This is a genomic window from Trinickia symbiotica (assembly GCF_002934455.1).
In the GTDB taxonomy this organism is placed as follows: domain Bacteria; phylum Pseudomonadota; class Gammaproteobacteria; order Burkholderiales; family Burkholderiaceae; genus Trinickia; species Trinickia symbiotica.
Map to the genome: position 1 here is coordinate 1 of NZ_PTIR01000002.1, position 460,116 is coordinate 460,116.

The window sequence follows — 460,116 nt, forward strand, 5'->3', positions numbered from 1 at the left end:
GGTTATCGCGCAGGAACATTTCCGTGGCGGGCAATGCCGACCATTCGGTAATCGCGTTCATTTTGATCGTCGTCGCCTGCTCGTCGGTGAGCAAGAAGCCGTCGAACTTGTCCCAGGGAATGTCCTTCTCCATGTCCCATCGAACGGACTCGAGCGATTTGTAAAGTTCCGGATAGAGCATCGTATTCATGGCCATCCCCTTGACGAATTCGTTCTCACCTGCTGAATGCGGACGAACCGTATATCGCAAATATGACCGCGGTACGACAAGAGAGGGGCTCGAGCGCGAGAGGGTTCCGTTGCCGATGCGCGTCTGGACAGGCCGATCAGCTAGCTCTCAGATATGACAGGGATATGTCTCGATGCGCTGTCATAACTGACAGCTTTTGCGCCAGACGCCCCGCGGATTTAATCACCTCGCTTGCGGAACGCCGCGTGCGCTGCGCAGCGACTCTCGTGCCCTTGCGAGATCGCCGCCTGTCAGCACGCCGCTTCACTGTCATCAAGTCTCGCTTGAAGAAAGTAGAGAGGACGGCATAGTGAGAACACGGTCACCCCTGATCGACGGCATTCTCGGCATGCTCGACGCGACGTCGGCGGGCGCCGAGCGAGCCATCGTTTTCGTCGACGAAAGCGGCGCGGAAAACGCTGTGCAATACCGCGATCTCGCACAGCGCGCGCTCGCGGTGTGCTCGGGCCTGCTCGCCCTCGGCGCCCGCGAGAACGACCTCGTGTTGATCGCGCTGCCGGCATCGATCGACTACGCGGGTCTGCTGCTCGGCTGTGTGCTCGCGGGGATGCTGCCGTGCACCGTGCCTTCGCCGGGTAAGCGCTTCAACGCGGACAGCATCGAAGTCGTCGAGATCGCCTGTCGGCTCTACGCTCCAAGACTCTTATTCACGACCGACGCCGCGTCGCAGCCGATGAGGGAGCGCCTGGCAGGCTTCGGCGTGCGCGTCGTCGGTACCGGCGAACTGATGCTGGCTGGTGCATCGGGTGTGCTCCCGCAAGTCTGCGAAAAGAGTCTCGACGATGCGCACCACGTTCAGTTGACGTCAGGCTCGGTATCCCATCCGAAAGCGGCCGTTCTGAGCCATCGAAACGTCTACGACAACTTGCGCGGTATCGGTGGTGCCGTCGGCTATGATCCGTCGCGAGGCGACGCAACGGTGTCGTGGCTGCCGCTCTACCACGACATGGGATTGCTGACGCTTCTTTCGAACGTTCACTATCGATCGGCGCTGCAATTCATGCAGCCGAGCGCGTTCATCCGTAATCCGCTCGGATGGTTGAAGCGCATCGCCCAGGCACGCGCTACCACGACAGCGGCGCCCACGTTCGCGCTGCGCTATTGCGTGCGGCGCTTCAACGCCGCGGCCATGCAAGGGATCGATCTCAGCTGCTGCCGCAATATTTTTGTCGGCGCCGAGCGCGTGGACGCGCGCACGATGCGGGAATTCGCGCAAACGTTCGCCCGGTACGGCCTGCCAGGCAGCGCATTGCAGCCGTGCTACGGCATGGCTGAATCGACGCTCGCCGTGACGATGCACGACGCGTCGCGGACGCTGCCCGCTCAAGCGCTCGTGCACGTCGTGACCGACGCTATCGATTCGGTCACGCTGGCTGAGCGTCAGCTTGCGCTACCCGATGAAGCCCGCACCGAGAGCGATGATGAACGAGCCGCGCCTGAAAAACCGGCCGCGCAAGAGCTCGTGCTGTCGGTGGGCAGGTCGATTCCCGGCATGGAATACGAGGTGCGCGATGAGACCGGCCGCGTCGCAGCCGAGCGTCAGCCCGGCGAGATTCATATTCGCGGCACATCGGTGATGATGGGCTACATGCCGAGCACGCAGACTGAGGTGCCGGCGGGGATCGACGAAAACGGATGGTTCGCAACGGGAGATATCGGCTACGTCGTCGGAGAGCATCTCTTCATCCTCGGCCGCAAAAAGGAAATCATCATCATCCGCGGCGCGAACTACTTCCCGCATGAAATAGAGGAAGTCATCGCGGATCATCCGGCGATTTTCAAGGGCGCCTGTGCCGCGGTGGGCGTCTATGACGAGAAGCAGGGCACGGAAAGCCTCGTGATCCTGGTCGAGTCGCATGCGTCCGGCGTGCATGCCAATGCCAACGCGCGCGCTGAAATGCAGACGCTGCTGCAACGCAAGCTCGGCTATTGCGCGCAGGAGATCGTGTTCGTCGAACCGGGCGCGTTGCCGCGCACGACGAGCGGCAAGCTTCAACGTCTGAAGTCGCGCCAGCTGTACTTGAACGGCGAGTTCTCCGACATTCGACTCCCGTCGCCGATGGCGGCGAGCGCGGCCATGAGCGCCAAGTCGTCTCCAGCACCGGGCGATGCGATCGCTCTCGAGCTCGGTCCCATCCCTGTGCGCAACGAGAGCGGCGCGGGCAATCAAGCTTCGTCGCTGCCCCATGCGGGCGCTCACCCCGACGGGCATTCGAACGAGCAACCTCTGTAACGGACCTTCGCCATGGACATGACCGACCTCCCACAGGAGCCCGGCGCTGAAGCGCGACCGATGCTCGAGCTGCGATCGATCGCGCGAGAATACCGGCGAGGCGCGGAACGTATTGCCGCGCTCAAGTCGATCGACCTGACGATCCGCGCCGGCGACATCATCGGCTTGATCGGACCGTCGGGAAGCGGCAAGAGCACATTGCTCAATATCGCTGGCTTTCTCGACAACCCGACGCGCGGTACACGCCTCATCGAAGGCAAGGCGATCGACGCTGCCGCCGAGCGCACGCTCGAGCACATTCGCAGGGACCGCATCGGCTTCGTCTTCCAGCATTTCAATCTGATCCCGGTCCTCTCATCGATCGAAAACGTCGAGCTCGGTCTCTTCTGGCTCAAGGACAAGGCCGAGCGGCGCGATCGCGCACGCGCGATGATCGCGCGAGTGGGACTGGCCGCGCGCGAGCAGCACCGGCCCGGCGAGCTTTCCGGCGGCGAGCAGCAGCGCATCTCGCTCGCACGCGCGCTCGTCAAGGAACCCGCCTTCGTCATTGCCGACGAGCCCACCGCCAATCTCGACTCGGCGAGCGCCGCGGCCGTCGTCGAATTGATCCTGTCGATCAACGGCACACACAACACGGCATTTCTGATCGCCTCACACGATCAGCGCCTTTGCTCACAACTGCCGCGGCGCTTGCGCATGGTCGACGGCGTCATCCACCCGGAACTGGAGACCGACAGTGAACTGGATCACGTTCGCGTGGCGTAACCTCTGGCGCAATCCGCGCCGAACGATCCTCACGATGCTCACGGTGGGTGTGACGGCGTTTGCCGCGGCGGTCGCGCTCGGCTACATCCTCGCCACGTTCAATGCCGTTCGCGAGGGGACGATTCTCGGCAGTGTCGGGCATCTGCAAGTGCTGCATCGAGGCTATCTCGACAAGATCGGCGAGCGGCCGCTGCAATACGGCCTTACCGCCGACGAGGGCGCGCGCGCGCAGCGGGCGATCGCTAGCTTGCACGACCTGCGCTCGGTTGCCCGTCAGATCGACTTCGAAGGCCTCGTCTCCAATGGAGACCTCAGCTATGGCTTCGTCGGCGATGGCATCGAGCCCAACAAGCAGGCGCCCGACTACTTCGACTATCACACGGTCGTTGCCGGCCGCTATCTCGATCCCGCTACGGCGGGCACGGAAATCGTGGTCGGCGCTGAACTTGCACGCAAACTCGCGATCAAGCCCGGCGACGTCATTTCGCTGATGGTTTCGACGGCTTCGGGCGGGATCAATGCGACCGACGCCCAAGTGGTCGGCATTATCAGCACCGGCGTGAAGGATCTCGACGATCGCATCGTGCAAACGAGCTTCGGATCGGCTCAGAAACTGCTGCGCACGGACAAGGCCTCGCGCATCGTGGTGCTGCTGAATCATACGTCGTCCACCGAGGCGGCCGCCGCGAGCCTGCGCGGTGCGCTGCCCGATCTCGACGTGCGAACCTGGGACCAGATCGCGTCGCTCTATCACCAGCTCGTATCGCTCTATCGAAACGAGTTTTCCGTGCTCGGCACCATTCTGGCCGTGACGATTCTTCTCTCGATGGCCAACTCTATTGTGATGAGCGTGATGGAGCGCCAGCGCGAGATTTCGACGTTGCGCGCACTCGGCATATCCACGGGCATCGTCAAGTTTATGTTCGTCAACGAATCAGTCTTCACGAGTGCCATCGGCGCTGCCGTCGGCGCATGCCTGGGAGCGCTCGTCATGGGCGCCGTCAATTACGCGCATGTGCGTCTGCCGCCGCCGCCGGGCCGCGTGAAGCCCGTGCTGCTCGAGTTCGCGTTGAGCGTACATGCGTCCGCCGGCATCGGGATCGCGTTCATCGTGCTCGGCGTACTGGCCGCGGCGTTCGCGACGCGTCGGCTCTTGAAACGCAACATCCTCGAGGGATTTTCGGCATGAAATCGATCCACCCGCGCCGCGTGCCGCAGCCGATCCTCACGGCCTTCTTCGCAACCGCTCTCGCCATCGCCGGCACGCGCGCGTTCGCGGATACGCCCGCTCAGATGCTCGCGCGCGCCGACTCTTACCGGACCGGCTCTGACGATGCGCAGACTCGGGTGCGCATCACTAACGTGATCGACGGTTCGCTAGAGGACGGCACCGACTACCTCGTCTATGCCCGCACGAACGGCGATACGCTTGCGATCACTCAAACGGGCGAGAACCAGGGCCAAAAGTACCTCGCCACCGACGAGGGCCATTGGTTCTACGTGCCGAATACGCGCCGCGCGGTGCGCATCAACGGCTTGCAGCGCCTGCAGGGCGAGGTCGTGATCAGCGACATCACTCGCACGCATTGGGCAAAGACTTATAGCGCGACGGTGGCGGCGAATGCGGCAGCTCAAATCGACGGTCGCGATGTGACGGAACTCGATCTGGCGGCGACCGACCCGGACAGTGTGTACCCGAAAGTGAAGCTATGGGTCACGTCGAACGGCGATGTGCCGGTTCGTGCGCAATTCTTTCTTGCAAGTGGGCTTCTCTTTCGCACCGCCGATTTCGGACCGCTCGTCGACATCAACGGCCGCAAGCTTATCGACAAGATCACCTATCGAAACGAGATCGAAAAAAAGCGAGCGAGCGTCGTCCAGCTTTCGAACGGCGAGGCACGCAAACTCCCGGTGAGCTGGTTCAACCCCGACTCGCTTTCGAATGTCAACTGACGCGCACTGCTTCCATCATGCACGCATCGACCGGAATCCTCCTTTGCTACGAGTGCTCGTCGCCCTCACTGCGTGCTCGTGCGCATGCACGGCGCGCGCGGACGGTTTCGATCTGGGGCAGCAATTGAGCACGTTAAACGGTGTGGCCTACGCGCGATCGATCACGTTCACCGGCGGCAATGCACTGATCGGCGACGTGATCGGCAGCGAGCCGGCCAACGCGCGCGACGTTGCGGCGCTCGTGCGCATCGATCAGCCGAACGTGTTCCTGAATGCGCGGGCCCTCCTCGACTACACGGGCGGTACGGCACGTACCGATGGCCGCCTGAACGAGCTTGGCGCGCGCGCCAACGTCACGCAGAACGTATCGGTAACCGTAGGCAAGCGGATCGAGTCGCTCGACGTGACGCAGGCATTCTTTCCGCTGGCGTTCTTCGAGAAGCACCCCTCGAATGCGGATATCTTCGATCGCTATGGCGACGTGGAGGGGGCACCGATTGCCGAGGTGAAGTGGGTCGGCGAGCGGTCGTCGTTACAGGCGATGGTCGGCAACAACCATACATCGAGAACCGACACGGACATTCGCGACACACAGGGCGCGAGCCAGCTCTTGCGCTTCGCGACGAATTGGGCGGGCGGTTCGGCTTCGGTGCTGGCCGGCGGGCATGCTGGGCACTTTGGCAGCGGCGGCACGTTTTCAATGGACGTCGGCGCGAATTCGACGTTCTACGGCGGCGGCTGGATCGAGCGCGGCAGCACGCGCGATTCCATCGGGTATGCCGGGGCGGCGATTCCCGCAACGGACCCGGCCGGCGGAAATCCGATCGACCGGCGCAATAGCGGCCAGTACATGTGGCGCACGGCGCTCGGCATGCAGACGACGCTGCCGGGCGGCATCGACGCGATCGCCGAATGGCAGCACGACGAGGCGAGGCTCGATGCGGCGCAGTGGCGCAATGTGACGGCTTCGATCACGGCAAACAGCGCCGCGATCGCCCGTGGCCAGTTTGCCGCCTTCGGTCCGCTCGTCGCGACCGCGAACTTTCTGTCGACCGAGGGCAATTTGCGCGATTACTTCTTCGTGCGGCTCGGCAAGAAGGTGAGGGCCGGCACCGAACTCTCGGCGCGTGCGCTCTATTCGCCGCAGGACAAGGGCCTGCTCACGGTCGTGCAGGTGACGTCAGATATCGATAGGCGCTTCAGCGTTGATCTCGCGCTCTCACATGCGTTCGGCGGCGGACATTCCGAGTATCGCGTCGTGGGCTTTTCGACGGAAATCGACGCGGCGTTACGCGTGCGCTTTTAAACCTCGAACATTCGGATAACGAGCGATATGCACCCAGCTAATCTGATCGACGATATTCGCACCCCGGCGCAGACATCGACGTGGAAGACGACGGATTTGCCGACGCTCGCCGCGCTGCCCGTCGCGGCGCGCCTCGAAGCGTTCGGCCCGCTGCCCGACGCGTTGCTCGCGTTGCTGCGCGAAGGCGCCGTCCGGCTTCTCGACAGCGACATGATCATCAGGCAGCGCCGGCTGGGCGACGTTGCATTGCCGGAGATCGAGGAAGGCGCCTCGACCGAGTTGCGCCATGACGAATCGGCGCTTGCGGAAGCGGTTCTCGAGCAAATTGCGCAGCAAGGTCTTGCCGATCACTTCAAGCCTTTCATGCGCTCGTTCATCCGGATCATGTTCGCGCTGTTCTTTACGCCCGACCAGTACGAGCGCGCCTGCGCCTGTCTCGATGACGGTTACCACTTCTCGTTCCTGATGAGCGATGCGGGCGGCCCGACGCTTGCCGGCTGGCAATCCGTCGCGCGTAACGACCAAGGGCGCATCCGCTTGACGGTCGACAAAGTCTGGGGCATCGAGGCGCACCGCGAGGGGATGGCAGTCATTGCGGCGCGGCTGCCTGGCGTGTTCTTTCCGGCCGCCTACCTTGTATGGCCGGAGCAGTACAGATCGCTCCGGCGGGTGTCGTATGGGGAGCCGTTTCTCGACGGCAGACTGCAGCTCGGCAATGTCAACGGCGAGGTCGAGGTCGGCGCGGGCGACCGTCTGAAAATCGGCGGTCCGACTGTCTTCAATAAGTACCTGACGATCGTAAGGCCATTCTTTGTCCGCGCATTGATGGCGCACCTCGAATGGCTCGCCAGCGAAGGCCGCTTGACCCTGGACGAGAGAGCCGGCGATGCCATGCGATTCATTGCGGACGCCGCAAGGCAACAAACGCGATCACAGGTCTACAGCTTCGGCAGCGTGCAGCGGGTACTCGCGCTGAAGTTCGCGTCCAACGAACTGTTGAGCGGCCTCGTGCGCAGCGGAGCGGTACGCGAGTTCGGCGACGAACGCGATTTGCTCGCGTTCTCGAAGATGGAGGGGAGCTCCTATCGCTGCTATCACGAGCTTCGGACGAGCTTCAAGGGAGTGTGACGGGCCGAGTGGCGCTTCGAGCGCCGCTCGCGTTCGGCGAGCTTCATGCGGTAATCAATCAATAGCAAACGCGCAGTCAATCTACCTCAAGGGGAAATTGCAATGAGCACCACCACGCCTGAAAACGCACTGGCTGTCCTGGCACGCGAAGTCGCGAAGATTCTGAACGTCGAATCGGTCGAGACCAACGTCGGCATCGGCGAGCTGGGCATCGATTCGCTCAACATCGTCGAGCTGATCGTCTTCTGCGAGCAGCTTTACGGTTCGATCGATCCGGAAGCGCTCAACATCACGCAATACACGACGCTCGAGCAGCTCGACGAGCAACTGCGCTCGAATCAGGCCGCCTGAACATGGCGCGCGTCGTTGCACGTCCGCTTGCCGGGGAGATCGAGGGATGAGCATCGCACTCTCACTCGAGCAAGACATGCATGCGCCCGCCGGCACGCCGAGGGCCCGCTTGTCCCTGCGCGCGCTCGCGTACCGGCGCATCGCTCCCGGCGCGGGCGGCATCGAGGACTTGAGCTACGCGGCTGCCGCGCTCGGTGCACGGATCGCCGAAGAGGCGCATGCGTGCGTCGAGCCGGGGCTTGCGATTTCTGACTATGCGATCAGCTCGACGATTCTCTCCCCAATGTTGATGGACGAATCGCAGACGAGCCGCGCGCTGATCGGCGCGATCGAATCGCGCATGCATCGACGCGTCGATTGGATGACGCACGGCTATGAGTGCGCAGGCTGGGGCTTCGTCTTTCGATATCTGCTCGAGAAGGCTGCGGCAAGCGGGCGCCGGCGGCTGCTTCTGCAGATCGTCGATGTCGACATTCACTGCTTTACATACTGGTTGGCCAACGAGCAATGGGGCCACTCGGGCTTCGGCATCTGCACGATCGTCGTCGACGTGGAGCCGGGTGAGACATGGCCGGTTCTGGTGGGTGCCGCGACCCAAGCCAACGCGATGGTGCAGATGGGACGCGCCTTGCGCTCGTTCAGCGCGGAGCGTCCCGGTGTTCCTCTCGCTGTGCCGTTTTTTCGCGAAGCGTCGCGCCGAGTGCTCGTCAACATGCTCACGGGCGCGGCTATTCATCCTGACGGTTACGAGCGGTTCGGGCATTCCTTCGGCAGCGATCCCTGGATATCGGTCCTGCTGCATAGGCTCCATGACGCAGGGTCATGCCGCTCCACGATCGTCAACTCCCTTGCGCTAAACGGGTATTTCGCGATGGCCGAGATGACCTTCGCGCCCGACGCAACGTTCCGCCTGGAGATGGAGCGATGAAAGCGCACTACCGATTGCAGGCGGATCCGCGCAGCGGCGCATTGCTGCTGCCCGCATCGACATACAACGTGCCGCTAGCGACGCCCGAGGACTACGCGCGCATCGCGCTTTATCAGCCTCACGAAAACACACCCGTCCTGCTCGATCACGCTCAGTATTTTCGCTTTTTGTCGGCGCTGGCCGACGCTGTCTGGCGCTCGCTCGGCGACAAAGCACGGCTCTTCATTCAGCTTCGAGCGCCGTTCATCGATTCGCTGCCCGCGAATCTCCTCGATGCGCGCGTGGTGCTCGGGACGGGGCTGGCCAATGAAATGAACTTCTGGACGGCGGCCGGACCGGGACCATCGCTTTGGATAACCGACCGCATCCGACGCGACCTCGATTACCCCGGCGACAACACGCTGACCTGTGCCGCGCCGGACGCGCGCTGGCTCGATGCCGCCGATGCGGTGCTGACGCGCGCCTGGCCCGGGCACGCGGTACGGCTCGTGCGCGTCGAGCGCATTGCCGACCCCGACGACCTTCCGCGATCCTACGACCACGCCGGTCGTCTTCACCGGCACCGGAGACCATGATGCACGCACACACGCCTGATATCGAACAGATTCGATGGGCCATGCCCGTCGACGCGCTGATGTCGACCGATTACGAGTTGCGCGAGCTCGCACTCAACAATCTCTACGAAAAGGCAAAGGCCGCGCAGTGGGACGTTGCGAAAGACATTGACTGGAGCACGGAGCTCGATGCGGACAATCCGCTCGGCATGCCCGACCCGACGTTGCTGATTTATGGCACGCAACTGTGGGACAAGCTCGATGCAGCGGGCCGCAGAGAAGTTCGGCACCATGCGCAGGCCTGGCTCCTCTCGCAGATCCTTCATGGCGAGCAGGCCGCGCTGATCTGTGCGGCGAAACTCGCATCGGCGGAGGAGGGGCTGTCCGCGCGGCTTTGCGCAGCCACGCAGATGATGGACGAGGCAAGGCACGTCGAAGCCTATGCGAAGCTCGTGAACGAGAAGTTCAGTACGAGCTATCCGATGAGCAAGTCGCTCAAGGGCTTGCTCGAGGATACGATCACGTCGACTCATCTCGACATGACGAATCTCGGCATGCAGGTGCTCGTGGAGGGTATCGCGCTATCGATCTTCCAGAGTGTCGTCGCCTACAGCACGGATCCGTTCATCAAAGACCTGTTCTCCCGCATTCAGCGAGATGAGTCGCGCCACTTCGCGGTGGGCAGGATCACACTTTGCCGCGTCTACAGCGAAATGTCGTCGACCGAGCTCAAGGAGCGCGAAGAGTTCGTCAGCGAGGGCGCGTCGGTGCTGTACGAGCACCTTTGCGCCGACGACATCTGGGAGCCGATGGGCTTCTCGAAGGAAGCATGCGCCCAGATGGTGCGCGATTCGGAAGTATCGAGCACGATACGGCGCTCGATCTTCAGGCGCCTCGTTCCGACGATCCGCGAGATGGGCTTGCTCACGCCGCGCGTGCGGCGCACGTTCGAGCAGCTCGACGTGATCGACTATGAAGTCATGCCGTTGTCGTTGAACGCGTGATGCCATGACGCCCGTCGATCGTTCCCGTCATTGGCTCGGCATCGACGCGGCGGCTTACGAGCTGCCGGGTCAGCCCATCGATATCGAAGCATGGGCGACTCGTCATGCGTACCGGCGTGAACGCGTCGAGGCCATCGTCGAATCGGGTTGCCGCTATTTTCACGTGGCCCCCGAGATCGGCGAAGTCGAGCTCGCGACGCGCGCCGTCGGACGACTGATCGATGAGGCCGGACTCGCCCCCTCGGAAGTCGACTTGCTGGTACACGTTCATACGCAACAGTTCAGCGTACCCGCCGCGCCGCGCAGTCTGCCGCACGAGGTTGCGAAGGCTCACCGCATGAGGCCGCTTTGGAGCGCATCGGTCGCCCAACTGAACTGCGTGTCCATCGCGGCCGGCATTCGCGCCGTGGATGCGCTTTTCTCGGCCTATGCGCAGGCTAACGCGGCGCTCATTGTTTCTGTCGATCGCGTTTACGGCGAGGACTATCGGCTGCGTCAGATGTCGGGGATTCAATGCGACGGCGCCGCCTGCCTGCTTATCACGCGCGACAGCGCGCGCAATCGAATCGGCGAGGTCGCCATTCGCAACTATGCGGAGTGGCATCCGGGATCGGATGCGGTGGCAAGCATCGAGCGCGAGATGATCGCCATGGAGTGGCAATACACGCGCGAGATCATGTCCGCGGCCTCCGACATGAGCGGCGTTCCGGTCGACGGCTTCGCGAAGATTTTGCCGCACAACGCCGATTTGCGCGGCTGGCGATCGCTTTGCCGCGCAATGAACATCTCTGCTGAACGGCTTTTCGAAGACAACATTTTTCGCCGCGGCCACGCATGCTGCTCGGACTTCGCGATCAACCTGGCGGATGCGGGCTTCGCGGCGCTCGATGCCGGCCGGCACGTGATGGGCGTGATGCAGTCGAACACCGGAGCGTTTGCCGCCGTTACCCTCCACCCGCACTCAGGTGAAACCGATGATGGATCATGAATCGATCGAATGCGCACCGCAAGCGGGGCTCGCCGACAATGCGGACCTGCGCTGGCTCGCGGGACTCGATACGCCGTGCTACGTCTTCGATCCTCGCATCGTGCTGGCCCGCTATACGGCGCTGCGCGAGGCGCTCGGCACCCGTCTCGTCGTCTCGCTGAAAGCCAATTCGAACGCCGATCTGTTCGTCCGCTGCGGCCATGCGTTCGAGGACGGAATCGAGCTGGCGAGCCAGGGCGAGCTCGATATCGTCGTCGGGCGCGGCAAGCAGCCGAAGTATCTCAACAACCCGTCGATGAGCGAGGACTTCATGCGCGCGGGTCTCGCGTCGCGCTGTCACTTCATCATCGACAACCCCGACATGGCGCGGCGATTCATCGCGCTCGCCGCCGGCAAGCCGAAGCAGGACGTGATGCTGCGCATGAACGCCGGCGCACTCGTCGGTGAGCGCGCGCCGAAAGGCTGGCACGATCACTTCGGCATGACGATGACGGAAGCCGTGCACGTCACCGAGCTCTTCAAGGCGGCGGGCGTTGCGATCAGCGGCCTTCACGCATTTGCGGGCTCGGGCAGCTTTCGGGTTTCCGATGCGCATGGAGACGAAGCCGACTCGCCGGATCTCGCATTTGCACTCGCCCACGCAGCGGAACAACTCGCGCAGATCGCGCACGCGCCCATCACGTTCCTCAATGTCGGCGGCGGGTTTTCGGAGAAGGGACACGGCGAAGAGGTGTTCAGTCGCTATCGCGAGCGGCTGTCGCCGCTTGCGGCACGCTACAGCATTGCGCATGAATCGGGACGAGCCATCTTCGCGGACGCGGGTGTCTTCGTCACGCGCGTGACGGCGGTCAAGCATTGGCCGGATCGTATCGTTGCCGTCTGCGACGGCGGCATGAGCCACAACTTTCTGCTCGCGAGGACGGAATCCGTGCTGAAGGCGTGGCAGCAGCCCATCGTCGTGCCGTGCAACGGCATGCATGCAGCCGCTAGCTCCGATGCGCGGGCCGTTACGCTCGTTGGCAACACGTGCAATCGCGCTGACGTGATCGGACGTCTTTCCGCCGACAGGCGGCCGCCCCAGCCCGGCGACTTCGTGCTGTTCGAGCAATGCGGCGCCTACAACCATTCCTATACCGTCAGCGGCTTCCTTTCGTTGAGACCAGCGAAGGTTTACATCCGCCAGGCCTGATGGAGCGATCATGAACGACTCCCATTCGACGAATGCTCACATCCGCCTTTTCGATCTGCTCGAGGCGGCGGCCGCGCACGTTCCGCACGGCATGGCGATAGCCGACGAAAGTCGACGCGTCGACTACACGCAGTTGCTCGCCGACGTACGCAGAGCGGCGGCGGGCTTGCGTACGGCAGGCATCGGGCGAGGCGATCGCGTTGCAACCTACGCACCCAAGCGATACGAAGCCGTCGTGACGATGCTCGCGGCCAATCTTGCAGGCGCGATTATCGTGCCGATCAATCCGCAATTGAAGGAGCATCAAGTCCGATACATCCTCGACGACAGCGGCGCCAAGTTATTGCTGACGACCGAGCCGCGTCTTCGCCGGCTGCCCGATGTAGGGGACAGCATCGCATGCTGGGTCGTCGAGCGGCTCGACGCGCTTTCCATCGAAGATTCGTCGGTTGCCGCCCGCTCGACATTTCATGTGCCCGATGTTGCCGTCGTCGATTCGGATCCGGCTGCGCTGCTCTACACGTCCGGCTCGACGGGGAAACCAAAGGGGGTGGTGCTATCGCAGCGCAACCTTGTCGCGGGCGCGCAAAGCGTTGCGGCATACCAGCGACTTTCCCGCGACGACGTGATTCTCGGCGTGCTGCCGCTAAGCTTCGACGCAGGGCTGAGTCAACTCACGTCATCGATTGCCGCCGGCGCTTGCTATGCGCCGCTCGATTTCCTCAAGGCCGGCGAGGTGCCGCAATACTGCGAGCGCGTGGGCGTCACATCGATTACGGGCGTCCCACCGCTATGGATGCAGCTTGCGGATGCGAACTGGCCGATCGAGACGGGTGCGCGGATTCGCCGCTTCGCGAACACCGGCGGCCACATGCCGACGCCGTTGTTGCAGCGGTTGCAGCGGCTCTATCCGAACGCGCTGCCGTACTTGATGTACGGCCTGACGGAGGCGTTCCGCTCGACTTACCTTGCCCCCGAAGATGCGGCCGCGAGGCCGGCGTCGATCGGCAAGGCGGTGCCCAATGCCGAAATCCTCGTGCTGAGACCGGACGGCAGCGCGTGCGCCGACGACGAGCCGGGCGAGCTCGTCCATCGCGGTGCATTCGTGACGCTCGGTTATTGGAATCAGCCCGAATTGACGGCCCAGCGCTTTCGGCCGCTGCCGCATGCGCATCGGCAGATCCCGCTCGAGGACAAGGCCGTGTGGTCCGGCGACATCGTGCGCCGTGATAAGGACGGCTACCTGTATTTCGTTGCACGCGCCGACGACATGATCAAGACCTCGGGCTATCGCGTGAGTCCGACTGAAATCGAGGACATCGTCTTCACCTGCGGCGACGTGATCGAAGCCGCCGCGTTCGGCGTCCCTCATCCTGCGCTGGGCCAGGGCATCGTCGTATGCGCATGCGCCAGCGGCGATCGCGAGACCGCGGCGCAATCGATCGTGCGTGCATGCCGGGAGCAACTGCCATCGTACATGCTGCCGCTTCACATCGAAGTACGTGATGAACCGCTGCCGCGCAACCCCAACGGGAAGATCGATCGTCCCCTGCTGAAGGCCGAGCATGCCGACCGGTTCGAATCCGAGCCGCAGCGTGCCGTGGTGGAGGAGTGATGCCGATGCTGACGATCGAGCAGATCGCCGTTCACCACCTGCCGCGCGAGGCGTTTGCAGGCGTCCAGGCCAACGAGCGCAATACCGGTTATGCCCACATGATCGCGCCCGGCGCGAAGTTCGTGCTACCGCGCGGGCGCGGTCGCATCGATGCGGACGAGGCTGCGCGCCTCGCCCGTACCTGCAAGGTGGCGCTGCCGATCGCACCCGCCGGACAGAGCCTGTCGGATCTCGCGTCCGCGGCCGTCGGCGAGCTCGAACATTGCGTCGATTGCCAAGTATTGCGCGAGACGACGCACATCGTGGTAGCACAGTCCACGCTCAACGAGCGCATCGTCGAATCCGTCGCGGGCCGGGTTCAGTGCGAGCTGGGTTTGAAAGTTGTGCTGCCGCTCGCGCTCGGACAGTGCGGCACGCTCGGCCTCTATGCCGCCATGCCGCTTGCCGACGGGCTTCTCGCGGGCGGAGGCCAGATTCTCTTCGTGGCCGCTGACAAGTGGCTCTATCCGTTTTTCCGGACCTATGGCGATCTGGTGTCGTATGGCGATGCGGCGGGTGCGCTGTTGATGCGCCGCGATCACGCCCGCGGCGGCACGTGCGTGCTCGGCAGCGCGCTCGTCTACGGCGATGCGATAGATGCGCCGTGGGACCTCGATCCGCGCGAGCTCGAGCGAAAGTTGGTCGCATTGGCGGTCGAGGTCTCGGCCGATGCGCTCCAACAGGCCGATCTGCGAGTCTCGCAACTCGACTGTTTTGCGCCGGCCGGCTTCGGCGCGCGATTCAGGGCTGCGATCGCCGATGAGCTCGGTATCGACGCACAGCGAGTCTTCGCTCGCGATGACGGTGTGCATTTGTCATCAGCGGACACGCTTTCGACGCTTCACCGCATACAGACGATGCTCGCGCCCGGCGAGTCGCGGGTCACGCTGCTCTGTGACGCTGCGATCGCGGGCATGGCGGGAGCGCTCGTTGTCGAACTTAAAGGGCGAGCGCCCGTACCGCTTCATTGACACCGGGGATATGAAATGACTGCATACAAGGTCAGCCTGCGTGAATTGCGATTCTTTCTCTGGGAGCTCAACGACGTCGAGCGCCGCTTTTTGTCAGCAGCGCCATACAGCGGGCGCGATCGCGCCTACTATGACACGTTGCTCGAACGCGCGCGCGACTTCGCGCTCGAGCTGGGCAAGAGCTACCGCTCGAGCGATATCGAGGGCTGCACGCTCGGCGCGAATGGCGAAGTTGCGATCCCATCGGATTTCCATGCGCTATGGACCCGCTTTCGCGCCGAGTGGGTCGCGGTCTTCGGCAACAAGCGCGCCGATGCGGCAGAGCAGGCAAGCGAAGGGAACGCTGCCCACGCGAACATCGACGTGCCGCCGATCCTGACGCAAGTGATTCTCGAGATGTTCATGGGCGCGAACCCGTCGTTCATGACGTATGGCGGCTTTACGCGCCCCGCCACAAAGCTTTTGCAAATGCACGGAACGCCGGCACAAAAGCGTTTCGTCGACAGGCTCTCGACTTACGAATGGGATGCGTGCTTTTGCGCTACCGAGCCGCAGGCCGGTAGCGACCTGACGGCGGTGACGACGAGCGCCGCGCCGATCGGCGGCGACGTCTACGCCGTGACCGGTGAAAAGATCTACATTTCGGCCGGCATGCACGAGTTGACCGGCAATACGCTGTACTTCGTGCTCGCCCGAGTCGACACCGCGACCCCCGATTCGTTCTCACTGTCGTGCCTGTTGGTACCGCGGTTCTGGGAGAACGAGACGACCGGCGAGCTCGAACCGAATCACGTCGAATGCATCGGTCTGCCGCGCAAGATGGGCTTGAAGGGGTGCGCGAACACGCATCTCGTGTTTGGCCGAAGCGGCGTCACGCGTGCCTATCTGCTCGGCAATCGAAAGAATGTCGGCTTGTTGCAACTGGTGCCGCTCATGAATCAGGCGCGCATGAGCACGGGCATGTTCGGCGTCGGTGTGGCTTCGAGCGCTTACCTGCATTCGGTCGCCTACGCAAGGCGCCGTTTCCAGGGCCGGCCGATCGAGGCCGCTTCCGATACGAGCGCGCCCCGCGTACGCATCATCGAGCATGCGGACGTGCAGCGGATGCTGCTCGACATGAAGGTGCGCGTCGAGGGTTGCCGGGGCCTGCTCGGCAAGCTCGCGTCGGCTGCGACGCAGGCTGCGATTCTCGAGGCGGCCCCGGGCTCCGATACGACGGCGATCGAGCGCAACCGCAAGCTCCAGCAATTGCTGACGCCGATCTGCAAGGCGTTCATCTCCGACCAGGCATGGCGCATCTGCGAGGCCGCGATCCAGGTCCACGGGGGCATCGGTTACACCGACGCAAGCCCCGTGGAGCAGAACGCGCGCGATGTGAAAATCCTCTCGATATGGGAAGGCGCGAACTATATCCAGGCACAGGATCTGGTGCGCGACAAGCTCGGGTTCGGCCGGAACTCCGTGCTGATGCGTTATTTCCGCGAGGAGCTCGATGCGTGCCTCGATCGTCAAGCGGCAAGCGCTCATGACAGTTTCGATCGCTGGTTCGTCGCCCTGCGTGCGGCCGCCGATGCGCTCGAGCGTGGACTGGAGCGCATTGCGCAGACGGTGCAGGGCGGGGAAATGCGCGCGAGCAGCCAGTTCTATACCCGGTTTCTCGAGATGTTCGGGCTCGTCGGCTCGGGTTGGGTTCTTCTAGAGTCAGCCTGCATCGCCGACCGGCGATTGCGCGAAGACGACGTCAATAGCGACCTCCCTGAAAGCGCGTTCTATCGCGGCAAGATCAAGAGCGCCGCCTATTTCTTCGAAAACGTCCTGCCGCTCGTCGGGCATCAAGCGGATGTGCTCGACAGGATGTCGTCGGCCGCCTGCATGGCAACGCCGGAAGAACTTGCGGAGGCCGAATGAGCGAGCCGAATCCTCCCGGCAACCTGCTCGGCCGTCCGCCGACCCGCTACCGCGGGACCGACATCGACGGTGCGACGCTTTCTCCCGAAGGGCTCTGGGTTCGTGGTCGAAATCTCAACGAGCTGATCGGTGGGATTTCGTTCGAGGATGCGCTCTGGCATATATGGTTCGACCGCATGCCGTCGAGCGGCGAGAGCAATGCTGTGAGGCAACGCCTTGCGCGCTATGGCGCGGCATTCGCGGGCGGCAATGCATCGGTCGACGCGGCGGCAGGAGCTGCACGGGCGGGCGTGGAGACGATTTTCGCGGCCGCCGCGGGGTTGATGCGCGACGTCGATCACATACAAGCGCAGGTCGCGCACGACGCGCGCGGCGATTGGGACGACGACTTCGATGCGCTGCTCGCCTGTGTCGCGGGTGCGCCCTATCTGATGCGCGCGGCGTTGAATGCGCCCGCTGTCGACGAAGCGGGCGGGAGCCACGCGATGCGCGTGCTGCGCGCCGCACGCGCTGACGGGCGCGCGGACATTCCGGACCAGGCGGCGGAACGCGTCATGAACGCCCTGCTCGTGGCGTGGCATGGCGGTTTCGGGTACATCACGCCGACTGTGCTCGTGCCGCGCTGCGCGATCGGCACGGGCGTCACGCTCGCGCAAGCGATCGCCGCGGGCTTCATGTCCAGCGGTCCGAATCACGTGGGGGCGGCCCGGGCGGCGATGCAATGGCTGACATCGATCGCATCGGCCGTTGACGGAGCGTCCGCCGATCGGCAGGCCAGCGATGAGGCTGCCGTGCTGCAAGCGGTGGATCGCACGCTCGACGGCAAGGGCGCCTTGTTGTCGGGGTTCGGTCATCCGCTGTTCGAGGCGGATCCGCGTCCGCCGCACGTGCGCGCGCTCTTTCGCGAATGGGGCTTCGAAGGCCGTTTCGTGCGGATGTTCGATGCGGCCTGCGATCACGCCGCGCACCGCAAGGGCCTCAAACCCAACATCGATTTCGTCACCGCCGCGGCGCTGCTCGATCTCGGCATCGACGAGCCTCGCTGGGGAGTCGGCGTCGGACTGTGCGCGCGGATCGCGGCGATGGCGGCTCATGCCGTCGAGCGCCGCAGCCGTCCAGCGTTCGGCGTGACGAGCGCCACAGCGCGCAAGTTGCTGGCCGCGGTGCCGGTCGGCTGGTTGTAAAACGCTTTCCAAAGGGACTCCGATGCTGCTGAAAAACCTTCGCCCCGCGAACGATTACGACCGCTTCGCAACTGAAACGCTGGAACCGTGGGACATGCTTTTCGTTGCGCGAATCCGGCAACTGGCGCGAGAGATCCCGCCTGGCGCGCTGGCGGACATCGGCACCGCGACCGCGGTCGTGCCGGTGCGCCTCGCCGCGGATCCGGCGCTTGCCGACTGGAGCTTCATCGGCGTCGACCTGGACCCGGCGATGCTCGAGGAAGGCGTGCCGCGCATCGAGGCACTCGGGCTCTCGTCGCGCATCGAGCTCAAGGTCGGCGATGCGCTGGCCTTGCCGTTCGAAGACGGCGCACTCGCAATGGCTGTGAGCCGCGCAACGCTGCACCATCTGCCCGACAAGGCATTGAGCCTGAAAGAAATGTTCCGGGTCCTGCGTCCGGGCGGCATCGCTCTCGTGCACGATATGCGCCGCGATGCGCCGCAGGCGCTGCTCGATCGCTTTACGCGGATGCGTGCGGAAGCCAACTATCCCCCGACGCACCTCGAAGAGAAGGTGACGCTCGACGAGGCTCGTGCGCTCGTTGCCGAGGCAGGGGTCGACGCGTTCTCGACCGTATTCAGCCCGAACGCCGGGCTTGGCGCGATGGGTTTCGAGATCCTGCTCAAGAAGCCCGTTTGCGCATGAGGGACATGATGCCCGTCTCGACCGTGTACAACGATGCCCGCGCGGAGTTCGCCGAAACCCGCCTCAGCGACGGGACGGTCCGCTGCTCGTTCGCATCGGCATGCAGCACGCTGCCGCTCGTTATCTCGCCGCGCATGCCCGCGCTGGCCGAGGATCGAGCAGCGGCGTTCGCCTGGTTCGCGCAAAGAGCGAAACTCATCGATACGCTGTTGCACGAGTACGGCGGGGTGCTGCTGCGTGGCTTCGCCGTGCCGGATACCGCATCGTTCCGGCGGCTCACGGAGCTTTACCCGCCGCATGCGTTCGGTTACATCGCGGGTGCGGCGCCGCGCAAGTCGATCGACGGCGGCGTGTACGAATCGACGCGCATGCCCGCGCCGTTCAAGATCGGTCTGCATCAGGAAAAAGCGTACATGCCCGACTATCCGCGTCTTCTCGCGTTCTATTGCAACCGGCCGCCCGAGGCGGGAGGCGAAACGCCCCTCGCCGATATGCGCGCGGTCACGCGACGTCTCGCGGCCGGTCAGGCGCTCGAGCGCTTTCGCGAGAAAGGCGTGATGTATCGCCGCAACTTCGCCGGTCCGGGGAACGCGCCGCAGGCTCCCGCCTCGGCGCCGTTCGCCGAGTATCACCGTCGTTGGAGCGACGCATTCATGACCGACGATCGGGAGCGCGTCGAGGCGCTTTGCCGTGAGACTCGGCTCGCCTGCGAATGGCTCGCTGACGGCAGCGTGACCGTTTCGCACGTGGGGCGCGCCACCGTCGTTCACCCTGTCACGGGCGAAGAGGTATGGTTCAACCAGGCCAGCGCGCAGCATGTGAATCCGCGCTCGATGGGCGAGCTGTCGTTTCGCTATCTGCAGCTTGCCTACAAGTCGCGCGCCGCGCTTCCCTACGAAATTCGTTATGGCGATGGCACACCGATGCAGGCCGCCGATCTCGACCCGGTCTACGACGCGATGGATGCCGAAGAGACCGCGTTCGCCTGGCGACGCGGCGACGTGCTGTTGATCGACAACATTCTCGTGGCGCACGGCCGTAATCCGTTCGAAGGTGCGCGCGACATTCAAGTGGCGCTATTGGACTGACGACGATGAGCACCATCACGAGTGAAACCCGTTCCGCTGCGCCGCTACCCGGCGGGACATCATCCGTCGCGCGTATCGATTCGCTTCCGGGTGCGGCGGCGTGTGCGATTTCGGCCGACCGCCTCGAGGTGCGAGCGGGAACGTTCGCCTTTTCCGCGTCGAATATCGGCTTTCGTTCAGGCGTTGTGACGGCCATCGTCGGCCCGAACGGCTCCGGCAAGAGCACGTTGCTGGAGGCGCTGTTCGGCTTTCGACGAGCCGAGGTGACGAACGCGCGAATTCTCGGCGCGCCGGCCGCACAGTTCATGCGTGAGCCGCGGCAATTGAGGCGGTTGGGCGCTCAGTTGCAGCGCGTCGAATATACGGACAGCGCGCGCGTACGCGAGATTCTCGACGTTCATCGCGCGCTCTATCGTCGACAGGATCCGATCGTCGAAGACGCGCTTGCGATCGGGGAGTTGATGGAGAAGCCCTATCGCGGTCTTTCCAAGGGCCAGCGGCAAAGGCTCGATCTTTTCGTCGCGTTGGCGCACCGGCCGGAGCTGGCCGTGCTCGACGAGCCGTTCACCGGGCTCGATCGCACGGTCACGCGCAGCGTGCTCGACCTCTTGCGTGGGCCGTTGGCCGGCACGACGATCGTGATGATCTGCCACGCGGGTGAGGAGTTGGAGGCCGTCGACGATCTGCTCTGGGTTCATGGCGGCGGCATCCGGTATCGAGGCCTCAAAGCCGCGCTGAAGCATGAACTGGTCGGAGAGTTCCGGGCGTTCATTCAGCTCGACAGTGACGAGCAAGTGCGCGGCGCCCGTTCCATTCTCTCGGTCGACGCGTCGGTCCTGCACGTCACGGAGCCCGAGCCGCGGCGCATTTGCGCGTTCGGCACCGCGGGCCTCGATCGTACGCTGCGCACACTGATGGAGGAGGCCGGTGTCAGTCGCTTCGAGTTCGCGCCGACGGACGACGGCGATCTTTTGCGTGCATGCACGCAGGGAGACCTCGATGCTTAAGGTATTCATGATCCTTACACGCAACGAGTTGCGCGGCCAGTTGCGCAGCAAGGCGGGGCTCTTCTGGTCGTTCGTGTTCCCGATCCTGCTGCTGACCGTCATGTTGCTCGCGTTCGGGCGTTCGAATTCGCTCGGTTCGGTGAAGCTCGCATTCGACGGCAATGTATCGGGCACGCTGGCGCACGCCTGTGGGCCGACGATCGACAAGGCCTTCGCATCGGGTGACCCGGTGCAGGCGAGCAGGGTCGCACCAGAGGCGAATGGCGACGACGTGGTTCGCGTAACGTGGCCTTCCCAACGAGGCGAACCGGTGCGCATCACCTACGATTTCAACGGTCCTACTGCGGCAAAGGCGGCATCGCGCATCATCGAGATCGCGCTGGTGCGTTGTATCGCCGAGTCGGCGGGCACGCCCGCGGGCAATGTGGTCCGCTTCGAGAACGACGCCCGAGCGAAGCCGCCCATCGATTATGGCAAATTCTTCGCCACCGGCATTCTCGTCATGGCGTTCATGTCGATCGGCGTTATTTCGACGGCGACGACGATTGCGGCGTTGCGCGAGCGCAATACGTTCAAGATGTACGTCTGCTTTCCGGTGTCTCGCCTGGTCTTCCTTGCCTCGTTGATCGCCTCGCGAATCCTGCTGATGCTGGCTTCGGCGGCGACGCTGCTGCTCGTCGCCACGTACGGCTATAAGTTGCATCTGCCGATTTGGACGGGCCAGGCGGCGCGCGCAATCCCCGTCATCCTCCTCGGCGCCGCCATGTTGTTGAGCTTCGGCACATTGCTCGCAAGCCGGGCGCGCTCGCTGTCCGAAGTGGAGCTGTGGTGCAACGTCACTTACTATCCGCTGCTCTTCTTCAGCGATTTGACGATCCCGCTCTCTGCCGCGCCCGACTGGTTGCGCGCGGCACTGCGGCTGCTTCCCACGAACCAGTTCGTCGTCGCGCTGCGCGGCATCTTCATCGACAACGCGAGCTACGCCCAGATGGCATGGCCGCTTGCCGCGATGCTCGGCTGGACGCTGATTTTTCTGACCACCGCCACACTGGCCTTTCGCTGGTATTACGACTGAAGGAGCTTTGCCGATGAACCCGTCGAACTGGACCCGAGCCTACTTGCGCAATGCAGCGATGTTCCTGCCGGCGATCGTGTTTCTGCTTTATGCGCGCCTCGGACCGGGTGAGGGCGGGGCCCGATGGGATACCGCCTATGTGATCGGCGGGGCCCTCGCGATCGGCCACGCGATCTGGCTGCTGCGTGGCCAGGTGAAGCACGGCATTGCGCTGGGCGTCGATCTGTATCTCGTGGTGGGCGGCGTTCTCTCGCTCATCTCTTCCGACGCGAGCCGCACCTGGGGCGAGGAACTCGGTGCCGCTTCCGTGCTCATCTGCGTGCTCGTCGTCGGCATCGCCGGAATGATCGTCGCGCCGCAGCAGTTCTTCGGCGACGTGCAGGTCGATCCGGCGAAGGCCAGAACGATGTGCATGGTCATGATCGTCATCACGGCCGCCGCGCTGGCTTTGGCCGTATTGATGCGCCATAGCGCGGTGATCGGCGGCGTGCTGCCGATCGTTGCCCTCGTTATCGCGCGCGGCATGCTGAAAAAGCGCGTGCTGGACACGGCGGCGAACTGACATGCAACTCGATGCTTTTCGTGAGGCGGTCGGCCGGGCTGCTCGTGCGACGACGATCGCGTCGGGCGAGAACGGTGCGCCTTACGAGCGCGATGCAATGCAATACTCGGGCCGTGCCGCTTGCGTGCTTCTGCCTGCGCATCGCGACGACGTGGTCGAGATCGCGCGCCTCGCGCACGAGCACCGCGTCAAGCTGATTGCACAGGGCGCACGCACCGGGCTGGTCGGGGCCGCGGTGCCCGATGGCACCGGCATGCAATGCGTGCTGTCGCTCGAGCGGCTCGACAAGGTGATCGCCTTCGATGCCGGCAATCGAAGCATCACTGTCGAGGCAGGCTTGCGCATGTCGTCGCTCGATCGATTGCTGGCCGATCGGGGGCTGATGTTTCCGATTGATATCGGCTGCGATCCGAGCGTGGGTGGTCTCGTCGCGACTAACGCCGGCGGAAGCCGCCTCATGAAATACGGCGACGTTCGTCGTCACGTGCTGGGGCTCGAGGTGGTGCTGGCCGACAGATACGGCACGCGTATCGACGCGCTCGCGCCGCTCCGAAAGAACAATACGGGTTTCGACGTGAAGCAGTGCTTCATCGGTGCCGGCGGCGCGCTCGGCATCGTGACGGCGGTGTCGCTCGAGTTGGCGAGGCGCGAGCGATCGTCGGCGGCGTTCTTCGTCGCGTTCGACAGCTTTGAAGGCGCGCATGCGACAGTCGCAGCGATCGAAGACGCATTCGGCGACCTGCTTGCCGCGTTCGAAGTGATAGCGTCGGACACGCTCGCGGCCACGCTTTCCGCATTTCCCGTTCTGAGAGCGCCGTTGCCCGTCGATGCGGGCCGCTCGTTCGCGCTCATCGAGGTGGCAACGGCGATGGCCGGTCTGGACACCGTCTTCGCAGAGCGAGGTGCAACGGTACTGGAGGAGTTGTCGCGACGCGGGCTCGTCGCGAATGCGGCGCTCGATACCTCGCTCGAGACGATCTCGCTGTTCTGGCGCATACGTGACTCCGTCCCGCTCGCGTTGGCAACGCTGGGCACACCGATTTCGTTCGACGTCGCATTCTCGCGAACGGACGTTGCACCTTTCCTCGCCGCTGTCGCCGAATGGCTTCGTCACTCCCATCCGCTTGTCGCCGCGCACGTATTCGGGCACTTCGGCGACGGCGGCGTGCATCTTGTCGTCCTCGTGCCGCATGACGCGCGGGACCTGTACACCCCGGCCAAGGTTGCGCTCATGCGAATGGGCGTGTACCGAATCGTCGAGGCACATCGAGGCAGCTTTTCGGCGGAGCATGGCGTAGGGCCAGCCAACTTCGCGTTTTACCGCACTGCGACGCGCGAGCCGCAGCGACGCGTGGCAGCGCAACTGCAACGGATATTCGACCCGGAGCGCGTGTTGGGCCGATGCGGCTATGACGCCGCCGAATCGGGCGCGCCCGAGAGGTCGCTCCATACCGATCCATGAGACCGATAAGAGGGGAACCACATCATGCACGATGCCGATGCCGTCTATGAGTTCGTCCGCGAACGCGAGTCGAGCGCGCGCACCTATGCGAATACGTTCGACGCTGTGATCGAGCGCGGCAACGGCACCGCTGTCTTCGATACAGCCGGTCGTCGCTACCTCGACTTTCTTTCGTGCGCCGGGACGCTTGCGACAGGCCACAATCACCCCGTCGTGATCGATCGCGTCAAGCGCTTCCTCGATAGCGGTCATGTGATGCAGGTGCTGGATATCACGACGCCGGCGAAGCACCGCTTTCTCGAGCGCCTGTTCGACGTACTCCCGCGCTCGTTCAGCGGCCGCGCGCGCGTGCAGTTTTGCGGGCCGACAGGCGCCGATGCGATAGAGGCGGCCGTCAAGCTGTTCAAGACCGCTACCGGCCGGCATTCGGTGATCGCATTTCACGGCGCCTATCACGGTATGACGGCCGGCGCCCTTGCGCTGACGGGCAGCCTCGGCGCGAAGGAGAAGGTTGCAGCGTTGATGCCAGAAGTGCACTTCATGCCCTATCCCTATTCGTATCGCTGCCCTTTCGGGCTCGGCGGGACGCAGACGGCGACGGCGTCGCTGCACTATATCGAGCGGATGCTCTCGGATCCGGAGAGCGGCATTCGGAAGCCGGCCTGTGTGGTCGTCGAAGCGGTTCAGGGCGAAGGGGGGGTGATTCCGGCCCCGCTGGACTGGTTGCGCGGGCTACGTGCTTTGACGCATCGCCTCGATATTCCGCTGGTACTCGATGAAGTGCAGGCTGGAATCGGCCGCACTGGGTCGATGTTCGCATTCGAGCAAGCCGGGATCGAGCCCGACGCCATCGTATTGTCGAAAGCGATCGGGGGAGGGTTTCCGCTTTCGCTCGTCGTCTATGACGACCGCTATGACGTTTGGCAGCCGGGCGCGCACGCGGGCACTTTCCGCGGAAATCAGATAGCGATGGTGGCGGGGGCCGCGTGCTTTGATGTGATCGAACAGGAGGGGCTCGTCGAGGCCGCCCGCGCGAAGGGTGACCACCTCGGTGAGCGCCTTTCCGAATTGGCGAAGCGGCATACGGCCGTTGGAGACGTGCGCGGCCGTGGCCTGATGTGGGGCATCGAACTCGTCGACGCGACACAAGCGGCCGACGCATTGGGTGCACTGCCGGGTGCCGGCCGCCTGGCTCGCGATTTGAAGCGTTACTGCTTTGCGCATGGACTGATCGTCGAAACGGGCGGCCGCCACGGCGCTGTGTTGCGGTTACTACCACCGCTGACTGTCACGACGGCCGAGATCGACGAAGCGCTCGCCATCGTCGCCGCGGGCCTCGACGAGCTGGCTTACGGTGAGAGCAGGCCGAGTGCCATGGCGCGGCTGATTGCGTGACGGCGGCTGTAGGTGCCGAGTTTGCGCGCCGCCTTGGCGATATGGAAGTTCACGGTTCGCTCTGAGATCGAAAGGATTCTGCCGATCTCCCAACTCGTCTTGCCGGCCGCGCTCCAAGTAAGGCAGTCGAGCTCGCGCCGGCTCAAAGCGATCGACTCTTGAGCCGGCGCGGGCGCGTCGGCCGCCTGCGTTGCCGCCTCCGTCTCCAATGCCGGCTCCTGAACTGCGTCTGCTTCGGCCCCTTTCGCGTTGAGTACTCTCGTCATGGCTTCATGGATGAAGCATGCGAGCAGTTGTCCATTTGCGAGTTGGTCGACTCGCAGTTGCAGCGGCTTGTCCGAATCGTCGTCCACGACAAGGCTAAGCAAGCTGAGGTCGTTGTCCTTGCCTCGAACCGGCGCGCTGAATCCGGCCGTCAAGCCCCATTTCGCCGCTTCCTCGGCGAACTGGACCTGCTCGGGCGTAGTGAATACACCCGGTCCCCAGACGAGCGGCAGGTTCGATGCGTACGCATGCTGGACCGTCGGGTCGATCGCCGCGTATCCCCGTGCGGCGTAGGTCTGCAGCCAGCCTTCGGGAAATGTACCAATCATCTTGACGGGCGGCATCGCCGGGCTCGCGACGTCGATTCGCAGGCCAAAAAGGAAACGCATGAAGCCCATTGATGATGCGACCTTGTCTGCTGCATGAGTGAGTGCGTCCAACGTTTCGCACTGGAGCAGAGAGTAGGCATCTTCCAGCTCGCACATGGTGTACCTCGTGAGCACTGAGTCGGGTAGCGATCTTGTCAGTGGAGCCAGCGATTTTGAGGGCGGCATGTGACACAATTTAGAAGATGAAATGGCGGAACTAGCATTTGAAGCAGTCCATTTCGAAGAGCTTGCAAATTTATAACTAACGAATTACACCGAACGGATCATGAGGATGCGGGTCACCTCTGCGCAAGCCACTCGCAGGACGACAAAAAGAAGGGGAACTGCCAGAGAAGTGAACGATGCCTGCCCAAGGCACCGGCGAGATTAAACGAGGCAAGGAGTGCGTGGGTCGACTTGGCGGAGCTTGTGAGTGCTCGTTCCACCCTGCCGGCGGCACACTCACGCGCGCCGCCAGTCACGTCGGGTCAACGCGTTGAAATATACATCGTGATCTCGAAGCCGAGCCGAAGATCCTCATAGTGTGGCTTGGTCCAATGCATGTTGCTCTCCTGAGTGGGGTTGGGGAAGTTGCGACCGGCCCTATGCCGGCAGCGGCCCTTTGGAAAAAGGGCATTCGGTGAAAGCTGGGTGGCCGTGATCGGCAACAAAGTTATCGAACAATCATTTTTGGTGGCCGGCCGGATTTCTGTCAAGTGATCCATCGATAAACAAAGATAGGTATTTGTACCGAGGCTCGATTAGCCGTCGGATTGTTGACTGTTGAGCGATCGATAAGTTATCGTCCGATAAGCTCATGAGGCGATGAGCCGCAGCGGACACTATGTTTGGTGCTTGCCTGGCATCTGAAGATCGGGATGGAGACCATGAAAGCGAAGCGACTACCTGTCATGACTCGAATTACTGTTGCTGCTGCGGTAACTGCGGCGGCCCCCTGCTCGGCATTCGCGGCCGCTGGGCCGGGCGAAGTTCCTGGCGGTGCTGGCTCTGTCTGGCTCACTTACAACAACGATTACTCAGGTCAGCGGTTTTCTCCACTAAAGGAGATCAATGCAAAGAACGTATCGGGACTGAAGGAGATCTGCCGCCTTCCACTGTCCGATGGCGGGTCCCTTCAGGCGGGGCCGGTTATTGCCGACGGGTCAATGTTCGTGACAACCGCCCTTGATACCTTTGCCATTGACCCGAGCGGTTGTAAGTTGCTGTGGAAGACGACCCATGAGGCGACCGCGTACATGCCATTTCCGGTCAACCGGGGCGTGGCTTACATGAACGGTGCGATCTTCCGCGGTACGCCTGATGGCCATCTCGTCAGCATGGATGCCAAGACGGGAAAGGTGCTCTGGGATGAGGTGATCGCGGATACGTCATATGGCGAATTCGCGTCCGCCGCGCCGATCGCTTGGGGTGGCGTCGTATATATGGGGATTGCTGGAAGCGATTGGGGCATGCGCGGCCGGATCATGGCGTATGACGCAGCGACAGGCCGGGAATTATGGCGCTTCAATACAATTCCGCGCGGCACCGAGATCGGTGCGGATACCTGGAAAAGACCTGGCTCAGCAACAATAGGCGGTGGCGGCACCTGGAGCTCGTACACGCTGGACATTCGAGATGGCGAGCTTTTCGTCACCGTTGGAAATCCCGCTCAGGATTCGCTCCCCGACACCCGTCCGGGCGACAACTTGTTTACCGACTCTCTGGTCGTGCTCGACGCTCGAACTGGGAAGCTCAAGTGGTGGTACCAGACAGACAAGAACGACCCGTGGGACTATGACCTGAGTGCTCCGGCCATGCTCTACCTCACCAAGGGTATCAAGGATGCTGTCGCCGTGGCAGGCAAGGACGGATACCTCTATGCCGTTGACCGTATGTCTCACAAGCTGATGTTCAAGACCGCTGTCACGACTCAGTTCAAGGGCGGTCCGAAACCAACGAAAGGTGGGACTCGAGCTTGTCCTGGCTTCCTTGGGGCATCCGAGTGGAACGGCCCTGCCTATGACGCGAACAACCACCAGATCGTCGTCGGAGCCGTTGACTGGTGCAGCATCCACAAGGTGACCGGGCCAAACTACGAGCGGGGGCAGTTGCGCTACGGTGCGGACCTGAGCAACGAAAAGTCGGCAAGCGGCTGGATCACTGCCGTCGATGCGGAATCGGGCACAGTCAAATGGAAATACCACACGGAAGCGCCGGTGGTCGCAGCCGTGACGCCCACAGCGGGCGGCATTACCTTCTCGGGCGACACCGCCGGCAACTTCCTGGCGCTCGATTCCTCCAGCGGTGCTTTGTTGTGGTCGAAAAAGGTCGATGGCGCGCTGGGTGGCGGAATCATTACCTACTCTTCGAACGGCAAACAATTTGTTGCCACCCTAACCGGCAACGTGTCACGTTTGACCTTCGGTGGCGATGGAGTCCCTAGCGTGGTCATCTGGGGGTTGTAAGGGCTCGCAATGAAAAACCTGATCGCTCTGGTTATAGCGGTAGCTGCCACTTGTACGCCTCTGCTCGTTGCGGCAGAGGCGAGCAGCACAACGGCCGATGCGTCGCCTGTGGCGGCGACCGCAGGTGACCCCGCAAGGGGAAAGCACCTGTTCAATCACTACTGCATCGTTTGCCACGGCACCGGCGGCGGTGGGGGCATCGGCCCGTCTTTAAAAGGGTTGAGCAATCGACTATCGGCTCAGGACGTTGCGAAGCAGCTGACCAACCCACGAGCAGCCATGCCGAAGTTCAGTCCTGGGCCGTTGAGTGACCAGGACGTTCGCGACGTCGCGGCATACGTGCTAGCGCTCTGATGCGGAAATTGCGAGCGACTTGCACCCACGTTGCCACGCGCGACGGCGAAATGCTGTCTGGCCGATCGAATGGAGCGCGGCTCAAACTCGACCGCGCGCCGTGGCAGATTCAAACGTGGTCGCAAACGACGATCGCTTGCCTTTTCAGACGAGAACATCGGAAAGACTGGGATAGTCCGTGTAACCCTCCTCGTCGCCGCCATACCAGCCGACGGGACGGGGCTCGTTGAACGGGCCCCCGCGCTGGATGCGTTCGGGCAAATCAGGATTGGCCAGAAACGTGCGCCCGAAGGCGATGGCGTCGAGGCGTCCGCTCTGCACATGGTCCATCGCGGCCGACGGTGTGATGCCGCCGTTACCAATCAGCGTTCCGCGAAAGCGCGGCTTGACGATCTCGAGCAACTTTTGCATATCAGGTGCGCCGGCCCAGGCGTTGGTATCGGCAATGTGGATGTAGGCGACACCGAACTCGTCGAGCATTTTGGCCACGGCTGAGAAAGTGCTGACTGGATCGGGATCGCGGGTGTTGTTGTAAGCCGCGGTGGGAGAGAGGCGCACTCCGACACGGTTGGCTCCAACTGCACCGGTTACGGCTTCCGTTACGCGACGCAGGAACATCAGCCGCTTTTGCAGGCTGCCGCCGTATTCGTCCTGACGGCGGTTGATCGTTGGTGATAGAAATTGATGAGGGAGATAGCCGTTGGCGGCATGAATCTCGACGCCATCGAGACCCGCACGGATCGCGTTGACTGCGCCGACACGGTATTCCTCGATCGTAGCTTCGATCTCGGCGACGGTCATTTCGCGCGACGGGGTAGCCGCGATTCGTGCGTACCTGCCATTGGCAAGCTGTGCCCACACCTGAAGCGCGTCGAGATCGTCGTTGACGCCCGATGGCGACAACGGGGGCTCGCCATTCAGAATGGCGTCGGCGCCGACTCGGCCGCAATGCCAGAGTTGCAGGAAGATGTGACCGCCCGCCGCATGCACCCCGTCGGCAATCGGCTTCCAGCCGCTGACTTGGTCCTGGCTGTAAATACCCGGCGCCTTCTCAAAGGCACAGGATCGAGGCGAGACGTTAGTCGCTTCGGTGATGAGCAGCCCAGCTGAAGCGCGCTGCGAGTAGTACTTCACGCTGATGGGATGCGGAACGTCACCGTCCTGCGCGCGGCAGCGCGTCAGCGGAGCGAGCGCAATCCGATTGGGTAACCTTAGCGAGCCCAGATCCAGCGCGTCAAACAGTTGCGGCATATAACCTCCTAGCTTTGTCATGCAATCACGGTGGAGAAGGCGACCTGCATTTCAGCGGTAGCATCGGGAGCATGAGTCGGGCCCCCGATCACGGTAGCGAAGAGCGAGACAGCCTTCGGCAGAGTAGTGCCAGTCATTGATTTGTTGCTATTGACGCTCTGATGCCTGTCTCGCATTTGACGAGTTGCTCCCGGAACAGCGCTCGCTCGCGCTTTGCAGCTTGCGATCGGTCCGTCACTGAAAAGAGCCAAATGCCGGCGAAGGCGACGATCATCGAGAACAGCGCGGGGTACTCATACGGATAGATGGCATGAGAATGGTGCAGAACCTGGACCCAGACCGTCGGGCTCAGAACGGTCAGAACAACCGCTGTCAGGAGACCGAGCGTTCCGCCCACCACCGCACCGCGAGTCGTGAGGCCGCGCCAGTAGATCGACAGGAGAAGCACGGGAAACGTTGAACTTGCGGCTATGGAAAAGACCAAGCTGACGATGAATGCGATGTACTGCTTTTCGAATGCGATCGTGAGTAGCGTGGCCAGAATACCCAACACAACCGTCGTGGCACGAGAGACCATCAGTTCCTCGCGGTCGGTCGCCCGACCCTCGCGCAGCGCATTGGCGTACAGGTCATGAGACACTGCGGACGCGCCGGCAAGTGTCAATCCGGAGACTACGGCAAGAATCGTAGAGAACGTGACCGCGCAGATGAACCCGAGGAAGAAGTTCCCGCCCACAGCGTGGGCAAGGTGTATCGCAACCATGTTGACGCCGCCCATTAGTGTGCCGTCGGGGTTGTGATAGGCCGGGTCCGACGCAACGAGCGCGATGGTGCCGAATCCGATGACGACGATGAGCGCGTAGCCGCAGCCGACGATTCCGGTCGCATGCAGGATGCTCTTGCGGGCCTGCTTGACGTCGGCCACAGTAAAGAAGCGCATGAGGATGTGTGGCAGGCCGGCCGTACCGAAAATGAGCGCCAGGCCCAGCGATACGGCGGAGATTGGATCATGAACGAGGCCTCCCGGTCGCATGATCGCATCGTGACGCGCATGAATCTGTACCGCCGCCGCGAAAAGCGCATCGGGATTGAATGCGAAGCGACGCAGTACCATAAAGGCCATGAACGCGCAGCCGGAGAGCAGCAGCACGGCCTTGATGATCTGAATCCACGTCGTTGCGAGCATGCCGCCGAAGAACACGTAGACGACCATTAGCACGCCAACGCCGATAACGGCCGGAAGATACTGAACCCCGAAAAGCAGCTCAACGAGTTTGCCGGCGCCGACCATTTGCGATACGAGATAGAGCAGCACGATCACGAGCGAGCTGATCGCCGAGAAGGTTCGCACAGGCCGCTGCCGTAGCCGGTAAGACACGACGTCGGCGAAGGTGAAGCGACCCAGATTGCGCAACGGTTCCGCGATCAAGGCAAGGATGATCGGCCAGCTCGCGAGAAAGCCGATCGAATAAATCAGGCCGTCGTAGCCGTTGGAAAACACGAGCGAGGAGATGCCCAACAGCGATGCGGCGGACATATAGTCGCCGGCGATGGCCCAACCGTTCTGCGCGCCGGTGATTTTTCCTCCGGCTGCATAGTGGTCCGCGACTCCGTGGTTTTTCCGCGCCGCCCACCGGGTGATGAACAACGTGGCAGCCACGAACGCGAGAAACATGGCGATGGCAAGGGGGCTGTGCGCATGATGCAGCACGTTTGGCGCTGCCCCGGTTGCAGCAGGGGGAGCGCCCCATGCGCCGGCGGCGGGAAACACGGCCAGCAACGTCAGGATCTTGTGGCGCGTCATGATTGCTCCTCGCAACGGATATCGGCCAGCATGACGTCGTAGACGGTATTGGCGCGATGCACGTAAATGGAGACCAGTGCAAATGTGAAAGCGAGCATTCCGAGGCCTATAGGGATGCCCCATGTAGTGGGATGCCCAGTGACGATCCGGGTGCCGAGGGCGCCTGGGGCATAGGCGATCAACAGAATGAACGCGAAATAGGCCACGAGCATGGCTGAGGCCAAGGTGCACGAAAAGACCCGCCGCCTTCTGACGAAGTTGTGAAACCGTACGTCACCGAGCATGGGCGGCGCCGTTGCCGGTTTGGCATCGGGGCTTGCCGATCGGGAGCCGCCCGAACATGCTGCTGCAATGTCTGTCATCTTTCCTTCCTCCTGGGATACTCATTTCCATGCGAGAACACCGGCTCTAATGGCCGATTGCCTGCCTCGCATAGGCTGCTAAAGAGTCGGGGCTACCGCGGTCTCTCGCATGACTGCGTCGGGAGTGCGGTATTTCTCGGCCATTTCCCGTTCAAACGGTGTTTTCATTTGGGCCTGCATATAGGCGCCGAGATGGCGTGCATGCTCGACGATCGCGCTGCCGAACTGAAGGCGATGAGTTTCGTAGTCGGCCAGCGCTTCGTAAATGTCGTCGGTGGTGGAGAGCGACTTGGCAAGCTGAAGAGCGTCCCCGGCAGCCTTGGTGACGCCCATGCCGCAATGCGGGCGCGCGACAAACGCAGCATCACCGAGCAACGCAAGCCGGCCGAATGCCAACTGGGGTACTTCCAGGTCGTAGATCGGCTGGAATAGAGGCACCCGCGTCTTTTCGACGATTTCCGCGAATTGTGGGGCGAGTAGTGAACGCGCGGCATCACGAATGTCGGCGAGTACGTCCGGGCGAATCAAATGCGGAGGGATGCCGTTCGGATGACATTTGCCTGACGCGTCCGTGAGCAGGTCACGCAGCGTGCTCGCTTCATCCGTAGGCCGATACCAAACGAAGTTGTAGCGGCGTTGACCAGGCTGCGTACTGTTGCCCGGGCCGGCCACCGGGTAGCCGAGCATCTGCTCGCCTGCGGGCAGGCAAAAGCCGAACTTATCGAATAGCGCTTCCCAGGCCACAGGCGAGAGGTCGCGCTCATCAACCAACCCTCGCCAGGCGATATAGCCGGCGTACTCCAACTCGACGTTGGGCAGATACTTTTGACGGATATTCGAGCGGAACCCGTCGGCAGCTACGACGAGATCGGCTCGTAGTGTCGTATTGTCCGATAGCGTGACTTGGGCGTGGTCGGCGAAGCTTTGCACACTTTGCACATCGGCACCGGAGCGATAGCAGGCATCCGGCAGTACCGAACGCAAAACATGGTACATCTTGCTCCATGCGGTCAGCGTTTGCGTCAGCGGGCGCGAACCGATCACAGTACCGTCAGGATTTAAAGTCACTCGGCTGGATACTGTAACGCCGATATCGCCGTCCACTTCAACGCCCGCCGCGCACAAGGCGTCAAAGAGTTCGGGGTGAGTGACGATACCGGCCCCGCGGCCCGCGAGCTCCTCGGGAACACGCTCGAGTACCGTGACATCCCAGCCGTGGCGCAGCAGCAGATTGGCCGCGAAAAGACCACCGAGCGAGCCGCCCACGATGACCGCATTTCTGCGGTCGCTAAAGTGGCGTTGCATGTCAGATACCTCCGGGGGTTAGGTCATTTGCCGCGGGCGACGTTTGCTCGAGTGCGGCGGCTTCATGAGCTGGGAAATTCAGTTCGATCGTCACGCCAGAGGGATCTTCGACGAACACTTGGTGCAAACCCAGGCTCGGGACCGTTCTATCCCTCCATTCGAATCCGGCCGCCCGCAACTTGGCGTGAAATTCGATGAGGCCGGTCGCTAGGAAAGCAATGTGATCCACCGTTCCCGTGCCGCTGGCTGGCAACGCCTTGTCGCCCAGGTACTTGTGGAGACCGCTGTGATCGCTCGGGTCGACACCGATGATATGGACCACGCCGAACTCGGACTCGTCGTCGCCGTTGTAGAGCCAGACGCCCGGAAAGTCGAAGGGAGGACGGAAACCCTCCCGAAAGCCCAGTATCCGGGTGTAGAACTGTCGTGACTTGGCGAGATCCGTGGTGCGGATCGAGTAGTGCGCTAGTTTGGTGGTCGGCATCCCCGTCTCCAATGTTTATCGATCGATCAGTAATCGGTTGATAAATTATAGAAGTGTTCTTCATGGTCGTGTCAAATGATTCTGCATAGGTGTTTACCCATTGCGGGGGCGGGAGATCGAACGAGCAAGCTGCACGGGAGCCTGGAGCAGCCAGCTTGGCGACTTCTTGCTACAATTTATCGGCCGATTGGTAGAATCAGGGTTGGCCGCTGTCGAGGCGGGTGCAAAGGTGACGATATGGATAGAGACGGAGCGAAGGCGGGGCGGGAGATGTCAGAGACGACGGGACGCCGGCTTCCGCCCGAGGAGCGGGAGCAGCAGATCGTTAGCAAGGCCATTGATCATTTCACCCGCAATGGATTCTCCGGCAGTACGCGTGAGCTGGCCAAACAGATCGGGGTGACTCAACCCTTGCTTTACCGGTACTTCGCGAGCAAGGACGAACTCATCGAGCGGGTCTACAACGAGGTTTTCCAATGGCCTCGGGAGTGGGAGCGGATGATCACGGATCAGTCTCTGCCGCTTGCCGAGCGGTTGTATGCCTTTTATACGAACTACGCATCGGTGATTTTGCGTGAGGAATGGACCCGGATATTCATCTTTGCTGGCCTGACGCGCGAAGGAATCAATAACAAGTACCTCAATAAGTTGCGCAGCCGGATTTTCCTGCCCGTGTTGGCCGAGGTGCGCGCGGAGTTCGGGATCGATGAACCGCACGATGCGACAGAGCTCGAAGCGCAAGTCGAGATGATTTGGGGCTTGCATGCTTCCATTTTCTACCTTGGCGTGCGTAAGTGGGTCTATGGCTTGAAGGTGCCCGCGAACCTCGAGGCGGTTGTCCGACAGAAAGTCGACATGTTCCTGTACGGTGCGCCGGAGACGATGCGCGCGCTGCAGCAGGCGCGTGCCTAGTAGCCGCGCGCACTGGAGGGCTCAGCCTCCGACATTGAAGCAATGCAAGCGAACGCCTATTCCGTTGGGCGAGGCCCTTCGACATGCGTGTAATGAATGTCGAAGGGCTTGTTCGTGATGAACAGAAACGTAACGTCGTTATCGCCCTGGGCACCATGGCTCATTGTCGTGCCTTCCGGAAACCACACGAAGCTGCCGGGCCCGAATGACCCCGCGCTCGTAACGAGAATTCCGTCGAGCACATACATCCCATGCGCACAGTTGTGCCAATGCGAAACGTTGGTAAAGCCCGCTTTGTAGCAGACCTTGGCAACGGACATACCCGTCTCTCCGTCGACGATGCACACCTTCTGCAGAATCGATGCGTTCAGTTCAGGAACGGAAAGCTGTGTCCACGGCACCGTGTTTGTATCGACAACCTTGACCTCATGCTCGTCCATTGTCGTGCTCCTGTCAGTTTTCGTGCGAGCGCCGTCAGCGTGTCGCCCGTTGCCGGATGGCTCGCATCGAGCATGGTGGTTTCTGAAAGTGACTCTCAGTAACTGACGGGCTGGCATTCGGCAAAGCGCTCCGCATGCCGGGTTGCCAAGCGTCCGTGCATTCTATCGCAGAGACGGCAGGTACTGTAAACATCATGATGCAATCGCATCACTAATTCTGATCGGCATTCATACTTCCCGCTAGGCCCAAGGGGGGAAAGTGCGGTCTCGTCCGCGCGCTCTTTGACCGACTTCTTGTCGAGATAAAAAGGAGGCGCCGACAAAATATATGTATCAGGTACTTGACACATAAGCGCGATGTGGCCGACCATGTGCTCGCAGCATCTTCCGGTCAACCGGACTACGGCGGCTGACTTCGCAAATTGCGAGCCCTCGGGCAGCCGCGCGTCTGGCTTTTTCATTCTGATGAGAGACCAAGCGAGCGAGATATGGAGCGTAAGTTCGATACCGGCCTGGACAAGAACCCCGCCAACTATCAGGCGATGACGCCGATCCGTCTGCTCGACCGCGCAGCCGACGTGTTCCCCGACCGGACCGCGGTCATCCACAAGGACAAGCGCTACACGTGGGCTGAATATGCACAGCGTTGCCGCAGGTTGGCGCGAGGCCTGATCGGCGCAGGCATCCAGCGCGGCGACACCGTTTCGATCCTCGCAACGAATATCCCGGCCATGCTCGAGGCGCAGTTTGGCGTGCCGATGTCAGGCGCTGTATTGAACTGCATCAATATCCGGCTCGACGCTGCCGGGATCGCGTTCATCCTGCGGCATTCGGGGACGCGCTTGCTGTTCGTCGATTACCCGTTTGCGGCTGTGGCGCGCGAGGCCATCCGTATCGCCGGCATCAAGATCGATGTCGTTGACATACGTGACGACGACATTTCCGGCGCGGAGCCGGCGCGGACGATGGAGTACGAGAATTTTCTCGCTTCTGCTCCGGACATGCCGATCCTTTATCCGCAAGACGAATGGGACGCGATCGCGCTGAACTACACGTCCGGCACGACAGGCAATCCGAAAGGCGTCGTGTACCACCATCGCGGGGCGTACCTCAACGCACTCGGTACGGTCATCTACGCAGGGCTGAATGCCGGAACGCCGGTCTACCTGTGGACCCTGCCGCTTTTTCACTGCAACGGCTGGTGCTATGCATGGGCGCTGGCGGCCGTGGCGGGAACGCATGTGTGCCTGCGCAAGGTTGTCATCGAAGACATCTATGTCGCGCTCGACAAGTACGGTGTCACGCATTTCTGTGGCGCACCGGCCGTACTGAGCTCGCTGGTCGGGGGCAAACCCGCCGGCTGGACAAAGCCCGCCAGGCCCATCACAGTGGTATGCGCCGGCGCCTCGCCGCCGGTGACGGTAATCAAGCAGACGGAAGCGCTCGGCTTTACGGTGCTCCACGTGTACGGCATGACCGAGCAGCACGGCGTGAACACGGCATGCGTGCAGCAGGATGGTTGGAGAGGGATGCCTGACGATGAGCGGTTGGTGCGCATGGGGCGCCAGGGCGTCCGCACCGCCGTCGCTGACGAGATGATCGTCGCCAATCCCGAAACATGCGATCCGGTTCCACGCGACGGCAAGACGATGGGCGAAGTGATGTTCCGCGGCAACCTCGGCATGAAGGGGTACTTGAATAACGCCGAAGCGACGCAGGCGACGTTCGCAGGTGGCTGGTATCGAACGGGCGATCTCGCCGTCGTGCATGACGACGGCTACATCGAGATCAAGGACCGCTCAAAAGACATCATCATTTCCGGCGGCGAGAACGTATCTTCGATCGAAGTGGAGGAGGTCCTTAGCTCGAATCCGGCCGTGATCGGCGTGGCGGTCGTTGCCGTGCCCGACGAGAAGTGGGGCGAGGTTCCGTGCGCGATTGTCGAGCTGCATCCGGATCATGCCGGACTCCTTTCGCAGGACGACCTGATCACGTTCTGCCGCGCCAGGTTGCCCGGCTTCAAGACCCCCAAGCATGTGATCTTCGAGCCGATTGTTCGCACGGTAACGGGGAAAGTTCAGAAATTCGTGCTTCGCAAACACGCAGCCGAAGTCATTGCCACGCGCCGAAATCGAAGCGGTCCGTGAACGAGCGAATCAGAGAAGGGACCAGCGAGGTCCCGCGCATGGTGATCGGCCGCATGGCCCTCACCGACTAACCGAGTAACGACTATCACCCATGGAGTATTTAAATGCGTGGTCTTAAAGATAAAGTCGCTGTCATCACGGGAGCGGCCGGGGGCATTGGCCGCAGCCTCGTGCAGCGCTTCTGCGAGGAAGGCACTCACGTAGTGGGTTTGGACCTCAGTCAGTCAGGTCTCGATGAACTGAAGAACGAACTAAGGCAGTATGCCGAGCGCCTCACGTTGCTTCCGCTTGACATAACCGATCACGCGGCCGTCAAGCGGACGATTCAGCAGGTGCACGGGGATCTGAAGCGCATCGACGTACTCGTCAACAACGCCGGGTGGGACGTCGCGATGCCGTTCCTGGAAACGACGCCGGAATTCTGGAACAAGGTTGCCTCGATCAACTTGATGGGCCCGCTAAACCTGCATCACGCGGTGCTGCCGATCATGGTCGCGGAAGGCGGCGGGAAGATAGTCAACATCGCGTCGGACGCCGGCCGCGTCGGCTCATCGGGCGAGTCCGTGTACTCGGCATGCAAGGGCGGAATAACGTCATTCAGCAAGACCGTCGCTCGCGAGTACGCGCGCAAGAACGTGCGCGTGAATGTTGTCTGCCCCGGGCCGACGGACACGGCGCTACTGCGCTCGTTCATGGGCGAGGGCGAATTCGGACAAAAGGTCTATGACGGGCTGCTGCGCGCGATTCCGCTGAAACGCCTGGGGCAGCCCGCCGACATTCCCGGCATCGTTGCATTCCTCTCGAGCGATGACGCCGATTTCATCACCGGACAGGTCATTTCCGTTTCCGGCGGCTTGACCATGCATGGCTAAGGAGATGCCACAATGAACCACTATACCGACATCCTCTATGAAGCGAAGGCGGGCGTCGCCCGAATCACGATCAACCGCCCGGAGAAGTACAACGCGTTCCGCGGGAAGACTTGTGATGAGCTCATCGATGCAGTGCAGCGCGCCGGCTGGGACAAGTCGATCGGCGTGATCGTTCTAACCGGGGCCGGCGAGAAAGCGTTCTGCACCGGCGGCGATCAGTCGGCGCACGACGGCGGCTACGATGGTCGCGGCGTGATCGGGCTGCCGGTCGAGGAACTGCAGGGCGTCATCCGCGATGTGCCGAAGCCGGTGATCGCTCGCGTCAACGGTTATGCGATCGGCGGCGGTAACGTGCTCGTGACTTGCTGCGATCTCGCAATTGCAGCCGATTCCGCGCAGCTTGGCCAAGTGGGCCCCAAGGTCGGCTCGGTCGATCCGGGTTTCGGAACGGCTTTTCTGGCTCGCGTGGTCGGCGAAAAGAAGGCGCGAGAGATCTGGTTCCTGTGCCGGCGCTATACCGCGCATCAGGCCCTTGCAATGGGCTTGGTCAATGCGGTTGTACCGATGGCCGAGCTGGACGCCGAGGTAGATCGTTGGTGTCAGGAGATTCTGCAACTGAGCCCCACTGCAATCGCGATTGCCAAGCGCTCGTTCAACGCGGACTCGGATTCGATCCGTGGCATCGGTGGACTGGGAATGCAGGCATTGGCGTTGTACTACGGCACAGCTGAGTCGCATGAAGGCGTCGCGGCCTTCATGGAAAAGCGTAAGCCGCGCTTTCGCCCCGATCCGAGCGACGGTTCCGAAGCATGAGCGTCGAACTTGCTTATCGCGGTGATATCGCGGTCATCACGCTCAACCGCCCGGAGGCAATGAACGCGCTGAACGCCGGCATGATCGATCGAATCGGCTCGCTGATCGACGAGGCGGCGGCAGCATCACCCCGCGCTTTACTGTTTACCGGCGCGGGCGGCAAGGCATTCTGCGCAGGTGCGGACATCAAGGAGATGCTTGAGCGAAGCAAAGGCGAGCATCGCGCCGCTGCCCGAGCCGGTCAATGCACGTTTGCCAAGCTCGACTCGTTGCCGTTTCCTTCGCTGGCCGTCATCCAGGGGGTGGCGCTCGGCGGCGGGCTCGAGTTGGCGATGGCCTGCACGTTTCGCATCGCCGTTGCCGGCGCGAGATTCGGGCTACCCGAGATCAAGCTCGGCCTCATCCCAGGCTACGGCGGTACGCAGCGCCTGCCGTTGCTGATCGGCAAGGCACGAGCGCTCGAGATGATCGCGAGCGGCCGGTTGGTGGATACGGAGGAAGCGGCTCGGCTCGGCTTGGTTCACCGAGTAGTCGACGCGGGCGAGCCCGTCGAACTGGGGATACGTTTTCTGGATGGGCTGGGCGTCCGTTTTCCAGCAGCGCTGAGTTTCGCGCGAACAGCGGTGGACAAGGCGCTGACCGTGTCACTAGAGGATGGCTTGAAGCTAGAGGCCGATCTATTCACTGCCGCGACCCAGACTACGGACGCGGGCGAAGGGATGCACGCCTTCCTGGAAAAGCGCAAGCCGGCATTCACTGGAAGGTAATCGCCAGTCATTTCCGCCGGCTCGCGATCAGGAGACAATCGATGAACCAATATGCACCGCCTATTGCGGATATCCACTTCGTGCTCAGGGAACTGGCCGGTCTGGACGAAATCGCAGCACTGCCTGGATTTGAAGACGCCACTTGGGACGTCACGAGTGCCGTTCTTGAAGAAGCAGGGGCCTTCGCGTCAGGCGTCATTTCGCCCATCAACCGGAGTGGCGACATCGAAGGAGCGCGCATCGAGAATGGGTGCCCGCGGATGCCTTTGGGATGGCGGGACGCATACGCGCAATTCGCTCGTGGTGGCTGGAATGGGCTATCGGTACGCAAGGCGCTTGGTGGGCAAAACCTTCCTCGGCTCGTCGCGGCCGCAGTCGACGAGATGTGGAACGGAGCCAGCGTGGCGTTCGCATTGCTGCCAATGCTGACGCGAGGTGTGATCGACGTCCTCGATCAGGTTGGATCCGCGGCGCTGAAGGCCAGGTTCCTGCCTCGGCTCGTCAGCGGCGAATGGACCGGAACGATGGTGTTGACGGAGCCGCAGGCAGGCTCGGATCTCTCTGCGGTTCGCACTTGCGCGCGGCCGGCCGGCGATGGCACCTATCGGTTGTCAGGCACGAAGATCTTCATCACTTACGGCGATCATGACCTTTGCGAGAACATTGTGCATTTGGTCCTCGCGAGAGTTGAGGGGGCGCCAGCTGGCGCCAAGGGCATTTCGCTATTTGCGGTTCCGAAGAGGCATGTGAACGAAGCCGGCGCACTCGGCGAATACAACGACGTGAGATGTGTGTCGCTGGAACGCAAGCTTGGTCTGCATGCCACGCCCACATGCGTGCTTGCTTTTGGTGATCAGGCTGGGGCGGTCGGGTACCTGGTCGGTGATGAGAACCACGGGCTCGAGAACATGTTCATCATAATGAATGCTGCACGGTTCGCCGTGGGGCTGGAGGGCGTTGGCCTCGCCGAGCGCGCGTACCAGTCGGCGCGTGCTTATGCGTCTGAACGCGTCCAGGGCGCGGAGTCCGGCAGCAGCAGCGGCGCGAAAGTAGCGATCGTTCGGCACCCTGATGTTCGCCGCATGCTCATGAGCATGAAGTCGCGCATCGAAGCGATGCGCGCCCTCGCACTCGTTGTCGCCGCCAGCATGGACAAGGCGGAGTGGCATGGCGATCAGGGCGAGCGGGCGGCAAATCGTGCGTTCGTTGAGTTGATGATGCCTGTCGCGAAGGGCTGGTTTACGGAAAACGGTCTGGATATCGCGTCAATGGGTATCCAGGTACACGGCGGTACCGGCTTTATCGAAGAAACGGGCGCGGCACAGTACCTGCGCGATGCCCGAATCACGACCATCTATGAAGGGACGACCGGCATTCAGGCGATGGATCTTGTCGGTCGAAAAATATGCCGGGACGGGGGTACGGCGATTCGTGCAGTGATCCGGTCCATGAGAGACGTTCAGGTGGATCTGGAGCTGGATGAACACGGTGATCTGCGGGCGATCGGCCGGCAACTCGGCCAGGCGATTGGCGAACTATCCAATGCCGCAAATTTCCTTGTCGAAACGTATCGATATAGCACGAGGCTTGCGCTCGCCGGATCCGGTCCGTTCCTCGATCTCCTCGGCACAGTTGCCTGCGGATGGCAAATGGGTCGAGCAGCGTTGGCAGCACGGCGTTTACTCGCGCCCGAACGAGTCGATAACGCGTTTCTACAAAACAAGATCATCACCAGCCGATTCTATGCAGACCATATCCTTTCGCGTGCGACTGCACTGAGCCATGTCGTCGTTCATGGAGCGGAAGTGACGTTGGCGATGGACGAGGCTGGGTTCGCGGGATAGTCCCGCTGCACACTAAGGAGCAATAGAAATGAGTAATACCGGATCCGCGTCATTCCTCCGCGAACTGAATCCGAACCGAGTCGAAGCGACGAAGCGCGAAGCCTTGTTGGAGAACCCTGGGTTCGGGCGTGTATTTACCGACCACATGGTGACGATTCGATATTCCGAAGGGCGTGGTTGGTATGACGCCAAGGTCGTTGCGCACGGCCCGTTCAGTTTTGATCCTGCCACGCTGGTGCTGCACTATGCGCAGGAAATTTTCGAGGGTATGAAAGCTTATCGGTTGCCGGACGGCGGCGCAGCACTATTCCGCCCGGATGCGAATGCGCGGCGTTTCCGCAATTCCGCGGAACGGCTCGCGATGCCCGCGCTGCCCGAGCCATTGTTCGTCGATTCCGTGCGGGAGCTCGTACGGGTGGACCGCGAGTGGATTCCGCGGACCGACGGATCGGCGCTCTATCTGCGGCCCTTCATGATCGCAACCGAAGCCGTGCTTGGCATGAAGCCCTCGCCAGATTATCTGTACTGCGTCGTGGCCACGCCGGTCGGTTCCTACTTCAAGGGAGGCGCTTCCGCGGTAACCCTGTGGGTGTCGGAAAACTTTACGAGAGCGGCGCCTGGCGGAACGGGTGACGCCAAGTGCGGTGGCAACTATGCCGCGAGCCTCGCGGCGCAAGCCGAAGCCATTCGCGAAGGCTGCGACCAGGTAGTGTTTTTAGATGCAGTTGAGCGTCGTTGGGTCGAAGAGCTCGGCGGCATGAACGTGTTCTTCGTGTTTGCCGACGGATCAATTCAAACGCCGCCGCTGACGGGAACCATCCTCCCCGGCATCACGCGAGCTTCATTGATCACGCTCGCGCGCGATCTGGGCCTGACCGTTCGCGAGGAGCCGTACGCGATCGATCAGTGGCAGGCGGATGCGCAACGCGGAAAGCTCGTTGAAGCCTTCGCTTGCGGCACGGCGGCAGTCGTGACACCTATCGGCAAGGTGAAGGGCCGAACGCATGAGTTCACAATCGGAGACGGCAACCTGGGACTGGTAACTGCACGGCTGAAGTCCGCACTGCTTGATATCCAAAATGGGCGCGCGCCGGATCACTATGGCTGGCTGGACCGCTTGTTCTGAGCGAGGACTGACCGGATCAACCAGGCTTATCTGTAAGGAAGGACCTTAGCCGGCTTCAAAAACGGGCCGAGGAAAAAGGAAGGACCGTGACGCCAAGGGTGTCACGGTCCTTTTTTCATTCCGCCTCTTTTGAAGGCGGTGTTAGTCAAGCAGCCTTGATATTGCTGCTCAGGGTGCCTCCGTCGCCGCTTTTGGCGGAGCCGGAGAGCGCCGCGAGCACGTTTGCGCGCCGGACGACGTGATCTTGAATCGCCCGCTCCTTGACCGGCCCAAAGCCGCGGATATCCATCGGGAGCGAGGCGAACGTTATCGCCTGGTCCAGCTTCTCTAACGAAAGCTGTGAGCAGACCTTGCGGATGTCATCGAAATACTCGGCGACGAGACGGCGCTCCGCGCGTCGTTCGGCCGTATAGCCGAAGATGTCGAGCGCGGTGCCGCGCAGCTCGCGCATGCCGGCCACAACCTTCAGCACCGGGAAAATCCACGGTCCGAACTTACGCTTCTTCGGACGGCCCGTTCGCGGGTCGATGCTTGACAGGAGGGGCGGTGCGAGCCAGATGGAAACCTTCTTCGCATCGGAGAACTGTGCCATCAGAGACTCGCGGAATGCCGGCGTGGTATAGAGACGCGCGACTTCGTATTCGTCTTTGTAGGCCATCAATTTGTAGGCGCTCCGTGCGACTGCCGTCGCAAATGCGTCGTGCTTCGGCGCAATCCTTGCATCCGCTTCGCGAGCCAGCATGACGAGGTCAACATATCGCTTTGCGTACGCACTGCCCTGATATTCCACGAGCCGTTGCCGATGGATTTCCACCAGTTGATCCAAGGTGGTGGCTTCTTGGATGGACGGGGGCTTCGGCGCTTCAATGGCTGCCAGTGCATCCGGTTTGGCTGCGATGATGCGCCCCCAGTTGAACGCGGACTTATTCATGTCGACCGCTGCGCCGTTGCGTTCGATGACATGGTTGATCGCGTCGCGGCTCAGCGGCACCAGGCCTTTTTGCCATGCATAACCGAGCATGAGGGTGTGCGTCGGCAACGTGTCGCCGAAGATGCTCTGCGCGATCGTGCCTGCATCGAATGCATGGAACGATTCGTTGCTGCAACGCTTGCGGACGCGGTCTTGCATCAGCTTCATCGGCGGTGTTGCATCGCGGTCGGTAATGAAGTCAGGCGTCGGCGTCGGCGCGAGGTTGAGCACGGCCGCGGTTCTGCTTGCCGACAAGCGAAGCAGCGAATCGGGCGCGGCCGAAACGACGAGGTCGGCGCCCAGCAGAAGATCCGCGTTGCCTTCGCCGATGCGCGAGGCTGCTATCTGATCATCGGTTGCGGCAATGCGCACTTGGCTGACGACCGCGCCGTTCTTTTGAGACATGCCGGTGAAGTCGAGCACTGTCGAGGCGAGGCCGTCGATGCCGGCCGCCGCGCCTAGGATCGCACCCATCGTCAGCACGCCGGAGCCGCCGATGCCGGTGATATAGATGTTGAACGGCCGACCGAGCGCGGGCAGCTTCGGCGCGGGCAGGGCCGCCACGAGTTCTGCTTCGATGCCCGCGACTCGCTTGCTGTCGGGCTTGCGGACCTTCACGCCTTCCACTTCGACGAAGCTCGGGCAGAAGCCCTTCACGCACGAGAAGTCTTTATTGCACGCGCTCTGGTTGATGGCGCGTTTGCGGCCGAGCGGCGTCTCAAGAGGCTCGACGGAAATGCAATTGGACTGGACGGAACAGTCGCCGCAACCCTCGCAGACTTCATGATTGATGAAGACGCGCCGATCCGGGTCGGGCAACTCCTTGCGCTTGCGGCGCCGCCGTTTCTCGGCGGCGCAGGTCTGCTCATAGACGATTGCAGTAACGCCGGGGACTTCTCGCAGTTGCCGTTGGACAGCATCGAGTTCGTCTCGATGGTAGACGCCCACACCAGGCGCGAGCGTCTTGTTGCCTTGCCAGCGCGTCGGATCGTCAGTCACGAACGCAATTTTTTCGATCCCTTCGGCTTGGAGCTGGCGCGTGATCCCGGCCGGATCGTTCGTTCCTTCCGTCGGCTGCCCGCCAGTCATGGCGACAGCGTCGTTATAGAGAATCTTGTAGGTGATGTTGGTCTTCGCGGCGACAGCGGCGCGAATGGCGAGCAGGCCTGAGTGCTGATAGGTTCCGTCGCCCAGATTCTGGAACACGTGCGCGGTCTTGGAGAACGGCGCCGCGCCGATCCATTGGGCGCCTTCACCGCCCATGTGGCTCGCGACTTTGGTCTTCAGCGCCGGCTGGGACAGCGCGATCACGTGACAGCCGATGCCGCCGCCGCTGATCGAGCCTTCCGGCGTGCGTGTCGACGTATTGTGCGGGCAGCCCGAACAGAAGAACGGCGCACGCACCGGGATGACCGCCGCGGCGGGCTTCTTGGCGGCCGCATCGAGCTCGCTAAGGCGTTCACGGATGTCCGGCGCGTCAACGCCGTTGGCCTCCAATCGACGCACCAGTGCTCTTGCGACCAGGTGCGAGCTGAATTCCCATGCCTCGGGCAGGAGCGTATTGCCCGCTGCGTCGGTTTTTCCGGTGAGGACAGGGCGTTGCGATTCCGGGCGATGGAATAGGGCGTCCTTAAGTTGTGCCTCGACGTTCGAACGCTTTTCCTCGATGACAAGCACTTCACGATTACCAGCCGCGAATTGACTGGCGCCCTCGGTTTCGAGGGGCCAGCTCATCGCGACCTTGTACACCGAAACGCCCATGGCGCGCAGCTTCTCGTCGCTGAGGCCGAGATCCTGGCAAGCCTGCATGAAGTCCTGATGCGCCTTGCCGACCGTGACGATGCCCAGGCGCTTCGTCGGCGCCGCGAGAATGACGCGGTCGAGCTGGTTAGCGCGCGCCCATGCGCGGGCGGCGGGAAGCCGCTCGTCGATGAGCCGGCGTTCGTACTCACCACGTTGAGCGGGCCACGAGAGCGTGGGGTCCCAATTCAGACCATGCGCGGGAACCGCGAAATCCGTAGGCTCGCGAAATGTCGGCCACGATCCCATGTCGATCGTGGCTGCGGTTTCGACGACTTCAGCGATTGTCTTCAACGAGACCCAAAGACCGGCATAGCGGGACATCTCGATGCCCGCAAGACCGAACTCGATGACTTCCCGGACATTGCTGGGCTGAAGCACAGGGATCGAGGCGGAGTGAAAGATCCCGTCGGTTTGATGCGGCCACATCGAGGACTGCGCGGCATGATCGTCGCCCGAAATGGCCAGGACGCCGCCCAGCTTCGACGTGCCCATCATGTTGGCATTGCGGAACACATCGCCCGTCCGGTCGACGCCCGGCCCTTTGCCGTACCAAATGCCGAACACGCCGTCGACCTTGGTTTCGCCAAAGACGGTGTGCACCTGCGCGCCCCACAACGCGGTCGCAGCGAGGTCTTCGTTGAGACCGGGCTGGAACACGATGTCGTGCGCAGCAAGCTGTTTCGAGGCTTTCCAGAGCTGCTGGTCATAGGCGCCGAGCGGCGATCCGCGATACCCGGAAATCAAGCCGGCGGTATTGAAATTGCGCGTACGATCGCGCTCGCGTTGGATCATCGGCAGACGAACGAGCGCCTGAATGCCAGTGATAAACGTCCATTGTCGGCTTGTCGCCGAAGCAATTGCGTCGCGCGACGTCAGGGCAGTATCCACGAGTGTCTCCAGGAAAATAAATCCTATTCGAACTGATGTGCCAGTTTAGGATGTCGGCCGCGTGGTTTTGCACCAATTTGAATTATTCAATGCACGAAAACGTAGTCGCTTGAACTATCAATTGTTATTGAATTGGTTCAAAGTGACTACCTTGGCGGCTCATATGAATGGAGCAGGCTCCAGAGGGCGGAAGAAGCGCGCGCAGCAGTCGTTAGAGATCAGAGCATCGGCGAAGTCCGGTTCAGGATGGTCTTCAACGCGAAGCTCGATCGGATGTGTTCGACGCCTGGAATGCGCGTTAGCGTCTTGCTGAGGAAGCTCTGGTATGAGTCCAGGTCGGGTACCACTACGCGCAGGATGAAATCGGCATCGCCCGTCATTGTGAAACAGCTCATGACCTCCGGTGCCACCACGATCTCCTTCTCGAAACGCTGGATTGCCGCCTCCGACTGGTTCTCGAGCGTCACCGATATGAATACGGTGAGCCCGCCGATCAGCTTGCGCTCGTCAAGATGCGCGAAGTAACCGCGGATGTATCCCTGCTCCTCCAGTCTGTGCACACGCCTGAGCGTGGGCGTGAGCGACAAACCGATTCGCTCTGCCAAGTCGCGCCAACTAAGGCGCCCGTCCGCGGAAAGTTCGCGCAGGATTTTGAGGTCGATCTTGTCGAGGTCGTGTGGCACGGCAAACATTTGTGGCTCTCGTTAGGGCAACTGCACTAGACGGCCCCACGGTTGGATCGCGTTTTGGTGCAAGCGATCACAGTGAAGGGCATAAGCTTGAATTCTTTAGGTGACAACGAATCTAGTCATGAAGTATCTCGAAGAGCCTGTCCGCAAGGACGTTTCGGTATTGACGCTGAGAGCCATGCGCGATGCCGGCGAAAGGATCGCCATGCTGGCTTGCTACGATGCGAGCTTTGCATCCATGCTCGACCGATGCGGTGTCGATGTACTGCTCGTGGGAGACTCTCTCGGCAATGTCGTCCAGGGGCACTCGACGACATTGCTCGTCACGATTGGACATGCGGTCTACCACACAGAAGCCGTGGCGCGTGGCGACCGCACCGCGCTCGTGGTATCCGATCTCCCTTTCGCGACGTACGCGACACCTGTCCAGGCGTTCGAGAACGCGGCACGCCTGATGCGTGCGGGAGCGCAGATGGTCAAGCTCGAAGGGGGGGCGTGGCTTGGCGAGACGGTCCATTTTCTTGTCGAGCGAGGCATCCCCGTTTGCGCGCACATCGGGCTGACGCCCCAGTCGGTTCATGCACTCGGTGGTTTCAGGCTGCAGGGCCGGACCGAGCCCGCTGCAATGCGTTTGATTGAAGATGCACTCGCTCTGCAGGATGCGGGCGCACAGATGATCGTCATGGAAGCCATTCCTGCGGAATTGGCCGCCGAGGTGACGGCGCGCCTGGCCATTCCCACGATCGGCATTGGCGCGGGCGTACATTGCTCCGGACAGGTGCTGGTACTGCATGATGCGCTCGGTGTGTACCCGGGGCGGACGGCCAAGTTCGTCAAGAACTTCATGGATGGTCAAACCTCAATCGAAGCGGCGATCAAGGCTTACGTCGCGGAAGTAAAGGCAGGCACCTTTCCCTCGGCCGAACATTCCTTCTCGGCTTGACCGTCTCGCCGCGGCACTGCCGCGGCGAGTGTCCGCAGCGAGGATCCGATCGGCCGAACCGACCCGAGCAGTTCCTGCGACTTCGATCACTCGCCTGTGAAGTTCGGCTGCCGCTTCTCGCTGAACGCGAGCACGCCTTCCGCATAGTCCTTGCTCCATCCCATTTCACGAATGAAGGTGGCTTCCATCGATAGCTGCTGCTCGAGCGAATGTCCGCTTGCGGCTTGGACGAGCTGACGCGTCCGTATCAGCGCCTTTGTCGGCATGGATGCCAGACGCTCTGCGAGGGCGTCGATGGCGGACGCAAAATCGGCATCATCGATCACATCCCAAATGAGTCCCCACTCCGCGGCCTTGGCGGCGGGCAGCTTGTCGGCGAGCATCGTTAGACCCATCGCGCGCGCGGAGCCGAGACGGTTCGACAGGAACCACGTGCTGCCGGTGTCCGGCGTGAGGCCAATTCGCGAGAACGCTTGCAGGAAGTACGCCGAGCGCGTGGCGACGACAATGTCGCAGGCAAATGCCAAAGCGGCTCCGCCGCCCGCCGCGAGTCCATTGACGGCGGCAACGGTCGGCATGTGCAGGTTTTGCAGCTTCAGCACGAGCGGCTTGAAAAGCCGCTCGACCAGATTGCCGATATCCGGCTGCTTGCCATCTACCAGCCGCATAGCCGGGTCCGTGAGGTCCTGGCCTGCGCAGAAGGCACGGCCGGCTCCCGTGATGACGAGGACGCGAAGCTGCTTGTCCGCCTGTATGTCATCCACCGCACGATGGATCTCGAGCATCGTCGACTCGTCGAGGCTGTTGAGCTTGTCGGGGCGATTCAGCTCGATTCGCGCGATCGGCCCGCTGGTGATGACTTTGATCATGTTGAACGTCATGGTGTGTTCCGACTGGGCAGGAAGAAAAGAATGCCTCGACCGGCCGGCCGTGCACGTCACCAGTCAGTCCCATGCGGTCAACGATAGCTCCTCAAGCCATATATGTCAATATCATGATGTATAAAGATGAAATGGCGTCGTACGAGTGGGCGCTTTGAGGCGGAGACCGGCGAAAAAAGGCAGGATGCAGATGTTTTTTGAAGTCGATAGGCGGCCGGGCCCGCTTCGCATGCGATGCTTTATTTCGGCTCTGGCGCGAGAGGCATGTCAGGCCAGTTGTTACGCGGGCGTTCGCTTTGGAGGAAGCGGCTCAAGGGATGACGTTGGTGAGGGAGGGGCAAGTCCGTTGCAACTCGCCAATGCCAAACGAGGTCGAGCGAGTTTCCGTCCCGCCCGGGACAGGCGTTCAGTCGCGCGCGGAAAGGGCGGAGGCGCTCAGTTGCACGATAGCGTCGGGCTCGAGATTGACGGCGTCCATCCCTTTGTTGAGTTGATTCAGAAAGTGAACCAGCGACACCTTGTCGTCGAACCGGAAACTGGCGAGAGCTTGTCGGTAGAACTCGTAGATCTTGGGTTGCAGGCTATCCCAAAATGCTCTCCCGTTAGTGGTGAGCACAACTTTCTTCGCGCGTCGGTCGACCGTATCCGCGATACGCACCACATGCTCCTCTCTCTCGAGCCTCTTCAGGACGCCATCGAGGCTTTGGCGGCTAACCACCAAGTAGTCCGCGAGTTCGGAGAACGACATTCCCTCGGCTACCTGCGCGCGCGACAGGGCGCCGAGGACGGCCCACTGCACGGTTGTGATGCCGAGCGCTTTGATCGTCTGCCTGTCGAGCGTATTGCCCGCCTGAAACAGGCGGAAGAACAGTCGATTGTGAATTGACGAGACAGATTGATCGTATGAGGAGTCGATGTTTGCCATGGGATGATCTGGGAGGCGCGGTGCGCCGGTACAACGCCGCAATGCCTGTATTTTAAGGCGCGGTTTGCCCCGACCCGTTTCACGTGGCCGCGCGACTTCGGGGCCGACCGGAACAACCGCGCGCTTCGGCAGTCGCCGGCAAGGCGGCAAGGCGTGAATGAGACATATACGTGACACGGGAGGGGTGTCGCTCAGCGAAGAGTGTACATCAAGTATGGAATTGGTCTCGATGGAAACGATTAAACATGTAATGATGTTGACGTAAATGCGATCCTGTCATAGAGTGCCGACACGATGCCACAACGCGACGGGACACTTCATGACGACGTTCGACAAGCTCCTTACCCCGCTTACCGTCGGATCGACCGTGCTGCCGAATAGGATGGTCATGGGCGCCATGCATACGCGGCTGGAAACGCTCGATCGCCCGCATGAGCGGCTCGCTGCGTTCTATGCTGCGCGTGCGGCCGGTGAGATCGGCCTGATCCTGAGCGGCGGCTTTTCTCCGAATCCCGAAGGCGTCATGGAGGAGGGCGGGCCACTATTCAACAGCCCTTCCCAGCTTGAAGAGCATCGCGTCGTGACACGTGCTGTCCACGCGGCCGGTGGAAAGATCGTCCTGCAGATTCTGCATGCCGGACGCTATGCCAAGGTGCCATATTGCGTTGCTCCGTCCCCTGGCAAGGCTCGCATCAACACCTATTCGCCGCACGCGCTGACCACCGACGAGGTGCGCGAGACGATCGCGGACTTCGCCAATACTGCATCGCTGGCGGTGGACGCGGGGTATGACGGAGTCGAGATCATGGGTTCCGAGGGATATCTGCTCAACGAATTCACTGCAGCGGTGACCAATCACCGAGACGATCAATATGGCGGCACCTTCGAAGGGAGAATCCGCTTTCCGCTCGAGGTGGTCCGTGAGGTACGCGAGCGCCTGGGCAATCAGTCGATGCTGATTTACCGTATCTCTTCTATCGATCTGATCGACGGCGGCATGACCGGTGCCGAGATTGCGGCCTTCGCCAAGGAGATCGAAGCGGCCGGTGCGGATCTGATCAATACTGGCGTCGGCTGGCACGAATCTGCGGTTCCGACGATTGCCGCCTCCGTGCCGCGCGCCGCGTGGCGTGCGGCGATCGGGAACGTCAAGCAGGCCGTATCGATTCCCGTCATGGCGTCGAATCGTATCAACATGCCGGAGATCGCAGAGGAACTGATTGCCTCGGGCGTCGCCGACCTCGTATCGATGGCACGCCCGCTGCTCGCCGATCCGGATTTCGCGAAAAAGACACGCCTCGGAACGGTCGACGAGATCAACACGTGCATTGGCTGCAACCAGGCTTGCCTGGACCGCATCTTTACCGAGCGCTCCGCGACCTGTCTGGTCAATCCGCGCGCGGGACGTGAAATCGAGTTTCCGACCGGCGAAGCCCCGACCCCCAAGCGAATTGCCGTGGTGGGCGGTGGTCCGGCTGGCATGGCCTTCGCAATCAGCGCCGCTGAACGCGGGCATCGCATCACGCTGTTCGAGGCGGAGTCTCGACTGGGCGGACAGTTAAACATGGCCAAGGTCGTTCCCGGCAAGGCGGAATTTCACGAGATGCTGCGCTACTTCCGCGTTCGCCTCGAGAGACTGGGCGTCACGCTGCGCATGGGCGAGGCGGCTACGTCCGACCAACTGATCGGCGGGCAGTTCGACGAGATTGTGCTGGCGACAGGGGTAATGCCGCGTGTGCCGGACTTTCCTGGCGTCGATCATCCAAAGGCTGTTTCATATATCGATGTGTTGACGGGCAGGGTTGTAACAGGTCAACGCGTCGCCATCATCGGCGCAGGCGGCATCGGTTTCGACGTTGCCGAATTCCTGCTGGGGGAGCCGAATGAGTCGCTCGAGAGCCGAGCGTTTTTCGAAGCGTGGGGCGTCGATCCCGACAATACCACTCCGGGGGGACTTGCTCGGGCCGCCGCTCATGCCGCACCTCGCCGCACGGTACACATGTTTCAGCGCAAAGCGGAGCCGCTCGGCAGGCGGTTGGGCAAGTCGACGGGCTGGATTCTGAAAGCCAAGCTTCGCAAGGCCGGCGTCATGATGATTTCGGGCGCGACGTACCACTCGATCGATGATGACGGGTTGCACTACACGGTCGATAGCGCACGGCATGTTTTGCCGGTCGATCACGTGGTGCTGTGTGCGGGACAAGATTCCAATCGCAGCCTGTATGACGAGCTGATCGCACGACGCATCGAGCCGAGGCTGATCGGCGGCGCCGATGTGGCTAGCGAACTGGATGCTTTGCGGGCTATCGATCAGGCTACACGGCTCGCCGTCACCATTTGAACGCTATATTCACCCGCACGATACACGTTGCGTGCCGTGGTCGACGCTTGCCGACGGTACAGGAAATACGATGATTCGCGATCAGGAAACGCTTTCTCTACTTATCGATTCACTGTCGCGCTTTGTGCGCGAGCGGCTCGTTCCGGCGGAGGATGAGGTTGCCGATTCGGACGAAATTCCCGCCGAAATTATGGGTGAGATGCGCGAGCTCGGCCTGTTTGGTCTGACCATCCCCGAGGAGTTCGGCGGACTCGGCCTGACGATGGAAGAAGAGGTGCTTGTCGCGTTCGAGATCGCTAAGACGTCTCCCGCCTTCCGGTCAATTATCGGTACGAACAACGGAATTGGCTCTCAAGGATTGATTGTTGATGGCACCGACGAGCAAAAGCGATGTTATTTGCCGAAACTGGCGTCAGGCGAGTTGATTGCATCCTTCGCGCTCACCGAACCTGATGCCGGCTCGGACGCCGCTTCCCTTCGCACGACGGCGGTACGCGATGGCGACGATTACGTGATCAATGGCACGAAGCGCTTCATCACGAATGCGCCGGAGGCTGGCATTTACACCGTGATGGCACGCACCAATTCCGAAATCAAGGGCGCGGGCGGTATTTCGGCATTCATCGTCGAGAAGGGCACGCCGGGGTTGTCACTCGGGCGGCTCGACAAGAAGATGGGGCAGCGGGGGGCGCACACCTGTGACGTGATTTTCGACGACTGCCGGGTCCCAGCCATCAACCTCATCGGTGGCAAAGAAGGCGTGGGCTTCAAAACGGCGATGAAGGTGCTGGACAAAGGCAGGCTTCACATTGCGGCGATTTGTGTGGGCGCGGCCGAGCGCATGCTCAATGACGCGCTGCGCTATGCCATGGAGCGGCGGCAGTTCGGCAAACCAATCGCGGAATTCCAATTGATCCAGGCGATGCTCGCCGACAGCCGTGCCGAAATCTACGCGGCCCGCTCGATGGTCTTGGATGCGGCACGTCGTCGCGACAACAAGGAAGACGTTTCGACGGAAGCCTCGTGCTCCAAGATGTTCGCATCGGAGATGTGCGGCCGGGTGGCGGACCGCGCCGTGCAGATCCATGGTGGCGCGGGATATGTGTCCGAGTACGCTGTCGAGCGGTTCTATCGTGACGTTCGTCTGTTCCGCATTTACGAGGGGACCACGCAGATTCAGCAGATCGTCATCGCTCGAAACATGATTCGCGATGCCGCGCAATAGGGCATTGTTTCCGGTCTCGGCCGGCGTCGCCCAATGCACCCCGGGGTATCAGATTGAAGCCTCGAATTTTCACCATCGGCACATCAACGGTATGCCGTCCACGAAAAGTTGGCGATCGCAAGCCATGCGAAGGCGTTCATCGATGCGGGCCTGCGTGCGTCGAATGTCAACGCGTCGGTGACTCCCCGCGATTTTCGTTCTCCACACAACGTGCCAGCTTGATCGTCTCGCGCGTCGCATGCAGTACCTCGTCGGACAGCGGCAGATCGGTTTTCGCAACCGCGCGTGCCACAGCGATCGCACCGATTTGGGCCGCTACCGAAGCAACCGCCAACTGGCGCTTCGCTGCGGCCGGCATTCCCGGGTGCAGTGACCCCTCCACGATCGCGACTTCTTCGTTGAATGCCTTCGCGAACCTGTCGCTGACGGCCGGACCCTGGCGCGCCGCCTCGCTGGCCGAGGCAGTCATAGGACAACCCGTCCCCAACCTATCTCGCATGCCGGCTGAGAAGAGAGCGTCAAGATAGTCCTCGAACGTCGGGTGTCGATCGCCTGCCCACGCGCGCATCCCGGCCATGCTGCCGGCAAAGCCTGCCGAAAAGGCTTCAGCCGCGAGCGCGTCCTTGGAGGGAAAGTGCGCGTAGAGCGCGCCATGCGTCAGTCCTGCCGCCTTGGCAACTTCCGCTACGCCTACGCCGTCGACCCCTTTCTCGCGAAACAACTTGCTCGCAGCCTGGAGCAGCGCACGTCGATTAGCGTCCGCCTTCTCCTTGGAAACACGCATTGTCCACTCCGTGATGTTCAGTCGAAATATTAGTTGTGGTCGCCATGAAAATCAATTATTGTGGCCACAATCAATAGAAAAAATGGAGCCGATGATGAGCGATCGACTCGAACTGGCGCTGGCTGCGCATGGCGGTCTCGACCGCTGGGGGCGAGGCGACGCAGGCAAACAACCCCGCAACCATCTGAACGGAGAATGATGTCATGCGTTACAAGCTTTTCGGCAAGCATACCGGCCTGCGAGTCTCCGAGCTGGTGTTGGGAACGGGTAATTTCGGCACACGCTGGGGCTATGGAAGCGAGCCAGACGAGGCGCGACGTATCGTTGACGCCTATGCGGAGGCCGGCGGCAATTTTATTGATACTGCCGACAGCTATCAGTTCGGCGAGGCAGAGGAAATTCTTGGAGAGCTGCTCGCCGGCCGTCGAGACGAATTCGTGCTGGCCACAAAATTCTCGCAGCGCGCTAGTCCTCACGATGGCATCCTCGTAACTGGCAACAGCCGAAAGGCCATGATCTCGTCCGTCGAGGCAAGCCTGCGGCGACTCAAGACCGATCGCATCGATCTGCATTGGGTGCACTATGCCGACGGCGTCACGCCGATCGAGGAGATCGTTCGCGGTTTCGACGATCTTGTCCGCGCTGGCAAGATTGTCTACGCAGGGCTATCGGATTTTCCCGCCTGGCGCGTTGCACGTGCTGCAACCCTCGCGGAGTTGCGAGGCACTGTTCCAGTGGCTGGACTTCAGGTCGAGCATAGCCTCGTCGAGCGCACCACAGAGCAGGACCTTCTGCCGGCTGCACGTGCGCTTGGGCTTGGCGTCGTAGCCTGGTCTCCGCTTGGTGGCGGTATGCTGACCGGTAAATACCGCAAAGGCGAAAAAGGGCGCGCCGAAGGGTTCGGCGGGAAGGTGTTCCAGGCAGAGAACTCCGGGCAGCGGAGCGCCATTCTCGACACACTGATTGCCGTTGCAGACGAAGTCGGCGTGACGCCGGGCGAGGTCGCCATTGCTTGGGTCGCGGCCAAGGGTTCGCTGCCAATCATTGGACCCCGAACCGTCGCTCAGCTGCGCAGCAATCTCGCTGCGACAAATGTGACGTTGACTTCAGATCAGATCGCGACGCTCGATGGGGTGAGTGCTGTCCCGCCGATTTTTCCGTACACGTTGCTCGACAATCCGACGAACCGCCAGCGGATATTTTCCGGCCAGCTCGATCGCTTCGATGCACCGATAGAGCCAGTGGCGTGATCTAGGGGAATGGTCAGTCTTTCGTCGTAGTTCTCGTTATTGGTGCTGCGCAAAGAACTGTTCTGACTGAATTGAGCAGTAACGGGCGGCGCAGTGATGTGCTTGCGCCGTGACCGTCGGCGCGGTCGGTTGTAGTGGAGTGTGTGTATATGCACTGAACGCTCAGGCGTGGGTCGGGCCTCTCGATCCCACAGGTTAATTTTCCGAATGAAGGGATAGCCATGGAAGCTGAAGTCGTAATTTGCAGTCCAGTCCGTACGCCGATCGGGGCATTTGGCGGGTCGCTCAAGGATGTGCCGGCAGTAGAGCTTGGCGCTGTCGCGGTCCGCGAGACCCTGCACCGCAGCGGCGTGAGTGCGTCGAAGGTCAACTCGGTCGTGATGGGCAACGTGATCCAGGCTGGAAACAAGATGAACCCCGCGCGGCAGGCAACGATCGGCGCCGGTTTGCCGGCAGAAGTGCCAGCCTTGACCGTGAATCGTGTTTGCGGCTCCGGGGCGCAAGCGATCGTCAACGCGGCGCAGGAGATCTGGCTAGGGTTTGCCGATGCATCGGTGGCGGGCGGGATGGAAAGCATGGAGCGCGCACCGTACTTGCTCCCGAATGCTCGGTGGGGGCAGCGGATGGGGCACGCCAAGATCTATGACAGCGTGTTGCGTGACGGCCTCGTCGACGCGTTCTCCGACGAACACTCGGGTTGGCACACCGAAGATCTCGTCGCGGAAATGGCAATCACGCGCGAACAGCAGGACAGTTGGGCTGCCCGGTCTCAGCAGCGGTTCGCCGCGGCCCAAGCGCGGGGCGCGTTCGGCGACGAAATTGCCGGTGTGGAAATCAAGGTCAAAGGCGGAGCAACGGTGTTCTCCCGAGACGAGCCGCCGCGCCCCGACACGACGGTCGATGGGCTCGCGAAGCTACGGCCCGCATTCCGCGCGAACGGGACGATCACGGCAGGGAACGCGCCTGGGCTCAACAGCGGGGCTGCCGCGATGCTGGTGACGTCGCGCGCGTTCGCCGACGCGCATGGCATTTTGCCGGCGGCACGCCTGGTTGCTTACGGCGTGGCGGCGGTGAAGCCCGGTATGTTCGGTCTGGGTCCCGTCCCGGCTGTCAAAATCGCGCTCGAACGCGCTGGGTGGAAGCTGTCAGACGTCGACCGGATCGAAATAAACGAGGCTTTTGCGGCGGTGCCGATTGCGGTCATTCGAAAGCTCGATCTCGCGGAAGACATCGTCAACGTAGAAGGCGGAGCGATTGCTCATGGTCACCCGATCGGCGCCACAGGCGCCGTTTTGACCACTCGCCTGATTCACTCGATGCGCCGGGATAACCTGAAACGCGGCATTGTGACTTTGTGTATTGGTGGAGGGCAGGGGATCGCCCTCGCTATCGAGACACTGTGAGCGGCACGCACGATTGCGGTTTTTGCAGAAGTCACTACGGAGAAGAATAGTGTTGCTGTTCGATGTGCGTCGCGCGCCTGTTCGGTCTCTAGCATGACGAGTTTCTGCACGATTTCAAGTCGGACGGCCGCCTGATTGATCTGCGAGCGCAAGGCGACCTCGCGCTCGGTGCTCGGCTCGCAGCGCTTCGCGCTTTATGAGAATGCGCTGTCTGTGTGTGCCGGTAAGGTGAACTGAAAGACGGCGCCGCGAGGCACGCTTGCACTGGACGACAACGTGCCCCCGTGTGCTTCCACGATTGAGCGACAAATGGACAGTCCCATGCCCATTCCGCCGGCCTTAGTCGTGAAGAATGGCTCGAAGAGGCGGTCGGCGTTCCCCGATGCCACACCCGGCCCCGAATCGCGCACCGTGACAAGGACGCCGGTCTGCTCGTGTTGGCTTGTACCGATGAGGAGTTCTCGCGGTCCGTCATCAACGGCGGTCATTGCTTCGATGGCATTGATGATCAGGTTCATCACGACCTGCTGGAGCTGAACGCGGTCGCCGTCGACGAGCGGCAGGTCGTCCGCAAGCTGCGTCCGGACCGAGACGTTGTTCTTCTCGGCCTCGCCGCGCGTCATGGCAATGACCTCACCAATCGCCTCGTTGAGTTGCAGCGTCTCCTTGCACGTCGGGGCATTTTTGACGAGGCCACGAATTCGATTCATGACTTCGCTGGCGCGCGTTGCGTCCTTGATGATGTGGGCAAACGCCTGCCGGGCTTCCTCCAGATTGGGTGGCTGCGCGCTCAGCCAACGCAGGCCTGCCGCTGCATTGGTGGCGGCCGCGCCGATCGGTTGCTTGACTTCATGAGCGATTGAGGCTGCGAGCTGCCCCATGGTCGTGACGCGGTTCGCATGCGCAAGCGCCATCTCCACCTCGAGATATCGCCGCTCGCTATCGCGCGCTTCGGCTTCGGCCCGCTTGCGGTCGGTCAGATCAAGCACGAACGCGACGCCTTGGTGCCGGCTGTCTTCGAAGCTCGCCACACCGATCAACACGGGCACGCGGCTGCCATCCTTCCTCCAGTATTCCTTCTCGAACGGTTGCACAGTCCCCGTTGCCTGAAGTTCCGGGATCCAGTGTTGCCTGTCAAAATCGAGCCAGTCGGGCGGCGTCAGTTTCGTCCAACGCAAACGACCGTTGACGAGATCGTTGCGGTCGAATCCGACGATACTCAGGAACGCGTCATTGGCCTCTAGAATCTGCCCCTCGAGATCCCATATGAAAATCCCGACAATGTTGGCGTCGACAAGTCGCCGGATCTTCGCTTCACGTTCTGCGAGCTCGCGATACAAGCAAGCATTCTCCAGCGTAACCGCGGCCTGCGAGGCAAGCAACTTCAGCACCGCGATCCTGGCCGGTGCAAAAACGCCTGGAGCCAGATTGTTCTCGAGATACAGTGCGCCGATGAGCCTCGCCCGGCTGATCAAGGGCACGCACAGAATCGAGCGAACTTGACGAATACTGATGTATGGATCCGCCGCAAACGAAGCTTCTGCGGCTGCATCACGGACAATGACACTCTCCCCGGTACGCAAGACATGGTGGAGAACCGTCTGCGGCAACGCCTGCGCGGCCGCAGGCTCGTCGCATAGTTCCACGACGACTGTGTCAGGACACGTCGTCGCGCGTGCCTCGATCCGCGGCTCGGCGCCATTCGACAAAACCAGCAGTCCGTTCTCGGCACCCGCCTGTTCGATTGCGGTGCGCATGAGCGCGTGGAGCAGTTTGTCCAGGACGATCTCACCCGAAACTGCCTGCGACACCTTGATTACCGTCCCAAGGTCGAGTCGATCGACCGGCGTCCCGATTGTACTCGTCGCATCGGGCAGAGATTCTTCTTTCCCGAGTTGCGGATAAGCTTCTTCGAGTTGTCGCACCTTGCCGTCGGCTCCCCAGCGCAGATAGCAGTACCGGGCGTTGCGCAGGTACGCATGTGAAATGATCTCGAAGCCTCGCGCAGCATGGAACCGCGCTGCAAGCTCGCTGGCGAGCGCTTCGTTGTTAGGAAAGTCGTTTGCGCGAGCCGAGCGGATTGCTTGCTCGTAGAGTCGTTCGGCGTCAAGCTCGCGCCCTTCGAGGCGGGCAATTTCCGCGTGCACGAGGGCCGCCCGGTTCTCGAAGTTCTCCGGACAGTTCCCCGCCCATACGGCAAGCTTTTCGTCGTGAACGGCGAGGGACGCCAAGTGTTGCTGCCGCTCGGCGGCTGTTGCGTCCTCGCAGCTTGCAGCCGAGGAGAGCGCGGCGTAGAAGTGGTACTCCGCTTCCTCGTAAAACGTTTCGGATGTCCAGAGCAGCTGTTGCGCCCTCGACGAGGCATCCATGGCAGCCGCATAGTCGCCGGCAAGATAGCGCCCCTGCAGTTTCCGGGTCCAGTACCAACATTCGGCGATCGCTAACGCCCGATTGCCAGATAGGTGCTGCTCGAACCGGCGCTCCTCGAACTGTCCGTCATCGAAGCACCCGAATTTCGACGTCAGGCCGCGAAGCGTGCGGATCAATGCAAGCTGTGCCGTGATGATGTCGATCACGAGACCATATTGCGCGCTTTCCGCAAACGCGAGACCATGTTCAGCTTCGCGTTGCACCTCGACGAGCGGATTACCCGCGAAGAGAAGATCCGTGTTCAGGTTGTTGCACGCGTAGGCCGCATATTGGACGTCGCCCATCTTGTTCGCGGCTTCGAAAGCGCGACGCAACAGGTCGCGGCAGAAGCGCACATGTTTTGTCCAGCGCATCACAAAAGCGGCGAAGCACAAATAGGTGCTCGCCTCGAAGCGCTTCAACCCATGTCGTTCGACGAGTTCATAGCCGAGCTGGCCGAATCGAAATCCCGTGTCGTAGTTGCCGAAATACGGTCCTGCGATTTTGCCAAGCATGACATAGGCGAAGCACGACGCATCGCAGTTGCCGCGCTCGAGACTCAAATTCACCGCTCTGCAGACTGTAACGGCAACCAGGTTCGCATCCGTAAAAACAGCCGGTGGCAACACCTTATTCAGAACACCGACCGTTGCGAGCGAATCGGGATCGCTCATGAGCGGCAATTCGATGAGGCTCTCGATCGTTCGGTCCACAAGTCGGGACCAGATCTGCTCATACTCGCGCCGCGCCTCTTCCTGCGTCGGATGAGGTGACAAATCGATACCCACGTGCCGCAAGTAGTCGAGCGCAACGGCAACGGCTCGATCGCTGCGATCGAGTGTCGTGCACACGTCCATCTGCACACATGCGACGCTCGCGCGCTCGACTGTATTGGTCGCGCGGTTGGAGAGCGCAGTCAAGCGCTCGTCCGCGGCCACCAGCTCGCCGGTCAGGAACTCGCATTCCGCGCGTTCCAGCTCCAGCGCGAAGATAAGGTCGCGTTGGCGCTGCCAGCCATCGTCGCCCAGCAGCGCCGTGCCCACGACGAGGTGCTTGAGCGCCGAGACGTAGGCCGTCGAAGCTTTGGCACGCCGGCCTGCAGTCAAATTGAACTCAGCGAGCCGTTCGCGCTCCTCACACGAAGTGATCAGGCGGACGGCGCGGTTCAGTTGACTGACGATCTCGAAGATCGACGCCTCCCGCTTCTCGGGAGGCGTCAGCGCAGCGAGCAGTCGTCCTATTCGAAGGTGCACCTCGCTGCGCAGTTCCTCCGGAATCAGCGAATAGGCGGCTTCCTGAACGCGATCGTGAATGAACCGGTAAGCGCTCGCGAGGCGCTCGACTAATTCGTGATGGACGGCTGGCCATAGCACCGCGTGAACTTCTTTGTCGCTAATCCCGAGAACGATCGAAAGTGTGCCGATCTCCGCAATGTTTCCAAGACAAGCCAGCTGCTGCAACGCTCGTTGCGTCTCGGCTGGCAGACGGCTCAACTTCGCAACCATGAGCTCGACAATGTTATCGGTGTATCCTTTCGCGTGAATCCGGTCGAGGTCCCAGGACCAGCGCGCCGCACCATGCTCGAAGGCGAGCATTCCCTCATCGGCCAGCGAAGACACGAACTGAATCGCGAAAAACGGATTGCCACCGGTTTTCGCATGTACCAGTTGCGCGAGCGGCGCGGCGCGCGCCGACTCGCAGCGAAGAGTGTCCGCGATCAGTTGCCCGAGATGCGCCGCGCCAAGTGGCACAAGCGTGATTTCGAGCACCTTCCCGCCAGCGGTCTTGATGGCTTCGAGCCTGCGCGTGAGCGGGTGCTCCGGGGTGACTTCGTTATTGCGATAGGCGCCGATCAAGATGAGGTGCTGCAGATCCGACTGGGTCAGCAGAGCCTCGAGCAGATCGAGTGTCGCTGCGTCGAGCCATTGCAAGTCATCGAGAAAGAGCGCGAGAGGATGCTCCGGGCGGGCGAACACACCGATAAAGCGTCGGAACACGAGCTGGAAACGTCGATGTGCGTCCTGGGAAGGAAGCTCGGGAACCGGTGGCTGGTCTCCGATGATGAGCTTCAGCTCCGGGACGACATCGACCATGAGTTGCCCGTTCGGACCAAGCGCCTCGAGCAGTGCGTCGCGCCAACCGCCAAGCTCGGCGTCGCTCATGCCGAGAAGCGGCCGCACGAGACTTTGAAAGGCCTGAGCAAGGGTCGAATACGGAATATCGCGCTTGTACTGATCGAACTTGCCCGCGGCGAAGAGCCCCCGCGACGGCGCCAGCACCTGATGCAGCTCGTTGACGACGGAGGACTTGCCAATCCCCGAATATCCGGACACGAGCACGAGCTCCGGAGTCCCATTTTGGGCGACGCGATCGAACGCGGCGAGCAGTGCCTCGACCTCGCGGGCTCGTCCGTACAGCTTCTCCGGAATCAGTAACCGGTCGGGCATATCCTGTTGCCCCACCGGAAAGTCCTCGATGCAACCGCGGGCTTCCCATTCGGCCAGGCACCGCCGCAAATCGCGCTCCACGCCGACCGCCGTCTGGTAGCGCTCCTCGGCCGTTTTCGCGAGCAGTTTCATGACGATGGCCGAGACCGCCGCCGGGAGATTTTCTAACCGCTCGCTCGGCGGCACCGGCTTTCTCGCGATATGGCAGTGCACCCACTCCATGGGATCTGTTGCGGCGAATGGCAGGGAGCCCGTGAGCATCAAATACAGCGTGACGCCGAGCGCGTACAGATCGCTGCGGGCGTCGATCGAGCGGTTCATGCGGCCTGTCTGTTCGGGCGCCATGTAGGCGAGGGTGCCGGCAATGGTGCCGGGTGGTTCCGGCGCCTGTCGCTCGCGGGGCAGGCGCGATGCGATGCCGAACCCCATCAGCCGGGTCTCCCCGTCCGCACAGTTCACGAGAATGTTGCCGGGCTTGACGTCCTTATGGACAAGGCCGCACTGGTGCGCTTTGCCAAGCGCGGTGACGACGCTGATGGCGAGGCGCAGGAAGTGCCCTGTTTCCATGGGCGTACCGATGAGCCGGCTGAGCGGCTCGCCGCCCGCGTCTTCGAGCAAGAGCAGCGTGAGACCGCCTTCGCGTATGAGTTCCAGCGGCCGCACCGCCCATGCGCTGTCCAACTCGTTTCTCAAGCCGTATTCGTGCGCGAGACGGTCGAGAATGGCAGGCGTAGGATGCTCGGCGGCGGGCCGCATCGCCAGCGCCGAGGCGTAAGTGCCGTCGGCATTTCGGCGGCGTATCCGGTAGCAGATACGTTCGCCGTCGTCCCACAAAAACCGGGAGCTTCCAATCTCAGGCGCGGCGAACCAAGAAGACTGGGTCAAGCTTCTCGCCTCCACGTCGAGCCTATTGGCCGCTGTCTGGCCGCGCAGCTGTTTCGCGTTGCGTCGGGAGGACAGACCGTTCTGCAACTAAGTCTGCCACAGATGCAGGCGGCCTGACGATGCGAGTTTTTGCCTGACGTCGGACGGAAATCCGCATAGCGCTCGCGCACCAGCGCCATGGCGCGCGTCCGCAGAGCGATCGGCAACTCCCAGTTGGTCGGCTTGCTGCGCTTGCCAGACACCAGCCCAATCGGGCCAGAGGCTTCATAACGCCGACGCAGGCGGCTGATTTACCGTTCGCTCAGCTGCAGCCGTTCTAAAAAGCTCTTACACTTTCGGTTGATAATTTAGATTATGTCAAATCACATTTATGTTCGGGAGCGGCAGACATCCAACGTTGCGCGAGGCATTCGGGACGGCATCTGCTATCTTTCGCCGTCAACGTTCCCCTCGAGGTCCGGATGCTCCCAAAGCCAGTTCGAATGCTGCTCGCCCCCGTGCTCGCCGCGATCGCTGTTCTTGTGACTGCACCTTCGGTCCGCGCCTGCGACATACCGGCGGCTGTCCAAACCATCGATCCCCCCGGCTACTATGACGACGCCTCGGGTTACGCCGAGGCGGTCAAGCCAATGCGCAACTTCGTTTCGCGTCTCAATACGGCGGCAGGCAAAGGCGACTGGTCGTGTGCGTTGACCCTGCTGGACAGCTGGGCGCAGTCCGACGCGTTGATGGGTCACATTTCCGGTTATCAGGGCTACTACGAGCGTTCGTGGGCAGGAACGGATTTCGCAATGGTGATCCTGCACATGCCGCGAGGCTTCCGTGACGAGAACCGGGCGCGCTTCGCCGCGATCGATCCATGGCTCGAACGAATCGCTATCGCGACGCGCGATGCCGAAGCGATCAACCATCTGCATAACAACCTCGTCTACTGGGCGGGCCTGAATCTGATCGCGATCGGCACAGTGACAGGCAACTCGAGCCTCTTCGATTCCGGCCTCCTGCGTATTCGCGAGGGCATCCGCGACATAGAGCCCGACGGCGCACTCGCACGCGAGGTGAAGCGTGGCAACCGGGCCCTGCACTATCACACGTTCGCACTGATTCCACTGGTGTTCGCTGCTGAATTGGCGCGCAGCCGCAATATCGATCTGTATCGGGAGAATGATGGTGCGATCGGCCGTCTCGCCAACCTTGTGATTGAAGCAGTAGACGACCCTCAAAGTTTCACGACGATTACGCCGATCAAGCAGGATCTCTTCCCGTGGACTTTCCGCGATGAGCTGTGCTGGGTTGAGCCGTACTATGCGCGGTTCAGGGACAGCCGTCTGCCGGCCCTCATCGCGCCACGCAGGCCGTTCGACGAATGGCGCCTTGGTGGAAACGTCACGGCATTCTGGGGCGCGCCTCTTCCGTAGGTGTCAGCCGGCCGGGCTGCTACGCTGGAGGCACTTGCTGAACTCACCTCACTGAAGGCCGGTCGGGATCGGGAATTATGCGCTGAAAGTATAAGCAGGAATCCTGGGCCGACGCTCTCACTCGTCACCGATGACGTCCGAATTCGTCTCCAGCCACATCGCATTCACGACGGCGAACGCCAGCGCCAGGCCGATACCGAGAATCCAGGTGAAGTACCACATGCATCCCTCCTTGTTACCTATGGCTCGATCGGCGTCGATCGATCAACGATCAATAGAGCGACGAGTCGCGCTCAATGTCTTCGGCCCTCACCCGGCCGAACATCACGCGATACGCCCACGTCGTATAAAACAGCACGACCGGCAGGAAGACAGCAACGGCGAAGAGCATGATCTGCAGCGTGAGCTGGCTCGAGGTCGCGTTCCAGAGCGTGAGGCTGTCGTCGGGCTTGGCCAATGACGGCATGACGAACGGGAACATCGACGCGCCCGCGGTGAGGATCACGCCTGCTACGCTAAGGCTGCTCGCAACGAACGCAACAACCCGCCTCTCTTGCGCCGCAAACCACGCGGAAGCGAGCGCTGCGCCAACGCCCAGCAAGGGCGCCGACGCCACCCAGGCAGAGCGGCCAAAGTTCTCGAGCCAAAGACCCTCGCGGGTCAACACGCTGCCGTCGGTCATGAGCTGATAGCCGTCGACGAACGAGGCCACCATCACGCCGGCAAGCACGAACAACACGACGGTCGCAAAGCCGGCCCAGACGTTGACTCGAGCCGCGCGCGCGGCTACCGGTCCGGATGCCTTTAGCTGCAGGAACGCCGAGCCGTGCATGACGAGCATCGAGATGCTGACCAATCCGCACAGCAAAGCGAACGGATTCAGCAAGGCCCAAAAGGTCCCATCGTAGGTCACGCGCATATCGGCATCGAAGCGAAACGGCACGCCCTGCAGCAGGTTGCCGAACGCGACGCCGAACACGAGCGCGGGCACCGCGCTGCCCGCGAACAGCGCCCAATCCCACGCGAAGCGCCAGCGCAAGCTCGACAGCTTGCTCCGATAGTCGAAGCCGACCGGCCGGAAGAACAGCGCGAATAGCACGAGCAGGAGCGCGACATAGAAGCCGGAGAATGCCGTCGCGTAGACGAGCGGCCACGCGGCGAAGGTCGCGCCGCCCGCAGTGATCAGCCAGACCTGATTCCCCTCCCAGGTCGCGCCGACCGTGTTGACGACGATCCGCCGCTCGGTATCGGTTCGCGCGATGAATGGCAGCAGCATGCCGGCACCCATGTCGAAGCCGTCGGTCAACGCGAAGCCGATCAAGAGCGCGCCGATCAGCGCCCACCAGATCACTTTGAGCACGTCATAATCGATCACATCAGTCCCCTTTCGAGTGCGTCAATAGACGCTTCGCCGCGCAAAGCCACGCTTGACGCCGGCGCGTCGTCGTCGACTGCCGGGCCGAGCCGCGCGTACTTGAACATCAGATACATTTCGATGACGAAGAGCGCCGTGTAGAACAGGACAAAGCCTGTCAGACTGAAGGCCAAGTCGCCTTTCGAGAGTGTCGAGACCGACAGCTGAGTGGGCAGCACGCCGGCGATCGTCCAGGGTTGCCGGCCGTATTCGGCGACCACCCAACCCAGTTCCACGGCAAGCCAAGGCAGCGGAATCGCGAGCACGGCCCAGCGCAGGAACCAGCGGTGCTTCGCCAAGAGCAGCCCACGCCGCGCGCAGAGCCAGAACGCGAAGCCGAAGGTGGCGAGCATCAGCAGGCCCAGCCCGACCATGAAGCGGAACGACCAGAATAGCGGCGCAACGCGCGGAATCGTGTCGGCCGCTGCTTGCGCGATTTGCGCGGGCGTCGCGTCGAGCACAGCGGGCGTGTAGCGCTTGAGGAGGAGACCGTAGCCGAGGTCGCCCTCGTGCGCGGCGAATTGCGCCGCGACGGCCGCCGAGGTATCGCCGCCGCGCAGCTTCTTCAGGGCGTCGTACGCAATCATGCCGCTCTTGATTTTCTCGGCGTTCTCCTCCTTCAATTGCTTGAGACCGGGTATCGGCGTGTCGGTCGAGCGTGTCGCAATGAGCCCGAGCATCCAGGGCACGCTAACCGTGTAGCGGGTGCGTTCGCGCGCTTGATCCGGGAGGCCGAAGATGGTGAACGCCGCCGGCGCCTCGACCGTATCCCACTCCGCTTCGATCGCCGCGAGCTTGACTTTCTGCACCTGGCCGGTCGTATAGCCGGACTCGTCGCCGAGCACGATCACGGAGAGCACCGAAGCGAGGCCAAAAGCCGCCGCGATGGCGAACGAGCGCAGCGCGAGCGGCGTATGGCGCCGCTTGAGTAGATACCACGCGGAAATGCCGAGCACGAACATCGAGGCGGTCACGTAGCCCGCCGAAACGGTGTGCACGAACTTCACCTGCGCGACCGGATTGAACAGCAAGTCGGACAGGCGCGTGAGCTCCATACGCATCGTATGGTAGTTGAAGTGCGCACCCGCTGGATTGTTCATCCAGCCGTTAGCCACCAGAATCCATAGCGCGGAGAGATTCGAGCCGAGTGCGACGAGGAACGTGACGACGAGGTGCTGCACTTTCGACAACCGGTCCCAGCCGAAGAAGAACAGTCCGACGAAAGTGGACTCTAGAAAAAATGCCATGAGCCCCTCAATCGCGAGCGGCACGCCGAAGATGTCGCCTACATAGTGCGAGTAGTACGCCCAGTTCGTGCCGAACTGGAATTCGAGCGTGATGCCGGTGGTGACGCCCATCGCGAAGTTGATCCCAAAGAGCTTGCCCCAGAAGCGCGTCATGCTCTTGTAGACCGGCCTGCCGGTCATCACGTAGACCGCTTCCATGATGACGAGGATCCACGAGAGCCCCAGCGTCAAAGGAACGAACAGGAAGTGATAGAGCGCGGTCACACCGAATTGCAGTCGTGACAGGTCGACGACGGTGTTATCGATCATGGCGGTTCTCTTCTGAGGAAGCGGGATGTCCGAGCAGGACTTGGGCGACGGCAGCACTACCAAAATGGTGGCCGCTGTCTTCGCTTCGCGCCGCCAATGTGTCGTACAGCGCCGCGAGCAGCAGGCACTTGATGAGTAGCGCAACGGATAGGTCACGGGCCAATGGGCGTCGGGCGGCGCGGCGGCGGATGCGCTCCAGCCAGGGTTCACCGTGGGCGAGATCGTTCGCCATTCATTTCTCCATGACCGAAACAAGATATTTCGGATGGAAGTCACTGTAGGCCGGCAAGTGCTGCTCGAATTGACGTACATCAAGCGCGACCATTCATGGCATTCGCAACTGCGATCTTTCAGGAACATGTTTCACAGCAGCGCCCGCTCAAGGGCGCGTCGCGGCCTTTCCGGGCTTTTTGCCAGCCGGTCTGCAGGTTTGGCATGTCCCTTGCCGAGCAGTTGATAGGCGGCGGGCATCGTCGATGACTTTCCTGCCGACCGGACGACCAGCATCAACAGGGAGGCATCCATGAAATTCATCAGGCCATTTATTATCGCCGTCGGCGCGCCACTGCTTATCGCCGGCCCTCTGGCAATGGCCCAGAACAACGACACGCAGTCCGGACAGGATCAGAACAGCGGCCAGAGTTCCCAATCGGGGCAGCAAGCGCCAGGCGCAACGGTTCGCTATGCGGACCCGAACGACAAAGCATCGTCCGCTCAGGGCACGCTGATGCAGAGGCGGGAACAGGGCATGTCGCCACAGGGCGGTGCTTCTTCGGGCAACGCTACCGGCAAAATTCCGCAGTAAAACGAACGTCGGGTGGCTAGTACGTCGCGCCTAAGGCATGCCGCGACGACGGACCGTCAGCGTCCCGACGACACAGGAAGGGCTGAGGCGTTGCGGAAAACCACAGTTCCGCAACGCCTCGCGGGACGGCGTGCCGTGCCTCCGTTCCAGGCATGCGCGTTGCACCCGTATTGCCACCGCAGCGAATGCGGCCAAGCCAACGGAGGTTCATATGAACAAGGATCAGGTGAAGGGTGTCGCTGAGAAGGCAAAGGGCAAAGTGAACGAATCGGTCGGCAAGGCCACAGGCGACGCCAGCCAGGAAGCGAAGGGCGACCTGCAGCAAGGCGCCGGCGAAGTCCGCAAGCAATACGGCAATGTGAAGGAGGACACGAAGGACGAGCGTCGCGGGCATCATTGACCGATGTGACATCCCTATTTCCCGCTTGGAGCGATGCGATCGGCAGGCCCCGAGGCCTCCGGTCGCATTGCACGCCGCGCGCGCAATTTCTGCAAAGTGACTTAATCTGACACACCAGATGATGAAATCCGGGCCTCCGAACAACTAATAGAGGAATGCGGGTGTTCGATCCGGGTCGACTTGGCCGTCTCGCCATTACGCGAGCCGGAACACCGCGACGGCCGAGCGCAGACGCGTCGCCTGTTCGTCGAGCGACGACGCGGCAGCCGCGGCTTCTTCGACTAACGCGGCGTTTTGTTGCGTGACTTCGTCCATCTGCGTGACGGCGCGGCTTACCTGCTCGATTCCCGTGCTTTGCTCATCGGACGCGGCCGAGATTTCCCCCATGATGTCGGCGACCTGACCGATCGATCGCACGATTTCCGTCATCCGCTCGCCTGCCACCTCGACGAGCCGGCTACCGTCGCTGACTTTCTCGACCGAGACCTGAATCAATTCCTTGATGTCTTTCGCCGCGGCCGCGCTCCGTTGCGCGAGCGAGCGGACCTCGGACGCGACCACCGCGAACCCGCGCCCGTCCTCCCCTGCCCGCGCCGCCTCGACCGCCGCATTCAACGCGAGAATGTTCGTCTGGAACGCGATGCTTTCGATTACCGAGGTGATGTCCGCAATGCGCACCGACTGCCGGGAGATCTCTTGCATGGTGGCGACGACTTGGTGCACGGCCGCTCCGCCGCGTTCGGTCGCATCTTTTGCGGTCGCGGCGAGCGAGTTCGCCTGGCGCGCGTTGTCGGCGTTCTGCTTCACGGTAGCAGTGATCTGTTCCATGCTTGCCGCGGTTTCCTGCAGCGAAGCTGCCTGCTGCTCCGTGCGTTGCGACAAGTCGAGATTGCCCTGGGCGATTTCGCCCGTGCCGTGTGCAATCGATTGGCCCGCCGACTGGATCTCGGCGATCATCGCGGCGAGTCGCGCCTTCATCTCGCCGAGCGCGGCGAGCAGGCTGCCGGCTCCGGCCTTCTCGGCGTCGAACGGCACATTCAGGTTGCCGGCCGCGATTTGGGCGGCGACATTGGTCGCTTGCGCCGGGTCCCCGCCGAGCGTGCGTCTGACGCTGCGCATGACGGCCCAGGCAATGGCCGCGAGCGCAGCACCGATGCCCACTGCGCAGACGCTGAGCATTGCGGCGAGCTTCGTGAATGCCGCATTGATGTCGTCGTAGAAGAAGCCGGTGCCGATCCACCAATCCCAGTCCGCAATCGCGACGACGCCTTGCAGCTTCGGCTCGACGTCCGCATCGGGGCTGCGCTTGATCAGAACGTCGACGAGTGCGAAATGCGATTGGGACATCCCAGCCCGGTATGCCTCGCTGTCGGTCATGCCGCTTGTCGTTCTGTTGCCTTTTGCCTTCGTGCCGATGAATTTCGCGTTCGGATGCACCAGATTGATGCCATCGGAGGTCGTGACCCAGTAATAGCTCTTCGTGTTGGCATTGAGCTGCGCCAGCGCTTCCTTCGCCTGCTGCTGTGCCTGATCGCGTGTAATCGTTCCGCGCGCCTGCAGCTCTCTGTACGAATTGACGAGATGCTCGGCTTTCGTCAGGAGAATGACGATCTCTTCGCGACGGCTATCTATCAGCGCGCTTCGCAGCGTCTGCAGCGCTATCGCGGCAAGCAGCACGACGCCGACCAGCGCCGCGACAACGAGCATCAAAAATTTCGTGGAAAGCTTCATGCGAGCGCCTCGCTCCGTTAACTAGTCAGTACATATATCGACACGTCGCGATTCTGACTTGAGCGACATCCGGTAGGTACTAACCCACGAAACGTTCGGCAACCGCACATTGCGGGATTGCCACGCCGCAGCCGCGTCGGGGAAGATTTTCGCGAACCCGAGCTGCTCGATCAGGAGGGCATTGTGCAAAGGCGCTAGCCCGGCAGAAAAACACCGATTGCCGCGATGCCCATGGCAAGCGTCGCGAGCCACCCTCCCCACGCGAGAGATCCGCTTACCGCGAATTGGCCCATGATGCGGCGGCTGCGCGCCATCATCATGAGGATGACCATGATCGGCACCGCCGTAAGACCATTGATGACGGCGCTCCAGTAAAGCGCCCTGACGGGATCGAAGTGCATGAAAGTGATCGCGACACCGCCGACGATCGCGCAGGCAATGACGGCATAGAACTGACGAGCCAGCATCAGATGCAGTGAAAGACTGCTGCGCCAGCGGAAGCTGCCGGCCGCGGCATAGGCGGCCGAGCCGGCCAGAACGGGAAGCGCGAGCATTCCCGTGCCGACGATGCCGAGTGCGAAAACGACATAGGCAAAACGCCCGGCAATTGGCTCGAGCGCCCGTGCGGCGTCCGCGGACGTTTTCACGTCGATGTGATGGAGATGAAGCGTCGCGGCCGCCGTCAGCATGATGAAGAACGCGATGACGTTGGATACGCCCATGCCGGTCCACGTATCGAAGCTGATTCTGCGCAGTTGCCTCGGCGCCTGCTGCGGCACCCAGCGCAACGGTCGTTGACCAGTCTTGGAATGCATCTCCTCGAGTTCTTGGGACGCCTGCCAGAAGAAAAGATACGGGCTGATGGTGGTGCCGAACACCGCGATGACCGTCGTCAGGTAGTCCGACGTCGGCAAGATGCGAGGCAGTGCAATGGCACGCGCGACCTCGCTCCATGGGATCGGCACGATCAGCGCGACAGCGACATACGCGAGCAGCGCCAGCGCCGTTCCTTTAAGAAAACGTGCATACCGGTCATAAGGAACGAAGATCTGAAGCACGAGCGAGACGCCACCAAGAACGACGACGTAAAGCTGCTCGGGGCCATGCACCAGCAATCCGACGGCCGCCCCCATCGCCGACAGATCAGCGGCGATGTTGATGACGTTGGCGGCCATCAACAGCAAGACCGCCCCGTAGAGCAGCCACTTCGGATAGTGCTCGCGCATGTTGGCCGCGAGGCCCCTTCCCGTTACCCGACCGATACGTGCGCTCACGAGCTGGATCGCCGTCATCAGAGGGTACGTCAGCAGGAGCGTCCATAGCAGGTCGAACCCGAACTGGGCACCGGCCTGCGAGTAGGTGCCTATCCCGGAAGGGTCGTCGTCCGCTGCGCCCGTTATCAGACCGGGACCAAGCCGTCGTATCCACGATCGTTCGACGGGATCGCGGACGATGTGCTCGGGCTCCAGAAGCTTGTTCCGATTCATTGGATGGGTCCCCTCCTGGAGATTGCCTCTGCAATTCCCGGACCTGCCATTCCTGAGTGCGCGAGTACAATGACTTCTGTTCAACGCTCATTGAATTCGGCTGCAGGTTCGACGCAGCTCATCGGTGAAAGCGCCCGAGACTTCAGACGATAATCAATTGACTTCCGAGACCCCAACCACGTCGATCGAAGATCGCGATACTGCCACGCCCCTGACAGATGTGACGGCCTCCCCTCATTCCCGCACTCACAGCTTCGCGTTGGCCGCGAGCCTCGCGTTGATCGCCTTTTCGCTGCGCACGCCGATTACCAGCGTCGGCCCAATCCTCCTCGACGCGGTCCGAGCGACCCACCTGAGTCCTGCCGGCGCGAGCATGCTGACTACGCTTCCGTCGCTATGCTTTGGCTTGTTCGGTCCGCTAGCGCCGATGCTCTCTCGGCGCGTGGGCAGCGAACGGGCGTTGCTTGCGCTGCTGGTCCTGCTCACCGCCGGTACCGCATTGCGCGTCGTACCTTCCTGGCAGGTGTTGTATGTCGGCCAGATCGTAGCCTGCTTTTCGATCGGCTTGATGAATGTGCTGATGCCGGGCGTGGTAAAACGCGACTTCCCGCATCACGTGGCACTGATGACCGGAATCTATAGCGCCGCAATGTGCGCCGGCGCCGCCTCGGCTGCCGCTGTCACGGCGCCTGCCGCCAATGCTCTGGGACATCTCTTCGGCGGCGACGGCAACGACAATGCATGGGCGTGGGCGTTGGCGCTCTGGGCGTTGCCAGTTGCATTGGCCGTGCTGATATGGCTCGGACAGCTCCCGCCGGTGGGCACTCGCGCCGAACGGAGCACGCGGATCGTCCGCGGCTTGTGGAGAAGTCGGCTCGCGTGGCAAGTCACCCTCTTCATGGGATCGCAATCGTCGCTCGCATACATCGTGTTCGGGTGGCTGGCCACGGTTTTGCGCATGCGCGGAATGAGTGCGGTCGATGCGGGCCTCCTGCTCTCGCTCAGCGTGATCGCTCAGGCCGCGGCATCCCTGCTGCTGCCCTTTCTGGTTGCACGCCTTGCGGACCAGCGCGCGATCAATGTCATCGCATTGGCGATGACCGGCGTAAGTCTCGTCGGTTGCTTCTTTGCGCCGCTATCGACGACATGGGCTTGGGCGCTCTTGCTCGGCGTCGCACAGGGGAGCGCGTTTACGCTCGCCCTCACCGTCATTGGACTGCGATCGCGCGATTCGCACGTGGCCGCGCAACTCTCGAGCATGGCTCAAGGAATCGGCTATTTGATCGCGTCATGTGGCCCGTTCATCGCCGGATCGTTGCTGCACGCAACCGGTTCGCTCGATAGTTTGGCCGCCCTATGTGTCGCGATCTGCGCGCTGTCGGCCTGGTGCGGTTATGCCGCCGGCCGGCGCGATCATGTCGACGTGCGACCTGAGGCGACCACGGCCTGAACGATTACCGCCAAACCGACTACGGTTCGATAGAGTCGAACTGCTGCTCAAGATCATACACAAGCAGAAATGTGCATCCGGTATCGCTGCGGAATCCGCGATCGATCGTGCCCTTTTCCGCCATGCCGACGAACCCTCCTCGCAACCGCACTCCGTTTCGAATGACCTCACCTTCCAGTATGTAAAGGAATTCCGGCCCGGTATGAAGATGGTCCGGAAAGACGGCACCGGGCGCGAAGCGAACCATTTGCATCCCGAGCCCGTCCGCTTTTCCGAGGTTCTTGACTTCGACGCCGTCGGCGAATCTCGACGGCGACCACGGGATGCTGTCAGAATCGCTGATTAGAAAACGGGGCACAAGGGGTTGATCGATCGTCATCTTGTTGTACCTTCGGCCGGAACGCGACCCGGTAACACTATCACGCCTTTCCCTATTCGGCGGAGCGCTGGAAGGGCCAAGCCCCGCATCGCGGAGCGCGCCAGCGCGCAATCGCAGTGGTACGCGACCTACCGCACTGACGTGGTCCGGCCGCGGCCTAGTATGGGCCATGCCCTCAGGGGCACGAAAAATGCGCTCCTATCTCTCATGAAAGGCATCGAGATCCCTTCGCCGTTCACCCTCCCCGTTCCGATGGCACGCCCGGCCCGAACGGCGGCGAGGCTCGGCTTCGAGGACGGATCGCAGCAGGCGTCGTTGGATGCCGCGGCAACGCGGCTCGACCGAGCGGTTTACGCCGCATTCGCCCGCACGTCGGGAGGCGGTTCACCTACCGCGATGATGCTCGCATGGCTCGAGTGGCTGCTCCATTTCGCCTGCTCTCCAGGCAAGCAATACTTGCTCGCGAGCGACCTGCTGGCGTACTGGCAATCCTTGCTGATGGGGGTGCCGCCCGAACACCATGGCAACGGCGACCCGCGCGTCGACGACCCAGGCTGGAGCCTCTGGCCTTTCAACCTGTTGCGCGACGCGTTCGGCCAGTTCGACTCGTTCTGGCAACAAGCGACGACCGGCGTGCGCGGTGTTTCACCGCGCAACGAGCAGATCATGCAGTTCGCCGCGCGGCAATTCACGGACATGCTCTCGCCTTCCAATTGCTGGTGGCTCAATCCGCAGGTGCTGCGCGCAATCACGGAAACGGGGGGACGCAACTTTGCGGACGGTGCGTGCAACTGGCTCGAAGACCAGGAGGATCTGCTCGAAGGCCGCGTGCCCGGTAGTTCCAGTCGCCGGTTTGCCCCCAACCAACTCGGGCATATCGTGGCCGCCACGCCGGGCAAGGTCGTCTATCGCAATCAGCTGATCGAATTGATCCAGTACGAGCCGCAAACACCGACCGTATGGCGCGAGCCCGTTCTCATCGTGCCTTCGTGGATCCTCAAGTACTACGTGCTCGATCTGTCGCCGCACAATTCGCTCGTCCGCTACCTCGTCGAGCGAGGGCACACGGTCTTCATGGTTTCCTGGCGCAATCCTCGTGGTGAAGCGCGGGATCTCGGGCTGATCGATTACCTCGAGCAAGGGCTCTACGAGGCGCTCGCGCAGGTGCGTCGCATAGCGAATGGGCCGGTGCATGCGGCCGGCTATTGCCTTGGCGGCACGCTGCTGGCACTCGCGGCCGCTGCGCATGCGCGGACGCGCCGCGGGGATGCGCCTGAGCTGAAGACGATCACGCTGCTCGCTGCTCAGACGGATTTCAGCGAGCCGGGCGAATTGGGTCTCTTCATCGACGCGAGCAGGCTCGCGTATCTCGAGGCGCTCATGTGGGAGCAGGGTTATCTGGACGGAGAGCAGATGGCGGCGGCCTTTCAAATGCTGCGCTCTCACGATCTGGTCTGGTCGCGCCTCGTGCGCGAGTACCTGCTCGGCACGCGCACCCAGCCTTCCGATTTGATGGCCTGGAGCGCGGACACGACGCGATTGCCGTACCGCCTACATCTCGAAACGCTGACGCACTTCTATCTGCACAACGACCTTGCCGAAGGCAGATACTGCGTGCACGGAAAACCCATACACCTGGGTGCGTTGAACATGCCGATGTTCGTGGTCGGCACCGAGCGCGACCATGTCTCGCCGTGGCGCTCTGTGTTCAAGCTTCACTTGTTGACTCATACCGAGATCGGCTTCGTGCTCGCGTCCGGCGGTCACAATGCCGGTATCGTGTCCGAGCCTGGCCGTGCGCGGCGTTTCCGCTTCCGGATCAGGCACAAGGGCGAGCATTACATCGGGCCGGCCGAGTGGTTCGACGTGGCGCCGGTCGAGCAAGGGTCATGGTGGCCGTGCTGGCAGCAATGGCTTGCGGACCGCTCTGACGGTCAGATCGCCCCGCCGCGCATCGGGGCCGGCGCCGTTTTATGCGATGCGCCAGGGACCTACGTGCTCGAAAGCTGAAGGTTGGCGCCCCGCCCCCCATTCATAAAACAAAATCCGCCGTGGGATCACTGAAATCGCCGCTTAGATCGGCGAAACAGGTCGCACAGCAAACAACGGCAAATTTCGGCCAGTGATTCACACGCTCTTGGACGTCTTCCTTCAGTTCGCCGCATTCATCGCAGCGATCGAAAACACGGACCTCGAGCGGGCGGGAATGCCACTGCTGCTTCATGTCAGCAGCCCTCACGCTGGTCCTTGATGCCCGCTGCAATGATGTTCGCCGCGATCTTTCTCAGTTCCGCGGAGTTCGGGTCATCCCGGCGCAGTTCGACCAGATCTCTTGCGTTCGTGCTCATCGTCTCCCCCGTTTAATAGTCACGCAATGAAGTACCGCGATGGGAGCAAGATAGTCCGACTGTTGAGAGAAAGCGATTCTACGAACGGTCGCCGCGAGACCTCCATCTGCATACCGCACTCATACGTCCGTATAGGGAACCGACGCGCTGACTTGCGATGTGCTGCTTCGATGGATCGGTACGGTGAACTGAAACACGGCTCCACGTGGAGCGTTCGGGCTCGCCCAAAGCCGTCCCCCGTGCGCTTCGACGATCGAGCGGCAGATCGACAGACCGATCCCCAACCCTCCTGCCTTTGACGTGCAGAACGGCTCGAACAACCGCTCGGGGTTGTCGATCGCGAGCCCTGGGCCGGAATCGGACACTGAGATGAGGACGCCGCCGGAGTCGTCCGTTCCGGTGCTGATGACCATGTCTCGCGGGCCATCGTCGATCTCGCTCATGGCCTCGACCGCGTTGATGATCAGATTCATCAATACCTGTTGCAGCTCGACTCGATCCCCTTCGATGGGCGGCAAGTTCTCCGCCAGCTGCAACCGCGTAGAGACGCGATGCTTGACGACCTCGCCACGCGTGAGCGCGATGACTTCGCCAATTGCGTCATTGATTTGCAGACGTTCCTTCGACGGAGGCGCGTTCTTGACGAGGCCATGAATGCGGTTCATGACTTCGCTGGCGCGCTTCGCATCCTTGAAGATCCGCTCGAACGCATGGCGCGCTTCCGCGAGATTCGGCGGGTGCGCGCCCAGCCACAGCCGCCCGGCCTGAGCATTCGCGCCGACCGCCGCGATGGGTTGCTTGATTTCATGGCTGATCGAGGCCGCGAGTTGCCCCAAGGTCGTCACGCGGTTCGCGTGTGCGAGTGCCGTCTGTGCTTCCCGATAGCGCCGCTCGCTTTCGCGCAGTTCCGCTGCCGCACGCTTTTGCGCGGTGATGTCGCGAGAGATGCCGAGCAGGAATTGCGGCTCACCGTGCAAATCGAGGATCGGAATCTTCATCGTGTGCACCCAGCGCGGCCCGTGGCGAGTATGAACCGACTCCTCCGGCACGTCGACCATCTGCCGCGACTCGAGGACGGCCCGGTCTTTCATCGCGAAGAAATCGGCCTCGTCCGCCGGAAACAGATCGTGGGCGGACTTCCCGATGAGCTCCTCGCGGCGGTAGCCCAGCAGTTCCTCGCCCGCCTTGTTGAAGCGCACGAAGCACAACGTCGCCGCGTCTTTGACGAAAACGGTATCGGGGATGTTTTCGATGATGCTGTCCAGGAAGTGCTCGCTCGCGCGCACAGCTTCCTCCGCGTGCTGGCGTTCGACGATCTCCGCCTTCAGATCGGCCAGTGCCGCGCTGAGCTCGGCGGTGCGTTGTGCGACGCGCGCCTCCAGCTCAGCATTGAGCTCCTTCAGCGCGGCCTCCGCTTGCTTGCGTTGGCGCCGGTCCTCGAGAAACTGCTCGACTGCGCGCGCCATGTCGGCAAGCTCGTCGCTGCCGCGCACCGGAACGCCGGCTCCCGAGCTGTCGGTGTCCCCGTGCAGCAGCGCGTGACTGACTCGGCGCAGCCGTGTCACGACATGTCGTCCAAAAAATACATGCGCGATCAGCCATGCGAGCAGCAGGCTTACCGCGACTTCACCGATGACCCAACGGCGCGTGCGGTCCGAATGCTCGGCCAGGTCCTGGACTGCTTCGCGGTAGGCGCGCGTGAAATAGTCCGATTGTTTTCGTGCAGCAGCGGACAACGCGTCGGCCTGGCGGCGCAGATCGTCGTCGAGGCCGGCCAATGGCGCGTCAGCCCGCGCCGAGCGGGCGGACGCCGTCGCGCCTTGCGTGCCCAGCGCGGTCTCGCGCAACTGTGCCTCGATGTTGATCGTGGTGCGGAAGTGCTGACTCGACCGATGCAACGCAAGCGCGTCCATACCGATGCCGTCGCTCGTCGTCGCGGAGGCCAGACGATCGACCAGGCGATCGAACGATGTGAGCTCGTCCATGATTGTGCGATGCGTCTCGCGCAGGGCGTCGACCGTATCGTTGCCGGCCAATTCAAACGTCAAACGTTCGATCTTGAGCGTATGCTGCGTCAGGTCATGGGCATCTTCCTGGAGCGCCAACCGCTCCTCGGCCAACTGGCGCAGTGTGTAAGACGAGCCGGTCAACGAGTAAATGGTCGTGGCCCCCACCGCCACGACCAATGCGGCCAGGCAGGAAACCACGAGCGCGAATTGCGCGGTGAGCGATTGAGGGAGCGGTAGCTTCACGGGCGTTGCCAGATGTGGCGATAGATATCGCGGTATCCGTTGTCGGGGTCGTAGACGAGGCGATCGCCGCCGTCGGCAGTGACATTGCCCGCCGTCACGAGATGCACGGGAAACACATAACCGGTAACGCCTTCCCCGGCAAGGAGCCTGTTCATCTCGTCGACGAGCTGCCAGCCGTGCAGATTCAGCGGTTCGGCCACCGTGCCCGTCTGAAACGTACCCGTCCGGATGCGCAGGAATGCGGACTCGCTGCCGTCGCCGGCCGAGAGCATCGACAGCGCGGAGTTCGGGAGTCCTGCCTGCGTGAGGACCGGGGCTGCGTAGTCGAAATAGATGTCGTTGATTGCCAGCGCGTACGACCAGCGTTTGCCATAGTCCTTGAGCAATGCACGAGTCGTGTCCGGCATCAGCTCCCCGGCGCGCGAGATCGCAACGTCGCGCACTTCGAGCAGCTTGCAGCCGCTGCACGCGCGCACGACGGCGGCCATTGCATTGGCCTTGCTTTGGGCCACCTGAAAATTCGTATCGGTGAAGACGACGACTCCCGCGTTTCCGTGCGACTGGACGATGGCTGCCAGCGCGGTGACACGGGCAACCTCGAGCGGGTCTGTCGAGACATTCATCGCCACCGGCGTGCCTGGTACCGGTCCAGCCTTCGCCGCGACGTGCCAGCCGACGATCGGGAGGTGTCGTTCGGCGAACGGTTGCAGCCCGGGCAGCAGCGCACGCGCATCGCCGCCGACGATGATGAGACCGTCCGGACGACTTGCCAGCGCGTTCTCAAGCATTTTCAGCCGCAGATCCGGCATACCGCCAGCATCGAATATCTTGACGCTCCAGCCGATGACCTTCGCGGCCTCGAGCACGCCGTCGACGACCCCGAGGATGCCCCCGTTGCGCAAATCCTCGGCGACGACGGCGATGTGTTTCCCAGGTTGAGCGCGCGGCCCGGTGCGTGGCCCGTCCCAGGGCGCCGCGGGCCGCGACGCGGCATCGACGACTCGCTCGGCTTCGGCCAGAAATTTATTCGTCGCGCTGCCCGACGCGCCTGGCGCTGCAGTCGACAAAGCCTGCGCCGTTGCAATCGCCGGCAAACATACGAGCGTCCATGCCAGAAGCAAGCCCTTGATGCTTTTGCCCAGCGTTCTCATCGGGATAGATCGGCCATTGAAAACGGATCCATATGGCGCTTTGGGGGTGAACTTGTGAACACAAGATAGTAGCCTAACGCCCACGTTTCATTGGCCCGTCATGAGGGGGAATAACCCTGAGCATCCGCCAGATCCTTAAAGTGCGGCACTCATCATTTGAATCCCAGTGTGGTACAGCGCGCGCAGTGGAACTCGACACGTTCGGACTCATCGGTCGCGGACGGCCCGAACGAGATCCAGCCGTGCCCCCATAGCGTGACTTCGTCGCGGCGAAGGAGCAACTCGTGGCCTCCGTCGATGGTGATGCGCGTGCCGTTCGAGCTGCAATCGATCAACACGTACCGGCCGTCGCGACGTTCGATCGATGCATGGATCCTCGACGCGTGCCGGTCGTGTACAACGATGCTCATGTTCGCGCCGCGTCCGATCGTCAACAGGCCGGGCGTAGAGAATTGGCTCATTTCGATGCACCGGTCTCCATGGCGCAGCGTCAGTAACGACGACTCGGCTGAGGACTGCGCGTCGCTGCCCGCAACGGTCAAGTCGGCGCTCAGTTGCCAAATCGCTTCGTAGAGCTCGGTCGGCTGTCTTTTTCCGCGCACTTGTATTGAGTAAAGTTGGCGCACCATCTGGCGCCATCTCGTCGAAAGCAGGTCGACGGTTTCCTTACTGGTGAGAATCTGCCCGGCAGACGCGAGCTCCCTCAACCGCGCGGCGATATTCACGGTGTCGCCGAAGACATCGCCCGAATCGTCTGGCAAAAGCGAACCGTGATGCAGCCCGATGCGCAAGGACATCGATAGTCCTGCGATCGAGGGCAACTCGGCGACAGCGAGTTGCATGTCGATGGCGGCCTGCATTGCGTGCTCCGCGTTTGGAAAAACCACCATGACTTCGTCGCCGATCGTCTTGACGATTCGCCCCCCGGACGCCTCCGCCTGCGATTTCATCAGCGCAATGCAGCGCGCGATCGCCTCGAAGGCGGCCATATCGCCGACGGTCTCGTAGAGGACGGTACTGCCGCTGACGTCCGCGAACATCACCGACTCGCAAGAGGTGGCCTTTTTCGTCTGATCATTCATGGGCAATCCGCCAGGTCGCGCCTCAGAGGAATGTATCGGCGATGTTCGTCGACGAGCGCTCTCCCAGAGCATCGAAATTCGCTTGCAGCCAGGCATCGGCGCGGGCCCGTCCGAGCTCGAACAGCTCGGAGAGGAAAGCCCAGTCTGCATTGAATTTGCTCGCCGCGCCATACCGCGACATTTCCGCTTCGCCATCGATGCTGTGGATCAGCATGCGGCGATAGCGCGAGCTGTCCAGCGCTCCTTCGTCGATGAGTCGGGTCACGAAATCGACCGCGCGCATCTCGCGCATCAACGACGAATTGAAGCTGAGCGTATTGACGCGATCGAGGATTTCATAAGCCGTCGTCGGCACTTTGCCGATGCGGATCGGATTGACGCGGATGATCAGCACATCGCACGTATCCGTCTCGTAGATGAGCGGATAGATCGGAGGATTACCCATGTACCCGCCGTCCCAGTAGTATTCGCCGTCGATCTGTACGGCCTGGAAAAGCTGCGGCAGGCAGCTCGAGGCCAGTACGGCGTGCACGGTCACGTCCTTCGTGGCAAACACGCGAATCCGGCCGCTCAACACGTTGGTCGCGCACAAGAAGAGTTTCACGCTCGTGTTGCGCCGCAGTAAGTCGAAATCGACCGTTTCTTCCAGCACGTCGCGCAACGGATTGAGGTTGGCCGGGTTGAGCTGATACGGCGAGAAAATGCGCGTGAGAAAGTCGAAAGCGAGCCAGGCAGGCGAAAACTCCAGGTGGCCGCCGGCCGTCCATTTCATCCAGGGATTGCATAGGGGGCTCGCCCAGGCCCGTTCCGAGACATTGCGCCAGAATGACGCCAGCGCGCGGCGCGCGCCTTCCTGTCCTCCGCTCACGAGACCATAGGCCAGCACCGTCGCGTTCATCGCACCCGCGCTCGTGCCGCTGATCCCGTCGATTTCGATGCGATCGTCCTCGAGCAGTCGATCGAGAACGCCCCAGCTGAAAGCGCCGTGGCTGCCGCCGCCTTGCAATGCGACGTTGATTCGCCGCGTCGACGTCTTGCCGGCAGTGGGATTTTCCGTGTCCATCGGGCTGCTCCTGGCCTATCGAGCGCTGCTGGAGCCAGCGGCGCGCTCACTCGAGGGCGCGCTGGGCTAGCCGCCAGGCGAGGTTCGAGCGGGCCTGCGCTTCGCAACGAGATCGGAATACGTCCGTATGGTAGACGTGCTCGCGAGCCAGCAACTCGTTCAGGAACGCTCGCACGGCCCGGTCGTACGCGGCATCGTCGAGATCAGGACGCTCGGCCCTGAGCGAGGCTTCATCTCGAATGAAGCCCGCGCGGTCGCTGGCGAGATCGGCCAGGTCGATATCGACAGTGAAACACGCGTCGCGATCGGCGGGTATTCGTCGATGCGTCGTGGACAGAATGATGTCGCTCACGTGCTCGCCAACTGCGATGCGGCCCTGCGCCTTCGCGCGAAACCAGTCGGCACTGCATTGCTCATTGTCGGGTGCGCCCGGGACATAGATGACGTCGTGGCACCACAGCGCGAGTTCGACCGCATCGGGATCGGGGACGACAGCGCGCGTCCAATCGAGGTCGCGCAGGCATCGGCGGATGTGGTGCAGCGTGTGATAGTGGCGTGACGGTTCGGCGTAACGTTCGACCAGGCACTCGTAGACGGATTCTCCGTCGGCGCCGCCGCAACGTGACCATACCGCAACGAAACGTGCCGTCTCGTTCATTGCTACCCCTTTTGCGAGGCGCAACCGCCGGCAACTCGCAGCCGAAGAGTCGCCAACTTGGCGAAGACCGCCTGACGGTGACCGCTTCTATCATAAGCAATCCGCGGTATTTGCGGAACGCGTCATCGCGGCAGGTAGGGCGTGATTTTCCTCATCGCATTTTCCACGTACGCCCCCTTCTCGCCGACGGGCGCAACGTAATGCAGGGCCGAGGCCGCCGCTTCGAGCCCTTCTGTACGTGCGATGATCCACCCTGCGAGATAGGGTGAAGCGAGACAACCGCCCGCGGTCGCCACGTTGCCGACCGCATGGAACGGCTGGTTCAGCACCTCGACGCCCGCTTCCTGGACCCAGGGCTTTGTGGTCAGATCCGTGCAGGCTGGGTTGCCGCCGAGCAGACCCAATTTGGCTAACACGAGCGTGCCGGAGCACTGGGCGGCGATCAGCTGACGAGACGGATCGAGCGTCAAGCGCGCCATCAGCCCCGCGTCGGCGACGACCTGACGGGTCTGCGCGCCGCTTCCGATTACGACTGCATCGGCGCTGCCCGCATCCTCCAACAGTGACTGCGCGCGAACAGTCAGCCCGTTCATCGACGTCACCTCTTGGCGCGGGCAGCAGAGGCTCACTCGCCAGTCCGGCTTCCTGATTCGGTTCAAAATGCCTAGGGCGACGATCGAATCCAGTTCGTTGAAACCATCGAAGGTGAGAATTGCAATATGCATGGCTTTCTCCCGCATGGAGCGAGGTCTCGTGAAGATGGGAGCCATGCTAGAGGCAAAAGCCAATACAATCAAAAGCTTTCGTGCAACGACCAACTCGATGATGCGAGTTCCGCTTGCGCCGTTCCCTGGTACGTTGCAGATGCCTTTTCCAATCCGCCAAAGACAAATATCATCGTTTGTCGGCGCTATTTGCCGAAAACTTGACGAGGCATCTATGAGCTGGGCCGGCTCAGCATCGGACGCACGCGTCGCACGCGCGCCGCGCGCCTTGTCGACGTTCGATCACCTGCAAATCGCGTCGCTGTGGTTTGCGCTCTTCGCTCAGTGGATGACCGTCGTACCGGTGCTCGTGCCCGATCAGATTGCGTGGCTGCTCGGACCGCACGCCGTGATGAAGGAAGGCGCGGCCGGATCGGTGATTGCGGCCGGTGCTCTGGTGGCGCTCGTCGTTTCCCCGATCGCCGGCGCTCTCTCGGATCGATGCGTCTCGCGCAAGGGCCGCAGGCGGCCATATCTCATCATCGGCACGTTCGGCACCGCGCTCGCCCTCTTATGGCTCGCCTCGTTCGGCTATCGAGGCAGCATCGTCGTCTACTCGATCGCGTTCCTGCATTTGCAATTCTGGTGGAACTGGGTCTCGGGCCCCTATGCCGGGCTGGTACCCGACGTGGTGCCCAAAACGGAGAGGAACCGGGCGAGCGCGTGGCTCAACGTGATGACGGTGATCGGCATCGTGGGCGGCAACGCATTGCTCATCGCGCTCTATTCACCCCATCGACTTTATCCCGTCGTCGCCACGTTCATCGGGTTGACGTTCGCTTGCCTCTGGCTGACGATACGCGGCGCGCGCGAGCCGGCCGTTCATACGCCGCGCGAGCGTTTCGATGCGCGCGCATTCGCGCGCTCGTTCTACCTCGATCCGCGCTTGCATCGAAATTTCTATTGGGTACTTACTACGCGTTTCTTTTCCAATATGGGCGTGTGGTCCGTCTTCACATTCATGTTGTATTACCTTCAGGACGTCATAGGCGTCAGTCGGCCCGTGAACGTGCTCAATGTGCTGCTCGGCGCGGGCACCGTACTCGCCATCCCGACGAGTCTGCTCGGCGCCCGGCTCGCGGATCGCCACGGGACCGTCGCGGTGGTGCGCGCGACGAGTTGGATCATGGCCGGCGCGGTGATCGGCTACATGCTGCTCGCGCTGCGGCCCAGCCTCGCGATGGTCGTGCCGGTGGCGCTCGTGTTCAGCGCGGCTTATGGCACCTACCAGTCCGTCGATTGGGCGCTGGCCCTCGAGGTCTTGCCCGACGGCGCCTCGGCCGGCAAGGACATGGGCATCTGGAATGTGTCGATGGTGCTTCCGCAGATCGTCGGACCCGCCGTGACAGGTTGGATGCTTTCGTGGGTCAGGACGCTCGCCGGTGCCGGCTCCGCGTACATCGTGTCGTTCGCTATCGCGGCGGGATGGTTCGTGCTGGCCGCAGGGTTCGTTTCGCGCATCAGGCTTGCGGATCCGACACCGCCTGATTGAACGGGCAGGCCACCCGAGCCCGACGCACAATCGCGCGGACCGAATGGGAATATCGGCGTCGCGGCAATGGTTAACATCAAATTGCCAATGAAAATTCTTCGTTTGTAGAATTAGAGGCCGCGCGAATTTAGTGCCGTGGCAAGCCAACATTGGCGATATCCGCCAGTGCGAATCGGCTAGATTTTCCTTGTGGCGTTTTGATGAAATTGCGCTATAACGGACGAACAGCGGCCCTCAAGCGCTCTCGACCCACAAGGTCCCTCCAGGTGGCTTTAGGCATACCCAGGTTGTATGCCGGCCCGCCGAGTCAGGCGTCATGCATTTCGCTTGACAAAGTAATTCCTCCCCGAAAAACATTCCGGCCTCGCCGACAGCGCGCTGCGGCGAGCACATTCACTATCCGATCGCCCTTCTCGACGCCCGCGTCCATCGAGGAATCCTTCGGTCGCGGCAAGCATACGCGAGACGACGTCGTCTCTTGAGAGACGCGCTCGTCCTCAGCAAAGACAGAGGGTGTAACGGAGGAGATCATGCAACGTCGATTCGTAGCCGTCGGTATCGTTTGCCTTTTGGCCGCGGGCGCCGCGGGCGCACAGTCCATGCCGAACGATCAGCAGCAGAGCGACCCACAACAAGTCACCGCGTCGCCGCAGCAAAGCAGCGATAAGGACTCGGCGGTCGGAGGCGTTCCCGGGACGCGAAGCGAGTATGGCAGCCCGATGACGCCCGGCTCGCGTTCCGATTGCGCGTTCCGGCCTTCCTGCGAAATCTACTTCGGCAACTAGCGGCCTCGTCGCCGGGGGGCAAGAGCCCCCTGTATGAAAGTCGACGATCGTTGAGGAGCGAAGCAGGTCACATTCGTGGCACCGACCGTATGTCCCCCGTCTCGTCGCCGGCGGCCCCCCGGTCGTCGGCAGGCGATGGCGGGACCGCGCCCGTCGCCAACGGCGTCACTACGCCGCGACGGACCGCATGAGGCTCGCGCGGATAACGATCATCGACCGAATCGCCGAAGCGCGCGCGCACGAACGCTCGCGAAAGCGCGAGGCGAATATTCGCGCCTTCAGCTTCGGATGGATCGAGTCGATCGCCGAAGCGCGCGATGCAAAGCACCCTGCCTTCCTGTGCCTTCAGTTGCAAATCTCGGATCCGCTCCAGTATGTCGCCCGCATCGCGCCACTCGTCGGTCGGCATGAAGCGCTCATTCAGCTTGCGGAACTCGCCGTGCGCAAGCGTCACGACGATGCCGGGCTCGACCTCGGCGAAACGGATTTCCTCGTCATCGTCGACGAGCGCCCGAGCGCACCAGTAGTCGAGCGCGCGCCCGTCGAGTTCACTGACTTTCATGGCTGCCTCCATCGAATTCAGACCTCGGCACCTCGATCCGCGCAACGAGCGGATAGTGATCGGATGCGCCGCGGGCCAGCGCGCTGCGATGCACGCTGACCGCGCCGAGCCATTCGCCCGGGTGCACCCAGATTCGATCGAGCGCGAATACCGGCCAGAATGTCGGAAAAGTGCGCGGCGCCGGCGCGCGCCGGAAATGCGTGACGAGCGCACGCAACGCGCGCCCGTGCACGAACCATTCGTTGATGTCGCCGAGCAGAATGACCGGAAGCGCGGCCGTATCGAACGCGGCGAGAAGGCTACGGACCTGCATGCTGCGTTCCCCGGCCGACAGGCCGAGATGCGTCGCGACGATTCGCAATAGCGTCGAGCCGCATTCGATGTCCGCATCGAGTGCGCCGCGGGGCTCACGCCGGCGGAAGGAAAGATCGAGGACGCGCGCGTTGCGTATCGGCAGGCGGGATAGCACGGCATTGCCATAGCGGTGCCGCGGCGTGTCGAGCGTGGGCCCCTCGACTGCGTGCATGCCCGTGGTGTCGCGCAGATACGAAAGGACGTCGGGCGTATCTGAGCCGCCGAGGGGTACTTCCTGAAGGGCGATGATGTCGGCGTCGATCTCGGCGATCACGCGTGCGATCGGCTCGCCCGCATCCCGCGCGGATCGCGTCTTGCGCATGCGCAGGCCGCCGTGGATGTTATAGGTTGCAATCCGCAGCGAGCAAGCGGATGCCGATGCGCGGGCAGCGGTCTCGCGGTCGGCGGCATCGCCCGTCGCACGACGGACCGAGTCGAGGCTGGTACTCATACCGTCGTCCCGCTGGTCATTTGCGCTGCCCCAGCCAGCGTTGCAGCGCCACCGACACGCCCACGAGCGCGACACCGATGGCCGCCAGCGTCGCCATCGCGCCGATGCTCGGGTGACGAATCGCCGCGAGCAGTTGATGAGCGAACGTGACGGTCAGCACGATGCCGGGCGCCATGCCAAGCAGCGTGCCGATCAAGTAGTCGCGGAGACTGATGTGCGACGCGCCGGCCACCAGATTGACGATCGCGAACGGCGCGATCGGGAGCAGCCGGAGCGCCATCATTGTGACGATGCCGCGCCTGCCGATTCGTTCGCTGAGCCGGTTGGCGCGTACGCCGGCCAGGCGCCGCACCGCATCGCGGCCGAGCGACATGCCGATGCCGTAGGTCGCCACCGCCGCGAGCAGTGTGCCGGCGAGCGAATAGAACACGCCGGGCCACGCTCCGTACGCAAGACCGGTCGCCGCGATCAGCAGGGTGATCGGCACCGCGAGGATAGCGGCGATGACGTAAGCGGCCAGCACGATCGCTGGCGCGAACGGTAGCGCATCGATTCGCTTGGCGAAACGCGACAGCGACGCAAGGTTCAAATTGTCGCCGAGCGAAGTGAAATGCCATAAAGCCGCAAAGATAGCGATGACGAGCACCAGTGCGCCGAGCAATAGCAGCCGCGCGGTCAGCGACTTGCCCTGCTCTCGCGGGATGAATTCGCGCACCAGCGCGTCTGGCTCGAGCGGTTCCTCGGGATCGAGCCAGGCGTTCACGGGGATCACCTTGTCGAGGTCGCTGTTCGTCGCGGGCGCAAAATGCTGCAACGTGCGCCCTTCATTGCGCATCAGACTACCGATCGCGGCATTCAGGCGCCCCGTTCGCTCGAGTGCCTGCGAAACAGCGGACGCCGGCACCCCTAGATGTTCGGCAAGCAGCCGATTGCGCCAGCCGGCGATCACCGAGCGAATGCGCGGGTCGCCATTCGCGTCGATGACGATGTTGCACTCTGTGTCGAGCACCATCGACCGGTTGTTGAGGTTCGCGCTGCCGACTGTAATCAGCGTGTCGTCGACGACCATGACCTTGCTGTGTACATTCAGGCAGCGATCGCCGAGTCCTTCGATATGTGGGCAATAGAGCCTGTAGTGATCGTACTCGTCCGCCTCGTTCAATACGCCGTGCAGGCGGGCGCGCAGTACGCCCATCGTCGCTTCGACGAGCCAGCCGCTTTGCATGCGCGGCGCTACGACGGCGACGTCGGGCCCTTGCGGGTCGCCGAGCCGCGCACGCAACGCCTCGCGCACGACCGCCGCGGTGAAGTACTGGTTTTCGATGTAGATGTGATGCCGGGACGCGGCGATCATGTCGGCGATGAGCGCGCGCACCTGCTGGCGCGGGCCGTGTGAGCGATACGGCGGTTCAGTCAGCGAGATGCCGAGCGATACGTCGCGCAGATCGACGGGTGCCGAGCGCGGCCACGGATCGGCGGAATCTTCGAGCGCGCGCTCGGCTCGGATTGCGATGCGCTTGCCGCACGCGTGTTGCCACCGCTCGCGCGCCAGCTCACCGATAGCGTGAGCGGCGTCACCGTCGAACATCGTCTGAATGTCGTGAAACGGCCCATAGGTCGTGCCGTTCGGGTCACGCCGGCGCGGATCGTCGGGCGCATGCTCGGACGTATCCCAACGCGAGCGCGTGAGATCGATGCCGCCGACGAACGCGAGCCGGTCGTCGATGACGACGAACTTCTGATGATGCGACGCCCCGCGCGGATGCACCCCGTCCAGCCGGAAGACCACCCCTCGCTGCGAGCGCCAGCCCGTCTGATAAACGGGCATCCACTCGCGCTCGAACGCGTAGATCATCGCGAAATCCCACGCGAGCACGTAAATGCGCAGCCGGCGTCGAGCGGCCGAGAGTGCCTGCAGGAATTCGCCGAGCAACTCGGGGAAGCCGTCGTTCGCGCCCTCGGGCACGAGCTTGACGCGGCTGTTGATATCCCAGCCGACGATGAATACGGTGCGTTGCGCACGCGTGAGCGCATCGCGTAGGACTGCGAAATAATCGTGGGCGTCGACGAGCAGACTGAAACGGTCCGCATGGCGGATCGCCTCGCAATTGCGCCCTGCTTCGAGCAGACCGTGGCGCGCCACCGGCTGCGCCGATGGCAAGGCCGAGCGTTCGGCGGTACCGGGCGGAGGATGCCTCGATGGTTGCGTGGCGACGTCGGCGGTCATCGGCGCCCTCCTCGTCAAAGGATCGGCACGCCGCCCGTCACCGCGACCGTTGCTCCGGAAACATAGCTTGCTTCATCGCTCGCCAGCAGCACGTACACCGGCGCCAACTCGGCCGGCTGCCCCGGGCGCTTCATGGGCGTCTGCTGCCCGAACTGCCGCACGTTGTCCGGCGGCAGCGTCGCCGGGATCAGCGGCGTCCAGATCGGCCCCGGCGCGACGCAGTTCGAGCGGATTCCGCGTTCGGCGAGCAACCCGGCGAGCCCGCCCGTGAAATTCTGAATCGCACCTTTAGTCGTCGCATACGGCAGTAGTGTGGGCCGCGGCTTGTCCGCATTGACGGAGGTCGTATTGATGATCGCGCTGCCCGGCTTCATATGCGGCAGCGCCGCCTTCACGAGACGGAACATTGCGCCGATATTGATATCGAAGGTGCGGTCCCATTCATCGTCGGTGATTTCCTCGACCGATTCGTGGTCCATCTGGTAAGCCGCGTTGTTGACGAGTACGTCGACACGGCCGAATTCCGCGATCGCACGGGCGACTACCTCGCCGCAATGCTTGCGGTCGGCAAGATCGCCGGCCACGAGCACCGCCTTGCGGCCGGCCTTCTCGACCCACGACGCCGTTTCGCGTGCGTCCTCGTGCTCGTCGAAATAGGAAATCAGGACATCGGCGCCCTCCCGGGCGAATGCGATGGCGACGGCGCGTCCGATCCCGCTGTCGCCGCCCGTGATGATCGCCGCTTTGCCTGCGAGCCGGTCATGCCCGCGATAGCTCTGCTCGCCGTGATCGGGCTTCGGATTCATCGGCGCCGTCTTGCCCGGCACATTCCCTTGCTGCTGCTCGGGCATCGGCGGTGTCGGCTTGCTTGTCATTTCGGCTCCTTTTCAGTCGTAAAAGCGAAACTGAGTGAACCTCGACAACGCAGCAACGCGCGTGCCTCGCTTTGCCCTATATGGAATCGATGGGACGAACCGGACGCTCCAGCGTTGAGTGCCGCATACACCGGATAGAGGCGCGATCACGCCGATTCGTCGCCGATGCCGGCTCCGGTCGAGCCGAGCGTGTCGACGCCGAAGGCGCGCTCGATAGCTGCCGCAATTTGATCTGCAAGACCGGAGTCCTCGAGAACTGGAAAATCCCGCCGTAGTTTGTTCGAGATTGAGCCGTGGTTGTCGCGGACGGAGCGGATGATGCGGTCGATATCTTGGTTCGGACCTTCGATGACTTCCTTGACGGCGAGGCGAGCGTTTTCCCAGCGGCGGAGCAGCGCGGCTTCCTCTCGCATTTCGAAGCGAATTGTCTTATCGACGATGTCTGCGAGGTATTCCACATGTGCGGTGAGATCCGGATAGCGCCACGCATGCGCGGCGTCCTTGTACGCCGCGAACTTGAGATCCGACGTGACGCCGTCTTCGTACTTGCGGCGCTCCTCGAAGGCAGCCATTGATCCATACCGTTGCATGAACGGCTTGGAGAAGACTTCAAGTACCTGATCGTATGCAGCAAGCGCCTGCGGTTTGCTGGTAATCGTTGCTGAGACGGGAAGAATGAATGGCCTCGGGACAGCGTTGTCCCTGCGCAAAATGTCATTGATCAAAAACCGATGCAAGCGGCCATTGCCATCGGCGAAAGGATGCACGTACACGAACCCGAATGCGACGGTTGCCGCGCGCGCGATCGGCGCGGCACCGCGAGTTCGTGTCTCGAACGTTTCCAGTCCAGAGAGCATGCCTTCGACATCGGCCCAGTGCGGAGCGACGTAGTGCAGAACGTTGGTGAACCGATCGACCGAACCCACGAAAACGGGCGAGCGGCGCACGCCGAAGCTCGTTAAAGTGGTGACGTTGCCGAGAATTTCTCGCTGAAGTTCCGTCAGCGCGTCACGAGCGAGTGGAGATTCATACGTCCCCGTGCGTGCTTCCATCACCGCTGCAAATCGCTTGACCCGGTCGCCGCGATCCTGCTCGTGCTCGATTTCGAAGCTCGCCCGGCTTTCCTTCAGCGTCAGCCAGACCGCGCTCCTGCGCAGCGTATCCACGCCGTACTCTGCCTGGAGTGCTTCGATCTGACTTGGAATATCGTATTGCTCCGCCTTCCGAACCACCTCCGTTCGGCGGACGGTGGGACAAAACGAGCGCGTCCCGGGTAGATTGTCGCGCACACGCCAGCGCGCGTTATTGATCGGTGCCTGGCTCACCAAGTAGGTATTGGGATCGAGCACATCGATGTAAGCGCCAGCCGTCACGTCGGGGACGACCTCCAGCGTGTCGCCGGTCAGCCATTCGTAGAGGAAGCCTGCTCGGCGAGCGTACTGCCCGGTGCGCTCGTCAAGCACCCAGTCGATAAGCGCTTGCCGTGGAATGGCCTCGAACAGCCGAGAGAGGTGCTCGAGAAACACTCCTTCGTGCTTCAGCGCGAACGTGACATGCGTAGCGAGTGTGTCGGCGGGCGGATTGGCGTACGTGTATGTTTCGCGCACCATACCGTCAAGGCGGCTCGATTTGCGAGTCGGACCGATGCAGCTCTCGACGGGAAACGGCTGCACTGGGGCGATGCCATAGCGGTGGGCAAGCCAGCGGTAGCCGAGCCATTTCTCAGACATGAAACCCCAAAATTTCGATAACAGTTAACGAATTTCGTTAAAAATATAGCGCATCTAGCGAAAAACGTTAACTGAAACCTGAAATCATGCGGTGTTCGGGGCATCGCGCCCGGCCCGCGTTCAGGTCATGCAGATTGACCCTCAAGCCGTATAGCTCGCCTTGGACTCTTCAAGATACTCCGCAACCCGCTTCGCAGGGCGAGCGATGAGCGATTCGAGATGGTTGGTAACGATAGAAAGATTGCCGGCTCGAATTTCCGCCTCAGCAGAGACCAATACAGGAATAAATTGGTCAGGAACCCCCGCCGCTTTGAGCCCCGCGGCGAACTGTTCGTCAGTCACATGGACGACGGCAAGAGGCTGCCCTGTGGCTCGGCGAGCGAGATCGGCGATTTCCTCGTTGGACAGCGCCTCGGGGCCTGTGAGCGTATATGTCCGACTTTCAGGCGTTGAAACAGTCAGCGCTGCGGCAATCGCTTCAGCGATGTCCCCCCGTGCGGCATACGACGTTCTTCCACCCTCAGATGCGGAATGCCATTGGCCACTCTTAAGGGCACCCGGGAGCGACATGTGCAAATTCTCCTGATACCAGCTATTTCGGAAAATCACGTGCGGCAGACCGGTTGCCTTGATGGCGCGCTCGGTTTCCAGATGGTCCGGTGCGAAGCTAAGAAGCGAGCTTTCCGGATTGGGCAGCGACGTGTAAGCCAGACGCGCGACACCTGCCGCGACGGCTGACGAGACCGCGTTGCGATGCTGCTTGAGTCTTGTGCCGGCATCATCGAGGGCGTCCGTTGAAATGATGAGAGCGGTGCCGGCGCCTTTGAAAGCTTCGGTCAGGCCTTGCGGGTCTTCGAAGTTCGCAGGGCGAACCTCGATGCCCGCTGCCGCAAGCTCGGCGAGCTTTTCGGGGCTGCGCGTCCCAGCGATGATGCGGTTGTGCGTCACGCCGCGAGCCAGCAGGTGTTTGATAACCAGCCGACCAAGCTGACCGGATGCACCGGTGACGAAAATCGTGTCGTTCATGGACTAGCCTCATTCTAAGTGTTACTCTCATTTTGAGAGTGACTCGATAATCAGGCCTTGGCGCTCTTCCGTAAAGAAGGCAGTTTTTCAGGAGATAGTTACCAAATGGGAACCACCAAAGCGCGGGCCAGCGCTCTCAAAACGAAGCTGGACGACGTTCGAAACAAATACGGCTCTATCACGAATTGCCCGGTGCGCGACGTCATTGACGTCATCGATGGCCGATGGAGTTCGTTGCTGATGATGGCGCTCGCCGAGCACCCCTGTCGATTCGGTGAGCTTCGCCGGTTGGTACCCGACATATCGCAGCGAATGCTCGCGCAGACACTTCATGAGTTACAACGCGACGGCTACGTGCATCGAGAGGTCTTCCCTACGAAGCCACCGGGCGTCGAATACAGCCTGACCGACCTCGGTCGTTCGATGTTCAAGGCGTTGAAGGTCCTGATCGAGTGGGCCGACGAGAATCATGCTCAAGTCACAGCGGCTCGCCTGCGTTTTGATAACAAGAAGGAAGCAGCGTAGAAGCGTCGCCAGTGGCCGATGTAAAACGCCTGCACTATGCCGGCATCGCTTACCTCGGAGCCTTGCCCTCGGCGCTTACCTCATGCCTGACGGGCTCGAACGCCTCGGCCTGCACCGCGGTATTCGATGCTAGTTACAAAGATAATGGCTACACCAGCATCCAGCAGTACGACACCGACCTGAGTTCGTCATCGGTCTCGCTCGGCACACCATCGATCGTCAAGATCGCAGCCGATGGATCGAACGCGGTGATTCGTGTGCCGTACTCGATCGGGAGCGGGACAGCGCTTTCGCAATACTCGTTCATGACGACCGTGCAAGCAGTTTCGAACCCGATCACGTTGCCGGGGGGTACGCAGGTTTCCTGGGACATCGTCGGCAATCAGCTCAAGTACGACGCGTCCGTCGAAACGCGCATCACCCGACGGATGCTCTACGACAACTACCCGAATGGATCCAACAGTAGCGATGTCAATTTCTACGATGCTGGGTGATCCTGAATTTCAACCTTAGTGGACCCAACGCGACGAATGTCAATTCAGCGCTGGTGACGGGGCCTGGCCTGCCGACGGCAGGACTGTACAAGCCGCGCGATTTCCTTGTGGGTGTAGCCGCGAGCAATAGCCTGCACCACCGACAGCTCGCGCGGCGTCAGGCCATCAGCGGGTACGCGAGGCCGCGCCCGGACGAAGATGATGCCCGCCTCGGCGACGTAGCGCATGATCAGCGTCCGCCCGGTGTACTGTCGGCTTCCATCGCCAGAGGTCAGTGCAACGTGTGCCGCGCCCGGCAGCCGCCGGACGGTACCGGCGGGCCATTCCGCCTGGATCAGAGCCTCGAACTCCGGGTCGGCGAATTGCAACACGCCGGCATGATCGACTATTGCGACTGCCCAGTGGCCTTCCGCTGCCGCACGAAGGCGTGTCGCGGCAAACAGCCGGCTGACTGTCAGCGCCTCGTTCAGATGCGGCACGATGCATTCGATGGCGCGCCGCTCGTTTTCAGAAAACGTATCGTCCGGATCGCCCCGATAAATCGATACGGACTGTATGGCACGGTCATCGACGCCGGGTAGACCCGTGATCAGGGCGTTCGAATGGCGATAGCGGCGTGTGTAGTCGGCGATCGCTGAGAGGCCCTCGTAGAACGACGCGAAATGAAAGTTGCCTGTCTGCCCCCGATGGCTGATCGCCCAGAACGCGGCACGGTCCTGATGACGCACCTCGTTATAGACTGCCGCGCCCTCGGGATCATCTTCGTGAAAATGAACTGACTGAAACAGCGCGCCGTGATCATCGATCGCGCTGGTTCCCCACTTGCACCCGTCAAACCGGACGTGCGATTTGACGAGCCGCAGCGCAGCATCCTGAAATTCGGCTATGGGCACTTCCCGCGCCGCCCGGTACAGCGACAGCACCAGCGGATTGAGCCGATCCATGACCGTTCCCCGTGTGATGTCGGTCCGTTCAATAGCCGGCGCGCTTCAATTGTGTCGTCAGTTCAGCGTTATTGTGGACATCAGCTCTTTTCAATATCGCCTGGGCATGATTGCGCACTGTCGCCGGGGCGATACCCAGCCGCCTCGCAATCTCCTTGTGTGTCATTCCTTGCGCAATGAGCTGCGCAATCTCGCGTTCGCGTGCGGTCAGGCTATCGACCGGGTGGCGTCGACGCGCCTTGAGAAACCACAATGACCTCGAAGGCGTGCCCGTCGCGATGAACGTTCGGCCTGCGTACCGGTTCTGATTAGTGCCAAAGATGTTGTCGTACATCGGCGCAGGGAGGACTATGTGTCGCGACGCGGGCCATTCGGCGCAGAGCATGGATTCAAAATCGCTCTCCGCGAAAACGAGATGGCCCGCCGCATCGGCGATCGCCAGGCTCCACCGCGCTTCTGCTGCCGTCGCCCGGATCTGCTCGAGGTGGACGATGTGATTTACGGTCCACGCCTCCATCAGATGCGGGGCGGCGGCCTGCATCATCCGTCGCTGTTGCTCTGTGAACGGCCGGTCACTATAGGCGCCGTACAAAGAGACGGTTTTCAGTAACCCGGTCTCGGGGTTCCGGAAAGCGGTGATCAGACCATGTTCATGACGGAAACGCCGCGCGTACGCCCCATGGCGCGCCGAATTCGGTCTGTTTCACTTTCAATCCAGACCATCGCGACGGGCCTGCAGTTCGGAACGCAGATCTGCAACGTTGACACGGGCATGATCGCTGCAAGTTCAGCCGGCGAAGCGAGCTCGCGCGCCAAAAAGAGCTTGCGCTCGGCGCGATGGAGCGGGCAGCACACGCGAGAACGGACGTTCGATCGACTAGTCTCAGGGCGTGTCGTCAGCCTGACCGTTATCGCCCGGCTCTGCCTCGCTGCGCGTCCGGCGTCGCCTCGGCGGTGGCATGCGCCCGGCAGGCAACTGCGCCGGCTTCGTATCGGCCGTCGTGCCGGGCACGGTCGAACTCTCATCAAGCGAAATGTAAAGATACGAGTTGATACCTTCGTCCAGCATGCGGGAGATGTACCAGCCTGCCCCTGCGGTCAAGGCGATTGAAATGGCCATGTAGAAAAGCAGCCGGGAGTTCATCGTCGTAGTCTCGCGGTCATCCGGTGCCGTCTTGTCCGCCGAGGATGACCTCGTGGATCCCGTTCGACAGGCGGCCGACATACGCCGGCATCCTGATCTCGATCGGTTGTCGGTAGGCCGCGGAGACGTAACCGCCCAGAGCCGCGTCGAACGGCGGAAGGAGCGTCTCGTCGGCATGGTAGCGCCGCAGCACGCTGACCATGTCGTCGTGGATCAGCGCGTCGATGAGCCTTTCCTCCAGCTCCTCGGATCGGACCTCTTGGCTATCACCACACTTGGGTGGCGACCCTTTCGGGGCGGGAGTAACGCACGGCTTTCGCCGCTCCGTTCATACGCTACCAATAGCAATCATACAAGGCTCCAGCGCTCGCTAGAAGGTGCCCCTCCCCCACCATTCAGCTCGGCGCCGAGCAACCGCTTTGCCAGCACCTCACAGGCGAGCCATATCGGCGGCTCCGGCTAGCGCCGGCGCATCTGCCGAGATGCGCTCAGTGCAACAGCCGCGCACCCCGAAGCACAGGCGATCCATAACGCAGTGCCGATGGGCCAGCCCGTCGATGAGCCTTTCGCGATTGCCTCGCCCGCCGCGGTGAAATTCACCAGCACGACGGCGACGAGCGCGGCGCCGATCGATTGCCCGAGCGTGCGCGCCGTCGCAAGCACGCCCGAGGCGATGCCGGTGCGTGGCTTGTCGACGACGCTCAGCATTTCGCGATTGTTCGGCGTCTGAAACAATCCGAAGCCGGCCCCTGCAACAGCCGCGCGCCAGATGATCGCCATTTGAGCCGGATGCGCACCGGCACCTGGCAGCATGGCAAGCGTACCTAGACCCAGCGCGAATAGCGCGAGCCCCATCGTTGCGACACCACGGCCGTCGGCTCGGTCGGCGAGCCGCCCGGCCAGCGGTGCGGCGACCGCCACCGCGAGGGGCCAGGCGAGCAGGATCAGGCCCGACTCGACAGGCGTGTAGCCATAACCAGTTTGCAGCAGAAACGGTAGCGCGACGAGCGCGGAGCCCTGCGCCACGAAGGCAAGCATCGATGTGATCGCCGCAGTCGAAAAGCGCCGGGAACAGAGGTCCAGCGGAAGCAAGGCGCGTGACCCGGCGGCGTGCTGTACTCGCGCAAAAGCGAGGATCAAAAGGGCGCCGCACGAAAACAGCACGATCGACCCTACGTGCGAGCGCCGGCCCAGCCCATCCACGCCCGCGACGACGAGGCTCATCGCGGCCGCGGCGAGCACCGCGCCAGGCCAATCGAAGGCGCCTTGCGAGGGCGGTGCGACGGTCCGCACGGCGGCGAGCGCCTTGCGCGCGATGACCCAGCCGGCGGCTCCCAAGGGCACGTTGACATAGAAGAGCGCGCGCCAATCGGCCACCGTCAGCAAGATGCCGCCGACGGCGGGTCCCGCCGCCGCGCCGGCTGCCACGACGAGGGCATTGATGCCGAGCACGGACCCTAACAAGCGTGCGGGCACGACGCTTCGATAGAGCCCGATGCCCACGCTGACGATCGCGGCACAAGCGAGCCCTTGCGCGGTCCTGAACGCGACGAGCCAACCGATCGTCGGCGCGAGCGCGCAGGCGAGCGACGCGGCCACGAACGCCGCAAGCCCGCGTGCATAGACCGTGGATGGCTCCAGACGTTGCGCGAGCGCCGCGAATGTCAACACCGTCGCGGCACTTGCCATCTGATAAGCGGTGACCGCCCACGTCGCGGTGGCCGCGTCTGTGTGCAGACGAGCGGCGATCGTCGGCAACGCGATGTTCACGATCGAACTGTCGAGCGTGGCCATGAATACGCCGATCAGGATCGCGGCCGCGGCCCAATAGCGCAGCGGCGCACGTAGGCCGTCGGCGGCCTCTTGGCCCATGCTCTCATCGATGAGTTGCGGCGACGCCGCCAAGGATTCGCTGGCGATGTCAGGCTCCTTCGTGCAAAGCCGCTTCCGTCAGCTTCGAGCTGGACAAGCGGTTGGTCACGAAACGACGCGATCTGCCGAAACGTGCCGCTTCGACATATTCGTAGCACTGCGGGTCTTTCAGTATGCCGTCCTGATGAATGCCGGCCGCGGTCGAGAACACATGTTCGCCGATGACGGGCTTGTTCGACGGGATTGGCTTATCCGCATAGCGGAACACTTGCTCGCAAGCCGCGACGAGCGCGTGAGCGTCGAGCTTGACCTCGGCGCCATACTGCTCGCCTTTGTAGAGCAGGCACGCGTAGATCTCTTCGAGCGCGCAATTGCCCGCGCGCTCGCCGATGCCGCCGAGCGTCGCGTGCACGACGTCGGCGCCCGCGCGCACGCCGAAGAGCGTGTTGGCGGTGGCAAGCCCGAGATCGTTATGGAAGTGAACGCCCCAGCTGACACTCTCGCCGAATTCCGCGACGAGCCCGCGCATGGCCGTTTCCACCTCGGCGGGCGTGCAGTAGCCGACCGTATCGGCGTAAGTGATCATCGATGCGCCCGCCTCGAGCGCGACAGCGACCTGCCGCTTCAGAAAAGCCGGATCGGCCCGCGAGGCATCTTCGAAGATGACCGCCGGCGCGAGTTCGCCGCGGGACTTCACACGCTCGATTGCCGCGATCAGCTCGATATGCGCGGCGGCTTCGTCGATGCGCCGCTTGCGCAGCAGATGGATCTCCGAGCCGACCCCGAGCAATTGCACGATGCCACCGCTCGCCCGCAGACTGTCCGCGGCGCGCTCGACGTCGCCCGGGGCAAGACGCGCAAAAGCCACGGGTTCCGAGCGAGTGTGCCGGCGCAGATGCACGGCCGCCCGCTCGACGAACGCGTACTCCGCCTCGGAGGAAGCGGGGTACCCGAGCTCGATATAGTCGGGCTCGATGGAAGCCACGGCTTCGAACACACGCCATTTGTCCGCGTGGTCGAGCAGAAAGCCGATGCCCTGCTCGCCGTCGCGCAACGTCGTATCGAACGTCTTGATCGTCTTCATCGTTTTCTCCGATGAGGTCCATGACGGAAAACGCGCCGGGCGCCCACAACAATCGCGCCTCGCGAACGTTCGTGAGCACCGCGCAATCGTTTGCGCCCTTGCGCGCATTCAAGCGCTAGGCGGCAAGGCCGAGCTCGCCCGAGAGACGCTGCTGATACGGGCCGACCTTCTCGGGAAATTTCCAGCCGATGTATCCGCCTCGCACGGTACCCGGCTCTGTCGAACCGTTGTAGGCATCGACGAACGTGGCCGGCAGCGGCCGACTATTGCGCGTCGCGAACCACAGGCGGTACAGATGGCGCTTGCGATCCGCTTCCTCGTGATCGTGAAACTCCGTGCGCGAGTGGTAAATCACGTGGTTCGACAGCAATTGCAGGTCGCCAGCCTCGAGAGTCATCGGCAGCGTCAGCTCCGGGTCGCCCGCGATCGTCTCGATCAGCTCGATGGCTTCGCGCTGCGCGTCGGTGAGCCGAGGCGCGTTCGGCAGCTCGGAAGCCGCATAGATCCGCTTCGCGTAGAACTGGCTCGTGAAATGCCCTTCGCGGAAGCCATAGATGGGCGAGAGGTAGTACGGCACCGCTTCGCTCTTGGCGAGCTTGATAAATGGGAACGGCCGATAAAGGACTTGCAGCAAGTCGGGCCTGCGGCGCGCGATTTCGTTGTGCACGGCGAGCGAGCTCGTCACGAGACTCAGTCCGCCCGCCTTCGCGCCGCGGCGGCAGAGCAAGCCGACGACGTCGCACGGATCGACGTGATAGCGGATCGCATCCTTCGAACTGTTGCCACGCAACGTGACCGCGCTGTCATACCCCTTATCGCGCACATCGACGATCATCTCGACGTCGTCGTTCTGTGGCAGTGCAACCCCGAGATACATTCCCACGCCCCAGGCGATCAGGCGCGCTTGCTCGGGCGACTTGTTCGCGACGGGCAACCCGCGAATCAGGAGAAAACCGTAGCCGCGCTCGAGCTTCTCGAGGAGCGTGGCGAGCTTCGGGCCGAGCGTGGGCAGCGGAAAATCGCTTTGCGCGGCCTCGAGAAGGGCGATACGTCGATCGGCGAAATGCTGAAACGCCGCTTCGACTTCGTTGGCTTCAGCATCGGTGAGCCGATATTGCCAATCGTCGCGCCCGACGAGCTCGGTTCCTTTCCAAGCCGAGGGCGATTTCAGTTCACAAGGGAGATTCGATGCGTGCATGGGTTCCTCCGTGACGTGACGGTTCAGAGATGCGATCGATGACGCGGGAACAGCGCGAGCGCCGCCAGCCGACGGCCGGCGACCGGCGGCACTCGCATGGAAACCGAATGAAGGACTACTTCGCTAAAAGCGGCTGCCTCGTTGCAGCCTTGGGCGTGGCCATCCTCGTGGCCGGAGAAACGCCGCGCGACTGAACTCGGCCGCCGGACATCGCCGAGCCCTGCTCAATGCGGAACGAGCCGACCGCCACGGTCAACCCTCGAGCCTGCTGCTCGAGCGCTTGTGCCGCGCCGGCGGCCTCTTCGACGAGCGCGGCATTGTGCTGCGTCACTTCGTCGAGCTGCGCGACCGCGCGGCCGATCTGCTCGACGCCCGTGCTTTGCTGATTCGAAGCAGTCGAGATCTCGCTCATGATCGAGACCACGCGCGCATTCGAGCGTTCGACATCGTGCATCAGTTCGCCGGCGCGATCGACTAGCCGCGTGCCCGACACGATCTTTTCGACCGAGCCCTGGATCAGGTCGCGAATTTCCTTCGCTGCCGTCGCGCTGCGCTGCGCGAGCGAGCGCACCTCACCCGCGACGACCGCGAAGCCGCGGCCGAGCTCACCCGCGCGCGCCGCTTCGACCGCGGCATTGAGCGCCAGGATATTCGTCTGGAACGCGATGCCCTCGATGACCGTGATGATGTCGACCATCTGCTGCGATTCGCTCGAGATCTCCTGCATGGTCTGCACCGCCTGGGCGACCACGTTGCCCCCTTCCTTCGTGACATCCGAGGCGGCCACGGCCAGTTGCATCGCCTGCTGCGCATTGTCGGCGTTCTGTTTCACCGCTGCCGAGAACTGCTCCATGCTCGCCGCCGTCTGCTCGAGCGAGGCCGCCTGCTGCTCGGTGCGGGAGGACAGATCGGCGTTGCCGCTTGCGATCTGCTCCGTCGCCACCGAAATGCTGTCCGCCGATTCCTTGATGCGAACGACCATGTCGCGCAGCGCATCGCGCATCTGTCCCATTGCGGCGAGCACGCTTCGCGAATCGCCTTCGGCCGTCTCCAGGCGCACGCTGAGATCGCCTTGCGCAATGGTTGCGACGACGTGGCGGGCGTAGGCGGGCTCTCCGCCTAGTTGGGCGTAGAGCCTGCGGCGAATCCATATGCCGCAGGCGATCGCGAAACCAATGCCGATGAAGGCCACGACCGACAACACCTGGATCAGCGTCGACGCCTCGGCGCGCGCCTCCTCGTATTCATTCTTGGCGCCATCGAGCTGTAGCACCTTGAGCGCGCGCAAAGCCAGCTTCGTTTTGAGCACGAGCGGCGGGAGCGTGACATGCGCGAGATCGGCCGCCTTCGCCGCATCGCCTGCTTTCAGCGCGGTCACGATCGGGCGTATCCCTTGCGCCACCATCGTGTCATATGCGCTGCGGAACGTTTGCGCGACCTCCCGCTCGTGGGCGTCCGCGGTGGTCTTCTGGTAGCTCTCCCAATACGGCTCGAACTCGGTCAGATCAGTGTCGATGAGCTTGACGCCCTCGCCTACGCGCGAGTGATCGGTATCGATCGAAACGTTCGTTGCGACGGCTGCCGCCTCGAAAAGGCGATATTCGAGCTTCGAGAGACTTTGCAGCGCCATCGTGTCGTTTTCGTACACCGACCGCAGCCGCTCATTGGCGAGGCGCATGCCGACGAATGCGATGACCGCGATCACCAATGCGACCCCGCACGCGACGCCAATTGCGGCCGTCAATTGTGCTCTCATCGAGAGCCCTCGATTCATTTCCTGCTTCATCGTTATCCACCTATTGTGCTGCCCGATCGACCCTACCGAGCTTCTTAATGGATATCGGTAACTTCCCTTAATAACTTGAGTTCGGCTACCTACATATCCATGTAGTAGTGGACAGACTCGCCTGCCTGGAAAATCGTAACAAAGCTCTCGCGCCCGCCTGATGGGGTGAACCAGCGTTTGACAGGCCGCGGGGTGGCCTCGAAAACGACCGCGCCGGGCGCACTAAAGTGCGCGCGGCTTTTGCCGTTTACATGCTGGCCCAGGCGCAAAGTCGAATTGCGCATTCCGTTATACGCTCTTTCGATTACTTCTTTGATTTTTGTCAAACATCGTTCGCTTCCTGGCTCCAATTTCCAATATTTCCTTGCCTTACGGCTGATTGTGATGCAGGCCTGATCCATGAATGTCGATACCTTGAGCGCCGCGTGCCTGACGGCGTTCGAAGCATGCGAAGACGAGGCCGATGCAAAAACGCGGCTCACCGAAATCTGCCGGTTGCTGAATGTGGACGGCTTTATGTACTGGACCGGAGCGGCTGAGGATAAAGCGAAGGCGAGTGCGTTCACGATTTCGAGCTACGACGAGACCTGGCGCAAGGTGTACGTCGAAAACGATTTCAGGGCCATCGACCCGGCTGTCGCTCATGCAATCACCGGCATCGCGCCGCTCCTATGGGACGATGCGCTCTATGCCGGCGAGGGCCCGCAGGCGTTGCGCGCCGCGGCTCGTCGCCACGGGATGGACTGCGGCGTAACGATTCCTATTCATGCGCCGGACGGCGGGCTCGGCAGCTTCAGCGCATTCGTCGACTCGCGTCGCGTGCCGGTCCCCGCCGCGCGCCAGCACCTCCTCTCCGCGCTGCCGCATCTGTGCCTGCTTTCGGTACAGTTGCACCACTTCGTGACGCGCTCGGTGAAAGCGCGGGCGGCGCCGACGGTCCACCTGACCAAGCGCGAACGCGAGTGCCTCCGCTGGATCGCAGCCGGAAAGAGCACATGGGAGATCGGCTGCATTCTGAACATCTCCGAGCACGGCGTGACGCATCACATCCGAAACGTCATGCGCAAGTTCGATTGCACGAGCCGTCACGTCGCCGCCGCTCGTGCGCTCGCGCAAAAGCTGATCTGAGCCGCCGGCCAACGGCCATCGCAGCCGGCAGTGCGGGGCGGTTTTCGCATCACCGGACGTGGGCGTGGACGCGGGCGTGTGCGGCATCGGAATGCCAACGCCGCAATGTCGGCAAATCGATCCACCGGCAGTCGTGTCCGCGAACCACATCGAGGGGCATCTCCGGATCGCCCAGGTGCGCGAGAATCGCGAGCGCTTCATCGAAACGGTGATGGCGGGTATAGGCCGTGGGCGTTACGATCGTCGGCACGCCAGCGGCCGTGGCGGCATGCAAGCCGTTTTCCGAATCTTCGAACGCGACGCAGCGTGAGCCCTCGATATTCAATTCATTGAGGACTGCCAAGTAAACGTCGGGCGCGGGCTTCTTGACCGGCGTGGTCGACGCGTCGCCGATCGCTGCAAAGCGCTTGCGCCAATCGCCGCCGAACGGTGCGCTCAGCAATACATCGAGGTTCGCCGGCGTCGTGGTCGTCGCGATTGCGACCGGCACCCCGGCTTGGTTCGCCTCTTCGATGAGGCGCTGGACGCCAGGGCGCAACGGCAATGTACCCCCCCGCACGCGTTGCGCGTAGTGCCGTGTCTTGATCGCGTGAAGCGCTTCCACCGTTTCACACGCCTTGGGGCCGCTCGCTTCCTCAGGCTCGATGCAGCGCCAATAGTGCGAAATACGTTCCTTGCCACCGGCTACATCCAGCAGTCGGGTGTAGAGCGTTTCATCCCAATGCCAATCGAGCCCCACCTCGGCAAACGCGGCGTTGAAGGCTTCGCGGTGCGCAGCCTCGGTATCCGCGAGCGTGCCGTCGACATCGAAAATCAGGGCTTCCATGCGCTCCTTCCCTCCTCAGGCTCGGCGAAGCGCAACCCCAGCCACGCGCGCATGGCCGGATGGCCACGCTTTGCTCGCTGCTCTCGCTCCGCTTCAAAGTCACCAGGATAGGCAGGCGCAGACCGATCGTGAATTCACGAATTCTTTGGTTCTGCTTAAGAAACGCTGAATGAGCGCGATCGCTATCGCGACGAGTCGGACGACGACTCCGACCACGATTCGGGACGGCCGCCCAGCTCGCTGCAGACATCGACGGCGATCGATCGCAGCTTTTCTTCTGAAATCGCGCCTGAGAGGGCATAGCCGAAATGGTCGCTGACCCAATAGAACGTTCGCCGGTCGCCGTCGCGCAAGAGGCGGAACGCCGTTTCATCGGTCGGGATCGCGGCGACGTAAAGCGTCAGTCGCGCCCCTTGCCGGCTCTCGTACATGAATTGCGCGGCAGGCCCGCTGTCGCCCGGCAGCAATCGTCCGCCGACGAGCGTGTAGCCGTACTCTTGCAACGACGGAATCGACAGCGACCGACCGAGCCGTTTGGAGAGCCAGCTCGCGAGATGCGCCTCGTCCTGCGCGCCGACTTCGACGGGATGCCGAACTTCGGGCGCATACACGGCGTAGGCGATGTCGGCGCGACGCGCGAACGTGGGGGGCTCGTGCGCGCTGCGGAGCGCGCGCGGCACTAGATTGCCGGCTATTGTGCCGACCGCGACGCCGACGAAGAGCCAGCCGGCAGCCACGGCCATGCGATGCATCCGCGAATGAGGTCGACGCAAAACCACCACCGAGGGGGCCTCGTTTCCGACGTCGCCGAACAAAGCCTTCAGCGCCGCCTTCTGGGCCCGCCAGTCCCCAACGCGGGCCATCGACTCGGGATCGCGTTCCAGCTCGGCGCCGACGGCGGCATGCGCCGCATCGGGCAGCTCGCCGTCGACGTATGCGGACAGCGTCTGCAAGTCGAGGCGCTCCGAAGAGCCGGAATCGCGATAGTCGTTCATCACTTGTCTCTCACTACTTTGAGCGCGGCCGGCTTAGGCGGGGCCGCCTTAGGCGCGGCCGGCTTAGGCGGGGCCGCCTTAGCCGCAGCCGGCTCTCCCGCGAGCAATGTCCGCATGTGCTCGCGTGCACGCGAAAGCCGCGACATCACTGTACCGATCGGCACGCCGAGCACCGTCGCCGCTTCTTGATAGGTCAACTCCTCCACGCCTACCAGCAAGAGCACTTCCCGTTGCTCGACCGGCAGGTGATAAAGCGCATGCTGGACGTCGCGCAATACGAGACCGTCAACTTCGGTGCGCGGCGCTTCGAGACTTCGCCACGGCGCTGTTTCATCGTCGACGGCGATTTCACGCCGTGCCCGTAATTGATCGATATAAATGTTCCTCAGAATCGTATAGAGCCACGCGCGCAAGTTGCTGCCGGCACGGAACGCCCGATGACGCGCGAGCGCCCGCTCCGCCGTATCCTGCACGAGATCGTCGGCCCATGCGGGGTCTCCCGTCAGCGCACGCGCATAGCGGCGCAGTCGCGGTAGCCCCAAAACCACGTCGTTTTCGAAACTCACTCCGTCGTTGCCCGCAATGGCGAGTGATTTCAATAACCGCCGCTGCTGTTCGAGCCGCCGTTGTTGCCTTGTTGCGGCGGATTGCCGTCCGTCGACGAGCATCCCGTTGCGGACAACGTCGACACGGCCAACATCAGCGCGACAAAAACGGCGGATAGTATCCGGTGCGACTTCATTTGCATCTCCTTGCCGACCAACGATTGCGATTCGCGCGCGGAATCGGCCGGCGGTTGAAGGTTCAAGGTCGAAGGAAGATCGATGCTTCAAGGGTTGAACGCTACTTCGCAATGGTCTCCTCACGACTTAACGGAGCAACGCCGCCGTTTATTCCTTCGTCGGAGCGGATTCTTTGATCATTCTTAGTCGGCACGAAATAAAAACGAGCCTAGGTGAAACCCTGAAATCGCTATTCGAGAAGCGCCGAATGCACTAATGCGGGTTTTGGCGCCGCTCTCGGTGCCGGACCCCTGTGCTATGCTGCGAACACCTCGCCGGCGTCAGCGCGCCGCAAGGTTCGCATCAAGCGGACGAGCGAACCGCACTCTCAATACTATGGACTATCGGCATCTCAAGAATCGCAAGAGCATGCACGCGCGAATCGTGCAGGAACTCGGTATCGAGATCGTCAGCGGCAAATTCGCGCCGGGAGAGCGTCTGCCCCCTGAGCCCGGTCTCTGCGAATCGTATGGCGTGAGCCGGCCGGTTTTGCGGGAGGCCACGCGCGTGCTCGTCGCGAAAGGACTCGTCACGTCGAAGCCGCGTGTCGGCAGCGTCGTGAAGCCGCGTGAAGAATGGCACATGCTCGATCCCGATGTGCTCTTCTGGACGATCAGCAGCACGCCCGAAGGGGATTTCTTCCGCTCGCTGCTGACCGTGCGGCGCATTATCGAGCCGGCGGCGGCCGCGCTTGCCGCGACCGAAAGCACGGAAGAGGATTTGGCGCGCCTGCGCAGCGCCTTCGATAGGATGGAACGGGCGGAAACGGCGTCCGAATTGCTGGAGCCGGACCTCGAGTTTCACCGGGCGATCATGGCCGCCACGCACAACGACATGCTCGCCTTCATCGGCAATATGATGTCGCTCGCGCTCTCGGAGTCGATCAAGCTGACGAGCCGCCACCCCGATACGCACGCGCTCTCGCTGCCGCGGCACAAGGCCATTCTCACGGCCATCGAGAACCACGATCCGCTCGGCGCTCGCCAGGCGAGCCTCGTGCAACTCGAGAACGCGCGCGCCGACGCCGAGACGATTCTCGAAGTCGCCACGCGCAGCGCTCGTTGAGTCGGCCTAGGGCCTGTTCCTTCTAGTGTGAATGCGGCGGCACTTCGGCGCCGCGGCAGCCGACCAGGAAGTCGAAGTCGCATCCCTCGTCGGCTTGCAGGACATGGTCGACATAGAGGTTGCGGTAGCCGCTCGCATCGGCCGCGGACGGGCGCTGCCCTTCCCTCCACTTGGCAAGACGCGCTTCCAGTTCCCGATCGTCGATCTCGAGATGCAGCCGCCCGTTCTCGCAATCGAGTTCGATCCAGTCGCCGTTGCGGACCACGGCGAGCGGGCCGCCCGCACGGGCCTCCGGCGCGACGTGAAGCACGACGGTGCCGTACGCCGTGCCGCTCATCCGCGCATCGGAGATCCGCACCATATCGGTGACGCCCTGCGCGAGCAGCTTCGGCGGCAACCCCATGTTGCCCACTTCCGCCATGCCCGGGTAACCCTTCGGCCCACAGTTCTTCATGACGAGGATCGAGTCGGCCGTCACGTCCAGATCGGGATCCGCGATGCGCGCTTTGTAGTCGTCGAAGTTCTCGAACACGACGGCGCGGCCGCGATGCTGCAAGAGCGACTGCGTCGCCGCCGAAGGCTTAAGCACCGCGCCGCGCGGCGCGAGATTGCCCCGCAGCACGCAAAGCCCGCCGTCGGCGACGAGCGGCTTGTCGAGCGGCCGGATCACCTCGTCGTTGTAGATCGGCGCCTCTTTGCAGTTGTCCCATAGCGAGCGCCCGTTCGCCGTCAACGCGTCGGGATACGGCACCAGGCCTTGTTCGCCGAGGCGGCGCACGACGGCGGGCAAGCCGCCCGCGTAATAGAACTCTTCCATGAGAAAACGGCCCGACGGCTGCAGATCGACGATCGTCGGGGTGCCGCGGCCGATGCGCGTCCAGTCGTCGAGCTCGAGCGGCACGCCGATGCGGCCCGCGATCGCCTTCAAATGGATGGCCGCGTTCGTCGAGCCCCCGATCGCGGCATTGACGCGAATCGCGTTTTCGAATGCCTCGCGCGTCAGCAGCTTCGAAAGGCGCAGGTCTTCAAGCGCCATTTCGACGATACGCATGCCCGACAAATGCGCGAGCACGTAGCGGCGCGAGTCGACGGCGGGAATCGCCGCGTTGTGCGGCAGCGTGACGCCGAGCGCCTCGGCCATGCTAGCCATCGTCGATGCGGTCCCCATCGTGTTGCAGGTGCCGACCGAGCGCGACATGCCGGCTTCGGCCGACATGAACTCGTGCAACGTGATCTTTCCGGCCTTCACCTGCTCGTGCAGTTGCCAGACGATCGTGCCCGAGCCGATGTCGCGGCCCTCGTGCTTGCCGTTGAGCATCGGACCGCCGCTGACGACGATGGCCGGCACGTCGCAGCTCGCCGCGCCCATCAGCAGCGCGGGCGTGGTCTTGTCGCATCCCGCAAGCAACACGACCGCGTCGATCGGATTGCCACGGATCGCTTCCTCGACGTCCATGCTCGCGAGATTGCGCGTGAACATCGCCGTCGGGCGCAAGTTCGATTCGCCGTTGGAGAACACCGGAAACTCCACGGGGAAGCCGCCCGCTTCGAAGACGCCGCGCTTGACGTGCTCGGCGAGCTTGCGGAAATGCGAATTGCAGGGCGTGAGCTCGGACCACGTGTTACAGATGCCGATGATCGGCTTGCCCTGGAACTCGTGATCGGGGATGCCCTGGTTCTTCATCCAGCTTCGGTACATGAAGCCATTCTTGTCGGCTCTGCCGAACCATTCGGCGGAGCGCAGCTTGCGGGGTTTGTCAGTCATGTTGGCGTCAGGTGATGACCTAAAGTAGTATTACTATATATCGACTAGCGTCTCTTGACCACTATTTGAGAAAAGCAAACTTTTCGTAACACTGAAGCAGCAGTCAGGGTCTGGCCGGCACGGAAAATGCCAACTCCATGCGGATTTCCAGCGCTTCGACCCCCGAGAAATAGCATTACTATTTGCCCGCGTGATCTGGGGAAAACGCTAATCGCCGCCGGGGTCGCGTGTGCCTATAGTTTGGCTATTTCCGAGTTCGTTCTCGTAGGACGCGCTCGGGTCGGGCAGCAAGAGCAAGCAGTAGCAACAACGACAAACCAACAGAGCTATCGGAGACTTGAAATGAGACGCACCCTACGCCAGGCGCTTCAAGCATTGCTCGCAGTCACCCTCGTCGGGGCAGCCGCCGCCGGCCACGCCGAGGACAAGAAGATCGTCCTCGGTTTTGCTCAGGTAGGCGCCGAAAGCGCGTGGCGCACGGCCAACACGGTCTCCGTCAAATCGGCGGCCAAGGACGCCGGCATCACGCTCAAGTTCTCGGATGCGCAGCAAAAGCAGGAAAACCAGATCAAGGCGATCCGTTCGTACATCGCGCAGAAAGTCGATGTGATCGCGTTCTCGCCCGTCGTGGAGTCGGGCTGGGAGCCGGTGCTCGAGGAAGCCAAGCGCGCGCACATTCCCGTCGTGCTGACGGACCGGATGATCGACGCGAAGGACCCGTCGCTCTATGTCACGATGATCGGCTCGGACTTCCTCGAGGAAGGTCGTCGCGGCGGACGCTGGCTCGAGGAGCACTACAAGGACGATAAGGGCCCGATCAATATCGTGGAATTGCAAGGCACCGTCGGATCGGCCCCCGCGAACGACCGCCATGCCGGGCTGATGGAGATCATCAAGAACGATCCGAAGTTCAAGGTCATCGCTTCGCAAAGCGGCGACTTCACCCTCGCCGGCGGCAAGCAAGTGATGGAAGCGTTCGCCAAGACGTACGGCAAGCAGATCAATGTCGTCTATGCGCATAACGACGATATGGCGCTCGGCGCGATCCAGGCGATGGAAGAAGCCGGCATGAAGCCTGGCAAGGACGTGACCGTCGTGTCGTTCGACGCGACGAAGGGCGGCTTGCAGGCTGCCGCCGCGGGCAAGATCAACGTCGACGTCGAGTGCAGCCCGCTGCTCGGGCCGCAATTGATGGACACGGTCAAGAAGATCGTCGCCGGTGAGCAAGTGCCGCATCGCATCGTGACGAACGAGACGGTGTTCCCGATGAACGTCGCGGCGCAGGTGCTGCCCACGCGCAAGTACTAAACCCGCAACGAGCGAACGCGACCCATGCACGCCGACGAATCGACTGAGAACTACGCCTTGATGAGCGCTCCGACGACGGTTGCCCCCGTACTCGAGACCGTCGGCCTGACGAAGTCGTTTCCCGGCGTGCAGGCGCTTCGCAACGTCGACTTCCGCCTCTTCCCCGGCGAAGTGCACACGCTGATGGGGCAGAACGGCGCGGGCAAGTCGACGTTGATCAACGTCCTGACCGGCGTTCATTCGCACGACGCCGGCGAGATCCGAATCGACGGAAAACCGGTCGGCTTCGCTGCTCCACTCGAAGCCGAAGCGGCCGGGATCCGCACGCTCTACCAGGAAGTCAACCTCTGCCCCAATCTCTCGGTGGCGGAGAACATCTTCGCGGGCCGCCAGCCGACGCGCGGCGGCGCCATCGATTGGAAGGCCATCCGGATCGGCGCCGAAGCGGCGCTCGCGGAGCTCGACGTCTCGCTCGACGTGACGAAGTCGCTCGATACCTATCCGATCGCCGTCCAGCAAATGGTGGCCATCGCGCGCGCCGTATCGGTCGACGCACGCGTGCTGATTCTCGACGAGCCGACCTCGAGCCTCGACGACAACGAGGTCGCGCGACTCTTCGAAGTGCTCAGGCGGCTGAAGCGCAATGGCATCGCGATTCTGTTCGTCACGCATTTTCTCGAGCAGACGTACGCGATCTCCGATCGCATCACCGTCATGCGCAACGGCGAACGCGAAGGGGAATATCTCGCGAAGGATCTGCCGGTTGCGGTGCTCGTCGAGAAGATGGTCGGAGACGCACGCGTGGCCGAACGCCAGGCGAATGCCGCGGCGCGGCAGGCCAAGGCACCGACGTCCGCCGGCCAGACCGCGGCGGGCTTCCGGATGCGCGGCGTCGGGCGGCGCGGCGTGCTGCATCCCGTCGATCTTTCGATCGAGCCGGGACGCATCGTCGGCCTCGCAGGCTTGCTCGGATCCGGCCGCACCGAAACGGCACAGCTACTATTCGGCGCCGAGCGCGCCGATACGGGGACGGTCAGCGTCGACGGCAAGACCGTGAAAATGGGCTCCCCTCGCCATGCCGTGCGCCAAGGCATCGGCTACTGCGCGGAAGATCGCAAGAAAGAAGGCATCATCGCATCGCTCTCGCTGCGCGAGAACATCGTTCTTGCGCTGCAAGCGCGGCGCGGCTGGTGGCGACCGCTCGGCCGCAAGCGCGAGAAGCGCATCGCGGACGAGTACATCGCCTCGCTCGGCATCAAGGCGCGCGACGCGGAGCAACCGATCGAGCTGCTTTCGGGCGGCAATCAGCAAAAGGCGCTGCTCGCGCGCTGGCTCGCAACGGAGCCGCGCATGTTGATTCTCGACGAGCCCACGCGCGGTATCGACATCGCCGCCAAGTTCGAGATCATGGACCGCGTGCTGGCGCTTTGTGCAAAAGGCCTTGGCATTCTGCTGATCTCGTCCGAGTTGAGTGAAGTGCTGCGAATCAGCCATCGAGTCGCGGTGTTGCGCGACCGCCGCAAGATCGCCGAGCTCGACGACGACGGGCTCGACGAAGACCAGGTGTATCGACTGATAGCCGGAGGCAACGCCCCATGACGGAAGGCACCGGGGATCCGTTTCATTTCGTGCGTGCCGTGACGCGGCATGCGTTGTTCTGGCCCGCGCTCACGCTCGTGCTCCTGTTGGCGCTCGATGTCGCACACCGCTCCGATTTTCTCAAAGTGACCGTGATGAACGGCCACCTGTTCGGCGCGCCCATCGACATCCTCATTCATGCGTCGCCGCTCATCATCGTTTCGCTCGGCATGACACTCGTCATCGCGACGCGCGGCGTCGACATCTCGGTCGGCACGGTCGTCGCGATTGCCGGCGCGTCGGCGGCGATGCTGCTCTCCGACGATCCCGCGCGCGTCCCGACCGCGCTCGCCGCCTGTCTCGCCGTAGGCCTCCTCGCCGGAGCCTGGAACGGACTGCTCGTCGCGTTCGTCGGGATGCAACCCATCATCGCGACGCTGATTCTCATGGTGGCCGGACGCGGTGTCGCGCAGCTCTTGACCGATGGGCAAATCATCCCGATCTCAGGTACCTGGTATCTGAGACTCGGCGACGGCTACCTCGCCACGGTGCCTTGCTCCGTCTGGATCGCAATCGCGGCAACCGCGCTCACCGCCTTGCTCGTCAACGGGACCGCGCTCGGCCTTTTCATCCGCTCGATCGGCATCAACCCCGTCGCCACGCGCCTGGTCGGGCTCCGTTCCGCGGCCGTCGTCTTTGGTGTCTATGTCTTTTGCGGCGTTTGCGCCGCGCTGGCTGGCGTGTTGATCAGTTCGAACGTGCGCAGCGCGGATGGCAACAACGCCGGTCTGCTGCTCGAGCTCGACGCCATCCTCGCGGTCACGCTCGGCGGCACGTCACTCGCGGGCGGACGCTTCTCGCTCGGCGGCACGGTCCTCGGCGCACTCATTATCCAGACGCTCACTTACACGACCTATTCGATCGGCGTGCCGCCCGAGGCGACGCTCGTCGTCAAAGCCGTCGTGGTGCTCGTCGTCACTATCATCCAGTCCGCGGCGGCGCGAGACCTGTTCTTGCATCTGATCCGGCGCGGCATCGCGGCGGGACGCGTCAAGTCGGTCGACTCGGTCGGCGAGGCCGTGAAATGAAAGCATTCTTCCTACGCTTCGTCGATCCGCGCGTCCTGCCGATCGCGGTCACGATCATCCTCTTCGCGGCGCTGTTCGGCTTCGGCTCCGCCATGTACACGGGCTTTGGATCGCTCCGGGTCCTGCTCGGACTGCTCGAAGACAACGCGTTTCTGCTCATCGTCGCCATCGGAACGACGTTCGTCATCATTTCCGGCGGCATCGACCTGTCGGTCGGCGCCGTCGTCGCATTCACGACGATCGTCTGCGCGATCTGTGCCGAGCGCCTGCATTGGCCGATCTGGATCATCGCGCCGCTCGTGCTCGCGATCGGCGCCGCGTATGGCGCGGCGATGGGCGCGATCATCCATTTCTTCCGCCTGCAACCTTTCATCGTGACGCTGGCCGGGATGTTCCTCGCGCGCGGTGCCTGCTTTCTGATCACCACGCAGTCGATCGAGATTCACGAAGCGTCGTTTCACGCAGTGTCCGGTTTTCATGTGCCTCTAGGCAGCGGCGAGCTCAACGCGGGCGCGCTCATTGCGCTCGTGACGCTCGCTGCTGCCATCTTTGTCGCACATTTCACACGTTTCGGACGTAATGTCTATGCGATCGGCGGCAACGAACGCTCGGCGCTGCTGATGGGTTTGCCGGTCGCGCGCACGAAGATCGGCGTCTATGCGCTCGGCGGGTTGTGTTCTTCGCTCGGCGGCCTCGTGTTCACGCTCTACGTGTTGTCGGGTTATGGGCTGCAAGGCCAGGGCATGGAGCTCGATGCGATCGCGGCATCCGTCATCGGCGGCACGCTGCTCACGGGCGGCATCGGCTACATCATCGGCTCGGTGTTCGGTGTCGGCGTGCTCGGCACGATCCAGACGCTGATCACGTTCGACGGCACGCTGAGCTCCTGGTGGACGCGCATCGTCATCGGCGCGCTCTTGTGTATCTTCTGCCTGCTGCAACGTGTGATCGAGCAGCAGGCGGCGCGTCGCAAATCGAACGGCACGGGGCTCGGGGGGCGGGCGAAGCCCGCACGCGAAGCGAGCCTCGCCGGCGACGGACGGCACGAGCGCGCGATCCAGCTCGGGCTGAACGAGCCGCCCCTTAAGACCTGATTCGATGATCATCAAACGGATTTAACGAGGAGTCGTACAGTGGTCAATGTTTCCCGCCCGTTCTCAGGGCTCTTTCCGGTTGCGCCCACGCCGTTCACCGAAACGGGCGCGCTGGATCTCGACGGACAACGGCGAGTGATCGACTGCATGGTCGATCAGCAAGTGGACGGTATCTGCATACTCGCGAACTACTCCGAGCAGTTCCTGTTGACCGATGCCGAGCGCGATACGCTCGTGGACCTGTGCCTCGGGCACACGGCGGGCCGAGTCCCCGTCATGGTCACATGCAGTCACTTCAGCACGGACATCGCGAGTGCGCGCGCGAAGCGCGCCGTCGCGGCGGGCGCGAGCATCATCATGTTGATGCCGCCCTATCACGGCGCGACGTTGCGCGCCGACGAAGCATCGATGTTCGATCATTTCAAGCGTGTCGCCGACGCGGCGGGCGTGCCCATCATGATCCAGGACGCGCCGCTTTCGGGCGTGCCGTTGAGCGTTTCGTTTCTCGCTCGCCTCGCGCGCGAGATTCCGCTCGTGCGCTACTTCAAGATCGAAGTGCCGCAGGCCGCGGCCAAGCTGCGCGCGCTGATCGCGGCGGGTGGCGATGTGATAGAGGGTCCGTTCGACGGCGAGGAAGCGATCACGCTGATGCCCGATCTCGACGCGGGCGCGACCGGCACGATGTCGAGCGCGTTGCTGCCCGACCTGATCCGCCCCGTCTTCGATGCGTTCCGCGCGGGACGGCGCGATGAAGCGCGCGCGGGCTATGCGCGGATTCTGCCGCTCATCAACTATGAAAACCGCCAGTGCGGGCTGCGTGCGACGAAGACCGTAATGAAGGAAGGCGGCGTGATCAAGAGCGACATGGTCCGTCATCCGCTCGAGCCGCTCACCGGCGCCACGCGCAGTGAGCTGCTCGAGCTCGCGCGCGAAGCCAATCCGCTCGCGTTGCGCTGGGGCCTGTAAGTCTCGGAGTGAACATGACGAAGAAACTGACGGTAGGACTCGTCGGCATCGGCAAGATCGCGCGCGATCAGCACTTGCCCGCCATCGCCGCGGACCCGGGCCTCGAATTGACCGCCTGCGCCAGCCGCCATGCGGAAGTTCAAGGCGTGCGCAACTATCCGACCATCGAGGCGCTGCTCGCCGCCGAGCGCGATCTCGATGCCGTTTCACTTTCCGCTCCGCCCCAGGTTCGCTTCGCGCAGGCGCGCGCGGCGCTCGCGGCCGGCAAGCACGTGATGCTCGAAAAGCCGCCCGGCGCGAGCCTGCACGAAATCGAAGTACTGCGCGAGATGGCGCGCAAGGCCGGCCTCACGATGTTCGCGAGCTGGCATTCGCGCCATGCGCCGGCCGTCGACACGGCACGCGAATGGCTCGCGCAGCGCGCGGTGCGCTCGGTCGACGTCCGCTGGAAAGAAGACGTGCGCAAGTGGCACCCGGGGCAGAAATGGATCTGGGAACCGGGCGGGCTCGGCGTCTTCGACCCCGGCATCAATGCACTGTCGATCGTCACGCGCATCCTGCCGCATGAAATCGTCCTGCAGACGGCAACGCTCTTCGTCCCATCGAATACGCACACGCCGATCGCTGCCAACCTGGACTTCGTCGATCTGAACGGTGCCACGGTGCGCGCCGAATTCGACTGGCGGCACGGCCCGCGCGAGCAATGGGAAATCGAAGTGCAAACGAGCGACGGCACGCTGCTCATCGAACAGGGCGGCAAACGCCTCTCGATTGCCGGCGAGGTCGTCGATGTCGGTCCGGAACGCGAGTACCCGTCGCTTTATGCACATTGGCGCGAGCTGATCGAGCGCGGCGAAGAGGATGTCGATGTCCGGCCGCTGCGCCATGTCGCCGATGCATTCCTGCTCGGCGCACGCCGCGAGATCGAGGCGTTCGTGGACTGATTCCCGAATTACCGCAGCGAAAGCATCGGAGCGAGCGCGCCAGCGTGCGGCTCCGCTGCCCATGCTGCGCCGTTTTTTTACCACGCGCCGGCCGGAGCGAGCATCCAGTGACTTGCACCGGCCTCATGCAAAAACCGGCCCGTCGGGGCCACTCCAAGGAGACTGAAGTATGACCAGCAAGCTTCGCCGCTTCACGTTGCGCGCCGCGTTGGCGATGACCTTCGCCGCGCCGTTCGCCCTGCATTCGACTGTTCAAGCCGACGAGCCGCTCAAAATCGGCTTTCTCGTGAAGATGCCCGAGCAGGCATGGTTCATCAACGAGCAGAACGCCGCCACGGCGCTTGGCAAGCAGGAAGGCTTCAGCGTCGTCAAGATCGGCACGCCCGACGGCGAGAAGGTGCTGGCCGCGATCGACAACCTCGGCGCGCAAGGCGCGAAAGGCTTCGTCATCTGCGCGCCCGACGTGCGTCTCGGACCGGCGATCGCCGCTCGCGCCAAGCGCTACGGCATGAAGTTCGTGACTGTCGACGACCAGCTCGTCGACACGTCGGGCAAGCCGCTCGCGGACGTCCCGCACCTCGGCATGTCGGCTTTCAAGATCGGCAATCAAGTCGGCCAGGCCATCTCCGACGAGATGAAGCGCCGCGGCTGGAAGCCTGAGGAAGTGGGCGCCATTCGCATCAGCGACTACGAGCTGCCGACGGCGAAGCTGCGCACGGACGGCGCCACGCAGACGCTGCTCGCCAACGGCTTCAAGAAAGAGAACATCTTCGATGCGCCGCAAAAGACGACCGACGACGAAGGCGGTTTCAACGCGGCTTCGCCGGTGCTGTCGAAGCACCCGAACATCAAGAAGTGGGTCATCTACGCGCTCAACGAAGAGACGGTCCTGGGCGGTGTGCGCGCGACCGAGCAGCTTCATATTCCGTCGAGCGACGTGATCGGCGTCGGCATCAACGGGGCGGGCGAAGCGTTTGCCGAGTTCCAGAAGAAGGAGCCGACGGGCTTTTACGGCACGATCGCCGTGAGCTCGACGAATCACGGTAAGCAAAGCACGCAAAACCTCGTCGACTGGATCAAGGCGGGCAAGCAGCCGCCTGCCGATACGCAGACGACGGGCGTGCTGATGACGCGCGAGAACTGGCAACAAGTCCGCAAGGATCTCGGGATCTAAACGCATGCAAAACGCGAACGACATGATCGAAGCCGCCGCGCCGGGCGGCGCATCGACGCAGTCCGTGCGCCCGGCGTACCTCGAGCTCGACGGGATCACGGTCAGCTTCCCCGGCGTGCGCGCGCTCGATAGCGTGTCGTTGAGCGTGCGGGCCGGTGAAGTGCACGGCCTCATGGGCGAGAACGGCGCAGGCAAGTCGACGCTGCTCAAGGTACTGTCGGGCGTCAACATTCCGCAAGCCGGAACGTTGCGCCTCGACGGCGTCGAGCGCCGCTTCTCGAGCACGAAAGCCGCCATCGACGCCGGGATCGCGATCATCTACCAGGAGCTGCACCTGGTGCCCGAGCTGACGGTTGCCGAGAACCTGATGCTCGGGGCATTGCCGAGCCGGCTCGGGATCGTCGATGAACGCTCGCTCAGAGTACGCGCGGCCGATACGCTCGCGCGGCTCGGCGAGCATATCGATCCCGATACGCCCGTCAAGGAGCTGTCGATCGGACAGCGGCAGATGATCGAGATCGGCAAGGCGCTCATGCGCGACGCGCGTGTGATCGCCTTCGACGAGCCGACGAGCTCACTCTCGTCGCGCGAGACGACGCAGCTCTTCAAGATCATCAACGGGCTGCGAGCGGAAGGTCGCGCGATCATCTATGTGACGCACCGCATGGACGAGGTCTATGAGCTCTGCGACCGCGTCACGGTATTCCGCGACGGCCACTCGATCGAGACGTTCGAGACCGTCGACGGCCTCGAGCGGGACCGCCTGATCAGCTGCATGGTCGGCCGATCGATTCGCGATGTCTACGGCTATCGCCCGCGCGCGGCGGGAGAAACGCGTATCGAGGCGAAGGCGCTCATGGGGCCGGGACTCTCCGAGCCCACTTCGTTCTCGGCGCGGCGCGGCGAGATCGTCGGCTTCTTTGGACTCGTCGGCGCGGGCCGCACCGAGCTGATGAAGCTGATTTGCGGCGCCGAGCGTCCTACGAGCGGGCACGTCGAGCTGAACGGGCGGCCCGTCGTTTTCTCGACCCCGCGCGATGCCGTCCGGGCGGGCATCGCGCTTTGCCCTGAAGACCGCAAGCAGGAAGGTATCGTCGCCATCGCATCGGTGGCCGACAACCTCACCATCAGTGCGCGGCGTCACTTCAGCATTGCGCGGTTTCTGCTCAACGAGCGGCGCGAACGCGAACTGACCGACGATTACATCGAGAAGCTGTCGATCAAGACGCGCGACGGCGAAACGCCGATCGGCACGCTCTCGGGCGGTAATCAGCAAAAAGTGATTCTGTCGCGCTGGCTCGCCGAGCAAATCGACGTCTTCGTGATGGACGAGCCGACGCGCGGCATCGACGTCGGCGCGCGCGCACAGATCTACGAGCTGCTCTACGGCCTCGCGGAAACGGGCCGCACTGTTCTGATGGTTTCGAGCGATCTCGCCGAAGTCATCGGCGTCGCCGATCGCGTGATCGTCATGAAGGAAGGCCGCATCGTCGGCGATCTGCCCAAAGCCGACGCCACGCCCGACCAATTGATCAAACTCGCTTTGCCGCAATAACGCTTCGACCCGACGCGCGGCCACGGCTGACGAGAAGTCCGAGCCCGCGCGCCAACGATTGAGAGAAATCATGCAACAACCTCCGAGCATACGCCCCGCTGCCGAGCCAGCTCTTTCATCCTCGCAGACCTCGCAAGCCTCGCATGGCGCGACGCGCGATGCCGCCCCTGCCCCGAGCAACGCCGCGAAGCTCTTGCGGCTCGTGAACAAGTCCGGCATCGTGATGGTCTTCGTGATCCTCTTCGTCATGCTGTCGCTCGTCGTGCCCGACTTTCTCACGAGCCGCAACATACAGGGCCTGCTGCTGTCGGTCACGCTGATCGGCTCGATCGCGGTCACGATGATGTTCGTGCTCGCGCTGGGCGAGGTCGATTTGTCCGTGGCCTCGATCGTTGCGTTTTCGGGCGTCGTCGCTTCCATGTTGATCACGGCGACGCACAGTGTGCTCTTCGGCGTGACCGTCGGCGTACTCGCGGGCGGCGCCGTGGGCCTCGTCAACGGGGTGCTCGTCGCCCGCTACAAGATCAACTCGCTGATCGTCACGCTCGCCATGATGGAGGTCGTGCGCGGCCTGGCCTATATTGTGTCGAACGGCGATGCGGTCATGATTTCCGAAGAGCGCTTCTTCGATCTCGGCGGCGGCTCCTTCCTCGGCATTTCGTATCCGATCTGGAGCAACATCGTCGGTTTCATCGTGTTCGGTTTCGTGCTGCGCAAGACGGTGTTCGGCAAGAACGTGCTCGCCGTCGGCGGCAATAGCGAAGCCGCGCTGCTCGCGGGCTTGCCCGTTACGCGAATCAAGATCGCCGTGTTCGTTCTGCAAGGCCTCGTGACGGGCTTTGCCGGCGTGATGCTGGCCTCGCGCATGAGCCTCGGCGACCCGAAAACCTCGGTGGGCCTCGAGCTCGGCGTCATCTCGGCCTGTGTGCTCGGAGGCGTATCGTTGACGGGCGGCGTCGCGACGATTTCGGGCGTGCTCGTCGGCGTGCTGATCATGGGATCCGTGCAGGACGCCATGAGCCTCATGAACGTGCCGACGTTCTACCAATATCTGATCCGCGGCGGCATCCTGTTGCTGGCCGTGCTGTTCGACCACGTGCGGCGCACTCGGCGCGTGCGGTGATCCCTCCCGGCGGGATCGCCCCCGCTCAGGCCGGACTGCTCGCGGCGAGCACGTCCGGCTGCTCGACCGGCTCGCGTCGCACCGGCAGTCTGACGATGAAGACCGCACCCTGTCCGGGGGCGGTCGCCACTTCGATGCGGCCGCCGTGGCGCTTGACGATGCTCAGCGATACTGAAAGCCCGAGACCCGTGCCTTGCCCGACGGGCTTTGTCGTAAAGAACGGGTCGAAGATCCTGCCGACGACCTCGGTCGATATACCCACCCCGTCGTCGGCGATTTCGATCGAGACGTTGTCTTCCGCCGCGTAGGTCCGAATCGTGATGGTGCCGCGCTGAGGAATCGCCTGCGCCGCATTGACGAGCAGGTTCATGAACACCTGATTGATCTGCGAAGGAATGCACTCGACGTGAGGCAACTCGCCGAATTCGCGCACGATCGTCGCCTTGTACTTGAGCTCGTTGTTGACGACGTTCAGCGTGCTTTCGAGCCCCGCATGCAGGTCCGCATGCGCCCAGTCCTCACTGCCTGGCCGTGAGAAGTCGCGCAAGTCCCGCACGATGCGGTGCACGCGCCGGGTTCCATCGATCGATTCGTCGATGAGCGCCATGATTTCTTCGCGCACGAAGTCGAGATCGGCGTCTTGCCACGCCTGTAGTAACTCGGCACGCGTATTCGCATCGAGTTGGGCGACGATGGCCTCTTGCGCCGCCGCGACCTGGAGAAGCCCACGAATCCACAGCTTCAGGGTGTTGAGGTTGGCGCTCACGAACCCGATCGGATTGTTGATTTCATGCGCGACACCCGCGGCGAGCTGACCGATCGAGGCGAGCTTTTCCGATTGCAATAGCTGGACATGCGCTTCCTCGAGCTCATGAATCAGTCTGCGCTGTTCTTCCCTTTCGCGTTCCAGACGCGCCTGCGTCTCCTTGCGCTCCTCGATTTCCAGCTCCATCTTTTCGCGCACGAGCTCGAGCATCTCAGTGGTTCGCTCGTAGTTCCGTAACGTGCCCTCGAGTTCGCTCGTTCGACGTTTCACCTGCGCTTCGAGCGTTTGCGTAAGATCGCGCAGAGACCGGGTACGGGCCGCGTACGCGATCAGCGCCACGCTGGCCAGCAGCAAGCAGACGAGCGTGACGTAATGAAATAAATGCACTATCCGTTCCTGTGTTCTGTTTCCTGCGGCGTGTTCCTGCGCTCCGGCCTCGCAATCGGCAGCCGCACCGTGAAGCGTGAGCCGACGCCAGGCTCGCTTTCGACGGTGATTTTCCCTCCGTGTTTTTCGATGATGCCGTACGACACGGACAGCCCGAGCCCCGTCCCCTTGCCGACCGGCTTTGTCGTGAAGAACGGATCGAAGATTTTGGCCTGCACGTCCGCCGTCATGCCGGCGCCCGTATCGTCGACGCCGATCGTGACATGGTCCCCATCGAGCCGCGTCCGGATGGTGATCGTGCCTCGATCGGGAATCGCCTGCGCGGCGTTCATCAGGAGGTTCATGACGACTTGATTCAGTTGCGACGGCATGCACTCGACCTGCGGAAGCTCGCCATAGTCTTTGACGACATCGGCCTTGTACTTGAGCTCGTTGCGAAGGACGTTCAGCGTTGCCTCGATCCCGCAATGGAGATCGACGATGTTCCACTCGTCACCGCCTGCCCGCGAAAAATCGCGCAAGTCCTGCACGATCCGTCGCACGCGCGACGTCCCTTCGATCGATTCGTCGATCAGCGTATTGATGTCGCTGCGCAGGTAGTCGAGATCGGCATCCTTGCGCGCCGCGTCGATGCGAGTCCGTGCCTCAGGCCCCAGGCCCGCCAGCATCGATTCTTCCAGGGACATGACGTCGAGCAGTTGCTTGACCCACGCCTTCAATGTCCTCAGATTCGAATCGACGAATCCGATCGGGTTGTTGATCTCATGCGCGACGCCCGCGGCAAGCTGACCGATCGAGGCGAGCTTCTCCGATTGCAGCAGCTGACCATGCGCCTGCGCGAGCTCGTCGATCAATCGGCGCTGCGCCTCGCGTTCGTTTTCGAGCTCCGCCAGCATGCGTCTGCGCTCTTCGATTTCCTCTTTCATCAACTCCTGCGCGCGCTGCAGCGCATGGGTGATTTTGCGGTTTTCGTGCAAAGCCGCCTCGAGCTCACGCGTCCGGTGCCGGACCTGGTCTTCGAGCGTGACGGCCATCTGGAACAAGCTGAAGTCCGAGCCGCAGACGATCGTGCTGCGCTCGGCACGATCCATCAGCGAGCGCACCATTTTGTTGAGCCTGACGATCTCCTTTCTGAGAGCGGCGTCGTCGAGCGACGCCTCGTCGGCCAAGCGGACCTCAGCCACGAGCGACCTCCGGCGCGCCGCCAAAGACGATGCCGGTCAGCGTCTGGTTCACGTGCACCCCCTGATACTGCTCACCGTACGTGCTGAAGCCCACTGCGTGATTGGCGCTGAACAGCTCGCCGGCCCTGTCGCGTGTGCCCTTCTGCACCATTTCGAGGTGGCGCAGGATGCAGTCCCAGGCCAGTATCAGCTGCGGCTCGCCGACGCTATGCCGAAGTTCGCCGAACGTCAGGCGCAAGTTTTCGACGAGATCGAGGCCGCGCGCGACGCGAAGCACGAGCCCTTCCTCGATGGCGCAGTAAAACGTTAGGCTGCCGTCGGGGTTCAGCTTCTGAATCGAGCGCACGTAATCGGTCCCGTCGATCAACACGACGACCGGCGAGGCCGCGAAGAGCCCTGGGCTCAGGTCCTCGACGCGCGCGCCGATGAGCCGCGCATACTCCTGAGCCGCGGGCAGGCCGTTGATCTCGCTCACGGTGCGCCGCTCGGCATCGGCCTCGGTCACGACGAGTCGCTCGTCGCCGGAACGGAAATGCTGCGTTTTGAACGTTCTGAACGGGAGTGGAGTGGAAGCGGTGATGAGGACCGCGCAGTCGCTGCGAAATTGCCCGTCGTAAAAAATGGAAGTGTTCTCGAAGCGCAAATCGTCGGCCGCGGAGCCGCCGACGAGCGGAATATCGCCAAGCGTGCTCTGCAACGTCCGCGTGACCGCCTCTTCGCGCACCGATAAACCGTCGATCAAGAGCAACGCGAATCGGCTCGAATCGACGCCGGGCTCGGGCATCGCCCGTTGCTCGAGATCATGCAACGCGTCGAGCGCACTCGCCTGCCCGCGCGTGATCGAAAAGTCGTGCAAGTTCTCGATCAGCGCCGTCCCCGCCGCGAACGAAGCGCGCGGCAACGCCACCGCCGCGAGGCTGCGCTCGCGATAGCCGGCCGGCCCAATCTCCCCGGCGGTCGTACATCCGATTACGCGCGTTGAGCCGAACAACGTGCACATCTCGTCCGCCAACGCGCCGAGATCGAACCGGCTGGAGCAGAAGAACAACACGAGTTCGGCCTCGCAAGGCCCAAGCGCGGCGTGAATCTCCCTGACCGCGGCTCGCGCTTCATCATGGACGGAATGGGCAACGAGAATCTGCGACGAAGATGACGCTGACATCATGACGGAGCTCCCGCATGAACGAGTACGGCGAAAGGCGTCGGCTCCAGCGCTTCGAACCTCTGGATTTGCGCGACCTGATGCGCGGTGACCACACTGCCCTTCGTCATTAGCAAGACCCCGCGACTGTTGTGCAGATCATCGGCGAGCCGCATGCCTTCCTTCAGCTGCTGACCGTTGATTTGCGCGACCTCGCCTTGTCCGAGCGCGGCCGGGTCTTTCGACAGCGCGACGAAGCGATCGATGACCAACGGATCGTAGCGAACGCCCGACTGCGAGACGATCGCCTGCAGAGCCTGCTGACGCGTGACCGGTCGCTTGACGATGCTGCCGCTCAGCAACGCCTGGAAATCGCGCGCCACGGCGAGAATGCGCGAACCCAGCGGGATTTGATCGCCGATCAGACCGTCGGGAGTGCCTCGGCCGTTGAAGCGCTCGTACTGGTGGCGAATGATCTGCGCGACGTGGTTGAGCTCATGGACTGGCGTGAGCACCATCTGCGCGCGCAGCGGATGCTGATAGAAGAGCCGGGTTTCATCCGTCGTCATTCGATCGAGCGATTTTTCGAGCAGCTCGTCGGGCAGCGAAAGCTTGCCGATGCCGTGCAAGAGGCCCGCGCAGAAAACCTCCTGCACATGCAGGCCGCTCAGGTCGAGCGCGACCGCGAGGCTTCGCGCGACCGCGCCGACGCGCGACGATTCGCCGCCGAGCGCCCCGCAGCGCAACTCGATCATGTTCGCGCACACCTGCACCATCGCTGTGAAGTTGCGCTTGAGCTCGCGCTGCGCGTCTTCGAGGAAGAGAACCGTTTGTCTGATTTCCTCGGTCCGAGACCGTACTTGAGATTCGAGACCGGTATTGAAAGCGCGCAGTTGCTCGTTCTGAGTCCGTGTCAGCTGCGTGAGGCGTGCCGTCTCTCGGCGCAGGCTCTGTTGCTCGATTGCCTGATTCACAGTCAGCAGTAGATCGTTGTCGTCCCACGGCTTGGTGAGATATCGATAGACCCCGCCCTCGTTGATGGCGCGCACGGCCGAATCGATTTCCGAATAACCGGTCAAGAGAATTCGCATCGAATCGGGGTAAAGCGTGCGAGCTCGGGAAAGAAACTCCGCCCCGTTCATATAGGGCATCCGCATATCCGAGATGATCAGGTCCACTGCGTTGGAAGCCAGTATCTCCAGCGCGGCCGCGCCGCCCTCGGCCGTCAGAACCTTGTACTTCGTCGCGCGCAGCAATCGCCGCAGCGACGAGAGAATCGCCGGCTCGTCATCGACGAGCAGAATCACCGGCTCCGGCTTGAGAGTTTCCCGTTCCTCCGGAAAATCGGGCTGGATTTCGCTGACCTCGCTTGCCCCTAAGCCTATCGTCGGCATCGATCGTTCCACCGCTTTTTCGCACTCGCCCATCTTGCCCTCTTTTTGTAATGTCCTTTAAATGCGGATATCGGCGAAAACAGTGGAGAATGCAGTAGGGAAAACGTGGTGATCGACTGCGGTTAACATGGGTCCCGATGGACCGAGGAAACGCTTTGCCATGACAGACGCACCGGCCTTTTTCAACCTCTACCGTCACGACTTCGCCCGCATTGCCGTCGGCGTGCCGCGCGTCCGGGTGGCCGATCCGGCTTTCAACGCGCGGGAAACGATCTCGTTGATGCGCGAGGCCGATTCCCGGCACGCACTGCTCGCTCTGTTTCCCGAACTCGGGCTGTCCGCTTACGCGTGCGACGATCTTTTTCAGCAGCGGGCGCTGCTCGATGCCTGTCTCGCCGCGTTGAACGATGTGCTCGAGGCGTCGAAGACCGTATCGACGATCGCGGTCGTCGGCCTGCCGCTATCGATCGACGGCATGCTCTTCAACTGTGCCGCCGTCATCCATCGGGGCCGTCTCTTCGGGCTCGTGCCGAAGAGCTACTTGCCCAATTATCGGGAATTCTACGAGGCACGCCAGTTCTCGCCGGCCTCCTATTTGCGGCGCGACGAAATCGATTTGCTGGGGCAGCACGCGATCCCCTGCTCCGATGCGCTCGTTTTTCGCGTCGAAGATCAGCCGCTCTTCACCTTCCACATCGAGATTTGCGAGGACGTATGGGTGCCGGTTCCGCCCTCCTCGTTCGCCGCGCTTGCAGGCGCGACCGTGCTGCTCAACCTGTCCGCTTCGAACGTCACCGTCGGCAAGGCCGACTTCCGGCGGCTGCTGGCAAGCAGCCAATCCGCGCGATGCCTCGCGGCCTACGCCTACAGCGCGGCCGGATATGGCGAATCGACGACCGATCTCGCGTGGGACGGGCATGGCATGATCTACGAAAACGGCAACGCGCTCGCCGAAACGCGGCGCTTCGCCGACGAGCCGCAATTGATTTGCGCGGATATCGACCTTGGCCGGCTGATCGACGAGCGCATGCGGCAGACGACTTTCGGCGACACGGCGCAGTCGCATCGCGAGGCCTGCTCGCGATTTCGTACCGTGGGCGTTCCGGCGGTCCTCCCTCGCTCGATCGAGCTGCCGCTCGCGCGAACCTACGAGCGCTTCCCATACGTGCCGGCGGACCCGGCGCGACGTGGCGAGCGTTGCCGCGAAATCTCCGATATCCAGGTGCAAGGGCTCGTGACACGCATGCGGGCGGCGAAAACCGGCAAGCTCGTGATCGGCGTGTCAGGCGGCCTCGATTCGACGCAGGCACTGCTGGTGTGCACGCGCGCCGTCGACATGCAGCAATTGCCGCGCGAGGCGATCGTCGCCTGCATCTTGCCCGGGTTCGGTACTGGGCAGCGCACGCTCGATCAGGCGCGCCGGCTCGTGAGTTCGCTCGGCTGCCGCAGCTATGAAATCGACATTCGCCCGAGTTGCATGCAGATGTTCCAGGACATCGGCCACCCCTTTGCACGCGGCGAACCGGTGCACGATGTCACGTTCGAAAACGTGCAGGCGGGGGAACGCACGAGTCATCTTTTCCGCATGGCCAATCTGCATGGCGCCCTCGTCGTGGGCACGGGCGACCTCAGCGAGCTCGCGCTCGGCTGGTGTACTTATGGCGTCGGCGATCAAATGTCGCATTACGGCGTCAATTCGAGCGTGCCGAAGACGCTCATTCAATACCTGATCCGCTGGGCCGCCGACGAGGGATCGCTCGGCAAGCGCGCTTCGGCCGTGCTGCGCGATGTGCTCGAAACCGAGATCAGCCCCGAGCTCATTCCGGCTGGCGAGGGCGGCGCGATACAGTCGACGGAGGCGACGGTCGGTCCTTATGAGCTGCAGGATTTCAATCTCTATTACCTCCTGCGGTTCGGCTATCGGCCATCGAAGGTCGCCTTTCTCGCGTGGACGGCATGGCACGACGTGCGCAAAGGCGCATGGCCTGATCTGCCCGAGGAGAAGCGGCATGAGTACGGCATCGCCGACATCAAGCGTTGGCTCGCGGTTTTCTTGCGGCGCTTCTTCGCGGAGCAGCAATTCAAGCGCAGTTGCCTGCCCAACGGGCCCAAAGTGGGCTCCGGAGGGTCGCTTTCACCGCGCGGCGATTATCGCGCGCCGAGCGACGCGACCGCACGTGTCTGGCTCGCCGACCTCGAGACCGTGCCCGACCAGGGGCCGGCCCAGGAGCTGGGCCGCGGCTAAAGCAATTTATCGCAATGGAACATCGGCAGGGGTGCGGTAAAGGCACCACCATACCGTCTTTCCGGTTGGCGGTAAATCGCGCGATGTGCTGACGCCGCCATAAAGTCCACCATAAGGATTCGGGCTTGCGCTCAAATAATACCCATTGTTGATAAGAGTGACATAATTTCCTGTCCCGAATTCGATGTGCGATTTTCGATCGCCGTCCGGCAGGACGCAGCCATCCGGCGTGGTGCGCAGGCCAGACGCGATGGCGATGAACCAATCCGTATCCCCGCGGCTACATGGCGCCTTTTCCGCCTGCACGACGCTCCGCTCCGACTGGAAGACTCTCAATTCTGGCTGGCTCGTAACGATATAACGGTGATTCCCCGTGTAATCGAATGCTTGTATGCGGAGACGATCCGCGAACGACACGGGATCGCCGCATCTTTTCTTAGCTCCTGCAGCGGGAACGAACGTCCACATATAGTCTTGGTCAGGATAGCGACCTGGCGGAACAATATCGATCGGCAGCAAAGACGGACTTCTCTTTGCAAACGGACGACGAACGATTGCGAGCAAAGCGGGCGCCTCGCTCGCGCAACTTCCGAAACAAAACAACTCACCATAGCGAACCACGCCACCTTTGTAAGCGCTCGGTCCGCCGACTTTATCGTCGAGCGAATACAGCACGTCCATGATCCCCTCTTCCGACAACTATCAAATCGCCGTTGGGCCGGTTAGGCGCACCGACGATAAGCGTCCCCTCACCCGCAACTCAGATTTCGGCGGTGAGCATTGATGCAACGCATGAACGGACTTGCCACTAACCTGCAGGGTCGCCGCAGTGCGGTCGGGAAATCAAGAATTGAGAATCGAGATCTCTGGTTCGTCCATGATGTAAAGCGGGAATCGTGGACTCACGGATCGTGACAGCGAGCAAAATCATATAGCGTTTTCATCTCAAGCCCCCTCGCAAATCGGCGGTTCGTACGGCTCCCTCGAAAAGCCGACACGGCCTGCCGTCGCGTATCCCCTCGTTTTTTTGTTGCGCGAACCCAGCGACTCAAAAGGAAGATCGAGCCGCGCCCGCGCAACGCCTGGCCGTGGTTAATCCATTGTCGTCGGTGGCCTCCGATTGAAACACCAGTCGAAATGACACCGTTTTGGCCAACCCATTTCTATCGCAGTAAAAGTTGCATAAGGAATCTATCTTTACAGATGGCAGGTGTCAAGGCCGAGTCAAACTTACTTCACAATTATTTAGAGTTGCCTATTTGCTATCAATTTTCTTTCACTGCCCTGTCAAGTGCCAGCTCGGCTTCAAATCGGCCGATGGCTGTATCCGGGATCACGAACGGCGGCTGGGACGGCGAACGGCCGTTGCGAACGAAACCCTACGGAGTCGAATGCCGCCCCTTTCCTCGCAGCTGACACCGTTCTGTCATGTACGGCCGCAAGCCGGACCATACGCTACACGCCGGGCGACGAAACCATTGACACCTGGATGGTGTTGAGCGTCGAGCACCGGTGGCAGGCCTACGCGGCGCACTGATGTGATGCACGTATCCCAACGCCAATTGTGGACATCGTGGTTAGCCGACAACTGGACCTGCCATTGGCGTCGTTTTCGTCTTGCAAGGGGCGTTCTTAGAGAAAAACCTACTGGTTAGTACGGATAACCCACACACCAGGAGCTCTCTTCATGACACGCTGAGGCCGTCGTTTTTTTCGCCAACTTCCGCCGCGAACAAGAACGGCATTTTTCAACCACCGAAAAAGGGGCCTACGTATGGAACGCCTGGACAACACTCACGAAGTCGTCAAACTCTCCAGCCTCCTCGATGACAAGCCGGAATCCGCTATCGGCGAATTGCGGCCGAATGTCGAGCGATTGCCGTTCACCATTCGGATCGTGCATGATGAAAGTGATCTCGAAAAGGCCGTCGGCCTGCGAAAGGCGGCCTATGGCCGACATATTCCCGAGCTCGGCACGAAGATGATCGCGGAGGACAGCGATCGCGCGATGGGCACGACCGTTCTGCTCGCGGAGGCTAGGTTCGATCGGGCGCCGCTCGGCACCATCCGCTTGCAGACCAACGACCGGGCGCCGCTCGCCGTCGAACATTCCGTCACACTGCCCGATTGGTGCAAATCGGGACGTCTCGCCGAAGCCACGCGGTTGAGCGTCGCGAATGGCGGCGCAGGGCGAATGGTAAAGACAATGCTGTTCAAAGCGCTGTTTCTGCTATGCGAACAGCAAGGCGTCGATTGGCTCATCATTACCGCGCGCTCACCGATCGATCGCGAATACGAAGCCATGCAGTTCGCTGATATTTTTGAGGATCGGCAATTTATACCGATGGCGCACGTCGGCGGATTGCCTCATCGCGTCATGGCGGGGCGAGTCGGCATAGCCAGGCAGCGCTGGAAGGAGGCTCGGCATCCGCTTTACCGCTTCGTATTCGAGACACGACACCCCGATATCGATTTGGGGATAAAAGGTTCAACTTTGACGCCTGACACGGTACGATTCGACGAGCATGCTCTTGGTAGAAAGAGCGGCGGAGCAACAACTATAGATGACCGCTGCGATCCGCAGCACTACTAAACGTTCCGAGCGGGGTACAGCAGGCCCCGCTCTCGTCGATGCGATCCGTGCAGTACATTGGGGGAAGAGCGGTATGACATGGGGTGCGGTTACCCGTTTCAGACTCAAGCATACCGGATGGCGGCTCGATCAAGCCCTCTTCCTCTTGTCCGTCTATGTCGTGCCTGCGTTGCTGGCGCTTGCCGCGCTGATAGCGCTCGCCTTTTTGCCGCATCAATTTCGGGCGGCTGACCCGACGACGCTGCCATTCAAGGCATTACGCGACGATGTCGGCGCGCTGCAGCCCGCCGAGGCATTGGAGAAGCTCTCCGGCAGCCGGTCGGTAATGCGCTTCGGCACGAAACTCTCCGAAGCGCCGATCTGGTTTTCCTTCACTGCGCAGGGTTCTTCCCGTCGGCGCAGCGTCGAATTTCCTTCGCGCCATGCGCAAACGCTTGCCTGTTGGCGTGCTTTCGACCTCGCGCCGCTCGGCAGCGCGGACCGCTCCAATACGTCGGGTATCATTCGCGCGGCGAAAGCGGGATTCGTGCTCTCGATCGGGATGCCGGCGACCCCCCAAGCCATACTGTGCCGCGGCACTTTTTCGGGCCCTGCGCAGCTCACGGTGCTCGATTGGGACTCGGGGCAATTGCGCAATTCCGAACTCGATTTTTCCGAAAGCGCCGGCCTCATTGCGGGCGGCCTGCTCACGCTGGCGGTGTTCGTTTTTGTCACCGCGCTCATCAATCGCGAATGGACCTACGTGATTTTTGCGGTCTGGCTCGTCGGAAACCTACGCCTTTGCGCGAATGCGATGGGCTGGGACACCCAATGGCTCGATCGCGTCATTCCTATTGCGGATATTTCGCTTCTACGAAAAGTGACATTCGCCGTCTATTATCTGTTGACGGGTGCGCTTTTCAGCCGCCTCTTCCGCCGCGAGTTGAGACAAGTTGGTTTTCTATGGCTCTTGCGGAGTGGGCAATATGTTGGCCTCGTATTGCTCGTCCTTGCATTCCTCCTGCCTTACGCGCAGTTCATTCCGATGCTGTGGAGTCTCGGCGGTTTCGGCATCTGCGTGTTGATTTTTCTCCTTGGCCGCCTGGTCTGGAAAGCTCGATCGCGCACCGTGATGTGGTATGTCGCTTCACTAGCCACCGTCCTCGCCGCAACGTTCTCCGAGTTGCTCGGCGCCGCGTTCGGCATTCCCGCACTCGCGGCGGGCGTGAGCCCTGTCGCGGCCGCCCTGTCGTCGAGCATGATGGCGGCGTTTGCGATCGCGGAGCAAATGCGTGCCGAGCGCGAGCATCGGCGGCAAGCGCAAATCGAGCTTCGCAACACCTACGAGGTGATGCCGGTCGGGCTATTCACGCTCAATACCAGCGGCCGCTTCATCCAAACCAACCCCGCACTGCGGTCGATGTTGAACATGCTCGCAAGCGACTATCGCTACCGACACTGGAACGACTACTTCCAGCCGGGCGCGTGGGGCTCGTTGCAAGCGCTGCTGATGCAAGGACGCGACAGTGAAATCGAGATCGGCGGCAACAAGGAGCGCGGCACCGCCGATCGCCGCTATTTGTTGAAGGCGATCGTCTCGAAGAATGTCATCGAAGGCTCGGTGCAGGACGTGACCGAGCGATCGAAGGCCGTCGAGCGCTTGCGCTTTCTAGCGGAACACGACCCGCTCACGGGCGCGCTCAATCGCCGCGGCATCGAGGCAGCCATCAGCCATCAGGACGAAAACGCGCTTGCCTGGGCCCTTGCGTATGTCGATCTCGATCGTTTCAAGCTGATCAACGACCTCTTTGGCCACCATTGCGGTGACGAAGTATTGAAGCAAGTCGCGTCGAGAGCACAAACGGTGCTCGACGAGCGCTGTGCGTTCGGCCGAATGGGCGGAGACGAGTTCGTCTGCGTGTTCGGGGGCCTCTCGATCGACGAGGCCTCGCGTCGCTGCGAGGCACTGCTCGATACGCTCAACAATGCGACCTATCAGGTCGGCAAGCGCGCGTTTCAGGTCTATGCCTCGATCGGTCTCGTTGCCTGCTCGCCGGCGATACGCGGCGAGGATGCGCTCTCTCAGGCCGATCGCGCCTGCCGTGAGGCGAAGGAAAGCGCGCACAGAAGGCTCGTCGTCTACCAGAATGGCGCGGCATGGTTCGAGGCGCGCGCAGCGGAGCTGCGTCTCGTCGAATCGTTCCGGCTCAACCATTTGCCGCCAGGCTTGTTCCTCATGATGCAGCCGATCATGTCGATGGCCGCGCCGACCGAGTCGCTCAATTTCGAAGTGTTGTTGCGCATGCGCGCCCCCGATGGAACGATCGTCCCGCCAGGCAAGATCATGGCCGCCGCGGAAGAGTCCGGCAACGTGGCCGCGATCGACAAATGGGTGGTGGCCTCGACGCTCGCATGGATCGACGAACATCGTGCCTCGCTGGCGAACACTCGCTTCATCTGCGTGAACTTGAGCGGCGGCTCGTTGAACGACGAGCGCTTCACCGAGGAAATCTTCGCGCTCCTTCAGAGCCACCGGTCCGCCCTCGACTATCTGTGCCTGGAGATCACGGAAAGCGTCGCGCTGCACGATCTGCTCAATACGCAGCGGTTCATCGCACGCGTTCACGACATGGGGGCGACGATCGCACTCGACGATTTTGGCGCCGGCTATACCTCATTCCGCTATCTGAAGTCGCTCTCCGTCGACGCGTTGAAGATCGACGGCGAGTATGTGAAATCGATGTGCTCGCATCCGGCCGATATGGCGATTGTGGAGGCGCTCGTCTCGCTCGCACGCGACCTCGGCATGCGCAGCGTCGCGGAGTGGGTCGAAGATGCCGATACGCTCGCGGCGTTGCATGAGATCGGCGTCGACTACGTACAGGGATATGCCATCGCCAGGCCGCAAGAAGCAGATGCCATCCTGCTCGCGCAGTCGTCGGCAAGCTTCGTCACGGATCCGGACGTCGCCCGCGTCGTTCGAATGCTGACGAAGGAGCCCGGCGGCGCAATCGCACGCGATACGGACGTCGAGACAGGCTCGGCGAGTTCGACGACGAGCGCCGAGCCAAGCCGATGACAGCACGAAAACGCGGCTTAGGGTGGCCTACGCGGCGAGAGCGAGGCTGAGCGCTTCAGCCGGCGCGGCGACCTCACGGTAGGGAGCCGAACCGCTTTTCTTCGCGCCCTTGCCGGCGCGCGACGGTGGCTGACAGAGCGCGCATGCTTTGCTCGTCGGCCGATCGTACTTGTAGGCCACGAACTTGCCCGAGCATCGGCAGCACTGCGTCATCTGCAGTATGCCGCCGCTGAAGAAACGCACGAGCGTCCAGGCTCGCGTCAGATCGAGCAGCGCCTCGGCACCGGTGTTCGTGCAGTGCTCGCGGTAGAGGCGATATGCCTTGGTGAGCGCATCGAGATGCGTGCACTGCGCTTCGTTCTTCATGAACAGGTACGTGTTGTAGAAGAGCGACGAATGGATGTTCGCCATCCATGTCATGTACCAGTCGGCTGATGAAGGCAGGAGGCCTTTCGGCGGCGACACGCCCGTTACCTCGCGGTAGAGGCGAATCAGCCGGTCACGCGGCAGCGCGAGCTCCGTTTCGAGCACTTGCATGCGCGCGCCGAGCTTGATCAGCGCGATCGCACGTACCACTTCCTGGGCGTCTTGAGCGAGCGTCGTTCTTGGCATGGTGCGGCTCCGGTGCTCAGCAAAACTGTTCCGCCGGCGCGCCCGCCAACAGAAGGGCCGTATGCGTGAGCGCGAGATCGGCATGCTTTTCCGGTGCCGTGAGCGCGCGCAGCATGCCGTGATCCTTGAAACGGAAGCGGCACAGCAAGTGATCGCCGGCCGCAAGCTTGAGCGTTTGCGCAAGCGAAAGCCCCGACAAGACGTCGGCCAGCTCGGCCGACAGTCCCAGTCGAAACATACCTTCCGCACGGTCCTCGCGCAGCATGCGCTGCGCGAGAATCAGGTACGACACATTGATTTCCCTAATCGAATCGAGCGTTTCGCGATCGTTCACGATCTTCCCCCAAAAGGTAATGTCGATTAACGACTAACGCCCCCCTATCCTTCAAACCAGCATCTTTGTTGTGACGAAAGTATCGATCAGGGCTTATGCAAAACAAATCAGCGGCGGGCTCAAGTTCGCGTAGTCGTCTTTGCGGTCGTGTCAGCGCTTTCCTACAAGACGGCCGGAAAGGAGCGACATCGCCGCGCGGAGCTGGCCCGCACCGTACCGCGCAATCCGGATTCAATTCACACACCGATCGGTAAGCCACCGAATAACCTGGTCTGTATACGGGCGAGCCACCTGCGCAAGCCGGCCCGGCGATCGACGCATTGGATCGTGAATGTGACGTGGGCCTCGGCGCCGCCATCGACGCTCAACCACACCCGTTCTCCGCGTTTCAAGTTGACGACGTCGCCCATGCGCAGCCAGTAGTCGTCCAGTCGTCCTTCGCGCGTCAACCAGATCTCGTTGCCGTGCGCACGCAGTTGCGCATCGGCCCGCATGCGCCAGCCGGCGATACGATGCGGTGCAAGCGGTACGTGAACGATGATTTTGAATAACCTGTCATCATCGAGCGAACGCCGGCCGGACACCTCACGACAATCGAACTGCGGACTTCTTTCGGTCATTTTCCTCTCCGTCGATTGAACCGGCAGACGGAGGGCACCACCAAAACGAAAAAGCCCCCGTTTGCCGGGGGCTTTGCATCCATTCGTACTGCCAACTAATGCGCAATTCGTGGCAGAGACAATGCGTAGGCCCCCAATGAGCCGCCCCAGCGGGCGTTCATTGGGTGGTTAATCCAGGCGATGTAGATTGGCGTATGCATGCGGACGAGTTTCCCTGCGTGCGCCCTGTTTGTCAACGGATTTTTGAGATGGTAGGCGGCGTGCCTGCCTTGCCGCCGCCCAGCTTCACTTGCCAAAGGCCGTCCGTCGGGTACGGCAAGCGCGCCAACGCGCTTTCCACCAGATAACGCAGGGAAACGAGGGGCGAAGCCTCGTGATCGCGATTCGTCGCGCTTACCTTGTATATTTCCCGGCCGCTTGCGCGCTCGAAAAACCGGAGGGTCAGGGAGTGGACGAAGGTATGCTGCCAGGGCCATGAAAGGAGCGCGGGCCCTTCGTGGCTTTCGCCGTCTTCGTTGCTTCCCTTGCCTGCATCGCCGCAATCGCCGCCCGCCGAGCAAACGCCGCCCCCGGCTTCGATCGATTGCTCATGTGTCTCATACGAGACCGATAGACGGTAGCGCGCTTCGTCTGCGCCTGCGGCAACAAAGCCGTGCCGATGTAGCGATTCGGCAACGACCGACTCGTATTGTGCCCGCACGCCGTCCGCGGCCGGATAAGGTGCGTGTACCAGGACATAAGTCCGCGGATCCGCCGTCAAATCCGCGGACGACGACAGCGATGCACGGACGTCGGATTTCACCGCGCAGCCCGTTAGCGCCGCCGCAACGAGGCACATCATGATGCATACCGATTTCACCGTTTCCTCGCTTGAAAAATGCATTCGCCCTTGGCTCCCCCAAAGATTGCTATTAACCGGTCATCGCTTCCATGGCCGCCGGGTCGAGCACCGGTAGCCGTATCGTCACGGCGGTTCCCTGCCCCGGCGCGCTATCGACTTGAACTTCTCCGCCGTGCCTCACCACGACCGCTTTGATGAAAGCCATGCCGAGGCCCGCGCCGTTGGTGGGCGGCTGGCCCGGCGAATGGAAACGGCGGAAAGGCTCGAACAGGTGCGCCTGCATATCCTTGGGAATGCCATAGCCTTCATCGCGAACCGTGCACCGCACGCGCCGCGAAGCGTCCAAGCTGACGCCTACCGCGATGACCGTGCTGCTCGGACTGTACTTCACCGCATTGTTGAGGACGTTCGCGATCGCCCGCGTCAACAGCGAGCGATCCGCCACAATCCAGTACTCGCTGCCGTCCAGCTTCATTTCCACGCGGATGTCTTTCGCGCGGGCCTGCGGCCAGATTTCGTCGCTTGCATCGATCACGGCGTCGACGAGATTGACGGGCTCGAGCGAGTAGTTCTGTGACTCCGCCCGCGCGAGCTGGACGAAGTCGTCGGCGAGCTTCAGTGCACGCTGCGCGTGCCGCTCGATGCGCTCGAGCAGCACCCGCGTTCGTTCCGATTCGGTGTTCGAGCGTTCGAGCTCGATCAGCGCGAGAATCGACGCATGGCGTGAGCGCATGTCGTGCGAGAGGAGTCTCAACGCATCCTCGCGGCCGCGCTCGGCCGCGTGCAGCGCCGTGACTTCGACCATGCCCGCAACCCAGCTGCCCGACTCCTCGCCGCGCTGATTCCTGCATCGCTCGTAGCGCAACAGGTACTCATGGCCCATGCGATCGCGCACTTCGATTCCTCGCCTGACGATACCCACGTGCCTTCCGGTCGGATCGAGAACGGCCGGCCAACTCGCGCGTATTTCCGCTTCGATCTCCGGAGACGTCTCGATCGACTTGGTCAGCGAGAAGCCGCCAAGCGCCTGAGTCAGCGTGCGCCCGGCAGGTTCGGGGGCGCCCAGCCTCACGAAATGCGCGCGCGCGGCCTGGTTTGCAAGCAGCACGATACCTTGCCCATCGGCAACGAGCACCGGCTCCGGCACGCTGTTGAGGCTATCCCATACGAATCGCTTCATGTCCTGCAAGCGGTGAGCGGCACGCTCGACAAGCGCGATCTGTCGCTCCAATACGTCGCCTCCGAACTCGCGCCGGGCGACGAACCGTACGGGCAATAGATCGACGTCGTCGTCGAGCTGCTTCAATTCATGACGCAGGCGCGACATCGTCATCTCGAGCCGCCGCCAGCTCCAGATCGGATAAAGCACGATGACAGCGACCGCCGCGGGAACCGGCGAAAACCAGATATCGGCGCCGCGCAATGCAATCGTGCTCGCCGCGATGACGGCGATTCCGAGCACGCTCGTCAGCACGAGCGAGCGCCACGGCGAGAGAAAGAAAAAGCCGGCGAGCAAAAAGGCAACCGGCACGAGCGAGGCAGCGAACGTGACACCGGCCGGTACCGCGTGAATGATGCGGCCTGACAGCAGCGCGCTCAGTACCTGCGCATGCACGGCGAGATCGGTCATGGGACCGACATGCCCGGAGACGGGCGTCGAGAGATGACCATCGACGCCCGCCGCGGTGACCCCAACGAAGACGATCTTGCCTCGCAGCGCGTCGCGGGGCACGTCGCCCTTGAGCAGTTGCGCGCAGGATACCTGCATCGCCGATGCAGTCGTGAAAGGAATTAGCACTCGGACATCGCCGTGCGTGCCGTGCCGCGGATCCTTCAGCCTATCGACGACGTAGCGTCCTCCGGCGAACGATAGCGAGCCGTCGCGGATCGCCGTGTAGACGGGGACGTCGACATAGGGCTCGCGGGCATCGCCGTCGCCCTCGATGAGTGCGACGCTGCGCACGATGCCGTCGGCGTCGGCTTCGAGATTCACATGACCCAGCCCCGCCGCCGCATCCGTGAATGGGGCAACGGGCGGCACGACGGTGCCCGCATCGCCAGTCGGGGCGCGCATGAGTAGCAGTGGCAGAAAGGTCGGCACCGCACGCATTGCGCCGGCAAGCACTTGATCGTCAGGCGACGACTCCGTGAGCAACACGTCGTAGACGATCGCCGCCGCGCCGGCTCGCGCCGCGGCACGAACGACCTGCGCCTGCAGGTCGCGCGGCCACGGCCAGCGCCCGAATGCCGCGATGCTCGCGTCGTCGATCGCGACCATTGCGATATCGGGCAGAAGCGGTCGTGAGTCGACTCGCAGCAGCCTGTCGTACGCAATCCGGTCGAGGTTCGTCATCGCGTGGGTCGTCGCCCCGACCATCACGATCGCCACGCCGACCGCGCCCACGAAAATCCATTCGAGCAAATAACGCCGTTCCGGGCGCAAACGGCGCCGAGCCACGCGGACCCAATATCGCAGCAGCGAACGTACGGCGCGAAGGCTCATCGGTGCGATCGTTCAATACGCGAGCGTAAACGAACGCACGCCGGCGGCGGTTTCATAGAAGCGGCCATTTTCGAACTGCTCGGCGATGACGGTCCAGTAGTAGACGCCCGCGGGCAGGCCTGTCACCACGAATCGATGCCCCGAGATATCCACTGCATCGACGAGCGGATCGCCCAAATCCTCGTTGCGCGAAAGAACGAAACGAAAATGCGTGTCGACGCCCGGGCGGCTTGCGAGCCAGCGGAACTCGTAGCTGCGTGCACCGGCGGCGCGACCAGCCGACGCGTCGACCCCGTTGCGGCGCCGCTCGAACGCGTAGACGCGCGGCACGCCTTGGAGACCTGCGCCGTCGATCGCCGAGACACGAACGAAGTAGGTTCCGTCTGCGAGATCCGCGAACGACGCGTGGGGCGTTTCGGTGCGCGTCTCTCGAATGAGGTCGAGCGTGCCCGCATCCCGCGCGATATCGAGGCGATAGCGCGTTGCACCTGCCACAGGCTGCAGATCGAACTCGACCTGAGGGCCGTCCTGTATCTTGGCCGGATGCGCGAGCATGGGCGCCGGCAACAACGCGACAGGCGCACCCACCGCGCCGCCGCGCGTCACGCTGCCATAGCCGGCCGGCACCAGTTCGGACTCCGGCGCCGGCGCTTGTTCGTCGAGTTTGACCTTCGTGGCCCGCGCGCGCGTCTCGGCGTTGCCGACCGCTACCTTTCCGTCGAGCACTTCGACCGTCGTCGCGAGCGGGTCGAAATTGACGCGAAAATGCGTGCCGCGCACGCCGGCGACGATCGAAGGCGCATGGATCTCGAAACGATCGTCCGGCTTCGTCAAGTGTTCGACCTCGCTTTCCACTTCACCGCGAACGAGCGAGAAATCGCGTTCGGTCCGTCCCGTCAACACCGTTCGCCGCAATGTGCCGAGTGCCAGCGTGCTTCGTGGCGTCAGCGTCAAGTGCGTTCCGTCCTCGAGCTCGATGGTCACGAATCCGTCGGAACCCGTGCTGATCGCATCGCCTTCTCCGAGCGACGCGCCTTCGGCGAGCGGCAAAGACGGGACCGTCTTCGAGATGCGCTCGGCGTCCCCGCTCGCCGCGAGAACCCGCACCATGAGCGGATCCCGCTTCAGCAGCGCGACAGGAAGCTTCAGCAATGTGCCGGGCTTGAGCCTGCGAGGCGCATCGACGTGGTTCAATCGCGCGAGCACGCGCCAATCGTGCGGATCGCTCAAATAGTGGTCAGCGACTTCGTAAATCGTGTCGCCCGGTTGCGCGGCGTAGGAAACGGTCTCCGGCTTGGCGGCCTTATTGACCTTCGCGGCCTCCGCCCGAACGACGGGCGACATAATAAAGAACGTAAAGCCTGCCGTAAGGATCGCGAATGCGCGGCGCTGCCGTACTACGCTACTCGGCAATCGGCGCATCTCACGCAGAAAAAACAAAAAATATCGTTGTGACATTGCGCCCAAACGAGAAAAAGTCACCAGATATTACGCACCCCTTATCATTTTTTCAACGCTTGCGAGAACGGTGCCGCGACGCCGCCACGCTTGCCACCCGTATCGCGGCAGCAAAAATATCGATCATCGGTCAATCGGGACGGAGCGTGACGACAAAATGTCATGCTCGCCGCAGCGCCGCAAATGCCTCGATCGACGAATGCAAACAATTGTCAACTCGCTTCAGTTGAGGGCCTGGCCTTCAGGCGAAACGGCACTGATTGGCGACCGGGTCCGCGATCGAGTCCAAAACTCGATGAGCGGATAGCGCTAGAATTCGCAGTTCCACCATGCGACCGCAAAAAACCGTGGTTCGGCGCATTGCCTCGTGACCGGCGGGAGAACCCAGTGAAGATTGCGTATCTGGAAGACGATGAGGGCCAAGTCGAACACGTCAACAAATTGTTGGCGAGCCGCGGACACGAATGCTATCCCTTCACCGATGGCAGCCAGCTGATCCGCAGATTGAAGCGCGAAGGTTTCGACATGTTACTGCTCGATTGGCAGGTCCCCGGCGTAAGCGGACACCAGGTCACGCTTTGGGCGCGGGCAAATCTCGGCGAGCATGTGCCCATCATCTTCATGACGAGCCGCTCGCTCGAAGAGGATATCGTCGCGGCGCTCAGCGCGGGCGCGGACGATTACATGATCAAGCCGATTCGAAAAGCCGAGCTGATGGCGCGCATCGATGCGCTCGCGCGTCGTACGAATCAGCATTCGCCGCGCAATGCCGAGTCGATCGAACTCGGCCGCTATCGGATCGACCCGGGAACGCGCACCTGCTACGTCGGCGGCGCGCCGATCGAGCTGACGAGCCGCGAATTCGATCTTGCCTTGCTGATGTTTCAGCATGTCGGGCGAATACTTTCACGCGAGCATATCGGCGGAACAGTCTGGGGACAGCCGCCGAGCGCGATTTCGCGCACGCTCGATACGCACGTCTCCAGGGTGCGCGCGAAGCTTCAACTGCGGCCCGAAAACGGCTTGCGGCTCACGCCCGTGTACGGACACGGCTATCGGCTCGATCTGGTGGGCGACCCGCAGGACAGTTGAGCCGTCCCCCTCGACGAATTCGCGTACGGCCGAGAGGCGGCAAGCGAGCGGCTTCGACCGTTGGCGAGCGATGACTCACTGGCACCACTGCAGCCACATTTGTCTGAATGCCTGCTCGACGTTGTGGGCGAAGCGGGCCCCGTCCATCAGCGGCGAACTCTGCATCCGTGCCCGCAACCCCGCGCGCAAGCCGGCAAGACGCGGCAAATCGCGTGCAAGCCCGATCGCCTTGCGCGCGAACTCATCGTCCGTGAATGCCACGAGCTCGGTCAGGCCGAGGTTGCCGAGCTGACTCAATCCGCCGCGGGCCACTGCGGTCGTGCCCGCGCGCGAAAGGACGGGCACGCCCATCCACAACGCGTCGAGACTCGTCGTGTGGCCGTTGTACGGAAACGTGTCGAGCGCGAGATCGATCCGTTGATAGGTCTCGAGGTAGGCCGCGCGCGGCCGGAAGGCGACGAACTCGATGCAGGCCGGATCGATTCCGCAGGCGCGAGCGCGCTCGGCAAGCCTTTCTCGCGCACGGCCCTGCGCGGCCATCAAAAGGAGCCGTGGATCGTCCAGCGCGGCGAGCACCGGAGCCCACATTCGCAACGTGTGCTCGTTGAGCTTGCAGGGGTTGTTGAGACAGCCGAAGGTAAGGCGGCCTTCGGTTAGCGCCGGCAGCGCGTTGACAGCGGGTCCATCGCTGAGCGGATGGTAGCACCAGAACGTCTCGGGCAAGCGGATCGAGCGCTCGCTGTAGCGGTCGTCGCCACGATCGGACGGCGGATCGAGCCACGGGTCCGTTAGCCGGTAGCCGATCGAACGACTGCCCGTCGTCCCCGGATACGCGAGCCAAGCCACCTGGACAGGCGCGGGACCGTGCGCGAACAGAAGGGGCCGGCCGTCCGCCATGTGCATGGTCAGATCGACGAGCACGTCGATGCCGTCCTCTCGAACCATGCGCGCAAGCGTTTCGTCGTCGATATGGCGCACCTCGCGCCAGACGTCGGCATACTGTGCGAGTCGGGCCGTCACTGCATCGGGCCGCTGCACGCTCGAATAGCAAAATATTTCGTACTGCCGATGATCGTGATGCGCGAGCAGCGGCGTCATGAAAAGCGCTTGGCAATGATCGCGAAAATCAGGCGATACGTAGCCGATCCTCAAACGCTTGTCGCCCACCCGCTCATTGCAATAAGCAACGCTAGCCGGGACCACGAGGTTCTCGTGGTGCGCCGCGAGCCGCCGGCACTCGTCGAGAATGGCGTAGCCATCGTCGACTTGAAACGCGAGCGAGTAAGCAAGATTGCAGTGCGCGACGAGATTGTCGGGGTCGTGAGCGAGCGCCTCTCGATAAGCGGCAATCGCTTCTTCGAGCGCGCCCGTGTCCTTCAGCAAGTTGCCCAGATTGTTGTAGGTCGTCGACCGAGTCGGCGCGTCCGTCGCGCTTTCGCGCGACGTCAGCGCCGCGCGATAATGCGCATCGGCTTCATCCATGCGTCCAAGCCTGCGCGCGAGGCTCCCGGCGTTGTTGTGCGCGGCGACGAAGCCGGGCCGGGCCTGCAACGCGCGCGCATACGCAGCGGCTGCCGCGGCAAACTCCCCCAGCGCCTCTCGTGTCACGCCAAGGTTGTTGCACGCGTCCGCATGATCGGGAACGAGCGCGAGCGCCGCTTCGTACTGGTGGGCAGCTTCCGTATAGCGGCCGAGCGCATGAAGGACGGTACCGAGGTTGTAGGCCGCGTTCGGAAAACGAGCGTCGAGCGCGAGCGCTCGTCTCTGCGCCGTTTCAGCCTCCGTGAACCGCCCGCGGGCGGAGAGCGCCGCGCCCAGATTGACCCAATGGTCAGGCGCGCTCGGCTCGGCTCTCACCGCGTCGTCGGCAAGCGCAATCGCTTCGTCGAGCCTGCCTCGCGCCAGCATCAATGTCGCCAGGTTCGTCAGCGCGCTCGCATAACGCGGATGCGCCGCAAGCGCGCGCCGGTACGCAGCTTCGGCGGCCTCTGACTCGCCGCACTGCCGATGGCAGTTGCCGAGATTGTTCAGCGCGTCGAGATTCGCCGGATCGAGCTTAAGCAACGCCTCGTAGGCCGCGATGGCGGCGCGCCAATCGCCTTTGGCTTCGAGCAACCCGGCCAATGCGAACCGGGCATCGACGTAAGCCGGCTGCTCCGACAACAAGTTGAGATAAGCATCGATGGCCTCGTCGAGGCGGCCCAACGCGGCAAGGACCTGGCCTTCGCCGAGCCGATAACGCGGCTCGCCAGGCACGTGCGCGCGCGCCCTCGCGACCCACGCAAGCGCCCGCTCGGGATCGCCGGTTTGAAGCGCGAGTACGCCGAGCCGGAACATCGCGTCGTGATGCCCTGGCGACTCGGCGAGCATCGCCTCGTACAGCTCGCGCGCCTCGGCAAACTCGCCCGCCAGATGATGGGCCTTCGCCCGCGCAAGCCGCGCCTCGATCGACATCGATTCCACCCTCTGTCACAAAAGATTCCGCGATTGTAGAGGTTCCGCCTGACGCGTCGAAATGTCCTTTACCGAACGGATCGAAAACTCGCGACTTCCATAATGCGATCGTGAAGCCTGTGCGCCGCGTCGCGACGACGATGAGTACGCGGTATCGACCGCATGCGACGCCGGGCGATGTGCGCCGCGGGCGGCGCGTCCGTAGGTGAGTCCGTTGAAAGTGAATCGTTCCGTCCTGGTTGCCGCCGATAGCGAGACTCGCGCCCGACGCGTGACGCGCTTCATTGCCGAAGCGTGCAGCATATGTATCTCGATCGAACCGATGCAAATTGTTTCGGACTTCGAAGCATCGCGGCCCGCGGTGCTGGTGCTCGCCTTCGACACCCTTGCTGCGGCCCAGGACTACCGGAACCGTCTCTTCCGTTCGAGCCGGCTCGCGCACGTTACGCCGCACAAAACGATCGCTCTTTGCAGCGTCGGCGAACTGCAGCGTGCCTATGAGGCGTGTGAGGCAGGCATCTTTGATGACTACGTCCTGTTCTGGCCGCAGCCGTTCGACGTTCGGCGCCTCGATATGGCGATCCATCACGCCCTCAGTCTGCTTTCGAAAGCGTCGTGCGACGCGGTCGGTGTCGATCAATTGGCCGCGCACGCACGGCACATCGCTCGTCTCACGCCGAATCTGGCCGAACATGCCCATCGGTTCGCGCACGAAGTCGGCAGGACGCATGCCGCCGCGGACGCCGCCGCTCGATCCGCGGGCCCCGTGTTCCAGCGATGCTTTCGTCAGGTCGGGGAATCGGTCGATGCCTTATGCACGGCGGCGCAGGCGCTTGCCGGCGCGCTCGGACCGCAGTTGCAGGCTGCGCGCGTCATGGGCGCGCTGGCGGAGCGCGTTCGCCCGACGGTGCTCGCCGTCGAAGACGATGCGTTCGAGCGAACGCTGCTTTCTCATCTGCTTGAAAACACTAAAGTGGAGTTGATCCATGCATCGACGGGTGCGCAGGCATTCAACTCTATCTGGACGCGGCGCCCCGATCTCGTTCTCATGGATATCGATTTGCCCGACCTCAACGGCATGGAAATCACGCGCCGCCTCAAGTCGGTCGAGCCGCTTGCCAGCATACCGGTCGTGCTCATGGCAGCGTACGGCCGGCGTACCGTCGTCATGGAAAGCCTGAAAGCAGGCGCGGCAGGCTTCATGATCAAACCGCTTCATCGGGAAACGCTTCTCGACAAGATCGAGGCCTTCCTGCCGGGAAGTATGGCGTGATGGGAGAGATGCCTCGCAAAGCGGTGCCCGGGAATTCGAAAGCGGGCACCGTGCTGAATTCGTTCAGTTTGTAACGCGGAACTGCTCGGGGTCCTTGCCTTTGAGCCAGCGCGGACGCGGGCCGCGCCCGCCCCACGTTTCGCCGGTTTCCGGATTGCGGAATCGCGGCGCGCCGCTCGACGATTTGGATTTGCGGCGGGAACCGAAAATGTCTTCGGGCGTGAATCCGAACGCCGCAACCGTTGCACGGATATCTTCGAGTGCGGCTTCTGCCTCGGCTCGCCGTGCATTTTCGATTTCAATGTCCAGTTCTTGCTTTTTTGCCAATAGTTCCTTGTAAGTCGCCACGGACAGGTTCCTCCTGTTTCGTCTGCTGTGAACGCAACGGATTCTAACGGCGCTCGCAACAACTGTGTGAAAGTTCGAAATTTTTTCCGACTTACCTACAGTTTTCGGCCTTTTCCGGCGCCCAAAGCACCGCTCGTCCTGCGCGAGCAACGGCTGTGCCCAGCAAGGTGATGCGCCGCCGCGCGAGCATGGCTTGAGGCGAGGCGGCGGCCGACGTCGGGCAACTGAGCCACCTCGGCCGGGTCCTGGAAAGTGACGATGTGCGTTTCAACGAGCCTTTCGCCGCGATCCGCCTGCCGTGCGAGACGCTTGCCCCGCGCGAAGAACTCCGCCTCGGTGCCGGTTCCTATCTGTGTTTTGCTCATCGTTTGCTCCGCAATGCAGTCCAGACCGGCGTGAGTACAGCAAACCTCCAGGTCGAGGTCTATCAGACGGTTCCGAATCTGATAGCGTTGCTCGGCGGCGACTACAAAACATTCATCATCGCCAGCGCGGTCTCCTGCAAGTACGGGAGGACGCGCTGCGAGGCCGCTTCCATCGTCTCTTTCCCGATTGGCATGTTCGTGCTGAGCGCGGCGACGACTTCGCCCTGCCTATTCTTGAGCGGCACGGCGATCCCGCGCACGCCGACTTGCAGTTGCTGCTCGAGGACGGCAAACCCATCGAGCCGCGCGCGGCGAATCGTCTCTCGCAAATGCGACCTGTTCGTCAACGTATAGGGGGTGAACTGCGCGAGCTCGGTGGCATTCAGCCAATCGAGTACCGCATCCTGATCGGGCTTGTGCGCGAGCAGGACGACGCCGGGCGACGCGAGCGGCGCCGGCACGCGCGCGCCGAGCACGAATCCCGTCGTCATCACGCGCGATGCGCCGTTTCGCGCGATGAAGACGAGCTCCCACTCGTCAAGCACGCTGACATAGACCGATTCTTTGAGCGTCGCGCTCAATTGCTGCAGGTAAGGCTGCACGAGGCGCGGCAGCCTCGCGGAATCGAAGTAGGACCAGCCGACTCTCAGCACGCGCGGCGTCAACCCATAGAGCTTGCCGTCGGTATAAACATAGCCAAGATGCTCGAGCGTCAGCAGATAGCGACGCGCGGCCGTTCGCGACAAGCCTGTCCGCGCACCCGCTTCAGTCGCCGTCATGCGCGGATGCTTATCGTCGAATGCCTCCAGAATGGCGAGGCCCTTTTCCAGTCCGGCGATCCAATCGCGCCGGTCGAGCGTCTCGTTCCGCTTCATGCGGGAAACCTTACTCCCCGCCCCGCTTCATGAACCAGGCGACCAGCAGCGAAATCAGGCAGCCCCCCATCAAGTACGCGGCAACCGGATGCCACGAGCCGCCCGCGAAGGTAGCCAGCGCAGCCGCGATGAACGGCGTGAACCCGCCGCCGACGACGCTCGCGACCTGGTAGCCGACGCCCGCGCCGCTATAACGGTACGACGCGCCGAAGAATTCGGTGAACATCGGCTGCTGGACGCTCACGACCATGTCGTGCGAAAAATTCGCGAGCAGCACGGCAAAGATGATGATCGGCAGAGTCGCGCGCGATTCGAGCGCGAGGAAAAACGGCACCGCCGCGAGCACCCCGATCAGCGCGCCCGTCAGATAGACGCGGCGACGCCCGAGTCGGTCTGCGAGCCAGGCAAAGCAGGGAATCGTCAAGCAACTGACCGCACCGACGATGAAGCCGATATGAAGAAACAGCTCACGCGGCAATCCAAGCTTGGTGGTCGAATAGCTGAGCGCAAACGTCGTCACGATGTACATCGAAAACAACTCGGCAAGGCGCAACGCGATGATCAGCACGAACGCGCCGGGATGGCTGCGCAGCGCTTCGAGCACCGGCAGGCGCACCTTCTTGTGCTCACGCTCCACCTTTTGCACGAATTCTTCGGACTCCTGCATACTTGAGCGAATCCAGAGCCCAATGGCGACGAGCACGACACTGAAGAGGAACGGCAGACGCCAGCCCCACGCCTTGAACGCGGCGTTGTCCATCGATTGGCTGATGAGCGAGACGATACCCGTCGACAAAACGAGCCCGACGCCGTAGCCGACCTGCACGCCGCTGCTGTAGAAGGCCTTTTTCCCGCTCGGGGCGCTCTCGCACGCCATCAGCGCCGCGCCGCCCCACTCCCCGCCGACCGCGAAGCCCTGAATCGCGCGCAGCGTGACGAGCATGACGGGCGCCCACCAGCCGATGCTGGCGAACGTCGGCAACGCGCCGATCAATGCCGTCGAAAGCCCCATCAGCATGACGGTCAACACGAGCATCCGCTTGCGGCCGAGGCGATCGCCGAAGTGCCCGAAGACAATGCCGCCGAGGGGCCGGAAAAGGAAGCCCACGCCGAACGTCGCGAAAGCCGCGAGAACACCCATCGCCGGGCCGACGCTCGGGAAGAACGCCGAGTTGAAGACTAGCGCGGCGACGATGCCGTACAACAGAAAGTCGTACCAATCGACGACGGCACCGACAAAGCTGCCGAGCGCGGCCTTGCGGGCGCGACTCGGCGCGACGGCGCCGGACTTGCCGGCGGTTGGTGCAGCTGGAATCATGAGGCGTCTCCGGATTGTTCGAGTGGCCGTCGTTGAAAGCGGCGACGGCGAAAAGCGCGGTCCGCATCCCTGGTCTTTCGGGGCGGATCGGTTACGATTGGTTCGCCCCGCGACGGTTGCTCGGAGAATAAGCGGCCCGCGACTTTAGCACAATGAATCGCCCGACCACCTGGACCGAGGATCGCACATCCGCGTGCGTTAATCGAACGCTCTCGGGGTTAGCACTAACGGATGGGAAGCTTCAAAGACTGACGTATGCGCAACACCGTGGCTCGCAACGATGTACTGAACGGTTAAAATTGCGCCGAGGCGCTTCGAATGCGCATCGGTAAGGTAAATCGACACGCCGGGCGACGCGGCGTATGACCGCCCGCCCGCTCCCGGAGAGAGACTCATGAACGGCCCGCATGCTCACGTTTGTTCGCTGACCGCTCGCCCAAGGCGATGGGAGGCATGATGATCGACGACTTTTCGAATGCAGCGTCGTCCAGCGCCGACGCCGATGCGAACGCCAATCCGCTCGGCACCGCCGGACTCGAATTCGTGGAGTTCGCCGCACCCTCCCCCGACGCCCTCGCGCGCCGCTTCGAGCAGCTCGGCTTTCACGCGGCGGCACGTCACGTCAGCAAGGCCGTCACCCTCTACCGCCAGGGGAATATGAACTTCCTGATCAACGCGGAACCCGATTCGTTCGCGTCGCGCTACGCCGAGGAATACGGCGTCGGCATCTGCGCGATCGGCATTCGCGTCGACAATGCGCAACGCGCGTTCGAACGAACGACGGAGCTCGGTGCCTGGGCGTTCGAGGGCGAACGAGTCGGTCAATCGGAGCTCGTCATACCGGCCATCCAAGGCATTGGCAACTCGCACATCTATTTCGTCGATCGCTGGCGTGGTCGCGGCGGCGCGACCGGAGACGAGACGATCTTCGATGTCGACTTCCGCCCCATCGGAGCGCCGCCAACCGGCGCCGAGACGAGGGGCGGCGTCGGCTTGACGGAAGTCGACCACTTCACGCAAATGGTCGGTGCCGGCCGCATCGGCGAATGGCTCGATTTCTACCAAGAGCTGCTGGGCTTTCGCGAAATTCGCACGTTGCATGCGGACTGGCACCTGTCAGCCGATTCCCGCGTCGTTCAATCGCCTTGCGGCGGCATCACAATTCCGCTCTACGAAGAGGGCACGCCGCGCACGCGGCTGCTTCACGAATATCTGCCCGACCATCCCGGCGAGGGCGTCCAGCATATCGCGCTTGCGAGTCGCGACATCATCGCGTGTGTCGACGCGCTAAGAGCGAACGGACTGGAGTTCCTGAGCCCCCCGGCGCGCTATTACGACGAGATCGACGAGCGTTTGCCGGGGCATGGGCTCGATATCGAAGCGCTGCGACGCCGCAACATCCTCGTCGACGGAGAGATCGATGCTGACGGCACGCCGCGCTTGTTTCTGCAGACGTTCGTCAGGCGCGCGCCGACGGAAACCTTCTTCGAAATCGTCGAGCGGCGCGGGCACCACGGATTCGGGGAAGGAAATCTGCAGGCGCTCGAGCGTGCGCGCTTGCCGCGATGAGAGGCAGTGCGGCGCGACGCACGCCAAAGCTAGCGTTCAGCATCGGCGTGATAGAACCCCATGCTAGAATGCCCCGTCATAGCCGCACACGCCCTGAAATGAAGAAGGCATCACCAAAGGCAGCCCTGCCCGACGGCAACGACCTCCCCTCTGAAGCCCGGCGCAAATACGATCCCGAAGAAACGAAGCGCAACATCCTCGACGTCGCGACGCAGGAATTCTCGGCGATGGGACTCGCCGGCGCGCGCGTCGATGCAATCGCCGAGCGCACGAACACGACGAAGCGGATGCTGTACTACTACTTCGAGAGCAAGGAGGGGCTTTACGAGGCCGTGCTCGAAAAGGTCTACGGCGATATTCGGACCCTCGAGCAGGCGCTCAATATCGAGGAGCTCGAGCCGGTCGAAGGGATGCGCCGGCTCGTCGAGTTCACGTTCGACTATCACGACAAGCACCGCGACTTCGTGCGCCTCATCGCGATCGAGAATGTTCACAGCGCGAAGTACATCGCACAGCTGAAGGCTTTCAAGAGCCGCAACGTCAGCATCGTCACCACGATCGAAGACTTGCTTGCGCGCGGCGTCGCAGCGGGCGCGTTTCGCGCCGATATCGATGCGATCGATCTGCATCTGCTGATCAGCTCTTTTTGCTTTCACCGCATCTCGAACCGCTACACGTTCGGCGCGGCGTTCGGCCGTGACCCGTCGCATGCGCGTCTGCGCAGCCGCCATCGCGAGATGATCGTGGACGCCGTGTTGCGCTTCGTTTCCAAGCCTTAGAAACAAAAACGGCGCCAGTTCAAAATGGCGCCGTTTTGTGTTCCACCGTCAGTTTCGGATCTTCATGACTCGAGCCTGATGCGCTTGATGTCACCCACGACGAATATGTAGGCGAGCGCGCCAATCAGCGCAACGACGCCGATGAAGATCAGCGCGCCGACGAACGATCCGGTCGCGGCGACGACGAAGCCGACCACGAGCGGCGTCACGATGCCAGCGAGATTCGCCGCGAAGTTGAAGATGCCGCCCGTCAGTCCGAGCAGACCTTCCGGTGCGATATCGGAAACGAGCGTCCACCCGAGCGCGGCCATGCCCTGCGCAAAGAAGGCGAGCGACATGATCGCGATCACCACCGTATCGCTCTTCACGTAGTTCGCGAGCACGATCGTCGACGCGAGCAGCAGCCCCGCGATGATCGGCAGCTTGCGCGCAACGTTGGCCGATTTGCCGCGACGAAGCAGCGAATCGGAAAGCCAACCGCCGAACATCACACCGACCGACGCCGCGATAAACGGCAGAATCGCGAAAAATCCAATCTTGAGCCAGCCCATGTGCCGCTCGGTAGCCAGGTAGGTCGGGAACCAAGTCAGAAAGAAAACGAGCGTTGAATTGCCGGCGAACTGGCCAAGACAGATGCCCGCCAGTTGACGTTGCTTGAGCAGCCGCCCGACCGTTCGCCACGAAAAGCGATTGGCACCCTTGGCCGCCGCACCGCTATCGTGGCGCGTCAGGCCGCCGCCCGCCTCGATGTATTCGAGTTCCGCCTGGTTGGCGCGCGGATGCTCATGCGGCTCGCGATAGAGCCACCACCAAACGGCGGCGAACACGACACCCGCGATGCCGACGACGAAAAACAACGTGCGCCACCCATACGCCCCCATCAGGGCGAACAGCACCGGGCTGAAAAACGCAAGCCCGATGTATTCGCCGACGGTATAAGTGCCCGTTGCGAGCGCGCGCTCGCGCTGCGGGAACCAGGTCGCCACGACACGACTGTTCGTCGGAAAACACGGGGATTCGGATACGCCGAGCCCGAACCGGAACGCGAGCAGCGCGCCGACGCCATGCACGAGCCCTTGAGCCAGCGTGCAAAGCGACCAGAACGTCATCGCGAGGTAGTAGGTCAGCTTGCTGCCGAAGCGGTCGAGAAACAGACCGCCTGGAATCTGGGCAGCGGCATACGTCCACGAAAACGCCGAGAAGACGATGCCCATCACGGCCGCGCCGATGCCGAGCTCTTTCGTCAGCTGCGGCGCGGCGATGCCGAGAACCGTCCGGTCCAGATAGTTGATCATCGTGCCGATCGCGAGCAGCGCGAGAATCCGATAGCGCGCCGACGATCGGCGCATCGCGCCGGCAGCGGCGCCCGCCGAGGCGTACCCCTCGTTTGCCAGTCCTGACGAAATGGGTTTTTGCATCACTTGTCTCCTAATCTGTCCACTCTTCTCTTATCGTCGAAAGTCGAAAGCGCGCGCTCAACGCACGAGCGTCTGAAAGTGCGTGTACATGCGCTCGGCGTCGGGCGCGATCCCCGTAAACAACTCGAATGCCCCGGCTGCCTGATAGACGGCCATGCCGCCGCCGTCGAGCGTGCGGCAACCGCGCGCCCGGGCCGCTTTCAGCAACTCCGTCTCGATCGGAAAGTAGACGACGTCGGCCACCCAAAGGCGCTGATGCAACAACTCGGCCGGCAGCGGCAGGCCCGGGTGCTTGGCCATTCCAGTCGGCGTTGCATGAATGAGGCCGTCCGCCGCGGCGAGCGCGTCGGACAACGCCTGCGGGGAACCGTTGCCCGCGCTGACACGGGCCGACGCAAAGCGTGCCTGCAACGCAGCGGCCAGCGATTGTGCTCGTGCGGGGTCGACATCGAAAAGCGTCAGTTCGCGGGCACCCATCGTCAACGCGGCGTGGGCGACCGCGGCGCCGGCACCGCCCGCGCCAAGCTGGACGACCCGCCCGAGCTCGGCGTCCGGCAAGCCGCGCTCGAACGCGCGCTTGAATCCTGACCAGTCCGTGTTATGTCCGATCCGCCGCCCATCCTTGAGCTGCACCGTATTGACGGCACCGAGCGCGCGCGCGTCGTCGGACAACTCGTCCAGCAGCGGGATGACGGCTTGCTTGCACGGATGCGTGATATTGAGGCCGTCGAAGCCCATCCACTCCGCCGCGGCCAGCAGCTTGGGCAGCGTCGGCGCATCGCGCCAAAGCGTTTCGAGGTCGACGCGGCGATACACATACCCGATGCCCAGTTGCCGTGCCTCCTCTTCATGCATCGCGGGGGACAACGATCCGCCGATGCCCCCACCGATCAACCCAACTAGAAACGAGCGCTCGAATGTTTTATGCACATGAAGCTCCAGAAGCCATGATCATCGTTCGCTGATCGCACGCGTCACCCCGACGGCGACATCGAGGCACACGGCGTGCGGCGATCGGGACTGAGTTTCGCGCATTCCCGCTCGTTTGTCGTTTGGGGTTTATACGAATTTGTACCATCTAGTTAGTCCGTAGAATCGGCTACAATCTTCCAGCCGACATTGGGATCGGCGCCCCGTTGTCATGTAATCAACTCGTACATTCTTGCTTGGCTCGCCACTTGGTGACGAGCGACGTGACCGCCCCTCTCGGAGTATCTTCATGAAACGTTCGATCGCCACGGTGTCCGTCAGCGGCACGCTCGTCGAGAAGCTGAATGCGATCCGGCAAGCCGGGTTTGACGGCGCCGAAATATTCGACGACGATCTGCGCTCAGCGAAAGAGTCCCCGGCCGACGTCCGGCGCATCGCGGCGGATCTCGGCCTCGAGCTCGTGCTTTATCAGCCGTTTCGCGATTTCGAGGGCGTCAGCGCCGAGCGCCTCGCTCACAATCTCGAGCGTGCGCAGCGTACGTTCGACGTCATGCATGAGCTGGGCATCGACCGCTTGCTCCTTTGCAGTAATGTGTCGAGCGATGCGATAGGCGACGATTCGCTCATCGGCGATCAACTCGGCACCCTCGCGCGCGCGGCACGGGCCTCCGGCATCGTCGTGGGCTATGAAGCGCTCGCCTGGGGCCGCCACGTCAATCGTCACGGCCATGCCTGGCGCATCGTGCAAGCCGTCGGCGATTCGAACTTGGGGCTCGCCCTCGATAGTTTCCACACCTTTTCCCGCGGCGACTCCGCCGACGACATCGCGTCGATTCCCGGCGAGCGAATCGCTTTCGTCCAGCTCGCCGACGCCCCGACGCTCGCGCTCGACGTGCTCGAATGGAGCCGGCATCACCGCTGCTTTCCTGGGCACGGCGATTTCGACATGGTCGGGTTTACGGCCCGTGTGATCGAATCGGGCTATTCGGGCCCGCTCTCGCTCGAGATCTTCAATGATGCGTATCGTGCCGCACCGCCCGCGGGCGTGGCCCGAGACGGCTATTGCTCGCTGCTCGAGCTCGAGGAGCGCGCCCGGTCGCTGCTCGCCGCCGAATCGACGTCGCGCTCGGCGCGGCCGGCTCCGAGTCATGTAACGCGCGGATGAAAGCGGGAGCCCACGCAAGGTTCGCTTCTCATTCGCCACGCTAGACCGACATCTCTCGAAAGGCACGGGAGATCTATCACAACGCCTTACGCAAACATTAGAACCGCCAGTTTCGGACAAGCCGATCGTTTTAGTTGTTTTCGACCGTTTAATCAGTATGCTTTCCGTCGAGTAATCGGCGGCAACTGCGGTGCACCGGTCCCCGCAGAGCTAAAACAGTCAATGGCTAAGCAGGTCTAATCATGCGGTTCGTTCGGTTAATTGCCGCGGTCGCAGCTTACGCGGCGTTATCTTTTAGCACGCTGTCATCCGCGGCGCCCGACTCAGCACGTTCGTTCATCGATCTGGACGACACCACCGCCGTCGACTCGCCAGGTGTCGCGCACGCTTTCGAGCGCGGTGCCCAGCAACTCGGCACGCGCGGGCCATGCGGCGGCGCCGCCTACGTCTTCGACAGTTCACGTCCGGTCACGCTTGACGTCGGCTACTCGTCATATCGCATCTTTAACCCATCGACGAACGCCTACGATCAGGTCAAGCTGCGGGCCTACAATGGTTGCCCGATGGGGCCCACAATCAGCGTCGAGCCGGGGAAGACGCTCAAGCTGCGGCTCAACAACGCGTTGCCGCCCGAATCGGCCGACACGTGTCCGCCCGATGCCGCGCACGACACGCCGCATTGCTTCAACACGGTGAACGTTCACATGCACGGCATGCACGTATCGCCATCGGGGAGCAGCGACAACGTATTCGTCAGTGTGCCACCGGGCGATTCGGCCAACTACATCTATCCGATCCCGCGCAATCATCCGGCCGGCACGTTCTGGTACCACTCGCACCGGCATGGCTCGACGGCCATCGACGTCGCAAGCGGCATGGAAGGCGTGCTGATCGTCCGCGGTCACCGTACCGCCGCTCGGCGAGAGGCTAACGGCGGAATCGCCGATATCGATACGATCCTTCACGATGCCCGTTCTGGAAGGCCATTTCCCGAACACGTCTTTCTGTTCCAACAGATCGAATACGGCTGCTTTGCCGACGCGAACGCCGAGGCGCCGCTCGCCGATCCCGTCACCTACGAATGGGTCTGCCCGCGCGGCAGCGTCGGTGAGTTGCGAAACTACACGCACCAGTTGACCAATCTCGCCGATCCGCGCCCGGGTCACACGGGACAATTCAATTCCACATGGGCTATTTCCGGACGCTACACACAGATCAACGGCGTAGTGCAGCCGTACTTTCCCTCCGTACGCGGCTTTTTGCCGGCGGGTGAGATCCAGCGTTGGCGCCTCGTGCATGGGGGCAATCGCGACACGATCAACTTGAAAGTCGTGCGGGCGAATTTCGCGGCGCTCGGCCGCGCAGACAGCATCGCCCTGAGCGCGCAAGACGTCGACGCGGCAACGGATGCCGCCAGCGCGCTTTTGGCCAGCCGGCGCAGCCGAGCGGAAAGAGTGACCACGCTCGATCAACTCTGCAGTGGCGAAGTGGTAAAGCAAGTCGAAATCGCCGATGACGGCTTGACGCGCAACGCCATGGTCGAGAAAGACGTCGAGACGCTGAACCCCGGCTATCGCAGGGACGTGCTCATGGCATTTCCTGCGCCCGGCCTCTACTGCATGCTCGACGAAGCGGCCGACGCGGCTACGACAATCGACTTCCGGCCTGGCGCGGGGAACGTGAAAGACCGGCGCTTGCTCGCCCTCGTGCGCGTCGGCCCCGGCACGAACGTCCCGGCGTACGCGCCCGACGGCCTCGGGCATTCGAAGTACTGGCAATATGTCCGAAACCGCCTCGTCGACGCCAATCGCGATCTGCCCCCCGACGTTCTTGCGGACCTGCGCTCGCTCGACACGCACGTCTTCGCACCGGAAAAACCGCTTATCGGGCCGGTCAACAAGCAGGTATCGATACTGCTCGACGTCGGCTTCTCGAACGGCGCGTTGCGCTTCATGATGAACGGGCAGACCTATGACCCCGCACGCATCGACTACACAGCGACGCTCGGCACGACGGACGAATGGCGTCTGAAGGCCGGCGCGGGCGGCCACGTGTTTCACATCCACGTCAATCCGTTTGAGGTCGTCGACATCGTCAATCCGCGTGGCGTCACGATCTTCGACGCGAGCGGCAATTGCACGGCCGAGGAACTTGCCACCGGTGATCAGCAATATTGCGCGCTGCGCAATGTCTTCGTGGACACGATCTTTGTGAAGGCTGGCTATACGGTCGTCATGCGCACGCACTACAAGGACTTCACTGGCGAATTCGTCATGCACTGCCATATCCTCGATCACGAGGACGCGGGGATGATGCAGAACGTCGAAATCGTCACGCCGACAACGGCCTTCATCTCGGGCGTCTCCCAGATGTTCTCCACCGCAAAAGCGGGTATCGATGCGTTCATGGACGGCCTGCGTTATGGCACGCGGCGCTCGAGCCAACTCGCGCTTGCCGCACCGATATGTCGGGCCGGAAACGTCCAGGCCGTTGCAGTGAAGTGACGGCGTCGCGAGTACATGCGAAAGGCCCCGAGATAGCTCCCAGCTCTGCGACATGGAACTGCCGCAATACAGTTGCTACTGTCCAGCGACCCAAAAAAGATGCAACAGCGTGTTACGCCAAGGCAAGCGAAGACCGATGAAAACCCTTGTAATTCATGTGGTTAAGCGGAAAGACGTACACGATGGACCCTGCTTATACGCCGAACGTTTTAAGAATCGCTTAAGTCAGCTTGCGCACCATCGTCGGACGAATTCCGAGACTCATTCCGAGGATGGAGAGCCGCCCTCATGCCGAACACGAACGAACAAGCCATGTCGACGACCGTCTCTGTGAAGCCGCGCACCATCTTGCGCCGCATCCTGAGCCATCACGAGATCGCGACGCTCTTGCTGTTGCTGCACTCGCCGATCGATGTGTCGGCGAAACCTGAAATTCCGATGCTGCAGGAAGCCGGATTGATCGAGCAGGTCGGCACGGCCGACGGCGCGGCCCGCTTCCAACTGACTCCCGACGGCACCGCCGTCCTGCGCGGACTCGGCGTGAGCTGATCCGACGCCCCCCTCGTCTTTCTCGTCGACAGCTATAACTAAGAAGCGCAGCCACGCGCGACTGACGAAGACAGAGACAAATAGGAGACGAGGATGACAGGCTCGGCACGCTTTCTGGCCGCACGCGACCTTTTGCTGCGGTACCGCATGGACTACGAGCGCGCCTATCGGGAGTTCGCATGGCCGGAACTCGACGCGTTCAATTGGGCGCTCGACTACTTCGACGTCATGGCGCGCGGCAACGACGCGCCCGCGCTATGGATCGTTGCCGGCAGCGGCCAGCATCAGAAGTTTTCGTTCGCTCAGATGTCCGAGCGTTCGTCGCGAATCGCCAACTACCTGCGCGGCCTCGGCGTGCGTCGCGGCGACCGCGTCTTCCTGATGCTGCCCAACCGCGTCGAACTATGGGACACCATGCTCGCCGCGATGAAGCTCGGCGCCGTCCTGTTGCCGGCGGCGATGCAGTTGACGGCTGGCGACGTCCGCGAACGCGTGCGGACGGCCGAGCCGCGATTCGCGATCGCCGATGCCGCCGAGCAGGCCAAGTTCGATGGACTCGACGCCGCACTCGTGAAGATCGCGGTCGGCTCCGGCGACTCCATTGCCGCAGGCTGCCCCAAAGGCTGGCTCGACTTCAACGACGGCTACGATGCGCCGGCCGAATTCGAGCCGGACGGCACGACCAACGCAAAAGATCCGTTGTTGCTCTACTTCACGTCCGGGACGACGTCGAATCCGAAACTCGTTGCGCACACGCATCAAAGCTATCCGGTCGGACACCTGTCGACGATGTACTGGCTCGGCCTGCAGCCCGGCGACATCCATTGGAACATCAGTTCGTCGGGCTGGGCGAAGCACGCATGGAGCTGCTTTTTTGCGCCGTGGAACGCCGGGGCCTGCATCTTCGTGCTCAACTTCGCGCGATTCGACGCTCGGCAGGCACTCGAGGCCGTCGTAAGCCACCGCGTCACGACGATGTGCGCGCCGCCCACCGTCTGGCGCATGCTGGTACAGGAACCGCTTGCGAGCTACGACGTCGAATTGCGCGAAATCGCCAGCGCGGGCGAGCCGCTCAATCCCGAGATCATCGAGCGCGTCAAGAACGCTTGGCAAGTCGCGATCCGCGACGGCTATGGCCAGACAGAGACGACCTGCGTGATCGGCAACCCGCCCGGCCAGTCGATCGTGCCCGGCTCGATGGGAAGACCGATGCCCGGCTATCGCGTCACGCTCATCGACCCCGACGGCAAGCCCGCGGACGAAGGAGAGATCGCGCTGATGCTCGACGCGTCCGGCGGGCGCGATTCAGGCGCGCCGCTCGGCCTGATGGCAGGCTATGCAAACAACGCGGAGGCCACGCGTCACGTCATGCGCGACGCGCTCTACCGAACCTCCGATATCGGCATGCGGCGCGACGATGGCTATTACGTCTATGTCGGCCGGGCCGACGATGTGTTCAAGTCGTCCGACTACCGGTTGAGCCCATTCGAGCTCGAAAGCGTCCTCATCGAACACGAGGCAATCGCCGAAGCGGCCGTCGTGCCGAGCCCCGATCCACTGAGACTATCGGTGCCAAAAGCCTACGTTATGCTGCGGCACGGCTTCACTTACGGCCCGGAGCTCGTGGAAAGCGTCTTTCGTTTCTCGCGCGAGCGGCTCGCACCGTACAAGCGAATCCGCCGCATCGAGCTTTACGAATTGCCGAAGACGATTTCCGGCAAAATTCGCCGCGTCGAGCTGCGTCGTCGAGAGGCCGAGCGCGGCGATGCACCGGTGCGTCTGCCCGGCGAGTACTGGGACGAAGACTTTCCGGAACGTCGCTGAGTGACCCGAACTTTCGTCAGGCGGACGCGATCAGCCCCATCGCGATCGCCTTGACGACGGCTTGCACCTTGTTGGTCGCATTGAGCTTCAGCAGTACGTTGTTGACGTGAAAGTTCACCGTGCGCTCGGAGATGCTGAGGATTTTCCCGATTTCGCACGCCGTTTTGCCTTCGCCCGTCCAACGCAGCACTTCCGATTCGCGAGGGGTGAGCTCGACGAGCGCCTCGGGCGCGAGCTTCGGCACGAGAAACTCGCTCATCAGCGCATGCGAAAGATTGGCGAGCCAGTTCGCTCTCAACGTCAGCAGGTCTATCTCAGGACCCCTGAGCGGTTCGGCGGAGCGCGCCATCGTCAGCAGCCCGTAGACGCCGTGCGCGGCCCAGCTCGAATGTGCGACCCCGACACGCAAACCGAAGTCGCGCGCGTCCGTCCATAGTCGCGGTGCGTTCGAGGTGGCCTCTGGCCATAGGATGAGTCCTGCGCTGTTCATCCCTTCGCGCACGGTCGGGTCCACCTCGATGAAATGACTATCCTGATAGTGCTTCATCCACCCGGCCGGGTAGGTATCGAATATCGCCACGGCAGGGTTCGACACGGGCAGCGGGACCCGGATTCCGTAGCAGCAGTACTCGAAGCCCAGTTTCCTGGCGACGCCCGCGATTCTCTCGAAGAGTTGGCGCTCGTCTTTCGCTTCGCGCAACTGCTCATAGCTCTCATTCCAGCCTGACGGCTCCATCATTTCCCCGCACAACACACAACACGTACTTACAACACAAAGCTGTCATAGTTAGCAGGTCTCACGGCGACGTTCAACTGCTACAGTCGCAGCATGAGACAAACTTCCGCCTGGCTAGACAGCCCGTCTCGCGACGGTTACGTCCGCCTCCCCGAAGGGGCGGTCGAATCCTTGCAGCTTCGCCACGTCAAGTCGGCTATCGACGACGAATTGCTCGATGAGTTGCGGGCCGACGGCATCGATGCGGCCAGTGCCGGGTACACCGAATGGCATCGGCCACACCTTCCCGGAAGCGCCTACGTGACGGTAGGCTGGGACTGGTATCTCGATCGTCCATCTTGCGCCCTGCTGATCGCCTGGGGCGATGTGCGAAGCAACATTATGTGTATCGATCGAAACGGGGTCGATGTCGGTATGACGTGCACGGCCCGTCTGCTCCTTCGTCGGCTCGCTCGGCTCAATTGGCCGAACTGCGTGGCGCGCACGGCGCGCATCCTGGCGTCCGAGTTCGACGTCGTGCATCGCACGCTGCAGTGACGCGAGTGCGGCACCAATTTCGGTTCACCCCAATCCTCAGTCTTCTATCAACTGTTTCCTTACAGGACTCATTTATAAGCATATAGACGCCGCTTTTCAATCTCAATACGAAATGTTGTCACTAGCGTAGGAGCGATTGTCGGCTCCTGGCGCGGGGTGTTGTTCGCCCTCGATGCCCTGTCAACGTTGACAGTTACCGGTCCTCGGGGTGCGCGCTGTAATGCGCTCATCCAAAGAAATGCCATACGAGGACCCCATGCTGCTTACTTCCGTTCACGGCGAGGGCCGCCTGTCCGACGACGTCGATGCCGCTCTTGCGCAATATCGGCACCAAGTATTCGTCGAGCAGTTGGGCTGGGATCTTCCGCTCGCCGACAGCCGCTCCGAGCGCGATCAGTACGACCGGGCCGATACGGTTTATGTCGTGGCGCGCGACGAATCCGACACCATTTGCGGCTGTGCTCGACTCCTGCCCACTACCCGTCCCTATTTGTTGCGAGACGTTTTCCCTTTTCTGTTGGCCCCGGATATGCCGGCACCCGAAGCACCCGATGTTTGGGAATTGTCTCGTTTCGCCGCGAGTCCCGAGACAGCGCGCGACGAAAGCGCCTCTTGGGCGGTGCGGCCCATGCTCGCTTCGGTCGTCGAATGCGCCGCGCAACTCGGCGCCCGGCAACTGATCGGCGTGACGTTCGCGAGCATGGAACGCCTGTTTCGGCGGATCGGCGTCCATGCGCACCGAGCCGGCCCGGCGCAGCGGATCGACGGCCGTATGGTCGTCGCGTGCTGGATCGATATCGACGGCCAAACCTTGGACGCGTTGGGACTTCGCGCTGGACTTGCGAGCCGGAACGTCTGACAATTGGCATGGAATCGTACCGTTCGTCGGACAATTCATGACGCCCAATGTCCCGTGGCCGGCCAAGCCGCCCACTCTTCGTGCAACGATTGACGCATGCGGGCTCGGCCATGAGTCGGCCCCCGAGGGGGACGTCTTGTCGTCGCTCGGCGCGTTAGCCGCGGCCTGGCAAATCGACCTGCCACCACGGCCGGCAGTCTCCGCTGCGCGCTTGATCGCCCCGCGACGGCATTCGGCGTATGCACTGTTCGACCGCTGGCTCATGAGATCGATGCCGCCCGACGCGACCGCGCGCCTCGGCGCCCTTGCGCAAGCCACCGTGGGCGCTCGCCTCGAGCTGATTGTCTTGCGGGGACGGTCGCAATTCGACATCGTGCAGGAGATTGCGGCGCCGCTGTGGCCCGAGATGTTGGCGGCGTGGGCCGGACTCGCCGATCAGCAGCGTCGCCGGCTCCATCACCTGCGCCGCACGCTCGAAGTCGTACGCGATCCCGGCCAATTGACGCCGCGGCGGCTGGCGGACCTGATATCGGCACTCGATGAACTTCGCAGAATCTTCGCTGACGTCTATCGTTATCCGCGTTATACGCGTGCCGTTCCGAACCTCTTCGCCGCGCTCGAAACGCGCTGGGAGCCCGAGCTGGGCACGATCGAAGACGAGATCGTGTTCGCGGCGATGCAGTTGCTCGTCATAGGGAGCGAGCCGAGCGCATCCCTGATTGGTCCGCTCGTCGACATGGCCATGCAGCGGCCGAAGCTACTTGCGCAGCTGCGCGCCAACCCGTCTCGCGTCGCGGCGTTCGTCGAAGAGAAACAAGCCAACTTCACGCAGCGCCGCAACGCCCCTCGCGAAACCGCGGATAGCGGGCTCGCGTTCGAGTTCGTCGGGCGCCAACTCGCAAAAGCGCAAGCGGTCGCCGTGCTGCGCGCGTTGCTTTGCATGCCGATCGAAATCGAAGCGAAGAAGAGAAGTGCCTCGTGGCATACACGTTCCGACGGCACGCGACAGCTCGACCATCTCGAGCTGCGGTTTATCGCATAGGGCAAAACCGATAGCTTCTGCGAATTAGAAGTAAACGGCGCGGTAATCCCGCGTCGAGAAGGAGAAATATCGTGCAGCCCCTTTGCACTCCTCTTGCGGTAGCCTCTGAATTCAGTTTTTCCGCTTGTATGCGCATCGCGGTCGAGTATGCGGATATTGCGCAACGAATGACCGTCGTTCGGCTCGATCGCCACGGTCTCACCGCGAACATTGCCGACGATGCCGCTTTGCCGCAGCTCGGGCTGCCGCGAGCGGCCCGCGTGCTCTGCGCCGGTGAAACGTTGTGCGAGCTGCGGCTTGTTCCCCGCGCGCTCGTGCGTGCAGGCGGACGGTCGCTCGAATTGACGATGCAGCCATCGCGCATCGACGATGATCTGTCGTTTTGGCAAGCCCTCTACGCACGCCGGCATCTTTATCCGGATGTGCCGGCGCGTGGGCACCAGGCCGACGATCGGCCGAACCGATCCGGCGAAGCATGGCGTTTGGCGCAGCGGGAAATCAGCTCAGCCGAGTCCGCCAGCGTGGGGACATGCAGCCACGCGGCGTTCAAGCTGCCGACCGCCAATGAAGCACTTTTCTTTTCCGAGTGGCTCGAATTTCACTTTGCCGAACTGGCCGCGCATGCACGAGCCATGGCGTCGTCGTCCAATTTGCTCGAACTCGACCGGCGACGGACGGATGCGACAGTCAATGTCGCGTTCACCTATCGATACAGCCGCAATGCCGTGGGCCGGGCGACCGATGAGCTTTGCGCACGAATCGCGCAAGAAGCGGAGCAGTGTTTCGGCGTTTGCTCCAGGTATGAGCTCCTCAACGAGCAGAAGGACGTGGCGCTGCCGGACGGGCGTCTACGCTCCGTGCCGAGCGCGTGGCAGCCGGGACGTCATTCGAACTGACGGTCATTGTTGCCCCGTCGCACCCGACGCTTCGTGCTTCATGCCCATTGCCCCGCCCTTCTTCTGAGGCGTGTGCTTCACGTTGCCCTTCTTCATCGGGTGTTTTGCCATGGTGCCACTCGCCATCTCCGAGTCGGACATCGTGCCGCTCGCCTCTTGGGCGAATGCATACGAGATCCCGAGGGTGAGCACAATGCCGACCGCCGCGATTGCCTTCTTACTCATGAATTGCCTCCAATCAGGATCCCCCGAACCAGTTGTACCCCTGGTCGCTCCAATAGCCGCCCGGGAACGTATTCGTCACGAAGATTTCCATGATGTGTTTGGGATTCTTGTAGCCGAGCTTCGTCGGTATGCGCAGCTTCATTGGGAAGCCATACTTCGGCGGCAGGGTCTCGCCGTCATATTGAAATGCAAGCAGCGTTTGTGGATGGAGCGCCGTCGGCATATCGATGCTCTCGTAGTAGTCGTCGGCGCACTTGAAACCGACATATTTTGCGCTCGTGTCCGCACCCACGCGGCGTAGGAAGTCCGCGAATGGCGTGCCGCCCCAGTGCCCGATTGCGCTCCATCCCTCGACGCAGATGTGCCGCGTGATTTGCTCGGCATGGGGCAACGCGTAAAGCTCCGGCAGGCTCCATATGCGCTTTCCGCTGACAAGCCCGCTCAATTTCAGCTGGAAGCTGTTGGGGTCGACCTCGGGTACATCCTCGATACCGTAATACGCGTTGAACGGGAACGGACGTGTCAGCTCTGGTTCGCTATAGGTTGGCGCAAGCCGCTTTGCGTCGAATAACCATGCCTGAACGCGATCGTTCATGCGCGAGACGCTCATGAGGAATGCGTTGACCGATTTGTCGTCTGTGAGCGAGCACCCGGTCAGCATCAGCAGGCCGCCGAGGGATAGGACGCGTTTACCAAATTCGCGCCGCGAAGGCAGGGCCAACTCACGACGCGCGTCGGCAAGGATCGTCTTCGAATCGAGCGAAAATGCTCGATGCTCGGGATGAACAGGAATTCGAGACCGTTTCACTGATGCCTCCGTTCGGCGCCTCGGGACGGAACACGCTTTATCGGCCGCGCAGCATTGCTATCAGCGAGCGTGGCACCAATGCAGCCATCACAATATGAACGATGAGAAACAAAGCCAGGAAGGACATCGCGCAAAAATGCACGATGCGTGCGGAGTCGTAGCCGCCCATGATGTCGCGCAACAACGGGAACTGCACCGACTTCCAGATCGCGAGGCCTGAAAGCACGAGCACGATCAGGTCCGCAATGGCGGCAACATAGGCGACCCGCTGCACGGCGTTGTATTGCGAGAGATCGGCATGCGAGAGTGCGCCCTTGAATGCCAGTGCAACGTCACGCCAGACGGCGCGGGGCGACAGCGGGAAGAACTTGGAGAAGAGACGCCCCGTCGCAATCCCGAGCATAAGGTAGATGATGCCGTTCGCCACCAGCAGCCACATCGCCGCGAAGTGCCACTGCAACGCTCCGGCCAGCCAGCCGCCGAGCGTGATCGACATCGGGAACGCAAACCCCGAAAAGATCGGCGACGCATCGTAGATTTGCCATCCCGAGAGCATCATGACGATCGCCGTGATCGCATTCAGCCAATGCGTGATGCGGACCCAAAGCGGGTGCACGAGCGCGGGGCGTCGTACGGGCGCCCGGTGCGGCCCTTCACGTGCTTGCGAGGTTGCCATGGTGTGGCCCCCAATCGGATGGTTCAACGGTATGTCGGCAGACCGGTTTTGGCGGAAAGCGCGCTTTCAGCAGGCGGCACTAGACGGGGTCGCTGGGCCGTTCCGGCTTCCAAGTTAGGTTGGGCGGCGCGATACACGCGGCTTCTGCATGCTTCCGCTACACGATGTTATACGCGCCTTGTTCCGTTCCGGATGCGAGATTTCCACCTACGATCGAGAGGCTGGAAAAGAAAAAATTGTCCACTGTCTCTGGACCGTGGACGGACACCTTGGGCCGTGACGAACGACCGAATCCCTGCTACGTGGCGGCGATTACCGCCCCGCCAGCATGCGTTTGACGACGAGCGCGAGTGGAACGGTGAAGACGAAATGCGACATAAATCCGCCGATCACGATGTTCGGATCGAAATAGTTCGGGTGGTTGCTGGATGCAATGCTGATCAGCGTATGCATGACGATCCAAGCGAAGATCGCGTAGAACAACGCGACAAACGTCGCTTCATAACCGCGCCGGCGGAAGTACGGCCAAATGACTGCAAAGAGCACGCCCCACGCGAGCGCGAAGACGAAGTGAATTGCGGTACCCAGCAGATAAGCCCAGACGCCGAGCGCCTCTTGTACGTCCTTGCCGAAGACGAGTCCCGTCGCATTGCGTGGAATGCCGCCGAGCGGCATCAGATGCTGCGCCCCCACCCAGACGAGCGCCTCGTAGACCCAAATCAACATTGCCCCGGTCAGTCCGCCGGCCAGCCCGGCACGAACCGTCTGCCGAATACTCGATTGCATCGGCGCGCCGGAGCGCCTTTCATTGCCCATGTTGCTCGCGCCATAGTTGCCACCCATCGTCGTTCTCCTCTCATGTTTGATTTCCAGTCGCCGGTCGCACAAGCCTGCGGTCCTGGCGCTTCGAAACAATAGAAAAGAGAGGCGATCGCAGGACAGCGAGGGTAAACGTGAGCGGATCGGCTATGCCTTGCTCAGCGGACTACGAAATGGCGAGTGCGCGCGATCCGTCGATCGCGCAAAGACCTGTCGCGCAAAGCTCCGCGCGAGGCGCGCGATCGGCGAAAAGACATCGGCTGCCTCTCTATCCACGACTGCCCGATAAACGAAACAGATAGATCGAAAATCAAGTCGCAAGCATACGCGTCCGGTCGATCTGCAGCCTCCAGGTGGCTATACTCCTCTCACGCAGGCGGATGGTTGAAACACTGCGCTCACGCGTCAGGCCGCCCAGTACAGCACCGACGATCGCACCGACTCTCGTCACCGATGAACGAAAACGATGCTTTGAACCTCTCCCACCTGCACGCAGTGCACGTGATTGCTGAAACCGGCAGTGTCAGCCGGGCGGCGGTCGCGCTGTTTCGCGCGCAATCGGCCGTCACGAGGGCCGTACAGGAAACCGAAGCGGCGCTCAACGAGCGCTTGTTCGACCGCAAGCCCTCCGGCATGTTGCCGACGGGCGTATGCCGAGCCGTGCTTCAGCGCAGTGCCCGCGTGTTCGGGGAATTGGAGGATGTCGCGCGCTGGACGCGCGCACGCCGCGGGAGCCGGCATACGGCGGCGGAGCAGACCTTGCCGGCGTATTTGCTCAACACGCGGCGGCTGCAGCTATTCGTTACGCTCGCTCGGCACAAGCACATGCCTAGCGCGGCACGCGCCCTGGGCATCACGCAACCGGCCGTCAGCAGCGCCATCAAGATTCTCGAAAGCGGCGCGGGCATGCCCCTCTTTCATCGGAATCCGCGCGGTCTGCTGTTGACGAGCGAGGGCGAGACGTTCCTGTTGCACGTGCGTCGCGCATTGAACGAATTGCGTCACCTCTCGGATGACGTCGCCGCTTTGCGTGGTCACATTCAAGGCAGCGTGACCGTGGGCGCGTTGCCGCTCGGGCGTACGGTCATCCTGCCCGAGGCCATCGCCCGCGTCATCGAACGATATCCGGGCGTGCGCGTGGTGACGGACGAAAGCGCTTACGAGTCGCTCGTGGGGGGCCTTAGAGCGGGCGACGTCGACTTTATTCTCGGTGCGCTGAGGCCATACGATGCCCAAAGCGGACTCCAGAACGAAAAGCTGATGACGGAGGAGCTCGTCGTCTTGGCGCGTCGTGAACACCCGCTGGCGGCGCAGCGCGAGCTGACGGTCAAGCAATTGGCCGACATGCAATGGGTCTTACCGCGCAGGCAGTCGCCCGCGCGCGGCCTGTTCGAATCGATGTTCAAGCGCGCCAAGATCAGGCCGCCGACGCCAACAGTCGAAACGGCCGACCTGGCCGTGATTCGCGGCCTGCTGCTTCGCACCGATATGCTCGCCGTGACCTCGGCACAACAGCTGCACTACGAGCGGCAATCCGGCGAGATCGTGGCGCTCGATGCGCCGACCCGTCAGACGAGCCGCGACATCGGGCTGACGCTTCGCGCGGGCGGCGCTCCATCCCCGGCGGCTCGTGCGCTCATCGACGCGATACGGCTGTCGATCGGGGATGTCGCGCGAACGACGCGCGTGGTCCGCCGCTAGTGCCCCGTCCCGCACTATCGCATCGAACGGCGCTATCGCTTGCCGACTGGCTTATTCGTCGTCGTCCAGGTCAGGCAAAAGCCGGTCGATCACGTCCCGCCAAACAAAAGGCAACAATGCCGGATAGTGCATTTGGCGCGCGTCCATATCATCGACGAACCGATCCTGAAGGTGCGCGCATGCCTCGCTCATCCAGGGCTTGATGCCCGTGTCGCTGAGCGTTTTGCCGACTTCGCGCATTTCCTCGGCGCGCCGCCGGCCGTGCTCTGCGACACGGCTGATCAGATACCCGGGCAAATCCGGCGTCTCGCGCATCTTGTCGAAGGTCTCGCGTAGCGAAGCAAGCACGATCTCCTCGGCGCCATAGGCTCGCGCAGCGCTCAAGCACTCGACCGTCAGCGCTTCGATGCCCTTGATCATCACGCTGCGGCACATCTTGGCGGCCGATGCCACGCCGACCTTATCGGACACCGCGCGAGCGTTGAGACCAAGCGCCGACAACTGAGCGGCGACCTCCGCGGCGCGCCGGCCACCGAGCAGCATCGGTACCGACAAGCCGTACGGAGGAACAGGCGCCATCACAGCCGATTCGATGTAATCGCCGCCGGCATCCTCGATCAGCCGTTGCGCGCGCCGCTTCATCGCGGGCGAGACAGAGTTGATGTCGACATAGACTTGGCCGGCCGTCATGCATGTGGCGACCGCCTGCGCAACTTGCTCGTCCGAGGCGGCCGTGACGGCCGAGACGATCAGTCGCGCGCCCGAGATTGCATCGGCCACTGTCATGGCAGGACGCACTCCGAGGCGCTCGGCTTTCCCCCGCATCGCCGGCGCGGCGGCCGGATCGTCGAGCAATTGGTCGAACATAGCGACCGCGACGCCCTTCATGCTGAGCGCGGCGCCGAGGATACCGCCGGCTTCCCCAAAACCGATGAACGCAATCCGCTCGATCGAACTCATGACTTGATGGGCTCCATACCGTGATGCCGGATCACCGGCGCGGCCGCGGGCGATGCGAAAAATGCGAGCAGTCCTTTCGCGTCCACTTTTCGCGTCGATGCCGAGCACACCGCGGCCGAAAAGATCGTCATATGCTGCGCGCCCGGAGGAAGCGGCCCGACGACAGTGATGCCGGGCAGACGAATCAGTTCGCTCAGCTGCTGAAAGCCCACTTCGACTTCCCCCCGCGCGATGAGCGTGCCCACGGGTACGCCGGGCGGTGCCTGCACGAGACGGGCAGACATCGCTTCCACAACGCGGAGCCGTTCGAACAAGGCGAGGACATGCCTACCGCTTGGCCCCGTCGAATACCCGATGCGGTGGGCAGCGAGGAGCGTCTCGCGAAGCGCCGCCGCGGTCCCGATCTCGGGGCACCGCGCCCCCGCACGCACCGCCATCGCGATTCCTGAACGCGCCAAGTCGATGCGCCCGTCCGGTTCGATGCGTCCATTGGCCGATAGACGATCGATCGCATCGGCCGCGAGTATGACGACGTCAAATGGCTCGCCGTCGTTCGCACGTCGCGCCGCATCCACGCCCCCGACCGATTCGATCCGCACGCGCAGGCCTGAACGCCGCTCGTATTCGCTCGCGAGTTCGGCCAACAACTGACTCGTCGCCATCGACGAAATGCCGCTGATCGGCGCCGTTGCAATTGCATCGATACACATATCCACTGCCGCCTTCGTTTTCAATCGATGTAGCGCAGCCCGGCCTGACGCAACGGCTCCCGCATGCCATACATATCGAGGCCGAGCACGCCGGAGGCGAGCTTCGCGCGTTTCGCCGCCTCATTGGCCTCGCGGGCAGCGGCCTTTTCCAAAATCTGTCCTGCCATGTGCGAGGGCACCACGGCCACGCCGTCACCGTCCGCAACGACGACGTCGCCTGGATTGACGAGCGCCCCTGCGCAGATGACCGGAACGTTGACCGAACCGAGCGTCGCCTTGATCGTCCCTTTCGCCGAGATCGCTTTGCTCCAGACGGGGAATTTCATTTCTTCGAGCACGCGAACGTCGCGCACACCCGCGTCGATGATGAGCGCTCTTGCGCCCCGTGCTTGAAAGCTGGTCGCCAGCAGATCGCCGAAGTAGCCATCCGTGCATTCAGCCGTGACCGCCGCAACAACGATGTCGCCCGGCTGAATCTGCTCCGCGGCGACGTGCATCATCCAATTGTCGCCAGGCTGCAACAGCACGGTGACGGCAGTCCCGCACGCTTGTGCGTGCCGATAGGTCGGCCGCATATAGGGTTTGAGCAGCCCCGTGCGCCCCATGGCTTCGTGCACCGTCGCCGATCCGAAAGCGCCCAGTTGCTCGGCGATATTTTTGTCAGCCCGCGCGATATTGCGGTAGACCACGCCCAATTCGTACATCATCAATGTTCTCTCCGGTTGAGGGCTGCGTCGAGACGCGGATAGACGCGTCGCGCGTTGCCCTCGTAAATCTTGTAGCGGTCCTGGGCATCGATGTGCGCCGCCTCGATATAGCGTTTCGTATCGTCGAAATAGTGTCCCGTCCGCGGATCGATCCCCCGTACTGCACCGATCATCTCGCTCGCAAACAGGATGTTGTCCACCGGAATGACGCGCGTGAGTAGATCGATGCCAGGCTGGTGATAGACGCACGTGTCGAAAAACACGTTGCGTAGGAGGTGTTCCTCGAGCAGCGGCTTTTTCAGTTCCTGCGCGAGCCCGCGGAACCGTCCCCAGTGATAAGGCACCGCGCCGCCGCCGTGCGGTATGACAAAGCGCAACGTCGGAAAATCGCGGAACAAGTCCGAGGTCAGGCACTGCATGAATGCCGTGGTATCCGCGTTCAGATAGTGCGCGCCCGTCGTATGGAAGCACGCGTTACAGCTCGTGCTGACATGGATCATCGCCGGTACGTCGTACTCGACCATCTTCTCGTAGATCGGATACCAGTAGCGGTCCGACAACGGCGGGCTCGTCCAATGTCCCCCCGATGGGTCGGGATTCAAGTTCACGGCCACGCTGCCGTACTGCTCCACACACTTGACGAGTTCGGGGATGCAGGTGGCGATGTCCACGCCCGGACTTTGCGGCAGCATGGCCGCCGGCACGAATTGCTCCGGGAACAGCTGGCTCACGCGATAACAGAGCTCATTGCAGATCGCCGCCCAGGTGCTCGAAATTTGAAAATCCCCGATGTGATGCGCCATGAAACTGGCCCGAGGGCTGAAAACCGTCAGATCGATGCCGCGCTCTCGCATCAAGCGTAGTTGATTGGATTCGATCGATTCGCGCAGCGCATCGTCGTCGATTTTCAGGTCGGACACCCTTGGCATCTCGGACGGATTCGCGATTCCCGCGATCTGCCGGTTGCGCCACGCCTCTAACGCTTTCGGCGCGGTCGTGTAGTGGCCATGGATATCGATGATCATTGTTTCCCCTAACAGAAAGTCAATTGCCTTTCGTCACTCCGCGGCGCGCGGCTCATACATACCGCACGGAATGAATCGAAAGGCATGAACCGAGGCGTCCTGCCTGGCCCGTTCAATGCGCGGCATTGGGCTGAACTGTCGCCGCATCCTCGCTCGAACGTTGCGCCATCAGGATCGCGGTGGCGGCGAGGACCGCAGGCACAGCCAGCATCGAGAGGATCCCGACGAACTCCCATCCGAGCCCGAGCAGCGCCCCGCCGATCGCGGATCCGAAAATGCTGCCGAACCGCCCCATTCCGAGCATCCAGCTCACACCCGTCGCCCGCGCCGCCGTGGGATAGCGGCCCGGCGCGTAGGCGTTGAGGCCGGTCTGCGCGCCGCTCATGCAAAAGCCCGCGGCGAACACGAGCAGCGCCAGGGACGACGAAAGCGCCCCGATCCATGCCAAGCCCAGAACACAGACGCCTCCGCCCAAATACGCCGCGCTGATGACGGGCGCTGGTCGCACCTTGTCCATCAGCCAACCCACGGCGATTGCACCGATCGTGCCGCCAATCTGGAACATCGCCGTGACATTTGCCGCCGTCGTAACCGAGAGCCCCGCATCCTTGATGAGCGTCGGCAACCAACCGGTCAGCAGATAGATGACGAGCAGACCCATGAAATACGTCACCCAGAGCGCGATGGTCGTAAAGCCATAGCCGTGCGAAAAAAGAACGCCGATCGGCTTGCGCGTGGGCAACGGAGGTTCCGTCGAGACAAACACGTCATCGACCGAAAAACGCGCGCCGCACACCTTGCCCAGAAGCGCGCCGATGCGCTGGGGCGATGCACCGCGCACCGCCAGCAGACGCGCCGATTCCGGCAGGAGCCACCACTGCAGCGGAATCAACGTCAGCGGCAGCGCACCGCCGAACAGCAATACCGAGCGCCAGCCATGCAAGGGAATCAGCCAGCCCGCGACGAATCCAATCAGTGCCGAGCCCAGATTGAAGCCGGTGAACATCAGCGTGATCATCAGCGAACGCTTACGCTGCGGGGCGTACTCCGACAACAGCGTCGTCGTATTCGGCATCGCCGCGCCGAGACCGATACCGGTCAGCAAGCGCAACGCGGCCATGGCGGCCGGCGAGTGCACTTGAGCCGTCGCGATCGTGAACACGCCGAATAAGAACACCGATGCGATCAGTACGTTCTTGCGGCCGAAGCGATCGGCGCTCGGCCCCGCAACGAGCGAACCGATCACCAATCCAATGGGTGCAGCGCTCATCACCAAGCCGAACTCGGGCCGCGAAATGGCCCATTCGCGGATGATCGACGGCGCGATGAAACCCATAATTGCGACGTCCATGCCGTCGGCAATGACTACGAGGCAACAGAGCACAACGAGCAGCCATTGGTACGGCGCTATCGGCCGCTCGTCGATAAAAGATTTGATGTCGATTGATTTTCCACTGGTCATCGTCTGTCTCCTGTCTCTTCTCCTGGTCTGTCGGCGCACCGGTTGGCCGGTATCGATTTTTCAAGGTCGAACTGCTCCCCGCCGCGTCGAAACGCGACTGGTAAGCCGGTGCGGTGAAGTGCCTCTCGGCGCTGCTAGTGCGAGTCGCTTCGATCCCAATCGAGGTCGCCGGTGACCTTGCCCGCCACCGAGTACAGAGCGCCCGGCGCATTGCGTGTCTGTTGGAACGCTTCCAACGTCTCCCCGCGCATCGCCGCGTAGATATGAAGGTTTGAAACGCCCGTTACGGCGCCGAGTTTTTCGAGCACGAAGAAAATGGCACCGTAGTGCAGCAGCCCACCCCAATCGCGTCGGCGAATCAAGTCGCGCTCTTGCTGCGTCAATCCAGCGGCTTCGAAGCTGGCCTCCGGATCGCGCAGGAACGCTTCCCGATGACTGGGCTCCACCATTCGGTGCAAATAGCTGTTGATCCGAAATGCCTTGACCGCCACATCGATGGAGAACGGATACGTGCCATCGAGCTTGTCGACGCCTTCCAGTTGCTGCGCGATATGGTCGCGATGACGCTCGACGGCAGCCGGCCAGGCCTCGTCTTCCGCCCCTTCGTAGATCGCTGTGGCGATACCCGTCATCGACGGCAAGTAATAGCTGCGGTGTTTGCATACGACGTTGGCCGGCAACGCACCGCGCATCGTGAGCCACATGACGACTTCAGCGCCCTCGAAGCCGCCGAGCGTCGCGTATTCGGCGATCGTCATCTCAGCGAGCCGCTCGGGGTCACGTTCAAACAGGTCGAGAAAGCGATGGTCCCACTCGCTGTTGTTGAAGCCGGCGCGCTCGCCGTGCACTTGGTGCGACAACCCGCCCGTCGCGACGATGGCGACGCGTAGATCTTCCGGATAGCTTTCGATCGCGCGACGCAGTGCCTGCCCGAGCTTGTGGAAACGCCGCGCCGTCGGAATCGGAAGCTGCAGGACACCCATCTGCAGTGGGATCAGTTTGGTCGGCCACGCGTGTTCGTGCGGACACAGCATCGACAGCGGCGAAAAGCAACCATGATCCAGCGCCTTGTTCTGGAAGAACGACATGTCGAATTCGTCCGCCATCAGTGACCTGCCGATGTGCGCCGCCAGCGCAGGATGGCCTTCGATCGGCGGCAGCTCGCGCGCCCCGCCGCCTTCGTCGGCCACCTTCCACTGCGCCCCGACGCCGAGCGTGAAGGCGGAATAGTGATCGAAGAAGAACGAGGTCACATGATCGTTGTAGATCAACAGCAAGACGTCCGGCTGTTTTTCGGCGAGCCATGCGGCTACGGGTGCGAAGCTGGCGAAAATCGGCGCCCAGACGGGATCGTCGTGCTTGTTCCTGTCCAACGCAAATCCGATCGTGGGCGTATGCGACGCCGCGATGCCTCCGACAATTCGTGCCATTTCAGTGATCCTTGGTTACCCGCCCATGCCGGCGAATCATGGGTCCCAAGACTACACGCCACGCCCACCTGTTTGAACGTGCGGGTTAACCAGATTCGATCGCGCGAAGCCGTTGCGGAGTCAGCTTTTCGTCGCTGCGGCAGGGCTCACGATCGCCCGACGAGCCGCGCCGCATCGACATGGGGAGGATTGTTCGGCACGCGTATCGTTCGCGCGGGGCGGCGACTCTTACTGATAAGTTTTTTCGATAGCGACAAAATGAAGTCGCAACCTGCGGTCCTCCGTGCGTTTAGCTGACCCACTTTTCGTCGAGGCGGATCTGATCGCTTGGGGGAGGCACTATGCGAGCGCTGGCCATTTCCATTAGAATAGATACATTATGTAGATACTCGAAAATGGAGGGTCAGATGGACATCGCCAAAATCTTCCGACACGGCGGCTCACAGGCCGTGCGTCTGCCCAAGGACTTTCGGTTCGATACCACGGAGGTGCGGATCCGTCGGCACGGCGCCGCAGTCATCTTGGAACCCGTGCCGCAGGGCTGGGAGTGGCTGATGCCGCTCATTGGCCCTGTCGACGCTGACTTCGAGGCCGCAGCGACTACGCAGCCTGCCGATCAGGACCGTCCAGGGTTGGACTTCTTCAAATGAAGTACCTTCTGGACACCAACGCCGTGATCGCGACGCTCAAGGGCGAGCCGTCCGTGCTCGCGCGGTTGCGCACACATCTGCCGTCGGACTTCGGGCTACCGTCAATTGTCGCGCACGAGTTGTTTTACGGCGCCTATAAAAGTCAACGTGCCGCCCCGAACCTGGCGCGCATTGAAGCGTTGCAGTTTGAGGTGGTTGAGTTCGACGCCGAGGATGCGCAACACGCCGGTCAAATCCGCGCGCAATTGGCCGCCGCTGGTACGCCGATCGGCCCATATGATGTGCTGATCGCGGGACAAGCGCGTGCGCGCCAATTGGTGCTTGTCACGCACAACCTGCGAGAGTTCTCGCGAGTAGCAGGCTTGACGGTCGAAGATTGGCACGCCGACCTACCATGATGGGCTCGATCGGATGTCAAAAGCAGCAGTGTTTGAGGCGGTCCCACTCGCACGGCGTTTCGCCGTGGCCTCGATGAGACATTTACCGTCCAGGAGTACAACATGATTTTTGAAACGGCGCAGATCGAAGTCCTGCCCGGCCATGCGGCGGATTTCGAGGCGGGTGTCGCGCAAGCACTTCCCCTCTTTGCCCGCGCCCGAGGTTGCGGCGGCGCTGAGCTTCATCGCGTGATAGAGACCGAGAACCGATATGTCCTTCTCGTTCGCTGGGAAACCGTCGACGACCACCTGATCGGTTTTCGCCAATCCGAGGATTTTCAGACGTGGCGCCAACTCGTCGGCTCTCACTTTGCTCGACCGCCCGAGGTCTTTCATACCGAGACGACAGGCAAAAGCGCCGATCTTTCCCGTTGAGCCAAGATCGGGGAATGCACTGCAAGGAAAACGTAATGAGCGAATATTCCATCGTGCGCTGCACTTTCGATCGGCATGCCGATGTGATCCTGGACATCTTCAATGATGCCATCCTGAATTCAACCGCGCTCTATGAGTACAAGCCTCGGACCATGCAGACCATGGTCAGCTGGTTCGACGCCAAAGAAGCCGGCGACTTTCCAGTGATTGGCGTTGAAGACAGTGAGGGAAAACTGTTGGCCTTCGGCAGTTACGGCCCGTTTCGGCCATTCCCGGCCAACAAGTACACGGTGGAACATTCCGTCTACGTGCACAAGCACCATCGTGGTCGAGGATTGGGGCGCGTGGTGATGGAAGAAATTATCGCCGCGGCGCGGCGCAAGGACTTGCATGCGTTGATGGGCGGAATCGATTCGACGAATGCCGGAAGCATCGCGCTGCATGAACGACTTGGCTTCAAGCATGTGGGCACGCTACCCCAGATCGGCTTCAAGTTCGGCCGCTGGCTCGACATGGCGCTCTATCAGCTGCTGTTGGATACGCCCGCTCATCCAATCGACGGCTAGGCGAACAACCCGGCGGCCTTTGAGACTCCGCGCGTTGGACGGCATTCTGAGCGACGATGTATGTCATTGCAAAATAGTGCAATTCATCGATCGGCGCCGGGCTACCGCCGGCGAAGGGCCGAATGCGCGATGCGCGCGATCTTGGCTACCCATTCTCTGCTGGAGGAATTGTGGGAGTTGCTGAATCCAAAATCCGCGAGGAGATCTGCACGGTAGGCGCGAGTCTTTACTCGCGCCGATACACAGTGGGGAGCGCCGGCAACATCAGCGCGCGCCTTGACGATGGCTGGCTGATCACACCGACCGACGCATGCCTTGGCCGACTCGATCCGAACGATATCGCCAAAGTGGGCTGCGACGGGCAGCACCTATCAGGCGGGCGTCCGTCCAAAACGCTCGCGCTTCACCGCAGGATCTACGAGAACTCACCGGAAACGCGCGGAGTCGTCCACACGCATTCGACGAATCTGGTCGCGCTCACATTGTCTGGCGTCTGGAGCACCGACGACATCATCCCGCCGATCACGCCGTACTACGTGATGAAGGTCGGCCACGTGCCGCTCATCAAATATCATCGGCCGGGTGCACCGGAGGTTGCCGATCAGATCGCCGTACTCGCGCCGGAAGTGCGCGCGGTGTTGCTCGAACGACTCGGTCCGGTGGTTTGGGAAAAGACCGTCTCGGCAGCATCGTTCGCTTTGGAAGAGCTCGAGGAAACGGCGTTGCTGTGGATGTCGCTCGCGCGCTCTGCCACGCCGCTGTCGACGGACGCCATCGGCGAGCTGCGCGATACATTTGGCGCCCGTTGGTAACGCGCACGCGTGAACTTCCCATCGTCTCCCAAAAAAAACCGAAGCGGAATAACGCCGCTTCGGCGGGCATTGCATCAAGGCGCTGTCGACAGCGCCTTTTCGAAGAAATCGACAGTGCCGAAATTGCCGGACTTCAGCGCGAGCGCCAGCGGCTCACTGCCGCTGCTCGTCGTCCAGGGCACGCCCGGGTCAATGGGTGCGCCGATGCGCAAGGCGCGGACGCCGAGCGCCTTGACGACGGAACCCGAGGTCTCTCCACCGGCAACCACCAGCTTGCGCACGCCATGGTGTACAACCAGCTCGCTCGCGAGCGTGGCCAATGCGCGTTCCATCAGCGCGCCGGCAACATCCGCACCGAGCTTCTCCTGTGCGGCTCTTACAACGTCGGGCGCCGCGCTTCCGTAGATGAGCACGGGCCCGCCGGAGAGCCGCTCGGCACACCAGGCGACAGCGTCTTCGATTTGCCTGTCGCCCTCGGCAAGCTGCAGCGCGTCGAGCCGAAATGCCGGGCGCGAACGCTTCCAGTGTTCCACCTGGGCGTTTGTCGCCACTGAGCAGCTTCCCGAGAGAATCACGCCCGCCCCCACGACGTTCGGAAGATCCGACGCCGCCGATACGGACGCCGTCAATTTGACGGCTCGCCGGAAATTCTCCGGCAGGCCCATGGCGATGCCCGACCCTCCGGTCACGAGTGGATGGCCCGACAACGCGGCGCCGATACTAATCAGATCGCGATCGGCTACCGCATCGACGATGGCATATCGCGCGCCTTCGCTGCGCAGCGAATCGAACGCCGCCGCGATCGCATCCGGTCCACGAGAAACGGCGTCGAGCTTGATCGCCCCCACTTTGCGCCGGGTTTGCGATTGCAATACACGCACCAGGTTGGAATCCGTCATCGGGGTGAGCGGGTGGTTCCGCATGCCGGATTCGCTGAGCAACACATCGCCGACGAAGAGGTGGCTCCTGTAAATCGTCCTGCCGTTCTCTGGAAACGCTGGACAGGCAACTGTGAGGTCGACGCCGAGCGCATCGGCCAGCGCATCGGCGACCGGGCCGATATTGCCCTTCGGCGTCGAGTCGAAAGTAGAGCAATACTTGAAGAAGAACTGCTCGCAGCCGGCATTTCTGAGCCAGTCCAGCGCCGAGAGCGACTCACGTACCGCATCCTGCGGCTCGACTGTTCGCGTTTTCAATGCGATGACGATCGCGTCCGCATCGGGTACCTCTGCCGGCGCGGGGACACCGATCGTCTGCACGGTGCGCATGCCGCCGCGCACCAGCGTGCTGGCCAGATCGGTGCCGCCCGTGAAATCATCGGCAATACAGCCGAGTAGTGGTCTGCTCAATGCCATACTCCCAATGGAATTACACCGCGCCGTCGATAAAGCCGAACAAGCGACTGGCGTTATCAGCGTAGCATGAATGCGAGAATACTTGCTGCATACGCGCGACGCCCTCTCGCGAATCAGAGAGCTCCTTGAACCTTAGGACTGCGAGCCGATCGCAGTCGAATCACCGTGCCTATGAAAATCGATCAATCAGTCATCTCCGCCTTCGCGCCGACGGGCAAGCTGCGCGCCTCGATCAACGTCGGCAATCCGATTCTTGCAAACGAGGACGCTGAGACGGGCGAGCCGTTCGGCGTCTCGATCGACCTTGCACGCGAGTTCGCGAGACGGCTGGGCGTCGAGCTGGAATTGGTTGTGTTCGATGCGGCGGGCAAATCGGTGCAAGCCGTGAGCGAGGAGCGCGCCGATTTCGGATTCTTCGCGATCGATCCGCTGCGCGGCGAAACGATTGCGTTTACGGCGCCCTACGTATTGATCGAAGGCTTCTATCTCGTCCGTGACGGTTCTCCCATCAAAACCAATCAGGGTGTCGACCGACCGGATATCAGAGTCGCCGTCGGCAAGGGAAGCGCTTATGACCTCTTCCTCACGCGCGAACTGAAGGCGGCGCAAATCGTGCGAGCGCCCACGTCGCCAGCGGTCGTACAGACGTTCTTGGAGCAAGGTTTGGACGTGGCCGCGGGCGTCAAGCAGCAGCTCGAAGCCGACGCACGTAAGACCGGCGGGCTTCATCTGCTCGACGAGCGGTTCATGGTCATTCGACAAGCGATGGGTACACCCAAGAGCCGCGGCGAGGCGGCGGCGGGCGTGCTCTCTCAGTTCGTCGAGGAAATGACAACCTCGGGCTTCGTTGCGGACGCATTGCGGCGGCATGGGAGCGTCGGCGCCACCGTTGCCAGCTTCACCTGAAATTTCGCCTTTCAGCGATTCGGATGCGGACACCCGCCGGCGCATCGCGCACGCGCCTCGGGCCAGTCAAAGGCGTGTTGCGTCACAGTTGCGTCTAAAGTCGGGTGCCGGGCTCGCGCGCGTCATTTGAGCCCGCCCGCGAAGCCGCGCAGCAGATAGCGCTGCACGTACCCGGCCACAGCCAGCGTCGGCAGCGACGCCATCAAGCCCGCGCTCATCAGGTCGCCCCAGTCGATGCCGTTCTCGGTCACGTAGCTCGCGATCGCGAGCGGCAGCGTGAAGCGACTCGGCGTGGAGACGAACAAAAGCGCCAACAGGAACTCGTTCCACGCGGCGATGAACACGAAGACGGCGGTCGCGATCAACCCCGGCCCGCAGAGCGGCAGCACGATCTGCACGAGGCGCCGGGCCAGCCCCGCCCCGTCGATGCATGAGGCTTCCTCGTATTCGTGGGGCACCTCGCGCACGAACGCGAGCAGCATCCAGATCGCCATCGGCAGTGCGTAGATCTGATACCCGAGCATCAGGCCGACCAACGAATCGAGCAGATGCAGACGCTTGGCGAGCGCGAACAGCGGCACTGCGATCGTGATCGGAGGCATTAACTTCAACGCAAGCACGAACATGAGAAAGAGCACGTCCAGACGCGCGGGGAAACGCAACCGCACGAGCGCATAGGCGGCCGGAAACGCGAGCGACAGCGCGAGCAGCGTCGTGCCGGCGCCAACCAGCAGCGAGTTGAACACCTGCGCGCCGATGCCACTCCCCCACACCGACGCAAAATGTTCGAATGTCGGCGCGGCTGGCCACAATCGCAGCGGATGATCGAGACGCTCCAGCGTCGGCATGAACGCGGCGCCTGCCATCCACACGCAAGGCAGCAACAGCAAGGCCAGCGCCGCGCCGCGGAGCAACCAGGTCGTCGCCCGACCGAGCACGGCGCGGCCGGCCCGCGCGCGATGCTGGGCCGCCGCGCCGTTGCGCGTCAGTTGCGCCGTTTTCGAACTGTTTGCCATACGTATCCGGAGACCAGCGCCGCGCACGCCGCAAGCATCAGCACTGACGCGGCGCTCGCCGGCCCGACGTTGAAGAAGCGGAACCCGGTGTCGTAGATGTAGGTCGACAGCGTCTGCGTCGCGTTGCCGGGGCCGCCGCCCGTCAACGCATAGACCTTGTCGAAAAGCTTGAACGTATCGATCGAGCGCAGCAGCAACGCGAGCCCGATCTGCGGCGCGGCGAGTGGCAGCGTAATGTCGCGCAGGCACTGCCATTCGCTTGCGCCATCCGTGCGCGCGGCTTCGTGAAGCTCCTCTGGAATCGACTGCAAGCCGGCGAGTACGATCAGGAATGCCATCGGCGTCCATTGCCAGATGTCGACGAGCATCAGCGACCACAGCGCCAGATGGGGATCCGAGAGCCACTGCACGCCGGGAAGACCCGCTATCGCGAGCAGCGCGTTCAGGAACCCGTGAAAGTTGAGCCAGTTGCGCCAGATCGCCGAACAGACGAGCGTCGACAGCATCATCGGCAGGATGGCGAGCGGCAGCGCGAGCTTACGCCCCGGGAAGGCGCGCACGAACAGTAGCGCGAGGCCGGAGCCGAGCGCAACCTCGGCGAGCGACGCCACGATGCTGAAGCGCAACGTGTTGCCGAAGCCGATCGTGAACGCATCGTCGGCAAGCACGGCGCGGTAGTTCGAAAGGCCGACGAAGACGCGCCGGCCCGCCGCGTAGTCGACGCGGCAAAATGAGTCGATCAGGACCTGCGCGACCGGATAGAGCGCGAGCACGGCAAGCAGGACGATCGATGGCCCGAGCAGTGCGACGAACGGCAGGCCGCGACCGAAGGCCTTCATCGGTGGCGTCCCGTCGAGCGTGCGGCGGCGGTCACTTGCCCGCCGCGGCCATCGCTTGCGTAATCTTTTGCTGCGCCTGCCGCAGTGCGTCGTCCGGTGAGGCTTGGCCGGTCAGCGCGAGCTGCAATTGATCGCCAAGGATGCTCTCGATCTGCTGCCAGTCCTTCACGCGCGGCCGCGCACGGCCCGCTTCGAGCGCCTTCAACTGATCGGGATACCAGCGGTACTGGCGCACGAGCGCGACATCCTCGTACACGCTCTTGCGAGTCGGCGGAATGCCGAGCGCGGCCAAGCGCGTCTGCGTCTCGCGCGTGCTCAGGTACGCGAGGAAGTCCTGTGCAAGCTTTGCGTGCGGCGCGTCCTTCGGAATCGCCATTTGCCAGATGCCGAGCATCGGCGCGGGGCCGGCGGTCTGCCCCGGCGGCGCCTGCAGCGCGATCTGGCCAGCCACGCGCGATTGCTTCGGATCGTCGAGCGCGGGAATCCACGCCGGCCAAACTTCGATTGCCTGCGCGGCGACGCCGCGCTGCAATGCGTCGCGCACCTCGGCCGCGCCGTAGACGTCGACATCCTGCGGCGCGGACGCCTTCAGCGCGAGGAACGTCTTGAGCGCCGCCTGCGCTTCGCGCGAATCGATCGTGACGTTGCCCGAGCGGTCGAGCACGTCGCCACCGTACGCCCACAGAATCGGCAAAAAGCCCGTTACGATCGGATTGCCCTTCGTGCCGCGGAAGACCACGCCCGACACGCTCTTGTCCGCGCCCCCGACGGTTCTCGCAATCTTCAACACGTCGTCCCAATTACGCGGCGGCTGCAGGTTGTATTTGGCGAGCAGGTCCTTCCGGTACGCGAACATCTCAACGTTGCCGACGATCGGCAGCGCGAACAGCTCGCCCGATGCGTTGCGTCCGAGCGCGACCGTGGAGGGGATCAGATCCGCGTCCGCGAGCGACGCCGGCAGCGGCTTCAGCCAGCCATTACCGATGAATTCGGGCGACCAGATGTCGTCCATCATCACGACATCATATGCACCGGTGCCCTCGCGCATCGACAGCTTGAGCTTCTGATAGAGATTCGCGTTCGGCAGCTTCAGCACCTCGATCTCGGTGCCTGGATGCAGCTTCGTGAAGCCGGCGACGGCTTCGGCGATGCCCTTGCCGTAGATGTCGTCGCGCCCGGCGATGACGAGGTCCGCGGCGACGGCATGCGACGCGGCAATAGAAACAGCAAGGGCGGCGGACAGCGCGCGCAGGCGGTTAAGCAGAGTCATGGTCTCTCTCACGATAGGCGCGACGTTGCATACGTGTGCAACGCGGATTGTAGCCTGGGCGGCCAAAACGACCGTCATTGTTAACGCCGATCGTTAAGGATTTATGGCAGGCGGCGGTACGGTAGGCGGCGCTGCCTGTGCCGTGAGAATTGACCGGTGATCATCGTCGATCGCATTCATTGCACTGATGCTCGGCCAACCGGAACCAAGGGTAAACGCCCACGACGGCGATCCTTCCAAATAGTTGGCATACGGAGTATATTTCCATCACCGCGACGTATGCCAGCCAGAGGAAGACATCGTGCAATTTCATTTCAACGGTTTTTGTGCCGGCGATCCATCGATCGAGCCCGCCTTCAGCACCTCGCAGTCTGCGCAGATGCCCGATACGGTCGATGTGCTTATCGTCGGAAGCGGCCCCGCCGGACTGGTACTCGCCGCGCAACTGTCGCAATTCCCATCGATCAATACGCGCATCGTAGAGCGTCGTGATGGACCACTGCTGATGGGACAAGCAGACGGTGTAGCGTGCCGTACCGTCGAAATGTTTCAGGCGTTTGGCCTCAGTGAACGCTTGCTGAAAGAAGCCTACTGGGTCAATGAAACGGTATTCTGGCGACCCGATGCAAACGATCGCGAAGCGATCAGCCGTGCCGGCCGCGTTCAAGACACCGAAACAGGCCTTTCAGAATTTCCGCACGTTATCGTCAATCAGGCCCGGATACAGGAATATCTCCTCGACGTAATGCGCCGCTCCGCGCGGCGGCTGGAGCCGGACTATGGTTTGGAAGTCGTGGAGGTTCAGCGCGACGATAGCCATGAGTATCCGGTGCGCGTCACGTTGCGGCGTACCCACCCCACTCGGTCTGATGAGGTCGCCGTGCGCGCGCGCTATGTCGTCGGTTGCGACGGCGCGCGCAGCCGTGTGCGCGCGGCGATCGGGCTGCGGCGTACCCACCCCACTCGGTCTGATGAGGTCGCCGTGCGCGCGCGCTATGTCGTCGGTTGCGACGGCGCGCGCAGCCGTGTGCGCGCGGCGATCGGGCAAACGCTTCGCGGCGATGCAGCCAATCATGCATGGGGCGTCATGGACGTTCTTGCCGTCACAGACTTCCCCGACATCCGGCTGAAAGCGGCCATCCAGTCTGCCAGCAACGGCAATCTGCTCGTCATTCCGCGCGAAGGTGGGTATCTCGTGCGCTTCTACGTCGATCTAGGGGAGGTCACGGCGGAGAACCGCGACAGCATCAGACAGATCACAGCCGATCGCATCATCGCGACGGCCCAGCGAATCCTCCGTCCCTATTCGCTCGAAGTGAAAGAGGTGGCATGGTTTTCGGTTTATGAGGTAGGGCAGCGCCTCACCGATCGCTTTGACGACGCCATTGCGGCGGATGGCACTGCCCGGGAACCTCGTGTGTTCATCGCCGGCGATGCCTGTCATACGCATAGTGCGAAAGCGGGCCAAGGCATGAACGTTTCCATGCAGGACGGATTCAACCTAGGCTGGAAGCTCGCCGCGGTGCTGGATGAGCGCAGCGACGTCAACCTGTTGCGCACGTATTCGGACGAGCGCCAGCCCATTGCACAGGAACTGATCGATTTCGACAAGGAATGGTCGGCGATGATGGCTGCTCCGCCGAAAGATCCTGCCCGAGCAGAAGCGAGCGGCGTCGATCCCGCAGATTTGCAGGCGTATTTCATTCGAGCGGGTCGCTATACAGCAGGTATCGCAACACGTTACCGGCCTGGCATACTAACCGGCGAAGCCACGCACCAGGCGCTGGCAAAGGGCTTTTCGATCGGGACGCGTTTCCATTCGTTGCCGGTCATCCGGCTCGCGGATGCAAAGCCAATGCACCTCGGACACGTTGCGCAAGCAGACGGCCGCTGGCATTTGTACGCGTTCTCGGACGCGAATCGTAGCATGCTGCACGCTCTATGCGAGCACCTCGCGACATCCGCGGAATCAGTATTGCGACTCGTCACCCCGGTGGGCGCGGATGTCGACAGCGTGCTCGACCTGCGGGCCGTGCTGCAACAACCGCATCGGGAAGTACGTCTGGAAGATCTGCCGAAGCTTTTGCTGCCGCGCAAAGGCCGCTATGGTCTGACCGACTATGAGAAAGCCTTTACTAGCGACGCGGGCATTGATATCTTCAACGAACGCGAAATCGACCGCGAGCGCGGCGCGCTGGTTGTGGTCCGCCCTGACCAGTACGTCGCGCACATTCTGCCTCTGGACGCCTACGCAGAGCTCACCGCTTTCTTCCGTCCGATATTCCGTATGCAGTGACACACCTCGAGACTTCGAAATTGCCGATCAAGAACGACAATGCAAAAGCACTCGCCAAGTTCACGGGGAGTCTCGTGCGTCGCGCGCAACAGCGTCACGTAGCGCTATGGCTCGAGGAAGTATCCACCGAGATCACGAGCGTCCAGTACGCGGCACTTGAAGTCTTGCAACAAACATCCGGTGTGAATCAGCGTCAGCTTGGCGATGAGCTCGATGTGGACCGTTCGACTATCGCCGATCTTGTCGCACGTATGGTCCGCAATGGACTGATCGAGCGTTCCGACGATCCCGTCGACAAGCGCAGTTACGTGCTGTTTCTCACAGCAGAAGGCAAAAGACAGTTAGCCGCGCTACGCCCGCGTGTCGAAACAGTGGAGCGTATCCTCACTGCACGGCTGAGCCCCCGGGAGCGTATCGAGCTGCGCCGGCTACTTTCCGCATTGCTGCAGGAGCGGACATAGTGTGTGGCCTTTCTCCATTTAGCAAGCGCCTCTTGACTTGAGATGGGGGCGCTCCGTTGATCAACTGCAACTCGCGGCAACGAGCGCTTTCAATCGATATCTTCGAGCTAGCTTCAACTGGTCGCCGGGGCGTCCCGCGCATCGGACGCGCCAATACGTTCCGTCCAACGCCCCAAGACGAAAAGCGCTAGTGCGCCACCCAGCGCCGGGGCCGCGATTGTGGCAAACAGCGTCTGCCCTTGCCCGAATTCCGCCATCATGAATGCGCCGGCCATCGATCCGACGATCGAGCCAATCCTCCCGCTGGCCACTGCCCAGCTGACACCTGTCGCTCTCGCCGATGTCGGATAACTGATGGCTGCCAGCAGGTTCAACCCGTTCTGGCCGCCCGCTACGCCGAAGCCGACGAGAAAGACCGCGGCGCTCGCCCAAACTTGGTCGGCCAGCAAAAAGCCAACCGCCGTCAGAGCTATGGCAGCGCCCAGGTACATGACAAATAGCACCCTATGCGGATTCAGGCGATCCATCAGGATGGCTGCGATGACGCCACCGAAAATGCCGCCCACTGGCAAGAGCGTACTGATGCGAGCCGCGGTCGAGATACCATAGCCTGCGTCTTTCAGGACGCTCGGCAACCAGCTCGTCAGCAGATAAATAACGAACATTGAACCGAAAAAGGCGCCCCAAAGCAGCAAAGTGCGCGGCGCCTGCCCCTCGACAAACAGTCGCGAGACCGGTGACCGGTCGTTCGCCGCTGACTCCGCTTTGACAAACGTCACTTTCTGCCAGTCGGTCGTACCAGTCATCTTCGCGACTACACTCAAAAGCGCTCCCCTATATCGCGACCGGCCGACCATGAAACGAACAGACTCAGGAAGCAGCCACGCGAGCAGTGGCAAGAGCAGCAGCGGCACGAACGCACCGATCAGCAAGAGCACTCGCCATCCAAATACCGGAATGACGTGACTGGCTACCTCGCCGCTGAGCGCCAATCCGAAGGCAAAGCCGCTGGAACTCAGCGTGACCATCAGCATGCGACACCGCGCCGGCGAATATTCGGAGCTCAGCGTAATACAGGTTGGCATGGCCCCACCCAAGCCAACGCCTGTGACAAAGCGTAGCGCGATGAACATGCCGATCGACTTCGAAGCGGCCGTAGCCAGCGTAGCCAATGCGAAAACGAGCACCGACAGCAGCAGCACCTTTTTTCGCCCGTATGTGTCAGCCAGTGGTCCTAACAAGAAACTGCCGCACATGAGACCAAGCAGCCCAGCACCGAAGGCGGGCGACAATTGGCTCGCCGCCAAACCCCATTCTCCCCGCAACGACGGTGCGATGTACCCGACCACGGCCGTATCGAAGCCATCCACGAGTACAACCAGGAAACACATCGTCAATATGACGATCTGAAAGCGCGACACCTTTACGGTGTCAATGATTGCGCCGATATCAGCGGTTCTGCCGTTCATTTGTCGCTTCTCCATGTCACCTTCCCATACCTCAGAAAAAGTGCCGAATACCGATCATGACACCCGTTTGATTGACACCTGCCATCGGCAAAGAGGAAGTGCCGGCAGTACCTCCATCGACCGTAAAAATACCTTTGCTTTGATTGAAGACTCGCCCGGCAGTGACGTACACCGAACTGCGTTTCGAAAGGAAATACATCGCGCGCGCGGCGATGACAGAAGCGCCAACGGCGTGTGCTGTCACATTCAATTTGCCAAACTGAGCGTCCAGAGCCACTTCCGGAACGACTAAATATGAAGCGCCAAGCCACCAATAGTTGCTATTCACGTCGTAAACCCCAGGTGTCTGCAAGCCATGATTGATTCGATGAAGAAACCCCGCACCCACCGTCACGCTACCGAGCTTCACATAGCCGTCTGCAACACTGCGCGTGTCTGTTTGAGAACTACTGGGCAATGGTGACCCACTGCCGGCACCGCCGTAATTCCGGTCCACGGCCACCGCCACGCCCCACCTTGCCGCTTCATATTTCAACATTGCGGATAGTGCCTTGCAGGCGCGCCAGTCAGTCGGCGACTGGCCCGCGCATCCCCCGGCGGCTGCAGGCGCGACTGAGTCGCGGCCAAACGAAAAAGCCACACCGAATGAAAGCCCCGACGACGAAAAAATGTAGGCGATCGAATTGTCCACGCGAGGGGCGCCAGCCAGGTAAGGATCGAGCAGGCCGGCGCTATATATATTGGGTGCTAATGTATCCCCGGGTATCCCCCAGAAAATCTGCGAATATTGGCGCCCAAGAGACAGCGTCCCCCAGCGCCCCGAGAGCCCGACGAAAGCTTGTCGACCGAACAAACGGCCACTTTGGTTCAAGGTGCCCTGTTGAGGAGCGAATCCTGATTCCAGTACAAAAAGAGCTTTTAGTCCTCCACCAAGGTCCTCGCTTCCGCGGATTCCCCATCTCGAAGGAAGCGTTCCCGTAAGCGTCGGCACCAGCGCTGCGTTCGACTTCTGTTTACCTATATTTGTCACATATTCGATGCCGGTGTCGATAATCCCGTATAACGTCACATTTGGCTGAGCCAAGGCCGCTCTCGAGATGAACATCGTCATCAATATAAAAATGACCCTAACGAAATGACTTGCCCACCTCCGCCACCATCCAAGCGTCCTCATCCATTGTCTCCGAATATAGTTCTAGCTTCATAAAAGAATTTATAGTTTATTAATATTTATAGTTATCGACACACAAATGGAAATCTCCGGCGCCCTCCCTCCCACAGTGCTCAGTTACGCGAAGTAACCTGAGGCGAGCTGTCATATAAATTTGAAATCATGACCGATTGAGATATAAAATTTGACGCGATATTTATGCGGCTGATTCTCACACAAATTCATACCCGCAGACAGTTTTGTTGAACTACCTTGATTAGCACTCCTAAACTAATAAACGATCGGCACCTTGCCCGTTGCGAACGGGCTTAGGCGATCTCTGCCAGCGGCATGGAAGCGTCCACTAGAGCTTCGGGACGAGCTTCCAGTCCATTCATAACGAGTCTGCGTCCTTGAACGTAGTCCTTGACGGAATTGACGCAATCAAGCGCGACAACTCGCCCCTGCTTCAGGTACACCACCGAGAAGGATCCACTTGCACGTTCACCGCGTACTACAGCCAGATCGTGTCCGCTGGACAGACCCACCGTCTGCAACTTGAGATCGTATTGATTCGACCAGAACCAGGGAACCGCGTTGTACTCCGTCGGTCTTCCCGCAATCGAATTTGCAGCGGTATTGGCCATGTCGACCGCGTTTTGCACTGACTCGAGGCGAATGTCGGCATTGCCTGCAAAGCGGCTCTCGTGTAAAGCACAGTCACCGATCGCATAGACGTCGGGCAGCGATGTTCGACAGTACCCGTCCACTTTTACACCGTTTCCGCCCTCCGCACCTGCAGCGAGTAGGGGCTCGACCGCCGGAACGATGCCGATTCCAACAACGACCATTTCCACCGGAAGTATCTCGTCGTCAACGAGACGCACTCCAGTGACACGTCCGTCGCTACCGACAAAAGAAGCGACGCCTGTGCCTAGACGTATCTCAACGCCGCGCGCCCGATGTACGGACTCATAAAAGCGCGACAGCGGTTCACCGGCCACGCGGGCGAGAACCCGATCGAGCGCTTCGACTATGACCACTCGCTTACCCAGCTTCGTCAATGCTGCAGCGGCTTCGAGTCCGATATAGCCACCGCCGACCACGGCGACGCGCTCGACACGCGTTAGCTCACCGAGCATGCGGTCGATATCGGCGCGCGTACGCACCGTGTGTACACCGCCCAGGTCGAAACCGTGGCAAGTCAGCTGCCGAGGGACACCACCCGTCGCCCAAACCAAAGTGCGGTAGCCGATTCGCGCACCGCCGGCAGTTGTCACCGCATGCGCGTCGGGGTCGACATCGACGACGCGCTGCCCGAGCAACATAGTCACTCTTCGCTCGCGCCAGAAGTGCGGAGGGCGGATAAGCAGTCGTTCGAACTCCTTCGCACCCAACAGATACTCCTTGGAAAGCGGCGGGCGTTCGTACGGCAACTCCGGTTCCGCGCCCAGAATGGCAATGGAACCCTCAACGTGCGCTTGTCGAAGCGCGATTGCAGTTTGTGCACCACCGTGCCCGGCACCGACGATCAGAATGTCATAACACCTCATTTTTCCCTCTGCTAAGCAGCCTCGCCGAACCCGAGATAGTTGCGGCGATCCGGCTCGCGTCTCGACTTTCCGTATGGCACTTCGCGCTTCCCACGGGCTTCAGCCCTCCGGGGCAACGGTCGCCCCGAGGCCATCGAGATCGCTCGTGAGCACGATTTGGCAGGACAGTCTCGAATGTTCGTTGCGATGAGTCGACGTATCGAGAAGAGCTGACTCGTCGTCAGATATTGGCGGCAGTCGATTTTGAAACGCTGGATCGATATAAACGTGGCACGTGGCGCACGATAGACAACCGCCACATAGTGCAAGAATTTCGTCCGCGCCCGATGCCCGAATGGCCTCCATGAGGGAGACGCCACCAGGCGACTCAACGGAAATTGCACACCCCTGCCTGGTCGTCAACGTAAATTTCAAGACTGTGCCTCCTTCAGATCATTTCCACACGTTCATCGCACTTCCTCGCGATCCGTTGTGCACTACGGCATCGGTCCGAGAAAGGAGCCGGACTACAGCTCCCAATTGCCTGGAAACTGTTTAGTCGATACGGCTCTGATTCTGTAGTCGGTCGGGCGGGCGACCGACTACGCAAAGCCGCCGTTGCCTTCATACGTTGTTTGAAATCCCGACGTAGATGTTTCCGTCCGCCAATTCGACGGCGAATGTCTCGAGGTGCATGATGCTGTCGCAACCTACTGTCTCGCCGGTCGCTGTATTGAACCTTAGGAAGTGCCACGGACAGACGACCTCGCCATCAACGACGCGTCCGAACTTCAATGGCCCTTGCATATGCGGGCACCGGCTATCGAACGCAACGATTTTGCCGTGCGCGGCCGCCCTGGCAAGCGCTATCGTGCGGCCGTTAATGCCGCGCGTGATGATCGACCCGTCATTCGGAATCTCGGTTTCTGCACAAGCGAGCACATACCCCTGTGAGACCCAATCAATACCCTGCATGGTCAGCCTCCGATATGCGGCTGTTGGGACTTGTCGCGCACAAGCCCATAAGTCGCTGGATGAACGCCGCCGCAGTGGGGGCATGTCCTCTTTTCCTCCGTGGCATTGAAATCGGCGACCCAAACTTCGGCACTGTCGAGAAGACGATCGAAACCTCGCGGACCGATAGCGAACGACTGACGCCCCAGTGCGGTTCCGCAGCGGGGACAAGGGCAATCTATTTCCGCATGGGCGGGCTTGCCAATTGCGCCGCCGACAGCGAGCATGGTGTATTGCCCATTTTGATTGGGCAGGTCCAGCCAGATCGCATCGCAATCGAACGACAGCCAATAACCCATGACGTTCTCAACGGTGAATGCCCTCCCTGACGCGATCTTGTGCATCACGGCGCCTTCATCATTGGAGACGATGACGGCGACTCTATTCTGATGTCGTTCGAGCAGTTGGAACTTGGGATCGCCTGGTGCGTTCGCACCAGTCCAGATTGCATACTGCCCCCGCTGCTGCCAGCCTACGGTCGTGTCTGCGAAAAGTCGCGCAAACGACATGTCCGGAGCCGGAATACGCGAGGCTGAGGGAACGTAGCCGCGGCTCACCATTGCAACCTCGCAGCCCTCTCTTCGGGACGGTCCGCAGGCTGCATCGCCGAATAGCCCAAAGGGTTTTTGTGTCCGCAATCCGGGCAGACCTGGTGCTTGGGGCTCGCATTGAATTCACGCACTGCGGCGAGCTCAGCGCCCCAGAATTTCCTAAAATCTTCGCCTGTCCTGCACTCGCGCATGAAGAGCAGCGTCAGGCACTTTTCGCAATACCACGCAAAACGATCAGTCTCCCGGCCAGTGGGCTTGCCCATGACGACGACGAGCCGACCTGGTTGATCGCCTTCGGGAGGAAGCGTGATGATAATTTCATCTTTGTCATTGATGTGCCAGTACCCAAACACGTGCTGCGCGTGGTGCGGCGTACCGGCTCGCGTGACGTGAATGGAGAAGGGGGTGCGCGGCACTTCCACGAGCCCGCTCGGCCCGATTTCGAAGTTCTTGCGTGTCTCCACGAGTCCGATCGGGCTCGATTTCCCCTGACCAATATCTTCGAGCGATCGATTTTCGACAAGACGAATCCCGACCACGTTGTCGCCAACATCCTTGAAACCAAAAAATTGCTTGACCAACGTGTCTTGAAAGTAATTCCAGTCCCTCTCGATGGACTCCAAGGGCTCGTCTATGTACAGATCTGAATAGATCATGTTGCACCTCCTCCTATGAACCACGGCATCCCAACGGAAGACGATCACCGGCAAATAAGACAACCGCCTATTGAACGACATCACCAGCAGCAATCCGTCCTTTCTTGATCCACCAACTATAATTAGTTTTCTAATGATATATGGTATGCATCCGTAATGTTATTGACAACACGGGTTTATACGGACCATTTTAGGAGGCCACTCGACCTTGCCTACCTTTAATACCGATTGATATGCGCATATTCGGCTTGACGATAACGTCGTTGCGCGACTTTTTGCGAGGTTGCGTCAATTTCTCGCCGGATGTCTCACGGGATGCCAAGCAGCCGGGCGACGCAGGGTCGGCGTTCGGCGACCCTACCGAATTCGCGATACTGGTCCTCTCCTATTCCATATAACCGTGTTCCCGATAGTAGCGCTCAGCACCGGGATGAAGCGGTGCCCCGACACCCTGCCACATCACATAGGGATCGATGGGATAGGTCATTGCTGCAATGTCAGACGGCTGGTGCCGATAACGCGCCTCCAGTTCGGCACGCTGTTCGACCATGATAGAGGTCACCAGGAAGGCAAGTTCTTCGTCCATGTCCTCGCGCACCAAGATCGCCCAATTCGACCAGTCCAGGCATGCCACATCTTCAGACGCCCGCAGATAGCCCTTGGGAAGAATTCCCGGCCGCAAGCCATACTTTTGGGTGAGCGCTTCCAGCGCGGGCGCCTCGTACGATAGGAATCGCATCGGCACTTGCTCAACCAGCTCGCGCCATTGCGGAACAACGATTGCCTCATTTATCACGGCATTCGCTTGCCCCTTCGTCACGAACGGTACGCAGATCCGAGGGAAATCATGTTCGACCCACTCGCCGCCCCACGCTTCAACTTCGATGCCATGCTCTTCGAGAACCCTATCGATCACCCACATCATGAGGTTATCAGGCGTGCGAAAACCACTCGCAAGCTTGAGGGGGAACTTGCGATCGCGCAGGTCCTGGAAAGAGCTAATGCCAGTGTCTTCTCGAATCGCGAAGACGAGTCGATCGTTTTGAGGAAGCCAGCCCAACGACCGGATGGCGGGTGCTGCGCCGTCACCCGCAAAGTAGTGGCTGCCGGCGATGGCCCATTCCGGTGTCAGGTTATATGGAGTCGTAATGGTGAGATCGACCTCCCGGCTCACGAGCGCGCGAATGTTATCGCCATAGCCAGTTCCGGTTTTGATCCAGAACGTCGAGCCTGGTTCGGACTGCCAGCGCAGGTGCGCCAGTATCCATCCCGCGATGGCATGAAAGTTCGCGTTGCCCCAGTCTGCCATGGCCTTGAAGTCGACCTTTGGGCCGGTGACTTTCTCTCCTCGCTGCGTTTGTCCCATTCCTGCAAATCCTCCTATGTCATGTTGGTAGAGGCGCTGGCCGTCTTCGGCTCTTAAAACTGGGCGTCGATCCAAAAGGCACATTGACCTACGCCTCACTGACAGTATATACGTACTGTTAAAACTGACAAGCATCGAGGCAATTGCGAACAAAGGCGTAACATTGCGCCCTCCACCGCCTCTCGGCGCCTCTTGACATGTAACAGCGCCCCGGCGAACATTCGGCCGCGTCAGCGCCGGGCAGACAAATACGGTCCACGCATGTCTTGCGGACTGCACTGGAGCGACCATGCGGTCCCGCTCTGCTAGTCCCCACGAACTCTATCGGAGGTGTAGCGAATGGCCCATGACGAGAAGACTCTCCGTAGCGAGCGGAAAGAGGCCACACGTGAGCAGATTTTGATTGCAGCGACCAGGTTGCTAGCGCAACATGGCTACGCCGCGCTACGGGTCGCCGCTGTAGCGCAAGAGGCAGGTATCTCCCTCGGTGGCTACCTCCATCACTTTGCGAGCAAGGAATCTCTCGTCGTTGCCGTGCTCGAGCGCCTGTCTACACACGTAATGGACATGGCGAAGCGGGACGCCGCACAGGACACTGGCAAGGAAGATGTCCTTGTGCTGATTGCGAACAGCGCGCAACGCTTCTATTCGACGCCCGAATTTCTCATTTACCTTGATATATTCCTGTCGACCCGCCGTCACACATTCGTCGGCGACACGGCCATTACACTCGCGGCGTCGCAGCGCACGGCAATTGAGGCGCTCTGGCTGCCTCATTTGACGGCGCGCGGCATCGACGCCGATGATGCCATTCTGGTAATCCGTGCACTGTGGGGGTTGGCTCGGGGCCTTGCCATTTCTTCGTCCCGTGAAGACGTGAAGACGGGCCCATCCGCAACAATGACCTTGGTCATCGCCGCAATACGAGCATCGCACTTCTGTGAGAGCGTTTCGCACAAAGATGGAGAACAAACGCGGGCCTCAATCAGTGACCAGAAAAATTCAACCAAGGCGGCCCGCCCCCTTCGGACGGAAGAGCGCCACGCCTCGCGTCCCCCGCGTAGCCGAAAGAATTGAGCAGCGAGCCAATCGTTACCGCAATCGACATGCGTGAGTTCTCTTGCTGATGGATGACGAAGGCCCAACCGCGGCACTGACTGACGCGAGCCCCGGCCCCGCTCAGCCGGCAGTTTGTTTTTGGCTTTGTGCTTGCAAAAGGTCCAGGGCAACATCGACGATCATGTCCTCCTGCCCCCCGACCATTCTTCGGCGCCCCAATTCGACGAGAATATCGACAGTCTCGAGGCCATATCGCTTCGCGGCAGTCTCCGCATGACGCAGGAAGCTCGAATAGACGCCCGCGTAGCCCAGCGCCAACGTCTCACGGTCAACGCGCACGGGCCGGTCCTGCAATGGGCGGACGATATCGTCAGCCGCATTCATGAGCGCCATCAGATTACAGTCATGGACCCACCCGAGACGCTCCGCGGCAGCAATGAAAACTTCCAGTGGCGCGTTGCCGGCACCGGCGCCCATGCCGGCGAGGGACGCGTCGATACGATCGCAGCCTTCTTCCACGGCGACGATCGAGTTCGCGACGCCCAGGCTCAAGTTGTGATGTGCGTGTATTCCTGTTTGCGTGTGAGGTCTCAACACCTGCTTTAACGCACGAAAACGCTCGCGCACGTCATTCATGCTGAGTGCGCCCCCAGAGTCGACCACGTAGACGCACGTTGCGCCATACGACTCCATCTTCAACGCCTCCTGCGCCAATCGGTCGGGGGTCGTCATGTGACTCATCATCAGGAACCCGACCGTATCCATCCCCAGGGCGCGAGCCGTCTCGATGTGCTGACGCGATACGTCGGCCTCAGTACAGTGCGTGGCAATCCGCACGGTTCGGGCGCCGGCCGCAAACGCGTTGCGCAAATCGCGCACGGTTCCGATACCCGGCAGCAACAGCGTCGCGACCCGGGCGTGTTCCACGACATTGGCGACCGCCTCGATCCATTCGAGATCCGAGTGGGCGCCGAATCCGTAGTTGAAGCTCGATCCCGCTAACCCGTCGCCATGGGCTACCTCAATGGAATCGACGCGCGCGGCATCCAAGGCCTTGGCAATCTGCACCGCCTGGGCAACGCTGTACTGATGCCGCACAGCATGACTTCCGTCACGCAGGGTGACGTCCGAGACATAAAGTTTCTTGTTCACGTTTGCTCCGTCACTCGACAACGAGCGCCAAGGCCTGCGATTCGGCACACGCCAACGCCGCAGAAGTCATGATGTCGAGATTGCCGGCGTATTCCGGCAAATAGTGCGCCGCTCCCCGCACTTCCAGCAGCACGGTGGTTTTTAGTCCACGGATGCGACCCGCTCCCGGCAGTGCGACCTCTGCTTGTTCGAATTGCACCTCTTGCTTGAGGCGATAGCCGGGCACGTACCCCTGAACTTTCTCGACCATTGCGCCAATGCTGTCCGCCACCTGTCGCTCGTCCGCTTGTTCACTCAATGTGAACACCGTGTCGCGCATCATCAGCGGCGGTTCCGCCGGGTTGAGAATAATGATCGCTTTACCGCATTGCGCGCCTCCCACGACCTCGATCGCGCGCGCCGTGGTTTGGGTAAATTCGTCGATGTTCGCGCGCGTTCCGGGTCCTGCGGAACGGCTGGCGATAGACGCGACGATCTCGCCATAGTGCACCCGTACCACTTTCGATACGGCGGCTATGACCGGGATGGTCGCTTGGCCACCGCATGTGACCATATTGATGTTCTTCGTGCCACGATGAGCCTCTCCATTGACGACCGGCACCACATAAGGTCCGATCGCGGCGGGTGTGAGGTCGATCACCTGTACACCGGAATTCTCCAGGAGGCTCGCATGCTGACGGTGCGCCGCTGCCGATGTCGCGTCGAATACGAGACTGATTTCCTCGAAGACGGGCATGCGCATCAACCCTTCGATCCCGTCGGCCGTCGTCGCAACACCGAGGCGTGCCGCTCGTGCCAACCCTTCGGAAGCTGGATCCACGCCCGCCATCGCCGCCATTTCGACGCGACTGCCCTGACGCATCACCTTGATCATCAGATCCGTGCCAATGTTGCCCGATCCGATAATCGCGACCTTTAACTTTCGATTCACGCGGCTACTCCTTCTGGGTCGATTTCGGTACGCCACCGACGCCCCAATGGGCCGCCGGCACTTCTTGAATAATTACGCGCACCGACTCACGCGGCGCACCGAGCGCTTCAACCGCAGCCTCTGTCAAATGGTCGATTAGCGCCGCCTTCGCGTTGATCGTTCGTCCCTCAATCAACGTAACCTGTATCAATGGCATGCGATCGACTCCTATTCAGCCGTATTGAATTCGACAGAACCGAGCCCTTGCATTTCGCAACGGACGTGCATCCCTGGCGCGAGGGCCTCGGCGGCCGTCGCACCGCCGGCCATCACAATCCAGCCAGCCTGCAATGGCTCCCTGGCGGCGGCGGCAAGCCGCGCCGCCGCAACGAGCGAGCGTAATGGATGCCCCATGATTCCGGCTGTACTGCCGATTTGTCGCGCCTGACCGTCGATGCTCAGCACGAGGCCCAGATTCGAAAAGTCGCGCCGCGAATCGGCCCAGGGACCAATCACATAACCGGACGACGAAGCGTTGTCGGCAATGACGTCCGTCAGCGAGAACTTGAAGTTTTCATAACGGGAATCAATCAATTCGAGAGCCGGCGCAATGCCCGCAACCGCATCCAGTGCCTCGACCAGACTGACGCAAGCCCCAAGCGGTTTGGCCAATAGAAATGCGAGCTCAGGCTCGACGCGCGGATGCACGTAGCGCGAGAGCGAAACAGTGCTGCATTCCTCGAGTGCCATTTCCTCGGTCAAGCGCCCCCAGATAACGTCATGCACTCCCATCTGTGCCATCTTGGCTCGGCTCGTAAAACCCATTTTGACGCCGCTGCGTCGGTCTCCGCGGTTCAATCGTCGCGCAACGGAAGCAGCCTGTATCGCGTAGGCGTCGGACGTCGTCAGTCCTTCGAGGTCACCGAATTGCGCAATCGCACAGGCACTACGAGCGGCGTCGTCTAAACGTTGCGCGAGCATGGCAATGCGTTCGTTCATTTGTTGTCTCCGAATACGGCACGCACGGAACCCAAACCATCGATGCGTGCTTCGAATATGTCGCCAGGCCGAACCTCGACCATAGGACCGAGTGCGCCCGTCAGAACCACGTCTCCGGCCATCAGCGGCCTGTTGCGCGATGCCATAGTGTTGGCGAGCCATACCGCGGCATTCATTGGATGGCCAAGACAAGCGGCGCCGGCGCCCACCGATACTTGTTCTCCGCGTCGCTCCATCACCATGCCGGCCAGCCGCAAATCGAGCCCGGACAACGACACAGGCATGCTGCCGAGCACGAACGCAGAACTCGACGCATTGTCGGCGACGGTGTCGATGAAGCGAATATTCCAATCGGCAATGCGGCTGCCGACAACTTCGATGGCTGGCAGCACGAAAGCAGTCGCGCGGAGCATATCAGCGACCGTTACCCCGGGTTGGGGCAAATCCCGCTCGAGCACAAGCGCAATCTCCGCTTCAACTTTCGGCTGCATCAAGCGCATCCATGCGATGGGCTCCCCTTCCTGGAAAGCCATGTTGTCGAACAACATCCCGAAGTCGGGTTGATCCACGCCGAGTTGCTGCTGTACGCTGCGTGCAGTCAGTCCGACCTTGCGACCGATCAGCCGTGCGCCGCTCTCAAGTTGACGGCGTGTGTTGATCTCTTGCACGGCATAGGCATCGTCACCGTCGAATTGCGGGTACGTTTCACGCAGCGGTGCGATCGCCTGGCCGGTGCGAGCAGCCTGCGCCAACGCATCGGCCGCGGCCAAATGGGCTTGAGCATTCATGCTTGCGGCTCCAGCTTCAGGCACACGTTGGATAGCTCGGTGTAAAACTCGAGTGAATGCACACCACCTTCGCGCCCTATCCCGGACTTGCCCGATCCGCCAAACGCGGTGCGCAGGTCACGCAAGAACCATGTATTAACCCATACGATCCCGACCGCAAGCTTTGCGCTGACGCGATGCGCCCGGTTCACGTCGCTGGTGTAGATCGATGCGGCCAGACCATACGGCGTGGCGTTGGCTAAACGAATCGCCTCCTCCTCCGTATCGAACGGTTCGATATGGCAGCAAGGGCCAAAAATCTCCTCGGTCAATACGCGCGAATCGCGGGACAGCCCTGTCCAGATCGTTGGCTGTATCCATGCGCCGTCGCGCAGATGCGCTGGCATATCCGGCACGCCTCCGCCGCAGTGGACGATCGCGCCCTCTTCGTGCGCCAGCGCGTAGTAGCTGAGGACCTTGCTTTGATGCTCGCGAGAAATAAGCGGGCCGAAATTGGCTTCCGGATCCTCCGGCCCTCCCGGCTTCAGAGTCCGTGCGGCGACAGCCAATGCGTCAACGACCTTGTCAAACATCGGCCGCTCGACGTACACGCGCTCCGTCCCCAAACACACCTGCCCCGAATTTTCGAACACCGAGCGCTTCAGCCCCGCGATTGCTGCATGGATGTCGGCATCGGCAAACACGAGCGCAGGATTTTTTCCACCCAGTTCCATCGAGACCGGCTTGATCCCCTCTGCGCTCGTCTTCAGAATTGCGGCACCAGTACGCGTCTCTCCGGTGAAAGTGATCGCGTCGACGTCGGGATGACCTACAAGAAACTCGCCCGCGGAATCCGGTCCAAATCCATGGACGACGTTGTAGACGCCTGCAGGTACGCCTACCGCATTCATCACCTCCCCCAGCAGCGTCGCGGTGGCAGGCGTCTCTTCGGAAGGCTTCACCACCACCGCATTACCGCACGCGAGCGCCGGCGCAACCTTCCATGTCATCAGCAACAGCGGAAGGTTCCACGGACACACCACCGCGATGACGCCCTTTGGTCTGCGCAGTGCATAGTTGAGCGCGGGTTTTCCGTCCGGAGCCGTCCCGGTGAAGCACTCTGTCGGCACGTTGCGAACGGCGTCCGCGAACGCGCGAAAGTTCGCCGCGCCACGCGGAATGTCGAGATGCGCCGCCAGTGCTCGCGGTTTCCCCGTATCGGCTACTTCTGCCGCGATAAAGTCGTCCTTGCGGCAATCGATTTCGGCGGCAACGGCGTACAGCAAATCGCAACGCTGAACGAGCGTCAAGTTGCCCCATGCGCCAGAAAGAGCGCCGCGTGCGGCTCGAACGGCATCATCCACGTCCTCTTTGCCGGCTTCGCTCACCTGCATCAAAAGTCTGCCTGTGCAGGGATCGATATTTGGAAAGCGCTTGCCTGCCGTGCCTTCCCGATAGCCACCGTTGACGAAATTCAGGATCATTGCTACTTCCCTCTAGAGTTCTGGGTCGCATGCTGTGAGGTAGTCCCACATGCGTTCAAAAATTTGGCCGGATGCAGTCGCGCGGCGGCCGCATTCTGCTTCGCCGAGAACTGCGGATGCCTGCTCCAGGCCTGCTCCCAGAATCGCAAGCTCGACGCGAGCCGCATCCTCGAGGTACCAGCAGAGCACAACCGCTCTCATCAGCGAATCGGCGGCGATCACCGCACCGTTTCCGCGCATAACGACGGCTGTTTCGTCGCCAAGCGTCTGGGCCAATGATTTCGCCGCGACATCGTCACGCAACAACTGCGGGTCATCCCAGAGCGCCGCACCGCGGCGAAAGTAGGAACCGAAGCCGTGACGAGGCCGCGGTGTGCGGTGCGCCGTACTCAACGCCATCACCGCGGGCGGCATGATCCGAGCGACCGCACGTACGTCCGGTCGCCGTGCGTATATCTGCTGGTGAACTCTCACTTCGCCGAGTACCCCTTCGGGAAGTGGTCCCGTCACTGCAACGATCGTCCCTGTTTCCCCGGCGCGGATAAGTGCCATGGGCCGCGCCGCGCAAACGAGGAAGCGATTGGGGTCGAGGCGCACGCTAACATGCCCATATGCATGCACAAGCCCATGCCGAGCGAGGGCACGAGCCGCGACGCGAAGCTCCGTTTCCACGTCCATTGTCATGTTCTAAATTCCGCAATGTCTGGTTCAGAACCCCACATGCAAAAGGAGCTGTTGATTCTCGGAAACTGGCGTGGCTGATAAAACGGCTCAGCGCCTGCCGTGATATGGCGCACTCCGGTGGAATATTCATACACCATGCCGTCCGGCCCCTCAAAGTACAGAAAAATGGCCCCCGATGTGGGATGTCGGCCGGGCCCGAACACGACGCGCACGCCGTTGCGTTTCAGCAAGTACCACGCGCGCATTACGTCGTCGACAGTTTCGACCTGGTGGTTGATATGCTGCACGCCAGGTTTCAATGCCGGAAAAAGCGCGACTTTGTGGTGAACTTCGTCGATCCGCAAAAGAGGCGCATCGCCTATCCTGTCGCTTACCCGCGCACCGAGGATCTCTGTCCAGAACTTTTCGTCTCGTACAGCGTTGGTCGTGCAGAGCCCGACGTGGCTAAATCCGGTGATGCCGGCATCACGCGACGGAAAATAGCGGCGCCCGCTGTGATGCGGCCTCGCAACCAGGTCGATACTGTTGCCACTAGGGTCACGGAAGTTCACGAACGCCTTCACGTGGCGCCGCTCGCACTCTTCGGCGCTTCCGGCGTGCACGTCGATTCCTGCATTGCTGAGATGGGACGCGGCGTGGTCGAGTTCGTCTGCCGTACGCAACTCGAATCCGACCACGTGATTTTGCGGATCACCGGCGAAATACACGAGCGTGTGATCTCGATCGTCGCTGCGGTAATAGCTCGTGCCGGCCTCGGTTCGTGCGACCTCCAGACCGAGGATTTTTTGCGCATACTCGTCTGCGGCAGCAAGATCTCGCGTGCCGAGCCTGACATAGCGGATATCGTGGAGCTCGATCAAGTGATAACCCTTAGAGGACTGCGTGTTGGGAACGTTGATAATGTAGGCCTCTCCGAGATATCCGTGAAATGAAAATAATGGAATCGTGATATGCGAATGCGTGATGACAACGCGCGCTCTACGCCGCATTTGGATCTCAATTTGCTTGAGCTCTTCGAGTGCGTATGGCGCACGCGCAACCTGACTGCTGCTGGGGAGCGACTCGGCCTTTCACAACCGGCAGTCAGCCGCGGTTTGGCTCGACTGCGAGATACCTACCGGGACGAACTGTTTGTGCGACATCGCCGGGGGGTCGAGCCGACCGGGTTCGCGCAGTCTCTGGCGGAACCGGTATTAACTGCATTGGCGATGGTGCGAAGGACGGTTGAAAAGCCGACGTTTTCACCGATGGATGACACGCGACGCTTTCGCGTGGCGCTGAGCGACATTGGCGAACGCTATTTCCTGCCTCGGCTCGCACAATGGTTTGCCAAGCATGCTCCGAACGTGGGCATCGATACCGTATCCGCGTCACGCGCAGAATTGCAGGTAGGCTTGGACAACGGCGACATAGATCTCGCAGTGGGATTTCTACCGGGCCTCGGCAAGCAGGTGCATGAGAGGAAGCTTTTCGAGGAGAAGTTTGTGTACATCGCCCGCGCGGGTCATCCCAGCGTCAACGGCCGTATACGCGCAAGCCAACTGCGCGACCTATCTCACGTTGTGGGTAGTCCGCAAGGGACGCGTCATGCGGCAGCTGTAGAGAAGGTGTTGACGGGAGCCGGAGTAAAAGCGGTTGTCGCGATGCGCGTCGATAGCTTTTTGACTATTGGTCCGATTGTCGCGAACAGCGATCTGGTGGCCGTTGTGCCGAGCAACCTTGCCGCACTCGTCGCGGAGCACGTCGAACTTCAACTGCTCGCTCCGCCCGTGCAATTTCCCCGCTTCGACGTGTCGATGGTCTGGCACCGGCGCTTCCACGGCGACCCTGCGGTGGGCTGGTTGCGCGAGACCTTTTTGCGGCTTTTCGGCGAATGAGTCGGGCTGTCATTACATCGATGCGTCACATCGATTGGGATGAGCTTGCGCGGTCTCCGCCCGTGGTGTTCGCGGTCGCTGCCGCTTTGTGAATGCAGCTCATTGGTCCGTCAACCCAACGCCGGCTAAACAAATCGCGACCATTGCGCTAAATTCGACGCCAAATAGCGCGCACGATGCGCTGAGACGATGCTGAACCGCTCGACGCTGACGAGCTCACCGCTCGATGGAAATGCCCGTGACGCCACCGCAATACCATTCGGCAGCGGCCGACCGCTCTTTGCTCTCGCTGATGACGTGCGTCTTCACCGTGTTTCTGGTCACGGGTGCCGCGCTGCCCGCTTTGCCGCTGCACATCCATCGCACTCTTGGCTTCGGAACATTCACTGTCGGTTTGGTCTCCGGTGCCCAATTTGCATCGTCGCTGATCTCCCGACTGTGGTCCGGCGCGATTGCAGACCGGCGGGGGCCGAAGTTCGCCGTTTCCACAGGCCTTGCGTTGGCCGCGCTGGCCGGACTTCTGTACCTGTTGTCCCTGATGTTCTCCCGCAATCCGTCGCTGTCCGTCGCGATTTTGTTCATGGGTCGCGCGCTGCTCGGCGGCGCCGAGAGTTTCATCATGACCGGGTCGCAAAGCTGGTGCCTCGCACTCGCCGGTCCGGGCAATGTCGGCAAAATGATCGCGTGGATCGGAACATCGATGTTCGTGGCACTGGCCGCTGGTGCACCGCTCGGCAGTTTTCTGTTCGAAAAATTTGGCTTTGCTTCGATCGGGCTCGCCACTTTGGCCGGCGCAGTCGTGACAATGCTTCTCATCAGTCGGGTTCCGGATGCCAGAACCCGATCCGAGAATGGAGAAATCGTCGGGAAAGTACTGAAAGCCGTCTGGCTGCCGGGGCTGGGCATGGCGTTTCCAGGTCTTGGCTACGGCATCATGACCGCGTTCTCCGTCCTGCTGTTCGTTCAACGCGGCTGGCAGCCCGCGTGGCTCTCCTTCACCGCATTCGCCGCAGCGCTGATGGTGGCACGGGTCTTTTGCGGTGCATTGCCCGATCGCCTCGGGGGCGCGCGTACTGCCGTCATCTTCGTCACAATCTACAGCTTCGGTATGGCGCTCGTCTGGGCCGCACCTGCCGCATGGCTCGCCTTCGCGGGGACTGCGCTGGCGGGATTCGGCTATGCGCTCATCTATCCCGGCTTCGGCATGGAAGCTGTAGCGAGGGCGCCAACGAACGCCAAAGGGTTGGCCATGGGTATCTACACTGCGTTCATCGATCTCGCGCTCGGCGTCTTTGCGCCTCTGCTCGGCCTCGTCGCCAATGTAACGGGGCTTGGGCCCGTCTTTCTGATTAGTGCGATTCTCGCCCTTTGCGCCGTACCAATCGCAATGAGGCTTCATTCGTCTGCTGAACCCGCTCGAGAAGCGCATCTCATATGACACGCGAGCTCCGCGTTACCTGCTCGACAAGTGTATGTCGCCTGTTTCCTTTCTGGGCAGAAATCACGACTTCGTGAACGCGGATAGTCGTCGCCCAAAGTCTCGATCATCCGGAGAAGCAAATGCAATACGTCAATCTTGGCCGGACCGGCCTCAAGGTTTCACGCCTTTGTCTGGGTTGCATGAGCTACGGGGAACCGGCCCGTTTGCCCCAACCTTGGTCGCTGGATGAACAAACGTCCCGGCCGTTCTTTCGTCAGGCACTCGAGGCAGGAATCAACTTCTTCGATACGGCGAACATCTATTCCGGCGGCAGTTCTGAGGAAATTACCGGGCGTGCGCTTAACGACATGGCGCGACGCGAAGAGATCGTAGTCGCGACGAAGGCATTCTTTCCTTGGAGAAATTCGCCCAATACCGGCTTTCTTTCGCGCAAGGCGCTATTCCAGTCCATCGACGACAGCCTGCAGCGACTTGGCATGGACTACGTCGATCTGTATCAGATCCATCGCTTTGACCACGGTACGCCGATCGAGGAGACGATGGAGGCGCTTCACGACATCGTCAAAGCTGGAAAAGCGCGCTACCTCGGCGCCTCGTCGATGGAGGCATGGCGTTTCGCCAAGATGCAGCGCGTTGCCGAGCGCAACGGCTGGACACGTTTCATCTCCATGCAACCCCAGTACAACCTCCTCTATCGTGAAGAGGAGCGCGAGATGCTGCCGCTTTGCTCCGACCAGGGAGTAGGCGTCATCCCGTGGAGTCCTATGGCACGGGGCAGGCTGACACGCGACTGGAGCGAAAGCACCCACCGCACGAAGAACGATGCGTTCGCCATACAGATGTATCTCAGCACAGAGGCACAGGACCGGAAAGTAGTCGATGTGGTAGCGCGGATTGCCGACGATCATGGCGTTCCACGGGCGTATGTCGCGCTCGCCTGGCTGCTGGCGAAACCGGCAGTAACCGCGCCAATCATCGGGGCGACCAAGCCTGAGCATCTTGCGACAGCGATCGAGGCGCTCGACTTCTCTTTGACCGACGATGAAATCGAGGCGCTAGAGGCACCTTATGTGCCTCATCCAGTCGACGGGATCGTTCCGCCGCTTCCTGACGACCCACCGACTATTACGCCGCCGCGCGGCTGACAGCCGAAACCATCGATTTAGACAATTGTTCCACCAGGGAAATGAAACATGAATCCGACCTATAACTTCAAAGGCCAGGTGGCCTTCGTCACTGGGGCTGCGATGGGCATGGGTCTCGCTGCAGCTCGTGCATTTGCGCAAAGCGGGGCCTCCGTGGTCCTGGCCGATCTTGACGGGGACCTCGCCTCCCGGGAAGCACAAAACATTGCCGACGAAGGCGGCATTGCGATAGGCGTCGCCTGCGACGTCACCGACGAAGCCCAGATCGCTGCCGCCGTTGATCGGGCCGTAGCGGAGTACGGGCGGCTCGACATGGCATTCAACAACGCCGGCATCCAGGTGCCCCCTAACGATGCGGCGGACGAACCGGTCGAAAACTTCCAGCGCGTGGTGGCAGTCAACCAGTTCGGCGTCTGGGCAAGCATGAAGCACGAACTGCGCGTGATGCGCGCCCGGGGATCGGGCGCGATCGTCAACAACTCCTCGCTCGGTGGCTTGGTCGGGCTTCCCGAGCGGGCGGCCTATCATGGAACGAAGCATGCCGTACTCGGGATGACGAAGAGCGCTGGCGTCGAATACGCGTCCCGCGGCATACGCATCAACGCCGTTTGTCCCGGGACCATCGATACTCCCATGGTGCAAGACATGCTCCAGGGGCAGGCCGATGCAATGAAGGTGATACTGAAAGAACAGTCCATCGGTCGCCTTGGACGAGCCGATGAAGTTGCCGCCGCAGTACTGTGGCTATGCAGTCCGGGGGCGAGCTTCGTCGTGGGCGTCGGCTTGCCGGTCGATGGTGGCTTTACAGCCCACTGAAGCCGATTGCCGCTGTCATCGTCATAGGCCAAGCGGTCGAAGCTCCCGCACCAGCTCGATCAAGAGACGAAGGCCCGTAGGTACCTGGCGCCGGCCCGAATAATAAATATGGAAGCCGGGCTCGCAAGGGGCCCAGTCCGACAAAACGATACGCAGCCGGCCTTCGTTGACGTATGGCGCGACCAGTGGTTCGGGAAAGTACATCAGCCCTGCCCCGCCCAGCACCGCAACGAGACCCGTCTCGGCATGATCGACGATGATGGACGATGGAACTGTTATAGACAGCTTCTCACCGGCCCGTTCAAACTCCCAGCGATATATCCGGTCATCGCCAAGCCGATTGCTCACGCAGCGATGATGCAGAAGGTCGTTGGGATGGATAGGGGCGCCGAATCGATCGACATAACCCGGTGCCCCTGCCACGACCCAACGAATATCGGCGGAAAGCCGCTGGGCAATCATGTCTTCCGGCACAGTACCGCCGTAGCGAATGCCTGCATCGAACCCGCCTTCTGTCACGTCGACCATTCGATTGTTCGCAACGATGTCGAGCTCCACGCCGGGAAACCGCTCGACGAACGTGGGCAGTACGGGGGCCACGAGCAGCGTTGCTGCCTCGACGGCAACATTGATGCGGATGCGACCCGCCGGCGCGTCCCGGAAACGATTCAACGTCTCGACTGCGTTATCGATCGCCTCGAACGGCTGCCCGATCGATGTCGCGAGCGCGTCACCGGCGGCCGTCAACGTTACGCTTTTAGTAGTCCGGTTCAGGAGGCGAACCCCGAGGCGGTTCTCGAGCCCCTTCAACGCATGACTGAGCGCGGAAGCGCTGACGCCCAGCTCGATCGCCGCACGACTGAAGCTCCTGTGGCGTGCAATAGCAAGAAAGTAGATCAGATCCGCTATGTCGGTTCGATTCGTTTGCATCACTTGAAGTCCCCTTTTTGTTCCGAACAATGAAACTCGGTTCACTGGCTTGCATCGCAATCCGAAACAGGCATAACCTGAGTCTACTCAAGCCCGCTGGTCTCGGTCTCGCCTTGTCAGCGAAGCCGTCTCACACCAGTTAACCCGCCGCGCGAAAATCCCCGCCTGCTCGAGGCAGCACATCGCCGTATCTAGCGGTCAGCGATACGTCATGCCGCCGCAAGTCGGTGAACGCTGCCTACAGAATCCTTTTCATGAAGACGAAACCTCGAATCCCATCATCTCAGCGATTGGCGGACGCGAATCCAGAAGCCATGCGCCACTACGAGAGGATGCGCGTCGCGGTTTCGGCGTCCACCGCCGTCGACGGCGGCCTTCGTGAGGTCGTGCTCACAATGCAGTTTGCCGTCTTGGGACATGAGTTCCCCTTCAAGATCCACGCGCGTCGCGCAATGGCACAAGGTCTGACCAAAGACGCGCTACGCGCGCTGCTGATGGCAGGGCTCGGCGTGACCCTTGTTGCAAGCGAGGTCGGTCGTGCCCTCTCTTGGCTGGACGAAGACGCTATCGAAGGGTGACGCGCCGTCGTTCCTCGGCTCAGGATCACACTTCGAATGGAACTCTAGTTCCAATGTACGGCACTGATTCCGATTAATTGACTCGCCCGCGCTCGGTGGATAGATTCGGAAACGCGTGCTCGTGTTCGGCTAGATAGCGGTGGTCGTGGACGCCCTACCTTGCCACGCCTGCGACAGTGAGACCGTGCGCATGTCCATTCTGGAATGGCATCGCGTTTATGCACCTACTACAAGACATTGGAGACAGATGATGCGAAAGCAGTTGTTTGCGCTTGCCGCGCTTGGCATGTCCAGTTTGTCCGTCTATGCCCAGAACAGTGTGACCTTGTACGGGATCATTGACGAAGGTATCAACTACAACAGCAACGCAGATGGACATCGCCTTTACAATCTTTCGAGCGGCGTCCTGCAAGGGAGCCGGTGGGGACTCAAAGGCCGTGAAGACCTCGGCGGTGGACTGAGCGCCCTTTTTGTACTTGAAAGCGGCTTCGACGTTAATAACGGCAAGATGGGCCAAGGCGGCCTGCTATTCGGTCGCCAGGCGTATGTCGGCCTCGGTAGCCCATATGGGACTTTGACGCTCGGCCGTCAGTACGACATGGTCGTCGACAATCTGGGCCGGTTTATAGTCGGCGATCAATGGGGCGGCTACATGGCCGCGCATCCAGCCGATCTCGACAACTTCAACAACACGTACCGCGTCAACAACGAAATCAAATACACGAGCCAACCGATCGCCGGACTCACATTCGGGGGTACCTACTCTCTCGGCGGTGTCGCGGGCAACGTCAGCCGCAATCAGATCTGGTCTCTCGGCGCTAGTTATGACAACGGCCCACTTCTGGCGGGCATTGGATACCTGAATGTCCGCAATCCCAACACCTCCTTCTATGGGAGCGGAGGTACGCAGGCGGCCACGACTGGCGGCGTGCCCGGATCCAACCTGGGTTCGTCACCGGTCATCTCTGGATACGCATCGGCTCATACATTACAGGTGATCGGTGCAGGTGCCGCTTATACGTTCGGGGCTGCCACAGTGGGGGCGACATACTCGAACACCAAGTTCATGAGTCTCGGCGACAGGACCAGCGGTCCCGTACCAACTGGCGGCATCTCCGGAACCGCGACCTTCAACAACGCAGAAGTGAACTTCAGGTACCAGATCAACCCTGCTCTCGTGGCCGGCGTCGCGTACGACTACACCCACAACAGCGGCGCCGCGGGTCAAAGCTCAGCAACCTATCATCAGGGGTCGGCCGGCATTGACTATTTTCTGTCGAAGCGGACGGATCTTTACACTGTCGCAACATTTCAGCACGCGCATGGCAAAGACTCCACCGGCAAAACGGCTGTCGCCTCGATCAACCAGTTGACGCCATCGACGTCGGACCGTCAGTTGGCGATCCGCATCGGCATTCGCCACAAGTTCTAACTGTCACTATCGCAGCGCCGGTGAGCCCCGGCGCCGTCTCGTGCTGAAGTGCAGTTCGCTAAACAGACAGATGACGGCGACATGCCGGCAAAGCCGGCTTTAACGGCGCGTCAGGATTCCCGGTATTTCCGGTAGGTCTGCAAGTATTCAGCGATTCCGCGTGCGATCTGGAACTGCGGTGTCCAGCCCAACGAATCCCTAGCCAGCTTGATGTCGAGCGGAACGCGCGACTTCAGGTTTTCTTCCTCTAGCGGCGTCAAGGCATCACCGATCTCTATCTCGGCGCCAGGCACCATACTCCGCACAATGCGTGCAATCTCCGTCGGCGACACGAGGCTCCCTGCTGCAATATTGATGACGTGCGACTGGCCGGGCTGTGTGCCGTCGAAGTGAACCGCTGCCGCGACTGCCCGAGCTACGTCCCGCACATGTGTCAGATCGCGCTTCATTCGTCCCCCCGTCGAGAATGTCGTCCTGATCCCGTCGACTGCATTCTCGATCATCGGTTTGATGTAGAGCGGTGTTCGCATTCCAAAACCGTATACGGCAGCAACACGAAGCGCCAGGAAATCGATGCCGTGAAATTGACCGTAAGACATCCCGATTGCCTCGGCAATCATCTTCGACGTGCCGTAGTGAGCGGAGGGGTTTGCGCGCACTATCGAAAACGCGGGATCGGCTTCTTTCTGCACGGGCCCGACTCCGGCATGACATGCTGTGTTGCTTGAAATCAGAACAATTTTCCGGACATCGAGCGCACGCGCTACTTCGCAAACGTTAACGAAACCCATCACGTTGGTCTGGTAGAAACCGCTCGGGTCTTCGAGCGACGGCTCCAACCCCACACGCGCCGCCGCGTGCACGATGACGTCCGGCCTGACGCTCCTGCACGCCGAAGACAGGGAGGCGACGTCTGCGATCTCGCCGGAAATCAGCGCGTCGGGCAAATCCTTGGCGACCCACGCTAGATCGGATGCAACCTGCGCCCGGTCATACGCATAGACCTCGCTTCCCGCTTCCGTCAGGGCCTCGAAAATGTATGCGCCGACAAAGCCTGCACCACCAGTAACAAGAATCTTCAAAATCCGTTCCTCATGAGTGTCTCAACCGGATATGAGCGCATCGCTTCTTCTTGCGCTGCTCCTGGCTGCTCATTATGACCACCAAACCCGGCGCGCCGAAAGTTTCGTTGATCGAAACGAATTCTGGAAACGTTGACCCTGTCAAAAAACCGGAATAGATTCGTTCAGGTGGCCAAGCGAGGTGAAGCCACCCGACCACGAGAATAGATATCAAGTTCACGGAGACAAACGATGGCAAGTCCAGCATCGGCAACGACGCGGCAAAAGCGCCTCATCATCGCATCCACGTTCATCGGGTCGACGATCGAGTGGTATGACTTTTTCATCTTCGGCACAGTTTCGGCGCTGTTCCTGAACAAGCTCTTCTTCCCGGCTGTCGATCCGACGATGGGCGCGATGTTTGGCTTCATGACATTCGCGACGGCCTGGCTGGTCCGCCCAATCGGAGGTGTGATTGCCGGGCATCTGGGCGACAAGGTAGGCCGCAAGACAACACTTCTGTGGAGCTTTGTGATCATGGGTGCGGCAACCACCCTGATCGGACTGTTGCCGACATACGATAGCGCCGGATATATCGGCGCGGTCCTGCTCGTGCTTCTGCGGATCGTACAAGGTCTGTCGGCCGGTGCCGAATACGGAGGTGCGATCGTAGCCGTCGTCGAGCATGCTGACGAGAAGCGGCGCGGACTATTCGGCAGTGTCCCGCAGAGCGCGGCGTTTTTTGGTTTGCTGCTCGGCAATCTCACGTTTCTTGCCATGACGGCACTCGACAAGCAGGCGCTGATGGCATGGGGCTGGCGCGTCCCGTTCGTTCTGAGTGCCGCCATGCTGATGGTAGGCATCTACATCCGTAACCGGGTGGCCGAGTCTCCCGCATTTGTGAAGGCGAAAGCCTCCGGCAACATCGAAAAACTTCCGGTGATGACCGTACTGCGCGAATACCCGCGTCAGCTGCTCGGCGTCCTGTTTGCGCAAGCAGCGCCGAATACGTTCTTCTATACCTGTGCCGTCGCGATGGTCGCGTATTCGGTGTCGAAGCTCAAGATGGCGCAGGCCGACATGCTCATTGCAGTGTCGATCGGAGCTGCGGTCGAGATGGTGATGATCCCGATCTACGGCATGTTGGCCGACGCGATCGGTCGCCGTAAGGTCTTCGTATGGGGCATCGTTGCGCTTCTGGCAGGTGCTATCCCCTTCTGCCTGGCAGTGGAGGCACGCTCGTATGCAGGCATGGTCGCCGGTTATATCTGGGTTCTTGGGATCGGTCATGCCGCATGCCACAGTTCACAGGCGTCATTGTTTTCCGACATGTTCCCGACATCGGTACGCTACACGGGCATCTCGGCCGGCTACCAGATGTCCGGTGCGATCTTCGGAGGCCCGCTGCCGATTATTGCAACCGCGTTGATCGCTTACCAGAACGGGGGCATCCGCGTGTTTTTCGGTTACACCCTGCTCATTGGCGTAGTCAGTCTGATCGCTATCATGGCTAGCAAACCGCACCACTCGCTGGTGGGCAAAGTCGAGGCGTCGACGTCCCGAAATCAGCAGGTTAAGTCGTCGCTTTGACATGCCCCGTTATCTGGATGGCATAAAGCGACGATGCCACCTCAAGATCATGAATTGCCGACGCGCCGAGATCTGGTCTATTCAGTATCTGGGCGCAGTCGGGGTGCCCTAGGCTGCTGAGTTCGCGAAGCCGATCATTGCCTTCACTTCGAGATATTCTTCAAGTCCGAAGACGCCCATCTCCCGGCCATTACCCGACTGTTTGTAGCCGCCCATCGGCGCGACGTTATTCGATGAAGCGCCGTTGAGGAAAATGCGGCCTGCCTGCATGCGCTCAGCGAGCTGGCGAGCCTTCTCCACATTCGAGGAAAAGATATATCCGCCTAGGCCGTAGCGGGTTCCATTGGCGATGTCGACGGCGTCATCGATATCATGATAGGTGATGACGGATAGCACGGGACCGAAGATCTCCTCCTGCGCAATCGTCATGTCCCGGCGGACGTCCGAGAACACTGTGGGTCGAATGAAGAAGCCTTTATTGATGCCTTCGGGGCGACCCGGGCCGCCCGTGACGACTTTCGCGCCTTCTTCAATGCCACGCTCGATGAAGTGCTGAACCCGTTCGAACTGCGCTCGATTGACAACAGGCCCAATAGTGGTTTCAGGGTTCCGCGGGTCGCCTACCTTGACCGATTCGGCTTCTTCCCGGATCAGCGCGATCAGTTTGTCTGCCTGGTTTTCCGAAACAAGGATGCGCGTTGGCGAATGGCAGGACTGCCCCGTGTTCGAAAAGCCCCGCGAGACATTGAACCGCGCAGCCGCCGCAAGATCCGCGTCAGGCAGAATGATGTTGGCGGATTTTCCACCCAGCTCCTGGCACACCCGCTTCACCGTGCCGGCCGCAGCCTGCGCCACCATCACGCCAGCACGTGTTGACCCGGTAAAAGAGACCATATCGATGTCGGCGTGACGCGAGATCGCCTCGCCGACAGTCGGTCCATTCCCGTTCACTAGATTGAACACTCCCGGTGGCACGCCCGCGGCGTCGAGCGCGTCTGCGAGCACGACAGCACTGAGCGGAGTAAATTCGCTTGGCTTTGCAACGACCGTACAACCAGCGGCGAATGCCGATGCAAGCTTCTGACACATCAGCTGCAATGGCCAATTCCAAGCAGAGATGAGGCCGCAGACACCAATGGGCTCCCGGCGAATCACGTTGTCGCCGAGCATATGCTCGAACGAGTAGTCACGCAGCGTGACGATCGCCTGACGGAACGCCTGAACCGCAGTTCCCGTCTGCCCTTTCAAACTGCTCGGGGCGCCCATCTCTTCGGTTACGGCATCCATCAGGTCCGGCTCCCGCTTCAGCAGTGACTCAACAATGCTGCTGAGGAGTTCCATCCGCCATTCTTTCTTCGATTGCGAGAACGACGGGAATGCCCGCCGCGCTGCGACAACCGCCGCGTCGACATCTTCCGCGGTCCCGAGCGTAACGTGTCCGTAGGCTTCTTCAGTTGCGGGGTTGATCAGTTCGAAGCGTTCCGTGCCTACAGGTACCGTCCATTTACCGTCGATGTAAAACCGGTCAAGTTTTTTCATGATTCCTCGATTCCTTGAAAGAGCCAATTCCGTAGAGGCGGCCGAGTTCATCGACCTGTGCCTGCGGTCCTAAAATTCGCGATCCTGCCTCGAGCACCGTCCTTACGATATTGAGCAGAGGGAGAGGAGCCCCCGTCAGACGCCCCATGGAAGCGATCAACTGTTGATCTTTCACCACAGTTCTGAGACTGGCATCAGCGGTGGGAGTACCTGTCTCAATGGATTTCAGGACACGGTCCAGCGCTCCCGAGGCGCTCGCTTCCGTTGAGAGCGCTGCGCGCAATGCGTCAATCCGAATGCCAAACGCTGCCGCAAGAGACAGCATCTCGTAGACGATCAGCCGGTTTCCAGCCGCGAGCGCATTTTTCACAAGCTTGATTGCCTGACCAGAGCCGGGTGCTCCGAAATAGACGACTTCCCCTCCCATCGCCTCGAGTACCGGCCGTACACGCGAAAACGCCGTGCCCGTTCCGCCGCACATCGTAACGAGGCTGCCGTTCCGTGCTCCCTCCGGCCCACCTGTCACCGGAGCGTCGATCATTGCTACTCCCGCGGCCGCGAGCCGCTCGCCAAAGCGAACTGTCTCGGCCGGGCCGCACGTTGTCTGGTCGATTACTATCGTTCCGCGGGCCAAAGCCGCATACATCCCGCCGGGGCCGAACAGGACCTGTTCAACCTCTTTCGCGCTCGGAACGCAAAGGAAAACGAGGTCACATACTGCAGCGAGAGAAGCAACGTCCGCAGAGGCGCGTGCGCCTTTTCGCGTCAGGCGCTCGACTTTCGCCGGATCGGGATCGTAGACATGAAGTTCGCGAGCGACCTGTAGGGCCTGCGTTGCCAGAGCGCTGCCCATGGCCCCCAGCCCAACGTAGCCTATAACGGGTGAACGCGGCGCATCGCCTCGAGCATATTCAAGTGCCGCACCGGTGACGACCATGTCTCTTCGCAATCCAACCAGGCGCTCATAATTGCCCAGCGAATCGGTGGCAGGCTGCTCGTCGTCGGCACTGCGCGGCGGCTCCAGGCTTAGCAGGCTTGTCGCAGAGGAAGTGAGCGGAAGCGGTAGACCGAGCGGCAGTGCCGCATCGATCAGGTTGCATAGCATTCTCGCGACCGCCTCTGGCATAGGGATATCACCGCCTTCCCTTTGAAGCAGTTCATCGAATAACTTTTCTGCCTGCCTACTGCGGCCACTACTGCGACCTATCACCGATGCTGCAAGGTCAACGGGCAAACGCGCTCGCAACGTCATGCCGACAGCCTCGATGGTCACCATCCGGCTGATTCCGCAGATTGCGTGCTGGAGTAATGAAATCAGCCAGGCGTGTTTCGTATTAATACCGCAATACACCGAGCGCAAGGACATTCGCGTGAAGATGGATGCGGCCCCTTCGCTTGCCGCAGCGTCCCCCGACAGAAACACTCGACCTCCGGCCTCGTCGTCCAGCGACAATGCGGCCGATACGAACGGTACATGCCCTGCCGGCTGGTAGCCCAGGTCCCCTTCGCGCGAATGTTCATCAATGAGCGCCACAACAATAGCGTTCGATCCTGGCGTCAGCCCGGTGACGATGCGTCTACTAACCGCAGCATTGACGTCAGACGCGATCAGGACGCACATGCAACCGCGGTTGAAGAACTCAGCGTTCTCTTCTTCGCCCGCGCTGACCCACACCACGGCTCCCAGTTTTCGCAACGAAGACAACCACCTTTCAGATGGGTTGCCAACGCAGGCAATTGATCGCATCACGCTCCTCACCTTTTAGCGGGTTTATTGCTTGGGAACGCCCATGGTCCTGATCATCTCCTGGTTATCGGTCAGATCCTTCTTCAGGAACGCGGTGGAATCCGCAGTCGTCTTGTAGAACGGTTCGGTGCCCTGCGCTTCCAGCTTTGCCTTCAAGGCCGGAACACTGAGCACTTTCTCCAGAGCGTCGTTTATCTTTTTGACAACTTCTTTGGGCGTTCCTGCGGGCGCAAAAAGTCCGAGCCAGTAGTAATACGTGAAGCCCGGCAGACCTTGTTGAGCGGTGGTCGGAACATCTGGGAGCACGGGAAGCCGCGAATCGCTAGTGACAGCTAGAGCCTTGAGAAGCCCTCCGTGAAGGCCGGCGGCGCTGCTGCCATAAGCGTCGACCATGAAGCTCACCCGTCCTGCAATGACATCCGGCATCGCAGCGCCGTTGCCTTTGTACGGCACATGCTGCATCTGTATATTGGCCTGCTTGAGCATCATCGCCGCAGCGATATGCGTCGTCGTCCCGATCCCGGCCGAGCCAAAGCTGATTTGCCCAGGATGCGCTTTAGCATCGGCGACAAGATCGCCCAAGCTCTTGTAGGTGGACTTTGCACCGGCAATGACGAGGGCGGGAGAGCGTGCGAAGGTTCCAACCAGCGTGAAGTCTTTGAGCGCGTCATACCCCGGCTCTTTGTTGACCGACTCCTGGATCGAAATAGTGCTCCCAGTAGACATCAGCGTGTATCCGTCCGCCGGCTGCTCCTTCGTGTATCGAATGCCGACCAGCCCACCGGCGCCAGTCCGATTGTCCACGAGGACCGACTGGCCAAGTACATCACCGAGCTTTTGCGCAACGACACGGGTCGTCACGTCTCCCCAGCCTCCCGCCGAAACCGGGACGATGATCCTTATCGTCCGGGACGGGAAATCGGCCGACGACGCGATGTTCGAATATGCGCAGGTCGCGGCGACGAGCATGCCGATTGCAAATCTGTTCAACGTTTTCACTTACGTCTCCTCGCTTCAGGTTCGCGCCGCCCCAGAAAAAGAAGGCTTTTCGCGCGATGGTTAACTCATATGCGCAAATACTGCGCATGTCTCCTCTCACGACGGCATATCTGCTCTTATCGTGTCGATCAGATCATGGATGGACGGCAGGACGTTCATGTCCTGTATCAGGCTGAAGCTCTCGGCCACATGCTTTGCGCTCACTCCACCGTATGGCATCAGCGCCTCATACTTCTGCCTGAGTTCGGCCCAGTGAATCCCTCGGACCGCCGCGCCCTTCGGCGCCAGCACACAAGCCTCGTGAACCGCGCCATCAACCGTTGTTATCCGCACGATCGCTCCGCTCTTGAAGTCGGTCTTGTTCGGAACGTCATAATCGAGCCGCGTCACACGGTCGAATAGCGACCGGATGCGTGCATCTGCGATCTTTTCAGGAAGCGCATGCTGCCACCCGTACTCGCGGTCTGCTGCTCCCGCGGCCGCGAAGTAGAAAGGGCTGTGGGCGATCCCAATCAGATCCGTCGGATGCTTAGGCCCAGGGAACGGGTAGTCCGGCAGTGTGAATTCGATCTCCTTGATGTCGGCCACATCGAGATTTCCTTTTTCTGCCGCGATGGCCGCGGCTTCCGCAACAGCATGGAATGGAGAGCCGCCGGGTACCAGTTTGATGCCCAGTTCTGTCCTGAGGCTCCACTTCGTTCCTAGCTGGTCCACCGCATCCTGTCCGTGGCAGCCCGTGCCAAGCGTGTCGAAGAAGCCTCTCGGCATCTCGAATCCGGACAGATCCGCTGTGTACCCATGCTTAGCCGCTTCGGCTGCCGACACGCCCATCATCGCTGCATTGCCCGCGTGGTATTCGCGCGCGAGGCTCGTTGCCGCGACAGCGTGCAATCCTCCTAACGACGTTGCCGCGAGAACCAGTGCATGTGCTGCCTGATCAGCAGTGAGTTTCAGAAGACGCGCCGCCGCAGCGGCCGCAGCGAAAGTCGCCACGACGCAACCATGGAAGCCCTTGCGTTGCAGGCCGCCAATCATCGAGGTGTTGATATTCCCCGCAATTTCATAGCCCACGATGACGGCTTCCAGTACCTCAGTTCCGCTTGCCTTGCGCGCTTCACCAACGGCGATAGCGGACGCGCAAGCTTGCGTGCCACTGTGAACGATGTTTCGGAGATCACTGTCGTCGGACGCAGCCGCGTCGCTCATGAGTCCATTGAGGCGCGCCGCTGCTACAGGTGGCAACTTATCCCAGCCACCGAACCAGGCAGTACTGACAGGAATTCCGCCGCGTTCTTTTTCGAGCTGGCGAATAAGCTTGCTCGATTGCAGCGTCGATCCCAAAGCCGCGCTCGCAAAGGTGCTGGCCACCAGCATTTTCCCGTGCTGTACGACGTCGCCCGGAAAGCTTTCCAGGCTCGCATTCGCGATGAACTGACCGTAGCGCTGAGCGACAGTTTCAGTACGATAAGACAAATCCGTCTCCTGTTGATCTTTTATCACGGCGCGCCTGCCGAGCTCGGCAACTCGCGTGCTCAGCTGTCAACCCACTCTTCTTGCGGACGCAACCCGTTGCGTTCACTTTACGACCGGCACGGGATCAGCGTCAACATAAAAGAAACTCGTTTCGGCCAATGAAACCGCAGAGACGTTTTAACGGGTGCGATTCTGCGCGTTGGGCAGGTGGAGCTGGAAGACTGGAAAGGACTGAATCGCCCTATCGGCGGGATCCGGAAACGATACGGGACGGGGCTCGAGCTGGCCCTCGCCCGCACCGCAACGGCCAATTCCGGCGTCTGAAACGAGGAGTTGATACAGAAGACTAGACGCTTACAACGCGTCACCCAATGGGCTGTTCCAGCCTGTAGACCCGCGCGGCCGTGCCACTGTAAAGCGCACGCTTCTCTGACGGCGAGAAGCGCTCGGTGATTCGCTTGAACGCATTCCAGAGAACACCGTAGCCGCATGTCTGCTTGTCGACCGGGAAGTTGCTTTCGAACATGCATCGTTCGGGGCCAAACAGATCGATGCAAGTTTCGACGTACGGCCTCCAGCACGCGGCGAGATCTTCGGATGACGGCGGCGTGTCGCGAAGGTGGAAATCCCATCCTGTGTAAAGCATGCCCAGCCCGCCAATCTTGGCCGACACGTTCGGGCACCTTGCGACCTCCTTCAAATTCTCGCGCCAAGCGTCAAAGACCGTCGCGCGATCGGTGTGCGGATCAACGCCAAGGAGGCCTCCTGCATGATCCATGACCACCGGTGCTTCGGGAAAGTCGCGCAGAAGCGAAACAAGGTCAGGCAGTTGAGGATAGAAAAGCCATGCATCAAACGTAAGGCCCATCGGAGCGAGCTTGGCGAATCCGCGTCGGAACGCCGGGTCGGAAAGAAGATGTGGCTTCGCGAAGGTCCGCCCATAGCCGGCGCTGCCGCTGTCCCAGGTGGCGCCATGCCGGATGCCCTTGAGCCGTTCGCCTCCAGCCTCTGCCATCGCATCGAGCACGGCTTGCACGTCGTCTCCGAGAGTCAGATCGGCATGCCCAATAATTCCTTCGCATAGCCGCGGCCCATTTGGCTTTCGCATTGCCCAATCGTCCGCGAACGAACGTGCGAACTCGACCTCGCCGACTGGCTGCATCGACGCCGGGCCATCTTTCCGGTACCCGGTGTTGAACTGCACGAACACCGTCGCCTCTACACGGTGACCGCTCGAGATGTCTTGCATCAACTCCGAAGACATGTACCGTCCACGCTCGTCATCCCAGATATGGTGATGAGGATCGATGATCGGAAGCGCCGGTTCGAGCGCCTCTTCGCTCAGCAAGCCGGTCCATATCGCCAGTTCGTCGATCTTGCGGTGCGTGGTCCCTCTGAATGGAACGTGCGTCGTCCCGGCGGGCTTGCTTACATCGTTGCTGTTCATACTGAGCTGACCTTTGCGTTGATTTCCAGTGAATACGGGGAGGCAAAGCGACCCCGTTTGGCGCGCGCCTCAACTGACCCGGCTAAGCATGGGTCGATCCGGCACTCCTCACTTCGACACCAGCCCATCTTTCGTACTGCTGCGCCACCGTTGTGACGTCATGAGTGGCGTCGGTGCACGCCTGCACGAGACCGTATAGGCCTCGCACCTTGTCGAAGATCCAGGTAGTCACGCCGAGTTGCCGAGCCTCGTTCGTCGCAGCAGTCAGCCGGGCCGACGTGTCGCCGAGACTGAAGCCGTAGTTGAATTTTCGTGTTGCCACTTCGAGTGGCAGAACTCGCGAACTTGCCGCATTGCGCCCCGTCTCGATACGCATGATCTTCGCCATCTGCTCGGGTGCCAGTCCTGCTTTGACGCCGGCAACGTATGCTTCGCTCGTGACAGCTAGAAGCGTCGCGAACAGCGAAGTGTGGATGTCGAGCATCAGATGCGCAGCGCCGGCTGTTGACCCAATGCGAAAGGCGTCACGGCACAGATTCACAAGCGCGTGACCTGCGGCCTGAATGGCTGACTCCTCTCCTCCGACAATCATCACGCCATCGCCTGCCGCAATGTCGCGATGCGTGCCGGTGTGCAAGGCGTCGCAATAGCCTGTCTCCGCGCCAAGCAGCGCCCTGATGTCGATGGCTTTTTTCCTGGCCATCGGACACATGTTGACTACTGCAGCCTCCGCACGAGCTGCCTCTGCAATGCGGACAGAAATCGACTCGCCGGATTCATCCTCCGCCACGCTCAAAAGCGTCACCGTGACCCGGGCGGCGTACGGCAGTCGCAGCCGGATGTTGTGCCGTGCTTCCTCGTCCTCGCGGCCACTGTATCCGGAGGCGACCAACCTCTCCGCCAGCACGCGCATGTCCGCTTCAGCGCAGATCAGCACGAGCGGCCGGTGAGCAGGTTCAGTAAATGAAATGCGGCACGACGGTTCCTCATCAGGGCTGAACACTTCGATGCCAGCCCACGGTTCCAGGTAAGTGATGAGAGAGGTGCCATCACGATCGTATCCTCCTTGCGTGGAAGCGAATTTCCAGATCTGCTGAACGGCTTGTCCTACCCACATTGGAACTCCGCGACCCTGCGCTTCCTCGACGGAAAGACTGATGTCCTTCGCCGTAATCGCCATACGTGCCCCGAAATCGAAGCGACGGGGGAGCACTGAACGCGCAAATTTGTTCCGCGAGGCGCTCGAACTCGCGTCTCCGGAATTGATGATCTCGAGCATCCGTCGCGGCGCAAGGCCCGCTTTGACGCCCAGGATGAACGCCTCGCATGTTGAGGCCATTCCCGTCGCGGACAGCAGGTTGTTCAGCAACTTCAGCGTCTGCGCCTTGCCCGATTCCTCACCGAGATAGAGCACCATGGCACTGGCGAGCGTCGCCATGACTGCAGCCACGTTTTCGTATGCCGCCCGAGGCCCGGAACACATGATTCCCAACTTGCCGTTACCTGCAGTCGTGACATTGCCAGTAATGGGTGAATCGAGCAGCGCAATACCGCGGGCAGCCAGTCGTTGTGCTGTTTCCCGGGCGAAATCCGCTCCGGTCGTCGAGAAGTCCACCACGACGCGAACGGCGGCACCACCGGCAACACCGGCGTCGCCGAATACGACATCCCGGATCGCTGGGAGAGACGGCAGACACAGCAGCACGATGCTGCATCGATCCGCCACCTCCCTCGCCGATCGCACCGCCTGCGCGCCACACTGCACGACAGAATCGACCGTAGACCGGTTGAAGTCGTGGACGAATAGCCTGTAGCCCTGCCGAGCAAGGTGGCGCGCCATGGGTGCTCCCATTGCGCCAAGTCCAATGAACCCAATCGAAGTACTGATATCGAATTCAGCTTTCAATTCTGCCGTGTCCATGCACATGCTTACCGTGGTTGATTGATGCCCGGGGCCGGGATGAAGATCAAATGGACGTGTCCTGACGCTCACGCAACGCGGCCGGCGGCACGCCGACCAGGATGATCACGCCTCCGGCGAGCGCGATTGCCGCAATGGTGTACAGACCAATTGCAATGCTATGCGTATTGGTCATGAGCCACCCAAGCCAGGTTGGCGTGAGCAGCGACCCGGCCTGCCCGAGGCTGCTCATGAGCGCTATGCCGGCTGCGACGGATCCGGCTGAGAAATACGCCGGCGGTATGGTCCAGAACATTGTGCTGCCTGCGTAGTAGGCGATGCCGAGGAGCGACAGGCATCCAATCGTCAGCGCTGGATTGCTGCCCACCTCAGGAAGCGCCACAAGGCCAACTGCTCCTATCGCAATAGAGAAGAAGTAGTGCCAGCGTCGTTCCACGTGTTTGTCGGAATGACGCGCGATCAGAATCATCCCGATCGCACCGAAAATGGACGGTATGGCGGAAAGCATCGCCACGTGCAGAATGTCTCGTACCCCTGCACGGTGGATGATCGTGGGGATCCAGTAATTCATCACGATGCCAAGCATGGGCGTTACAAGAGAAGCAAGGACGACTACATAGACCCGCGGATCCCTGAGAACCGCGACCAGCCCCTGATGGTCAGCCGAACCCTTGAACTGCCTATCTGCCTGGATGTTGTCGATCAGGATCTGCTTTTCGGTCTCGGTCAGCCACTTGGCGTCCTTCGGCCTATCGTCGAGATAGAAGTATGCGATGACCCCGAGCAGGACCGCAGGCAGTCCTTCGAGCATGAAAAGCCACTGCCAGTCGCGCAGACCGGCTACGTCGTGGAAACTGTGAAGAATCCATCCCGCGATTGGGCCTCCGATGATTCCCGAGACAGCAATCGAAAGCAGAAAGCGCGAAGTAATACGTGCCCGCCGGGCCGACGGGAACCAGTAGGTCAGGTAAAGAAGAAGCCCTGGGTAGAATCCGGCTTCGGCAGCACCAAGAAGAATGCGCGCAAGGTAGAACTGCGTCGTGTTATGTATGAACATCATCGAACACGTTACAGCACCCCAGAGGACCATGATGCGGGTCATGGTCAGCCTCGCCCCGATCTTTTCCAGCATCAGGTTGCTCGGCACCTCGAAGAGGACGTAGCCGATCGAAAAGAGGCCGACGCCCAGGCCGTAGGCCGCATCGGAAAGTGCAAGATCCTGAGAGAGCGACATCTTGGCGAAGCCGAGATTGACGCGGTCGAGGTAATTCACGACCCAACACAGAAACAGGAACGGCACTAGTCTCAGCGCAACTTTGCGATACGTGTGCTGTATCTGCTGGTCGGTCGCGGTCGAACTGCTTTCGGCGCCTTCGCCCCACTTCTCGATGGGCGGGTCCATTGACGGGTTCATGGATGTCTCCTTCAACCGCCTTCGCGGCTGAGTCATTCTTTATAGCCACCAGGCTCAGCGGCCTATAGGGGCGTCATTCAACCCCATTCTGCGTGCATCTTCGATGCCTGCGGCTTGGCCAAACGTTGCGCTGCGGGGTGTCGCTTGCCGAACGGGTCAGCAACTGCCGCAAAACGCGGGGCTCGGCCCCTCGCCGCCTAGACTTCTACCATGTCGAAGTCAGCTTTGCCGACCGAGCACTCGGGGCAGACCCAATCGTCCGGCACATCTTCCCAACGGGTTCCGGGCGCAATACCTTCCGACGGCAAGCCCTCTGCCTCATCGTAAATGAAGCCGCACAATGCACATTGCCAGATCCTGAATCCGGCTTGCGGCTCTGATCGAGCTATGTCCGTGGTCACTTCTCTCACCTCTTCACTCATTTTTGCCTCCATGGCAGCGCGAGCGATGACTGCCTACTGCGGGTGCCGACCATCGGACCTCGCTTAGCCAATGCTTCTGGCTCGGCCACCTGAGCTGATCGGCGCCGGAGAATCATGGCGATCTTCAACCGCTCGTCTCATTACGCGTCAGGGTGTCCTTCCACGATGTTTTCCGTCCGTCGAAGAAGCGCCTCCAAGCGTGAGGTGATGGTATCATGGTTCTGACAGACAGCATCGATTTCACTGGATGGAACTCGAAACCGACAAATGCCGTTATCAAGACCCTGATCAGCTCGCGGCACACGGCGAGCTGACGCTGCGGATGCATCAATGAGACAGGAGACGTACCGTATGACGATCAAAGGCAAGGCTTATATTGTCGGTGCCTACGAACACCCGTTGCGCAAGGCTCCCCACCATTCGGTCGCGCAGCTTCATGCCGAAGCCGCGAAGGGCGCGATCGAAGACGCTGGCCTGACACGTGACGACATCGACGGTTTTTTCTGCGCAGGTGATGCACCTGGCGCAAACCCCTGGTCGATGTCGGACTATCTGAACCTGACGAAGCTCCGCCACATCGATTCCACAGACATGGGCGGTTGTTCGTATTTGATCCACGTGGCGCACGCCGCCCAAGCCATTGCGGCCGGCAAATGCAATGTCGCGCTGGTGACCCTTGCGGGCCGGCCCAATTCGGAAGGAAGCGCTGGTACGCAGGTGCGCAACAGGGGCACCAATCTTCCCGATGCTCCGTTTGAGATTCCATACAGCCCTGTACCGCTCAACCTCTATGCAATGGCGGCAAAACGCCACATGCACGAGTTCGGAACAACGAACGAGCAACTCGCATGGGTCAAGGTCGCGGCGTCTCACCACGCGCAATACAACGAGCACGCAATGCTGCGCTCCGTAGTGTCCGTCGAGGAGGTTCTGGCTTCGCCGATGATTGCGGACCCACTGCACCGGCTCGATTCATGCGTCGTGACCGACGGCGGCGGTGCAATCGTAGTGGCAAGACCAGAGATCGCCAAGTCGCTTTCGCGTCCGCGCGTACGCGTGCTGGGATGCGGGGAATCGGCAAAACACCTGACAGGCGGGGACATCGACCTCACCTACACCACAGCCGCATGGACCGGACCACGCGCCTTTGAAGAGGCCGGAGTGACGCCGGCGGACATCCACTATGCGTCGATCTACGACAGCTTCACGATAACGGTGATCCTGCAACTCGAGGATCTCGGTTTCTGCCCAAAGGGCGAAGGTGGCCGGTTCGTCGCCGACGGCAACCTCATCTCCGGTCATGGAAAGCTTCCGTTCAACACCGACGGCGGCGGTCTATGCAACAACCATCCATCGAATCGCGGCGGGATGACGAAAATCATCGAAGCGGTCAGACAGTTGCGCGGCGAGGCACATCCTTCGGTACAGGTTCCAGACTGCACGCTTGCCCTCGCCACCGGGATCGGCGGTGCGATTGGAACTCGCCACGGCGGCGCAACAGTCATCCTTGAAAGGGAGTAATTGCATGACTTCTACCGTTGCAGAGCGCGTAATCAAGGATCCCGCTATCAATCCGGGTGATGAGCCATATTTCGAGGCTACTGATCGAGGACAGTTGCTGCTCAAGTTCTGCTCGAGTTGCGGCCGGCCCCATCACTATCCTCGCTCCCTTTGCCCTTTTTGCTGGAGCTCCGATCTGTCTTGGAAGCAAGCTGCCGGCACCGGGGAAATCTACGCTTACAGCGCGATGCGTCGAGGCCCTGGCGCGCCGTACTGCATCGCCTACGTGACGCTGGATGAAGGTCCCAAAATGCTGACCAACATTGTGGACACCGATCTCGATACTGTCGCAATTGGCCAGCGCGTTCGTGTGGTTTTCAAAAGATCCGAGAGTGGCGTCGCGATCCCGATGTTCACACCGGCTTCGCCCGTTGGTCGGTAATCTGAGGAGCACTCATCCCATGAGTCGGATTTCGCTTTACAGTGCCGTCGACGACATTCTGACGCGGTACGATGTCGACGTCGCCGCCGCAACCCTGACCCGGCGCGAAAGCATTCGGACCGCGGCAAAAGTCCAGTATGCCTGGCCCCATCCGAACGGCCCGTATCTCTATGTGACGACAAGCGCCGCCGGGCCGCGCGTGCAGTCCGACTTCAATCACGTAAGCGCGTACCTCATTGACCACGATGGGAGGCTGACAGCGCACGGCCCCTCGCGAACCCTCGATCGCCGGGCCGTCCACACCTGCGTCGATCCGACAGGACAGTACCTTTTGAGCGCGCACAACTTCCCTCGGAGCGGTCTGACCGTTCATCCGCTTCTGACGGACGGCACCATTGGCCAGCCAATTCCCCAAAGCGATGCGCTCGACTGCGGCGCCTATCCCCATCAGGTGCGGGTTCTCCCGTCGGCGCGGGCAGCGTTGATAGTCGATCGCGGCAATCACGCCCGGCCGGACAAGCGGGAAGATCCCGGTGCGTTGAGGCTGTTCCCGCTTTGCGATGGTGGCCTCTCGCCGGGCGACGTGATCGCGCCGAATCAAGGCTACGGCTTCGGCCCGAGACACGTCGATTTTCATCCGACGCAGCCGTGGATGTATGTCTCGGACGAGCGTACGAACCAACTCTATATGTTCCGCATCACAGACAGCGCTATCGAGAGTGGACCGGCCTATCGTTGCACTCTGCTCGAAGCCACTGATCGCGTCGATGCGCGGCAACTTGGCGGCCCTATCCACGTGCATCCCTCCGGCCGCTATGTCTACGTTGCGAATCGAGCCGACCGGGTTGAGGAAGTCAACGGCGAGAAGGTCTTCGCGGGCGGCGAGAACAGCATCGCCGTCTTCAGGATCAATTCGTCGACGGGCGAGCCAACGCTCGTCGAGCATGCTTCCACGAGAAGCTTCCACGTTCGGACTTTCGCCTGCGATCCCACGGGACAGTTGCTCGTGACGGCGAGTATCAAGCCGTTGGCCGCGAGAGTCGAGGGCGCGATCCGTACCATCCCGGCAGCGCTGACTGTATTTCGCGTCTGCGACGACGGATCGCTCGAATACGTCCGTCAATATCCGGTGGAGACTCGGGACGGGCAGTTACAGTACTGGATGGGCATCGTCGGGGCTAGCTGACGGCAGAATGAAGCGGAGGCATCGCGTGCCGCTTCCGCCTGCCTCTAAATCCGGTTCAGGATTCGACCACCGTCGACGAGCAAAGAGACGCCCGTAACAAATGACGCCTCGTCGGATGCCAGATACAGGGCAGCGTTCGCTACATCCCACGCTGTGCCTTGCCGGCCGAGTGGCACTTTTGCATTCCGTTCAGCCAGGACCTGTTCGCGGCTCTGGTTCCACTCGCGAACTCGTGTATCCACCGCCATTGGGGTTGCAATCAGCCCGGGCAGAATGCAGTTCGCACGGATGCCATGCGGCGCATTTTGCAAAGCGAGCTGCTCCGTGAACGCGATCACGCCCGCTTTCGTGGCCTTATAGGCCACATACGGATACTTGCCTGGGCCGGCCGCCGACGAAACATTGACAACGACCCCCGAACGCTGCTCGCGCATGATGGCGACTGCATGCTTGCACGCGAACACCGTGCCGCGCAGATTGATGCGGCAGATGTTGTCGAAGCGCTCCTCTGTGATGTCCATGAGATCGGCATCACCGCCGCCGAGGCTGACGCCCACATTGTTGTGCAAGATGTCGACAGTCCCCCACCTCTGCCGCGCGCCATAAATTGCACTCGCGAGCTGATCCTCGTGCGCGACGTCAGCGGCAATGGCATCAGCTTCGAAACCCTCGCTTCTGATGATTCCCGCGGTCTCTTGCGCTGATTCGATCAACCTATCGACAGCGAGCACGCGCGCACCTTCCCGCGCAAAACGCATCGCCACGGCTCGTCCATTGCCCAGGCCTTCGCCCGGGCTCTGCCCTGCCCCTATAACCACCGCCACTTTGCCGGCAAGGCGGGCAGGCGAAGTCCATCCTTCAGTCTCAGTCACCGCTGTCTCCTTGTGTGAACCACATTGAAGCGCGTCGCGTGCGAAACCAGACTCATAAATGGGTTTTAGCATGCATCGCAGCGTCGTGAAATGCTATCATGGGTTTCTTTAATCAAGACGCGTTTCGGTCACTGGAACTTGTAACGGCGAAACTTTTTGCGCGTTTTCTGCAGGTTTCCCCTGATGGCTAGTTGCGCTAGGCTTTCAACAGCGCCCCGGCTCAGCGAAAACGGCCGGCAAAACATAAGGAGACGGAATGACAAAGCTTGCTTCAATTCTGATCGGTGGCGATTGTGGCCCCACGCATGGGCCTGAACAAGGCTTTCCCATCGAAGGCTATACAGAGCTCGTAGCGCCTGAGCTCCGAGAAGCCGATTTCCGCTTTGTGAACTGCATGCGAACGTACTCCAATCGTGGTGTGAAGTCAGACCATGCGCCGCAGGTCTGCCAGCCAATCGAAATGTCTACGCTTTTCACGAGCGGACTGTTCGACGCAGTAACGATGGCAAACAATCACAGTCTCGATGCGGGCCCGGACGCCATGCTCGACACGCGCAAGCTCTTCCTCGAAAACGGCCTGCAGGTTACCGGTGCGGGTCGGGACCTGGACGAGGCCCGCCAGCCGGCAATTATCGAAAAATCGGGTGTGCGCGTCGGCTATCTCGGATACACGTCGGTCGCCACTGCCGGAACCGAGGCCGCCAAGGGAAAACCAGGGGTCGTCAACATCCGTGTGATGACGACGTACGAGCCCCGTGGCCCGCACCAGCCGGTTCGGGTATGGACCTCTCCCAACCCGCAGGACCTTGCCCGCCTTACCGAGGACATCACTGCGCTTCGCAAACAGGTAGACGTGGTAGTTCTTGCGTACCACGCCGGTGCAATACGGCTGCCGCGAATCGTCTCCGACTATCAGGTTGAGGTCGCTCATGCAGCGATCGACGCCGGCGCCGATCTTATTGTCGGACATGCTCCGCATATCCCCAAGGCTATCGAGGTCTACAAGGGCAAGGTCATCTTCTACAGCCTGGGTGTCTTCGCCATGACGAAGTCGTTTGCAGCACCCGCGTGGACAAATGAGCCCGCCTGGGCACACGGCGCCGTGCGCAACTTCATGGACCTTGATCCACAATATCCGCTAATGCCTTACGGCAAGGATTGCACGCTCGCGCTGCTCGCAAAAGCCTACGTCTCCGCTCAGGGAGTCGCAAAGGTCTCATTCCTTCCCGTCAAGTTCGACCGCCGCTATCGCCCTGAGGTACTTCGCGCGGGCGATCCGCGATTCAAGGAAGTCGTCGATTACATGGAATGGGCCTCCGAAGACATGCCTCATCAATTCGAGGTCGAAGGAGATGAAGTCGTAGTCACCGCTCAGTAGTGCAGAGCCGCACCAAGCGTTCAACCATCAGAGTGAAGGCGTTAATCATGGATTTGGGCATCAAAGGGAAGACCGCTCTGGTCACCGCGTCGAGTGGCGGCATGGGTCGAAACATTGCACACTCGCTTGCAGCGGAGGGTGCAAACGTGGTGCTGTTTGCGCGCTCAGAGGACAAGCTGAAGGCGGTCGCGGGCGAGATCACTCAGCAGCATGGCGTGCGGGCTGTTGCAAAGGTGGGAGACATGCGCGTTGGCAATGACGTCACTGCGCTGATCGAGTTGATGAAAGCTGAATTTGGAGGACTGGATATTCTTGTACTCAACACGCCTCGCCCGCCCAATCCGATTCGCGAGACGACGGAAGAGGTCGATATGGCGCGCTGGGACGAGGCGTATCAGAACCAGCTCGCGGGTGTGGTGCAGGTAGTCAGTCAGGCCATGCCGTTGATCACCGCACGCGGATGGGGCCGTGTGATCGCGATCACTTCAGCTTCGGTGAAAGCCCCCATGGCTCACCATAGTCTGTCGACGGTCTTTCGGGCCGGTGTGACCGCTTATATGAAGCATCTAGCGAATGAGGTTGGCGCGAGCGGCGTCACGGTCAACTGTGTCGCGCCCGCCCTCATCGAAACCCCGCATCGAGCCGGATCAGCTGCGTACTCTCCTGCTCAAGCCGAAGCGCGCAAGAAGTTAACGCCTCTTGGTCGGATGGGCACCCAAAGCGAACTTGCGGGCGTGGTCACCTTTCTGGCATCGGTACAGGCCGGATTCATCACCGGCGCGACGATCCCGGTTGAAGGAGGAATGGTGGGATCGCTCTTCTGAACCACCGTACGCTCCCTGCCAGCTCTACTGATTTTTGCCGCCGAACTGACGCGAGATATTCGCAGCTGCCGCGACGACGAGTTTAATGAAGTTCTTCTCATGCATCTGCATCCGCACCGTGGGGGCGCCAACGGACAGGCAATAGTGGACCTGTCCGTCGACTCCCATGATCGGTGCTGAGATTGCCGAGATGCCCATCAGTCGTTCACCGTGCGAAACGGCGTAGCCGTTTTCACGAACGCGCTGCAGTTCTTCGAGAAATGCCGCCTTCGTCTGCTTGGTGGCTTTCGTTGCGGCCGGCAGCAGTGGCGTCAGATCCGCCTTTGACATATACGCCATCAGCACCTTTGAGCCGGAGCCCGCCTGCAGCGGTATCTGCTCGCCTGCCTGCACCACGGCTCTCAGAGGCGCTGTGACCGTGGATATCGAATCGATGCACACGCGGTAGGGACCGCTGACCGTGTGGAGCGACACCGTCTCCTTGGTTGTCTCGGCGAGTTCCGTCATGAATGGACGGGCAATCTCTCGAATACCAAGCGTGCCTCGCACGAGACCGGCGAGCCGCGTAAAGCGAAACGACAGGCAGTACTGCTGATCCTCCAGTCGGACCAGATATCCGGCTCGCTCGAGGCTCTGCACGATACGGAAGGTAGTGGACTTCGGTAATTCTATGCGTTCGGAGATTTCCTGAAGAGACAGGCTGCTCCGCTCAACGCTAAAACTTTCGAAAACAGCCAGAATACGTTCAACCGAGCGCATCATTTCGCAACTTTCCCTACGAGGGTCAAAGACACTCGTATGGTACATCAGCTGCAGTCAGAACCGGCTTACTTTGACGTATGCAGCCGTCACGGCGCTCGGTGTCTATGTCTGCACAGCGGCGCCGGCGACATCGCGCTCGCCAATCACCCGCCCTCTACCGGCGGTGAACGTTGCCGGCACTCGGGGCAGCCGCCTCGCGGCGGCACTTCGACATCACTCTTCGGTCAGCGGAGCGTGAGACAACGGAGGCACCGCAGCCCCTGGCGACGCGGCCGACGAATGCTTGCGCCGGTGCTCACGCCAGGCGAAAAAGCATTGCCCGATGACCATCAACGCGCAAATCGTTACGAACGCTGCGCTGATCGGCCGTTGCACGAAGATTGCGAGGTCGCCTCGTGACAGCAGAAGTGCTCGCCGAAAATTCTCCTCGACCATAGGTCCCAGAACGTATCCAAGCAGAATAGTCGCCACAGGAAAATCCAGTGCGAGAAGAACCGCCCCGATGATCCCGAACACCAGTACTTCACCGACTTCGAAAAGACTGTTGTTCGTACTGAAGACACCCACCGCTATGAAGAAGAGCGCAGAGGGATACATCAGGCGATAGGGCACCTGCAAAAGCTTTACCCAGACTCCTATGAGAGGCACGTTCAGCAGCACGAGCAGCACATTGCCAATCCAGAAGCTGGCAATCAGCCCCCAGAAGAGATCGGCATGCTGCGTAATGAGTTGAGGACCGGGCTGAAATCCCTGAATCAGCAAAGCGCCCAGCAGCAGCGCCATGACCGCATCCCCTGGAATACCGAGCGTCATGGTTGGAATAAAGTCGACCTGGGTTTTCGCATGCGTGGAGGCTTCAGGACTGGCCACCCCCTCAATGGCCCCATGGCCGAAGCGCTCCGGTCGCTTCGCAATCTTCTTTTCGAGCGCATACGCAAGAAAAGTGGTGATAGTCGGCCCGGTTCCCGGCATGGCCCCGAAAAGGGTCCCCACGAAAGTGCCCCGCACCATCGGCCAGAAGGCCTGCTTCAGCTCGCCGCGTGAAGGCCGCATATCGCGCAGACGCACCTTTGTCTGCGTTCCGACGAAACTGATCCGATTCACGTTGATCAGGAAATCGGCAACTCCAAAAAGGCCCATTGACAGCGCAACGAGTTCGACTTTGTCCGACAGTTCGGCGAAGCCAAAGGTGAATCGCTCGACACCGCTGTTGACGTCGGTGCCGACGATCCCCAACAACAGACCGAAGACGGTCATCGCGATCCCTTTCAGGCGCGAGCCTCGGGACATGGTCGCCCCGGCAATCAGACCGAGCAGCATGATGGAGACGATCTCGGTCGGACCGAAATCGAAAGCGATCTTGACGAGCCATGGCGACAGGAAAATCATCACGACGATGCCGACCGATGCCGCGAAAAATGACGACACCATTGTGATGCCCAGCGCAGCTCCCCCACGCCCCTGTTTCGTCATCGGGTATCCGTCGATGCAGGTTACGGCATGCGGCGGATGCGACGGCAGGTTCAGCAAAATCGCACCGAGTGCGCCTCCGTACTGCGATCCGTAGAATATCCCGGCCAGCATCAGAAGCGCCGGGACGGCGTGCATCGAATAGGTCAGCGGCAACAGCATGGCGATCGCCGAAAGTGCTCCCATGCCGGGAAGCACGCCGATCAGATTGCCAACCAGCACACCGACAAACGACCACAACAGGTTTTGCGGCATCGCTGCGATGCTAAAACCATAGATGAGATCATGCAGCGTTTGAGCAATCATACGGCACCCCACTTGAACAACGGCAACTGAATCTGCAGCGCCCACCAGAAGACGACCACGGCGACTACAACCATCGCCAATGCCAGAAGAGCCGCCGATTTGACGTTGTTGTCCCGATCGCCGAGCGCCGAAATGAAGACCACTGCGAACGTACCTGCAACGAGTCCCAGGTACTTTGTCAGAACGACAAACGCAACCATCCCAAGGCAAATCAGAATCCACGCCTTCCACTCAGGCCGCAGCTTCTTTTTTGCCGGGGGCGTGACAGGCTTCGCCGCGCCACGCCCAGTGGCCGTATCAGGCTTCGCCGCGTCACGCACCGCGAGATAGCCTTGAACGGCGATCCCGCAGCCGACCAGGCCGAGAATGAGACCCAGAAAGAATGGAAAGAAACCCGGCCCCATCTGAACCAGCGTGCCGATGTGGTACGTAACGGAATGCATGAGTACCGCGATTCCGACGACAATCAGCAATGCGCCGCCGATCAGGTCCTTATGCAACAGCGTTCTGTTCATGGTGTCTCCTCCTATGAACGTCGATAACACCTACCTCTCGCTCCGACGGGAGTTGATACGCTCCCATCACATCACTGCAATGCCGGTGGCGACGATTTATGTTTGAAATACTTTCAGTCCCAGCCGGATGCGGCGCTCTGCTTGGCTGCCTCGCGCGAAGGACGATGCCTTCACGGCAGCTCGCTCTAATGTGCAATCACTCCTCGACCATCAACGAAGACGGCTTGCGCTTCTCGACGGCCCACTTCAGCAACGCCGCGGACCGATAGATGCCGTGCGCAAACTTGCCGTAGGGCAGTGTCAGGAAAAGAGCCAATACGACGCCCAGATGCACGGCAAGCAAGACAGGCATGGCGAGCGTGTCGCGGGCACCCAGGAGTGCCAGACCCGAGAGACCGGCCAACCAGAGTAGCGCGATAAACCCGCGATCCATGCCCTTCTGTGACGAATCACCATGAAGCGGATGTCGCTTGAGATTGAGGACGAACAGACCGCTGCAGCCCACGACCAAGCACATACCGCCGAGGGATCCGAGAAACACGGGAAGACTGGTCCAACTGTAAGGCGCTTCGAGAGCGAAGAGATAGTGATAGAGCGTGGCGACGCAAGTCGAGGCAAAACACAGCATGAAACCGTAGAACGTCAGATGATGAAACCGTCGCCTGGAAAGTGAATAGCTATCGCTGTCGTTGTTGCAGCCTTCGCCGTGTCCGCCGCCAAGATACCTGAGCGTAAGCGCAGATACCGCAGCTTCCGCAGTCGCATCGATCGACACCGCACCGGGACTTTCGTTTTTCCAGAATTTGCGTACACCGGCCGACAACGCAATGCCCGCCAGAACGAATACCGTCCCGAAGATGAGGACGAGAACGTTGTGTGGAAACACACTATAGAAATTCGCACTGCCGGGTTGCGGTTTGCCTGCCACCGCGGCAAGAGCGAGGAACAGCGCGAGGCCTGCAGCCAGTGCCAGAGCGACGGTCATACCGTTGTTCCGATACAGTGCACCGAACGAGACGGGCCACGCATACTCTGTGTAAGTGTTCACGCGCACCTTTGCCATCGCCTGCGGCACGTTGACGGCGAACTCGTGCGGTGGCGCGTACTGGCACGCATGCAGACATGCGCCACAGTTGTGGCACAGATTCGAGAGGAAGTGCACATCGGCCCTGCCGAATTCGAGCCGGCGCGTCATTGCCGGAAAGACCGCGCAGAATCCTTCGCAATACCGGCACGCATTGCAGATCTGCATGATGCGGCTGACTTCCTTCTCCGCGTGCGTCATATCCGTGCGGGCGACCGATTCGTTTTCTGCGAGGGCCGCCGCCTCGCGGGTCAATGCTTCAAGCGACTGCATGATGGGTAGCTTCCCTGTATTGCTGCGCCGCTGCCGCGGCCTGAGTGCCAGCGATCCGGCCAAAGGCTGTACCGATCGACATACCGACGCCCGCGGTATAGCCCTTGCCGAGAATGTTTCCCGCCATCATCTCTCCCGCAACGAACAGGTTTCGCGATGGCTCACCACCGAAATGAACGGCGGCCTCCGAGTTAACTTTCAGCCCCAGATAAGTGAAGGTGATGCCCGGACGCAATGCGTAGGCGTAGAAAGGAGGCCAGTCCAACGGCTGAGCCCAGTGCGTCTTAGGCGGGTTCAGTCCAACCGTATGGCAGTCGTCGAGCACCGCATGATTGAACGTACCGGGCTGGCAAGCCCTGTTGTACGTATGGATCGTCTCCAGGAATTCGTCCTCGTTGAAACCCAGCGCGAGTGCCAGCTCGCGCAATGAATTGGCTTTGGTACCCGGAAATACGGGAGGCATGAAGCGACCGATCGCTTTGGAGTCGATGATCGAATACGCTATCTGACCTGGTTGCTGCGCGACGAGGCGGCCCCAGATTGCGTACCGCTTGGGCCAGAAGTCTTCGCCCTCGTCGTAAAACCGTTTGCCTTCACGGTTGAGCACCACACCGAGCGAAACGCAGTCCACGCGCGTGCAGATTCCCCCATCGTAGAGCGGCGCTCGAGCATCGATGGCCACGCAATGCGACTGGGACGGATCACCGATGGCATCCGCGCCCGCGTCGATCATGAACTTCAGCAACGTTCCCTGATTGAAGCGTGTGCCGCGGATCAGAAAATTGTCAGCCACCCAGACTCCGTCCACCTGCCCCCACGCCTCGCGCAGCCATTCGCGATTCGATTCGAAACCGCCGGCTGCAAGCACACAGCTCTTCGCTTCGATGCGCTCGTTGCCCACTCTTGCGGCAACAAAGCGCGTTCCATCGAGTTCAATGGAATCGACGGGGGCGTCGTACCGGATGCCGAGGCCGAGTGCTTCGGCGCTCCGATAGTAGGCGTTGACGAGCGCCTTCCCACCCCCCATGAAGAAAGCGTTGGTACGGGCTACATGAAGGGCACCCGACAGCGGCGGCTGGAAATGCACACCGTGTTTTCTCATCCAGTCGCGGCAAGTCGACGACGCGCGAATGGCGATACGAGCCAGTTCCTCGTTCGTATTGCCGCCGGTTACCTTCAGAAGGTCCTGCCAGAACTCTTCTTCGGGATAGGTGTCGACGAGGACGTCCTGGGGTGCATCATGCATACAGCGGAGGTTGCGCGTATGCTGCGAATTCCCACCACGCCACTCCCGCGGAGCCGCTTCCAGCAGAAGTACGCTTGCACCCGCTTCACGTGCCATGATTGCGGCGCACAATGCGGCGTTGCCTCCTCCAATCACAAGAACATCTAACATATTGGTTGTCCTAGTCTGTCACACCATGCTACGGCGGCGCTAAGGTCATCGCTATTGGCTTTCAGTCAATACGTGTTCACTATTTCTGAAGACCTACAGCGGTCCTCGTGCGTCCGCATTTCATGGCGCGTTCAGTCGATACTGCATGTCGCCTGCATCCCGTATGCGAATGACGGTCGACGCTGGGAAGGGGGCGCAACGCTCCAGGAGCCGTCCCTATGCCGGAACAAGAACAGCGCCACCTCTCTCTCCGAGTCCTTTTCACGAACACAGACACACCTCACGCCTAGCCTCGCACTCTGGGCCCTCGTCACAATGACTCGATCCCGGCAGGCGGGACCGAACCACTTATCGATGTTCCATCTCAATGAGCGCACGACGTGTTGCATGATCTGTCCTGGTCAAGTCGATGTCCGTTTCCGGCCATGCTGCGAGCAGCCGTTGGGCCGCTATCGTCCCTTGAATTCGGCTTTGCGCTTTTCCTTGTACGCCGTAATGGCTTCCCGGTAGTCCGTGGTCGACTGGACTACCGCCATCAGAGCGGAGGTCGTCTCAAGGCTCGTCCGAAGATCAGTGCGCATTGACTGGTACATCAGCCGCTTGATGTCGCGTGTCTGAACCGGCGGTCCCTCCGCCAGACGGGCCGCGAATGCCAAAGTTTCGTCCTGGAGACTTTCATCCGGCGTCACGCGGTTGACGATGCCAAGCTTGTGCGCCTCTTCTGCGTCGACGAAGTCGCCAGTCCACAAAAGTTCCAGCGCTTTGGCGGGACCCACCAGTCTCGGGAGGAAGTAACAGCCGCCGTTACCGGGGATCAGTCCGACACGAATGTACGCTTCTGCGAACCGAGCGGATCGCGCGGCGAAACGGATGTCACACATGAGCGACAGATCCATGCCCGCGCCGACCGCCGCACCGTTCACTGCGGCGATCAACGGCTTTTCGAATTCCTCTATCGCCAACGCAACCTTGTGCGTCACGCGTTGCAGCCTGTGTTTCCGCTCGAGCGGCGTGGGATCACTGCCTTCAGCCGCGCGACGTCCAAGGTCCCCACCCGAGCAGAAGGCATCCCCTGCTCCTGTCAGGACGAAACACCCCACGTCATCGTTGTCGTTTGCTTGCTTCAGCTCATTGCGCAGCAACTCGAGCATGTCTTCGCTCAACGCATTCTTTTTTTCGGGCCGATTCAGCGTAGCAATCACTACTCGACCCACTCTGCTGATTTCAAGATCTGCCACATCCGTCTCCGAATAGATTCGTGATCACTTTCTGCCTCTCGTCAGCCACATCACTTTCCAGCCTCCTGTAGCTTGACCCGATGCCGTGCGTGCTCCGCGCGGGCCTCCTCGAGCGCGGAACGCAGGCCCCGATTGATCCAGCGTTTGTTGTCGGCGAAGGCCGCGCGGTTTTTGGAGCCCAGTGTCTCTGCGATTGTCGTGGCCGCCTGTTCCAGTACTTCTCTGTCGACCACTGCGCTGATCAAGCCGCGATCGAGCGCGTCCGCGGCGGGAAGCCGTCGCCCCGTCTGGACGAGGTCCGCCGCGAGCGCGCGACCGCCGAGCACCGCGAGGATGTTTGCGCCAGAAAACGTGGCAATCCCAATGTCGATTTCCGGAAGAGAGAGCGCCGCCCCCTCAACAGCGACACATCCATCCGCCATCAGTGCGAGCATGGCGCCCGCACCGACAGCCAGCCCATTCAGCGCAACGACGACTGGAACCGGCGTCACCATCACCGAATCCTGCAGTGCCGCCAGCGCACGAGAACGTCTCTCCCGCTGACGTGCAGCGTCGCCATCAGGAGACTTTTCGCGCACGTCAACGCCCGCACAGAAAAGCTTCTCGCCCTTCCCTGTCAATACGATCGCCTGCGTGCTTTCGTCAGCACCGGCGTGGACGATCGCCGAAGTCATCGCTTCCATCATGTCGACCGTCATGGCGTTAGCCTTTTCGGCGCGATCGATCTCAATCCACAGTTGCGAACTTCGTTTTCCAATTTGCAACCCATCGAACGACATGCCAACTCCTAATGTGTTTTTCTGTGATCAGGCGGACGGGGCTGCGCCCGAGACGAAAATGTCAGCGAAAAACTCGTGGTCAGGCAAGCCGCATCGCTCGGTGAAATCTCGTTTGGCTGAGAGCACGACCACCGGTGCCCCACATGCGTAGACCTGGTACGACGAGAGATCCGCAAAGTCCCTCATCACCGCTTCGTGAACGAATCCCGCGCGGCCTGCCCACCCGTCTTCCGATAGGGCATCGGACACGACTGGAACGTAGGTGATTCCATGGCGGGACCAGGATCGCGCGAGTGAATCGAAATAAAGGTCATGCGGTCGCCGGCCGCCCCAGTACAACGTCATCTGGCGTCCGCTCTGCTTTTTCAGTTCGTGCTCGATGATGGACTTGATGGGAGCGAACCCGGTGCCGCTTGCCAGAAGAATCATTGGCTTGTCAGAATCGTCGCGCACGAAGAACGTGCCAAACGGCCCGTCCAGTCGAAGGAGGTCGTTCTCCTTCATCTTGCCGAATACGAAGGTACTGAGCGGTCCGCCATAGTTACGAAGATGCAGTTCGATGAAGCCTTCATCTTCTGGCGAGTTCGCTATCGACAGACTGCGCCTGACTCCGCCGGGAATCAGGAGGTCCACGTATTGGCCAGGAAGAAACTTGAATTGCACGTTCGCTGGCAGCTTGAGCCGGATCCGCATGACGTCGTCGGCGAGGCGCTCGAGCGCTGCGACGCGGCACGCGGTCTTCCTGACCGGATAACCCTCGACTGAGGGGACCGTGCGGCATTCGACCGTCACATCGGATGCCGGCGTTGCCTGACAGAGCAGTACATAGCCCTGCTCCGCCTCCGAGGTCGAAAGACCGGCGAGCTGTGCATCGCCATGCTCGCACACCCCAGCCGTTACTTTCGCCTTGCAGGAGCCACAAACGCCGCTTTGACAGCTATACGGCAGAGGAAAATTCGCCGCTAGCGCCGCCGCCAGAATCTTCTCTCCACGGCGCATTTCGAGTGCGCGATCGAGCGGCTGGAAGGTCACCGTGTGGCGCTCAGCGTGAACGGTTTCGTCGCTCATGAAAGAATCTACCGGTAGGTTCACGATGACTGCCCCTTCAATGGCCCGGGAATGGCATAGGCACGATCAACGCGTCGGCCGCCAGCACGCCTTGCGGCAGCACGAACAGCGGATTGATGTCGATCTCGGAAACAGCATCGCGGTGCTCCCATGCAAACCGGGAAAGCGCTGCCAGCGCTTTGGACGCCGCATCGACGTCGAGCGCCGGTTTGCCCCTGGCTCCATCCAGAATCGGGCGGCACCGCAGTTCGTCGAGCATCTGCCGCCCGACGTTTTCATCGAATGGCGCGAGGCGGCAGGAAGAGTCGCGCATCAGCTCAGCGTAAATCCCACCCGCTCCGACCACCACGACCGGTCCGAAGACTTCGTCGTTCACTACACCCGCGATGAGCTCGAAGCCGTCCTTGACCATCTGGGACACCATGACGCCTTCGATTTGCGCTTCGGGAGCATGAAACTGCGCGTTCGCGCGAACCTCGGCGATTGCCGACTCGAGTTCTTTCGGATCACGAACTCCGACTTTGACTCCGCCGATTTCGGTTTTGTGAGCGATATCGGGAGACACGATCTTCACCACGACGGGCCATGACAACTTCTCCGGCAAGCTGTCGTCGGCATCGCTCAACAGCACGTCGCGAGTGACAGGGATACCAGCTCGCGAAAGGATGTCCTTGGATTGCGCTTCGGAGAGTTTGCCGGCCCAGCCCCGCAGGTCGTCTTTCGACGACGGCGCAGCGCTTGATTCTCCATATTCAGACCTTTTAGCTTCGCGTCGTGCGGCGCCATAGCGGGTAAGCACTGCCAGCGCTTTGGCCGCGCGCGACGGCGATGGGAAGAGAGGCACAGCCGCTGCAGCCAGCAGTCTGCTGGCATCTGCAATCTGATCGCGAGGAGCGGATGAGAATACGCAGACAGGCTTGGCCGAATCCTTTGCAACATTAGCGATTACTTCAGCCGCAGCGGTACTCCCAGCGCTACCGGTCGTCGCCAGGTTCAGGCAAAGGGCATCCACGCCTGGGTCGGCGAGTGTCACCTCGATCGCCGTGCGAAGTTTGTCGCGGTTGCTCGCGGAAAAATACCCTGCTGTCAGATCGATCGGATTGTGCACCGCGCCGATATTCGGCACGACCTCCGTGAGCAGCCTTTCCGTTTGTTCCGCAAGATTCGCGAGGTGAAGCCCTTCCGGTTCACCTGCATCCGCAAAAACGATGGCCGAGCCGCCGGATACTCCCATGACCGCCATTGCGCCGTTGGCTGGATATTTCTTTGCAGCGAAAGCCTTCAGGAAGTCGACGGTCTCATGAATCTCTCTGATTTCGACGATACCGGTCTGCTTGAAGAGCGCACGATAGAAGTCGTAGCTGCCAGTCATACTTGCCGTATGCGAAGCGGCTGCGCGCGCGCCCTCTTCTGTGACGCCACCTTTCCAGAGAAGAATCGGCTTGCCGACCGCGAGCGCGCGCTTGCCGACATCGAGCAACGCTCGGCCATCCTTCGTACCTTCGATGTACGCGAGGATGATCTCGGTTTCGTTATCGCCCAGCAATGCCTCGATCAGTTGAACCGTGTCGACGTCCGTCTCATTGCCGGTGGCGATGACATGCCGAAATCCGATGTCCGCGTCAGCACATGCGAGCGCGAGACTGTAGCCAAAGCCCCCGCTCTGAGTGACGAGGGACACTCCCCCCTTCTTCAGCTTGGGTTCCCGCGTGATGCTTCCGAACGCGGCGAACACTTGTGAGTGGATGTTTGCAAAGCCCAGGCAGTTCGGACCGATGATGCGGATTCCAGCCGCTCTGGCGATTGCCAGCATTTCGCGCTCGCGCTCGACACCCTCGGGGCCACTCTCGCGGAAGCCCCCGCTTAGAACAACGACGTAAGGGACCGACTTTTCTGCGCACGCTTTGAGGACCGGAATAACACCCTTAGCCGGTACACCGATCACGACCAGGTCTATCTGCGCGTCGATGTCGCTTACAGCACCGTAACACTTTAGGCCGTCGAACTCCGTGTATTTCGGGTTGACCGGATAGATCTGTCCCTTGTATCCGTTGCTGATAAGTGCCCGGACAGCCTGTGAACCGGGGCGGCCCGCTTCGTCCGAAACCCCGACCACCGCGATGGACCGCGGCTCGAGCAAATGCTTGAAATCGTTCATTTCTGATCCGTCTGCCAACTGGTTATGCCTGAAATAGTCTGCTATCGCACAGGGCGATTCATTCGCGGTCCTTCGACGCCAACGAGTGACTCGATGAACCTGACTGTAGACCTCACAACCGAAGACGTCAACGAAAATGAAATTAGTTTCATTGATTGGAACACCGCAAGCCTGCCAGCAACACCGCTCCCATGCTTTTCATTCGCCTTTCTAGTTCCATTGGATGGAATCAATGCTGTTGTTCAGAACTCGTGCTACGATCCACGCGTGATTCGCCAGATGCCGGCGAACGCATAGGCATCGCAGATGCGGTCTGCGGACGGATGGCAGTTTCAAGGAGACTTTCAATGATCTACACACGAAGCGGCGCTGACGCTCTTTCCAGGAGAGACATCGTGGTTTCTCCGGGCACCGGAAACCAGCATTGGGGAACGGTGTTTTTCGGCCCTCGCAGCTCGAGCGCCGCCGGCGAGGGACCGCAGGCCACCATGTCAGAACTGCAGCCGCACGAGGCGGTTGTTCCGCACTTTCATGGTGTGACGATGTTCCAGCTGTTTATCGCGGGCTCCGGCACGCTCGGAAACAAGCAACAGCCGCTCGAGCCGCTGACGGTGCAGTTCAAGGACCACCACACCGCTTACGGCCCGATCGTCGCGGGTCCACAAGGCCTGTCATTCGTCGCGATGCGGATGTACACCGGCAACTCGGAACCGGTGTATCTGAACAAGGAGGGATACCGTGACCGGCTTAAGCCGAGCAAACGTCGTCATCTGACTTCCGAACGGGTGCGCTTCTCGATCGAGCCAGTGCTGAAGGAACGGGCCGAGCCCGTTTGGGAGACGCTTCTGAAGGACGACTCGGACGGCATGCATGCGCAGATCGTTCGACTCGGAGCGGGCCAGAGCGTCGAAGGCCCGAATCCTGGAGCCGCTGCTGGCTATTACGTGTTTGTCGGCAACGGTACGCTCGTGCATAACGACGAAGAACTGCCCCTCTGGTCCATGGTTGTCGTCGAGCCGAACGAAGAAAAATTTACCATCCGCTCCGGCGAAAAAGGACTCGAGGCATTGGTCCTGCAGTACCCGCGCGAGGAAAGCAACGATTAACGCAACAATCAGGCATTAAGTCCGACCCCGGAGACACGGAAACTGTCTTCGGGGATTGTTTCTGACGACACGACCTTCGATCCTCTGCTCACGAACCGAAGATCGATCCTCTGCTCACGAACCGAAGATCGATCCTCTGCTCACCAACCGAAGGTCATTGGCGGGTAAGCATCAGACGCCCGGCGCTCGCAGCTCACGCAACGGCAATCCCGCCGCCGCAGCTTCCAGCAAAAGGCGGGCCGGCCTCCACCGCTTGCCGAACTGCTCGTGCCACGCCTCAACCAGCCCGGCGACCTTGCGTGCCCCGACGGTATCCGCCCAATACATCAGGCCGCCGCGGTGACGCGGGAATCCGAACCCATACAACCACATCACGTCGACGTCGCTGGCACGGTATGCTTTTCCATCCTCGAGGATCTTGCAGACCTCGTTGACCGAAGCGAAAAGCAGGCGGTGAAGAATCTCGTCGTCCGAGAACTCGCGTTGCTCCACGCCGAGCTCCCGAGCGACGTCTGCAATGATCGCATCGACCTCGGGGTCGACGATCGGCTTCCGGTCTCCGGGGTTGTATCGGTACCAGCCGGCGCCATTCTTCTGCCCCTTTCGGCCGAGTTCAACCATCCTGTCAGGCACGTGCAGTTTGCGATACCCTGGATCTGCGGCAGCGCGCCGTTTCCGCGTGTCGTAACTGACGTCGAGACCCGAAAGGTCACTGACCGCAAACGGACCCATCGGATAGCCGAAAGCCTTCATGATGCGATCAATCTGATCAGGCCGGGCGCCTTCTTCCAGTAGCAACATGGCTTCCGTGACGAGTGGCGCACGACTGCGATTCGCGGCGAAGCCATCGCAGGACCCTGCTACCACACTAATCTTGTTAAGGTCCCGACCGAGCTTTGTAGTACGCAGGATAGTCTCGACGGAGCTATGGGTGCCCCGCACGACCTCGCACAGCTTCATCACATTCGCGGGTGCAAAGAAGTGAGCTCCGGCTACATCGGCTGGTCGGCGCGTCGCGTTCGCCATCGTGTCGATATCGATAGCAGAGGAATTGGTCAGCAACAGCGCACCTTCTTTCATGACGCTATCCAGCTTTTCGAAGACTTCCTTCTTGAGGTCGATGCGCTCGAAGACCGCCTCGATCACGACATCGGCGTCACCGATCTGCTCATAGTCGATCACGGGTTGGATATACGCCAGGCTCTCGTCCATCTCGCCTTGCGTCAGACTGCCGCGCTTCACCTTGGCCGCGTAGGTGTCCCGTGTCTTCTGCATCCCACGATCAAGGGCCTCCTGACTCGCCTCGAGAACCTTCACGGGAATTCGGGCATCGGCGAAACAGATGGCGATCCCTCCGCCCATGGTTCCGGCGCCAATCACCGCCGCGCTACGAACGGCTTCGCCCTTGTAATTCTCAGGCTTGCCCGGGATCTTGGCTGCCTCTCGCTCGGCAAAGAACGCATACCGCAGCGCCTTTGCTTCGTCCGAACTTTCGAGTTCCGCAAATAGCGACTGCTCGAGCGCAAGGCCCTCTTCGAATGAGCCATTCACCGCCATTTCAATACACGCCAACGCGCTGTGTGGCGCCTGTACGAACCGCGCCTTCGATGCGGCTTCGTCACGAGCACTTGTCCAATCATCCGGGTTGGCCTTCGCGTTCTCGATCTGCCCGTTCATGTCGCGAACCCGACGGATGCCCTTTCCTTCCGGCAGACGTTTGACGAAATCGATAGCTTCGGCAAGCGCAACATCATCCGCGATGATGCGATCAATGAGACCAAGTTCTAACGCATTTCTGGCGGAAACATGCCGGCCGCTGATGATGATATCGATCGCTGCTTTTGGGCCCACGAGTCGGGTGAGGCGTTGCGTCCCTCCTCCAGCGGGGATGATTCCGATTTTCACCTCCGGGAGCCCAAGCTTTGCGTCCGGGGTGGCGAATCTGTAGTGGCATGCAAGTGCATGCTCGAGGCCGGCCCCCAATGCATAACCGCGGATCACCGCGACGACTGGCTTTCGGCTCGCATCAAGGACCGCTGTGCTCACTGACGAAGAAACTTTCCGTTCCTTCCCAAACTGCCGGATATCGGCCCCTGCGATGAAGTTGCGGCCGGCTCCGGTTACCACGATTCCCTTGACCGCACCGTCCTCATTGGCCCGATCAAGGGACTCGATCAGGCCTTCACGCATCCCAGGCGCCAAAGCATTCACCGGTGCATTGCTTAGTGTTACGACTGCTACGCCCTCAATTACCCTGTATTCAACTGAAGCTTCTTCAGACATCGCCTACCTCCCGTCACCCGATTTGCCACGTAGCGAGCGATGCCTGGCCCAGACCTTCCCGAAGCGCACTTCGATCGCTCGGGAACCTCGATTCGTGCACGCTCCGCCCGCCGAAGATTGCAGTCGATCTTAGCATGCGTTCCGTTGAACAGCATCGATTCCATCCAACGGAACCGCAACCACGCAGCTCGCCCGGCTCAGCCGGCGAGGCGATGGGTCGTTACGCCCGTACTTTTGGTAAGGAATTGCGTATCGTCCTGCAAGTCGATCGCTGCCGCGCCAAACTGGCGCGAAATATCGGCGGCAGCGGTGAGAAGGCTACTGACGACGCATGCCTCGTTGACTCGCATTCGAATCGTCGGCGCGCCCACGGAAATGCAATACCTGACCTGATCGCCCGCATCGTAAATCGGAGCCGAAATCGCTGAGATGCCGAGAAGACGCTCCCCGTGGGATACGGCAAAGCCCTGGCTGCGAATCTGCTTCAACTCGTCCTCAAGTTCGCCCCGAGATCGCTTTGTCGCTCGCGCAACGTCGACGACCAGTGCCGAGAGTTTGTCTGGCGGCAGATGTGCCATCAATACCTTTGATGCGGCTCCAGCAATTAGCGGCACTTGCTCTCCGGGCTGGGCGACCATCCTGAGAGGTGCGGCAACCGTCGCTACGGCGTCAATGCAGATCCGATAGCTGCCTGAGAGCGCGTGTAGCGAGGCCGTTTCTCGTGTCAGATCGGCCAGTTGCAGCAGGATCGGCCGGGATATCTCACGAATGCCCAGCGTGCTCCGAACGTTGCCCGCCAAGCGCGTGAATTGAAATGACAGGCAGTACTGCTGATCCTCGAGCCGCACCAGATATCCCGCTTTCTCGAGGCTTTGGACGATACGGAACACAGTTGACTTGGGAAGCGCTATGTTATCGGCGATCTCCTGCAGCTTGAGACTTGTTCTGTCAATCGTGAAGCTCTCGAACACCGCAAGTATGCGTTGAACCGAGCGCATGGTCTCTTTCACGTGGTCACCTCCCGCTTCTGTTGCCCGCTGCGCCTAGCGAGCTCCTCGTTGCACCCGGCTGGGTTGAAAACTTTGCCCGCATGCTTTCGGGCCTCCCTTTCATGGGCGTTGGACTAAGTCAAGGCGGTGAGCAAGCTCGGAAATGTCATAGCCGCAAGAGTCCGCTCGCATCGGCTTGCGCAGTGCTCTTATGTTGTTCCGGTCACTGGAACGAGTACCATTATAGTCGATGTACAGTGTGAATCATACGCCTGTGTTGGCAATTCAAGACCGGAGGATGACGTGCGGAGGAACCTGATTGTGTCGGTTATCAAGCCGCTACTTGCAACGTTCATGTGGCTCTTCGCTGTCGCGGTATGCCCAGCGCCAGCTCGCGCGGAGAATAGCTACCCGTCCCGGCCTATCAGACTACTTGTCGGTTTTAATGCCGCCGGAGCCACGGATACGATTGCCCGCTACTATGCGTCGAAGCTCGGCGACGTCCTGCGAACGAGCGTTTATGTCGAGAACCGGCCCGGGGCGTATCAAATGATTGCGATCCGAACTCTCAAGGCCGCCTCCGCCGACGGTTATACGTTGTTCCTCATCACCGGCAGCGCGGCATCGCAGTATCCTGCGCTGCAGAAAGACCTCCCCTATGACCCACAGAAGGACTTCTCGTTCATTGGGCTGGTGGGAGAAGCGCCGGGCGTGATCGTCGCGAGCCGCTCTCTGCCTGTTTCTGACATTGCTGATCTTGTGAAGTACTGCAAGGCTCACCCCGGATTGCTGAACTTTGGATCCTCCGGCATCGGCTCAGCCAGCCACATCCAGATGGAATATCTGTCGAACCTCGCCGGGATCCGGATGACGCACATTCCCTTCAAAGCAGATGCCGAGATCGTCACTGCACTACTCTCCGGCTCGGTGCAGATCGGGATGACCCCAGTCCAGGGAGCACTGCCCGCCATTCAGAGCGGGATGGTGCGGGCCCTGGCCGTCACTGGGAAAAGACGTATCGAGTCCTTGCCGAATGTTCCAACGCTTGGAGAGGCGAGAATCCCCGGTTTGGAAAACGTCGATCCTTATACCTATTACGTGCTGGTCGGTCCTAAGGGTCTTCCCGCGGACATCACCCGAAAGCTCAACGACGCAATCAATGCTGTCTCCCGCATGCCCGAGACCGTCGCCTATATGCACAAGCTCGGGTACGAGCCCGGCATCACCACGCCCCAATCAGTCCAGGACTATGTGGCTCGAGATACGAGGAAATGGGCCGACTTCCATGCGGCAACGCGGTTCGATCTGCATATCGGTCAATGACTCGTCAGTTCCACTAACCGAAACACGTATCTAACATAGGCACACCTGCTACGATCACACTGCTGGCGCGCGAGCGTCCATCGCGGGATCTCGGCCGAAGATACCCCGACCGGATAGATACCACCAAAACACCATGTGAGGCGACGATGAACATAGGATACATAGGGCTTGGAGCGCTTGGCGGACAGCTTGCACGCCGGTTTCTACAAGACCACCAACTGACGGTATGGGACATCAATGCGGCGGCGGCCAGGAAACTGGCCGATGAGGGTGCGAGCGTGGCGCCCACCGCGATGGAACTCGCGAAACGTTCCGACGTTGTCTTCCTATGCCTGCCGCGCAGCGCCGATGTGAAGAAAGTAGTGTTCGCTCCGGACGGACTCGCGGCAGGGCTGACACCTGGCAAAATTGTCGTTGACCAGACGAGCGGCGTGCCGGATGAAACCCGGGAAATTGCGACCACGCTCTCACAAGTTGGTGTGCTAATGATGGATGCAGCCGTATCGGCAAGTCCTCAAATCGTTCCCAGCGGCAACGCGAATCTCATGGTGTCGGGGCCCGATGATGTTCTCTCCAAGGCCGAGCAGGCCCTGCGGGCTATCACCGAAAAGATCTTCCGCTGCGGGTCTAGAGTTGGCGACGGCCAGGCCATGAAAACCGTCAACAACGCGATGAACGCGGGTTGTCGGCTTGGCACGCTCGAGGTTTTGGCCTTCGGTAGAAAAGCAGGCTTAACGCTCGGGCAAATGGCTGATCGTCTCGCACACAGCGAAGCGCAATGTCAAATTACCGAGCGTATGCTGCCGGCGCTGATGCAAGGCAAGGCATCGACTGATTTCGCGCTGTCGCTGATGTTGAAAGATGTTTATCAGGCGCTGTCGCTCGGCATGAAACATAGCAGTCCTATGCCGATAACCAGCATCGTGCAGGGTCTTCTACAGATAGGGGCTAACTTGCATGGTCCGGGAGCGCGTCTTGAGGACATGGTCAACGTCATCGCATCGATGGCCGCAACGAGCATCACTGCCAGCTCGAATACTTCCATGGCAGTTCCAGAAGAAAAAAGCCAGGACGAACTCCTGACAATGATCGTCAGCATTGTTTCTTCGCAATGCCGTGCAGTGTCTTACGAATGCATCTCAACCGGTTTAAATTATGGCCTCCGACTGGAAGATATGGCTGAGGTCCTGTATAGCAGTTCGGGTTGGAGTACAGCGTCACGGAACATCTTTCACGAACTGATCGAAGGACAGCGCCCCGGTGCAGCGTCTATCGACGAACCCGCAGGACATCTACAGGAAGGGTGCTTGTACGGCAGCCGAATTGGCGCTCCCTTGATGATCGCCAACGAAACTCGATCGATTCTCGAACGGATGCGAAGCCAGTTTGGCTCGGCAAAACGCGTCGACGAACTATCGATCCTGTACCCTGCCGTGGCTCAACGCGCTGCTTGATCGGACTATCGGATGCGCGAATGTCGCCGCATCCTGGCTGCCGGTGTTGGAAATAGCGCTGACCCTACAGCCCGGAAAAGCGCAGCATGGCGTCCGGGTAGCGCGCGCCCTGAATGATAATGTTGGCCTGCTCGATCTCGTCGAGGTCGTCCTGATCGAGCCTGACGTTCAGCGCACCGATGTTCTCCTCGAAGCGTTCGAGCTTGCGTGTGCCGAACAGCGGCACGATCCACGGCTTTCGTGCCAGCAGCCAGGAGAGCGCTATCTGTGCCGGTGTCGCGCCGTGTTTCTCCCCGATCCTCCGGATGAGATCCACCAACTTTTGGTTCGCGGCGCGCGCCTCTTCGGCAAACCGCGGCGTCTGCGCACGGATATCGGAGCTGTCGAACGTCGTGTTGACGTCGATCTTCCCCGTCAGGAAACCCTTGCCGAGCGGGCTGTACGGCACCAGCCCGATGCCCAGCTCTTCGAGCGTCGGGATGACTTCCGCCTCTGGCTCACGGGTCCACAGCGAATACTCGCTCTGCAGCGCGGCAAGCGGCTGAACCGCATGCGCGCGGCGAATCGACTGAACACTCGCCTCGGACATGCCGAACCACAGCACCTTGCCCTCGGCTATCAAATCTTTCACTGTGCCGGCGACGTCTTCCATCGGCACTTCGGGGTCGACCCGGTGCTGGTAATAGAGATCGATATGGTCCGTGCGCAGGCGGCGCAAGCTACCCTCGATGGAGCGGCGGATCTGAGCCGGCTTGCTGTTGACGCCGCCCCGGTGTTCGCCCGTGTCCTGGTCGATGTCCCAACCGAACTTGGTCGCGATCTTGACCTTCTGACGCAGGGGTGCGAGCGCTTCGCCGACCATCTCTTCATTGGTCCACGGGCCATAGACTTCCGCGGTATCGAAGAAATCCATGCCGCGCTCGACGGCGGTGCGGATGAGAGCGATCATCTCCGCACGGTCAGGCAATTCCCGCGCCTTGCCGTAGCCCATAGCCCCGAGAGACAAGGCCGACACTTCGAGCCCTTGGCCGAGTTTCCGCTTGATCATGCTGCATCTCCTGTTTCGTCGCGCGGTGGTGTGCACATCGCAGCAGAGCGTGCCGTCAGCGCGACCGATGATCAGCTCCGCCTTCAGGTCGCCTGGTCAACGTTGAGCTGGCTGACAACCGCCTGGCCAACGCCGTGTGCCGAGGCGGGATTCTGGCCGGTCACGAGACGGCCATCGACGACGACGTTCTCGCTCCAGTTCGAAGCAGGACGGTGCAGCGCACCGCGCTGCTTTAACGTACTCGCCAGCAGATAGGGCACGACCTTCGTGTAGTTGACCTCGGCTTCCTCCTCGTCGGTGAAACAAGCAAGCTTCTTGCCGGCCACAAGGTAGCTGCCGTCCGAGAGCGTCGCGTTCACCAGCGCAGCCGGCCCGTGACAGACCGCCGAGACGATGCCGCCGGCTTCCCAGATCTCGCGAATGACTTTTTGCACGGCCGGGCTATCGGCGAAGTCCCACATCGTGCCGTGGCCGCCGGCGAAGAAAACGGCCGAATAGCGCGATGGATCGAGATCGCTGAGCACCAGCGAATGGGCAAGCTCGTCCCGGAAACGCTTGTTCTTCCAGTAGCGATCATTGACCGGGTCCGACAGATCGAAGAAATCGATTGGCGGGTGACCGCCACGAATGGAAGCGATTTCTACCGGGATGCCCGCTTCTTCGAACACGGCCAAAGGATGCGTCAATTCGACCATCGCAAAGCCGGTCGGCTCGCCAGAATCACCGCGGATCGGATGGCTGGTTACGACGCACAGAATTGGCTTGATGCGGGTGCTGTTCATGCGCACGGTCCTTAAGCTTTGAGTGAAGCCATGTCGATGACGAAGCGATATTTCACGTCGCTTTTCAACATACGCTCATAGGCTTCATTGATCTTCTGGATAGGAATGATCTCGACGTCCGAGACGATTCCATGCTCGCCGCAGAAATCGAGCATTTGCTGGGTTTCGCGCAGGCCGCCGATGAACGAGCCGGAAATTGCCCTGCGGCCACGCACGACTGAACCCGCATTCACAGGCGTGCTGAGCGGCCCCATGTAGCCGACGAGCACCAGCACGCCCTCCACCGCGAGGGTCGGCATGTAGCCATTGACGTCGTGATCATAAGGGACGGTGTCGATGATCACGTCGAAGCGGCCGGCAACGGCCTTCATCTGCTCGGGGTCGTTCGACAGCACGACGTGATCGGCACCGAGGCGAACCGCATCGTCTTCCTTGCCCGTCGAACGCGTGAACAGCGTGACATCGGCACCGAGCGCCTTGGCCAATTTCAAAGCCATGTGACCGAGCCCGCCGAGCCCGATGACCGCGACCTTGCTCCCCGCGCCGACATTCCAATGAACCAGCGGCGACCATGTCGTGATACCGGCGCAAAGGAGCGGTGCCGCGGCTGCTGGATCCAGGCCGTCGGGGAGAGACAGCACAAACTTGTCGCGCACGACGATGGCGTCCGAGTAGCCTCCATACGTGATAGTGCCGTCCTGCCGATCGACGCTGTTGTAACTGAACGTCGAACCCTCCACGCAGTCTTGCTCCCATCCTTTCAGACAAGGTTGGCAGTGCTGGCAGGAATCGACCATGCAGCCGACGCCGACCATGTCGCCCACCTTGAAGCGAGTCACGTTCTCGCCGACTGCGCGCACGCGTCCGACGATCTCGTGACCAGGCACGATCGGATAGAGGGTGAAGCCGCCATGGTTGCGCGCCAAGTGCAGATCGGTATGACAGACGCCGCAATAGAGAATATCGATCACGACATCGTTGGACCGAGGAGCGCGCCGCTCGAAGGCGAACTGTTGGAGCGGATCGGTCGCCGAATGAGCTGCGAAGCCCTTTGCATTCATGAAGTGCGGTCCTCGTCGCGCGTCGCGCGACCACAGTGGATGGATGACCCGTTCATGTCATAGGCGGTGATACGACGGGACGTGAGACATTCGTAGCCAAGCTCAGGCTTTACCGGGAGCGAACAGCGCTTCCCAGTTCGTGAAGGGGCCAAGCGGGATGACGTCCCAGCCGATCAGTCCGGCCTTGGCCAGTGGGAACTCGGCAAGCGCCCTCTTTGCGGCCTCGACAGACTCGGCTTCCGCGATGATGGCGACACCGGGACGGTCCTGTCGAAAATAGATGTCGCGGATGATGCCCTGTTTGTACATCTGCCACGAATGGCGGACTTCGTCCTGCATGTGCGGCTGGTATTTCTCGAGGCTGGCGCCCGGCTGGGGGACATCGAGGCAGAGCAGTTTCATCGTCGGTTTTCCTTAAGCGGTCAAGAACGGTTCAGGCGGGCTGGAAGCGGCCGACTATCGTCGCCACGCGGCGACCGAGGTACTGGGCTGTCGTCAGATCGCTTGCCGGAGGTGCCACATCGGGTGCCTGATCCACGTTCGCATGGGTCATGACACCCAGCCAGCTGCCCAGCCGGTTTAAATCATCAGGGCTGGCGGTGCTGCTGTTGTTGCCGGGCATGAGGTCGAGGCCGACCCAGATCATCCCGTGTTGCGCGGCAAATAGCGCCATCGATACGAGCGAGTTCAGCTTGTCGCCGTGCTGCGCACCGGAGTTGGTGAACCCCGCGGCGATCTTGTCGCGCCACTTGAGCTCGCTCCACGCAGCCTTCGTGGAATCCTCAAAGAACTGCTTGAGCCGGGCGCTGATCATGCCGTTATAGGTCGGCGAGCCGAAGATGATCGCGTCGCTCGCTTCGAGCGTTGGCCAATCGACGCCATCGGCGACCGCAAACAACTTCGCCTCGGCCCCGTGGACCTGTCCAACGCCTTCCGCGACGGCCTTAGCCACTCGCGCGGTGTGGCCGTAGCCACTGTCATGCACGATTGAAATCAACACCTGTTTGTCCTTGCCTTGAAGGTTTGCGCTTCCCGGGGAGTTGGTTGAATGGATTCTCAAGCGTGCCTGAGAATCTCGTTGCTGGTGGATTACTTTAAAGTAGAATTTCAAGAAACGTTGGCGGAAATAATTCTCCGATATGATTCCTAAATTTCTACAATCTTAAGAGCAAGCCGTGCGTGACAGATTCGATGGTGTGCAGTTGTTCGTGGAGGTCGTCGACGCCGGCGGCTTTGCGAAAGCCGGTGAGCGTTTGTCGCTGACGCGCTCGGCGGTCGGCAAGGCTATTGCGCGTCTGGAGGAACGACTGGGTGTGCAGCTGTTTCAGCGCACAACCAGGAATCAGTGCCTTACCGAAGACGGACAGCAATACTACGAGCGCTGCCTTCGAGCGATCGAAGAATTGCGCGCTGCGGAGACCATGCTGGAAAACGGCCGACGGGAAGTGGTTGGAAAGTTGCGCATCACGCTCCCCACCCTGTTCGGTCGCTACTGCGTCGCCCCAGTTCTTCGATCGTACGCGCGCGAGCATCCGAAGCTCGAACTGGAATTGAACTTCAGCGATCGACAGGTCGACGTGATTGCTGAGGGATTCGACCTCGCGGTGCGCAACGGCCTAGCGGGTAACGGCGCTACGCTGCGCGCGCGTCGTCTGGTGAACCAGCGCAAGGTTCTATGTGCGTCGCCTGCCTATCTCGCAGCCAGGGGCGAACCGCACACGCTGGCGGACCTGGCGAAGCACGACCTGCTCCCCTACTGGCGCAACGAGCACGGTTTGATCTGGCTGCTTCCTGACGCGACAGATGTGCTTGTCGATTTTCAGCCCACTTCCCGATTGCGTTTTGACGATCTTGAGGCGATTGCCGATGCCGCCGCCGACGGCATGGGTCTGGCCTGGCTTCCCTACTGGCTGATTCGCGACCGGATGCGATGCGGCGAGTTGGTCGAGATCTGGGGACATCGGCCCACAGCCGTCATGGAGTGCTACGCCGTTTGGCCGGCCGCGGAGTACCTCCCTCTGCGGTCACGTCTGGCTATCGATGTACTCGCCACCGAACTGCCGAAACGCCTGGAGGATTAGTCGCGCAATTGCCCGTTCGACCCGTCGCGCAGACTGATCGAGACGATGCCCGACGATGTCGTTAAGAGAAGCGCGGCTTGAATGGTGCCAGAAACTGTCACCGCCCCCTACCTAGAATGACTCCGAGAACAAAGGGAAGCGAATCTCGCGCTCACTATCTCTGAGAAGGATAAGGTGGCAAGACACATGAAACGCATCCAATACAGCAGCTATGGCGGCCCTGAGCTCATGCGGGTGGAGGATTTCCGATTGCCTGCGCCGGGCAAAGGCGAGGTGTCCGTGCAGGTTAAGTTGCCGCGGCCACTCTCTTTCACCGCGGAAGAAATCCAGGCGCTCGTCCGCGTGATCGGCACGGACGACATTGCTACCGCGGAACTTCTAGTAGAACGCTACACTTCAACCGCCGCCAGCTCGTCAAGGAATGGCGCATCCAGGAGGTGCGACCATGCAATAGCCAAGGGAGCGTTTGCTAAGAAGTTGCAGTTGCGTCCTTCAACACAGTTCAGCGCGACGAGTAAGCCGCGAGATTGCCAGTCTGCTCTGCGACTATGGCTCGGAATTTGAAATCCGTTTTGCATGAACACTTAGCTTCAAGACTTAGTTTTAATCGACGATAGAAATGGGAAAGGTGAACGGCATTTTTCTCATTATCGAGCGTCGGCCCGCGAGGGCGAGTCCCCACCGATATCATCGCGCGCCGTGTCGTCTGACGTCTTATCTCGATTATGCGCTTACTTCGATGAGGCAGGTTTCGCCCGGATTTCCTGTGTTTCTCGAGAGTAAACCCTACTTTCACGTCTGTCGTCGCATGATATCGTACAACCGCGAGCGATCGTGTTCTCTCTAAGCTCGCGCTTTGGCACTCGCAACTTAATTAACAACTCACGGAGATGTCATGAAATTGAAATTTCAATTCAGCGCGGTCGTTTCCTTGACGCTATTCGCCAGTGCATTTTCACTATCGAGCGCGCATGCCGCGACTTGTAGTACTCCACAATGGACCTCGTCGGCGGATACGAATACCGCGAACCTTCAGGCAGCGATCAACAAGTGCGCGGGAGGGAACGGAAGTGTTGGTCTCGTCGACCTGACCGCAAATAACGGCATCTCGACGGCCGTCATCACGACTGTCAATCTCGCGAGCAATCTCGTGCTGAAGGTCGAGAAAGGATTCACGCTGAAGGGCAGCCCATCGCAGCCGTCCGACGGCGCGATGCTGGTTGGTGACAATGTCAACAATTTGACGATCACCGGCACCGGCGCAATCGACGGCGATGGTCAGGCGTACTGGCCCAGCGCCGTAGGCAAGAGCAACACCGCGCGACCGAAGCTGATTAAGATCACCGGGACGAACATCAAGGTCGGATCGAACTTCACCGACGCGGGTCAGCCTCAATCGATCGTCACATTCCCCACGTCGACGAATGATCCGAACAACGCGCTCATTATCCGCAATTCGCCAAAGGAACAACTCGTCATCGAGTCCGGCTCGTCGAACGTGACCATAGATGGCGTGTGGATCTACGCTAATCCGGCCAAGAACAGCAGCGGGCAAAATCTCGCGCCAAACACCGATGCCATCGACATCATCGGCACGCAGACGGCAAATATCCGCAACTGCCTGCTCGATACCGGCGACGACGACGTCGCGATCAAGTCCAATGCAGGCAGCGTGCCGACGTCGAACGTCAATATCAACCATTGCGTGGTCGGCGGCGGGCACGGCATATCCATCGGCGGCCAGGAAGCCGCCGGCAACACGATCGCCAAGCCCGGCGTTTCGCAGGTGACGGTGGATACGGTGCAATTTTTCAAGACAGATTACGGCTACCGGATCAAAACCGATGAAACCACGAAGGACAGTGGCGCAACAACGGGCGTGAACTACTCGAACACGTGCATGCGCAGTGTCGTGCAGCCGTTCCTGTTCACGTACGCTTATGCATCGGGTACCGGAGGAATGCCGCCCATCATTGCGAACGTGGCGATAAACAATGTCATCGCAACTGGGGCGACGACGCAAGGCGCGATCGTAGGCCTCGCGAACGACCTGATGGGTGAGCCGGCGTCGGGCAACAACGGGATCCGCATGATGAACACAACGATTACTGGTGGCAGCAACTTCACGGTCTCGTACGGCGAACTGCAGCTCGGCAACCACAGCAGCGTGAGCACGCACCTGGGAACGGACGGGCAGGTCGTGCCGATCAGCGATACGGGGCCGACCGTGCAATGCCCGAGTTCGATCATCATTCCCAAGCAGCTTTGACGAGCGCGTTAGGCGATCGGCCGGCTCGTGCCTTGGCGTCATCAGCAGTCGGCCGCACGTAGACGCACATCCAAATGATCACGCCGTATGGGCGGCGGATGGCGAGACCTCGCATCTCGTCCCGAGGGGCCGGCCCACTTCAGAGGTCCAGCAGGAGTTCCTCCGACGTCGCCCGCGACACGCAAACCATGACCTGGCTTTCCTTCTCTTCTTCCTGCAATACGAGATCTCGATGATCTGCCGTACCGCCGCAAAGCCGAGTCCGGCAGGAACCGCACGTCCCACTTTCACAAGAGCTGGCAATGCGGATTCCGGCATCGCGAAGCACCTCGAGGATGGTCTTGTCAGCCGGAATCTCGTATGTCCCACCTGACTGTGCGAGTTTGACAGTAAATGGTTTGTTCTCTCTGAGAACCGAGCTATCGACACCAAAGCTCTCGAAATGAATGCTTCCTGGCGACCAGTGTCCCGTCATATCCCTGACCGCATCCATCAACGCCCGCGGCCCGCAACAATACACGTGCGCTTTACCCGGCCGTTCGAACACCGACCAGAAGTCGAACGACTTCGAAGGGTCGCCATAGTCATGATGGATCTTTACGTACGGTCGCCACTCTTCGCCCGAGAGATCGTCAAGAAACGCCGTCGCCTCCGGATCGCGAGCGACGTATACCAACCGGAATTTGCGCAGCGCTTCCCAACGCAATTGATGCATCATCGAGAGCATCGGCGTAATACCGATTCCCCCTGCGATCAAGATGAACTCCTGCGCCCGCGCATCGAGCGGAAAGTTGTTCCTCGGCGCCGATGCGAAGATCAGATCACCCTCCTTGGTATCATCGATCATACTGATCGAACCACCGCGACCGTTGGCATCCCGCTTTACCGCAATCACGTAACGGTCGCGTTCCTCGGGACTGTTGCAGAGCGAGTAGCGGCGCCGGGCGCCGCTTGGTACCTGTACGGTGATGTTGGCCCCCGCCTCAAAGGGTGGCAGGTCGTCTCCGGCGGGACTGCGCAGCTCGAAACGCCAGATGTCGCGCGCCACCCGCTGCTTGCCCACGATTTTCAAACTTGACAGGACATCGTCCTGGAAGGGGCTCATACCGGTCTCCATGGAATCATTCGCGGCAATCGTGCCAGCGCTAACAATTAGATATATAATTATACTGCGATTCGGCGCGGGGTGCAGGTGGTGTTCGTCGGTACAAACCCTTGGTTGCCAAAAACTCTCAGCTTCCCTAACCTCTACAATTAGATGTCTAATTACAATGCTGACTGCGTGAGAGCGATCACCCCGCAGCCGGGGCATATCACGCATGAAGCAAGGAAACCCGGAGACGCAGATGACAGATTCAGCGCTGAGATATGGACATTCGTCCGGGCGCACCATAGCGGATGCACAGCAAGTCGAGGGAACTTACAGGAAGGTCACCCTGCGGTTGATGACTTTTCTCTTCTTGTGTTGGGTGCTCAACTATCTCGATCGGGTCAACGTCAGTTTCGCCCAACTACAGTTGAAGCAGGATCTGGGTCTCAGTGATGCAGCGTACGGACTCGGTGTGAGTCTTTTTTTCATCGGTTACATCCTGCTGGAAGTGCCGAGCACACTGCTGCTCAAACGAATCGGTGCGCGTCGGACTGTCACGCGCATCATGCTGCTGTGGGGCAGCATCTCGACCGTGATGGCATTTATGACGGCCCCATGGCAGTTTTACCTTGCTCGCACACTGCTGGGGGCAGCGGAAGCCGGTTTCTGGCCTGGCATCATCCTCTACCTGACTTACTGGTATCCCGCGGTGCGTCGCGCGCGAATCACATCGCGCTTCCTGCTGGCCATTGCGGCCGCAGGCGTTATTGGTGGCCCTCTTTCCGGTTTCATCCTTCAGAACTTCGCCGATGTCTGGGGCTATCGAAACTGGCAATGGCTGTTCTTTCTCGAAGGCCTTCCCGCGGTCATCGCTGGCGTCGTTGCGTTCTTTTATCTGACTGACCGTCCTGAGGAAGCACACTGGCTGACTAACGATCAGAAGCAGATCATCATCGACGACATCGAGGCGGACCGACGTGCAAAGCCCCATGATGCGCCGAACAGGCTGCTCGCTGCGCTTCGTGACCCGAAGGTCTATGTGATGGCCGCCGGTTGGGCGACCGTGCCGCTTTGCGGCACGATCCTGAACTACTGGACACCGACGATCATCAAGCTAGCTGGCATCAGCAACATACTGCACATCGGCCTGCTGTCGGCATTGCCTTATATCGTCGGCGCGGTCGGCATGCTGATAATCGCGCGAAGCTCAGACCTGATGCTCGAGCGCCGGTGGCACTTCATCGCATCGACGACTGCGGGTGCCATCGGAGCAGCGACGCTCACCCTGCTGATTCACAACTGGTCTGCGGCGATTATATGTCTCAGTCTCGTGTCGATCAGCTACTTCGCTGCCGCAGCGATAATCTGGTCCATCCCGCCAACCTATCTAACCGGCGATGCCGCGGCAGGTGGCATCGGCGTCATCAGTAGCCTCGGGCAGATCGGCGCGTTCTTCGCTCCGATCGCCTTGGGTTGGGTTAAAAGTGTCACGGGCACCTTTGCGGCCGGCCTCGTTCTCGTCGCCGCTCTAGTGTTCCTCGGGGGTGTCGTCGTCCTGCTCGGCGTGCCCGTCAAAAAGCTCGCCGCATGAGCGCCTTTTCACACAACACATATCTGCAATCAGTACGGGAGTATCAATGAGCAAGCTTCAGCTTTCCATCGCCGTCGGGAACTATGACCGCATCCGGCCGCTCGTCGATGGTGACGTCCAGATCGATGGCGTCGATCCCGTATTCATGTTGCAGGAGCCGGAGGAAATTTTCTTCCGGGCGTTCCGGCATGCGGACTACGACATCTGCGAACTCTCACTGAGCAGCTATTCTGTCAAGACTGCAGCGGGGGTCTCGCCGTATATCGCTGTGCCGGTCTTCCCCTCGCGCGCTTTTCGCCACACGTCCATCTATGTTCGCGCCGACCGCGGAATTAGCTGCCCCGAAGATTTGAAGGGCAAGCGGATCGGCGTTCCGGAATATCAGCTCACGGCAAACGTCTGGGTCCGCCTCTTCCTCAACGAGGAGTATGGCGTAAAACCATCTGACGTCACCTGGGTTCGGGGAGGCTATGAAGACCCCACGCGCGTAGAAAAGATCGCCCTTAGGCTTCCGCCGGACGTGCACCTCGAGAACGCACCGGAAGGAAAGACAATCTCAGGCATGCTCGAGACCGGCGAAATCGACGCACTCATCGGGCCGCGAGCGCCGTCGTGCTTCGAGCGAGGGCATCCGCAGATCAGGTACCTGTTTGAAGACCCTCACGCGAGCGCCGCGGAATGGTACCGGCGGACGTCGATTTTTCCGATCATGCACACCTTGGGCATCCGGAAGGAACTCGCCGAGCGTTATCGTTGGTTGCCCGAAGCCGTGGTCAAGGCATTCGAAAAGTCGAAGGCTATCGCACTTTCCCGCCTGAACGACACTTCTGCGACGAAGGTTACCCTTCCCTTCGTGGAAGATCATCTGCGCGCCGCGCGTAAGCTGATGGGCTCGGATTTCTGGTCCTACGGATTCGCGGCAAACGAAAGCGTCATCAATCGGTTCCTCAAGCAGCACTTCGACGAGGGTCTATCGGCGCACCTGCTGGAAGCAAAAGAGTTGTTTCATCCAGCCAGTCTTGAGGGCTTCAAGCTCTGACCGAACGAAACCGTAGTACTAATCACGATGTCATGCCGCGTAAACCCCAGGCTTCAAGATCGCCGCAAAAGCGCCGTAAAGATCGGCAAGGCCAGCCCGTTTTCTAGCTGGCCGATGGATCAGCCGCGTTTTGAAACGATACCTGTGGAGGGTTCGCATGAAGTGGTTCTATCGATTGAGTGTCGGGAAGCGGCTGACTGTTCTGATCGCGTGCGCCACGCTTGGCCTCTCGCTTATATCGGGGCTCGCATTCTATGAAATACAACGCGTCTACGATTCAGCTTCCTACGCGAGCGTCAACACCGTCCCGAGCCTCGTGGTCCTTGACGAGGCACAAGGTGGCTTCGGCACGACCCGGGTGCTCGTATATCAACATCTGCTGAGCACGGATGCAGCCGAGAAGAACGAGATCGCCGATAAGATCAGCGCTCAGCACCAACGTATTGTCGAAGCGCTGAAACGCTATTAGCCGTTGGTCTCCGACGATCGCGATCGTGCGATGCTTGCCACTGATCGCGAATTGCTCGCGAACTACGATGGGGTGCTCGAAAAGACACTCGATTTGTCGAAGTCGAACGCGTCGGCTGCGTTCACGCTCGCACACTCGCAATTGATGCCCTTGGCGGAGAAACTCAACGCCGCACTGGTGGACCACCGCCGTTACAACGCCCAACTCGGGCAGCAAGGCAGCGACGATGCGGCAGTCATTGTTCGCCGCGTGCTGTGGTTGGTCGTGATTGTGGCAGCATCGACCATGGCGGACTCGGCTTCGCCATCGTGCGCCACCTGTTGGGCGAGCTGGGTGGCGAGCCGTCGTATGCCGTGCAAGTATCGATAGCCTGGAATGCGAGAAGGCCGCAGATACGCCCTTCTCTTTTTAGCCGCGAGCGGCGGGCGGCTCTACAGTTCGATGTCCTTCTCTTTTTCGTTCGACTTCAGCATCGCAAGACATATCTCCAGCGTCCCTCTGGCCCATTCGCCATCGTGAATCGGTGGCGCCTTCTCCAGAACCGCGGCGTAGAGCTCGTCGATCACTTCTCTTCGCGGCACCGACGGCAAGTCGACAGGTCGTCGTTCCGAACACATATCGCCATAAACGATAATGCTGTCGGCCATTGGCCGGAGGTCCCCTCGTTCGCACGACACGATCATCGGACCGAAATGCTGATGGCAGAAGGATAAGCGTTCTGGGGACGGCGGCTTGTACGAAGCACCACCGTAGGTTCCCTCAGCCTTGAGCCGCGCCTCTTGCTCAGGAGACTGCAGCGTCGCCAGTCGCCGTCTTGCGCCTCCATACGCGTCCGGGCTTTTCGCCGCGCCCATCTCACCGATCCAGCCCATCCATTCGTCGGAGTCGAAATGTCCGTATCCGCTATACGAGACGGAGGCGAACGCACCGCACTCAAACCAGATGATGGCGCTATACGCCCCCTCCGTCGGCCTTTCTGCGTCCCATCGCCCGACTGTCGCTCTGAGACGCCTCGCCGGCGAACCCACCAACAACCGCACGATGTCCACCTGATGCGCGGCCTGACTGAAAACCGCTCCGCCTCCTTCTGCCGTCGATAGTTCTTCGGGACGGCGAGGACGATAGAGGTAGTCGGTAAAATTCAGAGCATGGATCATTTTGATCGCTCCGAACTCCCCGCTCGCGACAAGCCTGCGCGTCTCAAGATACGGGGTGTCGAAGCTGTGGCAATGACCCACGATAAGTGCAACGCCTGCCTGGCGACAGGCGTCGATCATCTGGTCGCATTCCGCGAGAGTCAGGGCCATCGGCTTTTCGACGAGAACATGCTTCCCTCGCGCTGCCGCGATCTCCGTATGCGCCGCGTGAAACTGGTGCGGACTGGCGATATAGATTGCCTCGACGTTCGGGTCGGCGGCGAGCTCCCGGACATCGGCATACGTCGACGCCGAGAACTCCTTCGCGAATTGCTGCCGGGCTTCCGCACGTGGGTCGCAAGCGGCGACCAGCTCTACACGTCGGTCAGCCAGAAACGTTGGCAGCATCAACGAAAATGCTCGACCCAGTCCGGCTACACCGATGCGTAACCGGCGCGGTTGCACTAGGTCCGCGGACATTTAACGCGTCACCTGGTAGTTTGTGTCGAGCGCCGGCTGGTCCATATCTCCCCAGACGTACCTCGTCTCATACGCGCGCCAGTCGACTTCCTTCGGAATCACCGCTTGGAACGAACAAACCGTCTGCGGCGGGGTCAGCTCAGCCGTCCCGATCGCCGTCGCGCCGCTTTCGAACTCGCGCAGTGCCTCGAGCATCCGCTTACGAAACTCGACGATCGCGAGATCGCTCGCACCGAGCCGCTCGTCGGAGCGATTGGCGATCGGCCCCATCGTCACCCACATGGCGATGTCCTGATTAGGGAAGCCCTTGATGCCGGTGAAGTTTCCTGCCTTCATAGCCTCCCGGTCCTGCCAAAACCTGTTCTCGTGATTGCGCAGGGGACGGTAGCACTCGTCCAGGTCCACCCCCACCTGCTGGCAGAGGAATTTGCGCCAGGTTTCGGTCTCGGGCGTGGTCTTAGGATCGCCCCAAGCGATGAAATAGAACGCCGTATTATGGTCATCCATCGGAACGTTCACGTTCGCCACGTTGTAGAGATTGTTGGGCGGGATCAAAACCGTTGCGGGCGCGACGAATACCGTCGAACGAACGTACTCGTGCGTGTTTGCATTGAAGATCGGCCGTCGGATCGCAGCGTACCGAAAACCGTAGCTCGTGCGCTCGACTTGCAGGCGCGGCGCCTTGTCGGTAGATGGCCTCAACCAGTTCTTGGCCGTCGCTTCCGCGCCGCCGACGCGAGCCGGCACGAAGTCGGACGAGTGGAGACTGGAGCTGTGCGCGGAATCGATGGCGCCTTCGAGTACTTGCGCCCAGTTGCACGGCAGCAGCGCTTTCGCGATCGTGACGCGCGTTTCCGCGGTCGGCGCCCACGGCGGCGGAACAAACTCGGGAATCGCATCTTGAGGCCCCATATAGGCCCATATCATGCCGCCCCACTCCTTTGTCTGATACGCCTTGTGCTTAACCTTTTGGGTCATCGTACTCGCTGCCGGTTCAGACACCATCTCAATGACATTGCCGGCCACGTCCATCTTCCAGCCGTGATACAGACACCGAAGTCCGCAATCTTCATTGCGGCCGTACACGAGCGACGCGCGCCGATGCGGACAATACTCATCCATGACACCTACCCGCCCTTCCGTATCGCGGAACACGACGAGATCCTCGCCGAAGACGCGCGCCTTGACGGGTGCGCCGTCCGGCTCACTGACCTCTTCGATCAGACAGACAGGGGTCCAGTGCCGCCGCATGAGTTTTCCCATCGGGGCGTCGCCCACAACGCGGCACAGCAACTCGTTCTCTTCGACCGTCAACATGTTTCGTCTCCCGGCGGCATGTGCCGCCCCGCTGGTTAGATCGTCGCCATTCTATTAGATCTATAATTTCTGTGAAAGCAGTTTGGCCTGTTTCTGTGCAGCACTTCAGCCGCCATCGAGCTCGCACCGCTTCACCGGCACATCACTTCTATTTTACTAGCCTTCTAATATTAACTGTACCCCCGCAAGGCCGACACTCGCAACCTCGGGTTATCGCTGATGTCCGCATGAGAAAGCAGAAAGGCGGCGCGACCAGCCGCTGTGTGTCGCGCCCGAGTTTTTCGAACATCGTGTTAATATTGGAACGCTCTCCGAGCACTAGGCCGCGCATCTGCGATGACTCTCACCGGATCCGAGTCAAGAGTCATAGTGCATAAGCCACCGAGCCACGACATGCGTCGCCTACTTCTTTCGCTCGGCAAAGGGATAAGTCATGATCGATTCATCCGACGCGGTACTCGTCATCGGCGCAACCGGCGCGCAAGGGGGAGCCACCGCTCGCCACTTGCTTCGCGCCGGGCGCCAAGTGCGCTTCCTGACGCGAGATCCAGACTCGCCGGCAGCACGGGCACTCATCGAAAAAGGTGCGAAGGCACTGCGCGGAGATTTGGACGAACGCGAGTCGCTCGAAGAAGCGCTGAAGGGCACCGGTTCTGTCTTTTCCGTACTGCTTCCCGATTTCGACCACAGCGACAGCGAACGGCGCCACGGTTTTGCGCTCATCGACGCAGCGCGTAACGCGGGCGTCACTCAGTTCGTTCATACCTCCGTCGCGCAATCCGGCAATCACCAAACCTTTCCGGGCTGGAATGAAAAGCGTTGGAACAGGAAATACTGGACCGACAAATGGGAGGTTGAAGAGGCTGTTCGCTCGGCGGGCTTCGAATCGTGGACGGTCTTGCGGCCAGCATTCATGATGGACAACCTTGCTGAGCCGAAATCCCGCGCGATGTTTCCGCATTTGCACGAGGGCGTGCTCCTCAGCGCCTTGCGCGCCGAAACGCGACTCGACTGGATTGCCGCCGACGACGTCGGTGCGCTAGCCGCGAGCGCGCTAAATGATCCGCAACGATGGCATCGCGAGACAGTGCCTCTGGCTGCGGAAAATCTCACGATGTTTGAAGTCGCGCATCGCCTCAGCCGGGTCTTCGGGGCACAAATCAGAGTCTCGTGCGTTTCCCCCGACGAAGCGCTAGCCGAAGGCCTCTCTCCCGGCTGGGTGAATGCGCAGGAATGGATCAACGCGGTCGGATATCGCGTCGATATCGATTCGCTTGCAGAGCTTGGTATACAGCTGACACCGATGGCAGACTGGATCGAGGCAAATCGAGCGTCCATATCAGCGCCAGACTCACCTATGGAAGAAACCAGATGAATGCTCGTGTCCCGTCCTGGTTCGATCGCGCGATACTTGAGCCGCGTCGATCGCACTTTACCGAAACGAGCGGGACCGCCGTGCATTACGTCTCGTGGAATGCCGCCGACAAAGGCAAGCCCTCGCTACTTTTTGCGCACGGCTTCCTCGGGCACGCGCACTGGTGGGACTTTATCGCACCGTTCTTCATCGATCGCTTTCGCGTGTTCGCCTTGGATTTCAGCGGCATGGGTGACAGCGGCTACAGGCAGGAATACAGCGCCGATGTGTTCGTCCACGACCTCGCCGCCGTGGTCGACGCGATCGGCACCGGACCATCGGTCGTGGTGGGCCACAGCTTCGGCGGATCGCGTCTGCTCCAGGCATGCGCGACGTTTCCTGACCATCTCTCGCATGCGATCGTGCTCGACTCGTATTTCAAGCTGCGCGGCGATACGTTGCCGATCGTCGAACGACGCCCGCCGCCGCGCCCCTATCCGGACTGGCAAACCGCAGTCAGCCGCTTTCGGCTCGTCCCTGACCAGGATTGCGAGCCGTGGCTCCTAGAGCATCTCGCGCGGACATCGCTTCGTCAAACCCACGACGGCTGGGTATGGCGCTTCGATCCGAAGTTGCGAAATGTCCAACCAGTCGAAGGCGAGGCGGACCTGCTGACTCGCATCAAGGTTCCGGTCAGCTACGTTCACGCCGAATGCAGCAGCGTAGTCAGCGCCGATCGCGCGCGCGACATCGTCGCAGCAATTCCCTCCGCAAAGGGCCCCATCACCATGCCATGCGCGGGCCATCACATGATGCTCGATCAGCCACTCGCCCTGGTGAGCCTGTTACGAGCATTACTAGCATGATTTCCGATGGATCTGGCGCGATTGGAAAAAGCGATCCCGCTGTCTCGACACCTCATCGGAGGCAACGAGTCGGTCATAAATTGCACGGGCTGCCGCCATCCCTGAATCGAAATCGGAAGACTCGGCCGCTGCAGCGATCGCATTCAGGCACTCGTTTTCTATTGCATCGCTGTGGGCAAGACGTGCGCGCGCTTCAGCGACAACCTGAACCCAGTCGCAAGGGGGGACCGGTAGCCGGCGTATCAACGGCAGCGACGTGGTACCCATCTTTTCTCGCGCCAGTTCTAACGCAACACATAATACGTGGCGTTCGTCTGCCTCGATGACCCGGTCAAATAACTTTGTGTCTCTCAAAGTTCTTGCTGGCACGATCCGGCCTTCAAGAATGAATTGGATCGAGTGTGCGAGCCCCAGCACGCGCGGCAAGCGCTGCGTGCCTGACAAAGGAATGACGCCGAGCTTGCACTCCGGCAGGCCGATTTTCGAATCGCCCGCGACAACCCGATAGTGGCAAACCAACGCGGTTTCCAGACCTCCGCCGATCGCAAAGCCGTGGATTGCCGCAATCACCGGCTTGTCGCTCGCCTCGATTACAGGGTGAACGTGCAGCGACAACGCTGGCGAAGCCGTCGCGGCGGGGGTCCCGAACTCCCGAATATCGCCGCCCGCGGAAAAACCGCGCCCGCCGCCATTGAGCACGATCGCCCGAACCCGCGCATCGCGCCGTGCCGCTTCAAATGCAGCGACGAGTCCGCATCGGACCGGTAGCCCTAGACCGTTGACCGGCGGATGGCTCATTGTGACGATGGCGACCTCGTCTTCCACGCGATACTCGACGCCGGCGAAGTGCGGCGGATTCCAAGACGCCATTTGGTTTACGCGGTTCAGTTTCACAGTGCTTGGAAGGCCCACCCTATGCAAGGTCGCGCTGCGTCGGCGGCCATTTCAGACATGGGTTGCCTCACTGTTTTTGTACATGGTTCATATTTTTGAATGCCGATCGTAAAGTTACTGCAGAGAAGTGACTTGGTCAAGTAGCATCGTTGAATCGTTGCGCACGCTAGGTTGTCCCTGGAAGCGTATACCAGCCGGCGTCACTTTCAGCCCACATGAAATCAGCTATCCGGCAGTTCGCCGGTGTAATTGAAGGCGACGGTCCCTTTCGGGTGCTTGAACCAGCCCGGGTCGCGATAGTCGTTGCGGCCAAGTCCCTCGCGCACCTTCACGACGCCCGGAAAGACTCGTGCACTCCATGTCCACATGTTGAAGTCCGTCATCTCTTTGACGCGCGGCGTGAAGGTGCCGGGATCGATGTCGTAGGCGGACATCAGGAACACCAGCGACGTCGTCCCCATTGACATTCCCACCGTGTGAAGGTCCATGCTCTGTCACCGCTTGGGTTTTCAAGGAGCCCGGAAAACGGAATTTAATGTAATGGACATGTCATGCGGCGGATATTCGGGTCTGGCAAAGTTGCCGCGATTTCCTCGTGGGCATGAAGGGTGCTGCCCGCTTCGTCGGCGTTTTCGATATGAAAACGCTGAAGCTGGTCAACACCATTAAGTTTAGTCATTCGCCGCGCGGCATTTACTTCTATAGCCGCGCGCTGCTCGCATACAACGCTAGCCAAAGGAGGTCGCGATGGAGATAGTCACCGCAGTCGGCCATGCCCTCTGGATGGCCTTCACCATGCTGTGGCAGATTTTCTGGGGGCTGAGTCTCGGCTTCCTGTTCTCCGCAGTAATTGAAGTTATCGTGTCGAAGTCGGAGATGTCGAAGCTCCTACCCGACGCGTCGCCTCGCTCGCTGACCGTTGCCAGCCTGCTTGGTGCGGCGTCCTCGTCTTGTTCTTATGCCGCGGTTGCCATGGCCCGCTCCATCGTGCGCAAGGGCGGCAACTTTACCTCCGCGATGGCGTTCCAATTCGCGGCCACGAACCTGGTGCTCGAACTGGGCGTACTGATGTGGGTGCTGATTTCCTGGCAGTTCGCCGCCGCTGAGTTCATCGGCGGCCCAATCATGATTGTCGTTCTCGTATTGATCTTCCGCTTCTTTCTCAGTGAGTCGTTAAAGAGCAAAGCTATCGAGCAGGCGGACAAGGGTATCGCCGGCAGTATGGAAGGCCATGCAGCCATGTCGATGGCCGAACAGCATGGGACCTGGAAGCAACGTCTCTTATCCCCGGACGGGTGGATAGCAATCAGCCACAGCTATGTGATGAACTGGGCAATGCTGTGGCGCGACATCGCGATCGGCTTGCTCGTCGCAGGCGCGCTCGGAGCCTGGGTTCCCGACAGCTTCTGGCAGAAATTCTTCCTCGTCAGTCATCCAACGGCGGCGATGGTTTGGGGTGCGTTTGTAGGCCCGCTCATTGCGGTTGCGTCGTTTACCTGTTCCGTGGGAAATGTGCCGCTCGCCGCGGTGCTGTGGAATGGCGGTATCAGCTTCGGCGGTGTCGCTTCCTTCATCTTTGGCGACCTCGTCATCCTTCCGATCCTCAACATCTACCGGAAGTATTACGGCGGCAGAATGACAACGTTCCTTGCCGTGACTTTCTATCTGTCGATGGTCGTGGCTGCATTGGTCGTCGAAGCATTGTTTCAGCTTCTGGGGTGGGTGCCGAAGGAACGGCATACGGCAGTCATTGATGCTGCCATCACGTTCAACTACACGACCGTTCTCAACATTGTCTTTGGCGTCGCGTTCATCGTGCTGACCGTCCTGTTTTTCAAAACCGGTGGCCGGGAGATGATGCGAATGATGAAAAGCGGCGAGCACGACCATCGCGCAGCTGGGCATCAGGGCTCGCATAACCATGTCGCCTCTCAGCATCATGGCCATTCCGAATAATCCAAACGGAGATTGCAAATGAAAAAGCTTCTTGTCCGACGCACCGTTTCTGTTTGCGCGGGTCTGTCACTGGCCATTGCGGCGTTTCCTGCGAGCGCGCAGCAAGGCGCTTCAATGCCGGGAATGAGTATGCCCAGCGCGGCCGGCAACGGGTCGTCCCCATCGACCTCGGCCTACAAAGAAGCGGACCAGAAAATGATGAAGGAAATGAACGCGCCCGCGTACATAGGCGACGCTGACAAAGACTTTGTCGCCCACATGATTCCCCATCATCAAGGCGCAATTGATATGGCCGAGGTGGAGGTGAAGTACGGGAAGGATCCTGGCTTGAAGCGGCTGGCTAGGAGCATCATTAAGGCGCAGCACGATGAAATCGCCTATATGGAGAAATGGCGGGCGAAACACGGTGGAAAGTGACGGACCGTGCCGGCGGGGATCCGTCTGCGCGACGACAAAGGAAGGCGTTTAGTCGACCGCAAGCGCAATCGCGACCCCAGCTACTCGTTCTCTTCGAAGTAGTGAACTCGTCTCGCCCCAGCAAGCCTGCTTCTGGAAGGTTATGCAAAACCTACGCCGAACTTGTCTTAAGTAGGGACAGATATCAGAGCCAAGATTCCGCGCATCAGCTCCGCTCAACTCTTGAAGGTTGTGTAGCGTTGCGCTACACTACACAAATGATCAAGTCCTTCCGGCACAAGGGCCTCCAGGGTTTCTTCGAGACAGGCTCCAAAAAGGGTATTCGACCAGATCACGCCGACAAGCTGCTTCGCCAGTTGACCCGGCTGGACTTAGCCAGCGGCCCCGAGGACATGAACGTGCCGGGGTGGCGGCTACATCCCCTGGCGCAGGATCTTGCCGGTCACTATTCGGTCAGAGTCAATGGCAACTGGCGTATGACGTTCACCTTTGACGGCACCGATGCGATTCTGGTGGACTACCAAGACTATCACTGAGGCAATCATGACTCGAATCTTCAATCCGCCGCACCCCGGCGAAACGCTGCGCGAAGACGTACTGCCCGAACTGGGGCTCACGGTCACGGAAGCAGCTGAACAGCTTGGCGTGACGCGCACTGCTCTGTCGCGTGTGCTGAATGGTCATGCCGCAATCTCGCCCGAAATGGCGTTACGTCTGGAGCAATGGCTGGGCATCGAAAATGGTGGGCGGGCCGACTTGTGGATTGCTCAACAGGCAGCGTACGACCTTTGGCAGGCTCGCCAGAAAGGTGTGCCGCACGTCGAGCGAGTGCGTCTTGCCGCTTGAAGCAGGCGTTTGCTCACAAACCCCAGCCCCAAACTACTCGTTCTCTTCGAAGTAGTGCCCGAACTTGGCTTGCTTCGTACGAATATAGCGCTCGTTCTCGTCGCGCACGGGAATCGCCAGGGCCACACGTTCGCAGACGGGGATTCCGTGCTTCGCCAGCGTGTCGAACTTCTTCGGGTTGTTACTGATCAGCTTGACTGACGTGACCTTCAGTATTCGCAGAATCGCCGCGGCCGAATCGTACTCGCGCGCATCGTCCGGCAGCCCGAGCTCCAGGTTCGCTTCGACGGTATCGAGCCCTTGCTCCTGCAGTGCATAGGCTCGAATTTTGTTCGAGAGGCCGATGCCGCGCCCTTCGTGTCCGCGCAGATAGAGCAGCACGCCGCGCCCCTCTGCCGCGATGTAGCGCAGCGCGAGATCGAGCTGTTCGCCGCAATCACAGCGGTAAGACCCCAGCACATCGCCGGTCAGGCATTCTGAATGCAGTCGGGTCAACACCGAATTCTGGTGGCTCACATCGCCCATGACGAGCGCAAGGTGCTCGGCATCACCGGAATTCACGCGAAACGCGTACGACTTGAACGTGCCGTACCGGGTAGGAAGGGTCGCGGTAGCGACGAGCGTGACGCATTCTTCTGCGCGGTCGCCGTCCGTCGACGACGATGGGGAAAACGTGGGCATGACTCTCGCAAGTTGAAAGGACGATCTCCGCGCGCCAAATACCGGCGCTAGTCGGGAGTGTACCCGTATTCCCTGGCGCTTGCCCCGAGCGGAGGCCCACCGGAAATAGCAATCCCCACCAGAAGCGCGCCAAAAAGGGCTCATCGCGGCGGGCGCCTTCCTTTTGAGCGTTTGTTGGCGCCGGTTGGGCGACAGCACCTCGCCGCTCGACCACCTATACTCCATCCAACGGATCGGCGCCGCACCGCTTCGCTCGCGCCGCAACCTATCCGGGCCGTCGTCAGATGACAAAAAGGAGACGAAACATGCCGAGCGTTGCACAAATCCTCACGACGAAGTCTGAACCGCGAATGCACCATGGCCGTCCCGTCGTAACCATCGACGCGGACGATTCAGTGTTCGAAGCCGTCAAGCTGATGGCCGAGCATCAAATCGGCGCGCTCATCGTCACTGAAGGCCCCGACAACAAGATCGCCGGCATCATTACCGAGCGCGATTACGCCCGCAAGATCGTGCTCATGGAACGCTCGTCCAAAACGACGCCCGTGCGGGACATCATGACTGCCCATGTTCGCTACGTGCGCCCGACGGATACGGTCGAAGAATGCATGGCTCTGATGACAGCCCATCGGATGCGCCACTTGCCCGTCATCGACGAGGACCGGCTCGTCGGCATGGTATCGATCGGCGACCTCGTGAAGACAATCATCTCCGACCAGCAATTCACGATTCAGCAACTCGAGCATTACATCATGGGGGCACATACCTGACCTCGTTAGGGGCGACCGACGCCCCCAAGCCCCTTCTCTCGGAGTCCGCCCTCAGCCCTGAAGGGAATCCCCCTTCGGGGACTTCTTGCATTGCACGCCGCCGCGTTCAGTCGGTGACCTTGAATGGTATCGGTTCGACTTATAAAAATCCGGATGACTTATTCTTGATCCGATAAAACAATTATCGTAGCGCGAATCTGTAATCGATTCCGCCCGTCGCAATTTCGAATGTCTACTCGAATTAGTCAGATTTGATACGCAATTGATAGCCCTCGACTACAGACGACATCGGGCATAGATGGCATCATTGGAACGCGTAGCCGAGGCATCGTTCGCGATCATTTCCGAACGATAAAAGTCCAACAACAGACCTTGCGGAAAACAACCTTGAAAAAAATATCGCCCCGGTCCTCCCGGGCGGGCAATCCCGACTTGCGAGGACTTATGCCGCGTAATTTTATCGAACCGATGTCGGCGCTTTGGCGTGCGGCCGACGAGAGGTCCTGGTTTCGCGCGCTATGCCTGACGGCGCGCCGATGTGGCTTCGACCATACGCTATTCGCCGTCATCCCTCGTCCGGGCATGCGCTATGCCGACGTCTACCTGCACAGCAACCACGCTTCCTCCTGGCGAGAGACCTATGACGAGCGAGCGTTCGTGCGTATCGATCCAACCGTGATCCATTGCCTGAGGCAAACCGCACCGCTTATTTGGTCTTCGGCGGCTTTTACCGAAACCCGGCAAAAGGAAATGTACGAAGAGGCGCGCCGGCACGGCCTCGCGACCGGCGTCTCTCTGCCAATCCATGGGCCGAAACAGGAAGTCGGCATGCTTTCTTTCGCATGCGGCGATCAATCGCGCCGCGAGCTGGAATCGAGCGTGCGGCGCCATTTGCCTTTTTTGGCTCTACTTCGGGACGTGGCTTTCGACACCGGCCAGCGCTTCCTCTCCCGTCACGCCGAAACGTTGATACCGAAATTGACGCCCCGCGAGTACGAGTGCCTGAAGTGGACGGCACAAGGCAAATCGACCTGGGAGATCGCCAAGATCTTCGGCTGCTCGGAAGCCACCGTGAACTTCCATATGGCCAATATCCGCACCAAGTTCGGCGTCAGCTCGAGAAGCGCCGCGGCCGTCAAAGCGACCCGAATGGGTTTAATAGATCCCTACTGAACGATGCCGGCCGATGAGCCGGCGCGCGCTTTCCCAAGGCGATGGAAATGTCATCATCAGTAATTCGGTGTGCGAAATACAGCTTCAGCAGCAGCATCACGGGCTTCGGAATATTGGCGCCGAGCTCGAAGCGGCTACCGCGAGATTGCGTGACGCCGAAACGCGCCCAAAAGACTTTTTGGCTTTCTCTTATCTTCCTTCGATAAGCCTGAACGAATGCATTGTCGATATTTCCTTCGCGCGGCTCGGGGAGGCCGTTAGCGGTAGATTCGATAGAGCGGGCATCGATGATTGACATTTGTTTTCACCTTGTTCCGTACTCGGTACGCGAATCATCCCAAGTATCGCCTGTCATTTGAACCTATCTTGCTTGCCAGTTTCGCATCGCAAGCAGGCTGCATATGGTTTATGCGCATCGGCTAGCCCAACCACGATGGAGGACGAGATGAAAGCGAAAATCGCGATCGGCACTCAAAAAGATTTCGATGTCGATGTACTGGCCTGTATGTACCGCCTGCGAGCCCGCGTTTTCGGCGAGCGAATGGGATGGGAGGTAGCCATCCTCTCCGGCATGGAAATCGATGGGTACGACGCGTTCTCGCCGTACTACATGCTGGTCCACGATGAGCACGACGCGCTGTGCGGGTGCTGGCGCCTCATGCCCACCACCGCACCTTACATGCTGCGCGATACGTTTGCCGATCTGCTGCATGGCCGGCAGGCACCTCGATCGCCGCATGTCTGGGAGTTGAGCCGGTTTGCGATCGAATCACCGGAAAAACGCGGCTTCGGCTTCGCGGCGCTCGCACTGGAGGCGATGCGCGAAGTCGTCCGGTTTGCGGACCGGATGGGTATCACAAGCTATGTGACGGTCACGACGATCGCCATCGAACGCATGCTCAGAAAAGCGGGCGTCGAGACGCACCGTTTCGGTCCCCCGATGCAGGTCGGCGTCGAACATGCGGTGGCTCTCACGATCATGCTCGGCGCGCAAACGCGCCGCGCGCTGTTCGAATCAGTGGCCGTAGCCGCGTGAGCGCGACACCGGCGCATGCGCTCACCCCGCTAGGGGAGCCGTCAGCAATCGCTTAGGACCACTGACGAACGGACTGCCGGGCTCATAAAAACGCAGTGGCGCATGCATTTCCCGCGAGAGCCCGATTCGCTTCGTCGCGGCGACCGGTTGGCGCTCCGGAGCACCGGGGGCGTCCGAACGATCGTTCAGGCGACCGATCCATAAGCCTGCGCCGCAGCATAGATCGGCACCGTCCCACTGTGGGCCGATATCGAACGCCGTGCAAAGACGGCCCGGCCCGCGGGCAAGATCGAGAACGCGGGCCCCGGGACGCCGCGCCTGCATCAAGGCGAGCCCGTCGAGCGGCTCGACGGCGCGAAACAGGACGGCCGCGCCGACGCCCTCTTCTTCGCTCGACATATTGATCGTGTACGAGACACCGTACACTAGCCGCACGTAAGCATGCCCGCGCGCCCGAAAGAGCGGCTCATTGTAAGGGCGCAGCCCGCGGAAGGCATAGCTCGTGGAATCGCCGATGGGATACGCTTCGGTTTCGACGATTCTGCCGCTCATGCGGCCGCGAGGCGAATCGTGCACGAGACACTTGCCGATCATGAACCGGGCGAGCTCGACGGTGTCCACAGGCAGTTCGTCGCGCACGAGCGGAACGATAGGGTAAGGTTCGGCATTCATATTCATCGCGGAAGAATGTTTGCCTTGATGCAAGGGCGTCTGGCATCTTACTTCACGCGTGAAAGCATTCGCCCGCCGCCTCCCCGGCGAGCGGCGCCCCGGACCTGCCGAAAGAAGGACAAGAACGATGCAAGAACCGCCTCATCCGCTGCCCCGTTGGACGCTCGCCACGCCGATCGTCGCCTGGGCCGTGCTTGCTGCGTCGCCGTATGCGGGCGAGCATGGCCTATTCCTCGTCTTGGTCGCGCTCGCGCTCGCCGCGGCCGTCTTTGCCTCCGTGCACCACGCCGAGGTCGTTGCGCACCGCGTCGGGGAGCCGCTCGGGACACTCGTGCTGGCCGTGGCCGTGACGATCATCGAGGTCGCGCTGATCGTCTCGGTGATGCTGTCCGCCGGCCCCGAAAAGTCGGGGCTTGCACGCGATACGGTCTTCGCGGCGGTCATGATCGTCTGCAACGGCATCGTCGGGCTATGTCTGCTGCTGGGTGGCCTACGCCACGGCGAGCAGGATTTCCGCGTGCGCGGCGCGAACGCCGCGCTTTCCGTGCTCGCGGCGCTGTCCGTGCTGACGCTCGTCATGCCCAACTATCTGAGCGCCGTGCCGGGCCCCGTCCTGTCGCCGTCGCAACTCGCCTTCGCCGGCGTATCGTCGCTCGTGCTTTACGGCGTCTTCGTCTTCATCCAGACCGTGCGGCACCGCGATTACTTTCTCGCCGGCGAGGCCAACGGCGACGAGTCGGCGCATGCGGCGCCCCCTGGCCTCACCACCACGCTCGTCAGCAGCATTGCACTACCGGTTTGTCTCATCGCCGTCGTCCTGCTGGCCAAGAAGCTCTCGCCCGCCGTCGAGCGCATGGTCGTAGGCGCCGGCGCGCCTGAGGCGGTCGTCGGCATCGTCATCGCGGCGCTGGTCCTCTTGCCCGAAGGCATGGCCGCCGCACGCGCGGCCCACGCCAATCGGCTGCAAACGGCCCTCAATCTGGCGCTCGGCTCCGCGCTTGCCAGCATCGGGCTCACGATCCCGACCGTCGCCGCGGTATTCGTCTCGGTGGGCCGCCCGCTCACGCTCGGCATCGGCGGCATGGAAACCGTTCTGCTCGCGCTGACGCTACTCGTCAGCACGCTCACGCTCGCGACGGGCCGCACGACGATTCTGCAAGGGGCCGTGCATCTGTCCGTGTTCGCCGCCTACCTCTTTCTCTCGGTGACGCACTGACTCGGGACAACAACGCCGGTGTCCTCGCGGGCGTCGATTCGTTATCGCGATCAGCGTCGTCGATAGTTGCAAACTTAACGGCTGGATACACAATTGAAAAACGGCGCAGCTTGGTTGCGCGGTTAAAATACGCCGCGCTCCTTCGTATGTTTCGCCGGCCGCTCCGCCCTCTCGCGGCGCGGCGGGGGGTTATTCCATAATCGCTCTCGGACGACGAAACGTCCTCAGCAGCATGACAAACGATGCAACCTCAATGGATTCACTGGCCGTCGCCGAACGCGTCCGCGCGCTGATGACAAAGCGCGGCATCGCCAAGCGGCAACAGACGACCGAGCTGTGCCGGATACTGGAGCTGAGCTTCTCCCAGGGGCACCGCAAACTGCGCGGCAGCAGCCCGTGGACGCTCGCGCAGATCCGCAAGGTCGCCGAAGCGTTCAACGAGCCGGCGGCGCAGCTCGTCGGGATGGCACATGACGAACCCGGGGTCGCCGAAGCAAGCGCACGCGAGGCGTTGCTATGCATCGGTCCCGCGGAATGGCCCTGCATCGCTTGGATCGGCAATCCGGTCAACGCCCACCGATATGCCGAGTACGTCGCCTACCCGCGCGGCGACCAGTGGCGAGTCGTGCGGGCCGAAGGCGCGCTTGCGGCCGATGCGTGCGAAGTCGTCAAAATCGAAATCCACCCGCAGCGCGCGCAGGATCGCCGGCCCGTGGTCGCCGTGGTGGACAGCGATCGCACCGCCGCGGAAGCGCTGCGCGCGTATCTTGAGCAAAGCGGCTTCAGCCCGGTCGTGCACGAAAGTCTTTCGGATTTCGAAAACGCGCTGCGCACGCAAACGTTTGATGCCGTGGTCACGGATTGGCTGTTCGGCGACGAAACGGCGGCAGCGGCGATCGAAGCCGTCCGCCGCTCGCGTCAGTCGGCCGCCCCTGTCTTTCTGCTGACCGGGGAGCTGCTCACAGGCAAGGCGAGCGAATCGGAAATCAGCGATGTCATTCGCCGGCTCGATGTCTCATGCTACGAGAAGCCCGCCCGACTGGCCATTCTCGTTGCGGATCTATCGAAGCGCCTCGGTTTCGCCTGAGGGGTCAGCCCAGGGGCTGTGCCTGCGCGACGATCCAGCTCATGAACGATTGCATCGCGGCCGTTACGCGCTTGGACTTGAGCCACGTAAGCCAGTAGCTTCCTGTATCGACTTCGACGTCGAATGCGCAGACAAGGCGCCCCGAGCGCAACTCGCGCTCGAACATCCGCACCGGCGCGAGCGCCACGCCGGCCCCTTGCATGGCCGCTTCCACCATCAGGCGGGACGAGTCGAAGACGGGCCCCCGGATCGCTCGAGGCTCGACGCCGGCCGCTTCGAACCAACGAACCCATTCGTCGGCGCGATACGAGCGCAGCAACGTCTCATCGGCAAGGTCGCGAGGCGTGGACAGCCGCGCCGCGACGTCGGGCGCGCAGAGCACGCCGAGCGGCGCCTCGATGAGGCGCTCGGCCTGCATGCCGGGCCATTTGCCGTCGCCGAAACGGATCGCGCAATCGAACCCTTCGGCGGCGACATCGACGAGGTTGTTATGGGTCAGCAGTCGCAACTCGACGAACGGATGGTCGGCCCGGAATCGATTGAGACGCGGCATCAGCCATCCGACGGCGAACGTGCCGACGACGCCGACGGTCAGCACTTCATGGAAGTGGCCGCCCTCGAATTGTCTCAGTACCGCGTCGATGCGGTCGAAAGCGTCGGTCAGCACGGGCAGCAGTGCGAGGCCCTCGTCGGTCATGCCGAGCCCGCGCGGCAACCGCTTGAAGAGCACGGCCCCGAGGCGCTCCTCGAGCACGCGCACCTGCTGACTGACCGCGGCCTGAGTGACGCTGAGCTCGCGTGCCGCACGCGTGAAGCTGAGGTGCCTCGCCGAGGCTTCAAACGCGCGCAGCGCGTTCAAAGGCAGATTACGACCCATCGCTCACGATCCATACGATTTTTAGAAACGAGCCATTATCTTCGATTGCCGGGAAGCGGAGAACGGGCACACGCGGTAGAAGACGCTGGAGCAGCGCCTCGCCATGAGATCGGCAAGGCGAGCGGACAGCGCTGTTCTTCAGGACTGCTAACGGAAGGAAGATCGCCTCTCGCCGGACGGCAGCGAGCTGGTGAGCCGGCAATGCGCTGCAGAAGCGCACCGCCGGCACGATAAAGACCTGGGACTATTGCGCCAGCATCGGCACATCCGGCTGAGTCGACGCCGGGCTCGCGGGTCGGGTCTGCGTAGGCGCGATCGGACCGGCTGTCGTGGGCGCTGCCGACGATCTTTCCAGTATGGGCGGCATTTGCGCGGTCGTCGCAGGCGCGGCAGGCCTTGTCTGCGCGGACTGAACCGGCGCGCCCGCCGTCGGCGCGGGCGGTCGCCCGGGCTCGACCAACATCGGCACGGCCGGCTGGGCGGGTTCAGGCCGTGCCGCCGCATTGGATTCGATCATGGCGCGATTCACGAGCGCGCGCGCTTCGCCGCTGCTCGCATCGATCGACAGCGCGTTCCCCGCGTTGTGCCACGCGCAAGTCCATCGTTGCTCGACGAAGCAGGTGCGTGCGGCAACCAGCGCCGCATCGCGCGCTTGTTCACGCGAAACCAAGTCGCGCTGCAACATGAACGCATCGCTGTTGTCGGGCTGCGCGGCCTGTGCAGCGGCAATCGCGCGGCGTGCGGCCGAAAGATTGTTCTTCGCGAGATTCTCCTGAGCGACGGCGATGGAGCGGGCAACCGATGCTTGGCGCCGTTCGCTGTGCGCTTCGTCCTTCGCGGAAGGCGATGCGGCCGACGGCGCGCGCGCCGCGGCCAGTGTCTGACGGCTTTGCCGCGGAGCCGCATTCTTCGACCGTCCCGCCGACTGAGCGGACGGCGGCACGACGACTGGCGCGACGGCCGCCGACGAGTGCGAGGACTGCTGCTCGGAGGACGGACCGGGTTGCGTCGTGGAAAAACCTGTCAGCTCCGATGCGCTCGGCTCGATCGAAGCGACCGACGGAGCGGGCGCGGCAGGCTTCGCGGGCACCTGCTCCGCGACCTGAGGCGAAGAGGGAGCGGCCTGCTGCGGAGCGGGTGCGACCTCCGCCTGCTTGGCGAGCGTCTGTGGCGAAGGCTGCGATGCACTCGGCGCATTGATCGCCGGCCGCGGAACCGGCGCAGCGGAATTAGCCGCCGTCTTCGGCGCCCCTGAGGATTTCGTCCCTGGAGATGGAGCGGGGGTAGCGGGGGTAGCGGCGGCGACGGCCGGGCCCGCCTGCGCACGGCGAGCTTCCGCATCGCGACGGTCCGCCGCCTCCGCTGAAGCCCCGCCCTGGCCGGCTTGCACGCTGCCTTCCGACATCCGTTGAGTGGTCTGCTGCGTTTGCGTCGACGCATTGTCATGACGATGGAGCAACACCGCGCCACCGTAGAGAACGACGAATGCGAGAAGCGTGAGCGCGGTGCCGCCCTTCAATCCCCAATGTCGGCCGCCCCCGGACATGGGCGGATGCACGTCGCGGTAAGACGAATCGAAATCGGCCGCGAAAAGCGGCCTCGGGCGCGAAGCCCAGAGTGCCTCGCCGACTGGCAAATCGGCGCCTGCGTTCTTCGAAGGCTCCTCGCGCGAAGCGGGCTCGTCGCCACCGAGCGCCAACCGCGCATGAGTGCCGCAATGTGGGCAAAAAGAAACGGGCTCGTCGATCCGGCCGCCGCAACGTGAGCACGTTGCCGGAAATCGCGGGCCCTCACGAGGTTCGTTGCGCATCGTCGTCCCCTTACCACGCAACCGACGGCGGTCCTACGCCCCGCGTCGGCGAGGCAGGCGTCGGCGCCAAAGCAGCGCGTCGCGCAGACCGCACAGTAAAATTTGCAAATGTGGACATTCCTACCGATACTCGAAATTCCATCACGCGGCCCAATATCGGCCACCGGTCGACATGCGTCAAGGCGGCTTGCAAACTAGCATCAGCGCCGATCGGCCAGAAGCTAGAAATCCGCTGCAAGTCGATCGCCGCCCATTTTTGCCCGACGGTTGCCGTGGCCACGCGCCGCTATTAGTGAGACGAGACGGTGCGGGCGCTGTTCCCGCGCGATACATTGCGTTACTCGCGCTTACGCCCGGTCACATTGCGATGCTCTTCGACCCCGCTCAACGGGTCCGACCGAGCAGCAACGTCCGATATTCGCTCGGCGTGATGCCGACTGTCGCCTTGAACTGCCGCGTGAACGCGCTGTGATCGGTATAGCCGCAGAGCGCGGCCACGTCCGTCACTTTATCGCTCGAGACGAGCAGCGCCGTCGCCGCGTCGAGGCGCGTCTTCAGCAATACCTGACGCGGCGTCAGATGAAAGACCTTGTGAAAGTACCGCTCCAGCTGCGCCACCGACATGCCCGCCTTCTGCGCCAACTGCGCCATGTTCAACGGCTCTCTGTAGTTCTCCTGAATATGTTGAACGATCGCCGCCAGGCGCGAATAGGCGGGATGCGTCTTCTCGCTCGCCTTCAGGTCGCGCGAAATGCCGGCCACGCCGACGATCCCGCCCGCGGCACTGCGCAGCGGAACCTTCGTCGTCAGGCACCAGCCGGGCTGGCGTCCCGGATACAGGTGCAGTTCGAGCTGATCCAGTATCGCGGGGCTGCCATCGATGATGGCTTTGTCCTGCGCCATATAGACGCTGCCGAAGCGGCTCGGAAAGACCTCCTCCGTCGTCTTGCCGATTAGCGCGTCCTTTTCCTTGCAGCCGCAGCGTGAAGCGAGCGTGCGATTGACGAGCGCGTAGCGTGTTTGCGCGTCCTTGACAAAGAACACGACGTCCGGCAGCGCATCGAAGACAGGCTCGAGCTGTTCAAAGAGCGGCAACATGTCAGAGAGGGTCGTGCCCGCGGGCACATCGGGCAAGGAAAGCATCGGCAGCATCGTCGGGGTCGCGCGAGCTCGCGCGTCGCACGCGAAAATCGAAATGTGCCTCGATTATAGGGGCGCGGCGACCTGCGTCAGCCCGCGGACACGGCTGCGCAAAAGCGGCCCGGCAGATACGGTGCGACGTCGATGGGTGCATCGGTCGAGAAGAGTTGCGCCGCAAGCAGTTTCGCCGTTGCCAGCGAAGTCGTCACGCCAAGCCCTTCGTGCCCCGTGGCGACCCAGACGCCAGGCACGCCCGAGCCCGGCGGCGCCGGGCCGATCAGCGGCAGGCCGTCAGGCGTCGCGGCGCGAAAGCCCGTCCACGCCCGCAACGCATTGAGCCGCGCGAGCCCCGGCAGATAGCGCTCGCAACGCGCGAGCATTTGCGCGAGCACGGGCACCTCGACGTCGGGATCGGTGGTATCGAACTGCCGCGACGAGCCGAGCAACAACTGCCCTGTCGGCCGCGCCTGCGCATTGAACGCAACCGACGTTCCGCCCGATTGATGCGCGCTTTTGATGTACCCAAGCTCCAGCAATTGGTGAGAAATGAACCCCGGGTAGCGATCGGTGATGACGAGATGCCCCTTTTTCGCGCGCAGCGGCAAGTAGGGAATGAGCCGCATCGCGGCGAGGCCGTTCGCGACGATGACCACGTCCGCGCTGGCACGCTCGCCGCTGGCTAGCGTCACGGTCCGCGCGTCGACGGCCACGACTTCGCTTTCGGTCCGCAACGCGATGTTTCGGTGTCCTGACGATTCGGCGAGCAGCCACTGGGCCGCGCGCGGAGCGTAGACGATCGCATCGTCTTCGACGAGCAGCCCGCCCACGAGCGACGGAGCGAGTTGAGGCTCACATTGGTGCAGCGCCGCCTGATCGAGCAACTGCGCCCTCAGCCTGTGCGTAGCAAACGTCTCGTGCAGCGCGCGCGCTGCCTGCCATTCCTCGTCGTCAGCGGCGGCCCATAGCGTGCCGCAGCGATGAAACGCATCGTCGGGCCGCAGTTGCGGAGCCAATTCCAGCCAAAGATCGCGCGAATGGCGCGCGAGCGCGAACTCGGCCGGTGTATCGTTCATGACGACGATGTGCCCCATGCCCGCCGCGGTGGCGCCGCAGCCGATGCCGCCGGCCTCGAACACGTTCACCTTCATGCCGCGCGCGGCGAGCTCGGCGGCACAGGCGGCACCGACGATGCCCGCCCCTACGACGAGTGCTTCAGCTTTCATTCGGTTCACGCAACAGGGATCCCCGAAGCGAACGGATCGTCCTGCTCGAAGCAGAGTTTGCCCTCGGCCATGATATGCGCGCGGCCTGTGATGATAGGCACGATGGCCCGCGTATCGCCTGATCCGGCGTCGATCGCGCGGACCGCATGGGACTGATCGTCCGTCTCGCTCGCGCCTGCATCGTCGAGCAAGACATAGCGCCCTTCGAAGACGCTGCCGATGATGCTCTCTTGCCGCCAAGTCTCGCCCTGGGCGAGCTTTCCGTCCGCCGCAAGGCACGCGAGCTTCGCGCTCGTGCCCGTGCCGCACGGAGAACGGTCGTAGGCATTGCCGGGGCACAGCACGAAATTTCGACTGTCGATACCGGCGCGCGGGCTTTGCGCGAATAGCTCGATATGATCGATGAGCGCACCGCCCGCTCCGGTCACGCCTTGCGCCTCGAGCGCCTCACGGATCGCATGCGTGAACGTCGTCAGTTCGCCGATGTGGGCCGGCTCGAGCGTGCACCCGTGCTCCGACACGAGGAAGAACCAGTTGCCGCCCCATGCCACATCGCCCGTGACCGCGCCGTATCCGGGCACGTCGACGGTCAGCGCGCGACGATAGCGATGCGCAGCCACATTGCGTACGGATACGCTTCGGTCTTCGTTCAGCGTCGCTTCGACGATGCCGACGGGCGTCTCGATCCGGTGGCGCCCCGGCTCAATGCGTCCCATATAAGCGAGCGATGCGACGAGCCCGATCGTGCCGTGGCCGCACATGCCGAGATAGCCCACATTGTTGAAAAAGATGACGCCCGCGGAGCAGCTCGAATCATGCGGCTCGCAAAGCAGTGCGCCGACGATCACGTCTGAGCCTCTCGGCTCGGTGACGACGCCGGCGCGCCAGTCGTCGTGATGCTCGCGCAGCCGCTTGAGCCGCTCGGAAAGCGGGCCGCTGCCGAGGTCGGGGCCGCCGGCCACGACGAGGCGCGTGGGTTCGCCGCCGGTATGGGAGTCGATAATAAGGATGGTCTTCATCGTAAAACTAGCCTCGGTTTGAAACCCCGGCAGCAAGGCCGGTGAGCCGGGAGCCCGGCCTGAACGATTGCTGCGCCAATGGTAGGAATGCGCGAGGCTTGCCGTCTTGGCGCCGATGCGCGCCGCCAATGACGATTTCGGCACATCGATGCGGGTTCCCGGTTATGCCGAAATCGTCATCGCCGATGCGCGTAGGCCGCAAGACGCCTCGGTGCCTCGGGCATACACTGCCGAACATCCCGTCTACCGGATTCGCTCAAGGAGAGGAGCAATGGCCACTACATGGAAGGGCGTACTGCCCGCGGTCACCACAAAGTTTCACGAGGATTTCAGCATAGACCGCGCTTGGACGAAGAAGAACATCGAGGCGCAAATCGACGCGGGCGTCGACGGCATCATCGTATGCGGTTCGCTCGGCGAAGCCTCGACGCTTTCGCTCGACGAAAAGCTCGAGGTGCTCGACATCGCCGTCGAAGCCGCGCGCGACAGGGTCCCCGTGCTCCTGACGATCGCAGAGAACAGCACGCTCGACGGCTGCCGTCAGGCCGAGCGCGGCGCGGCGCATGGCGCGGCCGGCTACATGGTCCTGCCGGGACTTCGCTATTTGTCGGACCGCCGCGAGACGCTCAATCATTTCCGCATGATTGCGAAGGCGAGCCCCCTGCCGCTCATGATTTACAACAATCCGCTCGCCTACGGTGTCGACATGACGCCCGAGATGTTCGCTGAGATCGCCGACGAGCCAAAGATCGTCGCGATCAAGGAATCGTGCGGCGATGTGCGGCGCGTGACCGATCTGATCAATGCGGTAGGCGAACGCTATTCGATTCTCTGCGGTGTCGACAATCTGGCCATGGAAGCGATGCTGATGGGCGCGCATGGCTGGGTCGCCGGGCTCGTCTGCGCGTTTCCGCGGGAGACGGTGGCAATCTATCGGCTGCTTCAGCAGGGCCGCGTCGCGGAGGCACTGAAAATTTATCGATGGTTCGCGCCGTTGCTCGCACTCGATGTGTCGCACAAGCTCGTGCAGAACATCAAGCTCGCCGAAGCCATCGTCGGCCTGGGTACCGAGCACGTGCGTCCGCCGCGGCTGCCGTTGGCCGGTGACGAACGCAAGGCGGTCGAATCGCTGATTCGCAAGGCGATCGAAACGCGGCCGGCGTTGCCGGCAATCTGACGGACGGCGAACATCGAGCACGATCAAAACTGCGGGAAGCGCCCTCCCCACCCGCCGCGGCGCAAATAGCGAAACGAGAGCGGGATGCCGGTCAATTGCGCTGCGAACCATCTCACCGACGCGTGATCGTCGACGATGATGGTGCGCAGCCGAAACGGATCGGTCGAACCGTCGTTCCAGCCGACGTCGCATGTTCGAGCGCTCGTGTAGCCTGCTGCTTTCACCAACTCGACTTCCCGCTCCCCATAGTTGCCGTTCGGATACGCAAAATGTGAGCATGCGTTCCCAACCAGCTGCTCGATCTCGCGCTTGCAAGCGACGATCTCGTTCTCGCATTCGGCATCGTTGCAACGCGTCAGCACCGGATGGAATTGCGTGTGCGCCTGAAAGTCCACGTACGGACGCATCGCTTCGATTTGCTCGACGGTAAGGCCTGTCGCTCGATCGTCGCCGTCCTGGCGATAGCCGTATGCATCGAGTTCAGCAAGGCGCTCCGCATTCGTCATATGCTTGAGGCGCTCGATGCCGGCTTTCTTCGCTCCCGGATGCAACCACCAGTGCGTGCGCGCGCGACCGACAATGCCGCTGCAAAGAAAGATCGTTGGGCGCACGCGATGCTTGATGAACACGGGCAGCAGATCCGCGTTGCCGATGTGACCATCGTCGAGCGTGATCACGGCGCGTGGACGCCCCTGCCCCGGCGTGCGCGCCTTTTCGAGAGGCACGAAATCGCACATTTCGCGCAGATAACCGAGATGCGCATCCAGCGTCGCTGGGTCGGGATCGTGATAAAGGAGGATCGCCACGCGGTCCCGCCACAGCAAGGCGCGAGTCGCCCTCGCGACGCCTGTCAGAACGAACAGCATCGCGATGAACTCTTTGAATGCTGCCCCGCCCGAGGTTTGGGACATTGGTTTTCTCCGTTCGAGGACGACGCGCAGCCACAACGAGTCTAGGGAGAGGCGCCCCTGGTCATCGGTACGCAGCCGCACAATGCCAGCGAGAACGAACTTCCGCTGGACCAGCCGGGATTCGACGGCCCGCGGCGACGCTGACCATCCATCGACGTTTCACTCGATGACGAACCATTCCCTACGCCGCGTCGCTAACATGGGTCCAATGAATACGCTCACACCTCTCCAAGCAACCGCGCGGTTCACACCAACGATCGCGCGCATCCTCGCCACGGTCAGCATTGCATTCGTCGTCACGCAACTGGATGTGACGATCGTCAACATCGCCTTGCCGAGCATCGGCAACCAGTTGCATGCGCCGGTGGCAAGTCTTCAATGGATCGTCGACGCCTACACGCTCGCGTTCGCCGTGCTGATGCTTTCGGCCGGCGTGCTCGGCGATCGCTACGGCGCCAGGCGACTCTTCTCGGCGGGCCTCGCGTTGTTCGCATTGGCGTCGCTCGCATGCGGTCTCGCCCCGAACGCGCCGGCGCTCGTCGCCGCTCGCGCGGTACAAGGCGCCGCCGCGGCCGCGATGCTGCCGAACTCGCTCGCGCTCCTGAACCGCTCATGCGGCCACCACCCTCACTTGCGCGCTCGCGCCGTCGGGCTATGGACCGCATCGGGCGCAGTCTCGATTGCGGCGGGGCCCGTCCTCGGCGGGCTGTTGATCGCCGCATTCGGCTGGCGCAGCATCTTCCTCGTCAACCTGCCGATCTGCGCGCTGGGTCTGCTGGCCACGTTTGCGTGGGTGCCGAATGAACGAGAAGAGACATCACGCCGTCGAACGAGCGGGACGGTCGGCATCGACGTTCCGGGTCAATGCGCCGCAATCGTCGCATTGACCGCGTTCACGGGCGCCGTTATCGAGTCACAGCCTCTAGGCGGGGGAAGTCCGTGGATCGTCGGCGCATTGGCGGCCGCGATGCTCGCCTGCATCGTATTCGTCGTGATCGAAATGCGGAGCAAAGCGCCGATGGTGCCGCTATCGCTGCTGCGCGACGCAACGATCAGCGCGGCCGTCGTATTCGGCGTTTGCGTGAACCTAGCCTACTACGGGACCGTGTTCGTCTTGAGCCTCTACCTGCAACGTGCGCATGGCGAGACGCCGCTCACGGCGGGCCTCGCATTCCTTCCGCTGACGGGGGGCTTCCTAGTCTCCAATGTCGTGAGCGGCTGGGTGGTCGCGCGCCGCGGGCCGCGCTTCCCCATGATGTTGGGCGCCGCGATCGGCGCTCTCGGCTACGGCTTGTTGCATACAGCGCGAGCGGACAGTTCGTACGCGGCGCTCGTCGTGCCGTTTCTGTTGATTCCGGCTGGGATGGGTCTTGCGGTGCCCGCGATGACGACGGCCATCCTCGCCTCGGTTGAACCGCATCGCGCCGGCACGGCGTCGGCCGTCCTAAATACCGCGCGTCAGGCGGGCGGCGCTGTAGGCGTTGCCGCGTTCGGCGCCCTCGCGAGCGGCACCGGCACGCAAGCGGTGGTGACCGGGCTACAGGCCTCGGCCGCGATTTCCGCCGCGTTGCTCATTGCAGGCATGTTGGCAAGCATTCTCGTCCACCCGGAAGGGCACGCGCGGGGGGAACTTGCAGGCGCGCCGGCGCGCCACGGCGCGCACGAGCCGCAAGGAAGATGAGCGTTACACGAAAAAAAACGGGCGGCGTTAGAAAAAACGTACACCGCCCGCACGCGAGGAAGCCGCCGTCACAGCTTGGCGTTTTGTATCGTGCCCGTGTCGAGCGCACGCTCGATGAGCCCTTCTTCGCACGCCTTGCGAATTGCATTGGCGATAAGCTTGTCGGGCGGTTCCATGTCCGCTTTCAGTGCGCCAAGCAATCCGCTCGAATCGAATACCACGAGCGTCTCAGCCGAATCGTCGCGGCTGATGATGACGCGATGCGCCAACTCCCCTTCGCCGAGCGTCGCGCAAAACCGCATCGGACGGCCGTTTATGGTCTGCTCGAAATTCTCGATCATCGCTGCGCCCTCCGTGATGAAGCCGAAGCGTTCGTAGCGGTAAGAGAAGCAAGCTCCGTGCGCAGACGATGATTCATACCGACGAACGTTCGATTTGTCCGGCGCGATTTCTGTATCTACAGCAGACGCCGCTTCGGCGTACGCGCCGCGTCGATGCTGAGCGCGCCGGCGCCCGTCACGCAGAGCAGAAGGAAACCGCCTGCTATGCCGATGTTTTTCCAGAAATGAATCACCATGTCGCGCTGAACGGCCGCATCGACCACGTTCCAGAAATCATGCCCGAGCACGGCCGTGATGACCGTATAGGCTGCCATGATGATGCCGAGCGGTCGGATCAAGAAGCCGACGACGAGGAAAATGCCGCCGATCAGCTCAATTGCCGTCGCGATCCCCGCACCGATCTCGGGGAACGGCACGCCTTTTGAATGCAGATACCCCACGAAACCGGAATAAGCCAGCAGCTTCATGACACCGCCCCAGAGAAAGAGCACGGCAAGCGCAAGGCGGGCGAAGAAGATGATGCCGGAATCGATGGGACGCGCCATGAATGCTTTCCTCCTTTTTTCGTCGATCATGACAGGCAGTGACGATCGCCGCGGGCCGGCGTGTCGATGCTCAGGATATGCGTTGCGCCCTGGATTTCCAAGCGCGGCGCACATCCTCGTGCCTCAATCGAACGAACGACTCTGGAAGAAAGGCGAACCGCTCAGCGCAAATGCAGCGAATCGAGCTGACTTTGGGCGGTTCGCGCCGATACTTCTTTCTTGGGCTCGGCTCGGGCCTATGCGACCTGCTGCGGCCTCGATTCACCCGGATCGTCCGATTCGCGGTGGTCGCTTCCGCCAACCACGTCGAGCTGACGCATCATCGGCGCCTCGGAGCGCAGCCCGATCGCATTGAGCAGGCGGTACAACGTGGCGCGTGAAACGCCCAGCTCCGCGGCCGCACTCGAAAGACTGTACGCGTGACGCGCCAGCGCCTCGCGTACCGCCGCGCGCTCCGCTTCACAACGGACTTCGGCGAGCGTGCGCCCCGGCTTCGGCCCGGCGTCGGGCAGACCGAGATCGTCGGCCGTGATGAAGCGTCCTTCCGCCATTACGACCGCACGCCTCACGCAGTTGATGAGCTCGCGGACATTGCCGGGCCACGCGTAGTTGAACATCGCCGTAATCGCGTCGCTCGAAAAGCCGCGAATCTTGCGCCGGCCGTCGCGCTTATGCAGCGCGAGCGCATGGTAGGCGAGCAGCTTGATATCGTGGCCGCGCTGGCGCAATGGCGGCTCGTCGAGGCGCAGCACGCAAAGCCGATGATAGAGGTCGGCCCGGAAACGCCCCGCCTCGATGGCCTGCTGCAAATCGACGTGCGTCGCGGAGATGATGCGCGCGTCGACCTTGGTCGAGGCGTTGCCGCCGAGGCGCTCGATCGTCCCCTCCTGCAAAAAGCGCAACAGGACGGCCTGGCACTCGTGCGGCATATCGCCGATTTCGTCGAGAAAGAGCGTTCCTCCGGCGGCGGCCTCGATGCGCCCGATCTTTCGTTGCAAGGCGCCGGTAAACGCGCCGCGCTCGTGACCGAACAACTCGGACTGGAGCAACGAAGGCGGAATTGCCGCGCAATTGATCGCGACGAAGGGCTGGGCCGCGCGCGCCGAGCGATCGTGGATCGCGTGCGCGGTCAATTCCTTGCCCGTGCCCGATTCGCCGGCGATGAAGACGGGCGCATCGTTACGGGAGCATTTCTCTACCCCGCGATAGAGCCGCTGCATCGGCTCGCTGTTGCCGATCATCTTGCAGCACCCCGGCATCGGCGGACCCGAGTCGACGCTGTCACGCAGGACCGAGAGCCCATGCGCATGGCCGAGCACGATCGCGAGCCGCTGATCGTCGCAGGGCATCGTGACGAAATCGAAACAGTAGTCGAGGATGAAGCGCCGAATCGCGGGTTGCTCGGCTTGTCCATGACGAACTTGTGCCACCCACGTTGCATCCGTATGGGACACAGACGCTTCCAATTCGGCCAACTGCTGCTCGGTGCAGTCCAGCGGCATCGCGACGACGCCGACGCGAATGACACCGCGTTCGAGCATGCGGTCGACCTGCTGAGGTGTTCTGGCGTGAACGACATGCCAGCCGGCCGAGACGAGTCCGTCCTCGCCGACAACATCGGGCTTCAGCGAAAGAAAAAGAACCGTCCGCTCGGCGCGCAGCGGATTCGACGCTTTGTTGTTCATGTTGCCCCCCGTATCGATGCCTAACCGTTGTTCCTCAGACGTATTAAAACGGCATGCATCGGTCCAAACTTTGATTTCGATCAATCGCGGTATAAGACATCGCACTAATACTTACCCGTATCGATCGAAACCCAATCCGAGGCCGGCCGTCTCGAGCGGCTCTAGCCCCATTTTCATCCCGCCTCGCATAGGTCAGGATGTCCCGGTTCACGACAATTGAACAGCCGGCATCGATACGATGCCGGACCTGAACGACGGCCGTGCCTGCTTCTTACCTCGGAATGATTTTTATTTGCGCGCTTTCGTCCCGCACACCGCCCGGTGGAGGTGTTGGCCGATCGCGCATTGAAGCCCCTTGCATTGCAACATAGACGACAATCTGACGAAATGCCATAGGAAAATAAACGCATTAGGCCAAATCCGGATACGGGTGTAGCTTGAAACGGTGGGCGTGCGGTGGTCAACATACTAATTTCGGACGCGGTCACAAAGTTGCAAACCATGCGCGATATGTCCGGCGCTGCTTCTCGGGCGGGCGGCGACTATCAGCTCGCGCGAACAAGGCGCAATTGGCTGGCGGCGAACATTGCATGGAGCACAACGTTCGCTGGCGTTCGCCCCGATAGGGTGCGCCCGTAAGGCGTTTCCCAAATCGAGCGAAAAAATCGATGCCTGCGAACGTTATTACGTCAAAGCTATAGCGAAGTCGAAATCGGGGGACCTGCCACCGAAATCGATCAATTAGTTTTACTTTGAAGGACGGGGGACTCGTGGCCAATGCTTCGAGAAAGGGGATTCCTTCCGAGTCGATCACGTTCTGCGCGCTGACGGCTCTGACTATTCAAACGGTCGTGCTCGCGAACTGGGGCACACATTATTACTTGCTTCGTCAATCGACGGGGCCGCTGCTCGGCTGGGATTTTGTGGTTTTCTGGTCCGCCGCTCGCGTGACGCTGGAGCATGGCGCGGCAATGGTTTTTTCTCCGACCGTGCTGCACGAAATGGAAGCCGCCGTCGGTCACTTTCGCGAAATTGGGCCGTGGGCCTATCCCCCGACTTTCCTGCTAGCGCTCATCCCGTTCGGGCTGTTCTCGTTTGCTACTGCGTTCGGGCTGTTCTCCGCCGCGGGGCTCGCTGTCTATGCCGTGGCGTTGCGACGCGCCGTCCGCGGACTCGATCCGCCGTATATGTTGTTCGCTGCCGGATTTAGCGGCGTCGGCGTGGCGCTCGCAGCCGGACAAAACTCACTGTTGACGACCGCGGCGGCGGCCGGGGCCACTTTGCTGCTTGACTCCAACCCGATTCTCGCGGGAACCTGCGTCGCGGCGCTCGCGATCAAGCCGCAACTGGCCGTGCTGTTCCCGCTCGCGCTCGCCTGCGGCAGAAAATGGAAAGCACTCGCGGCCTCGGCCGCCTGGGCGCTAGCCTTCGCGACAGTCGCGACAGCCATATTGGGCGCCGACGCATGGACCGTGTTCGCCGCGCACTTGCCGTCTTTCAATCAACGCTTTGTCGAGCACGGCTCAACTCACTGGGCGGCGATGCCGACTGTATTCGCCGCCGCAAGGCTCGCTGGGGCGTCCGTCCCGGCTGCCTATGTTGCCCAAGCACTCATCGGGGTTCCCGCAGCCGCAGCGGTGGCTTACTTGTGGCTGTGCGACGCGCGATTTGAGTTGCGCGTCTCGGCGCTCGCCCTCGGTACGCTGCTCGTCCAGCCTTATCTGATGTATTACGACCTCGCGTGGCTCTCGCTGCCAATAGTCATGCTGCTGCACGACGCCAAGACGGTCGAGCTGAGCCGCATCGAATGGATCCTCGTCGGCGCGACCTGGTTGGTGCCGGCGCAAGCGTTCATTGCGGTCGGGTTCGACTTTCCTTGCCATATTGCGACAGTCGTGATGATCGCGCTATTGGTCGCGGTCGTGCGACGACATCTTGCCGTGCGGCGACGGTGCGGCTGACCGCGTCCGGCATCCAGGGGAAACTTCAATTGGACAAGACTTTCTCGGCCCAGCGCTTCAGCGCCGTCTCGCCGCCGCGAATACGTGACACCGCTCGAGGCGGCTGTACGCCCCTATATGCCCTGTACGCCGTGGGCCTACCCGCCGACGCTCCTCCATCTCACGTGTTGAAATCGCGATCCTCGTCGTAGCTTGGTTCGCGCCGGCGCAGGCTCTCGTGACAAGATGGTTTCCATTCATCGGTCAATGGGACGCGGCGGTGCTACGGGCATTGATCGCGCTCATCTTCCATCGACGCCTGCGAGCCGTGCGGACCGCGGACAGCGAACGCGAGTTTCGAGACAATCTCTCAAGCAGAACAATCACGGCGTGAACCGCAGATGCAAGCTCTGGAGAACTGAAACCGCCTCAACGCTCTGCGACACGCACGCCGGCGATCGTGCGCCTGCGCGCCGCGTCATACCGCGACCCATTGCGCGCGCGCAGCTCCGCGCGCGCCGCGGGCAGCGCGCTCACCTTGTTGGTTTCCCGATAGCGCCGACGCACGAGATAGACCGGACGCTCCTTCGTCTCGTGGTAAATGCGCCCGACGTATTCGCCGACGACACCGATGCCAATGAGCTCGATTCCACCCATGAAGAGCAGGATCGAAATGATCGAGGCGTAGCCGGGCACCGGATTGCCGAAGAGCAGCGTACGGCCGACGATGACGCCGCCGTAGCAAAAAGCGAGCGTCGCTATCGCAAGCCCGATGTACGTCCAGCTTCGCAACGGCACTGTGCTGAAGCTCGTGATGCCTTCGAGTGCGAGGTTCCACAGCCGCCATCCCGAGAACTTCGATTTCCCGGCACTGCGCGGCTCGCGCTCGTACTCGACGATGACGGTCCGATAGCCGACCCACGCGAACAGCCCCTTCATGAAGCGATGGCGTTCCGGCAAGCTTCGCAAAGCGTTGACGACCGCGCGGTCCATCAAGCGAAAGTCGCCGACGTTCTCCGGCAGCTTGACGTCCGAGAGCGCGTTATGGATGTGGTAATAAAGCGCCGCCGTTTTCCGTTTCAAGAACGAATCGCAGGCCCTGTTGGCCCTTTTTGCGGCGACTACCTCGGCCCCGTCGAACCAGTGCGCGATCATCACGGGGATCAAGCTCGGCGGATCCTGCAGATCGGCATCGATCGGAATGACCGCATCGCCGGATGCTTCGTCGAGGCCGGCGGTCAGCGCAGCCTCCTTGCCGAAGTTGCGCGTGAGATCGACGACGCGCACGCGCGAATCCCGCCCTCTCGCTTGCACGAGCTTGTCGAGCGTCCCGTCGCTGCTGCCGTCGTTGATACAGACGATCTCGAATCTAATCGATTCAATCGCTTCGAGCACCGGGACGATCCTCCGAAAGAACGTCTCGACTGCATCGTTCTCGTTATAGAACGGTGCAATTACCGAAACCAACGGCTTGCCGATCGATTGAGCCATGATGCCCCCCGTGAACTTATCATTTGGTCATCGCCGTTCGAGCGCGATTCGCCTCAACAACATCGAGAGCGTAACGGCCAAAATCAGCGGCAGGAATTGGAAATGAACATGCATCACCACTAGAATGCCGGTCAACGGCATCAACCATAGAAGAGCGAGCCATTCACGTTCGCCTCGTTTCCATCCGCTGGTCATCCCGTGTTTGACATACCAGGCCACGACCACGCCGCACCAAGCGAGATCGTAGTCGTAGAGGTAGGGGCTCACCATGAGGCTTGCACACGCTAACGTGGCGGCACGCAGCGGATACGGCGTCTCGCGACGCCATGCAAGCCAGACTGCTGCGGCGGCAAAGATCGCCGACATCTCTTGAGCGGCGTAGGCGCCTGTCGTCGATCCATGAGCCATCTTGACGAGCGAGAAGACGCTCGGCACCCGAGCCAACGCCGCGCGCCCGTCTTGGACGAACCCGGCTGCCATCCCCATGTTGTGCAGGAAAGCCATGAGTGTCTCCGTTCCGAACGCGGCAAGCGCGAGGGCGAGCATCGTCAGCGCGGTAACGGAAAGCGACGCCAAGGCGCGCCACGAACGCGAGCAGAGCAACGCGAGCGGAAAAAGCACGGCGAGGTGAGGCTTCATGCATAGGATGCCGAATGCGATGCCGGCCAGGATCGGACGGCGCGGCAGTGCAACGAGCCCGAGCGCGGCAAGCGATGCGGTCATCAGCCCGTTTTGGCCCGACACCATGACCAGAGCAGCGCCCGGGAAGGCCAGCGCAACGAAGACCGCCTCGCGTCGAGGAATGATCGAGTGAATCGCCTTGACGAACACCAGATAAGTGCCGCCGAGAAACATCACGGCCGCTACGTGCCACGGCAACAGGGCGAACGGATAGACGACCAGCAAAAACGTCGGCGGATAAAGCCACGGCAGAATGCCGACCGAATGACCGATCGCTCCGCTTTCGATCTTTTCGAGCACGGCGAGGTTGTACGCATCGGCTGCGTGACCGTGCAGCGCGAGCGACGACGAACTCCAGAACGGCAGAAAATCAATGGCAAGCGGACTGATGTACTCGTGCGGATGCCACACGGCCTTGTAGAAGTACACGGCGAGCCATACCGCATAGCAAGTCATGACGACGATCGAGTAGAGCCGCAAGCGCTCGGAACCGATCCAATGTTCGGCGCGGCGTTCACGGCCCGTCGTCTGCGCCACTCGCGCCGCGCGCGCGTCGACATGAAGTGGAGTCGAGTTCATGCGAATTCTCCCGGCACTGAACGACCGCGTCGCAAAACCACGAGCATCGTCATTGAAAAAATGATGCCTCCGATTGGCGGTAATTTCGCCGACCGATCGAAGTGTTCACGGAGCGACAAAAGGCATCGGAGCGTCGCTACCGCGCTACTGGAGAACGCCAGGCGCGACGTAGTCAACCATTGGAGCGGCAGGCTTGCGCCGCCGCATCCCCCCCGACTCAAAAAGTACATTTTTTGCATTCCCTGCCGGTCCTTGTAAGCCCACCCGGCCATATCGTTCGTCACTTCTTCTTAATGTCGCGGCGTCTGGTCAAACGCCGCTGCTCAACTGCACGGCTAATTGTTGGATTAAAACAATTGCGCTTTCAATCCGGTTCGACGCTCGAAAGGCCGACGATATGCTTTGATAGGTGCGCCATCGAACAAATCCCTCAGAGCTCATGCGCAACCACAAAATATCGGCGTCTCAAATCTGAAACGGTCAGTGCCGCAACTGATTTACGGGCGCCATCCGTGGGTTAGCCCGTAGCGGCCGCCGTCGGAGGCACATGCAGATGCTGCATTGCTGCTCGCGTTCAAAATGCCGAAGACAAGCGCGATGATCGCATCAGACGCTAAACCTATCTCCGCCCATCCGTTCGTCGCAACTTTGCGACAACGTTTGCTGCGAGAGACCGCAAGACCTGCCGAGCGTCCGGCTTAGCCCTTGAATTGCAACGCTTTCAGCACCGTTGGCACATCGCTTGCAAACTGGTTGCCGCACGGAAGCTGGCGACGGTAACGATCGGTCGCGCCACTCGAACGGCCCCAAAGAGGGCTTATGCGAAATGGCTGACGACGTTACTCAAGGGGGGAACTCGCGTGCGCTGCCGCCGCAAGCGGCGGAAGCGCAGCGCGGGCTGTACGAATAACCGCCAGCTGACTGATCGGCGCCGGTCTCGACCGGACGTCTTTTGGGGGGATGAGCAAGATGAGCCGGGGGGCTTAGGCATGATCAACAATGCTTCGAGACGGCATATCGCGAGCCGCGTGATGTGGCGCATTGCCGTGCCCCCGGTCAACCATCGCGCTTCGATCTCGGGCTTCAGACGCCCGAGCCTCCATCGTTTTGCAACCGTAGTTCCATCCCGAAGCCTTGTCGGCCAGGGGCCACTTTGTTCGTTCTATTTAGGAGATTCGAAAATGCAAAATATCATCGCTCAAGCAAAGCGCTTTCTGCGCGACGAAGAAGGTGCAACGATGGTCGAGTACGGCCTCATGGTCGCCCTCATCGCCATCGTTTGCATTGGTGCCGTCACCACGATCGGGACCAACCTCAACCTGGTTTTCAGCGACATCGCGGTCAAGCTCTGACCAATGCGGGTGCGGGCGAGCCGGAATGGTTCGCCCGCGTTCTCTGCCCAACGTACCAAGCATTCAGGTGCGATTAAAAAGGAGTCCAACGTGATCGAAAAAATCGTTCATCTGCGACGCGCCGTTTCCGCACAGGGTTCGCGCGTCGTCGAGCAAGCCGCGGCCTTTCTTCGCGAGGAGCAAGGCGCAACGATGGTGGAATACGGGCTGATGGTCGCGCTCATCGCGATCGTCTGTATCGGCGCCGTCACCACGATCGGGACCAACCTGAACCTCGTTTTCAGCGACATCGCCGCACTCATTTGAGGCGGCCGGCAGGACGAAACATCCCTGCCACGAAGTTCGATTTGATCGTTTTGCTGTATGACGCGCCGCGGGATGCCCGGCTCCGTCAATACATGCTTCCGGGGGGGGAGCTGACATGCACGCGTTACTTTCGATTCTGCGGCCGTTGCTGGACGAGGACGAGGGCGCAACGATGGTGGAGTACGGGCTGATGATCGCGCTGATCGCGATTTCAGCCGTTGCAGGCGTCACCATCTTTGGCAGTGCTGTCGAACAGCTCTATCAGAACATCCTCGACGACATCGTCGCCGCGATTCATTGACGACGCCCTATAACGAATGAGAACGAGGCCTGTCATGCTCTTCCCTGCTCTTCCGCCTCACCCGATTCCCCTTTGCGTGGCCGCGCTCACGATCGTGACCGCCAGCACGGACATTACCTGCCGCCGGATTCCGAACCCGATTTTGGCGTTGAGCCTCATCGTCTCACTTTTGGTGCAAGTTTGGCTGCACGGCCTCGTGCTCGGCGCTGGCAGCTGGCTCGCCGGCGCAATGACGGGCTTCGCGTTGCTGATCCCGCTTTACCTCGCGCGCGGCACGTCCGCCGGCGACGTGAAACTGCTGCTGACGATCGGTGCGTGGGTCGGCCCCACGATGGTCGTCTATATCGTGCTGGCGACGTTCTTGATTGGCGGCGTTTGGTCAATGGCCTTCGTCGTTTTTCGCCGCCGTACGACACAACTGCTCACGAATCTGCAGTGCCTCACGATGGGCGGCTGGCGCATGGGGCGCGGCATGGAGCCCGGTAAACGGATTGCATCGGTCGGCTCGCTTCCCTATGGCGTGGCGATAGCGGCCGGAACGTTAGGCGTTTTGTTCGCTTCGGCGGCATGACTGAACGGCGTGCCGGTCGCCGCGAGCGCGGTCGGCGGAGCGTCTTCGAGCAGGAACCAATCCCCGCGGCTGCGGCTTTAGCGAGCGAGCGGCGGGATGGAGAGGAAACATGAACGATCGGGATCTCGAGACAGGCAACGGCGCGCAGGTCACGCAGCTGCCGCAGACAGCCGCAACACGCGAACGCCTTGCGGAAGCGACGCGCACGCTGCTGCGCGCTCCGCGTACGCTCGCGGATACCGGTCTGCCCGTCGTGTTCGTCAGCCGCCTCGTGCTGAAGTCGACGTTCATCAACGGCAAATCGAGCTTTGCCGATCTCTCGCAGCGGCACTGCCTTCCGATCGCGGTGCTCGACGATCTTCTCGCATTTCTCGTCCGCGAGCGTCTCGTGGAGATTACGCATCGCGGTGCAACCGACATCGATGTCCATTTCCGGCTCACCGAAGCAGGTCGGACGGCGGCGGCCGACGAGCTCGCACGATGCAGCTACTGCGGCCCAGTGCCGGTTGCCTACGACACTTATATGGAAGTGGTCGCCGAGCACTCGGTCCGCAAGCAGCGGATCACACAGGCGGACGTGCGTGCCGCTTTTCGCGGCATTTGCGTCGAGCCAGCGCTGCTCGATGCGGCGGCGGCATCGCTCAACGCGGGCCGCCCGCTCCTGCTGTACGGCCCGGCCGGCAGCGGCAAGACGTATCTTGCGGAGCGGCTCGGCCTGCTGCTGCAGGGCGACGTGCCGATTCCCTACGCGATCTACGTCGGCGGCGAAATCATTCAGATGTACGACCCGTTGCTGCACCACGACGCTTCGACGTCGATCGCTTCGGCCATCGGCGATAAGCGCTGGCGCGTCTGCCGGCGGCCGGTCGTCCTCTCGGGCGGCGAACTGACCCTCGAGGGCCTCGATCTGCGCTACGACGCCGCAGCTGGCTTTTATCAGGCGCCGCCGCACATGAAGGCCAACATGGGGCTCTACATCGTGGACGACCTCGGTCGTCAGCGCGTTGCCGCGCAGGACTTGCTCAATCGATGGATCATGCCGCTCGATCGCAGTCTCGACCTGTTCACGCTGCAGTCCGGCACGCGCTTCACGGCGCCGTTCGATGTCTGGCCGGTGTTTTCGAGCAATCTCGACCCCGCCGCAATCGGCGATGAGGCGTTCCTGCGCCGCCTGGGCTCGAAGCTCCAGATCGGTCCGCTATCGCTCGACAACTATCGGACCGTCTTCGAGGCCTGCTCCGCATCACTCGAGCTCAACCTCACATCGGAAGCATTCGACTATCTGCTGCATAGCCTGCATATGCCGAACGCGAAGCCGTTTCTCGCCTGCTACCCGCGCGATCTTCTGCGACTCGTTCGCGCGTCGGTCGATTATCGCGGCGCCGCGCGCGATGTGACGGCAGAGGGACTGCGCGAAGCTTGGCAGAGCTACTTCGGCAGCACGGAGCAGATGAGCCGCTATCCCCCTTCTTCCACGGCGAGACGTCCGGGCAGACGGTTCGCCACACGCTGAACGGACGCCTCATGGTCGTTTGATTGTCATGCAAATACGGTCACTACAGGTGACGCCAGGTTGCAAGATTCGTTAGGAGTGCTGAAATGAAAAACAGTCGAGCTCTGATCATGCTGGCGCTTGCCATGCTGGCGGGCCTGGCCGCTGTCGTATTCGCGTCGCGATGGCTGATCCATACCTCTTCGGGTGCCACGACGCCTGTCGCCGTTGCCGTCGAGGACATCAATCTCGGGCAACCACTCAACTCGAACCTGGTTCGCATCGTCAATTGGCCCACGGGGAGCGTGCCGCCCGGCTCATTCACCGATGCGAAGTCGCTCGATGGGAGAGTCGTCAAGACGAGCCTTACGCGCGGTGAGCCGGTGCTCGAAGCGAAGCTCGCGCCGCAAGGAACTAAGGGTGGGCTCTCGGCCGTCATCGATAAGGGCGACCGCGCGATCACCGTGCGCGTGAACGACGTGATCGGCGTGGCAGGCTTCGCGCTACCCGGCAACTATGTCGATGTGATCGTCAACACACAGCAGCCGGGCGGGAGTAACGACCAGCAAAACATTTCGAAGATCGTGCTCGAGCGGATCCTCGTGCTCGCGGTCGCGCAGCAAGTGAGCCGCGACGATACGCAACCGAAAGTCGTCAATGCGGTCACGCTCGAGGTGACGCCGGAGCAAGCCGAAAAGCTCGATGTCGCGCGCAGCGTTGGCACCCTCTCGCTCGTCCTGCGCAACCAAGTCGACGACGACAAGCTGAAGACGGCGGGCGCAACGAAGCTCACGCTGCTCGGCGCATCGGCGCCGGTCGCCGCTCCGCCGAAGCCTGCCCGTGTGCACTATGCCGCGCGTGCAAAGCCGGAGGTGAAGCGCGATTGCGTGGGCGTCCTTTCGGGCGTCGCGGGCAGTGTCGAATGTTTCTAGCATTTGAGGTGGCGGCGCGCGAGGACCGACGCGCGCTTTGGCAAGACCACCCAAACTCGAATCACGAATGACGCGGTAAAGGCATCACAACCGGGGGGCATCACCAAATGAATACGAAACTGAAGCACCTGCAGCACCGCGCTCCGCGGCGCCGCAAGATGAGCCGGGCAATATCGGCTGCCCTGCTCGGCGCAAGCCTCGCGGCCGCACAGCCTGGCATCGCGCAGGAAATGATGGAAGGCGCCGCGCTGCTGCACCCGGCGAAGGCAGCCCGGCCGATGCCGATGAAGACGGCCATGGCGCCTATCCCCGCGGCGGCCGCAGGCGCCACGGCAGCGGCGGCGGCAGCAGCAGCTCAACCGTTACGCGGCCCCAACTGCAGGGGCGATATCAGCGCGGAAACGAATGTCGTGGTGCCGGTCGGCAAATCGACGCTCGTGCAGCTTTCCGAGCCCGCGCGCAATCGCTCGCTCGGCAATCCCGTCGTCGCGATGGCGACGCTCGTCTCCCCGCGCACGCTCTATGTCGTCGGCATGTCGGTCGGCACGACGAACATGATCGTTCAGGGCGCGAGCGGCGCATGCGAGATGCTCGAAGTCGTCGTCGGAGTCGACGCAAACGGACTGCAGCAATCACTGACGCAACTGATGCCGGAAGAGCGCGGCATCCGCGTGTCGAGCGCAGCGGGCAATCTCGTGCTCGGCGGACGTGTATCGAGTGCGCCGGCCGCGGTGCAAGCCATGGAGATCGCGAGGGCCTACGCCAACGCACAACCGACCCAACAGTCGCAGTCGAACTCGACGAGCGGCGGCGGCGCATCGACGACCCAGCAAATGTCGAGCACGAGCGCGCCGGCCGGCGTGATCAACATGATGACCGTCGATGCACCACAGCAAGTGATGCTCGAGGTCAAGGTCGCGGAAGTGGCGAAGACGCTCGTCGATCAGATCGGCTCGTCGCTCAATCTTCAAGGCGGATTCGGCAGCTGGACGGGTGCCCTTGTCAGCAGCTTGCTGTCGGGCGCGAACACGATCGTTGCCGCGACCAAAGCCAATCGACTGCCGTTTCAGGTGGCGGTCGACGCGCAAAAAACCGATGAGCTCACGAAGATTCTGGCCGAGCCGAACCTCGTGACGGTCAGCGGCCAGGAAGCGTCGTTCCTCGCCGGCGGACGCGTTTTCATCCCGGTGCCGCAGAGCAATACCAACGGCGTGTTGACGATCGCGCTGCAGGAGGAAGAGTTCGGCGTCGGTCTCAAGTTCACGCCGACCGTGCTCGCTAATGGCCGGATCAACCTCAAAGTAGCCCCCGAGGTTTCAGAGCTCTCGCCCACAGGTGTAGCCGTCAGCGCGACGGGCGTCAGCTCGACGACGATCCTGCCTCTGATCACGACGCGCCGCGCGTCGACCACGGTACAGATGAACGACGGCGAATCGTTCGCGATCGGCGGCCTCATCAGCAGCAATATCACCGGCAACCTGAAAGCGCTCCCTGGCCTCGGCGAATTGCCGATCATCGGTACGCTTATGCGCAGCACGAACTTCCAGCAAGACAAGACCGAGCTCGTTTTCATCGTCACGCCACATCTCGTCAGGCCGTTACCGAACAGCCACTATCCGTTGCCGACCGACAGCTTCACTCAGCCGAACGAGGCCGATGTCTACGCGACGGGCAACATGGAAGGCCGCGGTGCGGCGCATAGGCGAGATCAACGGGTAGCCGAGAAGGCACCGACGAACTCGTCGACGTTGCCGCCTGCTGCTGAAACGGATTCGCGTGCCACGCCGGCCTTGCCCGCACCGTCAACCTCGCCGGCGCCCACGCCGCGCGCGCCCAACGCTGTCGACGATTCGGCGATATCGCCACGCGATCCCGCGCAAACGAGCGAAGTTCCAGCTTCGACGATTTCTTCTCGCGAGCTACCGCCGCTGCCGAAGGGGACGCGGACCGACCTGGCGAAGGCGCCCGACTCCTCTTCGGACGCCCAGGGGACACGCGCCGCGCGGATCGAAGCCGCGGCGGCTCGAATCGCAGCGGACTTCGAAAAAGGCGCGATCACCGTTTCGAGCACATCGAGCCGGCCGGCGAAGCAGTGACGTGAAAAGGGGAATTTCATGAAAAACGATTGCATTCACATCGCGCGCCAAACGCTGGCGTTCGCGGCTAGCACTATCCTGCTCGGCGGCTGCATGACGAGCACGCCCATCTGGGACGCTCACTTCGGCGAAGCCGTCAGGGCCGTCACGCAGGCGCAAATTATCGATCCGCAAGCAGGCGAGCACAACCCGTCGACGCCTGGCGTCGACGGCAAAGCCGCCGTCTCGGCGATGACGACCTACAACAAATCGTTCGATGCGCCGCCGCCAACGGTGAATCAGTTCGTGATCGGGGTAGGCGGCGGCGGTGGCGGCGGTGGCGGTCAGTAAGAACGGATTTGAGGAGAGCTCATCATGCGTCTTCAATCGGGAACGCGGATGCACGGCATAGCGCGGCGCCGACGCCAAGGCGGCGCCGTGATGGTGCTCGTCGCACTCGCGATGATCGCGCTCGTCGGGTTCGTGGGCCTCGCGCTCGATCTCGGCAAGCTCTATGTCACGAGGAGCGAGCTGCAGAACAGCGCCGATTCCTGCGCACTTGCTGCTGCCCGAGACGTCGACGGCGTCACGCCGCTCGCCGTCTCGGAAGCCGCGGGGATCGCCGCGGGTAATATCAATCGAGCGTTTTTTCAGTCGGCGGCCGTATCGATGACGGTCGATAACAACGTCACCTACGCCACTTCCTCTAGTGGACCTTTCCAGAGCAAAGACTCGACATCCGGGACGCTCGCTCAGATAGGCTACGTGCAATGCACGACCGCCGTGACGGGTATCGCCAACTGGCTGATCCAAGTTCTCAATCTGCTCCCCGGCGTGAGCATCGGCCCATCCACTGTCTCGGCCGTGGCCGTCGCGACAACGGGGCACGCACAGGGGCTTTGCGCCATGCCGATCTTCGTCTGCGATCCTTCCATCGGTTCGCCCGGCACGCAATATGCTGTTGGACAGTGGCTCACCGGCAAGGTCGGCTCATCGGCCGGCACCTACAGCCAAGGCAGTTTCGGCTGGGCCAATCTCAACTACAACACAGCCAATGCGTGCAGTGGCGCCAGCTGTCTTGGCCAGCAACTCACAGGCGCCACATGCAGTGTCCCCAACAGTAGCCAGGTGCGCGCGAACGGCAATATCGCATCGCTCGACAAGGCGTACAACACCCGCTTCGGTATCCAATACAACGGTAATGGAGCTCCCACGGGGCAATCCGACTTCACGGGATTCGCGTATACGGCGGCAGCAGGCTGGTCGGGTAGTGCCTACAGCGACTTTTTGACAAAGCGTGGGAGTCGCACGCCTTACCAAGGCGATCCCAACGGCAAAAGCGGCGGTGGAAGCGGCGTCAAAACCGGCGGATCACCCGGCTCGTCCGCCGTGTATCAGGCAGGCGGGGACCGGCGGCTCGTCGTCGTGCCGATGGTGAACTGCAGCAACATCACGTCTTCCGCCGGCGCAACTGTCACGAACTGGGCATGCGTGCTTATGCTCGACCCAATGGCGCAGGGCGGCAATCTGGATTCCGTCCACGTCGAATACAGGAGTCTCGCCGGTGCCGCTGGCTCCCCTTGCCGCACCGAGGGAACGCCTGGCTCCGGAGGCAACGGCCCGCTCGTCCCCGAGCTGATTCAATAGGAGCCTTTCATGCGCAGACGTCCGATCCACGGCAAACGGCAGCACGAGCGCGGGGCCGCGCTCGTCGAGCTGGCTCTTGTCCTGACGCTGCTGCTCACGCTCTTCAGCGGTATGGTCGAGCTTGGCCGTGCCATCTATCAGTACGAGACGCTGACGAAGTCAGCACGCGACGCCGCACGTTATTTGTCCCAATACTCCGCGCTCGATCCGAACTATCCGCTCTCCACTGCAAAGTGCCTGGCGGTCTACGGCACCACGGATTGTAGCGGAACAGCTCTCGCACCCGGTTTGACGACGGCGAACGTGGTCGTCTGCGATCAAAGCGATTCGTCCGGCTGTCCGGGCGGAACGTTCGCCAACTACAACGTCTATGACGCCAACAACAACTCGAGCTCCGGAACGATAGAAGAAGCGATCAACCTCGTCGAGGTAAAGATCACTGGTTACAACTACTCGCCCATTCAATCGTTTTTCCAGTTCACCGGGGTGACGTTCGGCGATATTGCAGTCGTGATGAGGCAGTCATGAAAGATAGACGCAAGATGGCTGGCCCAAAAAAGCAACGCGGCGCGGCAATCGTCGAGTTCGCGATCGCTTGCGCGGTGCTCGTTAGCGTGCTCATCGGCATCATGGAGTTCTCCCGCGTTCTTTACTACTGGAACACAGCGACCGAAGCCGCTCGCCTCGGCGCTCGCGTAGCAACGGTCTGCGATGTGAACGCGTCCGTCATCAAGACCAAGATGGAGCAGATGTTGCCGTTGCTCTCCGACAGCAATATCCAGGTGAGCTACACGCCCAGCGGATGCGACGCGACAAACTGCACTTCCGTGACGGTGGGCTACACCGGCCTGACGGTCAGCACATTCGTGCCGTTCGTACCGATCTCGATGACGCTGCCGCCGTTCGCCACCACGCTTCCGCGCGAGAGCCTGTCCAGCGCAAGCGGGGGCTCCGTCTGCCAATAACCCATTCAGCCCTGCCAACGATCATGATCGACATTCTCTGCATATCGAAAGACGCCTCGCGGCTCGCCCAGGTCGCTCGTCTGATCGGCGAGTGCGGCGGCTACCGAACCACGCGCACGCTCGGCAGTCCCTCTCAGATCGCGCAGCGAGGCGACACGCTCGAATCGTTCGACGCGCTGATCGTCGACGCCTCGACGCTCGAGCAAGCCGAGCTGTCGGTCGTTACCGACATCAGCCACCGCTACGATCGCCTCACCTGCATCCTGCTGACTGCCGACGCGTCGCCGCAAACGCTGATCGCCGCGATGCGCGCCGGCTTCCGCGATGTTCTCGCGTGGCCGCTCGATCAGCGTTCCTTTGCCGAAGCGCTGCTGCGCGCCGAGGGCAAGCGAGCGGCGCGCGGCGGCCAGGAAACGCGAATCGTCTCCTTCATGTCCTGCAAGGGCGGCGCGGGTACGACTTTCGTCGCGGCGAACGTCGCACACGCGATCTCGACGGCGAAAAAGCGCGTCCTGCTGATCGACCTCAATCTGCTCTACGGCGACGCAGCCTTCCTCCTCACAAACGAAACGCCCGCCTCGACGCTCCCGCAAATTTGCGCCAGCGTCGACAGAATGGACTCGGCGTTTCTCGACGCGAGCCTCGTCCATGTGAGCGATACGTTCCATATCCTGGCCGGCGCCGGCGACCCCGTCAAAGCGGCCGAGGTCAGCAGTGAAAAACTCGAATGGCTGCTCGGAATCGCGATTCCTCGCTACGAATTCGTTATCTTCGATCTCGGCCAATCGATCAATCAGCTCTCGATTCTCGCCCTCGACCGCAGCAACGAGATCCATCTCGTCGTTCAGCCGAGCATGCCGCATGCACGCGCCGGCCGGCGCCTGCAGGACATTCTCGCATCGCTCAGCTACGCGTCCGATCGCATGCGGCTCGTGCTGAACCGCTACAACCGCCACGCGGACCGCACACGCGCCGCGCTCGAAGAAATTCTCGACATGGTGCCTTACCAGGTCATTCCCGAGGACGCCGAAGTCGTCTCCGACGCCCTGAACGAAGGCATGCCTGTCTCCGAGATGAAGCGAAACTCCGGGGTGGTGCGTGCAGTGCAGCAGCTCGCCGAAAACATCGTTGCCCAAGTGCCTGCACCTACGCACGGTCGCGCACGCGTTGAATCTCGTCCGTCGCGCTTCTTCGGCCGCGGCGCGACGCCGAAACTGAAAACCATGTAATGCCAGAACAGCGCCTGCAAGGAGATCATCATGTCGCTGCGTGAACAAATAAGCGGCCAATTCGTCCAGGCGTTCGGAGAACGCGAAGGCGGACCGGGCGGAACGAACGGCATGGCGCGCGCCGCCTACCTGAGTCTAAAGCGCGAGATCCATCTCGCGGTGCTGGAGCGCGTCGAACTCGAACGCGTGTCGAGGCTCCCGGCGGATCAGGTGCGGCAGGAAATCGCCGCTCTGATTGCACGCATTCTCGAGGAACAAAGAGCGCCAGCCAACGACGTCGAGCGCAAGCAGCTCGTCACCGACGTCTATGACGAAATGTTCGGATTTGGCCCGCTCGAGGTGCTGCTTCGCGATCCGACCGTATCGGATATCCTCGTCAATACAGCGAGGCAGACCTACGTCGAGCGCAAGGGCAAGCTCGAGCTGACGGACGTCACATTCTACGACGATGCGCACTTGATGAAGGTCATCGAGAAGATCGTCTCGCGCGTCGGACGGCGCATCGACGAATCGAGCCCGATGGTCGATGCGCGTCTGCCGGACGGCTCACGCGTCAATGCAATCATTCCGCCGTCGGCGATAGACGGGCCGCTGGTCTCAATCCGGCGGTTTGCCGTCAATCCTCTACAGGTCTCCGATCTCATCAAGCTCCACACGCTCACTCCGCCGATGGCCGAGTTGCTCGACGCCCTCGCGCGGGCCAAGGTCAACATCCTCATCTCGGGCGGTACGGGCAGCGGCAAGACGACACTACTCAACATTCTGTCGGGCTACATTCCCGGCGACGAGCGCATCGTCACGATCGAGGATGCCGCCGAGCTGCAATTGCGGCAGCCGCACGTGCTGCGGCTCGAAACTCGTCCGCCGAACATCGAAGGACGTGGCGAAATCACACAACGCACGCTCGTGCGCAACGCGTTGCGGATGCGTCCCGATCGCATCATTCTCGGCGAGGTGCGCGGCGCCGAAGCGCTCGACATGCTGGCCGCGATGAACACCGGCCACGAAGGTTCCCTCGCCACGATACACGCGAATACGCCACGGGATGCGCTGACGCGGCTGGAAAACATGATCAACCTCGCCGGGATGTCGCTGCCGCCGAAGACGATGCGCCAACAGATCGCATCGGCGATTTCCGTCGTCATTCAGGCCTCGCGGCTCAACGACGGTCGTCGCAAGATCGTGAGCATCCAGGAGCTCACGGGCATGGAAGGCGAGATCATCAACATGCAGGAGGTCTTCGCGTTCAAGCGGACCGGCGTCGACCAGTCAGGCGGGGTGCGCGGCTACTTCTGCGCGACCGGCGTGAGGCCGAAGTTCGTCGAGCGGCTGCAGGCATTCGGCATCAACCTGCCGGACGAAGTCTTCGACCCCTCACGGCGCTTCGAAGCAGTATGACATCCGCGGCGATTCCGTTCGAGGGCAAGCTACGCACCGCCATCGGCGAATCGACCGATATCTGAAGGAGACCACGATGGACCCGATCTTCTACGCATTCGTCATCTTGATATTCGTGGCCGTCGTGCTCGCGGTCGAAGGCGTGTATCTCTGGTGGAACAGCAGTCACGGAGCGACCGCGCGGCGCATCGAATCGCGCATTCGCGTGCTGTCCGCCGGTGGACACATCCAGAGGGAGCGCCTCACGATTCTAAAGGACCGCATGCTGCGCGACTCGACCTACATCGAGAAGCTCGTCATGAGCGTGCCGCGCCTGAAGTCGCTCGATCTCTTCATTCAGCAATCGGGGGTCGACTGGTCCGTCACGCGCCTCGTGGTAACGAGCCTCGCGATACCGTTCGTCGTGTTTGCCGCCGCGCTCGTGGCCCCGGTGCCGCTCAGGTTCGGCGCGGCCATCGCTCTCGCCACGAGCGGCCTCCCCTATCTCCACGTGAATCGGAAACGCGCGAAGCGGCTCGCGAAGCTCGAGCGGCAACTCCCCGACGTCGCGGACACCATCGGCCGCGCGCTGCGCGCCGGCCATTCTTTCCCGAGCGCGATCGGGATGATCAGCACTGAGTTCGCCGAACCGATGTCGGGTGAATTCCGTATCACGTTCGACGAGATCAACTACGGCGTGCCGCTCGGAGACGCATTGCTGAATCTTGCGAAGCGCGTGCCGATTCGCGATCTGCGCTACTTCGTCATCGCCGTACTGATCCAGCGCGAAACGGGGGGCAATCTCGCCGAGGTGCTCGACGGCATTGCTTTCCTGATACGCGAGCGATTCAAGCTTTTCGACAAGGTTCGCGTGCTGGCCGCTGAAGGGAAAATGTCAGCCTGGGTGCTCGGACTGCTTCCCTTCGTGACGGCCGGCGCAATGATGGCCTTGAACCGCGAGTTTCTCGCCGTGCTCTGGGAAGACCCAGCCGGGCTCAAGGTTGTCTACGCGATGATCTCGATGATGGTGTCGGGCGCGTTCTGGATGCGGCGCATCATCAAAATTCGCGTGTAGCGTTGAGGAGATATCACCATGCAGTCGCTCAATGGCATGAACCTGCTCTTGCTGGTCGGCCTCTTCGCTTTCGTCTTTGCGGCAGCGTTCGGGGCCATGCTCTTGTTCTCGCCGAAGGATATGCGGCGGCGCATCGAGCAAGCCGGCGGTCTCGCGCGCGCAGCCATGTCGCCGGAGCAGATTTCGGCCGCTTCCGCATTTCTCGAGAAAATTGCCGATATCTCGGAGCCGATCGCGAAACTCTCGATTCCGAAGGAGGGTTGGGAAAACTCAGCCCTCCGAGTCCTTTTGATGAACGCGGGCTGGCGATCGCCGAATGCAGCCCCCCTTTATTTCGCCGCCAAAACGGCGCTTGCGCTGATCATTCCGCTAGCGCAGTTGCCTTGGCTCCTGCGCACATCGCTCGCGGCGAATCCGTTCATGCTGTCGGCGTCGCTCGTTGGCTTCGCGGGAATCGGTTACTACCTGCCGAACAAAGTGCTGAGCCGCCGCGTGAAGCTCCGCAAGCGCACGATCTTCGAGGACTTCCCCGACGCGCTCGATCTGCTCACTGTTTGCATCGAGGCGGGCCTGAGCCTCGACGCCGGTATGATGAGAGTCGCCGAGGAAATCAAAATACGCAGCGCGGTCGTGGCAAGCGAGCTCGATCTGTTCCTGCTCGAGCTGCGCTCCGGATTCACGCGAGAAAAGGCGTTGCGCAACCTTTCGCTGCGCACGGGCGTCGAAGACATCGACTCGTTCTGCACGATGCTCATTCAGGCGGAGCGATTCGGCACGAGCATCGCCGACTCGCTGCGCGTGCTTTCCGATACGCTGCGCACGCGGCGACGCATGCGTGCGGAGGAGCAGGCGGCGAAAATCGCGCTGAAATTGCTGTTGCCACTCGCCTTCTGCATTTTTCCCGCGCTGCTAACCGTTTTGCTCGGTCCCGCGATGATCCACGTCTATCGGATCCTCCTCCCGACGATGACCGGCACAGGCGGCTAGTGCCAAAGACTGCGCTTAGTGTGAGCGGCTCATACGCCATGGTATGGTTCTCCCAATGCACGCTCCGGCGCGCCATAGGAGAACCCAATCGTGATCCGCAAAACCCTCAACGCCTCGCGCCTGCAAGAGGAAGTGAGCCGCCGCATCCACCGCATTCACGAAATCGTCGAAGACGGGGTGAAGATCCGCGTGCCACGCCCACAAAAGCAGGAGCCCGACGCCACCGGCTGCAATTGGACAATGAAGCATTTCGGCAATGCGATCGGCTATGAACGCGTCGTCGATGAAGTGCTGCGATCAGCCCGCGCCGAATACAACCTTTCCGACACCGACGACGCAAAGGACATCCACAGCCTCTTCGGCGATTAACGCGAAGTGCCCTCACGCATTACCGGACGCATCCCGTTCCGCGGCCTCCAGCCCCTCGTCCACTTTCTGTCGACGAAAGCGCGAGAAAATCCCGCGCAGGCGCCGCTTCAACCTATCGTCGAACATGATCTTGAGGGCCCAGCGCAGCTGCCCCTTTCGATGCTGCGCCGCGACGACGCGCCACACGCGCGGCGGACAGAAATCCCGGTGTCGTGCCTCTCTTTCAATAACGGACTTGCTGCCCGGCAAATGCAGGAACGAACATCGGCTGAACCAGTAAAGATTCCGATGCGTGTTGCCGGGCCAATGGCGGCCCACCGCCTGATAAGCGCCGACGTCGACGATCGCCTGACCTTCCTGCTCGAGCAGCGAAAGCGCTGCGGAGATGAACGCCTCATCGCCGTGGTGATGGAGATGGCGAATTTCCGCGAGGTAGCGCTTGAAGCATGGCATCGCCCGCTCGATGAGTCGGGTAAGAAATTCAGTGGTACATAGCAAAAATTCCCCGCCATACCACCGCGGATTTCCGAGCGGACGGCCAGCCACCCGTTCGAGGTCGGCAATGACACGCGCGCTGCCGTAAGCGGGAAAGACTTGATCGGAAATATCGAAGGCGCCGACGCCGAGCCATGCACAGCGCGTGATGAGTGCCGCGTCGAGCGGGTGCATGGCGACCATGTCCGTATCGAGCAGCAGAAATAGCGCGTCTTTCGGCAGGCTCTTGGCCGCCTGAATCATCAAGTCGAATTTGAAATGAGCGGCATAGAACGGGGTGCTTTTCGGCAGATCGCGGTGCGCAATCTCGAGTGCCTGCACGACGGGGCGTGCGTCCTCGTCGGCCATATCGGCAAGCATGCGGCGAACGGCCTCGACTTCGTTCGTGTAGACGGTCAGGCGCGGCAGCCCGGCGTAGAGCAGCGACTTGTTCAGGCCAACGGCCTGGCGCACGTACGCGGACGGATCCTTGCTTCGGCTGTTCGGGCTCGCGCCGGCACCGGGGTCGAGGTAAACAAGCGCGCATGGATAAAGCGACTGGAACGTCGCACGGCGACGCCCGATGACATGCAACGGTTCATTGAGTTCGATTGTCATCTGCTCGGTAACCCGTGGAATCGCCCCGCCTACGCGAAGACGCCCCGTCCCCCATTAGACTCGGACCTATTTGGTGCAAAGCCCATGCCCATGTGCTTCAAAAACAAATCCGGGCTGCTCGGCCCGGATCAACGTATTCATGAACCGATGATATGAAGTACGGCCCGGCCTTCTGCGCCACAATATCGCCGTTGAAAGACACCGCGGAACGATTCGATTATGTCCTCGCTGCTGACGCCCAATACGCTTTTGTCGGCGATTGTGCGCCGAACCGCACACGCGCTCGAATGCGGCGCGCTTCGGCCGATCGAAACGGCGTCGATCGCACTCGACGATGGCGGGGTGCGCTTCGTCGTACGCCAAGTATCGAGCCTCGCCCGAAAAACGCGCGAGCGTGGCGCCCATGCGACAAATTCGTCCTCGCCACCGGTCGACCCATTTCTGCCGTACGACCCGGACCTCTTCGTCGCTGACATTACGCCCACGCACGTCGCTTTGCTCAATAAGTTCAACGTCATCGATCATCATCTGCTGATCGTCACGCGCGCTTTCGAGGAACAGGAAGCTTTGCTCGGTATCGACGACTTCACGGCCTGGTTGGCTTGCCTTACGCAGTTCGAGCCGCCCGGCGTGCGGCCGCCCGGCTCGCCGGCATCCAGCTCAGGGGCGCTCGGGTTCTACAACGGCGGCGAGGCGGCCGGCGCCAGTCAGCGACACAAGCATATGCAGCTCGTTCCATTACCGCTGGCAGCCGATGCCCAGGGCCTGTCGCTGCCGATCGAACCGCTCGTCTCGGCCGCGCTCGCCACGGGAGCCGACGTCGCCGCTCTCGACGGCCTGCCGTTCGCGCATGCGTTCGCGCCACTCCCCCCCGCCCCCGCGCCGGTTGCCGCCCTAGACCTGTATTTGCGGCTCATGGAGGCCCTCGGGCTCATCGATAAGTCCGGCCCTGGCGCGCCCGCGCGCCAAGCCAGCCCTTACAATCTGCTGCTGACGCCACGATGGATGCTGCTCGTGCCGCGCCGGGCGGAATGCGCCGACGGCGTGTCGATCAACGCGCTGGGCTTCGCAGGCTCGTTGTTCCTCCGCGATGCCGGGCAGATGGAAACCGTCCGCCGGCTGGGACCGATGACGCTGCTCGAGCGCGTATCGATGCCGCGCGACGCAAACGCATGATTACGGCTTTGCTACTCTCTCGGATTGCTCGTCGATGCTCCGCAAATTCAGCGCTTTGAATCCTCGCTTGGCCATTGCCGCGCTTTGTCTTGCGCTCGCCGCTTGTGCGTCGCATCCGCCCGCTCCGCAGCCGCATGCTTATGTCGATCCGATCGGCGTCTTTCCGATGGAGGCCTACGATCAAAACATCGATCGCTGGATCGATCCCGCGGCGCCCGGTTACGACTCGCCGTTCCTCAGCGCACAAACCCAGCGCGAGCAACTCGACGCACTCTACGCACGCTATTTCGGCATGCGAGCCGACGACCCTTCGCCTTGGAACCCGGCTTTCATCAGTACGATCGTCTATGGCCAGAACGGCCAGAACATCGTCGATCTCCAGCTTCGCCGCATCGACCGATACGACAACAAAGGCAAGCCCGAGAACCTGATCGGCTATGGGCAAAACTATCGCGCGCACACGGAGCAGTGGATCGATGCGATTGAGCAAAACATGGATGTCGCGCAGTTCGGACGAGCGCCGCATTACCGGCCTTCGTCGCGTGCCATCGCAACGGCCAATCTGCTCGTGCGCGAGCTCCCGACGACGGATCCTTCGTTCTATTCCCATCAGCTCGCCGGCGAAGGCTATCCGTTCGACAATCTGCAGATTTCGGCCATTCGCCCCGGCACGCCGCTCTATATACTGGGCGTCACGTCGGACGGCGCATGGAATTACGTGCAAACGCCGGACGTGCAGGGCTGGGTGCAGGCGCAAGGCGTCGGCACCGTCGACGATGCCTTCGTCGATACCTGGACGCAAAGCGCCCGCGCGTCGTGGGGCGCCGTCGTCGCGGCATCGGCGCCCGTGCGCGACGAAGCGGGAACGTTCCGTTTTGCCGCACCGGCCGGAACGCTGCTGCCCCTCGCCCCTCGCTCGTCCCTGACCGGGACCGGCACCGTCGCGCAGGCCGACACACGAAGGGTCCTCGTACCAGCCCGCGATATCGACGGCCGCGCCACGATCCGCCGTGCGCGGCTCGCCGACTCGCAAATCACGCCGATGCCGCTCGCCGCAACGCCGCGACATCTGGCCATGCTGATGAAAGCGCTGATCGGCCGGCCCTACGGATGGGGCAACATGGACTTCTATAACGATTGTTCGTCGGAACTGCAAAGCATCTTCGCCGCATTCGGCGTGTGGCTGCCGCGGCACTCGTCGACGCAGATGAGCGCGGGCCTCTTCACCGATCTCTCCGATGCGAAGCCGGCCGACCGGCTCGACTACCTCATGCGGCACGGCGAGCCGATGCGCACGATCGTCTACATCGGCGGGCATGTCATGCTCTACCTGGGCCCGACCGAGCGCGACGGCCACGCCGTGCCGCTCGTCTACCAGGACATTTGGGGCTTACGGCCCGCCGACAACAGCCGCCGCTCGGTCATCGGCGGTTCGGTCATCTTCCCGCTGTTGCTGAGGATTCCTGAAGATCCCTCGCTGCAGTCGCTGGCCGGCACACCGATCTTTCAGATCAGCGTGATCGGCGCGCCGAGCGGCACTAAACCGCCGCCCGACCAGGAAAATCCGGCGAGCTGAGCGGCGGCCGGCTCGCCGCTGCGCTACTGCGGCAGCACGTCGCCGCGCGTCTCGGGCGCGAGCGGCACGATGAAAAGACCGATCACGAACGCGATCGCCGTCAATGCGACGGGCACCCCGAGCGTGTGCATCTGCAAAACGGCCGCACCGAGCAAGAAGTTGACGCCGGCCCCGATGAAACGGCCGAATGATGTGCAAAACGCGAACGCCGTCGCGCGCACGCGCGTTTCGAACTGTTCCGGCAACCACAGGCTGAAGAGCGCGAAGTTGCCGCCAAAAAAGCCGAGCGCGAAGAGCCAGGCGATGAAAGGCACGAGTCCGTTGGGCAGGTAGAACGCCCATCCGAAGCTGCCCGCGATCGAGACGGCCATGCCGGCGAAATAGAAGGCGAGCGTTTTCTTGCGCCCTATGCGCTCCGCCATCGGCGGCAATGCGAGGCAGCCGAGGATCGTCCCGATCGAAAGCAGACCCGTGGCGAGCGATGCCGTTTTGATCGCGGCGCTCTTGTCCATGCCGGCCTTCAATGAAAGCTGAATGACAGCTGACGGCTCGTAGACTGCGCCGGCCCACAGGCCGACGATGGCGATCGTCAACAACGCGCACGCCACCCACGTGCGGCGCCGATAGTGCGGACCGAGAATGTCGCGCAGCGGACGCGAGCGCACGACTTTCGCCTCGGCCTTCTGCCATTTCTCGGGCTCTTTCACGCGCAGCAAAACGAGAATGGCGACGACGACGGGAACGGCGCCCGTCAGGAACATGGCACGCCAGCCGAAATGAACGCCGACGGTGTAATTGAGCGCCGCCGCCAGAAAGAAGCCCGCGTAGTAGCCCGTCTGCAGGTAGCCCGCGCCCATTTTGCGGCGATCCTCGGGCCACGCCTCGGCCACGTAGGTGCCCGCGAGCGCCCACTCACCGCCGATGCCGACTCCGGCGATGAACCGGTAGATACCGAGTTCCCAGACGTTGCTCGCCGTGGCCGCGAGCCCCGTGAAGATCGCGAACGTGAAGATCGTGCCGGCGAGTACCTTGGTCCGGCCGAAGCGGTCGGCAAGCGGCCCCCAGATGAACGACAGGCCCCAGCCGACGAGAAACAATGCGAACAGGATCGAACCCGCCAGACCGATGTTCGCGGGTGTCGCCGCATAACCCGAGCGCGGCAGTAACTCGGTCAAGGCGGGCGTCAGGACGAGCGCGTAGATGAACGAATCCATCCCGTCGAGCGTCCATCCCGACCAAGCCCCCCAAAAACCCGCGATTTGGGAACGATTGAGCGGCGTTCGGCGTCGTGCCGCTCGTGCGCCCAAGGCGCCTTGCGCCTCTTGCGCATTGTCTGTGCTTGAACCCATTTGACTCCTCCGGAGATACGGTTGACACGACCCCACTTCTCTCGACTGAGCGGGCGCGATGGTGCCGCGCCTCTCCCGTCGGGCTTCGCACCTGGAAGACACCAGGGTTTGCCCGATTTCTGATCGAATATTTTATATATAATATCGAGCATCATGACTGACGCAACGAATCGTTTTCCCTTAGGCGAGCCTTCGAGCGGTGCTGCAAGTGCGGGCCCGCCGCTTGCGGCCGTGTCGGCGCCGCCGCGCGTGAGCGCCTCGAAGATGGTCGCGGACGCGCTGCGCGAGGCGATCGTCAACGGCACGCTGGCTCCCGGCGCACCGCTGAGACAGGACGCGGTCGCGCGTCACTTCGCGGTCAGTGCCATTCCCGTTCGCGAAGCGTTACGGCAGCTCGAGAGCGAAGGCTGGGCCAAAGTGGAAATGAACAAGGGCGCGACCGTCGCCCCGCTCTTGCCCGATGAGGCGCGAGAGATCTACGAGATCCGGGCCGCACTCGAAAGCCTCGCCATTGCGTGCGCGATCCCCGCTCACGACGAAGCGACGCTGCGCGAGGCGCAGGACCTCTGCGAGGCCGCGCGCCTGGAAGCCGATTCCGCGCTTTACGTCTCGCGCAACGAGGCGTTTCATATGAGTCTCTATGCGCCCGCGAAGCGGCCGCAGTTGCTGGAGCTCATCGAGACCTTGCATCGGCGCGGCGAGCGGTACCTGCGCGTCAAGCTTGGGTTGCCTGAGCACAAGGTGGTCTCGGATCGGGAACACGCCGCGTTGATGCGGGCCGTTCGCCGGCGCGACGTTGCAACGGCCCAGAAGCTGGTCGCGGAACATCTGCTGAGCACCGGCGAATTGCTCTATAAACTGCTGAGCGAGAACAACGTCGACGCGCCCGCTGCTTCGAAGCGAGACGGCGGCAAGCGTGCGGCGAAGAAACCGCCGCGCCAAAGCACATGAACGCGGTCTAGGACGAAGCCGCGCCCCACTGAACCCGATACGAGAACCGATCGATCGATGAATGCTCCAGCCGATACTTCTTTCTCGCGCAGTTGGACGACGCTGCGCGACGAAAAAGCGCGGCGTCTCGCCGTCGTGGCCCCGTGGATCGAAGACGGTGTGCTGCCCCGAGCGAGAATCGTCGACGCACTCGAGGCACTGATCCGCCCCGGCGATCGCGTGGCGCTCGAAGGTGACAACCAGAAGCAGGCCGACTTTCTGTCGCGCTCGCTCGCACAAGTGGATCCGACGAAGGTCAGCGGCATCCATCTTCTGATCTCGAGCATCAGCCGCCCGGAACATCTGACGCTTTTCGAGCGCGGCATCGCGCATAAGGTCGATTTCGCGTTCGCGGGGCCGCAAAGCCTACGCGTCGCGCAGTTGCTCGAAGACGGCCAGCTCGAAGTCGGCGCGATCCATACGTATGTCGAGCTTTACGCGCGGATGTTCGTCGATCTCGCGCCGCGCGTGGCGCTGCTCTGCGCCGATAAGGCTGACCGCCACGGCAATCTCTACACCGGTCCCAATACGGAAGACACCCCCACGATCGCCGAAGCGGCCGCCTTTCGGCATGGCATCGTCATCGTTCAGGTGAACGAAATAGTCGATGAGCTGCCGCGCGTCGACATTCCCGGCTCATGGGTCGACGTCGTCGTCGAGGCCGATCGTCCGTTTGCGATCGAGCCGCTTTTCACGCGCGATCCGCGCCATATCGGCGATTTGCAGGTCCTGACGGCGATGCTGGCGATCCGCGGCATCTATGAAGCGTATGGCGTGACGTCGCTCAATCACGGCATCGGCTTCGATACCGCGGCGATCGAGCTGATCCTGCCGACCTACGGCGCCGAGCTCGGCCTCAAAGGAAAGATCTGCCGCAACTGGACGCTCAATCCGCATCCCACACTGATCCCCGCAATCGAATCGGGGTGGGTCGAAAGCGTTCACTGCTTTGGCAGCGAGGTCGGCATGGAAGCGTATATCGCGGCCCGCCCCGACGTCTTCTTCACGGGTCGCGACGGCAGCCTGCGCTCGAACCGCGTGCTTTGCCAACTCGCGGGGCAATACGGCGTCGATCTTTTCATCGGATCGACGCTGCAGATCGATGCCGATGCGAACTCGTCCACGGTCACGCGCGGGCGTCTCGCCGGATTCGGCGGCGCGCCGAACATGGGCCACGATCCGCGTGGGCGCCGCCATGCGAGCGAGGCCTGGCTCAAGCTGCTGAAGGCTGAAGGCGGGCCCGCCGCCGCGAGCTCGGGCGTGGCGCGCGGACGCAAGCTCGTCGTCCAGCTCGCCGAGACATACAAGAAAGGCGGCGAGCCAACGTTCGTCGACGAGCTCGATGCCGTCAGCGTGGGCGCGAAAAGCGGGATGCCGATCGCGCCCGTCATGATCTACGGCGATGACGTCAGCCACGTCGTCACTGAGGAAGGCATTGCGTATCTTCACAAGGCGCAAGGGGTCGAGGAGCGCCGCGCGGCGCTCGCGGCCGTGGCGGGCGTCACGCCGATCGGTCTGCGCGCCGAGCCGGCGCGGACCGCCGAGCTGCGCAGGCGTGGCATCGTCGCCTACCCCGAAGACCTGGGGATTCGGCGTGGACAAGCCAAGCGCACGCTGCTCGCCGCCCGCAGCATCGACGATCTCGTCGAGTGGTCGGGCGGACTCTACTCGCCGCCCGCGCGTTTCAGGAGCTGGTGAGCGATGTCGCCCATGACGATCCATGCCGCGTGCGCGGCGTCACAGGAAGAAGCCGGCGGCATGGCCGCGCGGCTTGCGCGCTTCGCTGTCGACGCGCTCGTCGAAGAGGCCCATCTGACGCCGAAACCGGCGCTCGTCGATCGTCGCGGGAGTGGCGCGCATCGCGATCTGAATCTCGCCGTCATGATGCGTTCGGCCCATGCGCTCGAGCCGACGTTCGCGGCGCTCGCGCGTGCGACATGTGGCCAGGCGCCGTCAGCGATGCTGCGCACGGAACTCGCGGCAATCGGAAGAGCCGGCGAGGTCGCCATGATGCGTGCGACGGACGGCAGCAACGCCCATCGCGGCGCGATCTGGATCATCGGACTGCTCGTTGCGGGCGCAACGATCTGCCACGATGTCGGTGAGACTTGGCAACCGCGCGCGATCTGTGAGCTCGGGGCACAAATCGCCTGCTTCCCCGACTTTGCGGCCGTCCCCACCGACAGCAACGGCGCGCGTGCGCGTGCCCGCTACGGGGCCGGCGGCGCCCGTCGCGAGGCGCAGCATGGGTTTCCGCACGTGCTGCGCGCGGGCTTGCCCACGCTGCAAGCGACGCGCCGGCGCGGCGACGGCGAAAACGCCGCGCGTATCGACGCGCTGCTGTCGATCATGACGACGCTCGACGACACATGCCTGCTGCATCGAGCCGGCCCCCCCGCGCTCGATGCCGCGCGGCATGGCGCACGCGAGGTGCTTGCGAAAGGCGGCAGCGCGAGTCTGCCGGGCCGGGCCGCGCTCTATCGTCTCGACAGGACGCTCGTCGCACTGAACGCCTCACCGGGCGGCGCGGCCGACCTGCTCGCCGCAACCCTTTTCATCGACAAGCTGGTGCGGTACGGCACCGGCGGGAGCCAGCACGGATGGAACATCTGACGTTCGATTATTCGGCGCAACGCGCCGTCAACGCTCGCGCGCACGTCGGCGTGGTCGGCTCGGGCGATCTCGAAGTGCTTTTGACGCCGAACGACAAGATGACCGCACACGTCATCGTGCACACGAGCGTCGACGGTTACGGGCATATCTGGAAAAGCGTGCTCGATCGCTTCTTCACGCGATACGACGGCGCCGTGCAAATCGAGATCAACGATTTCGGCGCGACGCCCGGCGTGGTCGCATTGCGGCTCGCCGAGGCAGTCGAAGCGCAACAAGCCGCGCAAGCGGATGGCGCAACGAACAAGGGAGGAGATCAATGACGTCCGCGTCTTTTCTCGCCGCCCCCGCTCCGTTCGCCGCGCGCGAAAGCTTCATCGAGATGACGGCGCGCGAGCGAGCGCGGGCCCTGCTCGACGCAGGCTCGTTTCGCGAGCTCGTCGGTCCGTTCGATCGCCTCACGTCACCGTGGCTGCCGCTGCAGGGCATCGTCTGCCAAGCCGACGACGGTGTCGTCATCGCGCGCGGCACGATCGACCATGAGCCGGCCGTCGTCGCCGCGATCGAGCCGGCCTTTCAAGGCGGCAGCATCGGGGAGGTATCGGGCAGCAAGATCGCAGCGGCGCTCGAGCTCGCGCTTTCCGATTGCCAAAGCGGGAAGCTCGTACGCCCGCTCATCGTCTTTGAAACGGGCGGCGTACGACTGCAGGAAGCGAATCTCGGTCTCGCCGTGATCGCCGAGATCCAATCGGCGATCGTCGCTTTGAGGAAACACGTGCCCGTGGTGGGCGTGATCTCGGGCATGGTCGGGTGTTTCGGCGGCATGTCGCTCACGGCGGCGCTTTGCTCATGCCTCGTCGTGACACGTCAGGCACGCCTCGGCATGAACGGCCCCGAGGTCATCGAGCAGGAAGCCGGCATCGAGGAGCTCGATTCGAGCGATCGCCGCCGCGTCTGGCAGCTCATCGGCGGTGCGCAGCGCGTCGCCACCGGACTCGCCGATATGCTCGTCGAAGACGACGCGAGCGCCATTGCGACCGCCGTTCATGTCGCATTCGCGCGCGGCAGGCCCGCCGAGCATCGCAGCGAGCAGGTCGAGGCCTATCTCGCGCGCCTTGCCGGGATCGACGCGCAAACGGTGACGCCCGATTCCATGCGTGCGGCCTTCAGCCCCGCGCCCGGCGCTCACGGCGCCGACAATGGAAGCGATCGTGAGGATTCCTGAGGAAGTCAATCGATGAACGATACAACGTCTACACGAGGCCAGCGCTGGCTGCGCGCGCTCGCGGGCGACGCGCTGAAGCCCGCAAGCGCCAGCGCGCCCGTCCGCTACGCCGATGCGCCGCTCGGCGCGGACACCGCGAGGTTCATCGCCGTCGTACCCGATCCCGGCAATCGCTTTCCACGCGCACGCGATAACGTCGTCGGCCTCGAGCAAGGCTGGCTGCTGGCGCAGGCGGTCCGCGAAGCGATTGAAGACGACGCGAGCGCGAGCGAGCGGCGCCCGATCATCGCAATCGTCGATGTGAAGAGCCAGGCATACGGCTATCGCGAGGAAATGCTCGGCATTCATCTCGCCTGCGCGGCGGCGGTGGATGCCTATGCGAGCGCGCGCCAGGCCGGGCATCCTGTCGTCGCGCTGATCGTCGGTCCCGCGATGTCGGGCGCCTTCCTTGCGCACGGCTATCAAGCAAACCGGATCCTCGCGCTCGACGCGCCGGGCACGATGGTGCATGCAATGGGCAAGGAGGCGGCGGCACGCGTGACGCGGCGCTCCGTCGAGTCGCTCGATGCACTGGGCGAGACGGTCACGCCGATGTCGTACTCGCTCTCCGCGTTCGGCAAGCTCGGGCTGCTCGACCGACTCATCGAAGGTGTCGATGCTGATTCGCCGACCGACGAGCAGATCGCGCTCGTGCGCCGCGAATTGATTGAGGCCGTGGCAAGCGCCCGCCGCCAGGGCCGGCGCGATCTCTCTTCCCGGCTCGATTCCGAGAGCGCGAAGAAAACGCGTGCGGCGTCGATCGAAGTCCGCCGCAGGCTAGCCGAGCAATGGAACGCCGATTGAGCGAAGTGCGGTATCGCCCGCACGATCTGCTTCGTCTGCGGCGGTTGCCTGGGGGCGCAAGCGACGACGCACCGGCGTGGGTCATCGATGCGTTCAGGCATGCGCCGTTCGCCGTCGTGCGCAGAGCGCAGGCCGATCCGGGCATCGTTGCGGTGGGTCTGCGCGGGATCACGCGCGCGCAGCGCTACGCGGCCTATGCCGACGAACACGATATCGAAGCGACATTTACGCCCGAATGCCTCGTGCGAACCAACCCGCCGCCGGCGCGCGCGTCACTCCCGCCGTTCGTCCTGCTGCGCGCGCTGGTCGACAGCGGATGTCTGGCGGCCTTCGAATGGGGTCCGGCCGGCAGCGCGGCCTTCGAATTGGCGACAGCTATCCCCACGATCACGCCATCGAGCGATCTCGACCTGCTGATCCGTGCCCCCGGTCCGCTCTCTCATGGCGACGCGCAACGCTTGTCGACCGAATTGCAGGCCCATGCGGCACGCGCGGGCCTACGCATCGACGTTCAGCTTGACGCCCCCGCCGGCGGCGTCGCGCTCGCCGAGTGGGCCCTGGGCAAACCGCGCACAATGGTGAGGAGTACTGACGGACCGCGCCTCGTTGCCGATCCGTGGTCCATCGAGCCGGCGGTTCCGGCAGAGGTGACGTGATGCTCGCTTGCCTCTTCCCTGGCCAAGGCGCGCAATCCGCCGGCTTTCTACATCGATTGCCACCGCATCCGGTCGTCCAGACCACGATTGCCGAAGCGTCGGATGCCCTTTCGTTCGACGTTTTGACTATCGATACGCCGGGCGCCTTGCGCTCGAGCGTAGCCGTGCAAGTCGGCCTCGTCGTGGCAGGCGTGGCGACTGCCCGCCGGATCGCAGCCGCTGGTTTCGATATCGCGTTGGCATCGGGCCTGTCCGTGGGCGCCTATGCCGCTGCGGTCACGGCCGGCGCGATCGCCTTCGCGGACGCATTGCGCCTCGTCGCCAAGCGCGCGGAATTGATGGAGCGTGCCTATCCATCCGGCTACGGTCTTTCCGCGATCGACGGCCTCACCGAGCATGAAGTGGAACGGCTTGCCGACGCTGAGGCAGCCGAAGCCGGCCTGCGAATCTATGTCGCCAACGTGAACGCCCCTCGCCAAATCGTGGTGACCGGATCGGACGCGGCACTCGACGCTTTCAATACACGTGCGCTCGCCGCTGGCGCGCACCGGGCGAAACGTCTCGACGTCAGCGTGCCGTCCCATTGCGAGTTGCTCGCCGATGCTTCGGAGGAGTTGCTCGCCTATGCAGCCGATATTCCATTGCAAGCACCGCGGGCCGTCTACGTCGGCAACCGTACCGCCCGCCCGTTGCGCACGGCCGAAGCGATCCGCGACGATCTGGCGACCAATATGCGCTATACGGTGCGCTGGTTCGACGCGCTCACCGTCATCATCGAGCTCGGTGCAACGGTGCTCGTCGAAGCGCCGCCGGGCCAGGTCCTGACTTCCATTGCGCAAACCGCCTATCCCGACGTCACGGCGCTGTCGGCCTGCGCGACGCCCGATGAGCGGCTGATTCCACTGCTGGAAAGACGGCTCGGCTCGCGCTGAAAACTGAGCGAGCCGTGCGCAAGCGAAAAAGCGCGCGAAAGCCGCCGAGGGTCGCGGCTCATCCTACGCGTCACGCGATCGTGAACTCGATTCCTCCGAAGCCCTCGATCGTCCCGCGCACGCACCCGGGTTCTTTCGCCAGGTAGAGCGGCGTATAAGAACCGGTCGTCAGAATCGTGCGGGCGGGAATCGAATGCCCGGTTTGGAGCGTGCGAGCAACGAGCCAGGCGACGAGCCGGCGCGGATCGCCGGCGGGATGTCGCGCACGGCCGCTGAAAATTTCATGCTCGCCGAACTTGAAGCTCACGTGTGGGGCGCTGAAATCGAAGTTGCGATCGTAGGGCCGCGTATCGCCGATCACGAGCGCACCGTTGTTCTGAAGATCGGCGAGCTGCAACAACGGATCGACTTTCGGCCATGCTTCGAATCGACTGTCGACGACTTCCACGACGACCGACATCGTATCGATCGCATCGAGCGCATCCTCGGCGCGGTCCGCAAACGTGCGATCGATATCGTCGGCAAAGCTGAACGCGATCTCGAGCTCGAGGCCGATGCGGCTATATTCGTCGCGGCGAATCCCCGCCGCGGCGCCGACCACCTTCTTGGCCGGAATCGGCGCGCACTGCGGCTCCGCCTCGGGCGAGCCCGCGCCGATCTTGTAACCGCCGGCGCCGCCGAGCTCGGCCAGGACGATCTGCTGGACGACGTAGGCCTCGTCGATGCTCGCAGGCCGGAGGTCGTTCGCCTGAAGATCGCCGATCGACCGATGCGATCGATGGGCCTCGATAAGGCGAGTGGCAAGCACTTGCGTGGGTGTCATGGTCTCGTTCTCCTCTGGACGAGTGGCCGGCAGGAAACGCCGATGGCGCCCGTGACCGATTTCGGCTTAGGCCGTTGCAAACTATAGGCCACATCGCCGCTTCGTATCGTCGGCGCAAGCGCAAATCTGCAAGACAGCGCCGCATGCTCCCGTCGGCAGCATTGCCGCAACGACGGCCGCTCCAGCGGCAAACGCTCGTCAGAACTTATGCCGAATGCCGACGCGCCCCATCACCTGCTTCGAATTGCCCGACAAGTCCGCCGCGCCCGGCACGTAGGCCTGATCGAGACTCGATCCCGTCGAGTCGCCGGTGATCCTCTGGAGCGCGCCCTGGATATAGATGTCGGTTCGCTTGGAAAGGTTGTAGTCGAGCATGAGACCGAAAGAGTGGATCGTCGGCTTTACGCCGCCGAATGTCGTGTTGTAGCTCTCGAGCGTGTAGACATACTGCGCGCCGATAAAGAGCGCCGGCGTGAGCTGATATTTGCCGTTGACCTCGAAGTTCTGGAAGCGGATCGACCCGACCGTCGCGCCGGCGAGCGGCCCCGAGATCGGCGCGATGGTCTCGGTCGTCACCGTCTGGTTCAGATAACCGTTGGCGATCGGATCCGCGACGAACGTGTTGGTATAGACGAGCCCCGCCGTCGCGGACCCGAACGTGTAATTGACGCCGCCGCCGAAAATGCGCAGCCGGCTCGCGACGAAGTTCGTATCGCCGCCGTTGTTGATCGCTCCGCCTGCCGTGGTCGATGGATCGGTCGCCTCGAGGAACGCCGCTGCGACGAGCAGCCCACCGGTCGCATACTGGCCGCCTACGCTGTATTGCCGATTGTTGGCAAAACTCGTGCTGTTGCTGAAGCTGTAAGTGCCGCCGAATTGGAGGCCCGCCCAATCGGGACTCATGTATTTGACGGTGTTGTTGACGCGAAACGTGTTATCGGTGTTGTCGTTATCGAAAGGATGCGAAAACATCAAGCCGGCCCAACTTCCGTTGGCCGTGGTCTGCGCGAGGAAATCGACGACGGAATCGTATTGGCGGCCGACCGTCAGCGTGCCGAAGCGATTGCTCGAAAGTCCGACATACGCCTGCCGGCCGAACATCAGCCCGCCTTGCGCGAGCCGGCCGTTGCTGACGTTGAAGCCGTTTTCCAATTGGAATACCGCCTTCAGGCCGCCGCCCAGTTCCTCGGCACCCTTGAGCCCCCACCGGCTGCCCTGCGCGAAGCCGCTTTGCAATTCATAGTTATGGCTTCCCCGCACGTTATTCGTGTAATCGAAGCCCTCGTCGATGACACCGTAGAGCGCGACGCTGTTCTGAGCGAACGCCGGCGCGGCGAATACGGTCGACAGCACCAGAGAAACAGCCGCTTTTTTCATTTTGCTTCCCCTCGGATCCAGATGAGGTGAATTTCCTTTTTCTTGCTCGCTCGAGTCTCGCTAACGGCGAACGGCGAGCGGCGGATACGATCACGGCTGCGCCAAGCCGTCTCGAAGATGGTTACATGACGGAATCGAGGCGTCTATCGTGGTTCGTCACGAAACGGTTCCGGCCGTTGCCGATTGCCAACTAGCCCTGGCCCCGAAACGCACGAAGAGCGACCGGTCTGCCCGCAGCGATCAGGCAGAAACGCCAACAATAGGGGAAAACCCTCACGGCTCGCGGTCGCAGAAGATCGCCGTAATGAACGGCCCGGCGTGGTGCACGATGGCCGGGCTATGCGCCGCGGAAACCGCGGCCTGGACTTTCTCGGTCGAGCCCCAGACCACGGCCCCGTAGGCGGAGCTGGAGACGCGCTTGCCGCTCCCCTTGCGGAAAAGCGGATTGCCTTCCTCGTAGGCGACGAGCGCGAACACATGGAAGCCGTACGCGCGCAGGTCGGCGCCGCGCACGGGGTTGAACGCGTTGATCGAATTGCTTTCCACGCGGAAGGGCTGCGGCTCGACATCGCCCTGATTGATGAGTCCGCCGATGAAGGCGTGCGGCGACACGTTGCATTGGAGCGGATCGTCGAGCGGTATGGGCGTGCACGATCCGATGGCGGGCCACGCAAGGGCGGCGATCGACAGGACGGCGGCAAAAAGGGGCTTCATGGGCAGGCGGATTCAAACCATATGTTCTCGATACACCACGAGGGGCAGGCAAGCCTCGAAGCAGCGTGGGCAAGGCGGATGCCCGGTCGCGCGCCGGATGCGTGGCGCCCGTCGCATGCGGCACTTTATCGTCTTTGTCGCGCGCGTGCCCGACGGCGCCGCCCTCTCCCCTTGGGAAATTTCCGAATCCAGGTCAGCGCTGCGCGCTTCGGCGGGAATTAGCGCCGAAACCGGCTACAGTTGCCTCTTTGCGCAGGCGGCGCCGTCCCGCACCGCTCTTGATCCATGCAGGAGAAACTCGATGATTGCGGCACTGAAACACGACTTTCGCAGCGATACCGTCACGCGCCCGAGCTCCGCGATGCGCGCGGCGATGGCCGCGGCTGAAGTCGGCGACGACGTCTTCGGCGACGACCCGACCGTCAAGCAGCTCGAAACGCGGCTCGCGGAGATGCTCGGCAAGCAAGCGGCGCTTTTCGTTCCGTCCGGCACGCAATCGAACCTGATTGGGCTGATGGCGCACTGCGGCCGCGGCGACGAATATATCGTCGGACAGCAGGCCCATTGCTACCGCTGGGAGGGAGGCGGCGCGGCCGTGCTCGGCAGCATTCAGCCGCAACCGCTCGACAATCTGCCCGATGGCACATTGGCGCTCGAGCAGATCGAGGCGGCCGTCAAGCCGGACGATCCGCATTTCGCGCGTACGCGGCTCCTCGCGCTCGAGAACACGATCGGCGGCAAAGTTTTGCCGACCGATTATGTGGAAGCAGCAACGGCGCTTGCGCGGCGCCACGGGCTCGCGTGCCATCTCGACGGTGCGCGAGTATTCAACGCGGCGGTCGCGCTCGGCGTGCCCGTCGAGAGACTGGCCCGCCCCTTCGATACCGTCTCCGTCTGCCTGTCGAAGGGTCTCGGCGCGCCGATCGGCTCGGTCCTCGTCGGATCGGCGGAGCTGATCGCCAAGGGGCGCCGGCTGCGCAAAATGGTCGGCGGCGGCCTGCGGCAAGTCGGCATCCTCGCGGCGGCCGGCCTCTATGCACTCGATCACCACGTCGAGCGGCTGGCGGACGACCATGCGAACGCGAAAGTGCTCGCACAGGGCCTCGCCCGGTTTCCCGGCGTGAGCGTCGTCACGCCGGATACGAACATCGTCTTCGTCGATGTCGCGCCGCAATACGCGAGCGCGTTCGCCGAGCACCTCGCGCGGCACGGAATCGGCGTCACGTCGGCCTACGGCGCGACGCGGCAGCGCTGGGTGACGCATCTCGACGTCGACAGGCAAGCCGTCGATACAGCGCTCTCCGTCGCGGCCGAGTTCTTTACCCGGCACGCCTGACGCTCGCCCGACGCCCGGCGCCCGCCCTCGGGGCGCCTTCCAAGCGTGATGGCTCGCGCTACAACGGTTGCTGCGTCGACTCGCGCCAGAGCACGACGAGCACCGTCATCAGTGCGGGGCCGATGAAAAGACCGACGAGGCCGAATGTCTCGGCGCCGCCGAGGATGCCGAACAAGACGAGAAGAAACGGCAATCGTGTAGTACTGCCAATCAATATTGGGCGGACGAAATGCTCGGCGATGAACACGACGATGGAACCCGTGGCGAGGACGGCGATGGCGCCGACCGTCGAGCCGTGTCCAAAGAGCCAAAGTGCGGCGCAGCAAAACACGACGGGCGCGCAAAACGGCAACATCGCCGCGATGGCCGTCAGAAGACCGATAGCTCCTGCGTGCGGCAGCCCCGTCAAGGCATAGGAGATGCCGATCAGCAGGCCTTCGCCGAGGCCGACGACGACGAGCCCCGTTACCGTTCCTCGCACGGCTTCGGCCATTCCCCTCGCCAGTTGCGCCCCCTCCACGCCGAAGAAGCGTCGCACGACTTTCAGCGATTGATCGGCGAGGCGGGGACCGGTCTGCAGCAGCACGAAGAGCGTCAACAGCATGAAGCCGAAATGCACGATGCCGCGGACGGCGAGTGCGCCGAAATGCCGGCCCACCGTGGCCACGGTGTCGCCGTGCAGCTGCTTCATGGCCGGCGATTGTTCGAACGGGCGCGCGAGGTTGGCCTGCCACCAGTCGGCAATTTGCTTGCCGAACGGCAGTTGCTCGACGAAGTGAGGCAACGGGATGCCGTTCGCCTCGGTGTTCTTGATCCAGGCCATGAGGTCGTGCGCCTCGAGTGCCGTCTGCGCGAAGACGAGAACGAACGGCAGCGCGACGAAAAAACCGACCGCGATCGTCACGCCGAGCGCGAGCGCCGTCGCGCCGCCCTGCCGGTGACGCGGGCTCGCCAATTTGAGGAGCAGCGGCCACAGCGCGATGGTGATGACGCCTGCCCAGACCATCGGCGCGATGAATTCACGCAGCACCCACGCCGCCAGTACGATCAACGCCACGTTCAGCGCCGTCCAGGCAACACGCTGCGCTTTTCTCTTGGTGTCTTCTTGGGGAGGTTCGACGGAAGGATGGGATGGCATCGGAAATCGCTCGGTCAGAAAGGCAATCGCAGTGTTCGGTCGCCGACATCTTATCGGATCACCCCACTGACGGCTCGACGCGCCCTGCAACGTTGGCGTTGACTTGGTGCGCCGCATTACGAAGAATCGATGCCGTTCTTGGACGACATCGACTCATTGGAGCGCCCATGCGCCTTCGCCTCGCTGACATGCTGTGCAATGACCGGGCCACGCGCGCGGCGCGCCCCCTGTCGAGCTTTTTGTGGCCGTCTTTCCTGGCCCTCGTGTTCGCGCTCTCGTGCGTTGCCTCGTCATCGGCACAGGCTGACGACGCGGACGAGGCCGAAGCGGCCGCCCCGGCATCGGCAGCCGCGCATGCCGCGGCCGCCCCGTCGTCGACGGCATCGGCTGCATCGGCCGCCTCGGCGGTCACGGCCCAGCCCGCGCCGCGCGAGACATCGAGCGTCACCGAGCACACGATCCGCATCGACGGGCACCGCATCGATTACCGCGCCACTGCCGGGACGCTGGTCATCGACAACGCCAAAGGCGAGCCCGATGCGAGCATGTTCTACGTCGCCTACACGGCCCACGCGAAAGACACCGCGCGGCGGCCGGTCACGTTCCTTTTCAATGGCGGCCCCGGCGCGGGCAGCATCTTTCTCCTGATGGGATCGGTCGGCCCGGTGCGCGTGCGCACAAAAACGCCCGCCCCCACGCCGCCCGCGCCCTATGTCCTTCGCGACAACCCGGAAAGCCTCCTCGACAAGACGGATCTCGTCTTCATCGATGCCGTCGGCACCGGCTTCTCGAGGCCGCTTGGCCCCGCGACGGCGGCAAAGCGCTTTTACAGCGTGGACGGCGATCTCGATGCGTTCTCGCGCTTCATCGAGCGTTATCTCTCCGTCAACGATCGCTGGAACTCCCCGAAGTACCTGATCGGCGAATCGTATGGCACGGCGCGCGCGGCCATGCTTGCGTACCGACTGGGCCAGCAGAATATCGCGCTCAACGGCGTGGTGCTGTTATCGTCGGTGTTGAACGCGAACAGCCGGATGCCCGGCTACGATCTCATGAGCATCCGCTACCTACCCTCGTTCGCGGCCGTCGCGTGGTACCACGACAAGCTTCCGAGCCCCAAGCCGTCCGATCTGCCGGCATTTCTCGATGAGGTGCGGGCGTTCGCGATCGGGCCTTACGCCGCCGCCCTTGCGAAGGGCGACGCGCTGCCCGACGGCGAGCGCGATGCGATCGCGGCGCAGGTGGCCCGCTATACGGGGCTCGACGTGCGTTACGTGATCGCTTCGCACCTGCGCATCCGGCCTTCGCGATTTCGCAAGCAACTGCTGCGCGGCGAACCGCGCGGCGTGGGGCGCTACGACGCGCGCGTCATCGGCATTGAATCGGACGACGTCTCGGAGACTCCCGATTTCGATGCTTCGGAGAAGTACATCGTGAGCGCGTTCGACGCGGCGTTTCACGACCACCTCGCGCGCGATTTGCACTACGTCGCGCCGACGCCCTATCGGGTCTTCAGCGACACCGTGCTCGAAGCATGGCAATGGAAGCATCGCCAATCGTGGGGCGAGACGCTCGAGTTGCCCTACGCGGCCGGCGATCTCGCCGAAGCCATGCGACAAAACCCGAGCCTTCGCGTGCTGTCGTGCAACGGCTACTACGATCTCGCGACACCGTTCTTCGGCACCGAATATGACCTCGCGCATATGGGACTGGAGCCATCGCTGCGCGCACATATCGAGGTCAAGCACTACGCGAGCGGTCACATGGTCTATCTCGACGACGACGCTTTGCAAGCCTGGAAGCGCGACCTCGCGAATTTCTACGATGCCGGCGCGAATTCGAGCCAAGCATCGGCCAAATGATGCTCGCTTGAATCGCGCGCGCCGGACACGCTGTACAGACAGCCACTTTCCCCCGCAGATCGAATAGCTACCCGAAGCCATTCTTGTCCTCTAGGTTGAAAGCGCTCAGCGATCGATCGCGAGCACTTGCCCACTCCCCCACGGCGACAATGGCTCGAGACGGGAACCATGCTCAATCCGTTGACGGACCGCGATGCTCGCGGTCGACCGCTACGGCGTCTCCTCCGGCGTTGCAAACCAAGGAGGTCAAATGGATTCGACTGCGAAGCCGAAACAATCGATGTCCAAATGGCGCGATCGCGCCGCAATGGCGCTGCCGCTCTTTCTCGCCACCGTTTCCGTGCACGCGGCCGGCGCCTCCACGAACTGGGTCGACACCGCGACCAAAGGGTTCCTGACGCCCGCTCAGCTACGGACTTTCAGCGCCCCCACGCAAACGGAAACGACTGCGGGCGAGCCAATCCGCGTCGTCGTCAGCATGAAGGCTCGCGATTTCGGCAAGTTGCGCGATCTTGCCGACGCCGTCACACGTCGAGCGAACCCGGGCTACCGCCATTTCCTGACGCCGCAAACCTTTCTCGAGCGATACGCGCCGACGCCGCGGCAGGTCGAACGCGTGGTCGCCTACCTGCGCGAGAACGGCTTCCTCAATATCACGGTCTCTCGCAACCGCATGTTGATTTCGGCGGACGGCACCTCCGGCACCGTCAAGCGCGCGTTCCATACGCCGATCGTCCACTTCATGAAAGATGGGCGGCTCGTGCACGCGAACTCGAGGACCGCGCAGGTGCCCGAGGGCCTCGCCGACTCCGTGCTCGCGGTGCTCGGGCTGCAAAACGTGACGCGCGCGCACACGATGGCGGTCCGCGGGCCGCGCACGCAGGCGGTTACACGCGCCGCCGCCGGCACGGCGAAAGGCCACGCTCCGATGGAGTTCTCCGCGATCTATCAAGCTGACAGCCTGCCGAGTGCATCGAATACGACCGTCGGCGTCGTCACGATCGGCGGCGCGAGCCAGGCGACCAGCGACCTCGCGCAATTCACGAGCGCGAATAACCTCTCGCCCATCAACGTCTCGACCGTGAATACCGGCGCGTCGAACGGCAACTATGACGACGATCCGTCCGGGCAAGTCGAGTGGGATCTCGATAGCCAGGACATCGTGGGCGCGGCGGGCGGCGCGGTGCGGCAATTGATCTTTTACGCGGCGGACCTGAACGCGCCGGGCAACACGGGGCTGACGCAGGCATTCAACGAGGCCGTCACCGACGGTGTGGCCAAGGTCATCAACGTCTCGCTCGGCTGGTGCGAGGCCGATGCGTACACCGATGGCACCATGGCCGCCGAGGATCAAATCTTCACGGCAGCCGTGGCGCAAGGGCAAACGTTCTCGGTCTCCTCGGGCGACGAAGGCGCCTACGAGTGCAACAACCGCGGCTTTCCGGACGGCGGCACCTATTCGCTATCGTGGCCCGCTTCGTCGCCGAACGTGATTTCAGTGGGCGGCACGACGCTTTACACACGGGCCGACGGCTCGTTCGCCAACGAGACTGTCTGGAACGAAGGCCCCGACGGCGATGGGAAGCTCTGGGCATCGACGGGCGGGTTCAGTGCGATTGAGCCGACGCCCGTCTGGCAGCGCGCGCTGAACGTGAGCCCGAGGCCCGCGGGCCGGGCCGTGCCCGACATCTCGTTCGATGCCGCGCAAAGCACGGGCGCGCTCATCTACACGTCGAACGGCATCGAGCAAGTCGGGGGCACGAGCCTTTCGTCGCCGCTCTTCGTGGGATTCTGGGCGCGCCTCGAATCCGCTTATTCGAACTCGCTCGGCTTCCCGGCATCGAGCCTCTACAGCGCGGTGGCCGCCACGCCGTCGCTCGCGTTCGACGTGACCTCGGGCAATAACGGTTATGGCGGGTACGGCTACAAGGCGGGACCGCGCTGGGACTACCCCACCGGCTGGGGCAGCCTGCGGATGAAGGATCTCGCCGCCTACGTCGAGCGCAATCCGTTCGCCCGCTGACCGGCAGGCCACGAATTGCAAGTGTCGAGTTCTAGCCGCGGGCTGCGAGGAGACCACGAGAACGAAACTGCAACACTATCCGTTGCACACGCAACAAACTGTACAGAAACGTCCCATCGGCGGAAAAGTCGGCGCATAATTCGAGCTTTGCGTTCGTGCCCTGCACGCGTGGCCGCAGCGCCGCTTGTCCATGCCGGTTGCCATCGCCTTAATCTCTCCGCTCATCGTCGCCTGCGCGCTTTTCATGGAAAGCGCCGACGCAAACATCATCGTCACCGCGCTTCCCTCGATGGCGCGCGATTTCGGCAGCGATCCCGTCTCCTTGAAGATCGCGATCATCAGCTATGTGGTGAGTCTCGGCGTTTTCATTCCAATTTGCGGCTGGCTCGCCGATCGTTTCGGCTCGCGCACGGTCTTTCGCACGGCCATCGGCATTTTCATCGCGGGCTCGCTGATGTGCGCGGCCTCGCGCTCGATGCACTTCTTCACGCTCGCGCGCTTTCTGCAAGGCATCGGCGGCGCGATGATGGTGCCGGTCGGGCGCATCATCATTTTCCGCTCGGTGCCGAAGAGCGAATTCGTGCGCGCGATGAACTACCTGAGCATGCCCGCGATGTTCGCGCCGGCCGCGGCGCCGCTGCTCGGCGGGTTCCTCACCACCTATCTTCACTGGCGACTGATCTTCTTCATCAACGTGCCGATAGGCCTGCTCGGCATCTACCTGACGAACCGCTACATCGCCAATACGCACGAGCCGCACCCCGGTCCGCTCGACTGGACCGGCTTCGTCCTTTCCGCGCTCGGCGCCTCGCTCGCGCTGCTCGGGCTGTCGCTAATCGGCACCGACATCGTCGCCGATCGGACCGCCTACGAAATGTGCCTCGTGGGCGCGTTCCTCCTTGCGCTTTACGTGCTCTATGCGCAGCGTGCCGAACGGCCCGTGCTCGAGCTACGTTTCCTCAGGATTCCTACTTATCGCGCAAGCGTGCTCGGCGGATCGATGTTTCGCATCGGGCTCGGCGCGGTGCCTTTCCTGCTGCCGCTCGCGTTGCAGGAAGGACTCGGCATGACAGCGTTCGGATCGGGCCTCATTACCTGCGCGTCTGCCTTCGGCAGCATGTTCATGCGCTCGCTCACGTCGCTTACGCTGCGCAGATTCGGCTTTCGCACGGTGCTCATCTACAACGCGGCGTTTTCGGGCGTCGCGATCGCCGCCTACGGCACGTTCTTTCCCGGCACGTCGCTTTGGTATATCTGGCTCGTCGTGTTACTGGGAGGCTTCTTCCCCGCCTTGCAGTTCACGAGCCTCAATTCGATGATCTATGCCGATATCGCGAGCCGCGATGTCGGCCGCGCGACGAGCCTCGGCAGCGTCGTCCAGCAGATGTCGCTCGGCCTCGGCGTCGTGGTGGGCGGCATCGTGCTGCAAATCGCCCGGGCAGTGCACGGTCACGCGCACGTGACGTGGTCCGACTTCTGGCCGGCGTTTCTCGTCGTCGGCCTTTTCTCGTTCGGCTCAATTCCGATTTCGCGCCGCCTCTCGCCCGACGCGGGCGATGAAATCGCGCGCGGCTCGCGAGGATAGCCGCGCTCGCCCGGTGTCACGCGCGGTCGCTCTCTCCCTTCCTGCTTAGCGCCGATGGCGCCCGCCCAAGAACGGCAACGCGTGTGCGCTGGCGGAAACGGCAAGATGAAGAGCACGGTGTATGCGATTTGGTCGCTCGCCTTGCACGCTCTATTATTCAGGCACCTGCGTTCTTTCATATCGCTTTCTTTGTTATGAAGAATGGCTCAATGAAGTACTAACCGCCACAATCAGAACATCAAGCCTTAGGCTTCATCGTTCCGTCGTGGCTTCGTCAGTGTGCGGTAGCCATCGAGGAGGACAGACGCCATGACCCGCAAATACATCGATTGCCGGGAGTACCCGAGCGAAATGAACTGCTCGGTCGCGCTATCGGCGGATTCCGACGACGAGCTGATCGAAGCGGCCGTCCAGCATGCGGTGGCCGTTCACCATCATGCCGACACGCCGGAGTTCCGTTCTCAATTGCGCGCGCTCTTTCACGAAGGCACGCCGCCGGTAGAAGCGCCGCGCGCGGCTTGAAGCGGTTCGACGTTTACGCCGCCCGTTCCGTGGGACTGGTCTGGCTCAAGACGGCGTCGAGCACGATCGAGGCCAGCTGATCGACGGGCGGCGCCGACGAGTTCGACGCACGCAAGAGCATGAGCGGAAGCGTCGGCAGTGCCGGCAAACCGTAAGCAATCGCATCGAGCGTGCGCACGCTCGACGGCAACCCGTACGATGCGCGTACCGTCACGCCGAGTCCCGCCGCGGCCGCGGCCCAGAGACCCGCGAGGCTCGGACTCGTGACCGCCACGCGCCATGCAACGCCGGCACGATCGAGCGCGGCCGTTGCGACATTGCAAACGACACAGGGTCCATCGAACAACACGAGCGGCAGGGGCTCCCCCGCTTCGCGATCCCATCGCAGCGCATCCGAACCGATCCAATGAAGGCGCGGCGCCGCCACTTGCATGCTTGCCCCAGCCGCGCGTCGCGCGCGCAGCGATGAGTCCACGTCGTCCCAGGTCAGCGCGAGATCGAGCTCGCCCGCGTCGAGGCGCGCGAAGAGGTCGGTGTTGCGCGCGACGCGCGCCTCGATTCGCACTTTAGGATGAGCGCGGGCGAACCGGCCGAGCACCCCCGGAAGCAACGACTCGCCGAAATCCTCCTGCAAGCCGAGCCGCACCCAACCTTCGAGATTGACGCCGCGCGCGGCGGAAATCGCCTCGTCGTTGAGCTCGACGAGCCTGCGCGCGTAGCGGAGCATGACCTCGCCCGCCTCGGTCAGCGCGAGGCCGCGGCCCGACTTGCGAAAGAGCGGCGTACCCGCTTGTTCCTCCAGCTTGCGTATCTGCGCGCTCACGGCCGAAGTCGACCGACCCACGCGATCCGCCGCCTTCGCGAAGCTGCCGAGATCCATGCCCATCACGAAGCTCCGCAATGCCGCGATATCAACGTTCGTCTGGCTCATGGCGTCATCCAATCATCCAGTTTTATTGGATGGTCAGTTAAAAAATATCTGATTTTCAGCACGATCATAGAGTGCGAGACTGCACCCGTCAAACGCCACAGCGCAAGGGGATTTCGATGGAAACGCAATGTCTCGCCAAGGGCGCCGAACGCAGCGCGGAGCCACTCGGCGCTTCCCATCGCTGGAAAGTGCTCGGGGCTGGCGTTGCCGCGAATGCGAGCTTCTCGGCCGCGGCGGCGGGCATCCCGACGACGGCCGTCTGGATGCGCTCGGATTATCACCTCGGCAATGCGGAGCTGGGTCTCGTGCTCGGGTCGATGGGGCTCGGTCTCGCTCTTTCTGAGTTGCCCTGGGGCGTGGCGACCGATCGGTTCGGCGATCGGCGCGTGCTCGTCACGGGGCTCGTCGGGACCGCGCTCGTGCTGTTCTTCATGATGCTCGCCGTGGTGCCGTCGTCGGGCTCGGCACCCACCGCGACGTTTCTCGCCGCAGCCATGTGCGTCGCCGGTTTGCTCGGCGGCAGCGTCAACGGATCGAGCGGGCGCGCGATCATGGGCTGGTTCAAGGAGAGCGAGCGCGGATTGGCGATGAGTCTCCGGCAGACCGCCGTACCGATGGGTGGCGGGATCGGTGCCTCGTTGCTGCCGTGGCTCGCCTCGAGCAAGGGCTTCGGTTGCGTCTTTGGCGTGCTGGCTTCGATGTGCCTCGTTTCTGCCGCATTTGCGCTGCGCTGGTTGCATCGCCCGCCGCACGCCGAGCATGCCGAGCGCCCCGTCGCTCGCGCATCGGGCCCATCGCAGCGCGGACCGCTCACCGATGCCGGCGTCTGGCGCGTGGCGCTCGGCATCGGCATTCTGTGCGTGCCCCAATTCGCCGTGCTGACCTTCGCCACCGTTTTCCTGCACGACTTCGCTCGCGTAGGCACGGCCGGGATCAGCTTCGCGATGGCGGCGGTGCAGACGGGCGCCATGGCGATGCGTGTCTGGAGCGGCCGCTACACGGATCGGCGCGGCAACCGGCGCGCCTATCTGCGCGGATCGACGCTCGTCGCGGCGGCATCCTTCGCGGTGCTGGCATCGGCCGTCATGCTCGGTCGCGGCGTGCCGATCGCCGTCGTCGTGGGGATGGTCGTCCTCGCGGGCATCTGCATTTCCGCGTGGCACGGTGTAGCGTATGCCGAGCTCGCCACCCTGGCCGGCCCATCGCGCGCCGGCACCGCGCTCGGCATGGGGAACACCGTCGTCTATGCGGGTCTCTTCATGGCGCCGCTCGCGATCCCGCATCTGCTCGCCGCCAGTTCGTGGGCGGGCGTCTGGTGGGTTGCCGGGCTACTCGCACTCGGCGTCTATCCGCTTTTCCCTCGGCCCGCAAACTCCGCGAACCGGTAGGCGATGAATGCGACGATCCTCGGTTGCCGCGAGGACGTCGACGCATCACGTCATCGTGTCACGGCGTCCAGCGATACATGAGGACCTTGGCCCGCGCATCTTCCTCGGCAAGCACGACATACTGGCCGTTCGGCAGGACCGCGGCGCTGATCGCCATCTCCGCGTCGATCCAGCCACTCGTGCCGCCGACCGTCGATTGCGGCGCCAGCGCCCCAACTTGCAGGCCCGTGCGCGCGTCGAAGACATCGAGTCGCGCCGTGGTGCTCTCGGCAACGAATAGATAGTTTCCGGCCGTCGCGAGCGAGACGGGGATCAGCGCCGGATTTTGCGTCGGGCCGTAGACGAGCGGGATCACGTACTGAAGCCTTGGCGCACCGGAGCTCCAGTTGTCGTAGCGCGCAACGACGCGGCCGATCGATTTCCAGTTCGACGCCTCGTACGATGCCGTGTTCGTAAAGCCCGAAATATACATGGTGTCCGTCGATGCCACGTAGACGATCCGAGCGATCCGCGTGAACGGTTGCGGCATCGCGAACGTCTTCGCCGAGCTGTACTGATAGATGGGATTGCCGAATGAATCGACGCCCTGCAGCGGCATCTCGCGAATTCCGCTGCCGCCCGTCGCGAGCCAGATGTTGGCCGCGTCGTCGACCCACCAGTAACCGTTGTACACGCTGTTGCCCGTTGCGCCGTTCGACTGGATTTCGCTCGGCGCGAGCCGGCCATCGCCGTTCGTGTCGCGCCACATCCACTCGCCGTAGGCAGGTTGGCCGGCGGGCCAGTTGCCGGGAATCGGATTTTGCGAGAGCAGACCAGAAGGAATCGCGACCTCACCATCCGTAGTCGGCGAGAAGCGATAGATGCTCAGGTAGTGTGCGTACATATCCTGCGTGAACAGGTACCGCGCGCCATTGATCCGGCGCACGAGCGGCTCCCCTCGTACGCCCCGCGTGAGATGAAGCGCCGGATCGTCGCCGTAGCGAAAGCGGTTCATGGTGAAGCCTTTGTAGCTCCATTCCTGGCCCGGACCGGCCGCGTAGTTCAACGTGAAATGCTTCGAGCCGCTGAAGACGTCGCTTGGCGATGCCGGATCGAGCGCCGCCCCGTCGACGAACAGCAATCCGTGCAGCCGCCAATTGAGCGCCTTCGACCACCAGTTGTAACTCTCGAGCACCGTGCCCTGTCCCGTCGACAACGAGCCGAAATCGCGCGGGCCCGCGCTGTTTTGCGCGACATAGAGATTGCCGCCGCCGTCGAAGCCGATGCCCGTCATGCCGTTGAAGCGCCAGTCACCCGGCACGCCGGGCCTCGGCGCGAAGATCCCGCCCTGCGCGCCGATTCCGGTGATGGGCTGCACGAGCCCTGATGCCGTCTTGCCGAAAACTAGGATCTGCTGCGAAGGACCGCCGTCGACGATGAGCAGTTGACCGGACGGGGCGATGGCGAGATCGACGGGCACCGCATTGCTCGGCAGCGTGATCGTGCCCGGCAGGACGGCGCCCTTCGCCGAGTAATGCGCGACGGTACGGCCGGACGCCGACTGCAAACCTTGAATGACCCAGAGCGAGCCGTCGGTATCGATCGCGATGCGCCCCGGCGACGGAACGCCCCAGGAGCTGACGGGCGCCATCGTGTTCGCATCGAAGACCTGAATCCGGTTCGCATAGGTGTTCGCGACGTAAAGGGCCGTGCTCGTAGCGGCGAGCCCGCGAATGGAGGCGTCGGTTCCGTCGGGAACGACATCGAGAACGAGGAAACTCGCCGCCGTCGGGTTGCCCTGGTTGCCGACGCCGCCTTTGAACGGCGCACCTTGCGTGATATTGACGAGCGGGCGGCGGGTGATCCCATACCACGTCGAGCCGTTGGACGGATATCCGCTGCCGACGAGCTTGCCTCCTTCATTGCCGATCGACATGCCGGCGTACAAATAGCTGCCGTTCACGGCGATCGCGTCGCCCCCCGCATTGCCCCACCCGTGCGTCTGGCCGGCGTAGCCGACCTTCGTGCCGCCCTTGTACGCGCCGATCTCGCTGCCGCTTTCGTCCCAGGGGGCATTGGTGTAGACGGTGCCGTCCTGGCCGACCGCCAGCGCTTCGACGTCGAGCTGCACCCATTTTCCGTCGCCGAAGCCGAACGTGTTGCCGATCCATGACGTCGTGTAGTTCAGCGACGCCTGCGCAAACGCCGATGCGTGCAACAGCGCCGAACTCGCGATCGCGAACGCGAACGTCCGTCGCGCGAAACGGACAAAAGCTTCCCCGCGCCGCAGGGGCTTGTGGCGAACACCTTCACTCATCGGACTTCCCTCGGAACCGGCGCCCAGCGACATACTAGTTAGGACTACCGAACGTTTTTGACATGTGCCCGGGCTTCTCGCCCGTGTCGTTCGGCTAGTATTGCCGGTCCGCGGTTATGCGGAAATCAGCGGTGCGCGCGATTTCGCGTCGGTTTTCTCGGTGGTCGGTAGGAATTGACTGACACCGAATCGAATGGCTCGTCTTTGCCGATTTCATGCGGCACTACGCTCGGTCACGCGCCATCGGCGTGCGAAGCGTCAGCCGAACGGCTTAACCCCGATGAGCCAGCCGTGAAGAAGGAATGCGAAGATGGCCCAGGCGACGAGGCCGCCAACGACGGCTTTGAGGTCCCCCGCCGTCGTGCCGGCCGGATAGGCGACCCCCGCGCGGCTGTCGCGGCCACGCCAGATCAGGAATCCCGCGGCGGCCCAGACGAAGAATGCGCCGAACAGAACGACGGCGTTGATCGTGCCGTTTGCGAGGAGGTGACCGATCGCCCATATCGCGACGCCCGCGTACATCGGGTGGCCGACCGCGCGCTTGATGTGATTGCCGGGAACATACGCCGCCGCGATGAGGATGAATGCGATGGCCACGAGAAGCGCCGTCAGATGACGCGCGCCGACCGGCGGAGCCCATAGGAGGACGGGCGAGCGCCGCGCGATTCCGTAGCCCCAGACGATGAGCACGAAACCGATCAGAGAGACGAGCGAATAGAGACCTTTCCAACGCTGCTCGCCGAGACGCGCGAACTGCGCGGCGCGCCACGGCTCGGCGACGAGGCGCACCGAATGCACGCCGAGAAACGCGATCAAACCGAGAATCAGCACCGCCATGTCGAGCTCCTTTGGCATTGTCGTTATCCGTCGAGGCGAACGGGCGAGCAAAAGGTAGCCTATGCCGATCCTTCAGGCAAGTTGACCGTGAGCCGCCGCGCTTGGTTACACCGGCTCACGTCAGGGTGTGCGGCGCACCGCGCGCCGGTAGGCGGCCGCCTCGAGGATTTAAGGCGCCGCGGCGATGACTTCGGCCATCGCGGCCGTCAGCTTCCTTGCATAAGGCACGTGCAGGAACTCGTTCGGGCCATGCGCATTCGACTTGGGGCCGAGCACTCCGCAAACGACGAATTGCGACTTCGGGAAACCGGCTTGCAGGATGTTCATGAGCGGGATCGTGCCGCCTTGGCCGATGAACGCGCACGGCGCGCCGAAATGCGTCTGCGACGCGCGCTGCAGCGCCTCGCCGAGCCACGGCGCGAGCTCAGGTGCGTTCCAGCCGTTCGCGGCACTCGATTCGGGCTTGAACGTGACTTTCGCGTTATAGGGGGGATCGAGCTCGAGCAGCGTCTTCAGCTCGGCCACGGCGCGCGCCGCGTCGATGAGCGGCGGCAATCGCAGCGACAGCTTGAACGCCGTGCGCGGGCGCAGCACGTTGCCCGCGCTCGCGAGCGGCGGCAGGCCCTGCGCGCCCGTTACGGCCAGCGACGGGCGCCAGGTCGAGTTCAGAAGCGCCTCGCGTGGATTGGCCGTAACAGGAAGCACGGGCTTGCCGTCCTGGCCGCAGGCCCACGGCGCCGGCTTCCAGACCTCGTCGCCAAGAATGCCGGCGGTGGCCTCCGCTTCGCGCGAGCGGTTCGCGGGAATCTCGCAGTGAAACGCGCCCGGCAGTAGATTTCCGGTGGCTGCGTCTTCGAGCCGATCGAAGAGCTGCCGCATGACGCGAAAACTCGAGGGCACGATGCCCCCGTACGATCCCGAATGCACGCCTTCCTCGAGCACTTCGACTTCGAGCGATCCGGCCGCGAGCCCGCGCAGCGACGTGGTGAGCCAAAGCTGATCGTAATTGCCGGCGCCGGAGTCCAGACATACGACGAGGCCGACGTTGCCGAGCCTGTCGCGCAGCGCGTCCACGTACGGAAGCAGATCGTAGCTGCCCGACTCCTCGCAAGTTTCGATGAGTCCGACGCAGCGGGGACGCTCGATACCCTGCGCGTCGAGCGCCGCGAGCGCGCACAGGCTCGCGTAGATCGCGTATCCGTCGTCCGCCCCGCCTCGGCCGTAAAGCCTGCCGTCTTCATACTTGGGAAGCCACGGGCCGAGATCGCTGCGCCAGCCCTCGAATTCGGGCTGCTTGTCGAGATGGCCATACAGGACGATCGAATCGGTGCTGCCGGCACGCGTGGCCGGCGTTTCGAAGAAAATCACGGGCGTGCGGCCCGGCAGTCTGACGATCTCGAGCTTCAGACCGCGCACACGCTGCGCCTCCGCCCAACGCGCCGCATCGGCGACCACACGCTCGAGATACCCATGCTTTGCCCAGTCGGCGTCGAAGGCGGGACTTTTCGCGGGTATCGCAATGTAATCGGTTAAGGCCGGAACGATCTCGTCATTCCATTTGCGATCGACGAATTCGCGGAGCGCGTCGTGATCGAGCGGCTTTTGTGCCGTGTCGGCTGCGGTCATGGCGGGGGCCCTCTGGCTCAAAGCGCTCATGATAGAGCCTCGGGCGGCCTGGTGCAGACATTAGCGAACAACCCAGGAACGCGCGACAATGGTCTCCGGACCCTGGAGCGTCTTCATGTTGGATGGAATGCTGGATGACATAGCGGTGCAGGTCGTGGAGGTCGTGCTGGCGCTCGCGCTCTACTTCCTGCCGGCGATCATCGCCGACCGCCGCAAGCGCCACGACCTGCTGCTCATCGCACTCTTCACCGCGTGCGTCGGCTGGACCGGAATCGGCTGGCTCATCGCCATGCGCTGGGCCTTTTTGCCGAATCCGCCCGTGGATTTGGCAAGCGACGTCGTCCGCAAGCGTCGAGTGCTAAGCATGCGGGCGTTTTCGCAAGCGCTCACTGATCGCATCGCACGAAGAGCCGATCGGCGCGGTTAGCCGCTCGGCGCCTGCCCCTTGGTCAGGAAGTGCGCAACCCCGCGCTCGACCGCGACGGTCTGCCGCGGTTCTCGGTTAACTATTACTAAGTGCGCGACGCGCGCGGGCCCGATTGCGGTGAGAACCGGCGCACACGCACGAGGCCCGGGGAGATCGAACGAGGCTCGCGGGCGACTGCATCCCGCATGAACTTCTCTTGTCGCAGCTCGCCGTGCTCGTCGAACCATTGGCACAACAACCAATCGCCGCCTTCGTCGGCTCCCGCATACGTCACCGTCATGCGAGCTCCCCCCGTTTTCAGCGTGACGACATCGCCTGCGCAAAATTGTTCCTGCCTGTCCATCGTATCCGTCAGCATGTGCGCCCCGTCAATAGCAACCCAGTCGATTTCTCACCGCCGCGTATGTGCGCCGGCGAACCGAAAAACGAATTGCGAAACGTCTCGTAATGGCCTTCACGAGAATTAGCGAAGGCAGGTAGAGACTAACAATAGAATAATTATTCCACAAGCAGTTTCAGGGAAAACGATGCCCCGCGTTTGCCATGAGACGCGCTGCGTCAAATATGCGGCGCAATCTAACAAGTACAGCCTGGGAGGCTCACGAGCCGGCCCTCAAAATAAGGGACTGAAAATCACGCGAACGAAATAATAGTACTTTATGAATGCTGATATGCAGGTAATCGGATAATCGCCGATCGCTTTCATTTGCGCGATCCAATACTCCTCCGGACCGTGGGGAAATTATGGATTCGAGCGAACGGTTCACATTTGCTTTGACGTAGATCAAATGATCGGCCAAGCCGCCTTTCATTGATGAACGCGTAGTTCATTCATGGGAATCGCCGATCGCGCCGCCGAAATTACGCGTTGTTTTTACCTTTGAGCCGCTGACGAACCCGTCTTCAACGGCAGGAATTGCCGGTGCCAGCCCCGGCAATTCGCCAGACCAGGCGCACCGGGGTCAGTCGTCCGGGCGTAGTCGCCGCATCGCCCGCCGTGAAGCCACGACGATCAATTTCATCGTCGCCCGCGTCGCGCCGACGAAAAGCTTGCGCGCCGCCCGCTCGTCGAACTCCTCGAAATCGACCTCGGTCAGGATCACGCAGGGCGCCGATTGGCCCTTGAAGCGGTAGATCGACTCGAGCACCACGTCGCCCTCGCGATATTGAGGACTGCCAAACAAGTCGTATTTGCCGGTGAAGCTTTTGAGCCGGTGCGGGCCGAGCTGTTCGAGGGCCGTCAGCACCGAGCCTTCCCGGCCTCGAAACGAGAGCACGGCGATATCCTGCTTGCGAAAACCGAACGAAAGCGCCTGCGTGATCGCGCGCTTGGTCGCTTCGACGACGGCGTCGTCGGCGTTCTCGTCGAACGGACTGAATGCGATCTCGGAGCCGCCGAAGGGGCTACCGGCGGCGAGATCGGCAGCATGGGGCACCGCTGCGCCAACTTTCTCGCGCACGAAGTCGAGAATGTCGCGCGGGCTGCGGTAATTCGTCGTCTCGGTGAGCACCGTCCAGCCCGGCAAGGCGAGCGGCTCGCGCATATAAAGATTTTGCAGCGGATCTTCGAGCCACCACCATGCGCCGTCGGGCCGCACGAGCCGGGCGAGCGCCTCGACCCACGGCTCCTGGAAATCCTGGCCCTCGTCGACGATGAGGACGTCGAAACGCCAGTTGTCGCTGATCGGAGCGTCGGCAAACGCCCTTTCGAGCCGCGCGAATACGTCGGTCGTCTGGAAATCCGGTAACCACCCGGCGTCGCGCGCAACCGCGTCGCAGAGCTGGTGATAGTTCGCGACTTTTGCGCCGGCCGGAGCGACGCGCGCGATGTGATCGGCCAGCGGGCGATTGAAACAGACGTAGAGCGCGCGCTTGCCGCTCGCGGCCGCGTCTTTCATGACCTGCACGGCCAGCTGCGTCTTGCCTGAGCCCGCGGTTCCGATCACGCGCAAGCGGAACGGCGTGAACGCGAGGCGTCTCGCCCATGTCGCGAGCCCGCCCGACAACCGTGTGACGATCGTGCCCGCCTGGCCCACGAGCGCGCTGGCGTCGGGCGTAAGCGCAAGCTCGTCGGCCAGATAGTGATGGACCTTCGGTGCGCAGGGCAGCCGGGGCTCGTCGGCGGGCAGCGCCTCGAGAATAACGGCGACGAGCCGATCCTTGCGCGTGAAATCGACGATTCTCTCGGGGGCGACACCGGCAATGGCGGCGTCTTTGACAATGTAATCGGGGCAGAAGAGCAGCGCCTCGATACCGTAGGTGCCCGCGCCGAATGCGGCCGTGAAGCGGCGATGCATGCGCTCGACCGTGCGGGCAAGCTCGATGGAAACGTTGCGCTCGGTTTGAAGGTAGACCTTCACGAGCCCTTTAGCCGTTTCGCGCAGGAAGCCGGCCTTTTGCTCGATGAGCATGACGCGGCCCGCCGGGCTCACGACGACGAAATCGGCTTCGCCGAAAACCGAGAAGCTTCCGCTAAGACGCGTCCAATGCACGCCGTGGTAGACCGTGTAGCCTGCCGGCAACGCGGCTTCGAGCAGCGCCAGCGTTTCGCGCTCGCGTTCGGCCGCGCCTGTCGCGGCCAGATTTTTCCAATCGTCGGGGATGAGGCGGGCCATGACGGTCGAGGTTCCTCGCGGTAAGTTTCTTGCGGATGCCGCGTATTTTACTAATCGTGTCGCGCGAACCGCGTATCATGGCCGGCTCGTCGTGACGACGCGGTTTTTCTTGGAGGATGCTGAAGATGCTGAAGATTTGGGGACGGGCAAACTCGGTCAACGTGCAAAAGGTGCTCTGGTGTTGCGACGAACTGGGCCTTCCGTTCGAGCGCATCGACGCCGGCATGCAATTCGGCCGCGTGAACGATCCCGAGTACCTGGAGCTCAATCCGAACGGGCAGATCCCGACGCTCGTCGACGGCACGTTCGTGCTGTGGGAATCGAACTCGATCCTGCGCTACCTGGCGATGCAATATGGCGCGTCGAGCACGCTTTACCCGGCCGAGCCGAAAATTCGCGCGAGTGTCGACCGTTGGCTCGACTGGTCCCTATCGACCTTGCAACCCGCCGAACGCCCGGTCTTCATCAGCCTCGTGCGAACCGCGCCCGACCAACGCGACGCGGCCGCGCTCGACGCCAATCTGCAAACGCTGATCAAGCGCTGGAAGCTGCTCGACGGTCATTTGCAAGGCCGCTTTCACCTGGAAAGCGAGAAGTTCACGATCGCGGACATCGTGCTCGGCGCGTTTGCGAAGCGCTGGTTCGGGCTCGAAGGGATCGAGCGGCCGCGGATGCCGAACCTCGAGCGCTGGTATCAGCGGCTCGCTCAACGCGCGCCGTTCAAGAAGCATATCGACCACCCGTTGACCTGAGCCTCTCGTCGGCGGTTATCGTCCGGTGCGCCGCTCCGTGGCGCGTTCGACCAGTGCGTCGATGAGCGGCAATTGCACGGGTTTCGTCAGATGCACATCGAAGCCGCGCGATAGCGAACGCTCGATATCGCTCTCCTGCCCGAAACCCGTCATCGCGGCGAACAGCGAGCCGCGCAACGCCGATACCTGCTTCAACCGCTGCAAAACGGTGAAACCGTCCGCCCCGGGCATCGCGATATCGATGAGCGCGACGTCGATATCGTTGGTCTTGCCCGCCAGCGCGAGCGCCTGCGCCCCGCTATAAGCGACGTGAACGCGATGCCCCTTCATGCGCAGCAGCATCGCCATGCTGTCGGCGGAATCCACGTTGTCGTCGACGATCAATATCGCAAGCGTTTCACCGCGACCGCTCTCGCTCGCCCCCGCCTGCCCGAGTCCATCGTGACCGTTGTTGGCAGCCAAAGATGCCGCGAGCAGCGGCAGCCGCACCGTGAAAGTCGCACCGCGCCCGACCCCGCCGCTCGTGGCGGAAACCGAGCCGCCATGCATTTCGATGAGCCAACGGGTGAGCGTCAGGCCGATGCCGAGCCCGCTTTCCCTTCGTTCGAGCCGCGTGTCGGCCTGCACGAACAGATCGAAGATGGAATCGATGGCGGCTGGGTCGATCCCGCAACCGTCGTCGGTGACGCGCATGACCGCGAAAACACGGTTTTCCTGCGCGATCTCGACGCTGATATGGCCGCCCTGCTCGGAAAACTTCGAAGCGTTGCTCAAGAGACTCTGTGCAACCTGCACCAGACGAGCCATGTCGCCATTCACGATGACGCCGGCATCGGGCCCCTTCACTTCCACAATCTGCTGACGCAACACGAGGTGCGGGCGGATCATCTCCATCCCGCGTGACACGACGTCGCGCAAATCGACCGGGGCCAGGCGCAACGCAACCTTCCCCGTCGTGATTCTGCCGGCGTCGAGCAAGTCGTCGACAAGACGGGTCAGGTGCGAAATCTGGCGATCGATCACGTCCCGGCATTGTCTGAGCGTCGGACTCAGGAGCGGCTCGAGCATCATCACGCTCAGTGCGTTGCTGACCGGAGCGAGCGGATTGCGAAGCTCGTGCGCGAGCGTCGCGAGAAACTCGTTCATGTGCTGGCTCGCGGCCTCGAGATCGCGCAAGCGCTTGCGCTCCGTCATGTCGCGCGTCACTTTCGCGAAGCCGCATAGCTTCCGTTCGCCGTCTTCTTCTGTGCGGTAGACGGCCGCGATGACCACGTTCGCCCAGAACATCCTGCCGTCTTTGCGCACGCGCCAACCCTCGTCCTCGACGCGGCCGACGCTCGCCGCGGTGACGAGCTCCGATTCACACTTGCCCCTTGCGACGTCCTCGGGAGGATAAAAGATCGAAAAGTGCCGGCCGATGATTTCCTCGGCCGTGTAGCCCTTGATCTTCCGCGCGCCGCTATTCCAGCTCACGATGTTGCCGCTGGTATCCAGCATGAAGATCGCGTAGTCCTGGACGGATTCGACCAGGATCCGGAAGCGTTCCTCGGGCGGGGCTTGTGCCGGTTCGGGCGGGACCGGCTGAACGTCCCAGGCGGAGGAGTCCGGATGCATAGACGACGCGTTGACTTGTTGGAAGGAGACGGCGTCGAAGCGACTGCCGCAATAGGTGCAACCTGAAAGCACGATATGTGCCGAAGCACTGGCGGTCGCGTGGCCCTCGCCGGTCGCCGCGCGGCAACGTCGCGCGGGGCAATGTCGTTATGCGCTTGGCATCGCTCGGCAACGCATCGTGACCTCGCCGCACACGCGTTGCGCGCGGCGCGGGCCTTCATTGGCAACGTGTGCGGAACGCCAGTTTTAACCGGAAAGATTTGCAAAAACTACTCTCGGCCGGGCGGGCGGACTCCTGCCCAGCGCGCTCGGCCGACGAACATTCGATCGAAGGCTCGATCGCCGGCTTCCTTGCCGCCCTGCCGCGGTTCAACTCGCGGCACGCTCGGCGACGGCTTCGGCGATGAGCGCAATCAGACGATCGGGCTCGGCCGGCTTCGTCATGAAATGCTGAAAACCCTCGCCGATACTGCGTAGCCGATAGGCTTCGTCGGTGTGGCCCGTAATCGCGACGGAAACCGCCGGCGAGCGGTTGTGGCGAATTTCATCGTCGCGCAACCGCTGGATCAGATAAAAGCCATCCATCGCCGGCAAATCGAGGTCGCAGACCACTGCGTCGGGAGTCATGCTCAATACGGCTTCGACACCTTCCTCGGCATCGTGGGCCGCGACGACGCGCGCCCCTTCCGCTTCGAACATCTCCGTCAACGATTCTCTGCTGGAGGGATCGTCATCGACGACGACGATCGTCATCTGCTCCAGCCTCTGTACTCCATTCATATGAATTCTTTGACACCGCCCATGCGGGATTCTTGAGCTTCGGACTTCGCTCGAGCCTTCGAGTTGCATGTTGTCCGCGCCATAGCCTAACGGCAGCGGACACACGCGAGCGAAACTGTAGCTCGTTACACAACTCGCCTCTCACTCGAGTCGCGGCGGACGATACCACGTACCGGCGTCGCGACGATGAATGACGTTGCCGGCAGTGTTGGCTTTCACACGCAATGGCAAAAACGACCGGCAGCGCGACGTCAACTGCATGACAACGGAGAAGAATCAGTGCCCGAAGACGATCCCTTTCAGTGGGATGCCGCGAAGCAGCTCCTCGGGGATACAATCGCCGCGCATGTCGGAGTCTCGGCTTCCAACAAGGAGCATGAAATGGGCAAGCTCGGTGCGGGATTGGCAGGTGGCTTGACGCTCAACGTGGCGATGCTTCTCACGTTTCGCCTGCTCGGATTCGGATGGACGGGCGGGGGCGTTTTGCTTGCCTCGCCGTTGCAAAGCGGCAAATTTATCGCTGTCTGGACGCAACTTGAGCCGCTGCCCAAAATCGTCGCGGCACCCGCCCCGATGCTGATCGGGCTCCTATTGTTCGGATGCGTTCACGCCGCGATCTACGATTGGCTCGCGCCCCATTGGCCGACGGGGGTAACCGCAAGAGCGATTCGTTTCGCCGGCCTCAATTTCGTGCTCGCCTACGTGTTCTTCGAATTCTTCGCGCCGTTCAATCTGTTCGGCGAGCCGCTCGTTCTCGTCGCGCTCGAACTGATTTTCTGGTTGATCGTCGCCACGGCCGAGGCCTTCGTCATCGCGTCGATCGCGGAGCGCGCAAGGCGACACAGCGTGCCTGGCCTGCAAACGCCTGCTTAAGGCACCGTTGGCACCGCTACGTTCGCCCCCCGGCGAACGGGGGGCGTTGCCCTTGTCGATTCCTCAGCTCGTTTTGACTTCGATGCGCCGCGGCTGCGCTTCTTCACGACGCGGGATCGTCAGCTTCAGCACACCGTCGCGCAACTCCGCCTCGACCTTCGACGTATCGAGGTCGGGACTCAGCGTGAACGTGCGCGCGAAACGCGGCTCCCGCATCTCGACATGCTGCACGCGCAGCGCGGCCGGCATCGACACGACAGCCTCCGCTTCGATCGAGAGCCTGCCGTCGTGCACATTGATTTCGAGCTTGTCTTTACTCACGCCCGGCAAATCGGCCCACAGCGTAATGCCTTGCTTGTTCTCATAGACGTCGACGGCAGGCGTAACCTTGACCGGGCGCACGGCCTCGCCGTCGCGACGCGAGACCGCCTGCTGCTGGTCGTCCCGCTGAGCCAATTGGTTCGTATCGCTCATGATCAGCCTCTTTCGATTAGTGAATTTCCACGACGCGCGGCTTCGACGACTCGCGCTTGCCGACGCTGATCATCAGGCAGCCGTTTTCGTAACGGGCCTCGACCTTGTCGGGATCGGCGGACTGCGGCAACTCGATGACGCGGCGGAACTTGCCCGCGAAGCGCTCCTGCGCGTAAATCCGCGTTTCGTCGCCCGGCCCGGGCAGCAAGGAATCGCGCTCGCCGCTGATCGTCAGCAGCCCCTTGTCGATCGACACTTCGATCTTCGACGGATCGAGGCCCGGCGCGAATGCGACGATTTCCACCGAATCGTCGGTCGAACCGATGTTCACGTTCGGAAAAGCGGAAAGCTGCATCGCCCGGATGCTGGATGGGAAACCGCCGAACAAGCTCGCCATCTGCCGCTGCAAACGGTCGAATTCGCCGAAAAGGTCAGTTCCGAAAAAGAGATCGCTCATGGTCATTTCCTCCTGGCGCCAAAGTAAGGCGAAAGGGCGACGCGCTCCCATCCGCCCGCCGGAGCACCGGCAAACAAATCGAAACACGAGGCAGCAACGATCGTGCGTCACTGCCTGAGCGAAACAGCAGATAAGAACCAAGCGGCAAATTTCAAGACCCGCGATGCACGCGCGGACGCTTCTCAGGTCAACAGCAACCCAAGCTCGCGCGCACCGTCCTTCAAGACGGGCAGGAAGCGACTCAGCATTTCGGCGACCGAGACCCGGGCCGCTTGCGCGCCGACATTCAACGCGGCCACGACGCGGCCGTCCGGCGCCTCGATCGGCACCGCTATTGATCGCAGGCCGATCTCGAGTTCCTGATCGTTGACGGCGTAGCCGTCGCGGCGCACCGATTCGAGGGCTTCCCGCAGGCCTTCGCGTGAAACGATCGTATTCGTCGTGTGCTGGATCAGCTTGGCGCGTTCGAGGTAGGCATCGAGGTCCGCGCCCGGCAGATGAGAAAGCAGCACGCGTCCCATCGACGTGCAATACGCCGGCAAGCGGCTGCCGACGTGCAGGTCGATCGTCATGATCCGCGACGTGAACGCTCGCGCAATATAAAGAATCTCGTCGCCATCGAGGATCGCTACCGAGCTCGATTCGTTCAATGTGTTGCTGATATGGCGCAACACGGGCTGGGCGGCGTTCGCGAGAGGCGTCGACGCGAGGTAGGCATGACCCAGCGCGAGGATGCGCGGACGCAGAGAAAAATTGCGGCCGTCTTCGGCACTGACGAAGCCGAGCTTGCCGAGCGTATGCAGGCAGCGCCTGACGGCGGCGCGCGGAATGCCGGTGCGTTGGCTGATTTGCGAAATCGTCAGCACACGGCGCTGCGGCGAAAACGCCTGAATCACCGAGAGTCCGCGCGCAAGCGAAGTCATGAAGTCGGGATCGGACTCGCTCGGTGCGTCGATGGGGGTGTCGGGTACGGGCGGCGCTGTCGCGGCGTCGGGCGGATGAAGCGGCTCGTTCATAGTGATTTTCCACAGGTAGCTCGTGAGCATTTTAATCGGTTTGTTCGGTAATCGAACAATCGCCCTGGATTGGTGCTTTCTTTGCATTGACCGCGCTGCCGGGCCGTTTCCGCCATTGTTCGATAACCGAACAGTCTTTCGATAATCGCCCTTGACCGTCGCCGTCGCTCGCCCTTACATTGAGCAGCATCACGACAGCGACCCTGCGCTCGCTCGAGCGCTAAAGCTCAAACCATGATCGATAAGACCGTTTCTTCGCCGCAAGATGCCGTGGCCGGCATCTTCGACGGCGCCACCGTGATGATCGGCGGCTTCGGCACGGCCGGACAGCCGGCCGAGCTCATCGACGCCTTGATCGAACAAGGCGCCAAGGACCTCACGATCGTCAACAACAACGCGGGCAACGGCGAGCTCGGGCTTGCCGCGTTGCTGAAAGCCCGACGCGTGCGCAAGATCGTCTGCTCTTTTCCGCGTCAGGCGGACTCGCAGGTGTTCGATGCGCTCTACCGCGCGGGCGAGATCGAGCTCGAGCTCGTGCCGCAGGGCAATCTCGCCGTCCGCATTCAGGCGGCGGGAGCCGGGCTCGGCGCCGTCTTCACGCCGACGGGTTACGGCACGCTGCTGGCCGAGGGCAAGGAAACGCGCGAGATCGACGGCAGGCAGTACGTGCTCGAGTACCCGATCAAGGCCGACTTCGCCCTCATCAAGGCCTATCGCGGCGATCGCTGGGGCAATCTCGTCTATCGCAAGACGGCGCGCAACTTCGGTCCGATCATGGCCATGGCCGCGTCGGTCACGATCGCTCAGGTGAGCGAGATCGTGCCGCTCGGCTCGCTCGATCCCGAAGCCGTCGTCACACCGGGCATCTTCGTCAAACGCGTCGTGGCCGTGCCCGGTCAGGCCGCACTGGCCGCGTGAGGAGCAACACATGACTAAATGGACCCGCGATGACATGGCGCGCCGCGTCGCGCAAGACATTCCCGAAGGCGCCTACGTGAATCTCGGCATCGGTCTGCCGACGAAGGTGGCCAATTACCTGCCGAAAGAGCGCGAGATTTTCCTGCAGAGCGAGAACGGTTTACTCGGCATGGGGCCGGCGCCCGCGCCCGGTCAGGAGGACCCCGAGCTCATCAACGCCGGCAAGGAGCCCGTTACGCTCATCGAAGGCGGCTGCTTTTTCCATCATGGCGATTCCTTCGCGATGATGCGCGGCGGCCACCTCGATATCTGCGTGCTCGGCGCGTTTCAGGTTTCGGCGCGCGGCGATCTCGCCAACTGGCACACGGGCGCGCCCGACGCGATTCCCGCTGTCGGCGGCGCGATGGATCTCGCGATCGGTGCAAAGAAGGTGTTCGTTATGACCGATCACCTGACCAAGCAGGGCGAATGCAAGATCGTCGAGCACTGCACCTATCCGCTCACGGGCATTGCCTGCGTCGATCGTATCTATACAGACCTTGCCGTGATCGACATCACGGCGCGCGGACTCGAAGTCATCGACATCGTCGTAGGCCTGAGCTTCGACGAGCTGCAAAAGGTCACCCCTGTCCCGCTGATCCTTGCGACCTCGGCGGCGCACGCCTGACGAATAGGAAGACATCATGGAAGAAGCCTATATCTGCGACGCGATACGGACGCCGTTCGGCCGCTACGGCGGCGCGTTGTCCACCGTGCGCGCCGACGATCTCGCCGCGCTGCCGATCAAAGCGCTCATTGAGCGCAATCCCAAGGTCGATTGGAGCGCGATCGACGACGTCATCTACGGCTGTGCGAATCAGGCCGGCGAGGACAACCGCAACGTCGCGCGCATGGCGGCGCTGCTCGCGGGGCTGCCCGTCGACGTGCCGGGCAGCACGGTGAACCGCCTCTGCGGCTCGGGGCTCGATGCGCTCGGCACGGCCGCGCGCGCGATCAAGACGGGCGAGACGAGCCTCATGATCGCGGGCGGCGTGGAAAGCATGAGCCGCGCGCCGTTCGTCATGGGCAAAGCCGAGACGGCCTTCAGCCGCTCGGCCAAGATCGAGGACACGACCATCGGCTGGCGCTTCGTCAACCCTGCGATGAAGGCGATGTACGGCGTCGATTCGATGCCGGAAACCGGCGAGAATGTCGCGGCCGAATTTGCGATCAGCCGTGAAGACCAGGACAAGTTCGCGTTGCGCAGCCAGATGCGCGCCGCGGCCGCTCAAGAGGCGCGGCGCTTCGACGACGAACTGATTCCCGCCAGCGTCCCGCAGAAAAAAGGCGAGCCTGTCATCGTCGGCAAGGACGAGCACCCTCGCGCGACTTCGCTCGAAGCGCTCGCGAAACTGAAGGGCGTCGTGCGTCCCGACGGGACCGTCACGGCCGGCAACTCGTCGGGCGTCAACGATGGCTCTTGCGCCCTCCTGCTCGCCAACGAGCGCGACGCGGCACGCTATGGGCTGACGCCGCGCGCACGCGTCGTCGCGATGGCGACGGCGGGCATCGCGCCGCGCATCATGGGTTTCGGTCCCGCGCAAGCCGTGCGTAAGGTGCTCGAACGTGCGAGACTCACACTCGATCAGATGGACGTCATCGAGTTGAACGAAGCGTTCGCCTCGCAGGCGCTCGCCGTCACGCGCAGCCTCGGCCTTGCAGACGACGACGCGCGCGTCAATCCGAACGGCGGCGCGATCGCGCTAGGCCATCCGCTCGGCGCCTCGGGTGCACGACTCGCCACGACCGCGACCTACCAGCTCGCGCGCACGGGCGGACGCTATGCACTCTGCACGATGTGCATCGGCGTCGGGCAGGGCATCGCCGTCGTCATCGAGCGCGTCTGATTCGTTCGATCTCGATCGCTTGCGACAACACGGGAACCGCGACACTCATGACGACTCTTCATCACGAGCTTTCGGGGCCGGCCGGCGCGCCGGTCATCGTCCTCTCCAATTCGCTCGGCACTACGTTCGAGATGTGGGATCCGCAGGTCGACGCGTTGCGGGCGAAGTTCCGCGTGTTGCGCTACGACACGCGGGGTCATGGACGCTCCGCCGCGCTGCCCGGTTCGTACACGATCGATGAGCTGGGCCGCGACGTCATCGCCCTGCTCGATTCGCTCGACATCGAGCGTGCGCATTTCGTCGGGATTTCGATGGGCGGGCTCACGGGCCAATGGCTCGGCGTTCACGCCGGAGCGCGGATCGACAAGCTCGTCGTTTCGAACACGGCCGCGCGCATCGGCACCACGGAAGGGTGGCGCGCCCGGGCGGACCTCGTTCGCAAGCAAGGAATCGCTGACGTGGCCGACGGTGCGGCCGGGCGCTGGTTTACGCCGCGCTTCATCGCAGCGCAACCCGCGACGGTCGAAACGTTGACGGCTCGGCTCCGCTCGCTTTCGCCCGAAGGATACGCAGCCTGTTGCGATGCGCTCGGCGATGCCGACCTGCGCGAAGACATCGCGCGCATTTCATGTCCCACGCTCGTTATCGCCGGTGCGCACGATCCGGTGACGACCGTCGATGATGCCCGGTTCATCGCTGCGCGCGTGCGCGGCGCTCGTCTCGCCGAACTTGATGCATCGCATCTGTCGAATATCGAAGCGGCGGAGGCGTTCACCGAGGCCGTCTTGCGCTTTTTCGGTGACTGACTTGCCGAGCGTCTGGCAAGCCGGGAACGTCAGCCAGCTCCTAGGCCCTTAGCCCCTTAGCCCCTCAGCTCGCGAACTGAAACGCATCGAAGCGATGCAACGCCTCCTCGATGCGTTTCTTGTGCGCTCGCACGTTGCCGATGCCGACCCACGTCCATTGCTGCACGAGCAGCTTTTTGCGCTCTCGATCGGCCTTCAAGTCGAGCACGGCGACGATCTCGTCGTCGACCAATACCGGTAGACCGAAGTATCCGAACACGCGCTTTTCCTTCGGCAGGTAGGCTTCGAACTTGTGCTCGTAGCCGAACAGCAGCGACAAGCGCTTGCGCTGGATGATGAGCGGATCGAACGGCGACAGGATATGGACAGCGCATGCCGAATTGCCGGCATCGCTTTCGAGGAGGCCCGGCTCGATCCAATGCTCGTTCTTTCGAATGCCCTCACCGACAATTTCGACGGGCACGAGCAGCCCTTTCTTGACGCGCGACTCGATCGCCAGCCGCACAGCCGGTTTGCGACCGGCATCGAGGTGACAAATCGAATCGAGGCCGACGAGCCCTTGCGAGCGCAACGCCCGATTGACCAGGTAGTCGACGACCTCGCGCTCCGTCGCGCCCTTCGGGCGCTTCTCCCAGCCGAAGTGCCGTTGCATCAGCTCGTAAGTCTTCACCATGCCCTCGCGCTCGCTGATCGTCAGCCAGCCGTTGTAAAACGCGAGCTGCAGCGCTCGCTTCGATGGCTTTCTGCTGGCCCATGGGTGGTCCTTCTCTTGCAGCTCGTCGTCTTCGATGTCCCTGATCGAAAGCGGCCCCTCCGTCTCGATCCTTTTGACGATCCTGCGCACGTCAGCGGGCGTCACCGCGCTGAACCAGCGGCCCGGCTCGCTACTGTGCCGCCGCATTGCCGGCAGAAAATACGGCAAGTCCCGCACCGGCACGTAGGAAAGCGCATGAGTCCAATATTCGAATACCGTCTTATCGACAGCCTGTGCGACATGCAAATCATTGCGCCGGTATCGCGGGATACGGCTCCATAGGATATGGTGGTGGCAACGCTCGATCACGTTGATCGTGTCGATTTGCACGTAACCGAGATGCTCGACGGCCGCTTGCGTGGCTTGGACCCCGTCCCCGAACGGTTCGGGCGTATCGAGTCTTTGCGCCTTGAGCCAGATCTGGCGGGCCTGACGAAGACTCAACGAGGCCGGGGCAACCGAGTGCTTGGACATAAGAACGACAACTTGCAAGCTAAACCCGCAGTGTACTTCGGCCATTTTCGATGCGCACATTGACAAGCGCGAGCCGAAAGCCGAAATCGATGCTTGCCTGAAGATATAGAACAACGTTAGTCTTTCGCCGGTGCCGACAAAAGCGTGTTGCGCGATGCGAAAGAACGGGCCGATTAGGTGCGCGCAAGGCAACGTTCTGTTTCAGCGCGGCATATTGCCGTTGTAACAAAGCATTCGTATTCTGTGCGTGCCGCTGACGCACCCCGTGTCGGCTTTTTCTTTGCGAGCGCCCATGAGCCCTGACCGCGTAAGAAAAAACGCCTTTGCGATGCCGCTGACGAGCCCGGCATTTCCCATCGGCCCCTACCGCTTTTTCGATCGCGAATTCCTGATCATCACCTACCGCACCGATCCCGATCGCCTGCGGGAAGTCGTGCCCGAACCGCTGCAAATCAACGAACCGCTCGTGCATTACGAGTTCATCCGTATGCGTGATTCCACGGGCTTCGGCGATTACACCGAAAGCGGCCAGGTCATTCCCGTTACGTTTGAAGGCAAGCCGGGCGGCTACACGCTTGCGATGTATCTCGACGACCATCCGCCGATCGCGGGCGGACGCGAGCTGTGGGGATTTCCAAAGAAGCTGGCGTTTCCGAAGCTAGAAACGCACCTTGATACGTTGATGGGCACGCTCGATTACGGCTCTATGCGCGTCGCGACGGGCACGATGGGCTACAAGCACAAGGACCTCGATATCGTCGAGCAGAGCAACCGGCTCGCTGCTCCGAACTACTTGCTGAAGATCATTCCGCACGTGGATGGCTCGCCGCGGATTTGTGAGCTCGTGCGCTACTACTTGACGGATATCGTCATGAAGGGCGCGTGGACGGGCCCTGCCGCTTTGCAATTGACGCCGCACGCGCTGGCTCCCGTCGCCGATCTGCCCGTGCTCGAAATCGTCGAAGCGCGGCATCTGATCGCCGATCTCACGCTCGGTCTCGGTGAGGTCGTCCACGATTACCTCGCGCGTTAAGATGCGCTTTCTCGTCGAGCGCCTTCCATACAGACTGGTTAGTACCCCAAAATGAAACCACACGCCCCTGCTGAAAAGCGCGCCGATGACGATGCTGGGATTGGCGTCGAGGTCGACTCGGCCCGCCATCCCGCGCATATTCATCTGCCGCCTTACGAAACGATTGCACTTGTACTGCAGGGGGGCGGTGCGCTCGGCGCTTATCAGGCCGGCGTCTATGAAGGTCTCGACGAAGCCGGCATCGCGCCGAACTGGATCTCCGGCATCTCGATCGGGGCGCTCAACACCGCGATCATCGCCGGCAATGCGCCGGCGAAGCGCGTCGAACGATTGCGCGAGTTCTGGGAGACGATTTGCCGGCCCGCCTATTGGCCGTCAGTTGCCGCACCTCTCGAACAAATGCTGTTCGATATGAACGAGATGGTGCGCAAGGGCTTTACCGCGCTGCAGGCGGCCGGCGCGCTGATGCAGGGCCAGCACGGTTTCTTCACGCCGCGGATGCCGACGCCGCTGCCATGGGTGCCCGGCGATCCGGCCGCGGCGAGCTGGTACGACACGTCTCATCTCAAGACCACGCTCGAGCGGCTTTGCGATTTCGATCGAATCAACGCGCGCGAGGTCCGCGTCTCGGTTGGCGCCGTCAATGTCGGGACGGGCAACTTCGCCTATTTCGACAACACGCGCATGAAGTTGCGCCCCGAGCATTTCATCGCTTCGGGGGCGTTGCCGCCCGGCTTCGCCGCGGTGGAAATCGATGGGGAGCACTACTGGGACGGCGGCGTTGTCTCGAACACGCCGCTCTATGAAGTGATGCGCTCGACGCCGCGCAAGGATACGCTCGCGTTCCAGGTCGATCTGTGGAGCGCCCGCGGGCCCGTGCCGGACAACATCGCCGAAGTCGCCTCGCGCGTGAAGGACATTCAGTATTCGAGCCGGACCCGCCTCGTTACCGACATGATGCAGCGCTCTCAGCGATTCCGGAACGTGCTGCGCGAAGTGCTCGAAAAGGTGCCGGCGGACGTGCGTGAGAACGATCCCTGGTGCCAAGTGGCGGAAGACCTTGCGTGCGGCCGTCGGTACAACGTGTTGCACCTCATTTATCAGCAGCAGAAGTACGAAGCTCACTACAAGGACTATCAGTTCGGTGTTTCGACGATGCGCGAACACTGGGCCGCTGGCCTCAAGGATATCCGCGAGACGCTGGGGCACCGCGACTGGCTCGACATGCCCGATAACGATGCGGGCTTCGTGACGCACGATATTCATCGTACGCGCAGAAACGCGGAGACGATGAAGGCGTCTTCGGGGCTGTTGCAAAGTGAGTCAGTGGCTCAGGAGCCTCATGGCGCCGCGGCGCTTGAGGCGGCTGAGCCGAGTGGCGCGAAGAGGAAGCGTCGGGCGTAATTGGGATACCTAGCAACGATAGACTCAAGCCATGAAGAGCATCATTACGATTGCCTGACACAGAGCAACAGTCAACTTCCATCCGGGTATTGACATGTTCGGCTGTGAGTTCGAGAAGCACTCATCCGGACATTTTTCTCTGCGAACAACCGAAAAGGCCCATGCCTTGCCGCGATCACGGTTGGATGGGCTCGCGACAGTGCTGCTCTGGCGATCGAGACACTATTAGGATTAATCCAACGATTAACGCACTGCCAGTACTATCGAGAGTCAAATCGACGTATCGCTCTTGCGATCTTTTCAACGTCGCCATCCGAAAGATGGTGATGGCAGGGGATTGTCAAAATCTCCTGCGCTAGGCGCTCCGTATTGGGGAGTGAGATAAGTGGCTGACTGCAACGCCATGCTTCTTGCCGATGAATAGGTATTGGGTAGTGGATTGTTGCTTCAATATCGTGCTTGGCTAGGTGCTGTTGTAGCTTATCTCGCTTTCGTGACTTAACGACGTAGTGGTAGTAGGAACTTCCCTGTCTGCCTCGTCCGAGATCCGTTCCTGTAGCAGTCCCGGCGAACGCGTCGTCATAGAACGCCGCTATTTCTCTGCGACGGCGCAGCCACTGATCCAAGTGTTGCGTCTTAATATTGATCGCGGCCGCTTGTAACGAGTCAAGGCGGGAGTTGATTCCGAACAAGACTGCTTCGTCACGACTCTGTAATCCATGGTTGCGCGCCTTCCTCGCATACTCGGCGATCGCCGGGTTGGTCGTGACGAGCGCGCCGCCATCCCCCATGCCGCCGAGTGTTTTCAGTGGGTGTAGTGAGAAGGCGGCCGCGTCACTGGATGTACCGACCTGGTGACCTTTGATCGTGGTCCCGATAGCTTGAGCACAGTCTTCGATGACGGCTACCCCGCGCGGGCCACAAATGTCCAAAATCTCGTTAATGTCTACGGGTCGCCCGCGTAGGTGAACAGGTATGACGGCTCTTGACCGCGCGGTCAGAAGCGGCCCAATTGTGTCAGCATTAATGAGTTCGTCGTCCCCAACGTCCGCAAGTACAGGTTGAGCGCCAACAGCCACTATCGCCCCTACAGTGGCGACGAATGTATTCGAACAGGTTATGACTTCATGGCCCGCCCCAATTCCGAGCGCGCGCAGCGCGAGGAGCAAAGCGTCCGTGGCTGAGTTCATCGATACGACATAGCCCCCCCCGCAACGCTGCGACATCCATGCTTCGAATCGCGAGACCTCTTCTCCCAGTACAAAGTCACCGGCAGCGAGAATATGGCGCCACCGCTCGCAGATGGACTCAGACAGATCACGCGCCTGTTCCTGGATGTTATTGCACCTGATCATTGGCCCCTTCCTATGGCTATCAGCCCAATCGTGGCGGTTGCGACTGCACTGACTGCACCCGCTGCAGCCAGCGTGTGGGAATAACCTAGGGTCTCCCCGATGAAGCCGCCACCGAGATAAACGAATGGATGCGCGCCGCTGGTAACGAAAGTGTCCACCGCGACCACTTTGCCGACATCTCTTTCAGGGGAAAGCATTTGCATGGCCGTTGCCCAGCCAGTAAGCCATGATGCTTCGACCACTCCGACGAGCGCAGCTCCCAAGACAACCATCCATCCGAGATCGCCGAGCGCTAGTAAAGACATTGCGCCGCCGAGAAATAAGCCACACGTCAGTGCCAGTGGTTTCAGATGCCGATGACCGGCAACGAGCACCGTGATTACAGATCCGAAACATGCTCCCAGCCCCGACGCGGCCAGGCAAACGCCCCACATCACGTCGCCAAAGCGGTCACTCACAGCGTATGGGGCCACGACCAGGAAGACTGGAAAGCAGAGGACGTTGACTACTAATGTGGCGACGAAACCTAACAGCAACTGCGAATTGCCGGCGATTACCATTATGCCGTTCATTGCGTCGCACAACTTCAAATCGCCCTCGAAATCCAACTTTCCTTCCTCGGGTAAGAATGCAGTGAAAGCCGCCGCGCCGAAGAAAGTGACACCGTCGATCACGATGCCCAACACTGGATTCCAAATAATAATCGTGACACCCACCGTAGCCGGAAAGATGACGGCCACAAGGTTGTCAAGAAAGTTCATCGCCCCGTTCCCTGCGACCAAAGCCCGCCTGGGTAGCAGGTTTATGAGCAAAACTTGGGTACATGGGCGAGAAGCACCAATTCCAATACCAAATATCAGATAAACCAGGACCAAACTCCATGGCGGTGCGTCGGACACGATAAGCGCAGCAGCAACGACTTGTGCCACCCCCCTCGCAGTGTCTGTCGCAATGAGAACCTGTCTCGGTGACCGGCGGTCCGCCAGGACCCCTCCCGCCGCGGCACCGATGACCGTGCCGAGCCCAACTGCGGCCATGACAAGCCCGAAGACCTGCCCGCTTAAGCGAGCATGAAGCATAGCAACCGGAAGGGCTGCCAAACAAACTGCATCCCCGGCCATTGACAGCCCTTGGCCAATCAGCAATTTCCGGAATGATGGAAAGCGCAACGCATCGCGATAAGGCGACATACGCTCGACGAGTGATGTCATTAGAATTCTCCGCAACTGTGGAGGCGCCCGTCTGAATGGCGCATAACGGAGAGTTGGCTCCCATCTGAATCAATGTCGATCGCGCCGTCTGCAGGAACCGTAATCCGCAATCGTCGTCCCCGAAAGCATATGGTGAACCCGTACGAGTTCCAATTTGGTGGTAACCGCGGCCGGAATGTAAGCCTGTTACCTTCGACACGAAGCCCCGCCAAACCTTCGGCAAGCCCCTGCCACGCCCCGGCGTACGCAGACAGATGCAAACCGTTGCTGTAGTCCGTGACCGGAATAAAGTCCAAGTCATAGCGACTTGCACGCGTTATGAAGTAGGCGCAGTCGCTCGTCTCTCCGATATCAGCAGCAACCATCGCATGAGGGCCGTAGCTAAGGGATGACTCATGTACGGTCCGAGGCTCATAGAACTCGAATGCAGTGCGCTTGATGTCATCTGAAAAGTCACCCGGAAACAACGACATAAGAAGAACGATATCAGCCTGCTTTATCAACTTTGAATTGAAGTTCTCCAACCGATCAGAAGAACTACGTTCAATGTCATCCAAAAATTGTGGCCCACCTATTTTTTCCACCCTAAGTTTAGTTTCCGGAAGTGCCGCGTATCCTTCAAATTCCTCTGGAATCAATACACCATCGACGCGCATCCACGGCAGATACACACTACCGATTATCACGCGCCAATAATCAACCTCCTGTACTGAGGCCTCATGAATCAATCCCCGATCAACCAACGAAACTGCAAATTGGATAGCCCATCTAAGCATATAATTCGTGTAGAAACTATTACTTACGTGATAGTGATACTCGTCCGGCCCCATCACGTAGTCAACAACATATGCATTCTTCTTGCATGACCATTTAAAAGCAGATGCTGCGAATCTTGCACACTCCAGCACAACTTCGCCGCCGCAGGCATTCATATATGCATTATCACCCGTTATCAGCCAGTATCTATACAAGGCGTAGCAGACATCCGCGGAAATGTGCAGCACCTCGTCGACGCTCCACTCTCGCCTCACCTCCGCACTTGGGTAGCTTAGAACATAATGAGGCCCATTTTCTGCTCCGTGGTCGTTTGACGCCTCCGGGAAACGAGCACCGCGAAATCCGGTGTTTTTTGCAAACTCTATTGCTTTCTCGATACCATGATAGCGATATTCTATGAATGCGCGAGCCACGGATGGCTCTACCCACATCCAAAATATGCATTTATGAAGCTCATTATCAAAGAATGTTGCTCCGGAATGATAGGTGCCAGTCAAACCCCGCGCCGGTGACATAAATCCGTGGGTGCGATTTTGCGAGCCCACGCCATGCTGCATTAGCTGAAACACAGCGTATTTGATCCCCAACTCGACCCCTTCACCTTTTGCGTCAATGTAAACGCCATAATCACCCCATAGTTGCTTCCATCGAGCCCGGTGCTCGCTCTCCGAGTCCGCGAAGCTAAACGGGGCGCCTCGCGCCGGCGATCCGGCGGATACCGAGCATACTAGCCAATGCGCGGAGAATTGAAGACAGTCTGCGGCACAAAAGTCGAAAGTCGTCGATATGGCGCAGGTATCCCCGGAGCGTTTCCACATAGCGATGTTGGCACCGAGCGGCGATTGTTGAACTTCCACTTCATATCGCAGACGACGCTCTCCAGCGCGGACAATAACTCGCAAAAAGTCATCGCTCCAGTCACATTGCTCTATATGATAGTGGCGAGCGGTCAACCACGGAAATGTGCCGAGGTATTCATTGACTGCCGAGGCGTCGATGCCGTAGTCCAGCCGCAATCGACGTGGCTCAACCCCACTTGCGCTTCTGCGCCGCAACTGTACGAGCGATGACGCTTGGGGCTTGTCGGGGACATCTATAAACTGTCGGACCATCAACTCGAAAGCTTCGTCGCCAACCAGCAGACACTCAGTGCTAGTAGCGATCGCGCTTTCGAGGCACAACGCAAACGTTGTGGTTGCCCCATCGAAGCGGCGCGCAGGCTCGCCCGTTTCGACATCATAGATCCTCAGAATTCGCGGCGCCGGTAGTGACACGATCTCACGCGACACACCAACGCCAGACGCATACACGCCCGCCGCAAGCAGTTGCGTTCGCTCGGTTCTTTCACATGCGTCGGGAACGTATGGACGGACTCCAATGAGCGCATTGGCTAACGTTGCCACGCATGACACAAACGAAGACGATTTTGGATTCAGCTCGCTCACACGCTCGTCTTGCCTTCCATAAGAAATAGTCAGCATGAGGGGCCCGAGCGCAAAGCGTACGACCAGTCGCCAACGCGAATGTTTAGCAAATTATGGTAACGAGGGTCCGTCAGGACATCCGCACTATCATTGAACCATCCTGACTGCCATCGATCGCATATCTCGAGAATGGCATCTCTGATGGCATAGACAAAATTGAAACCAAGTTCTTCCCGCATCAGCCGTGAGTCAAGTCTGTAGGAGCGGACGTCGTCCGTAGCAGTTGTTGAGATTGGCACATTGACATTAAAATAGCTGTCAACAACGTCTTTGACCTGCGTCGCGATCTCAGACACAGTGTGATTGGTGTAACCGACATTTATCGCGCGCCCGGAGAGTGTGTCGAGAGAGTCTCGTTGCGCCAGCACCGTGTATAGCCGACAAAGATCGCCGATGTGTACGCTCGGCCGGAACTGATCTCCGCCGAATACCGTGATTTGGCCGCGGGCTAGCGCACTGGCTGTCAGCATATTTACGGTGAGGTCAAAACGCTGTCTTGGCGACCAGCCGCAAACTGTTGCCGCTCTCACCGCGACTGTTTCGAACGACGAATCTGTTAGGTCGAAAACTATCTTCTCGCCTTCTGCCTTATATCGGCTGTAGTCGGTAACTGGCATGCACGGTTGCGTCTCATCGACCACGGGTTCGGCGTTAATCCCGTAAACGCTGGCCGATGACGCATAGATGAAGCGTTGACAGCCCGAACGCTTGGCACTCCTCGCTAGGTGCGGAAGACAATCGATATTTATGGATCGACTCACCTCCGGATCAAGGTTAAAGCTAGGGTCGTTCGCAACCGCGGCGAGATGTATCACTGTGTCAATCCCACGTAACGAATCCTCGACGATCGGCTTGTCACGGATGTCCCCTCTGACAACCTCCAGACGACGATTCTCAAGAAGTCGATCAAGACCATTCGGAAAAAATTGAGCGTCCAGCACGCGGACCCCGCATCCTGCAGCCAGCAGTTTGGGTACGAGCTGGGCCCCTATATACCCTGATCCGCCAGTTACTAGAATTGTCGAGTGCTCAGTCATTTCGTATCCTTTATAAGCCGCGAATCGGCAAAGTGATGTCATCAAGTGACGAAACAATCCCTGCGGTAGGATGTGTAGCTGTCGATTGCACTGCGTTGCGCCGAATCTGATAGGCGCGGATCCCGAGACTACATGCGACGTCGACCGCATGAGGGGCATCATCGATAAGCACAACCGCTTCGTAAGGGTGCTCGCCCACAAGAGACAAGATAAATTCCTTTCGCGTCTGATCGCGCCGCTGCTGCAGTACGGCTCGCCCGGCACAGTGAATCCCGGATCTCCGCAACGCGGCTTCGAAAATGCGAGGTGCGTTTTCAGATGCGGTGTAGAACTTGACCTGTTGCTGCGACCATTCGACCCGTGCGAGCAGTCGCAATGCATCATCAAAGATGCGGGCATTTGCAGAGAGCCGCATGAACTCCGATTGTTTGATCTCCGCCAACAAATCGGCGTCGTGCGAGCAACGTGCGCCGATGCGCACACTGCATTGCTTCAGCTCAATCAGGCGGGATGCCCCGTCCTGGCGAGTCCGCCCTGCCATGTGCATAAAGTATTCTTCGTGCGTAAGATCCTCTGTCCAGACTCGGCGCGCAGCGCTACGCCAAGCTTCGTAGTGCTGCGTATCGATGAGCGTTCCGTCGAGGTCTAGCAGTAATAGTGTTTGCATTTCGCACACTCACTCGTCGTGCACCTTAAGACATGATTACCTGGGCAATCCGTGACGTTGAATCCATCACCAACCCATCGGTGCAAGTCACTCGCCCGCCGTTGCTGTGCACGAGCAATCGCTCCGCCTTTACTCTCGGGTCCGTGCTAGAGGAATAGTCAGCCCCCTTGAAGAACACATCTGGTCGAAGAGCGGAGATCACCGGTTCAGCGGTCGCGGAGTGGTTGACTATGGCGTGACTACAGTATCGAATCGACGCGATAAATTCCGCTCGAACGCGATCTGAAAATATCGGTCTACCGTTCCCTTTCTTGACGAATTCGTCGGCGGTAATCGAAACGAAGAGTCGATCCACCAGCGAGCTAGCCTGCCGCAGGTGATGAATATGCCCTAAATGGACAATGTCGAAGCAACCATGGCAAAGTCCAACCACGAGCCCCTCGGTTCGATAACTGGTTGCAAGAGCCTGTAGCTCTGCTATTTCGCACAAGATTGTCATATCAGCGACCCTTCGAGTAAAGAAATTTGGCCATTATGTTGAGATGCTCAAATTCGCCCCAATAATCCGGCACTTGCCCAACTATCTGAAACCCATTCTGGAGATGAAAGAGATACGCTGCTCGCTCGCTATCGATGTTACCGATGTCTAGACACAAACAACTCTTTTCAAGCTGCAACGCGAATTGCTCGATCGTTGCATAGAGTAGCGAAGCAATCTTCCCTCGGCGATAGCTACGGTCAACGATTAACCAGTCGACCCATAGCGCGTGCTTTGATGGTATCGGACCAGGACCACATCCTATAGTGCCGACCACGGCACCGCCATAAGTCGCGACAAGCCTCATGCACTCGCGATTCGGTTTCCCTAGCTCATAAGTGAACTGCGCACGTGCTGACTCCGTCAGATCGTCTCGCGATGCAATTTGAGAAACCAAGTCAAGCATCGCTGCGAGATCGACAGCATCAACACGGCGAATAGCAACGGGCTGCTCACTCCCCTTCACCATGATAATCAAGTCTCCCAAGTGCAGAATCGAGACGCTCGCATACAGTCGCAATCATTTCCGGTGTATGCGCTGCAGATAGCGTTACCGGCTCCGGGCAATAAGCGAGTGGCATTAGGAAGCCGTATAATCCATACTCCATTGATAGCAAACGAAATAATCTAGTGGCGAACTTCGCAGGGTACGTCTCTTCGATGTCTTTCATCGACCTGGGGCGCTGCGAGGTGCCGATATGGACGCCAACGCGGCCACCATAACCGTCTATGTAGCAAGGGATGTTGTGTCTGGCGAATATGTCGCGCAGGCCTTTTTTAAGTTGATCCTCCAGGCTTGCGATGTATCGATAAACGGCACCATCTTCGAGATGGTCGATAACCGATACGGCGGCGGACACTGACAGGTAGCGCCCCGTATTTGTTCCACTGACCTGTAAAGGCCCACGCGGCGCGATTACGTCCATGAATTCGGCTTTCCCCGCGATGCCGGCTACCGGCATTCCGCAGCCGAAGGCCTTGCCATATGTTGCGATGTCTGGAACGACGCCGTACTCCTTCTGAGCACCGCCGATATTCGAGCGAAATCCAGTCAGAATCTCGTCAAAAATCAACAGCGCACCGTGCTCTGTTGTCAACGTCCGTAGAAGCTCGAGAAATCCTTCTTCCGGCCTTATACATCCAATATTCAGCGCGACGGGCTCCAGAATGACCCCCGCGATGTCGCCGGAATACAACTCAAAGGCCCTGCGTGCGGCAATTGCATCGTTCCAAGGTAAGGGTATGGTCAACAGGCCGAGTTCATCGGGAACTCCCACTGCACCCGCCACACGCTCGAGCTCGCCACTTGTCCGAAGCGCGCCACTTCGTGGAGAAGAGTCAACATTCCACGTAAGCGTATCGCCTAACCCATGGAAATGTCCTTCGAACTTAATGATCAATCGCCGTCCGGTTACAGCGCGCGCTATGCGGGTGGCATACATGGTGGCTTCCAAGCCGGAATTGGCAAGGCGGAGCTTTTCGGCACACGGGACCACAGCACAGAAGCGCTCGCTGAGGGCTTGATGTTTCTCGGTTTCATATTGTTGAAGAAAGCCGACCGATAGCGCCTGAATGATAGATTCGCTAATGATTGGGCTATCGTGACCGAGGAAACACGAACCCCATCCCATAATATAGTCATCTCGCCACTCTCCGGAGGCCACCTGTATTCGTGCGCCGGACGCATTGCGAATCTGCGTAGATCCTACCGCCGTCAAATGATTCCAGCCAGCCAGCACGTTTCCTACCCTCGTTTCAACAATATTTGCAGTCATTCCGGATCCTTATATGTCGAGAGTGGATCTACCAAGTTTAAAGTAACAACGATTTATGAGCGTCGATTACCCCAGTCAGCCACTAGTCTTCTCCTGCATAAAACCATATGCTCGTTCGCCAGCCGGAGCGATCTCTCCTGCACATAAGTGCAGTTACCTCACTATCTCGTAATCCGAACCGATGCGAGCGGCGATGCTGCTGCCCCGAAGAGATCTTCTACACTGCCACTGTGACAGAGCGTAATGAAGTTGTAAAATTACAATTTCGGTTGATTGCATCAGTAGAGCTACTGATTACCGCAACCAACGCGCCATCGACAGAAATGTTGTCAGCGCTAAGCGATACAGTTATCTTAAAATTGGCTGAGCGACTGCATGATGAACCTTACGCACTGGCGATTATTGATCGCAATAACCGAGACTGGAAATATCTCAAAAGCAGCAGAGCGCGTCGGCATCACGCAGTCGGGTGCGAGCCAAGCAATTTCGAGTCTGGAGGAGACCCTTGGCGTTCAGCTCCTGGTGCGAACGCGCGGTCGTGTGTTGCTGACGTCCGCTGGAGAGAGAGTGATTCGTCACGCGAAAACGATGGTCGCGGAATTCGAGGCAATAAAGAGGCTCGGGAAGGAGGCGGGGCCTGCGAACATGAACCGAGTCCAGCTCGCAAGTTCACCGACGGTCTGCACAATCCTGGTCCCCCCACTGTTGGGCGCCCTAAAGAGAACACATCCGGATGTTCGCGTTGTGCTTCTTGAAGGCAACGAAAACGATATCGCGAGCTGGCTCAAGGACGACAAAGTCGATGCTGGGATCGTAGTGAATCCCCCGCACGACAGCGGTGCCGTCATTCTCTGCAGAAGTAGCTGGGTCGCCGCCCTTCCGCAATCGCACCCCGTAGCATTGTCCGACTTGACCGGGGGGATCGACATTTGCGCATTGATCAGAGAGCCATTCGTTGTCGCGACGAGTTGTTGCGCCATCAACCGCGAAAATGCGCTGCACTCATCGACCTTGTCACCGGAGGATGTACGAGCAACAGTTCGCGATTGGCACACGGCACTCGCGTTGGCGGAGAATGGACTCGGTGTGACACTTGTACCGGCGATCGCAGTTCCGAACTGGATCAGTAACCTTCGTATCGTTCCTCTCTCATCGCCTATTCCCTGCGAATTCGGGATCGTCCCGTCTGCGATGGGGTCCCGGTCGTGCGCGGTTCACGCGCTTCTCGATCACGTACGCGCAACGAAAGTCGAGTAACTCGACAATCGCGCACGACACAACATCGACGGCCAGCTGTACTGATGCCCGAAACCCCAACGGACGGCTTGATGTCGTTTTGCAAGCGACGTATAGTGCCGCCGCAAGCTGAGATCAGGACTATCTCAGCCCTGATCTCCACCACCTACGGGTAACACAGTGCCCGTGATATACGACGCCTCATCCGAAGCAAGAAACAAAATCGCCGCGACCTGCTCCTCGATCGTGCCATACCGATGCATGAGGCTCGTCGCGATCGTCTGCTCGACGATGGCCTCATACCAGCGTGTCTCTTCCGCGTTTGGCTCTTCGGTATTGCGCGGCACGCGCCGGCGCGGCGCGTTCGTTCCTCCAGTTGCCACAGCATTGACACGGATACCGTCGCCGGCATGCTCGAAGGCCAGGCTCGCCGTCAGCGCATTGACGCCGCCCTTCGACGCCGCATAAGGCACGCGATGGATGCTGCGCGTCGCAATCGACGAAACGTTGACAATCGCTCCGCGCTTCGCCCGCAGCATCTCGGGCAACACGGCGCGGCAACACCAGAGCGTCGGAAACAGCGACCGCCGCACCTCCGCCTCGATCTGCGCCTCTTCGTACGCCTCGTAGGGCTTCGCCCAGATGGTCCCGCCAACGTTGTTGATCAATACATCAATGCGCCCGCACGTCTCCATCGCAAAACGCGTCATCGCACACGCACCGGCAAACGTTTCGAGATCAGCGATGCACGCGTGCGCCACGCCGCCGTCTTTGACGATACCGTCCACGACGTCATAGACAAAGTCCGATCGATCGACGAGCACGACCGTAGCACCCTCGCGCGCCGCGCGAACCGCAACACCGCAGCCAATTCCCTGCGCCGCGCCGGTCACGATCATCGTCTTGCCCTCGAAACGGCCCGCGAAAATCATCGGCTTCATGACGCGCTGCTCGCCGAAAACTTTTCGTGGTAGAAGTTCGCCGGCGTGACGTTCCGTTCGTTCATCCAGCCGCGCACCGCATCGACCATCGGCACCGGACCGCAGAGATAAACGTCCACATCGCCGCCGTGAAGCCAATCGTCATCGACATGCGCGGTCACGTACCCCTTGCGCGAATGCCCACTCGCCGCATCCGCGACGCACGTTCGATAAGCGAAGTCGGAGAGTTTCGCCGCCGCCTCTTCGATCTCCTCGATTGCGACGAGATCGATATCGCGCGTCACGCCGTACACGAGCCGGACCGGCTGCGACGGTCGCTTCTCGGCGAGCGTGCCGAGCATCGAGAGAAACGGAGCGATCCCCGTTCCCCCTGCAAGAAACAGCAGAGGGCGCTGAGGCTCCCGCAAATAAAAGCTGCCATACGGGCCCGAAAATGAAATGCGCTCACCGGGCTTCGCGACTTCGCTCAAATAGTGGCTCATTCGGCCGTCCGGCACATTGCGAACGACGAATGCCGCTTGCTCCGCGCCCGGCATCGAGCTGAACGAATACGAACGCGCGAGCCCGGTTCCCGGTATTTCGACTTTGACGTACTGGCCGGGCAAGAAGCCCAATTGCGCCGGGTCATCAAGCGCGATCGAAAAGTGCAGTGTCGATTCCGAAAGCTTGCCGACCTCCGCGATCAGGCCCTCATGCCGCCCTCCGCCGGTCTTACAAACCGTCGACGACGCCGGCACATGAATGACGCAATCGGAATGCGGCCGTGTCTGACACGCGAGGATGTAGCCTTGTTCGGCTTCCTCGGCTGTCAGGGCATCCTCGATGTAGCTCGACTCCGGAAGGTCGTAGCGCCCCGACTCGCATCGGTTGCGGCACGTGCCGCATGCGCCGTCGCGACAATCGAGCGGAATGTTGATCGCCTGGCGATAGGCAGCGTCGGCAAGCGTCTCGCCGTCGCGGCAGAAGATGAATCGAGTCACTCCGTCTTCGAAGTGAAGCGCAATGCGGTGTTCCATAGTCGAACTGCTCCCGAGCACGAAGCGCGCTCAGACGTGATAGATGTCGATCAATTGATTGATGTAGTCGTTCTTCAGGACTACATACTTGTTGCGAACGAGCGGTCGTTCGCCCGTAAAGTCGATGACGTAGCGCGACATGCCGAAATGGCTGAACGTCGTCTTGTAGCGATGACTCAGCGTATGCCAGTTGAAACGCACGGTGCAGACGCCGCCGGCCTCGTTCTCGAGCTCGATGTTGCTGAGGTTGTGCGACGTGCGTGTATCGGGCGTCGTCGCGCTCGAGCGTTCCGTCTTGATGCGGAAGACACGGTCTTCGAGGCCCTGACGATTTGGGTAATAGATGAGCGAAACCTCGCGCTGTGGATCCGCGATGAGATTGTCGTCATCGTCCCATGAAGGCATCCAGAAGACGGCGTCGCGGTGATAACACTCGAGCCACTCGTCCCAGAGCTTGTCGTCGAGAAGACGGCATTCGCGATGGAGAAACGCCTGAATGTCGTTCATCGTCACGGTGCTCATGCTTGACTCCCCTGCGCCGCCACGGCCTTCTTCATCGTCTCGACCCAATAACGGTGCTGAATCGTATAAAGCCCCTCGTCTTCGGTTTTCACGCCGCTCAAGAGCGGCTTCAATCCGATCTTGCGCGCCGCTTCGTCGGGCCCTTCGAGCCAATGTGTCGAGCCGCGACACATGTCGTTCCATTCGACGGCGATACCGGCGTAGCCTTGCTGGCACGAGCGGAACTCCTCCAAATCGTCGGGCGTTGCCATTCCGCTGACGTTGAAGAAGTCCTCGTACTGCCGAATACGATGGGCACGCTCTGCGTCAGGCTCGCCTTTCGGGGCAATGCAATAAATCGTGACCTCGGTCTTGTCGACGGAAAGCGGCCGCAGCACGCGGATCTGCGAGCTGAATTGGTCCATCAGGTAGACGTTCGGATAGAGACAGAGATTGCGCGAGTTGCGAATCATCCAGTCCGCCTTCTCGGCGCCGCAACGCCCGGCCAGTTCCTCGCGCCGGCCGTAGTTGGGCCTGTCCTCGGGATTGGCCCAGCGTGACCATAAGAGCATGTGGCCACGGTCGAACGCATAGAAGCCTCCGCCCTGGCGCCCCCAGCTCCCGGCGTCCATCGCGCGGACGTCGTCGATGCGGCCGGCCTCCTGCTTGCGGCGATTCGTCGTGGCCGCGTAATTCCAATGCACCGACGAGACGTGATAGCCGTCGGCACCGTTCTCGGCGGTCAGCTTCCAATTGCCTTCATACGTATAGGTCGACGAGCCGCGCAGCACTTCGAGGCCATGTTCGGATTGATCGACGATCATATCGATGATGTGCGCAGCCTCGCCAAGGTGCTCGACAAGAGGCGGCACGTCGGCATTCAGGCTGCCGAACAGAAATCCGCGGTAGTTCTCGAAACGGGGCACGCGCTTGAGGTCATGCGAGCCCTCGCGGTTGAAGCATTCGGGGTAGCCGGCCTCTTCGGGATCCTTCACCTTCAGCAGCTTGCCGCTGTTGTTGAACGTCCAGCCGTGGAACGGACATGTGTAGGTCGCCTTGTTGCCATGCTTGCGCCGGCAAAGCATCGCGCCGCGATGCGTGCAGGCATTGATGAACGCGCCGAGCTCGCCCTGTCGGTTGCGCGCAATGAAGATCGGTTGCCGGCCGATGTGCGTCGAGTAATAGTCGTTCTTCTCGGCGATCTGGCTTTCATGGGCAAGATAGATCCAGCTGCCTTCGAACAGAGTTCGCATCTCGAGCTCGAAGAGCGCCGGATCCGTGAAAGCGCTTCGATGCAACCTGTAATCGCCGCGCTCGCGGTCTTCGACGAGATAATCGTCGATGCTTCGGGCAAGCCGGGGGCTGCGATCCGGATGGATCGGGATCATGAGTGATATCTCCGGGTGAGTCTCAAACGGACGGCGGCCGGTGCGCCGTCCTGGGGCAATCAGTCGCGCCGCGTGTGCGCGCGCGCCGACCTCCTACACCGCCGCCCGCTTGCGCTCGACTTCGACGGCGGGCGCCGCCGCGTTGTCGACATTCAGGTGGAAGTCGAAATCGATCGAGGCGAACGGCTTGTCGACGCCGTGCCGCGCAAGCTGCTCGGCGGACGAAATGCGCTCGATCGGCGGCACGAGCCCTTCGCGGCTGGCAAATGCGAAGTCGTCCCAAAGGTAGGCGTCACCGTCGATGTTGATTTGCGTTGTCAGCTTGCGATGCCCTGGCGCCGAGACGAAGAAGTGGATATGCGCGGGCCGGCGGCCATGGCGGCCGAGCTTGTCTAGCAGGCGCTGCGTCGTGCCGCCGGGAGGACAGGCGTAGCCGACGGGAACGATGCTGCGAAACTGGTATCGCCCATCCGCATCGGTCACAATCGTGCGGCGCAGATTGAAGTCCGGTTGCGTCTTGTCGAAGAACGAATAGTTCCCGAGCAGATTGGCATGCCAGACTTCGACTCGCGCGCCGGCCAGCGGCTTGCCGTTCGCGCCGAACACAGTGCCTTGCATGAATAGAACATCGCCCTCGTCGGCCTGCGAACCGTCGTCGAGCCGCGCGAAGCCCACGCTTTCCGGCGCGCCCGCGACGTAGAGCGGGCCTTCGATCGTGCGAGGCGTGCCGCCTCTGATCCCAGCCTTCGCCTCGGCTTCATCCATGCGGATGTCGAGAAAGCGTTCGAGGCCGAGACCAGCCGCGAGCAGCCCGAGCTCTTGCTTCGCGCCCGCCTCCGAGAAGTATTCGATGCCCTTCCATACTTCGGTCGGACTCAAGTCGAGATCCTCGATGGCCTTGAAAAGGTCGGTCGCAAGGCGCAGCACCACCTGCTGAACGCGCGGGTCGGCTTCGCCCTTGGCCGTATCGACGATGAACCCTTTCACGAGGGCCTCGATTTCTGCATGCTTCATTGTCTGCTCCTGATCTGTCTCCGTTATTGGCCGTCCCCACGACGGCAAGCCGCCTGCGCCATCCACTGCCCCTTCGATGCTCGAAAGGTATGAGCCGATAGGCGGCAATCCGTAACTGAAGGATAATTAGCGCCAATCGGCGGCGTCCAACACCGTTTTAGTATCCATTCGATATCGCAGAGGTATGCTCATGGAGCTGCGCCATCTCCGTTATTTCGTCGCCGTGGCGGAGGAACGCAACTTCACGCGCGCCGCGGCACGGCTTCATATCGCGCAGCCGCCGCTCAGCCGGCAGATCCAGCAGCTCGAAGAAAATCTCGGCGTCCAGCTCTTCGAGCGCGACGCGCGTCCCTTGAAGCTCACGGACGCCGGCCGTTTCTTCTACTCCCATACGATGCAGCTGCTCGCGCAGATGTCGGAACTCGAGGCCATGACGAAGCGCGTCGGCAAGATCGAGCGCAGCCTCTCGATCGGCTTCGTCGGCTCCACGCTCTACGGCATGCTGCCGAAAGTCATTCGTCGTTTTCGCGCGGAGAACGCCGCCGTCGAGTTGAGCTTTCACGAAATGTCGACGATGGATCAGATGAAGGCGCTCAAGGAAGGCCGCATCGACGTGGGGTTCGGCCGCATACGGCTCGAGGATCCCAGCGTGCGCCGCGTCGTCCTGCGCGAGGAGCGTCTGATTGCCGCGTTGTCGCTCGGCCACCCGCTCTCGGCGGGCAAGCCGCAACTCGCGCTGCACGATCTCGTCGACGATACGCTGATCGTTTACCCGAAGGCACCGCGGCCGAGCTATGCGGACCAGGTGCTCGCCGCTTTCCACGATCGCGGGCTCGAGCCCGCGCATACCTACGAAGCGCGCGAGCTGCAAGTCGCGCTCGGTCTCGTGGCCGCGGGCGTCGGCGTCACGGTCGTGCCGCAGAGCGTGCACGGGCTCAAGCGCGACGACGTGAGCTATCACGAGCTCGACGATCCGAAGCTCGTCTCGCCGATCATCATGAGCATGCGCATGCTCGACGAATCGGAAGACATTCGCTCGATGCTCGATCTGATCTACGACCTCTACGCCGAAGAAGGAATCGACTATCTGCCGCCGCACGAGCGTCAATAGCCAACGTCCATCCTCGCCGCATCGGGACGACTCGATACCGGAGGGGTATCGAACCAGACGATAACGGTCTTGGACATCGCGCGATGCCGCATCGCATACTGCAGCCGAACGATTCGACCTTATCGGCCACAGCATGAATGCAACCGTCCATTCCATCGAGGCAGTCCTCGTCGATCTGCCAACCATTCGCGCCCATCAGCTCGCGATGGCGACCATGCGGCAACAGACCCTCGTCATCGTGCGCGTGCGCTGCAGCGACGATGTCGAAGGCATCGGCGAAGCGACGACGATCGGGGGGCTGTCCTACGGCGACGAAAGTCCCGAAGGCATCAAGCTCACTATCGATACTTATCTGGCGCCGACCTTGATCGGCATCGACGCGACGAACGTCAAAGCGGCGATGGCGCGCTTGAACAAAGTGGCGCGCGGCAATCGCTTCGCGAAAAGCGCGCTCGAAACCGCATTGCTCGATGCCGAAGCCAAGCGCCTCGGCGTGTCGCTCTCGACGTTGCTCGGCGGCGCGGTACGCACGGCGCTGCCGGTACTGTGGACGCTTGCGAGCGGCGAAACGAAGCGCGATATCGACGAAGCCGAGCAACTGCTGGCCGAGCGGCGGCACGATACGTTCAAGCTCAAGATCGGCCGGCGCGCGCTGCGCGACGACGTCGCGCATGCGGCCGCGATCAAGCGCGCGCTGGGCGAGCGCGCGCGTGTCACTGTCGACGTCAATCAGGCCTGGAACGAGGCCGAAGCGGCCAACGGCATTGCCATGCTCGAAGCCGCGGGCATCGATCTGATCGAGCAGCCTACCCCACGCGAGCAGCGCGCGGCGCTTTCCCGCCTTGCCGCACGCTTCGTCGTTCCGATCATGGCCGACGAAGCGCTCACGGGGCCGGCGGACGCGATCGAGCTCGTGCGCGGCGCGTCCGTCGACGTCTTCGCGCTCAAGATCTCGAAGGCGGGCGGCATCTACGAAACATTTCGCACGGCGGCGATCGGCGATGCCGCGGGCGTCGCGCTTTACGGCGGAACGATGCTCGAAGGCAGCATCGGCACGACCGCCGCGGCGCATTGCTTCGCCGCGCTACCGCAGCTCGCATGGGGAACCGAGCTTTTCGGCCCCTTGCTGCTGAAAGACGACATCGTGCAAGAGCGCCCCGTCTACCGTGACTTCATACTTCAGCTTCCCGAGGGGGCGGGCCTCGGTGTGGCAATCGACGAAGACAAGCTGGCCCACTACCGGCGCGACGCGAAACGTATGACGGTGCCCGGCGCTGTTTCTGCCTGAGCCCTGGCCCCGTTCGTTCAACCATTCGATCAAAGGAACGTCATGCTTTATCTCGTGAGAATGGACGTGCATCTGCCGTCCGATATGCCCGCCGATCAGGCCGAGGAAATCAAGGCGCGCGAGAAGGCCTACTCGCAGAGGCTGCAACGCGAGGGCAAATGGCCGCAGCTCTATCGAATCGTCGGCGAGTACGCGAACTACAGCATCTTCGATGTCGAATCGAACGACGAGCTTCATACGCTGCTTTCGAATCTGCCGCTCTTCCCCTACCTCGAGATCGCCGTCACGCCGCTCGCGCGCCATCCCTCCTCGATTCACTGACGCGGCACAACGTCTGTCGACCGAAAAGAAGAACAACGAAGCGGTCATCCACCGCATCGCGCTCGAGCCGCTGGGCGCTCCACATCCAGCAGATCGCCGCAGCGCCGAAGCCACCTCCCCTGCTCCGCTCACGGGCTGCCTCCGCGCAGCTCTCGTGCCCCCGATATCCCGCCCACGACCGCCGTTGTGCATTTAGCCGAGGCCGCGCGGCGACCCATCCGCCGCCACAACGCAAATTTTTCCGCCGCTTACGCGGGGAAACGGTTTCAATTTTTAGGCGAAACTTACACTCACCTTTCCGAAAAGCATATCTTACGAATGGCGGTCAAAATTTCCTGTTACATGTTTATGAAAAAATTGCCGCATAGCAACAGGTATCTTTTTTCCTACATTTTCGGGAAGGGATTGATTTCGCGCAAACGTATTCGTACAATGCACTTCACCGGTAGTTACAAGTTGTAACGCCTTGTATCAAACCGGAAAATCGGCTACGCCCTGACCAAGCGGGCCATAGGAGAAAAAACTACAAGGTATAAATTACCTGGGATAACCAACGGGGCTTTGGAAGCGTGAGAAATGGACCACAGCAGTGAGACGCTGGACTCTATCCGCGAAATCAATCTTTCGTACATCATGCTTGCGCAACGGATGCTGCGCGAGGACAAAGCCATCGGCATGTTCCGCCTGGGGTTGTCGTCGGAGCTCGCCGATCTGCTCGCCGGGCTGTCGCTCGCGCAATGCGTGAAGCTTTCGTCGGCGCATCAGCTCTTGTGCAGCTTCCGGTTCAACGATCACGCGATGCTGAGCGCGCTGACGCAGACGGCGAAGAATGCCGAGATCGCGTCCACGCACACGGCGATCCTGCTTGCGGGGCAACCGGCCGAGCAGTTTGCGTAAGGAGCGGATCATGGCTCAAAAGAAGAGTCTCACCGAAGATGCCCAAGAGGTGTTCCGCGCGATCGCACTGATCGAGCTCGGTGCTCGCATGCAGGTGCTCGAGAGCGAGTTGTCTCTCTCTCGCGACCGCATGATCCGGCTTTACCGCGAAATCAAGGGTGTATCGCCGCCCAAAGGCATGCTGCCGTTCTCGGCGGACTGGTACATGACCTGGCTCGCGAACATTCATGCGTCGTTGTTCTACAACACCTACCTCTTCCTGAAGAACGAGGCCGGCTGCTCTCATCTCGATGCACTAACGAAGGGCTATCGGCTCTACCTCGAGCACTGCAAGCATGGCGAATGCGAACCCGTGCTCGATCTCACGCGCGCGTGGACACTCGTGCGCTTCTTCGACGCCGATATGCTGCAATTGACGCCGTGCTGTCGCTGCGGCGGCAAGTTCATCGCGCACAAGCACGAGTTGCAGCACAACGTCGTCTGTGGCGCTTGCCAGCCACCGTCTCGCGCGGGCAAGACGAAAAAAGCCGCGCACAAGGAAACGATGGCCGTCTCCCACGCAGCGGTACCCGCTCAAGCCGCCTGAGAGAAGCCGATTGTCTCGAGCGGCGCCATTCGCGCGCCGCTTTCTCCCCATCGATTGAGGCCAATGCGGTAAGCAGCTACCGCAAACCGCCCCCTCCTGATTTACCCCTAGATCGACGCTGGGTTGTCGCACCGCAGCATTTCACGCGAAGCCTCGGCGAGCAAGCCGATGAGCCGCTCAGACGAGCGCTGAGTTTGCGCGCCGCGTCCGACCACCGTCCTTGACTCGCGAAGCGCCTCCTGCTGTACTAAATCACACGACTTGATTTAGTCGCCCCAGTCATTCGATCCACCAACAACAACCGATTTTTATCCATCGGAGGAGGAGCATTCGATGAAGACCCGTCCCTACCCGGCCGTCAAACGGATCGCAGTGCTTTGCACCGCAGTGTCGGCCATCATCGGCATCGGCAACGCGCTCGCTGCCGACCAACCGACTGTCGGCCTGATCACGAAGACCGATACCAATCCGTTCTTCGTGAAGATGAAGCAAGGCGCCGAGTCCGCCGCTCAGAAAGACGGCGCCAAGCTACTCACCGCCGCCGGCAAGTTCGATGGCGACAACGCCGCGCAGGTAACGGCGCTCGAAAACATGACGACTGCCGGCGCCAAGGCGATTCTGATCACGCCGAGCGATACGAAAGCGATCGTGCCGTCGATCGAGAAAGCGCGCAAAGCCGGCGTCATGGTGATCGCGCTCGATACGCCGACCGATCCGCAAAGCGCAACCGATGCCCTCTTCGCCACCGACAACTTCAAGGCCGGCGAGCTGATCGGCGCCTATGCGAAGGCCGCGCTGGGCAACAAGCCCGCCAAGATTGCGACGCTCGATCTCGCGCCCGGCATCTCCGTCGGCGTGCTTCGTCACAACGGCTTCCTGAAGGGCTTCGGCATCAAGGACGGGGATCCGAGCATCGTCTGCAGCCAGGACACGCGCGGCGACCGGGCCAAGGGGCAAACCGCAATGGAGAACTGCCTCCAAAAAGTGCCCGACATCAACGTCGTCTACACGATCAACGAGCCCGCCGCGGCCGGCGCCTATCGCGCACTGAAGGCGGCCGGCAAGGATAAGGACGTGATGATCGTGTCGATCGATGGCGGCTGCGAAGGCGTGCGCAACGTCAAAGCCGGCATGATCGCCGCGACCGCGCAGCAGTATCCGCTCAAGATGGCGTCGCTCGGCGTCGACGCCGGGGTCGAGTACGCGAAGACCGGCAAGAAGGTCTCGGGTTACACCGACACGGGCGTCACCCTCATCACCGACAAGCCGATGTCGGGCATCGACAGTAAAGACACGAAGTTCGGCCTCGAGAATTGCTGGGGCCAATAATCCTCCATGGAAGCGCCGCCGAGGTCGAAGCTAGGCCCCGGCGGTCATCGGAAGCCTCTACGAGAGACGCAACATGACGACTCGATCCGTTCGGCCGGTTGGACCGGCCTCCGTCCCGCAAAGCCATCAGCACCGCATGCCGACGCTCGCCGAAGCCGGCCCGCTGATCGCGCTCATCGCCGCGTGCGCATTCTTCGTCTCGCAAAGCCATCGCTTTCTGTCGTTCCAGAATTTCTCGCTGATTCTTCAGCAGACGATGGTCGTCGCCGTGATCGCAATCGGCCAGACACTCATCGTGCTCACGGCCGGCATCGACCTCTCGTGCGGCATGCTGATGGCATTCGGCTCCATCGTCATGACGAAGTTCGCCGTCAATCTCGGTGTGCCGCCGGTCATCGCCATTCTGTGCGGCATCGGCGCGAGTACTTTGTTCGGACTCCTAAACGGTGTCCTCGTCACGCGCATCAAGCTGCCATCGTTCATCGTCACGCTCGGCACGTTGAACATCGCCTTTGCGCTGACGCAGATCTATTCGAATGCCGAAACGGTTTCGAGCCTGCCCGACGCCATGATGTTCCTCGGCAATACGTTCCGTATCGGGCCGGCTGAGGTGACCTACGGCACCGTCCTTGCGCTCGTCATGTACCTCGTCACATGGTTCGTGCTGCGCAACACCGTGCCGGGCCGCCATCTCTACGCGCTCGGCAACAACCCGGAAGCCGCGCGGCTGATGGGGCTTTCCTCACAGCGCATTCTGATCGCCGTCTACTCGATTGCCGGCCTCATCTATGGCATCGCCGCGCTGCTGCTCGTTTCGAGAACCGGTGTGGGCGATCCGCAAGCCGGCCAGACGGAAAACCTCGACAGCATCACAGCGGTGGTGCTCGGCGGCACGAGTCTCTTCGGCGGACGCGGCTCAATCGTCGGCACGCTGCTCGGCGCACTGATCGTCGGCGTGTTTCGCAACGGCCTCACGCTGATGGGCGTCTCGTCGGTCTACCAGGTGCTGATCACCGGCATCCTCGTGATCCTCGCCGTCGCCGCCGATAAGCTTTCGCATCGTCGCGCCTAAGCCCCTCTTCATCACAGGTAACGCCATGTCGACATCCTCTACCCGTCCCGCCACTCCCGTGCTCGAGGCCCGGGGCCTCGTCAAGCGCTACGGCCAGGTGACCGCGCTCGACGGTTGCGATTTCGAAGTGATGCCCGGTGAAATTCTCGCCGTCATCGGCGATAACGGTGCGGGCAAATCCTCGCTGATCAAGGCGCTCTCGGGCGCGGCCGTGCCCGATGAGGGCGAAATCCTCCTCGACGGCAAGGCGGTGCACTTCCGCAGCCCGCTCGATGCGCGCGAGAACGGCATCGAAACGGTTTATCAAGAGCTCGCCGTCGCACCGGCGATGACGATCGCCGAAAACCTCTTCCTCGGTCGCGAGCGCCGCATGCCCGGCTGGCGCGGCTCGCTGCTGAAAATGATCGACAAGCGGCGCATGCTCGATGAAGCGACGGCCCATATGAAGGACTTGCAGATCGGCATCCGTTCGATGCGGCAGCCCGTCGAAACGCTTTCCGGCGGCCAGCGCCAGGGCGTCGCCGTCGCGCGCAGCGCCGCATTCGCGCGCCACGTCGTGATCATGGACGAGCCGACGGCCGCGCTCGGTGTCAAGGAAGGCAACATGGTGCTCGAGCTCATCCGGCGCGTGCGCGATCGCGGATTGCCCGTGATCCTGATCAGCCACAACATGCCGCACGTCTTCGAAGTTGCCGATCGGATCCATATCCAGCGCCTGGGCCGTCGTGCCGCACTGGTCAAGACGAAGGACATTCACATGTCGGATGCCGTTGCAATCATGACTGGGGCCAAGGAAGCGGACGTCAAGGCGATCGCATGAAGCGTTGCCCGAATCCGATCATAGCGGCACGCGCATGGACTCGGACTTGAACATGAACGAGCGCTCGCAGCCGCATGGCACGCGCCCCGTCGGATCTAACCAGGTCGGCATGCGGCAGTTCAACGAGCGCATCGTGCTGCAGGCGATCCGGCTGCACGGCCCGTTGCCGAAAGCCGATGTTGCGCGGCTCACGCGGCTCAGCATGCAGACGGCGTCGATGATCGTCGAACGGCTCATCGACGATGGCCTGCTCGAAAAGCAGGCGCGCCTGCGCGGACGGATCGGGCAGCCGTCCGTGCCGATCGCGTTGCGGGCCGACGGCGCCTATACAGTCGGCATCAAGGTCGGCCGGCGCAGCCTCGATGTGCTGACGATGGACTTCGTCGGCCGCGTTCGCAGTCGGGACGTGCTCGAATACGACTACCCGGACCCGCATGTATTGTTTCCGGCGCTCGAGCAGAAACTTGCGCGCGTGCGGGCAACGCTCGGAGAGGAGGCCGCAAAGATCGTCGGCGTCGGTGTCGCCGCGCCGCTGTGGCTCGGCGGATGGCGCGAATTCCTCGGTGCGCCGCCCAACGCGCTGGAAAGCTGGAACGCGATCGACATCCGCGCGCGTATTGAAGCGATGACGGGACTGCCCGTCGAGTTCGCGAAGGATACGACGGCCGCCTGCGCCGCGGAACTCGTGATGGGCCAGGGCCGCAATATCCGCAGTTTTCTTTATCTGTTCGTCGGCACGTTCATCGGCGGCGGGCTCGTCATCGATGGGCGACTGCACGGCGGGCCGCACGGTAACGCGGGTGCCGTCGGCTCGATCCCGCTGCCAGCCAGCAATGGGAGGACGCCGAAACAGCTGCTGCACGCGGCATCGGGTTTCGTGCTCGAGCAGCGCATGAGCGCGGCCGGCGCGCCCGCCGCCGCTGCACACGATCATCGCGCATTCGACGCGCAACTATGGGCGGTGACGGAGGAATGGCTCGACGAAGCGTGCGCGGCCATCGCCTCGACGGTGGCAACGTCGACGGCGCTGCTCGACCTCGAGGCCGTCATCATCGATGGCGAAATCGATCGGCAACTCGCGCGTGAAATCATTCGCCGCACGCAGCGTGAGCTCGATCGCATAGAGTGGGAAGGGATGGTCAGACCGCAGCTGCTCGAAGGGACGATCGGCGCGGACGCGCGCGCCATGGGCGGCGCGATCCTGCCGCTTTACGCGCACTTTGCGCCGATGCACGAGCTGTTTTTGAAGCCCGAAGGCGAATGACATAGTGCCCGGTACGCACTGCCCGCAACTCGCGGTCACGGGCAGCGCGCTAGGGATTCCGATAGGCTCCAGCAGAGACAGGTTCCTATCTCCAGGCTGCCGTGGCTACTGCTTGGCGACTTGCTGCGTGCTCGTCGCGCTCGCGGCTCCTGCGCTCACGTCACCCCAGCCACCGCCCAATGCGCGAATGAGCGTCACCGTCGAGACCGCCTGTGCCCCCGCAAGCTGGCTTGCCTGCCGCTGCGCCGTCAGCACGGACCGCTCGCTGTCGAGCACGTCGAGATAATTGACCTGCCCTTCCCGGTACTGCGTCTGCGACAAATGCTCGGCACGTTGAGCCGCGGCTACGGCATCGTTCTGCGCGCGGATCTGATCGTCGAGCAAGCGCAAATCGGCCAGACTGTCTTCGACCTCGCGGAACGCCGTGAGCACCTGCGAGCGGTAGTTCGCGACATCCTCGTCGTACTGCGCGCGGGCCTGTGCAAGCTGCGCCTTGCGGCGTCCGCCGTCGAAGAGCGGCAGCGTCAGAGCCGTACCGGCGAACGGCCCGAGGAGGAACGAGCGGCTCGACCACATGAAGAGATCGCCGAGCGTCGCCGATTCATAACCGAACGCACCCGTGATGTCGAGCTTCGGGAAGAAGGCCGATTTCGCCAATCCGACGCGCGCGTTCGCCGCGGCCATCGCACGCTCGGCGGCCGCGATGTCGGGACGCCGTTCGAGCAGCGCCGAAGGCAGACCCGGCGGCACGCGCGCGGTGACGGGCACGAGCGGCTGCTGCGCGAAGCTGAACGCAGCCGGCGTCTTGCCGAGCAGAATGGCAAGGCTATGCTCGGCGGCGGCGCGCTGCCGCTCCACCCCGACCGCTTCGGCGCGCGTGGTCGCCAGCTCGTTCTTCGCCTGCGAGAGATCGAGCTCGCTCACTTCGCCCTCGTCGAACCGGTGCTGAGTGAGCTTCACCCCCTCCTCGCGCAGCGCAATGGTCTTGCTGTAGAGATCACGCTCCGTGTCGAGCTCGCGCAGTTGGAAGTAGTTCGACGCGACGTCGGCCTGCAACGCAAGCTGGACCGAACGATAAAGCGCCTCGCTTTGCTGCGAGTCCGCGCGCGCCGCCGATACGTTCGAGCCCACGCGGCCGAACAAATCGGCCTCGTACGAGACCGTCGTTTGCGCACGCCATAGCGTCGCCGTCGGCATGTTGGTGTTCTGCGGCAGGAACTGCGAGGCGGGCGAGGGATGTTCGCGCGTCGGCCCGAAACCCGCATCGATCTCCGGGAACCAGGCCGAGCGCGCCGCGGCGAGCGCGGCACGCGATTGGCGCACGCGAGCCGCGGCCGCCTTCAGATCCTGATTCGCGGCGAGCGCTTCGTCCTCGAGCTGATTCAGCGTCGCGTCGCCGAAGATCGTCCACCATTGCCCACGCGGCTCCGCGTCGGAAGGCTGCGCCGGCTTCCACGCGCCCGGGGCGGCCGCCGGCCCTGCTTCCTTGAACGCGGCGGGCACGTCGACCTGCGGTCGCTGGTAAGTCGGCTCAACCGAGCAGGCGGTCATGAAGAGCGCGAGCAGGACGCCTCCCGCCACGGCGCGCAAACCGAGCCCCTTGTTCGCGCCGCCGACCGTTGCATATCGATTATTCATTTGTTCTCCCAACCTTATGCGTCCGAGACGGACATGGCGCGGACTTTTTCATCCGAATCGGCTTTCGAGTCCTTGCCCGCGACGTGGATCTTGCCGCCCGCAAGCGTACGCAGCACCACATAGAAGACCGGCGTCAACATGAGCCCGAACAACGTGACGCCGAGCATCCCGAAGAACACGGCGATACCCATCGCATGGCGCATTTCCGAGCCCGCCCCCGTCGACAGCACGAGTGGCACGACACCCATGATGAATGCGATCGACGTCATGAGAATCGGACGCAGACGCAGGCGGCTCGCTTCGATTGCCGCCGCGATCGGCGTGCGGCCGTCATGCTCGAGCTCGCGCGCGAACTCGACGATCAGGATCGCGTTCTTCGAGGCAAGTCCCACGAGCACCATCAAGCCGATCTGCGTGAAGATGTTGTTGTCGCCGCGCAGCAGCCAGACGCCCGTGAGCGCCGAAAGCACGCTCATCGGCACGATCAGGATGACGGCGAGCGGCAGCGTCAGGCTCTCGTAGAGCGCCGCCAGCACGAGGAACACGAGCAGCACGCTGATCGGGAAGACCCAGATCGCCGAGTTGCCGGCCAACACCTGCTGATACGTCAGATCGGTCCACTCGAATTTCACGCCGCGCGGCAGCGTTTCGGCGGCGATGCGCTCGATCGCGGCTTGCGCCTGTCCCGACGAATAGCCGGGCGCCGGGCCGCCGTTGATATCCGCGGCCGTGAAGCCGTTATAGCGGACGACCATCTCGGGGCCAAACGTCGGCGTCACCGTAACGAGCGACGAGAGCGGCACCATTTCGCCCGTGGCCGTGCGCGTCTTCAACTGCAAGATGTCGTCGGGCCGCGCACGGAACGGCGCATCGGCTTGCACGCGCACCTGATAAACGCGGCCGAAGCGGTTGAAGTCGTTAACGTAGAACGAGCCGAGATAGACCTGCATGGTGTCGAACACATCCGTCACCGGAATGCCGAGCTGCTTGGCCTTCACGCGATCGAGATCGACGTTGAGCTGCGGCACGTTGATCTGATAGTTCGTGAAGAGCGGGCCGAGCTCGGGAGCGCTGCGGGCGCGCTGCATGAACGCCTGAGTGACTTTGTCGAGCTCCGTATAGCCGAGCGCGCCGCGGTCCTCGATCTGCAGCTTGAAGCCGCCGAGCGTGCCGAGCCCCAGAACCGGCGGCGGCGGGAACACGGCGACGAACGCTTCCTTGATGCCCGCATACTTCTGGTTCAGCGCACCCGCGATCGCGCCGGCCGACAGGGCGCGCGAGCCGCGCTCCTTGAACGGCTTCAGCGCCACGAATACGATGCCCGCGCTCGAGCTGTTGGTGAAGCCGTTCACGGACAAGCCCGGAAACGCCACGGCGTGCTCGACGCCCGGCTGCTTCATCGCGATGTCGTTCATTTCGCGAATCACCTGCTCCGTGCGATCGAGCGTCGCGCCGTTGGGCAGCTGCGCGAAGGCGACGAGATACTCCTTGTCCTGCGCGGGCACGAACCCGCCCGGCACGACGCGCGTCACGAGCACGGTCGCGCCGACGAGCACCGCATAGACCACGAGCATCACCGTCTTGCGACCGAGCACGCCCTTCACGCCGCGCCCATAAGCAACCGAGCCGTTCTTGAAGACCTTGTTGAAGGCCCGGAAGAACCCGCCGAAGATGCGGTTCATGACGCGCGTGAGCCAATCTTCGGGGGCGTCGTGGCCGCGCAGGAGGATCGCGCAAAGCGCCGGGGAAAGCGTGAGCGAATTGAACGCGGAAATGACCGTCGAAATCGCGATCGTCATCGCGAACTGCTTGTAGAACTGGCCGGTGAGACCGCTCATGAACGCGAGCGGCACGAACACGGCGACGAGCGTCAACGCAATAGCGATAATCGGCCCGCTCACCTCGCGCATCGCCCGATAGGTCGCGGCGCGCGCGGAAAGGCCTTCCGCGATGTTGCGCTCGACGTTTTCCACGACGACGATCGCATCGTCGACCACGATCCCGATCGCCAGCACCATGCCGAACAGCGACAAGGCGTTGATCGAGAATCCGAACGCGAGCAGCAGCGAGAACGTACCGATGATCGACACCGGCACGGCGACGAGCGGAATGATCGAGGCGCGCCAGGTCTGCAGAAAGACGATCACGACGATGACGACGAGCGCAATCGCTTCGAGCAGCGTATGAATGACGGCTTCGATGCTGGCGCGCACGAACTGCGTCGGGTCATAGACGATCGAATAATCGACGCCTGCCGGGAAGTCCTTCTTCAGCTCGGCCATATCGCGCCGAACCTGATCCGAGATTGCAAGCGAGTTGGCACCGGGCTGCTGATTGATGGCGAGCGCGACGGCCTGCTGGTTGTCCAGCAGCGAGCGCAAGCCATACTCGGACGCCGCGAGCTCGATGCGCGCGACGTCGCGCAGATACGTCACGCCGCCCGTCGGCGATGTCTTCAGGACGATCGCGCCGAATTGCCCTTCCGTCTGCAAACGCCCGCGTGCGTTGACCGACAATTGCAGCGGAACGCCGGGCAACGAAGGCGATTCGCCGATCACGCCGGCCGCGACTTGGACGTTCTGCTCGCGGATCGCATTGATGACGTCGTTCGCGGTGAGACCGCGTTCGGCCACCTTCTGCGGATCGAGCCAGATCCGCATGGCGTAATCGCCCGCACCCCAGAGCTGCACTTCGCCGACGCCCTGGATACGCTCGAGCCGATCCTTGACGTTGAGCACCGCGTAGTTGCGCAGGTACGTCATGTCATAGCGATTGTTCGGCGAGATGAGGTGGACGACCATCGTCAACGTCGGCGAGCTCTTGATCGTCGTGACGCCGAGACGCTGCACGTCTTCGGGCAGACGCGGCAACGCCTGGTTCACGCGGTTTTGCACGAGCTGAGTCGCGAGATCAGGATTCGTGCCGAGCTTGAACGTCACCGTGAGCGTCATGTTGCCGTCGCTGTTGGCCTGCGACTGCATGTAAAGCATATTCTCGACGCCGTTGATCTGCTCTTCGAGCGGCGACGCCACGGTTTCCGCGATCACCTTCGGGTTCGCGCCGGGATACTGCGCGTGCACGACGACCGATGGCGGGACGACTTCGGGGTACTCCGAAATCGGCAGCTGAAAGAGCGCGATGACGCCTCCCAGCAGGATCAGGACCGATAGCACCCCTGCGAAGATCGGCCGATCGATAAAAAATTTGGAGATGTTCATGTCACGTTCTGGTAAAAGGCCGTCTTACGAGACTCACGAATTCGACGAATCGGCCGAAGCCGCCTTCGCGTCGGCCTGATCGCCGCTCGCGGCGCCGCCGTCCATCGCGATCATGTGAGGACGCACGCTGTCGCCGGGCCGCGCGCGCTGGATGCCGTGCACGATGATCCGCTCGCCCGCGTTCAGGCCCGCGGTGATCACGCGCAGATTGCCGTGCAGCTGGCCCAGCGAGACGTTCCGGTAACCTACGCGCCCTTGGGCGTCGACCACCAACACGAATTTCTTGTCCTGGTCGGTACCGATCGCGGCTTCGTCGACGAGCAGTGCCCGATGCGGCGCCCCGCCGCCCACCTTGATTCGCGCGTAGAGGCCCGGTACCAGCGTGCCGTCCGGGTTGTCGAAGCGCGCGCGCACGCGGATCGTGCTCGACGAAACATCGAGCCGGTTGTCGACGGACGCGATCGTGCCCGAGCGCGAATAGCCCGATTCGTCCGCAAGCCCGAGCTCGACAGGCACACTGGTGCCCGTGCGCGCGCGGCCGATGTATTTCAGGTAAGTCTGTTCGTCGACGTCGAACGAAGCGTAGATCGGCGACACGGAAACGAGCGTCGTGAGCGGCGCCGAGCTGGCTCCGGCCGACACGACGTTGCCGAGCGTCACCTCGGCGCGCGATACCCGGCCCGACACCGGCGCGACAATCTTTGTATAGCCGAGGTTGATGCGCGCCGTTTCGAGCGCGGCTTCAGCCGCCTTCACGTTCGCCGCCGCCGAAGCCGCGGCGTTCTTCTTCTCGTCGAAGTCGCGCTTCGCGATCGCGTTGTCCTCGATGAGTCGCTGCGCGCGCTGCCAGTCGGCCGCCGCGTAGCCCTCCTGCGCCTTGGCGGCGGCGAGCTGCGCCTCGGCGCGATCGACCTCGGCGGCATAGGGGCGCGGATCGATGACGAACAAGACGTCGCCCTTCTTCACGAGCGAGCCGTCCTTGAAGTTGACCGAGACGATCGTGCCCGACACTTGCGGACGTATGTCCACTTTGTCGATCGCTTCGAGGCGGCCCGAATACTCCTGCCAATCGGTCACCGTCTTCTCGAGCACCGTCGCGACGTCGACCTCGGGCAACATCGGCGCGGACGCCGGCGGCGGATTGCTGGCGTCGACGCGCACGGCGGTCACGACGCCGACGCCGGCCAGCACGATGACCGCGGCAATCGCATAGGCAATGCGTGTACGAAAGAATGGCTTGGACATACGAGGCTCCGGTTAGTGATTTTCGATTGTTGGTTATTGGTTGTTCGTCGTTGTATGACGTTTCGGATCAGCGGCCTGTGACGGTCGGCTGGTCGAGGCGGCTTCGAAAGAAGCAAACCGCGTCGTGCAAGGCCTGCCGTTCGCGCGCGACATGCTCGTGCGAAGCGCTTGCATAGCGGACTACTTGCGTCGGCACGCCGGCGCTGATGAGCCGCGCCGCGTATTTCTCCGCCTCGAGATGCAGGAGGTCGTTCTCGGCCGTGGCGATGAAAGTCGGCGGCAAGCCGGCGAGCCTTGCCGATTCGAGCGGCGCCGCATACGGATGCATGCGCTGCAAGGCTTGCGGCAGATAGGCTCGGTAGCTTGCCGCGCATTGGCTCGCCGAAATGTCCGACACAACACGGCTTTCGTCGGCAAGACAGGTCATGCTCGGATCCAGCATCGGGCTGAAGAGCGCCTGCGCATCGATGTGCACCTCGCCGCGGTCGCGCGCGACGAACGACAGCCCGTTCGCGATGTGGCCGCCGGCGCAATGGCCGACCACGAACAGCTTCTTGCCGCCCGCGCCGAAGACACGGCCGACGGCATCGACCCAGCGCGCGGCACGGTAGGCGTCCTCGAGCGCCGCGGGAAACGGATGTTTCGGCGCGAGCGAGTAATCCACCGATATGACCAGTGCGGACAAATGTTCCGCGAAATGGCGCGCCGCCGCGTCGGCATCGTCTAGACAGCCGCGCACGAATCCGCCGCCGTGCAGGTAAAGCACTACGGGCAAGCCGCGTGTGCCGGCGCGGCGATAGAGCCGCAAGCCGATCGTGGACTGATAGCCGGCAATCTGGATTTCGTTGACGTCGAGCGCCGGCTCGCCTGACGAGGAGCCCGCAACCATGCCGCGGGAAGGGGTGGAACGCATGATCGGACGCGCAAAGCGCGATAGTTTCACAATGACCCGAATTGTGGGTTCAGCAAAACTCCGGATAAATGCCTATAATCCGGCAACACAATTCACCACCTCTGAACAATTCACCGCATTCGTGCAGGCACGCGCGCACGGACGCGGCGATTTCTATTTCTTCGGAGAAACCAAGATGGATCGGCTTCAGGCCATGCAGGTGTTCACGCGTGTGGTCGACACGAACAGCTTCACGAAAGCCGCGGAAACGCTCGATCTGCCGCGCGCTTCAGTGACGACCATCATCCAAAATCTGGAGGCTCACCTCGGCGTGAGGCTCATGCACCGGACGACGCGCCGCTTGAGCCTCACGCCGGACGGCGCGGCGTATTACGAACGGTGCGTCCGCATTCTCGCGGACATCGACGAGACGGAGAGCAGTCTGCAGAACGGCAACAAGAAGCCGAACGGCAAGCTGCGGGTCGACATGCCGGGATCGATAGGACGAACGATCGTAATTCCGTCGCTGTGCGAATTCCACAAACAATATCCGGATATCGATCTGCAACTCGGCTTTTCCGATCGCCCCGTCGATTTATTGCAAGAAGGCGTCGATTGCGTGATTCGCGTCGGCGCGCTGCAGGATTCCTCGCTCGTCGCGCGCCGTATCGGCCTCTTCGAAGGCGTGACATGCGCATCGCCCGATTACCTCGCGCGCGCCGGCGTGCCGCAGACGCTCGAGGACTTGAGCCGGTTCAAGGCGGTCAACTATTTCTCGAGCCGAACGGGGCGCATCCTCGACTGGGCGTTCCTCGTCGACGGCAAGGAAGTCGAGGTGAAGATGGCGGGCGCTGTCTCGGTCAACGACGCGGACGCCTACGTCACCTGCGCACTCGAAGGGTTCGGCCTGATCCAGATGGCGCGCTTCATGGTGCTGCCGCACTTGCGCTCGGGCGCGCTCCAAGAGGTGCTGCCCGAGTGGAAGCCGCTGCCGATGCCCATTTCGGCCGTCTACCCGCACAGTCGGCACCTCTCGCCGAAGGTGCGCGTTTTCGTCGACTGGATAGCGGAAATATTCGACCGCTGCCCGCTTCTGAGCGGCCGCCAAAGCCTCGAGGCGACCTGCAGCAAGCGGACGATCGAAGAACTCGAAAGGGCGCCGCGCCTCGATACGCCGGTCGTGAACGAATGGATGGCCTGAGATTGTTCTTGCTGGAGAACAATTCATTTCGGAGTACTCGTATTTATCCTGATTGCCGAGGCGCCTAAATTTGCACCTGTCGCGGTACCGATCTTCGGTGCCGCCCCTCAATCGACAGGAGCATCATCATGAAGCGCATCGTCACCACCGCCCTTTTCGCCTCCCTCCTTGCCAGCACGGCTGCTTTCGCCGACGGCGGCATCGGTCACAACGGCACGTACAACGATCAATCGTGGATCGGCGCCGGTACGAAGACGCGCGCGGAAGTTGTCGCTGAACGCGACGCCGCCTGGCGCGACGGCACGCTGGCCTCGCTCAACAAGACGACGTACCCGAACCTGAGCCTGCAAGGCCATACCCAAGCTGAGCGCCTTGCCCTGCAAGAAGGCAACAACGGCGTCGCCGTGGCGCGTGCCGGCGAATAAGCTGGAGGCGAACATGTTCGATGCCGATTCGTCACTGCTCGACCATTGGAACAGCGACGCGCCGGTTTGGACGCCGTTCCCGCCGCGGCAACGCGCCGCGGCGGCCGGAGCGATCAGCGCGGTGGAACGCCGTGGCGCCATTCGCTCCAATGCGTCGCGATATCCTGAACGAGCGGATTCCCCGCTAGAAACAGGTTCGCGACAGCGGGTTGGAAGCCGCCCTGAGCGGCATAATTGAGCAAGTTGTCGGCACTGGTCTGGCCCGGGTACGGCCGATCGAAATCCGATCCCGAGCGAAGCACGGCCACGCGGCTCAAGTCCACACGATGCGCATTGGCAGCACGCGAAAGCGCTTCGTACGTCGCGTTGTCTTCCTGCTGCGTCGTGCAATACACGCCCTTGCCGTCGGTGAGAATTTTCGTCCACTGGCGTGCGCGTTCGCCGAGCAGCGTGCCCGACCACCAGGTATCGCCCGCCAGCGTATCGCATTGAATGACGGTAGGCGGAAGATCCGCGGGCGCATAACCATATTTGGCGCGCGCCGCCTTTGCCTCATCACTGTCGGAAAGCTGAACGTTGCGCGATAGCACGAATGCCGCGTCGGCCAGCGCCGTATTCAACTGGAAGACTTCCGTCCGATAGTCGAGCGGCGGCTTTTGCGTCGGATCCTTCGTGTTGATGCCGAGATAGCCGGTATTCCATCCGGGCGGAATTTCACGGCCGTCGAGTTCCCATTGGATGCCGAAGTCGACGAGATATTTCGCCCATGCCGCCGAGCCGAGCGTGCCTTGCTGCGGATCGATGCCCGCGATGCCTGCCACGAGGAAGTAGGTATGGCGCAAATCGAACCGCGGGGAGAACGTGAGCGCCATCGTCGAGGCCGCGGCGTTCGCGTGACCCATGCCCGTCGTCATCACGCAGATGTCCTGCTTGTTGCAGTGGACGTCCGGATAGTCGGGAGACAGTCCGGCGACGGGTGTCGATTCCCAGGGCCCGAGATGATCGAGCCAGACCTGCCCTTCCGGCGCGAACATCGAAACGATCATGACTTTGACCGGGCGGCCGTGCGACGCGGACTCCGCGAAATTATCGTCGTTGTCTTGTGCGTTCGAGGCCGTGGCGGCACAGGCGGCCAGCGTGATGGCCGCGATCGATGAAATGGTACGGGTGAGCATAGGCGTTCCTTTTTGTTAATGATTTCTTTAACGAGAACTGCTCGCTGCTGTCAGCCGAATGAGTATAGAGAAGCGGCCCGCGAAAGGCATCCGTAGCAAAAAAAAACGGATTTGCACGCCACCCCGCTACGCGCAAACAGCCTGCGCACTCACCGTCTTACCCCGGGCAAGTGCGCATTCACCCTCACCTCATGCCTTTCGTCTCTCGATGCTTCCGGTGCGTGCCTCACGCGGTGCGTTGGATTGCGCTTCTGATTCTGTTTTTGAATTTTTTGGATCCCTATTTGGTTCGGCATTGCCTTCCGCATTGGGTTCCTCTTTGCGTTCTGCGTCGGCTACCGTGCCCGATGCGTCGCTTTCAGGCCCTGCAGCCGACGATCCTGCAGGAGGCGGCACCATAGTCGTGCGCAAAGGATTCGCAATCTCGATGCCGCGCTCTCGGAAGGTTTCGAGAATACGCTTGTTGAATTCGCGCTGAACGGGCCAGCGCGCCGAATCGCGGCATTGTATCTGGCCCGCCAGCGTGACCATCGCACCGTCGACTTGATCGACGCCCCAGAAGCTGAAATCGGACACGATGCCGTCCTTGAATTGCGGATCTTCACGCAACGATGCGCCGATTTCCTGCAGTGTCTTGGCGGCCAGCTCGACGTCCTGCCCATACGCAATGCTGACGCGCACCGCCGCGTTGCCGAGGCCGCGATTCGTATTGTTGACCGTCGTCACAGAGCTGAACGGTACCGTATAGAGCGAACCATCGCCACCGCGCAATCGAACGGTCCGTATCGACAAATACTCGACCGTGCCGGAGACACCGGCGACCGTCACCCAGTCCCCGACCTGCATGGCATTCTCCATCAGCAGGAACATCCCCGTGATGAAATCCTGCACGAGCTTTTGCGAGCCGAAGCCGAGCGCGACACCGAATATGCTCGCGCCCGCGAGCAAGGGCGCGACGTTCACGCCGATCTCGGAGAGCCCTGTCAAGCCGATCACGAGCGCGATGCAGACGAAGAGCGTCGTACGGAACATCGGCAGCAACGTGCGCAACCGCGCGGCGCGCAGCAGATCGCCCCTCGCCATCCACCGCTTGAGCCGCCGCTCGATCGCGCCGTTGATCGTCTCCCAGACGACGATCGCAAGACATGCGGCCACCGCCACGGTGACGAAGGCCGAGAGCAGCCGGCTGCCGATGTCCGAAGCAAAAAGAGACTGCCACGGATGGATGTCCCATGCCGACAAGACGAACGTGAGCGCCACGACCAGAATCACGAACGACGCGAGCCGACGCAGCAACGCGTAGTAACGGTGCGCCCGCTGCAGCGCGATCGAGCCCGATTCGCCGTTTGAGGACCTGAAGATTCGGCCGAGCACGCCCGATGTGACGATCGCGACGATCCGCGCGCCGACCAGGATCGCGACCGATATGCCGCCGCGATCGAGCAGCACGCGGTAGCCGTTTTGCACATCGAGCGCCCACACGAACCAGAGGGCCATCACCGCGAAGGCGGCGATATAGGCCCATACGTCCGCGAGCCAATGCCCGAGGAATGCGAACACGTGCGCACGCTCGCTCCACGCCCGGATCCACTGCGCCACGGGCTTGCGCAACTGGAGTATCAGCAGCGCGAGCATGATATGCCCGATCAGCGTCACCGCTTTCACGATGCCCTCGTGCGCATCGGGCGTGAGGCCGAGCGGAACGGGCGCCTCCGCGCATGCAATGCCGAGCGCGAGAACGGCGGTCAGCCGCACGAGCCAACGTTCCACGAAGGTCGCCGTCGTGTCGGACATCGGCAGCAATCGAAGCTTCGGCGCATCCGCCGCGAACAGCAGCTCGCAGCCGAGCGAGACGAGACGCGCAATAGCGAAGATCTGGATCAGCGTATCGATGACGCGCTCTTCGGCCGTGCCGTCATCCGTCAATATCGATGCCGCGAAGACCGCGATCAACACGGAGACCACGAGCGGCAACGCTTTCAGCAGCGTCTGCAGCAGTGCGAAAGGCAGGCGTTGGAGCAACGACCACTGGCGCGTGGCATGCGCGGTGTTGCGTTGAGTACGGGCTGCCTGCTCCGCATCGACATCGGTCCCATACGTGCTGGGTTGCTTCGACACGTCGTCCAGCGCGGCCGCGGCTTCGCCGGCTGAATCGACGCCTCCGGTCGACGCGGCATCGCTGCGTTCGATCTTTCCGCCGAGCGCGTTGATGCGCCTTCTTAGCGCGCGAGCCAGGAGCGCGCCGATGAGCCAGGCCGGCAATAGCGCGGCGCACAGTGTGCTTGCGAGCTCGCGCAGTTGCGTGCGGCCTTGCGGGCTGGCGATTTCATAGCGCCACCACGAGCCGACCGAGTGCACGTCGAGCAATGCCGCTGCCGACCGCCGGACCGCATCCCCCGCGCTGCGCAGGCTGACCGCCGCCTGCCTCGACAACTGCGAAACGAGGCCATTTTTCACCGCGATGGCCGCCAATACAGCCGACGCTGCACTCGCCGGCGACGCGGCCGGCGCGGCGGGCGCGCTCGCCGCCGCGGGCGGAGCGCTCAACGCCCCGGCCGCCGCGATGGCCCGCAGCGTATCGGCGAGCTTCGCGCGCGCCTTTGGATCGTCGAGCACCTCGAGCGCATGCTTTGCCTGGTCGGGCGTCAGGACGACCGGAGACGGGTTCGAAGCGGCAGCCGCCGCCGATGCGGGCGCGGACGCGGTTGCCGGCGCCGGCGCCGCTGCGCAGGCGATCGAGCAAATGAACGAAAAGAGCAACGCAATAAAAAAGGATTTGCGCATAGAAGAACGAAAGTTCATGAATGGCGGCGCACTGGCGCACGCTTCTCGCCCGCGCATCGCCCGCAGATTGTTTGTCGATTGGCGTTACGACCGTCCGTGCCGGCCGACAGTTCACGCCTGTTCGAGTGCGGCCATCTCGCGCACGAGCACGAGCAGCATCGATAGGCTCGCACCTCCCGAGCCACGCTGCTCGGCGATCAGCCGTTCATAGCGCTCGAGCGAGGCCGCGCGCTTGTCACGCCAGTCTTGCGCGATGGCGTCGGCCGTGGCGCGGCTGCCTGCCTCGGCGAGCGCGCTGGCCGTCAGCGCGCGCTTGAGCCGCGCGAATTCCGCGAGCGCCGCGGCGCGTGCGAGCACGTCCCAATGCGTATGCGTCGGCAGCGCGTTCGCGCGCTCGGCAATGAACCCATGGTTGAGGGCGGTGCCCAGCGCAAAATAAACACCCGCGACGAGCTCGAGCGGCTTGCCGGTCGTCGATGCGATATCGGCAATATCGAGCATCGCCGCCGAGATTTCGCCGCTTGCCACGCGCGTCGCGAGCTCGCCATCGACGCCGGCCTCTTCGAGCGAACGGCGCCGCTCGGCAAGCCGCTCCAGATCGTCGGCCGGCAGCAACTGATCGAGCTGAGGCGCAAGCCGATGCACGGCTTCGCGGCAGCGATCGATCACGGCCGCCACGCTCGCCGCATCGGCGCGCGCAAGACCCGGCGCCTGAAAATGCCTCAAGAACCAAAGCGCCGCATTCTCCATCAGGCGCACGACTTCAACGAACATGCGCGCCTGAATATCGTCCGCGACACGATTGTCGAGTGAATCGATGCGACCCCAAAGACGGCCGATGTCGAACACGTCACGCGCAATGATACAGGCGCGGACAATCTCGCTCGCGTTAGCATCTGTTTCCTCCTGTAACCGATGGACGAATGCGCAGCCGACGCGGTTGACGAGTGCGTTCGTCAAATGCGTTGCAAGAATCTCGCGTCTCAACGGATGGCGCTCGCTCGCATCGGCGAAGCGCGCCTGCAACGGCTTCGGGAAATAATCGCGCAGCATGTCGGCGACGAGCGGATCTTCGGGAAGATTCGATTCGAGCAGCTCGTCGTAGAGCCACATCTTGCTGTAGGCGAGCAGCACGGCGCGTTCCGGCGAGGTAAGGCCGCCCTTCGCCGCCTGCCGTTCTGCGATGTCCTCGTCGGTCGGCAGGAATTCGATCACGCGGTTCAAGCGCCCCAACCGCTCGAGCGCGCGCATGAACCGTACCTCGGCCTCGAACGAATCGGCCGAATATCGCCTTGCGATCGAGAGCGCCTGCGTTTGCTGATAGTTGTCGCGCAAGACGAGATGGGCTACTTCATCCGTCATTTCGGCGAGCAGCTCGTTGCGTTGTTTCTCGGTCATCTCGCCGTCCGCCACGACGAGCCCGAGCAGGATCTTGATGTTGACCTCGTGATCCGAACAATCGACGCCGGCTGAATTGTCGATCGCATCGGTGTTGATGCGGCCGCCCTTCAAGGCATATTCAATGCGCCCGAGCTGCGTCAGGCCGAGGTTGCCGCCCTCCGCGACGACCTTGGCGCGCAGCTCCCCGGCATTGACGCGCACGCCGTCGTTGGTTCGATCGCCGACCTGCGCATGCGTTTCGTGAGTCGCCTTCACGTAGGTGCCGATGCCGCCGTTGTAAAGCAGGTCGACGGGTGCGAGCAGAATCGCGCGGATGAGCTCGTTCGGTGCCAGCGCGTGCGCGCGCACACCGAGCGAGGCCTGAACGGCAGGCGAAAGCACGATCGTCTTCGCCGTGCGCGGATAGACTCCGCCGCCGGCCGAGATACGGGCCGTATCATAGTCGGCCCAGCTCGACCGTTCGAGCGCAAAAAGACGTTCCCGCTCGACGAAGCTCGCCTCCGGGTCCGGATCGGGATCGAGGAAGATGTGCCGATGGTCGAAGGCCGCGACGAGCCGGATATGGCGCGACAGCAGCATGCCGTTGCCGAACACGTCGCCCGACATATCGCCGATGCCGACGGCCGTGAAGTCCGTTGTCTGGGTATCCACGCCCATTTCGCGGAAATGGCGTTTGACCGACTCCCAGGCGCCGCGCGCCGTGATGGCCATCTTTTTGTGGTCGTAGCCGACTGAGCCGCCCGATGCGAACGCATCGTCGAGCCAGAAACCGTACTCGCGGGCAATCGCGTTCGCGTAGTCCGAAAATGTCGCCGTGCCCTTATCGGCCGCGACGACGAGATAGGGATCGTCGCTGTCGTGCCGCGTCACATCGGGAGGCGGCACGATGGCCCCGCCGACGCGATTGTCGGTCACGTCGAGCAGCCCGCGCAGAAAGGTCTGGTAGCAGGCGATTCCTTCACGCATGACGGCTTCACGATCGATGGCGGGCGGCGGGTTTTTGACGACGAACCCGCCCTTCGAGCCCACCGGTACGATCACCGTGTTCTTTACCATCTGCGCCTTCATGAGGCCCAGCACTTCCGTGCGGAAATCCTCGCGCCGATCGGACCAGCGCAATCCTCCGCGCGCCACGCGCCCGCCGCGCAGATGCACGCCCTCGACGCGCGGCGAGTAGACCCATATTTCGAACATCGGCTTCGGCTCGGGCAAACCCGGAACCTGTTTGGGATCGAGCTTGAACGAAAGATAAGGCAGCGGCCGGCCATTCGCATCGCGCCGGAAGTAATTCGTACGTAGCGTCGCCGTCATGATGCCGAGGAGCTGACGCAAAATGCGATCCTCGTCGAGATTGGGGACCTGATCGAGTGCGCTTTCGATTTCGTGCAGCAGCTCCTCAGTCCGTGCCGCCCGTGCCGGCCCGACCGTCGGCGCGAAACGGGCGACAAAGAGCTCGACGAGCTTGCGCGCGATGGCCGGATTCCCGGTCACCGCCCGCTCGATGTACGCATCGCTGAACGTCGAGCCCACCTGCCGCAGATACTTCGCGTACGCACGCAGAATCGACACCTCGCGCGCCCCGAGTTCCGCCAGCAGCACGAGCCGATTGAAGTTGTCGTTCTCGATCTCGCCGTTCCAGACGCCGGCGAACGCCTCTTCGAAGAGCGCCTTCACGCGCTCGATGTCGAATTCCGCATCATGGGCAAGCTCGAGGCCGAAGTCGTGCACCCATGCCGGCGTCGAGCCTCGAGGCTCGATCAGATACGGACGCTCCTCTTCGACGCGCACACCGAGGTGCTCGAGCATCGGCAAGCTGCGCGAGAGCGCGATCGATTGGCCGACGCGATAGACCTTGAACCGAAAGGCGCGCGCGGAGGCTTCGATCGGCCGATAGAGGTTCATCGAAAGCACGTTGTGCTCACGCGCCGCTTCGATGAGCTCGATGTCGCGCACGGCGGTGCGCGCCGCATAGTCCTCGCGATAGCCGGCGGGAAACGATTCGCCGTAGCGCTGCAACAGCAGATTGCCCTCTTCCTCGCCGAATCGTTCAAGCAGTGCGGCCGCCAGATCGTCCTGCCAGCGCCGCGTCACATGGACGAGCCGGGACTCGAGCTCATGCGTGTCGACCTGCGGCAACGCGCCCGCCGCCGTCCGCACGACGATATGGATGCGCGCGAGCGGCGATTCGGACAGCAACGGCGTGAACTCGACGCTCGTGCCGTTGAATGCATCGGCGAGCAGCTTGGCGATGCGGCGGCGCAGGTCGGTGTTGTACTTTTCCCGTGCGACGAAGACCAGACACGAAACGAAACGCTCGAAGCGATCGCGCCGCACGAAAAGGCGCGTGCGCTGATGCTCCTGCAGCCGCAGAATGCCGAGCGCGATGTCGTAGAGCTCGTCCTCATTGGCTTGAAAAAGCTCGTCGCGCGGATACTGCTCCAATACTGTCACGAGCGACTTGTAAAGGTGGCCCTTCGCGAGAAAGCCCGCCTTCTGTACGATGTTCGCGCACTTGCGGCGCACGATCGGGATATCGGCGATCGGCAGCGTGTAAGCCGTCGACGTATAGAGCCCGAGAAAGCGCCGTTCGCCGGCCAGCTTGCCCGACTCGTCGAAGAGTTTGACGCCCACGTAGTCGAGGTAGCCGGGACGATGGACCGTCGCGCGCGAGTTCGCCTTGGTCAGAAAGACCGGCGACGTTTCGTCGACGAGACTCAACGCGGCTTGAGGCAGCGGCGTGGTATCGGAAGCGCCGGGCGCACGCAGGCTTTCTCGCAGAATGCCGGCCCCCGTTCCCTCGATGCCGCGCAAAGCGAGACCGTCGCCGTGCGAAACGAGCTCATAGTCACGCACGCCGAGGAACGTGAAATGGTCGGCCACCATCCACTCGAGGAACGCGCGCGCTTCCGCGGTTTCCATGCCCGCGTCTTGCGTGGAGAGGCGCTTGATGGTCTGCTTCGCGCCGTCCATCATGCGCGGCCAATCCTCCACGGCGGCGCGCACGTCGCCGAGCACGCGCGCGATATCGGCGCGCAGTTGAGCGAGCCGCGCAGCATCGCCGCATCGGTCGACCTCGAAGTGAATGAACGACTCGAGATGCGACGATGCGGCCGTCGCGTCGTCGGCGCGCGCTGCACCGCCGGGCTCGATCCGCTCAATGGCGCTGTTCGCGCCGCGCCAGACGCGAAAGACCGGATGCATGCCCGAATGAAGCGTGAGCCCAGACCGATTGACCTCCATCGTCACCGAGTCGACGAGAAACGGCATGTCGTCGTTGACGATTTCGATGATCGTATGGTCGGAATGCCAGCCGTGCTCGTCGACGACCGGGTTATAGACGCGCAGCACCTGGGCGCCCGAGACGAATTTCTGCGCGAGCTGCCAGTGTGCCATCGCCGCGCCGTAGAGATCGGCGAGCGAGCGGCTTTGCATGTCCTGCGAGTCGACGAGCTCGTAATAGGAGCGCAGGAACGATTCGATCGGTCCGAAAGCCTCTCGGGGCCATCTTCCTCTTGCATGCTCGACGACATCGTCCAGCAGATGCGTAACCGATTCCTCGTTCTTCGTCAGCATGATGTCCTCCGCGGCGGGCGACAACGCGTTCGACGGGCAGATTTCGGGCCTGCTCTTGCTCGCAACCGCGATTATGCGCCGGTCGCGGTACCGCAGCTACCGGCAAATGCCGGCGTCTCCGCCTGCCTGGTCAGCCGCGGCTGGCCGCATTTTCTCCGGTCAGCGCGGCGGCCCAGCCCGCGATCGAACTCGCAAGCCATACCGGGTCGTCGTGGGGCAGGTCGTGCCCGGCCCACGGGTGCTGCCGGTGCTCCGCATGCCAGACGTCCGCGATCGCCGAAGAGCAGGCCGGATGCACGAGCGCGTCGCGCGCCGACGACAGCACGAGGACAGGACATTGCGGCGGTGCGGCATTCGCCTTGAAGCGCGCCGCCGCCCAAAGCTGGCGCGATGCATTTGCGCGGCTGACAGGCGCGCTTCGATAGATCGCGATCCATTTGGCCAGATCGGTATCGCGCATGTCGCGCCGGTTGCAAGTCAGGTTGTGGATCGCCGTTTCGGCATCCCGCCGGCTGCGCCAGTTCACCGCCGCGCACAGCAGTTCCGGGAGCGCGCGCGGCTGCAGGCGCATGAAAGGCCGATTGAACGGCCGCATGCTCGTATTGATCACGACGAGGCGCTCGATCTCGCTCGGCTCGCGTTGCGCCCATGCCAGCGCGACCATCGCTCCGAGCGAAAGCGCGATCACGCGAAACGGCGGCACATAGCCGCGCGAACGCAGATCGGTGCGAACGAAGTCCACGAACGCCGGCACATTCGCGGGCGAACGAACCTGCCAATGCACGCCGGTCCCGGGCAGATCGGCGCTAGCGATGTCGCCTTCGAGACCGCTTGCGCGCAGTTGCTCGGCCATGTCGGCCCAATGCCGCGCCTCGCGAGTCAAACCGCGCAGCAAGACCCATGTCGTCACTGCCTGTGCCTCCGGTACCAGTGCTCGATCGCTCGCGTCATCAACTGCTGCCGGCCGACACCTTGCGGTAACCAGCGCTCGCCCGCATACGCCGCGCGCGCAAGGAAATCGAACAGCGTCGCATGCCGCCGCAAGACGCGCTCCGTGCGGTGCGCTTTGATCGGATTGAAGATGCCCTCGCGCTTCAGGATTTGCACTGGGTTCTCCTTGATCCAGAGCCATGAGCCGAGCTCGAGTGTAAGCGGCAAGAAAACCGACGGGGCGCGAACACGGTCATAAGCGTAGTCCCAAAGGTCTCCATGAGCGAGGTATTGCAGACTCTGCGGCTCGAAAAGATAGCCGTGATGTGGGTAAGCGCCTTCGAGCATCGCCTTCAGCGCGAACATCTCGGGCAGATGCGCGATGTGCCTCGTCGACTTCGCATAGGGAAACCAGATGCTGTCGCGAAAGCCGTAACCGGAATGGCAGTCGAGCGCGAAGCTGAGCGGCCGCGACATCAACTCCTCTTCGACGACGCGTATCATCAACGCCGCCTCCACTTCCATTGGTGCGCCGCGCCTGCCGCGATACCAGGGAAGCCAGGGGCCGATGCGTTGCCCGCCAGCGAGAAACGGAACGCGGCCTTCCGCGCTTTGCGGCGCGTTTCTCATCAAATCAACCCCGTTCGGATTCGAACGTGTCATAGCCCACATACCGCCCGGATTGACGATCGGCATAAAGACGAGCCGGACCGACTGAAGCTGTTGCAGCAGCAGCTGGTCCCATTCGAGACGACACAACAGCACACGCATATAGTCCAGCAGTAACTGCGTGCCGATTCGCTCGAGGCCATGAATGCCGGCGAAAAAACCGATCGCGGGCGCGCGCGGATCGGACGAGCCGAGCGTGGCCACGTAGACGGCGAACGAGCGCTCGCCGGCTTTCACTTCGCCGACGACATTGATGGTCATGCGCGGGCTTGCCGCTTCGAGAATCGCCTTGAGGTTTTCGTATTCGACGAAGGAGGCTTCGGGCAGAGGCGTGAGGATGGCGGTCATCTTCGAAGACCCGCGAGAAAGAGCGAAATGCGGCTGGCGCCACGGATGATGCAATCAATATAGGTGCTATTGATAGTTGGAAGACGCCGATTTTTCGATTTTTGCGCGGCTTAGGTGCGGCATGAGAGCCAGGCCGGCGTCGCGCCGCTTCGATTTCGTATGAGTTTCCGCAGCGGCGCGCGGGAAATGGGGTTGCCGTGGTCGATAAGGTGGCGGCCGCTTGCCGCCGCGCGCCGGCATGTCCACCGAGGCGTCAATCGTGAACTTGCCGGCCTTCCGGTTCATGACCTTCGATAAGCGAGGCCGAGAGACGTGCAGTATCCTGGCTGCTTCGACTCGCTCAATCGGTCCCGTACTTGGGCGAGCGAGGGCCATACAACAGCCCGTTGGGCGGCCCTGCATGCAGCAGGCGGTAACTCGTGACCCCGGCGATATCGTGGCTCTTGTCTGTCAGCGAGTTCGCGATCTGCTTGATCGCCGCCGTCACCAACATAGCGATCAGGCCACCGCCACTGTTGCTGTTGCCCTCGTTGCTGCTCGCGCTCGCGCGCCCCTCCCAGAGCACATCGCCTGTCTTCAAGTCGATCAGTTTGGCCGAGGCAGTGACGACCGTCGCGCTGTCGATCAAGTGGTACACCGTGCCGTACTGAGTCACCTTCGAATATAGCGCCGCATCGGCGCCAAAAATCTCACGCAGTTTGGCGGGTGACGTGGCCTGAATCTCGGCAGCCATCGTCAGTCCGTTCTGCTTGAATGTCTCATCCATCACCGCGACCGGGACCACGTAGTAACCGGATTCTGCAAGCGGCAGCGTCATCTGTGAGAGCATGCTGTTCGTAGCCGTTACATCGGCCGTTTCGTTTTCGGGCGGCAGGACTAGAATCGAACGCGGGCGGCTGCTTTTGAATGCCGTGTAGTCGACATGCTTCACCGGCTGGGCGCACGCAGCGAGCAAGCCCAGAGTCGACAAAGCAAGCCAAAGCTTGAAAGAAAGGAACTTGAACATGTTGGGCTCGCTCAGGGTTGTTTCGACTTCTTCGTCAGGAAGTCCATATACGTCGACGATTCCGGGAAAAGCTGCTTCTCGGCCGTGAACTCCTGCATGGCTTGCGTGTCGTTACCGACGCTCGCGTACAACATACCCAGTTGGGCATGAAAGCCGGGGGGCGGCATGTTGCCCTTTGCCCGGATTTCCTGAAGAGCCTTTTCGAGCGAGTCGATCTGCTCTTGCGGAGATTTTTCCCCCTTGAGGTAGTCGTAGACGGCCGGCTGATAGCCGGTCCACTGATAAAGCGGCGGGTTGTTCGCCGCGCATCCCGCGAGCAGCATGGCCGCGGCAGGCAGGCAAAGGCCCCGCATGGCACCGATGTGTCTCATCTTGACCCCGTAGTCGTGGTTGATTGCTGTTTGATCGTGAGTGAAACGGTGGGCTAGCTGTTTTTACTTCGCAGCCTTGAGTGCGCCGGCATCAACTTGGTCGACCAGGTGATTGACCGCCTCCTGGATCGCGAGGTCCAACACCTTGCCGTTAAGCGTCGAATCGTAGCTGGCCGTTCCGCCGAAGCCGATGATTTCGCGGTTCGACAGGCTGAACTCGCCCGCACCCTGACTCGAGGCCACGACTTCCGATGTCGTGGTGTCGACCACGTTGATGCTCACTTTCGCGTATGCGACCTGGTTCTTGCCGCGGCCCAGGATGCCGAACAACTCGTGATCGCCCACTTCCTTGCGGCCGAACTCGGTCACATCGCCCGTGATCACGAAGTTGGCGCCCTTGATCGCCTGCCCCTTCTTCATGAAGCCGGCCTCCTGGCGGATTTCATCAAGGTTGTCGCGATCGAGCACGTTGAAGCGCCCACTCTGCTGCAAAGCCGTGATCAGAATCGTCTTGGCCTGACCGCCCAAGCGATCGATGCCATCCGAGAAGATGCCTCGCATGTAACTGGAGCGGTTGTCGAACTTTCCAACCGAAATGCCGATCGGCTTGCCGGCGAACGGCTTTTGCGCACTGGCAACCGGCGGCACCGCCAATGAGCGCGATGACTCCGTTGCACATCCGCCCAACGCGACGACAGCGGCGGCGAGCACGGCCCCATAGGCTTTCGTGAAATTCATTTTTTCCTCTTCTAAATAAAATAACGTCAATCAATGCAAATGGCTGGTGTTTTATTGCTGCTCGCGTCCTTATTGTGGCTAGCAGGCTGGCGCGACCCCGTGCCCAGCCGGCACCGCACTAGGTGCGCTCGAATTCGATGCGATGAGCAACGCTTTGTATGCTTCTCTCGCGTTGCCATCAAGAAGGATGGTTTCGCCGAAATCTCTCGTCATCGGCAGTTCAACAATCGCACTGGCTTGCTGCATGTTCACTTCAACCCCGGAGCTCCAAATTTCTAATCGTTATAGACACGTCGCCTCGAAAATCGACTGGCTTCGCTTGCGCCTCTCTCCGCCGCTGGCGATGCCGGTCGTTTCGACCATATACCCGCCGAATATCGGAATGTTTCAGCAAATCTTTAGAAATTTTTTGTAACAGGCTGCACGCGCCGTTTCGCCACTTGCCCGGGGATTCGCGATGGTCGCCGGCGGAATGGGCAAATAGGCCTGCGGGCCGCGCGAACCTTCTTCGTCAGAGCTTAGCGCCGCATGGCCCGCGAGTTGCTCCTCTGCAAGCACTTGACTAATGACAGCCGCCATCTGCTCTTGATACAGCAGCGCCTCCGCGGGAGCGAAGCCCAGTTCGGCAAACCAGTTCGCGCCGGGCCTCGTCACACGGCGGACGCGCGTATCTAGTTTGTTCACCTTTGCTTTTTCCTTTCTCTTTTGCTTTTTCCTTTCTCGCACGACGGCACAATAGCGGCTCGCAGCAATGTCCTTGTCCGGCTTGGACGTAGCCTGTGTCTGCGCCCCCTCCGTGTTGGCAGCGCGATTAGCGGGCACTGCCTCGCGCAGGTCCTCCTAGCCCGACGCCAGTGCCCTCTAGCCGATCTTCACATACGGCGTTTCACGCTCTCGCCCAGTTACGCGTGGGCAACCCTCGTCGTCAGCTCAAGGCCCAACGCTTTGAGTACCGCCAGCATCGTCTTCAATGTCGGGTTGCCTTGATCGCTGAAGGAACGATACAGCTGCTCGCGCGAGAGTCCCGTTTGCCCCGCAATCTGTGCGATTCCCTTGGCACGGGCTACCACACCCAGTGCATGAGCGATGTAGGCTGCATCGTTCGTCTGGAACGCCTCAGCCATGAACACCGCCATCGCTTCCTCACTGCCTAAGTCCTCAGCAGGGTCATAGGTCGTTAGCTTTTCGGTCATCTCACTCTCCCAACTCATTTGCCAGGCGCTTTGCCGCCTCAATGTCTCTCGCTTGCCCGCTCTTCGTTCCACCGCACAGCAACAAGACGATCGTATCGCCCCGCCTCTGGAAGTAGATGCGATACCCCGGCCCATAGTGGATACGCAACTCGCTGATCCCTTGCCCGACCGGCTCGGCATCACCCACATGCCCAAAGGCCAGGCGATCAAGCCTCGATGCGATCAGCGCTCGGGCTCGCTCGTCCTTCAGTCCCGCTCGCCATTTTTGGAACGTCTCAGTTTGCTTCAGCTCCATCGCCATTGTGAAATACATTGTAATTTATAAACTACTCTCTGGGAAGGTTCGTATCGCTCGCGCGGCGAGCATGCTTCCTTCACGGCACTGAACACGTGCCGAGGCAGACGCTTTTCCACCCGCAGCATGTCGATATCGGCGTCGGGGTTTGACAGAATCCGGTGACTGCGCACCAACCAACCGAAGCACACCTTCACCGGGACCAGCCGCGTATGTTGGCTGCCCCCCTCAGCGCCTCGCCGTTTTTCTTGCGATATCGGAACAAGTAACCCTGATAGCGGCCCAGGCCCGGGCCCGACGAGCACCTGCGACACAGTTCGAGGGCGTCTCAGGCTCGATCCGAAGGAACGCGAAGGCATCGAAACGTCATCGCCAGCGTCTTTCTTAAGCACGACGCCAAGCGTTGCACGCAGGCCGTCTCCGCTAATCGCGCCGACGACAGAAAGCAAGGGACACGGCGGCTAAGAAGGAGAGATTTATCGATACAAAAGTGCGGGCCGCATCCGCTGCCACCAATGAGGCCCGCTCCCCGCGATCCACTCCGAACGGGGGAGGTGACCATCGCTCACGCCGGTCTTAAACCATCAACCCAACTCGCCGAACGCACGAGCAGCTACCTAAGGCTAATCAGCACTGCCTATGATCCGCAATCCGCTCCCCAATAAAAGTTCAAGAGCCTGATCCGGCGTAATCGATTGCCCGGTCTTGTCAGCGTAGAACTTGGCGAACGCGGCCGCGTTGTCCTTCGCCCACTGCCGTTCATCCGGATGGAGTTGCCGATTGTAAAGATCCTTTCTATGCCGACGGAGTCGGCGGCCCTACCTATCGACTACCTGCATGTCTTGATTGTGGTAGCGTTGTACCTCATGGATATGAGCACAGTTGGCTATTCTTGTATTCCCCAACATTTTCCTGAATCTCCGCAAGCACACCCTGTTTACAGAAAGAAGCCGGATTGAGCGAGAACTGCTGCCAGCCCAGATCAACCAGGGTTTTGATGTCCCGATTCCGAAGCTGCTGCGACCATGAGTCCGCACGAATTAGAGCCGACAACAATGCTCCGCCGAACTTCGCGGTTGCAAGGTTTCCCGAATCTCCAATATCGTTTGCGAATACTCAGGAGTCATCTGAGTTACCTCTTAATCATAGCGGAAGTAGCACTGTCGTCCGGCGAGAGCGCGCGGACGCCGGTGGCGCGAACCGGCTCGCTGAGCCCTTCCGGAATCCGCAGCGTCAGTTCCTCGACCTTGAAGCACGGCGACTCTTCGGGCACGCGTCCGTCGTCGACTGGCTCGGCGCGGTGCTGCGGCTCGAGCTCCACCCTGGGCGCGTTCAATGCGCGCTCGCGCTCGATCGCCTGCTGCTGCGCACGCCGCCGCTGCTCTTGTTCGTCGAGCGTGCTCGTTTCTTGCGCGTGCGACGTGCATGACCAGCTCATTGCGGCAAGCGCGCCGCAGAGCGGCAGGACCGCGCGCAAGCGGGCGCTCCAGGGGACACGCTTCGTTGTCGTCGGCCAACCCGAGAGCCTGTCGATTGCAGACTTGCTACCTCGTTTTTTCATTCTCTCTATGGCTTCTTCTTATCAGTCGCTCGCCGGCACGATCGAATGCCAATGCGAGCGACGTGCTTCAAGCAAAAGCAAAGCAAAAGCGGGCAACACGGCTGTCAGACTTCACGATGACCAGATGCCGTCGCTCTCAGATAGATCGACAAAGGAAATCCCGCGACGGGTACCGCAGTCGCTTTAAAGCCAAACGATTGCCCGCTCACGCTTCGATAGAAGCGTGAAACAACGCGTTGGGACCGATCTATGCGGCCCGCTTGGAGCGGGTATCCAACGAAGGCAAATGCGAAGCTTCGGTATCGCCGTCGTCAAACGAAACGGCGTTCGAGAAAACCTTGTCGAGAAAGCAGTGCGAAAGCAGCTAGCTCAATCGGCGCGCGCCTGAAGCGCCCGAAACTCGATAGAAGGGCAACGTCGTGATTGCTTCTGTGACGTTGTTGCACATATAGTCAGCATGGTCGACGCCTCTCGTCGTCGACTGCCCAATGACCCCGAATGCTTGTGACATGTTCAGCCCCGGAACTCGAAATTTTTAATCTTGATGAATGGCATCGCCGCAAAAAACGGCGGCGTTTCCCGTCTCTATGTACGGATAGCGGTGCCGATAGTTTCCGACCACACACCTGCCGAATATCGGCATGTCGAAGCCGATCTTTAGAAATTTTTTGTAACAGGAGCCGCCGCGTTCCGCTGTCGGGCACAGTCATCATTTTGACTTGGTATGATGTGCGCCGCGCCGCCGGCCAACGCCGTCGGCCTCAATAACGCGCCCCCCGCGGCACAACCGTGAGGGGTTCGACGAACCGCTTCGAGGAGTCAACGTGAAGAAACTATTTGCCGCAGTAGCCATTGCTGCATTCGCTTGTGCCGGCACTGCGCAAGCAAAAGAATGGAAGGAGATTCGCATCGGCGTCGACGCGAGCTACGCTCCGTTCGAATCGAAAGCGCCGGACGGCAAGCTCGTCGGCTTCGACATCGACCTCGGCAACGAAATTTGCAAGCGTGTGCACGCGAAATGCGTCTGGGTCGAGAATGACTTCGACGGCTTGATTCCGGGCTTGAAGGCGCGCAAGTTCGACGGCGTTCTGTCGTCGATGACGATTACGCCGGAGCGTGAGCAGCAGATCGCATTCTCGAAGCCTCTGTTCGACACGCCGACGGCGCTCGTCGCAAAGAAGGGCTCGGGCCTGCTGCCCACGGCCGCTTCGCTGAAGGGCAAGTCGGTCGGCGTCGAGCAAGGCACGACGCAGGAAGCCTACGCGAAGAAGAATTGGGAGCCGGCCGGCGTGAAGGTCGTCCCCTATCAAAACCAGGACCAGGTCTATCAAGACCTGCTGTCGGGCCGGCTCGACGCCGCCTTGCAAGACAAGGTGCAAGCAGACCTCGGCTTTCTGAAGCAATCGCGCGGCGCTGGATTCGCGGAAGCGGGAGAGCCGATCCCGAGCGGCGCAGCCGCCATGGGTATGCGTAAGGAAGACGCGGACCTCAAGGCCGCGGTCGACAAAGCCATCGACGGCATGATGAAGGACGGTACCTACAAGAAGCTCGAGAGCAAGTATTTCGACTTCGACGTGGCACCGAAGTCCGCTAGCTGATCAACGTGAACGCGCCGCCGCAAGGCGGCGTTTCTCTCGATGAAGGGCTCCGCCATACGCGGAGCCTTTTTGTTTATCTGTAAGAGTCGCGATGGTCCTCTTAAGTTTGGCTTAATTGTTGGCTGTCACGATGGCAGCCATACCACCCCTGTTGAGCCGCCGGAGCATCGGCGGCATCTTTTTGCCTATGGGTTCTCTCTTTCTCCGGCGTCCTCATCGCGTAGCGACGCGGGAAACGGAAAGGCGATGATCGAAGATACCGTCTTCAAGGATCTGCAGAGCATACTAAAGCGCGACCACGCGCTCCCCGTCCAGAGTTGCCGGGTATCGGCGCCGGTGCAACGCCCCTGGGGCCGGACTTATCGGCTCGTCGAATGGACGATGGCCAATGACGCTCCCTCACACCGTTGCGTGGTGCCGGCTGAACTCAGCGATACGGAAATCGCACGCTACGTCGCTTCTCACGTACCCGGCCGCATCTTTGTCGACGAAGTGCGCTGAAACTCACTCAGTCACGAAGGGCGCCGCCCTCACACGGTCGCTCGACCGAACCCCTCGAGCCGCGCGGCGTTTCGCCCCGCCCGATTTGCGCTGCGAGCGTTCTCTGCTACGCTTGCGAACCTTCATCGTGCAACGCGCACCGATTCCTTTTCGATGGAAAACACGTTCAACGAACGCGGTGTCATGATCACGCGCAATACGCTCAGCGCGGGCGGCCAGGTATTCTCGCTGCGCGAGATCGAAGATGTTCGCGTCGTCGAGACGCGCAAGAACAAGGTATTTCCGCTTGCGATCTCGATCATCGGCGTCGCTCTCGCGGCCGCGGGCGCCCCGATCTATCGATCGGGTGCCGCGCTCGCGCTCGGCGTAATGCTCGTCGTCGTCGGCGCGCTGGCCTGGCTTTGGCAGGACGTGATACACCGGCTCGTCGTCAAGACGGCCAACGGCGAGCGAGAGGCTGTCTCGAGCCCGGACCTCGAATTCCTCGCGCGCGTCGAGCAAGCGGTGCGCGGTGCCTTGGCGAATGCGAGCGCTGCCTCTGCGCAGCGCTCGCCGTCATCGCGCAAGAATGAATCACCCTGACGCCCGAACCCCGCGCATCGAGACCCCGCCGCATTACTCCGTTTCGAGCGCCTTCACGCGCCAGATCTCGCGCGCGTATTCGGCAATGGTCCGATCCGACGAGAATTGCCCCATTCCCGCCACGTTCTCGATCGCACTCGCCGTCCAGGCACGCGGGTCGCGAAAGCGTGCGTCCACCGCATCCTGCGCGGCCGCGAAGGCCGCGAAGTCGGCCAGCACCATGTAGTGATCGCCCCAATCGACGAGCGTGTGAAAGATGTCGGAAAAGCGATGCGAGTCGCCATCGGAGAAGAAGCCTGTGCGGATCTGGTCGAGGGCCTGGCGCAGTTCGGCATTCTCCTCGTATATCTGGCGGGGCCGGTAGCCTGACGAGCGCATCTCCGTCACTTCATTTGCCGCGAGCCCGAAGATGAACATGTTCTCTCGGCCCACGGCCTCGCAAATCTCGATGTTGGCACCATCCATGGTCCCGACGGTCAGCGCGCCATTCAGCGCGAGCTTCATATTGCCGGTACCCGACGCTTCTGTTCCCGCCATCGAAATCTGCTCGGAAAGATCCGCCGCTGGAATCAGCAACTCGGCGACGCTTACGCCGTAGTTCGGCACGAAGACAACCTTGAGTCGATCGCCGACGAGCGGATCGTTGTTGACGATCGCGGACACATCGCCGATCAGCTTGATGATCGTCTTCGCCATCTTGTACGCCGACGCCGCTTTCCCCGCGAAGATGACCGCGCGCGGTACCCAGTCGTGGTTGGGATTCGCGCGAATGCGGTTGTAGCGGACGATCACGTGCAACACGTTCAACAACTGCCGCTTGTACTCGTGAATGCGCTTCACCTGCATATCGAAGAGCGCATCAGGATGGATCGAAGCGCCCATGTCGTGCAACAGCCGGTTCGCGAGCCGAATCTTGCTGCGGCGTTTCGCGGAGCGAAATTCGGCCGCGAACGTGGGATCGTCCTTCAATGCGCGCAGCTTGCCGAGTTCGAAAAGGTCGGTACGCCAACCCATGCCGATATGCGAGTCGATCAGCGACGACAAAGGCCGGCTCGCCTGCGCCAGCCATCGGCGCGGCGTGATGCCGTTCGTCACGTTGGTGAACCTATCGGGAAACATGCGCGCGAAGTCGCTGAAGAATTCGCGCTCCATCAATTGCGAGTGGAGCTTCGATACGCCGTTGACCTTCTGGCTTGTCACGATCGCGAGATGCGCCATTCTCACGCGGCGTTGGCCGAACTCGTCCACGAGCGAGATTCGCCGGATAACGTCGACGTCGTGTCCGAAGCGCTCGCTTGCCTCCTTCAGAAAACCCGCATTGATTTCAAAAATGATCTCGAGGTGCCGCGGGAGCAGCCGCGCGAGCATATCGACGTCCCATGTCTCGAGCGCCTCGGGCATCAGCGTATGGTTCGTATACGAGAACACTTGCTGAACCATCTTCCACGCGCGGTCCCACGGAACATGGTGAACGTCGACGAGCAGCCGAATCAGCTCGGGAATCGCGAGCACCGGGTGTGTATCGTTGAGATGGACCGCGACTTTCTCGGCAAAGCGACCGAACGTGCTGTGCGTGCGCTGATAGCGGCGAATGAGATCCTGCATCGTCGCGGAGACGAAGAAGTACTCCTGGCGCAAGCGCAGCTCGCGGCCCGCCTGCGTCGAATCGTCGGGGTAGAGCAGCCGCGAAACGTTTTCCGAATGTTCCTTTGCCTCCACGGCGCGACGATAGTCGCCTTGGTTGAACGCGGACAGATCGAGTTCCTCTGTCGCGCGCGCCGACCATAGCCGCAGCGTATTCGTCGCGCTCGTGCCATATCCCGGTATCACCGTGTCGTACGCCATCGCGTTGACGTGCTCGGTCTCGACCCATTCGACCCCACTGTCGCGCTGAATCGTATGACCGCCGAAATGGACGATGTACTGAACCTCCGGACGCGGGAACTCCCACGAATTGCCGCCACGCAGCCAATAGTCGGGCGTTTCGATCTGCGCCCCATCGACGATCTGTTGGCGGAACATGCCGTAGTCGTAACGGATGCCATAGCCGAAGCCCGGGATCGCGAGCGTCGCCATCGAGTCGAGGAAACAGGCGGCGAGCCGCCCCAAGCCGCCATTGCCGAGCGCGGCGTCAGGCTCGAGCTCGGCGATGGACGTCAAATCGACGCCGAGGCTCGAAAGGGCTTCGTTCATCTGGTCATAGATGCCGAGCGCGAGCAGCGCGTTCGTGAACGTCCGGCCGATGAGAAACTCCATCGAAAGGTAGTAGACGCGTTTCACGTCCTGCTCGTACTGCTGGCGCGTCGTCTTCATCCAGCGTGCGACGAGCCTGTCGCGCACGGCCAGCGCCGCCGCATGGAGCCAGTCCTGCGGCCGCGCGGCGACGGCATCCTTGCCGACGCCGTATATCAGACGGTTCGAGATGGAGCGCCGCAACGCATCGGCGGTGCTGTTCAGCTGATCGAACTCGAGATCGACGGCTGTCATGAATCCTCCTGGTTAGCGCAGCGGCACACGCTTTGCTATCGCCCGGGCGGATCGCGAGAAACGCGGGTGCCGCGAAGCGCACAGGTTACGCCTTTTTGCCGCGCCGCGGGACCACCCCGTCCGACTTAACGCATCCGTGCCGCGATGGCTGCGTGGGCCTCGGGATTGGCGGATCAATGCGCGCCGCCTACTATGGAAACCGTCGGCAGTCCTAACGGAGTTCGACATGGCCTCGCACGTGACGATGCACTCGGTCCTCGGGATGATCCACGCCCAGGAACTGTTGACCGTTTCGCTGATCCGAGCCCTTCCGCCTGATATGAGGCGGCAAATCGTGGATGAGTTCCAAGCACAGGCGGAACTCGCCGAGTTACCGCATTTGAGCGCGGACAGCGAGCGCGAGACGATCGAAGCGTACAAGATGCACATCAGGAAGCTGTCGATTCGGCTCGCCTCGCTGCGCTAGCCGCGAGCCCGTTCGCAGCGGTCAGCAGCGCTACCGCGGCAAATAGGCGAGCGGGTCGATCGGCGCGCCCTCGCGGCGAACCTCGAACTCGAGTGTGCTTCGCCCGCTCTTGTCGATGCCCATCGTCGCGAGCGGCTGGCCTTTCCTGACCACATCGCCTTCCTTGACGGAGACGGGGCCGCTCACGGAGTAGCCGGTCACGAGCGCGTCGCTGTGCTTCACGACGATGAGCGACGCGTACTGGTCGCCCTCGGTCGGGCTGCCGATATAGATGACTTGGCCATCGGCCGCCGCCTTGACGGGTTCGTCGGCCTGCCCGGCGATCGTGATTCCCTTGGCCTTCGTGGTCGACTGCGACCTCAGTACTTGGCCATAAGCAGGCCAAGCCAGGCGAATCGTAGGGGCGCCGGCCACGTTCGCGTTCGCCGCCGCGGGCGGAACGACGCGCAACACCTGCCCGGGTGCGAGTGCGGCGTTGAGGGGCAGCCGGTTCCATTCCGCGATGTCCTGCGGGCGTTGGCCGAACCCGGCCGCGACGCTGGCGAGCGTGTCGCCGAGGTTCACTCGGTAGTAGCCGGGCTGGACGCCGGCCTGTTGCGCGTAGGGGCGCGCTTCCGTCGTTGCCGTCGGCCCGTTCAACCACCGGTCCGTCGTCTCGCAGCCGCTCACGAGTAGAGCGCACAGAGCGAACAACGCCGCGTGCGAGAGCACGCGCTGTCGATAAGCAGGAGTCGAAATTGTTTTCGTCAAGATGGCCCTCGATCGAATGCAATGAAACGAGTGTCTTACATGATGGCGATATCGATTCACGGTTTCGCGGCACGAGGATCGCACATCTTGCCATCCGAGGGCAAAAACGAAACTGGCCCGCGCCCCGTTTGCACGGTGGCAGCGAGCCAGCCTTTCGGAATGCTTACCATCGCGCGCCGCTTCTTTCGATATATTGACTCCGCCGAAAGAACGGTGCGCGTTCGTCCGATCAGCGACCGAAGAAGAGCGGGTGCACGCCGTCGACGTTCGTCGGCCGGCTATCCACAGGCGCACCCGATTGGACCGAACCGTTTGCGGCGCCGCCGACGCCGGTCGTCTCGGCAACGGGCGCGCCTTGTTGTTGCCCAACGCGCGCTTCAGCCGCTTGAATATCGGCCGGGTAATACGGGTCGGTGCCTACCGCCGGGTTGTAGCCCGCCTGCTCCACGCGGACCAGGTCAGCCTTCACCTGAGCGCGGGTCAAGGGTTGGTTCGATTGGACTTGAGCAAACGACGCGAGCGGCAACGAGAGAGCGGAAGCTGCGGCAACTGCAAAAATGAGCGATTTCATGACATGACCTCCGGTGTTTGTGTTCGCCTCAAACACCTCTTGTTTGAAGCGTTAATCACAGTCTAACGACCGGAGCACCTAGGGAAAACCATTAAATTGATGAAAGAGTGTTTCCCAATCAGCAATAATCCGGTTGTCTCGTGCTACCGTTGGCTATGAAACCGACCACAATTGACTTTCGCCGACGTTCCCCGCCTCACGCCCAGGCCGCGTGGAAGCTTCCCTCGCGATCGATCCGCTCGAACGTGTGCGCACCGAAGAAGTCGCGCTGCGCCTGGATCAGGTTTGCCGGCAGACGCTCCGAACGGTATCCGTCGAAATAGGCGATCGCCGAGGCGAACGCCGGCACGGGCACGCCGGCCGCGACCGCCGCCGTGACCACTTCGCGCAGCGCCGATTGATAGTTCTCCGAAATATCGCGGAAGTACGGGTCGAGCAGCAAATTCGCGAGGCCCGGCTCTTTGCCGTAGGCGTCGGTGATCTTTTGCAGGAACCGCGCGCGGATGATGCAGCCGGCCCGGAAGATCTTCGCGATCGTTCCGAACTGCAGGTTCCAGTCGTACTCCTCCGAGGCGGCGCGCAGTTGCGCGAAGCCTTGGGCATAGGAGATCACCTTGCTCAGATAGAGCGCGCGCCGCACCGCTTCGATGAACGGGGCGCGATCCCCCGTGAATGCCTTCGGCTGCGGCCCCACGAGCACTTTGCTCGCCGCCACGCGCTGCGTCTTCAGCGACGACAGCACTCGGGCGAATACGGATTCGGTGATGAGCGGCAGCGGAACGCCGAGGTCGAGCGCGTTCTGGCTCGTCCATTTGCCCGTGCCTTTTTGCGCCGCGCGATCGAGGATCATATCGACGAGATCTCGTCCGCTTTCCTCGTCGCGTTTGCGGAAGATCTTCGCCGTGATATCGATCAGATAGCTGTCGAGCTCGCCTTCGTTCCATTCCGCATAGACCTGCCCGAGCTCCGCGTTGGACAAGCCCGCCACCTGCTTCAGCACGGCATAACTTTCGGCGATCAACTGCATGTCGCCATACTCGATGCCGTTGTGAACCATCTTGACGAAATGACCCGCGCCGCCTGGGCCCATGTAGGCAACGCAGGGCTCGCCGTCCGGCGCCTTCGCCGCGATCTCCGTGAGAATCGGCGCCACGAGATCGTAGGCGTCGCGCGGGCCGCCAGGCATGATCGAAGGCCCTTTCAGCGCGCCCTCCTCGCCGCCCGAAACGCCGGTGCCGATGAAATGCAGGCCTGATTTCGCGAGTTCCTCGTTGCGCCTGACGGTATCGGTAAAGTGGGTATTGCCGCCGTCGATGAGCACGTCGCCAGGTTCGAGCAGCGGCTTCACTTCCGCGATCGTCGCATCGGTGGGCTCGCCCGCCTTCACCATCAGCAGAATCCGGCGGGGCTTCTCGAGCGAGTCGACGAACTCCTGCAACGAATAGGCGGGCACGAGATTGCGGCCCCGAAATTCGGCCAGCATCTCGTCCGTTCGCGTGCGGCTACGGTTATAGACGGCCACGGCATGGCCGCGGCTTTCGATATTCAGTGCGAGATTGCGGCCCATGACTGCCAGACCGATGACGCCGATAGCTGCTTTGCCCATTGCTGAATTCTCCTAGAAGTGCTGCCGCGACGCGGAGTATGAATCAGATGATTTTCGACGCGGCGCGAGAATGAAAGCCGCCGATGCGGCCGCGCGGGACGACGCAAGCGCCGTCACCACTATGAAAAATGTCCGGCCAGTGCGGCCAATGCATCGCCGCACGGCAGTTCCACTTTGAGTGACAGCAACGAGTCGGCCCGGGTTCGCCCGATGTTCAGCGCGGCGATCGGCATGCCCGCACGCGACGCCCATAGACAGAAGCGGTAGCCCGAGTAGACCATCAGTGACGAACCGACGACGAGCATCGCATCGGCCGCTTCGAGCGCATGCGTTGCGGCGTCCACACGCTCGCGCGGCACGCTCTCACCGAAAAAGACGACGGAAGGCTTCAGAAAACCGCCGCAGCGCGGGCAGGCCGGTACACGAAACGCATCGAGTCCGTCCCATTCGAGGTGCGCATCGCCATCGGCGGAAGGCGCCGCCACGGCGTCGGCGAGCCCTGGGTTCTCGCGCGCGAGTATGTCCTGAATATCGTCGCGCGGATGCTCGACGCCGCAATTGAGACACGCGACTTGGCGAATGCTGCCGTGGAGCTCGATGACGTCCGTGCTGCCGGCGCATTGATGCAGACCGTCGACGTTTTGCGTGACGAGTCGCGCGACGCGGTCCGCCGCGCCGAGCCGAGCGAGCGCCCGATGCGCCGCGTTCGGCTGCGCCCCGGCGAGAAGCGGCCAGCCCACCATGCTGCGAGCCCAGTAGCGGCGCCGTGCGTGCTCGGAATCGAGAAAAGCTTGCAGCTGAATTGGTTGCGCGCGCATCCATTCGCCGTTCGCATCGCGATAGCCAGGAATGCCTGACGCGGTACTCGCGCCAGCGCCCGTCAGCACGAAGAGACGTCGGTGCCGCTCCATGAATTCGCGGAGCGCGTCGAGACCGCCCTCGTTCGGGGCAGCCGGCTGGATGGCGAGGGACGGAGACGATGCAAACGACAATGATGAGGCGACGGATTCGCTCATGACACGGGAGGCTACGACGGCGCAATGCGCGACGAGGCGCATTCTACGCCGTTCGTCCCGCGCTTGCCGAGCGCTTGGCCGAGCGTGCCGCGTCTTCGGCGTTCAGCGTGATCGCGGCGCGGCGCGCCGCGCCTCTCTTGCGCCGAGCACGCTCTGGATCATGCCGTCCATCTCCTTGACGATTTCGGCGAGCAACGATGTCACGACCGCGAACTCACGGCCATAAGGGCCGGCGCGGCCCGCGGAAATGCGAGCGTTGATCGCGACGATGTTGGCCTGCATCGAGATGTGACTGAGCCTTTCCGCCAGTTCGGCATTACGTTTCGAGGCGGCCTGCTCGACGCCTCGCATCTCGTTCTGGTAGGCAAGCGTGATCTGCTGGAGCAGCTCGAGCAGCGGAGTCGCCTGTGCGATCAGTGTATCGACGGCACGATGGCGGTTGCCGGAGGGCGATTGAGGCGATTGACTGCCTGCCGCTGCGTCGCCCGCTGCAATCGATTGGATCGCCGCGCCCGCATCGCCGATGAAACGGCGGATACGCTCGTCCGCCTTGTGCGTGCCGAAATAAAGCGAGCGCAACGCCTCGGAGAAGGCACCCGGCAACCGCGCATTGCCGTCGACCAGGTCCGTGTGCGCGCCGGCGAACGTCGCGACGCTCTCACGTGCAATTGCGAGCGCCGACGCATCGCCTTGGCCGGCAAGCAGGACATGCAGAACGATGCGCTGCGACAACATGCGCTGGCGCCCCGCGACATTGATCAGCTCGCCGATGATTTGGCCCGAGACGGCATTGTTCTTCTTGTCTAGCTGTTCTTTCATATCCGTAACGCTCGACCGGTCGCCCGATCGGCGCGAGATCGATGAAGGACCCCGTTGTCCTTTCGGCCGCGGTCGTCGCCGCGGCAAGCATCGTTTTCGTACCTCCGGCGAAGCCCCCGTTGACCTGGCCGTGGCAAGGGCGACGCAATACCCATGCCACGCATCGGCCGGCATCCACGGCGAGGGTGCCCTTCATGATTCGTGCGATCTTTTCGGACGGGGTCGACCAAACGCCCGTCGCATGAGCGTCGAGAGTCAGTTTGGTGCAAAGAGGCAGGTCGAGCGCACCGTCGAGGGGCCGGCCGGCGGCCAGCACGGTGCCCCATTCCGGCGACGGGCGGAGCTTCAGAAGCGATCGACGCGAAACGGAGCGGGATCGACGAAAGGCGCAACGCCCGCCATCATCTCGCCGACGAGCCGGCCCGTCACCGGCCCCAGCGTGAAGCCGTGATGCGCATGGCCGAAAGCGAACCAGAGATCGCTGTGATGTGTGGCGGGCCCGATGATCGGCAACATGTCTCCCGTGCAAGGGCGCTGCCCCATCCATGGCTCGGCATCGACTCTGGGCCCGAGCGGAAAGAGCTCGCGTGCGATCGGCTCGACAGCATCGAGCTGATCCGGGGTTTTCGGCTGATCGAGCAAGGCGAGTTCGGCGCCCGTCGTGAGCCGAATGCCGCGATCCATCGGCGTAATCAGATAGCCCTTTTCCGCGTCGAGCACGGGATAGGTCAGGGGCGCGTCGGGCTGCGGCCGATAATGCATGTGATATCCACGCTTGATCCCGAGCGATAGGCGATAGCCGAGCCTCGATGCGATGCGCTCGGACCACGGACCGAGCGCGACGACGGCCGAGCGCGCTTCGACTCGACCTTCGTCCGTCTCGACTTGCCATTGTCCGGAAAGCGTATCGGCGTCGCCGATCAGGAAACGCCCGCCTAGCCGCTCAAAGTAGCGCGCGTAAGCCGTCACGAGCGCGTTCGGATTGCCGACCGAATACGTCTGCGTGAACCAGACGCCGCCTACGAGCGAGGCGGCGAGATTGGGCTGCATCTCGTGGAGCCGAGCCGCGTCGAGCGCCTCGAATTCGACGCCGTACTCTTTTCGCCAACGCTCGGCAGTCCTGAATTCCTCGTCGCGCTTTGCCGCCGTGCGGAATGCCTTGATCCAGCCTGTCGGCCGCATGAGCCCGCTCGCGCCCGCCGCGTCGGCCAGCACGCGGTGTTCGCTGACGCAATGGCCGATCAGCGTCGCATAGGAGCGGGCGATCGCCGCGTGGCGCTCGGGATGAGAGTTGCGCCAGTAGCGCAGTAGGAACGACGCGAGCTTCGGCATCGCCGCCGGATGGTAGCGTACGTCGAGCGCCTCGTTGCGCGCGTATTCGAGGAGTTTGCCCAGCTCGCGCGGAAAGGCGTAGGGGTAGACGCCCTCGCGCTGGATCAGCCCCGCATTGCCGAACGAGGTCTCGTTGCCGGGTTGCTTGCGATCGATCAGCGCCACGGCGCAACCGCGCTTTTGCAGATGCGTGGCGATGCAGACGCCGACCATGCCGGCGCCGAGCACAATTGTGTCGAATTTCATGGAGTGGCTATCGAAGGTAGATGCCAACGACGCCGCTGGCGAGATCGGCGGCCATTGTGCAATGCGCAAACGTGCGCGGAGCGGTCGGCTTGTTTTTTCATTCGAGCGTGCTTGGAGCTCAATAGCGAGTCATAGCGAGTGGTCGCGGCAATGATACAGGCTGACAGGGTGCGTCCCGCCCGCGATTCGACGATTCGGCGGCTTGCCGGACGTTCCCCTCGTGAGCCCCAGCCGACGAACGGCAAGCGGAAAACGCAGCGCCTGCCGTCAAATTGTGCTTTACTTGCCGATGCATCTCGAATAACGAAGCACGGCTGGCTAATCGTCAAGATCAGCGGCACGGTCAAAGCGACGGTTGGCGGCGCGAGCGGCACCGAGCGCACTCGACTCGACTAGAAGTGCCGGTCTCGATCCCCAAGGAGACGATTCATGGCAATCAGCATCAGCCTGACGGTCAACGGTAAGCCGGTAACCGAGGAAGTCGAACCCTGCACCCTCCTCGTCCATTTCATCCGCGACGGCCTGCGCCTCACCGGCACACATATCGGTTGCGATACGGCGCAATGCGGCGCCTGCACCGTGCATCTGAACGGCCGCGCCGTGAAGGCGTGCAACGTGCTGGCCGTGCAGGCCGACGGCGCCGAGATCACGACGATAGAAGGCCTCGCGCGAGACAGAGAACTTCATCCGATGCAAGCGGCGTTTCGCGACTGCCACGGGCTTCAGTGCGGCTTTTGCACACCGGGCATGGTCATGAGCGCGGCCGCGCTCGCGGCGCAACGGCCTGAGCTCAGCGCGGATGAAGTGCGCCATCAGCTCGAGGGCAATCTTTGTCGCTGCACGGGCTACCACAACATCGTGAAGGCCGTGCTCGAAGGCGCCGCGGCGATGAAGAGCAGCGCGGGACAAGTCCGTTAAGGAGACCTGAACGATGAACGCACCCGAACAGCCAGGCTTGATCGGTGCTTCCGTCAAGCGCAAGGAAGACTATCGGTTCCTCACCGGAAGCGGACAATACACCGACGACGTTCTGCTTCCGCAGCAATCCTATGGCGTGTTTCTGCGCTCGCCGCACGCACACGCGCGCCTCGGCAACATCGATATCGAGGACGCGAAGCGCTCGCCGGGCGTGATCGCCATCTTCACCGGCGCGGACCTCGCGGCCGAGCGCGTCGGCGGCTTGCCGTGCGGATGGCTCATTCACAGCATCGACGGCACGCCGATGCACGAGCCGCCCCATCCCGTTCTCGCGGTCGACAAGGTGCGCCACGTCGGCGATCCCGTCGCGCTCGTCATTGCCGAGTCGGCAAAAGAGGCCAAGGACGCGGCCGAGCTCATCGAAGTCGAGTACGACGTGCTGCCCGCCGTGACCGACACGGCCCATGCGGCCGATTCGAGCCAGCCGCTCGTGCATGACAGCGTGCCCGGCAATGTCTGCTACACATGGGGCCACGGCGACAAAGCCGCAACCGATGCCGCGTTCGCGAAGGCCGCGCATGTGACGACGCTCGATATCGTCAACAACCGGCTCGTGCCGAATGCGATCGAGCCGCGCGCCGTCAACGCCAGCTATTCGAAGCAGGACGACAGCTACACGGTCTATGTCGCGAATCAGAATCCGCACGTCGAGCGGCTGCTGATGGCGGCGTTCGTGCTGTCACTGCCTGAATCGAAGCTGCGCATCGTGGCACCCGATGTCGGCGGCGGCTTCGGATCGAAGATCTTCCTCTATGGCGAGGATGTCGCGCTCACCTGGGCGGCTAAACGTGTCGGCCGCCCTGTCAAGTGGACGGCGGAGCGCTCGGAATCCTTCGTCTCCGACGCACACGGCCGAGATCATGTGACCAAAGCCGAGCTCGCGCTCGACGGCGACGGCCGGTTCCTCGCCATGCGCGTGCATACGATCGCGAACATGGGCGCGTATCTGTCGACGTTCGCGTCGTCGATACCGACGATCCTCTATGCGACACTGCTCGCCGGCCAATACGCGACGCCCGCGATCTATGCGGAAGTCAAGGCCGTCTTCACGAACACCGTGCCCGTCGATGCCTACCGCGGCGCAGGCCGCCCCGAAGCGACCTACGTCGTCGAACGCCTCGTCGAAACGGCCGCGCGCGAAATCGGTATGGATCCGGCCGAAATCCGCCGCCGCAATTTCATTCGCGAATTCCCTTACACGACGCCCGTGGGCCTCACGTACGACACCGGCGACTACGAAGCCTGCCTCGCCAGGGCGATCGAGCGCGCGGACGTGGCCGGTTTTGCGGCACGCAGGGACGCGTCGAAGCAAAACGGTAAACTGCGCGGCCTCGGTTATTCGTGCTACATCGAGGCGTGCGGCCTCGCGCCTTCGAGGCTCGCCGGCGCGCTGGGCGCACGCGCGGGGCTCTTCGAAGCCGGCGAAGTGCGCGTGCATCCAACGGGGACGGTCACCGTCTTCACCGGCTCGCACAGCCACGGTCAAGGGCACGAGACGACGTTCGCGCAAGTCGTGGCCGACCGGCTCGGCGTATCGATCGAAAACGTCGAGATCGTGCACGGCGACACGGGCCGCATTCCGTTCGGCATGGGCACCTACGGTTCGCGCTCGATCGCCGTCGGCGGCTCCGCGATCATGCGAGCACTCGACAAGATCGAGGCGAAGGCGAAGAAAATCGCCGCGCATCTGCTCGAAGCATCGGCAAGCGACATCGAGTTCAAGAACGGCGTCTTCCGCGTGGCTGGCACCGATCGCACGAAATCGTTCGCTGATGTCGCGCTCGCCGCCTATGTCCCGCACAACTATCCGCTCGAAGAGCTCGAGCCGGGCCTCGACGAGAATGCGTTCTACGATCCCACCAATTTCACTTATCCGGCGGGCGCCTACATCTGCGAGGTGGAAGTGGATCCGGACACGGGGGAAACACGTGTCGATCGATTCACGGCCGTCGACGACTTCGGCAACGTGATCAATCCGATGATCGTCGAGGGCCAGGTGCACGGCGGACTCGGCCAGGGGATCGGGCAGGCACTGCTCGAGCACTGCGAGTACGACAATGATACGGGGCAGTTGCTGTCGGGCTCTTATATGGATTACGCCATGCCGCGCGCATCGGATCTGCCCGACTTCACGGTGGAGACGATGAAGGGCACGCCGTGCACGCACAATCCGCTCGGCGTGAAGGGTTGCGGCGAAGCCGGCGCGATCGGCTCGCCGCCCGCCGTCATCAACGCCATCCTCGATGCGCTCGCGCCGCTCGGCGTCAAGGATATCCAGATGCCGGCCACCCCGCACCGGGTCTGGTCCGCCATCGCGGCGGCACGGCGATCGGCTCACTAAGCGAAGGAGTCCTCAATGTATTCGTATTCATTCGACTACGAGCGCGCCTCCGACGCGCAGGCAGCCGTCGCTTCGCTGACGGCCGACGGCGAAGCGAAGTACCTCGCGGGCGGTCAGAGCCTGTTGCCGACGATGCGGCTGCGGCTTGCTCAACCGGCCAAGCTCATCGACGTGACGCGCATCGCCGCGCTGAAGGAGATTCGCGTGGACGCGGCGATGGTTACGATCGGCGCGGCGGTCTGCCATGCGGACGTCGCCGAACATTTCGACATCCGGCGGGTATTGCCGGGGCTCGCCGAGCTTGCGGGCAACATCGGCGATCGACAGGTGCGCGCGCGCGGCACACTGGGCGGATCGCTCGCCAACGACGATCCGGCCGCCGATTATCCGGCTGCCGTGCTCGGGCTCGCGGCAACGATCGTGACCGACAGGCGACGAATCGCGGCCGACGACTTTTTCGTCGACATGTACGAGACCGCGCTCGAGCCCAGCGAGCTGATCGTGGCCGTGGAGTTCCCCGTGCCGCAAACGTGCGCCTACGAAAAATTCCGCAATCCCGCTTCGCAGTTCGCGCTCGTCGGCGTATTCGTCGCCCGGCATGCGGATGGCGTGCGCGTCGCCGTCACGGGCGCCGCTTCTTCGGTCTTTCGCTCGACGGAGCTCGAGAAGGCGCTCACCGCCGACTTCACGAGCGCGGCCGCGCGCTCCGTGACGATCGCACCCGACGGCCTCAACACCGATCTGCACGCGAGCGCCGATTACCGCGCGCATCTGATCCCCGTGCTCGCCGCGCGCGCGGTCGAGCGGGCACGCTAAATCGGAAGCGATGCACAATCGAACAATGCTAAGGACTTCGAAGTAATCACGGAGCACGGAATCGCGCCCTCACCGGGGCGCGGCTTCGGCCCAGGCGACGATGCAACCGACGACGATCGATGAGACGCTCGCTCAGCTCTCGGCAGAGGGTTACTTCGCGAGCCGCGAGTTGGCGACGGCGCTTTTTCTCGCGCTGCGCATGGATAGGCCGCTCTTTTTGGAGGGAGAACCCGGCGTCGGCAAGACGGAGCTCGCAAAAGCCGCGGCCGGCATGCTCGGCACGGCGTTGTTGCGCCTTCAATGCTATGAAGGTCTCGACACGGCAAGCGCGCTCTACGAGTGGGACTACCCGCGCCAGATCATGGCATTGCGTCTTGCGGAAGCGGCCGGCGAGCATCCGACCAACGACACGCTCTATCGCGGCGAATTCCTGCTCAAGCGCCCCCTGCTGCAGGCGCTGTTGCCCGACGAACAGCATCCGGGCGCGCAGCGTGTATTGCTGATAGACGAGATCGACCGCGCCGACGAGCCGTTCGAGGCGTTTTTGCTCGAGCTGCTTTCGGATTTCCAGGTCTCGATCCCCGAGTACGGCACGGTGCGCGCCGAGCGCGCCCCGCTCATCGTCATGACGTCGAATCGTACGCGCGAAGTGCACGATGCGTTGAAGCGCCGTTGTCTTTACCAATGGATCGACTATCCCGAGCGCGAGCGCGAGCTCGCCATCGTCGCCGCACGAGCCCCCGAAGCGGGCGCCGAGCTGCAGCGGCGCGCGGTCGGTTTCGTTCATCGTCTTCGCGCGATGGACCTATTCAAGGCGCCCGGTATCGCCGAGACGATCGACTGGTGCCGCGCGCTCGCCGCGTTGAGTGTCACTGAGCTCGATCCGCAATCGGTGCGGGACACGCTTGGCGTGCTGCTCAAGTATCAAGACGATCTGGCCCGCCTCGATGCCGAGCGCATCGCTCAATGTCTCGTTGCGCCGGAGTGAACGATGCCAGGCATCGAGCAGAACGCAGGAACCGGCGACGCACCGATGTTCGCGCGCAACGTCGTCCATTTCGTGCGGCTCTTGCGCGCGGCAGGACTGCCGATGTCGCCCGCGCATGCGGTCGATGCGCTGGAAGCGTTGCGTCTCATCGACGTAGGGCGTCGCGACGACGTGCAGGCCGCGCTCGCCGCGGTGCTCGTCTCGGCCCCGGACGAACGCGCGCTTTTCGATGCGGCGTTCGACGTGTTCTGGCGCGATCCCGATTGGGAAGGCCGCCTTCGCGCGCTGATGCTGCCGAAGGCAAAATCGGGCGTACCGCCTGCCCCGCGCAACAACCGGCTCGCGGATGCGCTCGCCAGTCGCGCTCGAGACGCTTCGCCCGATCATGTCGGCGAGGCAACGCAACACGAGTTGCACGCGCATGTGTCGTTCAGCGCCGAGGAACGGCTGCGTCGGCGCGACTTCGATACGCTGAGCGCCGACGAGTGGCGCATGCTGCGCCATCTGATCCGCAGCCGGCGCGTTTCGCTCGCGACCGAACCCACACGCCGTTTGCACGCTGCCTCGCATGGCACGCACGCCGATTTGCGCGCGAGCGCTCGCCAGGCCGTGCGTGAAGGCGGCGACTGGGTCGTCTGGAAATACCGCGCTGCGCGCGAGCGCAAGCCGCCGCTCGTCCTGCTGCTCGACATCTCCGGATCGATGAGCAGCTACTCGCGCGCGGTACTTTATTTTTGCCATGCGCTGCTGCACTCTCGCGAGCGCCTCCAGGTCTTTCTGTTCGGCACCCGCCTCACGAATGCGACGCGTGCGCTGCGCGAGCGCGATCCGGACATTGCAATCGCGGCGCTCGCCGAACACGTAGCCGACTGGTCCGGCGGCACGCGCATCGGCGCCGCGCTCGCCGAGTTCAATCGACGTTGGGCCAGGCGGGTTCTCTCGGGCCGCGCGACAGTCCTCCTCGTCACGGACGGACTCGATCACGAGGCCATCGATCTGCTCGAGACAGAAATGGCGCGGCTCGCGCGCTTCGCGCATCGCATCGTCTGGCTGAACCCCCTGTTGCGATATGCGCAGTTCACACCGCGTGCGCGCGGCATTCAGGCTATCCTCCCTCATGTCGACGCACACCGTCCCGTTCACAACCTGGACAGCCTGATCGCATTCGGGCACGACTTCGCTACGCTCGCGCGCGTCCCGCGCTTCCGAGCGGTCGCGTCGTCATCATCGGAAGGAGCGATGTCATGGAACTGACCGAGCAGCACATCCTGCCCGTTCCGCAACAGCGTGCGTGGGAGGCGTTGAACGACACAGCCGTCCTGCGCGCGACGATTCCTGGCTGCGAAAGCTTCGAGGCGGACGGCGAAAACGGCTACGCGGTCGCGATGCGCGCGGCGGTAGGGCCGGTCAAGGCGAATTTCAAGGGACGCATGTCGCTGACGGATATCAATGCGCCGCACAGTTATACCGTCGTCTTCGAAGGGCAAGGCGGCGTGGCCGGCTTCGCGAAGGGCACGGCCCAGGTCGTGCTGGAAGCCGAGAGTGAAACGTCGACAAAGCTTTCGTATACGGCGAAAGCGCAAGTCGGAGGAAAGCTCGCGCAAATCGGCTCGCGACTCGTCGATGGCGCTGCGCGTAAGATTGCGGGTGAATTCTTCAAACGTTTCTCGGCGTATCTGACGGGCGAGGCTGAGCCGGACGCGCAGGCGGCCGAGTCCGAAAGCCCCGACGGCGCCGGCGACAATACCAGTGCGCAAGCGGCCGATCCGTCGGAACGCGCGGCCGAAGCCGCCGAGCATGCGCCTGGAGGAAAGGGACATAAATCATGGAAAGCGTGGATCTCGAAGTTCTGAGGTCGAGCGTGCGATGGCTCGAGGACGGCCATCGCGTATTGCTCGTGACGGTGGTGAAGACGTGGGGCTCGTCGCCGCGCCCGCAGGGCGCGATGCTCGCCGTGCGCGACGACGGCCTCGTGGTCGGCTCGGTTTCGGGCGGATGCATCGAAGACGATCTGATCGACCGTGTGCGCCGCGCGGGCATCGAGCAAACGCGGCCGGAGGCGGTCAAGTACGGCATTTCCGCCGAGGAAGCCCATCGCTTCGGGCTGCCCTGCGGCGGCACGATCGAGCTCGTGCTCGAGCCGCTGACGCAGGCAAGCCGTATCGAAGAACTCTGCCATGACGTCGAGGCGGGGCGGCTCGTCGCTCGGACGCTCGATTTGGAGACGGGTATCGCCACGCTCGCGGCGGCGCAAGCGACGGACGGCCTCGAGTTCGACGGTAAGCGGCTCTTGACGATTCATGGGCCGCGCTATCGGATGCTCGTGATCGGCGCGGGGCAGTTATCGCGCTATCTCGCCAGCATCGCAGTGGGGCTCGACTATCAGGTCACCATTTGCGATCCGCGCGAAGAGTACACCGACGAGTGGGACGTGCCCGGCACGACTGTCGTGCGGACGATGCCCGACGATACCGTCCTCGATATGCGGCTCGACGAGCGCTCGGCCGTCATCGCGCTGACGCACGATCCGAAACTCGACGACCTTGCCCTGATGGAAGCGCTGAAGACACCCGCGTTTTACGTCGGCGCCCTTGGCTCGCGCCGCAATAATGCCGCGCGACGCGAACGCCTGAAAGAGTTCGATCTGACCGACGCGGAGCTTGCGCGGCTGCACGGGCCTGTGGGGATCTACATCGGCAGCCGGACGCCGCCCGAAATCGCCATTTCGATTTTGGCTGAAGTCACCGCGGCAAAGAACGGCGTATCGTTGCCGACACTGCTGCAGGTGGAAGGCGCCAAGGCCGCCCGGGAACAGGCGGCGAGCGAAGGCTCCTCTTGCAAGGTCTGAGTGGCGCGGCCATAAGGTGCCCCGTTTCCTGAGTGGACGCCAGCCTCCCGGGGCAACCGCGCACGCAGAGATCGATGGATCGTAAGACAATCGCTCAGTAGTCCCAATCAAACACTCGCCGAAAATCGCATGAGCCAATCGTCGCCGTTCCGCCCTGCCCTCGAACACGCCCTCGATCACGCGCTGGCTCATCTCGACAACCTCTCACGCCATTCCGTCGCAGCGAACGCCACGCTCGAATCGTTGCGTGCTCGCCTCGGGAAGCCGCTCGGCGAAGAGGGCGTGGCCGCGGATCGGGTCATCGACGAGCTGGTTGCCGACACGGCGGGCGGCATCGTCGGCAGCGCGGGCGGTCGTTTCTTCGGCTGGGTGATAGGCGGAGCGCTGCCGGCGGCGCTCGGCGCCGATTGGCTCACGAGCGCCTGGGATCAAAACGCGGCGTCATACGCTTGCGCGCCTGCGGAAGCGGTCGTCGAGGAGGTGTGCGGTGCGTGGCTGAAGGATCTGCTGCGGCTCCCGCACGATGCGAGCTTTGCGTTGACGAGCGGTTGCCAGATGGCGCACCTGACCGCCCTCGCCGCCGCACGGCATGCGCTGCTGGAGCGGCGCGGCTGGCAAGTCGAGAGCGATGGTCTCTTCGGCGCGCCAAAAATTCGCGTGCTCAGCAGCGACCAGTTTCACGGCAGCGTGACGCAGGCGCTGCGCCTTCTCGGAATGGGGACGAGCGCCATCCAGCCGTTGCCGTCGAATGAGGCGGGTCAACTCGAAGCGGTCACGCTCGAAGCCGCGCTGCGAGAATCGCCCGATACGCCGACGGTCGTGCTGCTGCAGGCGGGCGATCTCAACATCGGTGCATTCGATGCGTATCTCCAACTGATTCCGCTCGCGCATCGATATGGCGCCTGGGTTCATATCGATGGAGCGTTCGGGCTCTGGGTCAATGCCAGCGCGCGGTACCGCCATCTGCTCGAAGGCGTCGAGCAGGCGGACTCATGGGCCACCGACGGGCACAAATGGCTCAATGTTCCTTACGATAGCGGCTTCGCGTTCGTCGCGCATCCCGACGCTCATCGCAATGCAATGTCGCATCATGCGAGCTATGTCTCGTACAACGAGCAGGTGCGGGAGCAAAAGGACTGGACGCCCGTCTGGTCCCGCCGAGGCCGCGGTTTCGCCGCCTACGCGGCGCTGCGGGAACTCGGCCGCAACGGCGTCGCCTCGCTCATCGAGCGGAACTGCGACGCGGCGCGAGCGTTGGCGTACGGAATCTCGGCGCTGCCGGGCGTGGTGGTCGTCCGAGAACCGCAGATCAATCAAGGGCTCGTTCGCTTCCTCGATCCGCGTCCGGGCGCGACCGAGCAGGATCACGACGCGCGGACCGATGCCGTCACGCAGTCCGTGCTCCAAACGGGCGAAGCGCTTTTCAGCAATACGACGTGGCGCGGGAAGCGGTATATGCGGATTTCGGTTTGCAACTGGCAAACGAATGACGATGACGTCGCTCGGGCGATCGCGGCGGTGGCGAGCGTTGTCCGATAATCAACAACTGGATCGAGCAATCGCTGCTCTTAGGGAAGTCGTCCACCTCTACGGCGTCTGGAATGCCGTAGCGCAAGATCGTGACCTCACCGCATTCGTCCTCGACCACTTCGAGAGCCTGGTTGACGAGGTCGTCCAGCGTCGCCACTTCTTGTAGAGCGTAGCCAAATAGCTCGGTCTGGCGGTCAGGGCTCATCGTAAATGCCGAAGCCAGACAGATTAGCCCGGCATGAATCGCTTCCCGGGCGTAAAGCCCTCCCGGCGGACTTGCGTCCGGCCCGCGGAAATCGACTGCGTTATGCCGTGTAGTCGCCATCAATCGCAAAGCGGACCAACCGATGATCCTTCATCCCCGATAGACCGCGATCACACCCGCATGTGGATTCCCAATGTCCTGCGGCCCGCGCCACTTTGACGAGGCCCGGCCACAAACATTCATCGATCAGAAAGCGGTACCTCACTCGCCGCTCTTTGCTCGACGAACCACCTTTTTACTAATCAACCGCAGTTGAGCATTTGTTTCGTCGAGCCGCCGCGGGCGCCCAGGGCGAGGATGCGCCTTCATGTATATCTCCGCGTCGACCAATAACTGCTCGGTCAAAAACGGATAGGCGGCCCGCAGCTCTTCGAGCGGTATGCCGCTTTCACGCGCGGCAAGCACGTTGGCGACGGGCACGCGCGTCCCTGCGAAGCAAGGAGCACCGCTCAATACGTCCGGGTCTTCCACGATGTGCAGCGAAGCATCAGAGACTTGCGACGCGCGTCGCGATGCCTCCTCGACGAAGCGAGCTAAGAACACGGTAAACGTTTCGCTCGCGACGCTCCAATCGAAGCCGGCTCGTAGCACCCACTCGCTTAGCGCAAGAAAATCATCGAAATCCGGCCGTACCGATAGCCTCTCGATCAGCGTTTGGATGACTTTCACTCGCGCAGCACGCGTCAAGTCTTCGCTCGCCCTGAAGTAGAAGAGGGCGATCGGCGCCGTAAGCGGCGCAAAGCGACGCCCCTCGCCACGAAAGAAGAGAACCGCCGGCAAAACGTTTTCGTCGACCAGCCGGTTCACCTCTTTGTCCGTCAAGCCGGCTATGAAGGCGATCTCGGCAGCCGACACTCCGTTTTTAGCGCTCAGCATGGTGGTGCTCCAGGTTCTGGTCCGACGGGGCAAAATATTTCCGACCTATCGGAAACATTATAACCGATCCGCGAATCTTGACAACGGTAGGCCCAGCCCTAAGCGACCCAGCCGCCACAGCTTCGTGGTTGGTTGCGGCACCCGGCACGGATGTCTATCCTCTTTGTGCCGGAGTCATATCTCGATGCAGGGAGGTCGAATGGGCACCATATCCGCGACCGCGTTCAGATTGCCGCCGTCCGTCAGCTCTCTACTATTTGGCTTGTTCGCCATGTCGGGCATCGCCGCCACGGCGGCCGGCTCCGATGCCCCGGCTGCGCAAAGCATCGAGGTCTTGTCCGGCACCTATGGCTCGAATTGTGGCCTGCCCCGCGGCAACGTAAGCCGTGATCTCACGCGCCGATGCGACGGGAGCGAAACTTGTTCATACGAATTGGGGGATCGGTTCGCGAGCGAGCCTATGAAACAGTGTCGCCCTGATTTCCTGGCCGAATGGCGCTGCGGAAATGTCGAGCTTCATACCGCCGCGTTGGCTCCTGGAGCAAAGCCTGGCGACACCCTCGTGCTGAGCTGCGCGCGGGTAACAGGCGCTGGCAAGTGACGACCATTGGCGCGGTCGAGGGAGGGCCGTCCCGTATCGATCAAGACCGGCTAACGCCCGGTGTCGTCATCGCAATCGGATGGCAATGCGCCGGGCGTTGCGAGAGACTTAGAAATTGAAGTTGTCGATATTCGACGCGTCGAACGTCGTCGGCGGCCCCAGGATGATTTCGCCGTCCTTGCCGATGGTCCGCTTGCCGAGCTTGCCCGCATCGAACGATTCGCCTTCCTTGCCCGTGATCGCGCCCGAAGCGAGATTTGCCGCGGCATAAGCGGCGAGGTAGCCGAGCTGGCCCGGATCCCAGAGCTGGAACGCCTTGACGGTGCCATCCTTCACGAACGCGCGCATTTGATTCGGCGTACCGAGCCCCGTCACCGCCACCTTGCCTTTGTAGGGCGACGAAGCGATATAGCGTGCGGCGGCGGCAATGCCCACCGAGGTCGGCGCGACGATCGCCTTCAGATTCGGATACGCTTGCAGCAAGCCCTGGGTCTCGACGAAGGACTTCTGATCGTCGTCGTTGCCGTAGGCGATCTTCACGAGCTTCATCTTCGAGTACTCGGGCTTCTTGAGCTCCTCCTGCATCCACTTGATCCAGGTGTTCTGATTCGTCGCATTCGGCGTTGCGGACAGAATCGCGAATTCACCCTCGCCGCCCATCAGTTTCGAAACGAGCTGAATCTGCCCGCGGCCGATGCTCTCGGCATTAGCCTGATTGACGAACAGTTGTCGACCCGCCGGCGCCGTATCGGAATCGAACGTCACCACCTTGATGCCCTGCGCCATCGCTCTCTTCAGGTACGGAACGAGAGCGTTCGCATCGTTGGCGGCAATGACGATCGCATTCTGTCGTTGCGTGGTGAGTGTGTTGATGTACGAAACTTGCGACGACGCACCCGCATCCGAAGGGCCAACGACCTTGCCGTCGCCCTTGAACTCCTTGATAGCCTCCATTCCTCCATTGTCGGCGATGACTTCATAGGGATTGTTGATCTGCTTCGGAACGAAAGCGATCTTGAGCCCTTCCTTGATGCTGGCCGCGGATGCCGTTGTGCCGATCGCAAAAAGCATCGCACAAAGCACCGCGGATGCGGCACGGCCTGACAGCTTCAACATGAATCGTCTCCTCTTCGAATAATCGGACGCGCGTCCGAGTCATTGCCACACAATCGAACTGCACGATGATGAAGACCCGCTTTCATCGAATGCCCGTCGCCGGCGATGCTTCACGCATCACTCCGCAACGAGCCGCTTGTCCCGCCCCGCGCGCCACCGGGCGGCCAGATTCGGAATCAGCACCGAGGCGAGCAGCAATGCACCGGTGACGATCGTGAGTGTTTCGCTCGATACGTCGACGAGCGTCAAACCATTCTTCAGCACGCCGACGATCAGCAGCGACAGCATCACGCCGTACATCGAACCCCGTCCGCCGAAGATGCTGACGCCGCCGAACAGCACCGCCGCGATGACGGACAGCTCGAAGCCTTCGCCGTTATCGCCGCGCGCGCTCGTAAAGCGCAGCGTGTAAAGGATGCCGGCGAGCGCGCTCATCGCTCCCGACAGCACGAAGAGGCGCAGCTTGATCTTGCCGACTTCGATTCCCGAAAAAGCGGCTGCCGATGCATTCGCTCCGATCGCATAGAGACTCCGCCCGAACGCCGTTGCCTGAAGCAGCACCGTGAAGGCCACGGCCGCCACGATGACGATCGTGAACGGCAAAGGAATGAACGTGGAGCCGAGCGTATTCATGCCGAAGAGCGTATATCCGGGCGGAAAATCGGCGACAGCCTGATCGCCAAGCAGCACGTATGCAACGCCGCGAAAAAGCGCGAGCGTGCCGATCGTCACGGCAAGGGACGGCAGTCCGAGCTTCACGACGATAAGCCCATTGAGAAGTCCGGCCAACGCACCGGCCAGGAGCACGAGCAGCATGACGACAGGCATGGGCAGTCCCGCATGCCAGAGCACGCCCATCAAGGCGCTAGAGGCACCGAGGACGGACGCCACGGAAAGATCGATCTCGGCCGCGACGATGATGAGCGTCATCGGCAATGCCATCAGCGCGATTTCGGTGAGCTCGGCAAGCGCGTTGGCGAGATTGGCCGAACTCATAAAAACCGGCGACAGCACGCGTCCAAGAATGAGCGATGCGAGCAGGATGACGACGAGCAGCGCCTCCCACTGCAACGGGATGCCGGACGTGCGCGTGCGCGCCGCCGAATCGGGCTTAGCCATGTTCGCGTTTCCTCATCATGCGCTTGGCCACCGAGCGGGCAAGCAACGTATCGGTTGCGATCGCCGCGACAATGAGCGCGCCTTCGATCGCCTGTTCCCAGAACGGTGAGACATGCAGCACCACGAGCGCAATGCTGATCACGCCGAGCACGAGCGCGCCCAGCGTGGCGCCGAGAATCGTGCCGACGCCGCCCGTGATCGCCACGCTGCCGACGACGGCCGCCGCGACGACTTGGAGCTCGATGCCCTTGGCCGTTCCGGCCTCGACGGTGCCGAAACGTGCAAGCCAGAGCGCGCCGGCAAGACCGGCTATCGCGCCGGAAATCAGAAAGCCCGCCATCACGCGCCGCTCGACATTGATCCCCGCGAGCCGGGCCGCTTCGAGGTTCGATCCAATCGCGTAGTGCTCGCGGCCGGGGCGAAACTGTTTCAGATAAACCGAGAGCGCAACGAGCAGCGCGGCGGCAATGAGGACGAGCGACGGCACGCCGAACACCGAGCCTGTCGCAAGGCGGGAAAACGCTTCGGGCAGGCTTGTCGCGTTGATCTGGCCGCCGTGCACCCACGCATAGTCCGCCCCGCGGAATATATAGAGCGTGGACAACGTCGCGACGAGCGATGGCACGCGGCCGACTGCGACGAGCAACCCGTTGATCGCGCCGGCAACGAGCCCGATCGCGATGCCCGAAGCCAACGCCACGACGACGGGCATGTGAGGAAACGTCACATAAAGACTGCCGACCGCATAAGCGCTGATGCCGACCGTCGACCCGATCGAAAGATCGATATGGCGCATCAGGATGACGATCGTCATTCCGGCCGTCAGCAGGCTGATGATCGAGACGTTGAGCAGCACGTCCCGCAAGTTCTGCAGATTGAGAAACTGCGGCTCGGCGAGGGCCGTTGCGCCGATCAGCAACAGCAAGACGACAAAGAGTGTGCTTTCCCTGCTCTGCAAAAGCTTCTCGACGAAGCGCCGGCTGCCGTCGCGACGGCCGGCCGCGTCGGCCTTCTGATGCCGCAAAGTCTCGGCGTGAGTGGTCGAATGGCGCATCATGCCGCGTGCCCAAGATGAATGTTCGATTGCCCGACCGCCGCCGCCATGATTCGCTCCTCCGTCGCCTCGGCGCGCGAAAGCTCGGCGCTGATTTTTCCCTCGTGCATGACGAGAACGCGATCGGCCATGCCGATCACTTCGGGCAATTCGCTCGAGATCATCAGTACGGCGAGGCCCTCGCGCACGAGGCCCGCGAGCGTGCCGTACACTTCCGCCTTCGCGCCGACGTCGATGCCGCGCGTCGGCTCATCGATGATCAATACCTTCGGGCCCGTGGCCAGCCACTTGCCGAGCACGACTTTTTGCTGATTGCCGCCCGACAATGTGCCGACGGGCGCGAGCAAATCGCTCGCCTTCAGTTGCAATTGCTTGCCCCATCGACTCGCGAGGGCGACTTCGCGCGCGGTCGATAGGAGTCCGAAGCGAGTCAGCCGGCCGAGGACCGTCATCGACGCATTGCGTGCGATGCTGAGCTCGAGCGCCAGGCCCTGTTGCCGGCGATCTTCGGGGACGAGCGCAAGGCCGGCCCGGATCGATGCCGCCGGTTGCCCCATCGCGAGCCGCTTGCCCGCGACATGCACGTGTCCGCTGTCGCTGGGATCGATGCCGAAGATCGCGCGCGCCACCTCGCTGCGTCCCGCGCCGACGAGCCCCGCGAGCGCAGCGATCTCGCCCGCGCGAACATCGAACGAAATGTCATGAAAAACGCCGGTACGCGTGAGCCCGCGCACGGAGAGCAATACTTCGCCGGGCTGCACGTCCGCTTTAGGATAGAACGTCTCCAAATCGCGGCCGACCATCTTCGCGACGATCGTTGCCGTGTTTAGCTCGCTCACGGGTGCGTCGGAAACCTTTGCACCGTCCCGCATGATCGTGACGTGCTGCGCGAGCGCAAACACCTCCTCCAGGCGATGCGTGATGAAGAGAATCGCGACGCCGCGCTCGCGCAGCTTGCGCACGATCGCGAAGAGCCGTTCGACCTCGGGCAGCGAGAGCGCCGCTGTCGGCTCGTCCATGATCAGCACGTTCGCGTTGAGCGAAAGCGCCTTTGCGATTTCGATCACCTGCTGATCGGCGATCGAGAGGCCCCGCACCGGCTGCTCGGCTCGCAGCTCGACGCCGAGCGAAACGAGCAACGCATCGACTTCGCGGCACATCGTGCCGTATTCGATGCGCCCAAGGCGATCGACAGGCTGACGACCCATATAGATGTTTTCGGCGATAGAGAGATCGAAGAACAGCGTCGGCTCTTGATAGATCACCGCGATTCCCGCATCGCGCGCCTGGGCCGGCGAGGACAATTGCCGCTCGATGCCGTCGATGCGCAGCGTTCCACTATCGGGCTGGTGAACACCCGCCAGGATTTTGACGAGCGTCGATTTGCCGGCACCGTTCTCGCCCAGCAGCGCATGGACCTCGCCCGGCCAAAGCGTCAGGTTGCCCTCCGCGAGCGCAAGCACACGGCCGAACGATTTGCGCGCGTGGCGCAACTCGAGGCGCGGCACACGTGCGCTCTCCGTATTCGTCTCCAAGCTCGTCTCCTTCATCGTCGGCGAACGGCGCGAACCGCCGCGCCCGCCGATCAGATTCTGTAAATACGTTCCGCGTTCGTGCGAAAAAGCGCCGCCTTCTCGTCGTCGCTGGCTCCGCTCACGATCTCCGCATACGCATGCCAAAGATCGGAATAGGACGCGAAGAGCCTGTCGACCGGAAAGTTCGACGCGAACATCGCGCGCTCGACGCCGAACGTATCGATCGTCTGCAATACGTATGGCCTGAAGCTCTCGATCGTCCACCTGTGATCGAACATGGCAAGCCCGCTGATCTTGACCGTGACGTTCGGCAAGGCGGCGAGCGCACGGAGCCCGTCGCGCCACTCGCGATAACCGGCGACGCTATGTCGATCGACGAACATGCCCGCGTGATTGACGATGATTTGAATGCCCGGATGCGCGCGGGCGACCGCCGCCGCCTCTTCCATCTGCGACGGATAGAGCTGCATGTCGAACGACAGCGCGAATCGCTCGAGCAGCGCGAAGTTCGCGCGCCAAGTTTCATCGCGCAGATAGTGACGCTGGACGTAGTTGTAGAGCGGATTCGGATGGACGTTCAGAATCTGCCGGATCCCTCGCATGTTGGCGAAAACGGCATGCGCCGCGAGCGTATCCGCCGCGTCGGGAGCCGATAGGTCGGCCGCCGCCACGATGGCCTCGGGAAGACGGTGCTTTGCGTTGCCTCGCTGCTGACCGGCATCCGCCAGCGACTGCAGCCAACGCGTCTCTTCCACTGGATCGGCCGGATCGTGATTCGCTTCGACGTGCACCACCTTCAACACGTCGATGTCGCCCGAATCGGCGAGGAAGTCTGAAGGCAGATAGTTATGCTTGAGACGGCGTGCGTCCCCCACGAACGACGTGCCAGGATCGTCGAGCCACGGGTAACGGTGGCTATCGAGATCCCAGAAGTGGACATGCGGATCGACGACTTGCATGACGCGTTGCTCCTATGTCTCCGTCTTTATCGTTTTCCCGCTTCTGGGCGGGACTTTGCTGCGACTATAATCCGTGCATCGATAGCAAACCAATCCGTAGTTGGGATCGGGCGATCGACAAACCGAATCGCAGGAGCCCACGAGAACCATGAACCGTCAGGCCGCCACTGTTGCACTCGTCAACCGGCTCAAGTTCAAACATCTAGCACTCCTCGTCGCGCTCGACGACGCACGCAACGTTCATCAAGCCGCCGAAACGATCAACGTCGCGCAGCCGAGCGCGAGCCGCATGCTCAGCGATATCGAAGAAGCCTTCGGCTTCCGTCTTTTCGAGCGCAACGCGCGCGGCATGCAGCCGACGGCCCTCGGCGTCGTCACGCTGGCTTACGCGCGCCGCGCGCTGGCCGAGCTCACGCGCTTCGCGGAAGACCTCGACGTAAAGCGCAAGGGCGGGCACGGCCAGCTCACCGTCGGCGCCATCATGGGTGCCGCGCCCGACCTGCTCGCCACGGCCGTCGCGACGCTCAAGACCGAGCGCCCGCTGCTCAACGTCCGCGTGCTCGGCGAAACGAGCGATCAGGTCGTGCAACTGCTGCATCGCCGCGAAGTCGACCTCGCGCTCGGCCGCTTGACCACACCGCTGCAACACAACGATTTCGACTTCGAGCCGCTTGCGCGCGAAACGCTGATGCTCATCGTGCGGACGCGGCATCCGCTCGCCGGCACGGCGAGCATCACCTTGCGCGAGCTCATGGACTGGCCTTGGGTCGCGCAGCCTGTCACGAGTCCCGCCCGCGTCCTGTTCGAAGAGGAACTTGCGCGTGCGGGGCTTGCGACGCCCGTCAATCTGACCGAGTGCGCATCGATCTTTGCCACGCTGCAATTGCTCGAGAAATACGACGCCATTGCGATGCTGCCCGAATCCGTCGTGCGCGATCACGTGCGCGGCAAGCTGCTCGTGCCTTTGCCGCTGGAAATCGGCAAGAGCTTGCCGGGATTCGGCATTCTCACACGCAAGGAAGAGCCGCTCGCGGAGCCGGCCGAGCATTTTGTCGGGCTGTTGCGCCGCTTCTCGCAACCGCTCACCACCGATCATGCGACATCCGGCCGTCATGTCTCGTCCTCGCTGCCAATCTATTGAAGATTGACGAAAAGCCCGCCATCGACGAGCAGCGCGGCACCCGTCACATAGCGGGCACGATCCGACGCCAGAAAGACGACGCACTCGGCGACGTCCTCGGGGGCGCCGAGCCTGCCGAGTGGAATCCGCTTTTCGAAGTAGGCACGCTTGCTTTCGTCCGCGAGATCGTCCGCATTGAGATCGGTGGCAATCGTGCCCGGCATGACCGAATTGCAGCGAATGCCGTAGGGTCCCAATGCGATCGCGCACGACTGCATCAGCGAGTGGACGCCGGCTTTCGTCGGCGTGTAGTGCGCCTGCATGCCGCCGCCGACGAGTGCGCTGATCGAGCTCGTCGCCACGATCGCGCCACCCGTTCCCTGCTCTTTCATCTGGCGCGCCGCGGCTTGCGTTACGTAGAACGCGCCGTTCAAATTGACGCCGACCGTGCGCTCGAGCACCGAGGGCGGCATGTCGAGGAAGGCATGAAACGGGCAAATGCCCGCGTTGCTGGCCAGCACGTCGACCTTGCCGAACGCCTCGACGGTCTGCCGCACGAGATCGACGCCCGTTTGCGGCGCCGCGACGTTGCCTTCGACAGCGATTGCGCGGCGGCCAAGGTTCTCGATTTCCGCGAGCACTTCCGATATCGCCGAGCGGCGTCCGTACGAGGCGTCGTTATCGCTCCAATAGTTGATCGCGACATCGGCGCCTTCGCGCGCGGATGCGATGGCAATCGCCCGGCCGATGCCGCGCGATCCGCCCGTGACGATCACGACTTTATCCTTGAGCAGCACGTGTCTCTCCTTTCAGCCATGCTTCGTGATCGACGCGTCAATGCGAGTAAGGCCGCACGAGCGCGCATTCGGGATTGAGCCGCACGCCGAAGCCCGGCGTATCCGGCACCTTCATGCGTCCGTTGACGGGAACGGGCTCGTCGAGCAAGAGCGGCGTGAACATCGGCACGACCTGATCGGCTTTCGGCGCCATCATCAGGAACTCCGCGAACGGCGAGTTATGCCGCGTCACGACGAAGTGATAGCTATAGACCGACGAACCGTGCGGCACGACCAAGACATTGTGGGCATCCGCGAGCGCCGAGATCTTGATGAGTTCGGTGATGCCGCCGCACCAGCCGACGTCCGGCTGAATCAAGTCGCAGCAGCCCATTTCGAGCAGCATGCGAAAGCCCCAACGCGTCGCCTCGTGCTCACCCGTCGAAACCATCATGCCGCGCGGCACGTTGCGGCGCAGTTCCGCGTATCCCCAATAGTCGTCGGGCGGCAGGCATTCCTCGACCCATTTGAGCCCATACTCGTGCGCCGCCTTGGCGAGCCGCGTCGCGTAGGGCAGATCGAGGCTCATCCAGCAATCGAACATCAGCCAGAAATCGTCGCCGACGCGCTGGCGCATGTCGGCAAGCTGCTCGATGTTCTTTCTGAGACCGTCTTCGCCTTCGGCAGGGCCATGCTGTAGCGGAAGCTTGCCGCCGATGAATCCCATTTGTTTCGCCAGGTCGGGGCGCGCGCCCGTGGCATAGAACGTGAGCTCATCCCGCACCGGGCCGCCGAGCAGTTGATAGACAGGCTCCTGCCGGACCTTTCCGAGCAGATCCCAAAGCGCGAGATCGACGCCGGAGATCGTATTGAGCACGATGCCCTTGCGACCGTAATAAAGCGTCGCATAGTACATCTGGTCCCACATCTTCTCGATGTCGGTCACGCGCTGGCCTTCGAGAAAGCGCGCAAGATGTTTCTCGACGATGAATGCACCGATCTCCCCGCCCGTCGTGACGGCGAACCCGACCGTACCGTCGCTGGCCTCGATTTCGACGACGAGCGTGCCCAGCACATTGATGCCGAACGACCGGCGGCTTTGCCGATACTCAGGGTAGCGTGCCATCGGCGTCGCGATATGGTCGTCGATCCAATGTCCGTCCGATTGATCGTGATAGTCCGCGCCGCCGCCGCGAACGACGAACGCGCGCACCGCTTTGATGGTTGGCATGGCCATGTAGGTAGCTCCGTTGTTTCGTAGAGTCTTGATCGATTACCGGGCGCGCGGGACCGAGCCGGCCGCAAGCGCATCCCGTGACGACAGGCGGGGAACGACGAGCGCGATCAGCAGCGCAGCGGCGATGCTCGCGGCGCCGAGCGCGATCAGTCCCGCCGCGCTCGATGCAAAAACACGCTCCGCCATGCCGCGCAATGATGGCGCGACGAAACCGCCAAGGCTGCCCAGCGAATTGATCAGCGCGATGCCGCCGGCCGCCGCCGCCCCTGCCAAACGACGCGTGGGGAACGTCCAGAAAAGCGGCTGAGCCGCGATGAAACCGCTCGCCGCGCAGCAAAGCGCGATCAGCGCAATCATAGGACTATGCGTCAGGCCTGAAGCCGCAATGCCGAACCCGGCCAGCACGAGCAGCCGCATCGCCCAGGCACGGTGGCTATGCGATCGATCGGCGCGCCGCGGCACGATCCAGGTCGTGGCGACCGCGCAAATCCAGGGCACCGCGGTGACGAGACCGACTTCGAGGCCGACCTTCTTGCCAAGCAACGAAGCCACCTGCTGCGGAAGAAAGAAGATGACGCCGTAGACGCTGATCTGGATGAGCGCATAAATGAGCGCGTAGGAGAGCACGCGCCGATCCATGAGTGCCGCCATGACATTGTGCGGACCGGCCGCCGCCGCGTCGCGCGCATCGTGCTCGATCGCGCGTGCGAGCGCGCTGCGCTCGTCGGCGCTCAGCCAACGCGCGTGAACTGGCTTGTCGTCGAGAAACCAGAAGGCCCAGACGCCGACGATCGATGCGAGCCCACCCTCGACGAGAAAGAGCCAGCGCCAGCCGGCCACACCGAGGAGCCCGTCGAGATCGAGCAAGAGGCCCGACAGCGGACTGCCGAAGATGAATGCGAGCGGCGCACCGAAATAGAACACGCCGACGGCCCGTGCGCGGGCGGACTGCGGAAACCAATGCGTCAGGTAATAGATGACACCGGGAAAGAAGCCCGCCTCGGCCACGCCGAGCGCGAAACGCATCACATAAAACGATGTAGGCGTATTCGCTGCCGCCATCGCGGCGGAAACGAGCCCCCAGGTCACCATGATGCGGCACATCCAGATGCGTGCGCCGACGCGATGCAACAGTAAGTTGCTCGGCACCTCGAACAATGCGTAGCCGACGAAAAAGACACCGGCGCCGAAAGCGAATGCGGCGTTCGAAAGTCCGGTGTCTTGCTGCAGTGCCTTTTGCGCGAAGCCTATGTTCGCCCGATCGAGAAACGCGAGGACGTACATCAGTAAAAGGAACGGCAGCAGGCGGCGCATCGTCTTGTTGACCGCACCGTCGGCGGAAACAGCAAGCGTGTCGGGCATATCGATCGTCTCCTGAAACGGCCGGCTTCGTTCGCCGGCTTCCTATTTCGATGTTTCTTGTTCGTTCGCCGCCGCAAGTCCGGCTTCGATGCCGCTCGCGAAAAGGATCCTCGCTGATCCTTCCGATGGCAGACATGTACCGATCGGGCCGGCTGGCGGCGGCCCCTCAGGTTCACTCAGGTTCAATATGTGGCGCGGCCGCCCGACAAATCGAATACGGCGCCTGTGCTGAAAGCGCAGTCTTCTGATGACAGCCAGACGATCAGCGATGCCGCCTCCTCGGGCAGGAGGAAGCGATTCATCGGGATCTTGGAGAGCATGTAGTCGATGTGCTGCTGCGACATCGAATCGAAAATCTCGGTTCGAGCCGCGGCGGGCGTCACCGCATTGACGAGAATGTTCTTGGTCGCCAGCTCCTTGCCGAGCGACTTCGTCAACCCGATCAACCCGGCCTTCGACGCGCTGTAGTGCGATGCGTTGGGGTTGCCCTCTTTGGCCGCGACGGAGGCGATATTGACGATCCGTCCGTAGCCTTGCCGAAGCATTTGCGGCACGATGGCCCGGCACGTCAGATACGGCCCGATGAGATTGACGTCGATGACGCGGCGCCAGACCTCGGGAGAGAGCTCCCACGTCGCGCCATTGCCGCCCGTGATGCCGGCGCAGTTGATCAGGATATGGATGGCACCGTGCACATCGATGGTTCGCTGCGTGGCGGCCGAGACAGATTGCTCGTCGGTGAGCTCGACGACATTCGTCGACACGGTGCCCAGCTCGGCGAGCTTCGCCCGGCTTTGCTCGAGCCGTTGGTCATCGATATCCCAAAGAGCGACTGCGGCGCCCGATCGCAACGCGCGCTCGGCAATCGCATAGCCGATCCCGCGCGCCCCTCCCGTCACAACCATCACGCGACCATTCAAGTCGATTTGATTCATGTCTCCTTTGTCTCCGTTTGTCTGCCCATAGCGGGCACTATAGGTCGCTGCACGATAGCGGGACAATCCGGATGAAGCATGAGGCGATAGCGAAAGTGCATCGACTCACGTCGAAAGGAGTGAATTGAAAGCGGTTTGTCAGATAACTTTCTGGTGTTACACCCCATTACAAAAGCGACGAGGCCGTTTCACCTCGGCCGCCGGGCCGCGGCTAGTATCGGCGCAAGCTCGATGGGCAAAACGAAATCCTAAGAAACTCGCTGTGGGGTGAAACATGAAACGCGCTGTGATCCTGGCTGCCGCCGCGGCAGCCACCGCATTGGCCTCTGTCGGCGCGCAAGCGCATGCTGATATCGGCGTCTACCTCGGTGTCCCGGGGCCGGTCGTCGAGGAGCCGCCCCCTGTCGTGTATCAGGCACCGCCTGTTGTCTACGCGCCGGCGCCTGTCTACGGATATCCGTATCAAGGCGGATACTGGGACGACCGCGAATGGCACGACAGAGGCTGGCATCGCGGATGGCATCACCATCATCATCACGATCGCGACGACGATTGATTGGCCGGTCGCCAGGCTGCGCCTCGATGACTTCGACGGCTGTGGGTGCCCCAACCTCGAAAAAAATTCAAGCTTCGCTGCAAAAACGCCGATAGACGTTTGAGGCGCGGGCTGGCAACGGCGCCGGCCCGCGCCAACGCGGCCGCCCTGTGACACGGGCGGCCCAAAAACTCGGCCCCCAGGAACAACGAGCTCGTATTCTCGCGCCAACGACGCGCGCGGCTTTTGCAACGAAGATGGGAATCAACGATTGAGCCTTGATGAGTACTACGAACGATTAGGCTTGCCGAGCGCAGCATCGCCTGCCGAGGTCAAGCGAGCCTACCGCCGTCTCAGGGCGAAGTACCATCCGGACCTCAACAAGGGCGACGAGTCGTCTGTCGAACCGGCTTTCAAGCGCGTCCAGGAAGCGTTCGAGATTCTGACGGGCAAACGCGACGCACCGCAGCGGCCGCAGTCCGCATCGCATGGCGCGGGCAGCCGCGCTGCTGAGACGACACCACGGAAGGGCCACGCTCGCGAAGACGCCTCGCGGCCGAAAAGCCGCGCCCACGGCGACGGCGCGCGCACCGATCGCGACCGTCCTGCTTCGGATCCCTGGCGCGGCTTCGCCTCGCCAGGCGGTCCACTTCCCGTGCGCGGGGCGAATCGCCACACACAGCTCTACGTGCCGCTGGAAGTCGCCATGAACGGCGGCGACGTGCCCGCCAGTTATCAAGTGACGGCGACATGCCGGCAATGCAACGGCGCGAGCGCGCCGCATATGGCCAAACCGTGCCCGACATGCGACGGGCGAGCCCGGCTGCACGACGGCACGGTGTGCGAGGCATGCTCCGGGCGTGGCCGTATTCGAACGAGCCTATGGTGCGCGGCCTGCCAGAACAAAGGCATCGAGTTGCTGCCGAAATCCGATGCGATCGCGGTGCCCCCCGGCGCATGGGATGGCCAGCGGCTCGTCGTGACGGGCGGCGGCGCCCCCGGCTTGCACGGCGGCCCGCCCGGCGACGCGATCTTCACGATCGCGATTCTCTGCGGCGCCGGCGTTCAGCGCGAGGGCCTCGACCTGACGGTGGACATCGAAATCGACTTCGTCACGGCAACAGTGGGAGGTCCTTTCGACGCCAACGTGCTCGGGCGCGACTTGTCGATCATGGTTGCGCCGAACGCACAGCATGGAAGCGTGATCCGGCTGCCGACTCAGGGGCTTTCGGACAACAGCGGCAATCGTGGCGAACTGAAGCTGCGCGTCGTCCTCACGATGCCGCGGGCCGCCTCGCAACTGACGGACGAAGAGCGGCGCACGCTGCAGGAAATGTTCGCTGATGCTGCGCGCCGCAGCTCGTCGAATTGAGGCGCGTCCAAAACTAGACGACGTTCTTCTCCACGATGGGACGATTTTCCAGAACGCGGTCCCAGCTCAGGGAGGACAGATCGAGCGTCGTGTACTTTCCATCGAGAATCAACTCGCTCACGCCCCGGCCCGTCGCGGGGCCTTGCTGCAAGCCATGGCCGCTGTATCCATTCGCAAACACGCAGTTCGCGATGTCGGGGTGGTAACCGATGATGGCGTTATGGTCGAATACGTTGTACTCGTAGTACCCGGACCAACAGTTTTCTACGCGAAGGGCTTCGAACTCCGGGACGCGATGCGCGAGCGTCGGCCAAATGACCTCGTCGAAGAGATCGTGATCGACTTCGTCCAGCGGCAGATCGTCCGGATCGTTGTCCGCGCTCGGCGACGTACCGGTGATATAAGTCTTGCCTTCAGGACGGAAGTAGACGCCCGTCGGGTCGATCAACAACGGGCTGTTCGTCAGACGCGCCGGTGACGAGACGTTGAAAATGCTGCGACGTCGCGCATAGACAGGGATATCGATGCCCATCATCTCCGAGATCTTGCGCGCCCATGCGCCCGCCGCATTGACGAGCGTGTCGCATGGATACCGTTCGCCGTTGCCGGCGACGACGTGGGTGACCTTTCGACCGTCACGGACCAGGCCCGTCACCTCCGCTGCGACATAACGCGCGCCGAGCGATTGCGCCTTTTTACGCAGCGCCTGAACCAGGCCATAGCCGTCGAACCAGCCCTCCCCGCTGACGCCGTATGCCCCCGCAGCGATGTCTTCGACGTTGAGCCAGGGGAACTTTGCCTTCAGCGCGTCTTGCGATAGCAGATCGATATCGGCCCCGAGCCGCCTTTGCAGCGCGTGGTTCTCACGCAGCGTCGTTTCTCCCGACGGCGTAGCCAGAAACAGGTAGCCGCCTTCGTGCAAGTCGATCGAGGGCTGGCTTCCGTCCACCTCGAGCAGCTCGCCGATGCGACGCAGGAAGTCAATGCCAAAGAGCGACATCTGAATCGACAGCGGCGTAGAGAACTGCTGACGGATCGATGCGGCCGATAGCGCGGAAGACGACCTCGCATAGCTCGGATCACGCTCGATGACGGTCACCGACACCGTCGGATCCGACGCACGCAGAAAGTAAGCGATCGAACTGCCGATTACGCCGCCGCCCACGATAACGACTTGAGAACTCACGACTTGCTCCTGCTTGCAGAAGTTCGGGCGCTCCATGAGAGCGCCCTCACGAACCGAGGCGCCAATATGCCCTCCGCCGAAAGGCACAACGGCTAATCCGGAAGACCCCGCGCTTATTCGATGTTGAAGTCGATACCTTGCGCCAGCGGCAACGCCGATGAGAAGTTGACCGTGTTCGTGGCGCGGCGCATATAAGCCTTCCAAGCATCCGAGCCCGACTCGCGTCCCCCGCCCGTCTCTTTCTCACCGCCGAACGCGCCGCCGATTTCCGCGCCGCTCGGGCCGATGTTGACGTTCGCGATGCCGCAATCGCTGCCCGAGGCCGACAGGAAGCGCTCGCTCTCACGCATGTCCGTCGTGAATACGCAGGACGAGAGCCCATGCGCCGCGGCGTTGTTCGCTTCGATCGCTTCGTTGAAGTCGCTGTACTTGAGAACGTAGAGAATCGGCGCGAACGTCTCCTTCAGCACGATTTCCGTCTGCGACGGCATTTCGACGATGGCCGGGCGCACGTAGAAGCCGTTTTCATTGCCGGCAACGACATGGCGCTCACCGCCGAACACCTTGCCGCCTTCGCGCTTTGCCTGCTCCAAAGCCGCCTGCATGCGATTGAACGCGGATTCGTCGATGAGCGGGCCCATCAGCGTGCCCTGCTCGAGCGGATTGCCAATCGCGACCTTGCCGTACAAGGTCTTCAGACGCTCGACTGTTTTGTCGTAGACGCTTTCATGAACGAACAGGCGCCGCAAGCTCGTACAGCGTTGACCGGCCGTGCCGACCGCCGAGAACAGGATGCCGCGCAGCGCCAGTTCCATGTCCGCCGTTTGCGAAACGATGCCGGCGTTGTTGCCGCCGAGCTCGAGAATCGAGCGGCCAAAGCGGCGCGCGACTTCGACACCGACCGCACGCCCCATCTCTGTGCTGCCCGTCGCGCTCACGATGCTCGAACGCCGGTCCGACACCAGCTTGGCGCCGACGTCGCGGCCTCCATTGACGACGCACGTCAGTCCTTCGGGGGCCTCGCCGAACTCCTTCAGCGCATCGTGCAGAATCCTGTCGACGGCCAGTGCCGTCAGCGGAGCCTTCTCCGATGGCTTCCAGATGACCGCATTGCCGCACACCAAAGCCAGCGCGGCGTTCCACGACCATACGGCCGCCGGGAAATTGAACGCCGAGATCACCGTGCAGACGCCCAACGGATGCCACGTTTCCGCCATGCGATGGCCCGGGCGCTCTGACGCGATCGTCAGGCCGTAGAGCTGGCGAGACAGGCCGACCGCGAAGTCGCAGATGTCGATCATTTCCTGCACTTCGCCGAGGCCTTCCTGCAGAATCTTGCCCGTCTCGAGCGTGATGATGCTGCCGAGCGCACGCTTGCGCTCACGCAGCTTGTTGCCGAGGAGGCGCACCAGCTCTCCACGACGCGGCGCCGGAACGTTGCGCCAGACCTTGAAGGCATCCTGCGCTTTTGCGAGCGCTGCATCGACTTCAGCGACGGTCTTGCTTGCGACCCGGCCGATGAGCTCGCCGTTGATGGGCGAATGCACGGCGATGTCGCCAGCTTCCGCGAGATGGGAGATGCCGAGTTCGGAGAGGATGGTCGATGCTTTCATTTGATCCCTCTTAAAGTTTCCGATACGAAATTCAAGTACATCGGGGAACTATACACTCGTGCCGTCACCGCTACAACGTCTGCCTACGACGTTCCGCATGTGCGCCGACGCGGGCAAGCCGACGCTCAGCGTGGCCACTCAGTAACCAAGATCCGCCTCGATTAAACGGGTTTCACATCGGAAACGATACGTCTGCGGGCCCGTCCCGATCGCTAGCCGGCCCTACCCATTAGCAACTATGGCGTCTCCGCGGTCGCCATACGTTTCACAAAAGAAACTTTCGAAGCGAGGAGCTGCGCTCCGCGCCGCCGGATCATTGGTTTCCCGGCGCCCGTCTTTGTTATGATAGGAAACTTGACATGCCGATCGTTAGGACTGCGATCCATCCCCGCATATGGAAAAAACTCTCCTGAAGCCAGCTGAGCAGGGCTCCTCCGAGCTTGGCAAGCGAGTGAAGGCCGCCCGGTTGCGGCACGACTACACACTCGAGGTCGCGAGCCGTGTATGCGGCGTATCGCGCTCGACCCTCTCGAAGATCGAAAACGGCATCATGTCGCCGACTTTCGACGTGCTTCAGAAGATCGTCCATGGCCTGAACATCGACCTCGGCGAACTCTTCGGCTCGAGTCCGAAACCCGCCGCGAGCGGGCGGCGTGCGTTGACGCGCAAGGGCGGCGGGCAAATGCACGCGGCGGGCTGCTATCTCATGGAGCTGCTCGCCACCGATCTCTCGCAAAAGGCAATGCATCCGTTCCGGATACGGATCACCGCGCATTCTCTCGACGACTTCACCGAATGGGGGCGTCATGAAGGCGAGGAGTTTCTCTATGTGCTGAGCGGCAGCGTTTGTCTGTACTCCGAACTGTATGCGCCGACGCATCTGGAAGCGGGCGACAGCATTTATTTCGACAGCCGCACCGGGCACGCGGCGGTCTCGACGAGCAAGGACGACGCCGAAGTGTTGTGGATCATCGACGAAGGCCATATCGCGGCCTTCGATGCCGGCGCTCCGCCCCCTTCGCTGATCAAGCGCCCTGCCTGATTCCATCCCCATACGCCGCGCGACCTGAAACATGCCGACACTTCTCACCTTCGATGCCACCGCAACGGCGGCCCTTCTCGACTTCGAAGCACTTGTCGATTCGCTCTCCGTCGCCGCTCAGGAGCATGACGCCGGGCAGATCCGCTCGCCCGTGCGCACCGCATTGCCGCTCAACGAAGGCGGCGTGCTTCTCTCGATGCCGGCAAGCGCGCACGATATCGCCATTCACAAACTCGTCAGTGTCTGCCCGCGCAACGCGGCGCGCGACATGCCGACGATCTTCGGGGCGGTAACCGTCTGCGACGCCACGACGGGCCAGCCAGAGTTCATTCTCGACGGTCCGACGGTCACGGGACGCCGGACGGCGGCGCTCTCGATGCTCGGCGTCAAGCTGCTGCATCCTTCGGCTCCGCGCACCTTCCTTCTCATTGGCACGGGACAAGAAGCGCGCTTCCATGCGGCCGCGATCGGCGCGCTGCATCAGGGCGCGAAGATCTTCGTCAAGGGCCGCACGCCCTCGTCCGAGCAAGCGTTCTGCGAGCAGATGGCGCGCGAAGGCGTCGCCGTTGCCGCTCTTGCGCAGGTGTCCGCGGACGGACCGATTCCTGACGACATCGATACGGTCATTGCGGCTACGACGAGCAAGATTCCCGTCTACACCGATGGCGCGAAAGCGAGCCGCCTCGTGATCGGTGTCGGCGCGTTCACGCCCGACGCGGCCGAGATCGCCGCCGAAACGGTCCGGGCGAGCCGCGTCTTCGTCGATGATTTCGCCGCGGCAAAAGAGGAAGCGGGCGATCTGCTGCAAGCGGGAGTCGACTGGAGTGCTGTCCGTTCGCTCGGTTCGGTCGTCGGCGGCGAAGTTCGGAAAGATCAGCCGATGGTCTTCAAGACCGTCGGCAGTGGCGCGTGGGATCTCGCCGCGTGTCGGGTCGCGCGCGCGGCCGCCGCCCGGACATAGGACTGATTGAGCCCCATTGGGGGGCGTGCATTGGCCGACGACCGAACGTCGGGCTGCCCAACGACGAAGCGCCCTCCTGCAGCGATACCCGTTTTGTAGTATTCTCTTACTTCGCGTGCTGCAATGCAGCACGGAAGTAATGGTTACGGAATCCTGCATCGTGTCCCGCCCCAAGTACCTTCCCGACAATTTCACGTTGGCCCTTGTCGGAACCGTCGTTTTCGCGAGCCTGCTGCCGTGCCGCGGTGAAACCGCGGTGGCAGTCGATTGGTCGACCGACCTCGCCATCGCCCTGCTCTTCTTTTTGCACGGCGCGAAGCTGCCGCGTGAAGCAATCGTATCCGGCGCCACGAATTGGCGCCTGCACGGTCTCGTGCTGCTGAGCACCTTCGCGCTGTTTCCGCTGCTCGGCCTTGCCTTCAAGCCGGTCCTCTCACCGCTCGTCACACCGGCGATGTATGGCGGCATCCTGTTCCTCTGCACGCTGCCGTCGACCGTGCAGTCGTCGATCGCGTTCACGTCGATGGCGAAAGGAAATGTGTCCGCAGCGGTTTGCAGTGCGTCGGCCTCGAGCTTGCTCGGCATCTTCATCACGCCCGCGCTGGCGGGCGTGCTGATTTCGAGTCATGCGACGTCGGGCTCTGGCTGGCACACGGTCGGCAACATCGTGCTGCAGTTGCTCGTACCGTTCGTGTGCGGACAATTGCTGCGGCCGGTGCTCGGCGGATGGATCGACCGCAATCGCGGCGTCGTCCGCTTCGTCGATCAAGGCTCGATTCTGCTCGTCGTCTACTCCGCGTTCAGCGAGGCCATCAACGAGGGGCTTTGGCATCGCGTGCCGGTCTCGGCGCTGGTCGGATTGCTCGTCGTGAGCGCCGTCTTGCTGGCCGCCGCGCTGATCGTTACGGCGACGGCGAGCAAGTGGCTCGGCTTCGAGCGCGAGGACCGCGTCACGATCATTTTCTGCGGCTCAAAAAAGAGCCTCGCGTCGGGCATCCCAATGGCGAAGGTCATCTTCGCCTCCCATGCTGTCGGCGCGGCAGTGCTGCCGCTCATGCTATTCCATCAAATACAGCTGATGGTCTGCGCCGCGCTCGCGCAACGATGGGGTGCCGCCGCCGCTCGTGCCGACGCGCGCGAAGCGAAAAGCGGAAACCAGCGGGCCTTCAACGAAACGGTTTGACCGCGCCCGCTCCGCGGAAACTGAGAACAGGTGATGGCCTGCTTGTCGATCCGCCGCTCACTGCTGCGCGGGCGGTTGCGGATTATTCGCCGGGTTCGTATCGAATTTCAGCACGCGTTGGATGCCGTCGTTAGCGACAAGAGCCGACAACCGCGCATGAAGCTGGTCCGCAATATCCCTCTCATAGACCGGCTCGCCGCCTACATAGACGGTGAATGACCTCAGGTATTTCGCCTTCTTTTCCGGATTCCCGATCGTCTCCTTCGTCCATCGATAGAGCGGATAGCGCTCGGGGCCCGCGCGTTCGGCCTCCGCAACGTAATCCGTGAATGCGTCGAATTGGCACACGAGCGTTGCGTTGCTCCGACGCAAGATCAATTCGATCGCATCACGGCACGGATGCAGCGCCCCGGCCCGCAAGGCCTCGGCAAGCTCCGGCGCAACGTCGATTCGCACTTGGTATTGCCATCGTTCTTCCATCGGATGCCTCGCGAAGTGAAATCCGTACTGCTTTCATGGAATCTCAATTGTTCGAGTTTCAGGAAATGTGATGTTGGACAAGGCCTCTTTGTCTGAGTGCTCGACATCTCTACACTGCAAGACATCAACACAGCGCACCGCAATGGACTCGGTCCACGCGGTTCCCAGCCAGTTAAAACGTACCGGAGGTCATCATGAAGACGAAGTTTATCGCTGCTCTTGTTCTCGCTGCATCCGCGTCGATCGCCGCGCCCGCTTTCGCGAGCGGTTATGGTCCCGCACCGTCCTATCGTCCTGACGTCGGTGCGCCGTCGTCGCAACGTGGCATCAGCGCGCAAACGCTCGCGGCAGAGCAAGGCAATACCGCCGCTACGCAAAGCGACGTTGGCGGCTCGGTCTCGGTAGCGCAGTCGGGCGGCGCCCGTGTCGAGGCGGGTGGTCATATCAACGACACGTTCTTCGGTCGTTGATTGCAAGTTGCAGGGCGTGCTGCAGTGATGCTCTAAAGCGACTGCACTAGCTTTACGCGCCTCTCGAGCGCCATCGCGTGATGAACGCGATGGCGCTTTACTATTGGCTGCGGCAGATGGAGCAAGAAGAAACGCTATTGCTCGCCCAGCGCTTTTTTATGCCGCGGCAATCGACCGCACGTATCGCCGCGCGGTAACGGGTATGCCGGCCATCTGGTCCGATTCGGATCCCGCGAATTGCCAGCCTTGCTGCTCGTAGAACTTCATCGCACGGTTGTTCCCTTCAAGCACGAAGAGATAAAGCCGACTCTCCCCGAGGTTGCGAGTCCATTGCTCGACTGCATCCATCAACAGCTTTCCGAGGCCGCGCCCCTGGTAGTGCTTCGACACATGCAGATTGTCGAGCAGCACACCGTCGCGCGATTCGGGCTTGCGTTCGGCAAAGACGAAGCCTGCGGCTTCGCCATTGCATTCAGCGATGAGCGCGAGGCGATCGGCATCTGTCGGCGTGCTCATGCGAATCGCCCAATAGGCGATGCGTTCGCGCTCGACTTCCTCATCGAGATAGACATCGGGCAAAAGACCTCTATACGTGGTTTGCCAACTCACCGCATGCAGCTTCGCGATCGCCAGTGAGTCCTCCGCATCGGCTACGCGGAGTGAAATCCGTCCTGTTTCCATGGAATTCCAATTGTTCGAGTTTCAGGAAATGTGATGTTCGGCAAGCCCTCTTTGTCTGAGTGCTCGACATCTCTACACTGCAAGACATCAACACAGCGCACCGCAACGGACTCGGTCCAGGCGGTTCCCAGTCAGTTAAAACGTACCGGAGGTCATCATGAAGACGAAGTTTATCGCTGCTCTTGTTCTCGCTGCATCCGCGTCGATCGCCGCGCCCGCTTTCGCGAGCGGCTACGGTCCCGCGCCGTTCTATCGTCCTGACGTCGGCGCACCGTCGTCGCAACGCGGCATCAGCGCGCAAACGCTCGCGGCAGAGCAAGGCAATAACGCTGCTGCGCAAAGCGACGTTGGCGGCTCGGTCTCGGTAGCGCAGTCGGGCCACGCCCGCGTTCAGGCGGATAGCCCTGTCAACGACACGTACTTCGGCCGTTGATTGCGAGGCGAAGGGCGTGCTGCAGTGACGCCCTGAAGCGACAGCACTGCTTTACGCGCCGCTCGGGCGCCATCGCGTGTCGACGCGATGGCGCCCGATTCGTCTGGGCATCGATAACGCCAGCCTATCGCGCTGATTGATTCCGCGCATGACGCGCAAAACCCAGACACGGATTGTTCGAATTTCGGGAAATGAGTTGTTCGATCAACCCTCTTTGTCCGATCGCGCCGCAGCCTTAAGCTAGGAACTGTCAACGTTGAATTGAGCGCGCCGCAAGCGAATCGATTCGCTCTTAGGCGCGATCCTGCATACATCGATTGAAATTACCGGAGGACACCATGAAGACCAAATTCATCGCCGCGTTGTTGCTTGCAACGTCTGCCTCGATCGCTGCTCCCGCTTTTGCCAGCGGCTACGGTCCGGCGCCTTTCTATCGCCCTGACGTCGGTGCGCCGTCGTCGCAACGTGGCATCAGCGCGCAAACGCTGGCAGCCGAACAGTACAACGCCACGACCGTTGCTCGTGACGACACGACCAGCGGCGTGGGCGGCACCGTCGAGTCGTCGCAGTCGCAATCGGGCGGTGCGCATTCGCGCTCGGACAGCATGCCGACGCAGTCGGGCACCCAGGGACTGTATTTCGGCCACTGATCGATACTTCGGGGCGTAGTAGTACCAACGCTTCTGTATCGCCCGGCGTTCGAGACCATGCGGGCGCCGTCACGTTGACAAGCGTGACGGCGCCCGATTTCATTGCTGCATTTGCGGCATCAAGAGGTACGGTACCGGCGCAGCGCAAGGGCGCCGAGCACGCCGAGGGCGAGCACCGCGGCGGCGGCGATCGCGGCCTGCTCCGGCTTGACACGCGCGGCCGGCTCGAGATAGTGCCGCTCGGCGAGTTCGATCGATCGATCGGCCTGCCGCTCGAGCGCCAGCGCGACCGCTTCGGCAGGATGCATCGGCCAGCGCCCGGTGCCGTCGCGGATCTGCTGCCGGCAACTGAAGCCGTCCGCGATGACGAGCGTATCGGGCGCCGCCTTGCGGACGGCCGGCAGCAACACTTGCTCAGCGATGGTCTGCGAAACGTCGTAATGCTCGCGTTCGTAGCCGAACGATCCGGCATGTCCACAGCAGCCGCTGCGCAACGGCTGCAGCTCGATGCCCATCGAGACCAGCAGCTCGCGCTGCGCATCCGCGTTCAGCACCGCGCGCTGATGGCAATGCGACTGCAGCAGCGCACGCGCCTCGAGTCGCGGCGGCGACCAGCCGTCCGTCTGCGCGAGCAGCTCCGACAGTGTCAGCGTCTGTCGCGCGAGCCGTTCGGCGTCACGGTCGGTCGCGAGCAGGTTCGGCATTTCGTCGCGGAACACGGACGCGCAGCTGGGCTCGAGCACGACCATCGGAATGCCGGCGCGGATCGCGGGCCGCAGTTCGTCGAGTATCCGATGCAGCCGGCGCTTCGCCAAATCCAGGAACCCGTAGTCGTAGAGCGGCCGGCCGCAGCAAAGCGGCGCGTCGGGCACGGCGACTCGGTAGCCGGCCGCTTCGAGGACGCGCACGGCTGCCTTTGCCGTGCCAGGCAAGAAGAAATTGTTGAACGTGTCAGGCCAAAGAATCACTTCGGGCAGCGTCGGATCGCCGCTGCGCACGTGCTCGCGTTCGCGCTCTCGCCACCACTGCTTGAACGTTTCGGCTGCGTAAGCGGGCGTCTCGCGCTGACTCGTGAAGCCGGTGGCGGCCTTCAGCAGCGCGCCGATCCCCGGGCTTCGCAACAACGCGTTCACCCAGCCGGGCGCGAGCATCGCGACGCGGGACCAAACGTCGATGAGCCCCATCGAATAGGCAGCGCGCGGGCGCAACCGGCCCGCGTAATGGTGCGAGAGGAACTCCGCCTTGTAGGTCGCCATGTCGACCGAGACCGGGCAGTCATGCTTGCAGCCCTTGCATTGCAGGCATAGGTCGAGCGCGTCGCGCACCGCGTCGCTGCGCCATCCGTCCTTTATGGCCTCGCCGCGCATCATTTCGAACAGTAGCCGCGCCCTGCCGCGCGTCGAATACTTTTCCTCACGCGTGGCCTGGAAGCTCGGGCACATCATCTCACCGCCGAGCTCGCGGCATTTGCCGACGCCGAAGCAGCGCTCGGTTGCGTCGGCGAACGAATGGCGATCTTCGGGAAAGTGGAAGTGCGTGACGACGTCGATCGGCTTGTAGTCGGGGCCGGTGCGCAGGTTCGTATCGAGCGGATAAGGATCGATGATCTTGCCGGGATTCATCCGCCAGGTCGGATCCCAAATCGTCTTGAAGTCGCGAAATGCCTGAATCACCTCGGCGCCGAACATCTTCGGCAGGAGTTCGCCGCGCGCCTGACCGTCGCCGTGCTCGCCCGAGAGCGACCCGCCGTAAGAGACGCATAGATCCGCCGCTTCTTCCATGTAGGCGCGAAATTTCCGCACGCCTTCGGTCGTGCGCAGACCGAACGTCATTCGCGTATGAACGCAGCCGTCGCCGAAATGCCCATAGAGCGTATAGCGGTAGTGGTAGCGGCGATTGAGCGCGTCGAAATCGCGCAAATAGTCGCCGAGCCGTTCGGGCGGCACGGCCGCGTCTTCCCAGCTCGGCCACGCCTCTTCGTCTTCGGGCACACGGCTCGCGCCGACTCCCCCTTCACGGAGTGCCCAGATCTCTTCCTGCTCGTGCGGATCCTCGAACAGATGCATGGCCGATGCGCCCGTATTCATGTTGCGCAGCGCGGCGAACGTGTTCTCGACTTTGCCCTTCGCTTCCTCGGCGCTCATGCCGCCGAATTCGACGAGCAGGTAAGCACCGTCGCTGTCGAGCATGTCCACTCCCGGCAGCCGTTTGCCCTTGCGAAGCATGTTGTCGATCATGTGCTGGTGAAAGCCCTCGATCGCAACCGGGCCGAATTCGCGGATCCTCACCACTTCGTCGGCCGCGGCGGCGGCGTTCGGATAGCTGAGCACCATCAGCGTGCGGAACGCAGGGTAATCGATCAGCCGCACCGTTGCGCCGAGCACGAGCGCGCACGTGCTTTCGGAGCCGACCAATGAGCGCGCGACATGGAAGTGCTTCTCGGGCAGCAGGTCGTCCAGGTTATAGCCCGAGACGCGGCGCGGGATCTGCGGATACGAGCGGCGGACCGCGTCGCCGTAGCGCCCGATCAGCGCCTTGAGATCGCGATAGATCTGCGCGCGTCGCCCGCCCTCGCGCACGATCAGCTCGAACGCATCGTCGGACGTCTCGCCGACGCGCATGCGCAGCCCGTCGTAGGTCAGCACGTCGAGCTCGAGGACGTTGTCGACGGTCTTGCCGCCCATCACCGTGTGTGCGCCGCACGAGTTGTTGCCGATGTTGCCGCCGAGCGTGCAGTAGCGGTGCGTGGCCGGGTCGGGAGCAAACGTCAGCCCGTGACGCTGGGCGGCGTCGCGCAACTGGTCATTGATGAGTCCGGGCTCAACGCGCGCCTGCCGCGATTCCGGGTCCAGCGCGACAAGCCGGTTCATGTACTTCGAAAAGTCGATCACGACGGCGACGTTGCAAGTCTGGCCGGCCAGGCTCGTTCCGCAGCCGCGGCCCAGCACCGGCACGCCGCGCTCGCGACATGCGGCGACGACCGCGATGACGTCGTCGTCGGTTTGTGGAATGACGACGCCGATCGGGACCTGCCGGTAAATCGAATGGTCGGTCGCGTAGAGCGCGCGCGATCCGCCGTCGAAACGGACCTCTCCGGCAATTTTCCCGCGTAGTGCGGCCGCCAGTTCGCGCGCCGCGTCGTTCTGCCTGCGAGCATCGCCGACGTGGCGCTGGCCGCGCGTCCTCGCGTGTGCATGCATATCGATGACGCTCATCGGCTACTCCTTCTTGCGCTCGTGGGATTCGTGCTTGGGCTCGCTCTCTTGCGCGCGCGGCGTTGCGGTGCAGAGGCGACGAACGCGAGCATCGGCAGAAGCCGCAGTTAACGTGCCTGTCCGCGAAGATCATAGTGGACGTAAGGCGGCCGCTGGTTTTCTCGGATCTGAGTTGATGCGTCGCCTCCTGGCACGATCGATGCGCGAGCCATTTAGATCACGATTGCGTTCCCGCCCTGCGATGTCGATGTTCGTCGTGCTGTCGGCCGTCGCCGGATTCGTCGATGCGGCCTGTTTTCTCGCCTTGTCGAAAGTTTTCACGGCGCATGTCACCGGCAATCTCGCAGCGCTGGCGAGCGCGCTCGTCAAGCCCGATGAGACGACGGCGTTGCGCGTTGCCGTCATCGTCGCGTTCGCCGGCGGCGGCGTGTGCGCCGTCGTTGCGGCACGCATCATCACGATCGATGGCCGCGCCGCGCCGATGCGAGCGCGGCGCGCGGTGATTCTCGTCGAGGCGGCGTGGCTCGCGCTGCTGCTGGCCTCACAGGCGGTGCTGAGCGACGGAACTTGGGCGCGGTACGCCGTGGCGCTCTGCGCCGGAGCTGCCATGGGTTGCCAGAGCGCGCTCTCGAAGCTGCCGGGCGAGCTCGGCATGGGCACACCCACCACCGTCATGACAAGCAACTTCAGCGCGTGGACGATCGCGCTCGTCGAGCGCATGACGCGTCGTCACGATGGCGACAGGCACGATCGGACGCTCGTTCAGCTCTCGCTGCAGCTGCTGCTGTTCGTGGCGGGCGCGGCAGCCGGCGCGCTCGGCTTGCATCGGTTCGGCATCGCCGTACTGGGCGTGCCGCTGGCCTTACTGCTGGGCGTGGTGCTGTTTTGCGGACGCAGGCACGATTAGCATGCAACCGCGTCCCTGAGCGGCGTGAGCCTCCATGATGACGATGTATGAAGATAGACTGCGCTGAGCCGCTCAGATTATGTGGAGGTTTCCCCCTATCAAGTAGCGCCCCACGTTGCCGTTATACCGCCCGAATCGACAGGCAACCGCGGCATGTTTGCCGCATCACGACAGGGGGAAAAGTGGACCGTCTGAGTCTGAACGCGAAGTTGTGGTTGGCCTTGCTGGTGACATGGCTGGGTTTGCTGTTGTTCGGAGGCTGGGCGGCCATACAAACGCGCGACACGATGCTCGCGGAGCGCAAAGCCGCGATTCGGAACGTCGTCGAGGCGGCGCACGGCATCGTCGCGCAATACGCGCAGATGGCGGAGCGGCACGAGCTGGCCGAAGCCGATGCACAGCAGCAGGCGATGGCGCGTCTTTCCGCGATGCGCTTTCCCGGCAATGGATACATGATCATCACGACCGCGAAACCCGTCGTGATCATGCACCCCGTGCTCGCCGATCTGCGCAACAAGGATGTGAGCCACTACGCGGACAGCGAAGGCAAGCTGCTTTTCGTCGATCTCGTCAAAGTCGGACAGGCCAGCGGTCAAGGATTCGTCCAATACATGGGCCGTGTGGCAGGCAAGACCGAGCGCATGCCGAAGCTCGCTTTCGTGAAGCGGTTCGAGCCGTGGGACTGGTATCTGATTTCGGGCCTTTACATCGACGACATCGACGCGGCTTTCACGGGCGACCTCATTCGCTACCTGATCGCCATCGTCGTGATCGGCAGCTTGGCTTCTCTGGCACTCGTGGTGATCATTCGCAACGTCAAGCGCAGTCTCGGCGGCGAGCCGGCCTATGCGGCGACGGTCGCCCAGACGATCGCCGAAGGTGACCTGACGCACAAGGTCGCGATCGCATCGGACGACGGCAGCATGCTGTCCGCCATGCAGCGCATGCAGCAGAGGCTGGCCGATGCCATTCGTCGCATTCGAGGCAGCACCGAGACGATAACCGACGCGGCGCGGCAGATCGCGGCCGGCAATCTCGACCTGTCGGCGCGCACGGAGCAGCAGGCGTCGTCGCTCGGTGAAACGGCCGCTAGCGTGGAGCAGCTGACGGCGACCGTGAAGCAGAACGCCGACAACGCGCGACAGGCTAATCAAATGGCGGCCGAGACCTCGCGGATCGCTGGCGAGGGCGGTGAAGCCGTGCAGCAAGTCGTCTCGACGATGCAAACGATCGCCGACAGTTCGAGCCGCGTCGTCGACATCATTTCCGTCATCGAGGGCATCGCGTTCCAGACGAACATCCTGGCGCTCAACGCGGCCGTCGAGGCAGCCCGCGCGGGCGAGCAAGGACGCGGCTTCGCCGTCGTAGCGGGCGAAGTGCGCAATCTCGCGCAGCGCAGCTCGGAAGCGGCGAAGGAGATCAAGTCGCTCATCGAGGACTCGGTCGGCCGCGTCGAAAACGGCAGGACGCTCGTCGAGGCAGCCGGCGCGAAGATGCAATCCCTGGTTCAATCCGTACGGCGCGTGACGGACATCATCAGCGAGATCTCGGCCGCCTCCGAGGAGCAGAGCCGCGGCATCGAGCAGGTCAACATCGCGATCGCGCAGATGGATCAGACGACGCAACAAAACGCGGCGATGGTCGAAGAAGCCGCCGCCGCGGCACAATCGATGGAAGAGCAGGCCCGTCTGCTCTCGGAAGTCGTGGGCGTATTCCGTGTGGCGGGGGCGCCGGCTTAGCGCCTCATACGGTTCTCGTTAAGAACAAGGCGCGTGGCGCTTCCCCTATCGGTGACAGAATATCGAGCGTCGAACGTCACCGATTCGAACGAGATGGGAGGCGCAGATGAGGAAGATCGCCAACGAAAGAGTTGCCGGAGCATCAGGCAACGATCTCGCAGCCGGGCTCAAGCAATTTTTTGCGCCAGGACTGGCCGGCATGGCGCTGGCGCTGGCGCTCGCACTCGGCTCCGCGTTCGCGCAAGCGCCGGCATTCGATAGTTTTGCCGTTGCGCCCGGTAGCGCGCCTCACGATGTCGCGCCGGACCCAGCCGCGGGCGGTGCCGTCTGGTTCACCGAGCAAGCGCAGGGCGCGGTGGGCCGGCTCGATCCGCGCACGGGGAAGATCGAGAAGGTTCCGCTCGGTGAGGGATCGGCACCGCATGGGGTGATCGTCGGTCCCGATCGAGCCGCCTGGGTGACCGACGGCGGCGCGAACGCGATCGTGCGCATCGACGCCGAGACGCTCGCCGTCAAGCGTTTTCCATTGCCGAAAGGCCGGCCGGAGGCCAATCTCAACACCGCCGTATTCGACAAGCAGGGCCATCTCTGGTTCACGGGGCAAAGCGGCCTCTACGGCGAGCTCGATCCGAAGACGGGAAGCATGCACGTCTTCGACGCGCCGCGAGGCCCAGGGCCCTATGGGATCTGCGTGACCCCCGACGGCAGTCTCTATTTCGCCTCACTGGCCGGCAGCTATCTGGGCCGCATCGATCCGAAGACGGGCGCGACGGAGGTGATCGAACCGCCCACGCCCAATCAAGGCGCGCGCCGCGTCTGGTCCGATTCGAAAGGGCGCGTCTGGATCAGCGAATGGAACGCCGGGAAAGTCGGCATGTACGATCCGGCCACGCGTGGATGGCGCGAATGGCGATTGCCTGGCGACAATCCGCACGATTACGCCATCTTCGTGGACGATCAGGATATCGTCTGGCTCAGTGAGTGGATCGCCAATGCACTCGTGCGCTTCGATCCGCGCACCGAACGGTTCGCCGTGTTCGCGCTGCCTCGCGCGCACGCGAACGTACGTCAGATGGCCGGCCGCCCGGGCGAGGTCTGGCTCTCGGAATCGGGCACGGATCACCTGCTGCGCTACCGGTCCGGGAAAACCGGCTCGCGCGGCAATTGATTCGCCTGCCCGCACGGCCGCGAGGGCCCATCGCTGACGATGAGCCTGTTCGCGCCGTCCGTTGTTGCCGTCGTTGTTACTTTTAGACCGCTGTCACCGTGACCGACTTCGTGACGAGATACGGCTCGAGCGACTCAGGACCGCCTTCTGAGCCATAACCGGAATCCTTCACGCCGCCGAACGGCATTTCGGGCCACGGCGTGGCCGGCTGATTGATCCAGAGCATGCCGACCTCGAGCCGCTGCGTGAGCAGATGGACGTTGCTGAACGAGCGCGTGAACGCGTAGCCCGCAAGGCCGTACGGTAGCCGGTTGGCCTCGTTGATGGCCTCGTCGAGCGAGTCGAAGCCGCGTACCGCCGCAATCGGGCCGAACGGTTCGTTGTTGAAGACATCGGCATCGAGCGGGACGTCGGTCAGGACTGTCGGCGCAAAGAAGTTGCCCTCGCTGCCGATGCGCTCGCCGCCCGTCGCAATGGTTGCACCCTTCTCCCGCGCGTCGGACAGCACGCTGGCCATCGCGCTCAGCCGGCGCGCATTGGCAAGCGGCCCGAGCGTCGTGCCTGCGGTAAGGCCATCGCCGACCTTGATGCTCTGCGCCTGCTTCACGAGCGCTTGCTGGAACGCCTCGCGAATGCTGTTGTGGACGAGAAAGCGAGTCGGCGAGATACAAACCTGACCGGCATTGCGGAATTTCGCGCCGCCCGAGATTCGCGCCGCGAGCTCGACGTCGGCATCTTCGGCAACGATCACGGGCGCGTGGCCGCCGAGCTCCATCGTCACGCGCTTCATGTGCTGACCGGCGAGCGCCGCGAGCTGCTTGCCGACGGGCGTCGAGCCCGTGAACGTGACCTTGCGGATGGCCGGGTGCGGAATCAGGTAGCCCGAGATCTCGGCCGGATTGCCGTACACAAGCCCGATCACCCCCGCCGGCACGCCTGCATCCGCGAACGCGCGCAACAGTTGCGCCGGCGAAGCGGGCGTCTCTTCAGGCGCCTTCACGATGAACGAGCAGCCGGTCGTGAGCGCCGCGCAGAGCTTGCGCACGACCTGGTTGACCGGAAAATTCCACGGCGTGAATGCCGCGACGGGGCCGACCGGCTCCTTGACGACGAGCTGCTGAACGGCAAGGCTGCGCGACGGCACGACGCGCCCATAGACGCGACGTCCTTCGTCCGCAAACCATTCGATGATGTCCGCCGCCGCCAATACTTCGATGCGGGATTCGGCGAGCGGCTTGCCCTGCTCCAGCGTCATCAACCGCGCGATCGTCTGGCCGCGCTCGCGCAGCAGCGTGGCGGCTTTGCGCATCGTGGCCGCGCGCTCGTGCGCGGGCACCTTGCGCCAGATCTCGAAACCGCGCTGGGCAGCCGACACAGCTTGCTCGAGATCCGCAATGCCGGCGTGCGCGACCGTCCCGATCACCTTGCCCGTGGCCGGATTGACCACGTCGATGGTCTTGCCGCTCGCGGCGTCGCACCACTCGCCGTTGATGAGCAACTGCGTGTCCACGTACCCTTCGATTGCCATGCTGATCTCCTGTTTTCTGCCCGGAAAGACGTCCTACCGGAATCCTCTGCGCGCTCGCTCATTGGATGGTCGAGCTGCAAGGCGGCGGGAAAACCATAACTTTCGCAGAATTTGCGGTTTTCAGCAGAGCAACAGACAGAAGGCGACCGAAACGCCAGATGCTTTCAGTTTGCCAACAACAGCGTCACCCAGTACGCTCGGGACAGCGGATGCGCGCAGCGGTCGAGTCGAGCGTGGAGCGCTTGACTTCAATCGACGGCGACAGTCCCCAGCAGATCGAGCAGCGCGCACAACCGTTGGCGCTCGAGCATCGATATGCTCGGAAGTTCCAGCAGGCTGTCGATTTGCGAGACCCAGTATTCGCGGCGAATCAGGCGCGGACGCGTGATCAACACGTTCACGGCCTTCTCCAGTTGTCCCACATCGGCTTTCAGCATATTCACATGCATCTCCTTCGCGACAACGTATCATCGCCATCGCCTCATGTCGGCGAGCAAACCCCATTGCCCCAGGCGGTGCGCGGTCAAACGTTTGCGCCCGGCTGCTTGGCTTCCATGACAGTTCGATGACTACTGCCTATAACGACGACGGCCCAAAGAATCTTGATTGGGGAAAACACTTACATGGAGATCCGTCATGCCGGATGTCACGACCGAAATCGCGCGATTCAACGCAGGCCGCGATCACGAACGCCTCGCCATGAAGTATCGGCTCATGCGGGCCTCCGCTTTCGCGTTTCTGCGAGGCACCTGTCATCTTTTCTATGCGCGCGTGCGCGGTCTGCATGACGGAGGCGTGCTTGCGCAAGGGCCGTCGATTTGGGCCTGCGGCGACATGCACTTGCAGAACTTCGGCAGCTACAAGGGCGACAACGGGCTCGTCTATTTCGATATCAACGACTTCGACGAAGCGTGCCTCGCCCCTTGCCTTTATGAATTCATCCGCTTGCTTACGAGCGTGCTCGTCGCCGCGGAGGATCTGCGCATCAGCCGCGCCGAGGCGCTCGCCTTGTGCCACGTGGCCGTCGAATCGTATGGCACGGCCCTGGGCCTCGGCAAAGCGCGCTGGATCGAGCACGAGCTGGCCGAGGGCATGGTGCGCGAGCTTTTCGATTCGCTGGGTAAGCGCACGAGAGTCGATCTTCTGAATCGACGCACCGAGTCGAACGGCAAAAAGCGCGTCCTCAAGATCGACGGCAAGAAGGCACTGGCGATCGACGACGAAAGACGAGCTGCGGTGATGGCCTTCATGAGCGATTTCGCGAGCGGCCAGGACAATCCCGGTTTCTACCGGCCGCTCGACGTGGCGCGGCGGATCGCGGGAACGGGCAGCCTCGGCGTCGATCGGTATGTGATCCTCGTCGAAGGGAAAGGCTCGCCCGACGGCAACTACCTGCTCGATCTCAAGCAAGCGTTGCCGTCGTCGCTCGCCCCCAACCTCACGGTGGCGCAACCGCATTGGGATAGCGAAGCGCACCGCGTGGTGGAAGTGCAAGCGCGCGCTCAAGCCGTACCGCAAGCGCTTTTGCACGCGGTAACGTTCGAGAAGCGCCCATACGTGCTGCGCAGCCTGCAGCCCTCGGAAGACCGCGTCGACCTGGGCGCTTGGGACGGCAAGTTGCCGCGACTCGAATCGGTCGTCGACAACATGGCGCAGCTCTCGGCATGGGCGCAATTGCGCAGCGGCGGCCGCCAAGGGTCCGCGATCGCCGACGAACTGATCGCGTTCGGCGCGCGAAAAGATTGGCGGCTTCCGTTGATCGATCTTGCCGTCAAATGCGCCGAGCAGGTCGTCGGCGATTGGCGCGAGTACTGCGAAGGCTACGATCGCGGCGCGTTCAAGAACTGACTCGTCGCATCCAAAAGAATTAGGCAAGAAATCCGGAGGATTCGATAAGCGAAGGATGTGCAGTTTCATGCACACTCCCACATCGTCGCAGACCTCCGGAGCCGTCAATGTCCACCTCGTTCGTTCTCAACGGCAAGTCCACGACCCTCGATGCCGATCCCGACATGCCGTTGCTGTGGGCCATCCGCGAAGTCGCGGGGCTCCACGGAACCAAGTTCGGCTGCGGGATGGCGCAATGCGGCGCCTGCACCGTTCATCTCGAGGGCCAGGCCATACGTTCCTGCGTGACGCCGCTCTCAGCCGTCGCCGGCCGCCACATCACCACGATCGAAGGCCTGCAAGGAAAGCCCGCGAAGGCCGTGCAAGCCGCGTGGGTCAAGCTTCAGGTTCCCCAGTGCGGTTATTGCCAATCCGGTCAGATCATGTCGGCCGCGGCGCTGCTCGAACACAATCCGGCGCCCACCGATGCCGACATCGATGCCGCGATGAGCGGGAACATCTGCCGATGCGCGACCTATGCGCGCATTCGCGCCGCCATTCATGAAGCCGCTCAAGAGATCAAGGGGTAACGACTCATGACGACCGATATCGCTGAAGTATCGCGGCCGGCACGGCGCGAGTTTCTCAAGGGCGTCGGCAGCGCGGCGGCGCTCGCGCTCACCATCGGGTTCGAATGGGGCGTCTCGGCGCCGCGCGCGCTCGCCGCGACGTCCGCATCGGGCGGCCCAGGCGGCCCGGCGGGCGGCACCTTCATGCCTAACGCATTCCTGCGCATCGGCACGGACAATCGCGTGACCGTCATCGCGAAGCACGTCGAGCTGGGTCAGGGAGCCTATACGGGCATCGCGACGATCGTCGCCGAGGAGCTCGACGCCGACTGGTCGCAGATCGGCGTCGAAAGCGCGCCGGCCGACGCAACGCGCTACGCGAACCTCGCATTCGGCAAGATCCAGGGCACGGGCGGAAGCTCGGCGATGTCGAACTCGTGGATGCAGCTTCGCGAAGCAGGCGCCAAGGCGCGCGCCATGCTGATCGCGGCGGCGGCGCAACAATGGAACGTGCCCGCGACGGAGCTTCGCGCCGAACGCGGCACCGTCCATCATTCGGCAAGCGGCAAGCAGACGACTTACGGCTCGCTGGTCCCCGTCGCGGCAAAACTTCCCGTACCTGAGACCGTCGCGCTCAAAGACCCGAAGACATTCAAGCTCGTCGGCGCGAAACCGCTGCCGCGCGTGGACGTCCCCCCGAAGACGAACGGCACCGCGCAATTCACGATCGACGTTGCATTGCCCGGCATGCTCGTCGCCGTCATGCAGCGCCCGCCGCTCTTCGGCGGCACGGTGAAGTCGTTCGACGCGTCGGCGGCGAAGGCGGTGCCCGGCGTCGTCGACGTCGTGCAGGTTCCGCGCGGCGTCGCCGTCGTCGCGAAAAGCTTTTGGGCCGCGAAGAAAGGACGCGACGCGCTCAAGATCGAATGGGACGATAGCCGCGCCGAAAAGCGCAGCTCGACCGATATCATGGCCGAGTACCGCCGCCTTGCCGACAAGCCTGGCCTTCCCGCTCGCGTAGTCGGCGACGCGCCGAAGGCGATCGCCGGTGCCGCGCGAAAAGTTTCGGCCTCCTATGAATTCCCCTATCTCGCCCATGCTCCGATGGAGCCGCTCGACGCCGTCGTCAAGCTCACGGCCGACAGCTGCGAGATATGGGCGGGCGATCAGTTCCAGACCGTCGATCAGGGCAATGCCGCGCGCGTCGCGGGCCTTCAGCCGGAGCAAGTTCGGATTCATACGCTCTATGCGGGCGGCAGCTTTGGACGGCGCGCCAACGCGGAATCGGACTACATCGTCGAAGCGGTGTCGATCGCCAAGGCACTCGGCGCCAATGGCACGCCGGTCAAGCTGCAATGGACGCGCGAAGACGACATTCACGGCGGCCGCTATCGCCCGATGTATTTCCACAAGCTCGAGGCCGGCCTCTCCGCCGACGGCCAGTTGACCGGCTGGCGGCACGTGATCGTCGGGCAGTCGATCCTCGCGGGCACGCCGTTCGAGGCGGTGATGGTCAAGAACGGCGTCGATGCGACCTCGGTCGAAGGCGCGGCGAACATCGCCTATGCAATTCCCAACATCGCCGTCGAGCTCTCGACGACGCAATCGGCCGTACCTGTGCTCTGGTGGCGCGTCGTCGGCAGTTCGCACACGGCCTTCGCCGTCGAGGCGTTCATCGATGAAGTCGCTCATTCCGCGGGCCAGGACCCCTACATATTCCGGCGCAATTTGCTCGCGCACGAGCCGCGCATGCAAGCGGTGCTCGATCTCGCCGCCGAGCGAGCCGGCTGGAGCAATACGCCGCTACCGCCGGGCAAGGGCCGTGGCATCGCTGTCGCCGAAGCCTTCCATTCGTTCGTCGCGCAGGTGGCCGAAGTCACCGTCGACAAGGACGGCAAGGTCAAGGTCGACCGTGTCGTCTGCGCCGTCGATTGCGGCACGCCGATCAACCCGGACATCATCGCGGCGCAGATGGAAGGCGGCATCGGCTTCGGGCTCGGCGCGGCGCTCTCGAGCGCGATCACGCTCAAGGATGGCCACGTTGAACAAAACAACTTCGACGGCTATCAAGTCTTGCGCATTGACGCCATGCCCAAAGTCGAGGTCCATATCGTGCCCTCGAACGAAGCGCCCACGGGCGTCGGCGAGCCGGGCGTGGCGCCGATCGGGCCCGCCGTCGCGAATGCCATCTTCGCCGCGACGGGCAAGCGCGTCCATGTCTTGCCATTCGCCGCCGCCAACGTCCAAGCGTGAGAAACAATCTCAACGCGAGGGCTCAGCCATAGCGAGGAACAATTGTTGCGGCGACCTACATTGCTCTATCGTAGTAGCAGGGCGGCGTTGCGACGCCCGGGGGCGTGACTGCGCTCGCGCGATGAAGCGGGGGGGCCGCCGCGCCTCTCGCCCTGCTCAAATGATTTCCTTGCAGTTGAGGAGGCTCAAATGGCAACAAGTCGAGATGAAAAGGAGAAGGCGACCGGCGCTGAAAACACGCAGGCAACGCAGGGAGCTGACCAATCGCCCTCGGGCGACGGCAAAGGCCGTGGCGCGAGATATGGACTGCGCGGCCCCGCCCGGGTCGCTTCAGAAGAATTCGGTGGCCCGATCATCGGGTTCGTCTGCGACACCGTGACGGGGACACTACGTATGACCGGCACCGTTGCAAACGACGCAGTGGAAATCGTGCGCGACGTGTTGACCGGCGCGGTGCACGCGACCGAGGAGGTCGGCACGGAAACGCTCGGCGCTGTCGGAACGCTCGGCAATGGGGTCGTCACGACCGCACGCGAGATTCTCGTGGGCGGCGTCGGCGGTGTCCGGGAGATACTCGGGTCCGCGGTACCGCTGCGTGGATCGGCGCGGGAGGAAGGCGTCGGTACGCGCGAGCGCGAGTCGGCGGGTAAAGCCTAAGTACTGGCTGGCGCGGTCGATTGCGCTTCGCCTGGGTGGGTGGCCGTGGTTCACGAGAGCGGCGGCGCCCCCCTCGGAAAATCAGAAAAGCGTTCCAAGCGCGTGCAGCACCAGACCCACCATGCCCCCGATCAACGTTCCGTTGACTCGGACGAATTGCAGATCGCGCCCCACCTCCACTTCGAGTTTTTCCGTCACGGTCGCGGTATCCCAACGCCGCACCGTGTCGGCAATCAGTCGCGCGAGCTCGTGCCGCTGAGCGGGCATCATATCGAGGATCGCCTCTCGCGCCCGCTCGTTCATCCGCGAGCGTAATGCTTCATCGCGCAACGCTTCGCGCGTCCATTGCGTAATGAGCGTCTGCAGTCGCGCCTTCACGACCGAATCGGGTGCCTGCGCGTCCATGCGCGTTTGTTCGACGAGCTCGCTCCAAAGGCTGCCGACCCAAGCTGCGAACGCAGGATGCTCGAGCAACTGCTCGCGCCATGCCTCGCATTTCGCCAGATAGGCCGGCGACGCGGCGAGCCCGGCGATCAGCTCATGCGCGAACTCGCCGAAGCGGCGCCGCCATGGATGATCGCGATTGTCGCGCACGTCGGTCATCGCTTCGTCGATGACGCGAATGACCGCGTCGGCGACCTTATCGTCGAGCGCGATGCGCTGCCATATCCATCCAGTGCCTTCGCGCACGCGGCGGCGGATCAGGTCGTGGTTCTCGTGAAAGAGCAACGCCAGCTCTTCGAGCGCAGGCGTAATGAGCGCATCGTAGTCGATGGTTCGCGCCACTTGCGTGAGCACGCCGCCCACGAGCGGCGCAAGCTCGATCTCGCGGATGCGTGCCGCGAGCGCGCTGCGCGTGAATTGCTCGACATCCTCGGTGCCGACACTGGCCAACAAGTCCGGCATCAGCCCAGCCAGATAGTCGGCGATCTGCCCCGTCTGCTCGGGCTTGCCGATCCATCGCACGAATGCGCCCGAAAGATCGACGTCGGCAAGCTTCGCCGCGATGTCTTCCTGCGATAGAAAATTCTGCTCGAAGAAATTGCCAAGGTTCTCGCCGATACGGTCTTTGTTGCGCGGGATGATCGCCGTATGCGGCAACGGCAGACGCAGCGGGTGCCGAAACAAGGCCGTGACGGCGAACCAATCCGCGATGCCGCCGGCCATGCCCGCCTCGGCGAACGCGCGGACGAAACCGAGCACAGGATATGCTCGCTCGAAAAACGCCGAAACGGCGAAGAGCGCGATCATCGCAATCAGCAGCCCTGTCGCGGCCGCTTTCATACGCCGCAGGTCGCGCGCTTTGTCGGGTCGTTGCTGTCGTTTGTCTCGTTTCATTTGCGGTCGATCGCGAGAACCTCGTGGACTGGCCGTCATTCTAGGCGACCCTTGGGGCTATCCCTAAACGGCTGGCATTCGCATCAGATTGACCTATGCTTGGTCTCTCAACCGCTGACGACGAAGAACACTCATGAACGGGCGTTCCGATGCGGCTCTCGCCACCGCGCTTACGCGCGCGCCGGGCGAGCCTGCCGCGATGCCTGATGCAGCGAACGCGGCCGTCGTCTTGCACTCGGCCGTGCCAGGGCGCGCAAGATTGCATGTACCGCGACTCTACCGCGACGAAGCGGCGTGCAACGCCTTTGCGCAGAGTTTGACTGCCCGCGGCCCCGTCCGCCGTGTCGAAGCCAGCTCGCTGACGGGAAACGCGCTGATATGGTTCGATCCGGCGATCCCGGTGGCCGAGATCGCCGCGCTGGCCGGCGAGCCGCCAAACGGTTTCACTCCGAATCATTCGCCACCGTCTGCCAGCGCAAGTGAAAGCGCAACGGCACGCGTTCTTCATCCTCCGTTTGCCGCGCGCGAACAGGACCGCAAAGAGCGTGCGCGCACAAGTGCCGGTCAGCTCGGCCAGGCCGCGCGGCCGTGGCACGTGCTCGATGCGAAGGAAGTGTTGCTCGCGCTCGGCTCGTCGAGGCTTCGCGGTCTGTCCGAGCACGCAGCGCGGCGGCGGCGGCTCGCGAACGGGCCGAATCGCCTGCAGCGGCCGCAGCGTCGCTCGCCGCTCGCCATGTTCGTGTCGCAATTCAAGAGCTTGCCTGTTGCGCTCCTGGCGAGTTCGGCCGTCGTCTCGATCGCCACCGGGGGGCTCGCCGATGCCTTGCTGATCACCGGAGTCGTGATCGTGAATGCGGTGATCGGCTATGCGACCGAGGCGCAGACCGAACGTGCGATCGACGCGCTCAGCGAGGACACGGAACGGCATGCGCTCGTGCTGCGCAACGGGGCCTTGCGCCGGATCGACGCCAGCGATCTCGTGGTCGGCGACATACTCGTGCTGTCGGGCGGTGCCTACGTGCCCGCGGATGCACGCGTGATCGAAGCCCGGCAACTGTCCGCCGACGAGTCCGCGCTGACAGGCGAAAGCGTGGCGGCAAATAAGTCGTCGAATCGCACCGATAGCGAGGACGTCGCGCTCGCGGATCGGACCTGCATGGTCTATATGGGCACGACGATCGTCACGGGCAACGGCCTCGCCGTAGTCGTCGCCATCGGACGCGCCACCGAGATCGGTCTCATTCAAACGCTCGTCGGCACCACGCGCCCGCCGGCCACGCCGATGCAGCGGCAGATGGAACGCCTCGGGAATCAGACGGTGCGAATCGCGGCCGCGATCTGCGGCCTGGTCTTCGTGCTGGGCCTGCTGCGCGGGCGGGGCTTGCTCGAGATGTTCAAGGCGTCGGTATCGCTCGCCGTCGCCGCGGTGCCCGAAGGACTCCCGACCGTCGCGACGACGACGCTCGCTCTCGGCATCCGCCGCATGCGCCGGCAAAACGTGCTCGTGCGCCGGCTCGACGCCGTCGAAACGCTCGGTGCCGTCCATACCGTCTGCTTCGACAAGACCGGCACACTGACGGTCAACCGCATGCGCGTGCTCGCCATGCATGCGAACGGCGAGCGCAGCGCCGTGATGGACGGTCTCCTGTATTCGCCGCAAGGTCGAATCGATCTCTTCGCGCGCGAGGACGTGCTGAGGCTCATGCACGTCGCCGTGCTCTGCAATGAAGTGCAGTTGCGAGGCACGGCGCCGCGCTATCGTCTCGACGGTTCCTCGACCGAAATCGCGCTCGTCGAGCTGGCGCTCGCCGCCGGCATCGACGTCAATGCCGTGCGCATGCGTCATCCGCAGCTGAAGATCGCGTATCGCGCCGAAGATCGAAACTACATGTGCACGCTGCATCGGCATGCGGAATCGGGAGGGCATATCCTCGCCGTCAAAGGCAATCCGGTCGAGGTGCTTGCGCTTTGCGACGAGCAGATGAAAGACGGTCAACGCCTTCCACTGGACGACGAAAATCGCCGCCGCATTACCGAGGCGAACGTCGAGATGGGCGGCAGCGGGCTGCGTTTGCTCGGGTTCGCCTATGCGTCAGGCGACGAAACGCTGGGCGTGGATTCGCG

419 protein-coding genes and 4 pseudogenes (1 of these 423 only partly in view) are annotated in these 460,116 nt (G+C 62.1%); 203 read left to right on the forward strand and 220 right to left on the reverse strand.

The features are described 5' to 3' along the window. Positions 1-190 (reverse strand): annotated as a pseudogene (locus B0G57_RS03740) (ferritin-like domain-containing protein); the annotation flags it as partial. A gap of 349 nt (positions 191-539) precedes the next feature. Between B0G57_RS03740 and B0G57_RS03745 the strand changes: the two are divergent. The 23 genes from B0G57_RS03745 (at position 540) to B0G57_RS03855 (ending at position 25,640) form a co-directional block, all read left to right on the forward strand. Continuing rightward, positions 540-2,483 (forward strand): AMP-binding protein, encoded by a 1,944-nt coding sequence (locus B0G57_RS03745; protein WP_223258534.1) that lies wholly within the window; start codon positions 540-542, stop codon positions 2,481-2,483. A gap of 12 nt (positions 2,484-2,495) precedes the next feature. Then, entirely contained in the window at positions 2,496-3,248 is a 753-nt protein-coding gene (locus B0G57_RS03750) for an ABC transporter ATP-binding protein (RefSeq protein WP_018439672.1), read from the forward strand. Beyond that, a complete protein-coding gene (locus B0G57_RS03755) occupies positions 3,220-4,437 on the forward strand; it encodes an ABC transporter permease (protein WP_018439671.1) in 1,218 nt (405 codons plus the stop codon). Before B0G57_RS03750 ends, B0G57_RS03755 begins: the two co-directional genes overlap by 29 nt. Beyond that, a complete protein-coding gene (locus tag B0G57_RS03760; protein ID WP_018439670.1) occupies positions 4,434-5,201 on the forward strand; it encodes an outer membrane lipoprotein-sorting protein in 768 nt (255 codons plus the stop codon). Before B0G57_RS03755 ends, B0G57_RS03760 begins: the two co-directional genes overlap by 4 nt. Before the next feature lie 124 nt (positions 5,202-5,325). Further along, positions 5,326-6,507 (forward strand): hypothetical protein, encoded by a 1,182-nt coding sequence (locus B0G57_RS03765; RefSeq protein WP_146013301.1) that lies wholly within the window; start codon positions 5,326-5,328, stop codon positions 6,505-6,507. A gap of 27 nt (positions 6,508-6,534) precedes the next feature. Further along, entirely contained in the window at positions 6,535-7,635 is a 1,101-nt protein-coding gene (locus B0G57_RS03770) for a hypothetical protein (RefSeq protein WP_018439668.1), read from the forward strand. A 102-nt stretch (positions 7,636-7,737) separates the two neighbouring features. Continuing rightward, complete coding sequence (locus tag B0G57_RS03775) at positions 7,738-7,986, forward strand: acyl carrier protein (RefSeq protein ID WP_018439667.1); 249 nt, start codon at positions 7,738-7,740, stop codon at positions 7,984-7,986. A gap of 46 nt (positions 7,987-8,032) precedes the next feature. Beyond that, positions 8,033-8,914, forward strand: a complete 882-nt coding sequence (locus B0G57_RS03780) for a hypothetical protein (protein ID WP_018439666.1) — start codon at positions 8,033-8,035, stop codon at positions 8,912-8,914. Then, positions 8,911-9,489, forward strand: a complete 579-nt coding sequence (locus B0G57_RS03785) for a hypothetical protein (protein WP_018439665.1) — start codon at positions 8,911-8,913, stop codon at positions 9,487-9,489. The genes B0G57_RS03780 and B0G57_RS03785 overlap by 4 nt, the downstream gene beginning before the upstream one ends. Next, positions 9,489-10,472: a ferritin-like domain-containing protein gene (locus B0G57_RS03790; protein WP_035468379.1), complete on the forward strand. Its 984-nt coding sequence runs from the start codon at positions 9,489-9,491 to the stop codon at positions 10,470-10,472. Before B0G57_RS03785 ends, B0G57_RS03790 begins: the two co-directional genes overlap by 1 nt. Before the next feature lie 4 nt (positions 10,473-10,476). Further along, entirely contained in the window at positions 10,477-11,460 is a 984-nt protein-coding gene (locus tag B0G57_RS03795) for a beta-ketoacyl-[acyl-carrier-protein] synthase family protein (RefSeq protein WP_018439663.1), read from the forward strand. After that, positions 11,450-12,649 carry a PLP-dependent decarboxylase gene (locus B0G57_RS03800; RefSeq protein WP_018439662.1) on the forward strand — a complete coding sequence of 400 codons (1,200 nt, stop codon included), beginning with the start codon at positions 11,450-11,452 and terminating at the stop codon, positions 12,647-12,649. The genes B0G57_RS03795 and B0G57_RS03800 overlap by 11 nt, the downstream gene beginning before the upstream one ends. Before the next feature lie 10 nt (positions 12,650-12,659). Then, positions 12,660-14,264: an acyl-CoA ligase (AMP-forming), exosortase A system-associated gene (locus B0G57_RS03805; RefSeq protein WP_018439661.1), complete on the forward strand. Its 1,605-nt coding sequence runs from the start codon at positions 12,660-12,662 to the stop codon at positions 14,262-14,264. Positions 14,265-14,269: 5 nt separating this feature from the next. Then, entirely contained in the window at positions 14,270-15,274 is a 1,005-nt protein-coding gene (locus B0G57_RS03810; RefSeq protein WP_026229485.1) for a hypothetical protein, read from the forward strand. Positions 15,275-15,289: 15 nt separating this feature from the next. Further along, positions 15,290-17,182, forward strand: coding sequence for an acyl-CoA dehydrogenase (locus tag B0G57_RS03815; protein WP_018439659.1), 1,893 nt, complete (start codon positions 15,290-15,292; stop codon positions 17,180-17,182). Continuing rightward, a complete protein-coding gene (locus tag B0G57_RS03820; RefSeq protein ID WP_018439658.1) occupies positions 17,179-18,366 on the forward strand; it encodes a citrate/2-methylcitrate synthase in 1,188 nt (395 codons plus the stop codon). Before B0G57_RS03815 ends, B0G57_RS03820 begins: the two co-directional genes overlap by 4 nt. Before the next feature lie 22 nt (positions 18,367-18,388). Then, a complete protein-coding gene (locus B0G57_RS03825) occupies positions 18,389-19,051 on the forward strand; it encodes a class I SAM-dependent methyltransferase (RefSeq protein ID WP_018439657.1) in 663 nt (220 codons plus the stop codon). Further along, positions 19,048-20,139 carry a TauD/TfdA family dioxygenase gene (locus tag B0G57_RS03830; RefSeq protein ID WP_018439656.1) on the forward strand — a complete coding sequence of 364 codons (1,092 nt, stop codon included), beginning with the start codon at positions 19,048-19,050 and terminating at the stop codon, positions 20,137-20,139. Before B0G57_RS03825 ends, B0G57_RS03830 begins: the two co-directional genes overlap by 4 nt. Positions 20,140-20,144: 5 nt before the next feature. Further along, entirely contained in the window at positions 20,145-21,146 is a 1,002-nt protein-coding gene (locus B0G57_RS03835; protein WP_018439655.1) for an ATP-binding cassette domain-containing protein, read from the forward strand. Beyond that, a complete protein-coding gene (locus B0G57_RS03840; protein ID WP_018439654.1) occupies positions 21,139-22,221 on the forward strand; it encodes an ABC transporter permease in 1,083 nt (360 codons plus the stop codon). Before B0G57_RS03835 ends, B0G57_RS03840 begins: the two co-directional genes overlap by 8 nt. A gap of 13 nt (positions 22,222-22,234) precedes the next feature. After that, on the forward strand, positions 22,235-22,783 hold the full coding sequence (locus B0G57_RS03845; RefSeq protein ID WP_018439653.1) for a hypothetical protein: 549 nt from the start codon (positions 22,235-22,237) through the stop codon (positions 22,781-22,783). A 1-nt stretch (position 22,784) separates the two neighbouring features. Beyond that, positions 22,785-24,245 (forward strand): FAD-binding oxidoreductase, encoded by a 1,461-nt coding sequence (locus tag B0G57_RS03850; RefSeq protein ID WP_104489561.1) that lies wholly within the window; start codon positions 22,785-22,787, stop codon positions 24,243-24,245. Between the two features lie 24 nt (positions 24,246-24,269). Continuing rightward, on the forward strand, positions 24,270-25,640 hold the full coding sequence (locus B0G57_RS03855) for a diaminobutyrate--2-oxoglutarate transaminase family protein (RefSeq protein ID WP_018439651.1): 1,371 nt from the start codon (positions 24,270-24,272) through the stop codon (positions 25,638-25,640). On the opposite strand, the gene B0G57_RS03860 is transcribed toward B0G57_RS03855, so the two are convergent. Together B0G57_RS03860 and pqqA are read right to left on the reverse strand one after the other, a co-directional pair. Next, a complete protein-coding gene (locus B0G57_RS03860) occupies positions 25,595-26,458 on the reverse strand; it encodes a LuxR family transcriptional regulator (RefSeq protein ID WP_083925520.1) in 864 nt (287 codons plus the stop codon). The two genes, B0G57_RS03855 and B0G57_RS03860, sit on opposite strands and share 46 nt — an antisense overlap. A 302-nt stretch (positions 26,459-26,760) precedes the next feature. Further along, positions 26,761-26,997 carry a pyrroloquinoline quinone precursor peptide PqqA gene (pqqA, locus tag B0G57_RS32230; RefSeq protein ID WP_018439649.1) on the reverse strand — a complete coding sequence of 79 codons (237 nt, stop codon included), beginning with the start codon at positions 26,995-26,997 and terminating at the stop codon, positions 26,761-26,763. 153 nt (positions 26,998-27,150) lie between these two features. Between pqqA and B0G57_RS03870 the strand changes: the two genes are divergently transcribed. Further along, positions 27,151-28,737, forward strand: a complete 1,587-nt coding sequence (locus tag B0G57_RS03870) for a pyrroloquinoline quinone-dependent dehydrogenase (RefSeq protein ID WP_104489562.1) — start codon at positions 27,151-27,153, stop codon at positions 28,735-28,737. Positions 28,738-28,746: 9 nt separating this feature from the next. Further along, positions 28,747-29,091, forward strand: a complete 345-nt coding sequence (locus B0G57_RS32330; protein WP_018439647.1) for a c-type cytochrome — start codon at positions 28,747-28,749, stop codon at positions 29,089-29,091. A gap of 144 nt (positions 29,092-29,235) precedes the next feature. Here B0G57_RS32330 and B0G57_RS03880 read toward each other — a convergent pair whose 3' ends face one another. The 5 genes from B0G57_RS03880 to B0G57_RS03900 all read right to left on the reverse strand — a co-directional run bounded on the left by B0G57_RS03880 (position 29,236) and on the right by B0G57_RS03900 (position 34,297). Continuing rightward, positions 29,236-30,342 (reverse strand): alkene reductase, encoded by a 1,107-nt coding sequence (locus B0G57_RS03880; protein WP_018439646.1) that lies wholly within the window; start codon positions 30,340-30,342, stop codon positions 29,236-29,238. A 133-nt stretch (positions 30,343-30,475) separates the two neighbouring features. Continuing rightward, positions 30,476-32,146 (reverse strand): cation acetate symporter, encoded by a 1,671-nt coding sequence (locus B0G57_RS03885; protein WP_018439645.1) that lies wholly within the window; start codon positions 32,144-32,146, stop codon positions 30,476-30,478. After that, positions 32,143-32,508, reverse strand: a complete 366-nt coding sequence (locus tag B0G57_RS03890) for a DUF485 domain-containing protein (RefSeq protein WP_026229483.1) — start codon at positions 32,506-32,508, stop codon at positions 32,143-32,145. The genes B0G57_RS03885 and B0G57_RS03890 overlap by 4 nt, the downstream gene beginning before the upstream one ends. A 78-nt stretch (positions 32,509-32,586) precedes the next feature. After that, on the reverse strand, positions 32,587-33,813 hold the full coding sequence (locus B0G57_RS03895; RefSeq protein WP_018439643.1) for an FAD binding domain-containing protein: 1,227 nt from the start codon (positions 33,811-33,813) through the stop codon (positions 32,587-32,589). Position 33,814: 1 nt separating this feature from the next. Further along, positions 33,815-34,297, reverse strand: a complete 483-nt coding sequence (locus tag B0G57_RS03900; protein ID WP_018439642.1) for a VOC family protein — start codon at positions 34,295-34,297, stop codon at positions 33,815-33,817. A 270-nt stretch (positions 34,298-34,567) separates the two neighbouring features. On the opposite strand from B0G57_RS03900, the gene B0G57_RS03905 reads away from it, so the two are divergent. Further along, on the forward strand, positions 34,568-35,209 hold the full coding sequence (locus tag B0G57_RS03905) for a TetR/AcrR family transcriptional regulator (RefSeq protein WP_020566071.1): 642 nt from the start codon (positions 34,568-34,570) through the stop codon (positions 35,207-35,209). Positions 35,210-35,265: 56 nt separating this feature from the next. Here the strand turns inward: B0G57_RS03905 and B0G57_RS03910 are convergent, their stop codons facing one another. Further along, the gene (locus B0G57_RS03910; protein ID WP_018439640.1) at positions 35,266-35,649 is read right to left on the reverse strand and encodes a cupin domain-containing protein; all 384 of its coding nucleotides are present in this window, start codon (positions 35,647-35,649) and stop codon (positions 35,266-35,268) included. A gap of 488 nt (positions 35,650-36,137) precedes the next feature. Between B0G57_RS03910 and B0G57_RS03915 the strand changes: the two genes are divergently transcribed. The 6 genes from B0G57_RS03915 to B0G57_RS03940 all read left to right on the forward strand — a co-directional run bounded on the left by B0G57_RS03915 (position 36,138) and on the right by B0G57_RS03940 (position 43,218). After that, a complete protein-coding gene (locus tag B0G57_RS03915; RefSeq protein ID WP_018439639.1) occupies positions 36,138-37,796 on the forward strand; it encodes an AMP-binding protein in 1,659 nt (552 codons plus the stop codon). Between the two features lie 104 nt (positions 37,797-37,900). Continuing rightward, positions 37,901-38,668 carry a glucose 1-dehydrogenase gene (locus B0G57_RS03920; protein WP_018439638.1) on the forward strand — a complete coding sequence of 256 codons (768 nt, stop codon included), beginning with the start codon at positions 37,901-37,903 and terminating at the stop codon, positions 38,666-38,668. A gap of 12 nt (positions 38,669-38,680) precedes the next feature. Next, positions 38,681-39,481, forward strand: a complete 801-nt coding sequence (locus B0G57_RS03925; RefSeq protein WP_018439637.1) for an enoyl-CoA hydratase-related protein — start codon at positions 38,681-38,683, stop codon at positions 39,479-39,481. Further along, on the forward strand, positions 39,478-40,248 hold the full coding sequence (locus B0G57_RS03930; RefSeq protein ID WP_018439636.1) for an enoyl-CoA hydratase/isomerase family protein: 771 nt from the start codon (positions 39,478-39,480) through the stop codon (positions 40,246-40,248). The genes B0G57_RS03925 and B0G57_RS03930 overlap by 4 nt, the downstream gene beginning before the upstream one ends. Positions 40,249-40,289: 41 nt before the next feature. Then, on the forward strand, positions 40,290-42,092 hold the full coding sequence (locus B0G57_RS03935) for an acyl-CoA dehydrogenase (RefSeq protein WP_018439635.1): 1,803 nt from the start codon (positions 40,290-40,292) through the stop codon (positions 42,090-42,092). A 28-nt stretch (positions 42,093-42,120) separates the two neighbouring features. Then, on the forward strand, positions 42,121-43,218 hold the full coding sequence (locus tag B0G57_RS03940; protein WP_020566070.1) for a branched-chain amino acid aminotransferase: 1,098 nt from the start codon (positions 42,121-42,123) through the stop codon (positions 43,216-43,218). Positions 43,219-43,363: 145 nt separating this feature from the next. Here B0G57_RS03940 and B0G57_RS03945 read toward each other — a convergent pair whose 3' ends face one another. Together B0G57_RS03945 and B0G57_RS03950 are read right to left on the reverse strand one after the other, a co-directional pair. Then, the gene (locus B0G57_RS03945; RefSeq protein WP_018439633.1) at positions 43,364-46,879 is read right to left on the reverse strand and encodes an indolepyruvate ferredoxin oxidoreductase family protein; all 3,516 of its coding nucleotides are present in this window, start codon (positions 46,877-46,879) and stop codon (positions 43,364-43,366) included. 218 nt (positions 46,880-47,097) lie between these two features. Further along, on the reverse strand, positions 47,098-47,571 hold the full coding sequence (locus tag B0G57_RS03950; RefSeq protein ID WP_018439632.1) for an Lrp/AsnC family transcriptional regulator: 474 nt from the start codon (positions 47,569-47,571) through the stop codon (positions 47,098-47,100). 118 nt (positions 47,572-47,689) lie between these two features. Here B0G57_RS03950 and panB point away from each other — a divergent pair, with 118 nt between their 5' ends. Continuing rightward, positions 47,690-48,511, forward strand: coding sequence for a 3-methyl-2-oxobutanoate hydroxymethyltransferase (gene panB / locus B0G57_RS03955; protein ID WP_018439631.1), 822 nt, complete (start codon positions 47,690-47,692; stop codon positions 48,509-48,511). Positions 48,512-48,597: 86 nt separating this feature from the next. On the opposite strand, the gene B0G57_RS03960 is transcribed toward panB, so the two are convergent. Further along, complete coding sequence (locus B0G57_RS03960) at positions 48,598-49,392, reverse strand: enoyl-CoA hydratase-related protein (protein WP_018439630.1); 795 nt, start codon at positions 49,390-49,392, stop codon at positions 48,598-48,600. Positions 49,393-49,798: 406 nt separating this feature from the next. Then, positions 49,799-50,317, reverse strand: a complete 519-nt coding sequence (locus tag B0G57_RS03965) for a MarR family winged helix-turn-helix transcriptional regulator (RefSeq protein WP_018439629.1) — start codon at positions 50,315-50,317, stop codon at positions 49,799-49,801. A 319-nt stretch (positions 50,318-50,636) separates the two neighbouring features. Here B0G57_RS03965 and B0G57_RS03970 point away from each other — a divergent pair, with 319 nt between their 5' ends. After that, on the forward strand, positions 50,637-52,658 hold the full coding sequence (locus B0G57_RS03970) for an oxidoreductase (RefSeq protein ID WP_102606692.1): 2,022 nt from the start codon (positions 50,637-50,639) through the stop codon (positions 52,656-52,658). Between the two features lie 70 nt (positions 52,659-52,728). Continuing rightward, positions 52,729-53,883 (forward strand): acyl-CoA dehydrogenase family protein, encoded by a 1,155-nt coding sequence (locus B0G57_RS03975; RefSeq protein WP_026229482.1) that lies wholly within the window; start codon positions 52,729-52,731, stop codon positions 53,881-53,883. A 166-nt stretch (positions 53,884-54,049) separates the two neighbouring features. On the opposite strand, the gene B0G57_RS03980 is transcribed toward B0G57_RS03975, so the two are convergent. Continuing rightward, positions 54,050-54,667 carry a TetR/AcrR family transcriptional regulator gene (locus B0G57_RS03980; protein WP_018439626.1) on the reverse strand — a complete coding sequence of 206 codons (618 nt, stop codon included), beginning with the start codon at positions 54,665-54,667 and terminating at the stop codon, positions 54,050-54,052. 203 nt (positions 54,668-54,870) lie between these two features. Between B0G57_RS03980 and B0G57_RS03985 the strand changes: the two genes are divergently transcribed. Together B0G57_RS03985 and B0G57_RS03990 are read left to right on the forward strand one after the other, a co-directional pair. Further along, complete coding sequence (locus tag B0G57_RS03985; RefSeq protein ID WP_018439624.1) at positions 54,871-55,917, forward strand: aldo/keto reductase; 1,047 nt, start codon at positions 54,871-54,873, stop codon at positions 55,915-55,917. A 221-nt stretch (positions 55,918-56,138) separates the two neighbouring features. Continuing rightward, a complete protein-coding gene (locus B0G57_RS03990; protein ID WP_018439623.1) occupies positions 56,139-57,320 on the forward strand; it encodes a thiolase family protein in 1,182 nt (393 codons plus the stop codon). Between the two features lie 194 nt (positions 57,321-57,514). Here the strand turns inward: B0G57_RS03990 and B0G57_RS04000 are convergent, their stop codons facing one another. After that, positions 57,515-63,061 (reverse strand): trifunctional serine/threonine-protein kinase/ATP-binding protein/sensor histidine kinase, encoded by a 5,547-nt coding sequence (locus B0G57_RS04000; RefSeq protein WP_223258536.1) that lies wholly within the window; start codon positions 63,059-63,061, stop codon positions 57,515-57,517. Between the two features lie 461 nt (positions 63,062-63,522). Here B0G57_RS04000 and B0G57_RS04010 point away from each other — a divergent pair, with 461 nt between their 5' ends. Next, positions 63,523-64,479: a mannuronate-specific alginate lyase gene (locus tag B0G57_RS04010; protein ID WP_026229478.1), complete on the forward strand. Its 957-nt coding sequence runs from the start codon at positions 63,523-63,525 to the stop codon at positions 64,477-64,479. Positions 64,480-64,596: 117 nt separating this feature from the next. On the opposite strand, the gene cydX is transcribed toward B0G57_RS04010, so the two are convergent. The 5 genes from cydX to B0G57_RS31070 form a co-directional block, all read right to left on the reverse strand. Further along, entirely contained in the window at positions 64,597-64,701 is a 105-nt protein-coding gene (gene cydX / locus B0G57_RS04015; protein WP_018439594.1) for a cytochrome bd-I oxidase subunit CydX, read from the reverse strand. Positions 64,702-64,750: 49 nt separating this feature from the next. Further along, a complete protein-coding gene (gene cydB / locus B0G57_RS04020) occupies positions 64,751-65,851 on the reverse strand; it encodes a cytochrome d ubiquinol oxidase subunit II (protein WP_026229477.1) in 1,101 nt (366 codons plus the stop codon). Further along, positions 65,851-67,449 (reverse strand): cytochrome ubiquinol oxidase subunit I, encoded by a 1,599-nt coding sequence (locus B0G57_RS04025; protein ID WP_102606719.1) that lies wholly within the window; start codon positions 67,447-67,449, stop codon positions 65,851-65,853. Before B0G57_RS04025 ends, cydB begins: the two co-directional genes overlap by 1 nt. Beyond that, positions 67,439-67,681, reverse strand: a complete 243-nt coding sequence (locus B0G57_RS30785) for a hypothetical protein (RefSeq protein WP_146013306.1) — start codon at positions 67,679-67,681, stop codon at positions 67,439-67,441. The genes B0G57_RS04025 and B0G57_RS30785 overlap by 11 nt, the downstream gene beginning before the upstream one ends. 131 nt (positions 67,682-67,812) lie before the next feature. Next, positions 67,813-67,983, reverse strand: a complete 171-nt coding sequence (locus tag B0G57_RS31070) for a hypothetical protein (RefSeq protein ID WP_158256597.1) — start codon at positions 67,981-67,983, stop codon at positions 67,813-67,815. On the opposite strand from B0G57_RS31070, the gene B0G57_RS04030 reads away from it, so the two are divergent. Further along, positions 67,973-68,254 (forward strand): hypothetical protein, encoded by a 282-nt coding sequence (locus B0G57_RS04030; protein ID WP_018439591.1) that lies wholly within the window; start codon positions 67,973-67,975, stop codon positions 68,252-68,254. The genes B0G57_RS31070 and B0G57_RS04030 overlap by 11 nt on opposite strands. Before the next feature lie 211 nt (positions 68,255-68,465). Beyond that, entirely contained in the window at positions 68,466-68,654 is a 189-nt protein-coding gene (locus B0G57_RS04035; RefSeq protein WP_018439590.1) for a CsbD family protein, read from the forward strand. Positions 68,655-68,849: 195 nt separating this feature from the next. Here the strand turns inward: B0G57_RS04035 and B0G57_RS04040 are convergent, their stop codons facing one another. Further along, entirely contained in the window at positions 68,850-70,385 is a 1,536-nt protein-coding gene (locus B0G57_RS04040) for a methyl-accepting chemotaxis protein (RefSeq protein WP_018439589.1), read from the reverse strand. A gap of 194 nt (positions 70,386-70,579) precedes the next feature. Next, positions 70,580-71,872 carry an NRAMP family divalent metal transporter gene (locus B0G57_RS04045; RefSeq protein ID WP_018439588.1) on the reverse strand — a complete coding sequence of 431 codons (1,293 nt, stop codon included), beginning with the start codon at positions 71,870-71,872 and terminating at the stop codon, positions 70,580-70,582. A gap of 157 nt (positions 71,873-72,029) precedes the next feature. Here B0G57_RS04045 and B0G57_RS04050 point away from each other — a divergent pair, with 157 nt between their 5' ends. Next, positions 72,030-73,322: an MFS transporter gene (locus B0G57_RS04050; protein WP_102606737.1), complete on the forward strand. Its 1,293-nt coding sequence runs from the start codon at positions 72,030-72,032 to the stop codon at positions 73,320-73,322. 19 nt (positions 73,323-73,341) lie between these two features. On the opposite strand, the gene B0G57_RS04055 is transcribed toward B0G57_RS04050, so the two are convergent. Beyond that, complete coding sequence (locus B0G57_RS04055) at positions 73,342-73,701, reverse strand: cupin domain-containing protein (protein ID WP_018439586.1); 360 nt, start codon at positions 73,699-73,701, stop codon at positions 73,342-73,344. A 207-nt stretch (positions 73,702-73,908) separates the two neighbouring features. Here B0G57_RS04055 and B0G57_RS04060 point away from each other — a divergent pair, with 207 nt between their 5' ends. Next, entirely contained in the window at positions 73,909-75,711 is a 1,803-nt protein-coding gene (locus B0G57_RS04060; RefSeq protein ID WP_020566067.1) for a PHA/PHB synthase family protein, read from the forward strand. 22 nt (positions 75,712-75,733) lie between these two features. On the opposite strand, the gene B0G57_RS04065 is transcribed toward B0G57_RS04060, so the two are convergent. The 8 genes from B0G57_RS04065 to B0G57_RS04095 all read right to left on the reverse strand — a co-directional run bounded on the left by B0G57_RS04065 (position 75,734) and on the right by B0G57_RS04095 (position 82,980). Then, a complete protein-coding gene (locus tag B0G57_RS04065) occupies positions 75,734-75,925 on the reverse strand; it encodes a hypothetical protein (RefSeq protein ID WP_018439584.1) in 192 nt (63 codons plus the stop codon). Position 75,926: 1 nt separating this feature from the next. Next, positions 75,927-76,049 (reverse strand): hypothetical protein, encoded by a 123-nt coding sequence (locus B0G57_RS32095; protein WP_018439583.1) that lies wholly within the window; start codon positions 76,047-76,049, stop codon positions 75,927-75,929. A gap of 119 nt (positions 76,050-76,168) precedes the next feature. Continuing rightward, positions 76,169-78,301, reverse strand: a complete 2,133-nt coding sequence (locus B0G57_RS04070; RefSeq protein ID WP_102606720.1) for an ATP-binding protein — start codon at positions 78,299-78,301, stop codon at positions 76,169-76,171. Then, entirely contained in the window at positions 78,298-79,452 is a 1,155-nt protein-coding gene (locus B0G57_RS04075; protein ID WP_018439581.1) for a substrate-binding domain-containing protein, read from the reverse strand. Before B0G57_RS04075 ends, B0G57_RS04070 begins: the two co-directional genes overlap by 4 nt. A gap of 152 nt (positions 79,453-79,604) precedes the next feature. Next, a complete protein-coding gene (locus B0G57_RS04080) occupies positions 79,605-80,534 on the reverse strand; it encodes an adenylate/guanylate cyclase domain-containing protein (protein ID WP_018439580.1) in 930 nt (309 codons plus the stop codon). Positions 80,535-80,556: 22 nt separating this feature from the next. Then, positions 80,557-81,597, reverse strand: coding sequence for a patatin-like phospholipase family protein (locus tag B0G57_RS04085; protein WP_018439579.1), 1,041 nt, complete (start codon positions 81,595-81,597; stop codon positions 80,557-80,559). 46 nt (positions 81,598-81,643) lie between these two features. Beyond that, a complete protein-coding gene (locus B0G57_RS04090; protein ID WP_018439578.1) occupies positions 81,644-82,255 on the reverse strand; it encodes an HD domain-containing protein in 612 nt (203 codons plus the stop codon). Positions 82,256-82,377: 122 nt separating this feature from the next. Continuing rightward, a complete protein-coding gene (locus B0G57_RS04095) occupies positions 82,378-82,980 on the reverse strand; it encodes a DJ-1/PfpI family protein (protein WP_018439577.1) in 603 nt (200 codons plus the stop codon). A gap of 214 nt (positions 82,981-83,194) precedes the next feature. Here B0G57_RS04095 and B0G57_RS04100 point away from each other — a divergent pair, with 214 nt between their 5' ends. Beyond that, complete coding sequence (locus tag B0G57_RS04100; protein WP_018439576.1) at positions 83,195-84,511, forward strand: MFS transporter; 1,317 nt, start codon at positions 83,195-83,197, stop codon at positions 84,509-84,511. 530 nt (positions 84,512-85,041) lie between these two features. Further along, positions 85,042-85,296, forward strand: coding sequence for a hypothetical protein (locus tag B0G57_RS04105; RefSeq protein ID WP_020566066.1), 255 nt, complete (start codon positions 85,042-85,044; stop codon positions 85,294-85,296). A gap of 67 nt (positions 85,297-85,363) precedes the next feature. Here the strand turns inward: B0G57_RS04105 and B0G57_RS04110 are convergent, their stop codons facing one another. The 6 genes from B0G57_RS04110 to B0G57_RS04135 form a co-directional block, all read right to left on the reverse strand. Next, entirely contained in the window at positions 85,364-85,858 is a 495-nt protein-coding gene (locus B0G57_RS04110) for a phage protein NinX family protein (RefSeq protein WP_018439574.1), read from the reverse strand. Then, the gene (locus B0G57_RS04115; RefSeq protein ID WP_018439573.1) at positions 85,845-86,663 is read right to left on the reverse strand and encodes an endonuclease/exonuclease/phosphatase family protein; all 819 of its coding nucleotides are present in this window, start codon (positions 86,661-86,663) and stop codon (positions 85,845-85,847) included. Before B0G57_RS04115 ends, B0G57_RS04110 begins: the two co-directional genes overlap by 14 nt. 16 nt (positions 86,664-86,679) lie before the next feature. Beyond that, positions 86,680-88,890 carry a VTT domain-containing protein gene (locus tag B0G57_RS04120; protein WP_018439572.1) on the reverse strand — a complete coding sequence of 737 codons (2,211 nt, stop codon included), beginning with the start codon at positions 88,888-88,890 and terminating at the stop codon, positions 86,680-86,682. A gap of 14 nt (positions 88,891-88,904) precedes the next feature. Continuing rightward, the gene (locus B0G57_RS04125) at positions 88,905-89,765 is read right to left on the reverse strand and encodes an SDR family oxidoreductase (protein ID WP_018439571.1); all 861 of its coding nucleotides are present in this window, start codon (positions 89,763-89,765) and stop codon (positions 88,905-88,907) included. Positions 89,766-89,911: 146 nt separating this feature from the next. Further along, positions 89,912-91,495, reverse strand: coding sequence for a Fic family protein (locus B0G57_RS04130; RefSeq protein WP_018439570.1), 1,584 nt, complete (start codon positions 91,493-91,495; stop codon positions 89,912-89,914). 141 nt (positions 91,496-91,636) lie between these two features. Further along, complete coding sequence (locus B0G57_RS04135; protein WP_018439569.1) at positions 91,637-92,521, reverse strand: SDR family oxidoreductase; 885 nt, start codon at positions 92,519-92,521, stop codon at positions 91,637-91,639. A 57-nt stretch (positions 92,522-92,578) separates the two neighbouring features. Here B0G57_RS04135 and B0G57_RS04140 point away from each other — a divergent pair, with 57 nt between their 5' ends. Continuing rightward, a complete protein-coding gene (locus B0G57_RS04140) occupies positions 92,579-93,046 on the forward strand; it encodes a winged helix-turn-helix transcriptional regulator (RefSeq protein WP_223258540.1) in 468 nt (155 codons plus the stop codon). Positions 93,047-93,057: 11 nt separating this feature from the next. Continuing rightward, complete coding sequence (locus B0G57_RS04145; protein ID WP_018439567.1) at positions 93,058-93,540, forward strand: hypothetical protein; 483 nt, start codon at positions 93,058-93,060, stop codon at positions 93,538-93,540. A gap of 44 nt (positions 93,541-93,584) precedes the next feature. Here the strand turns inward: B0G57_RS04145 and B0G57_RS04150 are convergent, their stop codons facing one another. The 9 genes from B0G57_RS04150 to B0G57_RS30790 all read right to left on the reverse strand — a co-directional run bounded on the left by B0G57_RS04150 (position 93,585) and on the right by B0G57_RS30790 (position 101,969). Next, positions 93,585-94,484: a helix-turn-helix transcriptional regulator gene (locus B0G57_RS04150; protein ID WP_018439566.1), complete on the reverse strand. Its 900-nt coding sequence runs from the start codon at positions 94,482-94,484 to the stop codon at positions 93,585-93,587. Between the two features lie 28 nt (positions 94,485-94,512). After that, positions 94,513-95,028 carry a helix-turn-helix transcriptional regulator gene (locus B0G57_RS04155; RefSeq protein WP_018439565.1) on the reverse strand — a complete coding sequence of 172 codons (516 nt, stop codon included), beginning with the start codon at positions 95,026-95,028 and terminating at the stop codon, positions 94,513-94,515. A gap of 339 nt (positions 95,029-95,367) precedes the next feature. Further along, positions 95,368-95,628, reverse strand: a complete 261-nt coding sequence (locus B0G57_RS04165) for a hypothetical protein (protein WP_018439563.1) — start codon at positions 95,626-95,628, stop codon at positions 95,368-95,370. 16 nt (positions 95,629-95,644) lie between these two features. Beyond that, on the reverse strand, positions 95,645-95,830 hold the full coding sequence (locus B0G57_RS04170) for a hypothetical protein (RefSeq protein WP_018439562.1): 186 nt from the start codon (positions 95,828-95,830) through the stop codon (positions 95,645-95,647). Between the two features lie 257 nt (positions 95,831-96,087). Then, positions 96,088-97,500 (reverse strand): MFS transporter, encoded by a 1,413-nt coding sequence (locus B0G57_RS04175; protein WP_026229475.1) that lies wholly within the window; start codon positions 97,498-97,500, stop codon positions 96,088-96,090. A 49-nt stretch (positions 97,501-97,549) separates the two neighbouring features. Further along, positions 97,550-98,584 carry a LeuA family protein gene (locus B0G57_RS04180; protein WP_018439560.1) on the reverse strand — a complete coding sequence of 345 codons (1,035 nt, stop codon included), beginning with the start codon at positions 98,582-98,584 and terminating at the stop codon, positions 97,550-97,552. A gap of 115 nt (positions 98,585-98,699) precedes the next feature. Next, positions 98,700-99,782, reverse strand: coding sequence for a TauD/TfdA family dioxygenase (locus B0G57_RS04185; protein WP_018439558.1), 1,083 nt, complete (start codon positions 99,780-99,782; stop codon positions 98,700-98,702). Positions 99,783-99,897: 115 nt separating this feature from the next. After that, positions 99,898-101,538 carry a methyl-accepting chemotaxis protein gene (locus tag B0G57_RS04190; RefSeq protein ID WP_158256598.1) on the reverse strand — a complete coding sequence of 547 codons (1,641 nt, stop codon included), beginning with the start codon at positions 101,536-101,538 and terminating at the stop codon, positions 99,898-99,900. Positions 101,539-101,657: 119 nt separating this feature from the next. After that, positions 101,658-101,969, reverse strand: a complete 312-nt coding sequence (locus B0G57_RS30790; RefSeq protein ID WP_146013307.1) for a hypothetical protein — start codon at positions 101,967-101,969, stop codon at positions 101,658-101,660. Here B0G57_RS30790 and B0G57_RS04200 point away from each other — a divergent pair. After that, positions 101,968-102,696 (forward strand): autoinducer binding domain-containing protein, encoded by a 729-nt coding sequence (locus B0G57_RS04200; protein WP_018439555.1) that lies wholly within the window; start codon positions 101,968-101,970, stop codon positions 102,694-102,696. The genes B0G57_RS30790 and B0G57_RS04200 overlap by 2 nt on opposite strands. A 49-nt stretch (positions 102,697-102,745) precedes the next feature. Here B0G57_RS04200 and B0G57_RS04205 read toward each other — a convergent pair whose 3' ends face one another. From B0G57_RS04205 to B0G57_RS31270, 4 genes are all read right to left on the reverse strand, one after another. Further along, positions 102,746-103,522: an HAD family hydrolase gene (locus B0G57_RS04205; RefSeq protein WP_018439554.1), complete on the reverse strand. Its 777-nt coding sequence runs from the start codon at positions 103,520-103,522 to the stop codon at positions 102,746-102,748. Between the two features lie 182 nt (positions 103,523-103,704). Beyond that, positions 103,705-104,520 (reverse strand): anti-sigma factor family protein, encoded by an 816-nt coding sequence (locus B0G57_RS04210; RefSeq protein WP_026229474.1) that lies wholly within the window; start codon positions 104,518-104,520, stop codon positions 103,705-103,707. After that, positions 104,517-105,083 (reverse strand): sigma-70 family RNA polymerase sigma factor, encoded by a 567-nt coding sequence (locus tag B0G57_RS04215; RefSeq protein ID WP_104489563.1) that lies wholly within the window; start codon positions 105,081-105,083, stop codon positions 104,517-104,519. Before B0G57_RS04215 ends, B0G57_RS04210 begins: the two co-directional genes overlap by 4 nt. Before the next feature lie 29 nt (positions 105,084-105,112). Continuing rightward, positions 105,113-105,259 carry a hypothetical protein gene (locus B0G57_RS31270; RefSeq protein WP_189595297.1) on the reverse strand — a complete coding sequence of 49 codons (147 nt, stop codon included), beginning with the start codon at positions 105,257-105,259 and terminating at the stop codon, positions 105,113-105,115. Between the two features lie 376 nt (positions 105,260-105,635). On the opposite strand from B0G57_RS31270, the gene B0G57_RS04225 reads away from it, so the two are divergent. Next, entirely contained in the window at positions 105,636-106,364 is a 729-nt protein-coding gene (locus B0G57_RS04225; protein WP_018439550.1) for a FadR/GntR family transcriptional regulator, read from the forward strand. Between the two features lie 22 nt (positions 106,365-106,386). Here B0G57_RS04225 and B0G57_RS04230 read toward each other — a convergent pair whose 3' ends face one another. Further along, positions 106,387-108,129, reverse strand: a complete 1,743-nt coding sequence (locus B0G57_RS04230) for an IlvD/Edd family dehydratase (protein WP_018439549.1) — start codon at positions 108,127-108,129, stop codon at positions 106,387-106,389. Positions 108,130-108,471: 342 nt separating this feature from the next. Between B0G57_RS04230 and B0G57_RS04235 the strand changes: the two genes are divergently transcribed. The 9 genes from B0G57_RS04235 to araH all read left to right on the forward strand — a co-directional run bounded on the left by B0G57_RS04235 (position 108,472) and on the right by araH (position 118,959). Then, complete coding sequence (locus tag B0G57_RS04235; protein ID WP_018439548.1) at positions 108,472-109,437, forward strand: ABC transporter substrate-binding protein; 966 nt, start codon at positions 108,472-108,474, stop codon at positions 109,435-109,437. A 60-nt stretch (positions 109,438-109,497) separates the two neighbouring features. Continuing rightward, entirely contained in the window at positions 109,498-111,036 is a 1,539-nt protein-coding gene (locus B0G57_RS04240) for a sugar ABC transporter ATP-binding protein (RefSeq protein ID WP_026229472.1), read from the forward strand. Next, positions 111,033-112,103 (forward strand): ABC transporter permease, encoded by a 1,071-nt coding sequence (locus B0G57_RS04245; RefSeq protein WP_018439546.1) that lies wholly within the window; start codon positions 111,033-111,035, stop codon positions 112,101-112,103. Before B0G57_RS04240 ends, B0G57_RS04245 begins: the two co-directional genes overlap by 4 nt. Then, the gene (gene yjfF, locus B0G57_RS04250) at positions 112,100-113,197 is read left to right on the forward strand and encodes a galactofuranose ABC transporter, permease protein YjfF (protein WP_018439545.1); all 1,098 of its coding nucleotides are present in this window, start codon (positions 112,100-112,102) and stop codon (positions 113,195-113,197) included. Before B0G57_RS04245 ends, yjfF begins: the two co-directional genes overlap by 4 nt. A gap of 39 nt (positions 113,198-113,236) precedes the next feature. Further along, complete coding sequence (locus tag B0G57_RS04255; RefSeq protein ID WP_018439544.1) at positions 113,237-114,163, forward strand: dihydrodipicolinate synthase family protein; 927 nt, start codon at positions 113,237-113,239, stop codon at positions 114,161-114,163. A 14-nt stretch (positions 114,164-114,177) separates the two neighbouring features. Further along, a complete protein-coding gene (locus tag B0G57_RS04260; protein WP_018439543.1) occupies positions 114,178-115,107 on the forward strand; it encodes a Gfo/Idh/MocA family protein in 930 nt (309 codons plus the stop codon). A gap of 169 nt (positions 115,108-115,276) precedes the next feature. After that, positions 115,277-116,281, forward strand: a complete 1,005-nt coding sequence (locus tag B0G57_RS04265) for an arabinose ABC transporter substrate-binding protein (protein ID WP_018439542.1) — start codon at positions 115,277-115,279, stop codon at positions 116,279-116,281. A gap of 22 nt (positions 116,282-116,303) precedes the next feature. Further along, positions 116,304-117,836 (forward strand): L-arabinose ABC transporter ATP-binding protein AraG, encoded by a 1,533-nt coding sequence (araG, locus tag B0G57_RS04270; protein WP_051089983.1) that lies wholly within the window; start codon positions 116,304-116,306, stop codon positions 117,834-117,836. A gap of 70 nt (positions 117,837-117,906) precedes the next feature. Continuing rightward, the gene (araH, locus tag B0G57_RS04275) at positions 117,907-118,959 is read left to right on the forward strand and encodes an L-arabinose ABC transporter permease AraH (RefSeq protein WP_018439540.1); all 1,053 of its coding nucleotides are present in this window, start codon (positions 117,907-117,909) and stop codon (positions 118,957-118,959) included. A 25-nt stretch (positions 118,960-118,984) separates the two neighbouring features. Here araH and B0G57_RS04280 read toward each other — a convergent pair. The 4 genes and pseudogenes from B0G57_RS04280 to B0G57_RS04295 all read right to left on the reverse strand — a co-directional run. After that, positions 118,985-120,112, reverse strand: a pseudogene (locus B0G57_RS04280) (histidine kinase); the annotation flags it as partial. Further along, entirely contained in the window at positions 120,112-121,296 is a 1,185-nt protein-coding gene (locus B0G57_RS04285) for a histidine kinase (RefSeq protein ID WP_051089982.1), read from the reverse strand. The pseudogene B0G57_RS04280 and the gene B0G57_RS04285, both read right to left, overlap by 1 nt. After that, a complete protein-coding gene (nosP, locus tag B0G57_RS04290) occupies positions 121,289-122,458 on the reverse strand; it encodes a nitric oxide-sensing protein NosP (protein WP_018439539.1) in 1,170 nt (389 codons plus the stop codon). Before nosP ends, B0G57_RS04285 begins: the two co-directional genes overlap by 8 nt. Next, entirely contained in the window at positions 122,458-123,864 is a 1,407-nt protein-coding gene (locus B0G57_RS04295) for an HD domain-containing phosphohydrolase (RefSeq protein ID WP_018439538.1), read from the reverse strand. The genes nosP and B0G57_RS04295 overlap by 1 nt, the downstream gene beginning before the upstream one ends. A gap of 127 nt (positions 123,865-123,991) precedes the next feature. Here B0G57_RS04295 and B0G57_RS04300 point away from each other — a divergent pair, with 127 nt between their 5' ends. Beyond that, entirely contained in the window at positions 123,992-126,076 is a 2,085-nt protein-coding gene (locus tag B0G57_RS04300; RefSeq protein ID WP_018439537.1) for an NAD(+) synthase, read from the forward strand. Between the two features lie 6 nt (positions 126,077-126,082). Here the strand turns inward: B0G57_RS04300 and B0G57_RS04305 are convergent, their stop codons facing one another. Both B0G57_RS04305 and B0G57_RS30795 read right to left on the reverse strand, forming a co-directional pair. Then, complete coding sequence (locus B0G57_RS04305; protein ID WP_018439536.1) at positions 126,083-126,757, reverse strand: hypothetical protein; 675 nt, start codon at positions 126,755-126,757, stop codon at positions 126,083-126,085. Positions 126,758-127,844: 1,087 nt separating this feature from the next. After that, positions 127,845-128,036 (reverse strand): hypothetical protein, encoded by a 192-nt coding sequence (locus B0G57_RS30795; RefSeq protein WP_146013308.1) that lies wholly within the window; start codon positions 128,034-128,036, stop codon positions 127,845-127,847. Between the two features lie 21 nt (positions 128,037-128,057). On the opposite strand from B0G57_RS30795, the gene B0G57_RS30800 reads away from it, so the two are divergent. Together B0G57_RS30800 and B0G57_RS04315 are read left to right on the forward strand one after the other, a co-directional pair. Beyond that, positions 128,058-128,669, forward strand: coding sequence for a hypothetical protein (locus B0G57_RS30800; RefSeq protein ID WP_399275840.1), 612 nt, complete (start codon positions 128,058-128,060; stop codon positions 128,667-128,669). A 73-nt stretch (positions 128,670-128,742) separates the two neighbouring features. Then, positions 128,743-131,727, forward strand: coding sequence for a putative bifunctional diguanylate cyclase/phosphodiesterase (locus tag B0G57_RS04315; RefSeq protein WP_018439534.1), 2,985 nt, complete (start codon positions 128,743-128,745; stop codon positions 131,725-131,727). A gap of 27 nt (positions 131,728-131,754) precedes the next feature. Here the strand turns inward: B0G57_RS04315 and flhC (B0G57_RS04320) are convergent, their stop codons facing one another. The 6 genes from flhC (B0G57_RS04320) to B0G57_RS04345 all read right to left on the reverse strand — a co-directional run bounded on the left by flhC (B0G57_RS04320) (position 131,755) and on the right by B0G57_RS04345 (position 138,059). Next, complete coding sequence (gene flhC / locus B0G57_RS04320; protein ID WP_018439533.1) at positions 131,755-132,339, reverse strand: flagellar transcriptional regulator FlhC; 585 nt, start codon at positions 132,337-132,339, stop codon at positions 131,755-131,757. Between the two features lie 16 nt (positions 132,340-132,355). After that, positions 132,356-132,673 carry a flagellar transcriptional regulator FlhD gene (flhD, locus tag B0G57_RS04325; protein ID WP_018439532.1) on the reverse strand — a complete coding sequence of 106 codons (318 nt, stop codon included), beginning with the start codon at positions 132,671-132,673 and terminating at the stop codon, positions 132,356-132,358. Positions 132,674-132,909: 236 nt separating this feature from the next. Beyond that, on the reverse strand, positions 132,910-133,293 hold the full coding sequence (locus B0G57_RS04330) for a DUF2917 domain-containing protein (protein ID WP_018439531.1): 384 nt from the start codon (positions 133,291-133,293) through the stop codon (positions 132,910-132,912). A 232-nt stretch (positions 133,294-133,525) separates the two neighbouring features. Continuing rightward, the gene (locus tag B0G57_RS04335; RefSeq protein WP_018439530.1) at positions 133,526-134,176 is read right to left on the reverse strand and encodes a DUF4136 domain-containing protein; all 651 of its coding nucleotides are present in this window, start codon (positions 134,174-134,176) and stop codon (positions 133,526-133,528) included. 28 nt (positions 134,177-134,204) lie between these two features. Next, positions 134,205-136,637: a CHASE2 domain-containing protein gene (locus B0G57_RS04340; protein ID WP_018439529.1), complete on the reverse strand. Its 2,433-nt coding sequence runs from the start codon at positions 136,635-136,637 to the stop codon at positions 134,205-134,207. A 12-nt stretch (positions 136,638-136,649) separates the two neighbouring features. Further along, entirely contained in the window at positions 136,650-138,059 is a 1,410-nt protein-coding gene (locus tag B0G57_RS04345; RefSeq protein ID WP_020566063.1) for a FecR domain-containing protein, read from the reverse strand. On the opposite strand from B0G57_RS04345, the gene B0G57_RS31275 reads away from it, so the two are divergent. Beyond that, a complete protein-coding gene (locus B0G57_RS31275) occupies positions 138,017-138,325 on the forward strand; it encodes a hypothetical protein (RefSeq protein ID WP_189595307.1) in 309 nt (102 codons plus the stop codon). The genes B0G57_RS04345 and B0G57_RS31275 overlap by 43 nt on opposite strands. Before the next feature lie 157 nt (positions 138,326-138,482). Next, positions 138,483-139,187 carry a response regulator transcription factor gene (locus B0G57_RS04350; protein ID WP_018439526.1) on the forward strand — a complete coding sequence of 235 codons (705 nt, stop codon included), beginning with the start codon at positions 138,483-138,485 and terminating at the stop codon, positions 139,185-139,187. Positions 139,188-139,262: 75 nt separating this feature from the next. On the opposite strand, the gene B0G57_RS04355 is transcribed toward B0G57_RS04350, so the two are convergent. Then, positions 139,263-141,641 (reverse strand): tetratricopeptide repeat protein, encoded by a 2,379-nt coding sequence (locus tag B0G57_RS04355; protein WP_018439525.1) that lies wholly within the window; start codon positions 141,639-141,641, stop codon positions 139,263-139,265. 322 nt (positions 141,642-141,963) lie between these two features. On the opposite strand from B0G57_RS04355, the gene B0G57_RS04365 reads away from it, so the two are divergent. Further along, complete coding sequence (locus B0G57_RS04365) at positions 141,964-142,914, forward strand: response regulator (protein WP_020566061.1); 951 nt, start codon at positions 141,964-141,966, stop codon at positions 142,912-142,914. A 63-nt stretch (positions 142,915-142,977) separates the two neighbouring features. Here B0G57_RS04365 and B0G57_RS04370 read toward each other — a convergent pair whose 3' ends face one another. The 3 genes from B0G57_RS04370 to shiA all read right to left on the reverse strand — a co-directional run bounded on the left by B0G57_RS04370 (position 142,978) and on the right by shiA (position 145,820). Further along, complete coding sequence (locus B0G57_RS04370; RefSeq protein WP_223258541.1) at positions 142,978-143,412, reverse strand: H-NS histone family protein; 435 nt, start codon at positions 143,410-143,412, stop codon at positions 142,978-142,980. A 316-nt stretch (positions 143,413-143,728) separates the two neighbouring features. Then, entirely contained in the window at positions 143,729-144,502 is a 774-nt protein-coding gene (locus tag B0G57_RS04380; protein WP_018439520.1) for an IclR family transcriptional regulator domain-containing protein, read from the reverse strand. Between the two features lie 10 nt (positions 144,503-144,512). Next, entirely contained in the window at positions 144,513-145,820 is a 1,308-nt protein-coding gene (gene shiA, locus B0G57_RS04385) for a shikimate transporter (RefSeq protein WP_018439519.1), read from the reverse strand. A 453-nt stretch (positions 145,821-146,273) separates the two neighbouring features. On the opposite strand from shiA, the gene B0G57_RS04390 reads away from it, so the two are divergent. Then, on the forward strand, positions 146,274-147,389 hold the full coding sequence (locus B0G57_RS04390; RefSeq protein ID WP_399275607.1) for a 4-hydroxyphenylpyruvate dioxygenase family protein: 1,116 nt from the start codon (positions 146,274-146,276) through the stop codon (positions 147,387-147,389). Between the two features lie 98 nt (positions 147,390-147,487). Further along, positions 147,488-148,168: a TetR family transcriptional regulator gene (locus B0G57_RS04395; RefSeq protein ID WP_018439517.1), complete on the forward strand. Its 681-nt coding sequence runs from the start codon at positions 147,488-147,490 to the stop codon at positions 148,166-148,168. Between the two features lie 62 nt (positions 148,169-148,230). Here B0G57_RS04395 and B0G57_RS04400 read toward each other — a convergent pair whose 3' ends face one another. Beyond that, positions 148,231-149,586: an MFS transporter gene (locus tag B0G57_RS04400; protein WP_020566059.1), complete on the reverse strand. Its 1,356-nt coding sequence runs from the start codon at positions 149,584-149,586 to the stop codon at positions 148,231-148,233. Between the two features lie 57 nt (positions 149,587-149,643). Then, positions 149,644-150,516 carry a shikimate dehydrogenase gene (locus tag B0G57_RS04405; RefSeq protein ID WP_035468251.1) on the reverse strand — a complete coding sequence of 291 codons (873 nt, stop codon included), beginning with the start codon at positions 150,514-150,516 and terminating at the stop codon, positions 149,644-149,646. 289 nt (positions 150,517-150,805) lie between these two features. Between B0G57_RS04405 and B0G57_RS04410 the strand changes: the two are divergent. The 4 genes and pseudogenes from B0G57_RS04410 to B0G57_RS04425 form a co-directional block, all read left to right on the forward strand. Beyond that, positions 150,806-151,678: pseudogene (locus B0G57_RS04410) on the forward strand (sugar phosphate isomerase/epimerase family protein); the annotation flags it as partial. 245 nt (positions 151,679-151,923) lie between these two features. After that, a complete protein-coding gene (locus tag B0G57_RS04415) occupies positions 151,924-154,185 on the forward strand; it encodes a multicopper oxidase family protein (protein WP_018439513.1) in 2,262 nt (753 codons plus the stop codon). A gap of 288 nt (positions 154,186-154,473) precedes the next feature. After that, positions 154,474-154,734 (forward strand): hypothetical protein, encoded by a 261-nt coding sequence (locus tag B0G57_RS04420; RefSeq protein WP_018439512.1) that lies wholly within the window; start codon positions 154,474-154,476, stop codon positions 154,732-154,734. Positions 154,735-154,827: 93 nt separating this feature from the next. Further along, on the forward strand, positions 154,828-156,558 hold the full coding sequence (locus B0G57_RS04425) for an AMP-binding protein (protein ID WP_018439511.1): 1,731 nt from the start codon (positions 154,828-154,830) through the stop codon (positions 156,556-156,558). Between the two features lie 16 nt (positions 156,559-156,574). Here the strand turns inward: B0G57_RS04425 and B0G57_RS04430 are convergent, their stop codons facing one another. Beyond that, complete coding sequence (locus B0G57_RS04430; protein ID WP_026229465.1) at positions 156,575-157,294, reverse strand: autoinducer binding domain-containing protein; 720 nt, start codon at positions 157,292-157,294, stop codon at positions 156,575-156,577. A 93-nt stretch (positions 157,295-157,387) separates the two neighbouring features. On the opposite strand from B0G57_RS04430, the gene B0G57_RS04435 reads away from it, so the two are divergent. From B0G57_RS04435 to B0G57_RS04450, 4 genes are all read left to right on the forward strand, one after another. Beyond that, positions 157,388-157,831 carry a DUF4902 domain-containing protein gene (locus B0G57_RS04435; protein WP_026229464.1) on the forward strand — a complete coding sequence of 148 codons (444 nt, stop codon included), beginning with the start codon at positions 157,388-157,390 and terminating at the stop codon, positions 157,829-157,831. Between the two features lie 259 nt (positions 157,832-158,090). After that, positions 158,091-158,690, forward strand: a complete 600-nt coding sequence (locus tag B0G57_RS04440; protein WP_026229463.1) for an acyl-homoserine-lactone synthase — start codon at positions 158,091-158,093, stop codon at positions 158,688-158,690. A 37-nt stretch (positions 158,691-158,727) separates the two neighbouring features. Further along, a complete protein-coding gene (locus B0G57_RS04445; RefSeq protein WP_026229462.1) occupies positions 158,728-159,732 on the forward strand; it encodes a cytochrome P450 family protein in 1,005 nt (334 codons plus the stop codon). Between the two features lie 167 nt (positions 159,733-159,899). Next, positions 159,900-160,628, forward strand: a complete 729-nt coding sequence (locus B0G57_RS04450; RefSeq protein WP_146013310.1) for a hypothetical protein — start codon at positions 159,900-159,902, stop codon at positions 160,626-160,628. A gap of 3 nt (positions 160,629-160,631) precedes the next feature. Here B0G57_RS04450 and B0G57_RS04455 read toward each other — a convergent pair whose 3' ends face one another. The 4 genes from B0G57_RS04455 to B0G57_RS04470 all read right to left on the reverse strand — a co-directional run bounded on the left by B0G57_RS04455 (position 160,632) and on the right by B0G57_RS04470 (position 163,153). Next, positions 160,632-160,853, reverse strand: a complete 222-nt coding sequence (locus B0G57_RS04455; RefSeq protein WP_018439506.1) for a hypothetical protein — start codon at positions 160,851-160,853, stop codon at positions 160,632-160,634. Positions 160,854-160,866: 13 nt separating this feature from the next. Then, a complete protein-coding gene (locus B0G57_RS04460; RefSeq protein ID WP_020566058.1) occupies positions 160,867-161,661 on the reverse strand; it encodes a molybdopterin-dependent oxidoreductase in 795 nt (264 codons plus the stop codon). A gap of 37 nt (positions 161,662-161,698) precedes the next feature. Further along, positions 161,699-162,337 carry a cytochrome b/b6 domain-containing protein gene (locus B0G57_RS04465; protein ID WP_018439504.1) on the reverse strand — a complete coding sequence of 213 codons (639 nt, stop codon included), beginning with the start codon at positions 162,335-162,337 and terminating at the stop codon, positions 161,699-161,701. 312 nt (positions 162,338-162,649) lie between these two features. Beyond that, positions 162,650-163,153 carry a hypothetical protein gene (locus B0G57_RS04470; RefSeq protein WP_035468347.1) on the reverse strand — a complete coding sequence of 168 codons (504 nt, stop codon included), beginning with the start codon at positions 163,151-163,153 and terminating at the stop codon, positions 162,650-162,652. Positions 163,154-163,609: 456 nt separating this feature from the next. On the opposite strand from B0G57_RS04470, the gene B0G57_RS04475 reads away from it, so the two are divergent. Then, positions 163,610-164,857, forward strand: a complete 1,248-nt coding sequence (locus B0G57_RS04475; RefSeq protein WP_018439501.1) for a LysR family transcriptional regulator — start codon at positions 163,610-163,612, stop codon at positions 164,855-164,857. A 51-nt stretch (positions 164,858-164,908) separates the two neighbouring features. Here the strand turns inward: B0G57_RS04475 and B0G57_RS04480 are convergent, their stop codons facing one another. The 6 genes from B0G57_RS04480 to B0G57_RS04505 form a co-directional block, all read right to left on the reverse strand. After that, positions 164,909-165,817 (reverse strand): DUF1932 domain-containing protein, encoded by a 909-nt coding sequence (locus B0G57_RS04480; RefSeq protein ID WP_018439500.1) that lies wholly within the window; start codon positions 165,815-165,817, stop codon positions 164,909-164,911. Beyond that, entirely contained in the window at positions 165,814-166,527 is a 714-nt protein-coding gene (locus B0G57_RS04485) for a substrate-binding domain-containing protein (RefSeq protein ID WP_018439499.1), read from the reverse strand. Before B0G57_RS04485 ends, B0G57_RS04480 begins: the two co-directional genes overlap by 4 nt. Positions 166,528-166,547: 20 nt before the next feature. Beyond that, complete coding sequence (gene ligK / locus B0G57_RS04490; protein WP_026229460.1) at positions 166,548-167,231, reverse strand: 4-carboxy-4-hydroxy-2-oxoadipate aldolase/oxaloacetate decarboxylase; 684 nt, start codon at positions 167,229-167,231, stop codon at positions 166,548-166,550. A 2-nt stretch (positions 167,232-167,233) separates the two neighbouring features. Next, positions 167,234-168,259, reverse strand: coding sequence for an amidohydrolase family protein (locus B0G57_RS04495; RefSeq protein WP_018439497.1), 1,026 nt, complete (start codon positions 168,257-168,259; stop codon positions 167,234-167,236). Positions 168,260-168,371: 112 nt separating this feature from the next. After that, positions 168,372-169,721 carry an MFS transporter gene (locus tag B0G57_RS04500; protein WP_018439496.1) on the reverse strand — a complete coding sequence of 450 codons (1,350 nt, stop codon included), beginning with the start codon at positions 169,719-169,721 and terminating at the stop codon, positions 168,372-168,374. 134 nt (positions 169,722-169,855) lie between these two features. After that, a complete protein-coding gene (locus B0G57_RS04505) occupies positions 169,856-171,151 on the reverse strand; it encodes a gallate dioxygenase (RefSeq protein WP_018439495.1) in 1,296 nt (431 codons plus the stop codon). Between the two features lie 407 nt (positions 171,152-171,558). Here B0G57_RS04505 and B0G57_RS04510 point away from each other — a divergent pair, with 407 nt between their 5' ends. From B0G57_RS04510 to otnC, 5 genes are all read left to right on the forward strand, one after another. Continuing rightward, a complete protein-coding gene (locus B0G57_RS04510; protein ID WP_026229459.1) occupies positions 171,559-171,801 on the forward strand; it encodes an antitoxin in 243 nt (80 codons plus the stop codon). After that, positions 171,798-172,199 carry a type II toxin-antitoxin system VapC family toxin gene (locus B0G57_RS04515; RefSeq protein WP_018439492.1) on the forward strand — a complete coding sequence of 134 codons (402 nt, stop codon included), beginning with the start codon at positions 171,798-171,800 and terminating at the stop codon, positions 172,197-172,199. The genes B0G57_RS04510 and B0G57_RS04515 overlap by 4 nt, the downstream gene beginning before the upstream one ends. 102 nt (positions 172,200-172,301) lie before the next feature. Then, a complete protein-coding gene (locus B0G57_RS04520) occupies positions 172,302-172,613 on the forward strand; it encodes an antibiotic biosynthesis monooxygenase family protein (protein WP_018439491.1) in 312 nt (103 codons plus the stop codon). Positions 172,614-172,648: 35 nt separating this feature from the next. Then, entirely contained in the window at positions 172,649-173,179 is a 531-nt protein-coding gene (locus B0G57_RS04525) for a GNAT family N-acetyltransferase (protein ID WP_020566057.1), read from the forward strand. A gap of 122 nt (positions 173,180-173,301) precedes the next feature. Next, positions 173,302-173,991 (forward strand): 3-oxo-tetronate 4-phosphate decarboxylase, encoded by a 690-nt coding sequence (gene otnC, locus B0G57_RS04530; RefSeq protein ID WP_018439489.1) that lies wholly within the window; start codon positions 173,302-173,304, stop codon positions 173,989-173,991. Between the two features lie 74 nt (positions 173,992-174,065). On the opposite strand, the gene otnK is transcribed toward otnC, so the two are convergent. After that, positions 174,066-175,346, reverse strand: coding sequence for a 3-oxo-tetronate kinase (otnK, locus tag B0G57_RS04535; protein ID WP_018439488.1), 1,281 nt, complete (start codon positions 175,344-175,346; stop codon positions 174,066-174,068). A gap of 171 nt (positions 175,347-175,517) precedes the next feature. On the opposite strand from otnK, the gene B0G57_RS04540 reads away from it, so the two are divergent. Next, the gene (locus B0G57_RS04540) at positions 175,518-176,252 is read left to right on the forward strand and encodes an ABC transporter substrate-binding protein (RefSeq protein ID WP_018439487.1); all 735 of its coding nucleotides are present in this window, start codon (positions 175,518-175,520) and stop codon (positions 176,250-176,252) included. A gap of 122 nt (positions 176,253-176,374) precedes the next feature. Here the strand turns inward: B0G57_RS04540 and B0G57_RS04545 are convergent, their stop codons facing one another. The 3 genes from B0G57_RS04545 to B0G57_RS04555 are packed head-to-tail and all read right to left on the reverse strand — an operon-like array spanning position 176,375 to position 179,377. Next, entirely contained in the window at positions 176,375-177,268 is an 894-nt protein-coding gene (locus B0G57_RS04545; RefSeq protein WP_018439486.1) for a carbohydrate ABC transporter permease, read from the reverse strand. Continuing rightward, positions 177,238-178,107, reverse strand: a complete 870-nt coding sequence (locus tag B0G57_RS04550; protein WP_018439485.1) for a carbohydrate ABC transporter permease — start codon at positions 178,105-178,107, stop codon at positions 177,238-177,240. Before B0G57_RS04550 ends, B0G57_RS04545 begins: the two co-directional genes overlap by 31 nt. A 31-nt stretch (positions 178,108-178,138) precedes the next feature. Next, positions 178,139-179,377 carry an ABC transporter substrate-binding protein gene (locus B0G57_RS04555; RefSeq protein WP_018439484.1) on the reverse strand — a complete coding sequence of 413 codons (1,239 nt, stop codon included), beginning with the start codon at positions 179,375-179,377 and terminating at the stop codon, positions 178,139-178,141. A gap of 301 nt (positions 179,378-179,678) precedes the next feature. On the opposite strand from B0G57_RS04555, the gene B0G57_RS04560 reads away from it, so the two are divergent. Together B0G57_RS04560 and B0G57_RS04565 are read left to right on the forward strand one after the other, a co-directional pair. After that, the gene (locus tag B0G57_RS04560) at positions 179,679-181,673 is read left to right on the forward strand and encodes an FAD-binding monooxygenase (RefSeq protein ID WP_189595299.1); all 1,995 of its coding nucleotides are present in this window, start codon (positions 179,679-179,681) and stop codon (positions 181,671-181,673) included. A 20-nt stretch (positions 181,674-181,693) separates the two neighbouring features. Next, positions 181,694-182,134 (forward strand): MarR family winged helix-turn-helix transcriptional regulator, encoded by a 441-nt coding sequence (locus tag B0G57_RS04565; protein WP_018439480.1) that lies wholly within the window; start codon positions 181,694-181,696, stop codon positions 182,132-182,134. A gap of 113 nt (positions 182,135-182,247) precedes the next feature. Here the strand turns inward: B0G57_RS04565 and B0G57_RS04570 are convergent, their stop codons facing one another. The 8 genes from B0G57_RS04570 to B0G57_RS04600 form a co-directional block, all read right to left on the reverse strand. Further along, positions 182,248-183,618 carry an MFS transporter gene (locus B0G57_RS04570; RefSeq protein WP_018439479.1) on the reverse strand — a complete coding sequence of 457 codons (1,371 nt, stop codon included), beginning with the start codon at positions 183,616-183,618 and terminating at the stop codon, positions 182,248-182,250. A gap of 16 nt (positions 183,619-183,634) precedes the next feature. Next, the gene (locus tag B0G57_RS04575) at positions 183,635-184,777 is read right to left on the reverse strand and encodes a porin (RefSeq protein ID WP_083925514.1); all 1,143 of its coding nucleotides are present in this window, start codon (positions 184,775-184,777) and stop codon (positions 183,635-183,637) included. A gap of 305 nt (positions 184,778-185,082) precedes the next feature. Continuing rightward, complete coding sequence (locus tag B0G57_RS04580) at positions 185,083-186,306, reverse strand: NAD(P)/FAD-dependent oxidoreductase (protein WP_026229455.1); 1,224 nt, start codon at positions 186,304-186,306, stop codon at positions 185,083-185,085. Between the two features lie 99 nt (positions 186,307-186,405). After that, positions 186,406-186,720, reverse strand: a complete 315-nt coding sequence (locus tag B0G57_RS04585; protein ID WP_317615633.1) for a 2Fe-2S iron-sulfur cluster-binding protein — start codon at positions 186,718-186,720, stop codon at positions 186,406-186,408. A gap of 189 nt (positions 186,721-186,909) precedes the next feature. Then, the gene (locus tag B0G57_RS04590; protein WP_158256599.1) at positions 186,910-187,260 is read right to left on the reverse strand and encodes a Rieske (2Fe-2S) protein; all 351 of its coding nucleotides are present in this window, start codon (positions 187,258-187,260) and stop codon (positions 186,910-186,912) included. A gap of 2 nt (positions 187,261-187,262) precedes the next feature. Beyond that, entirely contained in the window at positions 187,263-187,859 is a 597-nt protein-coding gene (locus tag B0G57_RS30805; RefSeq protein ID WP_020566052.1) for a hypothetical protein, read from the reverse strand. After that, on the reverse strand, positions 187,853-188,506 hold the full coding sequence (locus B0G57_RS04595; protein ID WP_146013311.1) for a cupin domain-containing protein: 654 nt from the start codon (positions 188,504-188,506) through the stop codon (positions 187,853-187,855). Before B0G57_RS04595 ends, B0G57_RS30805 begins: the two co-directional genes overlap by 7 nt. A gap of 385 nt (positions 188,507-188,891) precedes the next feature. Then, the gene (locus tag B0G57_RS04600) at positions 188,892-189,872 is read right to left on the reverse strand and encodes a TAXI family TRAP transporter solute-binding subunit (protein ID WP_018439471.1); all 981 of its coding nucleotides are present in this window, start codon (positions 189,870-189,872) and stop codon (positions 188,892-188,894) included. A gap of 339 nt (positions 189,873-190,211) precedes the next feature. Here B0G57_RS04600 and B0G57_RS04605 point away from each other — a divergent pair, with 339 nt between their 5' ends. Then, positions 190,212-190,949, forward strand: coding sequence for a TetR/AcrR family transcriptional regulator (locus B0G57_RS04605; RefSeq protein ID WP_018439470.1), 738 nt, complete (start codon positions 190,212-190,214; stop codon positions 190,947-190,949). A 102-nt stretch (positions 190,950-191,051) separates the two neighbouring features. Here B0G57_RS04605 and dmpG read toward each other — a convergent pair whose 3' ends face one another. The 8 genes from dmpG to B0G57_RS04645 are packed head-to-tail and all read right to left on the reverse strand — an operon-like array spanning position 191,052 to position 197,787. Then, positions 191,052-192,083: a 4-hydroxy-2-oxovalerate aldolase gene (gene dmpG, locus B0G57_RS04610; RefSeq protein ID WP_020566051.1), complete on the reverse strand. Its 1,032-nt coding sequence runs from the start codon at positions 192,081-192,083 to the stop codon at positions 191,052-191,054. A 10-nt stretch (positions 192,084-192,093) separates the two neighbouring features. Beyond that, a complete protein-coding gene (locus B0G57_RS04615; protein WP_018439468.1) occupies positions 192,094-193,014 on the reverse strand; it encodes an acetaldehyde dehydrogenase (acetylating) in 921 nt (306 codons plus the stop codon). Between the two features lie 4 nt (positions 193,015-193,018). Further along, positions 193,019-193,210 (reverse strand): 4-oxalocrotonate tautomerase, encoded by a 192-nt coding sequence (locus tag B0G57_RS04620; RefSeq protein WP_018439467.1) that lies wholly within the window; start codon positions 193,208-193,210, stop codon positions 193,019-193,021. Between the two features lie 11 nt (positions 193,211-193,221). Continuing rightward, a complete protein-coding gene (locus B0G57_RS04625; protein ID WP_018439466.1) occupies positions 193,222-193,992 on the reverse strand; it encodes a 2-keto-4-pentenoate hydratase in 771 nt (256 codons plus the stop codon). Then, positions 193,989-194,780 (reverse strand): 2-keto-4-pentenoate hydratase, encoded by a 792-nt coding sequence (gene mhpD, locus B0G57_RS04630; protein WP_018439465.1) that lies wholly within the window; start codon positions 194,778-194,780, stop codon positions 193,989-193,991. The genes B0G57_RS04625 and mhpD overlap by 4 nt, the downstream gene beginning before the upstream one ends. Next, positions 194,777-196,243 (reverse strand): 2-hydroxymuconic semialdehyde dehydrogenase, encoded by a 1,467-nt coding sequence (locus B0G57_RS04635; RefSeq protein WP_018439464.1) that lies wholly within the window; start codon positions 196,241-196,243, stop codon positions 194,777-194,779. Before B0G57_RS04635 ends, mhpD begins: the two co-directional genes overlap by 4 nt. Positions 196,244-196,255: 12 nt before the next feature. Then, complete coding sequence (locus B0G57_RS04640; RefSeq protein WP_026229454.1) at positions 196,256-196,927, reverse strand: class II aldolase/adducin family protein; 672 nt, start codon at positions 196,925-196,927, stop codon at positions 196,256-196,258. After that, positions 196,924-197,787 carry a VOC family protein gene (locus B0G57_RS04645; RefSeq protein ID WP_026229453.1) on the reverse strand — a complete coding sequence of 288 codons (864 nt, stop codon included), beginning with the start codon at positions 197,785-197,787 and terminating at the stop codon, positions 196,924-196,926. Before B0G57_RS04645 ends, B0G57_RS04640 begins: the two co-directional genes overlap by 4 nt. Positions 197,788-197,877: 90 nt before the next feature. On the opposite strand from B0G57_RS04645, the gene B0G57_RS04650 reads away from it, so the two are divergent. The 4 genes from B0G57_RS04650 to B0G57_RS04665 all read left to right on the forward strand — a co-directional run bounded on the left by B0G57_RS04650 (position 197,878) and on the right by B0G57_RS04665 (position 202,206). Continuing rightward, complete coding sequence (locus tag B0G57_RS04650; RefSeq protein ID WP_051089975.1) at positions 197,878-198,804, forward strand: LysR family transcriptional regulator; 927 nt, start codon at positions 197,878-197,880, stop codon at positions 198,802-198,804. A 232-nt stretch (positions 198,805-199,036) separates the two neighbouring features. Further along, positions 199,037-200,242, forward strand: coding sequence for an arabinose transporter (locus tag B0G57_RS04655; protein ID WP_035468339.1), 1,206 nt, complete (start codon positions 199,037-199,039; stop codon positions 200,240-200,242). A 122-nt stretch (positions 200,243-200,364) separates the two neighbouring features. Continuing rightward, a complete protein-coding gene (locus tag B0G57_RS04660; RefSeq protein WP_020566048.1) occupies positions 200,365-201,390 on the forward strand; it encodes an aldo/keto reductase in 1,026 nt (341 codons plus the stop codon). Positions 201,391-201,438: 48 nt separating this feature from the next. Continuing rightward, positions 201,439-202,206: an SDR family oxidoreductase gene (locus B0G57_RS04665; protein WP_018439458.1), complete on the forward strand. Its 768-nt coding sequence runs from the start codon at positions 201,439-201,441 to the stop codon at positions 202,204-202,206. Between the two features lie 21 nt (positions 202,207-202,227). Here B0G57_RS04665 and B0G57_RS04670 read toward each other — a convergent pair whose 3' ends face one another. Further along, positions 202,228-203,136, reverse strand: a complete 909-nt coding sequence (locus tag B0G57_RS04670) for a LysR family transcriptional regulator (protein WP_018439457.1) — start codon at positions 203,134-203,136, stop codon at positions 202,228-202,230. Between the two features lie 254 nt (positions 203,137-203,390). On the opposite strand from B0G57_RS04670, the gene B0G57_RS04675 reads away from it, so the two are divergent. Both B0G57_RS04675 and B0G57_RS04680 read left to right on the forward strand, forming a co-directional pair. Further along, entirely contained in the window at positions 203,391-203,714 is a 324-nt protein-coding gene (locus B0G57_RS04675) for a carboxymuconolactone decarboxylase family protein (RefSeq protein ID WP_146013312.1), read from the forward strand. A gap of 250 nt (positions 203,715-203,964) precedes the next feature. Beyond that, complete coding sequence (locus B0G57_RS04680; protein ID WP_026229451.1) at positions 203,965-205,146, forward strand: porin; 1,182 nt, start codon at positions 203,965-203,967, stop codon at positions 205,144-205,146. Positions 205,147-205,256: 110 nt separating this feature from the next. Here B0G57_RS04680 and B0G57_RS04685 read toward each other — a convergent pair whose 3' ends face one another. Next, positions 205,257-206,228: an NAD-dependent epimerase/dehydratase family protein gene (locus tag B0G57_RS04685; RefSeq protein ID WP_018439454.1), complete on the reverse strand. Its 972-nt coding sequence runs from the start codon at positions 206,226-206,228 to the stop codon at positions 205,257-205,259. Between the two features lie 231 nt (positions 206,229-206,459). On the opposite strand from B0G57_RS04685, the gene B0G57_RS04690 reads away from it, so the two are divergent. Continuing rightward, the gene (locus B0G57_RS04690) at positions 206,460-207,797 is read left to right on the forward strand and encodes an MFS transporter (protein ID WP_018439453.1); all 1,338 of its coding nucleotides are present in this window, start codon (positions 206,460-206,462) and stop codon (positions 207,795-207,797) included. 108 nt (positions 207,798-207,905) lie between these two features. Here B0G57_RS04690 and B0G57_RS04695 read toward each other — a convergent pair whose 3' ends face one another. The 8 genes from B0G57_RS04695 to B0G57_RS04730 form a co-directional block, all read right to left on the reverse strand. Next, positions 207,906-209,336: an aldehyde dehydrogenase family protein gene (locus B0G57_RS04695; protein ID WP_018439452.1), complete on the reverse strand. Its 1,431-nt coding sequence runs from the start codon at positions 209,334-209,336 to the stop codon at positions 207,906-207,908. Continuing rightward, positions 209,323-211,032 (reverse strand): NAD(P)-dependent oxidoreductase, encoded by a 1,710-nt coding sequence (locus tag B0G57_RS04700; protein WP_158256600.1) that lies wholly within the window; start codon positions 211,030-211,032, stop codon positions 209,323-209,325. Before B0G57_RS04700 ends, B0G57_RS04695 begins: the two co-directional genes overlap by 14 nt. Before the next feature lie 75 nt (positions 211,033-211,107). Then, the gene (locus B0G57_RS04705; protein WP_026229450.1) at positions 211,108-212,082 is read right to left on the reverse strand and encodes a Bug family tripartite tricarboxylate transporter substrate binding protein; all 975 of its coding nucleotides are present in this window, start codon (positions 212,080-212,082) and stop codon (positions 211,108-211,110) included. 96 nt (positions 212,083-212,178) lie between these two features. Then, positions 212,179-213,582, reverse strand: coding sequence for an MmgE/PrpD family protein (locus tag B0G57_RS04710; protein WP_158256601.1), 1,404 nt, complete (start codon positions 213,580-213,582; stop codon positions 212,179-212,181). A 337-nt stretch (positions 213,583-213,919) separates the two neighbouring features. After that, a complete protein-coding gene (locus B0G57_RS04715) occupies positions 213,920-215,002 on the reverse strand; it encodes an amidohydrolase family protein (RefSeq protein WP_018439447.1) in 1,083 nt (360 codons plus the stop codon). 82 nt (positions 215,003-215,084) lie between these two features. Next, positions 215,085-216,923: an NAD-binding protein gene (locus tag B0G57_RS04720; protein ID WP_158256602.1), complete on the reverse strand. Its 1,839-nt coding sequence runs from the start codon at positions 216,921-216,923 to the stop codon at positions 215,085-215,087. Between the two features lie 46 nt (positions 216,924-216,969). Beyond that, on the reverse strand, positions 216,970-218,337 hold the full coding sequence (locus B0G57_RS04725; RefSeq protein ID WP_223258543.1) for an MFS transporter: 1,368 nt from the start codon (positions 218,335-218,337) through the stop codon (positions 216,970-216,972). A gap of 197 nt (positions 218,338-218,534) precedes the next feature. Beyond that, a complete protein-coding gene (locus B0G57_RS04730; RefSeq protein WP_102606743.1) occupies positions 218,535-218,759 on the reverse strand; it encodes a rubredoxin in 225 nt (74 codons plus the stop codon). Between the two features lie 351 nt (positions 218,760-219,110). On the opposite strand from B0G57_RS04730, the gene B0G57_RS04735 reads away from it, so the two are divergent. The 3 genes from B0G57_RS04735 to B0G57_RS04745 are packed head-to-tail and all read left to right on the forward strand — an operon-like array spanning position 219,111 to position 221,887. Continuing rightward, a complete protein-coding gene (locus tag B0G57_RS04735) occupies positions 219,111-220,280 on the forward strand; it encodes a thiolase domain-containing protein (RefSeq protein WP_018439443.1) in 1,170 nt (389 codons plus the stop codon). A 4-nt stretch (positions 220,281-220,284) separates the two neighbouring features. After that, the gene (locus tag B0G57_RS04740) at positions 220,285-220,701 is read left to right on the forward strand and encodes a Zn-ribbon domain-containing OB-fold protein (RefSeq protein WP_026229447.1); all 417 of its coding nucleotides are present in this window, start codon (positions 220,285-220,287) and stop codon (positions 220,699-220,701) included. A gap of 19 nt (positions 220,702-220,720) precedes the next feature. Then, on the forward strand, positions 220,721-221,887 hold the full coding sequence (locus tag B0G57_RS04745) for a lactonase family protein (protein WP_018439441.1): 1,167 nt from the start codon (positions 220,721-220,723) through the stop codon (positions 221,885-221,887). Positions 221,888-221,931: 44 nt separating this feature from the next. Here B0G57_RS04745 and B0G57_RS04750 read toward each other — a convergent pair whose 3' ends face one another. Further along, entirely contained in the window at positions 221,932-222,759 is an 828-nt protein-coding gene (locus B0G57_RS04750) for an SDR family NAD(P)-dependent oxidoreductase (protein ID WP_026229446.1), read from the reverse strand. A 256-nt stretch (positions 222,760-223,015) separates the two neighbouring features. On the opposite strand from B0G57_RS04750, the gene B0G57_RS04755 reads away from it, so the two are divergent. After that, positions 223,016-224,137, forward strand: coding sequence for a CapA family protein (locus B0G57_RS04755; RefSeq protein WP_020566046.1), 1,122 nt, complete (start codon positions 223,016-223,018; stop codon positions 224,135-224,137). Between the two features lie 47 nt (positions 224,138-224,184). Beyond that, on the forward strand, positions 224,185-224,961 hold the full coding sequence (locus tag B0G57_RS04760) for an SDR family oxidoreductase (protein ID WP_026229445.1): 777 nt from the start codon (positions 224,185-224,187) through the stop codon (positions 224,959-224,961). Positions 224,962-224,985: 24 nt separating this feature from the next. Here B0G57_RS04760 and B0G57_RS04765 read toward each other — a convergent pair whose 3' ends face one another. From B0G57_RS04765 to B0G57_RS04805, 9 genes are all read right to left on the reverse strand, one after another. After that, complete coding sequence (locus B0G57_RS04765; RefSeq protein ID WP_026229444.1) at positions 224,986-225,723, reverse strand: IclR family transcriptional regulator; 738 nt, start codon at positions 225,721-225,723, stop codon at positions 224,986-224,988. Positions 225,724-225,936: 213 nt separating this feature from the next. Beyond that, entirely contained in the window at positions 225,937-227,499 is a 1,563-nt protein-coding gene (locus B0G57_RS04770) for a tripartite tricarboxylate transporter permease (protein WP_018439436.1), read from the reverse strand. Then, entirely contained in the window at positions 227,496-228,014 is a 519-nt protein-coding gene (locus tag B0G57_RS04775) for a tripartite tricarboxylate transporter TctB family protein (RefSeq protein ID WP_018439435.1), read from the reverse strand. Before B0G57_RS04775 ends, B0G57_RS04770 begins: the two co-directional genes overlap by 4 nt. A gap of 196 nt (positions 228,015-228,210) precedes the next feature. After that, the gene (gene tcuB / locus B0G57_RS04780) at positions 228,211-229,371 is read right to left on the reverse strand and encodes a tricarballylate utilization 4Fe-4S protein TcuB (RefSeq protein ID WP_018439434.1); all 1,161 of its coding nucleotides are present in this window, start codon (positions 229,369-229,371) and stop codon (positions 228,211-228,213) included. After that, complete coding sequence (gene tcuA, locus B0G57_RS04785; protein ID WP_026229443.1) at positions 229,358-230,767, reverse strand: FAD-dependent tricarballylate dehydrogenase TcuA; 1,410 nt, start codon at positions 230,765-230,767, stop codon at positions 229,358-229,360. Before tcuA ends, tcuB begins: the two co-directional genes overlap by 14 nt. 449 nt (positions 230,768-231,216) lie before the next feature. After that, a complete protein-coding gene (locus B0G57_RS04790; protein ID WP_026229442.1) occupies positions 231,217-232,005 on the reverse strand; it encodes an enoyl-CoA hydratase/isomerase family protein in 789 nt (262 codons plus the stop codon). Between the two features lie 50 nt (positions 232,006-232,055). Then, on the reverse strand, positions 232,056-232,784 hold the full coding sequence (locus tag B0G57_RS04795; RefSeq protein WP_018439431.1) for an enoyl-CoA hydratase/isomerase family protein: 729 nt from the start codon (positions 232,782-232,784) through the stop codon (positions 232,056-232,058). A gap of 27 nt (positions 232,785-232,811) precedes the next feature. Continuing rightward, the gene (locus tag B0G57_RS04800; protein WP_018439430.1) at positions 232,812-233,852 is read right to left on the reverse strand and encodes a CDP-6-deoxy-delta-3,4-glucoseen reductase; all 1,041 of its coding nucleotides are present in this window, start codon (positions 233,850-233,852) and stop codon (positions 232,812-232,814) included. Positions 233,853-233,889: 37 nt separating this feature from the next. Further along, positions 233,890-236,010 (reverse strand): acetate--CoA ligase family protein, encoded by a 2,121-nt coding sequence (locus tag B0G57_RS04805; RefSeq protein WP_018439429.1) that lies wholly within the window; start codon positions 236,008-236,010, stop codon positions 233,890-233,892. A 93-nt stretch (positions 236,011-236,103) separates the two neighbouring features. Here B0G57_RS04805 and B0G57_RS30810 point away from each other — a divergent pair, with 93 nt between their 5' ends. Together B0G57_RS30810 and B0G57_RS04810 are read left to right on the forward strand one after the other, a co-directional pair. Beyond that, a complete protein-coding gene (locus tag B0G57_RS30810; protein ID WP_146013314.1) occupies positions 236,104-236,307 on the forward strand; it encodes a hypothetical protein in 204 nt (67 codons plus the stop codon). A gap of 50 nt (positions 236,308-236,357) precedes the next feature. After that, positions 236,358-237,116 (forward strand): cupin domain-containing protein, encoded by a 759-nt coding sequence (locus B0G57_RS04810; RefSeq protein WP_223258544.1) that lies wholly within the window; start codon positions 236,358-236,360, stop codon positions 237,114-237,116. Positions 237,117-237,287: 171 nt separating this feature from the next. Here the strand turns inward: B0G57_RS04810 and B0G57_RS04815 are convergent, their stop codons facing one another. Beyond that, positions 237,288-239,399 carry a 3-hydroxyacyl-CoA dehydrogenase NAD-binding domain-containing protein gene (locus tag B0G57_RS04815; RefSeq protein WP_026229441.1) on the reverse strand — a complete coding sequence of 704 codons (2,112 nt, stop codon included), beginning with the start codon at positions 239,397-239,399 and terminating at the stop codon, positions 237,288-237,290. A gap of 197 nt (positions 239,400-239,596) precedes the next feature. Further along, positions 239,597-240,409, reverse strand: coding sequence for an IclR family transcriptional regulator (locus B0G57_RS04820; RefSeq protein WP_223258545.1), 813 nt, complete (start codon positions 240,407-240,409; stop codon positions 239,597-239,599). Between the two features lie 300 nt (positions 240,410-240,709). Between B0G57_RS04820 and B0G57_RS04825 the strand changes: the two genes are divergently transcribed. Next, positions 240,710-241,711: a Bug family tripartite tricarboxylate transporter substrate binding protein gene (locus B0G57_RS04825; protein ID WP_223258546.1), complete on the forward strand. Its 1,002-nt coding sequence runs from the start codon at positions 240,710-240,712 to the stop codon at positions 241,709-241,711. Between the two features lie 146 nt (positions 241,712-241,857). Beyond that, positions 241,858-243,165, forward strand: a complete 1,308-nt coding sequence (locus tag B0G57_RS04830; RefSeq protein ID WP_018439423.1) for an NAD(P)-dependent oxidoreductase — start codon at positions 241,858-241,860, stop codon at positions 243,163-243,165. 64 nt (positions 243,166-243,229) lie between these two features. Here B0G57_RS04830 and B0G57_RS04835 read toward each other — a convergent pair whose 3' ends face one another. From B0G57_RS04835 to B0G57_RS04855, 5 genes are all read right to left on the reverse strand, one after another. Next, positions 243,230-244,213: an aldo/keto reductase gene (locus tag B0G57_RS04835; protein ID WP_018439422.1), complete on the reverse strand. Its 984-nt coding sequence runs from the start codon at positions 244,211-244,213 to the stop codon at positions 243,230-243,232. Positions 244,214-244,296: 83 nt separating this feature from the next. Further along, a complete protein-coding gene (locus tag B0G57_RS04840) occupies positions 244,297-244,995 on the reverse strand; it encodes a type 1 glutamine amidotransferase domain-containing protein (protein WP_018439421.1) in 699 nt (232 codons plus the stop codon). 11 nt (positions 244,996-245,006) lie between these two features. Beyond that, positions 245,007-246,056, reverse strand: coding sequence for an NAD(P)-dependent alcohol dehydrogenase (locus B0G57_RS04845; protein WP_018439420.1), 1,050 nt, complete (start codon positions 246,054-246,056; stop codon positions 245,007-245,009). Positions 246,057-246,158: 102 nt separating this feature from the next. After that, the gene (locus tag B0G57_RS04850; protein WP_018439419.1) at positions 246,159-246,458 is read right to left on the reverse strand and encodes a YciI family protein; all 300 of its coding nucleotides are present in this window, start codon (positions 246,456-246,458) and stop codon (positions 246,159-246,161) included. A gap of 31 nt (positions 246,459-246,489) precedes the next feature. Continuing rightward, positions 246,490-247,056: a flavodoxin family protein gene (locus tag B0G57_RS04855; RefSeq protein WP_018439418.1), complete on the reverse strand. Its 567-nt coding sequence runs from the start codon at positions 247,054-247,056 to the stop codon at positions 246,490-246,492. Positions 247,057-247,231: 175 nt separating this feature from the next. Between B0G57_RS04855 and B0G57_RS04860 the strand changes: the two genes are divergently transcribed. The 3 genes from B0G57_RS04860 (at position 247,232) to B0G57_RS04870 (ending at position 250,406) form a co-directional block, all read left to right on the forward strand. After that, a complete protein-coding gene (locus B0G57_RS04860) occupies positions 247,232-248,137 on the forward strand; it encodes a LysR family transcriptional regulator (RefSeq protein WP_026229439.1) in 906 nt (301 codons plus the stop codon). 186 nt (positions 248,138-248,323) lie between these two features. Further along, a complete protein-coding gene (locus tag B0G57_RS31280; RefSeq protein ID WP_018439416.1) occupies positions 248,324-248,701 on the forward strand; it encodes a hypothetical protein in 378 nt (125 codons plus the stop codon). 331 nt (positions 248,702-249,032) lie between these two features. Further along, on the forward strand, positions 249,033-250,406 hold the full coding sequence (locus B0G57_RS04870) for a glycoside hydrolase family 28 protein (protein WP_018439415.1): 1,374 nt from the start codon (positions 249,033-249,035) through the stop codon (positions 250,404-250,406). 139 nt (positions 250,407-250,545) lie between these two features. Here B0G57_RS04870 and B0G57_RS04875 read toward each other — a convergent pair whose 3' ends face one another. Continuing rightward, positions 250,546-251,511, reverse strand: coding sequence for a PDR/VanB family oxidoreductase (locus B0G57_RS04875; protein ID WP_020566042.1), 966 nt, complete (start codon positions 251,509-251,511; stop codon positions 250,546-250,548). A 241-nt stretch (positions 251,512-251,752) separates the two neighbouring features. On the opposite strand from B0G57_RS04875, the gene B0G57_RS04880 reads away from it, so the two are divergent. The 4 genes from B0G57_RS04880 (at position 251,753) to B0G57_RS04895 (ending at position 254,964) form a co-directional block, all read left to right on the forward strand. Next, positions 251,753-253,087 (forward strand): MFS transporter, encoded by a 1,335-nt coding sequence (locus tag B0G57_RS04880; protein WP_026229438.1) that lies wholly within the window; start codon positions 251,753-251,755, stop codon positions 253,085-253,087. 46 nt (positions 253,088-253,133) lie between these two features. After that, positions 253,134-254,126, forward strand: coding sequence for an ABC transporter substrate-binding protein (locus tag B0G57_RS04885; RefSeq protein WP_018439412.1), 993 nt, complete (start codon positions 253,134-253,136; stop codon positions 254,124-254,126). 157 nt (positions 254,127-254,283) lie between these two features. Next, a complete protein-coding gene (locus tag B0G57_RS04890) occupies positions 254,284-254,595 on the forward strand; it encodes an MCP four helix bundle domain-containing protein (RefSeq protein WP_026229437.1) in 312 nt (103 codons plus the stop codon). A gap of 30 nt (positions 254,596-254,625) precedes the next feature. Continuing rightward, complete coding sequence (locus B0G57_RS04895) at positions 254,626-254,964, forward strand: hypothetical protein (RefSeq protein ID WP_146013315.1); 339 nt, start codon at positions 254,626-254,628, stop codon at positions 254,962-254,964. Positions 254,965-255,026: 62 nt separating this feature from the next. Here B0G57_RS04895 and B0G57_RS04900 read toward each other — a convergent pair whose 3' ends face one another. Then, complete coding sequence (locus B0G57_RS04900) at positions 255,027-256,139, reverse strand: Gfo/Idh/MocA family protein (protein WP_018439411.1); 1,113 nt, start codon at positions 256,137-256,139, stop codon at positions 255,027-255,029. A gap of 72 nt (positions 256,140-256,211) precedes the next feature. Continuing rightward, positions 256,212-257,528: a Rieske 2Fe-2S domain-containing protein gene (locus tag B0G57_RS04905; RefSeq protein ID WP_018439410.1), complete on the reverse strand. Its 1,317-nt coding sequence runs from the start codon at positions 257,526-257,528 to the stop codon at positions 256,212-256,214. 433 nt (positions 257,529-257,961) lie between these two features. Between B0G57_RS04905 and B0G57_RS04910 the strand changes: the two genes are divergently transcribed. Continuing rightward, on the forward strand, positions 257,962-258,903 hold the full coding sequence (locus tag B0G57_RS04910) for an NmrA/HSCARG family protein (protein ID WP_018439409.1): 942 nt from the start codon (positions 257,962-257,964) through the stop codon (positions 258,901-258,903). Then, positions 258,900-259,748, forward strand: coding sequence for an alpha/beta fold hydrolase (locus B0G57_RS04915; RefSeq protein ID WP_018439408.1), 849 nt, complete (start codon positions 258,900-258,902; stop codon positions 259,746-259,748). The genes B0G57_RS04910 and B0G57_RS04915 overlap by 4 nt, the downstream gene beginning before the upstream one ends. Here B0G57_RS04915 and B0G57_RS04920 read toward each other — a convergent pair. From B0G57_RS04920 to B0G57_RS31075, 3 genes and pseudogenes are all read right to left on the reverse strand, one after another. Further along, positions 259,740-260,573, reverse strand: coding sequence for an enoyl-CoA hydratase-related protein (locus B0G57_RS04920; protein ID WP_223258547.1), 834 nt, complete (start codon positions 260,571-260,573; stop codon positions 259,740-259,742). The genes B0G57_RS04915 and B0G57_RS04920 overlap by 9 nt on opposite strands. A gap of 290 nt (positions 260,574-260,863) precedes the next feature. After that, positions 260,864-261,085: pseudogene (locus tag B0G57_RS04925) on the reverse strand (hypothetical protein); the annotation flags it as partial. A gap of 89 nt (positions 261,086-261,174) precedes the next feature. Then, positions 261,175-261,321: a hypothetical protein gene (locus tag B0G57_RS31075; RefSeq protein ID WP_158256603.1), complete on the reverse strand. Its 147-nt coding sequence runs from the start codon at positions 261,319-261,321 to the stop codon at positions 261,175-261,177. A 68-nt stretch (positions 261,322-261,389) separates the two neighbouring features. Here B0G57_RS31075 and B0G57_RS04930 point away from each other — a divergent pair, with 68 nt between their 5' ends. The 4 genes from B0G57_RS04930 to B0G57_RS04945 all read left to right on the forward strand — a co-directional run bounded on the left by B0G57_RS04930 (position 261,390) and on the right by B0G57_RS04945 (position 263,861). Beyond that, positions 261,390-262,598 (forward strand): permease, encoded by a 1,209-nt coding sequence (locus B0G57_RS04930; protein WP_018439404.1) that lies wholly within the window; start codon positions 261,390-261,392, stop codon positions 262,596-262,598. Between the two features lie 18 nt (positions 262,599-262,616). Beyond that, positions 262,617-263,015 (forward strand): CopM family metallochaperone, encoded by a 399-nt coding sequence (gene copM, locus B0G57_RS04935; RefSeq protein WP_020566041.1) that lies wholly within the window; start codon positions 262,617-262,619, stop codon positions 263,013-263,015. 257 nt (positions 263,016-263,272) lie between these two features. Beyond that, entirely contained in the window at positions 263,273-263,551 is a 279-nt protein-coding gene (locus B0G57_RS04940; RefSeq protein WP_018439402.1) for a type II toxin-antitoxin system RelE/ParE family toxin, read from the forward strand. Between the two features lie 7 nt (positions 263,552-263,558). Then, positions 263,559-263,861, forward strand: a complete 303-nt coding sequence (locus B0G57_RS04945) for a HigA family addiction module antitoxin (RefSeq protein ID WP_018439401.1) — start codon at positions 263,559-263,561, stop codon at positions 263,859-263,861. Between the two features lie 33 nt (positions 263,862-263,894). On the opposite strand, the gene ribA is transcribed toward B0G57_RS04945, so the two are convergent. After that, positions 263,895-264,542 carry a GTP cyclohydrolase II gene (ribA, locus tag B0G57_RS04950; protein WP_018439400.1) on the reverse strand — a complete coding sequence of 216 codons (648 nt, stop codon included), beginning with the start codon at positions 264,540-264,542 and terminating at the stop codon, positions 263,895-263,897. Positions 264,543-264,847: 305 nt separating this feature from the next. Between ribA and B0G57_RS04955 the strand changes: the two genes are divergently transcribed. Both B0G57_RS04955 and B0G57_RS04960 read left to right on the forward strand, forming a co-directional pair. Beyond that, the gene (locus B0G57_RS04955; RefSeq protein WP_018439399.1) at positions 264,848-265,312 is read left to right on the forward strand and encodes a CBS domain-containing protein; all 465 of its coding nucleotides are present in this window, start codon (positions 264,848-264,850) and stop codon (positions 265,310-265,312) included. A 468-nt stretch (positions 265,313-265,780) separates the two neighbouring features. Beyond that, positions 265,781-266,485: a helix-turn-helix transcriptional regulator gene (locus B0G57_RS04960; RefSeq protein WP_018439398.1), complete on the forward strand. Its 705-nt coding sequence runs from the start codon at positions 265,781-265,783 to the stop codon at positions 266,483-266,485. Here the strand turns inward: B0G57_RS04960 and B0G57_RS31285 are convergent. After that, a complete protein-coding gene (locus B0G57_RS31285) occupies positions 266,448-266,783 on the reverse strand; it encodes a helix-turn-helix domain-containing protein (RefSeq protein ID WP_189595301.1) in 336 nt (111 codons plus the stop codon). The two genes, B0G57_RS04960 and B0G57_RS31285, sit on opposite strands and share 38 nt — an antisense overlap. 147 nt (positions 266,784-266,930) lie before the next feature. Here B0G57_RS31285 and B0G57_RS04970 point away from each other — a divergent pair, with 147 nt between their 5' ends. Beyond that, entirely contained in the window at positions 266,931-267,521 is a 591-nt protein-coding gene (locus B0G57_RS04970) for an acyl-homoserine-lactone synthase (protein WP_020566040.1), read from the forward strand. Positions 267,522-267,542: 21 nt separating this feature from the next. On the opposite strand, the gene B0G57_RS04975 is transcribed toward B0G57_RS04970, so the two are convergent. Next, complete coding sequence (locus B0G57_RS04975) at positions 267,543-268,193, reverse strand: DNA-3-methyladenine glycosylase (RefSeq protein ID WP_026229434.1); 651 nt, start codon at positions 268,191-268,193, stop codon at positions 267,543-267,545. Positions 268,194-268,320: 127 nt separating this feature from the next. On the opposite strand from B0G57_RS04975, the gene B0G57_RS04980 reads away from it, so the two are divergent. Together B0G57_RS04980 and B0G57_RS04985 are read left to right on the forward strand one after the other, a co-directional pair. Further along, the gene (locus B0G57_RS04980; protein ID WP_018439394.1) at positions 268,321-269,409 is read left to right on the forward strand and encodes a calcium:proton antiporter; all 1,089 of its coding nucleotides are present in this window, start codon (positions 268,321-268,323) and stop codon (positions 269,407-269,409) included. A gap of 232 nt (positions 269,410-269,641) precedes the next feature. Next, on the forward strand, positions 269,642-270,496 hold the full coding sequence (locus B0G57_RS04985) for a helix-turn-helix domain-containing protein (RefSeq protein WP_026229433.1): 855 nt from the start codon (positions 269,642-269,644) through the stop codon (positions 270,494-270,496). A gap of 4 nt (positions 270,497-270,500) precedes the next feature. Here B0G57_RS04985 and B0G57_RS04990 read toward each other — a convergent pair whose 3' ends face one another. From B0G57_RS04990 to B0G57_RS05010, 5 genes are all read right to left on the reverse strand, one after another. After that, on the reverse strand, positions 270,501-271,373 hold the full coding sequence (locus B0G57_RS04990; RefSeq protein ID WP_018439392.1) for a LysR family transcriptional regulator: 873 nt from the start codon (positions 271,371-271,373) through the stop codon (positions 270,501-270,503). A 244-nt stretch (positions 271,374-271,617) separates the two neighbouring features. Beyond that, on the reverse strand, positions 271,618-273,183 hold the full coding sequence (locus B0G57_RS04995; RefSeq protein WP_146013316.1) for a hypothetical protein: 1,566 nt from the start codon (positions 273,181-273,183) through the stop codon (positions 271,618-271,620). 384 nt (positions 273,184-273,567) lie between these two features. Continuing rightward, positions 273,568-274,335 (reverse strand): AraC family transcriptional regulator, encoded by a 768-nt coding sequence (locus B0G57_RS05000; RefSeq protein WP_018439390.1) that lies wholly within the window; start codon positions 274,333-274,335, stop codon positions 273,568-273,570. A gap of 77 nt (positions 274,336-274,412) precedes the next feature. Continuing rightward, positions 274,413-275,546: an NAD(P)/FAD-dependent oxidoreductase gene (locus B0G57_RS05005; protein ID WP_018439389.1), complete on the reverse strand. Its 1,134-nt coding sequence runs from the start codon at positions 275,544-275,546 to the stop codon at positions 274,413-274,415. A 5-nt stretch (positions 275,547-275,551) separates the two neighbouring features. Beyond that, the gene (locus B0G57_RS05010) at positions 275,552-276,565 is read right to left on the reverse strand and encodes a proline racemase family protein (protein WP_026229431.1); all 1,014 of its coding nucleotides are present in this window, start codon (positions 276,563-276,565) and stop codon (positions 275,552-275,554) included. A gap of 271 nt (positions 276,566-276,836) precedes the next feature. Between B0G57_RS05010 and B0G57_RS05015 the strand changes: the two genes are divergently transcribed. After that, entirely contained in the window at positions 276,837-277,742 is a 906-nt protein-coding gene (locus B0G57_RS05015) for a dihydrodipicolinate synthase family protein (protein WP_018439387.1), read from the forward strand. 23 nt (positions 277,743-277,765) lie between these two features. On the opposite strand, the gene B0G57_RS05020 is transcribed toward B0G57_RS05015, so the two are convergent. Beyond that, positions 277,766-278,653: a polysaccharide deacetylase family protein gene (locus B0G57_RS05020; RefSeq protein ID WP_018439386.1), complete on the reverse strand. Its 888-nt coding sequence runs from the start codon at positions 278,651-278,653 to the stop codon at positions 277,766-277,768. 208 nt (positions 278,654-278,861) lie between these two features. Between B0G57_RS05020 and B0G57_RS05025 the strand changes: the two genes are divergently transcribed. Further along, positions 278,862-280,334 (forward strand): MFS transporter, encoded by a 1,473-nt coding sequence (locus B0G57_RS05025; protein ID WP_018439385.1) that lies wholly within the window; start codon positions 278,862-278,864, stop codon positions 280,332-280,334. Between the two features lie 68 nt (positions 280,335-280,402). On the opposite strand, the gene B0G57_RS05030 is transcribed toward B0G57_RS05025, so the two are convergent. From B0G57_RS05030 to B0G57_RS05040, 3 genes are all read right to left on the reverse strand, one after another. Beyond that, positions 280,403-280,675, reverse strand: a complete 273-nt coding sequence (locus B0G57_RS05030) for a hypothetical protein (RefSeq protein ID WP_018439384.1) — start codon at positions 280,673-280,675, stop codon at positions 280,403-280,405. Between the two features lie 116 nt (positions 280,676-280,791). Beyond that, complete coding sequence (locus B0G57_RS05035) at positions 280,792-281,220, reverse strand: DoxX family protein (protein ID WP_026229430.1); 429 nt, start codon at positions 281,218-281,220, stop codon at positions 280,792-280,794. A gap of 236 nt (positions 281,221-281,456) precedes the next feature. Next, entirely contained in the window at positions 281,457-282,905 is a 1,449-nt protein-coding gene (locus B0G57_RS05040) for a sigma-54 dependent transcriptional regulator (protein ID WP_018439382.1), read from the reverse strand. Positions 282,906-283,675: 770 nt separating this feature from the next. On the opposite strand from B0G57_RS05040, the gene B0G57_RS05045 reads away from it, so the two are divergent. Then, complete coding sequence (locus tag B0G57_RS05045) at positions 283,676-284,866, forward strand: glycosyltransferase family 87 protein (protein ID WP_102606723.1); 1,191 nt, start codon at positions 283,676-283,678, stop codon at positions 284,864-284,866. A gap of 408 nt (positions 284,867-285,274) precedes the next feature. Here the strand turns inward: B0G57_RS05045 and B0G57_RS05050 are convergent, their stop codons facing one another. Continuing rightward, complete coding sequence (locus tag B0G57_RS05050) at positions 285,275-286,336, reverse strand: glycosyltransferase (protein WP_018439380.1); 1,062 nt, start codon at positions 286,334-286,336, stop codon at positions 285,275-285,277. 27 nt (positions 286,337-286,363) lie between these two features. Then, positions 286,364-287,596: a glycosyltransferase family 87 protein gene (locus tag B0G57_RS05055; RefSeq protein ID WP_018439379.1), complete on the reverse strand. Its 1,233-nt coding sequence runs from the start codon at positions 287,594-287,596 to the stop codon at positions 286,364-286,366. A gap of 1,181 nt (positions 287,597-288,777) precedes the next feature. On the opposite strand from B0G57_RS05055, the gene B0G57_RS05060 reads away from it, so the two are divergent. From B0G57_RS05060 to B0G57_RS05135, 16 genes are all read left to right on the forward strand, one after another. After that, on the forward strand, positions 288,778-288,948 hold the full coding sequence (locus B0G57_RS05060) for a Flp family type IVb pilin (protein ID WP_018439378.1): 171 nt from the start codon (positions 288,778-288,780) through the stop codon (positions 288,946-288,948). A gap of 90 nt (positions 288,949-289,038) precedes the next feature. Then, on the forward strand, positions 289,039-289,254 hold the full coding sequence (locus B0G57_RS31570) for a Flp family type IVb pilin (protein WP_020566038.1): 216 nt from the start codon (positions 289,039-289,041) through the stop codon (positions 289,252-289,254). Between the two features lie 115 nt (positions 289,255-289,369). Beyond that, positions 289,370-289,555 (forward strand): Flp family type IVb pilin, encoded by a 186-nt coding sequence (locus B0G57_RS05070; RefSeq protein WP_018439376.1) that lies wholly within the window; start codon positions 289,370-289,372, stop codon positions 289,553-289,555. A 34-nt stretch (positions 289,556-289,589) separates the two neighbouring features. Further along, entirely contained in the window at positions 289,590-290,126 is a 537-nt protein-coding gene (locus B0G57_RS05075; RefSeq protein WP_020566037.1) for an A24 family peptidase, read from the forward strand. Positions 290,127-290,235: 109 nt separating this feature from the next. Continuing rightward, a complete protein-coding gene (locus B0G57_RS05080) occupies positions 290,236-291,639 on the forward strand; it encodes a P-loop NTPase family protein (protein ID WP_018439374.1) in 1,404 nt (467 codons plus the stop codon). 86 nt (positions 291,640-291,725) lie between these two features. Further along, positions 291,726-292,550 (forward strand): Flp pilus assembly protein CpaB, encoded by an 825-nt coding sequence (gene cpaB, locus B0G57_RS05085; RefSeq protein WP_018439373.1) that lies wholly within the window; start codon positions 291,726-291,728, stop codon positions 292,548-292,550. Positions 292,551-292,657: 107 nt separating this feature from the next. Beyond that, entirely contained in the window at positions 292,658-294,646 is a 1,989-nt protein-coding gene (locus B0G57_RS05090; RefSeq protein WP_018439372.1) for a type II and III secretion system protein family protein, read from the forward strand. A gap of 18 nt (positions 294,647-294,664) precedes the next feature. Continuing rightward, positions 294,665-294,976, forward strand: a complete 312-nt coding sequence (locus B0G57_RS05095) for a hypothetical protein (protein WP_018439371.1) — start codon at positions 294,665-294,667, stop codon at positions 294,974-294,976. 24 nt (positions 294,977-295,000) lie between these two features. After that, the gene (locus B0G57_RS05100) at positions 295,001-296,272 is read left to right on the forward strand and encodes a pilus assembly protein TadG-related protein (protein WP_018439370.1); all 1,272 of its coding nucleotides are present in this window, start codon (positions 295,001-295,003) and stop codon (positions 296,270-296,272) included. Between the two features lie 9 nt (positions 296,273-296,281). Then, complete coding sequence (locus tag B0G57_RS05105; protein WP_018439369.1) at positions 296,282-296,800, forward strand: TadE/TadG family type IV pilus assembly protein; 519 nt, start codon at positions 296,282-296,284, stop codon at positions 296,798-296,800. After that, positions 296,797-297,237, forward strand: coding sequence for a TadE/TadG family type IV pilus assembly protein (locus tag B0G57_RS05110; protein ID WP_018439368.1), 441 nt, complete (start codon positions 296,797-296,799; stop codon positions 297,235-297,237). Before B0G57_RS05105 ends, B0G57_RS05110 begins: the two co-directional genes overlap by 4 nt. Before the next feature lie 23 nt (positions 297,238-297,260). After that, a complete protein-coding gene (locus B0G57_RS05115; RefSeq protein WP_018439367.1) occupies positions 297,261-298,466 on the forward strand; it encodes an AAA family ATPase in 1,206 nt (401 codons plus the stop codon). A 30-nt stretch (positions 298,467-298,496) separates the two neighbouring features. Then, the gene (locus B0G57_RS05120) at positions 298,497-299,864 is read left to right on the forward strand and encodes a CpaF family protein (protein WP_018439366.1); all 1,368 of its coding nucleotides are present in this window, start codon (positions 298,497-298,499) and stop codon (positions 299,862-299,864) included. Between the two features lie 76 nt (positions 299,865-299,940). Beyond that, complete coding sequence (locus B0G57_RS05125; protein ID WP_018439365.1) at positions 299,941-300,918, forward strand: type II secretion system F family protein; 978 nt, start codon at positions 299,941-299,943, stop codon at positions 300,916-300,918. A gap of 18 nt (positions 300,919-300,936) precedes the next feature. Further along, positions 300,937-301,905, forward strand: a complete 969-nt coding sequence (locus B0G57_RS05130) for a type II secretion system F family protein (protein ID WP_018439364.1) — start codon at positions 300,937-300,939, stop codon at positions 301,903-301,905. A 90-nt stretch (positions 301,906-301,995) separates the two neighbouring features. Beyond that, complete coding sequence (locus tag B0G57_RS05135) at positions 301,996-302,274, forward strand: hypothetical protein (RefSeq protein ID WP_018439363.1); 279 nt, start codon at positions 301,996-301,998, stop codon at positions 302,272-302,274. Between the two features lie 12 nt (positions 302,275-302,286). Here the strand turns inward: B0G57_RS05135 and B0G57_RS05140 are convergent, their stop codons facing one another. Then, a complete protein-coding gene (locus tag B0G57_RS05140; protein WP_018439362.1) occupies positions 302,287-303,366 on the reverse strand; it encodes a hypothetical protein in 1,080 nt (359 codons plus the stop codon). 219 nt (positions 303,367-303,585) lie between these two features. On the opposite strand from B0G57_RS05140, the gene B0G57_RS05145 reads away from it, so the two are divergent. Continuing rightward, entirely contained in the window at positions 303,586-304,542 is a 957-nt protein-coding gene (locus B0G57_RS05145) for an ATP adenylyltransferase family protein (RefSeq protein ID WP_018439361.1), read from the forward strand. 34 nt (positions 304,543-304,576) lie between these two features. Next, positions 304,577-306,118: an SH3 domain-containing C40 family peptidase gene (locus tag B0G57_RS05150; protein WP_018439360.1), complete on the forward strand. Its 1,542-nt coding sequence runs from the start codon at positions 304,577-304,579 to the stop codon at positions 306,116-306,118. A gap of 23 nt (positions 306,119-306,141) precedes the next feature. Here B0G57_RS05150 and B0G57_RS05155 read toward each other — a convergent pair whose 3' ends face one another. Further along, a complete protein-coding gene (locus B0G57_RS05155; RefSeq protein ID WP_051089974.1) occupies positions 306,142-307,467 on the reverse strand; it encodes an MFS transporter in 1,326 nt (441 codons plus the stop codon). 153 nt (positions 307,468-307,620) lie between these two features. Here B0G57_RS05155 and B0G57_RS05160 point away from each other — a divergent pair, with 153 nt between their 5' ends. From B0G57_RS05160 to mdcH, 8 genes are read left to right on the forward strand one after another with little or no spacing between them, the layout of a single operon-like run. Continuing rightward, entirely contained in the window at positions 307,621-308,418 is a 798-nt protein-coding gene (locus B0G57_RS05160; RefSeq protein ID WP_018439358.1) for a GntR family transcriptional regulator, read from the forward strand. 57 nt (positions 308,419-308,475) lie between these two features. After that, the gene (gene mdcA, locus B0G57_RS05165) at positions 308,476-310,155 is read left to right on the forward strand and encodes a malonate decarboxylase subunit alpha (protein WP_018439357.1); all 1,680 of its coding nucleotides are present in this window, start codon (positions 308,476-308,478) and stop codon (positions 310,153-310,155) included. 12 nt (positions 310,156-310,167) lie between these two features. Continuing rightward, positions 310,168-311,070: a triphosphoribosyl-dephospho-CoA synthase gene (locus B0G57_RS05170; protein ID WP_020566035.1), complete on the forward strand. Its 903-nt coding sequence runs from the start codon at positions 310,168-310,170 to the stop codon at positions 311,068-311,070. Further along, positions 311,058-311,390 (forward strand): malonate decarboxylase subunit delta, encoded by a 333-nt coding sequence (locus tag B0G57_RS05175; protein ID WP_018439355.1) that lies wholly within the window; start codon positions 311,058-311,060, stop codon positions 311,388-311,390. The genes B0G57_RS05170 and B0G57_RS05175 overlap by 13 nt, the downstream gene beginning before the upstream one ends. Continuing rightward, positions 311,387-312,292, forward strand: a complete 906-nt coding sequence (locus tag B0G57_RS05180; RefSeq protein ID WP_018439354.1) for a biotin-independent malonate decarboxylase subunit beta — start codon at positions 311,387-311,389, stop codon at positions 312,290-312,292. The genes B0G57_RS05175 and B0G57_RS05180 overlap by 4 nt, the downstream gene beginning before the upstream one ends. 12 nt (positions 312,293-312,304) lie before the next feature. Beyond that, positions 312,305-313,135, forward strand: a complete 831-nt coding sequence (gene mdcE, locus B0G57_RS05185; protein WP_018439353.1) for a biotin-independent malonate decarboxylase subunit gamma — start codon at positions 312,305-312,307, stop codon at positions 313,133-313,135. Beyond that, a complete protein-coding gene (locus B0G57_RS05190; protein ID WP_018439352.1) occupies positions 313,120-313,791 on the forward strand; it encodes a malonate decarboxylase holo-ACP synthase in 672 nt (223 codons plus the stop codon). The genes mdcE and B0G57_RS05190 overlap by 16 nt, the downstream gene beginning before the upstream one ends. After that, positions 313,791-314,723, forward strand: coding sequence for a malonate decarboxylase subunit epsilon (mdcH, locus tag B0G57_RS05195; RefSeq protein WP_018439351.1), 933 nt, complete (start codon positions 313,791-313,793; stop codon positions 314,721-314,723). The genes B0G57_RS05190 and mdcH overlap by 1 nt, the downstream gene beginning before the upstream one ends. Before the next feature lie 70 nt (positions 314,724-314,793). Here the strand turns inward: mdcH and B0G57_RS05200 are convergent, their stop codons facing one another. The 3 genes from B0G57_RS05200 to B0G57_RS05210 all read right to left on the reverse strand — a co-directional run bounded on the left by B0G57_RS05200 (position 314,794) and on the right by B0G57_RS05210 (position 317,637). Next, complete coding sequence (locus B0G57_RS05200) at positions 314,794-315,546, reverse strand: fumarylacetoacetate hydrolase family protein (protein WP_018439350.1); 753 nt, start codon at positions 315,544-315,546, stop codon at positions 314,794-314,796. Between the two features lie 198 nt (positions 315,547-315,744). Then, positions 315,745-316,923, reverse strand: coding sequence for a porin (locus B0G57_RS05205; protein WP_018439349.1), 1,179 nt, complete (start codon positions 316,921-316,923; stop codon positions 315,745-315,747). A gap of 273 nt (positions 316,924-317,196) precedes the next feature. Beyond that, positions 317,197-317,637 carry a hypothetical protein gene (locus tag B0G57_RS05210; RefSeq protein WP_018439348.1) on the reverse strand — a complete coding sequence of 147 codons (441 nt, stop codon included), beginning with the start codon at positions 317,635-317,637 and terminating at the stop codon, positions 317,197-317,199. A 301-nt stretch (positions 317,638-317,938) separates the two neighbouring features. On the opposite strand from B0G57_RS05210, the gene ltaE reads away from it, so the two are divergent. Further along, positions 317,939-318,973 carry a low-specificity L-threonine aldolase gene (ltaE, locus tag B0G57_RS05215; protein ID WP_018439347.1) on the forward strand — a complete coding sequence of 345 codons (1,035 nt, stop codon included), beginning with the start codon at positions 317,939-317,941 and terminating at the stop codon, positions 318,971-318,973. 58 nt (positions 318,974-319,031) lie between these two features. On the opposite strand, the gene B0G57_RS05220 is transcribed toward ltaE, so the two are convergent. Further along, entirely contained in the window at positions 319,032-320,111 is a 1,080-nt protein-coding gene (locus B0G57_RS05220; RefSeq protein WP_020566034.1) for an AI-2E family transporter, read from the reverse strand. Between the two features lie 167 nt (positions 320,112-320,278). Here B0G57_RS05220 and B0G57_RS05225 point away from each other — a divergent pair, with 167 nt between their 5' ends. From B0G57_RS05225 to B0G57_RS05240, 4 genes are all read left to right on the forward strand, one after another. Then, entirely contained in the window at positions 320,279-321,973 is a 1,695-nt protein-coding gene (locus tag B0G57_RS05225; RefSeq protein ID WP_018439345.1) for a S10 family peptidase, read from the forward strand. A 250-nt stretch (positions 321,974-322,223) separates the two neighbouring features. Next, positions 322,224-323,996: a S53 family peptidase gene (locus B0G57_RS05230; RefSeq protein ID WP_051089979.1), complete on the forward strand. Its 1,773-nt coding sequence runs from the start codon at positions 322,224-322,226 to the stop codon at positions 323,994-323,996. 190 nt (positions 323,997-324,186) lie between these two features. Further along, positions 324,187-325,581 (forward strand): MFS transporter, encoded by a 1,395-nt coding sequence (locus tag B0G57_RS05235; protein WP_018439343.1) that lies wholly within the window; start codon positions 324,187-324,189, stop codon positions 325,579-325,581. A 309-nt stretch (positions 325,582-325,890) separates the two neighbouring features. Next, positions 325,891-326,103 (forward strand): DUF1059 domain-containing protein, encoded by a 213-nt coding sequence (locus tag B0G57_RS05240; protein WP_018439342.1) that lies wholly within the window; start codon positions 325,891-325,893, stop codon positions 326,101-326,103. A gap of 13 nt (positions 326,104-326,116) precedes the next feature. Here the strand turns inward: B0G57_RS05240 and B0G57_RS05245 are convergent, their stop codons facing one another. Next, the gene (locus B0G57_RS05245; protein WP_018439341.1) at positions 326,117-327,034 is read right to left on the reverse strand and encodes a LysR substrate-binding domain-containing protein; all 918 of its coding nucleotides are present in this window, start codon (positions 327,032-327,034) and stop codon (positions 326,117-326,119) included. 116 nt (positions 327,035-327,150) lie between these two features. On the opposite strand from B0G57_RS05245, the gene B0G57_RS05250 reads away from it, so the two are divergent. Further along, positions 327,151-328,422 (forward strand): MFS transporter, encoded by a 1,272-nt coding sequence (locus B0G57_RS05250; RefSeq protein WP_018439340.1) that lies wholly within the window; start codon positions 327,151-327,153, stop codon positions 328,420-328,422. 58 nt (positions 328,423-328,480) lie between these two features. Here the strand turns inward: B0G57_RS05250 and B0G57_RS05255 are convergent, their stop codons facing one another. The 3 genes from B0G57_RS05255 to B0G57_RS05265 all read right to left on the reverse strand — a co-directional run bounded on the left by B0G57_RS05255 (position 328,481) and on the right by B0G57_RS05265 (position 333,181). Then, complete coding sequence (locus B0G57_RS05255; RefSeq protein ID WP_020566033.1) at positions 328,481-330,718, reverse strand: NHL repeat-containing protein; 2,238 nt, start codon at positions 330,716-330,718, stop codon at positions 328,481-328,483. Between the two features lie 258 nt (positions 330,719-330,976). After that, entirely contained in the window at positions 330,977-331,555 is a 579-nt protein-coding gene (locus B0G57_RS05260) for an NnrU family protein (protein ID WP_026229421.1), read from the reverse strand. 168 nt (positions 331,556-331,723) lie between these two features. After that, positions 331,724-333,181: a M20 family metallopeptidase gene (locus B0G57_RS05265; protein ID WP_018439337.1), complete on the reverse strand. Its 1,458-nt coding sequence runs from the start codon at positions 333,179-333,181 to the stop codon at positions 331,724-331,726. A 127-nt stretch (positions 333,182-333,308) separates the two neighbouring features. Between B0G57_RS05265 and B0G57_RS05270 the strand changes: the two genes are divergently transcribed. Next, entirely contained in the window at positions 333,309-333,608 is a 300-nt protein-coding gene (locus B0G57_RS05270; protein ID WP_026229420.1) for a superinfection immunity protein, read from the forward strand. 85 nt (positions 333,609-333,693) lie between these two features. Here B0G57_RS05270 and B0G57_RS05275 read toward each other — a convergent pair whose 3' ends face one another. Together B0G57_RS05275 and B0G57_RS05280 are read right to left on the reverse strand one after the other, a co-directional pair. Then, positions 333,694-333,966: a YodC family protein gene (locus B0G57_RS05275; protein WP_018439335.1), complete on the reverse strand. Its 273-nt coding sequence runs from the start codon at positions 333,964-333,966 to the stop codon at positions 333,694-333,696. A gap of 604 nt (positions 333,967-334,570) precedes the next feature. Then, positions 334,571-336,223 carry an ATP-binding domain-containing protein gene (locus B0G57_RS05280; RefSeq protein ID WP_018439334.1) on the reverse strand — a complete coding sequence of 551 codons (1,653 nt, stop codon included), beginning with the start codon at positions 336,221-336,223 and terminating at the stop codon, positions 334,571-334,573. A 125-nt stretch (positions 336,224-336,348) separates the two neighbouring features. On the opposite strand from B0G57_RS05280, the gene B0G57_RS05285 reads away from it, so the two are divergent. Next, complete coding sequence (locus B0G57_RS05285; RefSeq protein ID WP_026229418.1) at positions 336,349-336,975, forward strand: glutathione S-transferase family protein; 627 nt, start codon at positions 336,349-336,351, stop codon at positions 336,973-336,975. Positions 336,976-336,990: 15 nt separating this feature from the next. Here B0G57_RS05285 and B0G57_RS05290 read toward each other — a convergent pair whose 3' ends face one another. Both B0G57_RS05290 and B0G57_RS05295 read right to left on the reverse strand, forming a co-directional pair. Then, positions 336,991-338,589 (reverse strand): PAS domain-containing hybrid sensor histidine kinase/response regulator, encoded by a 1,599-nt coding sequence (locus tag B0G57_RS05290; RefSeq protein WP_018439332.1) that lies wholly within the window; start codon positions 338,587-338,589, stop codon positions 336,991-336,993. A 369-nt stretch (positions 338,590-338,958) separates the two neighbouring features. Further along, positions 338,959-339,438, reverse strand: a complete 480-nt coding sequence (locus B0G57_RS05295) for a response regulator (RefSeq protein ID WP_399275717.1) — start codon at positions 339,436-339,438, stop codon at positions 338,959-338,961. A 210-nt stretch (positions 339,439-339,648) separates the two neighbouring features. Between B0G57_RS05295 and B0G57_RS05300 the strand changes: the two genes are divergently transcribed. Further along, positions 339,649-340,242: a hypothetical protein gene (locus B0G57_RS05300; protein WP_223258548.1), complete on the forward strand. Its 594-nt coding sequence runs from the start codon at positions 339,649-339,651 to the stop codon at positions 340,240-340,242. A 63-nt stretch (positions 340,243-340,305) separates the two neighbouring features. Here B0G57_RS05300 and B0G57_RS05305 read toward each other — a convergent pair whose 3' ends face one another. The 3 genes from B0G57_RS05305 to B0G57_RS05315 all read right to left on the reverse strand — a co-directional run bounded on the left by B0G57_RS05305 (position 340,306) and on the right by B0G57_RS05315 (position 342,189). Further along, on the reverse strand, positions 340,306-340,716 hold the full coding sequence (locus B0G57_RS05305; protein WP_018439329.1) for an Hsp20/alpha crystallin family protein: 411 nt from the start codon (positions 340,714-340,716) through the stop codon (positions 340,306-340,308). A 16-nt stretch (positions 340,717-340,732) separates the two neighbouring features. Continuing rightward, a complete protein-coding gene (locus B0G57_RS05310; RefSeq protein ID WP_026229416.1) occupies positions 340,733-341,173 on the reverse strand; it encodes an Hsp20/alpha crystallin family protein in 441 nt (146 codons plus the stop codon). Positions 341,174-341,355: 182 nt separating this feature from the next. Continuing rightward, positions 341,356-342,189, reverse strand: coding sequence for an IclR family transcriptional regulator domain-containing protein (locus B0G57_RS05315; protein ID WP_102606748.1), 834 nt, complete (start codon positions 342,187-342,189; stop codon positions 341,356-341,358). A 234-nt stretch (positions 342,190-342,423) separates the two neighbouring features. Between B0G57_RS05315 and B0G57_RS05320 the strand changes: the two genes are divergently transcribed. The 4 genes from B0G57_RS05320 to pcaD are packed head-to-tail and all read left to right on the forward strand — an operon-like array spanning position 342,424 to position 345,799. Continuing rightward, positions 342,424-343,107 carry a 3-oxoacid CoA-transferase subunit A gene (locus tag B0G57_RS05320; RefSeq protein ID WP_018439326.1) on the forward strand — a complete coding sequence of 228 codons (684 nt, stop codon included), beginning with the start codon at positions 342,424-342,426 and terminating at the stop codon, positions 343,105-343,107. A gap of 10 nt (positions 343,108-343,117) precedes the next feature. Next, positions 343,118-343,774, forward strand: coding sequence for a 3-oxoacid CoA-transferase subunit B (locus tag B0G57_RS05325; protein ID WP_026229414.1), 657 nt, complete (start codon positions 343,118-343,120; stop codon positions 343,772-343,774). Between the two features lie 16 nt (positions 343,775-343,790). Beyond that, on the forward strand, positions 343,791-344,993 hold the full coding sequence (pcaF, locus tag B0G57_RS05330; RefSeq protein WP_018439324.1) for a 3-oxoadipyl-CoA thiolase: 1,203 nt from the start codon (positions 343,791-343,793) through the stop codon (positions 344,991-344,993). A gap of 47 nt (positions 344,994-345,040) precedes the next feature. After that, entirely contained in the window at positions 345,041-345,799 is a 759-nt protein-coding gene (gene pcaD / locus B0G57_RS05335; RefSeq protein ID WP_018439323.1) for a 3-oxoadipate enol-lactonase, read from the forward strand. A 64-nt stretch (positions 345,800-345,863) separates the two neighbouring features. Here pcaD and B0G57_RS05340 read toward each other — a convergent pair whose 3' ends face one another. Next, positions 345,864-347,027, reverse strand: a complete 1,164-nt coding sequence (locus B0G57_RS05340; RefSeq protein WP_026229413.1) for a winged helix-turn-helix domain-containing protein — start codon at positions 347,025-347,027, stop codon at positions 345,864-345,866. Between the two features lie 292 nt (positions 347,028-347,319). Here B0G57_RS05340 and B0G57_RS05345 point away from each other — a divergent pair, with 292 nt between their 5' ends. Together B0G57_RS05345 and B0G57_RS05350 are read left to right on the forward strand one after the other, a co-directional pair. Then, complete coding sequence (locus B0G57_RS05345) at positions 347,320-348,060, forward strand: acetoacetate decarboxylase (protein ID WP_026229412.1); 741 nt, start codon at positions 347,320-347,322, stop codon at positions 348,058-348,060. A gap of 51 nt (positions 348,061-348,111) precedes the next feature. After that, entirely contained in the window at positions 348,112-349,464 is a 1,353-nt protein-coding gene (locus tag B0G57_RS05350; RefSeq protein WP_018439319.1) for a DUF3734 domain-containing protein, read from the forward strand. 260 nt (positions 349,465-349,724) lie between these two features. On the opposite strand, the gene B0G57_RS05355 is transcribed toward B0G57_RS05350, so the two are convergent. The 8 genes from B0G57_RS05355 to B0G57_RS05385 are packed head-to-tail and all read right to left on the reverse strand — an operon-like array spanning position 349,725 to position 358,308. Next, positions 349,725-350,819 (reverse strand): DegT/DnrJ/EryC1/StrS family aminotransferase, encoded by a 1,095-nt coding sequence (locus B0G57_RS05355; RefSeq protein ID WP_018439318.1) that lies wholly within the window; start codon positions 350,817-350,819, stop codon positions 349,725-349,727. Next, complete coding sequence (locus B0G57_RS05360; RefSeq protein ID WP_083925502.1) at positions 350,816-352,030, reverse strand: MFS transporter; 1,215 nt, start codon at positions 352,028-352,030, stop codon at positions 350,816-350,818. The genes B0G57_RS05355 and B0G57_RS05360 overlap by 4 nt, the downstream gene beginning before the upstream one ends. Then, positions 352,030-354,288 carry a glycosyl hydrolase family 65 protein gene (locus tag B0G57_RS05365; RefSeq protein WP_223258549.1) on the reverse strand — a complete coding sequence of 753 codons (2,259 nt, stop codon included), beginning with the start codon at positions 354,286-354,288 and terminating at the stop codon, positions 352,030-352,032. Before B0G57_RS05365 ends, B0G57_RS05360 begins: the two co-directional genes overlap by 1 nt. Continuing rightward, positions 354,282-355,328 (reverse strand): NAD-dependent epimerase/dehydratase family protein, encoded by a 1,047-nt coding sequence (locus B0G57_RS05370; protein ID WP_018439315.1) that lies wholly within the window; start codon positions 355,326-355,328, stop codon positions 354,282-354,284. Before B0G57_RS05370 ends, B0G57_RS05365 begins: the two co-directional genes overlap by 7 nt. A gap of 10 nt (positions 355,329-355,338) precedes the next feature. After that, positions 355,339-355,995 (reverse strand): hypothetical protein, encoded by a 657-nt coding sequence (locus tag B0G57_RS31080; protein ID WP_018439314.1) that lies wholly within the window; start codon positions 355,993-355,995, stop codon positions 355,339-355,341. 25 nt (positions 355,996-356,020) lie between these two features. Beyond that, a complete protein-coding gene (locus B0G57_RS32335) occupies positions 356,021-356,494 on the reverse strand; it encodes an adenylyltransferase/cytidyltransferase family protein (RefSeq protein WP_018439313.1) in 474 nt (157 codons plus the stop codon). A 1-nt stretch (position 356,495) separates the two neighbouring features. Continuing rightward, positions 356,496-357,002 (reverse strand): GNAT family N-acetyltransferase, encoded by a 507-nt coding sequence (locus B0G57_RS05380; RefSeq protein WP_018439312.1) that lies wholly within the window; start codon positions 357,000-357,002, stop codon positions 356,496-356,498. Next, positions 356,986-358,308 (reverse strand): aspartate aminotransferase family protein, encoded by a 1,323-nt coding sequence (locus B0G57_RS05385; protein WP_083925499.1) that lies wholly within the window; start codon positions 358,306-358,308, stop codon positions 356,986-356,988. Before B0G57_RS05385 ends, B0G57_RS05380 begins: the two co-directional genes overlap by 17 nt. Positions 358,309-358,683: 375 nt before the next feature. On the opposite strand from B0G57_RS05385, the gene B0G57_RS05390 reads away from it, so the two are divergent. Beyond that, entirely contained in the window at positions 358,684-359,565 is an 882-nt protein-coding gene (locus tag B0G57_RS05390) for a LysR family transcriptional regulator (protein ID WP_018439309.1), read from the forward strand. A gap of 125 nt (positions 359,566-359,690) precedes the next feature. Here the strand turns inward: B0G57_RS05390 and B0G57_RS05395 are convergent, their stop codons facing one another. From B0G57_RS05395 to catA, 5 genes are all read right to left on the reverse strand, one after another. Then, a complete protein-coding gene (locus tag B0G57_RS05395) occupies positions 359,691-360,485 on the reverse strand; it encodes a 1,6-dihydroxycyclohexa-2,4-diene-1-carboxylate dehydrogenase (protein ID WP_018439308.1) in 795 nt (264 codons plus the stop codon). After that, positions 360,482-361,501 (reverse strand): benzoate 1,2-dioxygenase electron transfer component BenC, encoded by a 1,020-nt coding sequence (gene benC / locus B0G57_RS05400; RefSeq protein ID WP_018439307.1) that lies wholly within the window; start codon positions 361,499-361,501, stop codon positions 360,482-360,484. Before benC ends, B0G57_RS05395 begins: the two co-directional genes overlap by 4 nt. A 30-nt stretch (positions 361,502-361,531) precedes the next feature. Next, positions 361,532-362,023: a benzoate 1,2-dioxygenase small subunit gene (gene benB / locus B0G57_RS05405; RefSeq protein ID WP_018439306.1), complete on the reverse strand. Its 492-nt coding sequence runs from the start codon at positions 362,021-362,023 to the stop codon at positions 361,532-361,534. Continuing rightward, on the reverse strand, positions 362,020-363,390 hold the full coding sequence (gene benA, locus B0G57_RS05410; protein WP_018439305.1) for a benzoate 1,2-dioxygenase large subunit: 1,371 nt from the start codon (positions 363,388-363,390) through the stop codon (positions 362,020-362,022). The genes benB and benA overlap by 4 nt, the downstream gene beginning before the upstream one ends. A gap of 93 nt (positions 363,391-363,483) precedes the next feature. Next, positions 363,484-364,404, reverse strand: coding sequence for a catechol 1,2-dioxygenase (gene catA, locus B0G57_RS05415; RefSeq protein WP_018439304.1), 921 nt, complete (start codon positions 364,402-364,404; stop codon positions 363,484-363,486). Positions 364,405-364,594: 190 nt separating this feature from the next. Between catA and B0G57_RS05420 the strand changes: the two genes are divergently transcribed. From B0G57_RS05420 to B0G57_RS05460, 9 genes are all read left to right on the forward strand, one after another. Continuing rightward, positions 364,595-365,515 carry a LysR family transcriptional regulator gene (locus B0G57_RS05420; RefSeq protein ID WP_102606749.1) on the forward strand — a complete coding sequence of 307 codons (921 nt, stop codon included), beginning with the start codon at positions 364,595-364,597 and terminating at the stop codon, positions 365,513-365,515. Between the two features lie 133 nt (positions 365,516-365,648). Further along, positions 365,649-366,803, forward strand: coding sequence for a muconate/chloromuconate family cycloisomerase (locus B0G57_RS05425; protein WP_018439302.1), 1,155 nt, complete (start codon positions 365,649-365,651; stop codon positions 366,801-366,803). 42 nt (positions 366,804-366,845) lie between these two features. Then, positions 366,846-367,124, forward strand: coding sequence for a muconolactone Delta-isomerase (catC, locus tag B0G57_RS05430; RefSeq protein ID WP_018439301.1), 279 nt, complete (start codon positions 366,846-366,848; stop codon positions 367,122-367,124). A gap of 576 nt (positions 367,125-367,700) precedes the next feature. Beyond that, on the forward strand, positions 367,701-368,021 hold the full coding sequence (gene flhD, locus B0G57_RS05435) for a flagellar transcriptional regulator FlhD (RefSeq protein ID WP_018439300.1): 321 nt from the start codon (positions 367,701-367,703) through the stop codon (positions 368,019-368,021). A 10-nt stretch (positions 368,022-368,031) separates the two neighbouring features. Next, positions 368,032-368,607, forward strand: a complete 576-nt coding sequence (gene flhC / locus B0G57_RS05440) for a flagellar transcriptional regulator FlhC (RefSeq protein ID WP_018439299.1) — start codon at positions 368,032-368,034, stop codon at positions 368,605-368,607. A gap of 333 nt (positions 368,608-368,940) precedes the next feature. Continuing rightward, positions 368,941-369,936: a sugar ABC transporter substrate-binding protein gene (locus B0G57_RS05445; protein ID WP_018439297.1), complete on the forward strand. Its 996-nt coding sequence runs from the start codon at positions 368,941-368,943 to the stop codon at positions 369,934-369,936. A gap of 136 nt (positions 369,937-370,072) precedes the next feature. Next, positions 370,073-371,008: an ABC transporter permease gene (locus B0G57_RS05450; protein WP_018439296.1), complete on the forward strand. Its 936-nt coding sequence runs from the start codon at positions 370,073-370,075 to the stop codon at positions 371,006-371,008. Positions 371,009-371,033: 25 nt separating this feature from the next. Next, positions 371,034-371,828 (forward strand): ATP-binding cassette domain-containing protein, encoded by a 795-nt coding sequence (locus B0G57_RS05455; protein ID WP_026229407.1) that lies wholly within the window; start codon positions 371,034-371,036, stop codon positions 371,826-371,828. 52 nt (positions 371,829-371,880) lie between these two features. Then, complete coding sequence (locus tag B0G57_RS05460) at positions 371,881-373,092, forward strand: ROK family transcriptional regulator (protein ID WP_026229406.1); 1,212 nt, start codon at positions 371,881-371,883, stop codon at positions 373,090-373,092. A 105-nt stretch (positions 373,093-373,197) separates the two neighbouring features. Here the strand turns inward: B0G57_RS05460 and B0G57_RS05465 are convergent, their stop codons facing one another. From B0G57_RS05465 to B0G57_RS05480, 4 genes are all read right to left on the reverse strand, one after another. Next, positions 373,198-374,730, reverse strand: a complete 1,533-nt coding sequence (locus B0G57_RS05465; protein WP_018439293.1) for an efflux transporter outer membrane subunit — start codon at positions 374,728-374,730, stop codon at positions 373,198-373,200. A gap of 14 nt (positions 374,731-374,744) precedes the next feature. Further along, positions 374,745-377,948: an efflux RND transporter permease subunit gene (locus B0G57_RS05470; RefSeq protein ID WP_018439292.1), complete on the reverse strand. Its 3,204-nt coding sequence runs from the start codon at positions 377,946-377,948 to the stop codon at positions 374,745-374,747. 33 nt (positions 377,949-377,981) lie between these two features. Next, a complete protein-coding gene (locus B0G57_RS05475; RefSeq protein WP_018439291.1) occupies positions 377,982-379,193 on the reverse strand; it encodes an efflux RND transporter periplasmic adaptor subunit in 1,212 nt (403 codons plus the stop codon). A 67-nt stretch (positions 379,194-379,260) separates the two neighbouring features. Next, entirely contained in the window at positions 379,261-380,106 is an 846-nt protein-coding gene (locus B0G57_RS05480) for an alpha/beta hydrolase (protein ID WP_026229405.1), read from the reverse strand. Between the two features lie 175 nt (positions 380,107-380,281). Between B0G57_RS05480 and B0G57_RS05485 the strand changes: the two genes are divergently transcribed. Continuing rightward, positions 380,282-381,286: a LysR family transcriptional regulator gene (locus B0G57_RS05485; protein WP_026229404.1), complete on the forward strand. Its 1,005-nt coding sequence runs from the start codon at positions 380,282-380,284 to the stop codon at positions 381,284-381,286. Between the two features lie 128 nt (positions 381,287-381,414). Next, on the forward strand, positions 381,415-381,711 hold the full coding sequence (locus tag B0G57_RS05490) for a DUF4148 domain-containing protein (protein WP_018439288.1): 297 nt from the start codon (positions 381,415-381,417) through the stop codon (positions 381,709-381,711). Between the two features lie 113 nt (positions 381,712-381,824). Here the strand turns inward: B0G57_RS05490 and B0G57_RS05495 are convergent, their stop codons facing one another. From B0G57_RS05495 to B0G57_RS30815, 13 genes are all read right to left on the reverse strand, one after another. Beyond that, entirely contained in the window at positions 381,825-382,886 is a 1,062-nt protein-coding gene (locus tag B0G57_RS05495) for a purine-nucleoside phosphorylase (RefSeq protein WP_018439287.1), read from the reverse strand. A 189-nt stretch (positions 382,887-383,075) separates the two neighbouring features. Further along, complete coding sequence (locus B0G57_RS05500; protein ID WP_020566029.1) at positions 383,076-385,670, reverse strand: mechanosensitive ion channel family protein; 2,595 nt, start codon at positions 385,668-385,670, stop codon at positions 383,076-383,078. A 111-nt stretch (positions 385,671-385,781) separates the two neighbouring features. Then, positions 385,782-390,644 (reverse strand): NAD-glutamate dehydrogenase, encoded by a 4,863-nt coding sequence (locus B0G57_RS05505; RefSeq protein WP_026229402.1) that lies wholly within the window; start codon positions 390,642-390,644, stop codon positions 385,782-385,784. 130 nt (positions 390,645-390,774) lie between these two features. Next, positions 390,775-391,554: an alpha/beta fold hydrolase gene (locus B0G57_RS05510; protein ID WP_018439284.1), complete on the reverse strand. Its 780-nt coding sequence runs from the start codon at positions 391,552-391,554 to the stop codon at positions 390,775-390,777. Continuing rightward, positions 391,551-392,591 carry a M14 family zinc carboxypeptidase gene (locus B0G57_RS05515; protein ID WP_018439283.1) on the reverse strand — a complete coding sequence of 347 codons (1,041 nt, stop codon included), beginning with the start codon at positions 392,589-392,591 and terminating at the stop codon, positions 391,551-391,553. Before B0G57_RS05515 ends, B0G57_RS05510 begins: the two co-directional genes overlap by 4 nt. A 66-nt stretch (positions 392,592-392,657) precedes the next feature. Then, positions 392,658-392,876 carry a hypothetical protein gene (locus tag B0G57_RS05520; RefSeq protein ID WP_018439282.1) on the reverse strand — a complete coding sequence of 73 codons (219 nt, stop codon included), beginning with the start codon at positions 392,874-392,876 and terminating at the stop codon, positions 392,658-392,660. A 55-nt stretch (positions 392,877-392,931) separates the two neighbouring features. Then, entirely contained in the window at positions 392,932-393,597 is a 666-nt protein-coding gene (locus B0G57_RS05525) for a DUF799 domain-containing protein (protein ID WP_018439281.1), read from the reverse strand. Positions 393,598-393,608: 11 nt separating this feature from the next. Then, positions 393,609-393,950, reverse strand: a complete 342-nt coding sequence (locus tag B0G57_RS05530; RefSeq protein ID WP_035468300.1) for a DUF4810 domain-containing protein — start codon at positions 393,948-393,950, stop codon at positions 393,609-393,611. 81 nt (positions 393,951-394,031) lie between these two features. After that, positions 394,032-394,706, reverse strand: a complete 675-nt coding sequence (locus tag B0G57_RS05535; RefSeq protein WP_018439279.1) for a CsgG/HfaB family protein — start codon at positions 394,704-394,706, stop codon at positions 394,032-394,034. A 387-nt stretch (positions 394,707-395,093) separates the two neighbouring features. Next, positions 395,094-395,528, reverse strand: coding sequence for a hypothetical protein (locus tag B0G57_RS31290; RefSeq protein ID WP_189595302.1), 435 nt, complete (start codon positions 395,526-395,528; stop codon positions 395,094-395,096). Positions 395,529-395,608: 80 nt separating this feature from the next. Continuing rightward, positions 395,609-395,899, reverse strand: a complete 291-nt coding sequence (locus B0G57_RS05545; protein WP_026229401.1) for an addiction module antidote protein — start codon at positions 395,897-395,899, stop codon at positions 395,609-395,611. A gap of 1 nt (position 395,900) precedes the next feature. Next, positions 395,901-396,212: a type II toxin-antitoxin system RelE/ParE family toxin gene (locus tag B0G57_RS05550; protein ID WP_018439276.1), complete on the reverse strand. Its 312-nt coding sequence runs from the start codon at positions 396,210-396,212 to the stop codon at positions 395,901-395,903. 1,114 nt (positions 396,213-397,326) lie between these two features. After that, positions 397,327-397,755 (reverse strand): hypothetical protein, encoded by a 429-nt coding sequence (locus B0G57_RS30815; protein WP_146013318.1) that lies wholly within the window; start codon positions 397,753-397,755, stop codon positions 397,327-397,329. Positions 397,756-398,579: 824 nt separating this feature from the next. On the opposite strand from B0G57_RS30815, the gene B0G57_RS05565 reads away from it, so the two are divergent. The 3 genes from B0G57_RS05565 to B0G57_RS05575 all read left to right on the forward strand — a co-directional run bounded on the left by B0G57_RS05565 (position 398,580) and on the right by B0G57_RS05575 (position 400,436). Next, positions 398,580-399,353 carry an ABC transporter substrate-binding protein gene (locus B0G57_RS05565; RefSeq protein ID WP_018439270.1) on the forward strand — a complete coding sequence of 258 codons (774 nt, stop codon included), beginning with the start codon at positions 398,580-398,582 and terminating at the stop codon, positions 399,351-399,353. 246 nt (positions 399,354-399,599) lie between these two features. Next, positions 399,600-399,854 carry a DUF2866 domain-containing protein gene (locus B0G57_RS05570; protein ID WP_018439269.1) on the forward strand — a complete coding sequence of 85 codons (255 nt, stop codon included), beginning with the start codon at positions 399,600-399,602 and terminating at the stop codon, positions 399,852-399,854. A gap of 153 nt (positions 399,855-400,007) precedes the next feature. Then, positions 400,008-400,436 (forward strand): DUF6232 family protein, encoded by a 429-nt coding sequence (locus B0G57_RS05575; protein ID WP_018439268.1) that lies wholly within the window; start codon positions 400,008-400,010, stop codon positions 400,434-400,436. 33 nt (positions 400,437-400,469) lie between these two features. Here B0G57_RS05575 and B0G57_RS05580 read toward each other — a convergent pair whose 3' ends face one another. Beyond that, positions 400,470-402,923 carry a glycogen/starch/alpha-glucan phosphorylase gene (locus B0G57_RS05580; RefSeq protein WP_018439267.1) on the reverse strand — a complete coding sequence of 818 codons (2,454 nt, stop codon included), beginning with the start codon at positions 402,921-402,923 and terminating at the stop codon, positions 400,470-400,472. Positions 402,924-403,161: 238 nt separating this feature from the next. Here B0G57_RS05580 and B0G57_RS05585 point away from each other — a divergent pair, with 238 nt between their 5' ends. Next, positions 403,162-403,389 (forward strand): hypothetical protein, encoded by a 228-nt coding sequence (locus B0G57_RS05585; protein ID WP_026229400.1) that lies wholly within the window; start codon positions 403,162-403,164, stop codon positions 403,387-403,389. Between the two features lie 30 nt (positions 403,390-403,419). Here B0G57_RS05585 and B0G57_RS05590 read toward each other — a convergent pair whose 3' ends face one another. The 6 genes from B0G57_RS05590 to B0G57_RS05620 all read right to left on the reverse strand — a co-directional run bounded on the left by B0G57_RS05590 (position 403,420) and on the right by B0G57_RS05620 (position 409,729). After that, positions 403,420-404,139, reverse strand: coding sequence for a murein hydrolase activator EnvC family protein (locus tag B0G57_RS05590; protein WP_020566026.1), 720 nt, complete (start codon positions 404,137-404,139; stop codon positions 403,420-403,422). 229 nt (positions 404,140-404,368) lie between these two features. Continuing rightward, a complete protein-coding gene (locus B0G57_RS05595; protein WP_018439263.1) occupies positions 404,369-404,710 on the reverse strand; it encodes a DUF4148 domain-containing protein in 342 nt (113 codons plus the stop codon). Between the two features lie 196 nt (positions 404,711-404,906). Continuing rightward, positions 404,907-406,316 (reverse strand): NADP-dependent phosphogluconate dehydrogenase, encoded by a 1,410-nt coding sequence (gndA, locus tag B0G57_RS05600; protein ID WP_018439262.1) that lies wholly within the window; start codon positions 406,314-406,316, stop codon positions 404,907-404,909. A 119-nt stretch (positions 406,317-406,435) separates the two neighbouring features. Next, entirely contained in the window at positions 406,436-407,332 is an 897-nt protein-coding gene (locus B0G57_RS05605; protein ID WP_018439261.1) for an NAD-dependent protein deacetylase, read from the reverse strand. 102 nt (positions 407,333-407,434) lie between these two features. Next, entirely contained in the window at positions 407,435-408,151 is a 717-nt protein-coding gene (locus B0G57_RS05610; RefSeq protein ID WP_018439260.1) for a type IV pili methyl-accepting chemotaxis transducer N-terminal domain-containing protein, read from the reverse strand. A gap of 345 nt (positions 408,152-408,496) precedes the next feature. Then, a complete protein-coding gene (locus B0G57_RS05620) occupies positions 408,497-409,729 on the reverse strand; it encodes an NAD(P)/FAD-dependent oxidoreductase (protein WP_018439258.1) in 1,233 nt (410 codons plus the stop codon). A 429-nt stretch (positions 409,730-410,158) separates the two neighbouring features. On the opposite strand from B0G57_RS05620, the gene B0G57_RS05625 reads away from it, so the two are divergent. From B0G57_RS05625 to B0G57_RS05660, 8 genes are all read left to right on the forward strand, one after another. Then, positions 410,159-410,647: a (2Fe-2S)-binding protein gene (locus tag B0G57_RS05625; RefSeq protein ID WP_018439256.1), complete on the forward strand. Its 489-nt coding sequence runs from the start codon at positions 410,159-410,161 to the stop codon at positions 410,645-410,647. A 13-nt stretch (positions 410,648-410,660) separates the two neighbouring features. Beyond that, on the forward strand, positions 410,661-413,048 hold the full coding sequence (locus B0G57_RS05630; RefSeq protein ID WP_102606725.1) for a xanthine dehydrogenase family protein molybdopterin-binding subunit: 2,388 nt from the start codon (positions 410,661-410,663) through the stop codon (positions 413,046-413,048). Between the two features lie 15 nt (positions 413,049-413,063). Further along, a complete protein-coding gene (locus B0G57_RS05635; protein WP_018439254.1) occupies positions 413,064-413,864 on the forward strand; it encodes an FAD binding domain-containing protein in 801 nt (266 codons plus the stop codon). Between the two features lie 100 nt (positions 413,865-413,964). Continuing rightward, positions 413,965-414,852, forward strand: a complete 888-nt coding sequence (locus B0G57_RS05640; RefSeq protein ID WP_018439253.1) for an AAA family ATPase — start codon at positions 413,965-413,967, stop codon at positions 414,850-414,852. Positions 414,853-414,855: 3 nt separating this feature from the next. Beyond that, positions 414,856-416,106 (forward strand): vWA domain-containing protein, encoded by a 1,251-nt coding sequence (locus B0G57_RS05645; protein ID WP_018439252.1) that lies wholly within the window; start codon positions 414,856-414,858, stop codon positions 416,104-416,106. Continuing rightward, the gene (locus tag B0G57_RS05650; RefSeq protein WP_018439251.1) at positions 416,097-416,705 is read left to right on the forward strand and encodes a CoxG family protein; all 609 of its coding nucleotides are present in this window, start codon (positions 416,097-416,099) and stop codon (positions 416,703-416,705) included. Before B0G57_RS05645 ends, B0G57_RS05650 begins: the two co-directional genes overlap by 10 nt. Beyond that, the gene (locus tag B0G57_RS05655; protein WP_018439250.1) at positions 416,678-417,700 is read left to right on the forward strand and encodes an XdhC family protein; all 1,023 of its coding nucleotides are present in this window, start codon (positions 416,678-416,680) and stop codon (positions 417,698-417,700) included. The genes B0G57_RS05650 and B0G57_RS05655 overlap by 28 nt, the downstream gene beginning before the upstream one ends. A 129-nt stretch (positions 417,701-417,829) precedes the next feature. After that, a complete protein-coding gene (locus tag B0G57_RS05660; RefSeq protein WP_018439249.1) occupies positions 417,830-419,239 on the forward strand; it encodes a pyridoxal phosphate-dependent decarboxylase family protein in 1,410 nt (469 codons plus the stop codon). 457 nt (positions 419,240-419,696) lie between these two features. Here B0G57_RS05660 and B0G57_RS05670 read toward each other — a convergent pair whose 3' ends face one another. Further along, a complete protein-coding gene (locus tag B0G57_RS05670; RefSeq protein ID WP_018439247.1) occupies positions 419,697-420,371 on the reverse strand; it encodes a DUF433 domain-containing protein in 675 nt (224 codons plus the stop codon). A 199-nt stretch (positions 420,372-420,570) separates the two neighbouring features. Here B0G57_RS05670 and B0G57_RS05675 point away from each other — a divergent pair, with 199 nt between their 5' ends. Beyond that, positions 420,571-420,972 (forward strand): hypothetical protein, encoded by a 402-nt coding sequence (locus tag B0G57_RS05675; protein ID WP_223258550.1) that lies wholly within the window; start codon positions 420,571-420,573, stop codon positions 420,970-420,972. A 108-nt stretch (positions 420,973-421,080) separates the two neighbouring features. On the opposite strand, the gene rhaS is transcribed toward B0G57_RS05675, so the two are convergent. The 5 genes from rhaS to B0G57_RS05700 form a co-directional block, all read right to left on the reverse strand. Next, positions 421,081-422,088 carry a rhamnose ABC transporter substrate-binding protein gene (gene rhaS, locus B0G57_RS05680; RefSeq protein WP_018439245.1) on the reverse strand — a complete coding sequence of 336 codons (1,008 nt, stop codon included), beginning with the start codon at positions 422,086-422,088 and terminating at the stop codon, positions 421,081-421,083. Between the two features lie 117 nt (positions 422,089-422,205). Next, positions 422,206-423,207, reverse strand: a complete 1,002-nt coding sequence (locus B0G57_RS05685; RefSeq protein WP_018439244.1) for an ABC transporter permease — start codon at positions 423,205-423,207, stop codon at positions 422,206-422,208. Next, positions 423,200-424,264 carry an ABC transporter permease gene (locus tag B0G57_RS05690; protein WP_018439243.1) on the reverse strand — a complete coding sequence of 355 codons (1,065 nt, stop codon included), beginning with the start codon at positions 424,262-424,264 and terminating at the stop codon, positions 423,200-423,202. Before B0G57_RS05690 ends, B0G57_RS05685 begins: the two co-directional genes overlap by 8 nt. Beyond that, positions 424,261-425,811: a sugar ABC transporter ATP-binding protein gene (locus B0G57_RS05695; protein WP_018439242.1), complete on the reverse strand. Its 1,551-nt coding sequence runs from the start codon at positions 425,809-425,811 to the stop codon at positions 424,261-424,263. Before B0G57_RS05695 ends, B0G57_RS05690 begins: the two co-directional genes overlap by 4 nt. A 35-nt stretch (positions 425,812-425,846) precedes the next feature. Then, positions 425,847-426,755: an amidohydrolase family protein gene (locus B0G57_RS05700; RefSeq protein ID WP_018439241.1), complete on the reverse strand. Its 909-nt coding sequence runs from the start codon at positions 426,753-426,755 to the stop codon at positions 425,847-425,849. 148 nt (positions 426,756-426,903) lie between these two features. Between B0G57_RS05700 and B0G57_RS05705 the strand changes: the two genes are divergently transcribed. Further along, on the forward strand, positions 426,904-427,896 hold the full coding sequence (locus tag B0G57_RS05705; protein WP_018439240.1) for a LysR family transcriptional regulator: 993 nt from the start codon (positions 426,904-426,906) through the stop codon (positions 427,894-427,896). Here B0G57_RS05705 and B0G57_RS05710 read toward each other — a convergent pair. The 4 genes from B0G57_RS05710 to B0G57_RS05725 all read right to left on the reverse strand — a co-directional run bounded on the left by B0G57_RS05710 (position 427,890) and on the right by B0G57_RS05725 (position 432,185). Further along, the gene (locus B0G57_RS05710) at positions 427,890-428,672 is read right to left on the reverse strand and encodes an SDR family NAD(P)-dependent oxidoreductase (RefSeq protein WP_018439239.1); all 783 of its coding nucleotides are present in this window, start codon (positions 428,670-428,672) and stop codon (positions 427,890-427,892) included. The genes B0G57_RS05705 and B0G57_RS05710 overlap by 7 nt on opposite strands. Before the next feature lie 37 nt (positions 428,673-428,709). Continuing rightward, entirely contained in the window at positions 428,710-429,888 is a 1,179-nt protein-coding gene (rhmD, locus tag B0G57_RS05715) for an L-rhamnonate dehydratase (RefSeq protein WP_018439238.1), read from the reverse strand. A gap of 36 nt (positions 429,889-429,924) precedes the next feature. Beyond that, entirely contained in the window at positions 429,925-431,250 is a 1,326-nt protein-coding gene (locus B0G57_RS05720; RefSeq protein ID WP_018439237.1) for an MFS transporter, read from the reverse strand. Between the two features lie 182 nt (positions 431,251-431,432). Continuing rightward, positions 431,433-432,185, reverse strand: coding sequence for an SDR family NAD(P)-dependent oxidoreductase (locus tag B0G57_RS05725; RefSeq protein ID WP_020566022.1), 753 nt, complete (start codon positions 432,183-432,185; stop codon positions 431,433-431,435). A gap of 274 nt (positions 432,186-432,459) precedes the next feature. Between B0G57_RS05725 and B0G57_RS05730 the strand changes: the two genes are divergently transcribed. Then, positions 432,460-432,741 carry a hypothetical protein gene (locus tag B0G57_RS05730; RefSeq protein WP_018439235.1) on the forward strand — a complete coding sequence of 94 codons (282 nt, stop codon included), beginning with the start codon at positions 432,460-432,462 and terminating at the stop codon, positions 432,739-432,741. 250 nt (positions 432,742-432,991) lie between these two features. Then, positions 432,992-434,092 (forward strand): DnaJ C-terminal domain-containing protein, encoded by a 1,101-nt coding sequence (locus B0G57_RS05735; RefSeq protein ID WP_083925498.1) that lies wholly within the window; start codon positions 432,992-432,994, stop codon positions 434,090-434,092. A gap of 13 nt (positions 434,093-434,105) precedes the next feature. Here B0G57_RS05735 and B0G57_RS05740 read toward each other — a convergent pair whose 3' ends face one another. After that, positions 434,106-435,278, reverse strand: a complete 1,173-nt coding sequence (locus B0G57_RS05740) for an NAD(P)/FAD-dependent oxidoreductase (protein ID WP_026229396.1) — start codon at positions 435,276-435,278, stop codon at positions 434,106-434,108. A gap of 113 nt (positions 435,279-435,391) precedes the next feature. After that, on the reverse strand, positions 435,392-436,891 hold the full coding sequence (amaB, locus tag B0G57_RS05745; RefSeq protein WP_018439232.1) for an L-piperidine-6-carboxylate dehydrogenase: 1,500 nt from the start codon (positions 436,889-436,891) through the stop codon (positions 435,392-435,394). Between the two features lie 394 nt (positions 436,892-437,285). On the opposite strand from amaB, the gene B0G57_RS05750 reads away from it, so the two are divergent. The 3 genes from B0G57_RS05750 (at position 437,286) to B0G57_RS05760 (ending at position 440,077) form a co-directional block, all read left to right on the forward strand. Beyond that, entirely contained in the window at positions 437,286-437,933 is a 648-nt protein-coding gene (locus B0G57_RS05750; protein WP_018439231.1) for a helix-turn-helix domain-containing protein, read from the forward strand. Between the two features lie 31 nt (positions 437,934-437,964). Beyond that, a complete protein-coding gene (lhpI, locus tag B0G57_RS05755; RefSeq protein WP_018439230.1) occupies positions 437,965-438,894 on the forward strand; it encodes a bifunctional Delta(1)-pyrroline-2-carboxylate/Delta(1)-piperideine-2-carboxylate reductase in 930 nt (309 codons plus the stop codon). A gap of 139 nt (positions 438,895-439,033) precedes the next feature. Beyond that, a complete protein-coding gene (locus B0G57_RS05760) occupies positions 439,034-440,077 on the forward strand; it encodes a bile acid:sodium symporter family protein (protein ID WP_018439229.1) in 1,044 nt (347 codons plus the stop codon). A 57-nt stretch (positions 440,078-440,134) separates the two neighbouring features. Here the strand turns inward: B0G57_RS05760 and B0G57_RS05765 are convergent, their stop codons facing one another. Beyond that, positions 440,135-440,557 carry a hypothetical protein gene (locus tag B0G57_RS05765; RefSeq protein ID WP_018439228.1) on the reverse strand — a complete coding sequence of 141 codons (423 nt, stop codon included), beginning with the start codon at positions 440,555-440,557 and terminating at the stop codon, positions 440,135-440,137. Between the two features lie 194 nt (positions 440,558-440,751). On the opposite strand from B0G57_RS05765, the gene B0G57_RS05770 reads away from it, so the two are divergent. Beyond that, positions 440,752-441,027, forward strand: a complete 276-nt coding sequence (locus B0G57_RS05770) for a hypothetical protein (RefSeq protein WP_018439227.1) — start codon at positions 440,752-440,754, stop codon at positions 441,025-441,027. A gap of 156 nt (positions 441,028-441,183) precedes the next feature. On the opposite strand, the gene B0G57_RS05775 is transcribed toward B0G57_RS05770, so the two are convergent. Continuing rightward, positions 441,184-441,708: a GNAT family N-acetyltransferase gene (locus tag B0G57_RS05775; protein WP_018439226.1), complete on the reverse strand. Its 525-nt coding sequence runs from the start codon at positions 441,706-441,708 to the stop codon at positions 441,184-441,186. Positions 441,709-441,865: 157 nt separating this feature from the next. Between B0G57_RS05775 and B0G57_RS05780 the strand changes: the two genes are divergently transcribed. Together B0G57_RS05780 and B0G57_RS05785 are read left to right on the forward strand one after the other, a co-directional pair. After that, positions 441,866-442,141: a hypothetical protein gene (locus tag B0G57_RS05780; protein ID WP_018439225.1), complete on the forward strand. Its 276-nt coding sequence runs from the start codon at positions 441,866-441,868 to the stop codon at positions 442,139-442,141. Between the two features lie 338 nt (positions 442,142-442,479). After that, a complete protein-coding gene (locus B0G57_RS05785; protein ID WP_018439223.1) occupies positions 442,480-442,791 on the forward strand; it encodes a hypothetical protein in 312 nt (103 codons plus the stop codon). A 119-nt stretch (positions 442,792-442,910) separates the two neighbouring features. Here B0G57_RS05785 and B0G57_RS05790 read toward each other — a convergent pair whose 3' ends face one another. Then, positions 442,911-446,006: an FAD-binding and (Fe-S)-binding domain-containing protein gene (locus B0G57_RS05790; protein WP_020566021.1), complete on the reverse strand. Its 3,096-nt coding sequence runs from the start codon at positions 446,004-446,006 to the stop codon at positions 442,911-442,913. A gap of 223 nt (positions 446,007-446,229) precedes the next feature. Between B0G57_RS05790 and B0G57_RS05795 the strand changes: the two genes are divergently transcribed. The 3 genes from B0G57_RS05795 (at position 446,230) to B0G57_RS05805 (ending at position 449,820) form a co-directional block, all read left to right on the forward strand. Continuing rightward, positions 446,230-446,913, forward strand: a complete 684-nt coding sequence (locus B0G57_RS05795; RefSeq protein WP_158256604.1) for a DUF1275 family protein — start codon at positions 446,230-446,232, stop codon at positions 446,911-446,913. 182 nt (positions 446,914-447,095) lie between these two features. Beyond that, the gene (locus tag B0G57_RS05800; protein ID WP_018439219.1) at positions 447,096-448,652 is read left to right on the forward strand and encodes a methyl-accepting chemotaxis protein; all 1,557 of its coding nucleotides are present in this window, start codon (positions 447,096-447,098) and stop codon (positions 448,650-448,652) included. 106 nt (positions 448,653-448,758) lie between these two features. After that, positions 448,759-449,820: a Vgb family protein gene (locus tag B0G57_RS05805; RefSeq protein WP_018439218.1), complete on the forward strand. Its 1,062-nt coding sequence runs from the start codon at positions 448,759-448,761 to the stop codon at positions 449,818-449,820. 82 nt (positions 449,821-449,902) lie between these two features. Here the strand turns inward: B0G57_RS05805 and B0G57_RS05810 are convergent, their stop codons facing one another. Both B0G57_RS05810 and B0G57_RS05815 read right to left on the reverse strand, forming a co-directional pair. Then, on the reverse strand, positions 449,903-451,348 hold the full coding sequence (locus B0G57_RS05810; RefSeq protein ID WP_020566020.1) for an NAD-dependent succinate-semialdehyde dehydrogenase: 1,446 nt from the start codon (positions 451,346-451,348) through the stop codon (positions 449,903-449,905). Positions 451,349-451,596: 248 nt separating this feature from the next. Continuing rightward, positions 451,597-451,797: a hypothetical protein gene (locus B0G57_RS05815; RefSeq protein ID WP_018439216.1), complete on the reverse strand. Its 201-nt coding sequence runs from the start codon at positions 451,795-451,797 to the stop codon at positions 451,597-451,599. 187 nt (positions 451,798-451,984) lie between these two features. Between B0G57_RS05815 and B0G57_RS05820 the strand changes: the two genes are divergently transcribed. From B0G57_RS05820 to B0G57_RS05835, 4 genes are all read left to right on the forward strand, one after another. Beyond that, positions 451,985-453,196 carry a DUF2252 domain-containing protein gene (locus B0G57_RS05820; RefSeq protein ID WP_018439215.1) on the forward strand — a complete coding sequence of 404 codons (1,212 nt, stop codon included), beginning with the start codon at positions 451,985-451,987 and terminating at the stop codon, positions 453,194-453,196. 107 nt (positions 453,197-453,303) lie between these two features. Then, a complete protein-coding gene (locus B0G57_RS05825; protein ID WP_018439214.1) occupies positions 453,304-453,765 on the forward strand; it encodes a (2Fe-2S)-binding protein in 462 nt (153 codons plus the stop codon). A 6-nt stretch (positions 453,766-453,771) separates the two neighbouring features. Further along, a complete protein-coding gene (locus tag B0G57_RS05830) occupies positions 453,772-455,997 on the forward strand; it encodes a xanthine dehydrogenase family protein molybdopterin-binding subunit (RefSeq protein ID WP_018439213.1) in 2,226 nt (741 codons plus the stop codon). Between the two features lie 189 nt (positions 455,998-456,186). Then, entirely contained in the window at positions 456,187-456,654 is a 468-nt protein-coding gene (locus B0G57_RS05835) for a hypothetical protein (protein ID WP_018439212.1), read from the forward strand. Positions 456,655-456,735: 81 nt separating this feature from the next. Here the strand turns inward: B0G57_RS05835 and B0G57_RS05840 are convergent, their stop codons facing one another. Then, positions 456,736-457,992, reverse strand: a complete 1,257-nt coding sequence (locus B0G57_RS05840; protein WP_018439211.1) for a DUF445 domain-containing protein — start codon at positions 457,990-457,992, stop codon at positions 456,736-456,738. Between the two features lie 133 nt (positions 457,993-458,125). Between B0G57_RS05840 and B0G57_RS05845 the strand changes: the two genes are divergently transcribed. Continuing rightward, positions 458,126-460,116, forward strand: partial view of a cation-translocating P-type ATPase gene (locus B0G57_RS05845; protein WP_018439210.1) — the 5' portion only. It continues 1,135 nt past the right edge of the window; the window shows 1,991 of its 3,126 coding nt (coding positions 1-1,991); it begins with the start codon at positions 458,126-458,128; its stop codon lies off the right edge, out of view.

Bases quoted from the DNA above. Each gene is read 5' to 3' on its own strand.
- B0G57_RS04415 (WP_018439513.1), top strand. From the start codon at position 151,924: ATGCGGTTCGTTCGGTTAATTGCCGCGGTCGCAGCTTACGCGGCGTTA.
- B0G57_RS31075 (WP_158256603.1), bottom strand. From the start codon at position 261,321: ATGACTAAACTTAATGGTGTTGACCAGCTTCAGCGTTTTCATATCGAA.
- B0G57_RS04550 (WP_018439485.1), bottom strand. From the start codon at position 178,107: ATGAAGGCCTTCGGTCGCGGCCTGCCGTTCGTCGCACTGCTCGGGCCA.
- B0G57_RS04730 (WP_102606743.1), bottom strand. From the start codon at position 218,759: ATGAGTGAAGAGGTGAGAGAAGTGACCACGGACATAGCTCGATCAGAG.
- B0G57_RS05240 (WP_018439342.1), top strand. From the start codon at position 325,891: ATGACCCGCAAATACATCGATTGCCGGGAGTACCCGAGCGAAATGAAC.
- B0G57_RS04205 (WP_018439554.1), bottom strand. From the start codon at position 103,522: ATGGAAGCCCTGATTTTCGATGTCGACGGCACGCTCGCGGATACCGAG.
- B0G57_RS04590 (WP_158256599.1), bottom strand. From the start codon at position 187,260: ATGCAGGGTATTGATTGGGTCTCACAGGGGTATGTGCTCGCTTGTGCA.
- B0G57_RS05095 (WP_018439371.1), top strand. From the start codon at position 294,665: ATGAAAAACGATTGCATTCACATCGCGCGCCAAACGCTGGCGTTCGCG.
- B0G57_RS04305 (WP_018439536.1), bottom strand. From the start codon at position 126,757: ATGGACGTGCTGTATTCGCTCGACGATAAAGTCGGCGGACCGAGCGCT.
- B0G57_RS04635 (WP_018439464.1), bottom strand. From the start codon at position 196,243: ATGATCCTGAATTTCGTCAACGGTGGCTATCGGGAAGGCACGGCAGGC.
- B0G57_RS05765 (WP_018439228.1), bottom strand. From the start codon at position 440,557: ATGGAAGAACGATGGCAATACCAAGTGCGAATCGACGTTGCGCCGGAG.
- benC (WP_018439307.1), bottom strand. From the start codon at position 361,501: ATGGAACACCGCATTGCGCTTCACTTCGAAGACGGAGTGACTCGATTC.
- B0G57_RS04770 (WP_018439436.1), bottom strand. From the start codon at position 227,499: ATGATTGCTCAAACGCTGCATGATCTCATCTATGGTTTTAGCATCGCA.
- B0G57_RS05840 (WP_018439211.1), bottom strand. From the start codon at position 457,992: ATGAAACGAGACAAACGACAGCAACGACCCGACAAAGCGCGCGACCTG.
- B0G57_RS03870 (WP_104489562.1), top strand. From the start codon at position 27,151: ATGGAGACCATGAAAGCGAAGCGACTACCTGTCATGACTCGAATTACT.
- B0G57_RS04170 (WP_018439562.1), bottom strand. From the start codon at position 95,830: ATGGTCAGCGTGCTGCGGCGCTACCATGCCGACGAGACGCTCCTTCCG.
- B0G57_RS03780 (WP_018439666.1), top strand. From the start codon at position 8,033: ATGAGCATCGCACTCTCACTCGAGCAAGACATGCATGCGCCCGCCGGC.
- B0G57_RS04765 (WP_026229444.1), bottom strand. From the start codon at position 225,723: ATGATGCGCTCGGTTGAACGTATTCTGGCTGTTTTCGAAAGTTTTAGC.
- B0G57_RS04120 (WP_018439572.1), bottom strand. From the start codon at position 88,890: ATGACCGCCGACGTCGCCACGCAACCATCGAGGCATCCTCCGCCCGGT.
- B0G57_RS05310 (WP_026229416.1), bottom strand. From the start codon at position 341,173: ATGAGCGATCTCTTTTTCGGAACTGACCTTTTCGGCGAATTCGACCGT.
- B0G57_RS04035 (WP_018439590.1), top strand. From the start codon at position 68,466: ATGAACAAGGATCAGGTGAAGGGTGTCGCTGAGAAGGCAAAGGGCAAA.
- B0G57_RS05390 (WP_018439309.1), top strand. From the start codon at position 358,684: ATGATGAACCTTACGCACTGGCGATTATTGATCGCAATAACCGAGACT.
- B0G57_RS04455 (WP_018439506.1), bottom strand. From the start codon at position 160,853: ATGAGTAAGAAGGCAATCGCGGCGGTCGGCATTGTGCTCACCCTCGGG.
- B0G57_RS05180 (WP_018439354.1), top strand. From the start codon at position 311,387: ATGACGTCCGCGTCTTTTCTCGCCGCCCCCGCTCCGTTCGCCGCGCGC.
- B0G57_RS05205 (WP_018439349.1), bottom strand. From the start codon at position 316,923: ATGAAAAAAGCGGCTGTTTCTCTGGTGCTGTCGACCGTATTCGCCGCG.
- lhpI (WP_018439230.1), top strand. From the start codon at position 437,965: ATGCCGACACTTCTCACCTTCGATGCCACCGCAACGGCGGCCCTTCTC.
- B0G57_RS04180 (WP_018439560.1), bottom strand. From the start codon at position 98,584: ATGAAGACGATCAAGACGTTCGATACGACGTTGCGCGACGGCGAGCAG.
- B0G57_RS05700 (WP_018439241.1), bottom strand. From the start codon at position 426,755: ATGCAAGTCGTCGATCCGCATGTCCACTTCTGGGATCTCGATAGCCAC.
- B0G57_RS32095 (WP_018439583.1), bottom strand. From the start codon at position 76,049: ATGAGCACGAACGCAAGAGATCTGGTCGAACTGCGCCGGGATGACCCG.
- rhaS (WP_018439245.1), bottom strand. From the start codon at position 422,088: ATGTTGAAGCTGTCAGGCCGTGCCGCATCCGCGGTGCTTTGTGCGATG.
- B0G57_RS05105 (WP_018439369.1), top strand. From the start codon at position 296,282: ATGCGCAGACGTCCGATCCACGGCAAACGGCAGCACGAGCGCGGGGCC.
- B0G57_RS05705 (WP_018439240.1), top strand. From the start codon at position 426,904: ATGAACCGTCAGGCCGCCACTGTTGCACTCGTCAACCGGCTCAAGTTC.
- B0G57_RS05580 (WP_018439267.1), bottom strand. From the start codon at position 402,923: ATGACAGCCGTCGATCTCGAGTTCGATCAGCTGAACAGCACCGCCGAT.
- B0G57_RS04660 (WP_020566048.1), top strand. From the start codon at position 200,365: ATGCAATACGTCAATCTTGGCCGGACCGGCCTCAAGGTTTCACGCCTT.
- B0G57_RS05825 (WP_018439214.1), top strand. From the start codon at position 453,304: ATGTCCACCTCGTTCGTTCTCAACGGCAAGTCCACGACCCTCGATGCC.
- B0G57_RS04355 (WP_018439525.1), bottom strand. From the start codon at position 141,641: ATGTCGATCGAGGCGCGGCTTGCGCGGGCGAAGGCCCATCATCTGGCG.
- B0G57_RS03855 (WP_018439651.1), top strand. From the start codon at position 24,270: ATGCACGATGCCGATGCCGTCTATGAGTTCGTCCGCGAACGCGAGTCG.
- B0G57_RS03990 (WP_018439623.1), top strand. From the start codon at position 56,139: ATGGAAGCTGAAGTCGTAATTTGCAGTCCAGTCCGTACGCCGATCGGG.
- B0G57_RS04895 (WP_146013315.1), top strand. From the start codon at position 254,626: ATGCTTGCCACTGATCGCGAATTGCTCGCGAACTACGATGGGGTGCTC.
- B0G57_RS05275 (WP_018439335.1), bottom strand. From the start codon at position 333,966: ATGCTGACGGATACGATGGACAGGCAGGAACAATTTTGCGCAGGCGAT.
- B0G57_RS05140 (WP_018439362.1), bottom strand. From the start codon at position 303,366: ATGACAATCGAACTCAATGAACCGTTGCATGTCATCGGGCGTCGCCGT.
- B0G57_RS05445 (WP_018439297.1), top strand. From the start codon at position 368,941: ATGAAGACCCGTCCCTACCCGGCCGTCAAACGGATCGCAGTGCTTTGC.
- B0G57_RS04165 (WP_018439563.1), bottom strand. From the start codon at position 95,628: ATGAACTCCCGGCTGCTTTTCTACATGGCCATTTCAATCGCCTTGACC.
- B0G57_RS04725 (WP_223258543.1), bottom strand. From the start codon at position 218,337: ATGAACCCGTCAATGGACCCGCCCATCGAGAAGTGGGGCGAAGGCGCC.
- shiA (WP_018439519.1), bottom strand. From the start codon at position 145,820: ATGATTCCAGCTGCACCAACCGCCGGCAAGTCCGGCGCCGTCGCGCCG.
- B0G57_RS04500 (WP_018439496.1), bottom strand. From the start codon at position 169,721: ATGACCAGTGGAAAATCAATCGACATCAAATCTTTTATCGACGAGCGG.
- B0G57_RS03785 (WP_018439665.1), top strand. From the start codon at position 8,911: ATGAAAGCGCACTACCGATTGCAGGCGGATCCGCGCAGCGGCGCATTG.
- B0G57_RS04955 (WP_018439399.1), top strand. From the start codon at position 264,848: ATGCCGAGCGTTGCACAAATCCTCACGACGAAGTCTGAACCGCGAATG.
- B0G57_RS04055 (WP_018439586.1), bottom strand. From the start codon at position 73,701: ATGACGATCGATCAACCCCTTGTGCCCCGTTTTCTAATCAGCGATTCT.
- B0G57_RS04065 (WP_018439584.1), bottom strand. From the start codon at position 75,925: ATGAAGCAGCAGTGGCATTCCCGCCCGCTCGAGGTCCGTGTTTTCGAT.
- B0G57_RS04900 (WP_018439411.1), bottom strand. From the start codon at position 256,139: ATGCTGCCAACGTTTCTGGCTGACCGACGTGTAGAGCTGGTCGCCGCT.
- B0G57_RS05015 (WP_018439387.1), top strand. From the start codon at position 276,837: ATGGCCACTACATGGAAGGGCGTACTGCCCGCGGTCACCACAAAGTTT.
- B0G57_RS03845 (WP_018439653.1), top strand. From the start codon at position 22,235: ATGAACCCGTCGAACTGGACCCGAGCCTACTTGCGCAATGCAGCGATG.
- B0G57_RS05260 (WP_026229421.1), bottom strand. From the start codon at position 331,555: ATGGCGGTGCTGATTCTCGGTTTGATCGCGTTTCTCGGCGTGCATTCG.
- B0G57_RS03820 (WP_018439658.1), top strand. From the start codon at position 17,179: ATGAGCGAGCCGAATCCTCCCGGCAACCTGCTCGGCCGTCCGCCGACC.
- B0G57_RS05030 (WP_018439384.1), bottom strand. From the start codon at position 280,675: ATGATCGAGAATTTCGAGCAGACCATAAACGGCCGTCCGATGCGGTTT.
- B0G57_RS04480 (WP_018439500.1), bottom strand. From the start codon at position 165,817: ATGAGTTCGATCGAGCGGATTGCGTTCATCGGTTTTGGGGAAGCCGGC.
- B0G57_RS04515 (WP_018439492.1), top strand. From the start codon at position 171,798: ATGAAGTACCTTCTGGACACCAACGCCGTGATCGCGACGCTCAAGGGC.
- B0G57_RS04245 (WP_018439546.1), top strand. From the start codon at position 111,033: ATGACGGAAGGCACCGGGGATCCGTTTCATTTCGTGCGTGCCGTGACG.
- B0G57_RS04760 (WP_026229445.1), top strand. From the start codon at position 224,185: ATGGATTTGGGCATCAAAGGGAAGACCGCTCTGGTCACCGCGTCGAGT.
- B0G57_RS03905 (WP_020566071.1), top strand. From the start codon at position 34,568: ATGTCAGAGACGACGGGACGCCGGCTTCCGCCCGAGGAGCGGGAGCAG.
- B0G57_RS05460 (WP_026229406.1), top strand. From the start codon at position 371,881: ATGAACGAGCGCTCGCAGCCGCATGGCACGCGCCCCGTCGGATCTAAC.
- B0G57_RS05200 (WP_018439350.1), bottom strand. From the start codon at position 315,546: ATGACACCCACGCAAGTGCTTGCCACTCGCCTTATCGAGGCCCATCGA.
- nosP (WP_018439539.1), bottom strand. From the start codon at position 122,458: ATGTCAGCGTCATCTTCGTCGCAGATTCTCGTTGCCCATTCCGTCCAT.
- B0G57_RS04105 (WP_020566066.1), top strand. From the start codon at position 85,042: ATGCAACGTCGATTCGTAGCCGTCGGTATCGTTTGCCTTTTGGCCGCG.
- B0G57_RS31285 (WP_189595301.1), bottom strand. From the start codon at position 266,783: ATGTCAATCATCGATGCCCGCTCTATCGAATCTACCGCTAACGGCCTC.
- copM (WP_020566041.1), top strand. From the start codon at position 262,617: ATGAAAAAGCTTCTTGTCCGACGCACCGTTTCTGTTTGCGCGGGTCTG.
- B0G57_RS04505 (WP_018439495.1), bottom strand. From the start codon at position 171,151: ATGGCACGAATTGTCGGAGGCATCGCGGCGTCGCATACGCCCACGATC.
- B0G57_RS04095 (WP_018439577.1), bottom strand. From the start codon at position 82,980: ATGCATATTGCAATTCTCACCTTCGATGGTTTCAACGAACTGGATTCG.
- B0G57_RS05170 (WP_020566035.1), top strand. From the start codon at position 310,168: ATGACGATCCATGCCGCGTGCGCGGCGTCACAGGAAGAAGCCGGCGGC.
- B0G57_RS05785 (WP_018439223.1), top strand. From the start codon at position 442,480: ATGAAGACCAAATTCATCGCCGCGTTGTTGCTTGCAACGTCTGCCTCG.
- B0G57_RS05150 (WP_018439360.1), top strand. From the start codon at position 304,577: ATGCTCCGCAAATTCAGCGCTTTGAATCCTCGCTTGGCCATTGCCGCG.
- mdcE (WP_018439353.1), top strand. From the start codon at position 312,305: ATGAACGATACAACGTCTACACGAGGCCAGCGCTGGCTGCGCGCGCTC.
- B0G57_RS30795 (WP_146013308.1), bottom strand. From the start codon at position 128,036: ATGTCGGCCATAGGCCGCCTTTCGCAGGCCGACGGCCTTTTCGAGATC.
- B0G57_RS05525 (WP_018439281.1), bottom strand. From the start codon at position 393,597: ATGTTCAAGTTCCTTTCTTTCAAGCTTTGGCTTGCTTTGTCGACTCTG.
- B0G57_RS04130 (WP_018439570.1), bottom strand. From the start codon at position 91,495: ATGTCTGAGAAATGGCTCGGCTACCGCTGGCTTGCCCACCGCTATGGC.
- B0G57_RS05490 (WP_018439288.1), top strand. From the start codon at position 381,415: ATGAAGCGCATCGTCACCACCGCCCTTTTCGCCTCCCTCCTTGCCAGC.
- B0G57_RS04810 (WP_223258544.1), top strand. From the start codon at position 236,358: ATGATCTACACACGAAGCGGCGCTGACGCTCTTTCCAGGAGAGACATC.
- B0G57_RS04970 (WP_020566040.1), top strand. From the start codon at position 266,931: ATGAAAGCGAAAATCGCGATCGGCACTCAAAAAGATTTCGATGTCGAT.
- B0G57_RS31275 (WP_189595307.1), top strand. From the start codon at position 138,017: ATGCGCGGCGCTGCCGTACTACGCTACTCGGCAATCGGCGCATCTCAC.
- B0G57_RS03835 (WP_018439655.1), top strand. From the start codon at position 20,145: ATGAGCACCATCACGAGTGAAACCCGTTCCGCTGCGCCGCTACCCGGC.
- B0G57_RS05760 (WP_018439229.1), top strand. From the start codon at position 439,034: ATGGTTACGGAATCCTGCATCGTGTCCCGCCCCAAGTACCTTCCCGAC.
- B0G57_RS04670 (WP_018439457.1), bottom strand. From the start codon at position 203,136: ATGCAAACGAATCGAACCGACATAGCGGATCTGATCTACTTTCTTGCT.
- B0G57_RS30805 (WP_020566052.1), bottom strand. From the start codon at position 187,859: ATGGTGAGCCGCGGCTACGTTCCCTCAGCCTCGCGTATTCCGGCTCCG.
- B0G57_RS05425 (WP_018439302.1), top strand. From the start codon at position 365,649: ATGAATGCAACCGTCCATTCCATCGAGGCAGTCCTCGTCGATCTGCCA.
- B0G57_RS03880 (WP_018439646.1), bottom strand. From the start codon at position 30,342: ATGCCGCAACTGTTTGACGCGCTGGATCTGGGCTCGCTAAGGTTACCC.
- B0G57_RS05370 (WP_018439315.1), bottom strand. From the start codon at position 355,328: ATGACTGAGCACTCGACAATTCTAGTAACTGGCGGATCAGGGTATATA.
- B0G57_RS05655 (WP_018439250.1), top strand. From the start codon at position 416,678: ATGGAAAGCGTGGATCTCGAAGTTCTGAGGTCGAGCGTGCGATGGCTC.
- B0G57_RS04605 (WP_018439470.1), top strand. From the start codon at position 190,212: ATGGCCCATGACGAGAAGACTCTCCGTAGCGAGCGGAAAGAGGCCACA.
- B0G57_RS30815 (WP_146013318.1), bottom strand. From the start codon at position 397,755: ATGAAAAAACGAGGTAGCAAGTCTGCAATCGACAGGCTCTCGGGTTGG.
- B0G57_RS03815 (WP_018439659.1), top strand. From the start codon at position 15,290: ATGACTGCATACAAGGTCAGCCTGCGTGAATTGCGATTCTTTCTCTGG.
- B0G57_RS05145 (WP_018439361.1), top strand. From the start codon at position 303,586: ATGTCCTCGCTGCTGACGCCCAATACGCTTTTGTCGGCGATTGTGCGC.
- B0G57_RS04540 (WP_018439487.1), top strand. From the start codon at position 175,518: ATGAAAATCGATCAATCAGTCATCTCCGCCTTCGCGCCGACGGGCAAG.
- B0G57_RS04890 (WP_026229437.1), top strand. From the start codon at position 254,284: ATGAAGTGGTTCTATCGATTGAGTGTCGGGAAGCGGCTGACTGTTCTG.
- B0G57_RS04625 (WP_018439466.1), bottom strand. From the start codon at position 193,992: ATGAACGAACGCATTGCCATGCTCGCGCAACGTTTAGACGACGCCGCT.
- B0G57_RS04040 (WP_018439589.1), bottom strand. From the start codon at position 70,385: ATGAAGCTTTCCACGAAATTTTTGATGCTCGTTGTCGCGGCGCTGGTC.
- B0G57_RS03925 (WP_018439637.1), top strand. From the start codon at position 38,681: ATGAACCACTATACCGACATCCTCTATGAAGCGAAGGCGGGCGTCGCC.
- B0G57_RS05470 (WP_018439292.1), bottom strand. From the start codon at position 377,948: ATGAACATCTCCAAATTTTTTATCGATCGGCCGATCTTCGCAGGGGTG.
- B0G57_RS05495 (WP_018439287.1), bottom strand. From the start codon at position 382,886: ATGCTCACCCGTACCATTTCATCGATCGCGGCCATCACGCTGGCCGCC.
- B0G57_RS05485 (WP_026229404.1), top strand. From the start codon at position 380,282: ATGGATCGGCTTCAGGCCATGCAGGTGTTCACGCGTGTGGTCGACACG.
- B0G57_RS04850 (WP_018439419.1), bottom strand. From the start codon at position 246,458: ATGAAACTGCTCTGCCTCGATGTCCCCCAGCCGGGCGCCAGCCTCGAG.
- B0G57_RS05285 (WP_026229418.1), top strand. From the start codon at position 336,349: ATGCTGAAGATTTGGGGACGGGCAAACTCGGTCAACGTGCAAAAGGTG.
- pcaD (WP_018439323.1), top strand. From the start codon at position 345,041: ATGACGACTCTTCATCACGAGCTTTCGGGGCCGGCCGGCGCGCCGGTC.
- pqqA (WP_018439649.1), bottom strand. From the start codon at position 26,997: ATGGATCACTTGACAGAAATCCGGCCGGCCACCAAAAATGATTGTTCG.
- B0G57_RS04295 (WP_018439538.1), bottom strand. From the start codon at position 123,864: ATGGGCGAGTGCGAAAAAGCGGTGGAACGATCGATGCCGACGATAGGC.
- B0G57_RS04915 (WP_018439408.1), top strand. From the start codon at position 258,900: ATGAATGCTCGTGTCCCGTCCTGGTTCGATCGCGCGATACTTGAGCCG.
- B0G57_RS05115 (WP_018439367.1), top strand. From the start codon at position 297,261: ATGATCGACATTCTCTGCATATCGAAAGACGCCTCGCGGCTCGCCCAG.
- B0G57_RS04330 (WP_018439531.1), bottom strand. From the start codon at position 133,293: ATGACCGAAAGAAGTCCGCAGTTCGATTGTCGTGAGGTGTCCGGCCGG.
- B0G57_RS04990 (WP_018439392.1), bottom strand. From the start codon at position 271,373: ATGGGTCGTAATCTGCCTTTGAACGCGCTGCGCGCGTTTGAAGCCTCG.
- B0G57_RS03975 (WP_026229482.1), top strand. From the start codon at position 52,729: ATGATTCGCGATCAGGAAACGCTTTCTCTACTTATCGATTCACTGTCG.
- B0G57_RS05570 (WP_018439269.1), top strand. From the start codon at position 399,600: ATGATCGAAGATACCGTCTTCAAGGATCTGCAGAGCATACTAAAGCGC.
- B0G57_RS04690 (WP_018439453.1), top strand. From the start codon at position 206,460: ATGGCAAGTCCAGCATCGGCAACGACGCGGCAAAAGCGCCTCATCATC.
- B0G57_RS30810 (WP_146013314.1), top strand. From the start codon at position 236,104: ATGAACCTGACTGTAGACCTCACAACCGAAGACGTCAACGAAAATGAA.
- B0G57_RS03775 (WP_018439667.1), top strand. From the start codon at position 7,738: ATGAGCACCACCACGCCTGAAAACGCACTGGCTGTCCTGGCACGCGAA.
- B0G57_RS05675 (WP_223258550.1), top strand. From the start codon at position 420,571: ATGGGCACCATATCCGCGACCGCGTTCAGATTGCCGCCGTCCGTCAGC.
- B0G57_RS04115 (WP_018439573.1), bottom strand. From the start codon at position 86,663: ATGAGTACCAGCCTCGACTCGGTCCGTCGTGCGACGGGCGATGCCGCC.
- B0G57_RS05340 (WP_026229413.1), bottom strand. From the start codon at position 347,027: ATGTCCAAGCACTCGGTTGCCCCGGCCTCGTTGAGTCTTCGTCAGGCC.
- B0G57_RS04640 (WP_026229454.1), bottom strand. From the start codon at position 196,927: ATGACAATGGACGTGGAAACGGAGCTTCGCGTCGCGGCTCGTGCCCTC.
- B0G57_RS04420 (WP_018439512.1), top strand. From the start codon at position 154,474: ATGCCGAACACGAACGAACAAGCCATGTCGACGACCGTCTCTGTGAAG.
- tcuB (WP_018439434.1), bottom strand. From the start codon at position 229,371: ATGCAGTCGCTTGAAGCATTGACCCGCGAGGCGGCGGCCCTCGCAGAA.
- B0G57_RS04905 (WP_018439410.1), bottom strand. From the start codon at position 257,528: ATGTTGACGGTCGAAGAGAACGAGTTGCTGTGCCGCGTTGTGGGCGAC.
- B0G57_RS04090 (WP_018439578.1), bottom strand. From the start codon at position 82,255: ATGAACGAGACGGCACGTTTCGTTGCGGTATGGTCACGTTGCGGCGGC.
- B0G57_RS04830 (WP_018439423.1), top strand. From the start codon at position 241,858: ATGAACATAGGATACATAGGGCTTGGAGCGCTTGGCGGACAGCTTGCA.
- B0G57_RS05535 (WP_018439279.1), bottom strand. From the start codon at position 394,706: ATGAATTTCACGAAAGCCTATGGGGCCGTGCTCGCCGCCGCTGTCGTC.
- B0G57_RS05645 (WP_018439252.1), top strand. From the start codon at position 414,856: ATGCCAGGCATCGAGCAGAACGCAGGAACCGGCGACGCACCGATGTTC.
- ligK (WP_026229460.1), bottom strand. From the start codon at position 167,231: ATGTACGAATTGGGCGTGGTCTACCGCAATATCGCGCGGGCTGACAAA.
- B0G57_RS05720 (WP_018439237.1), bottom strand. From the start codon at position 431,250: ATGCCCGACACGCTTGCTGTTTCCGCCGACGGTGCGGTCAACAAGACG.
- B0G57_RS05315 (WP_102606748.1), bottom strand. From the start codon at position 342,189: ATGAACGAGCCGCTTCATCCGCCCGACGCCGCGACAGCGCCGCCCGTA.
- B0G57_RS04030 (WP_018439591.1), top strand. From the start codon at position 67,973: ATGAAATTCATCAGGCCATTTATTATCGCCGTCGGCGCGCCACTGCTT.
- B0G57_RS03900 (WP_018439642.1), bottom strand. From the start codon at position 34,297: ATGCCGACCACCAAACTAGCGCACTACTCGATCCGCACCACGGATCTC.
- B0G57_RS04930 (WP_018439404.1), top strand. From the start codon at position 261,390: ATGGAGATAGTCACCGCAGTCGGCCATGCCCTCTGGATGGCCTTCACC.
- B0G57_RS05625 (WP_018439256.1), top strand. From the start codon at position 410,159: ATGGCAATCAGCATCAGCCTGACGGTCAACGGTAAGCCGGTAACCGAG.
- B0G57_RS05545 (WP_026229401.1), bottom strand. From the start codon at position 395,899: ATGACCGAAAAGCTAACGACCTATGACCCTGCTGAGGACTTAGGCAGT.
- B0G57_RS03750 (WP_018439672.1), top strand. From the start codon at position 2,496: ATGGACATGACCGACCTCCCACAGGAGCCCGGCGCTGAAGCGCGACCG.
- B0G57_RS04335 (WP_018439530.1), bottom strand. From the start codon at position 134,176: ATGCATTTTTCAAGCGAGGAAACGGTGAAATCGGTATGCATCATGATG.
- B0G57_RS04125 (WP_018439571.1), bottom strand. From the start codon at position 89,765: ATGACAAGCAAGCCGACACCGCCGATGCCCGAGCAGCAGCAAGGGAAT.
- B0G57_RS05265 (WP_018439337.1), bottom strand. From the start codon at position 333,181: ATGACCGCAGCCGACACGGCACAAAAGCCGCTCGATCACGACGCGCTC.
- ribA (WP_018439400.1), bottom strand. From the start codon at position 264,542: ATGCCCACGTTTTCCCCATCGTCGTCGACGGACGGCGACCGCGCAGAA.
- B0G57_RS04910 (WP_018439409.1), top strand. From the start codon at position 257,962: ATGATCGATTCATCCGACGCGGTACTCGTCATCGGCGCAACCGGCGCG.
- B0G57_RS05090 (WP_018439372.1), top strand. From the start codon at position 292,658: ATGAATACGAAACTGAAGCACCTGCAGCACCGCGCTCCGCGGCGCCGC.
- B0G57_RS04200 (WP_018439555.1), top strand. From the start codon at position 101,968: ATGAATGTCGATACCTTGAGCGCCGCGTGCCTGACGGCGTTCGAAGCA.
- B0G57_RS03950 (WP_018439632.1), bottom strand. From the start codon at position 47,571: ATGTTTGCCGTGCCACACGACCTCGACAAGATCGACCTCAAAATCCTG.
- flhC (WP_018439533.1), bottom strand. From the start codon at position 132,339: ATGCCAAGAACGACGCTCGCTCAAGACGCCCAGGAAGTGGTACGTGCG.
- benA (WP_018439305.1), bottom strand. From the start codon at position 363,390: ATGATCCCGATCCATCCGGATCGCAGCCCCCGGCTTGCCCGAAGCATC.
- B0G57_RS04675 (WP_146013312.1), top strand. From the start codon at position 203,391: ATGAAGACGAAACCTCGAATCCCATCATCTCAGCGATTGGCGGACGCG.
- B0G57_RS04985 (WP_026229433.1), top strand. From the start codon at position 269,642: ATGACAAACGATGCAACCTCAATGGATTCACTGGCCGTCGCCGAACGC.
- B0G57_RS05210 (WP_018439348.1), bottom strand. From the start codon at position 317,637: ATGAAGCCCCTTTTTGCCGCCGTCCTGTCGATCGCCGCCCTTGCGTGG.
- B0G57_RS05190 (WP_018439352.1), top strand. From the start codon at position 313,120: ATGGAACGCCGATTGAGCGAAGTGCGGTATCGCCCGCACGATCTGCTT.
- B0G57_RS04980 (WP_018439394.1), top strand. From the start codon at position 268,321: ATGCAAGAACCGCCTCATCCGCTGCCCCGTTGGACGCTCGCCACGCCG.
- catC (WP_018439301.1), top strand. From the start codon at position 366,846: ATGCTTTATCTCGTGAGAATGGACGTGCATCTGCCGTCCGATATGCCC.
- B0G57_RS05230 (WP_051089979.1), top strand. From the start codon at position 322,224: ATGGATTCGACTGCGAAGCCGAAACAATCGATGTCCAAATGGCGCGAT.
- tcuA (WP_026229443.1), bottom strand. From the start codon at position 230,767: ATGTTAGATGTTCTTGTGATTGGAGGAGGCAACGCCGCATTGTGCGCC.
- B0G57_RS05640 (WP_018439253.1), top strand. From the start codon at position 413,965: ATGCAACCGACGACGATCGATGAGACGCTCGCTCAGCTCTCGGCAGAG.
- B0G57_RS05790 (WP_020566021.1), bottom strand. From the start codon at position 446,006: ATGAGCGTCATCGATATGCATGCACACGCGAGGACGCGCGGCCAGCGC.
- B0G57_RS03825 (WP_018439657.1), top strand. From the start codon at position 18,389: ATGCTGCTGAAAAACCTTCGCCCCGCGAACGATTACGACCGCTTCGCA.
- B0G57_RS31270 (WP_189595297.1), bottom strand. From the start codon at position 105,259: ATGAAGTCGCACCGGATACTATCCGCCGTTTTTGTCGCGCTGATGTTG.
- B0G57_RS05480 (WP_026229405.1), bottom strand. From the start codon at position 380,106: ATGCGTTCCACCCCTTCCCGCGGCATGGTTGCGGGCTCCTCGTCAGGC.
- B0G57_RS04595 (WP_146013311.1), bottom strand. From the start codon at position 188,506: ATGATCTATTCAGATCTGTACATAGACGAGCCCTTGGAGTCCATCGAG.
- B0G57_RS05280 (WP_018439334.1), bottom strand. From the start codon at position 336,223: ATGGCCCGCCTCATCCCCGACGATTGGAAAAATCTGGCCGCGACAGGC.
- B0G57_RS05120 (WP_018439366.1), top strand. From the start codon at position 298,497: ATGTCGCTGCGTGAACAAATAAGCGGCCAATTCGTCCAGGCGTTCGGA.
- B0G57_RS03965 (WP_018439629.1), bottom strand. From the start codon at position 50,317: ATGGCAAACATCGACTCCTCATACGATCAATCTGTCTCGTCAATTCAC.
- B0G57_RS05345 (WP_026229412.1), top strand. From the start codon at position 347,320: ATGAGCCCTGACCGCGTAAGAAAAAACGCCTTTGCGATGCCGCTGACG.
- B0G57_RS03915 (WP_018439639.1), top strand. From the start codon at position 36,138: ATGGAGCGTAAGTTCGATACCGGCCTGGACAAGAACCCCGCCAACTAT.
- B0G57_RS32335 (WP_018439313.1), bottom strand. From the start codon at position 356,494: ATGACAATCTTGTGCGAAATAGCAGAGCTACAGGCTCTTGCAACCAGT.
- B0G57_RS04680 (WP_026229451.1), top strand. From the start codon at position 203,965: ATGCGAAAGCAGTTGTTTGCGCTTGCCGCGCTTGGCATGTCCAGTTTG.
- B0G57_RS05160 (WP_018439358.1), top strand. From the start codon at position 307,621: ATGACTGACGCAACGAATCGTTTTCCCTTAGGCGAGCCTTCGAGCGGT.
- B0G57_RS04845 (WP_018439420.1), bottom strand. From the start codon at position 246,056: ATGAATGCAAAGGGCTTCGCAGCTCATTCGGCGACCGATCCGCTCCAA.
- B0G57_RS04470 (WP_035468347.1), bottom strand. From the start codon at position 163,153: ATGGGCAATGAAAGGCGCTCCGGCGCGCCGATGCAATCGAGTATTCGG.
- B0G57_RS03805 (WP_018439661.1), top strand. From the start codon at position 12,660: ATGAACGACTCCCATTCGACGAATGCTCACATCCGCCTTTTCGATCTG.
- B0G57_RS04060 (WP_020566067.1), top strand. From the start codon at position 73,909: ATGAAAGGCATCGAGATCCCTTCGCCGTTCACCCTCCCCGTTCCGATG.
- B0G57_RS04010 (WP_026229478.1), top strand. From the start codon at position 63,523: ATGCTCCCAAAGCCAGTTCGAATGCTGCTCGCCCCCGTGCTCGCCGCG.
- B0G57_RS04805 (WP_018439429.1), bottom strand. From the start codon at position 236,010: ATGAACGATTTCAAGCATTTGCTCGAGCCGCGGTCCATCGCGGTGGTC.
- B0G57_RS04045 (WP_018439588.1), bottom strand. From the start codon at position 71,872: ATGAATCGGAACAAGCTTCTGGAGCCCGAGCACATCGTCCGCGATCCC.
- otnK (WP_018439488.1), bottom strand. From the start codon at position 175,346: ATGGCATTGAGCAGACCACTACTCGGCTGTATTGCCGATGATTTCACG.
- flhC (WP_018439299.1), top strand. From the start codon at position 368,032: ATGGCTCAAAAGAAGAGTCTCACCGAAGATGCCCAAGAGGTGTTCCGC.
- B0G57_RS05385 (WP_083925499.1), bottom strand. From the start codon at position 358,308: ATGACTGCAAATATTGTTGAAACGAGGGTAGGAAACGTGCTGGCTGGC.
- B0G57_RS04715 (WP_018439447.1), bottom strand. From the start codon at position 215,002: ATGAACAGCAACGATGTAAGCAAGCCCGCCGGGACGACGCACGTTCCA.
- B0G57_RS30785 (WP_146013306.1), bottom strand. From the start codon at position 67,681: ATGGCGAACGATCTCGCCCACGGTGAACCCTGGCTGGAGCGCATCCGC.
- panB (WP_018439631.1), top strand. From the start codon at position 47,690: ATGAAGTATCTCGAAGAGCCTGTCCGCAAGGACGTTTCGGTATTGACG.
- B0G57_RS05305 (WP_018439329.1), bottom strand. From the start codon at position 340,716: ATGAGCGATACGAACCAATTGGCTCAGCGGGACGACCAGCAGCAGGCG.
- B0G57_RS32330 (WP_018439647.1), top strand. From the start codon at position 28,747: ATGAAAAACCTGATCGCTCTGGTTATAGCGGTAGCTGCCACTTGTACG.
- B0G57_RS04345 (WP_020566063.1), bottom strand. From the start codon at position 138,059: ATGCGCCGATTGCCGAGTAGCGTAGTACGGCAGCGCCGCGCATTCGCG.
- yjfF (WP_018439545.1), top strand. From the start codon at position 112,100: ATGAAAGCATTCTTCCTACGCTTCGTCGATCCGCGCGTCCTGCCGATC.
- B0G57_RS03920 (WP_018439638.1), top strand. From the start codon at position 37,901: ATGCGTGGTCTTAAAGATAAAGTCGCTGTCATCACGGGAGCGGCCGGG.
- B0G57_RS05365 (WP_223258549.1), bottom strand. From the start codon at position 354,288: ATGCTGACTATTTCTTATGGAAGGCAAGACGAGCGTGTGAGCGAGCTG.
- B0G57_RS04510 (WP_026229459.1), top strand. From the start codon at position 171,559: ATGGACATCGCCAAAATCTTCCGACACGGCGGCTCACAGGCCGTGCGT.
- B0G57_RS04175 (WP_026229475.1), bottom strand. From the start codon at position 97,500: ATGGGCCAAGAGGCCGCCGACGGCCTACGTGCGCCGCTGCGCTATTGG.
- B0G57_RS04265 (WP_018439542.1), top strand. From the start codon at position 115,277: ATGACCAGCAAGCTTCGCCGCTTCACGTTGCGCGCCGCGTTGGCGATG.
- B0G57_RS03800 (WP_018439662.1), top strand. From the start codon at position 11,450: ATGGATCATGAATCGATCGAATGCGCACCGCAAGCGGGGCTCGCCGAC.
- B0G57_RS03980 (WP_018439626.1), bottom strand. From the start codon at position 54,667: ATGCGTGTTTCCAAGGAGAAGGCGGACGCTAATCGACGTGCGCTGCTC.
- B0G57_RS05805 (WP_018439218.1), top strand. From the start codon at position 448,759: ATGAGGAAGATCGCCAACGAAAGAGTTGCCGGAGCATCAGGCAACGAT.
- B0G57_RS30800 (WP_399275840.1), top strand. From the start codon at position 128,058: ATGATCGCGGAGGACAGCGATCGCGCGATGGGCACGACCGTTCTGCTC.
- B0G57_RS05000 (WP_018439390.1), bottom strand. From the start codon at position 274,335: ATGCTGCCGATGCTTTCCTTGCCCGATGTGCCCGCGGGCACGACCCTC.
- B0G57_RS05635 (WP_018439254.1), top strand. From the start codon at position 413,064: ATGTATTCGTATTCATTCGACTACGAGCGCGCCTCCGACGCGCAGGCA.
- B0G57_RS05130 (WP_018439364.1), top strand. From the start codon at position 300,937: ATGCAGTCGCTCAATGGCATGAACCTGCTCTTGCTGGTCGGCCTCTTC.
- B0G57_RS05320 (WP_018439326.1), top strand. From the start codon at position 342,424: ATGATCGATAAGACCGTTTCTTCGCCGCAAGATGCCGTGGCCGGCATC.
- B0G57_RS05070 (WP_018439376.1), top strand. From the start codon at position 289,370: ATGCACGCGTTACTTTCGATTCTGCGGCCGTTGCTGGACGAGGACGAG.
- B0G57_RS04620 (WP_018439467.1), bottom strand. From the start codon at position 193,210: ATGCCATTGATACAGGTTACGTTGATTGAGGGACGAACGATCAACGCG.
- B0G57_RS04570 (WP_018439479.1), bottom strand. From the start codon at position 183,618: ATGGAGAAGCGACAAATGAACGGCAGAACCGCTGATATCGGCGCAATC.
- B0G57_RS05780 (WP_018439225.1), top strand. From the start codon at position 441,866: ATGAAGACGAAGTTTATCGCTGCTCTTGTTCTCGCTGCATCCGCGTCG.
- B0G57_RS05295 (WP_399275717.1), bottom strand. From the start codon at position 339,438: ATGCAACTCGAAGGCTCGAGCGAAGTCCGAAGCTCAAGAATCCCGCAT.
- amaB (WP_018439232.1), bottom strand. From the start codon at position 436,891: ATGAAAGCATCGACCATCCTCTCCGAACTCGGCATCTCCCATCTCGCG.
- B0G57_RS05225 (WP_018439345.1), top strand. From the start codon at position 320,279: ATGCGCCTTCGCCTCGCTGACATGCTGTGCAATGACCGGGCCACGCGC.
- B0G57_RS04225 (WP_018439550.1), top strand. From the start codon at position 105,636: ATGGACTATCGGCATCTCAAGAATCGCAAGAGCATGCACGCGCGAATC.
- B0G57_RS05250 (WP_018439340.1), top strand. From the start codon at position 327,151: ATGGAAACGCAATGTCTCGCCAAGGGCGCCGAACGCAGCGCGGAGCCA.
- B0G57_RS04665 (WP_018439458.1), top strand. From the start codon at position 201,439: ATGAATCCGACCTATAACTTCAAAGGCCAGGTGGCCTTCGTCACTGGG.
- B0G57_RS05245 (WP_018439341.1), bottom strand. From the start codon at position 327,034: ATGAGCCAGACGAACGTTGATATCGCGGCATTGCGGAGCTTCGTGATG.
- B0G57_RS05500 (WP_020566029.1), bottom strand. From the start codon at position 385,670: ATGCGCAAATCCTTTTTTATTGCGTTGCTCTTTTCGTTCATTTGCTCG.
- B0G57_RS03795 (WP_018439663.1), top strand. From the start codon at position 10,477: ATGACGCCCGTCGATCGTTCCCGTCATTGGCTCGGCATCGACGCGGCG.
- B0G57_RS04025 (WP_102606719.1), bottom strand. From the start codon at position 67,449: ATGATCGATAACACCGTCGTCGACCTGTCACGACTGCAATTCGGTGTG.
- B0G57_RS04435 (WP_026229464.1), top strand. From the start codon at position 157,388: ATGAGACAAACTTCCGCCTGGCTAGACAGCCCGTCTCGCGACGGTTAC.
- B0G57_RS04150 (WP_018439566.1), bottom strand. From the start codon at position 94,484: ATGGATCGGCTCAATCCGCTGGTGCTGTCGCTGTACCGGGCGGCGCGG.
- B0G57_RS04600 (WP_018439471.1), bottom strand. From the start codon at position 189,872: ATGGGACAAACGCAGCGAGGAGAGAAAGTCACCGGCCCAAAGGTCGAC.
- B0G57_RS05610 (WP_018439260.1), bottom strand. From the start codon at position 408,151: ATGAAAGAACAGCTAGACAAGAAGAACAATGCCGTCTCGGGCCAAATC.
- flhD (WP_018439300.1), top strand. From the start codon at position 367,701: ATGGACCACAGCAGTGAGACGCTGGACTCTATCCGCGAAATCAATCTT.
- B0G57_RS04300 (WP_018439537.1), top strand. From the start codon at position 123,992: ATGACAGACGCACCGGCCTTTTTCAACCTCTACCGTCACGACTTCGCC.
- B0G57_RS05830 (WP_018439213.1), top strand. From the start codon at position 453,772: ATGACGACCGATATCGCTGAAGTATCGCGGCCGGCACGGCGCGAGTTT.
- B0G57_RS04135 (WP_018439569.1), bottom strand. From the start codon at position 92,521: ATGAACGACACGATTTTCGTCACCGGTGCATCCGGTCAGCTTGGTCGG.
- B0G57_RS05550 (WP_018439276.1), bottom strand. From the start codon at position 396,212: ATGTATTTCACAATGGCGATGGAGCTGAAGCAAACTGAGACGTTCCAA.
- B0G57_RS03985 (WP_018439624.1), top strand. From the start codon at position 54,871: ATGCGTTACAAGCTTTTCGGCAAGCATACCGGCCTGCGAGTCTCCGAG.
- B0G57_RS05670 (WP_018439247.1), bottom strand. From the start codon at position 420,371: ATGCTGAGCGCTAAAAACGGAGTGTCGGCTGCCGAGATCGCCTTCATA.
- B0G57_RS05025 (WP_018439385.1), top strand. From the start codon at position 278,862: ATGAATACGCTCACACCTCTCCAAGCAACCGCGCGGTTCACACCAACG.
- B0G57_RS04080 (WP_018439580.1), bottom strand. From the start codon at position 80,534: ATGAATGATCAGACGAAAAAGGCCACCTCTTGCGAGTCGGTGATGTTC.
- mhpD (WP_018439465.1), bottom strand. From the start codon at position 194,780: ATGAATGCTCAAGCCCATTTGGCCGCGGCCGATGCGTTGGCGCAGGCT.
- B0G57_RS03895 (WP_018439643.1), bottom strand. From the start codon at position 33,813: ATGCAACGCCACTTTAGCGACCGCAGAAATGCGGTCATCGTGGGCGGC.
- B0G57_RS04485 (WP_018439499.1), bottom strand. From the start codon at position 166,527: ATGTGTATCGATGCAATTGCAACGGCGCCGATCAGCGGCATTTCGTCG.
- B0G57_RS03940 (WP_020566070.1), top strand. From the start codon at position 42,121: ATGAGTAATACCGGATCCGCGTCATTCCTCCGCGAACTGAATCCGAAC.
- B0G57_RS03840 (WP_018439654.1), top strand. From the start codon at position 21,139: ATGCTTAAGGTATTCATGATCCTTACACGCAACGAGTTGCGCGGCCAG.
- B0G57_RS04720 (WP_158256602.1), bottom strand. From the start codon at position 216,923: ATGGACACGGCAGAATTGAAAGCTGAATTCGATATCAGTACTTCGATT.
- B0G57_RS04795 (WP_018439431.1), bottom strand. From the start codon at position 232,784: ATGTCGTTCGATGGGTTGCAAATTGGAAAACGAAGTTCGCAACTGTGG.
- B0G57_RS05650 (WP_018439251.1), top strand. From the start codon at position 416,097: ATGGAACTGACCGAGCAGCACATCCTGCCCGTTCCGCAACAGCGTGCG.
- B0G57_RS04380 (WP_018439520.1), bottom strand. From the start codon at position 144,502: ATGAAGCGGAACGAGACGCTCGACCGGCGCGATTGGATCGCCGGACTG.
- B0G57_RS04465 (WP_018439504.1), bottom strand. From the start codon at position 162,337: ATGGCAACCTCGCAAGCACGTGAAGGGCCGCACCGGGCGCCCGTACGA.
- B0G57_RS05810 (WP_020566020.1), bottom strand. From the start codon at position 451,348: ATGGCAATCGAAGGGTACGTGGACACGCAGTTGCTCATCAACGGCGAG.
- B0G57_RS05125 (WP_018439365.1), top strand. From the start codon at position 299,941: ATGGACCCGATCTTCTACGCATTCGTCATCTTGATATTCGTGGCCGTC.
- B0G57_RS05520 (WP_018439282.1), bottom strand. From the start codon at position 392,876: ATGAACCGGAAGGCCGGCAAGTTCACGATTGACGCCTCGGTGGACATG.
- B0G57_RS04945 (WP_018439401.1), top strand. From the start codon at position 263,559: ATGACTCGAATCTTCAATCCGCCGCACCCCGGCGAAACGCTGCGCGAA.
- B0G57_RS05235 (WP_018439343.1), top strand. From the start codon at position 324,187: ATGCCGGTTGCCATCGCCTTAATCTCTCCGCTCATCGTCGCCTGCGCG.
- B0G57_RS05420 (WP_102606749.1), top strand. From the start codon at position 364,595: ATGGAGCTGCGCCATCTCCGTTATTTCGTCGCCGTGGCGGAGGAACGC.
- B0G57_RS04185 (WP_018439558.1), bottom strand. From the start codon at position 99,782: ATGCACGCATCGAATCTCCCTTGTGAACTGAAATCGCCCTCGGCTTGG.
- B0G57_RS05355 (WP_018439318.1), bottom strand. From the start codon at position 350,819: ATGATCAGGTGCAATAACATCCAGGAACAGGCGCGTGATCTGTCTGAG.
- otnC (WP_018439489.1), top strand. From the start codon at position 173,302: ATGCGCGATGCGCGCGATCTTGGCTACCCATTCTCTGCTGGAGGAATT.
- rhmD (WP_018439238.1), bottom strand. From the start codon at position 429,888: ATGGCCATGCCAACCATCAAAGCGGTGCGCGCGTTCGTCGTTCGCGGC.
- B0G57_RS05020 (WP_018439386.1), bottom strand. From the start codon at position 278,653: ATGTCCCAAACCTCGGGCGGGGCAGCATTCAAAGAGTTCATCGCGATG.
- B0G57_RS04555 (WP_018439484.1), bottom strand. From the start codon at position 179,377: ATGACTCTGCTTAACCGCCTGCGCGCGCTGTCCGCCGCCCTTGCTGTT.
- araH (WP_018439540.1), top strand. From the start codon at position 117,907: ATGCAACAACCTCCGAGCATACGCCCCGCTGCCGAGCCAGCTCTTTCA.
- B0G57_RS05040 (WP_018439382.1), bottom strand. From the start codon at position 282,905: ATGAACAACAAAGCGTCGAATCCGCTGCGCGCCGAGCGGACGGTTCTT.
- mdcH (WP_018439351.1), top strand. From the start codon at position 313,791: ATGCTCGCTTGCCTCTTCCCTGGCCAAGGCGCGCAATCCGCCGGCTTT.
- B0G57_RS05770 (WP_018439227.1), top strand. From the start codon at position 440,752: ATGAAGACGAAGTTTATCGCTGCTCTTGTTCTCGCTGCATCCGCGTCG.
- B0G57_RS31070 (WP_158256597.1), bottom strand. From the start codon at position 67,983: ATGAATTTCATGGATGCCTCCCTGTTGATGCTGGTCGTCCGGTCGGCA.
- B0G57_RS04100 (WP_018439576.1), top strand. From the start codon at position 83,195: ATGAGCTGGGCCGGCTCAGCATCGGACGCACGCGTCGCACGCGCGCCG.
- B0G57_RS04495 (WP_018439497.1), bottom strand. From the start codon at position 168,259: ATGATCATCGATATCCATGGCCACTACACGACCGCGCCGAAAGCGTTA.
- B0G57_RS04775 (WP_018439435.1), bottom strand. From the start codon at position 228,014: ATGAACAGAACGCTGTTGCATAAGGACCTGATCGGCGGCGCATTGCTG.
- B0G57_RS05155 (WP_051089974.1), bottom strand. From the start codon at position 307,467: ATGGGTTCAAGCACAGACAATGCGCAAGAGGCGCAAGGCGCCTTGGGC.
- B0G57_RS05530 (WP_035468300.1), bottom strand. From the start codon at position 393,950: ATGCGGGGCCTTTGCCTGCCTGCCGCGGCCATGCTGCTCGCGGGATGC.
- B0G57_RS04240 (WP_026229472.1), top strand. From the start codon at position 109,498: ATGAGCGCTCCGACGACGGTTGCCCCCGTACTCGAGACCGTCGGCCTG.
- B0G57_RS04235 (WP_018439548.1), top strand. From the start codon at position 108,472: ATGAGACGCACCCTACGCCAGGCGCTTCAAGCATTGCTCGCAGTCACC.
- B0G57_RS04315 (WP_018439534.1), top strand. From the start codon at position 128,743: ATGACATGGGGTGCGGTTACCCGTTTCAGACTCAAGCATACCGGATGG.
- B0G57_RS04650 (WP_051089975.1), top strand. From the start codon at position 197,878: ATGCGAATGCGTGATGACAACGCGCGCTCTACGCCGCATTTGGATCTC.
- B0G57_RS04800 (WP_018439430.1), bottom strand. From the start codon at position 233,852: ATGAGCGACGAAACCGTTCACGCTGAGCGCCACACGGTGACCTTCCAG.
- B0G57_RS05820 (WP_018439215.1), top strand. From the start codon at position 451,985: ATGCCGGATGTCACGACCGAAATCGCGCGATTCAACGCAGGCCGCGAT.
- B0G57_RS03970 (WP_102606692.1), top strand. From the start codon at position 50,637: ATGACGACGTTCGACAAGCTCCTTACCCCGCTTACCGTCGGATCGACC.
- B0G57_RS04390 (WP_399275607.1), top strand. From the start codon at position 146,274: ATGATGATCGACGACTTTTCGAATGCAGCGTCGTCCAGCGCCGACGCC.
- B0G57_RS03760 (WP_018439670.1), top strand. From the start codon at position 4,434: ATGAAATCGATCCACCCGCGCCGCGTGCCGCAGCCGATCCTCACGGCC.
- B0G57_RS05685 (WP_018439244.1), bottom strand. From the start codon at position 423,207: ATGGCTAAGCCCGATTCGGCGGCGCGCACGCGCACGTCCGGCATCCCG.
- B0G57_RS30790 (WP_146013307.1), bottom strand. From the start codon at position 101,969: ATGGATCAGGCCTGCATCACAATCAGCCGTAAGGCAAGGAAATATTGG.
- B0G57_RS04960 (WP_018439398.1), top strand. From the start codon at position 265,781: ATGTCGGCGCTTTGGCGTGCGGCCGACGAGAGGTCCTGGTTTCGCGCG.
- B0G57_RS04425 (WP_018439511.1), top strand. From the start codon at position 154,828: ATGACAGGCTCGGCACGCTTTCTGGCCGCACGCGACCTTTTGCTGCGG.
- B0G57_RS05815 (WP_018439216.1), bottom strand. From the start codon at position 451,797: ATGCATGTGAATATGCTGAAAGCCGATGTGGGACAACTGGAGAAGGCC.
- catA (WP_018439304.1), bottom strand. From the start codon at position 364,404: ATGAAGCATGCAGAAATCGAGGCCCTCGTGAAAGGGTTCATCGTCGAT.
- B0G57_RS05055 (WP_018439379.1), bottom strand. From the start codon at position 287,596: ATGAACTCGACTCCACTTCATGTCGACGCGCGCGCGGCGCGAGTGGCG.
- B0G57_RS05750 (WP_018439231.1), top strand. From the start codon at position 437,286: ATGGAAAAAACTCTCCTGAAGCCAGCTGAGCAGGGCTCCTCCGAGCTT.
- B0G57_RS05110 (WP_018439368.1), top strand. From the start codon at position 296,797: ATGAAAGATAGACGCAAGATGGCTGGCCCAAAAAAGCAACGCGGCGCG.
- B0G57_RS05395 (WP_018439308.1), bottom strand. From the start codon at position 360,485: ATGAAGCCGATGATTTTCGCGGGCCGTTTCGAGGGCAAGACGATGATC.
- B0G57_RS04400 (WP_020566059.1), bottom strand. From the start codon at position 149,586: ATGCAAAAACCCATTTCGTCAGGACTGGCAAACGAGGGGTACGCCTCG.
- B0G57_RS05725 (WP_020566022.1), bottom strand. From the start codon at position 432,185: ATGAATCAAATCGACTTGAATGGTCGCGTGATGGTTGTGACGGGAGGG.
- B0G57_RS05775 (WP_018439226.1), bottom strand. From the start codon at position 441,708: ATGGAAACAGGACGGATTTCACTCCGCGTAGCCGATGCGGAGGACTCA.
- B0G57_RS05465 (WP_018439293.1), bottom strand. From the start codon at position 374,730: ATGAATAATCGATATGCAACGGTCGGCGGCGCGAACAAGGGGCTCGGT.
- mdcA (WP_018439357.1), top strand. From the start codon at position 308,476: ATGAATGCTCCAGCCGATACTTCTTTCTCGCGCAGTTGGACGACGCTG.
- B0G57_RS05475 (WP_018439291.1), bottom strand. From the start codon at position 379,193: ATGTCCAAGCCATTCTTTCGTACACGCATTGCCTATGCGATTGCCGCG.
- B0G57_RS04085 (WP_018439579.1), bottom strand. From the start codon at position 81,597: ATGGACACGGAAAATCCCACTGCCGGCAAGACGTCGACGCGGCGAATC.
- B0G57_RS04940 (WP_018439402.1), top strand. From the start codon at position 263,273: ATGATCAAGTCCTTCCGGCACAAGGGCCTCCAGGGTTTCTTCGAGACA.
- B0G57_RS05360 (WP_083925502.1), bottom strand. From the start codon at position 352,030: ATGACATCACTCGTCGAGCGTATGTCGCCTTATCGCGATGCGTTGCGC.
- B0G57_RS03770 (WP_018439668.1), top strand. From the start codon at position 6,535: ATGCACCCAGCTAATCTGATCGACGATATTCGCACCCCGGCGCAGACA.
- B0G57_RS04230 (WP_018439549.1), bottom strand. From the start codon at position 108,129: ATGACTGACAAACCCCGCAAGCTGCGCTCCGCCGAATGGTTCGGCAGA.
- B0G57_RS03790 (WP_035468379.1), top strand. From the start codon at position 9,489: ATGCACGCACACACGCCTGATATCGAACAGATTCGATGGGCCATGCCC.
- B0G57_RS05595 (WP_018439263.1), bottom strand. From the start codon at position 404,710: ATGAAATCGCTCATTTTTGCAGTTGCCGCAGCTTCCGCTCTCTCGTTG.
- B0G57_RS04745 (WP_018439441.1), top strand. From the start codon at position 220,721: ATGAGTCGGATTTCGCTTTACAGTGCCGTCGACGACATTCTGACGCGG.
- benB (WP_018439306.1), bottom strand. From the start codon at position 362,023: ATGAGCACCGTGACGATGAACGACATTCAGGCGTTTCTCCATCGCGAA.
- B0G57_RS04840 (WP_018439421.1), bottom strand. From the start codon at position 244,995: ATGAACAGCACCCGCATCAAGCCAATTCTGTGCGTCGTAACCAGCCAT.
- B0G57_RS04880 (WP_026229438.1), top strand. From the start codon at position 251,753: ATGACAGATTCAGCGCTGAGATATGGACATTCGTCCGGGCGCACCATA.
- B0G57_RS05080 (WP_018439374.1), top strand. From the start codon at position 290,236: ATGAACGATCGGGATCTCGAGACAGGCAACGGCGCGCAGGTCACGCAG.
- B0G57_RS05835 (WP_018439212.1), top strand. From the start codon at position 456,187: ATGGCAACAAGTCGAGATGAAAAGGAGAAGGCGACCGGCGCTGAAAAC.
- B0G57_RS03890 (WP_026229483.1), bottom strand. From the start codon at position 32,508: ATGACAGACATTGCAGCAGCATGTTCGGGCGGCTCCCGATCGGCAAGC.
- B0G57_RS05060 (WP_018439378.1), top strand. From the start codon at position 288,778: ATGCAAAATATCATCGCTCAAGCAAAGCGCTTTCTGCGCGACGAAGAA.
- B0G57_RS05690 (WP_018439243.1), bottom strand. From the start codon at position 424,264: ATGATGCGCCATTCGACCACTCACGCCGAGACTTTGCGGCATCAGAAG.
- B0G57_RS05515 (WP_018439283.1), bottom strand. From the start codon at position 392,591: ATGACCGCCATCCTCACGCCTCTGCCCGAAGCCTCCTTCGTCGAATAC.
- B0G57_RS05450 (WP_018439296.1), top strand. From the start codon at position 370,073: ATGCCGACGCTCGCCGAAGCCGGCCCGCTGATCGCGCTCATCGCCGCG.
- B0G57_RS04525 (WP_020566057.1), top strand. From the start codon at position 172,649: ATGAGCGAATATTCCATCGTGCGCTGCACTTTCGATCGGCATGCCGAT.
- B0G57_RS03910 (WP_018439640.1), bottom strand. From the start codon at position 35,649: ATGGACGAGCATGAGGTCAAGGTTGTCGATACAAACACGGTGCCGTGG.
- ltaE (WP_018439347.1), top strand. From the start codon at position 317,939: ATGATTGCGGCACTGAAACACGACTTTCGCAGCGATACCGTCACGCGC.
- B0G57_RS05730 (WP_018439235.1), top strand. From the start codon at position 432,460: ATGAAACGCGCTGTGATCCTGGCTGCCGCCGCGGCAGCCACCGCATTG.
- B0G57_RS04260 (WP_018439543.1), top strand. From the start codon at position 114,178: ATGACGAAGAAACTGACGGTAGGACTCGTCGGCATCGGCAAGATCGCG.
- B0G57_RS05220 (WP_020566034.1), bottom strand. From the start codon at position 320,111: ATGCCATCCCATCCTTCCGTCGAACCTCCCCAAGAAGACACCAAGAGA.
- B0G57_RS04155 (WP_018439565.1), bottom strand. From the start codon at position 95,028: ATGATGCAGGCCGCCGCCCCGCATCTGATGGAGGCGTGGACCGTAAAT.
- B0G57_RS05575 (WP_018439268.1), top strand. From the start codon at position 400,008: ATGGAAAACACGTTCAACGAACGCGGTGTCATGATCACGCGCAATACG.
- araG (WP_051089983.1), top strand. From the start codon at position 116,304: ATGATCGAAGCCGCCGCGCCGGGCGGCGCATCGACGCAGTCCGTGCGC.
- B0G57_RS03930 (WP_018439636.1), top strand. From the start codon at position 39,478: ATGAGCGTCGAACTTGCTTATCGCGGTGATATCGCGGTCATCACGCTC.
- B0G57_RS05075 (WP_020566037.1), top strand. From the start codon at position 289,590: ATGCTCTTCCCTGCTCTTCCGCCTCACCCGATTCCCCTTTGCGTGGCC.
- B0G57_RS04430 (WP_026229465.1), bottom strand. From the start codon at position 157,294: ATGGAGCCGTCAGGCTGGAATGAGAGCTATGAGCAGTTGCGCGAAGCG.
- pcaF (WP_018439324.1), top strand. From the start codon at position 343,791: ATGGAAGAAGCCTATATCTGCGACGCGATACGGACGCCGTTCGGCCGC.
- B0G57_RS04875 (WP_020566042.1), bottom strand. From the start codon at position 251,511: ATGAGCCCCTTCCAGGACGATGTCCTGTCAAGTTTGAAAATCGTGGGC.
- B0G57_RS04695 (WP_018439452.1), bottom strand. From the start codon at position 209,336: ATGAAAAAACTTGACCGGTTTTACATCGACGGTAAATGGACGGTACCT.
- B0G57_RS05035 (WP_026229430.1), bottom strand. From the start codon at position 281,220: ATGGCGCGTCCCATCGATTCCGGCATCATCTTCTTCGCCCGCCTTGCG.
- cpaB (WP_018439373.1), top strand. From the start codon at position 291,726: ATGAAAAACAGTCGAGCTCTGATCATGCTGGCGCTTGCCATGCTGGCG.
- B0G57_RS04655 (WP_035468339.1), top strand. From the start codon at position 199,037: ATGCCCGTGACGCCACCGCAATACCATTCGGCAGCGGCCGACCGCTCT.
- B0G57_RS05505 (WP_026229402.1), bottom strand. From the start codon at position 390,644: ATGCTGACGAAGAACGAGGAATCGGTTACGCATCTGCTGGACGATGTC.
- B0G57_RS05455 (WP_026229407.1), top strand. From the start codon at position 371,034: ATGTCGACATCCTCTACCCGTCCCGCCACTCCCGTGCTCGAGGCCCGG.
- B0G57_RS04815 (WP_026229441.1), bottom strand. From the start codon at position 239,399: ATGTCTGAAGAAGCTTCAGTTGAATACAGGGTAATTGAGGGCGTAGCA.
- B0G57_RS05100 (WP_018439370.1), top strand. From the start codon at position 295,001: ATGCGTCTTCAATCGGGAACGCGGATGCACGGCATAGCGCGGCGCCGA.
- B0G57_RS03830 (WP_018439656.1), top strand. From the start codon at position 19,048: ATGAGGGACATGATGCCCGTCTCGACCGTGTACAACGATGCCCGCGCG.
- B0G57_RS04740 (WP_026229447.1), top strand. From the start codon at position 220,285: ATGACTTCTACCGTTGCAGAGCGCGTAATCAAGGATCCCGCTATCAAT.
- B0G57_RS05290 (WP_018439332.1), bottom strand. From the start codon at position 338,589: ATGCATCCGGACTCCTCCGCCTGGGACGTTCAGCCGGTCCCGCCCGAA.
- B0G57_RS04575 (WP_083925514.1), bottom strand. From the start codon at position 184,777: ATGAGGACGCTTGGATGGTGGCGGAGGTGGGCAAGTCATTTCGTTAGG.
- B0G57_RS04520 (WP_018439491.1), top strand. From the start codon at position 172,302: ATGATTTTTGAAACGGCGCAGATCGAAGTCCTGCCCGGCCATGCGGCG.
- B0G57_RS03935 (WP_018439635.1), top strand. From the start codon at position 40,290: ATGAACCAATATGCACCGCCTATTGCGGATATCCACTTCGTGCTCAGG.
- B0G57_RS05270 (WP_026229420.1), top strand. From the start codon at position 333,309: ATGCTGGATGACATAGCGGTGCAGGTCGTGGAGGTCGTGCTGGCGCTC.
- B0G57_RS05325 (WP_026229414.1), top strand. From the start codon at position 343,118: ATGACTAAATGGACCCGCGATGACATGGCGCGCCGCGTCGCGCAAGAC.
- B0G57_RS31080 (WP_018439314.1), bottom strand. From the start codon at position 355,995: ATGCAAACACTATTACTGCTAGACCTCGACGGAACGCTCATCGATACG.
- B0G57_RS05695 (WP_018439242.1), bottom strand. From the start codon at position 425,811: ATGAAGGAGACGAGCTTGGAGACGAATACGGAGAGCGCACGTGTGCCG.
- B0G57_RS04835 (WP_018439422.1), bottom strand. From the start codon at position 244,213: ATGATCAAGCGGAAACTCGGCCAAGGGCTCGAAGTGTCGGCCTTGTCT.
- B0G57_RS04755 (WP_020566046.1), top strand. From the start codon at position 223,016: ATGACAAAGCTTGCTTCAATTCTGATCGGTGGCGATTGTGGCCCCACG.
- B0G57_RS04340 (WP_018439529.1), bottom strand. From the start codon at position 136,637: ATGAGCCTTCGCGCCGTACGTTCGCTGCTGCGATATTGGGTCCGCGTG.
- B0G57_RS05660 (WP_018439249.1), top strand. From the start codon at position 417,830: ATGAGCCAATCGTCGCCGTTCCGCCCTGCCCTCGAACACGCCCTCGAT.
- B0G57_RS03810 (WP_026229485.1), top strand. From the start codon at position 14,270: ATGCTGACGATCGAGCAGATCGCCGTTCACCACCTGCCGCGCGAGGCG.
- B0G57_RS04365 (WP_020566061.1), top strand. From the start codon at position 141,964: ATGCAAATTGTTTCGGACTTCGAAGCATCGCGGCCCGCGGTGCTGGTG.
- B0G57_RS04395 (WP_018439517.1), top strand. From the start codon at position 147,488: ATGAAGAAGGCATCACCAAAGGCAGCCCTGCCCGACGGCAACGACCTC.
- B0G57_RS05630 (WP_102606725.1), top strand. From the start codon at position 410,661: ATGAACGCACCCGAACAGCCAGGCTTGATCGGTGCTTCCGTCAAGCGC.
- B0G57_RS04110 (WP_018439574.1), bottom strand. From the start codon at position 85,858: ATGAAAGTCAGTGAACTCGACGGGCGCGCGCTCGACTACTGGTGCGCT.
- B0G57_RS04190 (WP_158256598.1), bottom strand. From the start codon at position 101,538: ATGAGAGCACAATTGACGGCCGCAATTGGCGTCGCGTGCGGGGTCGCA.
- B0G57_RS03850 (WP_104489561.1), top strand. From the start codon at position 22,785: ATGCAACTCGATGCTTTTCGTGAGGCGGTCGGCCGGGCTGCTCGTGCG.
- B0G57_RS05380 (WP_018439312.1), bottom strand. From the start codon at position 357,002: ATGGTGAAGGGGAGTGAGCAGCCCGTTGCTATTCGCCGTGTTGATGCT.
- B0G57_RS05255 (WP_020566033.1), bottom strand. From the start codon at position 330,718: ATGAGTGAAGGTGTTCGCCACAAGCCCCTGCGGCGCGGGGAAGCTTTT.
- B0G57_RS04870 (WP_018439415.1), top strand. From the start codon at position 249,033: ATGAAATTGAAATTTCAATTCAGCGCGGTCGTTTCCTTGACGCTATTC.
- B0G57_RS05050 (WP_018439380.1), bottom strand. From the start codon at position 286,336: ATGGCTCAATCGATCGGCAAGCCGTTGGTTTCGGTAATTGCACCGTTC.
- B0G57_RS05620 (WP_018439258.1), bottom strand. From the start codon at position 409,729: ATGAAATTCGACACAATTGTGCTCGGCGCCGGCATGGTCGGCGTCTGC.
- cydX (WP_018439594.1), bottom strand. From the start codon at position 64,701: ATGTGGTACTTCACCTGGATTCTCGGTATCGGCCTGGCGCTGGCGTTC.
- B0G57_RS05010 (WP_026229431.1), bottom strand. From the start codon at position 276,565: ATGAAGACCATCCTTATTATCGACTCCCATACCGGCGGCGAACCCACG.
- B0G57_RS03960 (WP_018439630.1), bottom strand. From the start codon at position 49,392: ATGACGTTCAACATGATCAAAGTCATCACCAGCGGGCCGATCGCGCGA.
- B0G57_RS04995 (WP_146013316.1), bottom strand. From the start codon at position 273,183: ATGCGCAACGAACCTCGTGAGGGCCCGCGATTTCCGGCAACGTGCTCA.
- B0G57_RS03885 (WP_018439645.1), bottom strand. From the start codon at position 32,146: ATGACGCGCCACAAGATCCTGACGTTGCTGGCCGTGTTTCCCGCCGCC.
- B0G57_RS04445 (WP_026229462.1), top strand. From the start codon at position 158,728: ATGACGCCCAATGTCCCGTGGCCGGCCAAGCCGCCCACTCTTCGTGCA.
- B0G57_RS04450 (WP_146013310.1), top strand. From the start codon at position 159,900: ATGACCGTCGTTCGGCTCGATCGCCACGGTCTCACCGCGAACATTGCC.
- B0G57_RS04885 (WP_018439412.1), top strand. From the start codon at position 253,134: ATGAGCAAGCTTCAGCTTTCCATCGCCGTCGGGAACTATGACCGCATC.
- B0G57_RS04580 (WP_026229455.1), bottom strand. From the start codon at position 186,306: ATGAGGTGTTATGACATTCTGATCGTCGGTGCCGGGCACGGTGGTGCA.
- B0G57_RS05605 (WP_018439261.1), bottom strand. From the start codon at position 407,332: ATGAGCGAATCCGTCGCCTCATCATTGTCGTTTGCATCGTCTCCGTCC.
- B0G57_RS04975 (WP_026229434.1), bottom strand. From the start codon at position 268,193: ATGAATGCCGAACCTTACCCTATCGTTCCGCTCGTGCGCGACGAACTG.
- B0G57_RS04075 (WP_018439581.1), bottom strand. From the start codon at position 79,452: ATGAGAACGCTGGGCAAAAGCATCAAGGGCTTGCTTCTGGCATGGACG.
- B0G57_RS05350 (WP_018439319.1), top strand. From the start codon at position 348,112: ATGAAACCACACGCCCCTGCTGAAAAGCGCGCCGATGACGATGCTGGG.
- B0G57_RS04545 (WP_018439486.1), bottom strand. From the start codon at position 177,268: ATGGCAAACAGTTCGAAAACGGCGCAACTGACGCGCAACGGCGCGGCG.
- B0G57_RS04475 (WP_018439501.1), top strand. From the start codon at position 163,610: ATGAACGAAAACGATGCTTTGAACCTCTCCCACCTGCACGCAGTGCAC.
- B0G57_RS05175 (WP_018439355.1), top strand. From the start codon at position 311,058: ATGGAACATCTGACGTTCGATTATTCGGCGCAACGCGCCGTCAACGCT.
- B0G57_RS05005 (WP_018439389.1), bottom strand. From the start codon at position 275,546: ATGAAAGCTGAAGCACTCGTCGTAGGGGCGGGCATCGTCGGTGCCGCC.
- B0G57_RS03860 (WP_083925520.1), bottom strand. From the start codon at position 26,458: ATGCCGCCCTCAAAATCGCTGGCTCCACTGACAAGATCGCTACCCGAC.
- B0G57_RS04735 (WP_018439443.1), top strand. From the start codon at position 219,111: ATGACGATCAAAGGCAAGGCTTATATTGTCGGTGCCTACGAACACCCG.
- gndA (WP_018439262.1), bottom strand. From the start codon at position 406,316: ATGGGCAAAGCAGCTATCGGCGTCATCGGTCTGGCAGTCATGGGCCGC.
- B0G57_RS31280 (WP_018439416.1), top strand. From the start codon at position 248,324: ATGAAACGCATCCAATACAGCAGCTATGGCGGCCCTGAGCTCATGCGG.